This is a genomic window from Blastomonas sp. AAP53, from assembly GCF_000331245.1.
Classification (GTDB): domain Bacteria; phylum Pseudomonadota; class Alphaproteobacteria; order Sphingomonadales; family Sphingomonadaceae; genus Blastomonas.
The window spans coordinates 568390-895180 of the sequence record NZ_ANFZ01000009.1; the positions used below are offsets into that span (position 1 = coordinate 568390).

295 protein-coding genes, 3 tRNA genes, 1 other RNA gene and 2 riboswitches (1 of these 301 cut by a window edge) are annotated in these 326791 nt (G+C 63.2%); of the genes, 136 read left to right on the top strand and 163 right to left on the bottom strand.

Annotated features, from left to right (window positions below; translation table 11 throughout):
* Positions 1-866, top strand: the 3' portion of a protein-coding gene (gene rnd / locus D618_RS0109705) for a ribonuclease D (RefSeq protein WP_017671318.1). 352 nt of this gene lie to the left of the window's left edge; only the last 866 of its 1218 coding nucleotides appear in the window; the start codon falls outside the window, past its left edge; its stop codon occupies positions 864-866.
* A complete protein-coding gene (locus tag D618_RS0109710) occupies positions 863-1783 on the top strand; it encodes a hydrogen peroxide-inducible genes activator (protein ID WP_017671319.1) in 921 nt (306 codons plus the stop codon). Before rnd ends, D618_RS0109710 begins: the two co-directional genes overlap by 4 nt.
* Before the next feature lie 43 nt (positions 1784-1826).
* Here D618_RS0109710 and pgsA read toward each other — a convergent pair whose 3' ends face one another.
* On the bottom strand, positions 1827-2378 hold the full coding sequence (gene pgsA, locus D618_RS0109715; RefSeq protein ID WP_017671320.1) for a CDP-diacylglycerol--glycerol-3-phosphate 3-phosphatidyltransferase: 552 nt from the start codon (positions 2376-2378) through the stop codon (positions 1827-1829).
* 163 nt (positions 2379-2541) lie between these two features.
* Between pgsA and D618_RS18130 the strand changes: the two genes are divergently transcribed.
* Complete coding sequence (locus D618_RS18130) at positions 2542-3867, top strand: MFS transporter (protein ID WP_051041319.1); 1326 nt, start codon at positions 2542-2544, stop codon at positions 3865-3867.
* 5 nt (positions 3868-3872) lie between these two features.
* Here the strand turns inward: D618_RS18130 and D618_RS0109725 are convergent, their stop codons facing one another.
* The 6 genes from D618_RS0109725 to D618_RS0109750 all read right to left on the bottom strand — a co-directional run bounded on the left by D618_RS0109725 (position 3873) and on the right by D618_RS0109750 (position 10559).
* Positions 3873-4166, bottom strand: a complete 294-nt coding sequence (locus tag D618_RS0109725; RefSeq protein WP_017671322.1) for a DUF2794 domain-containing protein — start codon at positions 4164-4166, stop codon at positions 3873-3875.
* A gap of 87 nt (positions 4167-4253) precedes the next feature.
* Positions 4254-4979 (bottom strand): serine O-acetyltransferase EpsC, encoded by a 726-nt coding sequence (gene epsC, locus D618_RS0109730; RefSeq protein ID WP_017671323.1) that lies wholly within the window; start codon positions 4977-4979, stop codon positions 4254-4256.
* Between the two features lie 70 nt (positions 4980-5049).
* A complete protein-coding gene (locus D618_RS0109735; RefSeq protein WP_017671324.1) occupies positions 5050-6537 on the bottom strand; it encodes a Ppx/GppA family phosphatase in 1488 nt (495 codons plus the stop codon).
* A gap of 10 nt (positions 6538-6547) precedes the next feature.
* Positions 6548-8713 (bottom strand): RNA degradosome polyphosphate kinase, encoded by a 2166-nt coding sequence (locus D618_RS0109740; protein ID WP_017671325.1) that lies wholly within the window; start codon positions 8711-8713, stop codon positions 6548-6550.
* Positions 8694-9314: a DnaA/Hda family protein gene (locus D618_RS0109745; RefSeq protein WP_017671326.1), complete on the bottom strand. Its 621-nt coding sequence runs from the start codon at positions 9312-9314 to the stop codon at positions 8694-8696. Before D618_RS0109745 ends, D618_RS0109740 begins: the two co-directional genes overlap by 20 nt.
* Before the next feature lie 6 nt (positions 9315-9320).
* A complete protein-coding gene (locus D618_RS0109750; protein WP_026091507.1) occupies positions 9321-10559 on the bottom strand; it encodes a hypothetical protein in 1239 nt (412 codons plus the stop codon).
* Positions 10560-10717: 158 nt separating this feature from the next.
* Between D618_RS0109750 and purM the strand changes: the two genes are divergently transcribed.
* Positions 10718-11833 (top strand): phosphoribosylformylglycinamidine cyclo-ligase, encoded by a 1116-nt coding sequence (purM, locus tag D618_RS0109755; RefSeq protein WP_017671328.1) that lies wholly within the window; start codon positions 10718-10720, stop codon positions 11831-11833.
* Positions 11823-12788, top strand: coding sequence for a phosphoribosylglycinamide formyltransferase (gene purN, locus D618_RS0109760; RefSeq protein ID WP_017671329.1), 966 nt, complete (start codon positions 11823-11825; stop codon positions 12786-12788). The genes purM and purN overlap by 11 nt, the downstream gene beginning before the upstream one ends.
* Positions 12789-12999: 211 nt before the next feature.
* On the opposite strand, the gene ndk is transcribed toward purN, so the two are convergent.
* The 4 genes from ndk to D618_RS0109780 all read right to left on the bottom strand — a co-directional run bounded on the left by ndk (position 13000) and on the right by D618_RS0109780 (position 16062).
* Positions 13000-13422: a nucleoside-diphosphate kinase gene (ndk, locus tag D618_RS0109765; RefSeq protein WP_017671330.1), complete on the bottom strand. Its 423-nt coding sequence runs from the start codon at positions 13420-13422 to the stop codon at positions 13000-13002.
* 123 nt (positions 13423-13545) lie between these two features.
* On the bottom strand, positions 13546-14034 hold the full coding sequence (locus D618_RS0109770) for a hypothetical protein (protein ID WP_152414622.1): 489 nt from the start codon (positions 14032-14034) through the stop codon (positions 13546-13548).
* Between the two features lie 50 nt (positions 14035-14084).
* The gene (locus D618_RS0109775) at positions 14085-14558 is read right to left on the bottom strand and encodes a DNA polymerase III subunit chi (RefSeq protein WP_017671332.1); all 474 of its coding nucleotides are present in this window, start codon (positions 14556-14558) and stop codon (positions 14085-14087) included.
* Between the two features lie 37 nt (positions 14559-14595).
* Positions 14596-16062, bottom strand: coding sequence for a leucyl aminopeptidase (locus D618_RS0109780; protein WP_017671333.1), 1467 nt, complete (start codon positions 16060-16062; stop codon positions 14596-14598).
* 322 nt (positions 16063-16384) lie between these two features.
* On the opposite strand from D618_RS0109780, the gene lptD reads away from it, so the two are divergent.
* The 5 genes from lptD to D618_RS0109805 all read left to right on the top strand — a co-directional run bounded on the left by lptD (position 16385) and on the right by D618_RS0109805 (position 23835).
* Positions 16385-18673 (top strand): LPS assembly protein LptD, encoded by a 2289-nt coding sequence (gene lptD, locus D618_RS0109785; RefSeq protein WP_017671334.1) that lies wholly within the window; start codon positions 16385-16387, stop codon positions 18671-18673.
* 84 nt (positions 18674-18757) lie between these two features.
* Entirely contained in the window at positions 18758-20137 is a 1380-nt protein-coding gene (locus D618_RS0109790; protein ID WP_051041370.1) for a peptidylprolyl isomerase, read from the top strand.
* Between the two features lie 22 nt (positions 20138-20159).
* Positions 20160-21155, top strand: a complete 996-nt coding sequence (gene pdxA, locus D618_RS0109795; protein ID WP_017671336.1) for a 4-hydroxythreonine-4-phosphate dehydrogenase PdxA — start codon at positions 20160-20162, stop codon at positions 21153-21155.
* Positions 21156-21166: 11 nt separating this feature from the next.
* Positions 21167-21991 (top strand): 16S rRNA (adenine(1518)-N(6)/adenine(1519)-N(6))-dimethyltransferase RsmA, encoded by an 825-nt coding sequence (rsmA, locus tag D618_RS0109800; RefSeq protein ID WP_017671337.1) that lies wholly within the window; start codon positions 21167-21169, stop codon positions 21989-21991.
* A 44-nt stretch (positions 21992-22035) separates the two neighbouring features.
* The gene (locus D618_RS0109805) at positions 22036-23835 is read left to right on the top strand and encodes a D-aminoacylase (protein WP_017671338.1); all 1800 of its coding nucleotides are present in this window, start codon (positions 22036-22038) and stop codon (positions 23833-23835) included.
* Between the two features lie 52 nt (positions 23836-23887).
* On the opposite strand, the gene D618_RS0109810 is transcribed toward D618_RS0109805, so the two are convergent.
* From D618_RS0109810 to D618_RS0109840, 7 genes are all read right to left on the bottom strand, one after another.
* On the bottom strand, positions 23888-24541 hold the full coding sequence (locus D618_RS0109810) for a response regulator (protein WP_017671339.1): 654 nt from the start codon (positions 24539-24541) through the stop codon (positions 23888-23890).
* A 3-nt stretch (positions 24542-24544) separates the two neighbouring features.
* Positions 24545-26773 (bottom strand): ATP-binding protein, encoded by a 2229-nt coding sequence (locus tag D618_RS18135; protein ID WP_017671340.1) that lies wholly within the window; start codon positions 26771-26773, stop codon positions 24545-24547.
* Positions 26767-27168 (bottom strand): response regulator, encoded by a 402-nt coding sequence (locus D618_RS19030; protein WP_017671341.1) that lies wholly within the window; start codon positions 27166-27168, stop codon positions 26767-26769. The genes D618_RS18135 and D618_RS19030 overlap by 7 nt, the downstream gene beginning before the upstream one ends.
* Before the next feature lie 117 nt (positions 27169-27285).
* Positions 27286-27735, bottom strand: coding sequence for a chemotaxis protein CheW (locus tag D618_RS0109825; RefSeq protein ID WP_017671342.1), 450 nt, complete (start codon positions 27733-27735; stop codon positions 27286-27288).
* A 14-nt stretch (positions 27736-27749) separates the two neighbouring features.
* On the bottom strand, positions 27750-28115 hold the full coding sequence (locus D618_RS0109830; protein ID WP_026091511.1) for a response regulator: 366 nt from the start codon (positions 28113-28115) through the stop codon (positions 27750-27752).
* A 14-nt stretch (positions 28116-28129) separates the two neighbouring features.
* Positions 28130-28672: a chemotaxis protein CheD gene (locus D618_RS0109835; RefSeq protein WP_017671344.1), complete on the bottom strand. Its 543-nt coding sequence runs from the start codon at positions 28670-28672 to the stop codon at positions 28130-28132.
* 91 nt (positions 28673-28763) lie between these two features.
* Entirely contained in the window at positions 28764-30317 is a 1554-nt protein-coding gene (locus D618_RS0109840; RefSeq protein WP_026091512.1) for a globin-coupled sensor protein, read from the bottom strand.
* A gap of 300 nt (positions 30318-30617) precedes the next feature.
* On the opposite strand from D618_RS0109840, the gene D618_RS0109845 reads away from it, so the two are divergent.
* Genes D618_RS0109845 through D618_RS0109865 form a run of 5 tightly spaced genes read left to right on the top strand, consistent with a single transcriptional unit; the run spans position 30618 to position 38041 of the window.
* The gene (locus tag D618_RS0109845) at positions 30618-32726 is read left to right on the top strand and encodes a TonB-dependent siderophore receptor (RefSeq protein WP_017671346.1); all 2109 of its coding nucleotides are present in this window, start codon (positions 30618-30620) and stop codon (positions 32724-32726) included.
* Between the two features lie 15 nt (positions 32727-32741).
* The gene (locus D618_RS0109850) at positions 32742-33461 is read left to right on the top strand and encodes an ATP-binding cassette domain-containing protein (protein WP_017671347.1); all 720 of its coding nucleotides are present in this window, start codon (positions 32742-32744) and stop codon (positions 33459-33461) included.
* Positions 33458-34906 (top strand): DUF3526 domain-containing protein, encoded by a 1449-nt coding sequence (locus D618_RS0109855; RefSeq protein ID WP_017671348.1) that lies wholly within the window; start codon positions 33458-33460, stop codon positions 34904-34906. The genes D618_RS0109850 and D618_RS0109855 overlap by 4 nt, the downstream gene beginning before the upstream one ends.
* Positions 34903-36156: a DUF3526 domain-containing protein gene (locus D618_RS0109860; protein WP_017671349.1), complete on the top strand. Its 1254-nt coding sequence runs from the start codon at positions 34903-34905 to the stop codon at positions 36154-36156. The genes D618_RS0109855 and D618_RS0109860 overlap by 4 nt, the downstream gene beginning before the upstream one ends.
* A gap of 34 nt (positions 36157-36190) precedes the next feature.
* Positions 36191-38041, top strand: a complete 1851-nt coding sequence (locus D618_RS0109865; RefSeq protein WP_202949942.1) for a TonB-dependent receptor — start codon at positions 36191-36193, stop codon at positions 38039-38041.
* Between the two features lie 13 nt (positions 38042-38054).
* Here the strand turns inward: D618_RS0109865 and D618_RS0109870 are convergent, their stop codons facing one another.
* Genes D618_RS0109870 through D618_RS0109880 form a run of 3 tightly spaced genes read right to left on the bottom strand, consistent with a single transcriptional unit; the run spans position 38055 to position 40347 of the window.
* The gene (locus tag D618_RS0109870; protein WP_017671351.1) at positions 38055-38732 is read right to left on the bottom strand and encodes a hypothetical protein; all 678 of its coding nucleotides are present in this window, start codon (positions 38730-38732) and stop codon (positions 38055-38057) included.
* Positions 38733-38773: 41 nt separating this feature from the next.
* Positions 38774-39133, bottom strand: coding sequence for a hypothetical protein (locus D618_RS0109875; protein ID WP_017671352.1), 360 nt, complete (start codon positions 39131-39133; stop codon positions 38774-38776).
* Positions 39130-40347, bottom strand: a complete 1218-nt coding sequence (locus tag D618_RS0109880) for a class I SAM-dependent methyltransferase (protein ID WP_040370528.1) — start codon at positions 40345-40347, stop codon at positions 39130-39132. Before D618_RS0109880 ends, D618_RS0109875 begins: the two co-directional genes overlap by 4 nt.
* Positions 40348-40823: 476 nt before the next feature.
* On the opposite strand from D618_RS0109880, the gene D618_RS0109885 reads away from it, so the two are divergent.
* Positions 40824-41318 (top strand): DUF427 domain-containing protein, encoded by a 495-nt coding sequence (locus D618_RS0109885; RefSeq protein WP_026091514.1) that lies wholly within the window; start codon positions 40824-40826, stop codon positions 41316-41318.
* Between the two features lie 82 nt (positions 41319-41400).
* Here D618_RS0109885 and D618_RS0109890 read toward each other — a convergent pair.
* The 5 genes from D618_RS0109890 to D618_RS0109910 form a co-directional block, all read right to left on the bottom strand.
* Positions 41401-41477: transfer RNA gene (locus tag D618_RS0109890), tRNA-Arg, on the bottom strand.
* 65 nt (positions 41478-41542) lie between these two features.
* On the bottom strand, positions 41543-42046 hold the full coding sequence (locus D618_RS0109895) for a DUF1178 family protein (RefSeq protein WP_017671355.1): 504 nt from the start codon (positions 42044-42046) through the stop codon (positions 41543-41545).
* Positions 42043-42870, bottom strand: coding sequence for a carbon-nitrogen hydrolase family protein (locus D618_RS0109900; RefSeq protein WP_017671356.1), 828 nt, complete (start codon positions 42868-42870; stop codon positions 42043-42045). Before D618_RS0109900 ends, D618_RS0109895 begins: the two co-directional genes overlap by 4 nt.
* Before the next feature lie 30 nt (positions 42871-42900).
* Complete coding sequence (gene grxC, locus D618_RS0109905) at positions 42901-43158, bottom strand: glutaredoxin 3 (RefSeq protein ID WP_026091515.1); 258 nt, start codon at positions 43156-43158, stop codon at positions 42901-42903.
* Positions 43159-43225: 67 nt separating this feature from the next.
* Positions 43226-43972 carry a ComF family protein gene (locus D618_RS0109910; RefSeq protein WP_040370388.1) on the bottom strand — a complete coding sequence of 249 codons (747 nt, stop codon included), beginning with the start codon at positions 43970-43972 and terminating at the stop codon, positions 43226-43228.
* Here D618_RS0109910 and D618_RS0109915 point away from each other — a divergent pair.
* Complete coding sequence (locus D618_RS0109915; protein WP_238550636.1) at positions 43966-44877, top strand: methyltransferase domain-containing protein; 912 nt, start codon at positions 43966-43968, stop codon at positions 44875-44877. The two genes, D618_RS0109910 and D618_RS0109915, sit on opposite strands and share 7 nt — an antisense overlap.
* Before the next feature lie 51 nt (positions 44878-44928).
* Here D618_RS0109915 and D618_RS0109920 read toward each other — a convergent pair whose 3' ends face one another.
* Both D618_RS0109920 and D618_RS18145 read right to left on the bottom strand, forming a co-directional pair.
* The gene (locus D618_RS0109920; RefSeq protein ID WP_017671360.1) at positions 44929-46383 is read right to left on the bottom strand and encodes a DEAD/DEAH box helicase; all 1455 of its coding nucleotides are present in this window, start codon (positions 46381-46383) and stop codon (positions 44929-44931) included.
* Between the two features lie 134 nt (positions 46384-46517).
* Positions 46518-47051 (bottom strand): hypothetical protein, encoded by a 534-nt coding sequence (locus D618_RS18145; protein ID WP_017671361.1) that lies wholly within the window; start codon positions 47049-47051, stop codon positions 46518-46520.
* 194 nt (positions 47052-47245) lie between these two features.
* Here D618_RS18145 and D618_RS0109930 point away from each other — a divergent pair, with 194 nt between their 5' ends.
* Entirely contained in the window at positions 47246-48682 is a 1437-nt protein-coding gene (locus D618_RS0109930; protein ID WP_017671362.1) for an FAD-binding oxidoreductase, read from the top strand.
* Between the two features lie 101 nt (positions 48683-48783).
* Positions 48784-49566, top strand: coding sequence for a SapC family protein (locus D618_RS0109935; protein ID WP_017671363.1), 783 nt, complete (start codon positions 48784-48786; stop codon positions 49564-49566).
* Between the two features lie 63 nt (positions 49567-49629).
* Here the strand turns inward: D618_RS0109935 and D618_RS0109940 are convergent, their stop codons facing one another.
* From D618_RS0109940 to D618_RS0109985, 10 genes are read right to left on the bottom strand one after another with little or no spacing between them, the layout of a single operon-like run.
* On the bottom strand, positions 49630-50091 hold the full coding sequence (locus tag D618_RS0109940; RefSeq protein ID WP_017671364.1) for a molybdenum cofactor biosynthesis protein MoaE: 462 nt from the start codon (positions 50089-50091) through the stop codon (positions 49630-49632).
* Position 50092: 1 nt separating this feature from the next.
* Entirely contained in the window at positions 50093-50341 is a 249-nt protein-coding gene (locus D618_RS0109945) for a MoaD/ThiS family protein (protein ID WP_017671365.1), read from the bottom strand.
* An 8-nt stretch (positions 50342-50349) separates the two neighbouring features.
* A complete protein-coding gene (gene moaA / locus D618_RS0109950) occupies positions 50350-51360 on the bottom strand; it encodes a GTP 3',8-cyclase MoaA (protein ID WP_017671366.1) in 1011 nt (336 codons plus the stop codon).
* 39 nt (positions 51361-51399) lie between these two features.
* Positions 51400-51921: a prolyl-tRNA synthetase associated domain-containing protein gene (locus D618_RS0109955; RefSeq protein ID WP_017671367.1), complete on the bottom strand. Its 522-nt coding sequence runs from the start codon at positions 51919-51921 to the stop codon at positions 51400-51402.
* A 10-nt stretch (positions 51922-51931) separates the two neighbouring features.
* Entirely contained in the window at positions 51932-53122 is a 1191-nt protein-coding gene (locus tag D618_RS0109960) for a serine hydrolase domain-containing protein (RefSeq protein ID WP_238550637.1), read from the bottom strand.
* A 14-nt stretch (positions 53123-53136) separates the two neighbouring features.
* Entirely contained in the window at positions 53137-54531 is a 1395-nt protein-coding gene (locus D618_RS0109965) for a deoxyribodipyrimidine photo-lyase (protein ID WP_017671369.1), read from the bottom strand.
* Entirely contained in the window at positions 54528-55490 is a 963-nt protein-coding gene (locus D618_RS0109970) for a metal-dependent hydrolase (protein ID WP_017671370.1), read from the bottom strand. The genes D618_RS0109965 and D618_RS0109970 overlap by 4 nt, the downstream gene beginning before the upstream one ends.
* A 15-nt stretch (positions 55491-55505) precedes the next feature.
* Positions 55506-56162, bottom strand: coding sequence for an HAD-IA family hydrolase (locus tag D618_RS0109975; RefSeq protein WP_017671371.1), 657 nt, complete (start codon positions 56160-56162; stop codon positions 55506-55508).
* Positions 56159-57262 carry a DUF2855 family protein gene (locus D618_RS0109980; RefSeq protein ID WP_238550638.1) on the bottom strand — a complete coding sequence of 368 codons (1104 nt, stop codon included), beginning with the start codon at positions 57260-57262 and terminating at the stop codon, positions 56159-56161. Before D618_RS0109980 ends, D618_RS0109975 begins: the two co-directional genes overlap by 4 nt.
* Before the next feature lie 58 nt (positions 57263-57320).
* Positions 57321-58238, bottom strand: coding sequence for an SMP-30/gluconolactonase/LRE family protein (locus D618_RS0109985; RefSeq protein ID WP_017671373.1), 918 nt, complete (start codon positions 58236-58238; stop codon positions 57321-57323).
* A gap of 201 nt (positions 58239-58439) precedes the next feature.
* On the opposite strand from D618_RS0109985, the gene D618_RS0109990 reads away from it, so the two are divergent.
* A complete protein-coding gene (locus D618_RS0109990) occupies positions 58440-59384 on the top strand; it encodes an aspartate carbamoyltransferase catalytic subunit (RefSeq protein ID WP_017671374.1) in 945 nt (314 codons plus the stop codon).
* Positions 59381-60634: a dihydroorotase gene (locus D618_RS0109995; protein ID WP_017671375.1), complete on the top strand. Its 1254-nt coding sequence runs from the start codon at positions 59381-59383 to the stop codon at positions 60632-60634. Before D618_RS0109990 ends, D618_RS0109995 begins: the two co-directional genes overlap by 4 nt.
* A gap of 16 nt (positions 60635-60650) precedes the next feature.
* On the opposite strand, the gene D618_RS0110000 is transcribed toward D618_RS0109995, so the two are convergent.
* Positions 60651-61964, bottom strand: a complete 1314-nt coding sequence (locus D618_RS0110000) for an NAD(P)/FAD-dependent oxidoreductase (RefSeq protein ID WP_017671376.1) — start codon at positions 61962-61964, stop codon at positions 60651-60653.
* Positions 61965-62042: 78 nt separating this feature from the next.
* Positions 62043-62531 (bottom strand): TspO/MBR family protein, encoded by a 489-nt coding sequence (locus D618_RS0110005; RefSeq protein ID WP_017671377.1) that lies wholly within the window; start codon positions 62529-62531, stop codon positions 62043-62045.
* 135 nt (positions 62532-62666) lie between these two features.
* On the opposite strand from D618_RS0110005, the gene D618_RS0110010 reads away from it, so the two are divergent.
* Complete coding sequence (locus D618_RS0110010) at positions 62667-64280, top strand: leucyl aminopeptidase (protein ID WP_017671378.1); 1614 nt, start codon at positions 62667-62669, stop codon at positions 64278-64280.
* A 51-nt stretch (positions 64281-64331) separates the two neighbouring features.
* Here the strand turns inward: D618_RS0110010 and pcaF are convergent, their stop codons facing one another.
* Positions 64332-65534, bottom strand: coding sequence for a 3-oxoadipyl-CoA thiolase (gene pcaF / locus D618_RS0110015; RefSeq protein WP_017671379.1), 1203 nt, complete (start codon positions 65532-65534; stop codon positions 64332-64334).
* A 22-nt stretch (positions 65535-65556) separates the two neighbouring features.
* A complete protein-coding gene (gene gloB, locus D618_RS0110020; protein ID WP_017671380.1) occupies positions 65557-66285 on the bottom strand; it encodes a hydroxyacylglutathione hydrolase in 729 nt (242 codons plus the stop codon).
* Positions 66286-66777: 492 nt separating this feature from the next.
* On the opposite strand from gloB, the gene D618_RS0110025 reads away from it, so the two are divergent.
* Together D618_RS0110025 and D618_RS18150 are read left to right on the top strand one after the other, a co-directional pair.
* Entirely contained in the window at positions 66778-67314 is a 537-nt protein-coding gene (locus tag D618_RS0110025) for a heme NO-binding domain-containing protein (RefSeq protein ID WP_017671381.1), read from the top strand.
* The gene (locus tag D618_RS18150) at positions 67311-69350 is read left to right on the top strand and encodes an EAL domain-containing protein (RefSeq protein ID WP_017671382.1); all 2040 of its coding nucleotides are present in this window, start codon (positions 67311-67313) and stop codon (positions 69348-69350) included. The genes D618_RS0110025 and D618_RS18150 overlap by 4 nt, the downstream gene beginning before the upstream one ends.
* A gap of 288 nt (positions 69351-69638) precedes the next feature.
* On the opposite strand, the gene D618_RS0110035 is transcribed toward D618_RS18150, so the two are convergent.
* The 6 genes from D618_RS0110035 to D618_RS19370 form a co-directional block, all read right to left on the bottom strand.
* A complete protein-coding gene (locus D618_RS0110035) occupies positions 69639-73028 on the bottom strand; it encodes a right-handed parallel beta-helix repeat-containing protein (RefSeq protein WP_081590466.1) in 3390 nt (1129 codons plus the stop codon).
* A gap of 2 nt (positions 73029-73030) precedes the next feature.
* A complete protein-coding gene (locus D618_RS0110040) occupies positions 73031-78052 on the bottom strand; it encodes a DUF11 domain-containing protein (protein ID WP_017671384.1) in 5022 nt (1673 codons plus the stop codon).
* Positions 78053-78127: 75 nt separating this feature from the next.
* Entirely contained in the window at positions 78128-79216 is a 1089-nt protein-coding gene (locus tag D618_RS18155) for a hypothetical protein (protein WP_017671385.1), read from the bottom strand.
* A 35-nt stretch (positions 79217-79251) separates the two neighbouring features.
* Positions 79252-79653: a hypothetical protein gene (locus D618_RS18160; RefSeq protein WP_152414625.1), complete on the bottom strand. Its 402-nt coding sequence runs from the start codon at positions 79651-79653 to the stop codon at positions 79252-79254.
* A 103-nt stretch (positions 79654-79756) separates the two neighbouring features.
* Complete coding sequence (locus D618_RS0110055) at positions 79757-80716, bottom strand: hypothetical protein (RefSeq protein WP_017671387.1); 960 nt, start codon at positions 80714-80716, stop codon at positions 79757-79759.
* 1191 nt (positions 80717-81907) lie between these two features.
* Positions 81908-82537: an aspartyl/asparaginyl beta-hydroxylase domain-containing protein gene (locus D618_RS19370; protein WP_081590467.1), complete on the bottom strand. Its 630-nt coding sequence runs from the start codon at positions 82535-82537 to the stop codon at positions 81908-81910.
* Between the two features lie 264 nt (positions 82538-82801).
* On the opposite strand from D618_RS19370, the gene D618_RS0110060 reads away from it, so the two are divergent.
* Genes D618_RS0110060 through D618_RS0110075 form a run of 4 tightly spaced genes read left to right on the top strand, consistent with a single transcriptional unit; the run spans position 82802 to position 86708 of the window.
* Positions 82802-83899 (top strand): hypothetical protein, encoded by a 1098-nt coding sequence (locus D618_RS0110060; RefSeq protein ID WP_017671388.1) that lies wholly within the window; start codon positions 82802-82804, stop codon positions 83897-83899.
* Positions 83896-84816 carry an ABC transporter transmembrane domain-containing protein gene (locus D618_RS0110065; protein ID WP_026091519.1) on the top strand — a complete coding sequence of 307 codons (921 nt, stop codon included), beginning with the start codon at positions 83896-83898 and terminating at the stop codon, positions 84814-84816. The genes D618_RS0110060 and D618_RS0110065 overlap by 4 nt, the downstream gene beginning before the upstream one ends.
* Entirely contained in the window at positions 84806-85642 is an 837-nt protein-coding gene (locus D618_RS0110070) for a hypothetical protein (protein WP_152414626.1), read from the top strand. Before D618_RS0110065 ends, D618_RS0110070 begins: the two co-directional genes overlap by 11 nt.
* Before the next feature lie 16 nt (positions 85643-85658).
* A complete protein-coding gene (locus D618_RS0110075; protein ID WP_017671391.1) occupies positions 85659-86708 on the top strand; it encodes a porin in 1050 nt (349 codons plus the stop codon).
* 150 nt (positions 86709-86858) lie between these two features.
* On the opposite strand, the gene D618_RS19035 is transcribed toward D618_RS0110075, so the two are convergent.
* Together D618_RS19035 and D618_RS0110085 are read right to left on the bottom strand one after the other, a co-directional pair.
* Positions 86859-87629, bottom strand: a complete 771-nt coding sequence (locus D618_RS19035) for a hypothetical protein (protein WP_017671392.1) — start codon at positions 87627-87629, stop codon at positions 86859-86861.
* A complete protein-coding gene (locus D618_RS0110085) occupies positions 87626-88132 on the bottom strand; it encodes an RNA polymerase sigma factor (RefSeq protein WP_017671393.1) in 507 nt (168 codons plus the stop codon). The genes D618_RS19035 and D618_RS0110085 overlap by 4 nt, the downstream gene beginning before the upstream one ends.
* A 149-nt stretch (positions 88133-88281) precedes the next feature.
* Here D618_RS0110085 and D618_RS19040 point away from each other — a divergent pair, with 149 nt between their 5' ends.
* Positions 88282-90030 (top strand): S8 family serine peptidase, encoded by a 1749-nt coding sequence (locus D618_RS19040; RefSeq protein WP_152414627.1) that lies wholly within the window; start codon positions 88282-88284, stop codon positions 90028-90030.
* On the top strand, positions 90027-90668 hold the full coding sequence (locus D618_RS0110095) for a hypothetical protein (protein WP_017671394.1): 642 nt from the start codon (positions 90027-90029) through the stop codon (positions 90666-90668). Before D618_RS19040 ends, D618_RS0110095 begins: the two co-directional genes overlap by 4 nt.
* 382 nt (positions 90669-91050) lie before the next feature.
* Here the strand turns inward: D618_RS0110095 and cobA are convergent, their stop codons facing one another.
* The 9 genes from cobA to D618_RS0110140 form a co-directional block, all read right to left on the bottom strand.
* Positions 91051-91866 carry a uroporphyrinogen-III C-methyltransferase gene (gene cobA, locus D618_RS0110100; RefSeq protein WP_017671395.1) on the bottom strand — a complete coding sequence of 272 codons (816 nt, stop codon included), beginning with the start codon at positions 91864-91866 and terminating at the stop codon, positions 91051-91053.
* A complete protein-coding gene (locus D618_RS0110105; protein WP_017671396.1) occupies positions 91859-94462 on the bottom strand; it encodes a nitrate reductase in 2604 nt (867 codons plus the stop codon). The genes cobA and D618_RS0110105 overlap by 8 nt, the downstream gene beginning before the upstream one ends.
* Positions 94459-94797 carry a nitrite reductase small subunit NirD gene (gene nirD / locus D618_RS0110110; protein ID WP_017671397.1) on the bottom strand — a complete coding sequence of 113 codons (339 nt, stop codon included), beginning with the start codon at positions 94795-94797 and terminating at the stop codon, positions 94459-94461. Before nirD ends, D618_RS0110105 begins: the two co-directional genes overlap by 4 nt.
* Positions 94794-97259, bottom strand: a complete 2466-nt coding sequence (gene nirB / locus D618_RS0110115; protein ID WP_017671398.1) for a nitrite reductase large subunit NirB — start codon at positions 97257-97259, stop codon at positions 94794-94796. Before nirB ends, nirD begins: the two co-directional genes overlap by 4 nt.
* A 14-nt stretch (positions 97260-97273) precedes the next feature.
* Positions 97274-98479: a porin gene (locus D618_RS0110120; RefSeq protein WP_017671399.1), complete on the bottom strand. Its 1206-nt coding sequence runs from the start codon at positions 98477-98479 to the stop codon at positions 97274-97276.
* A complete protein-coding gene (locus tag D618_RS0110125) occupies positions 98476-99684 on the bottom strand; it encodes a nitrate/nitrite transporter (protein WP_017671400.1) in 1209 nt (402 codons plus the stop codon). Before D618_RS0110125 ends, D618_RS0110120 begins: the two co-directional genes overlap by 4 nt.
* Positions 99685-100146: 462 nt before the next feature.
* A complete protein-coding gene (locus D618_RS0110130; RefSeq protein WP_040370547.1) occupies positions 100147-101358 on the bottom strand; it encodes a CmpA/NrtA family ABC transporter substrate-binding protein in 1212 nt (403 codons plus the stop codon).
* 11 nt (positions 101359-101369) lie between these two features.
* Positions 101370-101951 carry an ANTAR domain-containing protein gene (locus D618_RS0110135; RefSeq protein WP_017671402.1) on the bottom strand — a complete coding sequence of 194 codons (582 nt, stop codon included), beginning with the start codon at positions 101949-101951 and terminating at the stop codon, positions 101370-101372.
* Between the two features lie 8 nt (positions 101952-101959).
* Positions 101960-102406 (bottom strand): Rrf2 family transcriptional regulator, encoded by a 447-nt coding sequence (locus D618_RS0110140; RefSeq protein ID WP_040370389.1) that lies wholly within the window; start codon positions 102404-102406, stop codon positions 101960-101962.
* An 83-nt stretch (positions 102407-102489) separates the two neighbouring features.
* Here D618_RS0110140 and D618_RS18185 point away from each other — a divergent pair, with 83 nt between their 5' ends.
* From D618_RS18185 to D618_RS0110170, 6 genes are all read left to right on the top strand, one after another.
* On the top strand, positions 102490-102969 hold the full coding sequence (locus D618_RS18185) for a group III truncated hemoglobin (RefSeq protein WP_017671404.1): 480 nt from the start codon (positions 102490-102492) through the stop codon (positions 102967-102969).
* Positions 102966-103271, top strand: coding sequence for a DUF1971 domain-containing protein (locus tag D618_RS0110150; RefSeq protein WP_017671405.1), 306 nt, complete (start codon positions 102966-102968; stop codon positions 103269-103271). Before D618_RS18185 ends, D618_RS0110150 begins: the two co-directional genes overlap by 4 nt.
* The gene (locus tag D618_RS0110155) at positions 103264-103728 is read left to right on the top strand and encodes a hypothetical protein (RefSeq protein ID WP_017671406.1); all 465 of its coding nucleotides are present in this window, start codon (positions 103264-103266) and stop codon (positions 103726-103728) included. The genes D618_RS0110150 and D618_RS0110155 overlap by 8 nt, the downstream gene beginning before the upstream one ends.
* A gap of 40 nt (positions 103729-103768) precedes the next feature.
* Positions 103769-104218, top strand: a complete 450-nt coding sequence (locus D618_RS0110160) for a globin domain-containing protein (protein ID WP_026091521.1) — start codon at positions 103769-103771, stop codon at positions 104216-104218.
* A 206-nt stretch (positions 104219-104424) separates the two neighbouring features.
* Positions 104425-105735, top strand: a complete 1311-nt coding sequence (chrA, locus tag D618_RS0110165) for a chromate efflux transporter (protein WP_017671408.1) — start codon at positions 104425-104427, stop codon at positions 105733-105735.
* A 16-nt stretch (positions 105736-105751) separates the two neighbouring features.
* Complete coding sequence (locus D618_RS0110170) at positions 105752-106465, top strand: Fe-Mn family superoxide dismutase (RefSeq protein ID WP_017671409.1); 714 nt, start codon at positions 105752-105754, stop codon at positions 106463-106465.
* A gap of 163 nt (positions 106466-106628) precedes the next feature.
* Here the strand turns inward: D618_RS0110170 and D618_RS0110175 are convergent, their stop codons facing one another.
* From D618_RS0110175 to traA, 3 genes are all read right to left on the bottom strand, one after another.
* Positions 106629-107261, bottom strand: a complete 633-nt coding sequence (locus tag D618_RS0110175) for a tyrosine-type recombinase/integrase (protein WP_017671410.1) — start codon at positions 107259-107261, stop codon at positions 106629-106631.
* A 189-nt stretch (positions 107262-107450) separates the two neighbouring features.
* A complete protein-coding gene (locus D618_RS0110180; RefSeq protein WP_017671411.1) occupies positions 107451-108149 on the bottom strand; it encodes a DUF6118 family protein in 699 nt (232 codons plus the stop codon).
* Between the two features lie 10 nt (positions 108150-108159).
* Entirely contained in the window at positions 108160-111096 is a 2937-nt protein-coding gene (gene traA / locus D618_RS0110185) for a Ti-type conjugative transfer relaxase TraA (protein WP_017671412.1), read from the bottom strand.
* Positions 111097-111269: 173 nt separating this feature from the next.
* On the opposite strand from traA, the gene D618_RS19375 reads away from it, so the two are divergent.
* The 3 genes from D618_RS19375 to D618_RS0110195 are packed head-to-tail and all read left to right on the top strand — an operon-like array spanning position 111270 to position 112063.
* A complete protein-coding gene (locus D618_RS19375; RefSeq protein WP_081590470.1) occupies positions 111270-111623 on the top strand; it encodes a conjugal transfer protein TraD in 354 nt (117 codons plus the stop codon).
* Positions 111550-111855: a conjugal transfer protein TraD gene (locus D618_RS18190; protein ID WP_238550640.1), complete on the top strand. Its 306-nt coding sequence runs from the start codon at positions 111550-111552 to the stop codon at positions 111853-111855. Before D618_RS19375 ends, D618_RS18190 begins: the two co-directional genes overlap by 74 nt.
* 25 nt (positions 111856-111880) lie before the next feature.
* Positions 111881-112063: a hypothetical protein gene (locus tag D618_RS0110195; RefSeq protein ID WP_017671414.1), complete on the top strand. Its 183-nt coding sequence runs from the start codon at positions 111881-111883 to the stop codon at positions 112061-112063.
* A 7-nt stretch (positions 112064-112070) separates the two neighbouring features.
* Here D618_RS0110195 and D618_RS0110200 read toward each other — a convergent pair whose 3' ends face one another.
* Together D618_RS0110200 and D618_RS0110205 are read right to left on the bottom strand one after the other, a co-directional pair.
* Positions 112071-112973 (bottom strand): HEPN domain-containing protein, encoded by a 903-nt coding sequence (locus D618_RS0110200; protein ID WP_017671415.1) that lies wholly within the window; start codon positions 112971-112973, stop codon positions 112071-112073.
* 107 nt (positions 112974-113080) lie between these two features.
* Positions 113081-113968: a zincin-like metallopeptidase domain-containing protein gene (locus D618_RS0110205; RefSeq protein ID WP_026091523.1), complete on the bottom strand. Its 888-nt coding sequence runs from the start codon at positions 113966-113968 to the stop codon at positions 113081-113083.
* Between the two features lie 432 nt (positions 113969-114400).
* On the opposite strand from D618_RS0110205, the gene D618_RS0110210 reads away from it, so the two are divergent.
* Positions 114401-114604, top strand: coding sequence for an AlpA family transcriptional regulator (locus tag D618_RS0110210; RefSeq protein WP_026091524.1), 204 nt, complete (start codon positions 114401-114403; stop codon positions 114602-114604).
* A 19-nt stretch (positions 114605-114623) separates the two neighbouring features.
* Here the strand turns inward: D618_RS0110210 and D618_RS0110215 are convergent, their stop codons facing one another.
* A complete protein-coding gene (locus tag D618_RS0110215; RefSeq protein WP_017671418.1) occupies positions 114624-114959 on the bottom strand; it encodes a hypothetical protein in 336 nt (111 codons plus the stop codon).
* Between the two features lie 536 nt (positions 114960-115495).
* On the opposite strand from D618_RS0110215, the gene D618_RS0110220 reads away from it, so the two are divergent.
* Positions 115496-115942: a MucR family transcriptional regulator gene (locus D618_RS0110220; protein WP_040370553.1), complete on the top strand. Its 447-nt coding sequence runs from the start codon at positions 115496-115498 to the stop codon at positions 115940-115942.
* Positions 115943-116412: 470 nt separating this feature from the next.
* Entirely contained in the window at positions 116413-116955 is a 543-nt protein-coding gene (locus D618_RS19380; protein ID WP_081590471.1) for a sce7726 family protein, read from the top strand.
* On the opposite strand, the gene D618_RS0110230 is transcribed toward D618_RS19380, so the two are convergent.
* From D618_RS0110230 to D618_RS0110255, 5 genes are all read right to left on the bottom strand, one after another.
* Positions 116912-117997, bottom strand: a complete 1086-nt coding sequence (locus tag D618_RS0110230; RefSeq protein WP_152414629.1) for a beta family protein — start codon at positions 117995-117997, stop codon at positions 116912-116914. The two genes, D618_RS19380 and D618_RS0110230, sit on opposite strands and share 44 nt — an antisense overlap.
* Positions 117998-118008: 11 nt before the next feature.
* The gene (locus D618_RS0110235; RefSeq protein WP_017671422.1) at positions 118009-119274 is read right to left on the bottom strand and encodes an XRE family transcriptional regulator; all 1266 of its coding nucleotides are present in this window, start codon (positions 119272-119274) and stop codon (positions 118009-118011) included.
* Complete coding sequence (locus tag D618_RS0110240) at positions 119271-119726, bottom strand: hypothetical protein (protein ID WP_202949943.1); 456 nt, start codon at positions 119724-119726, stop codon at positions 119271-119273. Before D618_RS0110240 ends, D618_RS0110235 begins: the two co-directional genes overlap by 4 nt.
* Positions 119727-120095: 369 nt before the next feature.
* Positions 120096-121322 carry a site-specific integrase gene (locus D618_RS18195; RefSeq protein ID WP_017671424.1) on the bottom strand — a complete coding sequence of 409 codons (1227 nt, stop codon included), beginning with the start codon at positions 121320-121322 and terminating at the stop codon, positions 120096-120098.
* A gap of 195 nt (positions 121323-121517) precedes the next feature.
* Positions 121518-121603: transfer RNA gene (locus D618_RS0110255), tRNA-Tyr, on the bottom strand.
* Positions 121604-121761: 158 nt separating this feature from the next.
* Here D618_RS0110255 and rlmB point away from each other — a divergent pair.
* From rlmB to D618_RS0110275, 4 genes are read left to right on the top strand one after another with little or no spacing between them, the layout of a single operon-like run.
* Entirely contained in the window at positions 121762-122526 is a 765-nt protein-coding gene (gene rlmB / locus D618_RS0110260; RefSeq protein WP_017671425.1) for a 23S rRNA (guanosine(2251)-2'-O)-methyltransferase RlmB, read from the top strand.
* On the top strand, positions 122526-123482 hold the full coding sequence (locus D618_RS0110265) for a hypothetical protein (RefSeq protein ID WP_017671426.1): 957 nt from the start codon (positions 122526-122528) through the stop codon (positions 123480-123482). Before rlmB ends, D618_RS0110265 begins: the two co-directional genes overlap by 1 nt.
* A gap of 56 nt (positions 123483-123538) precedes the next feature.
* Positions 123539-124342, top strand: coding sequence for a hypothetical protein (locus D618_RS0110270; RefSeq protein ID WP_017671427.1), 804 nt, complete (start codon positions 123539-123541; stop codon positions 124340-124342).
* A 22-nt stretch (positions 124343-124364) separates the two neighbouring features.
* The gene (locus D618_RS0110275) at positions 124365-124997 is read left to right on the top strand and encodes a DUF4157 domain-containing protein (protein ID WP_017671428.1); all 633 of its coding nucleotides are present in this window, start codon (positions 124365-124367) and stop codon (positions 124995-124997) included.
* 146 nt (positions 124998-125143) lie between these two features.
* Here D618_RS0110275 and D618_RS0110280 read toward each other — a convergent pair whose 3' ends face one another.
* From D618_RS0110280 to D618_RS0110315, 9 genes are all read right to left on the bottom strand, one after another.
* A complete protein-coding gene (locus tag D618_RS0110280) occupies positions 125144-125416 on the bottom strand; it encodes an HU family DNA-binding protein (RefSeq protein WP_017671429.1) in 273 nt (90 codons plus the stop codon).
* 187 nt (positions 125417-125603) lie between these two features.
* Positions 125604-128000: an endopeptidase La gene (gene lon, locus D618_RS0110285; RefSeq protein WP_017671430.1), complete on the bottom strand. Its 2397-nt coding sequence runs from the start codon at positions 127998-128000 to the stop codon at positions 125604-125606.
* Between the two features lie 123 nt (positions 128001-128123).
* A complete protein-coding gene (locus D618_RS0110290; RefSeq protein WP_017671431.1) occupies positions 128124-128459 on the bottom strand; it encodes a YbaB/EbfC family nucleoid-associated protein in 336 nt (111 codons plus the stop codon).
* On the bottom strand, positions 128456-130276 hold the full coding sequence (locus D618_RS0110295) for a DNA polymerase III subunit gamma/tau (RefSeq protein WP_017671432.1): 1821 nt from the start codon (positions 130274-130276) through the stop codon (positions 128456-128458). Before D618_RS0110295 ends, D618_RS0110290 begins: the two co-directional genes overlap by 4 nt.
* A 92-nt stretch (positions 130277-130368) precedes the next feature.
* Positions 130369-130464, bottom strand: an RNA gene (ffs, locus tag D618_RS19385) — signal recognition particle sRNA small type.
* Between the two features lie 54 nt (positions 130465-130518).
* Complete coding sequence (gene bla, locus D618_RS0110300; RefSeq protein ID WP_017671433.1) at positions 130519-131382, bottom strand: class A beta-lactamase; 864 nt, start codon at positions 131380-131382, stop codon at positions 130519-130521.
* A 2-nt stretch (positions 131383-131384) separates the two neighbouring features.
* Entirely contained in the window at positions 131385-131720 is a 336-nt protein-coding gene (locus tag D618_RS0110305) for a 2Fe-2S iron-sulfur cluster-binding protein (protein ID WP_017671434.1), read from the bottom strand.
* 3 nt (positions 131721-131723) lie between these two features.
* Complete coding sequence (locus D618_RS0110310; protein WP_017671435.1) at positions 131724-132887, bottom strand: cysteine desulfurase family protein; 1164 nt, start codon at positions 132885-132887, stop codon at positions 131724-131726.
* Positions 132854-133939, bottom strand: a complete 1086-nt coding sequence (locus tag D618_RS0110315; protein WP_026091531.1) for an aminotransferase class V-fold PLP-dependent enzyme — start codon at positions 133937-133939, stop codon at positions 132854-132856. The genes D618_RS0110310 and D618_RS0110315 overlap by 34 nt, the downstream gene beginning before the upstream one ends.
* Before the next feature lie 229 nt (positions 133940-134168).
* On the opposite strand from D618_RS0110315, the gene D618_RS0110320 reads away from it, so the two are divergent.
* A complete protein-coding gene (locus tag D618_RS0110320) occupies positions 134169-134825 on the top strand; it encodes an alpha/beta hydrolase (protein ID WP_017671437.1) in 657 nt (218 codons plus the stop codon).
* A 55-nt stretch (positions 134826-134880) separates the two neighbouring features.
* Here the strand turns inward: D618_RS0110320 and D618_RS0110325 are convergent, their stop codons facing one another.
* The 4 genes from D618_RS0110325 to maiA form a co-directional block, all read right to left on the bottom strand.
* Positions 134881-135888, bottom strand: coding sequence for a fumarylacetoacetate hydrolase family protein (locus tag D618_RS0110325; RefSeq protein WP_017671438.1), 1008 nt, complete (start codon positions 135886-135888; stop codon positions 134881-134883).
* A 92-nt stretch (positions 135889-135980) separates the two neighbouring features.
* On the bottom strand, positions 135981-136421 hold the full coding sequence (locus D618_RS0110330) for a MarR family winged helix-turn-helix transcriptional regulator (protein ID WP_238550641.1): 441 nt from the start codon (positions 136419-136421) through the stop codon (positions 135981-135983).
* A gap of 27 nt (positions 136422-136448) precedes the next feature.
* Entirely contained in the window at positions 136449-138566 is a 2118-nt protein-coding gene (locus D618_RS0110335) for a TonB-dependent receptor (protein ID WP_017671440.1), read from the bottom strand.
* Positions 138563-139195: a maleylacetoacetate isomerase gene (maiA, locus tag D618_RS0110340; RefSeq protein WP_017671441.1), complete on the bottom strand. Its 633-nt coding sequence runs from the start codon at positions 139193-139195 to the stop codon at positions 138563-138565. The genes D618_RS0110335 and maiA overlap by 4 nt, the downstream gene beginning before the upstream one ends.
* Positions 139196-139301: 106 nt before the next feature.
* Here maiA and D618_RS0110345 point away from each other — a divergent pair, with 106 nt between their 5' ends.
* The 13 genes from D618_RS0110345 (at position 139302) to D618_RS0110405 (ending at position 152202) form a co-directional block, all read left to right on the top strand.
* Positions 139302-139895 carry a TIGR04282 family arsenosugar biosynthesis glycosyltransferase gene (locus tag D618_RS0110345; RefSeq protein ID WP_017671442.1) on the top strand — a complete coding sequence of 198 codons (594 nt, stop codon included), beginning with the start codon at positions 139302-139304 and terminating at the stop codon, positions 139893-139895.
* Complete coding sequence (locus D618_RS0110350) at positions 139892-140632, top strand: glycosyltransferase (RefSeq protein WP_017671443.1); 741 nt, start codon at positions 139892-139894, stop codon at positions 140630-140632. Before D618_RS0110345 ends, D618_RS0110350 begins: the two co-directional genes overlap by 4 nt.
* A gap of 160 nt (positions 140633-140792) precedes the next feature.
* A complete protein-coding gene (locus D618_RS0110355; protein ID WP_026091534.1) occupies positions 140793-141005 on the top strand; it encodes a hypothetical protein in 213 nt (70 codons plus the stop codon).
* Between the two features lie 255 nt (positions 141006-141260).
* Entirely contained in the window at positions 141261-142562 is a 1302-nt protein-coding gene (wecC, locus tag D618_RS0110360) for a UDP-N-acetyl-D-mannosamine dehydrogenase (RefSeq protein WP_017671445.1), read from the top strand.
* Between the two features lie 17 nt (positions 142563-142579).
* On the top strand, positions 142580-143578 hold the full coding sequence (locus tag D618_RS0110365; RefSeq protein ID WP_017671446.1) for an NAD-dependent epimerase/dehydratase family protein: 999 nt from the start codon (positions 142580-142582) through the stop codon (positions 143576-143578).
* A 79-nt stretch (positions 143579-143657) separates the two neighbouring features.
* Complete coding sequence (locus D618_RS0110370) at positions 143658-143960, top strand: putative quinol monooxygenase (protein ID WP_017671447.1); 303 nt, start codon at positions 143658-143660, stop codon at positions 143958-143960.
* A 59-nt stretch (positions 143961-144019) separates the two neighbouring features.
* Positions 144020-144565, top strand: coding sequence for an ATP-dependent protease subunit HslV (hslV, locus tag D618_RS0110375; RefSeq protein ID WP_193746711.1), 546 nt, complete (start codon positions 144020-144022; stop codon positions 144563-144565).
* A 38-nt stretch (positions 144566-144603) separates the two neighbouring features.
* Positions 144604-145905: an ATP-dependent protease ATPase subunit HslU gene (gene hslU, locus D618_RS0110380; protein ID WP_026091535.1), complete on the top strand. Its 1302-nt coding sequence runs from the start codon at positions 144604-144606 to the stop codon at positions 145903-145905.
* A 122-nt stretch (positions 145906-146027) separates the two neighbouring features.
* Positions 146028-147689, top strand: a complete 1662-nt coding sequence (locus D618_RS0110385) for a methyl-accepting chemotaxis protein (protein ID WP_017671450.1) — start codon at positions 146028-146030, stop codon at positions 147687-147689.
* A gap of 246 nt (positions 147690-147935) precedes the next feature.
* A complete protein-coding gene (locus D618_RS0110390) occupies positions 147936-149243 on the top strand; it encodes a M48 family metalloprotease (RefSeq protein WP_238550657.1) in 1308 nt (435 codons plus the stop codon).
* Positions 149244-149388: 145 nt separating this feature from the next.
* The gene (locus D618_RS0110395; protein WP_040370559.1) at positions 149389-150120 is read left to right on the top strand and encodes a DsbA family protein; all 732 of its coding nucleotides are present in this window, start codon (positions 149389-149391) and stop codon (positions 150118-150120) included.
* A 5-nt stretch (positions 150121-150125) separates the two neighbouring features.
* Positions 150126-151151 (top strand): M48 family metallopeptidase, encoded by a 1026-nt coding sequence (locus D618_RS18200; protein WP_017671453.1) that lies wholly within the window; start codon positions 150126-150128, stop codon positions 151149-151151.
* A 154-nt stretch (positions 151152-151305) separates the two neighbouring features.
* Complete coding sequence (locus D618_RS0110405) at positions 151306-152202, top strand: OmpA family protein (RefSeq protein WP_017671454.1); 897 nt, start codon at positions 151306-151308, stop codon at positions 152200-152202.
* Positions 152203-152297: 95 nt separating this feature from the next.
* Here the strand turns inward: D618_RS0110405 and D618_RS0110410 are convergent, their stop codons facing one another.
* Positions 152298-152900 (bottom strand): HD domain-containing protein, encoded by a 603-nt coding sequence (locus tag D618_RS0110410; protein WP_026091538.1) that lies wholly within the window; start codon positions 152898-152900, stop codon positions 152298-152300.
* A 122-nt stretch (positions 152901-153022) separates the two neighbouring features.
* Between D618_RS0110410 and D618_RS0110415 the strand changes: the two genes are divergently transcribed.
* Both D618_RS0110415 and D618_RS0110420 read left to right on the top strand, forming a co-directional pair.
* The gene (locus D618_RS0110415) at positions 153023-154120 is read left to right on the top strand and encodes a histidine kinase (RefSeq protein ID WP_026091539.1); all 1098 of its coding nucleotides are present in this window, start codon (positions 153023-153025) and stop codon (positions 154118-154120) included.
* Entirely contained in the window at positions 154117-154923 is an 807-nt protein-coding gene (locus D618_RS0110420; protein WP_017671457.1) for a LytTR family DNA-binding domain-containing protein, read from the top strand. Before D618_RS0110415 ends, D618_RS0110420 begins: the two co-directional genes overlap by 4 nt.
* Positions 154924-155089: 166 nt before the next feature.
* On the opposite strand, the gene D618_RS0110425 is transcribed toward D618_RS0110420, so the two are convergent.
* Positions 155090-155545: a nucleoside deaminase gene (locus D618_RS0110425; protein ID WP_017671458.1), complete on the bottom strand. Its 456-nt coding sequence runs from the start codon at positions 155543-155545 to the stop codon at positions 155090-155092.
* A 148-nt stretch (positions 155546-155693) separates the two neighbouring features.
* On the opposite strand from D618_RS0110425, the gene rpmB reads away from it, so the two are divergent.
* Positions 155694-155975, top strand: coding sequence for a 50S ribosomal protein L28 (gene rpmB, locus D618_RS0110430; RefSeq protein WP_017671459.1), 282 nt, complete (start codon positions 155694-155696; stop codon positions 155973-155975).
* Between the two features lie 125 nt (positions 155976-156100).
* Here the strand turns inward: rpmB and D618_RS18205 are convergent, their stop codons facing one another.
* Together D618_RS18205 and D618_RS0110440 are read right to left on the bottom strand one after the other, a co-directional pair.
* A complete protein-coding gene (locus D618_RS18205; protein WP_081590473.1) occupies positions 156101-157123 on the bottom strand; it encodes an esterase-like activity of phytase family protein in 1023 nt (340 codons plus the stop codon).
* Between the two features lie 26 nt (positions 157124-157149).
* Complete coding sequence (locus tag D618_RS0110440) at positions 157150-159021, bottom strand: ABC transporter transmembrane domain-containing protein (RefSeq protein WP_081590474.1); 1872 nt, start codon at positions 159019-159021, stop codon at positions 157150-157152.
* A gap of 273 nt (positions 159022-159294) precedes the next feature.
* Between D618_RS0110440 and phaZ the strand changes: the two genes are divergently transcribed.
* Entirely contained in the window at positions 159295-160515 is a 1221-nt protein-coding gene (gene phaZ, locus D618_RS0110445) for a polyhydroxyalkanoate depolymerase (RefSeq protein ID WP_026091541.1), read from the top strand.
* Positions 160516-160584: 69 nt separating this feature from the next.
* Positions 160585-161553 carry a dipeptide epimerase gene (locus D618_RS0110450; protein WP_017671463.1) on the top strand — a complete coding sequence of 323 codons (969 nt, stop codon included), beginning with the start codon at positions 160585-160587 and terminating at the stop codon, positions 161551-161553.
* Positions 161554-161624: 71 nt separating this feature from the next.
* Here D618_RS0110450 and D618_RS0110455 read toward each other — a convergent pair whose 3' ends face one another.
* The 6 genes from D618_RS0110455 to D618_RS19870 form a co-directional block, all read right to left on the bottom strand.
* Positions 161625-162131, bottom strand: a complete 507-nt coding sequence (locus D618_RS0110455; RefSeq protein ID WP_017671464.1) for a pyridoxamine 5'-phosphate oxidase family protein — start codon at positions 162129-162131, stop codon at positions 161625-161627.
* Positions 162132-162269: 138 nt separating this feature from the next.
* The gene (locus D618_RS0110460) at positions 162270-163445 is read right to left on the bottom strand and encodes an acetyl-CoA C-acyltransferase (protein ID WP_017671465.1); all 1176 of its coding nucleotides are present in this window, start codon (positions 163443-163445) and stop codon (positions 162270-162272) included.
* A gap of 51 nt (positions 163446-163496) precedes the next feature.
* Complete coding sequence (locus tag D618_RS0110465) at positions 163497-163955, bottom strand: MaoC family dehydratase (RefSeq protein ID WP_026091542.1); 459 nt, start codon at positions 163953-163955, stop codon at positions 163497-163499.
* Between the two features lie 172 nt (positions 163956-164127).
* Positions 164128-165306 (bottom strand): mechanosensitive ion channel domain-containing protein, encoded by a 1179-nt coding sequence (locus D618_RS0110470; protein ID WP_051041326.1) that lies wholly within the window; start codon positions 165304-165306, stop codon positions 164128-164130.
* A 27-nt stretch (positions 165307-165333) separates the two neighbouring features.
* Positions 165334-166692, bottom strand: coding sequence for a putative O-glycosylation ligase, exosortase A system-associated (locus D618_RS0110475; RefSeq protein WP_017671468.1), 1359 nt, complete (start codon positions 166690-166692; stop codon positions 165334-165336).
* Complete coding sequence (locus D618_RS19870; protein WP_017671469.1) at positions 166685-166858, bottom strand: hypothetical protein; 174 nt, start codon at positions 166856-166858, stop codon at positions 166685-166687. The genes D618_RS0110475 and D618_RS19870 overlap by 8 nt, the downstream gene beginning before the upstream one ends.
* 124 nt (positions 166859-166982) lie before the next feature.
* Here D618_RS19870 and D618_RS0110485 point away from each other — a divergent pair, with 124 nt between their 5' ends.
* A complete protein-coding gene (locus D618_RS0110485; protein WP_017671470.1) occupies positions 166983-168230 on the top strand; it encodes a TIGR04063 family PEP-CTERM/XrtA system glycosyltransferase in 1248 nt (415 codons plus the stop codon).
* Between the two features lie 27 nt (positions 168231-168257).
* On the top strand, positions 168258-169643 hold the full coding sequence (locus D618_RS0110490; RefSeq protein ID WP_017671471.1) for a hypothetical protein: 1386 nt from the start codon (positions 168258-168260) through the stop codon (positions 169641-169643).
* A 108-nt stretch (positions 169644-169751) separates the two neighbouring features.
* On the opposite strand, the gene D618_RS0110495 is transcribed toward D618_RS0110490, so the two are convergent.
* The 4 genes from D618_RS0110495 to D618_RS19395 all read right to left on the bottom strand — a co-directional run bounded on the left by D618_RS0110495 (position 169752) and on the right by D618_RS19395 (position 172481).
* Complete coding sequence (locus D618_RS0110495; RefSeq protein WP_017671472.1) at positions 169752-170192, bottom strand: biopolymer transporter ExbD; 441 nt, start codon at positions 170190-170192, stop codon at positions 169752-169754.
* Between the two features lie 55 nt (positions 170193-170247).
* Positions 170248-170778: a biopolymer transporter ExbD gene (locus D618_RS0110500; RefSeq protein WP_017671473.1), complete on the bottom strand. Its 531-nt coding sequence runs from the start codon at positions 170776-170778 to the stop codon at positions 170248-170250.
* 188 nt (positions 170779-170966) lie between these two features.
* Positions 170967-171707, bottom strand: coding sequence for a MotA/TolQ/ExbB proton channel family protein (locus D618_RS0110510; RefSeq protein ID WP_040370564.1), 741 nt, complete (start codon positions 171705-171707; stop codon positions 170967-170969).
* Positions 171708-171818: 111 nt separating this feature from the next.
* Positions 171819-172481: an energy transducer TonB gene (locus D618_RS19395; protein WP_081590475.1), complete on the bottom strand. Its 663-nt coding sequence runs from the start codon at positions 172479-172481 to the stop codon at positions 171819-171821.
* A gap of 311 nt (positions 172482-172792) precedes the next feature.
* On the opposite strand from D618_RS19395, the gene D618_RS0110515 reads away from it, so the two are divergent.
* A complete protein-coding gene (locus tag D618_RS0110515) occupies positions 172793-173635 on the top strand; it encodes a hypothetical protein (protein WP_026091543.1) in 843 nt (280 codons plus the stop codon).
* A 33-nt stretch (positions 173636-173668) separates the two neighbouring features.
* Here the strand turns inward: D618_RS0110515 and D618_RS0110520 are convergent, their stop codons facing one another.
* Positions 173669-175735: a S9 family peptidase gene (locus D618_RS0110520; RefSeq protein WP_017671476.1), complete on the bottom strand. Its 2067-nt coding sequence runs from the start codon at positions 175733-175735 to the stop codon at positions 173669-173671.
* A gap of 228 nt (positions 175736-175963) precedes the next feature.
* Here D618_RS0110520 and D618_RS0110530 point away from each other — a divergent pair, with 228 nt between their 5' ends.
* The 3 genes from D618_RS0110530 to D618_RS0110540 all read left to right on the top strand — a co-directional run bounded on the left by D618_RS0110530 (position 175964) and on the right by D618_RS0110540 (position 181223).
* Positions 175964-177748 (top strand): aminopeptidase P family protein, encoded by a 1785-nt coding sequence (locus D618_RS0110530; RefSeq protein ID WP_017671478.1) that lies wholly within the window; start codon positions 175964-175966, stop codon positions 177746-177748.
* A 251-nt stretch (positions 177749-177999) separates the two neighbouring features.
* Positions 178000-180606 carry a TonB-dependent receptor gene (locus D618_RS0110535; RefSeq protein ID WP_017671479.1) on the top strand — a complete coding sequence of 869 codons (2607 nt, stop codon included), beginning with the start codon at positions 178000-178002 and terminating at the stop codon, positions 180604-180606.
* A 149-nt stretch (positions 180607-180755) separates the two neighbouring features.
* Positions 180756-181223, top strand: a complete 468-nt coding sequence (locus D618_RS0110540; protein WP_017671480.1) for a thioesterase family protein — start codon at positions 180756-180758, stop codon at positions 181221-181223.
* A gap of 65 nt (positions 181224-181288) precedes the next feature.
* Here D618_RS0110540 and D618_RS0110545 read toward each other — a convergent pair whose 3' ends face one another.
* From D618_RS0110545 to D618_RS0110555, 3 genes are all read right to left on the bottom strand, one after another.
* Positions 181289-181891: an FKBP-type peptidyl-prolyl cis-trans isomerase gene (locus tag D618_RS0110545; RefSeq protein WP_017671481.1), complete on the bottom strand. Its 603-nt coding sequence runs from the start codon at positions 181889-181891 to the stop codon at positions 181289-181291.
* 131 nt (positions 181892-182022) lie between these two features.
* Positions 182023-182229, bottom strand: coding sequence for a 30S ribosomal protein S21 (gene rpsU, locus D618_RS0110550; RefSeq protein ID WP_017671482.1), 207 nt, complete (start codon positions 182227-182229; stop codon positions 182023-182025).
* 190 nt (positions 182230-182419) lie between these two features.
* Positions 182420-183067, bottom strand: coding sequence for an SOS response-associated peptidase family protein (locus tag D618_RS0110555; protein WP_017671483.1), 648 nt, complete (start codon positions 183065-183067; stop codon positions 182420-182422).
* 30 nt (positions 183068-183097) lie between these two features.
* Here D618_RS0110555 and D618_RS0110560 point away from each other — a divergent pair, with 30 nt between their 5' ends.
* Both D618_RS0110560 and D618_RS0110565 read left to right on the top strand, forming a co-directional pair.
* Positions 183098-183859 carry a class II aldolase/adducin family protein gene (locus D618_RS0110560; RefSeq protein ID WP_017671484.1) on the top strand — a complete coding sequence of 254 codons (762 nt, stop codon included), beginning with the start codon at positions 183098-183100 and terminating at the stop codon, positions 183857-183859.
* A 59-nt stretch (positions 183860-183918) separates the two neighbouring features.
* Complete coding sequence (locus tag D618_RS0110565; protein ID WP_017671485.1) at positions 183919-184458, top strand: (2Fe-2S)-binding protein; 540 nt, start codon at positions 183919-183921, stop codon at positions 184456-184458.
* 10 nt (positions 184459-184468) lie between these two features.
* On the opposite strand, the gene D618_RS0110570 is transcribed toward D618_RS0110565, so the two are convergent.
* Complete coding sequence (locus D618_RS0110570; protein WP_026091544.1) at positions 184469-185125, bottom strand: uracil-DNA glycosylase; 657 nt, start codon at positions 185123-185125, stop codon at positions 184469-184471.
* A gap of 22 nt (positions 185126-185147) precedes the next feature.
* Here D618_RS0110570 and folK point away from each other — a divergent pair, with 22 nt between their 5' ends.
* The gene (folK, locus tag D618_RS0110575) at positions 185148-185642 is read left to right on the top strand and encodes a 2-amino-4-hydroxy-6-hydroxymethyldihydropteridine diphosphokinase (RefSeq protein ID WP_017671487.1); all 495 of its coding nucleotides are present in this window, start codon (positions 185148-185150) and stop codon (positions 185640-185642) included.
* Positions 185643-185726: 84 nt separating this feature from the next.
* Positions 185727-185802: transfer RNA gene (locus D618_RS0110580), tRNA-Lys, on the top strand.
* A 48-nt stretch (positions 185803-185850) separates the two neighbouring features.
* Here the strand turns inward: D618_RS0110580 and D618_RS0110585 are convergent.
* The 11 genes from D618_RS0110585 to D618_RS0110635 all read right to left on the bottom strand — a co-directional run bounded on the left by D618_RS0110585 (position 185851) and on the right by D618_RS0110635 (position 196796).
* On the bottom strand, positions 185851-186393 hold the full coding sequence (locus D618_RS0110585) for a histidine phosphatase family protein (RefSeq protein ID WP_017671488.1): 543 nt from the start codon (positions 186391-186393) through the stop codon (positions 185851-185853).
* On the bottom strand, positions 186390-187184 hold the full coding sequence (locus D618_RS0110590; protein WP_238550643.1) for an adenosylcobinamide-GDP ribazoletransferase: 795 nt from the start codon (positions 187182-187184) through the stop codon (positions 186390-186392). Before D618_RS0110590 ends, D618_RS0110585 begins: the two co-directional genes overlap by 4 nt.
* Before the next feature lies 1 nt (position 187185).
* Positions 187186-188184: a nicotinate-nucleotide--dimethylbenzimidazole phosphoribosyltransferase gene (gene cobT / locus D618_RS0110595; protein ID WP_017671490.1), complete on the bottom strand. Its 999-nt coding sequence runs from the start codon at positions 188182-188184 to the stop codon at positions 187186-187188.
* Positions 188185-188259: 75 nt separating this feature from the next.
* Complete coding sequence (locus tag D618_RS0110600; RefSeq protein ID WP_017671491.1) at positions 188260-189720, bottom strand: cobyric acid synthase; 1461 nt, start codon at positions 189718-189720, stop codon at positions 188260-188262.
* Entirely contained in the window at positions 189708-190634 is a 927-nt protein-coding gene (cbiB, locus tag D618_RS0110605) for an adenosylcobinamide-phosphate synthase CbiB (RefSeq protein ID WP_017671492.1), read from the bottom strand. Before cbiB ends, D618_RS0110600 begins: the two co-directional genes overlap by 13 nt.
* Positions 190634-191413: an ABC transporter ATP-binding protein gene (locus D618_RS0110610; protein ID WP_017671493.1), complete on the bottom strand. Its 780-nt coding sequence runs from the start codon at positions 191411-191413 to the stop codon at positions 190634-190636. The genes cbiB and D618_RS0110610 overlap by 1 nt, the downstream gene beginning before the upstream one ends.
* Positions 191410-192381: an iron ABC transporter permease gene (locus D618_RS0110615; RefSeq protein ID WP_017671494.1), complete on the bottom strand. Its 972-nt coding sequence runs from the start codon at positions 192379-192381 to the stop codon at positions 191410-191412. Before D618_RS0110615 ends, D618_RS0110610 begins: the two co-directional genes overlap by 4 nt.
* Positions 192378-193220 carry a helical backbone metal receptor gene (locus tag D618_RS0110620; protein WP_017671495.1) on the bottom strand — a complete coding sequence of 281 codons (843 nt, stop codon included), beginning with the start codon at positions 193218-193220 and terminating at the stop codon, positions 192378-192380. Before D618_RS0110620 ends, D618_RS0110615 begins: the two co-directional genes overlap by 4 nt.
* Entirely contained in the window at positions 193217-193828 is a 612-nt protein-coding gene (gene cobO / locus D618_RS0110625) for a cob(I)yrinic acid a,c-diamide adenosyltransferase (RefSeq protein ID WP_017671496.1), read from the bottom strand. The genes D618_RS0110620 and cobO overlap by 4 nt, the downstream gene beginning before the upstream one ends.
* Complete coding sequence (locus D618_RS0110630; RefSeq protein ID WP_017671497.1) at positions 193825-194856, bottom strand: aminotransferase class I/II-fold pyridoxal phosphate-dependent enzyme; 1032 nt, start codon at positions 194854-194856, stop codon at positions 193825-193827. Before D618_RS0110630 ends, cobO begins: the two co-directional genes overlap by 4 nt.
* Positions 194856-196796, bottom strand: coding sequence for a TonB-dependent receptor (locus tag D618_RS0110635; protein WP_017671498.1), 1941 nt, complete (start codon positions 196794-196796; stop codon positions 194856-194858). The genes D618_RS0110630 and D618_RS0110635 overlap by 1 nt, the downstream gene beginning before the upstream one ends.
* 143 nt (positions 196797-196939) lie before the next feature.
* A riboswitch (cobalamin riboswitch) is annotated at positions 196940-197144 on the bottom strand.
* 32 nt (positions 197145-197176) lie between these two features.
* On the opposite strand from D618_RS0110635, the gene cobU reads away from it, so the two are divergent.
* Complete coding sequence (gene cobU, locus D618_RS0110640; RefSeq protein ID WP_017671499.1) at positions 197177-197725, top strand: bifunctional adenosylcobinamide kinase/adenosylcobinamide-phosphate guanylyltransferase; 549 nt, start codon at positions 197177-197179, stop codon at positions 197723-197725.
* Between the two features lie 43 nt (positions 197726-197768).
* Here the strand turns inward: cobU and D618_RS18210 are convergent, their stop codons facing one another.
* Positions 197769-199448 carry an EAL domain-containing protein gene (locus D618_RS18210; protein WP_238550658.1) on the bottom strand — a complete coding sequence of 560 codons (1680 nt, stop codon included), beginning with the start codon at positions 199446-199448 and terminating at the stop codon, positions 197769-197771.
* Here D618_RS18210 and D618_RS20035 point away from each other — a divergent pair.
* From D618_RS20035 to D618_RS19045, 6 genes are all read left to right on the top strand, one after another.
* Positions 199447-199686 carry a hypothetical protein gene (locus tag D618_RS20035; protein ID WP_238550644.1) on the top strand — a complete coding sequence of 80 codons (240 nt, stop codon included), beginning with the start codon at positions 199447-199449 and terminating at the stop codon, positions 199684-199686. The genes D618_RS18210 and D618_RS20035 overlap by 2 nt on opposite strands.
* 302 nt (positions 199687-199988) lie before the next feature.
* Positions 199989-201821, top strand: a complete 1833-nt coding sequence (locus D618_RS0110650; RefSeq protein WP_040370569.1) for a DUF885 domain-containing protein — start codon at positions 199989-199991, stop codon at positions 201819-201821.
* 150 nt (positions 201822-201971) lie between these two features.
* Positions 201972-203363, top strand: a complete 1392-nt coding sequence (locus D618_RS18215) for an MATE family efflux transporter (RefSeq protein WP_017671501.1) — start codon at positions 201972-201974, stop codon at positions 203361-203363.
* A 114-nt stretch (positions 203364-203477) separates the two neighbouring features.
* Positions 203478-204437: a glycosyltransferase gene (locus tag D618_RS0110660; RefSeq protein ID WP_017671502.1), complete on the top strand. Its 960-nt coding sequence runs from the start codon at positions 203478-203480 to the stop codon at positions 204435-204437.
* Between the two features lie 165 nt (positions 204438-204602).
* A complete protein-coding gene (locus D618_RS18220; protein WP_238550645.1) occupies positions 204603-205709 on the top strand; it encodes a cell wall hydrolase in 1107 nt (368 codons plus the stop codon).
* 428 nt (positions 205710-206137) lie between these two features.
* The gene (locus D618_RS19045; protein ID WP_017671504.1) at positions 206138-208456 is read left to right on the top strand and encodes an EAL domain-containing protein; all 2319 of its coding nucleotides are present in this window, start codon (positions 206138-206140) and stop codon (positions 208454-208456) included.
* Positions 208457-208937: 481 nt separating this feature from the next.
* On the opposite strand, the gene D618_RS0110675 is transcribed toward D618_RS19045, so the two are convergent.
* Positions 208938-210221: an enoyl-CoA hydratase-related protein gene (locus D618_RS0110675; protein ID WP_017671505.1), complete on the bottom strand. Its 1284-nt coding sequence runs from the start codon at positions 210219-210221 to the stop codon at positions 208938-208940.
* Between the two features lie 135 nt (positions 210222-210356).
* Between D618_RS0110675 and D618_RS0110680 the strand changes: the two genes are divergently transcribed.
* Complete coding sequence (locus tag D618_RS0110680) at positions 210357-211496, top strand: DUF3667 domain-containing protein (RefSeq protein ID WP_017671506.1); 1140 nt, start codon at positions 210357-210359, stop codon at positions 211494-211496.
* Positions 211497-211509: 13 nt separating this feature from the next.
* Here D618_RS0110680 and D618_RS0110685 read toward each other — a convergent pair whose 3' ends face one another.
* Together D618_RS0110685 and D618_RS0110690 are read right to left on the bottom strand one after the other, a co-directional pair.
* Positions 211510-211914 carry a thioesterase family protein gene (locus D618_RS0110685; RefSeq protein ID WP_017671507.1) on the bottom strand — a complete coding sequence of 135 codons (405 nt, stop codon included), beginning with the start codon at positions 211912-211914 and terminating at the stop codon, positions 211510-211512.
* 99 nt (positions 211915-212013) lie between these two features.
* Positions 212014-214404, bottom strand: a complete 2391-nt coding sequence (locus D618_RS0110690; protein ID WP_017671508.1) for a TonB-dependent receptor — start codon at positions 214402-214404, stop codon at positions 212014-212016.
* Positions 214405-214593: 189 nt separating this feature from the next.
* Between D618_RS0110690 and D618_RS0110695 the strand changes: the two genes are divergently transcribed.
* Positions 214594-215673 (top strand): phytase, encoded by a 1080-nt coding sequence (locus D618_RS0110695; RefSeq protein ID WP_202949944.1) that lies wholly within the window; start codon positions 214594-214596, stop codon positions 215671-215673.
* Between the two features lie 2 nt (positions 215674-215675).
* Here D618_RS0110695 and queF read toward each other — a convergent pair whose 3' ends face one another.
* Positions 215676-216134: a preQ(1) synthase gene (gene queF / locus D618_RS0110700; RefSeq protein ID WP_017671510.1), complete on the bottom strand. Its 459-nt coding sequence runs from the start codon at positions 216132-216134 to the stop codon at positions 215676-215678.
* 171 nt (positions 216135-216305) lie between these two features.
* Between queF and D618_RS19050 the strand changes: the two genes are divergently transcribed.
* From D618_RS19050 to D618_RS0110720, 4 genes are all read left to right on the top strand, one after another.
* Positions 216306-217835, top strand: a complete 1530-nt coding sequence (locus tag D618_RS19050; RefSeq protein WP_051041330.1) for a hypothetical protein — start codon at positions 216306-216308, stop codon at positions 217833-217835.
* Positions 217836-217938: 103 nt separating this feature from the next.
* Positions 217939-219468: a peptidase S10 gene (locus D618_RS0110710; RefSeq protein ID WP_026091549.1), complete on the top strand. Its 1530-nt coding sequence runs from the start codon at positions 217939-217941 to the stop codon at positions 219466-219468.
* Positions 219469-219524: 56 nt separating this feature from the next.
* Positions 219525-220631 carry a TonB family protein gene (locus tag D618_RS0110715; protein WP_081590476.1) on the top strand — a complete coding sequence of 369 codons (1107 nt, stop codon included), beginning with the start codon at positions 219525-219527 and terminating at the stop codon, positions 220629-220631.
* A gap of 268 nt (positions 220632-220899) precedes the next feature.
* Positions 220900-221985 (top strand): phytanoyl-CoA dioxygenase family protein, encoded by a 1086-nt coding sequence (locus D618_RS0110720; RefSeq protein WP_017671514.1) that lies wholly within the window; start codon positions 220900-220902, stop codon positions 221983-221985.
* A gap of 367 nt (positions 221986-222352) precedes the next feature.
* Here D618_RS0110720 and D618_RS0110725 read toward each other — a convergent pair whose 3' ends face one another.
* Positions 222353-222727: a hypothetical protein gene (locus D618_RS0110725; protein ID WP_017671515.1), complete on the bottom strand. Its 375-nt coding sequence runs from the start codon at positions 222725-222727 to the stop codon at positions 222353-222355.
* Positions 222728-222904: 177 nt separating this feature from the next.
* Here D618_RS0110725 and D618_RS0110730 point away from each other — a divergent pair, with 177 nt between their 5' ends.
* The 3 genes from D618_RS0110730 to D618_RS0110740 all read left to right on the top strand — a co-directional run bounded on the left by D618_RS0110730 (position 222905) and on the right by D618_RS0110740 (position 224613).
* A complete protein-coding gene (locus tag D618_RS0110730) occupies positions 222905-223255 on the top strand; it encodes an ArsC family reductase (RefSeq protein WP_040370394.1) in 351 nt (116 codons plus the stop codon).
* A gap of 63 nt (positions 223256-223318) precedes the next feature.
* A complete protein-coding gene (locus tag D618_RS0110735; protein WP_017671517.1) occupies positions 223319-223603 on the top strand; it encodes a DUF427 domain-containing protein in 285 nt (94 codons plus the stop codon).
* Between the two features lie 11 nt (positions 223604-223614).
* A complete protein-coding gene (locus tag D618_RS0110740; protein WP_152414660.1) occupies positions 223615-224613 on the top strand; it encodes a glycerophosphodiester phosphodiesterase in 999 nt (332 codons plus the stop codon).
* Here the strand turns inward: D618_RS0110740 and D618_RS18240 are convergent, their stop codons facing one another.
* On the bottom strand, positions 224614-225708 hold the full coding sequence (locus tag D618_RS18240) for an endonuclease/exonuclease/phosphatase family protein (protein WP_081590477.1): 1095 nt from the start codon (positions 225706-225708) through the stop codon (positions 224614-224616).
* 133 nt (positions 225709-225841) lie between these two features.
* On the opposite strand from D618_RS18240, the gene panB reads away from it, so the two are divergent.
* Entirely contained in the window at positions 225842-226714 is an 873-nt protein-coding gene (gene panB / locus D618_RS0110750; protein ID WP_017671520.1) for a 3-methyl-2-oxobutanoate hydroxymethyltransferase, read from the top strand.
* Positions 226715-226721: 7 nt separating this feature from the next.
* On the opposite strand, the gene D618_RS0110755 is transcribed toward panB, so the two are convergent.
* The 3 genes from D618_RS0110755 to D618_RS0110765 form a co-directional block, all read right to left on the bottom strand.
* The gene (locus tag D618_RS0110755) at positions 226722-227795 is read right to left on the bottom strand and encodes an alpha/beta fold hydrolase (RefSeq protein WP_238550646.1); all 1074 of its coding nucleotides are present in this window, start codon (positions 227793-227795) and stop codon (positions 226722-226724) included.
* Between the two features lie 127 nt (positions 227796-227922).
* The gene (locus tag D618_RS0110760) at positions 227923-228639 is read right to left on the bottom strand and encodes a GGDEF domain-containing protein (protein ID WP_017671522.1); all 717 of its coding nucleotides are present in this window, start codon (positions 228637-228639) and stop codon (positions 227923-227925) included.
* 64 nt (positions 228640-228703) lie between these two features.
* A complete protein-coding gene (locus D618_RS0110765) occupies positions 228704-229330 on the bottom strand; it encodes a GGDEF domain-containing protein (protein WP_017671523.1) in 627 nt (208 codons plus the stop codon).
* Positions 229331-229619: 289 nt separating this feature from the next.
* On the opposite strand from D618_RS0110765, the gene purE reads away from it, so the two are divergent.
* The 8 genes from purE (at position 229620) to D618_RS0110805 (ending at position 238010) form a co-directional block, all read left to right on the top strand.
* Complete coding sequence (purE, locus tag D618_RS0110770; protein ID WP_017671524.1) at positions 229620-230075, top strand: 5-(carboxyamino)imidazole ribonucleotide mutase; 456 nt, start codon at positions 229620-229622, stop codon at positions 230073-230075.
* A complete protein-coding gene (locus D618_RS0110775) occupies positions 230072-231166 on the top strand; it encodes a 5-(carboxyamino)imidazole ribonucleotide synthase (RefSeq protein WP_017671525.1) in 1095 nt (364 codons plus the stop codon). The genes purE and D618_RS0110775 overlap by 4 nt, the downstream gene beginning before the upstream one ends.
* Positions 231163-231660, top strand: coding sequence for a dihydrofolate reductase (locus D618_RS0110780; RefSeq protein WP_017671526.1), 498 nt, complete (start codon positions 231163-231165; stop codon positions 231658-231660). The genes D618_RS0110775 and D618_RS0110780 overlap by 4 nt, the downstream gene beginning before the upstream one ends.
* Entirely contained in the window at positions 231660-232841 is a 1182-nt protein-coding gene (locus D618_RS0110785; RefSeq protein ID WP_040370582.1) for a dipeptidase, read from the top strand. Before D618_RS0110780 ends, D618_RS0110785 begins: the two co-directional genes overlap by 1 nt.
* A gap of 7 nt (positions 232842-232848) precedes the next feature.
* On the top strand, positions 232849-233772 hold the full coding sequence (locus tag D618_RS0110790) for a bifunctional riboflavin kinase/FAD synthetase (protein ID WP_017671528.1): 924 nt from the start codon (positions 232849-232851) through the stop codon (positions 233770-233772).
* A 30-nt stretch (positions 233773-233802) separates the two neighbouring features.
* Positions 233803-236868 carry an isoleucine--tRNA ligase gene (gene ileS, locus D618_RS0110795; protein ID WP_017671529.1) on the top strand — a complete coding sequence of 1022 codons (3066 nt, stop codon included), beginning with the start codon at positions 233803-233805 and terminating at the stop codon, positions 236866-236868.
* A gap of 148 nt (positions 236869-237016) precedes the next feature.
* Complete coding sequence (gene lspA / locus D618_RS0110800) at positions 237017-237589, top strand: signal peptidase II (RefSeq protein WP_017671530.1); 573 nt, start codon at positions 237017-237019, stop codon at positions 237587-237589.
* A complete protein-coding gene (locus D618_RS0110805; RefSeq protein WP_017671531.1) occupies positions 237582-238010 on the top strand; it encodes a DUF3035 domain-containing protein in 429 nt (142 codons plus the stop codon). The genes lspA and D618_RS0110805 overlap by 8 nt, the downstream gene beginning before the upstream one ends.
* Before the next feature lie 78 nt (positions 238011-238088).
* Here D618_RS0110805 and dxs read toward each other — a convergent pair whose 3' ends face one another.
* The 5 genes from dxs to pabB all read right to left on the bottom strand — a co-directional run bounded on the left by dxs (position 238089) and on the right by pabB (position 243530).
* Entirely contained in the window at positions 238089-240023 is a 1935-nt protein-coding gene (gene dxs, locus D618_RS0110810) for a 1-deoxy-D-xylulose-5-phosphate synthase (protein WP_017671532.1), read from the bottom strand.
* 113 nt (positions 240024-240136) lie between these two features.
* Positions 240137-240610 (bottom strand): transcriptional repressor, encoded by a 474-nt coding sequence (locus D618_RS0110815; protein ID WP_017671533.1) that lies wholly within the window; start codon positions 240608-240610, stop codon positions 240137-240139.
* A 58-nt stretch (positions 240611-240668) separates the two neighbouring features.
* Positions 240669-241370: a peptide-methionine (S)-S-oxide reductase MsrA gene (gene msrA, locus D618_RS0110820; protein ID WP_017671534.1), complete on the bottom strand. Its 702-nt coding sequence runs from the start codon at positions 241368-241370 to the stop codon at positions 240669-240671.
* On the bottom strand, positions 241367-241516 hold the full coding sequence (locus D618_RS19875) for a hypothetical protein (RefSeq protein WP_017671535.1): 150 nt from the start codon (positions 241514-241516) through the stop codon (positions 241367-241369). The genes msrA and D618_RS19875 overlap by 4 nt, the downstream gene beginning before the upstream one ends.
* Positions 241517-241736: 220 nt before the next feature.
* On the bottom strand, positions 241737-243530 hold the full coding sequence (gene pabB / locus D618_RS0110830) for an aminodeoxychorismate synthase component I (protein ID WP_017671536.1): 1794 nt from the start codon (positions 243528-243530) through the stop codon (positions 241737-241739).
* 133 nt (positions 243531-243663) lie between these two features.
* Between pabB and D618_RS0110835 the strand changes: the two genes are divergently transcribed.
* Positions 243664-245652, top strand: a complete 1989-nt coding sequence (locus D618_RS0110835; protein ID WP_040370397.1) for a prolyl oligopeptidase family serine peptidase — start codon at positions 243664-243666, stop codon at positions 245650-245652.
* A gap of 28 nt (positions 245653-245680) precedes the next feature.
* A complete protein-coding gene (locus tag D618_RS0110840; RefSeq protein ID WP_017671538.1) occupies positions 245681-247063 on the top strand; it encodes an L-serine ammonia-lyase in 1383 nt (460 codons plus the stop codon).
* Here D618_RS0110840 and D618_RS0110845 read toward each other — a convergent pair.
* Positions 247044-249188 (bottom strand): ComEC/Rec2 family competence protein, encoded by a 2145-nt coding sequence (locus D618_RS0110845; protein WP_017671539.1) that lies wholly within the window; start codon positions 249186-249188, stop codon positions 247044-247046. The genes D618_RS0110840 and D618_RS0110845 overlap by 20 nt on opposite strands.
* A gap of 97 nt (positions 249189-249285) precedes the next feature.
* Here D618_RS0110845 and gltX point away from each other — a divergent pair, with 97 nt between their 5' ends.
* The gene (gltX, locus tag D618_RS0110850; protein ID WP_017671540.1) at positions 249286-250746 is read left to right on the top strand and encodes a glutamate--tRNA ligase; all 1461 of its coding nucleotides are present in this window, start codon (positions 249286-249288) and stop codon (positions 250744-250746) included.
* A gap of 91 nt (positions 250747-250837) precedes the next feature.
* Positions 250838-252103: a citrate synthase gene (locus D618_RS0110855; RefSeq protein WP_017671541.1), complete on the top strand. Its 1266-nt coding sequence runs from the start codon at positions 250838-250840 to the stop codon at positions 252101-252103.
* A gap of 81 nt (positions 252104-252184) precedes the next feature.
* On the opposite strand, the gene D618_RS0110860 is transcribed toward D618_RS0110855, so the two are convergent.
* Both D618_RS0110860 and dnaN read right to left on the bottom strand, forming a co-directional pair.
* Entirely contained in the window at positions 252185-252364 is a 180-nt protein-coding gene (locus D618_RS0110860) for a hypothetical protein (protein ID WP_017671542.1), read from the bottom strand.
* Positions 252365-252368: 4 nt separating this feature from the next.
* Positions 252369-253487 carry a DNA polymerase III subunit beta gene (gene dnaN / locus D618_RS0110865; protein ID WP_017671543.1) on the bottom strand — a complete coding sequence of 373 codons (1119 nt, stop codon included), beginning with the start codon at positions 253485-253487 and terminating at the stop codon, positions 252369-252371.
* Positions 253488-253674: 187 nt separating this feature from the next.
* On the opposite strand from dnaN, the gene D618_RS0110870 reads away from it, so the two are divergent.
* Genes D618_RS0110870 through rlmN form a run of 3 tightly spaced genes read left to right on the top strand, consistent with a single transcriptional unit; the run spans position 253675 to position 256120 of the window.
* Positions 253675-254331: a histidine phosphatase family protein gene (locus tag D618_RS0110870; protein WP_017671544.1), complete on the top strand. Its 657-nt coding sequence runs from the start codon at positions 253675-253677 to the stop codon at positions 254329-254331.
* Positions 254328-254831: a hypothetical protein gene (locus tag D618_RS0110875; RefSeq protein WP_017671545.1), complete on the top strand. Its 504-nt coding sequence runs from the start codon at positions 254328-254330 to the stop codon at positions 254829-254831. Before D618_RS0110870 ends, D618_RS0110875 begins: the two co-directional genes overlap by 4 nt.
* A gap of 32 nt (positions 254832-254863) precedes the next feature.
* Positions 254864-256120 (top strand): 23S rRNA (adenine(2503)-C(2))-methyltransferase RlmN, encoded by a 1257-nt coding sequence (gene rlmN, locus D618_RS0110880; protein ID WP_017671546.1) that lies wholly within the window; start codon positions 254864-254866, stop codon positions 256118-256120.
* 137 nt (positions 256121-256257) lie between these two features.
* Here the strand turns inward: rlmN and D618_RS0110885 are convergent, their stop codons facing one another.
* The 3 genes from D618_RS0110885 to D618_RS0110895 form a co-directional block, all read right to left on the bottom strand.
* Positions 256258-258030, bottom strand: coding sequence for a cation:proton antiporter (locus D618_RS0110885; RefSeq protein ID WP_017671547.1), 1773 nt, complete (start codon positions 258028-258030; stop codon positions 256258-256260).
* Positions 258031-258091: 61 nt separating this feature from the next.
* Complete coding sequence (locus tag D618_RS0110890) at positions 258092-259723, bottom strand: bifunctional GNAT family N-acetyltransferase/carbon-nitrogen hydrolase family protein (protein WP_017671548.1); 1632 nt, start codon at positions 259721-259723, stop codon at positions 258092-258094.
* A 7-nt stretch (positions 259724-259730) separates the two neighbouring features.
* A complete protein-coding gene (locus D618_RS0110895) occupies positions 259731-260951 on the bottom strand; it encodes an NADP-dependent isocitrate dehydrogenase (RefSeq protein WP_017671549.1) in 1221 nt (406 codons plus the stop codon).
* A 198-nt stretch (positions 260952-261149) separates the two neighbouring features.
* On the opposite strand from D618_RS0110895, the gene D618_RS0110900 reads away from it, so the two are divergent.
* Both D618_RS0110900 and D618_RS0110905 read left to right on the top strand, forming a co-directional pair.
* The gene (locus D618_RS0110900) at positions 261150-261884 is read left to right on the top strand and encodes a phosphatidylserine decarboxylase (RefSeq protein ID WP_017671550.1); all 735 of its coding nucleotides are present in this window, start codon (positions 261150-261152) and stop codon (positions 261882-261884) included.
* A 139-nt stretch (positions 261885-262023) separates the two neighbouring features.
* Complete coding sequence (locus D618_RS0110905) at positions 262024-262743, top strand: phosphatidylcholine/phosphatidylserine synthase (protein ID WP_238550659.1); 720 nt, start codon at positions 262024-262026, stop codon at positions 262741-262743.
* Here the strand turns inward: D618_RS0110905 and D618_RS0110910 are convergent.
* Positions 262712-262993: a hypothetical protein gene (locus D618_RS0110910; RefSeq protein WP_017671552.1), complete on the bottom strand. Its 282-nt coding sequence runs from the start codon at positions 262991-262993 to the stop codon at positions 262712-262714. The genes D618_RS0110905 and D618_RS0110910 overlap by 32 nt on opposite strands.
* Positions 262994-263341: 348 nt before the next feature.
* Between D618_RS0110910 and rpsB the strand changes: the two genes are divergently transcribed.
* The 12 genes from rpsB (at position 263342) to rpmE (ending at position 274907) form a co-directional block, all read left to right on the top strand.
* Positions 263342-264169, top strand: a complete 828-nt coding sequence (gene rpsB, locus D618_RS0110915) for a 30S ribosomal protein S2 (RefSeq protein ID WP_017671553.1) — start codon at positions 263342-263344, stop codon at positions 264167-264169.
* Positions 264170-264297: 128 nt separating this feature from the next.
* Positions 264298-265221, top strand: coding sequence for a translation elongation factor Ts (tsf, locus tag D618_RS0110920; RefSeq protein ID WP_017671554.1), 924 nt, complete (start codon positions 264298-264300; stop codon positions 265219-265221).
* A gap of 195 nt (positions 265222-265416) precedes the next feature.
* Positions 265417-266139, top strand: a complete 723-nt coding sequence (pyrH, locus tag D618_RS0110925; protein WP_017671555.1) for a UMP kinase — start codon at positions 265417-265419, stop codon at positions 266137-266139.
* Between the two features lie 4 nt (positions 266140-266143).
* The gene (gene frr / locus D618_RS0110930) at positions 266144-266701 is read left to right on the top strand and encodes a ribosome recycling factor (RefSeq protein WP_026091556.1); all 558 of its coding nucleotides are present in this window, start codon (positions 266144-266146) and stop codon (positions 266699-266701) included.
* 104 nt (positions 266702-266805) lie between these two features.
* Positions 266806-267474: a polyprenyl diphosphate synthase gene (gene uppS, locus D618_RS0110935; protein WP_152414664.1), complete on the top strand. Its 669-nt coding sequence runs from the start codon at positions 266806-266808 to the stop codon at positions 267472-267474.
* The gene (locus D618_RS0110940) at positions 267464-268267 is read left to right on the top strand and encodes a phosphatidate cytidylyltransferase (RefSeq protein ID WP_238550647.1); all 804 of its coding nucleotides are present in this window, start codon (positions 267464-267466) and stop codon (positions 268265-268267) included. The genes uppS and D618_RS0110940 overlap by 11 nt, the downstream gene beginning before the upstream one ends.
* Before the next feature lie 8 nt (positions 268268-268275).
* On the top strand, positions 268276-269487 hold the full coding sequence (gene dxr, locus D618_RS0110945) for a 1-deoxy-D-xylulose-5-phosphate reductoisomerase (protein WP_017671559.1): 1212 nt from the start codon (positions 268276-268278) through the stop codon (positions 269485-269487).
* Positions 269488-269489: 2 nt separating this feature from the next.
* Positions 269490-270602: an RIP metalloprotease RseP gene (gene rseP, locus D618_RS0110950; RefSeq protein WP_026091558.1), complete on the top strand. Its 1113-nt coding sequence runs from the start codon at positions 269490-269492 to the stop codon at positions 270600-270602.
* A gap of 116 nt (positions 270603-270718) precedes the next feature.
* Positions 270719-273406 (top strand): outer membrane protein assembly factor BamA, encoded by a 2688-nt coding sequence (gene bamA / locus D618_RS0110955; protein WP_017671561.1) that lies wholly within the window; start codon positions 270719-270721, stop codon positions 273404-273406.
* Complete coding sequence (locus D618_RS0110960; protein WP_017671562.1) at positions 273406-274095, top strand: OmpH family outer membrane protein; 690 nt, start codon at positions 273406-273408, stop codon at positions 274093-274095. Before bamA ends, D618_RS0110960 begins: the two co-directional genes overlap by 1 nt.
* 9 nt (positions 274096-274104) lie before the next feature.
* The gene (gene fabZ / locus D618_RS0110965) at positions 274105-274563 is read left to right on the top strand and encodes a 3-hydroxyacyl-ACP dehydratase FabZ (RefSeq protein ID WP_017671563.1); all 459 of its coding nucleotides are present in this window, start codon (positions 274105-274107) and stop codon (positions 274561-274563) included.
* Between the two features lie 113 nt (positions 274564-274676).
* Positions 274677-274907: a 50S ribosomal protein L31 gene (gene rpmE / locus D618_RS0110970; protein WP_017671564.1), complete on the top strand. Its 231-nt coding sequence runs from the start codon at positions 274677-274679 to the stop codon at positions 274905-274907.
* 246 nt (positions 274908-275153) lie between these two features.
* On the opposite strand, the gene alaS is transcribed toward rpmE, so the two are convergent.
* From alaS to dapA, 7 genes are all read right to left on the bottom strand, one after another.
* Positions 275154-277817 (bottom strand): alanine--tRNA ligase, encoded by a 2664-nt coding sequence (alaS, locus tag D618_RS0110975; RefSeq protein ID WP_017671565.1) that lies wholly within the window; start codon positions 277815-277817, stop codon positions 275154-275156.
* Between the two features lie 162 nt (positions 277818-277979).
* Entirely contained in the window at positions 277980-279065 is a 1086-nt protein-coding gene (gene recA, locus D618_RS0110980) for a recombinase RecA (RefSeq protein WP_017671566.1), read from the bottom strand.
* Between the two features lie 122 nt (positions 279066-279187).
* The gene (locus D618_RS0110985; protein WP_017671567.1) at positions 279188-279532 is read right to left on the bottom strand and encodes a response regulator; all 345 of its coding nucleotides are present in this window, start codon (positions 279530-279532) and stop codon (positions 279188-279190) included.
* A gap of 15 nt (positions 279533-279547) precedes the next feature.
* Complete coding sequence (locus D618_RS0110990; RefSeq protein WP_017671568.1) at positions 279548-281965, bottom strand: PAS domain-containing sensor histidine kinase; 2418 nt, start codon at positions 281963-281965, stop codon at positions 279548-279550.
* A gap of 160 nt (positions 281966-282125) precedes the next feature.
* Complete coding sequence (locus D618_RS0110995; RefSeq protein WP_026091560.1) at positions 282126-282680, bottom strand: DUF2062 domain-containing protein; 555 nt, start codon at positions 282678-282680, stop codon at positions 282126-282128.
* 239 nt (positions 282681-282919) lie between these two features.
* Positions 282920-283402, bottom strand: a complete 483-nt coding sequence (gene smpB / locus D618_RS0111000; RefSeq protein WP_017671570.1) for an SsrA-binding protein SmpB — start codon at positions 283400-283402, stop codon at positions 282920-282922.
* Positions 283402-284277 carry a 4-hydroxy-tetrahydrodipicolinate synthase gene (gene dapA / locus D618_RS0111005; protein WP_026091561.1) on the bottom strand — a complete coding sequence of 292 codons (876 nt, stop codon included), beginning with the start codon at positions 284275-284277 and terminating at the stop codon, positions 283402-283404. Before dapA ends, smpB begins: the two co-directional genes overlap by 1 nt.
* 96 nt (positions 284278-284373) lie before the next feature.
* On the opposite strand from dapA, the gene D618_RS0111010 reads away from it, so the two are divergent.
* Together D618_RS0111010 and D618_RS0111015 are read left to right on the top strand one after the other, a co-directional pair.
* The gene (locus D618_RS0111010; protein ID WP_238550648.1) at positions 284374-286434 is read left to right on the top strand and encodes a lytic transglycosylase domain-containing protein; all 2061 of its coding nucleotides are present in this window, start codon (positions 284374-284376) and stop codon (positions 286432-286434) included.
* Between the two features lie 36 nt (positions 286435-286470).
* Entirely contained in the window at positions 286471-286950 is a 480-nt protein-coding gene (locus tag D618_RS0111015; RefSeq protein ID WP_017671573.1) for a GreA/GreB family elongation factor, read from the top strand.
* Positions 286951-286954: 4 nt separating this feature from the next.
* Here D618_RS0111015 and D618_RS0111020 read toward each other — a convergent pair whose 3' ends face one another.
* Positions 286955-288388 (bottom strand): aldehyde dehydrogenase family protein, encoded by a 1434-nt coding sequence (locus tag D618_RS0111020; protein ID WP_017671574.1) that lies wholly within the window; start codon positions 288386-288388, stop codon positions 286955-286957.
* 112 nt (positions 288389-288500) lie between these two features.
* Positions 288501-290147, bottom strand: a complete 1647-nt coding sequence (locus D618_RS0111025; RefSeq protein ID WP_017671575.1) for an acetolactate synthase large subunit — start codon at positions 290145-290147, stop codon at positions 288501-288503.
* A 369-nt stretch (positions 290148-290516) separates the two neighbouring features.
* On the opposite strand from D618_RS0111025, the gene D618_RS0111030 reads away from it, so the two are divergent.
* Entirely contained in the window at positions 290517-291287 is a 771-nt protein-coding gene (locus tag D618_RS0111030; RefSeq protein ID WP_017671576.1) for an N-acetylmuramidase family protein, read from the top strand.
* A 12-nt stretch (positions 291288-291299) separates the two neighbouring features.
* Here D618_RS0111030 and D618_RS0111035 read toward each other — a convergent pair whose 3' ends face one another.
* From D618_RS0111035 to D618_RS0111050, 4 genes are all read right to left on the bottom strand, one after another.
* Positions 291300-292244 (bottom strand): D-2-hydroxyacid dehydrogenase, encoded by a 945-nt coding sequence (locus tag D618_RS0111035; protein WP_017671577.1) that lies wholly within the window; start codon positions 292242-292244, stop codon positions 291300-291302.
* Positions 292245-292403: 159 nt separating this feature from the next.
* Positions 292404-293852, bottom strand: coding sequence for a cysteine--tRNA ligase (gene cysS, locus D618_RS0111040; RefSeq protein WP_026091563.1), 1449 nt, complete (start codon positions 293850-293852; stop codon positions 292404-292406).
* A gap of 115 nt (positions 293853-293967) precedes the next feature.
* Positions 293968-294714: a hypothetical protein gene (locus D618_RS18245; RefSeq protein WP_193746707.1), complete on the bottom strand. Its 747-nt coding sequence runs from the start codon at positions 294712-294714 to the stop codon at positions 293968-293970.
* 31 nt (positions 294715-294745) lie between these two features.
* On the bottom strand, positions 294746-296782 hold the full coding sequence (locus D618_RS0111050; protein WP_152414633.1) for an adenylate/guanylate cyclase domain-containing protein: 2037 nt from the start codon (positions 296780-296782) through the stop codon (positions 294746-294748).
* Between the two features lie 25 nt (positions 296783-296807).
* On the opposite strand from D618_RS0111050, the gene D618_RS19690 reads away from it, so the two are divergent.
* The gene (locus tag D618_RS19690) at positions 296808-297035 is read left to right on the top strand and encodes a hypothetical protein (protein ID WP_152414634.1); all 228 of its coding nucleotides are present in this window, start codon (positions 296808-296810) and stop codon (positions 297033-297035) included.
* Positions 297036-297107: 72 nt separating this feature from the next.
* On the opposite strand, the gene D618_RS0111055 is transcribed toward D618_RS19690, so the two are convergent.
* From D618_RS0111055 to D618_RS0111085, 7 genes are all read right to left on the bottom strand, one after another.
* Complete coding sequence (locus tag D618_RS0111055; RefSeq protein WP_026091564.1) at positions 297108-297779, bottom strand: nitroreductase; 672 nt, start codon at positions 297777-297779, stop codon at positions 297108-297110.
* 278 nt (positions 297780-298057) lie between these two features.
* Positions 298058-299881, bottom strand: coding sequence for a cobaltochelatase subunit CobT (gene cobT / locus D618_RS0111060; protein ID WP_017671582.1), 1824 nt, complete (start codon positions 299879-299881; stop codon positions 298058-298060).
* 60 nt (positions 299882-299941) lie between these two features.
* Positions 299942-301993: a transglycosylase domain-containing protein gene (locus D618_RS0111065; protein WP_017671583.1), complete on the bottom strand. Its 2052-nt coding sequence runs from the start codon at positions 301991-301993 to the stop codon at positions 299942-299944.
* Between the two features lie 100 nt (positions 301994-302093).
* A complete protein-coding gene (locus tag D618_RS0111070) occupies positions 302094-302435 on the bottom strand; it encodes a HepT-like ribonuclease domain-containing protein (RefSeq protein WP_017671584.1) in 342 nt (113 codons plus the stop codon).
* Entirely contained in the window at positions 302425-302721 is a 297-nt protein-coding gene (locus D618_RS0111075) for a nucleotidyltransferase domain-containing protein (RefSeq protein ID WP_017671585.1), read from the bottom strand. Before D618_RS0111075 ends, D618_RS0111070 begins: the two co-directional genes overlap by 11 nt.
* A gap of 15 nt (positions 302722-302736) precedes the next feature.
* The gene (gene cobS / locus D618_RS0111080) at positions 302737-303729 is read right to left on the bottom strand and encodes a cobaltochelatase subunit CobS (protein WP_017671586.1); all 993 of its coding nucleotides are present in this window, start codon (positions 303727-303729) and stop codon (positions 302737-302739) included.
* Between the two features lie 56 nt (positions 303730-303785).
* Positions 303786-304436, bottom strand: coding sequence for a J domain-containing protein (locus D618_RS0111085; RefSeq protein ID WP_017671587.1), 651 nt, complete (start codon positions 304434-304436; stop codon positions 303786-303788).
* Between the two features lie 67 nt (positions 304437-304503).
* Here D618_RS0111085 and D618_RS0111090 point away from each other — a divergent pair, with 67 nt between their 5' ends.
* A complete protein-coding gene (locus D618_RS0111090; RefSeq protein ID WP_017671588.1) occupies positions 304504-304788 on the top strand; it encodes a BolA family protein in 285 nt (94 codons plus the stop codon).
* Positions 304789-304820: 32 nt separating this feature from the next.
* Positions 304821-305708 carry an alpha/beta hydrolase gene (locus D618_RS0111095; RefSeq protein ID WP_017671589.1) on the top strand — a complete coding sequence of 296 codons (888 nt, stop codon included), beginning with the start codon at positions 304821-304823 and terminating at the stop codon, positions 305706-305708.
* Between the two features lie 80 nt (positions 305709-305788).
* On the opposite strand, the gene D618_RS0111100 is transcribed toward D618_RS0111095, so the two are convergent.
* Complete coding sequence (locus D618_RS0111100) at positions 305789-306085, bottom strand: hypothetical protein (protein ID WP_017671590.1); 297 nt, start codon at positions 306083-306085, stop codon at positions 305789-305791.
* Between the two features lie 566 nt (positions 306086-306651).
* Between D618_RS0111100 and hisG the strand changes: the two genes are divergently transcribed.
* The 7 genes from hisG to D618_RS0111135 all read left to right on the top strand — a co-directional run bounded on the left by hisG (position 306652) and on the right by D618_RS0111135 (position 314718).
* Entirely contained in the window at positions 306652-307317 is a 666-nt protein-coding gene (gene hisG, locus D618_RS0111105; RefSeq protein WP_017671591.1) for an ATP phosphoribosyltransferase, read from the top strand.
* Positions 307314-308603, top strand: a complete 1290-nt coding sequence (hisD, locus tag D618_RS0111110) for a histidinol dehydrogenase (RefSeq protein ID WP_017671592.1) — start codon at positions 307314-307316, stop codon at positions 308601-308603. The genes hisG and hisD overlap by 4 nt, the downstream gene beginning before the upstream one ends.
* A gap of 10 nt (positions 308604-308613) precedes the next feature.
* Complete coding sequence (gene nusB, locus D618_RS0111115) at positions 308614-309060, top strand: transcription antitermination factor NusB (protein ID WP_017671593.1); 447 nt, start codon at positions 308614-308616, stop codon at positions 309058-309060.
* Between the two features lie 150 nt (positions 309061-309210).
* Complete coding sequence (gene thiL / locus D618_RS0111120) at positions 309211-310134, top strand: thiamine-phosphate kinase (protein WP_017671594.1); 924 nt, start codon at positions 309211-309213, stop codon at positions 310132-310134.
* A gap of 158 nt (positions 310135-310292) precedes the next feature.
* Positions 310293-312425 carry a sodium-translocating pyrophosphatase gene (locus D618_RS0111125; protein WP_026091566.1) on the top strand — a complete coding sequence of 711 codons (2133 nt, stop codon included), beginning with the start codon at positions 310293-310295 and terminating at the stop codon, positions 312423-312425.
* 228 nt (positions 312426-312653) lie between these two features.
* Positions 312654-313838: a GNAT family N-acetyltransferase gene (locus tag D618_RS18250; RefSeq protein WP_081590497.1), complete on the top strand. Its 1185-nt coding sequence runs from the start codon at positions 312654-312656 to the stop codon at positions 313836-313838.
* The gene (locus D618_RS0111135) at positions 313831-314718 is read left to right on the top strand and encodes a cupin-like domain-containing protein (protein ID WP_017671597.1); all 888 of its coding nucleotides are present in this window, start codon (positions 313831-313833) and stop codon (positions 314716-314718) included. Before D618_RS18250 ends, D618_RS0111135 begins: the two co-directional genes overlap by 8 nt.
* A 6-nt stretch (positions 314719-314724) precedes the next feature.
* On the opposite strand, the gene D618_RS0111140 is transcribed toward D618_RS0111135, so the two are convergent.
* From D618_RS0111140 to D618_RS0111160, 5 genes are all read right to left on the bottom strand, one after another.
* Positions 314725-315498 (bottom strand): ABC transporter ATP-binding protein, encoded by a 774-nt coding sequence (locus D618_RS0111140; RefSeq protein WP_017671598.1) that lies wholly within the window; start codon positions 315496-315498, stop codon positions 314725-314727.
* Positions 315495-316481, bottom strand: a complete 987-nt coding sequence (locus D618_RS0111145) for an iron ABC transporter permease (protein ID WP_017671599.1) — start codon at positions 316479-316481, stop codon at positions 315495-315497. Before D618_RS0111145 ends, D618_RS0111140 begins: the two co-directional genes overlap by 4 nt.
* Positions 316478-317413: an ABC transporter substrate-binding protein gene (locus tag D618_RS0111150; RefSeq protein ID WP_238550649.1), complete on the bottom strand. Its 936-nt coding sequence runs from the start codon at positions 317411-317413 to the stop codon at positions 316478-316480. The genes D618_RS0111145 and D618_RS0111150 overlap by 4 nt, the downstream gene beginning before the upstream one ends.
* 113 nt (positions 317414-317526) lie before the next feature.
* Complete coding sequence (locus D618_RS0111155) at positions 317527-319416, bottom strand: TonB-dependent receptor (RefSeq protein ID WP_017671601.1); 1890 nt, start codon at positions 319414-319416, stop codon at positions 317527-317529.
* A 148-nt stretch (positions 319417-319564) separates the two neighbouring features.
* A riboswitch (cobalamin riboswitch) is annotated at positions 319565-319755 on the bottom strand.
* Positions 319756-319833: 78 nt separating this feature from the next.
* On the bottom strand, positions 319834-321030 hold the full coding sequence (locus D618_RS0111160) for an acetyl-CoA C-acyltransferase (RefSeq protein ID WP_017671602.1): 1197 nt from the start codon (positions 321028-321030) through the stop codon (positions 319834-319836).
* A gap of 154 nt (positions 321031-321184) precedes the next feature.
* On the opposite strand from D618_RS0111160, the gene D618_RS0111165 reads away from it, so the two are divergent.
* Complete coding sequence (locus D618_RS0111165; protein ID WP_017671603.1) at positions 321185-321949, top strand: A24 family peptidase; 765 nt, start codon at positions 321185-321187, stop codon at positions 321947-321949.
* A 3-nt stretch (positions 321950-321952) separates the two neighbouring features.
* Here D618_RS0111165 and D618_RS0111170 read toward each other — a convergent pair whose 3' ends face one another.
* Entirely contained in the window at positions 321953-322177 is a 225-nt protein-coding gene (locus D618_RS0111170; RefSeq protein WP_017671604.1) for a hypothetical protein, read from the bottom strand.
* A 105-nt stretch (positions 322178-322282) separates the two neighbouring features.
* Positions 322283-324241, bottom strand: a complete 1959-nt coding sequence (gene acs, locus D618_RS0111175) for an acetate--CoA ligase (RefSeq protein WP_017671605.1) — start codon at positions 324239-324241, stop codon at positions 322283-322285.
* 266 nt (positions 324242-324507) lie between these two features.
* Here acs and D618_RS0111180 point away from each other — a divergent pair, with 266 nt between their 5' ends.
* Complete coding sequence (locus tag D618_RS0111180) at positions 324508-326661, top strand: TonB-dependent receptor (RefSeq protein ID WP_017671606.1); 2154 nt, start codon at positions 324508-324510, stop codon at positions 326659-326661.
* The last annotated feature ends 130 nt before the right edge of the window (positions 326662-326791 follow it).

The following is a 326791-nucleotide window of genomic DNA, read 5'->3' on the forward strand; positions in this document are numbered from 1 at the left end:
AGATCGGCTATGCCAACCTCGTCGAAAGCTGGCTGGGCCTGACGGTCGACAAGGGCGCGCGCTTTACCGATTGGTCGCGCCGTCCGCTGGAGGCGCGCCAGATCGACTATGCGATCGGCGATGTGACGCATCTGGCCAAGATTTTCCCCAAGATGCTCGACAAGCTCCGCCGCACTGGGCGCGGCGCGTGGCTGGATATCGAAATGGAAAAGCTGGGCGATCCGCGCCAGTACAAGCCCGATCCAGACACCTTGTGGCAGCGCATCCGCCCGCCGGGCCGCAGCGCGCAGATTCTGGGCCGCATGCGCGCGCTGGCGTGGTGGCGCGAAACCGAGGCGCAGGACAAGAACCTGCCGCGCGGTCGGATCATGAAAGACGAGACACTGGCCGACATCGCCGCGCACCCGCCTTCGACCCAAGCCGATCTGGGCAAGGTTCGCGGCCTGTCCGCTGCCTGGCGCGAAAACGACATTGGCGCGCGGATGATGGATGCGCTGGTCGCCGCGCGTCCGCTCAGCGCAGCTGAAATGCCGCCCAAGAGCCCGCGCGGCCCGGCACTGGGAAAGGAAGGCGCACTCGTCGCTGACCTGCTCAAGCTGCTGCTGAAGATCCGTTCGCGCGAGATCGATGTTGCAGCACGGCTGCTGGCACGCAGCGATGACCTGGAAGCGCTGGCAGCCGGCGTCCGCAAGGGGCTGCCGATCCTGGAAGGCTGGCGGTTCGAACAGTTCGGGCGCGATGCACTGGCGCTGGTCGAAGGCCGGATGGCATTTGCCATCGCCGATGGCCGGATCAAGATGACGCGCACCGAACTGGTGGTCGACCCCGAAACGGTGGTCGCGGCTGCGCTAGCCGAGCAGCCATGACGTCCTATCTGCCGACGCTCAAGCAGCTGCAATACCTGGTCGCGCTCGAGGAACATGGCCATTTCGGCAAGGCGGCAGACGCCTGCTTTGTCACCCAATCCACCCTGTCGGCAGGCCTACGCGAGCTGGAAACGCTGCTGGGCGTGATGCTGGTCGAGCGCACGCGGCGCGTGGTGCGCTTCACTCCGCTGGGCAACAAGGTCGTCGCCAAGGCGCACCGCATCCTGCGCGAAGCAGAAGAGCTATCCGATCTGGTCCGCTCATCGGGCAAGCCGTTGTCCGGCGAATTGCGGATGAGCGTCATCCCCACCATCGCGCCCTTCCTGCTGCCACGCCTGCTGCCCGGGCTGCGCCGCGAGCAGCCCGACTTGCAGCTGTTCCTGCGCGAGGAGGTCAGCGCGGCGGCGGTCGAATCGCTGCACCACGGCCAGGTGGATTGCGTTCTTCTAGCGCTGCCTTTCCCGGCGGGGGATGTCGAACACGAGTTGCTGTTCGTCGATCCGCTGTACGTCGCCTTTCCCAAGGACGACCCGCGCGACCCGCCCGAGCTGGTCTCGCCCGAGCTGATCGACGAATCGCGGTTGTTGCTGCTCGAGGACGGTCATTGCCTGAAGGACCATGCGCTGGCAGCGTGCAACCGGCCCGAACTGCGCGCCAATGCGATGATGTTCGGCACTTCGCTGCATACGCTGGTGCAGATGGTCGACAACAAGCTGGGTCTGACGCTGCTGCCGCAGATGGCGATCGACGCCGGCATCCTCAACAACACCGATATCGTCGCGCGCCCGCTGCTCGCCGATCATGCCTCGCGCGATATTGCGGTCATCTGGCGCCGCAACAGCCCCCGCGCCGAGGAATTCCGGATGCTGGCGGAAATCTTGCGGCGGGGCCATGCCGAAGGCAAGTGCACGGTCTGATCGACAGAAAACATCGCCCCCCATTGCAGGGAGTCGCTGATCTTCAATCCATGTGCTTCAAGCCGACGCGCAGATAATCCCAGCCCGTAACCAGCGTCAGGATCGCTGCGCTCCACAATGTCACGATGCCCAGATCGTGCATCCATGGTTGATCGGGAAATCCGCCCGAGAAAATCAGCGTGCCCAGCGCCAGCAGCTGCAGCGTGGTCTTCCATTTGGCCATCTGGGACACCGGAACCGACACCTGCAGCCCGGCCAGAAACTCGCGCAGCCCCGAGACCGTGATTTCGCGCAGCAGGATGATCAGCGCCGCAATCATGTGAACACCATCGATATTGTCGTTGGCGCACAGGATCAGGATGACCGCAGCCACCATGATCTTGTCGGCTATGGGGTCCAGAAAGATGCCCAGCTTCGACACCGCGCCCTGCGCACGCGCCAGATAGCCATCGAAATAATCCGTGATTCCCATCAGGCAATACACGACAAAACCGAGCAGATAACCTGTCGTCCAGCCTGGCCACCACAGCAAGGCGGCGAGCAACGGCACGGTGACAATCCGTGAAAGCGTCAGGATGTTGGGTACGGTCAGCATAAGTTGTCCGCCTCATAGCCACATTCCGTCCAGATGGAAATGGCTTGACCCGTTCTGTTTCGCCCCCGATACGGCGGCTGAGGCTTGCACGTCGTTCCGACATCTCCACGGTCGGGACGAGACGAGGGCAGGCCGGCGGGTCAATAACAGAGGTACTGACAGCATGGCTTCCGCTGGCGCGCTTTTGAACAAGAGGCGCTTTCTTCCGCTGTTCGTGACCCAGTTGCTCGGCGCGTTCAACGACAACCTCTACAAGAACGCCATGGTGCTGTTCGTCGTCTACAGCGTGTATAACGACGAAACGGCAGAGACCTGGTTCAGCGCTATTGCAACGGCGGTATTCATCCTGCCGTTTTTCCTGCTTTCGGCTCTGGCCGGGCAGTTGGCGGATACGCGCGACAAGGCGGTCATCATCCGCATCGTCAAATTCTGCGAGATCATCATCATGCTGGTCGGCGGCACCGGGCTCTATCTCGCCTGGGCCGGCACGGCCGTGCACAGCCTTGCCATTCCGCTGATGATGCTCGCGCTGTTTGCCATGGGCATCCATTCGACATTCTTCGGCCCGATCAAATACGCCATCCTGCCGCAGCATCTGCAGGATGACGAGGTTCTGGGCGGCACCGGCCTGGTCGAGGCCGGAACGTACATCGCCATTCTGCTAGGCACGATCCTGGCCGGGTGGATTCCGGTCGAGATCGCCGGCATCGCGGTGGTGCTGACCGCCATTGTCGGATATTTCACCGGGCGACAGGTGCCCCCTGCTCCGCCGATGACCGAACGCACCAAGCTGGACTACAACTTCGTCCGCGCCTCGATCGCGCTGATCAAGGCGACGATGAAGGTGAAGCGGGTGTTCCTCGCGATCGTTGCCATCAGCTTTTTCTGGACCATCGGCGCGGTGCTGTTCATTCAGTTCCCGCCGCTCGCCAAGAACGTGCTGACCGCCAGCAAGGAGGTGGCCAGCCTGTTTCTCGTGGTATTCTCGGTCGGCGTAGCCATCGGATCGGTCGCCATCAACGCGCTGCTCAAGGGAACCGTATCGGCGCGCTATTCGCCGGTATCGGTGATCGTGATGGGGCTGTTCGTGGTCGCGTTCTTCTTCGTGTGCCGCCAATGGGTGCCGGATACCGGCGGATCGCTGTTCACGGTGGGCGAGTTTGTCAAACACCCGATGGCCGTTCCGCTGCTGCTGTCGCTGCTGGGGATAGCCGTTGCAGGCGGCATGTTCGTGGTGCCGCTCTATGCGTTTCTCACCACCACGGTGCACAAGAGCGAAGCGGCGCGCACGATCGCTGCCAACAACATCGTCAATTCAGGCGCCATGGTCGTGGGCTCGCTGATCGCGATCGGCCTGAGCCTGGCCGGGTTGGCGGTGATCTATCAGCTGCTGTTGAGCGCTGCGATGTGCGTCGTGGCAGCGTGGTTGGGCCATCTGCTGCACCAGGCGAGCCTCGAGCCGCACGGTGACCACGAGCTCGGCGGCTGATCGGTTTACTCGACCACCCTGACCAGCTTGCGCTCCAGTGGGGCGAGCACGCCCGACAGTTCATGCCCGCGCTTCAATACCGCGCCGCCTTCGCCGACCAGCGCCCATTGGCCCTGTTTGCGGCGAAATGACGGCCGTTTTTCAATGCGATATTCGGGCCGTTCGGTCGCGCGGCGGAAACAGGAAAACACCGCAGCATCGCGGCCCAGTTCCATCGCATAATCGCGCCAGACGCCTGCGGCGACAGCCCGTCCGTACAGATCGAGGATGCGGTTCAGCTCTTCACGATCAAAGGCCACCTGGTTAGGGGCCCCAGGAACGGGGAAGAGCGAGACATTGCTGCCGGGGATCAAGCGGAGGACTCGCTGGACAAGCGCCGCGCCATATCAGGCAGCGGTCCCGCTATCGCGATCGGGTGCGCTGGGAGCAGTGCGTGCGGCCTGCCGGGCCTCGTCGCGTTCATCGATCAACTGCGTGATGCGTTCCTGCATCTGGCGGATTTCGCACTGTAGCAGCTCGAGCTTTTGCGTCGAAGGGTCGAACGTCTGGCTGCAGGGCGTGCCATATTGCACGAACCCACGCTGCTTTTCGGTGGCATCCACCGGCGTCGGCCGCGCAGGGATGCCGACCATCACCGATCCGGGAGCAACATCGCGGGTCACGACAGCATTGGCACCAATCCGCGCGCCCTTGCCGACCGTCAACGGACCGAGAATGGCCGCACCAAGGCTGACGATGACATCGTCCTCGATCGTCGGGTGGCGCTTGCCACTCACGCCGTCCGTCGGATTGCGGCCGCCCAGGGTCGCGCCCTGATAGATCGTGACATTGTTGCCGATCACTGCTGTCTCGCCGATGACGACGAACCCGTGGTCGACGAAAAAGAACCGACCGATCTCGGCCCCCGGATGGATGTCGATCGCGGTCAGGAAGCGCGAGAGGTGATTGACGAAGCGCGCGAGAAAGAACAGTTCGCCCTTGAACAGCCAATGCGCCACGCGGTGCAGGCCCAGCGCCAGGACGCCCGGGTAGAGCAGGATCTCCCAGCGCGACCGCGGCGCGGGATCGCGCGCGCGGATCGAATCCAGATATTCGCTCAATGCGCTGAACATGGCGCCATCCCTTTGATCATTCATTCGAAGATTAAATAGAGGGTGCGGCCTGACTTTACCAGTGCCCCGGTCAGATTGCCCTAGCGCGCAGTCCCAGATACTGGGCCAACCGACGCAAACGGCGTTCGACAACCTCTCCCAACAGCGCCTTGTCGGCGCCGTTCAGCACCAGTTCCAGCGTATCTCCGTTACGCCTGAGCGCGGTGCGCCGCAGCACGTCGTGCGTCCCTGCGCCAAGCCGCTGCGCCAGACGCATCGCCAGCCCCCAGCCGATCGCTCGGTCGAGCATGGGCTCGGGCGCAACGTGCTGATCGAGCGGGAACGGCCGCGGTCCGCCGCCAAAATTGGTATACAGGGCTTGCCCGATCATCGATCGACCGATCACATCGATACCGACCCAATTGCCATGCAGGGCGATTTCCAGCCCGCGCTCGGCGCGGAAATCGGGGCTGGCCTGCCAGGCGACGTCGGAAAGGTGGCACGCTGCCATCAGCCAGCGCTGCCAGTGCGGCGGATCATCCGGGAAGACGGGCGCAATCCATTCGAACAATGGCAGCGAATCCTCGGCAAAGCGCGACTGCAATTGTCCAAAGCGTTCCGTCGCGACCAGCAGCGGATCGCGCTGGCGCACGTCTTCGTCCATTCGCGCGTACAAAAGCCCTTCCCGCAGTCCAAAGGACGACACCACAAACTCGCTGGGATCCAGGTGACGCTGCATCAGGCGCAGCAGTGCTATGGCGTCGGTCAGCGTTTCAATGCGTGAAGGAGCAAGGCCCGTCGCCTGGCGCACGGCATCCCTGTCCATCGCGCGGAACCCCGCCAGCACCGCTTCGGGGCGCGCGGTATCGATATGGTACTGGTGCAGAACACGCAGCGGATAAGCGGTGAGGTGCATGTCGAGCCGGGCAAAGGCGCGCCACGAACCACCAACCAGGTAGAATGGCTTGCCGCGATGCTGGCTCAGCCAGGGATACGCTTCGACCATGGTCTTGAGCTTGCGGGGCAGTGCGGAGGCATCGCTGCGCCGGATCGCTGCCGCGCGCAGGACTCCCAGCGGCAGCGTTGCGGTCTCGTGCACCTGTCCATCGGCGACCCGCGCCAGATCGAGACTGCCTCCGCCCAGATCGCCGACGATGCCGTCTGCATCGGGGATGGCAGAAAGCACACCCATAGCCGAGGTGCGTGCCTCGTCTTCACCCGAGAGGATGGTGATATCGAGCCCCAGCGCGGCCACCCTGCGGGTGAACTCTTCGCCGTTGCTGGCATCGCGTACCGCTGCGGTCGCGACGCACACCGTCTCATCCACATCCATCTCGCGCGCCACGACGCGGAAGCGCTCCAGCGCCAGGATTGCCCGCGTCATCGAGGCTTCGTCAATCGTGCCGGTTTCCGCCAGCGAACGGCCCAGCCCCGCCATCACCTTTTCGTTGAAGATCAGCGCGGGATTGCGGCGTGGACCGGAAAACACCACCAGACGCACCGAGTTCGAGCCGATATCGACGATCGCGGTGCGATACAGGTGAACCGGCTGGTTCTGCTTGCGGATGAAGAAATTCATGAGGGGGTGTTCACTCTTCGCGCGCGGCGCGGCGATGGAGGCTCAGTTTGGGCACGGCATCGCTGTTCTTGAGCGCAGTGCCCCGGCCCGACAGCGACGGATTGGTCATGAAATAGCGGTGCAGGTTGAACGGCTTGTCATCGGGGCTGATGCGCAGATACCGGCCCTCACCATCCAGCTCCCAGCTTTGCTCGTTGTCGAGCAGATTGGCGACCAGCACCTGTTCGAGCACCTGATCGTGCACGGTCGGGTTCTGGATCGGCAGCATGTATTCGACCCTGCGGTCGAAATTGCGCGGCATCCAGTCGGCGGAACTGATGAAGACCTTGGCCTTGTCGTTGGGAAGCACATCGCCATTTCCGAACGCCCAGATGCGGCTGTGCTCCAGAAAGCGCCCGACCACGGATTTCACCCGGATGTTATCCGACATGCCCGGAACACCGGGCCGCAGACAGCAGATGCCGCGAATGACCAGTTCGATCTGCACGCCGGCATTGCTCGCTGCGTACAGTTTGTCGATCATCGCCGGATCGACCAGCGAGTTCATCTTGGCCCAGATCACGCCAGTCCGGCCCGCGCGCGCCTCTTCCATTTCATGGTCGATCAGCGCGATCAGATCCTTGCGCATGTCGCGCGGCGACATCGACAGGAGTTCCAGCTTTTCGGGTTCGACATAGCCGGTGATATAGTTGAACAGCTGCGCCGCATCACGGCTGGCGCGCGGATCCGCGGTAAAGAAGCTGAGGTCGGTATAGATGCGCGCGGTGACCGGATGGTAGTTGCCGGTGCCGAAGTGGCAATAGGTCCGGAAGCCATCGGGCTCGCGCCGCACCACCATCGAAATCTTGGCGTGGGTCTTCCACTCGATAAAGCCGTAGACCACCTGAACGCCGGCGCGTTCCAGTGCGCTGGCCCACAGCAGGTTCTGCTCCTCGTCGAACCGCGCCTTCAGCTCGACCACAGCGGTCACCGATTTGCCGGCCTCTGCCGCTGCGATCAGCGCGTTGATTACCGCCGACTGCTTGCCAGCGCGGTACAGGGTCTGCTTGATCGCCACGACATCGGGGTCTTGCGCCGCCTGTTTCAGGAACGCGATGACCACCTCGAAGCTCTCATAAGGATGGTGGACGACAATGTCCTTGCTTCTGATCGCTGCAAAGCAATCGCCGTCATGCTCCCGGATCCGTTCAGGAAATCTCGGCGTAAATGCGGGAAACTTCAGGTCGGGACGATCCTCGTCGACAAGCGCTGCCAGGTCGCCAATGCCCAGGAAACCATCATCCGAAGACTTGGTGCCGCCTTCGTGCAGCAGATTGTCGTCGAGCAGTTGGGCCAGTCCATGGTCCATCAGCCGCGAGGTTTCCAGCCGGATCACCTCGCCACGCCGCCGTCGCTTGAGCGCGGTGCGGAAATACAGCACGAGGTCTTCGGCCTCTTCCTCGACCTCGATGTCGCTGTCACGAATGATCCGGAACAGGCCTGATGCGCGCACATCATAGCCGGGGAACAGTTTGTCGGCGAAGGCAACGACGATCTTCTCCAGCGCGACATACCAGCCCTCATCGCCTGCAATCCGCAAGAAACGCGGCATCGTTGCGGGCAGCATCACCAGTTCGCGCACAGTCTTGCCGTCAGACCTGCGCTTCAGATCGAAAATCAGGCTGAGCCCCTTGTTCGGAATGAACGGAAAGGGGTGCGCAGGGTCAAGCGCCTGCGGGGTGAGCACCGGGAAGATCTGCGTGACGAAATGCTCGCGCAGCCAGGCGCGGTTGGCCTCGTCCAGATCCTCGACATTTGCCTCGACCACGCCGGTCGCGGCAAGGTCAGCGCGCAGTTCGCTCCACACGCGCTGCTGCTGGGCGTTGAGCCGGTCTACCGCGCGTTCGATCTCAGCCAGCTGCTGCACCGGGGTGCGGCCGTCGGCCGAGCGTTCCTCGACATGCTGGGCAACCTGACCCACCAGTCCGGCCACGCGGACCATGAAGAATTCGTCGAGATTGTTCCCCGAAATCGAGAGAAACCGAAGCCGTTCGAGCAGCGGGTGCCGCGGGTTGCAGGCTTCCTCAAGCACGCGGTCATTGAATGCGAGCCAGCTCAATTCTCGATTGAAATAGCGCCTTTCCGAATCAAGGAGCCGGGAAGTCTTCGTTTCGATTTCAGTCGGTTGAGCCGCCATCTGTTCCTGCCAGTGTCGCCAGTGCCTCGCGCACCAGTCTTTGACCGATCGGACGCTGCATTGCCAGCGCCATCTCGTCGATCGTGCGCGCCAGATCACGGATCGCGGGATAGGAGCGCTCCATCCGGACGGCGGCATAGGCTGCCAGCGCGTCGGGAAGGGCCAATCCAGCGCGTGCCAGCAGCTTCTGCAGCAGAAGAGCGGTCATTTCCTCATCAGGAGGCGGAATTTCGACAAGCAATGATGCGCCAAGCCGCGACAGCAGATCGGGCAACCGGATGCCCCATTGCGCGGGCAGCGATGCCGCCGCGAACAGAACCGGCGCCCCTTGAGTCTGCGCGCGGTTCCAGGCGTGGAACAGCGTCTCGTCGCTCTCGCCATCGGCATTGTCGATGAAGCAACCGCCCGATCCGGTGACGAACGCCCTGCCGATCACGGTCTTGCCCGATCCGGGCGGGCCGACCAGCACCGCCGCGCCAAAGGGCAGCCGTGTCCAGTCGAAAAGCCGATCGACCACCGCGCGGTTGCAATCGGTGACCAGAAACGCGCTGTCAGCCTCCGGTCCGGCTGCCGCAAACGGCAGGGCGAACTGGCGTGTCATGATCGGTTATCCCCCGCCGCCAGGTGCTGGAGCCGCCGCTGCGGGACGCGAGATTCTCAGCACCCCTGCCCCCTGTTGCACCCGCCAGCCGCGAGCCTCCAGCGCACCGCGCAGCGCGTCGATCTCGAGCGCTGAATTGACCTGCATCACCGACGTTCCACCCAGCGCGAGGCTGGCCGTGCTGGCCGATTGCACGCCCGGAATGCTGCGCACCAGCCGTTCAGCAGCCTGGACAGCGGCAACATCGGGTGTATCGAACTGGATCGAGATGATCTGCGGACCGGCTGTCAGGCCGCCAGATTCAACGGGAGCATCTTCTGCAAGGGACTCGTCGAGAAGCTCCTCCACGATTTCCACCGGCTTTTCGATGATCAGCGACGAATCGGGGCGAAGCTCACCCGAGCGCACGGCGCCGGCATAGATCCGGTCGAGCCGCTTGATGGCCTCGTCCAGCATCGCATTGAGGCCATCGCTGCTGCGCGCCCGAAGCGTGAACTCACCGATCAGGCGGCTGTCAGGACCGAAGCGCGCCGCAAAGCGTCCAGTGATCGGACCGCCTGGATATTGCCGCTCGATATGCGCGACAGGCACGACAACGTCTGCCGCGCCGAACTGGTCGAGGATCAAACGCCACCAGGTGCGGCTGCGCCGCCCGGATTGCGCGGCGTTGACCAGCAGCGAATCCGCGCCCGATCCATGCGGGCGGATGTAATCGACGATGCTCTCCGACGTGCGATAGCGTGCCCAGGCTGCCTGCCAGGGGGTGCGGTTCTCGAATGTCTGGGCAGCGCCGCCGCTGATATAGATAGGAACGACCAGCATTGGCGCCGAGCGCAACACCGCACCGCTGACACCGAGCAGTTCGCCGGCGCGGGCCCGATCGAACAAAACGCCCAGCGTGCCAATATAGCGGCGGGGCCCGATCTGCTCATTTTCCACGACGATGGCCGAAACAATGCCATCGAGCGCCGAATCGCTCAGCTTGGGCGCGGTGCCCGACCGGTTCATCTGCGACCAGAGCTTCTGCCAGCCCTTGCGCTGGGCATCGCGCCACGCGTTTGAACGCGCTTCCTGAGCGTTCTTGCCCGAAGCATCGACCGACACGCCGCTGACTTCGAAATCACCACCGCTGGCGATTGGCGGGATTCCGCGGTCCCCTTCGATCTGCGCATAGAGCACGGCACCCAACGCCAGCAAAAGCGGCAGCAGGATGATGGCAATCCATGCACGCTTGGACAAGCGCACAGGCACGTTCAAAGGCAGGCTGGTGATCAAGATACCCTAGCTTTTTTACCCAAGCGAAACACGATCCCCCGGCGCAAACATCGCAGGTGGCCTTCTCGCGGCCCTTTTGACGACAATGGCGTGGAAATCCAAGCGGGAAGTCGCTAACCGCATGAGCCATGACTGACAAGACCGGCGACGCGCCCGCTCCGACCTCGTATAACTATGCCCAAGCGGGCGTATCCATCGCCGCCGGCAATGCGCTGGTCAAGGCCATCGGCCCGCTGGCCAGGGCGACCGCGCGTCCCGGCGCGAATGCCGAACTTGGCGGCTTTGGCGGCTTCTTCGACCTGAAGGCTGCAGGCTTTCGCGATCCGCTGCTGGTTGCAGCCAATGATGGCGTGGGCACAAAGGTCAAGCTCGCTATCGACCATGACAGGCACGACGCGATCGGTATCGATCTGGTTGCGATGTGCGTCAACGACCTCATCGTCCAGGGTGCCGAACCCTTGTTCTTCCTTGATTATTTCGCCACCGGCAAGCTGGACACCGGCATCGCCGAGCGCGTCGTCGCTGGCATTGCCGATGGCTGCAAGCTCGCGGGCTGCGCGCTGATCGGCGGCGAAACCGCCGAAATGCCGGGCATGTACGCCGCTGGCGACTATGATCTGGCGGGATTTTGCGTTGGCGCGGTCGAGCGCGACGAAGTGCTGACCGGCAACAAGGTAAAGCCAGGCGACGTTCTGCTGGGCCTCGCCTCTTCGGGCGTGCATTCGAACGGCTACTCGCTCGTGCGCCGTCTGGCCGCCGACAAGGGCTGGAAGATGAACCGCCCCGCCCTGTTCGATCAGGATGTCCTGCTGATCGACGCACTGATTGCACCGACAAGAATTTACGTGGCCTCGTTGCTACCCGTGGTCAAATCGGGCCGCATCGCCGCGATGGCGCACATCACCGGCGGCGGCCTGCTTGAAAACATCCCGCGCGTTCTGCCCGATGGCGCGCATGCGCATGTCGATGCCGATGCCTGGGTGCAGCCACGACTGATGGCGTTCCTGCAGGCACAGGGGCATATCGAGCCCGAAGAAATGGCGCGCACCTTCAACTGCGGCGTCGGCATGGTGCTGGTGGTCGATGAAGCCGATGTCGCCTCGGTCACCGCCGATCTGGAAGCAGCGGGCGAGACGGTCCACCGCATCGGGCGCATCGAGCAGGGCGACAAGGGCTGCACCGTCAGCGGATCGATCGAGACCTGGAGCGCCAAGGCGGCCTGGAGCGCGACACATGCGGGCTAAGGCTCGCGTCGCCATCCTGATCTCGGGCGGCGGTACCAATATGGCGGCCCTGCTCTATGCCTCGCGCGCACCATCCTGCCCCTATGAGGTGGTGCTGGTCGCCTCGAACAACCCCGACGCCGCAGGGCTGACACTCGCCGCAGCCGAGGGCATTGCGACCTTCGCGCTCTCGCACAAGGGCATGACCCGCGAGGACCATGATACAGCAATGGATCAGGCGATCCGCGCCAGCGGTGCCGATCATGTTGCGCTCGCCGGCTATATGCGCATCCTGACCCCGGGTTTCGTGCGGGGTTGGGAGGGGCGGATGCTCAACATCCACCCATCGCTGCTGCCCAAGTACAAGGGCCTGCATACGCACCAGCGCGCACTGGAGGCTGGCGATAAGGTCGGCGGATGCAGCGTGCATCTGGTCACCGCCGAGCTCGATGATGGCCCGGTGCTCGGCCAGACCGAGGTCGCGATCCTTCCGGGCGACACCGAGGATACGCTCGCCGCGCGCGTATTGATCGCCGAGCACCAGCTGTATGCGCGAACGCTCAGCGATTATGTCGCGCGCGAAAGTGACCCCGACTGGATCATTGCCAAGGTCGGCGAGCTCGCCCTCGCCCTGCCCGAAACCGACGCCCGCCCTTCGCACGGCGCGCCGGGCTGGCGCGTCGGCGGCGACAAGACCGGGAAGTATTTCGCCTATGTCTCGGTCCATCATCACGGCGAGGAAGCCATCGCGCTGCTGGTCAAGACCAGTGGATCAGACGAGCAGGCGGCGCTGATCGATCAGGATCCCGAGCTCTACTATCTGCCAAAATTCTATGCGCCCTCGGGCTGGATCGCGATCCGTCTGGATACAGGCCGCACCGATTGGGACCACATCGCCGACTGGCTTGCCCGCAGTTGGCGCAGCGTCGCGCCGAAGCGGCTGACGAAGATGATGGATATCGCTGCGGAATTTTGAAGGCTGGATGCAGGCCCTTCGCTCCCCTGCGAAGGCAGGGGTCCATCTCCTGCTCCCGCCTCAAAAGCAGCCGTTGCCAGATTCGGTACCGTCAGATGATGGGCCCCTTCCTGCGCAGGGGACCCGGTGACGCTTTAGCGATAGAACAACCAACAAAAAGGGCCGCCGGATTGCTCCGGCGGCCCTTTGAATGTGAGCGGCAGATCGCCGATCAGCCGACGATTTCTTCCGGCTTGAAGAAGTAGGCGATTTCGATCGCGGCGTTCTCGTCGCTGTCCGAACCGTGAACGGTGTTGGCTTCGATGCTCTCGGCCAGTTCCTTGCGGATGGTGCCGGGTTCGGCGTTGGCGGGGTTGGTGGCGCCCATGATGTCGCGGTTGCGCTGCATGGCGTCTTCGCCTTCCAGAACCTGCACGACGACCGGGCCGGAGATCATGAAGTCGACCAGTTCACCGAAGAAGGGACGCTCGCGGTGCACGGCGTAAAAGCCTTCGGCCTGTTCGCGGGTCATGTGGATGCGCTTGGAAGCAACGACGCGCAGGCCGGCTTCTTCCAGCATCTTGGTGACCGCACCGGTCAGGTTGCGACGGGTCGCGTCGGGCTTGATGATCGAAAAGGTCCGGGTGACGGCCATGATGAAGTGCTCCTGAGGTTTGACGATTTGCACGCACGCGAACGGTGCGTTTCGTCGCCGCCCCTAGACGGCCCCATTATGCGCTGCAAGAAAAACCGGCATGGAGCCGGCGAACCCGAAGTTTCAGCCTTCACCGGCGATCAGGGTAATCGAAGACCCCGTCTCGGCAGGGGCGACCTGAAGGCTGAACGAGCCGCCATCGCCGGTGCCCGAAATGGCCTTCAATTCCTGTGTCGTGATCTCGCTTTCGATCCTGAAGCCCTTGCCCTCCAGGGCCTTGCGATACCATGCGATGACCGTGTCGCGGTTGGCGCTGCTTTCCATCACGACCATCCCGCCGGTCTTGCCATTGGAATTGCTGGTCATCGACGAGACGACCTTGGCCCCGGGATACACCGACAGACCCAGCGGCAGCTTGGCATTGCCTCCAGCGCCATCGATGTTGACGGTCGCCGAACCGTCGGCGCTGGTGATCTCGATCTCCGAGGTCTCTCCGTCGCCTTCGCGGACCACTTTCACCTCGTTGCCTTCGGCATCGCTGTAAACCGTCTTTTCGCCACCGCATGCGGCCAGCGCAAGGGTTGCAGTCACCACCATCAAGACTTTACGCATCGTCCAGTGTTTCCCCATGGTTGCCTGGCCCCATGCTGCGGCCCGACCGATCAGTGCTGCCCGTCGTGACCATCCTGCCGCTTGCCGGGCGTCTGTTCAACCCATTTGCCGCCATCCTGCTTCCAGTAATGCCGGGCCAGTCCCTCGCGTTCCCCCAAAGCGACCCACGCCTTGCGCGCACCGGCGATGGTTGCTTCCCCGAACAGCAGGAAAATGCGCGCGAAATCGAGGGCCTCGTCGCGCCACAGCCCATCGGCCAGCGCGATGAACCGCGCACCGTTGACCGCTTCCACCCGATCCGCCAGCAGCAGCGGCTGAACCTGCGGGTTCGGCCCATCACGCTCGCCATGCGCCAGAAAGCTTTCGGGCGTGTGCGTCCACAGCGCGTGACTCAATGCGGCGCGGTGCGCCGGGTCAGCGGACACGATCAGCATCCGCTCGCCCAGCCCCAGTGTGCGCGTCGCCAGAACCGGCAGCACCCGCTCCACCGGATCGCGCGTCAGGTGATAGAAATCGACCTGCATCTATCCCCTCCCGGCCTCGGGAGGGGAGGTCATGAGATCAATTCTCGAAATTGTCGGCAATCCATTGATTCAACAGCCGAACACCATAGCCGGTTGCGCCCTTGTCCCACACCGGGCCGGGCTTGTCGGCCCAGACCATGCCGGCAATGTCGAGATGCGCCCACTTGACGCCAGGCTTGATGAAGCGCTGCAGGAACTGCGCCGCGGTGATCGAGCCACCGCCCCGCGCACCGACATTCTTCATGTCGGCAATCGGGCTGTCGATCATCTTGTCATAGGCCTTGCTGAGCGGGAAACGCCACAGCGGATCGCCCGAGGTCTTGCCAGCCGCCGTCAGCTTCTCGGCCAGGCCATCGTCGTTGCTGAACAGGCCCGCATGCTGATCGGCCAGCGAGATGATGATCGCGCCAGTCAGCGTGGCAAGATCGACGATATATTCGGGATCATAATTTTCCTGCGCCCAGTGCAGCGCATCGCACAGCACCAGACGGCCTTCGGCATCGGTGTTGATCACCTCGATGGTCTGGCCCGACATGCTGGTCACGACATCGCCGGGGCGCTGCGCATTGCCATCGGGCATGTTCTCGACCAGCCCGCAGATGCCGACGACGTGAGTCTTCGCCTTGCGCCCGGCGAGCGCCTTCATGGTGCCTGCAACAGCGCCAGCGCCGCCCATGTCCCACTTCATGTCTTCCATGCCGGCAGCCGGCTTGATCGAGATGCCGCCGGTGTCGAAGGTGACGCCCTTGCCGACCAGCACGACCGGCTTAGCCTTGGCATCGCCCGTTCCGTTCCAGCGCATCGCGATCAACCGGGGCGGACGGACGGAACCTTGCGACACGCCCAGCAGCGCGCCCATGCCCAGCTTTTCCATCTCGTCCTGGCCCAGCACGGTGATCTCGACGCCCATTGCTTCCAGCGGCTTGCAGCGTTCGACGAAGCTTTCGGGGTAGATGATGTTGGCAGGTTCGGTCACCAGTTCGCGTGTCAGCGCCACACCGGCTGCGATTGCGGCCTGATCGCTCCAGATCGCCGCCAGCCCCTTGGGCGCATTGACGACGCCGATCTCGCTCAGGCTGACCTTGGATTTGGCAGGCAGCTTGGTGCGGTACTGGTCGTGCGACCAGCTGCGCAGTTCTGCACCGAGCAGGAACTGCGCTGCGGCCTCGCGGTTTGTCGCGATGGCGCCGGTTCCCATGTCGACGGCCAGGGTTTCGACGCCAGAGCGCTGATACTTGGCCACCAGTTGGCCGCCCGCGCGCTCCATGTCCAGCCGCGCCCCTGCGCCAGTGCCGACCAGCGCGATACGCCGGGTCTTGCCGTTCTGGCTGACGAAAATGTCGAAGACCTCGCCTGCCCCCGCTTCAAACCGTGCTGCCTTTGCAGCCTCCAGCACCAACCCGGCAGAATCGAGCGGAAGAGCCGGCGAACCCAGTTCATCTTTTGCCACCGGATAGGCGATGACGGAGTAAGTGTCTGCGGAAGCGTCGAAAACAATATTCATCAAGGAGTCCCCGAGAGGCAGGCGAAGCTGCCGGTTAATAATTCATGCACCATATCTGCCATATGAAGACGGCTTCATTCCAGCGACAGGGCCCGGCTTGCCATATTGGTGTCCCGCCTGCAGTTGCAAGCGATAGGACAGGTTCGGTTTGTTTGCCAGCATTTGCCGCACGCTTGCACGGACCATCGAAAGCGGTTTGCGCTCGCCCTATTGCGGTGCAATAGGCGCGAACTTGGCGCTTGGCCGCTCCGCGATTCTCGGCAGCAAACATCGGCGCATGGATCGACGGATAATGATTGTGCGCATTTCACGGGCAAGTCTGATGCTGGGGACGGCCTTGATGGCCGCCAATGCCGCGCCTGCGCTGGCGGCGGACCAGGCCGTATGCACGCGCACCAGCCATCTGCTGGGCGAAAACCTGACATTTACCCGCAAGGACATCGTGCAATATGCCGATGATCAGGATGCCCAATCGGCTCCGGCTGCAGGCACTGCTGTCGAACAGGACCCGGTGATCGAGTTCACCGCCAACCGGCTGGATTATGACAGCAATGCCGATGTGGTAACCGCCACTGGCAACGTCTTGCTGGTCCGTGCCGATCAGTCGCTGGTGGCCGATACCGTCATATGGGATCGCAAATCCGGCGAGGTTAGTGCCAAGGGCGGTGTGCAGATCACCGATCCTGAGGGCAACAAGCTTTACGGTGATTCGATCGAGCTGACCGAATCGATCCGCGATGGCGTGATCGAGAACATTCTGGTGGTGCTGGAGGCCGGAGGCCGCATGGTTGCCACGCGCGGAACCCGCACCGACGGAGTGATCTCGCTGGAGAACGCGGCCTATTCCGCCTGTCTGGTCGAAACCCCGACCGGCAAGCCGAAGAATCCCAGCTGGCAGCTGCGGGCCATCAAGGTGGTCTACAGCCCCGTTGACAAGCGCGTGCGCTATGATGGGGCAAGGCTCGAGCTGTTTGGCCTGCCGGTGATCCCGATGCCCGGCCTCAGCCATCCGGTCAGCGGCGGCAGCGGTTCGGGAATTCTGCTTCCCGATATCCGGATCAGCCAGGCCAATGGTGTCCAGCTCAGCCTGCCCTATTACCTCAACCTGGCTCCCAACCGCGACCTCACGGTAACCGGATCGGTGTTCACCGGCGCGCTGCCGATGGTTAACGCAACCTACCGCGCGCTGACCGATCGCGGCGCCTATCAGATCACCGGCTATGCCACCGGCGGATCGCGCATTCCCGTGGGCTCTGGTGGAACCGTCGTCGACCGCCAGCAGGATTTCCGCGGCTATTTCGATGCGACGGGGCGGTTCCAGCTTAGCGAAGCCTGGAGCATCAGCGGATCGATTCGCGCCACCACCGACCGCACCTTCCTGCGTCGCTACGACATCAGCCGCGAAGACCGGTTGCGTTCGACCATCGAGGCCGAGCGGATCAGCCCCAACAGCTATCTGTCGATTGCAGGCTGGGCCACGCAGACCTTGCGCGTCAACGATCCGCAGGGCCAGGTTCCGATCGCGCTGCCGGTGGTCGACTGGCGGCTGCGGCTTCCCGATCAGGTTGCCGGCGGCAAGGTCGAGTTTCAGCTCAACACATTGGCGATCAGCCGTACGGCAGGACAGGACACCCAGCGCGCCTTTGCACAGGCCCGGTGGGACATGCGCCGCCTGACCGGCATGGGCCAGGAATTCACCCTGACCGCCCTCGCGCGCGGCGATGTGTATAACAGCAGCGACAACGCGCTGACCAACACCCTCATTTACCGCGGAGAATCGGGACTGCAGGCGCGCGCCAGCGGATCCATCGCGGCCGATCTGCGCTGGCCCTTCGTGGGCGAGGCGTTTGGCGGCACGCACGTGATCAGCCCGCGCGTTCAGGTGGTCGCCACACCCACGACCGGCAATCTGGAAGTTCCCAACGAAGATTCGCGCGCCATTGAACTGGAAGACAGCAACCTGTTCGCGCTCAACCGCCTGCCAGGCTACGACCGCATGGAAGAGGGCGCCCGCGTCGTCTATGGCATCGAATGGTCGCTGCAACGCCCCGGTATGCAGCTCAATGCCGTGGTCGGGCAAAGCTATCGCTTCGATGACGAGCGCGATTTTCTGCCCGAAGGCACCGGCCTGGGCAATCGGACCTCGGACGTGGTCGGCCGTGTCGACCTGAAGCTGCGCAACTTCATCCGCTACACGCACCGTTTCCGGCTTGATAAGGACAATCTGGCGGTCCGGCGCAACGAGGTGGATATCACCGTTGGCGGGCGTCAGACCTATGCTCAGGTCGGGTACCTCCGCCTCAACCGCGACATTGGTCCCGAAATCGAGGATCTCGCCGACCGCGAGGAGCTGCGCGTCGCAGGCCGCGTGCGGGTTGCGCGCTATTGGTCGGTTTTCGGCGCAGCGGTGGTCGATCTCAGCAATGCCGAAGAAGACCCGCGCCTGCAATCGGACGGGTTCGAGCCGATCCGCACCCGGCTGGGTGTCGCCTATGAGGATGACTGCCTCGAACTGGGCCTGACCTGGCGGCGCGATTATATTCCGGTGGGCGATGCCCAGCGCGGAGATACCTTTCTGCTGCGGGTGGCCTTGCGCAACCTTGGCTTTTGAGCCCAAAGGCGATATTGACCGGCCCGCTCATCCGCGGTTCACCCGGCGGAGGGCATGGGATCGCTTTTCCCCAATCAGGAAGATATGAGCTTGCACGCATTGAACACCATCGCGATCCGTACCCGTAAGCTGGCGACAAAGACGCTCTTGCTGTCGCTGATTGCAGGACTAGCGCTGCCTGCCCTCGCGCAGACCGTGAGCGACGATGCCGCCATGCCCGATACGGCGCTCAACGTGCCGGAGGGCCTGACCATGTTTGGCAAGCAGGACCCCAACGTCCGGCGTGCAACGGCTGTGGTCAACAGCGAGATCATCACCGGCACCGATATCGACGAGCGCGTGGCGCTGATCCTCGCGGCCAACGACGCGCCGGTGTCGGAAGAAGAGCGCAGCCGTCTGCGCCTGCAGGTGCTGCGCAACCTGATCGATGAAACACTGCAGATTCAGGAAGCCGCCGCCAACGACATTAAGGTCGAAGAGGCCCAGGTAGAGCGCACCTTTGCACAGGTGGCGGCGCAGAATTTCCGCCGCGACACCGCTGCGCTCGACAAGTATCTCGCCAGCATCGGCTCCTCTTCGCGCTCGCTCAAGCGCCAGATCCGCGGCGAACTGGCCTGGCAGCGGCTGCTGGGCCGCAATGTGACCCCGTTCATCAACGTGTCCGAGGAAGAGGTCAAAGAGGTTATAGAACGGCTGAAGGCGTCCAAGGGCACCGAGGAATACCGCATCGGCGAAATTTACCTCTCTGCCAACTCGCAGAACCGGGCCGAGGTCGCCAAGAACGCTGCGCAGATCGTGCAGCAGCTGCAGCAGGGCGGCTCGTTCGTCGCGTATGCGCGTCAGTTTTCCGAAGCCTCGACCGCAGCGGTTGGTGGTGATCTGGGCTGGATCCAGCTCGGCCAGCTGCCTTCCTCGCTCGCCGTCGTGGCGCGCGACATGCAGGTTGGCCAGCTCGCCGGACCGATCGAGATCCCGGGCGGCTTTTCGCTGATGTATCTGATCGACAAGCGCCAGATCCTGACGGCCAACCCGCGTGATGCCCTGTTGGGTCTCAAGCAGCTTTCGATTGCCTTCCCGGCAGGTACCACCGAAGCCGAGGCCACACGGCGTGCATCGGAGTTTGCCACCGCGACCCGCGCGATCAAGGGATGCGGTTCTGCCGATGAGGTCGCGGCGCGGCTTGGTGCGACGGTAACCAACAACGATCAGGTTCCAGTGCGCGATCTGCCGGCTCCGCTGCAGGACACGCTCATTGCACTGTCGATTGGCGAGGCAACCCAGCCGTTTGGTTCGGTCAAGGATGGCGTTCGCGTTCTCGTGCTGTGCGGCCGTGACGATCCGCAGGCCGAAGGCGGCCCCAGCCCCGAGCAGCTGATGGCCAATATGGAAGAGGAAAAGGTCAATCGCCGCGCCCAGATCTACTTGCGCGATCTTCGGCGCGATGCCGTGATCGAATACAACTGATGACGGAAGGCACCGACCGGGCGTGACGCAGTTGCTGGCCATATCCGCCGGCGATCCTGCCGGAATCGGTCCAGAGATCATCGGCAAGAGCTGGGAGGAACGTGCGGCGCAATCGTTGCCCGCGTTCTTTGCCATTGGCGATCCCCGCGCCTTTGCAGCGGTGTGGAACGGTCCGGTCCAAGTGATCGGGGAGCCAAGCGAAGCTGCGGAGCATTTCGCACGGGCGCTGCCAGTGCTTCCGGTGATCGATAGTGGCGGCGTCGTTCCGGGCGAACCCGATCTGGATGGTGCACGCTGCGCGTTGCAGGCGCTGGAAATGGGCGTAGGGCTGGCGCGCGCTGGCACCGTCTGCGCCATCGTGACCGGGCCGATCTCCAAGATCCAGCTCCAGAAGGTCGGCTTCAACTTTCCTGGCCAGACCGAGTTCATCGCCGAAGCCTGCGGCGTTTCGCGACAGAATGTCGCGATGCTGCTGGCGGGCCCGGACCTTCGCGTCGTGCCAATCACGGTACATATCGGCATCGCTGCGGTACCCGCGGCCCTGTCGATCGAGCTGATCGTCAACCGTGCGCGCGCTGCTGCGAAAGGCATGGCGCGCAATTTCGGCATAGATCGTCCGCGACTTGCCATTGCCGGTCTCAATCCCCACGCAGGCGAACAGGGCAGCATGGGCAGCGAAGAGGCAGAGATCATCATCCCCGCGATCGAGATCTTGCGCGAAGAGGGCTTCCTGGTCGCGGGCCCCCTGCCCGCCGACACGATGTTCCATGCCGCTGCCCGCGCGCGATACGATGTCGCCCTGTGCCAGTATCACGATCAGGCCCTGATCCCGATCAAGGCGCTCAATTTCGACGATGCCGTCAACATGACCCTCGGTCTGCCGATCGTGCGCACGTCGCCCGATCATGGCACGGCGTTCGATATCGCCGGAAAGGGCATTGCCAGCCCGCGATCGATGATTGCCGCCATCCGCATGGCGGGCGCAGCCTGGCAGCACCGCCAGACTTACGAAGGCTGATGCGTTCCCCGATGGCAGGCCTGCCCCCCTTGCGGGATGTGATCGCGCGGCACGGTCTGGCCGCCAGCAAGGCGCTGGGCCAAAACTTCCTGCTCGACGAGCAATTGCTCGACCGGATCGCTGCTGTCCCCGGCAACCTGGATGGCCAGGATGTCCTCGAGATCGGTCCCGGTCCCGGTGGCCTCACGCGCGCGCTGCTGCGCGCTGGCGCCAGGGTGACCGCCATCGAACGCGATCGTCGCTGCCTGCCGGCACTGGCGGAGTTGAGCGATGCCTTTCCTGGACAACTGACGGTGATCGAAGGCGACGCGCTGGAGCTGCCATTGGGGCAGGTGATGCCGGGGCCATGCCATATCGTCTCCAACCTGCCCTATAATGTCGGCACCGCATTGTTCGTCGGTTGGCTGGGGGGCAAGACCTGGCCGCCGCAATGGCTGTCGCTGACCTTGATGTTCCAGCGCGAGGTTGCCGACCGCATCGTGGCTGCCACCAACGACGATGCTTATGGCCGCCTTGCCATTCTCAGCCAGTGGCGGTGCCATGCCCGGCTGGCGATGAAGGTGCACCGCAGCGCCTTCACCCCGCCCCCCAAGGTCATGTCGGCAATCGTACACCTGACCCCGGCCCCGATGCCCGAAGGTGTCGCGCCCGCGCGGCTGGAGGCGCTCACAGCGGCGGCATTCGGCCAGCGGCGCAAGATGCTGCGCCAGAGCCTCAAGGGCCTGCCCGGCGCGCTGGCGGCGCTGGAGACCGAAGCCATCGATGCCTCCCGCCGCGCCGAGACGTTGAGCGTTGCAGACTTCGTGCGCGTGGCAAAAGCGATGGACGCGGGCTGAATGCCCCCTTTCCTTTCGCGTCACTTGCGTTAGCATCCCCTTTCATGGCGCGCAGCTGGGCACAGACCTGGCGCAGACCGAAGGAAGAGGAGCGAGACGGCATGTACGATCTGATCATTCGCGGCGGCACCATCTATGATGGCCTGGGCGGCGCACCCTTTATCGGCGATATCGCGATCACCGGTGATACCATCGCAGCGGTGGGCACGGTGTCCGGCGGTGCGCGCGAGGAAATCGACGCCAGCGGCCATATCATCACCCCCGGCTTCGTCGATATCCACACCCATTATGACGGCCAGGCAACCTGGGATGACGTCATGGCGCCATCTTCCTGGCACGGGGTGACCACGGTCGTCATGGGCAATTGTGGTGTCGGCTTCGCGCCTGCAGCGCCCGACAAGCACCAGTGGCTGATAGGATTGATGGAGGGCGTCGAGGACATTCCCGGCACCGCGCTTGCCGAAGGCATGAGCTGGGACTGGGAGACGTTTCCCGAATATCTCGATTCGCTCGAGCGGCTGCCTCGCACCATCGATATCGGCACCCATGTTCCGCACGGCGCCGTTCGCGCTTATGTGATGGGAGAGCGCGGCGCGCGCAACGAGGAGCCGACCGATGCCGACATCGCCGCCATGTCGGCTATCGTCGAGGATGGACTGCGTGCAGGCGCGCTCGGCTTTTCCTCATCGCGCACCGTGCTGCACAAGTCGATCGACGGTGAACTTGTCCCCGGCACCACGGCCACTGCACGCGAGTTGATCGGCATCGGCCGGGCGATGGGCAACGTCGGCTATGGCGTGTTCGAGATGGCCTCCGACCTCGTGCCCGAATGGAACGAGTTTGACTGGATGACCGCGCTGTCGAAGGAGACCGGGCTTCCGGTGACCTTTGCGATGCTGCAGTCGCCGATGAAGCAGATGACCTGGACCGAGCAGATGGCCGCGTGCGAAGAGGCCAACCGCACCGGCGGCAATGTCGTCGCGCAGATTTCACTGCGAGGCACTGGTGTGGTGATGAACTGGCGCGGGACCGTTCACCCGTTCGTCCAGCGCCCAAGCTGGCGGGCGATTGCCGATCTTCCCTGGGAGGAGCAGCTTGCCCGGCTCAAGGATCCGGCGTTCAAGGCGCAGCTGCTCGCCGAAGACAATCTGCCGCCGCCATCGATGGATACCGCCGCGCTGTTCATGATCGTGACCGCTGGTTTTGCGATGCAGTTCGCGATGCACGATGACTTTACCTACGAGCCGACGCGCGACGAGAGCATCGCGCTGATGGCAGATGCTGCGGGTCGCGATCCGGCGGAATACGCCTATGACGCGCTGATGGCAGGGGACGGCAACGGGTTCATCTATCTCCCCATCCTGAACTATCAGGATGGAAATCTTGAATTCATCAAGGGCCTGCTCGAGCGTGACGACACCGTTGTCTCCCTGTCCGATGGTGGGGCGCATTGCGGCACGATCTGCGACGCGGCCGCGCCAACATTCCTGTTGAGCTACTGGGCGCGTGACCGCAAGGCGGGCACGATCCCGGTGGAGCTTGCCGTCAAGCGCCAGTGCCACGACACCGCGCGCCTCTATGGCTTGAATGATCGCGGTGTGCTGAAACCCGGCTATCTTGCCGACCTCAACGTGATCGATTTTCCGCGGTTGCGTCTCAGTCACCCCTGGCTCGCGTTCGATCTGCCCGCAGGCGGCAAGCGCTTGCTGCAGAGCGCGCAAGGCTATGTCGCGACAATCAAGTCGGGCGAAGTCACGTTCCGCAACGGCGAGGTCACCGCTGCGCGCCCTGGCATACTGATCCGTGGACCGCAGAATGTGGAGCAGCGCATCGCTGCCGAATAGGCACTCTCAAGGTCTGAAGGAAGGCTGACGCCCGGCGCCACCAGGTCGAGGCTCAGCCTTCCGGACTGTGCCGGAGAATGGCACCACGCGGTTCCAGATGGCTTTCCATCGCCAGCTGCACCGCTTCGGCCAGACTTTTGGCGCCCAGCTTGTGCATCAGCTGCGCGCGATATGCCTCGACCGTCCGGGTGGAAAGCCCCAGCCGGTAGGCGATGATCTTGTTGGCCAGCCCCAGCACCATGCCGCACAGGACATCGCGCTCGCGATCCGACAGTCGTGCGATCTGCTCCTCGGCGTGCCGCTTGCGGGCGTCTTCCTGCACTTCCTGAAACTGCCGGCTGGCCGCGCTGCTAATGGACCGGACCAGGTCATCGACGTGGAAAGGTTTTTCGAGGAAATCGATCGCTCCGGCATGCATTGCGCGAACGGCGGTTGAGACCGACCCCGCGCCTGTCAGCATCACGATCTTGTGCAGGCTGGCGCGGTCGACCAGCGCCTGCTGGACCTCCATCCCGCTCATCCCCGGCATGTTGAGGTCGAGCACCAGGCATCCTGCGGGCAAGGCAGCCTGCTCGGCCAGAAAGCTCTCTCCACTGTCAAAGGCGTGCACGGCAAAGCCGCGCAGTTCCAGGGCTTCGGCGAGTTCACTGCGCACCTCGGCATCGTCATCGACGATGTAGACGGTGCGCGTCAGCGGCGTGTCCATCGTTCAAACCTTTGCAGCGATTGGAAAACGAAGTGTCAAAGTAGCGCCTGATTCGTCACTATTATCAGCCAGCGCGATCGATCCGCCAACCTCATCCATGATCTGCCGGCAAACAAACAGCCCCAGGCCGGTCCCCTTGCCTTCAGGCTTGGTGGTGCAGAATGCGTTGAAAGCAACCCCGGCGACCTGGGGTGCGAGACCTGCGCCATCATCGCGGATCTGCAGGGTCACCGCATCATCAGCCACGGCCATAGTCACATCGATGCGTCCGATCGGGCCAGAAACACTGGCGTCGCGCCGCGTATCGATGGAGTCGGCGGCATTCTGCAGCGCGTTGACCACGATCTGCTCAATCCCGATCCGCGGCAATGGCAGCACCGGCACGCTCGGCGGAACGCTGACATCGATGCTGATCGAACGTTCAGAAAGAACCGGACGCATGAACCGAACGGCGTTGCGAACCGCCAGCCCAAGGTCGGTCGGCAGGCATTCGTCACGTTCAAGCCTGGCATAAGCCGATGTCCGCTGAACGATCGCATTGGCGCGTTCAACCTGCTCGATGATCCGGTCAAACTTAGCGCACAAGCGATCGGCGCCGGGCTGTTCGCGGTCGACCATCAGCATGGCGTTCTGGGCTGCCAGTGAAATCGTGAAGAGCGGCTGGCGCAGTTCATGGCTCAAGGCCGATGCCATGCCGCCCAGCTCCATCAACCGCGCGCTGTGGCGCATTTGCGTCTGGAACGCCTTGGCGGTGCGCAGCTGGATAAGGCAGCCATAGCGCCAGCTGGCGGTTTCCCCATCATACTCGCGTGCCAGCAGCAGATACCATTGATCTTCCGGCCCGTGACCCCGCCGGAATTCCACCATGATCTCGTTCTGGTCGGTCAGGTCGTCAAACTTGCCGATATCCGCAGCGTGCACATCGAGGCTTGCACTGCGACGCCCCAGCGCCGCATCAATCTTGGCAAAGCGCAATTCGCGCTTCAGGCTGTCGAAGCGGATATCGCTGAGCAACTTGAGGTCGATTGCCGATCGCAGTTCCTCAACCGTTCGCGACAGATGGGTGCGTTGCCGCTCGATCGCAACAAACTCGTTGTTCGCTGCGGTGAATGTTTCAAGCAGTTCATCAGCCTCGCGAAATGGCGCGGTGAGCCGTGTCTCGAGATAGGCCTGGCCAAAGCCCTGCAATGCTGCGTTCAATGTCCGCGAAGAACGCCGCAATTTGCGACCGAAGAAGAACAGTCCGACCTGCAGGACCGCAAGATACGCCAACAATGGCAGCGCGCCACGCAGGGTATCGCCGTACAAGTCCACAACATGGCTTTGGGGCGACACTACCGCAAGCAGCCCTTGGCCCTGCGGCACAACGTAGCACATGTGGAGCCAGTAACTGAACGCGGCGCGATCCGCCGGTTCGGAGACGCCATAGTCGATCCGTTTGCAACCCAGCGCTGACGCCGTCGCTTCCAGCCGTTCGACAGGGGTGATCGCCAGGGGCAAAGGCTTATCCACGCCATGCATTCTGAGCCGGTACATCCGCCCTGCTTCGAGTTGGGCACTGTTGGGCAATGCGCCAACCGCTGTCCTGACATCGTGGTGATGCAGATCCAGCCGGTCGTTCACATGGTTCAGTTCGCCCAGCATGAACAATGCCGCCGCACCTGCCACCGCGATCGAGACCAAAGCCTCCAGCGATTGCTGCAGGCTGACATGGCGGGATCGATAGACGGTTCGCCGCGTGGTATCGATGACCAGCGCCAGCGCCACCAGATCGGCCGTCGCAGCCAGCATCGTTTCGCACACGATGCGGCGCATCGCGATGATCAGCGTGACGTCGAACGGGGTTTTAAATTGGGCGTAGATCACGGCAAAGCCCAGCAGGGTGCCGACCGTTGCCTGGTAGAAAAATGTGACCGACGAAAGGCTGCGAGCCTGCCCGGCAAAGCGATACACGGCCAGAACATTGCCGATTGCAAGGATCATCCCGACCGGATGGCCCCACCACCAGATGGTCGGAGCGCTGGTCAACACTGCGGTGATCAGCCCTGCCTTCACCCCGAACCAGCGATACGCCAGCAGATAGAACAAGGGCGCAAGCGAGATTTCGAAACCTGGTGCGGCAACCAGCCGCAGGTTGGACAGGGCCGTTGCCGCCATCAATGCCAGCAACGCCAGCGGCCATGCATAGGGCAAAGCCACGCGAAAGCCCTGCGGGTACGCGACGCTCAGCATGGCGTCTGACCCGCCGTCGCCACGAGCTCGCGCAGCGTTGCGATATCGATGGGCTTCATCAACAGTCCGCGGGTCGATGCGACAATCTCTGCGCGCGCAGCCTGGGTCAGGTCCAGGTGCGCGGTCATCAGATAGAGCCGCTCAGAGACCGGAACCTTGCCCCGGCTTGCCAGCGCCTTGAGCACATCAAGGCCATTCTCGCTGCGCAGCTTGTAATCGCACAGGATGAGGTCGAACGATCGGGACCGACTGGACTGCAGCGCCCCCTCTCCGTCGCTGACGCCGACCACCGAGCCGCCCAGAGCTTTCAAAAGCTCGACCAGTTCGCCACGCAGGGCGTCATCGTCCTCGATGATCAGGATTTCCGGTGCGTACACAGGCAGACCCTCGATCATTATGGTTGATCAAAGGTTAAGATCGGTTCGCCCGCCACTTCAGCAGTGCCAAGCGTGGTTACCCATCCGATCTTTCGTTCCATCGCGACGCCTTTTCAGGTGTGCGTCAGTCGCCGGTCATGCCGCATTGGCCAGGTCCGATTGCGACAGATCCATGGCCATGCCTTCGAGCTTGAGGATGATCGCCATCCGGTCCTCAACCAGCGCCAGGCCCTGCAGAAAATTCTCTCGCCCGCCCATGCCGATGACGGGCGGTGGCTGCAGGGAAGATTCCTCGACAATCACGATATCGTTGACCGAATCCACAATCAGGCCGTGCATCTGATCCAGAATTTCAAGGACGATGATGACATTGCGTTCGGTTGGCTCCACCCGCCCCCAGCCCAACCGATCCGACAGATCGATCACCGGCAGCACGGTACCGCGCAGGTTGACCACGCCGCGGACATAAGAGGGAGCGTTGGGCAGCTTGGTCGTCGGGGTCCACGCGCGGATCTCGCGAATGGCCATGATATCGATCCCCATCAGCCTGTCCGCCAGTTGAAAGGTCATGAACTGATGTGCCATCGTTTCCTCCCTGATCAATACGCTAAGCGACGCAGCGCAGTGTAGAGCTTTTCTGGATCAAAAGGTTTAACGATCCATCCTGTTGCCCCTGCCGCTCGTGCAATCGCCTTTTTGTCGGGTTGGCATTCCGTGGTCAGCACTAGCACAGGCGTTTCGCAAAACCGGTCCTGAGCGCGCAGCGCCGCAATCAGCCCGAAACCATCGAGGCGCGGCATGGTGATATCGGTGATGACCACGGCTGCATCATTGGTGTCCAGCCAGTCCAGCGCCGCGCGGCCATCCTCTGCTTCCACCACGGCATAGCCTGCGCTGGTCAGCGACGCCCGCAGCAGCATCCGCATGCTGGGACTGTCGTCAACTGTCAGGATCGGTTTTGTCATGCTGTCCACCTTGATCAGAAAAGTTCGACGTCGCCCAATGCGGCGGGAATTCGTGTCGCCTGCACGGGCGGTAGATCGCGCCCGACATTGCGGCACCGCACGCGCCCTGTAACAGGTTGAAAATCGAGACGGCGTGCCTGCTCGCCCCCGGTATCGGCCTTCAGCAGGGCGATGCGATCATTGCGCAGAAACTCCTTGGCAAAGCGGGCATTCTCGGTTCCGATTGCCCGCATTCCCGACAGCATGTTGCTGCCGCCATACAGATGCGCACGCATATTGGTCCGGCTAGCGCCCTTCTTGATCATGTCATTGACCAGAAGCTCCATCGCATAGAGCCCGAAACGCTCTGCGCCGTCGTCGAGCACCTGCATGGAATGCGGCGGCGACGCGAGGAGGAAGTGGTTCATCCCACCAAGTCTGGCCACCGGGTCGAACAGGCAACAGGCAATGCAACTTCCCAGAATGGTGGAGAAGACAAGATCAGGATCACCCGACACCGCATATTCGCCCTGCAGAACGTTGTGGCGCACCATTTTTGGCGTGGTGATCAGGTCCATCGGCACTGCAACAGCTCCCCCTTCCAACCCTCTGTAATGTCGCCATCCGCTGGAGAGGGGCAATCGTGCGCAGGCTCAGGTTCACCTTGACCTAGAATTCCGACCAATCCTCCGATGCATCGGTGTCGACCGCGATCGCCAGGTTGCCGCGTATCGCGGGACGTGCCGCAGCCCGAGGCGCCCTGGCGGCGGCGGGTCTGGCCATCTGCCGCACGTTGGAACCGTGTTCGCCGTGCCCGCCGGATGCCTCATCCAGCTTGAAGCGGGAGACCAGCCCCGTCAGCTGATCGGCTTCGCCAGTGAGGCTGCGTGCGGCGGCGGTCGATTCTTCCACCATGGCTGCGTTCTGCTGCGTCATCTTGTCCATTTCGCCGACAGCCGTATTGACCTGCTGCAGGCTGTTGGACTGTACGGTCGCCAACTCGGCAATATTGCTTGCAAGGCTGGCAATCTCCGCCACCTTCTCGACAATGCTGTCGAGCGCTTCGCCGGACTGGCCGACAAGCTCGACCCCGCGACTCACCTGGCGCGAACTTTCGCTGATCAGATCCTTGATATGCTTGGCGGCATCGGCTGACCGTTGTGCAAGCGCGCGCACCTCGTTGGCCACCACCGCAAAGCCCTTGCCGGCATCGCCAGCGCGCGCCGCCTCGACCCCGGCATTCAAGGCCAGCAGGTTGGTCTGGAAGGCAATGCCGTCGATCACGTTGATGATCTTTGCGATTTCCTGCGCCGACCGTTCGATGTCGTCCATCGCCACGACCGCTTCCTTGACCACCGCGCCGCCGCGCGTTGCGTCGGCATGCGCCTCGGCGACAGAGCGGTTGACGTGCGCAGCGCCATCTGCGGTTTCGCGCACGCCGCCCGTCAACTGCGCCATTGCAGCCGCCGTCTCTTCAAGCGATGCAGCCTGTTGTTCGGTACGGGAAGACAGGTCGTCTGATGCCAGACTGATTTCCACCGAGCCTGTGTTGATGGTCTCTGCTGTCTGGGAAACCTGGTTCAGCGTTTCGCTGATCCGGCTGCGCATGAACTCGAAATCCTGTTCGAGCTTGGCAAACGCCGGGGGCAGGCCTTCAAGGCGAACGGCAAAGTTCCCCTTGGCAAGGGATTCCAACGCCTGGCCGACTTGGGAGATGACGGCCAGGCGTTGGGCTTCTTCCGCGCGGAAGTAGCTGGAAAGGGCGATGTCCATGTCAAGCAGCGCGCACTTCACCATTGATCCGATGACATGGCCTTGCCGGTTGCCGGTAAGGCGCGCCAGTGGCGATGCTGCGGTCGCTTCGGTAATCAGCTGCTCAAGCACCATGGCATAGCCGCCGATATACCAAGTCGGCGCCAGGCCGATCCTGGCATGGACATTGCCAATCTGCTCGGCCTTGGCAAAATAGTTCTCACCAACCACATCACCTGAAAAAAGCTGAACCCAATGGTTGAACTGCTTGTCGCGGGCATGATCCATATTGGTCTGCGATTTGAAGAAGCGACTGACATCCGGTGTCGCGGCAATTTTTTTGTAAAAATCGCGCAAAGCATTCGGCGCATGCTTTTTCATTAACCTTAGTATTTTCGGGAAACGACCATAATCTTTTTTGGTTATTCCGAAGAACTGCATTCTGCTGTGATTAGCCGATGCCGTATCCATTGCCCCGTCTCCAAGTCCGTGTGGAATTATCTGCTGCTCGCTGCGTAAACAAAAAGCTAAATATCGTATAACTACGGTGATGCTCTGGCTTTCGGATTTGGCGTGCTTTCACGTCAGCCCATGCCTCCTGCCCCTCCCAATCAAGGTCGGATCAAACCCCCAGACCGCACCTACAAACCCATCGGATCGAAAAAACACTTGCCTCTGAGATGATATTATATATCACGCTCCTCGACGAGGGCGGCAGGTTGCCTTGGTATCTGCGTGGGGGCGATAAAGACGATGAACCAGACAAGGAAAATGGCAATACCGCTGCTGCTGGCGGGTGTTGCGTTGCTGCCCGGCCATGCATGGGCGATCGAGGATGATGCAAACAACATCATCGTCACCGGCCAGCGCCAGGCCTATCGCGGCGACTTCAGCTTGCGGGAAACGCCGCAGGCGATCACCCAGATCGGCCAGGACCAGATCGATGCGAACAACCTCACCCGGCTGGCCGATGCGCTCGATCTTTCCGCGTCGGTCGCGCGGCAGAACAACTTCGGCGGCCTTTGGGATTCCTATGCCGTGCGGGGCTTTGCCGGGGACGAGAACCTGCCCTCGGGCTATCTGGTCAACGGCTTCAACGGCGGACGCGGCTTTGGCGGCACGCGCGATGTCGCAGGGATCGAACGGATCGAAATCCTGAAAGGGCCCAACGCGGCACTGTTCGGGCGGGGCGAGCCGGGCGGAACCATCAACATCGTCACCAAGCGCGCCGATTTCGACACCCGCGGGCGCATCAACGTGCAGGCAGGCAGCTTCGATCGCCGCCGCGCGGATGCCGACGTCAATCTGGCAGTGGGCGACATCGCCGCGATCCGCCTGATCGGGTTTTACGAGGACGCAGGCAGCTTTCGCGAGACGGTGCGGTCCGAGCGGGTCGGCTTCGTGCCTTCGGTGCTGTTCAAGCTGGGCGCAAACACGAACCTGACCTACGATCTGGAACTGACCCGGCAGGAAGCCGATTTCGACCGTGGCACCGTGGCGATTGATGGCGTGCTGGGGCGCGTTTCGCGCCGCGCCTTTTTCGGCGAACCGGCAGACGGCCCGATCGAAGCGGATGCCACCGGCCATCAGGTTCAGCTCGACCATGCCTTCAGCGATGACTGGCACCTGCTCGTCGGCACGCAATATCGCGAGACGCGGCTGGAAGGCTTTTCCACCGAGGCAGAGCTTGCCGCAGCGCGCCAGCGATTGCAGCGCGATGGACGTTCGCTGTCGCGCCAGCGGCGTTCGCGGTTGTACGAGGGCGAGCATTTCGTCGTGCGCGGCGAGATTTCCGGGCGCTTTGCAACGGGCAGCCTGACCCACCGGGTGCTCATGGGCGTTGATTATGACGAGTTCGACAATTCGCAACTGTTCCTGCGTTTTCGTCCCGCAGCGATCGGGGCGGCAACCAGCGCGCAGGCGAGCAACGATATAGACGTGTTCAACCCCGTATATGGCCGGTTCCCGCTGCCCAGTCCGGGGCCACAGACCAACCGGCTGGACCAGCAGCGAGCAGTCGGCGCCTATGTCCAGGACCAGATCAGCCTGACCGACAATCTGCAGGTCCGGCTTGGCGGGCGTTTTGACGACATTACCGTGGAGAGCCTCAACCGCGCCAACAACGCCGCCGCCAGCCGCAGCTACAACCGGTTCAGCCCGCAAGCAGGCGTGGTCTTTACCGCATCGCCTGCCCTGTCGCTTTATGCCGCTTATGGCGAGGGTTTCCGCGCCAATCTCGGCGCGACGGCGACCGGCGCGCTATTCGATCCGGAAACCAGCAGGTCCGCCGAAGTCGGGGCGAAATTCGGTCTGCTCGACGACCAGTTGCAGGGTACGGTGTCACTGTTCACTCTCTCCAAATCGAATGTGCTCGCGGCAGACCCTGCCAACCCCGGCTTCTCGCTCCCCATCGGCAGTGCCCGCAGCCGGGGTCTGGAAATCGACATCAACGGCAAGCTGCCCGGCGACATCGACCTGTGGTTTTCCTATGCCTATATCGATGCCGAGGCGCGCGAGGATGTGGTCGATCTCAACTTCGGCCTGCCGATCCGCAAGGGCGACCGGCTGATCAATGTGCCGCGGCACACGCTGAGCCTCCAGGCATCGCGCGGCTTTGCCATCGCTGACACCCGCCTGACGCTGGGCGGCGGCGTGCAGCATGTCGGCGCACGGCTGGGCGAGACGGCAACGACCTTCACCCTGCCCGACTACACCCTGGTACGCCTGTTCGCCGCCTGGAAATTGCAGCAGAATATCGAAGTGTTTGCCGACGTCACCAACCTGTTCAACACGACCTATTACACCAACAGCTTTGCCCAGTTGTGGGTGCAGCCGGGCACGCCACGCGCAGCCTCGGTCGCGCTGCGACTGTCGTTCTGAAAGAGGCGCAACTGCATGACCCACCCCGTCCTGTCGATCGATCAACTCGTTGTCGAACGTGGCGGTCGTCGCATCGTCGATGGCCTGTCGCTGACGCTGGAGGCCGGAGAAATCTATGCGCTTCTGGGCGGCAATGGCGCGGGCAAATCGACCACGCTGTTTGCCATTCTGGGATTTCTGGAGCGCAGCGGCGGAACGCTGACGGTCGGCGGGCAGGACCCGGCGGGGCAATTGGACGCTGTACGCGCGCAGATCGCCTATCTGCCGGAAAACGTGGCGCTGTACGACCATCTGACCGCGCGCGAGAATGTCGATTATCTGCTCAAGGTTGCCGATTGCCCGCGCTCGCGCGCCGATGTCGAAGCGGCATTCGGATCCGTCGGACTGGCCGCCAATGCCTGGGACATGCGTGCCGGGCGCTTTTCGAAGGGCATGCGGCAAAAAACCGCGATCGCGCTGGCGATGCTGCGCGATACGCCGCTGCTACTGCTCGACGAACCGACATCGGGGCTCGACCCTGCTGCTGCAGCCGATTTCCACAAGCTGCTTGAAACGCTCGCCGCGCGCGGGGTTGCGGTGCTGATGGTGACGCATGACCTGCTGGGCGCGGCGGACACCGCAGACCGGATTGGCCTGATCGCAGGCGGCAGGATCGCAAGCGAATGGTTTGCTCAGCCGGGTGAACCGCGTTTCGACCTCAACGCGCTGCACAGCGGCTTTGCTAGGGTACGATGAGCCAGGTGTTCACAATCGCCGGTGCGGAACTCCGGCTGATGCTGCGGTCGCGGCTGGCAATCGTTGGCGTGGCGACCTTGCTCCTGCTGTCTGCCATTGCGGCGGTGACATCCGCAACGCAGATGGCGGCTGCGGCAAAGATGCGCGCCGAAGCGCAGATCGCCACCGACCAGCAGTTCAAGTCGCAGCCCGATCGCCACCCGCACCGCATGGTGCATTATGGCACCTATGCGCTGCGCCCGGTCGGGCCGCTGGCTGCGTTTGACCCCGGAGTCGATGCGTTCACCGGAACCGTGGTGTTTCTGGAGGGGCACCGACAGAACAGCGCCACCTTCGGCGCGGCGCGCGAATCTTCCGATCTCGTCCGCTTCGGTCAGTTGACCCCGGCGTTCGTGCTGCAGACGCTGGCCCCGCTGCTGCTCGTTTTCCTGGGCTTTGCCAGCGTCGCGCGTGAGCGCGAACGCGGCAGCCTGAGGGCGCTGGCGGCGCATGGCGCGACCGCTTGGGCAATCCTCTCGGGCAAGGCGCTGGCGCTGTGCGCAGCTGCCGCCCTGGCGATGGCCCCCGCCTTTGCCGCGCTCGGTTGGGCCGCAATTCAGCAACCCGCCGAAGCTGGCATCGCGCTGCTGACCGCGCTGTCGTACAGCGGATATCTGCTGATCTGGGTGCTGGTGATCACGGCAGTGTCTGCGCTGGCGGCAAGCGCGCAAGGCGCTCTGGTGACGCTGATCGCCATATGGGCCGTCGTCGTGGTGCTGGTTCCGCGCGCTGCAGCGGCGTGGGCGGGCGTGGCAGAGCCTCTGCCCAGCCGGGTCGATACCGAGTTCGCGATCGCCGCCGACCTTCGCCGCATCGGTGACAGCCACAACCCCAACGATCCGCACTTTGCCGAATTCAAGGCGAAGCTGCTGCAGAAGTACGGGGTCGGGAAGGTCGAGGATCTGCCCTTCAACTATCGCGGCGTGCTGGCGCAGGAGGGCGAGCGGCTGACATCGCAGCTGTTCAAGGACTATGCCGCGCGGGCCGGTGCCATCCAGCTGGCGCAGTCCGACCGGCTGACCGCGCTGGGGCTGATCAGCCCGGCACTGGCGGTGCGGCGGGCATCGATGGTCGGCGCAGCCACCGATCTGCGCACCCATCTGGCGTTCCTAGAAACCGCCGAGGCCTATCGCTACAACATGGTGCAGAAGCTCAACGCCTTGCAGGCGACAGCCGTCAGCGGCGCCGATGACTCCGCACGCAGCAAGGACCCGATCGCCGAGCGGCGCACACGCATTTCCGCCGATTTCTGGAAAGAGGTTCCCGATTTCCGGTTCGATGCACCGACCGCGTCGCGCCGTGCTGCCGGCATGATACCGTCGCTGGCCGTGCTGGCGCTGTGGATCGCTCTGGCACTGGCGTTGATGATGATCGCCAGCCGCCGCCTCGAAAGGAACGGCGCATGACCCATATCCTGCGCGAAATGTGGCTGCTGGGTCGCAGCCGGTCGGCGATCTGGGCGCTGCTTCTGCTGGCCGTGTGTGCGAGCGCGAGCGTAGCGCTGGGGCTGGCCAGCGTCGCCCGCGACCGCGCCGTGATCGATCGAATGCTCGCAGGCCAGGTGGCCGAGGAAGCTGCCCTCGCAGCGTTTGTCGAGGACGCAGGATCGGGCGCCTATTACGGGTTCCAGCCAACGTGGGACCCGCCATCGGATCTCGCCTTTGCCGCGCTTGGCAGCCGAGACATCGCACCTGCCGTGCTGCGGGTCCGCGCTCTGGCGCTGGAAGGGCAGATCTACGAGAACGAATCCTCCAACCCCGAACTGGCGCTGCCGGGGCGGTTCGATCTTGCGTTTGTTGCCGTGTATGTTGCGCCTCTGGTGCTGATCGCGCTGCTGCACGATCTGTGGTCGGGTGAACGCGAGGCCGGGCGCTATCATGCGCTCGCAGCATTGCCCCGCGCGCGCAGGCGACTGTGGACCAGCCGCGTTGCGGTGCGTCTGGCCGGTGTGCTGGTCGCCCTGCTGCTGCCCTTCGGCATCGGTGCGCTGATGGCGGGAACTGCGCCGCTGCGTGCGCTGGGTTTTGCCGGGCTGATCACGTTGGTCTGCCTGCTGTGGACGGCGATCGTGCTGGTGGTTGCCCGGCTGGGCGTCCGTTCGGCGGTCAACGCGGCCTCGCTCGCAGCGGTCTGGTTCGCGCTGACTTTGGTCGCGCCTGCCGGGGTGAACCTGGCGATCAACGCTGGCGTGCCCGTCCCCGATGGCGCTGCGCTCGCGCGCGAGAACCGCGAATATGTCCATGCCGGTTGGGACCGCCCGCGCGACCGGACGATGCGCGATTTCCTGAAGGTCTATCCGCAGCATGAAGCCGGCAGCGCCATTCCCCCGACCTTCCACTGGAAATGGTATTTCGCCTTCCAGCATCTGGGTGACCTGCACGTCGCAGAGCAGTCGCAGGCCTATCGCGATGGCATCGCCAGGCGTGCCGAGATGGGCCGGATCGCCGGATGGGTGCTTCCGCCTGCCGGACTGGCGCAGGCGATGTCGGCCATGGCGGGGACCGATGTCACCGCACAACTTGACTATCAGATGCGCATTCGCGCTTACCATCAGCGCTTGCGCGAGTTCTATTATGATTATCTGTTCAGCGAAAAACCCTTTGGCCCGCAAGAGCTGGCGCGCGTTCCGCGCTTTGACCCTGCTATCGGCGGCTAGCCTTGCCGCCATCCCATCGGCGCACGCACAGCGCGTGACCGACAACGCTGCTGCCGGGGCAGAGGATGCCTTTGGCACCAGCATCGGCAACGAGCGCGTCGGGCTGTACAGCGGCAGCGACGTGCGCGGCTTCTCGCCGGTGACAGCCAACAACATCCGGCTGGAGGGGCTATATTTCGATCGGCCCGCCGCGTTCACCGACCGGCTGGTGCAGAGCAACGTCGTGCGCGTCGGGCTGACGGCCCAGAATTATCTGTTCCCCGCCCCCACCGGCATCGTCGACTACAAGATCAGGCCGGCAGGCAATGATCTGGTGGTCAGCACGATGTTGGGCCTCAACAGCTGGGGCGGCGGCAGGCTGGAGATCGATACGCAGATCCCGGTGATCCGCGACAAGTTGAGCCTGGTGGCGGGCGTCGCCGGTTTCGTCGACGAACTGGCGCCGGGCAACCAGTCGTTCTTCGGCTCGTACGCGCTGGCGGCTCGCTGGAAGCCGGCACCGTCGGTCGAGGTCATCCCGTTCTGGAGCCGGATCGACCTTTACAACCGCGAGGCTGCGCCGCTGTATACGCCCGAAGGCGCGTATCTGCCGCCGCGCATCGAGCGCCGCCGCTTCCCCGGCCCCGAATGGGCCGATCAGCGCAATACGGTTCAGCATTATGGCGCACTGACCAAGGCGGGGCTTGGCCCCAATTGGCAGATCGCCGCCGGATTATTCCGCTCGACATCGGACAGCGCGACGAACTTTGCGCAGAATTTTACCTCCATGCGGCCCGATGGCACCGCGATCCGCCGCGTCAGCAGCGACCCGCCTTTGTCACTCGCCGGAACCAGCGGCGAACTGCGCATCAGCCGCAGCTTTGCCGATGGCCCGCGCCGTCACACGCTGCACGCAGCGCTGCGCGGACGCGAGCGGGTCAGCCGTTATGGCGGCGGCGCTTCGGTGAGCTTTGCACGCGCGCCGGTCGATAGGGTGCTCGATATTCCAGAACCCGATTTCACGTTCACGCCGCAGACGGGCGAGCAGGTGCGCCAGGCGATTGCCGGTCTGGCGTATGATGGCCGCTGGCAGGGCGTCGGCGGATTGAGCGTCGGGCTGCAGCATACATGGTACCGCAAGCGTGTAGACCGCCCCGGCGCGATCCTGGCGCGCACCGATGACGAGGCCTGGCTCCCCAATGTCACCGCCTCTCTCGAGCCGACCCGGCGGCTGGCGCTTTATGCCAGCTATACGCGCGGGCTGGAGGAAAGCGGGATCGCGCCAGACAATGCCGCCAACCGAACCGAGGCATTGCCTGCGATCCTCACCTCGCAGGTGGATGCGGGACTGCGCTGGAAAATCCCCGGCGGGATGAGCCTGGTCGCGGGCGTGTTCGATGTGCGCAAACCGTATTTCGCCGCTGACAGCGCAAATGTGTTTCGCGAGCTGGGCAATGTGCGCCATCGCGGGGTCGAACTGTCCGCGACAGGAACGCTGCTGCCCCGGCTCACGGTCGTCGCCGGCGCCGTGCTGATGCGCCCCCGCGTCACCGGGGAGGCCGTTGATCTGGGCCGTGTCGGTCGTCGCCCGCTGGGCCAGCCATCGCAGTTGCTGACGCTGGCGACGCAATACGACCTGCCCGGCGTCAAGGGTGTGCAACTGACCTTCAACGCCACGCATCGCGGTTCGCGCGCTGCCGACACGCGCAACCTGGTGTTCCTGCCAGCGCGCACCACGATCGACGCCGGTGTGCGCTGGCGGCTGAACATCGGCCAGAACCCGGCGCTGCTCAGGGTGCAGATGCTCAACGTCACCAACACTTATGACCTCGCGCTGGTCGGCAGCGGCAGCTATCAGGTCAATGCCCCGCGCCAGGTCACGATGTTCCTGACGGTGGATTTTTGACCGCCGGTCCGTGTCAGAACGGCTTGACCGTACCCAGGAAGCAGATGCCTGAGATAGTGATCCAGTAGACATAGGCCATCATCCGGCCATAGCCGATCTCGCGCTCCAGCGCGGCTTCCTGCACTGGGTCGGGACCCAGCGCCAGCACGCGAAACCGCGTGGTCCAGCGCCGCATGATCCAGCGCAGGCCAAGGCCGATGCACAGGGTAAAGCCGTAGAGCGTGAGCTTGCTGGCATACCAGCGCACCCCTTCGCTCGCTTCGAACGGACCATGGCCGAGCAGCGAGGATATGCCCGTGATGAAGATCGCCGGGATCAGCAGATAGCGGATCGCCTCGTCCAATTTGGTCAGCGTGATGCCGATATCGGTCTCGCGGCTGAAGAACGCGCCCCAGCACAGCCCCAGCCATCCGGCAACGAACAGCCACATCGCGGTCAGATAGCCGCCGCCATAGGGTTGCAGACCGTAAATGTTGCCCATGTGCAGCCCCAAGGGCAGCAGCAGGATGATGCCGGTGCGTGCCAGAATGTCGATGCGATAGGCGGTCTCCATATGCCGCCTGCGCTCGTCCAGCGACAGCGCCGGGTTGATGATATTGTAGCTCGACTGGAAAACCCCCCATTCCCCGCCCAGCCAATAGACCATCGCCAGGATATGCACCCAGCGCAGCACCAGTACCTCTTCGATCACGTGATTCCCCCACCCCAATTGGTTTCAATGCTTGCGCCGCGTCAGCGCACAGACAGCTCTTCGACGATGTCCAGGATCGGCGGATCGGGCTGTTCCATCGCCTCCACCTCCTGCTGGAACCCGCGCATGATCCGCGCGATATAGGCGCGCGTGTCTTCCCCGCGCTCCTGTCCTGCGGCACGGTCAGGCGCATAGTCCTCGACTTCGCTCCGCCTGAGACTGCCGCCCGCTTCGAGCAGTCGCTCGACCGTATCGAGCCGCTCGCGCGTCGCGGACAGCTCGGCCGCCAGTGCCAGCGTCAGCGAATAGAGCCGGTCGAGCGCGGGCTCGTCGAAAAAGGCGGGGCGACGCCCCTTGGCACGCGCGCCTGATCGGGCGATCCAGTCCAGTCCCTCGGTCATGCGGCCATCTCCCGTGCGGGCGCAGCCTTCCACGCGCCATAGGCATTCCAGATCGCAGCGCGGCCATAATCCTCGGCTGCGCCATCGGGTGACGGCGGAAAGACATCCGGATCGACCACCGCGCGCACGCCGACGGAGAACTGCTCCGCCTTGGCGAAGCCCGCTTGCTCGAGCGCCTCCTCCATGCTCACCCCATGCATCGCAGACCAGAATGGCTCATTGTTGTTGAATGCGTCCCAATCGCGCATGAACTGTTCGAACAGCGGCATGGCGGGGCCATATTGCGGCTGTTCGACATGCAGCATCAGCCCGCCGGGCTTGAGGACGCGATACGCCTCGGCCAGGATGCGCGGCATCGCGGCTGCGGAGAGCTCGTGCAGGAACATCGTCGTCTGCACCCAGTCGAAATGATCGTCGGGAAAGCGCGACAGGTCTTCGCCATCGGCCTGAACGAAGGTGATGTTCTTCACACCCAGCCCCGCCGCGCGCGCCGCGCCATAGCGCAGGCTGGGTCCGGCGGTGTCGATCGCGATCACATGAGCCTCGGGGAAGCCCTGTGCGATCGGCACCGCATTGTGCCCGACAGTGCAGCCGAGATCGAGGATGCGCGCAGGTGCCCAGCCGGGCCTGTTCGCCTTGGCCCAGGCGACCACCGCCTGCCCGCCGCCATCGTTGAGTGCGCCCAGCGCACCGCCGGTAGTGGCAAACAGGCCGACATCATAGTTCGCGCCCACCGTCACATCGCCGGGGCGCTCCTCGGAATGATAGCCGCCCGGCTGGCAATGAATGTCGACACAGGTCTGGTAGCGCGGCTGCTGAATGGCGGAATCGAGCTGCAACTGGCCCGAATGCGCGTTGAACTGCCGCGCCATCGCATCGAGCTGATCGAGCTGCCGCAGCACGGTCTGGCGGCCGTTCATCTGCCGCATCTCCATCGCGTTGCGCTTGAGCGCCGACCACATCCGGTGGAAGGTATCGCGGTTCATTGCGTCGCGGATTTCGTGACGATGCTGCGGGTCGCGGCCATGTTCGGCGCGAAATTCGGGAAGCACGCGATTGTCATACGCCAGCTGGTTGCCGCGCCCCAGGCTGCCGGACACATAGCGATTGAAATGGGTAAGAAAGTTGAACCGTGCGGCTTCGTCGTGTCGGGTGTTCGGCATCATCGGATGGCGTTTGAGCGCCGTGTAGGGCGGCGGCAAATCCATGGTCATCGCTTCGGGCCTTTCGCAGGACAGGAGAGGGCTTGCCCCTTCATTTGGGTCGATTGGTGTGGCGTTGTGCCACCGGCGGCTTGCCGAACGCACATTCTTGGACCGTTCGGTACCGATATTTGTACGGACAACTTCAGCCTTGAAATTGATCCCGATCAAATTTGCCGCAATTTCTGCAGGGCATATCGCCATCATCGTGGGTGGCGGGTGGACCACACTTGCCACACGCCGACGACATCGCTGGCAACAAGGCCAGGCATCATCGCCGCAAACGTCGGCGCGCAGGTGCGTTCGGCCTGTGTTTCTCTGGCGACGATGCAAACTCTCACTATATCCATCATCAGGAACAAGCGGAGCGTAGCCCGCCCGCCCGCCGAGCGTCATCTTCGCCCAGCGGCTGCATGCACCGCACCGATCACCAGCCCAGGGGCGATGTCCATCTGGGTGTCGCACGGAACACGACAAGGACCATCGACATGAGACCAGAGCGCGATCCTGTCAGCCCCGGCCAGCGCAGCGTGTGGGATTTCCCCCGACCCGCGATTGCCAAGCCCTGCGATGCCCATGTCCGGATCGAACATCTCGGAATGGTCGTGGCTGAAACCCGCGAGGCTGTCTGCACGTTCGAGACCAGCCACCCTCCCAGCTATTACATTCCGCCGCACGCGATTCCACCCGGAGTGCTGCGGCGCGCAGAGGGCAGTTCGTTTTGCGAATGGAAGGGCGCGGCGGTCTATTGGGACGTGGTCGTGGGCAACATCGTCCTGCCCCGCGTCGGCTGGAGCTATCCCAAGCCCAGTGCCAGCTTTGCAATCCTGCGCGATCATGTCGCCTTCTACGCAGGGCCATTCGACCGTTGCACGGTCAACGGAGAAACCGTGTTGCCGCAACCCGGCGCCTTTTATGGCGGCTGGATCACATCGGGTTTCGCAGGGCCGTTCAAGGGTGGGCCCGGCAGCATGGGCTGGTAGGACCGCCTGAGCGTTCCCGTATATCGCCTTGTTCCGAAAAAGCTGCTCCGGAGGCCTGAGGCATGACCAACGGGTCCGGAAATGGTGCGCCCGACAGGATTCGAACCTGTGGCCCCCAGATTAGGAATCTGATGCTCTATCCTGCTGAGCTACGGGCGCTTGCGACGGGGTTTAGCCAAGCCAGGGCGGCATGGCAACGCCGTTTGGGTCACGTCGCCCTGGCTTCAGTTCTTGGATTCGGGGGGCACGACGGGGAATGGCAAAGGTGCGACGGCGACGCCCTCCTCGATCAACGCTGCAGCATCTTCAGGCGCGGCCTGCCCATGGATGGCGGCGTGCTCCTCTTCGCCGTAATGCATCGCGCGCGCGCGATCGGCAAAGCTCTTGCCCACCCAGGTCGATTGCTCGAGCGCCTTGGCCTGCGCCTGGGCCAATGCCTGCAGCACCGCCTGCATTTTGACGATATCTGCAGGTGGCGGAGCGTTGCTGACCTGCACCGGCGCGATATCGCCGGGCGACGGGGCCTCGCGCGTGACTGGCAGCTGCTGGCTGCGTTGATTGCCCTTGGCGTTCAACCGCGGCGCCATCACCGCCTTGGCCACATCGGTCGACCCGCAGAATGCGCACGCCACCAGCCCCCGGGCACGCTGCTCCTCATATGCCTCGCTGGACGCGAACCACACTTCGAAGACATGGTCGCCAGCGCATTTCAGGTCGTAGACGATCATGGCCGCACCGCCTCTGCCACGGGCCTGCGATTGGCGATAACAGGCACGCGCGCGCGAACATCCGCGATCTGTTCCAGTTCGATTTCGGCAAAACCCAGGCCGGGCTGTTCGCCCATGTCGAGCAGGACCGTTCCCCACGGATCGACCACCAAGCTATGACCATATGTGCTGCGACCGTCTTCATGGTTGCCGGTCTGCGCAGCGGCAACGACGAAACAGGCGCTCTCGATCGCGCGCGCACGCAGCAGCACGTGCCAATGCGCCTGGCCGGTGGGAACCGTGAACGCCGCCGGGACCGCGATGATGTCCGCCCCCGCGCGGCTCAAGGCCGCATAGACGGCCGCAAATCGGATATCATAGCAGATCGATAGCCCCAGAACGGCATGCGGCAGGCGAACCGCCACCGCCTGATCGCCCCCCTGATAGACCGCAGATTCCCGCCAGCTTTCGCCGGACGGCAGATCGACATCGAACAGGTGAATCTTGTCATAGCGCCCAGCGATGCTGCCATCGGGTGCGATCACGAACGCGCGGTTGTGCCATCTGCCATCCGGATCATCGCCCTTGATCGCCAGCGAACCCAGATGCACCCACAAGCCAGCGGCAGCCGCTGCATCGCGCACTGAGGCGAGCACGGCATCGTCGGCTTCGTGACAAATGGTCTGGGTGGCTCTGGCGCGGTTCCGATCGAGCATGTTCGACATTTCCGGCGTGAACAGTATCTCTGCCCCGCCCGCCTTCGCATCGCGCACGGCTTTGACGAGCACGTCGGCGTTTGCAGCCGGATCAGTGCCCGCGTTCATCTGGAGCAGCGCAATCTTCATGTCAGCGAGCCAAGCGTGCGAGAGCCGCGATCACAATCCCAGCATCGGGTCGAGCTTGCCCGCGCGGTCCAGCGCCGCCAGATCGTCGGACCCGCCAACATGCTGCCCGTCGATGAAGATCTGCGGCACGGTGCTGCGGCCACCGGCGCGGCGGATCATCTCTGCCTTGGGATCGCCACCCATCGAGACCTCGACCTCGTCGAACGCGACGCCCTTGCTGCTCAGCAGCGACTTGGCGCGGAAGCAGTAGGGGCAGGTAAATTTGGTATAGATTTCGACCTTGGCCATGGGCATGTCCTCCAGCTCAATAATTGGGCGTTTTCCGCAGAAATGCAACCGTTGTGCCACCCTGGTGTCACATCATGGCACCCTCATCGCCTTCGCGCAGCACCCGCGCCCAGCAGAAGATGGTGACGCGCCGTGCGCCTGCCTGCTTGAGCAGACGCACGCAGGCATGCGTGGTTGCCCCCGTGGTATACACGTCATCGACCAGCAGAACGTGCCGGCCCGCGATGCGCGGACGCGTGTGGCTGGGAATATCGAACACGCCGCGGATGGCTGCACTGCGCTGCTTGCGGGTCATGCCCTTGAGCGGCGGCGTGGCCCGTACCCGGCGCAGCACATCGGTTTCCACCGGCAACCGATGCGGCGCAGCAAGGGCGCGCGCGATCAGGATCGACTGGTTGAAACCGCGCTGCCACAGCCGCCAGCGATGCAGGGGAACGGGGATGAGCACGACATCCTGCGTGTCGGCAGGCAGATGCCGCTGCAGGTGCCGGGCGACCAGCCTTGCCAGGCCAATCTTTCCGCCGTGCTTCAACTTGAGCACGATCGAGCGCGAGAGGTCGTCATACAGAACGGCGGCCTTGATTCCATCGTGCAGCGGCGGATGGGCCAGGCAGTCGGCGCACATCAGATCGTCATCGCGCCCATCGGCAAAAGGCTTGCCACAGGCCGTGCAGGCGGGGTCGCTGACAAAGCGCAGCGCATTCCAGCACTCGGCGCAAAACTGCAGATCGCCTTCGACCAGTACGCCGCAGCCGGGGCAGCGCGGGGGCAGCACCAGATCGACCAAAGCATGCAGGGCCCGGGCAAGTGTCATCCCCTCTTGTCGCGCGGCGCGCGCCCCGGCACAAGGCCGCGATGACCGAGGATACTGCACCCCGCCAGCTGTTTTCCCCCCAGCGCCGCCGCATGGCCATGGCCCGCGGGCAAAGGCTCGCAGCACGCCATGGCGGTGCCTTTCTGGCCGAGCATATGGCCGATGAAGTGGTCGAGCGGCTGGGCTGGGTGAATCGCAGCTTCGCCGACGTGCTGGTGATCGGCCATGCACCCGCTCTGCTCACCGACGCGCTGGCAGCACGCGGCGCTAAGATCACGCTGGCAGGACCTGTGGCGCGTGATGTCGCGTGCGATGAAGACGCCCTGCCCTTTTCCCCCGGAACGTTCGATCTGGTCGTGGCCCTGGGCACGCTCGACAGCGTCAACGATCTGCCTGGCGCGCTGATCCAGATCAACCGCTCGCTCAGGCCCGATGGACTGATGATGGCCGCGCTAATCGGCGCAGGCTCGCTGCCCAGGCTGAAGGCTGCGATGCTGGCCGCCGACGAGGCAGGCGGACGCGGCGTGGCTGCGCGCATCCACCCGCAGATCGATGTCCGCGCTGCCGGAGACCTGATGCAGCGCGCACGTTTTGCCATGCCGGTGGCCGACAGCGACAGCCTGACCGTGCGCTATTCAGCACTGCCTGCTCTGGTGCGCGACCTGCGCTGCCATGGCTGGACCAACACGCTCGCGTCATCACCGCCGCCGCTGACCAAGAATGCGCTGATCGCGGCCCTGCAGAGTTTTCATGAGGCTGCCGATGACGATGGCAAGACAGCGGAACGCTTCGAGATCGTCTATCTGAGCGGCTGGGCACCCTCGCCCGACCAGCCCAAGCCCGCACGACGCGGCAGCGCGACGGCTTCGCTGGCAGGCGTTTTGGGCAAAGCCAAAAAAGGCTGATGCGCTCAACGGTCAGCGCGCGACGATACCATGATCGCCGCGCCGACTGCGTTACTCGGTGCCAAAACCGACCGAGAGGAAGTCCGGCATGGGGCCGTTCCAGCCATCGTCCGGACCGTCATTGCGCGCATCATCGCGACGCGAACGCGAAGGCTTGCGGCGTTCGTCGCGGGGCTTGTCGTCCCGGGGCTTCTCGTCGCGCGGCCTTTCGGCGCGAGGGCGGTCATCGGGCTTGCGGCGCGTATCGGGCGCGCGCGCGGCCGGCTTGCGGGCTTCGGGTTCGCGCTCCTCGCTGGTGGCGCGATCGCCTGACTTGGCAGCCCGCCGCGGCCTTGCCGGCTTCTCGCGTGCACGATCTTCCCGGGGGCGCTCTTCACGCGCCGGCTCCTGCGCGCCTTCCAGCACGATTTCAGGGATGGTCGTGCCGATCAGCTTTTCGATATTGGCCAGTGCCTCGGCATCTTCATCGGTAATGAAGGTGAAGGCCTTGCCCGACGCCCCTGCCCGACCCGTACGGCCGATGCGGTGGACGTAATCATCCGGATGCCAGGGCGCATCATAGTTGAACACATGGCTGACGCCCTTGATGTCCAGTCCGCGCGCGGCAACGTCGGAGGCGACCAGAATGTTGATCGTGCCGTCCTTGAACTTGTCGAGCTCTGCGATGCGATCGCGCTGTTCCATGTCGCCATGGATCTCGCCCGAATCGAACCCTCCCTGGCGCAGCGCCTTGTTGAGGTCGCGCACCGTGGTCTTGCGGTTGCAGAAAATGATGGCGGTCTGCACGCCAGCATCGAGCATCTGGAACAGCGTGTCGCGCTTGCGGCGTGACGAGACGCGCACCTTGCCCTGCTCGATCGAGGCGTTGGCGCTCGCAGGCCGTGCGACCTCGATATATTTGGGGTTGGTGAGGAACTTGTCCGACAGCTTCTTGATCGGCGGCGGCATGGTTGCCGAGAACAGCAACGTCTGGCGCGTGGCAGGCAGCCGGGTGCAGATCGTCTCGATATCGGGAATGAAGCCCATGTCGAGCATGCGATCGGCCTCGTCGATGACCAGCAGGCCGCATCCGGTGAGCAGGATGTTGCCGCGATCGTAGAGGTCCATCAGGCGTCCGGGGGTCGCGATCAGCACATCGACGCCCTTTTCGAGCGCCTTGATCTGGTCGCCCATCGATACGCCGCCGATCAGCAGCGCCATCGAGAGCTTGTGGTACTTGCCGTATTTCTCGAAATTTTCCGCGACCTGCGCAGCGAGTTCGCGCGTGGGTTCAAGGATCAGCGAGCGCGGCATCCGCGCCCGGCTGCGGCCTTCAGCCAGAATATCGATCATCGGCAGCACGAAGCTGGCGGTCTTGCCGGTGCCTGTCTGGGCGATGCCGATCAGGTCGCGCATCATCAGGACAGGCGGAATAGCCTGCGCCTGAATCGGCGTGGGGGTCGTATAGCCGGAATCGGTAACGGCCTGGATCAACTTTTCGGAGAGGCCGAGATCGGCAAATATCATAGAATATCCAGAAACAGGCAGTAGCGCGGACACATATCGTCACGCTATCGATGCCGGGCCTTCGGCCACGCGCGTCCCATGCGCAAACATCGCCCCAAAGTCAACCATTGTGCGTTACAGCGAGGCCCGCGCGATCAGTCCTCGGGCACAAGCTGGCGGAGTTTTTCCACTTCGCATTTGCTGCCGGATCGTGCCTGCAGAAGATCGCGATCGATGCAAAGCCGCCCATCGCTGCTGCGCTCCATGTAGAAACCCTGGTAGAATTCGCGCGCGGTGCACGATCGCTCCAGCTCGGCCTCGATCATGCGCTGATCACGCATGAACAGCACCAGCATGTCATCGTTCACCACCCGAACGCCGGTGACGTCGCGCATCGCCACGCATTTGCCGACCTTGCGCCTCTCGAACTTCGGCGGTTCAGGCTGCGGCGCGCGGCGCGGCGGGGGTGCAGGCATCAGCGATGACCGGGACAGCGACTGGCGCGGCACGCGAATGATGATGCGCTGTTCGATCCGCACCTGCGCCGCGGCCTGCGGCGCAGCATCAAGCGCATCGTGCACCCTGTGCGCGACAGCTGGTTGATCGAGGGCAAGGCCGAGCTCCCCCTCCTGCGCCAGCGGCAGCGAGCCCAGCATCAGCCATGCAATGATGATGTCCCCGTAAACCATGGCCGCGCGCGGCAATCCTCCAAGACCCATTGAACCCCGGCATCCGGGTTAGGCCGGACGATTGAACCGCCGATTAACGACAGCATCCTCGCGCAGGCAAGCCGCGTTTTGCTTCGCTTCGTGACATATTTGTCACCCATACGGGGCGCGCGCGACGAATTGTCGGAGCGACGGGCTGCGTGTATGACACGGCCATGATCGAGACACTGACCCGCTCCACCCTGATCGACCGCCTGCTGGCCCTGGTCGGCCCCAAGGGCGTGACAACCGATGGCGACACGATTGCCCCTTGGCTGACGGATTGGCGCGGACGCTACCACGGTGCTGCACTGGCGATGGTATCGCCTGCCGATGCTTCGGAACTGGCCGCCATCGTCAGGCTTGCGGGCGAAACCGGCACGCCGATCGTTCCGCAGGGCGGCAACAGCGGCATGGTGGGCGGCGCCACACCGGACACGCAGGGCACAGCGCTGTTGCTCAGCACCCGCAGGATGAACGCCATCCGGTCGATTGACACAGCCGCGCGCACCGTCGTTGCCGACGCTGGCGTGGTGCTGCAGACTCTGCACGAGGCAGTCGCCGCAAAGGGCCTTCGCTTTCCGCTGACCTTGGGCGGCAAGGGCTCGGCAACGGTGGGCGGGCTGGTGTCGACCAATGCAGGCGGCACACAGGTGCTGCGCCATGGCGCGATGCGTGCGCTGGTCGAGGGAGTGGAGGCGGTCATGCCCGATGGTTCGGTGTACAACGGCCTGGCGACGCTCAAGAAGGACAACCGCGGCTATGATCTCAAGCATCTGCTGATTGGTGCCGAGGGCACTTTGGGCATCGTGACCGCCGCCACGCTCAGGCTGGTGCCCGGGCTGATCGATCGCGCCGTGGTGTGGGCCGGCGTGGAATCGCCCATCGCGGCCCGCGAACTGTTGCTGATGCTGGAAACGCGCGCCGGTCACGAGATGGAGGGGTTCGAGATCGTCCCGCACCGCTGCCTGACCAACGTGCTGCACCACATCCCTGGCACCCGCGCGCCTTTGTCGCGCGACCATCCCTGGCATGTGCTGATCGAATTCACCCGCGACGATGCGTCTACCCAGCCACCCGAACAGCTGGCCGAGACCGTGATGGCAGAGGCGTTCGAGCGCGGGTTGATCCTAGATGCGGCGATATCGAACAGCGAAGCCCAGGCCGAAGCATTCTGGAAGCTGCGCGATTCGATTTCCGAGGCAGAGCGCGCCGCTGGTCCGGCGGTTCAGCACGATATTTCAGTTCCCGTTGCCGATATGCCACGGTTCATCATCGAGGCTGGCCGCGAGGTGGAGGCGCGCTTTGACGGAGTCGAAGTTGCAGCCTTTGGCCATCTGGGCGATGGCAATGTCCACTTCCATGTCGCAGCCCCCAAGGGGGCAGACAAGGTCAGCTGGCCAGACCTCTCGGGCAAGCAGATCAGCGCCATGGTCCATGATCTGGTAGTGGCCGCAGGCGGATCGATTTCCGCCGAGCATGGCATTGGTCAGATGAAGCGCGACGAACTTGAACGGTTGAGCGAGCCTGCACGGCTGATGGCGCTCAAGGCGATCAAGCAGGCTCTGGACCCGAAAGGCATCATGAATCCCGGCAAGCTCATCGCGATATGATCGTGCCTGAGGCGTTCGTCCCTCTTGCGCCGGGCCTGCGGGCAACTTAAGGCGCGAGTTCCGGTTTTACCGATAAAATCAACGTCAGCGGAGAACATTTCATGGCCAGTGCGCCGCAAGCAACCAATTTGCCGGTCCTTTTCAACGATCTGGTACCGCTCAACTCCAAGGATCACGGCAAGTTTCGTTCGCGGACCATGGATGGAGCACACTTCCTCAAGAACCAGCATGCGATCCCGCTGACCGCCGAGGAATTTACCCAGGCACAGCGTCATTATCCGATCATCTTCTCCGCCGGCAGCGATCCTGTTCCGCTCGCGCTGATGGGCATGAACGAAGGCGTCAACGTTTTCCTCGATGACGATGGCAAGTATCGCAAGCCTGCCTATGTGCCTGCATACGTGCGCCGTTACCCGTTCATGCTGGCACGCCTGCGTCCGGACTCGCAGGAGCTTTCGCTGTGCTTCGACCCGACCTGCGAGGCGCTGGGCGAGTTCGAGGAAGGCGATGCGCTGTTCGACGGCGACCAGCCCACCGAAGTGACCAAGAACATCCTCCAGTTCTGCGAAGATTTCGAGCGCGCCGTGCAGGGTACCGCCTTCTTCATGGAAGAGCTGAAGAAGCACGACCTGCTGATGGAAGGCGAACTGAAGATCGAGCATCCCACGCTCGCCCAGCCGTTCGTCTATCAGGGCTTCCAGATGGTGAGCGAAGAAAAGCTGCGCGAACTGCGCGGTGACGAACTGCGCAAGCTGAACCAGAACGGCGCTCTGCCGCTGATCCACGCGCACCTGTTCTCGCTGCAGGTCATGCGTGACCTGTTCGCGCAGCAGGCCGCTGACGGCAAGGTTCCCAACCTTCCCACGCAGGCTGCAATCAACTGATTGATCGATAGAAATCCGTCATGGCCACGCCCCGGTGCGGCCATGACGGGGGTCGGTCCCGATTTATCGATCGTCCCAGCGCGCAGCGTCGGCATAATCCTCTTCACGTGGCTCGATCCAGACCTTGCCCTGCGCGCCGGTCTCGCTCTTCCAGAACAGCGCACGGCTCTTCAGATAATCCATCAGCAGGTCCGCAGCTTCAAATGCTGCGCGGCGGTGTTCGCTCGCGGTAACGACCAGCACGATCGCCTCGTGCGGCTGCATCTCGCCGACTCGGTGGATCACCAACGCGGCCTCCAACGGCCAGCGACTGGCGACATCGTCCAGCATTTCGTCAATGCCGCGCTCGGTCATTCCGGGATAATGCTGCAGGCTCAATGCGCTGACAGCACCATCATGGCCTGAAGGCCGCACCAGCCCCGTGAAGCTGACCATCCCGCCCGCGTTCTGCAGTGCATGGCGGAATGCCGCAATCTCGGCTTCGGGGTCGAATGGGTCTGTTGAAATACGGATGGTGCGCCGCATGTCAGCCGCCGCTGACCGGGGGCAGGAACGCCAGCTCGTCCTCATCTTCCACCAGCGCATCGGCATCGACGATCGCGCCGTTGATCGCATAGCGCACCCGCGGCTCGCCCAGCGCGCTGCCCAGAAGCCGGTCGCTCGCATCCAGCAGACCGATAATGTCGGCAATGGCATGCGGCTGCGACAGCGTCATGGTGCGCTCGACCCCGCCTGCCAGATCGCCCAGGCGACCGAAGAACAGCAGCTGTGTCATATCCGCGCTCAGCCTCCGGTCATCGACATGTGGCGCGGCAGCGCCGGCGCGCCGCCGGGGGCGTCGATGCGGAAATCATGCCGCTCGGGCTTGGCGCGGATCGCTCGATTGAGCGCGGCATCGAGCGCCACATCGCTGTCGTCGCCGCGCATCGCGGCGCGCAGGTCAACCCGGTCGTTCTGGCCCAGGCACATGTAGATCTGTCCGGTCGCGGTAACACGCACCCGGTTGCAGCCCGCGCAGAAATTGTTGGTCAGTGGCGTGATGAACCCCAGCCGCCCCCCGGTCTCCTCGACATCGACATAGCGCGCCGGGCCTCCGGTCTTGTGGTGGCTCTCGGTCAGCGTCCAGCGAGCCTCCAGCGCATCGCGCACCTGCGTCAGCGGCAGATAATGGTCGAACCGGTCTTCCTCCACCTCACCCAGCGGCATGACCTCGATCAGCGTGACATCATGCCCACGGCCATGCGCCCAGGCGATGAGCGAGGGCAGTTCATTCTCGTTCAGCTCCTTGAGTGCGACGGCGTTGAGCTTGATCTTGAGCCCTGCGCGATCGGCAGCGTCGATCCCGTCGAGCACCTGCGCCAGGGCATCGCGCCGCGTCAGCTTTGCAAACAGGTCGGGCTGCAGGGTGTCGAGCGAAACGTTGATCCGCCGAACCCCCGCGTCAGCCAGCGCCGTGGCATGCTGCGCCAGCTGGGTCCCGTTGGTGGTCAGGGTCAGTTCGTCGAGTCCGTTGCCGATCTCGCGCCCCAAGCGCTGGACCAATGTGATGAGGTCGCGCCGCACCAGAGGCTCCCCGCCCGTCAGCCTGATCTTGCGGACGCCGCGCTCGATAAAAGCCAGCGCCAGCCGGTGCAGTTCTTCCAGGCTCAGCACCTCCGCCTTGGGCAGAAACTGCATCCGTTCAGGCATGCAGTACGAACAGCGCAGGTCGCACCGGTCCGTCACCGAAAGCCGGACATAGGTGATCTGACGCGAAAAACCGTCGATCAGCGGGCGGGCGGCAAGCTGGGTCATACGGTTAGGGCTACAGCAAGGGGCATGCAGCGCCCACCCTCAATTTTGGGATTGCGACGAGGTGGGCATTTTCGACGGTATCGGCACGATCAGCGGTGCATGGCGCCAGCGCACCAATAGCCGCACCAGATCCAGCCCTGACAGCCCCAGGGTCGCGGTATTGCGCAACGGGTGCACATTGACGCGCGGCTGCGCTGCCAGCACCTCGTCCAGCACCAGCTGCACCCTGCCTGCCTTGTCGTTGAAAGCGGCAAGCGGCGTCACAGAGCCGGGGGTGATCCCCAACAGCGCCACCATCTCGTCGGCCGACCCGAAGCTGAAGCGGCCTGCGCCGACCATATGGCGCAGCGCGCCCAGGTCGACCTGCTTTTCGGCCAGCACGGTCACGAGATAGAACTGGCCACTGGCGTCCTTGAGAAACAGGTTCTTGGTGTGGGCGCCGGGAACCGCACGTTCCAGCGCACCACTTTCCAGCACGGTGAACACCGCCTCATGCTCGACCTGATCGAAGCGGATACTGGCGGCGACCAGCTCGGCATGAAGGCGGGTATCATCGGTCATTCAGGGTCCTTCAATCCGCCGCCATCGCCAGCTTCTGGAAGAACTGCAGCTGCGGCACGCGCAGGTCTGCCCCGCTCGCCTTGGGCCAGTTGCTGACCACGGCGACCACAAGGTTCTTCTGCGGCACGATCAGGATTGCCTGACCGAATATCCCCTGGCCGCCCCAGGCACCGCCCGGATAGGTCCACCACTGATAGCCATAGCCAAAGCCCGGCAGGCCAACCGAGGCCTGTTCCTTGCCGGCATCGGCAAACCAGCCCTCGGGCACCTGCCCCTTGCCGCCTTCCAGCGCGAACAGCCCCATGCGGGCATAGTCGGCCAGCCGGATCGACAGGCAGCAGCCGCCGACATTCTGGCCGGCAGAATCGACCATCCAGAAAAGGTCGCCTTCAAAGCCCGCAGGCTTGACGATCTTCTCTTCGGCATAGGCGCTCAAGGTCTTGCCGGTGGCGCGCTGGACGATGACACCGATCAGGTTGGTCTCGCCGGTCTTGTACACCCATTTGCTACCCGGTTCCGCTTCGCGCGGCAGGGTCTTGAGATAGGCCGTATTGGGGTCTTCGCCCGGTCCGACCGGCACCGAGAGCATCTTCACGACATCGCTGTTGGGGTCGGTATAATCCTCGTTCCACTTGACGCCCGAGGTCATGGTGAGGATCTGCTTGACGCTGACCCCGTCATAGCCGCTGCCCTTCAGTTCGGGAACGTACTTGGTTACCGGATCGTCGATCGACGCAATGAAACCGTCCTTCACGGCCGCTCCGACCAGGGTCGAGGTGAACGACTTGGCGACCGAGAAGCTGGTCCAGCGGTCTTCGGGCTTCAGGCCCAGGCCATAGCGTTCCAGCCGCACCTTGCCGTCCTGGATCACCATCAGCCCGGCCACGTTCTGCGCGGCCATGAAGGCATCGATATCGGCATCACTGACCGCCAGCGGCTCGCCCTTGGCCAGTGCACGCGGAGTGCCGGCCTTGGCCGAGGTTCCGGGGAACTGTGCTTCCATCGCGCGGAAATTGGCGGTGCGCTGCGCATCCGACCAGAACAGGATCTGCGCACCCGCCGTGCGAACCTTCTCCAGCTCCGCCGGGCTCATCTGGGTGATCGCCTTGACCGCCTGTGCATCCGCTTCCTTGGCTGCAACCATCCCGCCGCTGCCGATGGCAAGCGCGCACGCCGCCGCAAATGTTGTCCAGACCCGCATTACCCTGTCTCCTCTTACGCTTTTGTTTTCGCGTGCGCGGCCAGCGCCCGCTCTCGTGCTTCCTTATGCCCGATGACTTTCTTCGGATAGCCCTTCACGTACTTGCCCGCCGCTTCGGGGTCGTGAATCGCAGTGTCGGAAAGTCCCGCGAGTTCGGGCACCCAATGCCGGATATAGCCCGCCGCGTCGAACTTGTCCGACTGGGTGAGCGGCGCCATGATGCGCACGAACATGTTCGAATCCACCCCGGTGCCCGATGTCCACTGCCAGTTGGTGGCGTTCGACCCGTAATCGGCATCGACCAGCGTATCCCAGAACCATGTCTCGCCCACGCGCCAGTCGATCAGCAGATGCTTGATGAGGAACGAGGCCGCGACCATCCGTACCCGGTTGTGCATCCATCCGGTCGCCCAGAGCTGGCGCATCCCGGCATCGACCAGAGGATAGCCGGTACGCCCCTGCTGCCAGGCGGCCAGATCGCGTGCGACCTCGGGGTCGGACGGGTCACGCCAGGGGAAGGCATCGAAACCCTCGCGGGCATTGGCTTTGCCGTAATCGGGGAACTGCGCGATCACGTTCTGCGCATAATCGCGCCAGACCAGCTCCTTCAGGAACGTCTCGACCGAACCACCGGCATCCATCGTCGCATGCCAGACGGTGGCAGGGGAAATCTCGCCGAAGTGCAGGTGCGGTGACAGCCGTGACGTGCCTTCGACCGAGGGCAGGTTGCGCTGTTCCTCGTACAGCCGGGCGCAGCGATCGAACGCCTCCAGCCTGACAGCAGCCCCTGCCTCTCCGGGCGTCCATTCCTCGCCAAAGCCCGTCGCCCAATCGGGCTTTGTGGGAAGCAGCGCCCAATCTGACAGCGGATCGCTGTGCGGCCAGGCATCGGGCGCATCGAGGCGTTCCGGCGCGGGGAGCGGCTTGGCTGGCGGCATGTGCTGCGCTAGCGCGCGCCAGAACGGGGTGTAGATCTTGTACGGCTGGCCACTGCCGGTCGTGACCGATCCGGGCGGCATCAGATAATTCCCATCGTGCCGCTCCAGCGTGCAATCATCGGGCAGCGCCGCCTTCAGCGCCTTTTCCGCATTGCGCCACCATGGCTCATAATGGCGCAGGCAGTGGACCGCGCTGGCGCCGGTTTCACGTGCCAACTCGGCGATCACATCTGGCGCCACACCGCGCCTGAGGATCAGCTTCGAGCCGAACTTTTCGAGATCAGCAGCCAGGGATGCGAGGCTGTGATGCAGCCACCAGCGCGATGCTCCGCCCATCCTGCGATGCTTGGGCGTTTCGTCATCCAGTACGAAGACCGAGATCACCGGCCCTGCCTGCACGGCGGCAGCAAAGGCAGGCTGGTCGGCCAGCCGCAAGTCGCGGCGCAGCCAGACGATAACGGGGCGGGTCATTCAGGATCCTTCACATCGACGATCACGGTAAACCGGTCGGCGATGGGCGAACTGTCGAACCGCGCATCGCGCAATGTCACCCTCTTGCCCCCCGGAATGTCGCTCAGCCGTGCATATGGCATCCGCGCCCAGAACAAAAAGGCCTGCGCATCCAAACTTTGTGCCTTGGCGCGCGCGATCCATGGGCTCGCCATGTTGGTCGCCTCGGCTCCCGCAGCAAGCGCCGGGGCCATCCCGCCCAGCGCATTCACGCTGCCGCGCCCGATCAGGCTGTCGCCGCGCCACAGCATATCGCGATGCCAGAAGCGCACCGGCACCGCGTTGGCAATCACCAGATCAGGCGTGATGCCCCGCTGCGCGCGAACGGCGATGGCGGTGTCCCGCTCGGCCTTGACGGAAAAGGCGAAGTTGCCCCCGATATAGACCAATGCCAGAACCAATGCTGCCTGTGCCGGACGCTCCCAGCCCGCCCTGCCCGCCGCCTCCCTGCGCCGCGAGGCCCAGATGCCCAGCGGCAGGATCGTCCACAGCACCGCATCGACGATGAACAGCGTGTCGCCGTAGAACCAGCGCGGCGAAAATGGTTCGAGTAGCCGGATGCCGTAGTTGTTCATGTAATCGAGCGCGGGGTGCGACAGCGTGCCGACATAGGCGAGAAACAGCAGTGGCGCCGGACGCACCGGCAGCCGGTCACGCGGACGTTTCCTGCGTCGCACCTGCCAGCGTTCATAGGCGATCATTGCCGCCGTGAGCAGGATCGGCAGGATCAGCAGCGCGATCGGCCCGTGCGTCAGCCCGCGCCGCAGCGCGAGCGACTGCGTGCCCAGCACGCTGAGCACCGCATCGATATCGGGCAGGTTCGCGCCGATGATCAGCGTCGGCACGGCGAGGCCGGTCATCCGCTTGAGACCTGCACGGCCGAGCGCCCATCCGGCGAGGCTATGGGTGAAATTGTCCATGGGTTCAGTCTTGCCTCAACTCGGCCAATCGTCGGCGTAGCCCAGCAGCGCGCGCAGATCGGTCAGAGCCTGAGCCTCGCTTGTCACCTTGATCGCCGCCATACCCATGGCGGCGGCAGGTTTGCAGTTCACGCCCAGATCGTCGAGATAGATGCACGCCGAAGGCGCGACATTAAGCACCTCGCACATCATCGCGTAGATGCGCGGATCGGGCTTGCGCACGCCGGCCTTGCTGCTTTCGATGACATGATCGAAGCGTGCCATGATCGCGGCGATCTCGCCAACGCGCGCATCGTCGAACACCATCGCCGAACCCTTGCCGGCGCGCACGTTATTGGTGATGCAGCCAATCGTGAAACCCGCCGCCTTGAGTGCATCGAGCGCGGCGACCATGCGCGGTCGGACATCGCCCGCCAGGCAGGAGATGACGTCGCTTCCGCTGATGTTCAGCCCCAGCGCGCCGGCCTCTTCGGCGAACGCGCTGTCGAACGCGGCAGCATCGATCTCTGCCCGCTCGAACCGTGCCCAGGCGTTGGTATCAGGGTTGGCAGCATTGATCTGCCGGATGCAGTCGCGCGGCCAGCCCCGCTCGGCCTCGAGCCGGTTGAACGCCTCGAACGGCGACGAGGTGATCACCCCGCCGAAATCGAAAATCACCGCCGAAAAGCTCATGGAGCGATGACCAGCCCTGTCTTTGCATCGGCCTTGCCCGCGACGGTTTCCTGATAGGCGGCCAGCGCGGCTTGTGCTCCTTCACGTTTTTCGATGCCCAGCAGCCTTGGCGCGAGATCGGCAAAGCCCAGCCAGGCCGCTTCCAGCTTCTGGCGGAAACCGTCAGGCCCCCATTCACCAATCCGCTTTTCGCTGCGACCCGGCGCGAAGAACATCGCCCGCGGCGGACCTGCCATCGGCCCGCTGTCGTCATTGGCATCCCAATGCGATTTGCCAACGACGATCGAGGCCTTGAGCGCATCGCCAAAATGGTTGTGCACGCTGGCGGCGACCTGCGGGTTGCCCGCCATGTCGACCATCGCGCTGGCGACGCTCGCGTCGATCGCGCCGACCGCGTCATAGGTCACCACCTTGTCGTACAGCCCCAGCTGCTCGACATAGGCGGCGTTGCCAGCACTGGTGAGACCGATGATCTGCGGGCGTGTTTCGCGTTGCTGCAACGCATGCGCAAGGCCGATTGCCGTCTTGCTCGACGCGCTGGCGATCAGGATTTGCTGCGCAGCATAATCGCCATCATCCTCCAGCTGATCGGCGATCAGCCAGCCGGTCAGGAACAGCGGGCGGAACACCGGCCAATAGTCATGATCGGGCGCGCGATAATCGCCCAAAGCATCGACTCGCTGATACTGGTTGTAGATGATCGGCAGTGTCGCGCGGCGCGGGGTCGTGTCGGTGAAGCCGTGCGCACTGACCCGGCCCGGATGCAGTACCGCGTGGCTCGCCATCGGGTAATAGCCATACAGCTGCGTCCCCACCGGCACCCCCTCGTGCGCGCTGCGGCTGACGGTGGCAAACCCCCAGACCGGCAGACGGCCCGGCGCATCGCGCTCGGCAAAGAAATCCCAATAGCCCTGGTCATTGCCGAACAAACCCAAGGGCTTGCCGAACACGGCATAGGTGACGTTGTTGGCAGTCATCGCATACAGGTCGATGGCCACTTCAATCGCGCCTTCGGCCAGTTCGGTTTCCGGCACATCGACGATCTGCGCATTCGCGATGGCATCGCGGTCGATATCAATGGCCCAGCGTTGTTTGGTCACGTGGTTATTCCTCATCAGACAGGTACCTGCCGCCCCTTGGAATGCAGGGTTGCGACCCTCAGGTGTTCAGATAGTTCAGCTTCGCTCCGCCGCGCGGCCAGTCCATCTTCACCAGCCGCCCGGTCCCCGACAGCGTGATGTACGCCGTTGTCAGATCCGGCCCACCGAAACAGATGTTGGTGGTAAAGGGATCATCGGTGGCGACGAATTCGACCAGTTCGCCTTGAGGCGACACGACCGAAATGCCGCTCTGCCCGATGGTGGCCACGCAGACATTGCCTGCCCCATCCACCGCCAGCGAATCGAAGAAGGTGTAGCCCGAAGGGCTGTAGAGGAACGTGCCGCCCGGCCCCAGTAGCCCCTGGCTGAAGGCGATCTCGCCGGGGCTCTCGATATCGTACGCCCACAGTTTGCAGGTGTACGTTTCTGCGACATAAAGCCTCTTGCCGTCGGGGGAGAGGCCGATGCCGTTGGGGTTTTCCATCGGGAAGATGACTTCCTTGAGCAGCGAGCCGTCTGCCCTGGCGTAGAACACCCCGGTCACATCCCGCTCGCGCCGACGGGTCTTGCCATGGTCGGTGAACCAGAAGCCGCCGGCGTTATCGAACACGATATCATTGGGTCCGCGCAAAATGCAGCCAAAGTCGCCGCTCTTGTAAAGCGTCTCGACAGCGCCAGTCTCCAGGTCGACGCGTTCGATGCGCCCGCCGGAATAATCATCGGGCTCGCCGTGCGGGATCAGCAGGCCTGCGCGCTCAACATAATGAAAGCCGCCATTGTTGCAGACGTACAGCTTGCCATCGGGACCGACCGCAGCGCCGTTGGGGCCGCCGCCCAGTTCCGCCACGACCTGCTGCGAGCCATCGGGCAACACGCGCGTAACGCATCCGCGTTCGATTTCGACCAGAACCACGCTGCCATCGGGCATCGCCACCGGCCCCTCGGGAAAGCGCAAACCGTCGGTTACCACGTCCATCCAGAATCCCTCTCGCTGACATTCTTGTTAGTCGGCATCATTGCGAGTGTCGCCGCGACTGTCCAGCCTGCAAACGGCAGGCAGGCCAGATGAAAACGTGGCTTGAGCCAAAGCCGATTCGCTCCTAGACGCTCGCCTTTAATGACATTGTCCGCAACGCCCCCTCACCGCCGTCCCGCAAGCGACTATCCGCCGGGCGGCATGGCCTTTCCGCACCGGCATCTGCTGGGCATCGCCGGTTTGCAGCCGTGGGAGATCGAGTTCCTGCTCGACGAGGCCGAACAATGGGTCGACCTGAACCGCCAGCCGAGCAAGCACGATGACCGGCTTGCGGGGCTCACGCTGATCAACGCCTTTTTCGAGAACTCGACGCGCACGTTGCTGTCGTTCGAGATCGCAGGCAAGCGCCTGGGTGCCGATGTCGTGAACATGCACGCGGCGCAGTCGAGCGTCAAAAAGGGCGAGACGCTGATCGACACGGCGGTGACGCTCAACTCCATGCGCGCCGATGCCATCGTCATCCGCCACGGCAGCTCAGGCGCGGTGCAACTGATCGCAGACAAGGTGGGCTGCCCGGTCTTGAACGCCGGCGACGGCACGCACGAGCACCCCACCCAGGCTTTGCTCGATGCTTTGACGATCCGGCGGCGCAAGGGGCGGATCGCCGGGCTGCGGGTCGCCATCTGCGGCGATATCCTGCATAGCCGGGTGGCGCGGTCGAACATGATCTGCCTGTCCACGCTGGGTGCCGATGTCCGCGTCGCAGGTCCGCCCGCGCTGATGCCGCCTGCGGTCGAATCGATGGGTGGCACCCCATGCCGCAGCTTTGCAGAGGCGCTCGACGGCGCGGATGTCGTGATGATGCTGCGCCTTCAGAACGAGCGGATGCAGGGGCAGTTCATTCCCTCGCCGCGCGAGTTCCGCCACCTTTATGGGCTGACCGATACCAAGCTGGCGCTCGCGCAGCCGGACGCGCTGGTGATGCACCCCGGCCCGATGAACCGGGGCGTCGAAATCGACAGCCATATCGCCGACAATGCCGAGCGCTCCGCAATCACCGATCAGGTCGAAATGGGCGTGGCAATGCGGATGGCGTGCCTCGATGTGCTGACCCGCAGACGGCGCGGCGTGGAGGGCTGGTCATGAGCAAGGTTCCCGCAACTCCGCTGAGCATCGTCAACGGCAGACTGGTGCTGCCGGGCGAACCCGAACCCGTTCCTGGCGGCATCCGCATTCTGGGTGATCGCATCGCCGAGATCGGCTCGGTCACGCCGGGCGCGGACGACCGGGTCCATGATGCCAGGGGCGCGGTCATTGCGCCGGGCCTCGTCGACCTGGGCGTATTCGCGATTGATCGGCCCGCCTTTCATTTCGGCGGGATCAGCCGGGCGGCCCTGATGCCCGATCAGAACCCTCCGCTCGATCATCCGACGCGTGTCCGCTTTGCCGCCTATTCGGGCAAGCCGGACTTCTGGGTTCACCCGCTCGCCGCTGCTACTCGCGATCTTGCGGGCACCGAAATGGCCGAGATTGCCTTGATGCAGGAGGCCGGCGCGCGCGCAGTCGCCACCGGTCGCCGCTGGATCACCGATACCGGCGTGATGCACCGGCTGATGCAATATTGCGCGATGCTCGACCTTCCACTGATCGTCCACAGCCAGGACCATGGCCTGTCGGGCAACGCGGTGGCAACCGCAGGCGAGATGGCGACGCGGCTGGGCCTGCCGCAGGCGCCGGCAGAAGCCGAGAGCATTGCGATCGCTCGCGACCTGGCGTTGGTCCGGATGACGCGCGCGCGCGTTCACTTCCGCCAGGTCACGACCCGTGCTGGCCTTGCACTGATCCGCGCCGCAAAGGCTGAGGGGCTGACGATCACCGCCGGGATCACGCCGGCGCACCTGTTCCTGTCCGATGTCGCGCTGGGCGGCTTTCGCACCTTCGCGCGGCTCTCGCCGCCGCTCCGATCCGAAGACGACCGTCAGGCGGCGCTGGATGCGGTGGCAGACGGCACCATCGATATTATCGCTTCGGGTCACGATCCGCGCGGGCCAGAAGACAAGCGACTGCCGTTTGCCGATGCCGCGCCCGGCATGGCGGGCGCAGAGACGCTGCTGCCCCTGTCATTGGGCCTGGTGCGCGATGGCCTGATTTCCACCGAACGGCTGTTCGACCTGATCGCCGCCAACCCCGCCCGCCTGCTCGGCGTGCAGGCCGGCGCATTGCGGGCGGGCTATGAGGCGGACATCGTGCTGATCGATCCCGACCGGCCCTGGCAGGTGGACTCGGGCAAGATGGCGGCCAGCGCAGGCAACACCCCGTTCGACCGGCTCCCGGTGCAGGGACGGTGCCTGGCGCTGTTCAAGGGCGGACGGCTGGTCGATCAGATCAAGGGCTGACCGCCGCCCGTCGGTATCAGTGCAGCTTGAGCTTGGGCCGGACGATCTGGTTCACATGGCCGATGACGATCAGCGAAATGCCACGCACCCAGCCGTGAATGGCAATCAGGTGCATCCGGTAGAGCGACTGGTACGCCCAGCGCGCCAGCCGTCCTTCCACCGCCATGCGCCCGCCGACGAGGTTGCCCATCAGGCTGCCCACCGTCGAAAAACGGCTGAGCGAGACCAGCGACCCATGGTCCTTGTAGACGAAGTCCTTCATCGGCTTGCCTGCCTGCACCCGGCACAGATTGTCGAAGATGTGGCTGGCCATCTGATGCGCTGACTGGGCGCGCGGCGGGATAGGCCGTTCCTGCCCCGGCAGGATGCACGAGGCGCAATCGCCCAGCGCAAAAATATGGTCATCCAGCGACGTCTGCAGCGTGGGCCTGACGACAAACTGGCTCAGTCGGTTGAGCTCGAGATCGCTCATCTCGGTAACCCCGTCAGAGCCTTTGACCCCCGCGGCCCAGACGATGAGGTCGGCGGGAATGACCTCGCCCTGCTTGGTTTCGACGGCGTGTTCGGCCACGCTGACGACCTGGGTGTTCTCGCGCACGCTGACGCCCAGCTGCTCAAGCTCATGCCGCGCGACGGCGGCCAGTTCGGCATCGATCTGCGGCAGGATGCGCGGGCCTGCCTCGACCAGAGTCACTTCCAGCTTGGATTCGTCGAACACTTCGAGCCCGTAGTTCCGCAGCGCCTTGGCCGCGTTGTAGAGCTCGGCAGACAGCTCCACCCCGGTCGCGCCGCCGCCGATGATGCAGATGCGCACGCTGGCATCGGGGTTGCCGGTATTATGCTCATGGTTGGCGCGCAGGCAGGCGTTGAGCAGGCGCTGACGGAAACTGTCGGCCTGCGCACGGTGTTCCAGAAACTGCGCATGCTCGCGCACGCCCGGTGTGCCGAAATCGTTCGATACACCGCCGAAGGCCAGAACCAGATAATCATAGCGGATCTGGTGCCGCCCGATCACCTCGCGGCCCTGATCGTCGATCAGCGGCGCGGTGGTGATGTGCTTGGTCGCCCGGTCGATGCTCTCGAGCGCGCCGTTGAAAAAGCGATAGCCCCAGCGCACGGCGTGGCCGCCATAGCCGACCTCGTCGAGATTGGCGTCGAGCGATCCGGCGGCGACCTCATGCAGCAGCGGCTTCCAGATATGCGTCAGGTTGCGGTCGACCAGGATGATATCGTGCTTGTCGCGGCCATATTTGCTGCCCAGCCGGCGAACCAGCTCAAGCCCGCCCGCTCCGCCGCCGACAACCACGATCTGCGTCTTCTGATCGGTCACGTTACCCCCTAGAAAAGTGTCAAGCAAAGTTAACACACTTTATCCAAAGGCAAAGCCCTTTGGCCGTTTTGCCTCAAATCAGGAGGACGATGCCTTGCCGAACGGACGGTTGAGCTGAACGATCTTGGCGTTGAGGATCGCAGCAAAGCTGACCCAGACCAGATAAGGCACGATCAGCCAGCTTGCGAGCACCGAGTAAGGCCGCAGCCAGATGCACATGGCAAACACCGAGGACCACAGGAACATCACCTCCACCTGCGCCCAATCGGGGCGGTGCCATTTGAAGAACAGCGGCGACCACAGCAGGTGGAAGACGAAATTGGCGGCGTACAGCGCAATGATGATGCCGCGATCAGCATCGGCTGTCGCACCGTTCCAGGCCAGCACCAGCGCCCAGGCGGCTGCGCCCAGAATGATCGTCCAGGCCGGACCGAACAGCCAGTCGGGCGGCTGCCACGACGGCTTCTTGAGGTTCTTGTACCAGCTGCCAATCTCGGTGAGCAGGCCACCTGCCCCGCCCAGAATGACGGCCCAGGCGATCGCGGCGATGACGGGGGGGCTGAACATGAACTGACAATGGGGGGCTGGGCCAGCAATGGCAATGCCACATGTTAAATCAGCGGCCATCCGGGCTTGCCGCGTCGCCTCCAAGCTGCTGATATGGTTGCCATAGTTACGATCTGCAAAAAAGGGGTTCCCACCATGCGCACCACTCGCCTGTTGCTTGCCAGCAGCCTTGCCGCCATCGCCATGCTGTCACCGGGGCTCGCCCTGGCGCAGGCGCGCGAGGCGGTGGAACCTTCGTTGACGGTAAAGGCGGCCAAGGCGCAGTTCCGTGCCGTCGGCTTTGCCTCCACCATGCCCGCCGCAGCGGGGACGCTCGTTCTTCTGCTGGGCAGCGAGGGCGATCTGGCCAGTCGCGCCAGCGCGCTGAGCGAAACCGAGCGCGCCGCCATCGCCCGCGCGCTTGCGTCTGCCGAGTTCGATTACACCGGCACGGCCACGCTCAGCCTGCGCGGCATCGGCAGCTGGGACCGAATTCACGTTCTGGCGACCGGGAAGGATCTCAGCCCCGCAGCGGTGCAGAAGCTGGGTGTCGCCGCGGGACGGGCGCTGATGAAGGACAAGGGTCCGCTCGTCGTGCTGGCAGACGGGCTTCCTGCCGAAGCGGCGGCCGAACTCGCGACCGGCATGGGCATCGGTGAATATCGCTCCGACCTCTATCAGGCCAAGGCGCGCGAAGCGGGCACGATGGCCGGCACCACGATGGTCAATGGTTCGCCCGATGCAGTCCGTGCGCTGTATGAGGAACGCGGGCGTCCGCTGGTCGACGCGATGGCCTTTGCCCGCGACCTTTCCAACGAGCCCGCCAACGTCATCTATCCCGAAAGCTTTGTCGAACGCACGCGCGCTGCGTTCGCAGGCGTGCAGGGCGTCACCATCGAGGCGCTCGATGTGCCTGCGATGGAAAAACTGGGTATGGGCTCGATCCTCGGCTCCGGCCGGGGATCAGCGCGCCCGCCGCGGATGCTGATCGTGCGCTACACCGGACGCGGCGCGCCGTCCTCCGGCCCGGTTGTCCTCGCAGGCAAGGGCATCACCTTCGATAGCGGCGGCATCTCGCTGAAGAACGGCAGCGGCATGGGCGACATGAAGTTCGACATGTCGGGGGCGGCCAGCGTCGTCGGCGCGGTGCTTGCCCTGTCGAAGTCGCGCGCGCCGGTCGATGTGGTGGCCATCGCCGCCTTGTCCGAGAACATGCCCGATGGTGATGCAGCGCGACCGGCAGACGTGCTGCAGGCGATGAACGGCAAGACGATCGAGATCATCTCCACCGACGCCGAGGGCCGCCTCGTCCTTGCCGATGCGGTCGCCTATGCCGATGCCAAGCTCAATCCGGCAGCGATCGTCGATGTCGCAACGCTCACCGGATCGATCATGACCGCGCTGGGGGATGATTATGCCGGGCTGTTCAGTCGCCATGATCCGCTCGCCAAGCAGCTATTGAAGGCGGGCGATACCAGCGGTGACGCGCTGTGGCGGATGCCGCTGCATCCCAGCTATGCCGAGGATACAAAGTCGACAATCGCGGACATCAAGAACTCGGGTGTCAGCGGTGCCGGGGCGGGCGCGGGCGCGCATTTCATCGGTGCATTCGTGAAGCCCGAAACGCCATGGGCGCACATCGATATCGCAGGGATGGCCTGGGGTGGCGCTAGCGACCTCAAGCCCGCAGGCTCCACCGGCTATGGCGTGCGCCTGCTTGAACGCTTCGTCCGCGATTTCCAGCCCGTGCCCAAGGTGGCCGGGGAGTAACCGCTTTCAACGCCGCCCCGCTCTCTGGCGAAAGCCGAAGAGCGGGGCGGATCAGATCCGCTCGATCAGCATCGCGATGCCCTGCCCCACGCCGATGCACATCGTTGCAACGGCATAGCGCCCGCCGGTGCGGCCAAGTTCCTCGGTGGCGGTGAGCGCCAGCCGCGCACCGGACATGCCCAGCGGATGGCCCAGTGCGATCGCGCCGCCATTGGGGTTCACATGCGCTGCGTCGTCGGGCAGGCCCAGCTGGCGCAACACCGCCAGCCCCTGCGCCGCGAACGCCTCGTTCAGTTCGATCACATCGATTTCGCTCAGCCGGACGCGCGCCCGCGCCAGCAGCTTCTGCACCGCAGGCGCAGGGCCGATCCCCATGATCCGTGGCGGCACACCCGCCACCGCCGTGGCCACGATCCGTGCGCGCGGGGTCAGCCCGTTGCGCACTGCCGCCTCTTCAGAGGCGACGATCAGTGCCGCCGCACCATCGTTGACGCCGCTGGCATTGCCTGCCGTGACCGTACCGCCAGCGCGGACGATTGGCTTCAATGCCGCCAGCGCCTCAATCGAGGTCATGCGCGGATGCTCGTCTGCATCGATCACCAGCGGATCGCCCTTGCGCTGCGGAATGGTGACAGGGAAGATTTCCGCCGCCAGCCGCCCGGACGCTTGCGCAGCCGCAGCGCGCTGCTGACTGCGCAGTGCAAACGCATCCTGATCGGCGCGCGCGATGCCGAAATCCTCGGCGACATTCTCCGCCGTTTCGGGCATCGAATCCACGCCGTGCACCGCCTTCATCAGCGGGTTGACGAAGCGCCAGCCGATCGTCGTATCATACACCGCATTGTCGCGAGCAAACGCGCTGCCCGCCTTGGGCATCACGAAAGGCGCGCGGGTCATGCTCTCGACGCCGCCTGCGATCATCATGTCCGCATCGCCGCTGCGGATAGCACGTGCGGCAGAGCCCACCGCGTCGAGGCCCGAGCCGCACAGCCGATTGATCGTCGCCCCGCCGACCGTCTCGGGCAGTCCGGCGAGCAACGCCGCCATGCGAGCGACGTTGCGATTGTCCTCACCCGCCTGGTTGGCGCATCCCATCAGCACATCATCGATCTGCGCGGCGTCCAGCCCCGGATTGCGCGCAACCAGCGCGCGCAGCACCACGGCAGCCAGATCATCGGGCCGCACGCCTGCCAGGCCGCCGCCATAGCGGCCAATCGGCGTGCGAATGGCGTCGCAGATAAAGGCTTCGGTCATGGCAAAACGGTCCTTTCAGGCTTCAACCCCGGAAATTGTCCTTGGCGACGCGCCGTTCCGCCAGCTCGGCAGCCGAGCGCGCGCGCATGAAGGGGTTTGTCGCGCGCTCGAGCGCAATGGTCGTCGGCACGGTCGCCTCGCCCCGCGCGCGCAGAGCGAGCACCTGTGCCATGCGATCGGCGATCGCCTTATTGTCAGGCTCTGCGACCAGCGCATAGCGTCCGTTCGATTCGGTATATTCGTGCGCACAATAGACCTGCGTCTCTCCGGGCAACTCGGCCAGACGCGTCATGTTGTCGAACATCTGCTCGGCGGTGCCTTCGAACAGCCGCCCGCAGCCCATGGCGAACAGGGTATCGCCCACAAAGACGGTCGATTCGCTGGGCAGATAATAGGCAATGTGCCCGCTGGTGTGCGCGGGCACGTCGATCACCTCTGCACGGATCGACCCCAGAGACACGCTGTCACCACCGGCGACCGTGGCATCCAGCGTCGCGATCCGATCCTGCTCGGCGGAAGGACCCGTGATGGTGCAGCCGGTTGCTGCCTTGATCGCTGCATTCCCGCCGACATGATCGGGATGCCAATGGGTGTTCCAGATCTGGGTGATCGTCCATCCGCGCGCTGCCGCCTCGGCCAGCACCGGCTCGGCTTCAGCCGGGTCGATGACGACAGTCTCGCCGCTGGCTGGCTCATGCACCAGCCAGATGTAATTGTCGGAAAGCGCGGGGATGCGGACGGTTTCAATCATGCCCCTGTTGTGCCCAATCGCACCGGCAATGCCAAGCGCCCAATCGGCAGGGCGGCCGCTATCACGTATCAAAAGAATATTGGGCGGTGGCAGAGCTCGTATCCAGCCTTGTAGCTATCCCATTGCAATGGCGTGCATTTCAAGGACGGGAAAGCGCCTGTTCCCGCACTTCCCCCATCTACGTTAGCTGCTGACAGAAGCTGTCGATCAGACCAAAGCCACTGGGCGACCGGCAACGCGCCAAGGTGATGGCCGTCATACCGCTCAATGGATGCCCCTAATGCCGAAAACGGTCCCGGAACGAGGCTTTGTCTGATTTCGCAGATGACTTCGCGAGCGAACGCGCTCCTGGCACGGGCAGGTCACGTTTGCCGACGAACACGAAGGCGGTGAAATCACGCAAATTTAACGTTTTCTAATCATCGCGCGCGTAATTCATGCTTCGGGCTGGGCGTTTCGGAAGGAACGACTGGAGGAACGGGAGGGGGCTGCGTGAAAGGCGTCATTTTCAATCTGCTCGAAGAGGTGGTCGTCGATCATCATGGCGATTCCGTTTGGGATGCCCTGCTCACGTCTGCGGAAAGCTCGGGCGTGTACACGTCGCTTGGCAGCTATCCCGATGCAGAGCTCTATGCGCTGGTAGAGGCGGCCTCGCAGCTCACCGGAACTCCAGTGCGCCAGCTGCTGCACTGGTTCGGGATCCATGCCCTGCCCAAGCTGGCAGAGCGCTATCCCAGCTTTTTCGAAAGCGCCCCCGATGCGCGCAGTTTCATTCTGTCGGTCAATACCATCATCCATCCGGAAGTGCGCAAGCTCTATTCGGGCGCATCCTGCCCGCATTTCCATTTCACCGAGACCGCCAACACCCTAATCCTGGGCTATCGATCGCAGCGCAAGCTGTGCGATCTGGCGCACGGCTTTGTCGAGGGCGTTGCCGCGTACTACAATGAAACCATCGTCTTTGCGCAGCCCACCTGCATGCACGATGGTGCTCCGGGCTGCCAGTTGCAACTGACCTGGCCGCAATGAGCGTTCGGCCCGACCCTGCTGCTTTCAATGTCTCGCTGGAGGCGCGCTGCGCGCAGCTCGAGCGGCAGCTCAAGCGCGAGCGGCAGATCCGGTTGGAAGCGGAATCGATCGCCGAACGCGGGCTGCGCGAAGCCTATCTGACCAACCAGCGCTTTGAGCTGCTGTGCAATGTCACCAATGCCGCCAACCAGAGTGTCGATCCGCTGGACACACTGCGCTATGCCATTGCCGAAATCTGCGCGGTCAATGACTGGGCCTTTGCCAATGTGCTGTTGCGAAAGGGCCATGGCGGCGATGCCAGGCTGGAAGGGTGCGGGCTGTGGCATGCGCGCCATCCCGATCAGATGTTCGCCTTTATCGACCTGTCCAGTCGCTTGATCGCCTGGCCGTGCGCAATCGCACCTGGACGGTTGCTGATCCACCCGGCGGCAGTATGGACGCGCGACATCCAGGCATCCGGCGATCAGGGCCGGAGCGGATTGGCGCGCCAGTGCAACCTGCGCGCCAGCATATCGGTGCCGGTGATGCTGGGGCAGGATCTGTTTGCCGTGATGGAGTTCTTCACGCAAAGCGCGGTCGAGCCGGACCCGCAGCAGCTTGAAGTGCTCACCCAGATCGGCACGCAAATTGGCCGGGTGTTCCGCCGCACCGCTAACGAGAAGCTGCTGATCGAGAACGCGCTGCGCGATCCGCTGACCCAGCTTCCCAACCGGGCCCAGTTCGAGAACCGGCTAGAGGCGATCTTTCAGCGCAACACCGGGGCTGCCAGCTTGCGCACCTCGCTGATCTACATCGATCTCGACGGCTTCAAGCTGGTCAACGACGCACTGGGCCATCAGGCTGGTGACCGGCTGCTGGTCGAGATGGCGGGACGCCTGCGTCAGGTCGCCGATGCCTACGCCACCACCCCCTATCCCGGAGCGCCAGAAAGCGTGCTGATCGCGCGGATCGGCGGCGATGAATTCATCATCCTGGTCGAGGGTGAACAGCATTGGGAAGACGCGGCGGACATCGCCAAGGATATCCATTCCATTCTGCGGCCGTCCTTTGTGATCGACAGGCATGAGGCGCGCTGCGCTGCCAGCATCGGCATCGCGCACGATGACGGCAGCTATACCGTCGCAGCCGATCTGATGCGCGATGCGGACGTCGCGATGTATGATGCCAAGTCGCGCGGGCCGGGCCGGACGGTGACGTTCGATCTGGGCATGCGCGAAAAGGCCGTCAGCCGGCTGAAGCTGGAGGCCGAACTTCGCACGGCGGTACAGCTGGACGAATTCCGCCTGCACTATCAGCCGATCATCGATATCGGATCGGGCAAGATCGTCGGGTTCGAGGCGCTGCTGCGCTGGCAGCGCGGCGATAGCCTGGTGTATCCCAGCGAATTCCTGCAGGTCGCCGAGGATAGCGGGCTGATGAATGTGCTGGGTGCATGGGTGCTGCGGGAAGCCGCGACCGTTGCTGCCGGCTGGCGCCGCCAGTGCGCCGATCTGCCGCCATTCTACATGAGCATCAACGTGGCACCGTGCCAGTTCCTCCAGCCCAATTTCGTTGATCAGGTCCGCGATATCATCGCTGCGACCAATGTCGACCCGCGGGTGCTGGTGATCGAACTGACCGAGAACGCAGCGATAACCAACCGCGAGCATACCCGAGTGGTGCTGGAAGCGCTGCGCGCGATGGGTATCCGCCTCAGCCTCGACGATTTCGGCACGGGCTATTCCTCGTTCACCCATCTGCAGACATTGCCGTTCGACAATATCAAGATCGACCGGTCGTTCGTGACCGATGGGCAATCCAATGTGTCCTGGGACATCATCGATGCGATGCTGGGAATCGCACGTGCACTCAACATCGGCGTCATCGCCGAGGGCATCGAAACGCACAGCCAGCTTGATCGCCTCGCTGCCGTCGGCTGCACATTCGGCCAGGGGTTTCTGTACGACAAGGCTATTACCTCTCAAGTGGCGCTCGAGAAACTCTGCGCAACGGCGGGCTATGCGACCCCGAATCCAGTTTCACCCTTCAGTTCGTGACGCTGGCTGCCAGGTTCGGACAGGCCGTGAAACCTACCTCGCCCCCTCGTTGAGGCTCCTGCCAGGAGCAGGCACTGTACTGGACCTGAAAGCCCCTCCCGAAGAGCCTTGCCCATGTGTTCAGCCAGGGACGCAACCACCGCGATACTCCGCTAACGGCGACTGGTTGACGTACCAGTCCGCTGTCCTGCAGCTTTGTCACACGGGCAGCTGCAAAAAACTGTCCCTCGACCTTCGGTCACTATCGTTCCGGGACCGCTCGAGCTCATCAATCTGCAATCCGGACAGTCAATTGATCCGCGCCCGTAACTGGACCGAAAATTGATTTTCCGGCGCGCCGTGCGGAAGCGAGCCCTTGGGATTGAGACAGACATATCGAACCATCGGGTCATAGCCAGCCTCAGGAGTATAGGTACACTGCGCAAATTCGGTGGGAGCTGTTGCAGCGTTTGAAAACCGCATGTCTGTGCCGGGGGTGAAGGTGAGCATGGGCGACGCGCTGGTGAAACGCACGATGCCCCCAAAAGCAGGCGTTTCTGCGTTGAAGAAGCTGCTGGCAGCGTTGATCGAGATCACCGTGAAAATGGAGTTGCTCTGCGTGCTGCCCGAGCCGGTATTCGTGACCGTCGCGGTCAGCGACACATCCGATCCTGGCGTACTGAAACCAGCGCCGCTGCCTTGGTCATAGGGCTCGGTCGTCAGGGCGACATTCAGTTGGGCAACGCCTTGCGCCGTGGCTGTCGCGGAAAATTCCGATGTGATGTCCCATGCCCCACCAGCCGTCTTGCGAGTGGCGGTCGCGCTGATGATATTGCCTATGCCGACAGGAACCAGAGAGGTTATGGTGCCGGAATAGGATTGAGATCCACCATTATGGGCGATGTCGACATGGCCCAGAAGAGTCTCGCCTTCGCCGTAGCCGCTGCCGTCTGCCGCGCTGTTTGCAAAGAATTCAATGCGGTAACCATTGCCGTCGGCGGGGGCATCAAGGGTAAAATCATAGATCAGCTGATTGGAACCCACGACGCTGACAGATGTGATTTCGGGAAAATTCAGCAGATCGTTCGGTCCGCTATCGCTGTCGCCCGCGTCATTGGTGGTCACGCCGTTTTCGGCCAGATCGATGCCGATCAGGCCATTGTCATAGACACGGTTGCTGATGACCGCTGCCTTGGTGTTCTGGAGAACATTGATGCCATTGCGTGCGTTGTTACGGACCGTATTGCCGATCACTTGAATATTGCTGCCCGTCGAATCTACATGGATGCCTGATTGGCTGCCGAAGGCGACGATATTGCCCTGTCCCGGCGCCGTGCCACCGATCAGCACATTGTCATGTGCCCGGGGATTGCCCCCAATCCAGATCAGGTCTTCGTTGTTGCCGAACACGATGCGCGACGTGCCATCGGCCCCGACGCCGATATTGTTACCCTGGATCGTGATGCCGACCGAACTGATGTGAAAAAACTCAACCAGAGCCGAGGCGTATCCCCCGATTACATTGTTCAGCACAGAAACATTCGAGACGGCCCCCGAATCGAACGCAACCGCATCTTTCTGACTTGGCCCCGAAAGATCGCCATTGGCCACCGCGACATTGCCCGTAGCGTCCGTGCCGATATAGTTGCCGTTGATCGTGATGGCGGAATTGGTCCCGCTCCCCTGAATGCCACGCATGCCATTGCCGCTGATGATGTTGCGTCCGCTGGCCGTGCCATCGCCGATGACCACGTTGCTGGCACCATCAATCGCGATACCATGTTCGCCATTGGCATAGGTTCCGCCGGTTATCGCAACAGGCTGGATCAGATTGCCCAGAATAGTGATGCCGGTAGAGCCGGCCAGCAAGCGAATGCCGTCGCTGGCATTGCCGCCAATGCGGTTTCCTTCGGTTCCGGCGATCCCTCCGATGGTGATGTTGCTGCCATTCTCGACCCAGATACCCCGCGATCCACTGCGCGCGATGGTGTTGCCCCTGATCCGGATGTTCGACACCCCCTGAAGCACAATCCCGTCGCGGCTTCCGGCAATCTCGTTGCCCTCGCTCGAAGCCAGCCCGCCGATCAGCACGTTCGTGATGCTGCCGGGCGCAAACCAGATACCGCCAGTGTTTGTGCCATTTAGCAGGAGAGCGCTGAGATCGCGGTTGAAGCCGATGCGGTTGCGCTGAATCCGGATCTGGTCGGTCGAGGCCGAGATTGCATCGTCACTCTCGAGTACGATGCCAGCGTTATTCCCGGAAATGAGATTGCGGGTGATGTCGCGCCAGGTTGCTGTTCCAAAAAAATTGTTGATGCCGGTCCCGTTGGGCCGGGCGGTCATGCCAGTCGCATCCGTGCCGATGAAATTGCCGCGGATAGCAGTGTCCGTACTCCCCTGTTCGGTCACCACGCCGGCGATGGTATTTGCCGAGATCACGTTGCCCTGGCCGGCATCCAGACCGCCGATGCGTGGGCTTCCTCCCAGCGACCGAACGCCTCTGGCGTTACCGCTGCTGGTTCCATTGGCGAGTAGGCCGAGATAATTGCACTGGATCGTGGCATTGCTGTTGCCGGGCAACGGCCGAATGGCATTTTGAAATCCCGTAAGAGACAGACCCTTGATCGTCTGATTGGCACCTGCCAACCTGAAGCCGTCAAAGCCCGAACTACCCCGCACATTGATGCGCAGGTCGTGGCCATTTCCAGCCCACAGATCGCGGCACTGGGTGCCGGACTGCGTGGTGCCATCGATGGTCACGCCGTTGGCGGTGATGTTCGGCAATGCCGAGGCCAGTGTGATCGTATGCGGGCCTGCGCCAGGGATGGCGAAAATGACGGTTACCGGTCCGGGTTGCAAATTGGCCCATGTAACAACCTCCCGCAGCGATCCAGCGCCGCTGTCGTTCGTGTTGGTGACGATCCAGGGTGCCGGACTTGGGCGGATCGAAAAGGCGCCCATCGCCCATGCTTGGGGACTTTGAAGCAGGTAGCGCATTGTGGTTGTGGAAGAACCGCCGGTAGTGCTGCCAGCACCGATGACATCGGCAGCGTTCAACACGTTCCACCGGCTGGTCTGTCCAGCCATTGGTGTGACGCTATCGACGGCATCGTTTGCCGCGATCGCTGATAGAACGAGTTGATCCGTTGCACTGGCGACGCTGACCGAGGCATCGGAGGCGCCTGTTCCACTGGCGAATTGCGATGCGGCAATCGGATTGGCTTGATCGACATTTGCAAACGATATGGCGGCGACGACCACCGAGGCCGAACTGTTGAAGGTAACAGATACGGTGTTGGTCCCGGTCGCAGGGGCGATGAGGCGCCAGACCTCCAAGCGGGCCGTGTTGGTCGGATCGACTCTTGTCCCGAAGAAGGTCAACGGCTGGCCCGCATAAGTGATTGCGGTCACGCGATCAGAGTCCCGCTCGATCGCCACGGTGACAATCAGGAAGCGGTTGGAACCGCTACCTACCGTGTGGTTCATGCTGACGGACGAGCTGGCCGCCTGCACTGCTGTGGCAGGGTCGACAGTGATGGTCTGGGCAGTGGCTTGCCCTATTCCCGCAGCAGCCAAAAGCGCCGCAGCAAGGTACATGGCGGCAGTACGGACAAGAGCAGGCAAGGTATCCGCGCGCCGCAGACCTGCCCATTCCGATTTGGGCCATATGGACAGCCACGAGGAGAATAGGTGCGTCATGATCACGTGCCGTTCCGCCTGAGAAAGGCAAAGCTGTCCTGATCGATCTTGGCGCGCACGACCAGGAAGAGGCCCTTGCGGCTGGGGCGGACGTCGTCAAAATCCGGGTCGTCAAAACCGCTGACGTTGTAGCCGACCGTCACCACGGTGCCCCTTGCCGGAGAGAAGCCGATGCTTGGCCCATAGGCATGGGAAGCGTCGCCATCGGTCAGGCTGCGGCGCACGGTTGCGCTGAAGCCGAGCTCGACACGCTTGCCCAGCCCCTTGCGCAAATCAAACCCGGCCACGACGCTCGTACCGGTCAGATCGTAACCCTCGACAGCTTCCAGCGAGTGGCGCGCAGCGATGAAAAAGCCGAATTCGCTCTCGCCGGTGGCCCCTTTGGCATTGTGCGGCGACCAGTTGCCGGACAGGCTGCCAATGAAGCGCCGGGAACGCCCATCGCCAGAGATGGTCAGCGCGCTGCGGCCCACTGGTCCCACGTCACCTCCCGTCGCCCCCTTCACCATATCCGATCGATATTCCAGCTTGCCCAGCAAAGCCACCGATGACTCGGCCGGGCGGAATGCCATCGCCAGCGACGCATCAATGACTTCGCTCCGGGTTCCTTCTGCCAGTCCTTCGCCTGACGCCTGGGTCCAGACGAAGCCGGAGCCCACAACACTGCCCTCGCCGAGTTGGCGGATCATCCCGAAGGTCATGCCCCTGCGATCCGCCAGTTCCCCGTCCCGCCATTCGCCCCGGCTGGTTGCAGACCAGCGATCCTTGCGCCAGTTGACCCCGAAGGTGATCGCCGTGAAATCTTCGAACAGGCCTGCGCCGTCGCCCAGCTGGCCACCGCTCGACAGCGGCTGTGCAGGATTGATCGGCAGGACGGCCCGTCCGCCCAGCTTGCGGTTTCCATCGACCGAAACATCCAGGCCAAGCTCGGGCGTGATCTGGAAATTCTGAGCGAGGCCCGCAGCTGCATAGGTGCGCTTGCCCTGCTCTGAAATGTCGGACTGGCCAAGCGTCGAGGTAATCCTGGCCCCATTCCATGGCGTCAGTTCGATCCCACCACTGAAGGTTCGCGCGGCAAGCCCTGCTCCTTCGGCGATTTCGTAATTGGCGAGCAGCCTCGTGCTTGAATTGAGCGCATAGCGTGCGCCGACACGGTAGCGTTCAGGAAGGTCAACCGAACCCGCCCTGCCTAGCGCCACGCTGGACGACAGTTCCAGCTCCAGCCGGTCGCCAAACAGCCGCCGTGTGACGGCACCTTCTGCGACCGAAGACTCCTGGCGGGTCCCGTCGCTGAGACGATCCGAGAAATGGGCAAAACCCAGCCGCCAGTCGCTCTTCTGGGTGCGGTAGACGGCGTTCACCTGGGCAGCATAGCGCTGGCTTTGATCGACCAGGCTCTGGTCCAGCCAGGTGCTGGCAGTGATCGATGCAGCAGCATCGATCGCAAAACGAGTATCAACCCCAAATTTGCGCCGCCCCTTTTCGGCAAGGTTCTGCTGACCGATACCAAATTGCGGCGCGATCGATCGGGCATAGGCGAGCACATCCAGCCTGCCCGAATGATGCTCGGCCTCGGCCTGCCAGCTCAGTCCACGGTCTGGCCCCAGATCGCTGGCAGCAACTTCGCCGCGCAGTTCGGTAGCCGTCCCCAACTGGGCGCGGACGTCCATCGCCACCAGCGTGCTGCGCAGTTCATTGGTGCTGTCGGACACCGCAGTCGCGCCCACGACCAGCGCCCCGCCGAACGCCGTATAGTCGGCCCGCATTCCCGCGTTCATCGCAGAGCGCCCCCGCCCCTCGTCTACCTCATAGTCAATCACGATGAAGCGAGGGTTGAGGTCTGCATCACGGCTGAGGACGGGCTGGCGGAAGCGGATGGTCGCCGATAACATATCCAGATCGTAATCTATGAACCGAACCATCTCCTGTTGTGAAACAATGACTTCTGACCGAAATCTGTCACGGACTTGCAATACGATACGCTCGCTGTTCGGGACGATTGCGCGCGTGGACAGACGATAGGGGCCAGTCAGGCCATTGCCTTGCAGCTCATCGCGGCGCTGGGTGCTGGCCGTCTTGGCTGCAAAGGCCTCTGCATGCCACCGTCCATCGCGAACCTCGACCCTGGCACCCGTCAGTGTGCGGCGATAAGCGGCCAGATCGGTCTGGTCGAAACCTGTAACAAAATCACCATAAAGGGCGTTAAACCCTTCACTTTCAATCCTTACGTAAAGTCGCTCTCGGCTGACAGCATCAAAGCGGCGATCTGAGCCATCGCCGAAGACGGTGTAATAGCTGTTGGGATCGATGACCCCCAGCAACCGCTGCTCGGCCCGTTCCTTGGCCGAATCATAGGCTGCGGTCAGGAGAAACTTACCCAGAACCTTGCCCTTGGTATAAAACGCAAACCGGGCATCCCTGCCAATGCTGCGACCTTCCGGTCCGATCTGCTCCATAAGCCCGGCGATATTCGCCGCGCCCGCTGCCCCTTCGGCCAGAGCGATCAATGTCCAGGGCTGATCGCCTGGGGCCATCCATGTGTCGATGCGCTGTTCGCGGCGCACGTCGCCGTCCTGGAAAACAAATCCCAGACGCAGCGCGCCACTGACCATGGTCGGGGCCAGTTCGATCAGCGCGACCCCATCGTCACCCTCGATCATCCAGCGGGGGGCAACGGCACCTGCCCCGCTCAACTGGCTGAGTTGCAGGGACTCAAGCGCGGCTGCGCTTTCATAAGGGGCGTTGATCGACAACTGACCGGCAAGCCCGCTGCGTGCTGGTCGTCCCATCCGGTCAGTTAGCCGAACGGCTATGACCGGACGTTTGCGGCCATCGGCGATCAACGACGAGCGTTCCTTGATCAGCTCGGCGCGGATGGGGGCGCCGCTATAGTTTACCACCCGCTCCAGGCGTCGCACCTCGACACCCTGGGCATCGACCAGCCTTGCCACCAGCAGGTTGGCGCCATCGACCAAGGGAACGCCACGCCAGATGCTGACCGCATAGCGTCTGTCTGCAGACACGGTCGCTCCATCGAACGCCAGATCCCCCAGCGGCTTGCCCTGCACGCTGAGTTGCACCTTCTGACCCGGGCGGTGGCGGATCACCACCCGTACAGCGGGCGCCGAAGGATTGTGTGTATCGAGCGGAAACAGAAAATCATCTGGCCCGTCGCCAATCGCCATCCAGTCGGTATCGGCACCAGCCGCCCTGCGGGCACGCGCTTCGGCATCCTCCTCCTGAACCGGCAGGACCGGACCGGGCATGCTGGGCGATGCTGGAGCATTCGCTCCGATGGCAGGTGCCGCACTGGAGGGTTGCAGCGTCACAGGACTGGCTGGCCGGATGACAAAGTCGGCCACGGCAAGGCTGCCGCCCTGGCCGATGACGAAGCGCGAGATCGCACTGCCCGCCGCGCGCACGGATGATGCACATTGCTGGGGCACCGCACCGCTCGGCAGCGAATGCCTGGCGAGCTGCACGACATGCGTGCCGGGAATCACCCCTTCGAAATGGTAACGGCCATCCGCATCGGTGATGGCAAAGCTGCCGTCTTCCATCATCACCTGAACACCCGCCAGGCCCGGGCGCGCGGGGTTTCCGCACTCGCCCTGGGTGATGCGACCGATGACCGTCATGCGGCTGGCGATGACGTCGCGCTCAACCCGCACCGAAGAGCTGGCTCTGACAAACATCTCGCGAGAGTCGGTCAAGGTGACGACATTTTCTGCATAGCCGGCCGCCGCCTCTTCGCGCACGCGCATCGCATAGGTGATCTTGCGTGCTTCGCCCGGTGCCATTCGTCCCAGACGAAGGGTAAAGCCCCTTCCATCCGGGTCCAGAAAAAGAGCTGCGGCGGGCGGGGTCACGCCATTCACCCGAACACTGCCAGGACGGAGCCGCAGGCCCGACCGGGCGCGATCGCGAACTACAACATCGCGCATGGCGCTGCTGGGGTCCGGATTGCTGGCGAGCACGGTGTAGACCACCATCTCGCCGGGATGGACCAGAGACTTGCTGGCTGATTTGCTCAGCATGGGTTGGGTTGCGGCGCGGTCGATGGGTATGTCGATCCGGACAGGTTCGACACCCGCAACCTCGAATGCCCTGCCAAACGATCCTTCCGTCAGGACCAGCGGCTGGCCACCAATCAGGCGCAGTCCGGCCAGGTGATTGCGTGCCATCGTCGAGGGGGCGGAAAATGGCGCAGGGGGCTGGACGACAAGCCTGTAGCTGCCGGGAGCGACCAGGGGGAAACGATATTCGCCCTCCTGCATCGCGTAGCTCGCGCCTGAGCCATCCGTGACAGGCTGGCCGCTGACCATATCCGAAGGCCAGGGCGTAATGCCATCGGGTGCATAGACCACTGCGGGTCGGCCGCTGGCATCCACCAGCGAAACACGGGCACCAGAAATCGGGCGGCCATCCTGCGAGTCGACAACAAGCCCGAACGGATCCACAAGAATGCGCACCGTGCCCACCGGAACCTGCCGACCGGCAACATCCAATATGTTCAGTTGTACCAATTGCCCAGCATCGACAGTGAGTTGGCAATCGCTGCGGGTAAAGTCCAGATTGCCACGCTGCGTTGAGACGACGCCAGCAAACACCCCACTGGAATTGCCGGTTTCCCTGAACCCGAACCTCTCCGAATCCTTTCCATCCGCCTGCATTTCCAACCAGACCGTCTCGATACTGGCCGGGTCGCGGTTCAATTGCGGGGCAGAGATCTGGAGAACCAGTCGCTCGCCAGCAGATATTGCGTCGGTTGCAGCCAAGGGGATGGACTGGTCGTCCTCACGCGACGCGATTGAAGATGCAGCGCCGGCGCATTGACCTGATGGCACCCGCATGGCGACGCCAGAGGATGCGGGGCGAAATGTCCGCACGGCGATGGGTGGCTGGCTGACGCTTATGCTGACCGTGTTGGAGCTGTTGGAAAAGTCACGCCCCAGCGCAGACCAGCGCGCCTGGGCGGTAGACACGACATCGCGCGCTGCAGCTTCGGCGACCGGAAGCGCCAAAAGCAGCAGAAACAGCGTTGCAAGAACGCCAAATGGTCGGCGGAGAGATACCACCTGCCTGCCATCGTTCTCTGGTTACTTGACCTCGGCCTGATAGACGAGCGTCAAGGTGCTTCCCGCCGTCAGGTCATTGAGCGTGCCACTGGCGACACCGGCATTGAAGGTGCCGCCTGCCGTGCCATCATCCTGGCAGACACCGCTCACGACCGTTCCATTGAGGCGGATGGAGTTTGCGACATAGGTCATGTCCGATGCGACCTGAGCGCTGACCGTCAATCCGCTGGCCGTTGCTCCGCCCGCAGCATTGCTGACTGCCACGCAGAACTGGACGATCGCGCCAGGGATGATCTTGGGATTGGTGGTCGTGTTCACAGGATCGCTGACGACCGTGCTGGTCTTGCTGACTGTCAACGCTGCCGCGCTGACACGATAGTCATTGATGACCCCGAACTGGCCATCATTGGCTGAATCGCCCGAACCTGCACCATCGGCAAAAACGGTATCCACGCCAGCAGTATTGGCCCCCGCCGTCTGCGTGAGCACGGCCCCCTGGGTGTTCGCAGCGCCGCCCGCAGCGGCCGTCGCAGTCAGACGCACAGTGGCGATATCCCCCGTGACCCGGCCGTCGGGAATGTTGGCCACCACGAACAGCACGCGGTTTGCGTCTGCGGCAACCTCATCCAGATAGGTCACCTGGGCATCGGTGCCATCGTCATAGGTCCCGTTGCCATTGTCGAGAAAGATACCAACGATCGTCGCATCGAAACTGTCGGTTCCAGGGCCAAAGGCCGACGTTGCCCCGTTGCCCAGCTGCGTGGCAGAGAGCGCAAAATCGAGCGTGTCGTTGCTCAGATTGTCCAGCCTGAATGTCGTGACCGCGCGCTGTTGCAGCGGCGCCACCACGACAGAAGCAGTGTCTGTCCGCGTCACCGTCATGTTGACCTTCCGGTCAACTGTCACGGTCGCCGATGCTGTTGCAGCCGTCTGCTGCACACTGCCCACGCTGTAACCCACGGTCACCTGATTGGTGATGTCGGTACCAGCGGGCGTGCCTGCAGCAAATGCGGGTGTGCTGACCATCGCCAGCAGACACAATGTGCCGAAAGCTGGTTCGCGCCAGCGCCGGGGCGCTGTCTGGCAGATGGTGTAGCTCTTGATAGACATGTCGGTTTCCTAGGTTCTGGATCGTGCGTGCAAGGTCAGTTGACGGTCCCGAGATAATGAATGCTGCCCTTGGCCCCGATATCGATCTGAGGGATGATCCAGCGCAGGTTGGTGATGTCTTCGAGTGTCGCAGCCCGGGGTTGGCCCTCCGGTCCGGCCACGGTCAGCCGGTCGAGCCGGTCGAACGTCTTGCCGCCATCGACCGAAACGAGCTGATCGGGGTCAATCGCCTTGGCCTTGACCGAGGGCGGGACCATGCAGGTGATGACGAAGTTGGTCAGCGCCACGTTGTTCTGGTTCTGATAATCGAAAACCAGCTTGAGCGTGTCGCCCGGCACCACTGTTTCGGCTGCAAGCCATTCGGCCCGGCTGTTGCCATTCTCAGTGATCTGCCGTTCGACCAGAATGCCGCTGGAGATCGCAACTTCCTCAGCCATGACCGGGCTGGCGAAAACCAGTCCCAAACAGGCCAGCATAATAGTTAACGATTTTTTTCCGTGATAGTTCATAGCTTTACCGACCACTCATGAGTGTATGTATTCACTGTATCTGAAGACGATAGACGATCGCACGACTGGCCCCGCCTGCGAGATTGCCCAATCGAACCTCGACAAGATCCTTGTTCACTGAACCGCTGTCGGTATCGGCGATGTCGCTGAGGGCAACGCCATCCAGCGTCAGGCTGGATTCAACATAGCGCGTGCCCACCGGGACCGGGCTCGTCACCACCAGATCGGTGACCGTGCCCGAGCCGGAGACCTGCGTGTTCAATGTCATGGTGACAAAGGCTCCGGGAACCGGCTCGCTACCCCCGAAAGGATCGCTGATCGAAGCCGATTTTGCGATCGAGACCGTGGCACTCTGGATCACCAGGGTGCCATTGGCTTGCGCCCGCCCCCCGCTGCTGCCGATCACGGCGTCAACGCCTGCGCTACCCTGCCCCGCCAGTGAGACCCCAGGACTTCCAGTTCCCGTCACGGCTTCTGCCAGCAATGTGACGCGGCCCTGCTGGCCATCCGCGGCAGCACCACTGGCTTCCGCGATGACAAACACCCGCAAGCTGCCATCCGGCGCGATCTCTGGCGTCGCTGCACCGGGCTGGATCAGCTGGTCCACCCCTTCGTCGAACACGCCGTTGCCATTGCTGTCGATCGCAATTGCTTGCACCACAGGTTCAAAGTCGCTGCCGGCGACGGCGCGGGTGGAAAGGCGCATGGCTTCGGGGCCATTGCCGGTATTGACCAAAGAAAAGGCCAGCACAGCCGTGCTACCGGAAAGTCCGACAGGCCCGGAATCCAGCGATGTCACGGCAAGATCGATAACCTCGTCGACCTTCAAGGCAATGCGGTTGGATGACACGGTGCCGCGTCCGCCAGCACTGTCGTAGCTGGCGGTTGCCGTGCTCTCGATCAGGCTTCCCGCCGTAACACCTGCCGCATGGCAAGGTGTCGCAATCGCGAAACTCAATCCGGCCAATATCAAGCCAATCCTGTCATTCATGATGACGATTTATCGAGAAAGCCTCAAATTTGTGTTAAATTTGGGGAGCGAAAAATTAACCACTTTTCGAAACGAATTCAGGCAGGTGGTGATTCGGACAGGGACCGGTGACGACCGTCTTCGTCCCGCTGGGCGTTGGCTTTCCCGAAGGATTCACTGTCAGGCGCGGCCATTCTGAAGACGGCCAATCCCCGTCTTCATCGCAACCACTTGCGCCTCATCGTGCATGGCTGACCGCAACGAGACCGATCATTGCCAACTGCAGTGGCCACGACGGATTTGCTCCAACCCGGTCATCAGTCGGTCGTTGCGAGCCTCGGTATCCGGGGACGTTTCGCTGACGGTCAAGTGAGGGCGATGACGCGAACCCATCCCCATACAGATTTGGAGCTGCGCCACTGCCGGATCGGCAAGGGCTGAATGTTTTGCTCCGGCAGAAGCTCGATGCCCTTCGCGCGCGCAATCGGCTGCGGCTAATCAGCGAAAAACCGGCCCAGCGGTTCTAACGATGACACACTGGGATCTTCCCGATCGCCGGCGATTGCGGCAGTCCCTCTCAACAGGGAGGGTGGTGGCAGGGCTTGTATCGAACCATTAAGCTATCGCATTGTAATATTATGTGTTTTAAAATGGTGAGAAATCTACCCCCTCACTTTCTCCCACATTTTTGAGCGGATAGGGCAGTGAATGCTCCGATCGTGCCCTACCCTGCCTTGGTTAGTTGACGTCTCAGACCATAAATAGGCGGGTCGATGAATCACCTTCCCGATTAGCTGAGTAGGTTGTCTTCTTTCGACCCAAACCCGGTCGTTCAGGACAGGCGCCATCAATGTCCGTCCCTGCTAAAAGCTGCCTATATGGCAAAGCGACGCGGACATTTTGAAACGCGCCTTCGATCACTCACTTTAGGCCAATCACAGGCTGCCTGGTAAGCGGCGTTGGAGTTCGTGCAGGTAGGCTAGGGGGAGGCCTGCAGGCGTCCGAATCCCTATGAGTCACGCACATGACACCGCGCATCGTTTTCGGTGGCAACAAACTTTAGGATAACTGCCCTGAAGAGGGCGGTGCCGATGCCAGCTACAGATTCTGTGGAAGACGAGTGTCACATCCCAGCGCTCCCACCGCATTTCGCTCGAGCCGCAGTTGGAGGCGGTCAACGAAAGGGATCACGCCTCCAATCTGGGTTAGCTTTTAATAGTGACTTTGTGTCCCCTTAATATCTACGGAACAGACGCCAGATGATGCCTGAGCTTGCCCGAAATTTTCCCGGGGAAGCAGGTCGAAGATCAGGTGAATTCTGTCTTCATTGCCGTCGTTGCAGGCTTCGTGTATCTGGTTGTTATCAAACCACCATAGCTCACCAGTCTGCATCCGCACTTCCTCATCCCCTGCGCGCATCCAAGAGCCGGCAGATTTCAGCACCAGGTGATAGCGGTTGCGCAGACGATAATATTCACCTCGGTCAATATGCGGATACACCTTGTGCCCCGGCGGCAGGCAAACGAGTTTTGCGCGGGAGAGCAAGCCCCCTTGCTGTTCTCCAGCTTGCTCCAGAAATGTCCGGGCCAGCGGGAAGCGCTGTGATCCAGTGGTCCAGCGACTTTCATGGACATCGCGGCGCTCTCTGCCCCCAATCGCCGATGCACGCAGACCGCGCAGCGGGATTGAAAGGGCTTCGCGCTGAACCGCGATTTTCTCCTGACGACCGCAATTGGACATGAATGCGTTATCTACCGCAGCAATTTCGGCAAGCAGTGGACCTGGGTCTATATGGGATTGCAATAGCCGGAAATACCTCACCTCATTCTCCTTATCTAGCATTGTGAAGGGTCAGCCAGAGACGAGTGAGGGCGGGGGTTTATTCCCGGTGTAAGTGTCAGGGCCTCATGGACACCGGTCGCGCAGATAAGCTGTGACCCTGCAGGCCATTAGACCGATCTTGGCCACCGGAGACGTCACGCCACAACAGGCCGGGCATGTGGCGGTCGGATAAAAATACCCTCGGATCGACTTTTTTCCGTCGGTCGGGAATAATTCTGCGCGCTGCCCCGTCACCTGAACGAACCGAACAACAGGAGCGTTCAGATGCAGCACGATACCTTGAACCACAAGCCCAGCAAATTGCGTGAGGCTCGTCTTCCCCAGCGCCTTGCCAGGACCAAGCGGGCATTCACCACTCGCCGCGTCGACCTTGATCAGGCCACCCGGATTATTCGTTCTGGCGTTGCGCCTAAGCCGGGCGATCTGGTTCTGGCGCGGGTGACGGCGATTGGCCAGCACCGGCGGATCGAAAATCTCCATGGCCGCCGCGGCGACCTGTTTGTCGGTGACGAAATCATCGTTGCCTATGGCAACCGCTATGCCCCGGACCAATTCGAGGCATTCGTGCCCGATGACTTGAGCGAGTGCCACCTGGTTGCAGGCGGCGGCGTCGCCTCGAAGATGACCGTCAAGCATGTCTCGATGAAGCTGCCCACCCGGATCGAACCGATTGGTCTGTTGGGTAATGCCGCTGGCGAGGTGATGAATCTGCGCAATCACGCCTTGTCGCATCCCGCCAACCCATTCCGCCGCTCGCCGGTCCGCATTGTGGTTGCCGGAAGCTCGATGAATGCGGGCAAGACGACCACCGTCGCATCGCTAGTCCGCGGCCTGACACTGGCTGGCTTTCGCGTCGGGGCAGCAAAGCTCACCGGCACCGGTTCGGGAGGTGACCTCTGGTCGATGATCGACTCCGGCGCTGCTGCAGCGCTCGATTTTACCGACGCTGGCCATGCGTCGACCTTCGGGCTTGATACTGCGGCCCTCACGGGCATCGCGGAAAACCTGCTTGCCGCGCTGGATGACCGCAATTGCGATGTCGTTATCTGCGAGATCGCCGATGGACTGCTGCAGCAAGAGACGGCAGCATTGCTGGAGGTCGCAAGGCAGAAGGGCTGGTTCGACGGTCTGATCTTTGCTGCAGGTGACGCCATGGGCGCGGCTTATGGTGCCAATTGGCTGCTGGAGCGGCAGCATGATCTGCTGGCTATCTCTGGTCTGCTGACTGCCTCGCCTCTGGCCAGTCGTGAAGCCGCAGCTGCGACCGGACTGCCGATCGTGGGCATCCCTCAGCTGACCGACCCTATTGAGGTCGCCAAGCTTATCTTCTCCAAACCGCCGGTCCTGAAGCGGGTCGCATGATGAAGCCGGGACTTCTGGCTGGCGGTAGGGGCGTCTGGCTGGTTGCACTGGTACTCAGCGCAATCAGCCAGGCTGCTGCCGCGGCGGCCTTCGCGGAATTTTTTGGCCTTGCTTTGCAGGATAGCGATACGCCCAGATTGATAGAACTATTGGGGTTGATCGCAGCCTTGCTGGCAGCGGCCAGTTTTGCCGAACGCCTGGTGGGAGAGATTGTCGCCCAATCCTATATCCATTCTGTCCGGCTGGAACTGTTTGAGGCGCTGATTGCGCACAAGGGAACAACCAGCGAGGCGCAATGGCTGAACCCGTTGGTCAATGATCTGGGAGCTTTGCGGAACTGGGCAGCGCGGGGGCCGGTGCGGCTACTTACCTCAGCAATTGCCCTGATTGTTGCGATAGCCTTTTTCGTGGTGCGCTACCCTCAGTTGGCTTGGGCCGCGTTGCCCTTTCCGGTGTGCGTCGGCCTCATCTGGTTTGCTGCTCCCCGGCTTCGCGAAACGATCCGTCAGCAACGCCGGACGCGGGGCGGCCTCACCAGGTTCATTGTCCGCCGCGCAAGAGTTGAGGCATCGGGTCTCAACAAGAAGAACAGGCACGGCCGGATTTCCATGACAGATCGTTCCAAACAGCTTGGTCAGCTTACCGTTGCGCGGGCCCGCATTTTTGCATTGCTGGAAGGTGCAGCAACAGCTGCCCCCGCATCCGCGCTCATAATTGTTGCCCTTGTCTCAATTGGGCAAGGAATGGACTCCTCCATGACCGTGGCTGCCATCACATTGCTTGGCTTTGCCGGGGCTCGCCAAATAGAAATCGTGCGTGCCGTACACGCATCAATAGGGGGCAATGTTGCCCATCGACGTATTGAGCACGTGCTTAGCAATGCTCAGAAAGCAAGGGACTTCTCCAATGCCGGTTGATCTTTCAAGACTTGCCAACAACAGGTCGGACCGCAAGGTCACCTGCGTGCGATCAAATTCAGACCTTATCCCTGACTATTATATCCGTCGCGGCACAAAGGCGCTTCCTGGGCGGACCCTTGTTTTGCTGCATGGTATCTCGCGCAATGCCGCCGAGCTTGCGCTGCGCTTTGCCGAATCCGGGTACTGGGATGAATGGACATTGATTGCTCCGGTGTTTGAGCGGCAAAGGTTCGGCCAGTTCCAGCAGATGATGGCAAAGCAAAGCCAGATTCCGTCCGATCAGGCGCTGAGCGCATTGCTGAAACGGATATTCGATGAAGCAGGCATCGATGAGCATCCCGTCCACCTGTTTGGTTTCTCGGGCGGAGCGCAGCTTGCGCACCGGTTTGCCATGCTTAACCCGCACAAGGCTGCAGGTGTGTTTGCTATGGCGGCAGGCTGGTATTTGATGCCCGATGACAATATTGCCTATCCTTATGGGCTGGGTGATCTGGGGCCGCTACGCTCATGCGACCTTGTCCGGGCGCTGACTATACCGATGGTGGTTGCTGTCGGGGCGCTGGATACCCGGTGCGACGACGTTGTGCGGCAGGACCGCATCATCAATAGGACACAAGGACGAAATCGCTACATTCGTGCCCGAAAATGGCACAAAGCGGTCAACCGCATCGCACTCGAACAGGGTATTTTGCACACGATTGCGCTACAAGTGATCGCAAACGGAACCCATAATTTCGGCCAGTGTGTCGAGGAAACAGACCTGATGGATCGCGTGCACACGGCATTCGCCGGTGGCACCTTCATGTTCAACAATGCACTTTAGGCGAGGGGGCCTTAGGATGAAGAACTTTTGCAAGATTGCCGCTGCATTGCTGTGCACCGCCAGCGTGCCCGCCATGGCAGAACCCGTCCTGCCGGAGCTACGCCTGCAATATGAGGGTCTCGACCTGCATCTTCAGGTTGGTGTTTCGGGCCAGGGTGCGATTGTCGATGATGACGATCGCCGCACAAAGGATGAAGATGCCCAAGCTGACCTATTTGCCCGGCTGAACGCCGATTACACTACAGCCGGAGGTGTGCTGCTGGGCGCCAATATCGAATTCAACAACCGCAACCGCGAGACGGAATCGCTGGAAAACGGTGAAATCTATGCGTTCGCTGCGACCGAATATGGCCGTATTGAAATCGGCAAGCAGGATGGTCCAGCCGACGTTCTCGCATTTCATGCGCCGGTTGCGGCACTCGGGCAAGTGCGCGGCGACTTTGCCCGCTACGCAGGATCGCAGGCGCTGCTTTCGGCCGTGGATACCCGCGACGCTTTCAAAATCATCTATCTGACGCCACCGATCAGCGGCCTTCGCGGCGGTGTGTCCTATTCGCCCAAGGCAACCGTCAATGGCGATGCACCAGATCCGCGCGACCGGATTGTACTGCGCGATGCGGTCGAGTTCGGGCTGCAATATGTCCAGCCGATCGGTGAATGGATCGTCGGCTTCAGCGGTGGCTATGCCTCCGGCGAGGCTGACGTGATCACGCAGCGGGCCGATCTCAGTTCCTGGAGCGTCGGCACCGAAGTCAGGCGCGGCCCGCTGCGCATTGGCGCAGCCTATGTCGATCGCGGGAACAGCAACCGCCGAGAACGCAACTTCGACCAATGGGAGATCAACGGCGGGATCGGCTGGTTCGAACCGCGATGGGGCGTGTCTGCCAGCACGGCTTATTCGGAAGCCACAACCCAGTCCAACCGGTTGCTGGGCATTGGCGGCTATTATTCGATCACGCGCAACATCCAGATCCGATCTGACATCGTGCAGTTCCGCGAAGGCAGACTGGGTCGGCGTGACGAAGATGGTGTTGTGGCGCTGATTGAACTCGCTCTCATCATCTGACCGGCGCTGCCTGATTGCTTCAGAAATTAAAAAAGGGGCTGCTCCATGGAAGGGCAGCCCCTTTTTCTTGTTCTCGCAGCGGGGTTAGCGGCCAGGCTCCAGGCACCGAAGTGGAGCCTGAACCATCGGCAACCGATTATCAGCGAACGTTCAATGGGCCTCCTTGAGCGCCTTGGCTTCAGCAGCCGCATCGAGCGGCTCTCCTGCGATCAAGTCATCGACCGCCGCCAAAACAGGCTCTGCGGCATCGCCACTGGCCGTGCGGATATCACCTGCCTCAATAGCTCGCGTGCCGACCGCCTCAATGCGCCACTGCTGGGCTTTCCAGCAGGCAGCGCCATCCGTCGCTGCGGTGTCACCTTCGACAGAAAACTGTCGGCAAAGTCGTCCATCGCCATCGCGAAAGCTGATGCTCATCCGGGCCCGCCCTGCGCCTTCAAGCATTTTGACTTCGCCGCCAGGAAGCTGGGACAGCACCCGCGCAAGGTCCTTCGACGCAATTGGACCATCGGCAGACGCCAGGACCAGTGTCTCGCCGCTGCCGGAATCACCACCTGAGCCGGTCATGAATTGGCTGCCCACGACAAGGCCCAGAGCCAGCGAGGCTGCCATCGACAATCCTGTCGCCCAATATCTGCGCGGCCGGCTGGCGGACTGTTTTGCCTGCGCAAAACTGACGACATTGGTGATCATGGGTGGCGGAACGACACTGTCCAGCAGCGACCTTGGCACCGGTTGCTCCAGAACCCCGGCAAAGGCAGCACGCAGGCCGTCATCGTTTTCCAGATGATCCATCAGCGTCTCGAGCCGTGCATTGAGGCTCGTGTCGGCTTCCAGCAGCAAAGCGATTTCTTCGCAACGCTCTTCCGGCAAATCGCCAGTCGCAAACGCCTTCAACTCTTCGTCGGTCACGTGCTTCACTGCACCAAGCCTCCCGCCAGGGTTTGGGCGATGGCACCGCGCGCGCGCGATAGCCGGCTCATGACGGTGCCGATCGGCACATTGAGCAGCTCGGCCGCTTCGCGATATGCCAAGCCTTCGAGTATGACGGCGGAGACGACTTCGCGCTGTTCCAGCGGCAACATATCTACCGCGCGCCTGAGTCCGGCCATTTCGCTGCGGCGGTCCGTCGTTTCGCGGCCATCTTCGCCAACCAGATCGATCATCTCGCTGACGTCATCGTGCGGCGACTTGACCCTCGCGCTGCGACGATCATCACGCCATGCGTTTCGGACGATGGCAAACATCCACCGATCGAGCAGCACGTCTTCTCTCAACTGGTCCATTCGCTGAAAAGCCTTTTCACAGGCCGATTGCACAAGATCGTCGGCATCGGCCATATTTCCTGTCAGAGCGCGCGCGAATCGGCGCAGGCGGGGCAGCAGTTTCACGATTTCCTGTGCGTAGCCGTCGCGGTCGTTCATGGCGTTCTCAGGTTAGACGAAGCATGATGCAGCTTTATTCCGTCGATAGGGGATGTGGAATAAACCGTATAGGTCGTTCGTCTGGCTTATGATCGAATCTGGGGGATGCCGTGGCCAAGTTAACGCAATGCTGGCTTTTTTCGCTGCTGATGCTGGCCATTGCCGGAGCGCATATCGCGCCCGTGGATGGCGCAGTAGCCCAGTCGAATTCTGGCGACCCCGATGACGATGACGACGAGGATGGCGGCGGCGACGATGACGACGACGTTCCTGATCCAGATGATCCGGAAGATCCAGGTGACGGCGGCGATCCCGATGAAGGTGGCGACCCTGGCGACGGCGGCGGTGGCGATGACGACGGTGGCGATGCTGCCGGGGATGATGACGGGGGCATGGGGGACGACGACGGTGGTGATGGCGCCGGAGATGACGATGGCGGCGAATCCACCGGAGATGACGATGACGATGACGGTGGCGTTGGCGGGCAGGACGATGATGACTCTGCCGGTGGTTCCGATGACGATGACGATGACGACGGTCAGGCAGGATCAGCAGCCGGCGGCGATGACGACGATGATGATGGCAGTGATGACGACAGTGCAGCCGGCAGCGGAGTAGCTGCGGCCGCTGGCGATGATGATGACGACGCTGGCGAAGATGACAACGATGATCGCGCCTCCTCCGGCAGCGCGACGCAGGATCGCGACGATAGTGATGACGATGATGATCGCGGCGAAGCGGCCAGCGGGCCTGAACTCAATGACCGCGACGATGACAGCGACGATCTCGGGCCGACCCAATATTTGGGCGGTGGCGAGGAAGCGGAAACCGAACGGATAGCAGCCGACCGGCGCGACGCCATCGACGTGGACCGCGACGGCTTCCGCTATCGCCGGAACGAGTTTGTGGCAGTGGACCTCGACGCCGCCGATGTTGCCAAGCTCAAGTCCAATGGCTTCCAGGTGATCGAGACGGCCAATCTTGCCGCTGTCGGTGGTTCGGTCAGTCTCGTGCGCGGGCCCGCCACGATGAACGATGAAGCCGCTTCGGCCGCCATTGATCGGATCGCTGATCCGACGGCCCTTAGCTTCAACTATCTGTTCGATTCATCTTTTTCGCGGGTTTCCAAGGCCCCGAAACGCAAGCTGAATCCAGCGCCAGCCTGCGGCTGCCAGATCGGATTGATCGATACCGGCGTCGCAGCAACGTTGCCGGCCTTCAGGCACGTGAAGATTCAGCAGCGTGCGTTCAATGGACCGCAGGCTGCGCCCAAGGCCCATGGAACGGCCGTAGCGCACATGTTTGCAGGAACTGGTCCAGCACCAGGCCGTAAAGCGACGACGATCTTTGTTGCCGACATCTTTGCTGGGCCGCGAGCCAGCTCAGGCTCGACCTTCGCTCTGGTCAAGGCCATCAACTGGATGGCGGAGCAAAAGGTTCCAGTGGTGAACATCAGCCTGGCGGGGCCATCGAGCGTCGTCGTAGGTAAGGCGGTTGAACGGCTATCCGCGAAGGGACAAATCATTGTCGCGGCCGTTGGTAACGACGGTCCAGCCGCGCCCCCGGTATTCCCCGCCGCCTATCCCAACGTTGTCGGAGTAACGGCCGTCGATAAGTCAGGCTCAATCTATCGCTATGCCAACCGCGGCAGCTATGTAGATTTTGCAGCCTATGGAGTCGATGTCACTTCGCTCGATGCAGGCGGCAATGTGATTGCAGCCACCGGAACATCATTTGCAGCCCCGCGAGTCGCCCGTGCACTCGCCAGGGGATTGCCGGTGGCGGATGGCACCAAGGCCGCTCAGGCGCTCAAGCTGCTGGAAAGCAAAACGCGAGATCTTGGGCGACCGGGCAAGGACCCTGCCTTTGGCCTTGGCATTGTGGAGATAGACGAATGATCGGATCTGCCCTTATCGCTGCCGCGCTTGCCGCAGCCATGCCTACCATGCCGCTGCCACAGTATGAGGTAAACGATGCGTTCGTTTACACCGACGGACGGGTGGAACGCGTTCGCTCAGTCAAAGGCACCACGGTGGTCTGGAGCGGCCTAAACAACCAGCGCTACACGCGAAGTCGAAATTTCATCGTGCCGGTGCTGAAGTGGCGCGCAGGCAGGGGATCTGGCGAACGCAGGATCGTTGGCAATCCCGACAAGCTTTGGCCGCTCGACGGATCAAAAAGGGCGAGGTTCCGCGCCATTGCAGAAACCAAACTCAAGGCTCAATCGCGGCCCAGGCGGGCGATGACCTTCTGGACTTGCGGCTCCGATGACGTTCGGCAGAGCACGGTTCCAGCTGGCACGTTTTCTGTCATTCCGGTTCGGTGTGAACGATATTCGGCAACGACGATGCGCTTGATTGAGCGGATCGAATGGGAGTTCGCACCCGAGCTTGGCCACTATGTGCAACGATCCGACACAGACTATCTGCGGGGCACAAAGCGCAATATCAGCCTTTATGCGGCGCTGCGCGGACCGGCCGCCGAGAAACGCAGGCTGGCGGCTTTGTCGAAGGCTGCGCGGCAGTCGAAGATTTGAACTAAAAGGCTGGTATGCTTGACCTCCAATGACGTGGAAGGGCTAGGCTCTCGCCTGATGACGCCGCTCAGAACACGAGCCATTTGCAGCAGCTATTTGTGAGGGATTAGCCGGTCATCGTTCGTCTGCTAGTGGAGAAACCTGCCGCTTTCCACACTGCGAGGGAACGACCGGAAAGTCCCACGATCCGGCGTTCGTGGTTCGAGGCGGTAATCGACCACACCCGGTCGTTCCGATGTGGCCGCAGGAATGTCGGCCTACGCCGTAACCGGTCACTCGATCGTTTGACAGCTACCAAGTGGGGAGATTTGGTCGGCACCCTCGCCATCTATATGGTTCACCGATTGTCCAGTGAGGGTGTGGCGGACGCGCCGTTCCAACCTCATGCGCAGACACGGACTTTGGGAGCCGAGGCCATATCGATCGGCAAGTCGAACCATTCTGAACTCAAATCAGCCGTTTCTGCATGGGCATGGGTCACGTCACCCACCAGCAGCAACGCGGGGTCCCTGTCACCGACCGCTGCCATCAGCAAAGCCAGGCTATCCAGGCGGCCATGGATAAGTCGCTCGTGGGGCGATGAGACGTTGACCGCGATCAGGATCGGTGTACTCGGCTTCAACCCGTTGACGATGAGCTGTTCTGCGATATGCGGTGCGGCGGCACGGCCCATATAAATCGCCAGTGTCTGCTCTCCGGCAATGGCTGACCACTCGATGTCATTTTGCCCATTTCCGCAGCCCTGCGCCGTGATGAAGGTCAGCGCCCTTGTGCTGCCGCGTCTGGTCAGTGAGAATACGCCCGAAGCTGCCGCTGCGCTGGCGGCGGTGATTCCGGGGCACACCTGTACACGAATACCCTTGGCGTGCAGCGCATCGACCTCTTCGGTCATCCGCCCGAACACCGCAGGATCGCCACCCTTCAGGCGCACCACGCGGTGTCCGTTTTGCGCGGATTTCACCAGCAGGCTGTTGATCGCGCCCTGGGCCATCGAGTGCCGCCCTGCCCTTTTGCCCACAGGCACCTGCATCACATAGCTGGGAATCAGATCGAGGATCGCCTGACTCACCAGTGCATCGTGGAACACGATTGAGGCCATGGCCAGCAACCGTTCGGCTTTGCGGGTCAGCAGATCGGGATCGCCCGGGCCTGCGCCCACCAGCCAGACATCGCCGGAGCCAAAACTGATGTCAGCCATGGGCTGCCTCCTTATGTTGCATGATCAAACGCTGGATTGCGGGTTTGCATGAGCCGCAGTTGGTGCCTGCAGACAGCGCTGCCCCGACCGCCTCGGTCGTCATCAACTGCTGGTTGGCGATGGCCTTGGTCAGCGTGATCGTGCCAATGTCGAAGCAGCTGCACACAATTGCGCCGCGATCCGGCGCGGGTGTGGCGGAGCGCCCGGCGAGCAGTTCGGTCGCGCTGGCTTCAGAGCCTCCAAGCTGGGCAATCAACCATTCGCGCCTGGGAAGCCGCTTCTGCGGTCCGATATACAGAGCTGCCACGACCATGCCGTCGCGCAGGATGGCAAACCGGTGCTGGCCGTGCGCGCTGTCATGGCTTTCGATGCGCTCACCGCGCGGAAGAACCCGCTTGGCGAACGTCAGCGGATCGCCATCGCCTGCCAGCTCGACCAGCCACCCGGCCTTGGTTCGTATTTTGGTGGCATAGCTGGCTGGCAGTGTATCAGGCAGCACCGACGCGATCAGGAACCCGTGCCAATCGGCGGCGAATGGAATAATGCGTGCCGGTGCGTTTTTGAAGCCGGGCTGGCCCGAATGCGGATCGGTGAGCGCACGCGCAAGCGCCCCGGTGCGTCCGCCGGTGGACTGTTGATCGGTCCAGTGGATGGGGACGAACAGCTCGCCGCGTCGCTGGCCCTCGCTGATGCTGACCCGGTAGATGCTGCTGCCTTGCGGTGTCGCCACCAAAGCGAGGCCGCCATCGGACAAACCCTGCGCCAGCGCATCTTCCGCGTGGATTTCGACCAGCGGTTCCTGCCGGTGCTGGCCAAGCCGCGCGCTCAGGCCGGTGCGGGTCATGGTATGCCACTGGTCGCGGTAGCGCCCGGTGTTGAGCGTCAAAGGCCAGTCCTTGAGCGGTTCGCCAAGCTCCCTCTGCGCAACCGGCACCAAGCGCGCCTTGCCGTCGGGTGTCGAGAAGCGCCCATCGGCGAAGGCATCGCCGCCCCAACGCCAGGGTTGCATGGCGTCATAGCCGGGGTTGGAGATCGCGGCATGGCAGCCGATGTCGAACAGCCTGCTACCGCCATTCTGGTAGGTCGATAGCCGCGCGTGCTCGCGGTAGATGTCGGCAGGCCGGTCATAGGCAAAGGCTTCGCGCCAGCCCATCGCGCGCGCGACCTCCTTGATGATCCACCAGTCTGGCCGTGCCTCGCCCGCAGGAGGCAGGAACGCGCGCTGGCGGCTGATCACCCGTTCAGAGTTGGTGACCGTGCCATCCTTCTCGCCCCATCCGGTCGCGGGCAGCTTCACATGCGCAAAAGCGCTGGTGTCCGTATCGGCGATGCAATCGGAGACGACCACGAACGGGCATGCTGCCAATGCTTCGCGCACGCTTCCTGCATCGGGGAGCGATACAGCTGGGTTGGTGGCCATCACCCACAGCGCCTTGATGCGGCCCTCACCTATCGAACGGAACAGATCGACCGCTTTCAGGCCAGGTTTTGCCGCTATCGCTGGCGAGGCCCAGAAGCGGCGGAGGCGGTCGCGATTCTCAGGCGCAAAGTCCATGTGCGCCGCCAGCGTCGTCGCCAGTCCTCCGACCTCGCGCCCGCCCATCGCATTGGGCTGGCCGGTGATCGAAAACGGCGCCGCGCCCGGCTTGCCGATGCGGCCTGTCGCCAGATGCAGGTTCAGGATAGCGTTGACCTGATCGGTGCCGCGGATCGACTGGTTGATGCCCTGGCTGAACATCGTGACGGTGCGGGGGTGCGCGGCGAACAGGTCGAAGAACGCCTGCACATCTGCCGGGGCAAGATCGCAAGCGCGCGCGACCGACCAAAGGTCGTGGTCATGCTCAAGGCTTTCCCAGAAGCCTTCGGGCACAAAAACACTTCGATCGATGTAATCGCGATCAAGCAAGCCCTCGCGCATCGCAAATGCCAACAGTCCGTTCATAAGCGCAACATCGCTGCCGGGGCGCAACGCCAGGTGCAGATCGGCATCCGCGCAGGTTTCTGTGCGGCGCGGATCGATGACCACCAGCTTGGTGCCGCGTGCCGCCCGCGCTGCCATGATCCGCTGATAGACCACCGGATGGCACCAGGCGGTGTTCGATCCGACCAGCACGATCAGGTCCGCAGCGTCCAGATCGTCATAGCTGGCAGGCACGACATCTTCACCAAAGGCGCGCATGTGCCCGGCGACCGCGCTCGACATGCACAGCCGCGAATTGGTGTCGATATTGGCCGATCCGATAAAGCCCTTCATCAGCTTGTTGGCGACGTAATAGTCCTCGGTCAGAAGCTGGCCTGATACATAGAATGCGACGCTATCCGGGCCGTATTGCTCGATCGTGCGGCGGAACTGGCGCGCCACATGCGCTATGGCCTTGTCCCAGCTCGCGCGTTTCCCACCGATCTCCGGGTGGAGCAGACGGCCTTCGTAACTGAGCGTCTCGCCCAGATGGGTGCCTTTGGAGCACAGCCGTCCGGCGTTTGCGGGATGTTCTGGATCACCCACAATCGCTGCGCTCTGGCCATCGGCAGCAGGCGTGGCGATGACGCCGCAACCGACGCCGCAATAGGCACAGGTTGTGCGCGTTGCGTTCACGCCGCCAACCGCAGCGCAGCGGCCCGCTCGATCATGATACGCCCGCTGTGAACCTCCACCGGGATCGTTGGCGTGCAGCCTTTGTCTGTTCCCTGCGCCTCACCAGTGACCAGACTGATCACCCAGCTGTGCAGCGGACACGTCACGCTGTCGCCATGGACAATGCCCTGGCTCAGCGGGCCGTTTTTGTGCGGACAGCGGTTGATCAGCGCGTAGATCTGGCCAGAGCCGGTGCGGAAGACCGCAATTTCCTCGCCGCCCGCCACCTTGATGGCGCGCGAACCGCGCAATGGCACCTCTTCTACTGCGCCAACATCAATCCATTGCGGCATCATGGTGCAACCCCTTCCAATTGTGTGATGGGTCGGAACTCGGCCATCGGACGGTGCAGGTTGCGGTCCTGACCGGCGGCACGCTCTGCCCATGGATCGTCTTGGCTGAACGATTGGGCCACCCAGAAGCGCGCGGCCAGCGCATCGCGCCCAGCGATGTCATCGATCAGCAGCGCGCGCAGCCAGTCCATCCCCATCCGCTCGATCCACGGCGCGGTGCGCTCCAGATAGCGGGCATGTTCGCGGTAGAGCTGGACGAAAGCGGCGGCCATGTGGATCGCCTCGTCCTCGGTCGCCACCTTGCAGAGCAGATCGGTGCCGCGCAGGTGGATACCGCCATTGCCGCCCACATGCAGTTCATAACCGCTGTCGACGCAGATCACGCCGAAGTCCTTGATCGTCGCCTCGGCGCAATTGCGCGGGCAGCCGCTGACCGCCATCTTGAACTTGTGCGGCATCCAGCTGCCCCAGAACTTGCGTTCCAGCTTGACGCCCAACCCGGTGGAATCCTGCGTGCCGAAACGGCACCACTCGCTGCCGACGCATGTTTTCACGGTGCGCAGCGCCTTGCCATAGGCATGGCCGGAGACCATTCCCGCGGCGTTGAGATCTGCCCAGACGGCGGGCAGATCCTCCTTCTTGATGCCGAAAATGTCGAGCCGTTGTCCGCCGGTCACCTTGACCATCGGCGCGTCGTATTTCTCAACGACATCGGCAATGGCGCGCAACTCTTTCGGGTTGGTGAGCCCGCCCCACATGCGAGGCACCACCGAATAGGTACCGTCCTTCTGGATATTGGCGTGCATCCGTTCGTTGACGAAGCGGCTCTGCTGGTCGTCGACATATTCGCCGGGCCACGCACACAGCAGGTAATAATTGAGTGCCGGGCGGCAGGACGCGCAGCCATCGGGCGTGGACCAATGCAGTTCCTGCATCACCTGCGGGATGTGGCGAAAGCCACGCTCGACGATCAGCGCGCGCACTTCGTCATGGGTGAAGGTGGTGCATTTGCACATCGGCTTGGCGGTACGTTCGCCCGCGTATTCGTCACCCAGGCTGATTGCGAGCAGCGTCTCGACCAGCCCGGTGCAAGATCCGCAACTCGCCGATGCCTTGCAGGTGGCGCGCACGGCATCAAGCGTGCCTGCACCGTCTGCTATGCATGCTGCGACCTGACCCTTGCTGACGCCGTTGCAGCCGCACACTTCCGCATCATCGGGAAGCGCCGCAACGGCGGCCTTAGGGTCCGCTTGCCCCCCTCCAGAGGCAAAGGCTTGGCCAAAAATCAGCGCATCGCGGATCTCGGTTACGTCTTCGGATCGCTTGAGCAGATCGAAATACCAGTTGCCGTCGGCGGTATCGCCATAGAGCACCGCGCCTACCAAGCGGTCGTCTTTCACGACCACACGCTTGTAGACCCCGCGCGCGGCATCGCGCAGCACGATGTCTTCCGCGCCATCGCCGCCGGCAAAATCGCCGGCAGAAAACACGTCGATGCCGGAGACCTTGAGCTTGGTCGCGGTGACCGATCCTTCGTAGCTGCTGCGCTTGCCGGTCAGCCCATCGGCGAGCGCACGGCACATCTCCCAGATCGGTGCGACCAGGCCGTAGACCTGTCCGCGATGCTCGACGCATTCGCCGACCGCGAGGATTGCCGGGTCGCTGGTCACCATCTGGTCATCGACCAATATCGCGCGATGAACGGCGAGCCCTGCCTCTTTTGCAAGCCTCACATTCGGACGGATGCCCGCCGCCATCACTACCAGGCTGGCCGGAATGGTGCGCCCGTCGGTCAGACGCACGCCCTCGACCTTGCCCTCTCCAAAGATTTCCGCTGTGTTCGCGCCTGTCAGGATGGTCTGACCGCGACCCTCCAACGCCGCTTGCAGCAGCCAGCCCGCCGCTTCGTCCAGCTGACGCTCCATCAGCGTATCCATCAGGTGAATGACGGTGACCTGCATGCCCCGCAAGGCAAGCCCATGAGCTGCCTCCAGGCCAAGCAGGCCACCGCCGATCACCACGGCATCCCCCCCCAGGGCGGCCGTGTGAACCATCATGTCGACGTCCGCCATGTCGCGGAACGAGACGACGCCGGGCAGATCCTTGCCCGGCACGGGAATGATAAACGGATCCGATCCGGTGGCGATCAGCAGCCGGTCATATTGCGCGACCCGGCCCGATTGCGCGGTGACCGTCTGCGTGTCGCGGTCGATCGCGATGACGGGGTCGCTGACCACCAGATCGATGCCATGGTCGGCATACCAGCTGCGGTCGTTGATCACGATCTCGTCGAAGGTCTTCTCGCCTGCCAGCAGCGGCGAGAGCATGATACGGTTGTAGTTCACATGCGGCTCGGCACCGAAAATGGTGATGCGGAAACGGTGCGGATCGCGCGCCAGCACCTCTTCCACCGCGCGGCAACCGGCCATGCCGTTGCCGATAACGACCAGATGTTCGCGGTCCATGCGTGTCTCTCCTGTCACAGCAGATAATCCATTTGCAGCCACAGCCTGCGGGTGTCGGTGCCAAACTGTTTGGCGCGGTAGTCGGCATATTTGACCAGCAGACCGATGTTTTTGGACAGCTTGAAGGTCGCTTGCGCATTCCATTCATCGCCATAATCCTGGCTCAGCCGGTCGCTGTCGAAACGGTGATAGATGACCGACAGGTTCACCGGTCCGCGCGATGTCGGCAGCGCATAGCCAAGCCCGGCATAGGCATCGCGCAGGCCGTTGGCGGGTGTGGTCAGGAACAGGTCGGCCCAGCCGTTGAACTTGTGCGCGGTGGCCAATGGCGTCTGAAAGCTGGTGAACGGCAGGCCCGACGATGCGCCGAGAACCTCGTATCCCCCTGTCAGCGTAAAGCCATGCGCGGCCAGTTGCGCCTCACCCAGCCAGTAATCGGCCGAATAGGAGTTGGCGTTCCCCTTGTAGTCGCTCTGCCGGGCGTAGCTGGCGATGATGCCGAGCTTCAGCTTGGGCGACAGCGCGAACGACGCGTTGGCGCGCGCGCCATAGGTCTGGCTGGAAAACTGCCGTCGTCCCGACTGGTCCTGATCGACCAGATAGGCAAAGCCCTTGATCGCGACCGGTCCCGCCTTGCCGCCCAATTGGGCCAGCAGGTTGTCACCGCCGATGGATTGCAGCGGGCTGTCGATGCCAAAGATGCTGCGCACCGACCAGCTGTAGGTGATATCGGCGGTGAGCGGGCCGAGTGCTGAACTTTCCAGCCGCACCGCATCATAGGTCTGCTCGTTCTGTCGCCACAACACCGTGCCGACAAAGCGCTGGTCGTCGAGGTTGATGCGCTGGCGGCCCAGCGTCACCACCGTTTTGGGCAGACCGCGATACTGGACCTGCAGACGATTCAGCTCGATCGTTTCCGGATCGGCCACCACCGGAAATGCGGTGCGGCCATTGACCGTGCTGTTATAATCGCCGTTGATCGCCAGCGTTGCCTCGGCCTCGGCGAGCACCGACCACGGCCCGCTCTTCGCCTCAAGGCCGCTGCGCATCCTGAACGTCAGTGCATCGGCCTGTTCGGCCTTGCCCTGCTGATCCACACCCTCATAGCGCAGCCGGGCATCGATCAACGGCGTGAGCTTGAGCGGTTCAGCCAGCGCCGGACTGGCGGCCGAGGCGGCGGCAACCGCCCCGGCGAGGATCCCTGCTAGCCGCGCGGTCATATGCGTGCACCTTCGAGCGCGGTCGGCCACGTGGCGCGCCAGCGGGTCTTGACGCTGACCAGGCTGGCAAAGGCCACCAGTGCTAGCCCGGCGAAGATCAGGAAGCCCCATTGCGGGCTGCCGGTCAGCTGCTTGGCCAGACCCAGCGACGAGGCGAGGTAGAAGCCGCCGACGCCGCCGGCAAAGCCGACCAGTCCGGTCATCACGCCGATCTCGTCCTTGAACCGCTGCGGCACCAGCTGGAAAACAGCTCCATTGCCTGCCCCCAGTGCCAGCATCGCGCAGACGAACAGGCCGAGTGCCAGACCTACGGTCGAAGGGCCGAAGCTAATCGCGATCAGCACCGCAGCAGCAATCAGATACACCGCCATCAGCGTCTTGGTCCCGCCGATGCGGTCGGCGAGCGCACCGCCCATCGGACGGACGAGCGAACCGGCAAACACGCACGCTGCCGTGCAATAGCCTGCCACCACCGGGGTCAGCGCGAACTGGTCGACGAAGTAGATCGAAAGCGACGCGGCAAGGCCAACGAAGCCGCCGAAGGTGACGCCGTAGAACAGCATGAACCACCATGCATCGGCTTTCTTCAATGGCTCAAGATAGGCGAAGATCGACTTGGGTGCGGGCGGATTCGGCGCATCCTTGGCCAGCACCATGTAGATGACGAAGGTGATCGCCAGCGGGATGCAGGCAAGGCCCAGCACCGCGTTCCAGCCGAACGCCTTGGCCAGCAGCGGCGCAAACAACGCGGCCAGCACCGTGCCCGAATTGCCCATGCCCGCAATCCCCAGTGCAGTCCCCTGATGCTCGGCGGGGTACCAGCGGCTCGCCAGCGGCAACGCGACGGCAAAGCTGGCACCCGCAAAGCCGAGTATCACGCCCAGTGCCACGGTACCGCCAAAGCTGCTGACCCCCAGCATCCAGGCCGTCGCCAGTCCGCCGATGACGATCAGCTGGCCGATGGCGCCGGTGGACTTGGGGCCGATCTTGTCGACCAGCACGCCGTTGACCAACCGCAGCACCGCGCCTGCCAGCGTTGGTATGGCGACCATCAGGCCCTTCTGGGCGTCGTTCAACCCCAGATCGGTGGCGATCATCGGGGCGAGTGGACCGAGCAGCACCCAGACCATGAACGCCAGATCGAAATATAAGAATGCCGCAAACAGCGTCGGGCGGTGTCCCGCCGACCAGAAACCCTTGTTCATGATAAACCCCTTGGATGGTGCCGCGCGGAAGACCCGTCCGGCTGGTGGAACCGAGCGCATACGCCTGGGCTATTTGGCCGAGGCGCAGGGGGGAGCACGCGGTGATGATGGAGAAGCGGCGAGACAATGCTCGCGAAGGCAACGACAGGCCAGCTGACGATGGCCGCGCCCGAGAGCTGGACAATTTTGTCTGTCAATCTGGCGGAATGAACCGTCAAAGCCATGCTCCTTTCAGACACGAAAAAAGCCGCCTCGAAGCGCGGTCATAAGGACCGGTTCGGGCGGCGTCATTGCCATGCTTCGGATGAACCGAAGCGGCCAGTTCAGCCCTTCATTGGACCGACCTGGTTATGATAGACCACGCGTCATTGCCTGATCTTGTTATAAGTTGTCAGCGAATCGACTATAGCGCAAGCGAATTTTTGTGCGTTGCAGCATTTGCAATTGTACAGGCTAGAATGCTCATATCATGGGCTTTGTGCGCTGGTGCTCCAGGTAGTCCATCGCCCGGTCTGGATCGAACTGCACGCGATCGAAGAATTGGTCTTCACCCAGAATCAGTCTGCCCGTCTGGCTGGAAGCACCACGCGGCACGCTGTTGGCACCTTCCACCTTGGCACTGGCGCCGGGCAGTATCGCATCAGTCCCAGCAAGCGCGGACCTGTAGATGTCAGGACGGAACACCTGCGCTGCTCCGGCAAAACCCGCCTCGCTCGCTTCGGCATGGCCCCAGCGGGCCATCTGCGAATACAGCCACATGGCCTGACTGCGCCAGGGGAAGTTGGCGGCCTCGCGATGCTGAAACATGAAGTCGGGATAATGAATGGCATCGGCCCCCTGCGTGAGCCGGATCCGGTCCGTGGTCGCCCGCAAGATCGTTTCGCGGGGTGCGTCCAGATATTCAGACCGCGACAATATGGCCGCATTTGCCTCTGTATTGGCAGGCTGGACGAAATGTGCAGCCGCTCTGTGCAGCGCTCGCACCAGCCGCTCGGTTGCGTCGGTGTCGGCCTGCGGACCATCGATCCGCACCGCCAGCACTTTTTCCACACCGCGCCGCCATATCTGCGCGGTGGCCAGCATGATCCGCCCGACACCGCGATCCACCGCGATGCTGTTCCACGGTTCGCCAACGCAGATGCCGTCAACATCGCCGCAGGCCAGTGCATCGGCGGCGAAGGGCGGGCTGGTGACGGTGATCTCGACATCGCGGTCAGGCTGAATACCTACGCCAGCCAGCCAGTAGCGCAGCATATAGTTGTGGCTGGAATAGCGATGGACCACCCCGAAACGCAGCGGCTTGCCGATGGCGACACGGCGTTCCGCCTCCTGCTTCAACCTTGCGCCGATCTCGAATGGCTCACCCAGCGTGTTGTCCAGCGAAAGGGCATCGGCCAGCGCCGTTGATACAGTAAGTGCGTTGCCATTGAGACCGAGCACGAACGGCACCGCGAGCGGCACAGCCGGTCTGTCGCAGCCCAATGCGGTGGCTATGGCCAGCGGTGCAACCATGTGTGCCGCATCCGTCTGCCCATACATCAGACGGTCGCGTACCGCCGCCCAGGTGATGTCGCGGACCAGTTGCAGGTCCAACCCTTCCTCCTCGGCAAAGCCCAGTTCATGCGCCAGGACAGGCAGCGCCGCATCGACCAGCGGCAGGAAGCCGATCCTCATGAGGCTGTTGCTCACGGCATATCTCCCATCAGGGCTTCGCTGGTCACGATCGCCTCGGCGACCTCGGCAATGCGGCGGTTGGATCGCATCGCATGGTTGCGCAGCAGGGCATAAGCAGCAGGCTCGTCCAGCCCCTTGCGCTTCATCAGGATCGCCTTGGCGCGATCGATTGCCTGCCGGTCTGCAAGCGCGGTCCGTGCTTCCGCCAACTCGGCCTGCAGCCGTGAAAATGCTTGAAAGCGGCGAATGGCGAGGTCCAGCACCGGCTTGATGCGCTGTTTGGCCAGGCCATCGACAACATAGGCCGATACGCCCGCATCCACCGCTGCACTTGTCGACTCGGCATCGCTCTGGTCCACGAACATCGCGATCGGCCGCGCAAGGGCACGTGACATCGCGAAAAAATCCTCCAGCATATCCCGGCTTGGGTTCTCAAGATTGATCAGCACGACTTCGGGTGCAGCACGCTCGATCTGCGCGGCCAGTCCTGCTGCATGGTCGATGATCACCAGATCGGTGAGGCCAGCCTCGCGCAAGCCGTCCGAGATGATCGCTGCGCGCGTGGTGCTGGTGTCGATGATCGCGATGCGCATGATAATGGCTAGTAGCGGCCAATGTCCGATGGCAGCAAGCTTTCGCGTACAGCTGTGGGGTTTTTGGTAATATCCGCGAGGCTATAGCGATCGAGATGCCTGAAAAATGCCTCAAGCGCGCCGGCCAAGGCATTACGCAGTTGGCATGCTGGCGTAATCACGCAGGTATTGGTCGAAGGGTCGAAACACTCCACAAAGCTGCCTGTTTCTTCCATCGTCCGCACGACTCCGCCGACATTGATCTGGTCCGCGGCCTGCGCCAGCCGAAGGCCACCGGATCGGCCTCGCACTGCCTCAAGAAAGCCTTCTGCCACCAGGCGTTGCGCCACCTTCATCAGGTGATTCTTGGAAATGCCATAGGCGCGAGCGATCTCGCCGATCGACCTGTGGCCATCATGGACAGCCAAATACATCAAGGTGCGTAGGGCGTAATCGGAGTGGAACGACAATCTCATTAAACATGCATATGTTATATTGCTATTCGGTTCCAGCCGGATTAAACCATGCAAATGATATGCATCTTATCCGACTCAGCGCGATGACCGCGACAGCCCATGCCGAGCGCATGCGTGCCGACAAGCGCGCGCAGGCCGCCGAGGTCGGTATCGACGACTCCCTGATCGGCGAGTTGGTCGATCGCTTTTATGCCCGCATCCAGGCCGACGAGCTGCTGGGGCCGATCTTTGCGCAGCATATTGCCGACTGGTCGCAGCATCTGCTGCGGATGAAGCAATTCTGGGCGTCGATCATGATCGAACCGGGCCGTTTCAGTGGCAGTCCGATGCAGAAGCATATTGCGCTGGGCATTCTGACCGAGACCCATTTCGACCGCTGGCTGGCGCTGTGGGATGAGACCGTTGCGCTGAACGTTGCGAGCCCTGCAGCGGCTGAAAGATTTCGCAATTCGGCGCACCGGATTGCCGACAGCCTGCTGACCGGGGTTCTGACGCAGCGCGGCGGACTGGCAGCCTTGCGCACCCGGGCTCCAACGCCTGCACCCCTGGAGACAAAGCCATGACGCTCACCCCCTATGCATCCTCGCCCGTGTTCGACGAGCAGTCGCTGCCCGATGCGCTGCGCAACGACCATCGCACCAAGGACGGGACCTGGGGGCTTTTGCGGGTGATTGAAGGCGAGGTGCGGCTGATCTTCACCGATCCGCGTCGCGAGGTGCTGGTCACGCCGGACGCGCCCGCACCGATTGCGCCGCTGGCGACGCATTACGTGGTCCCGCTGGGCAAGATGTCGATGCAGGTCGAGTTCTACCGGACAGAGCCGGTGCTCAACGATGCCACGGCGCCCGAGCCGTCCGGTGGATGACTTCGCAATCGCTCGCGTCGTCCATGTCGTGGCGGTGCTGTTCTGGATCGGCGGCGTCGGCTTTGTCACATGGGTGGTGATGCCCGCCATCCGGCACAGCGAAAGCGCTGCCGACCGGCTGGGCAAATTCCACGCAATCGAGGGGCGCTTTGCCGGGCAGGCAAAGATCTGGGTCCTGCTCGCAGGCGCCAGCGGCTTTTGGATGGTGCACCGCGCCGAGATGTGGAGCCGCTTTGCCGATCCGGGCTTCTGGTGGATGCACGCGATGGTTGCGCTCTGGGCAGTGTTCACGCTGATGCTGTTCGTCATCGAACCAGTATTCCTGCACCGCCGCCTTGCAACCTCGCAGACCCCGCAGGCCGATTTCGAGCGGATGGAGCGCGTCCATCACGTCCTGATCGCGCTGGCTTTGATCACGCTGGCGGGCGCCGTCGGCGGCAGCCACGGCCTGTTCTGACACGCGGCTTCGACATCAAATACCCACAAGGAGGACATAAATGAGCAGAATATTGAGCGCCGAGACCAAGGCCATCGTCAATTCGACCGCGCCTGCGCTGCAGCAGCATGGCGTCGCGATCACCCAGCGGATGTACGAACGCCTGTTCGTCGATCCTGCGGTCAAGGCGATGTTCGATGAAGCCGCGCAGGAAAGTGGCGAACAGCCGCGCCGTCTCGCCGCCGCCATTCTCGCTTATGCGCAGAACATCGACAAGCTAGAAGCCTTGACCGCGCCGGTGATGCGCATGGCGGCGCGGCATGTCGAGACAGGCGTCAAGCCCGAGCATTACCCAATGGTTGCCGATGCCCTGCTGCCCGCGATCCGCGACATTCTGGGCGATGCAGCAACCGACGAGGTCCTGTCGGCCTGGGGCGAGGCCTATTGGGCGCTGGCCGAAATCCTGATCGGCAAGGAAGCGGCGCTTTACGCACAAGGACCAAGCGATTGAAACCGTAGGCAGCCTGTTGAACTGGCAGGTACTCTTTGCCTAGAACCCCCATGAATCCTTGCTCAGACACCCTTGACGCCCATGCACCGTTGTGGGAGCAGACACGCATCGGGATTGAAGCAACCTCCCGATCAGGCTGTTCAGGCCCAAGCGTTGCCTCTGGTCTGCCTCGTGATGCGGGGCGGCAATATGGGGACCGTGTGGCAGTGAACGAAACAACTGAAATTCCTGATTTCCGCCAGCTCGTGCGCGTCTTCGCGCGCATTGGATGTCTGAGCTTTGGCGGCCCTGCCGGGCAGATCGCGCTTATGCATGGCGAGATCGTCGAGAAGCACAAATGGGTCGATGAAGAGCAGTATCTTCACGCGCTCAATTTCTGCCATCTTTTGCCCGGCCCCGAGGCGCAGCAGCTTGCCACATGGATCGGATGGCGACTGCACGGATTGAAGGGCGGGCTTGCGGCCGGATTGCTGTTCGTGGCCCCTGGCGCTTTGGTCATGCTGGCGCTGTCTTCGCTCTATGCGCTGGCGGCCAACCTCGACTGGTTTGCAGCGCTGTTTCTGGGGATCAAGGCTGCGGTGCTCGCGATTGTTGTGCAAGCGCTGATCCGCATCGGTGGCCGCGCGCTCAACACGCGGTTCAAACAGGCGCTGGCGGTTGCGGCCTTCCTGGCGCTGTTCCTGTTCAACCTGCCGTTCCCGCTGGTGGTGCTGGGTGCAGGAGCGATCGGCATGATCGTTGCGGCCTATCGTCCCGACTGGCTGGCGCTGAAACCGGCATCAGGCACAGATGCCTCACCTCGGCCGTCGTTCGCCGTCATGTCGCGCACGGTGCTGCTATGGCTCGCAATCTGGGCGGTGCCGATGGTGCTGGTGCTGATCATCCTCGGTCAGGACCATGTGTTGTGGGATGTCGGCCTATTCTTCTCGCAGCTGGCGATCGTCACCTTTGGCGGCGCTTATGCCGTGCTCGCCTATATGGCGCAGGAGGCTGTGCAGACCTACGGCTGGTTGCAGGCTGGCGAGATGGCCGACGGGCTGGGCCTTGCCGAGACGACGCCGGGTCCTCTGATCCTGGTAACGCAACATGTCGGGTTCCTCGCCGCGTTCCGGTCACCGGAGCCGTTCTCGCCGATCGTCGCGGGTATCATCGGGGCTGGCCTCACCACCTGGGTAACGTTCGCGCCGTGCTTCCTGTGGATCTTCACCTTCGCGCCTTGGATCGAACGGTTGCAGCACGCGACACGCCTCAAGGGTGGCCTTGCCGCGCTGACAGCAGCTGTGGTCGGCGTGATCGCCAACCTCTCGGTCTGGTTTGCGCTGCACGTGCTGTTCGCTCGCGTGACCATAGCGGACTTCGGACCGATGCAGCTCAACCTGCCCAACTGGGCGTCATTCGACTGGCGTGCAGGCGTGCTGTCCGTGCTGGCTGCTGTCATATTGTTTGCGCTGAAGTGGAGCATCTTTCGCATGCTCGCCGTTCTTGCCGTAGCCGGCCTCGCTCTGGGTAGTTTTTGATCAAGGAGAATAAAACATGACCGAAGTTGACCGCCGCAGCGCTATGGGCATCGTAGGTGTTGGAATAGCGGCAGCCGCCGCAGGTGCACCCGCATCAGCGCAAACGCCCACCCTTTCGCCTGCCTTCGCGGGCAACCACAAGCCCGTACCGCTGGGGTTCGATCCCGCCAAGCTCACTGGCCTCTCCGAAAAGCTCATCCGCTCGCACTACGACAACAACTACATCGGATCGGTGCGCACGCTGAACATGATCGAGGGTCGTTTAGCGGCAGCGCTGGCGGACAAGGACCTTCCCGCAATCGTCTATGGCGGGCTCAAACGTGAGGAACTGCACCGCACCGGGTCGGTCATCCTGCACGAGCTGTATTTCGGTGCGCTTGGCGGCGATGGCGCGGCGGCGGGAGAAGTGCAGAAGGCTATCGCAGCGGCCTTCGGATCGTTCGCGGCGTGGGATACGGAGTTCAGGCAAACCGCGATGTCGCTGGCTGGCGGTTCAGGGTGGTGCGTCCTGGCGTGGAATATCCACACCGACAGTCTGCACAATTACTGGGCCTGGGATCACATGCACCAGCCGGTCGCCAGCGTGCCGCTGATCGCGCTCGACATGTATGAACACGCCTATCACATAGATTACGGCACAGCGGCCGCGAAATATGTTGATGCGTTCATGGCCAACCTGAATTGGGAGGAGATCGATCGCAGGTACCACCGCATGGCGCGGCAAGCTTAACCAGTTCTGCTTGTCGATCGCCTTTCGAATTGCCGAGCAGGTCATCCGAACGCGGATGGTCGGCTTCTGGTAAAATCGGTCGGTTGGCATGCCGCTGGGATACGGCGGCTCTGTCCCAAATGCCGCAGAACCAGCTCCCCGTCAGAGACGAGGAGCTGATAGGTCAAATTTCGGTATTTTCAGCGAGGGCCAGTGCGTCTTCCACGTCGATCCCAAGGTAGCGTACTGTGTTCTCGATCTTGCTGTGGCCGAGAAGGATCTGGACAGCGCGCAGGTTGCCTGTTGCCCGATAAATTATTGACGCCTTCGTTCGCCTAAGCGAATGGGTGCCATACTCGCTTCGCATCAGGCCGACCGCCGTAACCCAATCATCCACAAGCCGGGCATACTGGCGCGTGCTGAGATGCTCAGCATGATTGACGCGGCTCGGAAAGACAAAGTCGTCGACCGTACCGCCTCGGCGTTCGAGCCATGTCAGCAAACTCGCTCGTGCGTCCGCAAGCAATTCGAACTGAACCGGGCGACTTGTTTTCTGCTGCATCACGATTGCGCGCGTCCGGATCTGTCCTCCGCTGACAATGTCTCCAATTTTCATCCGCACCAAGTCGCAGCCGCGAAGCTTGCTATCGATCGCGAGATCGAACAGCGCGCGATCCCGCAGACGACGGTTCTGGTTGAGGTAGAACCGGATCTGCCATATTTGCTTTGGCTTCAGTGCACGCTTTGCGCCGACGGTTCTTCCCGCATTCCAGGCCTGACGCTTGGTTGCAACGATTTCAGATTCAGTCATTTCCATGTTCGTTCTCCTATTGCCAGATTGGCGCTTTGAAGAACGGTTCGCAGACTCGCGGATGTGAATCACTTCAAGCTGATCGATTACAGAGTAAGTAATCAGGCTGAACACCTTGCCAATCGAAGAACGTCGGCTTCTGCGAATTCCTTGTGTTTCCTGAGATGTTTAGAGTTATTGGGCAACGCTGCCACTTCAATTCGGCTCCCCCCGCACCTCAACCGAGCATCCGACGCTCCGGAGCTTCCGCTCCCTCGCCCGCTTCGCACATTTCTCGATCGCTTCGGCATTATTGAGCACGAGTTGATTGGCCGCGAGGATATCACGCCACTGACCGGGGTCCGAGACAGCCATCAGCCGCTGCCCGGCTTGCCATCCGTCACGATGCAGCGCCGATATCGCCCTGCGCTCAGGCCAGTACCAGGCCTCAGGCACCATCCAGTCGAACGCTGGCGGGATGGTGCACCCGCCTATCGATCCCAGCACAAGCGCAAGGCCCGCCGCGCCTGCCAGCCACTGGTTCTGCTCCCGCGCCGTTCGTGCCGAGGCGGTCATGGTGGCGAGGTTGCTTGCTGCCTTCTGCATATCCTGCCGGGCGGTGACCAAAGCCGCATGGTCTTCCTTGCGACTGTCACGCCCCGCCATTGTGATCTGGTTGGATATGTCGTTCGGGGTCAGCACCAGCGCAGGCTTGTTCGACAGCGTGATGATGGCCTCGCGCATGCGCTGCGTTATGTCATGGATCTTCGCCAGCTCAGTGCTGTAGTCGCGGCTGAGCAGATCCTGCTGCCCCTCGGCAACGCCGTCGACCGAGGTTGTGAGCATTCCGAGCCGCTGCGCGATCATCTCGAGCGCCTGCTCGATCGGGATATCGTCGGGTTCAGGTTCTGACATGGCATAATGCCTACAGCCCCAGGCCACGCGAGCGCGAGGGGTCGATACAGTCTGCAAGGTCCTGCGACAGTGATCTACCTCTCACTGGGTCCAGCCCCAGTTCCACGCGGCGGTTCCGCAGCAGCGACTCAAGCTGCGGATCACGCTCAAGGCTGTGGGCCATTGCACCAAGATGACGTTCGACCTTGTCGGCATTGAGATAGTCCTGATCCTTGAGCATGCGCCGCATCTGCCGCGAGCGTGTCTGCCATTCGTGGACGAACTGGTCGGCCCTGGCCTGTTCTGCGAGGCGCGCCGCCTGTCGCTGGTGCATCGCCTCGATGGTCCGGTCCATGTTGCCAGAAAGAGCTTCGGGGATCAGGGAGCGGTCGTTGACCAGCGCATGCCCAAGGTCCAGCACATATCCACGGCCCATTGCTTCAAGCGCCCGGCCTGCCTTGTCGAGCGCAGCCTGCTGATATTCGAGCGAGCCCAGTCCCTGGTCGTGCAAGGTCAGGATATCCTGCGCCGCACGCGTGTACTGCTGAACCGCCTTTTCCAGAGGTGTCTGCTCAGGTCCTGGTTTCAACAGATCGGCGCTCACCCGGATCCCCGGCTGGCGCTCGCGCTGCGGCGTGGCCTCCTTGCCCCCAAGCAGATCAGCGAGCGCGCCGGTGCGGCTGACCCTGATCCGGGTCTGCTTATCGCGACCGGGCTGTTTGAGCTCCCTGTCCTGCTGGACCTCGTCAGCCTTATCGGGCTGGCGGGTGTAATCGCTTGCCATGTCCTTGGCCCGCTCGCGTGACAGCGTGCGGGTGAGCGCCTTGCGATCGGCAAAGTCATCCTTGCCGTAATGCAGATCGACCTGGGTGCGATGCCGCGACAGCGCGACATAGGCCCCGTGCCTGTCCATGCCAGGCGTTGCCAGCACCTGGACTTTATCGACGGTCATGCCCTGCGCCTTGTGCACCGTGGCTGCATAGCCATGATCGACATGGGCATAGTCTTTCAAGTCGAACGCGATTTGCCGACCATCGTCCAACATCACCGCCATGCGCACCGATGACAGGCTTTGCACGGTACCCAGCGATCCGTTCTTTACGCCCAGCTCGCGTTCGTTCTTGAGGAACATGATCCGGTCACCGCTGGCGAAGCTGCGCTGACCGCGCTCTACGTTGATGTCGATTTCCTGACCCAGCGACCCGCTGGCGCGCATGCGTTCCCGCACCTCTTCGTTGAGCGCCTTCACCTCATCGTTTGTGTGGGTAAGGATGATCCGGCTGGCTTGCGGATGGGCTTTGCGATCCTGATCCCAGGCATCGACCAGCGCGGTGCGTGCAGCTTCGCGAGTTTCTGCGACATGCACATGTCCAGCTTCCTCGTACCGCGCCAGCGCCTCGCCTGTTCTGCCCGTCGCAAGCTCTCGTGTTGCATCGCGCTGCCAGTCGGTCTGTTGGCGTCGGATACCGCTGATTTCGACAGCGCCATGGCGTTCTGCTGTTGACCTAAACGCAGCTCCCGCTTCGATCGCCTGGAGCTGTTCGGGATCGCCGACGAGCACGACCTTTGCGCCCCGACGTTCGGCCTCCGACATCACGCGCTCGAGCTGGCGCGTGCCGAGCATTCCGGCTTCGTCGATCACCAGCACATGGCGATCGGTGAGCAGCTCCCTGCCCTGCTCCCATTGATACTCAAGGCTAGCGATCGTTCGCGATGCGATGCCTGAGCCGTGCTCCAGGCCTTCGGCCGCAATGCCGGACAGCGCAGCGCCTTGTACCTCGTACCCGGCGAGCTCCCAGGCCTCGCGGGCCACTCCGAGCATCGCGCTCTTGCCCGTTCCGGCATAGCCGATGACATTGCTGATACCGCGCGAGCTGGTGACATGTTCCAGCGCCCCGCGCTGCTCGGGCGACAGATCGAGCCCGCGCTGTCTGGCGTGGTCCAGCGCGCGTTCCCTTTGCAGGTCCTTCACCGGGTGGTTGCGCTTCGCATCGAGCTTGGTGGTCGCGAGTTCGAGCCGCCGCTCGGTCTCCAGCATTGATCGGCTGGTGAACCGCTCATTTCCTTTGCCATCTCGTCCCAGTTCAACAAGTTCGGGCGCGTTCTTCACCGCCGACAACACCTTGTCGAACTGGTCCTTGTCGTCGCTGTTCCTGTGCGCGAACATCGCAAGATCGCGCGTGGTGAACGTCGCCTGCCCTCGCGTGATCGCATCGAGCGCGATATTCGGATCGGCGATGATCTTTTCGCCGTTCGATCGTGCGATGGCGTGATGCTCTTCGAGCCGTTCGCTTGTCAGTCCCTCAGCCACCATGCGCGATGCGGCGGGACCGATCTTGTGCTGGGGCTCGAGGTCTATCCCTTGCGCTTCCAGCGACCGGTGATCGATGCGTGCATCGATGTCGAGTTCGGCCAGGCGTTCGTTGGCGATGTTGGCCCAGGCTTCGCGCCAGTGGGTCAGCAGATCGGTGCGGTTCCAGTCGCGCGCCTTTGCACCGAAGCTGACACTACCATCCTCAGCGATGTCGATTTCGCGCGTTGTGAGCATGACATGAGCGTGGGGCTTGGGCTGGCCATCCTCGCCGATGTCCCAGTGGACATTGAGATCGGCGACCATACCGCGATCGACAAACTCGGCTTGTACGAAGTCACGGGCAAGCTCGATCGCCTGTTCCTTTGTCAGCTCTCTTGGCAGCGCAAACTCGATCTCGCGCGACAGTTGTGCGTCCTTGCGGAGCTCGGCGGCCTCGACGTCATTCCAGAGCTGCTCGCGGTCTTGCCAGGCCTCGTCCGCACCATCGGGCAGCATGACCTCGCTGTGCACGACGCCGGGCTTGTTGGTGAAATCGTGATGCCGATCGAGCCGCTGGTCATGCAGTCGCGAACCCGAGCGATAGGCGGCAGCCGCCAGCGCCGATGCACCAGTGCTGCGCGAGATGACTTTGGCTGAGAGGTGATAGATCGCCATGGCGATCGTCCATTTACGCCATTCAAGCAACGTCGGCACGACGTATAAGCGCGCCCTCAACCGATTTGATCGCTCTCGGGATGACGGGGTCTCACCACGACCCAGCCTGTTGGCGAATATCCGACATTGGCATAGCTGGTGGGTCCTTCACACACAATGAAGGGACATGACCCATGCGCAGACCTAGGGACTTTGACGCCGAGCTTCAGGCGCTGAACGACAGGGCAAAGGCACTAAAGGCCGCAAGGCTGACACAGCTGGGAGAGCTTGTCATCGCCACCGGCGCCGACGCGCTCGGCACCGAGGTGCTGGCAGGCGCACTGCTCGCGGCCGTCGGCAACGAGGATGCCGCCAGGAAGGAGGCGTGGCGCAAGCGAGGCGCTGTGTTTTTTCAACAGCGCCGTGGACGGAAAGCGACACAGCAAGCAGCTGCAGCAATTGGCGGCAGCGCTGATGGCCAGCCGGGCGGCGCTGCGCAAAACACAGGCGCAGCGCAACCGGCTGATGCTGGCCAAGGCCCGCAATGACACGCGGGACTGGCGGGTGACGCGGCGCGAAAGGACACGGCGGCTGATCGAGCTTGGCGGGCTTGTCGTGAAGTCTGGGTTCGACCAGCTTGTCGATGATGACCGGGCGGTGATCTACGGGCTTCTGGTCGAGGCGGCTGCCAAGGTCCGCGATGCCGGTGGGCCGCAGCAGATCACCCGCTGGCGCAGGCGCGGCGCGAGAGCGTTTGCGCAAAACCAGTTGGCGTCATGACGATGATATCGCATAGGTTTGCCTCATGAACGGGGCAATCAACGAACTGGTGCTCGGCGTGCTTGCTCGCGCGCCGCAATGGGTGAGGCAGGATCTGCTGTCTTCGGATCCTATCGTCCGCGCACGAGCCGAGGAGACGCTGGCAGCGGTGATCAGCAGCGCACTGGCCGACAGCGAAAACAGTGGGCCGGGAAGCAAGGCAGCCTGAGGCCGGCCTAATCGTCCTTCGCTAGGCGACGTTCGCAGGTTTTCCGGACCAGATCCTGCAGGATCGCAACGCGCTCGCCGAGCCAGTTCAGCTCTTCGTCACTGACCTTGTAATGCGGCGAGTAGCGCGCGTTGACATAGGCTTGCCGCAGCAACTCGAAGCAGCGGCGGCTGAACCGGTCGTCGCGCGGCCAGGCCTCGATCAGCTCGGGTGCGATCTCTTCGGCATGGCCGCGCAGAAAGCCGAGCTTGTGGGACTTCGGGCTGTAGAGAGTGAAGACCAGCATCATACAGTGGTATGCGCGTTCCGAAGCTTGATGCAGCATAAAAGCAGCGTCACGAGCTACGTCATTGTCCTTGCTGACTTGAGCAAGTTTGAGCGCGTGCTCCGACAACGGGAACCAATGCTCAAAGTGCTTCTGCGCTTCGGCCCGCTCGGCATCCGGCGCGAGCTTGGTCGGGGTTACGAACGGAAAGCCCTCGGCCTCGTAAAGCGCAATTCCCTGTGCGGCGATGTCGGTGAAAAACGGACGGCCTTGCTCGAGCTGCTTGTTCACATCCTTGAGGCTGTGCACGATGAAGCTGACCGGTGCGCTCAGCGTCTGCGTGATCGTCATTTCACGCATCAGCCGGTCATCGGCAGTTGCCCAGTAATCAACGACATCGGTTAGGCGCTCGTCGTTGACCACGACGAGCAAATCGTAGTCCGATTTGTAGCCGCCGACCGGATCATCGACCCAGTCGCCGCGCGCGTAGCTTCCGTAAAGGATGACCTTGAGGATCCGGCCCTGCTTCTTCCAGGGCGCGGTCGTATTGCCGATCGCGGCCGCAAACTCTTCGAACAGGATGCGCACGGCGGCCTGCAGCTCCTGCTGCTTCTGGCCAGGCAGATGATCGATATCGGTGCGCATGGCTTTTACCCTGTAGCGATGGTGGCAAGTTGGCAAGGTCGAAGCTTGGATTTGACCGGTACAACTGCCTCCATTTTCGTGGGATTGGGTGGAGGAAAGAGGCGCCATCATGGCGCCTCTCCCGTCAGGCTGAGGAGATAGTCTGCAGCCTTGCTGGCAGCGCTCGCGGCGCGGAAGATGGCCTTGTCATCTTCACGAAGGACGGTGAGCCAGGATGCGATGTAATCGCTGTGGCGGACGGTTGGCGCGATGCCGAGCGATGCACAGGTGAACGCAGCTGCCATCTCGGCCACGAGCTCTTCGCGGGCATAGGGTTGAGAGCCGAAGCTGCCCTTCTGATCACGGTCCAGCCGGCTGGTGTGACCGGTCCAGTGACCGAGCTCATGGAGCGCGGTCCGGTACCAGTTGATAGGTTCATGATATGCGGCTTGCGGCGGCACTTGCACGAAGTCGTGGGTAGGACTGTAAAAGGCAGCATCGCCACCGATGTTGAACGTGGCACCGCTGGCGGTGATGATCGCGTCGGCTTCAGCAATGGCAAGCACCGGATCGGTCGCAACCGGCGCCGCGGTCATGTCCTCGGGCAGGCCTTCGCACTGGTCGATGTTGAACACCGTGAACCGCTTGAGAAAAGCAACGGTCCTGGCTTCGCGGTCTTCACCGCGTGCCTGTTCGGCTTCGGCTTTCGGCGTGAACCGGTCGGCATAGCAGACGGTCGTGCCCTTCTCGCCTTTGCGGACATTGCCACCTGCTGCCTTCGCCTGGCGATAGGTCAGCCAGCGCTGGGAACCATAACCTCTCATGACCACTTCGGCCCAGAGGATCAGGACGTTGATGCCCGAGTAGCGCCGGTCGGTTGCTGCGTTATGCGGCATGCTGCAGCCGCAAAGTGCTGTGTCCCAGGGCTGTACCCAAGGAAGCCGTCCCTGCTCGAGCTCGGCGATGATGCGCTGTGTGACCTCGGTATAGAGGCTGTTGCGGGTAGTGTTTTCCATGGCCTTGTCTCCTTCCATCCGGCCCCGGCCCAGAAGGGGCGCTGGGGGGCGGCGAAGAAGAGCTGGCAGCCACGCTGCAACGGACAGCGCGCATGCGCCAAGCACCGCAACGAAGTGGAGGACCCGCAACGCGGGTTGCGCGCTGGCCTGGCGTGGCTAGAGGCGATGGACGACACCCGGTGTCCCGCCCGAGCGGGGCAAACGCCGCAGCTTTGCTGCGACCGCAGATGCGCTGCTGAATGCCGAAACACCCTGAGATGCCGTGAGCACAAATATTCTGCTTACGCCGCCATTTCCGGCGATCAGCCAGCAGCGCTCCCCTGCCCTATTGCCTGCGATATCGCCGCAAGTGGCTCGATTGACGCGCAGCGGCACATCGCCAATCTCGTCGCAGGCAGGGGCAGATCACATCACAGGATGGAGACATTGGCCATGGCATCCCATGCACCCGACAGGTTTCTGAGGCTGAATAGCGTGCTCGATCGTACCGGGCTTTCCAGAGCGACGCTTTACCGAAAGATCCAGGCGGGCACGTTTCCAAAGCAGGTCAAGCTCGCCGAGCGATGCTGCGGGTGGCGAGAATCGGCGATCGAGGAATGGCTGAAAAACCCCATGTTCTATGAGGTGAGCGACTGACGATCAGCAAGCGCGGCGATCAAGCGGCGTGACGGTCAAGATCCGGGAACAGAGGCAAAGGCACCGGCTCTGACCGGTCGATCATCGCGCTGCTGTAGAGGCCGACATTGAGCCATTCGACAGACCAATGGAGATCGACGCGTTCACCTTCGATGCGAACAACGGCGGCGCCCTCGCGCACTACTGACCAGGTGCACCGCAGTTGCTCGTCATAGGTGCCCAGCAACAAAGTGCCATCGCTGATCCCGACCAGAAAGCGATCATCATCGTCGAACGGGACGTGCAGTACGGCCTCGATATCGTCGCTGACCTGCAGGCGCGGATAACCCAGCACAGGCAAAATCGTGATGCTCATCGCAGAATCGCCTTTCCTACTTGAGAACAAAAATAGAACATGACTCCATAGGAAGGAGTCTGCAATGATCATTATCGATGGATCGTTTCTGCTGGGGTTAGCTGCCGTGCTGACCAGCTTCGGCACGCTGTGGCGGGCTTGGCGTGGTCGCCCTGCCCCGTCATACCAATATCTCTATGCTTGCCGCAGGGTGTATTGTGAAACGTGCCTCAACTACAGGAGGACAACGGATGAGCGCGACTAGGCGGTGTTGAAACAAGCCGTAGCGCCATGAGATCGGAGGAGATATTCTCCATCAATGCGCGAGCCGGATCGGGATAAAATCGAATTTGCGGTGATTGCACTGACAATGATTGCTGCTGCCCTCGTTTTGCTGGCACGGCTTTAGATATCGACAATTACAAAACCATCGATCGCTGGACATCGCCCCATTCATCCACAGCTTTTATTGAAACTTGCAAAAAATTGGTCTCGCCTGTTGATCATGCCCACGATAAGCGTTGGTGACACTAAATAACATTATCGAGGACGCACCCATGACAGAACATTCGCAAGAGCAGCTGATTACGCTTACCGCAGATATCGTAGCGGCCCATGTTGGAAACAACAGTGTCGCATTAGGCGACATCGCTACGCTGATCACGAATGTTCATAAGGCGCTGGCTGGCTTGTCGTCGGTTGAAGCCCCGGAGCCCGAGGAAGTGCGTCCTGAGCCTGCGGTATCGATCCGAGCATCGGTCAAGCACGACTATCTCGTGTGCCTGGAAGACGGCAAGAAGATGAAAATGCTCAAGCGCCATCTGTCAGTTCACTACAATCTCACGCCAGCTGAGTACCGCCAGCGGTGGGGCTTGCCAGCCGACTACCCGATGGTCGCCCCCGCCTATGCCGAAAGGCGTCGTGAACTTGCCAAGACTATTGGTCTTGGGCGCAGCCCTAAAGCCGGTCGTGGGCGCACGAAGGCAGCCACTGCCGCAAAGTGAGGCAGTCTTATCGGAGTTTCGAGCAGCCGGGCCGATAGAGTCGGTCCGGTTGCCAAGCTTCTGAAATTGGCAGAGCGGTTATTGCGTAACGCGAGACTGTTGTCGCTATCCACGCTCTGATATCCGCCAGCAATATCAGCATTTCTTTAAGGTGCGCCGCCCTGCCCCTGAAAAGTCCGAATCTGGGACTGAGCGGCCAATGGCAATGTTCCCCTCAAACGGCAGGTTTAGTCAAAACCCGGCATCCAGAGTTTGCTCGATTGGCATTGCAGCTCGGCCGGTCAGACTTCAGGCGACCCGAGCTTATCATCTCAATGCTGATTATAGGTGATCGTAGCCCGAGCGTATGGGGAGTTGGCAAGCCCGACGTAACAAGGCCGTTGCCACTCTACCATAATCACGGCTATCGATTCAGCATGGCTTCGAGACCGCTTCGGGACAGTGATGTCAGACAGGCTGCCTATCGGCGATTGCTGACGCACGCCCAGGCTTGTCCCGACACCCTGGTCATCGACGAACTCGGCCTCGATCATGGCAGTTGCCGGATCGATATTGCCGTGATCAACGGCCACATCCGCGGGGTCGAAATCAAAGCTGAGGCCGATACGCTGGAGCGCCTGCCCAGGCAGGTTGCGGCCTACGGCGAGGTCGTCGACAAGGCCCTGTTGATCGTCGATCCCAAACATCTTGCGTCGGCCATGAGCATCGTGCCGGATTGGTGGGGCATTATGATTGCCGAGCGCGGCACGACCCAAGGGGTGCGGTTCCGTCGCATCCGACCGGAACGAGCAAACAAGGGCATCGATCCACTCGTGCTTGCCCGTCTGCTCTGGCGGCCTGAAGCGCAGGCGATTCTGAGAGGCCTTGACGTTTCGGAGCGAGACCTCCGTGCTCCACGCGCGACGCTCTACAGGATGTTGGTGGATAGGCTGCCGCTGCGCCGTCTCTCGCAGACCGTCCGTCAGACCCTCAAGGCCCGAACATCGTGGCGAGGTCGGCCACCACTTTTGTGATGTGATGGTTCGAGCCGACCCACCGCCATGTGGAAAGGCTCCCGGTGCCGGCAATCCCGTCTCGGCATTGCTCGATATAGTCGCTGCCGGGTGAGAAACCCGAGCCCAGAAAGTGGGCCGAGCCTGTGACGGTGCCGCTGCATCCCCGATACTGCCCGAACCCGTTGTCACGCACGTTGACACCCTTCGCAATAATCCAACCATCGTCGCAGGCGTATCGAATCGTCGCGGAAGGCTTCACCTTTCTCATGTCCATCTGTGAGTACCCATTGGCGGCAATAGCATAGTCAGCGAAAGTCGGCTTGCGGACAGTCTCGCCGAGAGCAGCAATAAGTGCCCGGAAAAATGTCCATTCCCGCCGAGGCCAGAATTGGATCGGACCGGTGACCTCGGCCATGGAAGGGGGAAATGACGTACCAGCGAGAATGAAGCTGCGCGCAGTCGCCATGGCATTTGAAGCCTGGATCGCTGCGGTGACGATGTTAATCAGTACGTCCTGTGGATCCCATGCTGGTGCTTCGAGATCGAGGACGACATCGCAGTCGGCAAGGGTCACACCGATTTGCTGAAGTATTGCACCGACATTGGCGTCAAAGTCGGGATCCAGGGCTTCATCTAGTGAACAACGGAGTACCACCCCGGTCTGCATCATCGCGTTTGCGGTCTTTACGGCCGAGCGATAGGCTGTGTTGTTGTCGAGTCTGATGACCGGGATAAGCGTTGCACCCCGTGCGAATGCCTCCTCGCACAGGAATTGCATTGGATGCTTACCGTTCTGCATCACCTCAGCCGGATCCAGCAGGCCGCAGTCGAGCAGCGCAAGACGCGTTCCCCATTTCGCGCCAAAACGAGCGGCAAACTTTGCGACGTGATCGTCGATCGACTTCGAAGGAGTCCAGGTCTCGAAATCGAAATCGGGGGGGGTGACCTCGATAAGAGGAACAGTCCTGTCTTTCACGGCGTCCGGCAGGCGCAAGAGCGCTTGGTATTCGCCCTGCCGCCATTTTAGGATCGGCACGTAGTCGATGTGCGTAATCGGCATGTCGTCCCCCCTCAAAAATCGAACTGTCGGCGAACTTCGCCATTGCCAACGAGCGTGCGAAACAGGGTGTAGTCATTCGCATCCCGCCGGATTCGGCCAGCGATCACCGCAGGCGCCACGCCAAAGCGTTTGGCATCGGTCAGGACTGCCTTCTCGTTTCGGGTGAAGCGCGACACCGCAAGGTTCCAGTTCGCCTCCGGTATCAGAGCTTCCTGCGCGAAATAGTCTGCGTCCTGTTCAACCTTGTCGGCCGCCGGCGAATCGTTGTCGTCAAAGATCGCGGAATATTCACCTAACCGGATGTGCAGCTTCAGATGGCCGATCTCGTGGAGGAGCGTGAACCAGAAGTTGTCGAGCCGGTCATGGCGAAGCGTCATCGCGACAATTGCATGATGATCAGCCGACGCCAGCGCAGCACCGTCAAGCAGCGTGCCCGGCAGGTGGCGTTCGATGACCAGCGATATCCCAGCGGCGCGCAGGTATTCGGATGCCATGCGTGGCCCGTTGTCCTGTAGACTGAGTGCGACAAGGCCTCGGGTCCAATCGGACGTGAGCCGATCTCGATCAAATAGTTGTTTGGGGGGATTGCGATCAGCCAGCGTTCGAACGCGCGCTTCCCACGCGGCGATAGCGGCCTCATGCACCTGTCCGTTCGATCGAACCGACTTGCGGTGCAAAGCCATCGGCTGAAACTGTGAATGGGCACCATGCAGGAATGCCGGAATCAGGTCCCCAGCAGCCTTCTTTGCCTGTGAGAGCGTACCCGAGAAGTCCTCGAACCACCCACGCTTGTACATTTCGGCGAATGGGAATGCCTGCCAGACCGAGGGATCGACGCTGTCGAGTTTGGGGCTTCCGACTAGTTGGGCACGCTCGACGATGTGCACGTTCAGTGCGTCGGCCACCTCGGTGAGGCGGTCGAGGCTTGCCATCCGGTAGCGGTCGGATTCGTAACGCTGGATCTGCTGCTCGGCGATGCCGAGGAAATCACCGAGATCCCTCTGGCTCATGCCGCGCGCGATGCGGGCCTGAATTAGAATATCGGGCAGATCGCGCAGGCTGTCGGCCGAGAATTCGGAAATCTTGCCCGCGCGGAGGTCCTCGTAGAAGCGCACTTCCTCTTCGAGTTCGTCGATCTGGCTGCGCAGCGCCGAGCGCTGTGCCTTCGCGAACACTTCAGGGAAGTCGCTGATTGGTGTATTAAGCGCGGCAGCGGCTGCTGCCAGCTTCTCGATCGATGCCTTGGTCGACCTGTACTGCTTTTCGTTGGTGATCATGGCGTCGCTCCTTTCAGCGGCGCGAGCGGGATGCGGAGAATGCCCTTGGCCTGACCGGACGACTTCTCGACTTGGAAGAAGTTGAGGAAGGGGCCGCCCGGCCCGTTGGGCATTCCGGCAATGAACATCTCACCGAGGTATTTTGCTTTTTGCGCTGCTCGCTTGTTGTCAAAATTGAGAAGGACGGGATCGAGCTTGGCCGGGTCGACCCCATCATGCTCCCAGCAGCCGTCATAGTCGCCCGGGTGCGGCTTCGCGGTCACGAAGCTCCCATCAAGGTAGACATAGCTGCATCCGGCGAGAGCGAGGGCCTGCGCCATGCGGACGAAGCCATCGAATAGCCACTTGCGATGCGGTGTGGTCGCGAAGCGCGCCTCAACCTCCGCAAGGGTCGTGTCGTGAATGCCAGGTGGCAGCACGGCCCAAGGGCAAGGGGAGCCCAGCTCGATCAAGTCAGGTATCATGAACACAACAATATGATTGTGTCAATGTACAGTCAAGGGCTATACCGGCAGGCGCGGGGAGGTTATGCATCCATAGCGATAGCCAGTCACTTTCTTTGCGTTGTTGAAGCAGCAGAGTTCCGCCCAGCTTGGGTCATAAGCGGCGCCGATCGGCGATCCCAATAGCACCACGGCGGCTTTTGGCGAAACCAACCGTTCAACACAGCGCCCGTCAATGACCGGGTGTGGGTCGTCAGCGGACCGACCGTTTTTCAAATCCGATAGTCCGACAGCAAACATGACCGGTTGAGAGATTCCCATATTCGCGCCCTCGTGACTGCGTGTAGGGGGATTTGCTGCTCGGAAGAAAAATCCTTGTTATCCCGCTTTGTTCGCAGGTAGTGGTACGGGACTGTCCATACCGACCGCGCCACCAACGCAAAAGCGACCCCAGGCATCCATCAATTTGACACGCGCGCCCGGCTGGCTCTGCGTGCCAAGATAGGTGGTACGGCGATAGGCAGCCTGCACTGCATCGGGCGTCTTGTGAGCCAGCGCCGCCTCCACCACGGGATCGGGAAAACCTTCGTTCGCCGCCCAATCAGTAAACGTGGAGCGAAAACCATGAACGTGGAACGGCTCTCTCATGTCGCGCAGCACTTTTAGCAACGTCATGTCGGACATCGGCTTGCCTGCCAGACCGGGAAAAACAACATCGGTACCCGGAAGCCGGAGAGCATTCGCCTTTGCCAACACCAACTGCGCCGCTTCGGAGATGGGAACCATGTGTGCCTTGCCCCGCTTCATGTGATCAGCAGGAATGGCCCACAGGCGGCTTTCAAGATCAAACTCGGCCCATGTTGCCAGCCGGACCTCCTGGCTGCGGACGCCGGTAAGGATAAGCAGCTCAAGCGCCAAACGCCCATAGGATGGCTTTCGCCGCAAAGCGGTAATGAAAGCGGGCAAAGCAACATAGGGCATTGCTTTGCGATTCTCTTGTGACTTTAATTGCCGGGGTAAGCCGCGCCCTGCCTTAAGGCTGCCATTGCCCGAAGGTGCCTCGCTAGAGCGCCAGCCTTTGGCGTGAGCATAGTCCAGTACGGCACAAATACGGTTTCGCACTTGGCGTGCGGTTTCTGGGATCTCCTGCCAGATCGGTTTCAGCACGGCGATGGTGTCGGCGGTTGTAATTTGGCCAGTTGGTACCTCGCCCAATTTGGGGAATGCGTAATTTTCCAGGCTCGCGAGCCACTGGCGCGCATAAACGGCACTCTTCCAACCCGCCTTATTCTCTGCATGATACTGACGAGCAGCGTCGCCAAATGTCACCTTCGCTGCGGCTTCGTCTTTACGCTCCGTCACGATATCCCGCCGATCGATCTTGACCGCTTTGCGGAGCTCTGCGGATTTATGCCGGGCCTCTGCGAGCGACAGCAGCTTGGCACTGCCTAGCCCGATATCCTGGCGTTTGCCATCGCGCTGGAGCCGCAAGAGCCAGTATGCTCCGCCTCTCTTGTCCACCCTGAGGGCGAGCCCATCTCCGTCCTGGTAGGTGCCGGGATTCGACAATGCTGCCCTGATGGCAACAGCTGTGAGTTTGCCCATCGCTTACTCCCACACTTGGTCGCCATTTTTAGAGATTGATTGGTGTGGGAGTAAGTCGATTTACTCCCACACCCCTCCCACAGTTGCGTCCGGCTGCAGTGAAACAGCACAAGACGTCATAGGCGATATCGCCAATTATACGCCTGATTTTGCGGGATTTCTAGGGATTTCAGCAACCCCCCTCAGAGGGGAGGGTGGTGGACAGGGCTGGATTCGAACCAGCGTACGCTCTCGCGGGCAGATTTACAGTCTGCTGCCATTAACCACTCGGCCACCTGTCCACACATTCAAACCCTGTGCGTTGGCCCCTTGGAAGGGGCCGTTCTTGCCGAGAGGCGGTCCCTTGAACAATTCGCGCTTGCCTGTCAATGGCGAGAGGACGAAAAGCGAAAGCTAATCCCCCTGGCGACCCGTTCGCCCATGAAAGATACGATAGACGATGGCAAAACGCGGCGCACGCAACCGGAACCGCAAGGCTGGACTGGAAGGCGGCAAGCTGCCGCGATTCTGGGGCACTCATGCGGTCGAGGCCGCATTCAACAATCCCGAGCGGCAGATTCGCTGGATTCGCGGGACCCGCGAGGCACTGGCGCAATTCGAATTGCCTGACGGCGTGCCGGTCGAGTTCGCCGATGTCGCCGATCTTGCCCGGCTGGTGGCGCGCGATGCGCCGCACCAGGGCGTCGTCATCGAAGTCGAGCCGCTGGAGGACATGCTGCTGGGCGATGTGCTCTCCGGCGATCCGCTGCGCCCGATCGTGGTGCTTGATCAGGTGACCGACCCGCACAATGTCGGCGCGATCTTCCGCTCCGCTGCAGCCTTCGATGCCGCAGCGATCGTCACGCAGGACCGGCACGCGCCGCCCGAATCGGGTACCGTGGCCAAGGCCGCCTCGGGCGCGCTCGAAGTCGTGCCCTGGGTGCGCGTAGTGAACCTGTCGCGCGCGCTTGAGGAAATCGCAGAGGCCGGATACTGGCGCATCGGGCTCGACGGCGATGCCAGCGACACGCTGGGCCAAGCCCTGGGCTCGGGTCCGATCGCGCTGGTCCTGGGCGCCGAAGGCGAAGGGCTGCGCCACAACGTCGCCGGGCATTGCGATGTGCTTGCCCGCCTGCCAATCAGCAGCGCCATGGAGAGCCTCAACGTCTCGAACGCGGCAGCGATCTCGCTCTACGCGATCCGGATGGACCGGGGCGAAGGCTGATGCAGCGCGGGGGGGCAGGTGCAGCACGGATCATGGCGGTGGCAGCGGCAGCGATGATGCTGGCCGGCTGCCTGCTGTCGCCAGGCAAGTTCACTGCCGACATGACCGTGATGCGCGGTGGCGGCTTCGCCTTTTCCTATCAGGGCGAAATTCACCTGCTGGGTCTCTCGCGCCTGGTCGCGATGGGCGCCGCGCTCGACAGCAAGGACAGTACCTTTACCCCCAGCCCCTGTTATGGCGAACCCGCCGAGGTCGATGCCGCAGTGCTCAAGACCGCGCTGCTGCAGGATGAGGAAGGCTGGGCCGAAGACGCGCTGGAGCGCGAATGCACCACTGCCGAAATCGCCAGCCAGAAAGAGCTTTGGGAAGACCAGCGCACCGCCAAGAAGGCGGAAGACGCGCGCAATATCGAACTTTTCAAGGCGCTGCTGGGGGGCATCGATCCCACCTCGCCCGATGCGATCGACGAGTTCATCGTCCGTCTCAAGAAGCAGAAGGGCTGGCGCGAAGTCGTCCACAAGGGCGACGGGCTGTTCATGATCGATTACGCGGTCTCGGGCCGGATCGACCAGGACTTTACCTTTCCGGTGATCGAGAAGGTTCAAGGCATCACCCCCTTCATCGTCGCGACGGCGCGCGCGAACAACGCGGTGCGCATCGAAGCTCCGGCGTTTGCGGGGGGAGGAAACCAGAGCGGTTTCCTCAATGGCAGCATGGGCGGCTTCTTGCCCATCATCCAGGCGCTGGGCGCTGCAGGCGATAGTGAAGAAGGCAAGCTGTTTGCTAGCCTGCCCAAGCCCGAAGGCACCTTCACGCTTCGCACCGATGGCGAAATTCTGACCAACAATACCGAGGATGGCCCCGCAGCAGCGGGCGGGATGCGGGTGCTGGAATGGAAGATCAACGCGCGCCGCGACCGGGCGCCCGAAGCTCTTGTCATGCTGACCGCCGACTGATCCGAGCCACATCACCCCATGTCCATCACAGGGTCGCGCCTGAAAGGACCGTACAGATGAAAATGTTTCGCCTGATAGCTGCGCTGTCTGCACCGCTGCTGCTGACCGGCTGCCTGCTCTCACCTGGCAAGTTTGCGTCTTCGCTCGATCTCAAGCGCGATGGCAGCTTTGCCTTTACCTATGTCGGCGAAATCGTGGTGACGGACCTGGCACCCCCAGCGGCGGAGTTTTCCGCCAGCCCCTGCTATGACGACAACAGCGACGAACGCGAATGCTCGTCCGAAGAGCTGGTCCGGCAGCGCAAGGACTTCGACGAATCGCAAGCCGCCAGCAAGGGCGAAGCCGGAATGCTGAGCAGCGCGATGGGCGGCGGAAAGGGCGGTCTGGGCAGCGACGAGGGCATCAACGAGCTCATCGAGCAGCTCAAGAAGCAGGAGGGCTGGAAAAAGGTCAGCTATCGCGGCAATCGCATCATCGATGTCGAATATGCCATCAGCGGTCAGATGGCGCACGGCTTTGCGTTTCCGCTGGTCGATGGCGGCGCGGCGATCATGCCGTTCGTCACGCTGATCAAGCGCAAGGATGGCAGCATCAAGGTCTCGGCTCCGGCTTATTCGGGCAGTGGTGCAGGCGGAGAGATGGCCAGCCTCGGCGCGATGGCAGCTGCAAGCGGGTCGGGCGACAAGGCACCGCAGCCCAAGCCCGAAGGTACTTTCACCCTCACCACCGATGGCCGCATTCTCACCAACAACACCGAGGATGGCCCGGCGGTAGCCGCTGGTGTCTCGACTCTCAAATGGGTGGTCAACAGCCGGCTGGACAAGGGCCCCGAAGCGCTGATCGGACTTGTCGGCGAATAGGGGCTGGGCTAGCGGTCGGCGCATGAGCAGACCGCGCAACCTGACCAAGGCACTGTTGGTGCTAGCCATACTGGCGACGGGCGGGTGCATAGAGCGACCCGACGAGGAGCTGCTCCGCCCGCCGCCAGAGATTGCCAAGGCATTGGGCAGGCTTGGGTCGCAAACCGTCCAATCGTCGCGCCAGCTTGCCACCCAGGCGCGCAATGGGTCGGAACAGCTGGTCCGGCGATCTTCGCGGCTGACGGGCCCCGTTCTCGCGCAGGCCATCCGTCACGCAGAGGCGCAGGCCTCGCGTGCTGGACCCAGGCCTGTTCCCGAAGACATGGCGAGGATCCTGAGGCCGTATTTCGCACCGGACCTGCTGGCGTCCGTGCGCTGGACAATCGGGACCGGACGGGTCGACCTGGGAACGTTGCTCACCGAGCAATACATGGAGGAAGGCGCCGTCGCGCTGAACCGGCAGGTCGTTTTCTCCAGCGAACGGCTGACCGGCAATGTGTGGATCTGGGCGCACGAACTGGCGCATGTCGAGCAGTACCGGCGTATGGGCATCAACCGTTTCGCTGCAGCCTATATCGCCGACTGGCGCGCCATCGAGCGCGAGGCGACCAACCGGGCGAACGCGGTCACCGCAGCGATCCGCAAGGCGGGCTAACCCCGGACTCAAAAAGGCGGCACGTTGGGTGCCGCCTTTTCGGTATGTCTGAAAGCTATTCAACCGGGGAGGGCTGAAGGAGTTACGACCCCTGCCCGCTCAAAGCGTGCCCCAGGTCCGCCCTCAAAGGGCAGACTTGCATTCGATCAGTTGACCGCATCCTTCAGGCCCTTGCCGGCCTTGAACTTGGGCTGGGTCGACGCCTTGATTTCCATCTTTTCACCCGTGCGCGGATTGCGTCCGGTGGATGCCTTGCGCTTGCTGACCGAAAACGTACCAAAGCCGACGAGGCGAACTTCGCTGCCCTTGGCGAGCGCACCACTGATGGAATCGAACACGGCTTCCACTGCCTTGCTGGCATCCGCCTTGGTAATACCGGCCTGTTCAGAAACAGCCGAAATGAGATCATTCTTGTTCATGCCGTGGGAACCCCCTGATTATTGTTGAACCTTGCTGAATCGCGGCTTTGAGGGGGTTGAGTTAGAACCAGAACTTTCCGGCTGTCAAAGGGAAAGGCGCGCATTTCCGGGCGTTTTATCGCAATTTTACCGTAATGCGCGCCTTGCCGGACGCTTTGTTGACGATGCTGCGATGCACCATCGCGGATCAATGCTTGACCGCAGCCTCGCGCAGATCCCCTGCCCCGACCGGAGGCTGGGCAGCAAGCTCGTCTGCCTCCGTCCAGTCGATCGCGACGAACGGATCGACCAGGGCCACGCGCAGCACCTCGTCCACATGGCTCACCGGAATGATCGTCAGTCCCTGCTTCACGTTCGCAGGAATCTCTGCGAGATCCTTCTCGTTTTCCGCCGGGATCAGCACCGTGGTGATGCCGCCACGCAGCGCCGCCAGCAGTTTTTCCTTGAGGCCACCGATCGGCAGGACACGGCCGCGAAGCGTCACCTCGCCGGTCATCGCCACTTCACGCCGCACAGCATTGCCGGTCAGCGTAGAGATGATCGAGGTGACCATGCCGATGCCCGCAGATGGACCATCCTTGGGCACCGCGCCTTCGGGAAGGTGGATGTGGATGTCCTTGCGCGCAAAGATGCTTGGCTTGATGCCGTAGGACGGAGCCCGTGCCTTGACGAACGAGAACGCCGCCTGCACCGATTCCTGCATCACTTCGCCCAGCTTGCCGGTGGTCTTGATCAGCCCCTTGCCCGGAACGGTCACCGCCTCGATGGTTAGCAGTTCGCCGCCCACTTCGGTCCAGGCCAGCCCCGTCACCGCGCCGATGTCGTTCTCCGCCTCGCCGATGCCGTGGCGATATTTGCGCACGCCGGCAAAGTCGGACAGGTTATCAGGCGTGATGACGACCGACGTATCCTTGGCTTCCAGGATCCGCCGCAGCGACTTGCGCGCCAGCCGAGCGATTTCGCGCTCCAGCGTACGCACGCCTGCCTCGCGGGTGTAATAGCGGATGAGGTCGCGCAGACCCTCTTCGGTCAGCTCGAACTCGCCCTTCTTCAGGCCGTGCGCCTCGATCTGCTTGGCGATCAGGTGCCGCTTGGCGATTTCGACCTTCTCGTCCTCGGTATAGCCCTCCAGCCGGATGATCTCCATGCGGTCGAGCAACGGCTGCGGCAGGTTCAGGCTGTTCGCGGTGGTCACGAACATGATGTCCGACAGATCGATGTCGATCTCCAGATAATGGTCCTGGAACTTGGCGTTCTGTTCGGGATCGAGCACTTCGAGCAACGCCGATGCCGGATCGCCCCGGAAATCCTGACCCAGCTTGTCGATCTCGTCGAGCAGGAACAGCGGATTGCCGGTGCCTGCCTTCTTGAGGTTGGTGACGATCTTGCCCGGGAGCGAACCGATATAGGTGCGCCGATGACCGCGGATTTCAGCTTCGTCACGCACGCCGCCCAGCGACTGGCGCACGAACTCGCGTCCGGTCGCCTTGGCGATCGAACGACCCAGCGAGGTCTTGCCGACGCCCGGAGGGCCGACAAGGCACAGGATCGGACCCTTGAGCTTGTTGGTCCGCGCCTGAACGGCCAGATATTCGATGATCCGGTCCTTGACCTTCTCCAGGCCGAAATGGTCGTCGTCGAGCACCTTCTGCGCTTCGGCGATGTCCTTCTTGAGCTTCGATTTCTTGCCCCAGGGCAGGCCTAGCAGGACGTCGAGATAATTGCGGACGACGGTCGCTTCTGCCGACATCGGTGCCATGCCGCGCAGCTTCTTCAGCTCGGACGTGGCCTTGGCCTTGGCCTCGGGCGACATCTTGAGCTTCTCGATCTTGGCGGCAAGTTCGTTGACGCCGTTGCCGTCTTCGCCATCGCCATTGCCCAGTTCGGACTGGATCGCCTTCAACTGCTCGTTGAGATAATATTCGCGCTGGGTCTTTTCCATCTGGCGCTTCACGCGGCCACGGATCTTCTTTTCGACCTGGAGCACGCCCAGCTCGCCTTCCATGAAGCCGAACACCATCTCCAGCCGCTTGACCGGATCGTCCTCGGTCAACAGGCTCTGCTTGTCAGCCACCTTGACCGAAATGTTCGCAGCCACCGCATCGGCGAGCTTCGAGGCATCGTCGATCTCGGCCAGCTGCACGGCGGTCTCTGCCGGAAGCTTCTTGTTGAGCTTGGCATAGTTTTCGAACTGATCGACGACAGAGCGCATCAGCGCGTTGACGTCGGTCCCGCTGACCGAAAGCGCAGGCAGCGCCTCGACTTCGGCCAGCACGTGATCGCCGCTCGCCTGCAGACCGTTCAGGCGCGCCCGTTCGCCGCCTTCGACCAGCACCCGCACCGTGCCATCAGGCAGCTTGAGCAGTTGCAGCACCGTTGCGATCACGCCGATGTCGTACAGATCGTCACGATCAGGGTCGTCGCGCGCCGGGTCGAGCTGCGCAACCAGGAAGATTTCCTTGTCCTGCTCCATGGCCCGCTCGAGCGCGGCGACGGATTTGTCGCGGCCGACGAACAGCGGCACGATCATCTGCGGAAACACCACGATATCGCGCAAGGGAAGCAGGGGGTAAGTCTGGAACATGGTCAATTCGGTTCAATCCATCTGGAGGTCAGGCCACCGGTCGCCCGGCAGCATTTCACCGGCCTATATGGTTGCCGGGTCTATCCACGACAAGCGATCCTGCACCTGCGCAGGTTAACGCATTCAGAACGGAAGCTTGAATCCGGCAGGCAAGGGCATGCCCTGCGCCATCTTGCTCATCTCCTGCTCGCTGGCGCGATCAGCCTTGGTGCGCGCATCGTTAAAGGCTGCGGCGATCAGGTCTTCGAGCATCTGCTTGTCGGCAGGAACCATCAGGCTGTCGTCGATCGACACGCCCAGAATGCGGCCTTTGGCGGTCGCGCGGACCTTGACTAGGCCACCGCCCGCTGCGCCTTCGACCTCGATCGATTCGAGCTTGGCCTGCGCCTCGTTCATCTGGCGCTGAACGGTCTGTGCGGCTTCCTGTGCGGCAGCCATCATCTCTTCCATGCTTTTCATGCCTTGGCACTCCGTGTTGGCAGGGTTTCGTCTCCATGTGGGGAGAATTCCGCCGCAGTCCAGTCTATTTCCGCGTCAGGAAACGCAGCCTGCGTTGCCTTGACCAGCGGATGGTTCAAGATTTCGTCGCGTAGCGCTGCTTCGGCGCGCTTTTCCTCTTCGGCCAGCGTTGGCTGGGCCTCGCCCTCGCCGCGCTCGATCTGCCAGCGACGTCCGGTGATGTCCGCCAGCGCTTCACGCAGCAGCGCAACATAATCATCGCGGCCCGTAGCGGACTGATAGATCAGCCTGTCGTCGCCCAGTTCGATCAGGCGCATGTCCGACTTGAGCTGCGCCGCGATCAGCCATTTGTTCGCATTGTCGAGCATCTCGACCAGGTCAGCAAGCGTGCGGGGCGTCGCTGGAATTGCAGCGACGGGAGCAGCGGCGGACGTGTCTGCAGACGGCGGAGCCGCCGCGATGTCCCATGGCGGCGATTCCTCGCTCGCCGGAGCCTCGGGAGCATGCGTTTCCGGCGCAGCAGGCGCAGGGGCGGACGGTGGCGGCGCATCGGCCAGGCGGCGCGCCAGCGTACCCGGATCGGGCATGGTGGCCGCATACAGCGCGCGCATCAGCGCCATCTCGCACGCCTCACGCGGGACCGGCGCACTCTCGATCTCGTCATGCCCCTTGAGCAGCAACTGCCATAGCCGGTGCAGGCTGGCATGGCCCATCTTGCCCGCCCAATCGGCCAGCGCCGCGCGGTCTTCCTCGCCATGCACCGTACGCACCCGGCCCGCGGCCTTGTGCAGCGTGATGGCATGCACCATCGCGAGCAGCCCGCGCATGACGCTCAAAGGATCGACGCCCAGACTGTGCTGCGCATCAAGATCGGCCAGCATCGCATCGGCATCGCCCGCGATCAGATGCGCGAACAGCCTACGCATCGATCCGCGATCGGACAGACCCAGCATGCTGCGGACCTGTGCGGCCTGCACCGATGCTCCGCCCTCGGCCGAACCGTCGCCGCCCAGATCGGAATGCGCGATGGCCTGATCCAGGATCGAGAGGCCATCACGCACCGATCCTTCGGCGGCATCGGCGATCATCGCCAGTGCATCAGGCTCGGCCTCGACCGATTCCTTGACGCAGATCTCGGCAAAATGGCTGGCCAGAAGTTCGGACGGGATGCGTTTCAGGTCGAACCGCTGGCAGCGCGACAACACCGTGATCGGCACCTTGTTCACTTCCGTGGTTGCAAACAGGAACTTCACATGCGGCGGCGGTTCCTCCAGCGTCTTGAGCAAGCCGTTCCATGCCTGTTTCGAGAGCATGTGCGCTTCATCGATGATGTACATCTTGTAGCGCGCCGATACGGCGGCATAGCGCACCGCCTCGGTTATCTCGCGAACGTCGTCGATGCCGGTGTGGCTCGCGGCGTCCATCTCGATGATGTCGATATGGCGGCCCTCGGCGATGGCGATGCACGGTTCGCACACGCCGCACGGCGCGATCGTCGGCCCGCCCTGCCCGTCGGGCCCGATGCAGTTCAGCGCCTTGGCGATCAGCCGCGCGGTCGAGGTCTTGCCCACCCCGCGCACGCCGGTCATTAAAAAAGCATGAGCCAGCCGTTCGCGCCGGATGGCATTGCCCAGGGTCTGGACCATGGCATCCTGACCGATAAGCTCGGCAAAGGTCTGAGGGCGGTATTTGCGCGCCAGCACTCGATAGGCCTGGCCGCTGGCAGCGGCGGGCGCCGGGGGCGACGGCAGATCAAGCCCGAGACCAGGCATGTCGCTCTCGTCGCTCTGAATGTCGTGGGGCGGGGAATCGTCCATGCAAATGTGATTAGCCGCAGGCGCGCACAGATGGAAACGAAACTGCCTGCCTGTTCAAAACAGGCCGGTGCGCGGCGGGTGACAGAATGGAGGTGGTAGGAGCCGGACGACCCGCGGCGAAAATCGTTATGGCTGCTTCCTTCCGGACCTGACCAGATTGGCGACGGCTACGTCCGCCCGACTCCCGCTGCGCATATGGCGACAAGTTTCGCGGAAAGCAAGAACCGCTGAACAGTGCTCGATCAGCGCAAGACGGGAAGCAGCGCGCGGGTGGCATCGGCGAGGATCGCGCTGGCATCGTCGCCCTTTACGACAGGCCGGTCGAGGTAAACCGCCAGCGCATAGCGCCTGCCCTTGGCGGTGGTGAACACGGCGACATCGTTGAACGCGTTGCCGCAACTTCCGGTCTTGTCGCCCGCGCTCCAGCCCTGCGGCAGCCCGGCGCGAATTCGCTTGAGCCCGGTCGCGGTATCTTCCATCCAGCGATACAGCAGCCGTTGCTGACCCAATGGCATCGCATCGCCGATCACCAGCCTGCGTGTCGTTTCGGCCATCGCCAGCGGTGATGTGGTGTCGCGCAGATCACCGATGGCGTTTTCGTTCAGTTTGGGTTCGCGCCGGTCGAGACGGGTCACCGCATCGCCCTTGCCGCGCAGCCAGGCCGTAAAGCCCTGTGGCCCGTCCAGCCGGTCGAGCAGCAGATTGGCAGCCGCATTGTCGCTGAGCGACACGGCCGCAGCAGCAGCGCCCTCCACCGTCACCGGTTCAGGCGGTGACTTGTCGCGCTGCGCTTCGACATAGGGCGCATAAGCAACCATATCGGCATCGGTGACGGGCAGCGCGTCTCCCATCGCCCAACGGCCCTCGGCAGCCTTTTCGAGCACCATCGCGGCGAGCGGCAGCTTGAAGGTCGAGCAGAGCGCAAACCGCTCATCGGCGCGATGGCCGGCAACCTGCCTGCCGTCCTGATCGACCAGCGCCACACCCAGCCTGCCACCGCTGCGCGCCTCGATCGCCGCAAGGTCAGCCCTTATCGTGTCCGGCGGCGTCATGCTGGCGCAACTGGCCAGAGCCAGCGCTGCCAGAAGAACGCCCGCCCGGCGCATCGTCAGACGCCCTGCATGTCATAGCTCTCGGCAGGCACGCGGCAGGTCAGGCTGCCCCATTCCTCGCGCAGGAAGATCTGACACGACAGGCGCGATGTCCGCGTGACCGCAACTGCGAGGTCGAGCATGTCCTCTTCCATCTCGACAGGCTCCGGCAGCTTGCCAAAATCTGCCGGATCGATGATCAGATGGCAGGTGGAGCACGCCATCTGCCCTTCGCAGGTGCCCTCCAGCGGCAGGCCGTTTGCCTGCGCGACATCGAGCAGACGGTCTCCGTCCTTCGCCTGAACACTCTGACGGGTCTTGCCGTCGGCGCTGATGAAAACCACTTCGACCATCGATCACCCCGTCTGCCTGTCGGCCGCATCGATGATCAAATGCGCGGCGCGTTCGATTTCGTCAACCGTGGTATAGCGGCCAAAGCCCAGTCGGATCGACGAACGCACCTTCTCTGTCGGCAAACCCAGAGCGGTCAGCACATGGCTCGGCCGCCCCGATCCGCTGGCACAGGCAGAGCCTGCAGAAAACGCGACTCCCCGCACGTCCGACATCAACCGCGCGACATCCAGCCCCTTGCGCCGCAGGTTGAGGTTGCCGGCATAGCGGTGATCGAGCGAGCCGTTGACCTGCCAGCCCTCGAACAAGGCCAGCGCGGCATCGCGCAGCCGGGCAACATGCGCCGCGTCTTCGGCCTGGCGGTCTCCCGCCAGCTTGGCCGCCGCGCCGAACCCTGAACATAATGCGGGCGAGAGCGTGCCCGACCGCAGCCCCTGTTCCTGGCCGCCGCCGTGCATCAACGGCTCCAGCACGATGCCGTCGCGCACCCACAGGGCGCCGATGCCCTTGGGGCCATGAATCTTGTGCGCGCTGATCGCGATCAAGTCTGCCGATGGGGGCAACGGCACTCGGCCAAAGCCTTGCACCGCATCGCATACAAACAGCGCGCCTGCCTCGTGCGCCATCGCCGCCAGATCATCGACCGGCTGAATCACGCCGATCTCGTTGTTGACCAGCATCGTGGCCACCAGCGCGGTCTCGCCGGTGATGCGCGCGCGCGCCGCCTGCAGGTCGACCAGCCCGTCACCGTCCACGGACAGCAGGTCAAGCCGCTGGCCCTTCGTTTCCAGCCACAGGCTGGTATCGCGCACGGCGGCGTGCTCGGTGGCGATGGTGACGATGCCATGCCGGGGGGCCAGCGCCGGCAGTGCCCCGCGCAACGCCAGGTTGAGCGCCTCGGTCGCGCCACTGGTGAAGATCACGCGTCCGCCCGGCGGCATCAGCGCAGCAATCTGGTCGCGCGCGACCTCCACCGCCGCTGCGGCGCGGCGGCCTGCGCTGTGCGAACTGTGCGGGTTGGCCCAACCCGTTGCACTGTCCGGTGCGCCCAGCCAGGGCAGCATGGCGGCGAGCGCCTCGGGGGCCAGCGGCGTGGTCGCCTGATAATCGAGATAGATCGGCTGGGGCGGCACGGTCAGCTGCGCACGCGCTGGGCCATCGCGCGCCACAGTTCGATGAAGCGATAGACATGCGCGCGGGTGGTGGAAGGACCGAAGCTGACCCGAACAACCTCGCCGGCAGCCCTTTCGTCCCAGCCCATGGCCGTCAGCACCGCGCTGGTCTTCAGCGTGCCCGATGAGCAGGCGCTGCCCGCCGAGACCGACACGCCTGCCAGATCGAACTGAATGAGCTGCGCGTTGGCAGCGACGCCGGGCATGCGATAGCTGCCGATCGTCGGCAGGCGATGCGCACTGTGCGCCACGACCTCACCTCCGCCCACGCGGATGGCGCTTTCCAGCTGGTGGCGCAGGTCGGCAGCGCGGTCGATCCAGTTGCGCGAGCTGGCCAGTGCTGCGGCAAAGCCCATCGCAGCGGGCACGTTCTCGGTGCCGCCGCGATAGCCCTTTTCCTGGCCTCCGGGCGCGTCGAGCAGGCCCAGATCGCGGATCAGCAAGGCGCCGATGCCCGGCGGTCCGCCCAGCTTGTGTGCTGACACGACGATCATGTCGGCATCGGGCAGCGGCAGCTTGCCTGCGCTTTGCGATGCGTCGCACAAGGTCACCGCCCGGGCCTCGCGCGCGATGGTCGCTATTGCGCCGCTGTCCTGGACAACGCCGGTCTCGCTGTTGACCGTTTGCACCACGACCAAGGACCGTCCCGCTGCAGCCTCCAGCGCACGCTGCAGGCTGGTCATCACCAGCTCGCCATCCAGGTCCACCGCCAGACGCATCACCGAGCGACCAGCAGGAGCGCGCTCCACGATGCGCTGCACGGCATCATGCTCGGTCGGGCTGACGATCCAGCCATCGGTTCGGCTCGCGTGCATCGCCAGCGCGATTGCCTCGCTCGCGCCGCTGGTCAGGATGACCTCGCCATCCCAGCCCAGCGCGCCGGCAATCCTCCGACGGGCATCTTCCAGCGCGGCGCGCGCAGCGCGGCCATCGGCATGGGGAGAGGATGGGTTGGCCCAGATATCCATCGCGGCAAGGCTTGCCGCGCGGGCTTCGGGCAGCACCGGCGTGGTCGCCGCGTGGTCAAGATAAATGCGCGCTTCGTTCATGGGGGCGATCAGCTTGGCCAGGCTCGATGTCGGTTCATCGCATTCCTCTAACCGCGACACGCGCCAATGCCACGCATTTTGTTGCTTTTTGAAGGCCAGATTGCGTATAGGCCCCTTCCTCGACACGCCATAAGCCCTATCTGACGCTTGCGGCGATGTCTTTTCTGGATGGTCGCCTGTCCTTTTTCCAAGCCGCCTGCCCTTTTTCTTAGCCGAAAGTCCGCAAATCATGCCCGCCGTCATCTTTCCCGGTCCCGAAGGCCGTCTTGAAGGACGCTTCAGCCCCGCTCCTCGTCCGCGCGCACCGGTTGCGATGATTTTACATCCGCACCCCCAGGGCGGCGGCACGATGAACGATCGTATCACGCAGGCGCTGTACAAGACCTTCGTGCGGCGCGGTTTTGCGACCTTGCGATTCAACTTCCGTGGCGTGGGCCGCAGCCAGGGCACGTTCGATAACGGTATCGGTGAGCTGTCCGATGCTGCTGCCGCGCTCGACTGGGTGCAGAGCTTTCATCCCGAGGCGCAGACCACCTGGGTCGCGGGCTTCAGCTTCGGCGCGCTGATCTCGATGCAGCTGCTGATGCGCCGCCCCGAGATTCGCGGCTTCATCTCGGTTGCGCCGCCTGCCAACATGTACGATTTCAGTTTCCTGGCGCCCTGCCCTGCCTCGGGCATCATCGTTCAGGGCGCAGCCGATACGGTGGTGACGCCAGGTGCGGTGCAGAAGTTGGTCGACAAGCTGCGGACCCAGAAGCACATCACCATCCATCATGACGAGATCGGCCGGGCGAACCACTTCTTCGAGCACGAACTCGACGATCTGATGCACTCGGTCGACAATTATCTCGACATGCGCCTGGCACCGGATTCGCCGATCCGCTGAGGCGGCGCTCGATACCTGAAAGTCGCGGGGGTGGTGATACCCCCCGCGCCTTCGATCAGCCGACCACCACGGTCTGTTCGATAACGCCGAAGATCGAATGTTCGCGGTCATCGTGCACGTCGATGCGCACGACATCGCCATCCTTCAGGAACGGCGTGGTCATCTCGCCGGTCTTGATCTTCTCCACCATCCGCAGCTCGGCAATGCAGCTGTAGCCAAGGCCACCTTCACTCACCGGACGACCGGGGCCGCCATCGCTGTCCCGGTTGGAAACGGTACCCGATCCGATGATCGAGCCTGCACGCACCCGCCGCGTCTTGGCGAGGTGCGAAATCAGCACCCCAAAATCGAACGTGCAATCATCCGATGCCACCGCCCTGCCGAACGGCTCGCCGTTGAGGTCCACCATCAGCGTGCGGTGCAATTTGCCATCCTGCCAATAATCGCCCAGCGCATCGGGGGTGACGAACACCGGCGAAAAGGCGCTGGCGGGCTTGGACTGGACAAAGCCGAAGCCCTTGGCGAGTTCATCGGGGATCAGGTTGCGCAGCGAGACATCGTTAACCAGTCCGACCAGCCGGATCGCGCGGCGCGCGTCTTCAGGCGACGCGCCCTGCGGAACGTCGCCGGTGACAACCACGATCTCAGCTTCAAGATCGCAGCCCCAGGCCTCGTCCTTGAGCTCGATCGGATCGCGCGGCCCCATCAGGTCGTCCGATCCGCCCTGATACATCAAAGGGTCGGTCCAGAAGCTCTCGGGAAGCTCGGCGCCGCGCGCCTTGCGCACCAGTTCGACGTGGTTGACATAGGCCGACCCATCGACCCACTGGAACGCACGCGGCAAGGGCGCATCGGCGTCGTGCTCGTGAAACCGTTCGCGCGGTATGACGCCATGTTCCAGATCGCGCGACAGCACTTCGAGATACGGCGCCATCCGGTCCCAGTCATCGAGTGCCGCCTGGAGCGTGGGCACCAGATGGCTGGCATCAGCATACCAGGCCAGATCGTTGGAAACGACGACCAGATGGCCATCGCGGCCGCTCTTCAGGGATGCTAGCTTCATCGGTGGGGTACCTTTTTCAGTGTCCAGACAGACAGGTGTTGTGCGCAACATAGTATCAGTTGAAACCGGAATGCAAGGCGAAACGGTGCGACTCAATCCCCGGTCAGTTCATCCGCCCGGTGCAGCAGCTTGCCCAGCAGGTTACCCAGTTGAGCCTGTTCCTGATCATCGAGGACCGCCAGCACCTGCGCCTCCATTTCCAGCGCCAGCGGCATGATCTCGCCATATAGCGCCCGGCCTGCGGGGGTGAGCGCAAGATGATGCGATCGGCCATCACTCATATTGGGCGCCCGCTGGATCAGCGCCCTGTCGCCGAGCGTCTTGGTTGCGCGGTTGACCGCAACCTTGTCCATCCGCGTGGCTGCGACCAGTTCACGTTGCGTAGCTTCGCCGACATCGCCCAGCACCGCCATCACCCGCCATTCGGGAATCTTCAGCCCAAAGCGCGTGCGGTATTCGCGGGCGATGAGATCGCTCACCGCATTCGAAGTGATCGAAATGCGATAGGGCAGAAAATCGGAGAGGCGGGTCATGTTGCGGGTCATGTTGCAGATCTCAGGCTATTCAATGTCCAGTTTGACGCCAAGCCAAATCGTACGCGGCGTGGCACGTTCGATGATGCCGGGTCCACTGATGCCAGCCTGAACGAGCGTATCGAAGAGATTTTCTCCGCGCAGTTCGACCAGCAGATTGTCGGTCAGTCGCAACGCCGCGCGTGCATCAAGCGTCAACGCATCTTCGAGCGCCAATTGCCCCAGATCGTCCTCGAACTGCGCGCCGACATAGCGCGCGGTGAGGTTCAGGCCGCTATCACCGCCCTGCGGAAACCAGCCAAGCGACGCGGTGGCGAAATGGCGCGGCACCTGCGCCGGACGCCGGCCATCGATCGCCGCCTGACCGGGAGTGGCGCGCACCTCGGCATAGACAAAGCTGTAGGCCGCCGCCAGATCGAAATCGCCGATATCCGCGCGCGCTTCCAGCTCGACGCCTTTCGCCTCGACCGCATCGAGATTCTGCCGCTGGCTGAACGCGCCTGCCCCGGACACGAAGCCGACACCGGGGAACGTGCCCGGACCCCGCGCCAGCGTGACGTTGGCGATGGCGTTGTCGAGCCGGTTCCAGAACACCGTCGCGCCCAGGCGGATCGTGTAGATCTCGTAATCCAGCCCCAGCTCGGCCCCGCGGAGCCGCTCCGGCGCAAGCGCGGCGTTCGCGGCGGTGGCATCGGGACCAACGCGGAAAGGCCGGTACAGCTCGTTCAGCGTCGGCAATCGCCAGCCTGTATAAGCCGCGCCCCGCAGCTTGAGCAGGCCGGCAGCATCCCAGGCAAAGCCCAGCCTGCCCGTGCCCTCCCAACCGTCACGGTCGGCAAAATCGGCGGTGGTGAGCGGCGCGCCGGTGGCGATGACCGTCTCGCGCAAGTGCCCATTGGCAAGCGACCAGTAATCGAGCCTGCCGCCGCCGGTGAGCAGCAGGTCAGTGCTCGCCTGCCAACTCGCTTCTGCAAAGGCACCCAGCGTTTCGCTGTCTCCGCCCGCCCGGCGCAACCGGGTGGGGCTGCCGGCCACAAAGGTGAATAGCTCGCGCGTCTCGCCCGTCGTGCGTCGCCATTCGGCCCCCAGCCGCAACTCGCCGCCGCTGCCGATCGATGGCCGGATTTCGACGCGCGCGCCCAAGCCAGTGGAGGGAGTGTTGAACTGGTCCAGGCTCTGGGTCACGGTCGCACGGTTGGCGCTGATGGCGCCGAAACTGCTTTCGAAGCTGCGCGTCTGGACATAGGCGAGCGCCGACCAGGGCAGGTTTCCGCGCCCCACCAGACGGATGCTGGCATCTGCGCCGGCGTTGTCGTTGTCGCTGAAGGCAAAGCCCCGCTCGCGCTGATCGGTGAAGGCACGCGCGCTGGCCTGCAACTCCGTCGTCGCGTTGAGCGGTGCGACGAAGCGCAGATTGACGCCCAACTGCTCGTACGGCGCAGCGCGGTCCACGGCGCCACGCTGCGAGGCGATGACCGGCACGAAGCCGTCGCCGCGCGCATATTGGGCAGACAGCGACAGCCCGCCCTGCCCCAAAGCCTGGCTGGTGCCGATGCTGGCCTCCAGCGAATCGCGGCTGCCATAGGCCATGTCCGCGTAAACGCTGGACTGGTCGGCAGCGATGCCAGCGCTTTCCAGTTCGATTGTTCCCGCCAGCGCGCCGGGGCCATCGCCACCGGTGCCGCCCCCGCGCCGGACGCGCACTGCGGCCAGATTGATCGCATCATAGCCGGGAAAGCTGATCCACCCGCCGAACGGATCGCTCTGCGGCACGCCGTCGAGGATCAACAGCGCCCGGCTGGAGGCATTGCCGCCCAGTCCGCGCAGGGTGATGCCCTGGCTGGTCGGGTTGGCGCTGCGTGCATCCGAACGCCGGAACTGCTGCAGCCCGGGGACCAGCCGCAAGGCGTTTTCCAGTCGCTGGCTGGGCTCATTGGCCAGCATGTCCGGCGTGATGGCGGTGATACTATAGGCGCGGTCGCCGATCGGCTCGGCCAGCGGGGCACCCACCACCGTGATCGGCGCATCCGGCCAGCTGATCGTGTCGGATGGCTGCTCCTGGGCCGCGGCCGGCGCAGCGGTCATCGCCGCTCCGAAGGCCGCCATGCTGGTGCAGGCCATCAGCTTGCAGATGCGGGTGATCATGCCGGCTTCACCCGGTCAGGGTGTGCATCGGCGAACGCGGGGATTGCCTGCAGTTCGGCATCGATCCTCGCCAGCCTCGGGTATGGCGTCAGATCCATGTCGAAACGGCGTGCATTGGCCACTTGCGGGACCAGACAAATGTCGGTGAGATCGGGGCTGGTGCCGCCGAACAGCCCGGTTTCGGGCGCCAGGGCCTCGAGCGCGGCAAAGCCCTCGGCGATCCAGTGCTTGTACCAGTCATCGATCGCGCGCTGCTCCTGCCCCATCTCAGACTTGAGGTACTGGAGCATCCGCAGATTGTTGACCGGGTGCGTATCGGCAATGATGATCATCGCCCGTGCCAGCATGGCCGCGCGCGCTGCAGGGTCTGCAGGAATCAGCCGCGGTTCGGGGCGGGTGGCATCGAGATAGTCGATGATCGCCAGCGACTGGGACAGATCATGCCCATCGATATGCAGCATCGGCACCAGCCCCTGCGGATTGCGCGCCACGTAATCGGGGGCCTTCTGCGCGCGGGACAGCAGGTCGGTGGGCACCGCCTGATAGGCGATCTGCTTGAGGTTCAGCGCGATCCGCACGCGGTAGCTGGCCGATGAACGCCAGTAATCGAACAGGATGGTCTCAGACATGGCGCGTGCTCCTTTTGGGGGTCGGGTGGCCGGGTCGCGCACCATATGGCTGCGACCTTGTGATGCAAGGCTTGTTTCCCGGCGGCAGGCCGCTAAGCCTCTCGCCATGGCCGCCTTGCCCGACCTTGTATTGTTCGCCAAATACCCGCTGCCGGGCTATGCCAAGACACGGCTGATCCCGGCGCTGGGTGCGCAAGGCGCTGCAAACGTTCACCGATATCTCGCAAGGCGCACTGTGGACACGCTGTTGCAAAGCGGCGCCCCGGTCGAAGTGCGTTATGCCGGCACAGACGAAACCGCGTTCCGGTCCTGGCTCGGCGATGGCGCAACATTTGCCAAACAGGTCGAAGGCGGCCTGACCGAACGGCTGATCGATGCGGGCCGCGACCACGGCCATGTCTTTTTAGGCGCCGATACGCCCGATCTTCAGGTGGCCCATGTGCGCGAGGCGATCGCTGCATTGGAAACGCATGACATCGTGATCGGCCCCGCAGAGGATGGCGGCTATTACCTGATCGGAATGCACCAGGCACGACCCGAGTTGCTCCACAACATGCCCTGGAGCACCGCCGAAGTGACGCCGGAAACGCTGCGCCGCTGCAAAGATCTCGGGCTTTCGGTCGCGCTGTTGCCCGTGCTCGCGGATTGCGACCGGCCCGAAGATCTGCAGCGATGGCCGGAACTGGCGCTGCTGGCATGACCGGTCATGCCTTGCCCGTCCGGGTCACGTTGATGATCCCGGCGCTCAACGAATCGAAGGCGCTGCCCGCGACCATTGCCAATGTCGCCGCGCTCGACCCTCAACCCGATGAGATCCTGCTGGTCGATGGCGGCAGCGAGGACGATACCGTGGCGCTGGCTCAGGCAGCAGGCTGGCGCGCGATTGTTTCGCCAACGCGCGGGCGCGGTCCGCAGATCAACTTTGGCGTCGAACAATCGGCCGGAGAGCTTGTCTGCATCCTCCACGCCGATAGCCTGCTGCCACCCGATGCCATCGCTCACATCCGCGCGGTGCTGGAGGATCGCAGGATCGCGCTTGCCACCTTCCTGCCCATCATCCGGGGCGAAAAGCTGCGCTGGTTCACCACCGCGCACAATTGGTGGAAGACCTATTACCCGCTGGTCACCCATCCGCATCTGTTCGCAAGGGGCGTGCGGCTGCTGTTCGGCGACCATGCCATGTTCTTTCGCCGCACCGATTACCTGCGAATCGGGGGCATCCCCGCCAGCGCCACGATCATGGAAGAGGCCGATCTTTGCATCGGCTTTGCCCGGATCGGGAAACTGAAGATGACCCGCAAGCCAGTGATCACATCGGACCGCCGCATTGCAGCATGGGGACCGCTGAAAGCGAACTACATCTATCTCAAGGTCGGGCTCGCCTGGACCTTCGGAATGCGCCATCGACTCAAGGACATGTATCCCGACATTCGGTAATCCGGGGGTTTTTGTGACATTAAGATGACAGCCAGGTGAATCTGCCGACCTTCAAATTTCGCATTCAAATTGACGGAACGTGCCATTTCGCACTTGCAACATAAACCATTCCATGTCATTTCGGCGTTGAGCACGAAACTCCTGTTCAGGAAGTATGAAAATGAAAATGAAAGCTGCAATCGCCGCGATCGCATTGACCACGATGGTCGGCGCTCCGGTTCTCGCCCAGGCTGCCGGTCGCGTGACCGCCGCCTCGACCGAAGAAAACGAAGCTGAAGGCAGCACCGGCATCATCATCGGTGTCGTTGCGGCTGCTGCCGTTGTCGGCGGCATCATCATCATCGCTGATGATGATGAGCCCAACAGCCCCTGATTTCTTCAGGCTAACGCTATCGAGAAAAGGGCGGCCCCACGGGTCGCCCTTTTTTTTGGCTGATGGAACCGGTGGCCCCGGTGTGCGCTGCGACCGGCTACGGGGGCCAGCCGCCTGTATCGCATTGCGTGGCCCTGACTTCCACCTCCCGGCCCTGTTGCTACTTACCGGTTTTTTAACCGGGACACGCCTAGACCGGACTTCTATGGTGCGCCGTGCTGCGGCACGCGAGCCGACCACTTTCGGGGATTGAGCATGCTGTCCGACAAGAAGCCTGAAGTTTGTGTGTTGGGTCTGGGCTATATCGGTCTTCCCACGGCTGCGATCATCGCGCGCTCAGGCTGCCGCGTACTGGGCGTCGATGTGTCCGAGCATGTCGTCAGCACCATTGCCGAAGGCCGCATCCATATCGAGGAGGTCGATCTCGATGGCCTGGTGCAAGGCGTCGTCGCGCGCGGGATGCTGCGCACGTCGCTGCAGGTCGAATCAGCAGATGTCTTCGTGATCGCGGTGCCGACCCCGTTCGACGAGAATCACGCGCCCGACATCAGCTATGTCCTGCAGGCCGCGAGCAGCATCGCCGCGGTGCTGAAACCTGGCGACTGCATCATCCTCGAATCGACGTCACCGGTGGGCACCACCGAAGAGATGCGCGACATGATCGCCAAGCTGCGTCCCGACCTCAAGGTGCCTGGGCTGACCGCCGATATCCCCGATATCGCCATCGCCTATTGTCCCGAGCGCGTCCTGCCCGGCCGTATCCTCGAAGAGCTGACCAACAATGATCGCTCGATCGGCGGCATCACGCCGCGCTGCGCGCGCAAGGCGCTGACCTTCTACCGCCGCTTCGTGCGCGGCGAGTGCATCACCACCGATGCGCGCTCGGCCGAGATGACCAAGCTGGTCGAAAACGCCTATCGCGACGTCAACATCGCCTTTGCCAACGAGCTGTCGATCGTCGCCGACCGCATGGGGCTGGACGTGTGGGAGGTGATTCGCCTCGCCAACCGCCACCCGCGCGTCAACATCCTGCAGCCCGGCCCCGGTGTGGGGGGACATTGCATTGCCGTCGACCCCTGGTTCATCATCCACGGCGCGCCCGATGAAACCCCGCTGATTCGCACTGCGCGCTGGGTCAACGATGGCAAGATCGGCCATGTGCTGACAAAGGCCGGCGAGCTGATCGACGCCCATGCCACCGCCCGCATCGCGTGCCTGGGTCTGGCATTCAAGGCGAATATCGACGATTTCCGCGAAAGCCCGGCCAACAAGGTTGCGCTGGCATTGGCGCAAAAATACGGCAGCCGCATCTCGATCGTCGAACCTTATGCGCAGGGCCTGCCGCCCGCGTACGACGGCCTGGGCGCGCAGCTGATCGATGTCGACGACGCCATCAAAAGCTGCGACCTGTTCATCGTGCTGGTCGATCACGACGTGTTCAAGTCGATCCCGCTCGCCGAGCGCGCCAACAAGCTGGTCTATGACACGCGCGGTATCTGGCCCGACCAGCCCGCCAAGCCGGAACGCGCCAACGGCCATTTGCGCCTCGCCGGCTGATCAGGCACACCATCGCCATGTCCATTCTTGTAACCGGAGCAGCCGGGTTCATCGGCCACGCCCTGATCCGCGCGCTGCTGCAGCGTGGCGAGCAGGTGGTCGGCATCGACAACCTCAACCCTTATTACGATCCGGCGCTCAAGCATGCGCGGCTGGCCGATCTGGCGACGGTGAACACAGGGCGTTTCGACTTCATCGAGCTCGATTTTGCCGATCACACCCCGCTGGAGACAGCGCTGGATACGCATGCGTTCGAGCACATCGTGCATCTCGGCGCGCAGGCAGGCGTGCGTTACAGCATCGACAATCCGCGCGCCTATGTTCAGTCAAACCTCGTCGGCCATCTCAACATGCTCGAATTGGCGCGCGCGCGTGGCACCGCGCAATTCGTCTATGCCTCGTCTTCGTCGGTGTACGGCAACAGCGCCGACAGCCCGTTTCGCGTCGATGCCAGGGTCGATCATCCCGTCTCGCTCTATGCGGCCACCAAGAAGGCCGATGAGCTGATGAGCGAGACGTACGCGCATCTGTATCGCCTGCCGATGACGGGGCTGCGCTTCTTCACCGTGTACGGCCCCTGGGGCCGGCCAGACATGGCGCTGTGGAAGTTCACCCGCGCGATCCTGCAGGGCGAGCCGATCGATGTGTACAACCATGGCGACATGCGCCGGGACTTTACCTATATCGATGACATCATCGCAGGCGTTCTGGCGGTCATCGACCAGCCCCCCGCAGATGATGGCCTGGTGAAGCCCGGCGGCAGTGTGTCCCCACACCGCATCTACAACATCGGCAACAATCAGCCCGAACCGCTAGGCCGGATGATCGATGTCATCGAGGCGGCGTGCGGCAGGCCTGCGGTCCGCAACATGCTGCCGATGCAGCCGGGCGATGTGTACGAAACCTATGCCGATATCAGCGCGATCCAGGCCGACCTGGGCTATGCCCCCGTCACCACGATCGACACCGGCATCCCGCGTTTCGTCGAGTGGTATCGCAGCTACACCGGCTGCTGACTTGCGGGCGCCACCAATGCGCCGTAACCCTAGCAAGTGACCGGTCAAACCCCCGGCGATGCAGGAGACTCAAGGCACTATGCTGATCATCGAAGGCTGGCTGCACTTTGCGCCGGGCGAAATCGACAAATTTGCCGAGGCGGCCCGCATCATGGTCGAGGAAACCCGCAAGGAAGACGGGTGCCTGCATTATGCCTTTGCACGCGACATGAACGATCCCGACATTCTGCGCATCACCGAGCGCTGGACCGACGAAGCCGCGCTAGATGCGCATTCGAAGTCTCCGCACATGGCGGCATTCGGCGCAGGCCTTGCGCAGGTCGAACGGGTCGGAGCCGACATCCGGCTGTACATTGGCGACGAGGTCCGGCGCATCATGTAGGTCTTGCAGCGCCCCCGCCGCTCCACCATATCGCCGACATGAGCACAGACAGCAGCAGCATGCCGACATGGCATGGAACCACCATCGTCGGCATTCGCAAGAACGGCAAGGCGGTGATCGCAGGCGATGGCCAGGTATCGATGGGCCAGACCGTCATGAAGCCCAACGCGCGCAAGGTGCGCCGTCTGGGCGATGGATCGGTGATCGGCGGCTTTGCCGGCGCGACCGCGGACGCCTTCACCCTGTTCGAACGGCTCGAAGGCAAGCTCGAACGGCATTCGGGGCAGCTGATGCGCGCTGCCGTCGAGCTCGCCAAGGACTGGCGCACCGACAAGTACCTGCGCAACCTGGAAGCGATGATGATCGTCGCCGACAAGGAGGTCACATTGATCCTCACCGGCAACGGCGATGTGCTGGAGCCTGTCGATGGCGTTGCCGCGATTGGATCGGGCGGCAACTTTGCGCTCGCCGCCGCGCGCGCGCTGATGGACTATGAACAGGACGCCGAGATAATCGCGCGCAAGGCGATGAAGGTCGCTGCGGACGTCTGCGTCTATACCAACGAATGCGTCACCCTGGAGGTGATTCCCGACGCCGCCGCCTGAGGCGCGCGCCCTTCCCGTCTCTATAAAGAAGACACCCCATGACTGATATGTTGACCCCCAAATCCATTGTCGCCGCGCTCGATGCCCACATCATCGGGCAGCAGGATGCCAAGCGTGCCGTCGCTGTCGCCTTGCGCAACCGCTGGCGCCGCCAGCGCCTGCCCGCCGAGCTGCGCGACGAGGTGACGCCCAAGAACATCCTGATGATCGGCCCAACGGGCTGCGGCAAGACCGAGATTTCACGGCGACTGGCCAAGCTTGCCGATGCGCCGTTCATCAAGATCGAGGCGACCAAGTTCACCGAAGTGGGCTATGTCGGCCGCGATGTCGACCAGATCGCGCGCGATCTGGTGGAAGACGCTGTACGGCTGGAAAAGGACCGCAGGCGCGAAAAGGTCCGCGAGGCCGCATCCGAAGCCGCGATGGAACGGCTGCTCAACGCCCTGGTCGGTGACAGCGCCAGCGAAGCGACGCGTCAGAGCTTTCGCCAGCGCATCCAGGACAACCACATGAACGATACAGAGGTCGAGATCGAGGTCGATGCGACGCCCAACATGCCGATGGAAATCCCCGGCATGGGCGGCCAGGTCGGCATGATCAACCTCAGCGACATGATGGGCAAGGCGTTCGGCCAGAAGCGCAGCAAGCCGCGCAAGATGCGGCTTGCCGATGCGTGGGACAAGCTGGTCGAGGAAGAATCCGAAAAGCGGATGGACCAGGACGACGTCGCGCGCGTCGCGCTGGCAGACGCCGAAGCCAACGGCATCGTGTTCCTTGACGAGATCGACAAGATCGCGGTGTCCGATGTGCGCGGCGGATCGGTGAGCCGCGAAGGCGTGCAGCGCGACCTGCTGCCGCTGATCGAGGGCACTACGGTGGCCACGAAATACGGGCCGATGAAGACCGACCATGTGCTGTTTATCGCATCGGGCGCGTTCCACATCGCCAAGCCCAGCGATATGCTGCCCGAACTACAGGGTCGTCTGCCGATCCGGGTCGAGCTGAAGGCCTTGAGCGAGGAGGATTTCTTCCACATCCTCACCCAGACCAAGGCCAATCTGGCGCAGCAATACAGCGCGCTGCTGGGTACCGAGGAACTGACGCTTGAGATCACCGAGGATGCGCTGCGCGAAGTCGCGCGGATCGCAGCATCGGTGAACGAGAGCGTCGAGAACATCGGCGCACGGCGGCTACAGACGGTGATGGAAAAGCTGCTGGAAGAGATCAGCTTCAACGCCGAGGATCACAGCGGCGAGACGTTCACCGTCGATGCCGACTATGTGAGGAAACAGCTGGCCGGAATCGCGAAGAACACGGATCTGAGCAAGTACGTCCTCTAGATCAAGCGGCCGCCCATGCGAACAGCTGGGCGGTCCTTGGCCGCGCCGATCCACCCGCATGGTCCGGGTCGGCGCGCCACGACATTAGCGCGAGGTTAACTATAGCCTGCTAGCTCCCTGGCATGCCGTTTGGATCTCATCCCGTGCTGCGCCAGCTTTATCTGGAAATGACCGTTCATTTCCACAACATCTCGTCCGACCTAAACCAGGGGCAGATGGTCGCCAGCCGGACGGGCGACGAATTCGCGCTGCGACAGATGCAGCGGATCAGTGCCGCACTGATGCCGATGGTGCCGTCCGTAATCGTGATCGGCGGCCTTCTGGCATTCGCCACCTGGGGCACGCCGGCGTTCTATGCCGTGATATTCGGCTCGGTCTTGAGCCTCATGTGCATGCTGGCAACAATCCCCCTCCACCTTCGGTTGCGCACATTGGCGGACCAGCCCGTCCGCCTCCAGGAAAGCCTGCCGCGCATCGGCAGGCAGCTGACAGCGGTGGCGTTGGTTTCGGGAATCAGCTGGTCGACCATCATCGCCGGTCTTTTGATGTCCGGCATACCGCAATTGAGTGACATGGCGATCACGATCAGCATCGCGACAACCGCCATCGGTACGCTGTGCTATCTTTCGCTGCCTGCGACAAACCTCGTCTGGCTCACCTCGATGGGCAGCGGGCTGTGTGTGGCCCTCGAGGTCGCCGGACGGCAGATGTCGGGATATTTCTATCTGCTGCTGGCGGTGTTCTGCTTCATGATGTGGCGCAGCACCATGGTCATCTGGCGGCATTATGCCGAAGCCATTCTGCAATCGCATGAGCTGGCAGAGGCCCGCGAGCGCGAATTTCTGGCGGAACAGCACAAGGCCAGTGAAAAGGCCGAACAGGAACTGCGCGCCCAGAAATTGCTCGCAGAGCAGCACGACCGTCACATGGCTGAGCGTCGACGAGCCAGAGCAGGCCTGGCCGAAGCCTTTGACCGGTCCGTCATACAGACGATCGAAAGCCTGGGCACGGCCCTCACCCGCCTGGGGGTCTGCGCTTCGGCGCTGCACGAGATTGGCGAAGAAACAGGCCATAGCGCGGCTCAGGTCAATGCGCGCGCCGCCAATGTCGGCCATTCCGTGCAGAATGTATCAGGCGCTGCGGCGCAACTCAGCCAGTCGGCGCAGTTGATTGTTCAGCGGGTCGAGGACCAGCACCTGGCAGCGACCGCCGCCCGGGCCTCGTCTCTCGAAGGCAGTGAGGCGGTCGGTGCCCTGGCGCATCAGGCCGCGAAGGTGTCGCAGATCGCGACCCTCATCCAGGATATCGCCTCACAGACCAACCTGCTTGCGCTGAACGCCACGATCGAGGCGGCCCGCGCCGGCGAGGCCGGGCGCGGGTTTGCCATCGTCGCGCAAGAGGTCAAGCAGCTTGCAGGTCAGACCCGCGGTGCCATCAATTCGGTCGGCCAGACCGTGGATGGTATCCGTACCCGGATGACGCTGGCCGAAAACACCATCGATTCGATTGCAGACCAGATCGATCTGGTCAGCGACGGCGCGGCACATATCGCGAAGGTCATCAGCGAACAGCGCGAAGCCACCGTGGGCATCAACACCCATGCGCATCAGGTGGCGCACGACGCGCGGTCGATGGAAGAAACCGCCCGCACCGTCAGCCACAACGCTGTTCGCGTCAAATCCATGTCCGACGACATCCGCGCGCTGACGGTGCAGCTCGACCAACAGGCCAGCGTGCTGCGGGCGGCCAGCGCAGAGTTTCTTGCCGAACTCAAGACAGGCTGAAACGCGGTTCATCGCATTCGCCAGGCAAAGCCGGGTGATATGCTGGGCAAGCTGCACGACCCGCGCTATCATTGCAGTACCATGGCCAATTTCATGTCATGTTCATGCGTCGCTGGCCACCACGCGGCCATGACAGCAATGCCTTTTATCGCCGTGACGCAGGTAGAAATGCAGCAGACGACCAGACCCGACAGATCGTCCGCCTTATCTTTCGTGCCACGGCTGCTCGCATTGGTCGCCGCGTTGATGCTGGCGGTGCAACCGGCTGCGGCGCAATCCATCCTGCGCGATGCCGAAACCGAGGCTCTGCTCGCGGACATGTCGCGCGAACTGATCATCGCTGCCGGATTGCTCCCCAGCAACGTCAACGTCGTCGTCATCAACGATCGCAGCATCAACGCCTTTGTTGCCGGGACGCAGGACGTCTACATCCACAGCGGACTGGTCGAAGCTGCAGACAGCGTCAACGAGGTTCAGGGCGTCATCGCGCACGAACTGGGCCATATCGCTCTGGGCCATTCGATCACTCGGTCCGAAAGCGCCTCGAAGGCTGGCAACATTACCATTCTGTCGCTGCTGCTGGGGATTGCCGCTGTCGCTGCTGGCGCTGGCGAGGCGGGGCTTGGCATCATGGGCGCCGGCCAACAGGCAGCGCTCGGCAATTTCCTGGCGCACACGCGCGGCGAGGAAGCGGGCGCCGATGTCGCGGGCGCAAAGTATCTCTCGCAGGCCGGGCTCACCGGCAAGGGTTCAATCAACTTCTTCAAGAAGCTGCAGAACCTGGAGTTCCGCCTCGCGATCCCGCAGGAAGACAGCTACAACCGTTCGCACCCGCTCTCGGGCGAACGCATCACGCTGCTGCAGGAAATCTACCAGAACGATCCGGCCTATGACCGCGCGGTCGATCCGGACCTGGAAGCCCGCTTTCAACGGATCAAGGCAAAGCTGACCGGTTATGTGGCTGACCCGGATGAAACCCTGCGCGATTACCCGGAGACCGATCAGAGCGTACCAGCACGCTATGCCCGCGCCTATGCCTGGCACAAGAGCGCCTATCCAGAAAAGGCGCTGGCAGAGGCTCGGTCATTACTCGCCGAAGCGCCGGACGATCCCTATTTTCTCGAGATCTACGGCCAGATCCTGCTCGAATCCGGGCGCCCGAAAGAGGCACTGGTGCCGCTGCAAAAGGCGGTTGCGACCACCAATTCGCAATCCTTGATTGCAGGCGTCTATGGCCACGCGCTGATTGCCAGCGAAGACCCGGCCAACCTGCCCGAGGCAGAGCGCGTGCTGCGTGCGTCGCTGGCGCGCGATGCGGAAAACCCGTTCGCCTGGTATCAGTTGGGCGTGGTCTATGAAAGCCGGGGCGACAGGCCGCGCGCCGCGCTAGCCAGTGCGGAGCGCTACGTGCTCCAGGGCAATGCCCCGCTGGCGCTGCGCAGCGCAGAAGAGGCGATGATCGGCCTGCCGCAGGGCAGCGCAGACTGGATCCGCGCCCAGGATATTGCCATTCTTGCTCGCGATGCGGTTGAACGACAACCACGCCGCCGCTAAGCCTCTCTTCACTAAACCGACTTGCATCAACCAAAGGCCCGCCATGACAAACCAAGCGTCTTCCTCAGGCGAGGCCCGGACAGGGAAATTGCTGATTATGGGCGTCGCCGCTTTTCTAACCGTCGCCGCGGGCGCCGGCGCCTTGATGTTGCACAGCGGTGCGACTGCAACTTCGGCGGCACCAGCTGCGCTCGATGCCGACAAGGCAGCAGCAGCGGCGGGATTTGATGCCAATGACAAGGCCGCGATCGAGGCGATCGTGCGTGCCTATATCCTGGAAAATCCCGAGATCATCCCAGAGGCTGTCGAACAGCTGCGCGGCAAACAGGCCGCCCAGCGTATCAATGCGGTGCGCGGCAAGATCGAAAAGCCCTATGCCGCCGCCTTTGCCGGCAACCCCAATGGCGATGTGGTGCTGGTCGAATATTCCGACTTCGCTTGCGGCTTCTGTCGCCAGAGCGTCAGTGACGTCGCGCGGCTGGTGAGCGAGGACAAGAACCTCAAGATCGTCTTCCACGAACTGCCGATCCTCTCGGACGAAAGCCGCGTCGCAGCCGCCTGGGGCATGGCCGCCGCGCAGCAGGGCAAATATTACGCTTTCTACAAGGCGATGTTCGATGCTGGACGCCCCAGCCAGGCGACGATCGAGCAGGCTGCCAAGGCCTCGGGGCTCGACATGGCCCAGGCGCGCACATTCGTCGCCAGCAAACAGGCAGACGAGGTCATCGACGGCAACATCCGCATCGCCCAGCAGCTCGAGTTCAGCGGAACGCCCAGTTGGGTGGTCGGCAACAAGGTGCTGAACGGTGCGGTCGGCTATGGCGAACTGAAGGCAGCGATTGACGAGGTCAGGTCGGCGAAGAAAGTCGCAGGCTAAGGCCCATGCGCGCCGTCTGGCAAAGCGCAGCGGCTCTGGCGCTGGCCTGTGGCTTGGCCAGCAGCAATGGTGCAGGCGCAATGCCTGCCGCTGACCAGGAGCAATCGCTGAGCGACCTGCGCGAAGCCGACGTGCGCGTGCTTTCGGTCGGATACCGGCTCGCGACCGCCAACGCTCCGTTTTGCCGGGTGACCGAAAACGCCGCAGGGCTCGCGCTGCACCATATCGGTCAATATCCCGATGCAACGGCAGCCAGGGCATCGTTCGGCTTTGACCGCGATTTTGCCGTGCTGGCCCTGGTGGCAGACGGCCCTGGCACGCGCGCGGGGTTGCGCCCCGATGATGCGGTGGTGTCGCTGAACGGCGGGCCCCTCTCCCCTGCCCCGGCTGAACTGGCCGCCATTGACCAGCCCGCCGCCTATCGTCCGATTGCCTGGGCCGTTGCAAAGCTTCGCGCGGCGCTGGGCACCGGGCCGGTACAGCTTGGAGTGCTCCGCGATGGATCACTTGCCGAGATCACCATCACCGGAACACCCGCCTGCCGCAGCCGCTTCGAACTGCGGCCCAGCAACACTTATGGCGCATCTGCCGATGGCGACATCATCGGCATCACCAGTGCGATGCTCGGCTTCATGGTTGACGATGACGAACTCGCCGCGATCCTGGCGCACGAAATGGCGCACAATCTGCTGGAACATCGGCGGCGGCTGAACGATGCCGGCATCCAGCGCGGGCTGATGCAGCAATTGGGCCGCAACGCACGGCTGACGCTGGAGACCGAGATCGAGGCTGACCGGCTGTCGATCTGGCTGATGGCCAACGCCGGTTATGATCCTGCCGGCGCGATCCGCTTCTGGACCCGCTATGGCAAGCAGCGCGGCAAGGGCATCTTCTCCGCACCGACGCATTACCGCTGGAAGAAGCGGGTGGGTCTATTCCAGGAGGAGATGGCGAAGCTCACCGCCGCCGCCAAAGATGCCCGCGGCTGGTATCCGCCGCTGCTGGCGGCCCCGCTAGAACCGCTGGAATAAGCGCCGAAGCCTGCTGCGCTTGGGCGCATTTTTCGCTTTGCCCCCCTGATCATTTCGTTTCGCCGCACTTTGGGAGTCGCAGCGGGAACAGAATTGTTCGCTCGTCAGTCTCCGGGGGACAGGGGCAATTTTCTTATCCTCAAGGAGCAAAAGAATGCACTTCAATGCAAAGCCCCAGGGCGTCCGCATGGCGATGGCCGCCCTCGCCCTGTCGGCATCCACCGTTGTCGTTGCGCAAGAGGCTGCGCCGCTGCGCGCTGATGTCGCAAGCGAAGCCGAGGCCCTGCCCGACTCTTCGACGATGACCAAGGGCCCGGAGATCAAGGGCGTGCTGACCGCGCGTCAGGGCGACCGCATTCAGGTCCAGACCGCCGATGGTGCGCGCACCGTTCTGTACATCAACGACCAGACCGATGTTCGCGCGACCGGTGGACTGTTCGGCGCAAGCCGCACCGAGCTCGATACAGGAGCGCTGCTCAACGGGCTGCCGCTGACGATCAAGACGCTGCAGTCGGGCGAGACGCTGCTGGCCAGCCAGATCACCTTCAAGAACACCGATTTCAAGACCGCCTCGATGATCCGCACCGGCACATCGCAGCAGTTTGCCGAGCAGTCGGCCGCGACCGAAGCCCTGCGCGGCCGCATGGGCGATATCGACCAGTATAACGTGAAGGCAACGACCAACGTGTACTTCGACACGGCGCAGGCGAAACTCACTGACGAATCGAAGGCGCAGTTGTGCGCGGTGGCAGGTTCGGCCGAGCAGATGGACAACGCGCTGATGCTGGTCGTGGGCTATACCGATGCCGACGGCGACGAGGAATTCAACCAGACGCTGAGCGAAAAGCGCGCTGCCAGCGTGATCAACTATCTGCAGCAGGCCTGCAAGTGGAAGCCCTATCGCATGCTGACCCCCGCCGGCATGGCCGAAGCCGATCCGGTGGCGGACAACATGACCGAAGAAGGCAAGGCGCAGAACCGCCGCGTTGCCGTGAACATCCTGGTCAGCAAGGCCGTGGATGGCCTGTATGCGGAAAACTCCGCGCGCTGACAGACGGTCGCGTCGGATGACAATGGTCAAGGGGTGTCAGCTGGTCTCAGCCGCTGACACCCCTTCGCCTTTGCATATCCCGCGCGCCTTGCCGCTCAAACCGGTTCAGCGACCTTGGCGTACATCGAGTTGATGGGACGAGCCATGACGCGGCGGACCATGGGCTCGAAGAATGCGAGCGGCTCGCTCTCGTAATCGGGATCGAACGCAGCCTGATCGTATTTCTCACAAAACTCGGCGCAGGCATCGAAATGCGGCGAACTGCGGAAATTCTCGCGGACGTCCCGATCGCCGCCGATGAAGTGGAAATAATAATAGCCCTGGAAGGCACCATGGTTGGCGCAGATCCAGTGGACCTCTTCCGATACGAACGGCTTGAGGATGGCAGCGGAGACATCGGGGTGGTTATAGCTCCCCAGCGTATCGCCAATGTCGTGCAGCAATGCCATCACCACATAGGGCTCGTCGCGTCCGTCGCGGTGCGCGCGGGTTGCGGTTTGCAGGCTGTGTTGCAGCCGGTCAATCGGGAACCCGCCGAAATCGCCGTCGAGCAGCCGCAGATGCGCCAGCACCCGGTCGGCCAGGCCATGGGCGAACTCGCGGTACTGACCGGCAATGATAGCCCAGTCTTCCTGCGTCCCGTTGGTCATGGCGGTGAACTTTGCGCGCTCCTCGGGCGCCAGGGTGTCGATGTTCATGCGGCGGATCCTCTCGTTTTGCTTGGCTTGCAGCGTAACCCAGCACCGCAGCCGATGCAAAAGCTTGTACCGGCAAAAAATTCTGGGGTGCGGGCACATTTCGGGCTAAGCCGGGTTCCATGATGGCGATGCTGCCCTTCAAGCCGACACCGTTCTTTGCCAACAAGAACCGGGCCTTCTGGAACCTGCAGACCTTGGGTTGGGCAGGCGCTCTCGCGCTGCGTGGCATTTCTGGCCTCGCCAACGGGCAACCGATCTCGTTTCTGGTGCCGATCATCATTGCCACGATCACCGGCTATTCGGTGTCGCTGGTGATGAGCGTGATCTATCAGACCCTGATCGACCGCAAGCCGCTGGTGACCTGGGGCGTGACGCTCATCGTCCTGCTGACAGGCTCTGCGCTCTACGCCTTTGTCGATGCGTGGGTGGCGACATTGTATCGCCCGGGCACCGACAGCAATTTCACCGCGATCCTGCTCGGCGCCTTCTACCTCGACCTCACACTGTTGGGGGCCTGGTCGGCGCTCTATTACGCGATCAACTTCTTCCTGCGGATCGAGGAACAGCAGGACCAGATGCTGCGGCTGGAAAATCAGGCCACCAGCGCGCAACTGGCGATGCTGCGGTATCAGCTCAACCCGCATTTCCTGTTCAATACGCTGAACAGCATCTCCACATTGGTGCTGCTCAAGCAGACCGAACCTGCCAACGCCATGCTCTCGCGCCTGTCGTCGTTCCTGCGCTACACGCTGGCGAACGAGCCCACTGCACGGGTGACCCTGGCGCAAGAGGTCGAGACATTGAAGCTGTACCTCGACATCGAGAAGATGCGGTTTGAGGAGCGGCTGCGCGCGCATTTCGAGATCGAGCCGAACGCGGCCAGCGCGCTGCTTCCCTCGCTGCTCTTGCAACCTTTGGTCGAGAACGCCATTAAATATGCAGTAACACCCAAGGAAGATGGTGCCGATATCACCATCGCCGCGCAACTCATCGGACCGTTGCTGCGTATCACCGTAACCGACACAGGGCCCGGATTGAAGAAGCAAGGCACGACAGCCAATGCATCAACCGGGGTCGGGCTGGCGAATATCAGGGACAGACTGTCCCAGGCATATGAAGACAATCACCGGTTTGAGACACGATCATCACCCGGGGGCGGCTATAGCGTGATTATCGAAATTCCGTTTGAAACACGCGAACAAAGGCAACTACAGGCATGACCATCCGCACCATCCTGATCGATGACGAGAAACTCGCCATTCAGGGAATGCAGCTTCGGCTGGAAAAGTTTGAAGACATCGAAATCATCGACACCTGCCTCAACGGGCGCGAGGCGATCCGCAAGATCAAGACACTGAAGCCCGACCTGATCTTCCTCGACATTCAGATGCCGGGGTTCGACGGCTTTTCGGTCGTCCAGGGCATCATGGACATTGACCCCCCGCTCGTGGTCTTCTGCACCGCCTATTCCGAACACGCGATCAAGGCGTTCGAAGCACAGGCAGTCGATTATCTGCTCAAGCCGGTCGAGGACGTGCGCCTGGCCGATGCCATCGATCGCATCCGCGAGCGCATCCGCGACAAGAAGGGCCGTGAAGAAGCGGTCAAGCTGATGAATGTGCTGAACGAGGTCGCCCCCGACGCGGTCGAAGGACTGGATCTGGGCGATGACGATGAAGCGGCTGCTTCGAGCCGTTACGAGAAGCTCATCAACATCAAGGATCGCGGTCAGATCTTCCGTGTCGATGTCGACACGATCGAGCGGATAGACGCTGCCGGTGACTATATGTGCATCTATACCGGCGACAATTCGCTGATCCTGCGCGAAACGATGAAGGACCTGGAGAAGCGGCTCGATCCGCGCAATTTCCAGCGCGTTCATCGGTCAACGATCGTCAATCTGGGGCTGGTCCGCCAGGTCAAGCCGCACACCAACGGCGAGTGCTTCCTGGTTCTCGAATCGGGCGCACAGGTGAAGGTCTCGCGCAGCTATCGCGACGTGGTGGCACGTTTCGTTCACTGATCGATCGATCACGCCACCCCGAACCTGCTCTCGCGCGACTTTGACCCGACCGAGCGTTTCTACGCTCAACTGGGTTTCGAGCGCGAGTGGCGGGATGAGGGGTGGCACGCTGCTGCGCCTCATTCCGCCACCCCTCCCGCGATCTGAGCGGCAGGCGCGCCTACCGTCAGCGCCGCCGGGCGAAAAATTCCTTCAACAATGCCGCTGCCTCGCTCTCGCCAACGCCTGCATAGACCTCGGGCTTGTGCAGCACCGTTGGCTGATGGAACAGGCGCGGACCGTGTTCGACAGCGCCACCCTTCGGATCGCTGGCAGCATAATACAGCCGAGCGATGCGGGCGTGGGCAATCGCCCCGGCGCACATCGCACAGGGCTCCAGCGTCACCCATAGCTCGCAGCCAGTCAGCCGGTCGGTGCCGAGGGCGATGCAGGCGGCTCGGATCGCCATGATCTCGGCATGGGCGGTGGGGTCGTGCAGGGCGCGCGGCTGGTTGTGCCCCTGCCCGACTACACGCCCTTGATGAACGACGATCGCTCCAACCGGAACTTCGCCCAACGCTGCAGCGCGACGGGCAAGATCGAGCGCCTGTGCGGCATGAAGGCGGGCGTGATCCAGCGTCATGTCATGCGCCTAACCAGAATGCGCTTGCTCTGCCAGCCATTTCGGGGAATAGCAGGCTTCCACCGGGCAGCAGGCTGTTGACTTGATCGTCATCAAACGCTAACCGCCCCGTTCTTCTAGCAAACCTATTGCATCAGGATTCTTTATCATGTCGCGTATCTGCGAACTGACCGGCAAAGGCCGGATGGTCGGCCACAATGTGTCCCACGCCAACAACAAGACCAAGCGCGTATTTCTGCCCAACCTGCAGAACGTCACGCTGATGAGCGAAAAGCTCGACCGCAGCTTCAAGCTCCGCGTCTCGACTGCCGGCCTGCGTTCGGTCGAGCATGTCGGTGGCCTGGACAACTGGCTGCTCAAGACCAGCGAAGAAAAGCTGTCGGCTCGCGCTGCCAAGATCAAGCGCGAACTCAACAAGACCGCTGCCTGATTGGTTTGCCTGTCTGCCCGCTTGATGGCGGGCGACGGGCACTTTCGGCACACCGCCTTCAGGGACGGTCTGGCAAAGCGTGCTTCGCAAGCCGAAGCACGCTTCTTTGCTTGTCATGCCTCTGATTATCGGCGGTTCGGCGTCTTGTGCAGTTCGAACTTCAGCAGCAGTGTGCGCTGAACTGCCAGATAGTTATCGTCCGAAATCACCCAAATGATCGTGCGCTGGCCTTCGCGATCAATCGCGATGCCTTCCATGTTGTCCGTGGGCAAAGGTGGCTTGAGCGTGGCTATGGTCCGCGATCGGACCAGGACACCATCGCGCACAGCGCCTGCCGCGATAATGCCGATCTTGGCGCTTACCCCTTCCAGATACGCAAACCGCCGATGCAGCGCCAGCAGCCGCCCGTCGGGCAATGCCGCGACATCGGTGATGCGATAGCCCTCTGGCGGCTGATAGGCGAACGCTTCGGCTTTTGCTCCGGGCTCTGATGGGTCACTGCGATAGATAAGGCCGATGGTAACGCCCGGACGGACCGACCTTGATTCGGCAAACACCACAAAACTTCCGTCGGTGCGACGCACCATGGCCTCTGCGCCGCCATTCTTGGGCCAGCCCTGCATCGCGCCTGGCTTTCCGGTCGATTCAGCGCGCGCGAAACCCGGCGAATAGCGGCGAATGCGATGGCGATGTTCAAAACCCACCCAGAACCTGCCAGACACCGGATCATGCGTCAGGCTTTCTGAATCCTGATCCTTCTTCGTGCTGTTCTCGCCCTTGCGGATTGGCAACGGAGCGATGAAGCTGCCGGATGCCCGGTCACTCTTGGTCAGGGTAAATCCCGCCAGGATGGCCGCATCGCTCAAGGCCAGCAGCCGTCCGTCCCCCATGACATGCAGTGCTGAAAAGCCGCCGAAGTCGCTGTTATCGCTGTCCAGTTCCCAGCCGCCGACCAGCACCAGCTCGCCTTCGCCGATGCGGTGTGGCAGGCGTGGAAGGTCGAGAGGGCGCTTGAGGCTGATCTGCTGGCTGGTGTTGGCCGGCACCTCCGAGTCCGCCACGAACGCGCCGGTGCCCAGGAAGAACAACAGCGACATCAGCGCAAGAGCCCGGGTCAGCATGGCATGACGTCCCTTCGGGCTGGCCATTGGCGCACCTTCGGCCTTCCCCCGCCTCACTCGGCAGCCATGGGCCCTTCGGTGAACTGCAGGCTGGAAAGCCGCGCATACAACCCGTTGCGCCCGGAAAGCTGATCGTGCGTGCCTTCCTCGACAATAGCGCCGTCGCTCATCACGATGATCCTGTCAGCCGATCGAATCGTCGCCAAACGGTGCGCGATGACGAGGGTCGTGCGACCCTGCATCAGCCGGTCGAGGGCGGTCTGCACCAGCTTCTCGCTCTCTGCATCCAGCGCCGATGTTGCCTCGTCGAGCAACAGGATCGGCGAGTTGCGAAGCAGCGCGCGCGCGATAGAGATACGCTGGCGCTGGCCGCCGGATAGGCGCGCCCCGCCCTCGCCCAGATAGGTGTCGAGACCCTCGGGCATCTTGCGCAGGAACTCTGCCGCATTCGCCGCCTCTGCCGCGTCCCAGATCTGTTCGTCGGTCGCAGCCCAGTCGCCATAGCGCAGGTTGTCGCGGGCGCTGGCGGCAAACAGCACGCTGTCCTGCGGCACGAAGGCCATGCGATGGCGGATTTCCTTCGGGTCGGCAGACGACAGCGCCACGCCATCGATCCGCACCGATCCCGCCTGGGGATCGTAGAAGCGTTGTGCCAGCTGGAAAAGGGTCGATTTGCCCGCGCCCGAGGGCCCGACGATCGCCACCGTCTCACCAGGCGAAATCTGCAACGAAAAATCACGCAAGGCCAATGTTTCAGGCCGGGTGGGATAGGCAAAGCTCACATTCTGGAAGCTCAGCTGGCCACGCGGCGGTACGGGCAGCACAATGGGGTTGGCAGGCGCCCTGATCTCGGGCTGTTCGTTGAGCAGTTCGTTGAGCCGCCCGGCTGCGCCACCTGCGCGCAGCAGATCGCCATACACTTCCGTCAGCGCGCCGAAGGCACCCGCTACCAGACCGCCGGTGAGCACGAATGCCGCGATATCGCCACCCGACAGCCGGCCTTCGATCACATCAACCGCGCCCTGCCACATGATCATGGTGATCGCACCGAAGATCAGCGTGATGACAACCGCCGTGAGGCTGGCGCGCAAGGTGATGCGGCGGCGGGCGGTGGCAAAGGTGGATTCAACCGCCTCGCCAAAGCGCGCGGCTTCGCGATCTTCCTGACCGAAGGCCTGCACGATCTTCATCGCTGCCAGCACCTCGGTGGTGGTCGCGCCGACATTCGCGACGCGGTCCTGGCTGGAGCGGGCAACCTTTTCCAGCTTGCGGCCAATGAACACGATTGGCAGCACGATCACCGGGATGCCCAGCAGCAGCATGCCGGTGAGCTTGGGCGCGAGCGAGAACAGATAGGCGATGCCGCCGATGCCGACGACGATGTTGCGCAACGCCACCGATACGGTCGTTCCGACGACCTGCTCGACGATCGCGGTATCCGATGTCATGCGCGAGGCGATCTCGGACGGGCGGTTCGTTTCGAAGAAGCTGGGGGCAAGCCGCAGCAGGTTGCGCTGCACGGTCAGCCGGATATCGGCGACCACCCGCTCGCCCAGCCACGAGACGAAGTAGAACCGCAGCGCGGTTGAAATGCCCAGCACCACCGTGATCAGGAACAGATAGCGGAACCAGCGGCCGATATCTTCGGTGCTGCCCCCGGCATCGAAGCCGCGATCGATGACCAGCTTGAACCCGGCGGGAATCGCCAGCGTCGCCCCTGCGGCCACCGTCAGCGCGAGCAGCGCGAAGGTCATCTGGCGCGGATAGGCCGATGCGAACCGCATGATCATCGCCAGATTGCCCAGCTGGCGCGGGTTGCCGCGTTTGGCCTTGCCGGTCGCGGCCTCTTCGGCTTCGGGCTTGATCGTGCCTGCAGAGTCGTTTGCGGCCACTGGGTCCGCCGATGAAATGTGTGTTTCCGCCATGGCAGAGCGCCTAGCAGGCATGCCCGTTCCACTCAACGCTTTTGGGATTGCCCCGGCCCGGCAACGCCGCCCGCAGGCTGCTGAAGTTTACAACAGGCTAACGGCTTGTAACCGATCCATTAACCCGGGCGTGAGAGGCTTTTGCGAGGCAACCTCACGGGCAATACGCGCGTTAAATGCTTGTATTTTCCGTGGTGCAGCGCAACATTGGCCGCCGAGAGGCCGCCGGATAGAGCCGCAGCAAGCGGACACGGCGGTTTGCAGGGGAATTACATGCTTTACCACGCTTATGAACTTCAACGCTCGTTCCTTTCGAGCGCCAGCGCCATTGCGACAATGGGCGCCAACATGCTCAACAGCCCGCTCAATCCGATGACCTATTTCGGTGGTGAGCCGATCATGGCGTCGGCGCTGGAGGTGTTCGCTCACGCGTCCGCCCCACGCGGCAAGCCCGCGTTCGGGATCACATCCGTCGAGATCGATGGAGTCGAAAGCCTGGTCCAGGAAGAGATCGTGCTCGAGCGACCCTTTGGCGACCTGATCCGGTTCCGCCACGCCACTCTTCCCAAGGATGCGCCGAGGCTGCTGATTGCAGCCCCGATGTCGGGACATTATGCGACGCTGCTGCGCGGCACCGTGGCACGCATGATTCCCGGCCATGAGGTCTATATCACCGATTGGGCCGATGCGCGCGATGTTCCGCTGAAGGAAGGCCGTTTCGATCTCGACGACTATATCGACTATCTGGTCGGCTTTCTCGAGCACATCGGGCCTGGCGCGCACATGCTCGCCGTATGCCAGCCTTCGGTGCCGTGCTTTGCCGCTGCCGCGCTGATGTCGGCCGACAATCACGCGTGCCGCCCCAAGACGCTGACGATGATGGGTGGTCCGATCGACACGCGCGAAGCACCAACGGCGGTCAACACGATGGCGACCAAGCGCCCGCTGGCCTGGTTCGAGCACAATGTCATCGCCAAGGTGCCGTTCCAGTACAAGGGTTCGGGCCGCAAGGTGTATCCGGGCTTCATGCAGCTGACCGGCTTCATGTCGATGAACCTGGGCAACCACATGATGAGCCACTGGGAGATGTTCAAACATCTTGTCAACGGCGACGGTGAAAGCGCTGACTCAACAAAGGATTTCTACGACGAGTATCGCTCCGTCTGCGATATGACGGCAGAATTCTACCTGCAGACGGTCGAGAATGTGTTCCAGACGCACAGCCTGCCCAAGGGTGAATTCATGCACCGCGGCAAGCGGATCGACCCGTGCACCATTACCGACATCGCGCTGCTGGCGATCGAAGGCGAGCGCGACGACATCAGCGGTCTTGGGCAGACTCGCGCCGCGCTGACACTCACACCCAAGCTGCCGAAGGCGAAAAAGAAATACCTGATGGCCGAGAGCGTCGGCCACTACGGCATCTTCAACGGCAGCAAATGGCGCGAACGCATTGCGCCCGTGGTCGAGGACTGGATCCTCGCTCACAACTGATCGCACACTGAGGCACGGGGCGGCATTTGTATCTTGCCGCCCCGTGCCTGGCCGCTTATCGACGCGCCCATGATCACTCTGAAGACCGTGCGCGTCGAGCGTTTTGCCGTCGATGGCAGTTTCATCATCTCCCGTGGCGCGAAGACCGACGTGGATGTCGTGTACTGCGAAGTAACGGACGGCACCCATGTGGGCCGGGGCGAAGGCACGCCGATCTATTACGAGGGCGAGACCGCCGAACTTTGCGCCGAAGCCATTGACCTGCGCGCCAAGCAGAACCGCCCGCTGACGCGCGACGATCTGCTCAAGACGATGATGGAAGGTGCAGCGCGCAATGCGCTTGATGCGGCACTGTGGGATCTGGAGGTGCAGGCGACGGGCAAGCCCTTGTGGCAGCTCGCCAAGCTCCCCCAACCCAAGCCGCTGATAACAGCCTACACGATTTCGCTGGGCGATCCGGAGACCATGAAGGCTGACGCGCGCAAGGCCGCGATCAAGGGCTATCCGTTGTTGAAGCTCAAGCTGAATGGCGAGGACGATCTGCTGCGAGTCTCTGCAGTGCGCATCGGTGCGCCCGAAGCACGGTTGATTGTCGATGCCAATGAAGCGTGGGAAGACGTCGACCTGGCCGAGATCACCAGTGCGTTGAAGAAGCTGGGGGTCGAGCTCATCGAGCAGCCCGTCGGGGCGGGATTCGAGGACGATCTGCAAGGCGTTCGAAGCGCCCTGCCCTTCTGCGCCGATGAAAGCTGCCATGTTGCCGAAGATATCGAGCGCGTGGCTGGAAGCTTCCAGGCAGTCAACATCAAGCTCGACAAGGCAGGTGGCTTGACCGAGGCGCTCCGCCTGAGCGAGGCGGCCAAGGCCCATGGCCTGAAGACGATGGTTGGCTGCATGCTGTCGACCAGCCTGGGTATCCATCCTGCCTTCCATCTCGCCCAGACTGCAGACTGGGTCGATCTTGATGGCCCCGCCCTGCTGCAGCGAGACCGCGACGGCGGCTTTCGCTTTGACAGCGGCAGGATCAGCCTTTCCTGAGCCAGCTGGCAGTTTACCGCCACCTGCCCGGACGCGATGGGCAGGCGGCGGAAATTCAAATCAGCTCAAGATCATAGCGCGGTTTCGACGTGCTTGCCCTCAAGATCCCTGGCCGACATCGTGCCGCCAAACATCATCTTGAGCTTGCCCATCAGGGTCATGTCCGCCTGCCAGACTTCCATGTGGCTGGGATCGAACCGCAGCATCACCAGATCGGGATCGGACTTGCCCTGATCGTACCAGGCTTCAACCGAGTTCGACCAGAACTTGTCGATGATGGCCGGATCGTTATCGATCGTCAGCATGCCGGCGATACACGCGAACAGCTTGTGCCCCTCGCCGACATATTGCGCCATCGCGTCGTTGGTCGAGGTCAGGCCTTCGACGAGGCGGCTGGAGCGCGATCCGTAAAACCAGATCGGGCCCTGACGACCATCGAACTGCGCCGTCATCGGCTGGCTGTGCGCGACCTGCGCAGGCAGGCCCAGCATCAGAAAGGGGCTGCTCTCAAGCGCGCTCCAGAAGGCGTCGAGCGCTTCGTGGGTGTCGGCTGGCGTTGCGGTGGGGTTAGGTGTCATCGGTAGCTCCTGTATCTGGTACAGGGGTTACGATGGAGCAGGCGGCGCGTTCCCTCGCCTGTCAGCTGCCCGAAACGAAAACCCCGCCCCGGTGCAGGACCGGGGCGGGGTTTTGGAGCGTCGTCTGTCCTGAAGAGATCAGAACACTTCGAACAGGCCGGCAGCGCCCATGCCGCCGCCGACGCACATCGTCACCACGACGTATTTCGCACCGCGACGCTTGCCTTCGATCAGCGCGTGGCCGGTGCAGCGCGCGCCGGTCATGCCATAGGGATGGCCGATCGAGATCGATCCGCCGTTGACGTTGAGCAGCTCGTCAGGAATGCCGAGCACATCCTGGCAGTACAATACCTGCACCGCGAACGCCTCGTTCAGTTCCCACAGGCCGATATCGTCCATCTTCAGGCCGAAGCGCTTGAGCAGCTGCGGCACGGCGAACACGGGGCCGATGCCCATTTCGTCAGGCTCGGTACCGGCGGCGGCCATGCCGACATAGCGGCCCAGCGGCTGCAGGCCCTTCTGCTCGGCGAGCTTGGCTTCCATCAGCACCACCGAAGATGCGCCATCCGACAGCTGGCTGGCATTGCCGGCAGTAATGTTCATGCCCGGGCCCATCACCGGCTGCAGACCCTTCAGGCCTTCCAGCGTGGTGTCGGCGCGGTTGCCTTCATCCTTGGTCACTTCGACGTCAGTCATCGTGACCTCGCCGGTTTCCTTGTTCTTGAACGCCATCTTCGCCTTTACGGGGATGATTTCATCGTCGAACTTGCCGGCTGCCTGAGCAGCAGCGGTGCGCATCTGCGAGCGATAGGCATACTCGTCCTGGCGATCGCGGCTGATGTTGTAGCGCTTGGCGACCGTTTCTGCGGTCTGCAGCATCGGCATGTACACATCGTTGTGCATTGCCAGCAGTTCCGGATCGGGCGCGACGCGCATTTCGGGGGTCTGCACCATCGAGATCGATTCGACACCGCCTGCGACAACGATATCCATGCGATCGACGATGATCTGCTTGGCCGCGGTCGCGATCGACATGACGCCCGACGAGCACTGGCGGTCGATCGACATGCCGGCAACGGTAACAGGCAGGCCGGCACGCAGCGCGGCGGTGCGGCCGATGGTGTGCTGGACACCCTGCTGGAGCGCAGCGCCCATCACAACATCATCGACCTGACCGCCTTCGATGCCGGCGCGCTCGACAGCGGCGCGGATCGAATGGGCAGCCAGCGTCGGCGACGGGGTTGCGTTGAAGCCGCCGCGATAGGCCTTGCCGATGGGGGTACGGGCGGTGGAAACGATTACTGCATCACGCATGGGAATTCTCCTCGATATGCCCGCAAGCCTCTGCCTGCGGGCCGGTCTGGGTCACACGAAAAACTGGCTGATCCATTCTGCCATCACGGCAGGCTTGTCTTCGCCTTCGATCTCGACGCTGAACTCGAGCGTCTGCTGCCACTGGCCGGGGCGCTTTTCCTCGAGTTCGAGCAGCTTGAAATGGCCGCGCACCTTCTTGCCCGAACGCACCGGCGCCAGGAAGCGAACCTTGTTGCCGCCATAGTTCACGCCCATCTTCACGCCTTCGACGCGCGGGCAATCGGACTTTGCCATCAGCACGGGGAACAGCGACAGGGTGAGAAAGCCGTGCGCGATGGTGCCGCCGAACGGCGTCATCTTGGCCATTTCCTCGTTCACGTGAATGAACTGATGGTCTCCGGTCGCATCGGCAAACTTGTTGATCATCTCCTGATCCACCAGCAGCCATTCCGACGTGCCGAGGGTCTGGCCGACCATATCCTTCATTTCCTGCGGGGAAATTGCGCTCATTCTCGCTCTCCTGTCGATGATGCGACGATGGCGTTTGCGCCGTGCCGCCGCTTGGAATGCGCGTCTTTTGGCGCTTTTCCGCCAGTGACACAAGGCCAGACTGCACGCCGCTACGGCATGCAGGGCCCGCGCCGCACTTTACGCGAACGGAAAGGGTCAGGGCGCCCCCGACTCAGCGCTGTTCGCGTACGGTGACCGGAAAGCCGCCCTCGGGATAGGGCATGATCATCGTACCATCGGGCGCGGAGGTAAACGTGGTCTGGGTGGGATAGGCGAACTCCAGCCCTTCCGCATTGAACCGTTCCAGAATCGTCAAGCCGATGCTGTGGCGCGCCTCGAACACCACCTCGAAATCGCTGCTCATCACATCGAAATCGAGTTCGAAATCGATCGAGCTGGCTCCAAAACCGACAAAGCCGCTGCGGACGAACACAGCACCTGCCTGCTCGACGATCTCGCGCAGCATCACCGGAACCAGCCGTGCGCGATCGGGCGGGGTCTGGTAGATCAGACCGATCATGTAACGCGTCCTGCGCCGGTTGAGCCGGGTGTAGTTGATGATCTGCTTGCTCAGCAGATTGGTGTTCGAGATGATGATCTCTTCGCCGGTGACCGACCGAAGTCGTGCGCTTTTCAGACCGATTTTCTCGACCGTGGCGGTGGTGGTATCGAACCCGATCGTCTCGCCCCGCTTGAACGGCTTGTCGAAGATGATCGACAGCGCAGCAAACAGGTCCGAGAAGATGCCCTGCGCCGCCAGACCGATGGCGATGCCGCCAATACCCAGACCGGCGATCAGACCGGTTACGTTCACGCCCAGATTGTCGAGGACCATGATCGAGGCGATCGCAAACAGCACCACGGTAACCAGCAACCGGATGAGCGACATGGCGTTCGCCAGCGTCTCGCCGCCAGCATCGTCGCTGCCCGTTGCCCGCCGTTCGATCACGCCCAGGATGATCTCGCGCAGCCAGATCGCCACCTGGAAGACCGAGGCGACGGTGAACAGGAATGTCACCACCTGAACGATGCCCAGCGGCGCTTCGGAAAAGCCCACGACTAGACGCAGCGACACCGTGATCAGAAAATACTGCTTCGTCTTCGACAACGTCCGCGCGATGATCGCAGCCAGTGCCAGACGGTCAGGCTGACGCTCGGCATAGATCCGCGCCCGACGCTGAAGATAGGCCAGCGCAAAATAGACCGCTGTTCCGACACCCACCGCAATCGCGATTTCAACGGCGTGGTCGCTGATCCAGTCCCAGAGGCTGAACAGCCTCTGATTGATGTCTTCAGCGGTGAGGGCTTCCGGCAGCACGAGCGCGTCTGCAGGGGGAGATTTTGTCGTCATGCCCGGCAGGTAGGCAGGTGGCGACGCTCATGCAACCCGCGGCGCGGTTTTATCCCTGACCAGCGGACGAAAAGCCGCCTCCTTGCGGCGGCGCGCCAGATAGGTATCAAGTCCGATCTGCATGGCGATCAGCATGTAGATGAACGGCTGGAAGGCGATCCCGACAAACAGCGAGCCGACCATATAGATGATCTGCCCGTTCTGCAGCGCCAGCGCGAGCGGCACGACCCATTGCTCGTCGGACAGGTTGCGCTTGCGATAGATGCGCTGGACGATCTCCATCCGAACGATGCCACCCAGATGGATGATCAACCACAATGCCAGCCCGATGAAGCCCTGTTCACCCAGCATCTCGAAATAGCTGGAGTGATAGGCGCGCCCGGCATCGGTGATTTCCTGGCGCTCGATCTGCGTATTGGCCCCCTCGCCCTTGGCCTCGACAGTGTCGAACTTCACCTTGTTCTGCAGATACGCCTCGAACCCGCCACCCATCGGGTTTGCCTGCACATATTGCCAAGTCCACGCCCATACCGCGACGCGGGTGGAGGCGGATTGATCCGCCTTGTATTCGCCGATCGTCGCCATGCGGTTGGAAAAGCTCGAAGGCAGGAATGGCACCGCCGCCACCGCCAGCGCCGCAGCCAGCCCGGCATACAGGAACCGGTGACGCACGAAGCGCAGCATCAACACCGCCAGCACCCCGATGCAGACGAGGCCCGTGCGCGCCTGCGTGCCCACCGGGATCAGCAGGCAGGCAAAGACCAGCGCATAGGCAAAGCCCTTTACCTTCCAGTCGGGCGGAAACACCGTGCCATATTTGGCCAGCCACAAGATCAGCGGAATGATGCAGATCGCCACGGTGGAGATGATCGAGCCTTCGTACAATCCGCTGTTGTCGGAGATCAGCAGCTGCATCACGCCATAGCCGCCACCAGACACCAGGGTCTTGATGCCACCGGTGATGATGATCGAGCTGGCGCAGACCACCATGAACAGCCCCAAAGCCTCGATGCGCAGCTTGGTACGCAGCGTCAGCGGCAGGAACATCGCGAAGACCAGCGCCTTCCACACCCAGGCCCATTTGCCCTCGGCGTCGATGGGAAAGTCCGCCGTCTTGGTGGTATAGGCGCAATAGGCAAACAGCAGCAGCATCACCCCCTGGCGGAACGAAGCGCGCATGTCCTTCTTGTCGTCGGCGATCAGCCAGCCCCCGAATGCCAGCCCGAAAACAATCAGCGACACAGGAACGGCGTTCAGCATCCAATAGGATAGCCGCTGCGGCGCTACGATGTCGACATAGGCATAAGCCAGCACGAAGATGAACGGCCGCTTGAAGCCCAGCGCCAGGAACGCCACGAGAAAGCCGACAAAGGCCAGATCACGCATCGCCGCTTGTCCCCTGGCGCTTGGCGGGCGTCTTCTGGAAAAATCCCGACCCGGACTCGTCCTGCACAGGTGGGTCCTCACGGTCGAGGTCGACGCGCCAGACGAGCCGCCACGCTGCCAGCGCGACGAGCAGGTGCGAGACCGCAATGGCAAAATTGTCGACCATGAACCTGCGGCCTTGCTCTCTTTACCCGGTCACCCGACTATGCACGGGGCGGCTTGCAGCCTAAAGCCATAATCGCAATGGGTTGACGCGGCGTTAATCCTTTTACGCCATAGGCTTGCGCGCCATGACCCGGATCCTGCATGTCCTTGACCACAGCCTGCCGCTTCACAGCGGCTATGCCTTTCGCACCCGCGCCATCCTGACGGCGCAGCAGCGCGCGGGGCTGGACGTTCGCGCCGTCACCAGCGTGCGGCATCAGGCCTCGCTTCCTGCAGGCGCCAGCGTGGAGCCTGTCGAGGTCCATGACGGGCTGACCTTCCACCGCACGATGGAAACGGTCTCCGGCCCGCCAGGTCTGCGCGAATGGCGTGATATCGGCGCGCTTGCCCGCGCCACGGAAGCGACCTGCGCGATCTGGAAGCCGGATATCCTGCATGCCCACTCGCCCTGCCTCGACGGGCTTGCCGCGCTTCGCGTGGGCCGCAAGCTCGGCCTGCCGGTACTCTATGAAATCCGCGCCTTCTGGGAGGATGCCGCTGTCGGCAACGGCACTGGAAGCGAGGGCTCGGCAAAATACTGGCTCACGCGCCAGATGGAAAATCGCGCAGTGGCCGGTGCAGCCGCGGTGGCCGTCATCTGCGAGGGACTGCGCCAGGACCTGATCGCGCGCGGCTTTCCCGGCGAAAAGATCATGGTCTCCCCCAATGGCGTCGACATGGAAATGTTCGGCTCGCCGATTCCCGCCGACCCGATACGAGCGCAGGCGCTGGGACTGGATGGCAAGACCGTGATCGGCTTCATCGGCAGCTTCTATCCGTACGAGGGTCTGGATGACCTCATCGCCGCAATGCCCCTGCTGCTCGCGCGCAATCCCGAAATCCGGCTGTTGCTGGTTGGCGGCGGCCCAGCGGAAGATGTCCTGCGCAGCCAGGCCGAAAACTCCCCCGCCGCGCACGCGATACGCTTTGTCGGGCGCGTGCCGCATAACGAGGTCGAGCATTATTACAGCCTGATCGATATCCTTGCCTACCCGCGCAAGGCGATGCGGCTCACTGAAACCGTCACACCCTTGAAACCGCTGGAAGCGATGGCACAGGGACGACTGGTTGCGGCATCCAATGTCGGCGGTCACCGGGAACTCATCACCGACGGCATTACCGGCACACTGTTTGCGCCCGACGATCCGAAAGCCATGGCCGACGCACTGGCAAAGCTCGCCGCAGCGCCCGAGACCTGGGATGAACGCCGCGCTATTGCACGGGCGTTTGTTGCGGAGGAACGAAACTGGGAGAGGAATGTTCAGCGTTATCAACCCATTTACCAACGCATGCTAGACAATCGGGCGGAACGCCGCGTGTTCAGCGCGGCCTGACAGGTTAAACACCGGGATTTGAACGGCATGGCGGCATCGCAATCAGATGGGACCACAAGCAGCGGCGAAGCCGGTGTCCTGTCTCGCCACCCCACGGCGCTGGCCGTTGGCGGAGGCGTGGCTGCAGCCTTTGGCAGCAGCTTCATCCCGATGACAGCCATCGAGGGCTTTGTCACCGCCTATGGCATTGCCGAGCTGCTTCCTGCAGCCGCCCCGCCGCTGGGCAACACCGCCCGGTTGGCGCTGAGCACCGGAATTGGAACACTGACCGCAGGGGCGCTCCTGGCGCTGCTGCCGCGCGCGGAGATCAACGATATGGGTTTTGAAACAACCGTCAAAACGGCCGGCAGCGCCGCGCCGGACGCCGAGGGCAACAGCACCGCCGCTGGCAAGAGCGGCAAGCTGGCTGGCTGGCTGCGCACGTTGCGCTTTGGCAAATCAGAACCGACACCTGGCACTGTCACTGACTTTTCCGACCTCTCCCGCCTGCGCATCCGCAATGGAGACCAGCACCCGGACGCCCCGGCGCGTGCACCGATCCGTGCGAGCAGTGATCTGGGCGACGCGCTGAATGAAGCGCAGGCAGCGGCCAAGCCTGTTCCGGCATCCATGCCGCTGGAACTGGACGCAGCGATGACATTTGCCGCCCCCGCGCAAGACCCCGAACCCGCTGCCCAAGAGCCTGCGCCATTGCTGCGCTTTGGTGCGCCACCGATCGATCCTGCCCCGATGGCCTTCGAGCCGTCGGATGCCATGCAGACCACCCCCGACGCGGCCCCCGTTGCAGCGATATCGGTCAGCGCGATGGACGAGGCACTTGCGGCACCGCGGGCCGCGCCGGCAGCTGTGACCGCACCGTCTCTCGAAGACCTGGAATCCGTGGGCGTTCCTGCGCTGCTCGAACGGCTGGAAGCTGGACTTGCGCGACGGCGTCAGCTGAGCACCAGCACTATTGCAGGTTCACAGCCCGCCCCAGAGCCCAGCACGCGTCTTTTTGCGCTCGCAAAACCGTTGGGCCGGCCGGGCGATACCGCCGTTGATGATGCCGATCGCGAGCCTGAAGCACAGCCGCTACGCTTCAGGCTGGGGCAACCAACCGTTGAACCCGCAGATACCGTGGATGACCCGGCTGACATCGGCTCAGAAGGCCGCGTTCTTCCCGGGACCGGCGGCTGGACCGAAGAAATAGAGTATCAAACGCCTGCCGTCGCCATGTCGCAGCCAAACGCTGTGGAGCTGGACGCTGCAACCGAAAGCTCTGCGATCGCTGGAACGGATGGACCCGAAGGCACACAGGACACCCTCATCGAACCTGCAGACGCTACGCCGTCGGCAGATGATGACATGGACGCGGCGTTGCGTGATGCCCTGGCCACGCTGCGCCAGTTGTCTGATCGCCAGCGCAACGCCTGAACGATAACAGGCTGCCACCGAGGCAACCAGCAATGGACCCAAATGATAAGGGGCGGCGTATCGCTACGCCGCCCCTTGTCGTTTTTGGTTATCGAAAGCTTGAACCGATCAGCTGCCCGGCGCCTTCTGGAACGTGCCGTACTGCTCGTTGCCGACAAAGCCCAGCTTGGAAACGCCGCTGCGCTTGATCACCACGAGAACCTCGTCAACGATCTGATAGCGTGCGCGAGCATCGGGCTGGAACTGAAGTTCAGGCTCGGGGTCCATGTTGCGCGTCTGCGCAAGGATCCCGGCAAGCTGCGCCTGCGATACCGGCGTACCATTCCAGGAAATGGTATCGTTGGTGTCGACAATCAGCTTATTCTTGACCGGCTCAACCACCACGTCTTGCGGCGGGCTGTCCTGCGGCAGGTCAATCTTGACCGCATGGGTCTGAACAGGAATGGTGATGATGAACATGATGAGGAGAACGAGCATGACGTCGATCAACGGCGTCGTGTTCATTTCCATCATCGGCTCGCCATCATCGCTGCCGCCACTCATTGCCATATCAAGCTACTCCCAAATTTCTGTAGTGGAGGTCATCATCATGTGACGACCTCTATCAAACTGCGGTCAGGTCGATCGGCGAAGAGATGAAGCCGACCTTGGCAAACCCGGCACGCTGCATCGTGAAGATCGCGCCGCCAATGCACCGATAGGGAGCATTGATGTCGCCGCGGATGTGAACTTCAGGAAGATCTTCTTCCTTCAGGTTTTCCACACCGCCTGCCGCTTCGATGATCGCTTCCAGCCGCTTGACTGCAATATCCTGGAGCTCGACGTTGTCGACCGGAGTGACGTTCACATAAACCCGGCATTCGCCGTTCGGGCTTGCCCCGGTGAACCCATCGTCGCCCGGGCTGAGACCATTGGCGTCGGTAGTCGTCACGGACAGAAGAATATTCTCTGCCTTGGTTTCGGTCGGCTCGAATTCGATAACCGGGATGGTCAGGTCGTCAACCGTCTGGATAACCACCGGAATCGCGATCAGGAAGATGATGAGAAGCACCAGCATGACGTCCACTAGCGGCGTCGTGTTGATGTCAGACATCGGCTTTTCCTTGCCGCCGTCGCCTCCAACGCTCATTGCCATCGCAATAAATCCTATTCTTTAACTTACCGAGCCATGTGGCCGCGGATTGGTTTTGCGCTAGCGCGCAGCAGTCTTGAGCCTGTCGGCATCGGAAATCCCATCGCGGCCCGCAAGGCCCGCCGTGGGTGCCGACACCATCAGCCGGCGGCGGTCAATTTACGACCAACCGCCGGCATGATGAACGTCTCTTACTTCTTGATCGGTGCCGCGGCGACCGGAGCAGCAGGCTTGGCAGGTGCTGCGGGGATCACCGCACCGTTCGAAGCCATGTAGCCAAGGACGTCGGTCGAGAAGGCGCTCAGCTGAGCTGCGATCTGCTTGTTGCGTGCCTGCAGCCAGTTGTAGGCAAGCACGGCGGGAACAGCAACGCCCAGACCCAGTGCGGTCATGATCAGTGCTTCACCCACGGGACCTGCAACCTGGTCGATCGATGCCGAACCCGAGATGCCGATCTTGATCAGTGCGCGGTAGATACCGATAACGGTACCGAACAGGCCGATGAACGGCGAGGTTGCGCCCACGGTTGCCAGGAACGGCAGGCCACCAGCCAGCTTGGCGTTGATGGCGGCTTCCGAACGGTTCAGCGAACCGTGCAGCCAGTCATGCGCTTCGACGGGGTCGGTCAGCTTGGCATGCTCTTCCTGAGCCTTGATACCGTCTTCGACGATCTGGCGATAGGCCGAGTTCTTTTCGAGCTTGGTTGCGCCTTCCTTGATGCCGCCAGCGCGCCAGAACGTGTCGCGGACCTTCTGGCCCTGCGACAGAACCTTCTGCTGTTCAAACAGCTTGGTGAAAAGGATGAAGAATGAACCGAACGACATGATACCCAGGATGCCGACGGTGGCATAAGCGATCACACCGCCCTGTTCGAGTGCTTCCATAAAACCAAAAGCGTTTTTCGGCGCCTCGGCTCCAGCCGCAGCAAGCATTTCAATCAACATCAAAACTTCCTCTCAGAGAATATATAGAGCGCCGCTAAAAAATCGGTGCGTCTAGAAAACCAAAACCCAATCCGCCGCAGCGGCATCCAATCCAAACGATTACTTCGGAATTTCCCAGCGAACTGCATTCGAATAGCTATCCGCGATGGGATTGCCAGCCGAGTCCAGGGCAGGCTTAAAGCGCGCCCTGCGAGTCACATTCTTGCAGGTCGCTTCGTCAAGATCGGCATGGCCGCTTGAACCCGTGATCTCACAACCGGTGACACGGCCATCAGGACCGATGCTCACACGAAACCGCGTGGTGCCTGCGCGCTCTTCGCGAAGTGCGCGCGCCGGGTAATCATTTGGCGTTGCCCAGTTGCCAGGGTTGCCGCGAGGCGATGCACCCGATGCCTTGGAAGGCGCTGGGGGCGGAGCCGGCGGTGCTGGCGGAGGAGCAACGATCGGTGTCGGAGTGAACACCGGTGGTGGCGTTTGTGTGGTGGTTATGACCGGAGCCGAAGTTGGCGGCGTCCGGACGATCGGAGGCGGCGTTACCACCGGCGGAGGCGTAATCGGCTGGTCCGGCGGAGGTGGTGGCGGCTCTTCAGGCTCGATCACCTCTTCTTCAACGTCGACGACGTTAAGCTTTTCCGCGACCGATTTGACCGCGCTATATGCAAGTCCTGTTACCAGGGCATAGATAACCACAATGTGGATCAATGCCACGACAACGAGGGAAACTATCTTGTTTCCGCTTGCCTGTTGATCAGCATAGGCCATTCAGAAACGACGCTCCTTACCCTTATTGAAACCTGCCATTCGGGAGACGCTGATCGTTGAAATCTGCGACGCCCGGACGAACCAGCCGATGACCGCGGCCGGTGCTGAAAACACACGAATTGCGGATTGCAACCTATCTGGTTGCCCCGCTCCCCTCATGCGCTTCAGCCTCTGGTTTGTTTTTCTCTTGCCCGAAAGGGGATTTAACGCGCAACTTAACAGCAGGCAATCGCTTAAATGGATTCAGTTTGAATTAACCTTTGAGCCCCGAGAGCCGCCCTCCCGGACCACGCACATGAGGATACTCGCCGATGCCGCACGCCCTGAAATCCCTTACCGCCCTCGCCACTCTGAGCGTCGCCATCGTGAGCGGTTTTCCTATCGTATACCGCCTGAATGCGGAGGTTTCGGCTGAAACTACGACGCCAGATTACGTCACTTTGGCGCGACTTGCCGATGATGCCCCGCAGGTGCTGCGGGTGCTGGTGAAAAAGACCACCGTGATCGAACCGGCACGCGCGCCGGATGTCGGCCTGGGCATGGCCAGGCTCTATATCGAGGCGCAGGTATTGAATCTCATTCGCGGCAAGGCCGGTGTTTCCGAATCGATTCGCTATCTGGTGGATGTCCCGCGTGACGCTCGCGGAAGGGTGCCCAAGCTGAAGAAGCAGCAATTCCTGCTGTTCGCTCGCCCTGGAACGCGGGCCGGCGAGGTCCAGCTCGTCGCGAAGAATGCACAGGTTGTGTGGACCGCCGCTAATGAAACACTGATTCGCAATATCGTTACAGAGCTTGTCGCGCCCCAGTCCCCGCCCGCCATTCGCGGCATCCGCGAGGCGCTGCACGTCCGCGGCAACCTGCAGGGAGAAGGGGAAACGCAGATCTTTCTGGCAACGACAACCGGCGACCCGGTGTCGATCACGGTGCTGCGCCGCCCGGGCCTCGCTGCGCGCTGGGCGGTGTCGCTGACCGAGATCGTCGATGAGGCCGCCGCGCCGCCGCGCAAGGGCACCTTGTTGTGGTATCGGCTGGCCTGCTCGCTGCCCGCGCAGATTCCTGCGCGCGCGCTGGTATCGGACACGCCTGCGGACAATGATCTCGCGCGGCGCGATTATAACTTCGTGCTGGAACAGCTGGGGCCGTGCCGGGGCTGAGCGCCCCCGCCCTGCCCCGGCTGCGTCCAAGCCTTATTGCTCTGCCATTCCCATCTGCCACAGCAGGAAGGCGAATTCCTCGGCGGTTTCCTTGAGCGAGTCAAACCGACCCGATTTGCCGCCATGGCCTGCACCCATGTTGGTCTTGAGCAGCAGCACATTGTCATCGGTCTTGGTAACACGCAGCTTGGCGACCCATTTGGCGGGCTCCCAATAGGTCACGCGCGGATCGTTGAGCCCGGCGGTGACCAGCAGCGGCGGATAGGCCTGGGGCTTAACATTGTCATACGGGCTGTACGATCGCAGCAGGTCGAACGCGGCCTTGTCGGTGATCGGGTTGCCCCATTCGGGCCATTCGCCCGGCGTCAGCGGCAGGGTTTCGTCGAGCATGGTGTTGAGCACATCGACGAACGGCACATGCGCCACGATAGCGCCCCACAGATCGGGATCGGAGTTGATGATCGCGCCCATCAACTCGCCGCCGGCAGAGCCACCGCTCGCGGTCACCTTGCCCTTGGCCGTGTAGCCACGCTCGATCAGCCCCTTGGCGACGTCGACGAAATCGTTGAACGTGTTGGTCCGCTTGGTCAGCTTGCCATCGAGATACCATTGCCGACCCAGATCGTCGCCGCCGCGAATGTGCGCAATGGCATAGGCAAAGCCGCGATCGACCATGCTCAGCCGCGTGACCGAAAAGCTTGGCGGCACGGCATAGCCATAGGCCCCATAGGCATAGAGGTGTAGCGGCGCGCTGCCATCCTGCTTGAAACCCTTGCGATAGATGATCGACACCGGAACCTGCGTGCCATCGCGTGCTGCGATCATCACGCGCTGCGTCTCGTAATCGGCGGCGTTATAGCCCGATGGCACTTCCTGGACCTTCAGCACCGTGAGCTCACGGCTGGCGACATCATAGTCATAGACCGTGTCGGGGGTGACCATCGATTCATACGCCAGCCGCAGCACCTTCATGTCCCATTCGGGATTGTCACCCAGCGAAGCGGAATAGCTCGCCTCGGGGAAGGTGATCGGCGCGACCTTCGACACGTCGGCGTAGTCGCGAATCTCGATGGTATCGAGACCGTTGCTGCGGCCTTCGATGACGTAGAAGTCCTTGAAGGCCGTCATGTCGGTCATGTAGAAATCGTCGGATCCGGCAATCAGCGTCGTCCACTCGCCTGGCGCCTCGATCCTGGCTGTGGCGAGGCGGAAATTGATGTGGTCGTCGTTGGTGTGGATGAACAGTGTACCATCGCGCTCTTCCACCGCATATTCCCGGCCCTTCTGTCGCGGGCTGACCAGGATCGGCTCGGCCAGCGGATTGTCGGCAGGCAGCAACCGGATTTCGCTGGTCTCATTGTCGCCGGTCGCGATGACGATGTATTTCTCGTTCGATGTCACGCCCACATCAACACGGAAGCCTTCGTCCACTTCCTTGTAGAGCTCGACATCTTCAGCGGCAGGCTTGCCCAGCACGTGCAGCCGCGCGTTGTCGGTGCGCCAGTTCTCGTTCGCCAGGCCATAGATCAACGCTTTGGAATCGGCGGTCCAGATCAGGCTGGAGAGCGTTCCGGGGATGACATCGGGCAGGATCGCGCCGGTGGCAAGGTCCTTGAACCGCGCCTCGAACCGTTCCGAGCCGTTGTCGTCGACCGAATAGGCGAGCAGGCGTCCATCGGGGCTGACCGAAAAGCCGCCCAGCCGGAAATATTCCTTGTCCTTGGCCAGCTCGGTCTCGTCGAGCAGCAGCACGCGATCGCCACCGGCGACAGGCTTGCGGTACCATTTCTTGTACTGCGCGCCCTTGTCGTACTCGACCCAGTAGAGCCAGTCGCCATCCTTCTGGGGCACCGAGGAATCGTCTTCCTTGATCCGCCCCTTCATCTCCTCGAACAGTGTCTGTGCGAGCGCCTCATGCGGCTTCATCGCCGCTTCGAACCAGCGGTTTTCAGCCTCCAGATAGGCCAGGACATCGGCATCATCGACCTTGGGATAGCCCTCGTCCTTCAGCCAGTGCCAGGGGTCGGTGATGGTCACACCGTGGCGTTCGAAGCTGTACGGCCGCTGCTCGGCGATGGGCGGCTTGGCGGTTTGCGACATGGAGGCTCTTTCGTTGGCTAAGGCGGGAGACGTGAAGGCCAGCGCCGCGCCGATGGCGGCGTTGACGACGGCAGGCGGCATGGGCAGTCGGATCGACATGGAACGCTTCCTTTCAGGCACTATCCTGACAGCGCACGCCGAAACTGGCACCGGGCTGGCGCGAGACGTGGATAATCTCTATCTTGCTGACCAACCGCTTTTGCAAGGAGTTGATAGCGCCCCATGTTGATGTCCACCCATGAAGCCCGCCTCGCCGCGCTGCGCGAAGTCCTGAAGCGTCAGGGCCTGGACGGCTTTGTCGTACCGATCTGCGATGAGCACATGAGCGAATATATCGGCGACTATGCCCAGCGACTGGAATGGCTGACCGGCTTTGGCGGGTCGGCGGGCTCGGTCGTGGTGCTGGCCGATCGCGCAGCGATCTTCGTCGATGGGCGCTACACTATCCAGGTGCGCGATCAGGTCGACGGGCGGCTATTCGAATATGTCGGCACTGCGCAGCAATCGCTCGCCGACTGGCTGGGCGAAAACGTGCCCGAAGGCGGCGCCATCGGTTATGATGCCTGGCTGCACACGCGCGATTGGGTCAAGCAGGCCTCCGCCAAACTCGCCAGGCGCGGCGCAAAACTGCAGCCGGTGGAGAGCAATCCGGTCGATGCCGTCTGGCACGATCAGCCGGCGCGTCCCGATGCCGTGATGAACCCCCACCCCATCGCTTATGCAGGCCGCGAATCTGCCGAGAAGCGCGCCGATATCGCTCAGTGGCTGAATGAACAGGGGCTCGATGCCGCCGTGATCACCGCGCTGGATTCGGTGGCCTGGGTGTTCAACGTGCGCGGCGGCGATGTGACGCACACGCCGGTGACGCTGTCTTATGGCGTCGTGCACAAGGATGGCAGCGCCGACCTGTATGTCGCGCCTGAAAAGGTGAACGACGATCTGCGCCAGCATCTCGGCAACCAGGTAGCACTGCACAGCTATGACGGCTTTTCCAAGGGACTCGACGCGCTTACCGGCAAAGCGGTCGCGGTCGATCCCGAGCGTGCGGTCGCGGCCATCTTCTCGCGACTGGAGGCAGCAGGCGCGAAGATCGTTGCCCGGCGCGACCCCAGCGTGCTGCCGCGCGCGACGAAGAACAGCACCGAGATCGATGGGCACCGCGCCGCGCAGGCGCGCGATGGCGCAGCGGTCAGCCGCTTCCTCCACTGGCTGTCGATCGCAGCACCTCAGGGCGGCGAGACCGAGCTGTCGGCAGCAGCAAAACTGCTCGAATTCCGCGAGGCGACCGGCAAGCTGATTGACACCTCGTTCGATACCATTTCGGGCGCGTCGTCGAACGGCGCGATCTGCCATTACCGGGTGAGCGAAGAGACCAATCTGCCGATCGTCATGGACAGCCTGTACCTGGTCGATTCCGGCGGCCAGTATCTCGACGGCACCACCGACATCACCCGCACCATCGCCATCGGCACCCCGACGCAGGAGATGAAGCGCCGTTTCACCCAGGTGCTCAAGGGCCACATCGCGCTTGCCACCATCCGCTTCCCTCACGGCACCAGCGGCGGGCAGCTCGATGCGCTGGCGCGGCAGTATCTATGGGCCGATGGCGTCGATTACGCCCATGGGACCGGCCATGGCGTCGGCAGCTTCCTTGCAGTGCACGAAGGACCTCAGCGGATCGCCGCGTTCGGCGGCCAGGGCGAGCCCTTGCGACCCGGCATGATCTGCTCGAACGAGCCTGGCTATTACAAGGCAGGCGAATTCGGCATCCGGATCGAAAATCTGGTGCTGGTCACCCCATTGGAGATCGCAGGCGCGGAACATGACGTGCTGGGCTTCGAGACGCTGACGTTCGCACCGATCGACCGCAACTGCATCGATCCCGCGCTGCTCAGCCCTGCCGAAACCGACTGGCTCAATGCCTATCACGCGCGCGTCATGCAGGTCGTCGCCCCGCAGCTGGATGGGGACGCTCTTGTCTGGCTGGAACAGGCCTGTGCCCCCATCGGCTGAACACCTCCTGCAAGCTGGAGAGCTTGCGGCTTGACGTAAACGGAATGTTGCGACGCACAATTGCCGATGGTGCAATTGACGTCGCGTCACCGTGCAAATTCGTTGCAATTTTGTCACGCAAGGCGCGGAATCGCTTGGGATTCCGCGCTTTTTGTTTGTGGCCTACGCACGTCAACCATAAGGACGGTCCAAAGCAATACGAGGTCCGGAACAGGGCCGACTTGTCAGCCATTTTAGGGGAGAACACCCAGATGACCTTCACCTCCACACGCCTGAAAACCATTCTGCTCTCGGGCGCAGCCATCGGCACGCTTGCCATGCCATCCACCGTGCTCGCGCAGGATGTTGCGCAGGACGCAGAAATCGCCGACACCAATGTCATCATCGTGACTGCATCCAAGCGCGAGCAGTCGCTGCAGGAAGTGCCGATCTCGGTATCGGTGACCAGCGGCGAGACGATCGAGCGGGCTCAAATCCGCGACGTGCTTGATCTGCAGACCGTGGTACCCTCGCTGCGAGTCAGCCAGCTGCAGACCTCGTCGGCCACCACCTTCATCATCCGCGGCTTCGGCAACGGCGACAACAATTTCGGCATCGAGCCTTCGGTCGGTGTGTTCATCGACGGTGTGTTCCGTTCGCGCTCGGCATCGGCGATTTCCGACCTCAACTTCATCAGCCGCGTCGAAGTGTTGAACGGCCCGCAATCGACGCTGTTCGGCAAGAACGCCAGCGCCGGCGTGATCTCGATCGTGACCAAAGAGCCGCAATATGAGTTCGGTGGCCAGGTCGAAGCAAGTTACGGCAATTTCAACGCGTTCAACCTGCGCGGCGAAGTGACCGGGCCGATTACCGAGAACATCGCATTCTCGCTCGACGGCACCTATCAGAAGCGCGACGGCTTCGGCCGGATCGTCAACCTCAACGACGCCGACATCAACAACCGCAACCGCTGGTCGGTACGCGGCAACCTGCTGATCGAGCCCACCTCCGACATCAAGATCCGCCTGATTGCGGATTATTCGAAGATCGATGAAAGCTGCTGCCAGACAAGCAACGTCATCGTCGGGCCGGTCACGGCAGGCGCAGTCGGCGGAATTGGCGGCCAGTTTCCGACCGACTTCTTCAGCTTTGACAATTTCGTCAACGCCGTGCCGTTCAACCGCAACGAGAACTACGGTTTCTCTGGCCAGGTTGACTGGTCGCTTGGCGCGTTCAGCCTGACCTCGATCACCGCTTATCGTGAATTGACCAACGCCTTCACGCAGGACGTCGACTTCACCAGCGCCGACATCACCGCTGAAACGCGCGATCAGGCCGTGTCCACCTTTACGCAGGAACTGCGCATTGCGAGCGACTTCGATGGTCCGCTCAACTTCCTGCTGGGCGGCTATTATTTCGATGAAAGCATCACCCAGGACAGCAACCTGACGATTGGTCGTGACTTCCGCAACTTCGCCGCGATCCAGGCCGCGCCGGCTGCACTGCTTCCGCCTAACGCGACCGCAGCGCAGCGCGTTGCTGTCGGAAATGCGGTTCTGAACAGCATTGAGGCAGGTCTGGGTCTGCCGCTGGGCAGCATTCTGGGTGGCAATTTCCTGACACAGGAACGTTTTGCGCTCGATAACAAGTCATGGTCGATCTTCGGCACGGTCGATTTCGAACCGATCGATGGCCTCGTTTTCACCGCCGGTTTCAACTACACCGACGACAAGAAGAACTTCGCGATCAACTTCGACGCACTGGATCCGCTGGCCAGCATCAACTTCGTCGATGCCTTCATCACCGGGGCAACGGGCGGGGCTATCCGCACCCGTCAGCAGTTCCAGGCGCTTCCGGCGGCCAACCAGCAGGCACTGCTCGCTGCGGCGACCAACCCTGGCGTCAACACCCTGCTGCCCCTCGCGGTGCTGCAGTTCCAGACGCAGTCGCCCGATGTTCCGAACGCGGTCGAAGATGGCCGTACCCGTGACGACAAGTTCACGTACCTGTTGCGCGCTGCCTATCAGGTCTCGGACGAGGTCAACGTCTATGCCAGCTATGCCACCGGCTTCAAGGCGAGCTCGGTGAACCTGTCGCGCGATAGCCGTCCGCTGTCGACCGACTACATTCCTGGCCCTGGCCCTGCGGGACGCGGTTCGTCCTTCGCCGCGCCAGCATCGCCGATCACCAATGCTGGCCTGAACACGCCCAACCTTTCGACCGGCACCCGCTTTGCCGGGCCGGAAGAAGCCGAGGTTTATGAAATCGGCGTGAAGGCGCAGTGGGAAGGCCTTGGTGTCAATCTCGCGCTGTTCGATCAGACGATCCAGGGCTTCCAGAGCTTCCTGTTCACGGGCCTTGGCTTCGGGCTGGCAAATGCAGGTCAGCAGTCGGTCAAGGGCTTCGAGCTCGACACCACTGTCCAACCGTCTGACGCGCTGGTGTTTACGTTCGCTGCGACCTATCTGGATGCCAAGTACGACGATTTCACCACGGGCCCGCTCGGCAACCTGTCGGGTCTGCGTCCTGGCGGCATTCCGGAATGGAGCCTGCGCACATCGGCCACGTACACGCACGAATTTGGCGACAGCGGCACCAGGTTGATCAGCCGCCTGGATTACAGCCATGAAAGCAACGTCAATATTCTGGACGGGATCGTGGGCTTCAATGCGGACCAGTTCCGCCGCGAAGTCAATCTGGTCAACGGCTCGATGACGTTGCAGCTCGACAATGGGCTCGAGATCGGTGCCTTTGCCCGCAACCTGCTGGATCAGCAGTTTATCCTGACGGTCTTCCCAGGCGTTGCGCAGGCCGGCACGGTGTCGGGCTATCCCAACGCTCCGCGCACTTTCGGCGGCCTTGTCCGCTTCAAGTTCTGATCCATTCCACAGTTGACCGGGCTTGGTCACAACCATGGCGGCGCAAGACCGCAACAGGTTGAAAACAGGGACATAGGGGGGCTTCATGCCCCCCTTTTTTTGTGTATGCCGTTCGCACAGACAGACAACCTATCAAGGGGGGAACCAGCATGACGGACGCGCCTACCCGCGCCCAGTTCCGCAGCATCGCGCCCAAGCGCGTGCACTATCACGAGGTCGATATGCAGAATATCGTCTTCAACGCGAACTATCTGATGTACGCCGATGTCGGCATTACCGAGTATTTCCGCGCGCTGAACCTAGCCAGCGGCAAACCGGAAAGCGCCGGCTTCAACCTGTTCGGGCCCGACCACGACATGATGGTGCGCCACGCCGAAGTCGACTTTCGCGCCAGCGCGGTGGCCGACGACATGATCGATCTGGCGGTGCGGCTCAAACGCTTCGGCAACAGCTCGATGACCAGCGAGTGCGCGATCTTTCGCGGCGACGAGCTGCTGACCGTGGTGACGATCAGCTACGTCCATTTCGCCACCGCCACCAAGCGGCCTGCACCTGTGCCTGCCTGGTTCAAGGACATGGTCGCAGCCTTCGAGATCGTGCAGCCCGAAGGGTTTTGACGCCAGCGCTGATGCAGGCAGACAAGAAAAAAGGCCGGTGGTGACACCGGCCTTTTTGCGTTGGATCAGTTGCCCGGCATTCCCGGCGGTGGCGCGCCCGGCGCTCCGGGGCCACCCTGGCCCTGAAGCTGCTGCTGCATTGCGCGCAGCTGCGCTTCGGGGATGAATTCGACCAGATCGACATCGAACACCAACAGACTGTTGGCCGGGATAACGACTTCACCGGTCTGCGGGTTGGTCTTTTCCTCGGCGCCATAGCCCAGCTCGGCCGGGATCCAGAGGCGGTACTTCCCGCCGCGCTGCATGCGCTTCAAACCTTCGGAAAAACCGGGGATCGAGCCGGCAACCGGCATCGGCACGCGCTCATTGGCATCGAACGGCGTGCCGTCCATCAACGTGCCCTTATAGTTGATCAGCGTGACGTCCGCGTCGGTCGGCGATGGGCCGCTGCCCTTCACCAGTTCCTTGAACTGCAGACCGCTTTCTGTGGTCACCACGCCAGGTTCGTCAGCGTTGCTGGCAAGGAAGCCTGCGCTCGAAGCGGGAACAGCCTGAAGCCCTGCCCAAGCGGTGCCGCCGGCAACAGCCACGGCAACAGCGACGCCCAGCCACAATTTGGTGATCGAGCCCTTGGCGAGCGGCGGAATGGGAACGCGCGTAACGGACATGGCAGCCTCCGGATACAGGAATCACGAACCCCAGCCAACGCCACATTACCTCAATGAGATAACGGAGCCGGCAGGGGTCTTTGGGGCGAATCGACTAACCGATCCGCCCATTTCGCGATGCTATAACTGGCTTACTTACCGCCGTCACGCTCGACGCGCTTGCGCTCGAGCTTGCGAGCGCGACGCACAGCGGCAGCCTTTTCACGGGCGCGCTTTTCCGAGGGCTTTTCGTAATGACGACGCAGCTTCATCTCGCGATACACACCTTCGCGCTGCAGCTTCTTCTTGAGCGCCCGCAGCGCCTGGTCAACATTGTTATCGCGTACAAGAATCTGCATAAACTTACGTCAGCTCCATTTCGAATCGTAGCTTGCCATATCCGCTCGCGCCACGCCTGGGGCGCGGAAAACGGTCAGCTAAGCCATAGCTTGAAGGCCAATAAAACAGGGCACGCCAGCCACCGGGCTGTCGGTCACATGCGGGCCGTTACCAGCGCACTGCGGCGTTTTCAAGGAATTTCGCCCGTTTTCAGTCGAAAAGACTGGGCTGTGTTCCAGTTGCATCGGTCGCACCCCGGCCTGGCAGCGCGCACATGGCATTATCCGGGAACGGGGTGACCCATGCTCTGGCTTGTTCCCAATCCCCATGCAACCACGCACGCAGCGCCTGCCCTACCAGCATCACCGGCATCGCCTTCGGGTGCACCGCGCCAACCAGTTCATTGGGCTCGCAGGTCAGGAACGCAAACCGCGCGCCTTCTTCGCCTGGTCGCCATATCCCGGCAAAGGCGAAGGGGTCTCCCGATTTGAGCGCAAACCAGTGCTGGCGCTTGCGGCGGGTGACAGGATCGGGCGCAGCACCATATTCGCAAAACGCGGTCACCGGCACCAGGCAGCGCCGCGCCGGATCACGCAGTGCCGAACGCCACATCGGCGATGCGAGGTTGCGGACATTGGTCACCGGGCGCTTCACCTCGCCGAACGGCGGCCAGCCCCAGCGCATCAATCCCAGCGAAGCGCCGTGCTGCTGCGCGATCACGACCGGGGCCTCGTAATCGGGGTATATCGCCTCGAATGACGCCAGATTCAGATCGCCTGCATCCACCTCGCCAAGCGCAGCGCCAAACAACTGGCGGATTGCATCGGCGTTGCTTGTCATGCGATACAGGTTGCACATAGCCACCAAACATAATGAGAGGACAGCGAGATGGCCACCGCGTTGAAAAACAGCCCGCAGATGACGACTGAGGAACACGAGGCGCGCAAGCTGCTGGCATCGTGCTACCGGGTGTTCGACATGATGGGATGGTCAGAAATGATCTACAACCACATCACGCTCAAGGTGCCGGGCGAGGAAGACGCGTTCCTCATCAACCCTTACGGCCTGCACTTCAGCGAGGTCTGCGCCTCCAACCTCGTCAAGATCAATTCCGAGGGCGAAAAGCTCGACGGATCGCCGTACCCCGTCAATAAGGCCGGCTTCACGCAACACAGCGTGTTCCACAAGCGCATTCCCGACATGCACTGCATAATCCACACGCACACCACCGCGACCATGGCGGTGTGCTCGGTCGAGGGCGGACTGCAGCCGACCAATTTCTACGCCTGCAACTTCATCGGCAATATCGCCTATCACGATTTCGAGGGCGTCACCGTCCGATCGGAAGAGGGCGACCGGCTGGTTGAAGCGGTTACCGGCAAGCGCGTGCTGATGCTCAAGAACCATGGCCCCGTCGTCATGGGACGTACTCTGCCCGAGGCGTTCATCACCTATTGGTCGCTGCAGCGCGCCTGCGAGATCCAGCTCGCCACCATGTCGATGGGCCAACCGATTCTCGTTTCCGACGATGTCATCAAGGTGCACCAGCGCGATCTGAGCCAGGTGCAGCTGCCGATGGGTGCGGGCGTGCCGGATTTTGCCGCGATGGTGCGCAAGGTCGACAAGATCGACCCCAGCTGGCGCGACTGACCCTCAAGCCGCGGCGGGATGGGTGACAGGCCCGTTCCGCCCGGTTATGCGCTGATGCCATGACCAAATTCACCGTCAACGACCGTCCGGTGCAATACCGGCTCGATCCTGCCACGCCGCTGCTGTGGGCCTTGCGCGACGCATCCAACCTCACCGGCACCAAATATGGCTGCGGCAATGGCGATTGCGGCGCGTGCATGGTGGTGGTCGATGGCGAAGCGATCCGCTCGTGCCTGGTCAGCATTGCCGAGGTCGAGGGCCGCTATGTCACCACCATCGAAGCGCTGAGCCGCGACCGCAGCCATCCGGTGCAGCAGGCGTTTGTGGCAGAACAGGCGGTGCAGTGCGGATTCTGCACGCCGGGCATGATCATCGCGGCCAGCGTGCTGCTGCGCAAGAACAGCGACCCCAGCGATGCGGAGATCGACGCTGCCATCCGCAACCTGTGCCGCTGCGGCACCTATCCGCGCGTCCGGGCGGCCATCAAGCGCGCCGGGCGCGTGATGCGCCGACAGGAGACGATAGCAGCCGCGCCGCCGCCGGGGATCTCGCCCGAAGATGCCGCCAGGGATGTGCCCGCGCTCGCTCCGCCGGAATAGCGGTTCCCGATCAGCTGGAGCGCTCGGCCAGCGCCTGCGCGAACACGGCTTCGAACATCTCTGCCGTAAGCCGCCCGGTATTGGTGTTGTACCGGCTGCAGTGATAGCTGTCGATCAGCACCCTGCCCTCACCCAGATCGTGCCGCGCGCCATGCCCGAAGGCAAATTGCGCAGGGCGCAGGCCCAGATGGCGCAGAAAGCTGTCATGTGCGATCCGCCCCAGCGCGATGAAGACCTTGAGCTGCGGCAGAGCTTCCAGCTGCGCGCCCAGGAAGCGGCGGCAGGTGTTGATTTCCTGCGGCGTGGGTTTGTTCTGCGGCGGCAGGCATTTGACCGAATTGATGATGATGACCCCGTCCAGAGTCAGCCCGTCATCGATCCGCGCATCATAGTTTCCGCGCGACAAGCCGAATTTTTCCAGCGTGGCAAACAACAGGTCGCCTGCATAATCGCCGGTGAACGGCCGTCCGGTCCGGTTGGCCCCCTGCATGCCCGGGGCCAGCCCTACGATGCCCAGCCACGCGCCAGCGTCACCGAACGCAGGCACCGGCGCATTCCACCAGTCAGGATGCTTCACCTGGCATTGCCGGCGCAATTCGACGAGGCGCGGGCATAACGCGCAGTCCAGCGGCGGTTCGGTGTGGGATAGGGGGCTTACGTCCTGCATCGCACCGCGCTAGGCGGTGGCCATGGATGGATCAAGCCAGCATCATTATCTGATCGCACTGGGATCGAACCGGCGTCACCATCGCATTGGTGCCCCGGCCCGCGTGCTGCAGGCCGCATTGGTCGCGTTGGCGAGCGAGGGCATGGACGTTGCGGCAGCAGCGCCGGTCATCGAAACACCGCCCATAGGCCCGTCGCTGCGCCGCTACGCCAACAGCGCTGCCATCATCCGCACGCCGTTGCTGCCCGATGCGCTGCTCGCGCTGCTCAAGCGGGTCGAAGGACGCTTCGGCCGGCGACGCGGACAGAGATGGTCGGCGCGCACGCTCGATCTGGATATCATCCTGTGGTCGGGCGGCAGCTGGGTTTCCGCCAGGCCGACGCTCATCGTCCCCCACCCCGCCTATCGCCGCCGCGATTTCGTGCTGCGCCCGGCCAGCATGCTTGCCCCGCGCTGGCGCGACCCGCTGACCGGCCTGACCCTTGCCCAGTTGCATCACCGTGCGACGCGGGGTTGACCCGGCAGGGCTGCCCGACTAGGGGGATGCCCGCACCGGAAAACACCCGTGCACCGATGGCGCATCCACCGCGCCACCCCCAGGGGGCCCTTAGCTCAGTCGGTAGAGCAACTGACTTTTAATCAGTAGGTCGCTGGTTCGAACCCAGCAGGGCTCACCATTATTTTTTCAGTGAGTTGCACAGCGCCTTGCCTGCGCGAATCTGGCTTTACGGCAGTTCCAGACAGGCACCGGTGGCAGGGACCAGCCTTGGCCAATCGGTCACCGGCGTGCCTTGACGCGTCGCGATGATCGCTGCGATCGGGCCGCCGTGGGTGATGACCAGGGCTCGCCTGGCAGGCAGGCTCTGCCATGCCGCGATCGCGCGGGCCGCCATTTCCATCGTCGTTTCGCCATCGCCCGGACGATACGCTTCGGCATCGTCGATCATGCCATCCATGGCATTGCCCGTTTCGCGCCAGATCGCCGCCCAGCTGCGCCCCTCCCAGTCGCCGAAATCGCGCTCCATCCAGGCCGGATCGGCTTGTGCAGGCAACCCGGTGAACGCCGCGATCGCTTCCGCCAGAATGCGCGTCCGGCGCAGGCCCGAATGCAGCACGACATCGGGGGCCCATTGTGCCAGCTGGCGCGCGAGGATGCGGGCATGGGCTGCACCTGCACGGCTCAGCCCCATGTCGCTATGCCCATAGCACCGCCCCCGCCATGCGAGCGCGACCTGCGTATGCCGGACCAGCAGGACCTGGCGGCTCACCCCGCCACCGCGGTTGCCGTCAGCAACATGATCAGTTGCCCGGCATAAGCCGAAAATCCCAGGCAATCGCCGGTGCTGCCGCCGATGCGCCGCAGCAACAGCGCGCGGAACCACCCAAGAAAGGCGCCTGCACCCAGCAGTGCTGCGAGCATCGGCAGCGGAAATGCCAGCGCAAAGCCCAGCAGGCCGGGCAACGCGGTTGCCAGCGCAGTGAGCAGTACCGACGTACCCACGCCCGATCCGATGTCCTTGGCAAGACCCGTGCCCTGCGGCGCGGGCGCGACCCAGGTCATCAACACCACCACCAGCAACCGGCCAAAGCTGGCCGCTGCAACGAGGGTGAGAAAGGCGCAAAGCGGTGTCATCTGCTCAAGCACCGCCAGCATCAGCGCCACACGCAAACCGACCGCAAATATCAGGCCCAGGCTGCCATAGCTGCCGATCCGGCTGTCCTTCATGATCCGCCGGACATCATCCGCGCTGTGCCCGCCACCAAAGGCGTCGCAGAAATCGGCGACCGCATCCTCGTGGAACGCCCCGGTCAACCTGGCTTCGAACGCCAGCGCGATCAGCACCGCGACCAGTGCCGGCCAGAGGCTGTCCGCCGCCAGCGCAATGCCAGCCGTGATAGCGCCAATGCCTGCGCCCACCAGCGGGAACCAGCCCACCGCCTGCGCCAGTCCGGCGTTGACCTGCTGTGCGCTCAGGGAACCGGTCCCGGGAACGGGAATGCGGCTGAGGAACTGCACCGCGAGCACCGGCGGGGCCCAGACAGGGCATCTTCGGTTCACATCAGCCTCCGATGTCCGCCAGCCGCGCGACATCGCACAGCAACGCAGCGGCGCTATCGAGCATGGGCAGCGCGACCAGCGCACCACTCCCCTCGCCCAGCCGCATCTGCCATTCCAGCACCGGTGCCAGGCCCAGCCGCGCCAGCGCCGCGCGGTGGCCGGGCTCGGCGGACAGATGGCCCGCGATCATGCGCAGGCGGGTTCGGGGGCACAGGTGTTCGGCGATCAGCGCGGCGGCCGTGGTCACATAACCATCGAGCAGCACCAATGCGCCGAGCCGCGCCGCCTCGGCATAGAATCCTGCCATGGCAACGATCTCGAAGCCCGCAATCGCCGCCAGCGCCGCCTTGTCGGTGCAGCCGCTCAGCCGCTCGACCGCTGCGGCCACGATATCGCGCTTGATCGCGCGCATCGCTGGATCAGCGCCTGCCCCACTGCCGGTCGCGGTCTCGGCGTCGATGCCCGTCAGCGCGTGGGTGAGGCAGGCAGCGGCCGTGGTGTTGCCGATGCCCATCTCGCCTGCCATCAGCAGGCGATGGCCTGCGTCGATTGCGCGCTGCGCCTCGGCCGTTCCCAGATTCCAGGCAGCGTCGAACTGCGCGACCGACATCGCCGGGCCCTGGCTCAGGTCCGCCGTGCCCGCAGCAACAGGCTGCGAATGAAAGTGCACAGGCCAGGGACCGCGTGGCGGCTGCGCCATACCGGCATCGATCACCCGAACGTCGACGCCATGTGCATTCGCCAGGGCCGTGCTGCTCGCTTTGCCCTTGAATATGGTCTCGACCATCGCGGTCGTTACTGCCGGAGGCCAGGCCGTCACGCCTTGCGCCACCACGCCATGATCGGCGGCAAACAGCACCAGTCGTCGCGGACGAGTGACCGGGGTGAGCGACTGGCTGGCGATCGCCAGGTCGACCGCCAGCAACTCCAGCCGCCCCAGGCTACCCACGGGCTTGGCGAGGCCATCCAGTTTTTCCTGCACGAGATCACGCGTTATCATCTGGACACCTGTGGTTGTGTGATGGGACATCGTTGCGTTGCCATCGCAACGGAAAGGGAGGAAGCAAACCACGCCTCAGCCATGACTTTGGCCTGCTATCGCAAGCAGCCGACCGATATCGACATGCTCTTCCAGCGCTGCCGCGAGCGCATCGAGCGCCTGGTCGATCCGGTGGCTCTGCGCGATGCCGTCGCTCTGTGCCCCCAGCCGCGCCAGCCAGGCCCCGCGCTGGGCGGGAAGATAGAACAGCCGGTGGATGTAGCAGCCGGCGATCTGCCCATCGGCGCTGATGACGCCGTCCTCGGCGCCATCGGCCAGTCGCAGCAATGGCTGCACCGGGCCCATCGCATGGGTCTGGCCGACATGGATTTCATAGCCCGCAAAGGGCTGGCCATCGCGCAGGCTAGTACCCGTTACATCAACGACCCGCTTGTCACCGGTGAGCTGGGTGACAATGGGCAGATAGCCCAGCCCCGCCACCGTTCCGGGCACGCCCTCGACGCCATTGGGGTCCGTGATGCTTTCGCCCAGCATCTGGTATCCGCCGCAGATTCCTAGAAGCGCCCCGCCGCGCCGGACATGGGCTGCGATATCGATATCCCAGCCCTGCGCCCGCAGAAAGGCAAGGTCGGCGATCGTCGCCTTGGTACCCGGCAGGATGATCAAAGCCGCATCTCCGGGCAGAGGCTGGCCTGGCGGCACCATCACCATCCGCACGCCAGGCTCGTGCTTCAGCGGATCGAAATCGTCGAAATTGGCGATCCGCGAGAGCATCGGCACCGCAATCGTGATCGCGCCATCGCCGCCGATGGCAGCATCCAGCACAACCGCATCCTCGGCGGGCAGCTGCCGTGCAGCGGCAAGCCAGGGGATGACACCCATGCCGGACCAGCCCGTGCGGCGTTCGATCTCGGCATAGCCATCGTCGAACAATCGCACGTCGCCGCGAAACTTGTTGATCAGGAAGCCGTGGATCATCGCCGCATCGTCCGCGTCGATCACGGCCTTGGTGCCGACGATCGAGGCGATCACACCGCCGCGGTCTATATCGCCCACCAGCACCACTGGAACCTTCGCCGCGCGGGCAAAGCCCATATTGGCGATGTCGCCGGCGCGCAGATTGATCTCCGCCGGGCTGCCTGCGCCTTCGACGATGACGATGTCGGCCTGAGCCTTCAACCGGTGCCAGGATTGCAGCACCGCCGCGAGCAACTCGCCCTTGCGGTGCTGATAGTCGGCCGCACCCAATGTGCCCACAACCTTGCCGTGCACCACCACCTGCGCGCCGGTGTCCGACTGCGGCTTGATCAGCACCGGGTTCATGTCGATGCTGGGAGCCACACGGCAGGCCAAAGCCTGCAGCGCCTGCGCGCGGCCGATCTCGCCGCCTTGCGCGACAGCCGCATTGTTCGACATGTTCTGCGGCTTGAACGGGCGTACGGTCAGCCCGCGATTGGCGAGCAACCGGCACAGCCCTGCCACCAGCACCGATTTGCCGACATCCGATCCGGTCCCCTGCAGCATCACAGCAGCCATGCAACACCTCCCACGATCGCCCACATCAACAGACATGCGCGGCGATAGACCCACAGTGCGCGCTGCAGATCGGCAGCATCGGGCGGCGCGCCATCGCCCAGCCAGGCGCGGTGCGCCGCTTCGCCGTCATAGCTTACCGGCCCGCCCAGCCTGCGGCCCAGCGCGCCCGCCATTGCCGCCTCGGGCCAGCCACCATTGGGCGAGGCATGATCGAGTGCATCGCGCAGCATCGTGCGCCATCCGCCCGGTCCAGCCAAGCAGATCAGCACGCCCGAAATCCGCGCGGGGATGAAATTGACCAGATCATCGCTGCGCGCCGCCGCCCAGCCGAAATGCAGATGGCGCGCATCGCGGTGGCCGATCATCGAATCGGCCGTGTTCACCGCCTTGCAGATCAGCAGGCCCGACAGGCCCGCGACGAGGAACCAGAAGGCTGGCGCGACCACGCCATCGCAGAAGCTTTCGGCGAGGCTCTCGATCGCCGCTACCGCAATGCCGTTTTGATCCAGCGCTGCGGTATCGCGCCCCACAATCCGTGCGACCGCGTCGCGCGCCGCTGCCAGATCGCCGCGCAGCAGTGGCCGGGCGACCGCGCGGACATGATCGTCCAGACTGCGCTGCGCAAGGCCGGTGGTCGCCTGTGCCATCACCATTAGCACCGCCATCGTGTCGCCCACCCAGCATTCGATCAACCAGCCGATCGCGCCGACACCGCCTGCGACCAGTCCCACAAGCAGCAGCCCCATCGCCCGGCGGCGCATGGCGCTGCCTGCATTCCAGCGCCGATCAAGCATGGCGATGGCCGCGCCGATCCACATCACCGGATGACCGATCACGGCCAGCAGCCAAGCAGGATAGCCAATCACCGCCTCGGCGATCAGCGCCAGCAGCAACTGTTCGGGCCGCGCCAGCATCAGCTGCGCGCCATCTGCGAGGTGACGATGAAGCGCAGCCCATCTGGCGTCGTGGCGATGTGCGCGGCAACGCCATAGGTATCGACGATCCTCTGCGGGGTCAGCACATCAGCAGGCGGCCCGTGCGCCGCCACCCGGCCATCGCATAGCAACAGCACCTCGTCCGCGACCCGGATCGCGTGGTTGAGATCGTGCAGCACCACGATCACGCCCGCGCCGCCGCGCGCAAAATCGCGCAGGCACGTCAGCGTATCGAGCTGATGCGCGGGGTCGAGATTGGCGAGCGGTTCATCGGCCAGCAGCCATTGCGGTTCGCCCGCCAGCACACGCGCGAGCAAAACGCGCGCACGCTCGCCGCCCGACAGCGCCGTCATCGGCCGCGCGGCAAAGCGGGTGACATCGGTCGCCGCCATCGCGCGAGCGACAGCGATGCCATCTGCCTCGGTCTCGCCCCAGCGCGCGCGGTGCGGATACCGCCCCAGCTTGACGAGCGATGCGACATCGATATCCCAATGCACATCACCGCCCTGTGGCAGCAGGCCGATCTGCCGCGCCAGATCGCGCAGGCCGATCGCATCACGCGGTTGGCCACCCAGCATCACCCGGCCATCATCGGGCGTGCGTAGTCCAGCCAGGCAGGCCAGCAATGTCGATTTGCCAGCCCCATTGGGGCCCAGCACTGCCGTCACGTGCCCGGGGGTAAAGCGCGCGCTGACCGCGTCGAGCACGCGGCGACCGCCGAGCTGGAGCGTCAGGTCTTCTGCGGCCAGCACGCTCATGCCAGCCTCCGTCGCATCCGCAGCAGCACGACCAGAAAAAACGGCCCGCCGAGCATCGACATCGCAATCCCCAGCCGCAATTCGCTCACCGTCGGCAGCGCGCGCACCAAGCTGTCGGCGAGCAGCAACAGCAGCGCGCCCGCCAGCGCCGAGGGCAGCAGCACCGCCGAGGGCCGATTGCCGACGAAAGGGCGCACCAGATGCGGCACGATCAATCCGACAAAGCCGATGATCCCGGCGGTCGCCACCGAGGCACCAACACACAGCGCGACGCCGATGACGATCAGCAGCTGCAGCCGCAGCGGATCGACCCCCATCGAGCGCGCAGCGGATTCGCCCAACGTCAGCGCATCGAGCGTGCGCCCGGTGCAGGCGAGCAGCGCTGCTCCCAGCGCCAGCAGTGGCAGCGCCAGCGTGACATCGTCCCAGCTGCGGTCGGTCAGCGCGCCCATCAGCCAGGTGACGATTTGCGAGGTCGCAAACGGCGTGGGAGCCAGGCTGATCGCCAGCGCGGTCATCGACCCCGCGACGCTCGAGATGATCACGCCTGCCAGCGTGAACACGATGATGCTGCCCGACCGCCCGACCAGCAGCGCCAGCAGCGCCATCGAGATTCCCGCTCCGGTCAGAGCGAAAACGGGCAGCAGCCAGGCCGAAGCCGCATAGCCGAAATAGAGCGAGATGACCGCGCCCAATGCCGCGCCGGACGACACGCCGAACAGCCCGGGATCGGCGAGCGGATTGCGCAGATAGCCCTGCATCGCCGCGCCCGACAGGCCCAGGGCCGCGCCCACCATCACAGCCAGCACCGTGCGCGGCAGACGCAGCTCGGCGATGATCGGCCAGCGTGGATCACCCGCAATCCAGGCATCGAGCGGGATCCAGACCTTGCCCGCCATCAACGACAGCACAAAGGCCGCGGCGATGCCGGCGGCCAGCGCAAGGTTGAGCCCAAGCGCGCGGTTCATAGCGTCCGCCGGATCTGCGCGAGATGGCCGACCGCCTCGATGATCGTCGGGCCGCCACAATGCAGCAGCCGTTCGGGATAGCGCCGCACCGCGATCCTGTGCGTCAGCCCCGCCAGCACCGGGTGGCGCAGCATCCGGTCGCTGTGGTCATCGGCCCCTACCGATAGCAAAACCTCGGGCGAGCGTCCCACCAGATGTTCCAGCGGCAGAACATCCCATCGCTTCAGGCCATAATCGGCGCTCATGTTACGATAACCTGTACGCTGCAGCAGTTCGCTGGCGAGCGTCCCCTCACCCGGCACCAGACCTCCGCCCTGCCAGATCAGGGCTGCGGGGGCTGCCTTATGCTGCACCGATGCTGCGCGAACAGCAGCATCGATCCGCGCGACCAGCGCCTCGCCCGGCGCGCGCTGGCCCACCGCCGCTGCAATCGTGCGGATCTGCATTGTGCTTTCGGCAATACTTTCGGGCACGCCGATCTGGATCAGCGCGATGTTCATCCGGCGCAGTGCCGCCACCGTCGCCGGGGCGACATGGGCTCCGGCGATCACGATATCGGGGGCAAGCGCCACCACCTCTTCCGCGGTGCCGGAGGTCGCGACAAATCGCCGCGCCTGATCTAGGGGGATAGAGGTCGCGCGCGGATCGTGCGAATAATGGCTGATCGCAGCGATCTGCTGCGGCGCTGCCACCTGCATCAGCACCGCATCGACGCACGGGTTGATCGAGACGACGCGGGGCAGCGCCTCGGGCCCTCGCCGTTGCGAAGTCCGATCAGCCGCCTGCGAAGAACAGCCAGCGACCGAAAGCCCCAGCAACAAGGCGAAGGCGCGGATCAATACTCGACCCCCTTCTGCGCCTTGAACCCGGCATGATAGGGGTGCTTTACCTCGCCGAACTCGGTCACCAGATCAGCGATTGCGATCAGCTCGGGCTTCGCGTTCCTGCCGGTAATGCAGATGTGCTTGGTAAGCGGGCGATCCTTAAGGCACGCGACGATCTCTTCGATCGGCAGCGTGTTCTGGCGCAGCACGATGTTGAGCTCATCAAGGATGATGAAGTCGTAATCCGGATCGAGGATCAGCGCCTTCGACCGTTCCCAGGCGGCGCGCGCCGCATCGATATCGCGCGCGCGGTCCTGCGTGTCCCAGGTGAAGCCCTCGCCCATTACCTCGAAGGTCAGAAGGTCGGGATTGGCCTGGAAGAAATTCTTCTCGCCGGTCTCCCAACTGCCTTTGACATATTGCACGATGCCGACCTTCATCCCCCAGCCCAAGGAACGGATCGCCATGCCGAAGGCGGAGGACGACTTGCCCTTGCCGTTGCCGGTGTGGACGATCAGCAGTCCGCGTTCGAGCGTCCGGCGTGCCTGCATCCGCTCGCGCGCGGCCTGCATCCGCTGCATCCGCGCATTGTGACGGGCAAAATCCTCTTCGGTCTCGATCATGTCATTCTCCAGGTGGAAAGAGCCTTGTCCAGTCTGGCCCAGTCGCTCTCGTCGCGCGGCAAGCCGATCCGCAGCCAATAGGGTTCGTAGTCGAACGGGCGGGTCAGCACGCCCGCCTGCGCCAGATGGACGAACAGGCGATCGCGGTGGCAAACGGAGACCAGTGCGAAAAACGCCGTGCGGCCGACGATTGTGATGCCGTGCCGGGTCAGCAGGTCAGCCAGTCGCTGCGAGGCTGTGGTGAGACGCAGCCGCTGCGCATCGTGCCACGCGGTGTCGCGATAGGCCGCCAGACCGGTCGCCAGCGCAGGCCCTGAAATCGGCCAGTCCCCGATCAGCGCGCGCAGGTCCGCTGCGATGGAAGGCGGGGCGATGACGAATCCCAGGCGCAATCCCGCCAGGCCGAAAAACTTGCCGAAGGAGCGCAGCACGATCAGCCCCGGCCAGTCGCACCCCGCAAGGCTGCCGGCCAGGTCAGCGTCCGCAAACGCCTCGTCGACGATCAGGTGAGCGCCGCGCGTCGCCATCGTCAGGGCTGCCCATTCCAGCAGAATGCGATCGGCGATCAGGCCATCGGGATTGTTGGGTCGGGCCAGCACCAGCACGTCATGCGTTGGCGCCATGATCTCGATATCGTCGACCGCGCACTCCGCAGCGTGGTGGCCGCCCCACATCGATGCATGGCCCGAATAGCCGGGCCGGACGATGGCCGGGCGAAAAACAAACGAGCGGCGCCCCAGCAACAGCCCCAGCAGCCGCATCGCCAGATCGCTGCCCGGCACCGCAACGACGCGCGCCGGGTCAGCGCCGAAAAACGCGGCGGCAGCAGCTTCCAGCGCCGCAAGCTCGGCGGGGTCAGGCAGCCGTTCGGCTGGCTCCGATGCTGTGCTGGCCGGGTAATGCCAGGGCGCAATGCCGGTGGAGAGATCCGTCCACTGGGCAATCTGCGGAAAGGTGGCGCGCGCAATGTCGATGCGTCCGCCGTGAAGGGCGAAGTCCTGGACTACAGCGCGCGCCGCCTGTGCCATCAGTAGCGCAACCGCACGCCGGCATAGCCGGCACGGCCTGGCGATCCATAGCGGAACACCGTTTCATAGCGTTCGTCGAACACATTCTCGACGCGGCCGTAGAGGTCGATCCGGTCGGTCAGCGGGAACGAGGCGCGCAGGTCGGCCAGCACATAGCCTTCGACCTTGCGGCTGTTGCTGGCATTATCGAAATTCGCGCCGACATGGGTCAGCGTCACCCCAGTCTCCAGCCCAAAGTTCCAGCGATAATCGATCAGCGCGGTGACGCTGTGCTGCGGACGCCGGACCAGCTGCCGCCCGAAATTGGCGTTGCCCGGCGACCGGTTGGTGGCATTGGTATAGGTGTAGTTGGCCTGCAACCGCAGCGCATCGACAGGCTGCATCACAAGCCCGATCTCGACCCCCTCCGCACGTGCCTTCGACACGTTGTCGTACGTGCCCGAGGGACGGCCTGCGCAGATGCCGATGCGTGGCAGCGGGCACGAGATGAAGATGATCAGGTCATCGGATGTACGCCGAAAATAGGTGGCGCTGGCCTGCAGCCGGCCTTCGACAAGGCTTTGCGTGATCCCTGCATCCCAGCCTTTCGAGCGTTCGGGCTGCAGCAACTGGTTGCCATACTCGCTTTGCAACTGAAACAGCGAAGGCGCCTTGAACCCTTCGGCATAGCTCGCGCGCAATGTCGTGCCGGTCTGAGCGATGGCATAAACCCCGCTGGCGCCAAAGGTGGTCGCACCGCCAAACCGGTTGTGGTCGTCATGACGCACCCCTCCGGTCAGCGTGAGGCCAGCAACTGGGCTGGCGACGATCTGCGCGTACGCACTGTCAATCTGCGCGCGGCCGATGGTTGCAACCGCGCCATAGCTGCTGCTGGAAAAGCGCGAGGTTTCGCGTTCCAGGCCGCCAGTCAGCTGCCAGCCATCGCTAATGTCGAAGATGCCCTGATACTCGATCCGCTCGTTGCGGCCGTGGCCTGCGAATGTCTCGGTTGCAGGCCCATCCAGTGCGATGCTGCGCCGCCTGGTGTCGGTGTAGGCATAGCCCAGCCGGTTGCGGAAACGCCCGTCGAACAGCGCAGCAATGAGCCCGGCATAGCCGACCAGCTCGCGGGTGCGGGATTCCTCGTTGACGTCACCGAAGGCAAAGCTCGGCGGCGGGAAGCCGTCGATATTGACCCGGCCTTCGGAATACCAGCCGCGCGCATCGAGCGAGATGGCATCGCTCAGGGCCAGGTTGAAATTGCCGTTGGCGCCGTAGTTCTCATAGCCGTCCTTCTCGACGCCGCCCAGCGCCTCGCTGAAGGCCGAGATGCCATCGGTGCGGAAATAGCCGGCGCCGACGCTCGCCGACAGCGGCCCTGCCTTGCCCGCGACATTTGCGACAAGCTGGGCGGTATCACGATAGCCATATTCGCCGCGCAGGTTGACGCTGAGGTCTTCGTTCGGCGGGCGGGTGATCATGTTGACCACCCCGCCGATCGCCTGGCTGCCCCACAGCACCGACGAAGGGCCGCGCAGCACCTCGATCCGCTCGATATTGCCGATCAGCAGGTTGCCGAAGTTGAAGCCGCCGCCGGGCGACGATGGGTCGTTGAGCTTGACGCCATCGACCAGGGCGACGGTCTGGTCGCTTTCCGCGCCGCGAATGAACACTGATGTTCCCGTGCCGATGCCGCCGTTGCGCGCGATGCTGACCCCGGGCACGGTGCGCAGCACATCGGCAACCGTCTGCGTCTGTCGCCGCTGGATGTCCTCCGAATCGATCACGGTGATCGACTGACCGACCCTCTCGACCGGCTGTGCGCTCCGGTTGGCAGTGACGACGATGACCGGCTCACGCGATGACGCGCTGACGGCATCGTCCTGCGCAGTCGCGGTTACAGCGCTGCACAGGCCCAGAACGAGAGTCGAAACGGTGATTTTAAGGAACGGATTTCGCATGTGTATCCCCTGTCAAACAACAAGGGGTCACGCGCACCAATGGCACAGCAGAGCTATCGCTGGCTTGTCACCCGCGCGCGCCACCCCGATCGATGTCGTCACGCGAGGATAGACCTCGATCACGCTGAACACCCCGTCCGCGCAAAGGACTGACCGCGTCAGGCAGGTCTCCTGGCTCCCGGGTCGTCACGTTCGCCCCGCCTTCCCAGGTGCAAAGCACCCAGTGGCATAAGGGGCGACCGCTCGCCGGTCACAGTTGCGGGGACAGCCGCGGATTACAGGGCTAGATACCTGCTTCCGCGTTCCCTATTAATCCCATCTCTGGGAACCTGTCGCCTCGCCGCACTATTGCGAGTGAGAACGCATTGCAAGGGAAATGGATGGATGCGGTGCTGACCTTCATCACCGGCGGCGCACGATCGGGCAAGAGCGCGCGCGCCCAATTTCTGGCGGAAGGTCAAGTTGGCGATCTGGTGTATCTCGCCACTGCACAGGCGTTCGATGACGAAATGTCCGACCGCATCGCGCGACACCGCGCGGATCGGGGGGTGCGCTGGCGCACGGTCGAATGCCCCATCGACCTGCCGCAGGCCATTGCATGCGAAGGCGGCGAAGGCCGTGTGCTGCTGGTCGATTGCCTGACATTGTGGACCAGTAACCTGCTGCTGGCGGATCACGATTTCGGCGTCGCCTCGCAGCGATTGCTCGATACGCTCACCAGCGCCAGCGCGCCGATCATTGTGGTCAGCAACGAAGTCGGCATGGGCATCGTGCCCGACAACGCATTGGCGCGCCGGTTTCGCGACATGGCCGGGCGGTTGAACCAGGATGTCGCGACCATTGCCGACCATGTCGAACTGGTAGTGGCAGGGCTGAGCATGGCCCTGAAGTCACCTGCCCCAAGCCAGGCCGGACGCTCAGCCGGTTGAGCCGACAAGTCTTGGGTAATGGCACCGTGCCGCTGATCCGGGATCAGCCCGCTGCGCGCCCGAGTGGAGGTCCCGGTTGCGGCCGGGGCTCGTGCGCGATCGCCGAGCACATCGCGCGCAGGTTCACGAACGGCATCGGACGTCCGAACAGAAACCCCTGCAGCTTGTCGCATCCAGCAGCGCGCAACAGTGTGGCCTGCTCGTGCGTTTCCACCCCTTCGGCGGTGACCTCCATATCCAGGCCCCGCGCCAGATTGATCGCCCCTGCCACCAGGAAGGACGCCTTGCTGCCGGGGCTGAGTCCGGCCAGCAGCGACTTGTCGATCTTCACATGGCTGAACCCGTACGTGCGCAGATAATGGATGCTGGTAAAGCCCGTGCCGAAATCGTCCAGCGCGATCGAAAGCCCCATCGCCTTGAACGACTTGATCGTCCGGATCGCCGCTTCGGGCTGCGACAGGAGATAACCTTCGGTGATCTCCAGCTGCAGCCGCTGCGGCGGAAACCGGGTCTGTTCCAGCACGTGGGCGACCTGCCGCAGAAAGCCGGGATCGCGGAACTGCGCCGGCGATACGTTCACGCTCAGGCTGATATTGTCGAGCGCCAGAACATCCCGGCAGGACCGTTCGAGCACGAACATGCCCAGCGGATGAATCTGCCCTGTCGCCTCGGCAATCTCGATGAACTGTTGCGGTACCAGCACCCCTGCGGGGCGCCTTGGCCAGCGGATCAGCGCCTCTGTCGCCACGATCTGCCCGGATTGGGCATCGACCACCGGCTGATAGAAGACATCGAACTCGTTGTTGGCGAGACCCGTTCCGATCTCGGCCTCGATCTCCATGCGGCGGATGCGGCCGCGGTCGAGCGCAGAATCGTAAACCGCGATCTTGCCCTTCCTGCTGGTCTTGGCATGGTACATCGCCGTGTCGGCGCGACGCAGCAGCTCGTGCGAAGTGCAGGCACCTCCGATATTGGTGGCGATGCCGATGCTGGCGCCGACCTGCAGCACATGTTTGTCAACCAGGACCGGCAGCGCAATCTCGTCGCTGATGCGTTCAGCCATCGCCGCGGCCACAGCGGCTGCGCCCGGTGTATCGATCAGCACGACGAACTCGTCCCCGCCCACCCGGGCCAGCATGGAATGCGGCGGGCAGATTTCGCGGATGCGAACGCTCAGGCTGCAGATCAGACTGTCTCCGGCCTGGTGCCCGTGCGTGTCGTTGATGTCCTTGAAGCCATCCAGATCGATGAACAGCACCGCCAGCCCGTCGAGCGCGTCGACTGGACGGGCATCGATCCGGTCGAGATTGACCAGCAGCTGGCGACGGTTGGGCAGCCCGCTCAGGGCGTCCGTCAGGGCGATCTTGCGGTTCTCATCGCTGAGCTTTTCCGTTTCCGCCTGCCGGTTGCGCAGATCGCGCTGCGACCGGATAAGGTTGGAAAAATCGAGGTTATAGCGATGGGTGACGATCATCATCCCTACCCCGACACAGCCCAGAACAACCGCTTCTGCTGCCATCCTGCCCTGATCGGCCACGCTGAAGAAGATGATGAAACACACCGTGCTGGTGGCCGCAACGCGCATCGCCGCTGCTCTCAGGGTCATCAGGCAGAACACCGTGCTGACCTGCGTCAGCCCCAGGAAAAAGGTCAGGTTTCCGCGCGCATAGGCATCGCCGCTGCTGTAGATCCCCATGCACCAGAATTCGAAGGCGAGCGTCATGATCACCGCCAGCATGCAGGTCCGCCGGATCTGCTTTGCAATTTCCGCGTCAGAAAACATCTGGGCGTCGTATTGCCGCCACCACCATGCTGCCCGAAACAGCGCGATGACACAGATGATGACCGGGATGACCAATGTCTCAACAACCATGGTCGGCTTGAAGAATGCCGCCATGACCGCGCTCGCATTGCAAACGAGTATCAGATACAAAAGCGGCATTTGTTTCGAGAAAGACTGAAACTGAGCACGCGCCAGGTCAGGATCATTATTGTCGAGTGAAAACAGGCCGCTCGCGACCTGTCTCACTGTCAACTCTCCGGTATGCTGCTTTATGCCTGCCATAACACCCCGGGGCTTAAGTGTAATTGTTTACGGAAGTCTGAAGCGCCCCGCCCCTGCCAGCCGCGCTGCCCCCGGCTCCCGGCAAGGTTGCCGCATGGCGACCAGCGCCAGCGTCCTTCGCGGTCGGTCACCTCAACAAGGGGCTTCACCCATTGTATTCATCCACTTATGGTCCGGCCGAACATAAAAGGAATCACCATGAAACCTGCCATCCGCCTTGCCGTTTCTGCGCTCGCCATCGCCTGCGCCCTCCCCATGGCCGGAGCTCGCGCCGAGATCGCCCAGGCGACCCCGGCAGCCACCAGCGAGGATGCAGCGCTCACCGCATTTCTGGACAGCGAGTTCGAGGCCTGGGTCAAGATGCAGCCCCAGCTGGCGACGCGGCTGGGTCGCAAGGATGGCGGCGATCAGTGGAACGACATCGGCGATGAGGCCGCAGCGGCCCAGCTGGCCTGGCGGCAGGACAGTGTCGCGCGGATGAAGGCCAGGTTCGACCGGGCAAAGCTCTCTGCCGAAGCACAGGTGAATTACGACATCTGGGCGCTGGAGGCAGAGCGCGCGGCGCTGTCGCAGGCCAACCGCGTGTACCGCCCGCCGTTCTATTCGCGGCTCTATTCGGCGCACAGCCAGTTGCCCGATTTTCTGATCAACACCCACAGCGTCGCCGATGCGACCGACCTGAAGAATTATATCGCCAGGCTGCGCGGCATTCCCGCCGTGCTGGACGTTGCCATCGCGCGCACCCAGGCGAGCGAGAAAGCCGGCATCCGTCCGCCCAGGTTCCAGATCGAGACGATCATTTCGGGCAGTGAAAAGCTCACCAGCGGCGCACCGTTCAGCGCTGGTTCCGACGCAGCTCTATGGGCCGATGTGAAGGCCAAGACCGAAGCGCTGGTGACCGCAGGCAAGCTGCCCCGCGCGCAAGCCGATGCCCTTCTGGCAGAAGCACGCGAGGCCATTGTGGCGCTGAAACCCGCCTATGACCGCGTGGTCGCCTGGGCCAGGGCCAGCCTTCCCAACGCACCGAGCGGCAAGGTGGGCGCGATCACCCTGCCCGAAGGTGCTGCCTATTACGCGAACGAGCTCAAGCTCAACACCACCACCGATTACACCGCAGAGCAGATCCATGCCATCGGCCGGTCGGAGGTTGCGCGGATCGAGGCTGAACAGGATGCGCTGGCCAAACAGGCAGGTTTTGCCGATCGCAGTGCCTATTATGCCGAGCGTGCCAAGCTGTTCCCGCCCAAGCCTTATGACGACGCGGCGCGCAAGGAGTATCTCGATACCGCCAACGCGTTCGTGCAGCACACCCGGACCTTGCTGGAGCCGTATTTCAACACGCTGCCGGCCTATGGCATCGAGGTGGTGCGCGAGCCGGCGTTCTCGGAAGTTGCCGGGGGCGCTGCGCACGCTTCGGCCCCCAGCCCCGATGGCGCGCGTCCGGCCAAGACCTATGTGCATCTGGTCGGCACCGTTCCCGATCCGGCTGCGATGTACACGCTGATGTGCCATGAAGCTGTGCCCGGCCACAACATGCAGGGCGATATCCAGGTCCGCCAGAAAAGCGGCCCCCAGTTCCGCGCGGTCACCGGCTATGTCGCCTTTGGCGAGGGCTGGGCGCTCTATGCAGAATCCCTGTGCAAGGAGATGAACGCGTTCCCCGATATCGCGGCGGATTTCATGCGGCTGGATGCAGAACTGTTCCGCGCCGCGCGACTGGTGGTCGATACCGGGCTGCATGCGATGGGCTGGACCGAGGAAGAGGCGGTCACGTACATGAACATGACCGGTCGTCAGCCGATCGAGCGGTCGCGGTCGGAAATCCGTCGCTACATCACGCTGCCCGGGCAGGCGACCGGATACAAAATGGGCATGCTCAAGATCGTCGAACTCCGGCGCAAGGCGGAAAGCAGCCTGGGTCCCAAGTTCGACATCAAGGGCTTCCACGACCTGCTGATCGCATCCGGATCGCAGCCGCTGTCCATTCTGGAACGGCGGGTCGATGACTGGATCGCGAAAAGCCGAGGATGACGCTACGGCCAGCAAAACCGGGTTGCATGACGAAACCGGCTTTTGCTGGCCCAACAATTCTCTATATGGGCTGGGAGGAGACGGCACAGGTTGCCGTCCAGCCCGGACGGACACCCAGCCATTTCTGAACCCACCACCGCCGCAGTCGAAATGACCCCCACCGATGCCGGTGCAGAAGATGGCGGGGGCATGCGTGTGGCAGCCGCGCCGCCACGCCCCGGTCAGGGCAAATTCCTGACCGGCAGCCTGATGCGCCACGTTGCGGTAATGACGCTGACCTCCAGTATCGGCCTGCTCGCCCTGTTCATCGTCGATTTTGTCGACCTGTTCTTCATCTCGCAACTGGGCGACCCGGCGTTGACCGCCGGGATCGGCTTTGCGAGCACGTTGCTGTTCCTCAATTCCTCGCTGAACATCGGATTGATGATCACGATCAGCGCATTGGCCGCGCGCCGCATCGGCATGGGGCGCAGCGATTCGACGCGTGCCCTGCTGGGGGAAGTGCTGATGCTGGGCATTGGGCTTTCCGGCGTGATTGCGCTGGTTTTCTGGATTTTCGCGCCGCAATGGGTCGAGATGATGGGCGCCAGCGGCACCGCAAAGGACGCCGCCGTCAGCTATATCCGCATCGTCGCGCCCTTTGGACCCGTGACGGTGACCGGCATGGTCTGTTCGGGCTTCCTGCGCGCGTATGGCGATGCGCGCCGCGCGATGAACACCACGCTGGCCATGGCGGCCGGCAATGCGGTGTTCGATCCGATCCTGATGTTCGGGCTGGATTGGGGTTTCGTCGGCGCGGCCTGGGCTACGGTCATCTCGATACTCTTGATGGCCATCACCGGCATCGTGCCGATCCTGTCGCATTATGGCGGCTTTGCGATGCCTTCGCGCGCCAGTTTCAAGGAAAATCTGTTTGATATCCGCAAGATCATGGTGCCTGCGGTCCTGACCAACCTTGCAACGCCGGTGGGGGGAATCATCGCCTTCCGTCTGATCGCGGTGTACGGCGAGGCCTCGGTCGCCAGCTATGCCGTCATCGGCCGGATCATCCCGCTCGCGTTCTGCCTGCTGTTTTCGCTGTCGGGATCGATCGGCCCGATCATCGGCCAGAATTACGGTGCGGGCCAGATTGATCGCGTACGCGGTACCATCGACAGGGCCGTGGTGTTTGCGGCCGGGTTTACCCTGTTGATATGGCCGCTGCTGATCCTGGGCAGCGACACGATCGGCTGGATCTTCGATCTGCCAGCTGGCGGCATGGACCTGATCCACGCCTTTGCCTGGATCGTGGTGCCATTGTTTTTCTTCAACGGTCTGCTGTTCATCTCCAACGCCAGCTTCAACAATCTGGACCGCGCCAACTGGTCAAGCTGGACCAACTGGGGTCGCAACACCGTGGGCGTGCTGCCTTTTGCCATCGTCGGCAGCCAGATGGCCGGAGCCCCCGGCGTGCTGATCGGCCAGGCGATCGGCGGGGTGCTGTTCGGTCTCGGCGCCTATTGGCTGACCCGACACAGGGTGAACGCGCTTCAAAAATTGTAGGTTAACCGATTTGGCCCTGGCCCGTGTTGCAGGTATTCAGGGCTAGTGTGTTCACTCCATGCGATTGCCAGTGCGCCTATGTCGGTATCTGAAGCTCCCCTCATAACCGTTCTGATGAGCGTCTATAACGCCGAGCGCTATGTCGCCGAGGCGATCCAGAGCATCCTTGGGCAGACCGAGGGGCGCTTCGAGTTTCTGATCGTCAACGATGGCTCGCGCGACGCCTCGGGTTCCATCCTGGATCGCTATGCCGCGCAGGACAGCCGGATCCGGGTGATCCATCAGGAAAACCGCGGGCTGATCTTCAGCCTGAACCGCATGCTCGATGAAGCACGCGCGCCGCTGGTCGCGCGGATGGACAGCGACGATGTGTCCCGGCCCGAGCGTTTTGCCGTGCAGCTGGCCTATATGCAGGCCAACCCGCAGATCGCGGTCCTCGGCACCAATACCGACGAGCTCGATGCGGACGGAGCCTTTTTTCCCTGCAGCGACTATCATCCCGAACATTCGGCAGACATCCGCGAGCGGTTGATGGTCGCGAGCACGATGTGCCATCCATCGGTCATGATGCGCCGCGATATGATCCGTGCGCTGGGCGGCTATCGCGCGGCCTTCCGCCATTGCGAAGACTATGACCTTTGGCTGCGCGTCAGTGAGCAGCACGACCTGCACAACCTGCGCGACCGCCTGTTTCTCTATCGCCGCTCGCCTGACCAGGTGAGCGAGAAGCACATCCTGGTGCAGGCGATCGGTGCTGCATGCGCCCGCTTTGCCGCTAGAGAACGCCGCGCCGGACGACCCGATCCGTTCGAAGGCGCAACCGAGCTGCCCTCGCTCGATCAGATCGATGCGGTGCTGGGTACCCGGAGCGTGGGTTCGGGCATGCGGCTGGAAGTGATCGACAGCATCAAATACTCGCCTGACGCGATGAATGGAGGCGGGCTGGCGCTGATGAAGGCGCATCTGCGCGAGGGTGGTACCAAGGACGGGTTCTGGCGCACGGCTGTCCGCATGGTGAAATTCGGCATGCTGCCCCAGGCGCTGAACCTGTCGTTTGATCTGGTGCGCTACTGACCTGACATTCTCGCGGGTATTTCAAGACGTTAATTCCTGTCACATCGGCTGTCCCGGTGAGAGACAGCGCAAATTGCTCGCTGATTTGGTAACCGTTTTGCGCTAGGGCGACGGCTGTGACGGCGATCACGCCGCCTGTATCCAGTCAAGGATAGGTCCTGCTTCATGCCTTCCGGTTTCTCCCGCTTGCTATCTGCCCAGGGCATGGGTCTGCGCGAGTGGGCGGCATGGCTGCTTGTCGCGCTGCTGGTGTCGCTGGGGGCATCGCAGATCGTGCGTGCGCAGCGGAGCGACCATCTGGATGATGCCCCGCGCTATCAGCCTGCCGACGGCCTGGCCTTTGAACGCGCGGGGGAAAACTTCCCCGGCTCTGCCTTCTATTATCTCGACGACAGTGGATCGCTGGTTCAACCGTCGCCGGCGGTGCTCTCCAGCGGCGACATCGGCCTTGGCGCGTCTGGCGCCTTCGTCCGCGGCGTGATGCTCAGCGGAACGCCCACCGACCAAGCCCGCGCGCTCCAGTGCCTGACTGCGGCGATCTATTACGAAGCGGCGATGGAGCCCGATGCCGGTCAGCAGGCAGTCGCGCAGGTCGTGCTCAATCGCATGATGCACCCCAGCTACCCCAATACGGTGTGCGGTGTGGTCTATCAGGGGTCGGAGCGGGTTACCGGATGCCAGTTCTCTTTCAGCTGTGATGGCGCGATGGCCCGGGCCCCCAGCGCGGTGTATTGGGCGCGCGCGCGCCGCGTCGCGGAACGCGCCCTGTCGGGCTATGTCTACAGCCCAGTCGGCACCGCCACCCATTATCACACCACCGAAGTGTCGCCTTACTGGGCTCCCAGCCTTGATTTTATCGGCACCATTGGCGCGCACCGTTTCTACCGCTGGAAGGGTGCAGCCGGACGCAGCGCTGCGTTCAACACCCGTTATCTGGGCGCTGAACCGTTCCCCGGCCCCAAGCCGCGTGCGGTGTTGATGCTGGCAGGCGGGAGCGATCCACTCGATCCGCTCGCGCTTGCCAAGGCCTACGAGACGGCGCGGTTGAAGGCCGAGGCAGACAATGCCGTGCATCTGGAGTCGCAGCGGCTGGGCCGGGTCGCTCCTGCCGCAGCTCAGGCGCCGGGCGCCTCCCCCAGCCCGGCTTATGCGGCGGATATAGCGCGACGCGGTGGCGATGCCGTCGTGCGAGGATCGAATCTGCCGGACAACAGCCAGATTCGACCGGAATACCGCAACAGCGGCCAGTGGATTCGCCAACCCGGCACCTGATCGCCCGGTTGCCCTTCCCTTCCTGGCGCCTTTACCAATCCCCTTTGAAACCTGCCGTGTTTACCATAGCCGGCAACCAGCTTCGCCAAAGCGCGATTAGCTTCTGTGCGGCTAAGGTCGGTAATCAGCAGATTAACCGCGCTGTCGCATGTCCCATAATGAGACAGCACAGCACGGCGGCAGGGCACGGCAAAGCTGCGGCTCGGCTGTGTCGTCCTGCCCATTTGGTTCAACATAAAACGCTTATAGATCGAGAGGTTAGGACAGCGAAGGGGGAAAAATACAGCGCAGAGCGGGCGCGGCTGGAGTGCTCATCGCCGACTGAATGCCGGGCTTCGCCAGGATTTTACATGAATCCGCCGATCCGGTGCAAATTTGCACTTAGTTAACCCCCTGCGCGGTAAGACGGTTTACGAGGAAGTAACCAAATGAAGTCTGTCGCCACTCGTACCAGCAAAGGCCCGGCCAACCCGATGCGCATCCTGCTCATCTGGACGCTGGTATCTGGCCTGCTGTTCGGGCTGGCAGAGTTTGGCGCACCGCTCGACGATGTATTTCGGGTCGCGCGCAACAAGTTTCGCGAACACGATGCCAGCGGCCAGGTGGTGGTCGTGGGAATCGATAGCGCCGCCCAGCAGGAACTCGGCGACTGGCCATGGCCCGCAGACCGCTATGCACGGATGGTCGAGCAACTGGGCAACGCTGGTGCCCGCAACATCTATTTCGATTTTCCTCTCAATGTCAGCAAGGACGACGTCCACCTGAAGCTGCTTGCCAGCACCATGGCAAAGCTCGACGGCAAGGTTCACATTGCCGCCAATTTTGCACCTGAAACCGCTGAGAACGAAAAAACCCAGCTGTTGCCGCTACCACAGCTCCGCAATGTCACAAGCCTGATCAACACCAACGTGCGGACCAATGGCTTCAACACAGTCTGGACTGTTCCGTACAGCAACCGCGTCGCCGGTATTCCCGTTCCTTCGCTCGCTTCTGCGGTCTCGGACGAAACCGGGGGCGCCGCCGAGGCTTTCCCGATCGACTATTCGATCAACATGGACTCGCTCCCGTATATCAGCGCGGCGCAGGTTCTGCGGTCCAATGCCAGCATACCCGCCGTCAAGAACCGCGACGTCGTGATAGGCACCAATGCAACGGGCATTGGCAACCGATACGCGGTTCCTGGCAATCGCCCCGCTGCCAGTGTCTTCGTGTCTGCGCTTGCTGCAGAAACGCTGCTGGCCCAGCGCCCGGTGCAATACGGCTGGTGGTGGCCATTTGCGATTGCTTTGGGGGTCTGTGCCCTGATGCTGCGCGTATCGCGCAGCAGACTCGTGCTGGGCATGCTCATCCTGCTGCCCATCTGCTCGATCGGCCTGCCGCTGGCGCTGGAAAGTCTGGGCTATTTTACCTCCATCATGCCAGCCACGATCCTGATGCTGGGCTCGATGGGGCATCTCGCCTGGAGGCTGCACCGTCAGCGCTACGATGAGCGCGGCATGATCAACGAAGTGTCGGGCCAACCCAATCTCAACGCATTGCGGGCGCTCGGCACAGACAGCCAGGACGGGCTGATCGCGGCACGCATCCACAATTATGCCGAAGCCGCAACCGCGCTGCCCGCCGCTGCAGAAAAGGAGCTGGTCGACCAGATCATCATGCGCCTGTCGCTCGGCAATGGCGGATGCAAGGTCTATCAGGGCGACGAAGGCATCTTCATGTGGCTGATTCCCGCATCGTCGATCAACAATGTCGGCGACCAGCTGGCCGGGTTGAGCGCCATTTTCCGCAGCCCCGCCAACATCTCGGGCCGACTGATCGATCTTGGCATTGCCTTTGGTGTGGATGCCGATCCGGGTCGATCGATCCAGAGCCGTATGTCGAGCGCCCTGCTGGCGTGTCAGGAAGCCCAGAATGCCGGCGAACACTGGCGCGTTTACGACCCTACCAAGCTGGAGGCGACCGAATGGCGCGTGACCATGCTGGGCGAGCTGGATGCGGCCATCGACAACGGCGAAGTGTGGGTCGCTTTCCAGCCCAAGCTGGATCTGCTCTCTGGCGAGATCTGCGGCGCCGAGGCACTCGTCCGCTGGACGCACCCTGAAAAGGGTCCGATCAATCCCGAAGAGTTCATCACAGCCGCCGAACGCCATGACCGAATCGAGAAGCTGACCGAGCATGTGCTGAACCGCGCCGTGCAGGTTGCATCCCGCCTCAACCGGGATGGCAGGAAATTCGATATGGCGGTAAACCTGTCACCCAGGCTGATCGGCCACGCAAACCTGAAACCCATGGTGATCCAGACCCTCCGCCGCCATGGCCTGGCTGCGGAACGGCTGATCCTGGAGATCACCGAAACCGCAGCCATGTCGAGCGCTGAAGCTGCGATGCAGGAGCTGCGCGACCTGCGCAGCATTGGCCTGCAGCTATCCATCGACGATTACGGCACAGGCTTTTCCACGCTCGACTATCTCAAACGCTGCCCCGCGACAGAGCTCAAGATCGACCGCAGTTTTGTTCGCATGCTGGTGAGCAGCCGCTCTGACCGGATCATGGTCAACTCGACGATCGAACTGGCGCATTCGCTGGGCGAGGAAGTGGTGGCCGAAGGCGTCGAGGATAACGAAACGTTGCAATTGCTCGGCCAGATGGGCTGCGACAAGGCGCAGGGCTATCTGATCGCACGGCCGATGCCATATGAGGCGCTGATCGACTATCTGGCGAATTATTCCTCAGCGAAAGCCGCCTGAGCAGCGTTCGCTGCCCCGCCGGTACTCCCCATTCTGCACCGGTACAGTCACGTCCGATCACGCAACCGGCTTGGCTGCGACATCCTGTGTTAACCTCTTGTTGAGCAATTTACATTCTGTTAGCCTTGTTTTGGGCGCGTATCGTATTCGCGCTCAAATAAGGAGTGCTAAAAAATGGCAAAGCGTACCAAACAGCCTGCACGCGGCTTCTGGGATTGGCTCATGGGCGGCGGCTGGAACTAATTCGGAAGATTTTTCCGTAATTTCAACCGGATGGCCTCGGCTGCAAAGCCGAGGCCATTTTTTGTGCGGACGGATGCGCTCGCCGGAAGGCGCGGTTTCATCGCACTAATGTTCAAGCAAGAACGACGCTGATGCCAAGCAACGGGGCATGCCGTTCCGCAACTGGCGATTCGAGATCGCCGACGAAACTGTAAACCAGCCCAATTAGAACCGCGCGTTTACTCTACGGCAGATAAAGCTACTTGCGCTGAAAATTCGGCGCGCGTTTTTCGAGGATCGCATCGATCGCTTCGCGATGGTCATCCATCTGCTGGAGCACGCCTTGCCAGATCGCCGCCTGATCGAGATGTTCGGCCAGCGAGACATCGCGCGCGTCCTTGATCAGCCTCTTGGTCTTGCGGATTGCTGCGGGCGGAAACTGGGCGACCATGCGCGCCAGTTCCATCGCACGCGGCATCAATTCCGCAGCCGGCACGACTTCGGAGACAAGGCCGTATAGCTCGGCCTTGGCAGCATTGATAAACTCACCGGTCAGCATCATCTGGCTGGCTTTGGCCAGTCCGACGATCCGCGGCAACAGCCAAGCCCCGCCATCACCCGGAATGATCCCCACGCGCAGGAAGCTTTCGGCAAAAACCGCATCGTCTGCAGCGATTCGGATATCGGCCATGCAGGCCAGATCGCAGCCCGCCCCGATCGCATGCCCGCGCACCGCAGCGATCACCGGAACAGACATGCGGTCCATGGTCAGCGGAATGCGCTGGATCTGCGTCTTGTACCAGTTTTCGAGCTCCATCGGGCTCATGTGCTGCTCAGCCGTCAGCGCCTTGATCTGCTTGATGTTGCCCCCCGAACAGAAGCCCGGCCCATCCCCGGTCAGCACGACGCAATCGATACCGGGGTCGGCATCGGCCACCTCCAGCGCGGCGACGAGCGCGCCGATCACCTCTTCGGACAGCGCATTGCGCGTTTCGGGCCGGTTGAGCGTGATGGTCGCGATCCGATCCTCGACCGCATATCGCACCGGCGGCGATGGTGCATCGGCCTCGCGCGCGATCCGGTCCGCGTAGGTGCCGCCGTGGAAAAGCAAGGGCGGCCTGCCCTCGCTCTCGTAATCGATGACCTCGCCCACCATGATCACATGATCGCCGCCCTCGTAAAGGTGCCGCGTGTTGCACACCAGACGCGCCGAGCAGCCGGGAATGCGTGGCGGGCCAGTGTCGCCGAAGTCCAGCCCTGCGAACTTGTCTTCGGCGCGTGAGGCAAACCGGTTCGAGAGTTCATCCTGATCGCTTGCAAGAATATGGACCGCGAACTGACCCGCCTGTTCGAACGCCGCCATGGAACGCGCCGAGCGCGCCAGCGACCACAGGACCAGCGGTGGATCGAGCGAGACGGAATTGAAGCTGTTGGCCGTGACGCCCACGGCCCTGCCTTCGGCATCGCGGGTGGTAACGATGGTGACGCCGGTGGCGAACTGCCCCAGTGCATTGCGATAGGTTCTTGGATCGAAATGGGCCATGCATGGGGATTAGCCGCACTCGCAGACCGGGCGCAATGGCCAAAGCGGTCATCGCTGCCCGACAATTCGCTTGGTCGCCTGCCGGGCGATCGGTAAACAGGAGATCGGCAGAAAACAGCGGGGGCGGCCAGAGCGATGAGTGGCGAATTTGAAGCAGCAGGCGCGATTGCCGAGGGCGGGCTATGGGCCCGCGCTGCTGAACCGAACGCCGGGGAAGCCACGGCACAAGGCCATGGCAAATGCCTCAACTGCGCAACGGTGCTCACCGGGCCGCATTGCCATCAATGCGGCCAGGCCGGCCATGTCCATCGTTCGTTCTCGGCGTTCTGGCACGATATCCTGCACGGCGTCCTGCATTTCGACGGCAAGTTCTGGAACACGCTGCCCCTGCTGGTGTGGAAGCCGGGGCATCTGACGCGGCGCTATATCCATGGCGAGCGCGCCAAGTTCATCAGCCCGATGGCGCTGTTCCTGTTCTCCATCTTCATGATGTTCGCCGTCTTTTCCTATGTCGGCTCGCCCGGCTCGGCAGACAGCGCCAAGGACGTGGTCACCGCCGATGGCGTCAAGGTTACCGGCTGGCGCGAAGGCATGCAGGCCGGGATGGTCAGGCTGGAGGCGCAGATCGAAGAAAAAACCAAGGCGATGCAGGCTCTTGGTGAAAACGATCCTGGTGCCAAAGCGCTGGCAGCAGAGGTGCGGGAGCTCAAGGCCCAGGTCAACGGCCTGTCCTTCGCGACCGAAGGCAAGGCGCGCTACCCTGATGTCCTCAACAATGGTGACGGCGAGGACGCAAGCCAGTTCGATCTGGGAGGAGAGGTCGACACCGGGTGGGAAGGCTTTGACAGGCTGGTCAACAAGCTGGCGGCAAAGGCCAACAAGAACCCTGAGCTGCTGCTCTACAAGCTGCAGTCCAACGGCTACAAATTTGCCTGGCTGCTGATCCCGCTATCGATCCCGTTCGTCTGGCTGGCCACACTCGGCAAGCGCGGCCACCGGTTTTATGATCACGCGGTGTTCACCACCTATTCGATCGCGTTCATGTCGCTGTTGTTCATCGTCGTGACACTGGCCAGCAAGTTCAATATCGCGCCCGGGTTTGTTACGGCTGCGGCGGTTTTCTACGCGCCGTTCCACATGTACCGGCAGTTGCGCCATGCCTATGGCTCATCGCGTGTAGGTGCAATGCTCCGGCTGGCGGTGCTGCTCACCTGCACCATCTTCGTCGTGACGGAGTTCATGATGATCCTCGTCAGCCTGGGCCTGATGGGCTGACCAGACGGCGCGTTCAGCTTCCGAAGAAGCGCCGCTTGATATCCTCGGCCAGCCGCGCGGGGCGCAGCGTCTCGGCATCAAGGCAGCACCAGCTCGATTTCACCTCGGCCAGAACGTCCTCGCCGCGCCGGATGATGGTCTCGTAAAACGCGCGTGCGCCGTGCACCTTTTCCAGCACCACGGTGGCGATCACCTGATCGTCCAGAAACGCCGGCTTGCGATAGGTGATCTCGTGCTTCAGCGCGACCCACAGATGCTCTGCCACTGCCTGCGGCGGGGCGATGTTCTGCCAGTGGGCAACGACCGCATCCTGCACCCATTTGAGGTAATGGGCATTGTTCACATGCCCCATGAAATCAATCTCTGAGGCATCGACCGAAATCGGGTGGTGGTGGCTTATGGCATTGGGGTTTGTCATCAGGGCCCAGTGTAGCTGGTGTCAGCAGTTTACGGAAGCGGAAATGCCGCAGACCATCACTGGCCCACGGCATTTCCACGACCCGGAATGCTGCGCTGTTCAGAAGGCGTAGCGCGCAATCACCTGGAACACGGGACCGGCTTCCTCGGCTTCGAGTTCGTATTCATCGAAGCTGCGGGTTTCCTGGTCTTCAACGGTATTGAACTTGTTGAAGACTTCGCGCTTCTTGCCGTTGAGCAGGTTGGAGCCCACCGCGCGGATGGTAAAGCTGTCGCCAATCCGCTTTTCGATGAAGATTTCCAGATCGGCACCATAGCTGGTGGTGACCTCCTCGCCGACCACACGGCCAAAGGCGTTACCCTGCTTGCGATAGGTCGCACCGAATGCCACGCCGATCGGCTTGATGTCCTGGATCGCGCCGAAGTTGTAGACGTATTTCGACTGGTCGTTGAAGCGGCGCTTGCCGAACTGGTCGGTGATCTCGCTGTCCAGATACGACACGTTGCCGAAGATGCCCGTATCGGGCAGGCCCAGGAAACCAAGGTCGGTCGAAATGTCGAATTCGACGCCATAGACCTTGCCGTCGCCGACATTGAGCGGCTGGAAGACGAAGGTGCGGTCACCTCCTTCTGCGTCGTCCTCGGAGCCCGGCAGTCCGGTGTTGGTCAGCTCAATCAGGTTCTGCACATCGCGATAGAAGAAATTGATACCGACGATGCCTCCGCGACCGATGCGCCGTTCGTAGCCCAGGTCAAAGCCCCAGGCGGTTTCGGGATCGAGCCCAGGATTGCCGAGCAGGTCGTTATCGCCCAGTTCGGCCTCCAGCAAGGCAGGCGAGATGAAATTGAACTCGGGTCGGCGATTGGTCCGCGCGACAGAACCGATGATCCGGTCGCGATCGGTGATGTCATATTTGAACGACGCTGACGGCAGCAGCTTGGAGTAATCATTACCCTGCACGCCAGCGGCGGGCACCGTCGCGTCGATGATCGTCAGGTCGGTCGTTTCATAGCGAACACCCGCCTCCCATGACAGCCCGCCATTGCGCCCCTCGACCAGCGCGAAGCCATCGATACGACGTTCTTCGATGCTGTTCACGCCGCCGGGTTCGGGGACAAGAGCAGGAAATCCGGTGCTCAGTTCGGTCGGGTTGCGCTCAAACTGGTTCCACGTGCGCGCCGAAGCGACGTTGAAACGGTTCCGCACGGCCAGGATTGATGTGTCGCGGTCCTTGTCCTGATAGAAGCCACCGAACACCAGCTTGACCTCATCGGTCAGGTCGACTGTGTGTTCCAGCTTCGCGGTGAACTCGCTGTCGTCGGTATCGACATGGGTCAGATCACCCGTGAAACGCGGCGTCGCGCGGTCGAAATCGATCTCATATTCGGTTTCGCGCTGTTTGTCGGTAAAATTGGCGTAGCCAATGCGCAGCGAGGTCTTGCCCGCTGACCATTCGTGGCTGAGCTTGCCGTCGATCGTGAAGCTTTCCTGATCGATCTCGTTCACATTGGCGTTGTCGGTAAGCAGATTGCCGCTCGCAGCCCCATTGCGCACCGGGCCGTTGACCGCCGTGGGATCATTGTATTCGAAGCTACGCTCGTCTTCGGTGCGGTCGGTGCGCACGTAAAAGCCGCGAATCTGAAAATCGGTATCCGCGCCGTCAATCTCGTAGGTGGCGTTGACCGAATAGTCCTTGCCGTCACGCGTATCGGTCTGGTCTTCCCGATTGTCGAAATCCTGCGTGGCGAAACTGGGATTGTTTTCCGGCGAATCGCTGTAGCGCAGGCTCGACTTCAACTTGGGGTTATGCCGCCCCTGGAAGTTGCCGCCGACGAGCAGACGGCCGGGACCCACCTGGCCGCCGAACACCGCGCCGAAGCTGGGCTCGAACTCTTCGTCGTCATAGTACAGCGCGCCACCGCGAACATAGCCGCCATCGAGCTGATAGCCATCGCGCAGCACGATGTTGAGCGAGCCTGCCACCGCATCACCGGTGCGGCGTGCCGAGTTGGAGCGGACGATTTCGACCCGCGAGATCAGTTCGGCGGGAATACGGTCGAGGAAGAAACTGCGATCCGCCTGGCCACCGGGAACGCGCTCGCCGTTGATCAGGATCTGCGTGTAGCCCGGCGGCAAGCCGCGCAGACGCGGGCCATCGCTTTCGATCACGTCGGAAAGGAATGTGACCGAAGGAACGCGCTTGAGGGCATCGCCCGCAGTCAGCGGCTCGAAGCGCTGAAAATATTCGGTGCCGTATTCGAGCACCGGCTCGGCACCGTCAATACGGTTGCGATAGCCGATCTGGCCCTGGACCACGATATCCTGCGATGTGACGATGGGTGCGTCTGCATCGCGCGTCGGCTGCTCGTCAGCAGCAGCGTCCTGCGCCTGGCCCAGCCCCGGGGTCAGCGCAGCCAGCGCGATCCCTGCGAGCATGGTGGCGCGCACGCGCACGGCAGCGGACGGGCCGAAGCCCCGAAATTTTGTCATATGGAAAATCCCCCGAATCAGACAGCGTTGTCGCTGTTGCAGACGGCCCGCTAACAGGGGTCCGCGACGGGTGGATGACGCGAGTATTGCGCTTTTGCGTCAGTTTGTGCGCAAAACTGTCATGAACGCGCCACATCAGCGTGGCAGCGGCGCGGTCTGGCAAATGGTTGCTGCAAAGGAATGTTCACGATGGCCGCACGTTTCCCCCTCCCCCTGCTCGGCACCAGCTTGCTGGCGCTGCTCGCCAGTGCCTGCGCGCCGTCCGAAATTCCGCTCGAGACGCGGATCGCCAATGCGTTGCCTGCTGTCGATATCGCCGCCTCAGCAGAAACCGTGCCCGTCGGCACCGCCAATGCCGATGCTGCAGATGATCCGGCGATCTGGCGCAACGCTGCCAATCCTGCCGCCAGCCTGATCGTCGGCACCGACAAGAAGGCGGGGCTCTATGTATACGGCATGGACGGCAAGGTGCGCGGATCGTCGCTGACCGGGCGCTACAACAATGTCACTTTGTTCGAGGGCGAGCATGGCATCGTCGTCATCGCCAGCGACCGCACCGATCCGGTCAATTCCAAGCTCGCGCTGTTCCTGCTCGATCCGGCGACCGGCGCCCTGTCACCGCTGGCCAGCGTCCCCAGCGGCGCGGGCGAAGGCTATGGCGTGTGCGTCACCGGCGCACCGCGCATCGCCATGGTGGGCGCGGCCGATGCCATGACCGCTTATGCCGCGATCAAGGATGGCACCGTCCGCCAGATCCAGATCAGCCACAAGGGTGGCAAGGTCGAACACACAATGGGCGCAAGCTGGAAGCTCGCGACGCAGATCGAAGGCTGCGTGATCGATCCCGCGACCGGCACCCTGTTTGTCGGTGAGGAAGATGTCGGTATCTGGAAGATCGACGTTGCCAACCCGGCGTCGGCCCCGGTGCTGTTCGCCTCCGCCGATGGCAAGGCGCTGGTCGCCGATGTCGAAGGCCTGGCCATCGCCACCAATCCGGGCGGCAACAGCTATCTGATCGCCTCGAGCCAGGGCGACAATGCCTATGCTGTGTTCGACACCGCAACGGGCCAGCTGCGCGGCCGTTTCCGCATCAATGGCGGCGCGATCGATGGCACATCGGAGACCGATGGCATCGAGGTTGCCGTCGGTGATTACGGCCCCGGCTTCGAGCAGGGCGTGTTCATCGCGCAGGACGGCGACAACGGCGGCGGCACGCAGAACTTCAAGCTGGTGAGCTGGGCGACGATCATCGCCGCCCTGGGGCTGTAGGCTCAGCCCCGCCCGCGATAGCCCGGAACCTCCTGCGGTGGCAGCCACAGCCCCGCAGGTGGTTCACCCGATTGCCAGAACACATCGATGGGAATGCCGCCGCGCGGGTACCAGTAGCCGCCGATGCGCAGCCAGTGCGGCTGCATTTCGTCGAACAATCGCTCGCCGATTCCCACGGTGCAATCCTCGTGGAACGCCTGGTGGTTGCGGAAGCTGCCCAGGAACAGCTTGAGCGACTTCGATTCGACCATGACCGCGTGCGGAGCATAATCGATCACCAGATGCGCAAAATCGGGCTGGCCGGTGACCGGACACAGCGACGTGAACTCGGGCACGGCAAAGCGCACGAGGTACGGTTTGCCGGGACGCGGATTGGGCACATAGTCCAGCGCGGCGTCTTCAGGCGAGGTCGGCAGGGGGCTGTCTTTGCCCAGAAAGCGTGTTTGGGGTTGATTGGACATGCGCCTCATCTAATGCGGCACACGGCTGATGTCATCTCCTGCCCTGCATTCAGCACCGATTAAGCGCAAAACCCGCGTGGACGGGGGCGATCATGGGCGGGTGACAGCTGCCATCACACAGGCCGCAGCGGCAAACAGGCGAATTTGGGGACGATGGGGAAGAATTTCGGCATGACCGTTCGGGACAGTGCGCTGGGGATCGCATCGCAACCTGGCAGAACCGCGCTGCTGGCGCTGGCCCTGGTCGGCACCCTCGCATCCGCACCGGCCGCATGGGCGCAGGACAACAGCCCGGGCAGCTTCACGCTGCCGCCCGGCCAGCAGCAGACCAACGAACCACCGTCGAACGTCCAGGGCCCGGTCGATTCGGAATCCACCCCGCCGCGCCGCACCGATCAGCCGGCAGAACCCGCCGCGCAGCCACCGGTCACGACGATTGCGCCGGTGCCGTTGCCCCGGCAGGAAAGGCAGCGTCCGCGCAGCACGACCCCGCCGCGCACGACGACCACCGCGCCTCGGCCCGCGCCCCGGCCCGCCCCACAGCCCGCGCCCCAGGCTGTGCGGCCACAGGCTGCCGCACCGGTCGCGCCCGCGCCGACACCAGTCGTGCCCGCTCCAACCGAGCAGCTGCCGGCCGAAACGCCCGATACTCCCGTCGCAGCGCCGCTACCGACGCCCGAGCTGCCAACGCTTCCCCTGCCCGACAGCACAGCCGAGGCAGAGATGGACCCGGCCGAAGTCGAAGACGGCGGTTCGCTTTGGTGGTGGGCCGCTGCCGGGCTGATCGCGCTGATCAGCCTGATCGTGATGGTGCTGCGCAAGCCCAAGCCTGCCGTTGCCGCAGCGGCTGCAGCACCCACCGCAACCGTGCCGACGCCGCCGCTGCGCAATTCGCGGCCGGTGGCACCGCCGCCTGCGCCCCCTGCCCCAGTCCCGGCCTCGCCCGCATTCGAACCTTTGGTGTTTCAACCCCAGGCCACGCCGGCTCGCGATCTCCGGCCTGCCGCTCCGCCGCCGCCGCCCGCGCCCCCACAGCAGCCGCCAGCATCGACGGCAGAGCTTGAGGCGCAATCGCAGGCGCTGGCCAGCGGCATCCTCCCCGATGCCGCGCTTGCTGCTGGCCCGGCCAGCACGTCCGCGCCGGTCAGCGCGCCCAAGGGCAAGCCGGTTCTGCACGATTTCGGGCAATCCGATCAGCCTGTCGAGGTCCCCCGCCTGCTGCTCGATTTCACGACGCTGGGCATCGATGTGACGTTGGTGAATGCCGTTGCGCGCTATCATCTGGGCGTCACCAACATGGCCGACATAGCGGTCAGCAAGCTCGCATTGCACGGCGCCATCATTCAGGCGCGGCGCGGCATGCCGCCTACGGTCGATCCGATGCGTGGTGACAGCCTGTTGCCGCATCTGCAGAAGATCGCCGATATCGAACCCGGCAGCACGCAAAGGTGCGAAGGCCAGATCCGCCTGCCGCTCGCCCAGATCGAACCGATCGAGATGCAGGGCCGCCTGCTGTTCGTGCCGGTGGTGCACATCTGGATTGGCTATGACGGTCCCGATGGCACCCGCTACGCCGTCACCCAGTCGTTCGTGCTGGGCGAGGAAAGCAGCCCGCCGGGACCGCGCGTCGGGCCGCTGCGGCTGGACCTGGGCCCACGCCGCTTCACCTCGATCGGCCAGCGCCCGCTGCAGCCAGCCTGACGCGACGAACTGCGCTGCGGGCGACTTGCCAACGGGCACCCGTGCGTGCCAAGCATGGATGGTATACGGAACACGCGTTCCGAGCCGAGAGGGTCCATCGATCATGCGCAGCAGGTTTGCTACTTCCGTTCTAGCCCTTTCCATCTGCCTGGCCGCTGCGCCGGTAGCCGCGCAGGAGGGTGGCAAGGCTGCTGGCAAGGGACCGGAAAAATCCACCCCGGTCGTGGCCGAACCGATGGTATCGGTGACCCGGCACAGCGGCACCTTCGGTGGCCAGCGGATCGCTTACACCGCTACCGCCAGCGACACCTATCTCAAGGACGACAAGGGCAACCCGCGGGCGCGCATCTTCTCGGTCAGCTATATCAAGGATGCGCCCGAGGCTAACCGCCCGGTGACCTTCCTGTTCAACGGCGGCCCCGGATCGGGATCGCTGTGGCTGCACATGGGTGCGTTCGGCCCCAAGCGCGTCGCCATCCCCAATGACGGCCGCGACGATGGCGCCCCGCCGTATCGCATTATCGATAACCCCGACAGCCTGCTCGATACCACCGACATCGTGTTCATCGATCCCGTCGGCACCGCCTTCTCGACGGCGCTGGGCGAGACCGACCCCAAGGAATTCTGGGGCGTCACCAAGGACGCCAAGTCGATCGCCGAATTCATCCGCATCTGGCTGTCGCAGAACAACCGCTGGAATGCGCCCAAATATCTGGGCGGTGAAAGCTATGGCACCACCCGTACCGCCGCCGTCGTCAACGAGCTTGAAGGCACGTACAACGATGTCGCGTTCAACGGCCTACTGCTGATCTCGACCATCCTCGACTTCGGCGCGCAGGCCGAGGTGCCGGGCAACGAAATGCCCTATGTGCTGATGGTCCCCAGCATGGCGGTGACCGCGCTCTATCATGGCAAGACCACGCCAGCCGCCACCGGACCCGGACCCGCCGCGCTCGCCGCCGAGGCCAAGGCGTTCGCGACCAACGAATATCTGCCCGCATTGATGAAGGGCACAGCTCTCGTCGGCGAGGAGCGCGCCGCCATCCGCGCGAAGCTCGCACGCTATACAGGCCTGACCGAACAGTATCTCGAAAGCGCCGATCTGCGCGTGACGCCGGGGCGGTTCTACAAGGAGCTGCTGCGCGATCGCGGGCTCGTCGTTGGGCGGCTCGATGCGCGCTATACCGGCAAGGATTATGACAACGCCGGCGAAACGCCCGACAACGACCCCAGCTTCTACGGCATCGACGGCAGCTATACCGCCGCGTTCAACGCCTATGTCCGGCAGGAGCTGAAGTTCAATCCCGAACGGCAATATGTCACCATCGGCGGGGTACGCGACTGGGACTGGGACTTGCCCGGCAATGGCGGCGAAGCACGCTATTACAAGAACGTCGCGCCTTACATCGGCAAGGCCTTGCGCGAGAACAGCGGCCTTCGCGTGCTGGTGGCGCAGGGCTGGTACGATTTCGCCACGCCCTTCTTCGGGGCGGAATATTCGCTGACCCGCACCGGCATGCCCACCGATCGCATCGAATATACCAGCTATGACGCCGGGCACATGATGTACGTGAACGAGACCGACCTGACGAAACTGTCTCGCGACATCCGCGGCTTCATTGGCAAGCGATGAGACGAACGGAGACGCTCACCGCTTTTTTCGCCTTATATTTGCAATGAATTCAAGGCATGTTCTTGGCTATGCTCAAGACCTTTGTTGCGGCGCTTTTGGTGCCATTCACCTTTGCCAGCGCAACTCCGCCGGTCGTAGCGCTGAAAACGCCACCGGTCGCGACCGAACGTTTCGTCATCGCCTGGTTGCCCGGCGAAGTGCGTTGCGACCGGGCCATTGTGACCCCCGAATATCTCGAGCGGCCAATGGCAACATTGGGCTGGAACAATACCGTTCAACCCGGTTCGGTGTCCTACATGTTCGATATCGATTCGAGCGGTCGTACGACCAGCATCCGCAGGATCACCAAGGATGTCCGCGCCATTGGATCAGACGACATCGCACCCTCGCTTGCAGCAACCCGGTTTGCTGCCGGTAGCGGACAAACCAACTGCACGATTCTGTATGTGCCGCGCCAGTCGAGCATCGATACCACCGCCGTCGCCGACCTCATGGCCTATTCGGTGAACGCCATCTCCGGTCCGTTGCCCAAAGAGGCATGGGAGCGGATGTATGCTGGCAGCGACTGCCGCGACGAACGCGAGCTAGGCCTTCAGGCGCGTGTGTATCCGGACTTCAAGTTCATCCCCGCGACACCTGGCGTGCGGGAATGGTCGATGGTCGGGTATGACATCAAGGACGACGGCGCGACGGCGAACATCAAGACCATCGGCGGCACCCGCAACGCCGCGCTGGATCTGGCCAGCCGCAAGGCCGTCGAGGACACCCGCTATTACAAGGGCGGGCGCAAGGCCTGCCGCTACCCCTATTGGCGCGGCCCGGCCACGCTGGCGCCCCCTGCCATTCCCGATGAGGAACAGTTCCGCCCCGCTGGCGCAACTTGCCCCCAGCGCCACGAATGGTCCGTCAAGCCGGCACTGCGCTTCCCTGAAGCCTATCGTCGCCGCGCCATCGAAGGCTGGGCCATCGTCACCTATGACGTCGCGCCATGGGGCGAGGTGTCGAACATCCAGGTGGCCGCCAGCCAGCCGACCGAGGACTTCGGCAATCAGGCTGTCATGGTGGTCCGCGCGGGCAAGGCCGTGACCACCCAGGGCTTTGTCGGGTGCACCGAGCGGGTGAAATTCGCGATGGGGCCGCGTCAGGATAACGACCAGAACTGAGCGGCCGTTCAGCCTGTCCCATACCGATCACGAGCCGCTGCGATCGTTGCGCAATTCTGCGGGCCGATTTCCGCTGTGCCTGGTCGATCAGCTGATAGCGCTAATCGATCGGAAAAAGCCGTCCTGACAAGGGTCAGATTAACCCGACGTAGAAGCTTTTTCGTCAATGACATGGATCGGTTTCAATTCCTCCGCCACTGCCCCACGCGCATATGATGACATACGGCAGGCCGGTCGGGGAAGTCGGGTCAGTACGAGGCTGGATGGCATGAACGATCTCAAGGTTTCCAACGATACGTCGGCATATGAAGTGCCTGCTGCGCTGGATGCACAAGGCAGGCTGACCGGCGCGTGCGTCCGTCAGGCGCTGACGATGATGGATACGCATGGCCTGGTCATCCTGACCGACCTGCTGTCGGACGCCGAGGCGGATATCGGGCTTGAACTGATCCGTCAGACCATCGCAAACCCGGATCGCAGCCAGTGCTCCTTCGCCAGCGAGACGGATAACCGCTATGTGCGTCGCGACTTCTGCTCGCTGCCTTCGACGCCGGCTGTCACGCGCTTTGCGGCCACCATGTGCCAGCGGCTGGAGGACGTGATTTCGGAATATTGTGGCCGGTCGCGCCCGCTGCTGGAAGTCGCCACCTTCACCAGCTATCTGGGCTCATCGCACCAATATATTCACCGCGACCCCAGCGGCGTGATCAGCCTTTTTGCTGCCGTGGAAGACGTATCGGACGAACAGGGCGGAACGGTGTTCGTTCCCGGCACGCACGCCTATGGCGGTTCCGACAATGCGCATGGCGGCCAGGCCTCGGCGCTGATGGAGCTGTTCCGAACGCAGTGCAACTGGCGGATCCTGGTTCACAACCTCAAAAAGCTGTGGAGCATGCGGAGGGACGATGCGACGCCCCTGGCACCGGGCGAGTTCTGGGACCGACTGTTTTCGCGCAAATGGGATCAGCACCAGCCCAACCTGCTGCGCTTCATGCTGGGAAAGAACTCGCAGTTCAGCCTTCGCAATCTTGGCCCGCGCATGTTGTGGAAGCTCTACCGCCACCGCAAGGCGCTGAGTGAGCTGTTTCCCCTGGTGCAGACCGCGCCGCGCAAGGGCTCGGTCATTCTCTATCGCAGCGACCTGCTCCACGCCGGACCCGACAACCGCTCGCCCGTTCCGCGCCAGATCTTCGGGATGAGCATCGCACGCGATATCATCGATACGAAATACTGGCATGATGGCTATTCGCCGCACCCCAGTTTGATGGCCCAACCGCTGAGCTTTGGTGATCTTCTGGATCATCCGGCCCTGCCCGCAACATCCAGTGTGCTGAACCACCGCCTGAGCGCGTGATCGGATCGGGTCTACCAACCGCGACCCGTGGTGGCGAACTGCGCAGAGAGCCCTTTCCAACCGGCCCCCTGGATAAATGCCGGCTTTTGACCGTGGTACAAAAAACTGCCATTTGTGCCGCCAGCGCGCCCCGCAACGATGCCCGTCGCGCACACCGGCAACATCCACAGGGAAACCCATGACCAAGACCACCCTCCACGGCATCCCCAATTGCGAGCAGTTGGGAGAGGTTGTGGCCCAGATCGCTGAGGCTTGCCGCGCGTCGTAACGACCGCTTTCAGGCTTAACGACTGGATCGCGCAATGACTGATATTGGGTGGAAAGTGGAACGGCAGGTTTGCGGCGAGGTTCCGCGACAAGCTGCCCTTCAGCCCACGTCATCATCTAGCGAGAAGGTCTCTCGCTCGATCTCCATTTTCGCACCCCGCATACGCTCGTGAGCGCAGTCGAAATGGGCGTAAATGGCCTGTGTTGGCGCTTCTACAGTGTCGCTCCATAGCCTGCTCAGTTCGACATAAAGTGCGTCGGCATGGTCGGGAGAGATACAGTCCCCGCAGAACCAACATTCGTAGCCTTCACCAAGCAGCACGTTGACGAGTGCGGGCTGCGTATCGACGGCGGTCAGCATCTCGATCAGAGCGGCACGATCACGGGCCACAAGAGCTTCATCAAAGGCGGGAAGCAATCCCGCAGCAAAGAGTCGCTCGTTCAGCGACATTCCAGAGAATCGTTCCTCGCTCATAGCTGCATGCTAACGTCCCATTGCGGGATGCGCCACAGCAGCCACAAACGGCAAAAATGGGGTCGTTTGCCGAACGGCAGCTTTTTTGACGATAGAGTGAAAAGCTGCCATCCAGTTTATCTACGGCATACGCAATGATGTCATTCTACAACACCGACAAAATATCAAAGGAAATCAATGGCTAAGATTGTCCTTCATGGGATTGCAAATTGCGACACGATGAAGAAGGCGCGCGTGTGGCTCGATGCGCAGGGCATCGGCTATGACTTTCACGACTATAAGAAGGTCGGGATCACCGCCAAGAAGCTGAACGCGTGGGCGGATGTCGTCGGATGGGAGATTCTGCTCAACAAGGCGGGGACCACGTTCCGCAAGCTGCCCGATGCAGACAAGGCGGGGATTGATCGCGACAAGGCGATCGCGCTGATGGTCGAACAGCCATCGCTGATCAAGCGTCCGGTGCTCGAGCATCCCGGCGGCGTGCTGGTCGGCTTCAAGCCCGACATTTATGCAGGCGCGCTGACCTGAACCGCTGTCATATCGCTGTCGTCGTTCCCATCTAGGTGGAACCACTGACAGGAGAATGAGAGCATGCCCAAGGCCATCTGGAACGGCACCGTCATCGCCGAGAGCGACGACACCGTCGTCGTCGAGCGCAACCATTATTTCCCGCGGGAAAGCGTGCGCGCCGATCTGCTGAAGCCCAGCTCCACGACCAGCGTCTGCGGCTGGAAGGGCACGGCATCCTATTACTCGATCGAGATCGACGGCAAGACCAACGCCGATGCGGTCTGGTATTACCCCGAGCCCAAGGATGCAGCGAAGGAAATCCGCGACCGGATGGCGTTCTGGAAGGGTGTAGAGGTGGTCGCGTGATTCTCGCCGCGATGGCGCTGGCGGCTGGCGCACCCGGTCCGCTGATCATCGCCCATCGCGGCGCGAGCGGCGAGCGGCCCGAACACACGATCGGCGCCTATGAACTGGCGATCGACCAGGGCGCGGACTTCATCGAGCCCGATCTGGTCAGCACCAGGGACGGCGTGCTGGTGGCACGGCACGAGAACGAGATATCGGAAACCACCGATGTCGCCGCCCATCCCGAATTTGCCAGCCGCAAGACCACGAAGGTCATCGACGGACAGAGCCTGACCGGCTGGTTCACCGAGGATTTCACTCTGGCCGAGCTGAAGACTTTGCGCGCGCGCGAGCGGCTGCCACAGCTGCGCCAGGCCAACACGGCCTATGACGGGCGCTGGGATGTGCCGACGCTCGATGAGATCATCGCGTTGGTGCAGCGGCGCGAGAAGGACACCGGGCGCAGGATCGGGCTGTATCCCGAGACCAAGCACCCCAGCTATTTTCGCACTCTGGGCCTGCCGCTGGAAGAGCCCTTGGTCAGGACGTTAGCTGAAGCAGGCTATGTCAGCCCGGATGATCCGGTTTTCATTCAGAGTTTCGAGGTCGGCAATCTCAAGCGGCTGGACGGCATGACCAGGCTGCCCCTCATCCAGCTGATGGCAGCCCCGGCTGGACCGCCAGACCTGCCCGATGCCACTTACGCTGCCATGAGCACACTGGCAGGCCTCGCCGAGATCGCGCTTTATGCCGATGGCGTGGGCGTGGAAAAGGCGATGGTGATCCCGCGCGATGCCACCGGTCATCTGGCTCAGCCCACCAGCCTGGTGCGCGATGCGCATGGCGCAGGCCTGAAGGTGCATGTCTGGACCTTCAGGCGGGAGAACTATTTCCTGCCGATGAACTTGCGCGCTGGCGACAGTCCGCTGGCGCATGGTGATGTTATCGCCGAGATTCAGGCGTTCAAGGCCACCGGCATCGACGGGCTGTTTTCGGACAATGTCGCAGAGGCGGTTGCCGCGGTGCGCTGATCAGGGCTTCGGCGGACTGCCGCCCGACGCGGTACCCTCTTCGACCGCAGCCTTCTTGCCGTCGCGGATCGACATGACCATGTCCTTGCGATCGGCAGCATCGGGCGCTTCGGGCTCATCGTTCAGGATCGTGGCAACGCGTGGTGCCATGCATACCGTCGCGGACACCGGCAGATGGTCCGACCCGACATTTTCCAGCACCTTCATGTCGACCAGAGTAAAATCGGGCGACATAAACAGATGGTCGAGCGGCCAGCGCAGGCCCGGCAGGTTGGCGGGGAAGGTCGAATACAGGCCGCGACCGATCCGCGGATCGAGATAGCCGCCGATCCGCTTGAACATCTGCGAGGTCCGTGACCAGGCGACATCGTTGAAATCGCCCATCGCCAGGACCGGCAGATCGGTCTGCTTGGCGTGGCGCGCAGCGATCGCGATTTCCGCATCGCGCTTTTCGGTGTTCTCGCCCGGTGCCGGCGGCCGCGGATGGAGCCCGATAAAGCGGAACTTCGCCCCCGCACGCGTCGAGATCGTCGCGAACACCGATGGGGTTTCGGTATCAATCAGCCAGGTGATTTCGGCATCCTCCACCGGCAACCGCGAAAGGAATATGAGGCCGTACAGATTGCCCAGCGGCGCCGACTGGCGGTGCGGATAGCGATCGATCACCGGCTTGAGCGCGGTTTCCCAGCCCTCGTCGGTTTCGAGCAGCAGCACGACATCGGGGTCCACGCGATCGATCAGCTTGAGCGTGCGGGCATAATCGCGGTTGGTCTGCAGCACGTTGAACGAGAACGCGGACAGGCAGTTGTCCTTGTTGATCACCGCCTTGGCGACCTCTGGCTTGGCGAGCGTGGTGTAGGGATAGATGCGAAAGCCCTGCCAGCCGATCACCAGCGCCATCGCAATTACGACCAGCATCCGCGCCCAACCGGTCAGGATGGGAATCGCCAGGATCAGTGCGATCACAGCCAGCAGAATGAGCGCCACACGCGGAAAATCCCACATGCGGATGTACCAGCGATAGCTGGTCAGCAGGCTGAGCGCGGTGCCGGTCGCGGCCATCGCGGCGAGCACATAAACTACAGTTCGCAACATCCTGGGTGAATTCCGTCTATCGTCTGGGGGCGGCGCTCTTGTCGCTTGCTATCGGGCAATACGCAATGGTGGGTTTGGTATAACTTGCGTGTTGTGTTTGCGCAGGCGATTTCGCCCCGCTACACCAACCCCCATGTCCACAACCTACACGCTCGACACATCGACCAGCCGCGCCAATCCTACGCCGGCGCCCATGAAGCGCCTGACCGTGCCCGCGATCCAGCGGCGCAAGACCGGCGGCGTTACCGCGCAGCCGGTGGTGATGCTGACCGCCTATACCGCACGCATGGCGCAACTGCTCGATCCGCATTGCGACATCCTGCTGGTCGGCGATTCGCTGGGCCAGGTGATCTACGGCCTGCCCAGCACCGTGCCGGTGACGCTGGAGATGATGGCGGCGCATGGTGCCGCCGTGGTGCGCGGCAGCTATCACAGCATCGTCGTCATCGACATGCCGTTCGGCAGCTACGAAGCCTCGCCCGAGCAGGCATTCGCCAGCGCCGCCCGGCTGCTGAAGGAAACCGGCGCGGCGGCGGTGAAGCTGGAAGGCGGCGCGGCGATGGCGCCCACGGTCAGGTTCCTCACCGAGCGCGGCATTCCGGTGGTCGGCCATGTCGGCCTCACCCCGCAGGCGATCAACATCCTGGGCAGCTATGCCGCGCGCGGACGCTCCGACAGCGAGGCGGACAAGATCGTGAGCGACGCCAGGGCGCTCGATGAGGCAGGCGCCTTTGCCATCGTCGTCGAAGGCGTGGTCGAACCGATCGCGATTGCCGTCACCGAAGCGGTGGCCGCCATCGTCATCGGCATTGGCGCATCGGCGCGCTGCGATGGCCAGGTGCTGGTCACCGAGGACATGCTCGGGCTGTTCGAGCGCACCGCGCGCTTCGTCAAGCGGTACGAGAACATGGCCGAGGTCATCGAGAATGCAGTGAAAAGCTACGCCGGAGAAGTCACCGCGCGCAGCTTCCCCAGCGCCGACCAGACCTACGCACCCAAGGACTGAACCGCGCTCATTTCTCGCTGCGCGCAAGCAAGGCGACCAGCTCGTCCTTCCAGAACCGCGCCCAGGTGTGGTTGCTGTGCCCGCGCGTCTCGTCGGTAGCCTTGGTCAGCAGGTATTTGCCATCGGGCAGCCTTTTTCCGAAGTCCTCGGCCACCCCATAATCCCAGGGATTGATGAAGTCGTCCGACGAATTGATCCAGGTGACCGGCATCGTCATCGCCTCGACGGTCTTTGACGGGTCGTAATTGCGCGAGGATTCAATCTGGTAGATCGTGTCGTTGGCATCGATCCCCTTGATCGACGCTTCGATCCGCTGGGTGATGTACCTGTCCGCCGCATCACGCGTGGGAAAGGCCTTTTGCAGATACAGTGGCGCAAAGCCCGCCACCTGCAGCAGGCTCGCCGCCACGCGCAGCCCCATCGTCGGCGGACTGGTGTAATCGCCGTTGTTCCATACAGGGTCAGCCTTGATCCCCTCGATCGCAGCCTTGCGCCACATGCGGTTGTGCCCGGCAATGGGCATCGGCAGGCACGCCATCGGCATCATCGCCTGGACGAAACCGGGATCGAGCTGACCCCAGACGAAGCCGTGCATGCAGCCCATCGACGTGCCCATCACCAGTCGCAGGCGGTCGACCTTCAAACCGTCGGTCAGCATCTGCCGCTGGGCGCGGACCATGTCGGTATAGTCGTACGCCGGAAAGCGCATCTTCAGCCCGTCCGAGGGCCTGGACGATTTGCCGTGGCCGATATTGTCAGGAAGGATGATGTAATATCTGCTGATGTCGAGAGGCTGCCCCGGCCCGAACAGTTCGAGTGCAAATTGTGGCTGAAGGAACTGGAGCCCGGAGCCCCCGGTGCCATGCAGCACCATCACCGCATTGTTCACGCGCCCATCCGGCCCGCGCCGGGGCGTGCCCAATGTGGCGTAGTGCATCCGCAGTTCAGCCAGGGTCTCGCCGGTCCCAAATCTGAAATCCTTGAGGATGACATCACCGTGCGTCAGCATGGCAGCATAATCAGGCTGCGGCGCGGCGATCGGCGGCCCCGGCTGGGCCTGCGCCGAGCCGACGGCAGCCATCATAGTGAAGGCGCAAACTGCTCCCAACATCTTCAATTTCATGCAAAAACCCCCGGTGGTTCTGAACGCTTGCCCGTCAGCATTGCAGGCGTGCACGCCCGACGCAACCTGATAGTGGGGCCACCGCTCAGCCTGCCACCTGCACACGGTTGCGACCGTTGCGCTTGGCACCGTACATCGCGGCATCTGCCTGCGCGAGCGCGGCGTCCAGCGACATCCCTGCGGCGAAAGGCGCTACGCCAATCGAAATGGACAGGGCGATCGGCGTGCCATTGGCGGTTTTCACGGCCAATGCGGCGATGGCGTCGCGCGCGCGCTCGGCAATGGTGATCGCCAGCGGCAGAGGCATGCCTGCAAGCAGGATGGCAAATTCCTCACCCCCGACACGGCCCAGCAGATCGTCAGTGCCAAGCGCCGCCGTGAAGGTCTTTGCCACCATGCGAAGAGCATGGTCACCTGCGGCATGACCATGGGCATCGTTGATCGTCTTGAAATGGTCGATATCCGCCAGCAGCACACAGGCGGGGTCATTGCGGTCATACGCCTCTGCATGCCGGTAGAATGCGGCGCGATTGAGCACGCCGGTCAGATGATCCCGATCCACCTGCAACCGCAATTCTGCCTGGGTCAGCATCAGTTGCTCGTTCAGCCTGCGGTTGGCCTCGCTCTGCCGAACGAGCACGGCGCTGATCGGACCGGAAATGCAAGCAGGGCAGATCACCGTGAAAACCCAGAAGGGCCACGGGATGTGCTCGCCGGTCAGCATTACCATCATCGCCATCGCCAGGAGTGTGGCAACGATACTGAATGCGACGGCGATGAGGATCTTTCGCCATTGCTCCATGTAAAGGCGTGTAAAGCGAAAGCCTTAAGACACTGCAAATGCCAAATTATTCCCCGTCAGGGTGTCAGCGGCAAACCGTGCGCGAGCGCTTGGAGCGATACATCTGGCTGTCTGCGCGGGCCAGAACCTTGTCCGCCCGGTCATCCGGATTGATGAACGCATGCCCGAATGTCGCTGACAGGCTGGCCGCGCCTTCGCCAAAGCCGACCTGGCAGGCGGCAATGCCTGCCGTCAGCTGCGCGACCTTCAGGTCGACGTCGCTTTCGCTGATGGCGCCAAGCAGCAAGGCAAACTCGTCCCCGCCGATGCGTGCGACGATATCGGTCGAACGGACGTTGGCCGTCAGCACATGCGCGATCGTGCACAGTGCTTCGTCGCCAGCGGCGTGGCCAAAGGTATCGTTGATGCCCTTGAGATCGTCGACGTCCAGAAACAGCAGGACCGCTCGGCTCTGGTAGCGCTGGCAGTGCGCGATCGATCCCGCCACCGCCTGCTCGAAATAGCGGCGATTGAACAGCGGGGTCAGCGTATCGCGGCAGATTTCCTCTTCGAGCTGGCGAATGCGTGCGGTCAGCAGTGCATTTTGCTCGCGCAGATCGGCGCAGAGCAATGCAAGCTGTTCATGGCTCAGCGCCACGTCCGCCTGGGGTGCCTGTGCCCCCGCGCTGCCCTGTAGATCGGTCATCTTCATGTCGTTCTGCCTGCAAACCCCTTGTGAGAGCGCTCTACGCTTCGCATAGCAAGGCCGATGCATCGCGGCATGATCAAAATATCGGTAACCACGTATATTCTGTGCACAAGCGGGACATAGTGACGGCCGACACAGTCCCTTTCATTTTCACGCGCAGGATGATTGCGGGTGCCGGACTTTGGCTTTAAGACGCTGATCACACCAGCAATAACGCGGAGATTCCTGCTTGGCCGAGCCATCCCCGAAGCCCGACCGCCAAGGCCCTGAAGGGGTACCGGTTGCCATCATCATGGGCAGCCAGTCCGACTGGGATACCATGTCGGGGGCCGCCGCCGTGCTGGACGATCTGGGCGTGGCGCATGATTGCCGCATCGTATCTGCGCATCGCACCCCCGAACGGATGGTCGCCTTTGCCAAGGGAGCGGTTGAAAACGGGTTTCAGGTCATCATCGCGGGCGCCGGCGGGGCGGCACACCTGCCCGGCATGGTGGCCAGCATGACGCGGCTTCCGGTGCTGGGCGTTCCGGTTTCCAGCAAGGCGCTGAGCGGGCTCGACAGCCTGCTCTCGATCGTCCAGATGCCCGGCGGCGTACCGGTTGGCACGCTGGCGATCGGCCCGGCAGGCGCCAAGAATGCCGGACTGATGGCGGCATCGATCCTGGCGCTGAACGACCCGGCCCTGGCAGAGCGTTTGGACGCTTGGCGCACCGCACAAAGCGATTCGGTGGGCGAACGCCCGGCATGACCGACATGATTGCACCGGGCAGTACCATCGGCATCATGGGCGGCGGTCAGCTGGGCCGGATGCTCAGTCTCGCCGCAGCGCAGCTCGGCTATCGCTGCCATATCTTCGCGCCGGAACCGACCAGCCCCGGCGGCGAGGTTTCGGCCGAGACGACCTGTGCCGATTATGCCGACAGCGCCGCACTCGCCGCGTTCGCGCACGGCTGCGATGTCGTGACCTACGAGTTCGAGAATGTGCCCGTCGGGCCGCTCGACACCATTGCCGGCACCGTGCCGCTGCGCCCCTCCCCGCGCGCGCTCGAAATCGCGCAGAGCCGCATTGACGAAAAGCGGTTCGTCGCGGACCTGGGTGGACGCACCGCGCCGTTCGGCTTTGCCGAGACCGCAGCCGAAGTGGCCGCCGCGATGTCGGTTGCCGGAACCCCCGCCATCATCAAGTCGAACCGCATGGGCTATGACGGCAAGGGCCAGGCCCGCGTGATGCCCGGCGACGATCCGGTCGCACGCTGGTACGAGGCAGGCGGCGTGCCTGCGATCATCGAAGGCTTCGTGACGTTCGAGGCAGAGTTCTCCGTCATTCTCGCCCGATCGCCACAGGGTGAAATCCGCTTCTGGGACAGCGCGCACAACGAGCATGTCGGCGGCATTCTGGACCTGTCCACGGTCCCGGCTGGCCCCGCCATCGCTGCCCAGGTGCCGCAGGCGCGCGAGCTGGCTGCCAGGGTTGCCGAAAAGCTCGATTATGTCGGCGTGTTGACGCTGGAGTTCTTTGCGACGGCAGACGGCCCGGTGTTCAACGAGATGGCCCCGCGCGTCCACAACAGCGGCCACTGGACGATCGAAGGCGCGTTCACCAGCCAGTTCGAAAACCACATCCGCGCGATCTGCGGCCTGCCGCTGGGCGAAACGGCGCTCGCCTGCCACCGCGCCGAGATGCGCAACCTGATCGGAGAGGCCGCGCACAGCTGGCCGGATCTGCTTTCCGACCCCGCCAACCATCTGCACCTGTACGGCAAGCATCGCGCCGAACCCGGCCGCAAGATGGGCCATGTCACACGCATTACGCTAGAGCCTGGGGCAAGGCAGCTATGAACCATCCCGATATCTTCCTGGTGCTGGCGCGCGCGCGCAACGGCGTCATCGGTGCGAACGGCACCCTGCCGTGGCACCTGCCGATGGATCTGCGCCACTTCAAGGCGCTGACCCAGAACAAGCCAATGATCATGGGCCGCAAGACCTTCGACAGCCTGCCCGGCCTGCTGCCCGGTCGCCGCCATATCGTGCTGACCCGCAGCAAGGACTGGTCCGATGACGGCGCTGAGGTCGTGCACAGCGTCGAAGAGGCAATTGCGGCGGCCAACGCTCCGCACGTCGCGGTGATCGGCGGCGCGGAGATCTTTGCCCTTTTCCTGCCGAGGGCAGACCGGATCGAACTGACCGAGGTCCATGCCGAGCCCGAAGGCGACACCATCATGCCGCCGTTCGCGCCTTCCGAGTGGCAGGAAAGCAGCCGCGCCGACCACCCTGCCGACCCGGAAAATCGCGATCGCCCGGCGTTCAGCTTCGTGACCCTCGTGCGCCGGTGATCCGCAAGATCGTTCTGGGGCTGGCTCTGGTGCTGGGAGCGGGACTGGCCTTCACCGTCACCGTGTTGCCTGGCCTGTTCGAGAGCCAGACGAATGTCGTGACCGACGAGCCGCTGCCCGCGGTGCGCGCCGATGCGGCCAGGCTGCACGCCTCGTTGCAGATCGCCGACCTGCATGGCGACACGCTGTTGTGGAAGCGCAGCGTGCTCGACAAGGCCAGTCGCGGCCAGATCGATCTGCCCCGGCTGGAAACGGGCAACGTGGCGCTGCAGGTGTTTTCCTCGGTCTCGAAGACGCCCAAAGGGCAGAATTACGACAGCAACCCATCGGATACCGACAATATTACATTGCTCGCCATGGCGCAGCTGCAGCCGGTAAAAACCTGGTTCTCGGTGCACGAGCGCTCTATGTATCACGGACGCAAGCTGGAAGTGGCAGCCAAAGCCTCCAACAGCCGCCTGATGCTGATCCGCAAGCCCGATGATGTCGACCGCCTGCTGGCCGCCCGCGCCGCTGGCGATCAGGTGACCGGCGCGCTCTATTCGGTCGAAGGGCTGCAGAACCTGGAGGGCAAGGCGGAAAATCTCGACCGGCTCTACGGCGTCGGCATGCGGATGGCCGGCCTTGTGCATTTCTTCGACAACGAACTCGCCGGATCGATGCACGGCGAGGCCAAGGGCGGGCTCACGCCCTTCGGCCGCCGCATGGTCCGCGCGATGGAGGCCAAAGGCATCATCGTCGATATCGCGCATTCCAGCCACAAGTCGGTCGCCGATATCCTCGCCATGGCGCGCCGACCGGTCGTCTCCAGCCATGGCGGCGTGCAGGCGGTGTGCAAGGTCAACCGCAACCTGTCCGACACTGAAATCCGCGGTGTCGCCGCCACCGGTGGCATCATCGGCATCGGCTATTGGGATGGCGCATTGTGTTCGACCGATCCGAAGAAAATCGCGCAGTCGATCAGGCATGTGCGCGATCTGGTCGGCATCCAGCACGTCGCGCTGGGCAGCGATTTCGATGGTGCGGTGACCACGCGGTTCGACACGAGCCAGATCGTCCAGGTGACGCAGGCGTTGATCGATATCGGCTTGTCCGAGGCCGAAATTCGCAGCGTGATGGGTGGCAATACGCTGCGCCTCATCAAACAGGGCATTGAACCGCAGCCCGGCAAGGCCCTATAGGGCGGCCATGATCAGGGTGGAGGGCAGCGACCGGCTGCCAGAACGGTTGCGCGGGGGCATCATCGCGCTGGGGAATTTTGACGGCTTTCATGCCGGTCATCAGGCCGTGATCGGGCGTGCCATCGCCTGGGCCAAGGCCGAGGCCCGGCCCGCGATCGTTGCCACCTTCGATCCGCACCCGGTGCGCTATTTCAAGCCCGATGTCGCGCCCTTCCGCCTCACCAGCCTCGACCAGCGCCAGGCGCTGTTTGCTGAGGCGGGCGCGGATGCGATGCTGGTGTTCGCGTTCGACGAGACGCTCGCCAACACCCGCGCGGAAAGCTTTGTCGCCGATCTGCTGGTCAAGCGCTTCGGCGCGGCGGGCGTCGTCACCGGCGAGGATTTCACCTTCGGCAAGGGTCGTGGCGGCAACATCCATGTGCTGCGCGATCTCGGCGCGCTGATGGGGCTGAAAAGCCATGCGGTTGGCCCGGTGACCACCGAGGATGCGGTGATCTCCTCCAGCCGCATCCGGCAATGCCTGATCGAGGGCAGACCTGACGAAGCCGAACGGCTGATGACGCGGCCCTTCGCGGTGCAGGGCGTGGTGCAGCATGGCGACAAGAACGGCCGCCTGCTGGGCTTTCCCACCGCCAATATCGATATGGGCAGCTATCTGCGGCCCATGTACGGGGTTTATGCCGTCACCGGGCACCTGGCCGATGGCCGGGTGCTGAAAGGTGCCGCGAACCTCGGCATCCGTCCGCAGTTCGATCCGCCCAAGGAACTGCTCGAGCCGCATTTCTTCGACTTCAACGAAGACCTGTACGGCCAGACGATCGAGGTGGCGCTACGCCACTTCATCCGGCCCGAAGCGAAGTTCAGCGATTGGGACGAGCTCAAGCGCCAGATCGATGCGGACTGCGTGCGCGCGCGGGAATTGCTTGCCTGAAAGCGCCGCGCCCCTTAAGCGCCAGCGTCTATGACTGATCAATCTGCAAGCCCCGCCACGGACTATAAAGACACCGTCTTTTTGCCCGCCACCGACTTCCCGATGAAGGCTGGCCTCGCCCAGAAGGAACCGGCTATTCTGGCGCGCTGGCAGGAGGCCGACCTCTACCGCCAGCTGCGCGACGCGCGACAAGGTCGTGAAAAGTTCATCCTCCACGATGGCCCGCCGTACGCGAATGGCGACATGCATATCGGCCATGCGCTCAACCATATCCTCAAGGACATGGTCTGCCGCACCCAGTCGCTGCTCGGCAAAGACGCGCCGTACGTTCCCGGCTGGGACTGCCACGGTCTTCCGATCGAGTGGAAGATCGAGGAGCAGTATCGCAAGAAGAAGCTCAACAAGGACGAGGTCGATCCGGTCGCGTTCCGCGCCGAATGCCGCGCTTATGCCCAGCATTGGGTGAACACCCAGCGCGAGCAGCTGAAGCGCCTCGGCATCAACGGCGACTGGGACAACCCGTACCTGACAATGGATTTCGCCGCCGAAGCGACCATCGTGCAGGAGCTGATGAAGTTTGCGGAAACCGGCCAGCTCTATCGCGGCGCCAAGCCGGTGATGTGGTCACCGGTCGAAAAGACCGCACTCGCCGAGGCCGAGGTCGAATATGCCGATGTGACGAGCACGCAGATCGATGTGGCGTTCGAGATTGTCGAGGCTCCGAATGCGCCCGAACTGGTCGGTGCCTATGCGGTCATCTGGACGACCACACCGTGGACGATCCCGGTGAACCAGGCTTTGGCTTATGGGCCTGATGTCATGTATATCCATTGTCTTGACGGAAGTGGCCCAGAGCAACGCGAGATACTTATCGCTGAGCCACTCAAGGCACAGGTTGAAGCCCGGCTAGGACGCACGTTCCTGGAAATTGGCTGGTATCCGGGCTCCACTCTAGCAGGCGCCACCGCCCGCCACCCGATGTCGGGCAAGCTGTTCTCCGGCGAAAGCCGGAGTCCAGGAGCGGAGGGCACGAACCCAACCCTGGACCCCGGCGTTCGCCGGGGAACGGCAGAAGAGATGGCAGCGCTCACCCGCGCGGCAGAATTCTTCGATCGCCCCCGCCCCTTCCTGCCCGGCGATTTCGTCACCACTGACGCAGGTACTGGCCTCGTCCATATGTCGCCCGACCATGGCGAGGACGATTTCGACCTGTGCAAGGCGCATGGCATCGAGCCGGTGTTCGCGGTCGAGGGCGACGGGCGCTATCGCGATGACTGGGCGTGGCTCGGCGGTGCGGATGAACGGCGGATGTCGGTGATCAACCCCAAGTTCAATGCGCCCGATGGCCCGATCTGCGAGGACCTGCGCGCGGCAGGGGCGTTGCTCTCGGCCGATGCGTTTCAGCACAGCTATCCGCACTCGTGGCGCTCCAAGGCGCGGGTGATCTATCGCTGCACGCCTCAGTGGTTCATCCCGATGGATAAACCCATAGAGCCCCTCCCCTTCAGGGGAGGGGTTGGGGTGGGGAATGGAATTTCCGTCGCCAGTGACTCCCCCACCCCCAACCCCTCCCCTAAAGGGGAGGGGCTTAAGACACTCCGCCAAACCGCGATGCAGGCGATCACCGACACCCGGTGGGTCCCCGCCAAGGGCGAGAACCGCATCCGCTCGATGGTCGAGGGCCGCCCCGACTGGGTGATCAGCCGCCAGCGCGCCTGGGGCGTTCCGATCACCCTGTTCGTCAACCGCAAGACCGGCCAGTATCTCAAGGACATTCACGTCAACGCGCGCATCGTCGCCGCGATGCGCGAGGCCGGTGTCGATGCGTGGAACGACGCCGCCGCCCCTGCCCTGCTCGGCTCCGATTACGACATTGCCGATTACGAGCGCGTCACCGACATTCTCGATGTCTGGTTCGACAGCGGCTGCACCCATGCATTCGTGCTCGAAAGCGGCAAATGGCCCGATCTGACGCGGCCCGAAGGCCATGTCGGCCCCTGGGCGGACCTGTATCTCGAAGGATCGGATCAGCATCGCGGCTGGTTCCAGTCCTCGCTGATGGAAAGCTGCGGAACACGCGGCCATGCGCCGTACAAGGCGGTGCTGACCCATGGCTTCACCATGGACGCCAAGGGCATGAAGATGTCCAAGTCGCTGGGCAACACCATCGATCCGCTGACGCTGATCAAGGATTCGGGCGCGGACATCCTGCGGCTGTGGGCGCTGTCGGTCGATTTCACCGAGGATCACCGCATCGGCAAGGAAATCCTCGCCGGCGTCTCGGACCAGTATCGCAAGCTGCGCAACACCTTCCGCTACATGCTCGGCGCGCTCGCCGGGTTCGATGAGGCCGAGCGGGTTGCGGTCGAGGATATGCCCGAGCTGGAGCGCTATGTGTTGCACCTGCTCGCGGATCTGGACACGAAGCTCAAACAGGCTACGCAAGACTTCGACTACAACACCTACGTCCGCACGCTCGCCGATTTCGCCAACAACGACCTGTCGGCGTTCTTCTTCGATATCCGCAAGGATTGCCTCTATTGCGACATCGGCCCCGCGCACCCGCACGGCACCGACAAGCGCCGCGCCTACCGCACGGTGCTGAACGTGCTATTCGAGGCTCTGGTGCGCTACACCGCACCGGTTTTGGTATTCACGGCAGAGGAAGTGTGGACCACGCGCTATCCCGATGGCGGCAGCGTGCATCTGCTGGAATGGCCGGAGCTGCCGGAACTCGGGGACAGTGAAGGCAATCGCGACCTTGATGGCCTGAATGACATCGAACGCAAATGGGATCGTCTGCGCAAGCTGCGTCGTGACGTAACCGAAGCGATAGAACCTCTGCGTCGCGACAAAACTGTTCGCTCCAGCCTTGAGGCCGAAGTGAAAATCGGCGGCGATACTGCATCGCAAGGCGATTTCTCGGCAGCCGAAATGGCAGAGCTGTTCATCACTGCAGATGTGGCATTGGCCCCTGTCGAAGCCATCGAAGTCACGCGCACCAGCCACCACAAATGCGGCCGCTGCTGGCGTCACCTCCCCGAGGTGACCGAGGACGGGAACCTGTGCGATCGCTGCTCAGAGATGCTGGCGTGAGCGTGCTGCCGATCCCTCTCCGTCATGCTGAACTTGTTTCAGCACCCATCCATCGTCTGGGTGCCGATAGGGCGAAGGCGCTTGGTGCCCGATGGGCCCTGAAACGAGTTCAGGGTGACGGTTTTGTGCCGCGCCGGGAGCGCATCGCATGACCCTCGCTCGTTTCCGGACCGAGGGTATCGCGCTGGCGTTCGCCATTCTCGTCATCGACCAGATCGTCAAGTTCATCGTCGCAGGGCCGCTGGCGCTGAGCAGCCGGTTGCAGATCGAGATCATGCCGTTCTTCAACCTGACCTGGGCGGAGAATCGCGGCGTCTCGATGGGGTTCCTCACCGCGCAGACCGATACCGCCCGCTGGCTGCTGGTCGCGCTCACCGGGCTGATCGCCGCGGTTGTGCTGCTGTGGATGTGGAAGGAGCGCGCGCGCGGGGACATCATCGCGCTCGGCATGATCCTGGGCGGGGCCTTGGGCAACATCGTCGATCGTGCTCGGCTAGGCTATGTCGTCGATTATGCCGACCTGCATTTCGGCACATTCCGGCCGTTCATGATCTTCAATATCGCCGATGCCGCGATCACTCTGGGCGTGCTGTTATTGCTTGCCCGCGTTCTGATAATCGGCGACAAAGCCACCAAATCCGAAGGCCCTACAGCGGGCGTTCAGCATGGCGAGCATAGCGGTGACGCTACAGTGGCCAAGACGGAGAATGACCATGTTTAATTCGGGGCGCAAACTGGCCCTTATCGCCGGTATCTCGGTCGCAGCCGCGACGCTTTCTGCCTGCGGCTCTGGCGGCGGCATCTTCGACCGCGAGCGGCCCGATGAATTCGCCGTATCGCGTCAGGCACCCCTGGTGATCCCGCCCGATTTCGCCCTGACCCCGCCGACCCCCGGCGCTGCGCGTCCACAGTCGGTTGCCGCCAGCCAGCAGGCGCTCGATGCCCTGTTCGGTGGCCCGCAGCAGCGCAGCGGTGTCGAAGGCGCAGCACTCGACCGTGCCGGATCGCCCGATGCCGCGATCCGCTCGCAGGTCGGCGACCCCAAGACTCAGACCACCGACAAGGGTGCCACCACCCGCGATATCGTCGCTGCGCCCGAAGGCGATGGCCAGGACGCGAAAGCCTCCGTGCCGCAGCCATAAGCGCATTCAACCAGACACAAAAAAGCCCGGCGATCCAAGGATCTGCCGGGCTTTTTTATGTCTGTTGCTGAGGTGGGATCAGGCGCGCGCGCCATCCCCCACCACCGCCACGCCAGCGCTGTTATGGCGCAGCGCCTTGAGCACGCAGTCGACGATGCCGTCGGCGTCGAGCCCGGCTTCGGCATACTGCTTTTCGGGCTTTTCATGTTCCTGGAAGATATCGGGCAGACGCAATGTGCGCAGCTTGAGCCCCGAATCGATCAGGCCCGCATCCGACGCCATGGTCAGCACATGCGCGCCCAGGCCACCGATCGCACCCTCTTCCACCGTAACGCACACCTCGTGCGTCGCCAGCAGCTTGCGGATCATCTCTTCGTCGAGCGGCTTGGCAAAGCGCAGGTCGGCGACCGTGGTCGACAGGCCCTTGGCATCGAGCAGGTCAGCGGCCTTCTGCGCTTCTGCGAGACGCGTGCCGAGCGAGAGGATCGCGACCTTCTTGCCCTCGCGCACGATGCGGCCCTTGCCGATTTCCAGCCGCTCCGGAACCTCGGGCAGTGCCACGCCGGTGCCATTGCCGCGCGGATAGCGGAACGCGATCGGGCCGCTGTCGTGACAGGCGGCGGTGTAGGTCATGTGGACCAGTTCGGCCTCGTCGGCGGCGGCCATCACCACCATGTTGGGCAATGTCGCCAGATACGTGACGTCGAACGATCCGGCATGCGTCGAGCCATCGGCCCCCACCAGCCCGGCGCGATCGATCGCGAAGCGCACCGGCAGATTCTGGATCGCGACATCGTGCACCACCTGGTCATAGGCGCGCTGCAGGAACGTCGAATAGATCGCGCAGAAGGGGCGCATGCCCTGCGCTGCCAGGCCAGCCGCGAAGGTCACCGCGTGCTGCTCGGCAATGCCGACGTCGAAGCTGCGGTCGGGGTGCGCCTTGGCGAACTTGTCGACCCCGGTGCCCGAGGGCATTGCCGCAGTGATCGCGCAGATCGTGGGGTCGGTATCGGCGAGCTTGGCCAGCGTTTCGCCGAACACGTTCTGGTACGCAGGCGGGCCAGCTGCTGCCTTGTCCTGCTTGCCGGTGATGACATCGAACTTGGCAACACCGTGATATTTGTCGGCAGCCGCTTCGGCAGGCGCATAGCCCTTGCCCTTTTGCGTCACGACATGGATCAGGCACGGCCCTTCGGCAGCGTCGCGGACATTCTCGAGTACTGCGACCAGCTGGTCCATGTTGTGACCGTCGATCGGGCCGACATAATAGAAGCCCAGTTCCTCGAACAACGTGCCGCCCATCGCCATGCCGCGCGCGTATTCATCGGTCTTGCGCGCCGCCTGGTGCAGGCTCTTGGGCAGCTTGCGCGCCAGACGCTTCAGCGCCTCGCGCACGCCCAGGAACTCGCGGCTCGATACGATGCGCGCGAGATAGCCCGACAGCCCGCCCACCGGCGGTGCGATCGACATGTCGTTATCGTTGAGGATCACGACCAGCCGGTTACCCGCACGCTCGGCGTTGTTCATCGCTTCATAGGCCATGCCGGCGCTCATCGCGCCATCGCCGATCACCGCGATCGCCTTGCCGGGCGCTCCCGTCATCTGGTTGGCGGTGGCAAATCCGAGCGCGGCCGAGATCGAGGTCGAGCTGTGCGCCGCGCCGAACGGGTCGTATTCGCTCTCGGAGCGCTTGGTGAAGCCAGACAGTCCGCCGCCGGTGCGCAAGGTGCGGATGCGATCACGCCGACCGGTCAGGATCTTGTGCGGATAGCACTGATGCCCGACGTCCCAGATCAGACGGTCGTTGGGCGTATCGAAAACATAGTGAATCGCCGTGGTCAGCTCGACCACGCCCAGGCCCGCGCCCAGGTGCCCACCGGTGACCGAAACCGCCGAAATGACCTCCTGGCGCAGTTCATCGGCGAGCTGGCGCAGCTGGCCAGCCTTGAGCTTTCTGAGGTCAGCCGGGACTTTGACGGTATCCAGCAATGGTGTTTCGGGCAGATTGGTCATGGAATTCCCTTTCAACCGCGAATCCTAGACCCATTTTTGGGCCCTGTCGATTGATCGACCCGGACAGGCGCGTTGAGTGTAAAGTTTTTTGGACAGTTCCGCAAATGCGGAGTTCAATCACACGCTGCGCAGCGACCGCGCACCTCTATGACTGGACGAATATCGACATAGCCCGCCGCTTCCGCGGTCTTGCGGACGCTGCGCGAGAGGCCATCGTCATCGATATGGGTCGCGTTTCCGCACGAATCGCACACCAGAAAGATGCAGTCGTGCACGCATCCGGGGTGCGAATTGGCGATATACGCGTTGATGCTCTCCACCCGGCGCGCCAGATTCGTGCGAACGAACAGGTCGAGAATGCGGTAGACGCTATTGGGTGCAACGCGCTTGCCGCGCATGCGGCTGACGCTGTCGGCGATGTCATAGGCCGATGCCGGCTTTTCGATCTCCGCCAATGCGCTGAAGATCGATTCGCGCATGTCGGTCCATTGCTCACCCGCCGCTTCCAGCGAATGACGCGCGGCGAGCGCCAGATCAGCGCCCTCGTGCTCGTTGTGCTTGTGGCCATGTTCTTTGACGTTGGACATGCCCGGTATCTACGCATCCCATGGCCAGGTTGCAATGGCGGCGTGGTTGACGGGTGCGTCAGCCCCGCACAGGTTTGGGACTGTAGAGGGTCGGGAAAGCGCGCTTGAGATTGGCGACCTTCACCGCATCCCAGCGCACGATATACGGGTGGTCGGGGTTCTTGAACATGAAGTCCTGGTGATAGCTTTCTGCCGGATAGAACGCCTTGTAGGGCTCGACCGCCGTGACGATGCGCTTCTTCCACGCACCGGACTTTTCCAGCTCGACGATATAGGCGCGGGCGACCTGCGCCTGCGCCTTGCCCACCGGCACCAGAGCGGTGCGGTAATGACGCCCGACATCGGGGCCTTGCCGGTTGAGCAAGGTGGGATCGGCAACGACCGAGAAGAACACCTGCAAAAGCTGGCCATAGCTGACCTGCGCGGGGTCATAGACGACGCGGACGGATTCGGCATGGCCGGTTCCACCACCCGAAACCTCGTCATAGCTGGCGTTCGCCTTGGCATCGCCATGATAGCCCGAGACGACGCTTTTCACGCCCTTCACATGGCTGAACACGCCCTCCACACCCCAGAAACAGCCGCCTGCGAAGATGGCGACCGCCTGCTTGCCGGTTTCCGCCGCCTTCAATTTCGGCGCAGGAATGATCTTGGGCTCTTCGGCGGCAAAGGCAGCAGAGCCGGCATCCAGCGTAAGTGCAGCAGCACCAATCAGGCCAAAGGCGGCCAGCAGCGAAAGGGAGCGAGCAGAAAGGGTCATCGGCTGATGGTACTCTCGATCATGGGATCCGCCACAGGAGGATGCGCAACGCCCTCATCGGGTTGCAGCGCGAACATCGCGACCGCACCGATGGCAAAGCCGCCCAGGAAATTGCGGAACAGGTCCGACTTCAGAAAAAGGTTCATGGCTCGTCTCGCATCTCGTGTCCGCAGGGCCGTGTTCGCGGTTGCGGGGTGCCGGGTTACAACAGGATGCCGAATTGGGGGCGTCCCAAGGGCGAATCAAGCGGAACGGGGAATGGTTCTGCTTGGGTGCCTGCAACCTGGCCTGAATCGGCTGTATCCGCTGTGAACCACCGCACAGGCGGGTGTTCAGCTTTGTCGGCCCTGCGCCGGGCGGGATCGATCAACCGCTCAGCTGCGCCCGCATCAGCCCGCGCAGCGAGTTGCCCAGCCAGAAACCGTCGGCCAGATCGCCAGGGGTGAGCGGATGCTCGGTCGCGCGTCCCTGCTCGATCAGTTCGCGCCGCAGGATGCCCGGTAGCAACCCCTGCGCCAGCGGCGGGGTGAGCAGCATGCCATCACGCTCGACGAAAATGTGCGTGAAACTGCCCTCGGTCAGCGCGCCATCGGCATCGGTGAACACCACCTCATCCGCCCCTTGCTCAGCCACGGCCTCGCGGCGCGGCGCATCGTAGCATGCGCGGTCGGTGGTCTTGTGCGCAAGCCGCAGATCGTTGCTCGCCAATGCCATGGGGCGCACCACGACGCGCAACGGCTCCGGCATCGGAACCGGCGCCGGCCGCATCTCAATGGCGATATCGCCTGAGGGTGCCAGCAGCAGCCGGATGCGGGTGGGCGAATCGAGGAAAAAGCAGGCGTGGTTCAGCGCATTGCGCACTGCGTGCCGATCAAATGAAAAGCTCAGCGCCGCCGCGCTCGCCTTCATCCGCTCCAGGTGGAACTCCAGCCGGATGATGCCCCTGGCCGGGTCGAAACCCATCGTCTCGATCAGGTCGAACCTGCGTGTCGCCGCCTTCAAGAACGCCCCCTTGACCAGACATTCGCGCCATTCATCGCCAGCGCGTGAATCCGCCACCACTCCGGAGCCCAGCCCCAGGCTGACCTTTTGCGCATTGGCGGCCAGATGCAAGGTGCGAATTGCGACGTTGAACGCCGCATCGCCGGGCATGTCGCCCTGCCCCGGATCGATCCTGCCGATCGATCCGCAATAGATGCCGCGCGGCCCCGCCTCGATGGTGCGCAGCAGTTCCATCGCGCGGATCTTGGGCGCGCCGGTAATCGATCCGCACGGATAGATCGCACGGATGATGTCGACCGCGTCCCGGCCCGGTGCGATGGTGGCGCGCACGGTGGAGGTCATCTGGTGAACGCTGGGATAGCTCTCGATGCGGAACAGATCGGTGACGCGCACGCTGCCGGGGCTTGCCACGCGCGACAGGTCGTTGCGCAGCAGATCGACGATCATCAGGTTTTCCGCCCTGTCCTTTTCGGACGCTTGCAGCTGGGCCGCTGCTTGCGCATCGCGCACAGGGTCGGCGTGGCGCGGCGCGGTGCCCTTCATCGGGCGCGCGGTCATCTCGCCATCGCGCAGCGCAAAGAACATCTCGGGCGACAGGCTGAGCATCCAATCCTCCCCGTCGAACACCATCCCGCCATAGCCTGCGGCAGAGCCTGCGCGCAGCGCACGGTACAGCGCGAGCGGATGGCCAGACAGCGTCGCATGGTTCTGGAACGTGAGATTGGCCTGATAGATGTCGCCGCTCGCGATCGCCTCGTGCACCTGGGCAAAGCGCGCGGCATAGCCGTTTTCGGTCATCGCGGGCCGGGCAGATGCAAGATACGCATCGCCATCGCCGCCAACTTGCGCCAGCCAGCCGGGTACGTCGTCTGCCATCATGACGTCATGGCGGTCGAAAAGCCCGAACCACGCCAGCTTCATCGGACCCAGGTCGTCCAGATAGCGGCGCAGGCGCGGCTCGAATGCGAAACCTGCTTCATAGCTGAAATAGCCAGCGGCATGCAGCCCGCTGCGTCCCGCCGCGCGCAATTCTGCCAGAAGCTCGTCGAGCTCATCGGCCGTGCGCGCGGTCAGGCAGCGCACCGGATTGCGATAGAGCCGCGCCGGGTTGGCGCGCCCCTCTCTGGCATCGTCCAGCAAGACGAAGGGCTGAAGCATTTCGATTGCAGGAAGACGGGCGGGCCGGGGGTCCATGGGCTGCGCTCATAGGCGGCGACGGTGTAGAGCGCAACGATTGCCAAGCCGCTTCGCCCCGCATAGATCGGCGCGACACGAATGCAGGAGAGACGCAGTGAAGAACAGGCCTGGACGGAGGCTGGCGGCAAGCGCCGTGGGTGCGTTGCTGGCCCTCGGCATATCCTGGTCTGCGCACGCCGAAGACGCGCGCGTCGATGATCCGGTCGTGCCGCCGCCGGCTGCGATGCTGGCCGATGGCGTCCCGCCGATCCGGCAATCGCTGGTCGCCGACACCCGCCCTTATCTGGAATATCGCACGGCAAGCTTTGCCGGTTGGCATCCGGTCGATCGATCGATGCTGATCACCACGCGCTTTGGCAATGTGTCGCAGCTGCACCGCGTCGCCACCCCGGGGGCGGCACGCAAGCAGATCAGCTTTGAAGAAGAGCCGATCTTCAACGGCAGCTGGTCGCCCGACGGGTCGATGCTGCTGCTGGAAAAGGATGCAGGCGGCAACGAGGTCGCGCAGATCTACGCGCTGGACTCCGGCCGCCTGACCTTGCTGACCGACGGCAAGAGCCGCAACGCCCTGGGCCCCTGGTCCGATGATGGCCGTCTGGTCGCCTATGGCAGCAACCTGCGAAGCGGCGTCTATAACGACATCTACATCATGGACCCGCGCGACCCCAAGACCGCGCGGATGCTGCTATCCACCGAGAGCGGTGGCTGGGCGGCAATCGATTTCGCCCCCAATGGCCGCGATCTGCTGGTTTTCAACTATATCTCGGTCACCGATAGCCAGCTGCATCTGGTCGATGTCGAGACCGGCGCGATCCGCCAGGTCACGCGCGATGCGACTCCCGTCGCCTATGGCAACCTGCAGTTCGCGCCCGATGGCAGGCTCTGGGTGTCGAGCGACAAGGATTCGGATGTCCAGCGGCTGGGGCTGCTCGATATCGAAACCGGGCTGTTCGCCCCGATGATCGACGGGGGCCGCTGGGATATCAGCAGCTTCGATATCGCCAGGGATGGCAGGACCATCGCCTATATCGTCAACGAGGCGGGGTTTTCCCGCCTGTACCTCTATGACATCGCCAGCGGCGCCAAGCGCCAGGTGACCGGGCTTCCGGCGGGTGAAATCGGTACGAACATGAAGTTCGCACCCTGGGGCACTTTGGGCTTTACCGTCTATTCCAACCAGGCGCCGGGCGATGCCTATAGCCTGGACCCGGCCACGCTTGCGGTCACGCGCTGGACCGAAAGCGAGACCGGCGGGCTTGACCCTCTCGTCAACGTCCAGCCCGAGCTGGTGGAGATCAAGAGCTTCGACGGCGAGCCTGTCTCTGGCCTGCTCTATCGCCCGGACAGCGCCCGGCATCCGGGCAAGCGGCCGATGATCATGTCGATCCATGGCGGGCCGGAGGGCCAGGCCACGGCAGGCTTTCTGGGGCGCAGCAATTATCTGGTGAATGAACTGGGCATCGCGCTGTTCTATCCCAATGTCCGCGGCTCGACCGGCTTTGGCAAACGCTTCGTGTCGCTGGATAACGGCCCCTTCCGCCGCGAGGATTCAGTCAAGGATGTGGGCGCGTTGCTGGACCGGCTGGCGAAGAATCCTTCGCTCGATGCCAGGCGCTTTGGCGTTACCGGCGGCAGCTATGGTGGCTATATGTGCTATGCCAGCGCCATCCGCTATGCCCGCAGATTCAACGCCGCGACCTGCGTGGTGGCGATATCGAACTTCGTCACATTCCTTGAAAATACAGAAGAGTATCGGCGAGACCTGCGACGGATCGAATATGGCGACGAGCGCATTCCGCAGCTGCGGACCAAGCTGGAGGAAATCAGCCCGCTGACCCAGGTCGACCGGCTGAAGATGCCGCTGCTGGTCGTCACCGGCGCCAACGATCCTCGCGTCCCGGCGAGCGAGGCCGATCAGATCATCGACGCTGTGCGTTCGCGCGGCGGCACCGCATGGCATCTGCTCGCCCGCAACGAGGGACATGGGTTCCGCCGCAAGGAAAATGCCGACTACCTGTTCTGGACGACACTGGCCTTCTGGCAGCAGCATCTTCTGGGCCGGGACGCCGGCGCTGCCGACTGACGTTTTTCTCACGATACAAGGATATCACATGGTCGCCTCGGTTTTCGACCTGTTCAAGATCGGCATCGGTCCATCGAGCTCGCACACCATGGGGCCGATGGTCGCCGCCGGGCGATTCGTTGCTAGGCTCGACGATCAGGGCGCGCTCGATCGAACCGTGCGGATCGAGACGCGGCTTTACGGATCGCTCGCGCTGACCGGCAAGGGCCATGCCAGCGATCGCGCCATCCTGCTGGGACTGGCGGGCGAGGAACCGGTCAGCTGTGATCCGGATGCGGCAGATCGGCTGGTCGATCAGATCCGCGCACGTGGCGAAATCGTGCTCGGCAAGAGGCACACCATCGCCTTTGACGAGCCCCGCGACCTGCTGTTCCTGCAGCGCGAGCGGCTGGATTATCATTCCAACGCGATGACCTTCACGGCCTTTGATGCGGCGGGCGTCACCATCGATGCCCGTTCCTATTTCTCGGTCGGCGGCGGCGCGGTGGTCGATGAGGACGAAACCGTCGCCAATGCGCCGGGTGCGGGCGGCATATGGGATCCGCCGCATGTCTTCCGGTCAGGCGCCGAACTGCTTGCCATCGCAGCACAAACCGGGCTGTCGATCGCAGAGATCACCCGCGCCAACGAACTCGCAGCCCGCGATGCCGACTCGCTGTCCGCAGGCCTGCAGGAGATCGCCACTGCGATGTCGGCGTGCATCGATCGCGGTATCCGCACCGGCGGCGAACTGCCCGGCGGTTTGCGCGTCAAGCGGCGCGCGCCGTTGATCATGGCGCATCTGATGGCGCGACAGGAGCGGATGCTGTCCGATCCGCTGACCGTCATCGACTGGGTCAACCTGTGGGCGCTGGCGGTCAACGAGGAGAACGCGGCGGGCGGCAAGGTCGTCACCGCGCCGACCAATGGCGCGGCGGGCATCGTGCCATCGGTGCTGCGTTTCTACGATCGGTTTGCGCCCGGCGCGGACCAGGCCGGGGTCGAGCGTTTTCTGCTCACTGCGGCGGCCATCGGGTCACTGTTCAAGGAAAACGCCTCGATCTCGGGCGCGGAGGTCGGCTGCCAGGGAGAGGTCGGCGTCGCCTGCTCAATGGCTGCTGCCGGGCTGGTCGCCGCCTGGGGTGGCTCTGCGATGCAGGTCGAGAATGCCGCCGAAATCGGGATGGAGCACAATCTGGGCCTCACCTGCGATCCGGTTGCCGGACTGGTGCAGGTGCCCTGCATCGAGCGCAATGCGGTTGGCGCGGTCAAGGCGATCGAGGCGGCACGGCTCGCGATGATGGGCGATGGCACGCACCGCGTCAGCCTCGACGAGGTGATCGAGACAATGCGCCGCACCGGGCTCGACATGAACGAACGCTACAAGGAAACCTCGCAGGGCGGGCTGGCGGTCAACGTGGTCGAGTGCTGAGCCTGCGCGCGTCGCGCCGGGCGACGCGTTCGGCCTCGCGGAGCGCAATCGCGCGGTCCCACCACGGGTGCCCGGCATGGTCGCTGGCGACGGTGCGGATGGTCTGATCCCCCAGATACAATGCCAGCCCCCCAGTGCGCGCCAGCATCGCCCGATCCGCCTTGATCCAGCGCGGGCGGCAGCTGCGCGGCAACCAGCGCCCGGCGATGACGATATCGGCGCGGCGACAGGCGGCAGCGAGCGCGCGTTCGGGCACCTGCTCGCGGTTGCGGCCGATCAGCACGGCGTATTCGCGCTGGCCTGATCGCAAGACCACACTGCAGAATTCGGCGCTGCAGGTTGCCTCGCGCCAGTCTTCCATCGCGATCGCCTTGCCTTCAAACGCCGCGCTCTCGCTCAGGCTCTGCAGCGCATAATCTCCTGTCCTGCGGCGCAGCACGATCAGCTCGCCGCTCGCCCGGGTGATCGCGACATGCTGGCCGTCACCGGTGATCAGCACGTCGGGCACGGGTTGCAGCGCCACCAGCACGCTTGCGAGCCCGATCGGGGCCAGCCCCAGCCATCGCGCGCGGCTTCGCCAGAAGAACAGCCACAGCCCGCCCAGCACGAACAGCGCAAACACGCCTCCGCCGGTGCGGGGAAACAGCGCCACTGCGCCGGGGGCATCGGCGACCAGATGCGCGATGGCCAGCAGGCCACCCAGCGCCTGCCCGGTCAGCCACCAGAACGGAGCGCCCAGCCCTGCCAGGTCAAGCAGCAGCGCCAGTGCCTCCAGCGGCATGATGACGAAGGTGGTCAGCGGGATTGCGACCATGTTGGCGAGCGCGCCATATAATCCGGCCTTGCTGAAATGGTGCAGCGCAATCGGCATCAGTGTGAATTCGATCAGCAGGCCGGTAAGGAACAGCATCGCCAGAAACCGCGCAGCGCGTCCCGGCCACGAAAGGTCCGCCGCCGCCCAGCGCCGCATCGCGGAATGATCGTGCAGCGCGACGATCGCGGTGACGGCGGCAAAGCTCAGCTGAAAGCTCGGCCCCATCAGCGCCTCGGGCCAGATCAGCAGCACCAGCAGCGCACCGGCCGCGATCAACCGGGGCGAGACCGGATCGCGCCCCAGCGCCAGCGCCGCCAGCACCAGCAAACCGGCGGCGCACGAGCGGATGGTCGGCACTTCCGCCCCGGTGAGCAACGTATACGCGATTCCCGCCAATGCCCCTGCCCCGGCAGCCACCAGCGGCAGGCGCCAGGCGCGCGCCAGCGGCGGGAACAGTGCGAGCAGCTTCAAGGTGATCAGCCACACCGCGCCAATCAGGGCGGTGACATGCAGCCCGCTGATCGAGAGCAGATGCGCGAGGCCACTGCGCCGCATCGCCTCGGCATCCTCTTCGCTGATCGCGCCGCGATCGCCGGTCGCCAGCGTGGCGGCGATCCCCCCTGCCCCGCCGGGTATTGCGCCCTGAATATGGGCGGAAAGGCGTGCGCGGAGCGAATCGAGCCCTGTGGCGGCATGGCCCGCACGCAGGACTTGGGGCGCATCCAGCATCTTGCCGGTCGCGCCCAGCCCATCGAACCAGGCCCGCTGGGCAAAGCTGTAGCCGCCGGGCAGCGCGGCTTGCGCAGGCGGCATCAGCCGCGCCCGCGCCGAGATGATCGCCCCGCGCTGCAAGCTGGGGCCATCGAGCGCCAGGTCGAGGTTAACGCGCACCCTGTCGGGCAGCCCAAGCGCCGGCGCGTTCTGCAGCACCAGCCGGACCTGTCCGCGTGCAGGCTGCACCTCGCGCTCGATGACCCGCCCGCTCAGCGTACCGAACCACGGGGCTGGCAACGGATCGGCGGCGACGCGCTCTGCACGCCATGCCATATGCGCGGTGCCTGCCGCCATCGCGAGCAGCGCGACGAATGCACAGCGCGCGCCCAGTTCCATGCGCGTCCAACGACCGCGCACGGCGTACACCAGCAAAGCGCCGCCCAGGCTCACGGCAACCACCGCCGCGTGCCAATCGCGCCCCGGCAGAACGAACCAGGCGGCTATCCCTGCGCCGAAGCATGCGACAATCCAGGGCGGCAGCTGGTCGCGTTCGGCCAGCAGCCAGTGCTGCAACAGCCGGCCCGGCGTTGCAGCCATTGAAAAACGGGACAAACTGGCCATTTGTCGCTGCCAGAAAGCCGTGCTAGAGGCGGTCGAAATTGCCATGTCTGGCGAGTTTGAAAGGAAAGCGTAAGTGAGTGCAAGCGGCGATAACCAGCCTGTTCCGGCCCCCAAGCCCGAAGGACAGGTCGTCACCCGTTTTGCTCCTTCGCCGACCGGATATCTGCATATCGGCGGCGCGCGCACTGCAATGTTCAACTGGCTGTTCGCGCGGCACCACGGCGGCAAGGCCCTGCTGCGCATCGAGGATACCGACAAGGCGCGCTCGACTCCCGAAGCCATCGATGCGATCTTTGCCGGTCTCGACTGGCTGGGACTGGATTGGGACGACACCCCAGTGTTCCAGAGCGAACGCGCTGGACGCCATGCCGAGGTCGCCTATGAGCTTCTTGCCGCAGGCAATGCCTACAAGTGCTTTGCCACCGCCGAAGAGCTCGAAGCGATGCGCGCCGAGCAGCGCGAGAAGAAGCTGCCGATGCGCTATGATGGCCGCTGGCGCAATCGCGATGCCTCCGAAGCCCCCGAAGGCGCGCCGTTCGTCATCCGTCTGAAGGCGCCGCAATCGGGCAAGCTGACCATCGCCGACGAGGTGCAGGGCTCGGTCACCGTCGATGCGCGCGAGCTCGACGATTACGTGCTGCTGCGTTCGGACGGCTCGCCCACCTATATGCTCGCGGTGGTGGTCGACGATCACGACATGGGCGTCACCCATATCATTCGCGGCGACGATCACCTCAACAACGCGTTCCGCCAATTGGTGCTGATCCAGGCCATGGGCTGGGCCGAACCCGTCTATGCGCACATCCCGCTGATCCATGGCAATGACGGCGCCAAGCTCTCCAAGCGCCACGGTGCGCTGGGGGTCGAGGCCTATCGCGACGACATGGGCATCGTGCCCGATGCGATGTTCAACTATTTGCTGCGGTTGGGCTGGGGCTATGGCGACCGCGAGAAGATTTCGCGCGCCGAGGCGGTCGAGCTGTTCGCGCTCGCCAATGTCGGAAAGTCGCCTTCGCGCTTCGATGCCAAGAAGCTGGTCAATCTGAACGGCCAGTATCTGCGCGAGATGGATGACGTCGCGCTCGCCGCGCTTGTCGCGCCGCGTGTCGCCGCACTGATGCCCGGCTTCGATGCTGCCAGCGGCACCGATCTGCTCGCCCGCGCGATGCCGGTGATGAAGCTGCGCGCGCGTGACCTCAACGAACTGGCCGATAGCGCGCAGTTTCTCTTCAAATCTCGCCCGTTAAGCATGGACGAGAAAGCAAAATCTTTGCTAGACGAGGCCGGGGTCGCGGTTTTGCAGACAGTGTCGCCGGTTCTGGCCGAAGCAGCGCCATGGACGGCCGTCAACTTGGAAGAAAAGCTTACTCAGTTTGCCGAGGCACAAGGGCACGGCCTTGGCACCTACGCCCAGCCGCTGCGCGCCGCCCTGACCGGGCAGGCGCGCTCGCCAGGCATCTTCGACGTGCTCGAACTGCTGGGACGCGAGGAATCGCTCGCCCGGATCAACGACGTGGCGCGCATCACCGCCTGATCGCGGCACGCGCACCAGAATACCGCCCGGCAGGCCAAGGCTTGCCTCAGATACGCTTGGAGGAGAACGAACCGTGTCAGACAGCGCAACAATGAAGATCGGCGACAAAGAGAGCAATTACGCCATCCGCTCCGGCACGATCGGCCCGGATGTCATCGACATCCGCAAGCTCTACGCCGAAACCGGCTGCTTCACCTATGACCCCGGCTTCACCTCGACCGCCAGCTGCGATTCCGCGCTGACCTATATCGACGGCGATGAAGGCGTTCTGCTCCACCGCGGCTATCCGATCGGCGAGCTGGCCGAGGATTCGAGCTTCATGGAAGTCTCGTACCTGCTGCTCAACGGCGAACTGCCGAGCAAGGACGAGCTGGAAAGCTTCAGCTACACCATTTCGCGTCACACGATGCTGCACGAACAGCTGATGCAGTTCTATCGCGGTTTCCGCCGCGATGCGCACCCGATGGCGATCATGTGCGGTGTCGTCGGTGCACTGTCGGCCTTCTATCACGACTCGACCGACATCGCCGATCCCGAGCATCGCCGCATTTCCAGCCACCGGCTGATCGCCAAGATGCCGACGATTGCTGCGGCTGCGTACAAATATTCGGTGGGCCAGCCGTTTGTCTATCCCGACAACTCGCTGTCCTATACCGGCAACTTCCTGCGCATGACCTTTGGCGTTCCGGCTGAACCCTATGAGGTCAACCCGGTGGTCGAGCGCGCGCTGGACCGCATCTTCATCCTGCATGCCGACCATGAACAGAACGCGTCGACCTCGACCGTGCGTCTGGCAGGCTCTTCGGGCGCCAACCCGTTCGCCTGCATCGCGGCTGGCATTGCCTGCCTGTGGGGCCCGGCGCATGGCGGCGCCAACGAAGCGGCGCTCAACATGCTGCGCGAGATCGGCACGCCCGACAAGATCCCCGAGTACATCGCCCGCGCCAAGGACAAGAACGACCCGTTCCGCCTGATGGGCTTCGGCCATCGCGTCTACAAGAACTACGACCCGCGCGCGACGGTGATGCAGAAGACGGTGCGCGAAGTGTTCGATGCGCTGAAGGTCAACGATCCGGTGTTCGAGGTCGCGCTGCAGCTCGAGGAAATGGCGCTCAACGATCCTTACTTCATCGAGAAGAAGCTGTTCCCGAACGTCGACTTCTATTCGGGCGTCATCCTGTCGGCGATCGGCTTCCCGACCACGATGTTTACCGTGCTGTTCGCTCTAGCGCGCACCGTGGGCTGGGTCGCGCAGTGGAACGAAATGATTTCCGATCCCGGCCAGAAGATCGGTCGCCCGCGTCAGCTGTACACCGGCCCGACGCAGCGCCCCTATGTGCCGGTCGACAAGCGCTAAAGCGGCTTGTGACTGAAAGACAAAACGCCCTCCCGGTTCGACCGGGAGGGCGTTTTGCTGTGTGGGGGTGCCGGGATGCGCTCAGCCTGTGGCTGCAATGGCGATGACCAGCCCTGCCAGCAACAGCATCAGGACCAGCAGGACGATAATGAAGAGGCTGGCGAACAGCGTGAGAGTTCCACCAGTTCGGTCGAACCTGTAGACGATCAGCAGGACCACAACGATCCCGGCGACGAGGGCGAAGGTCCCGACGCCGGGCACCGGGTCAGACGCGCATTGGCATCAGAACGTACAGCGCATTGGACTTGTCGTTTTCGCGGATCAGCGTCGGCGCGCTGCTGTCGGCCAGATGCAATTCGACAACCTCGCCCTCGATCTCGCCCAGGATATCGAGCAGATAGCGTGCGTTGAAGCCGATCTCGAAGCCGTCGCTGGCGTACTGGCCCTCGACCTCTTCGGCCGCCGTGCCGTTTTCGGGGCTGGTCACCGACAGCGTGATCTTGTCCTTTTCCAGCGCCATTTTGACCGCACGGGTCTTTTCGGTGGCGATTGTGGCAACACGGTCGACGCCCTGTTCGAAGGCGCGCGGATCGATCTTCAGCAGCTTGTCGTTCGCGGTGGGAATGACGCGGCTGTAATCGGGGAAGGTTCCGTCGATCAGCTTCGAGGTCAGGATCGCGCTGCCCAGAGTGAAGCGGATCTTGCTCGCCGAAAGGTCGATCTGCACGCGGGCATCGCCGCGCTCGTCGAGCAGCTTGCGCAGTTCGCCGATGCATTTGCGCGGCACGATGACGTCGGGCATGCCCTCTGCGCCATCGGGACGATCGAGCGTCACGCGCGCCAGCCGGTGGCCATCGGTGGCCGCCGCCTTGAGCACCGGGCGGTCGTCATCGGCCACGTGCAGGAAGATGCCGTTGAGATAATAGCGCGTTTCTTCGGTCGAGATCGCAAACCGGGTCTTGTCGATGATCTGCACCAGCTCGGCAGCGGCCAGCTCGAAGCTGGTCGGCAGGTCGCCCTCGGCAATCACCGGAAAATCGTCGCGCGGCAGCGTCGGCAATGTGAAGCGGCTGCGCCCGGCGCGAACCAGCATCTTGCCGTCCGCCGCATCGAGCATCACCTGGCTGCCATCGGGCAGCTTGCGGGCGATTTCGAACAAGGTGTGCGCCGATACGGTGATCGATCCGGCGGTTTCCACCGAATAGGCGCTCATCGTCTCGACGATCTGCAGGTCAAGGTCGGTCGCCATGAAGCGGAGCGAGCCATCGCTCGAGGCCTCGATCAGCACGTTCGACAGAATGGGGATCGTGTTGCGCCGTTCCACCACCGACTGAACATGGCTGAGGCTCTTGAGGAGCGTCGCGCGTTCGATTGTCGCCTTCATGAAAATCCCCCGAGGCCGCAGGCCTCACACACAAATGACATATCCGCCAAGCTGGCAGAATCCGGACCTTCTTCATTAACAAGATTGGCTTTAGCCGCAAGCTGATAGCCGGACAAACCCGCATAAACTGTGGAAAATGGCGCACCAGGCTTGCGTAAAGTTGTCCCATTGCCGAAACGGGACAGATATGACGCAAAAATCCCGATTTTCCTGCCCGCCGATTGGTGGCCGCCTGTTCATCGCCCGGCATGGTGAAACCGTGTTCAATGCCGCCAAGCGGCTGCAGGGCGACAATCTGCACACGCCGCTGACCCGCGTGGGCTTTGCCCAGGCCGATGCGATGGGCGCTGCGCTTGCCAAGGTTCTGGGCCATCAGCCCGACCTGACCTTGTGGGCATCGGACACGGGCCGGGCGCTGCAGACACTGGCGGTGATCACCGAACATCTGGGGCTCGATTGGCACGACGCCGGGCGCGACATGCGGCTGGCGGAAATCGGCATGGGCTGCTGGGGCGGGCGCTATTATTCCGATGTCGTCGCGGAGATCGGCCCGATCGTCAGCGCAGACATGCTGCTGACCCCTGCCCCCGATGGCGAAACCTATCCCCAGATCGCGGATCGCGTCATCGGCTGGCTGGCCGATCATGCCGCCGAACCGGGTGACCGCTTGATCATCATGCACGGCATTTCCAGCCGGGTGCTGCGCGGCGTCCTGCTGGGCCTGCCGGTCCATCCGGTGTTCGGTGCGCCGGTGGCGCCTGGCCTGCCGCAAGGATCGGTGGTGATGATCGCGGATGGCCGCGAAGAGATCGTCGTCACCGGCACCGGCGGAGGCCATGCGTGACGTCCAAGCGGCTGGCGACCGGGGCGCTGGCTGTTGTGCTGGCGGCTCTGTCCCCATTGGCCCAAGCACGCGACAGCCTGGGCGTGTTCGATGACTGGGGCGCATTCCGCGATCCGCAGGTGCCGCGCTGCTATGCCATTGCGCAGCCCGACGAGGTCCGCGGCAAACGGCAATACCGCCCCTTCGCCAGCATCGGATACTGGCCCAAGCGCGGGGTGCGCGGCCAGTTCCATCTTCGTCTGAGCCGGGCGATGGCCAAGGGGCAGAGCGTGATGTTGACCATCGGCATCCGCCGCTTTCGCCTGACGGGCGGCGGGGGCGATGCCTGGGCGCACGACCGCGCGATGGACGCGGCGATCATCGCAGCGCTGCGATCTGCGCGCGAGATGACCGCCAGCAGCCAAGACGTGCAGGGCAACACCATCCGCGATCTGTACCTGCTGAAGGGCGTTGCCACGGCGCTCGACGCCGCCGCGCTGGGTTGTGCGGGCAGGCGGTAGATTTTTGCGCGCCAAGCGACTATGTGGCGCGCATGAACATCCCCAATCCCTCGATGGATATGGCCATCCCCGGCCCTATCAACCCCATGACCCTGCCGCGCGCGATCACGCCGCGCGAAGATGGCCGCTCCGACCTGATGGGCCTGATGCGCGAGGATATCAGCGCGCTGCTCGAGGCGGCGGGGCTCGACCGCAAGCAGGCCAAGCTGCGCTCGAAGCAGCTGTTCCACTGGATCTACCATCGCGGCGTCACCGATTTCGATGCTATGACCGATATCGCCAAGGCGATGCGTCCCTGGCTGCAGGAGCGCTTCATCATCGGCCGCCCGCAGATCGTCGAGGCGCAGGTCTCATCCGACGGCACGCGCAAATGGCTGCTGCGCACCGATGACGCGCAGGATTACGAGATGGTCTTCATCCCCGACGCCGATCGCGGGACCTTGTGCATCTCGAGCCAGGTCGGCTGCACGCTCAACTGCCGTTTCTGCCACACCGGCACGATGCGGCTGGTGCGCAACCTGACGCCGGGCGAGATCGTCGGGCAGGTCATGCTCGCGCGCGACGCGCTGGGCGAATGGCCCAAGGGCGCGATGGACCAGCTCGATGACGACGAGGACGCCGCGTCCTATACCGCCGATGGCCGATTGCTCACCAACATCGTGCTCATGGGCATGGGTGAGCCGCTCTACAATTTCGACAACGTCCGCGATGCGATGAAGGTCGTGATGCACGGCGATGGTCTGGCGCTGTCGCGTCGGCGCATCACGCTGTCGACCAGCGGCGTGGTGCCGATGATGGCCCGCTGCGGCGAGGAAATCGGCGTCAACCTGGCGGTCTCGCTGCACGCGGTGACCAAGGAGGTGCGCGACGAGATCGTGCCCTTGAACCGCAAATACGGGCTGGAGGAGCTGCTCCAGGCCTGCGCCGATTATCCCGGTGCCAGCAATGCCCGGCGCATCACGTTCGAATATGTGATGCTCAAGGACAAGAACGACAGCGACGAAGACGCGCGCGAGCTGGTCCGGCTGATCAAGGGCTATGGCCTGCCCGCCAAGGTCAACCTCATCCCGTTCAACCCCTGGCCCGGCACCGCCTATGAATGCTCGGATCCTGAGCGGATCAAGCGGTTTTCCAATATCGTGTTCGAAGGCGGCATCAGCGCGCCGGTGCGCACTCCGCGCGGCCGCGACATCATGGCCGCATGTGGCCAGCTGAAATCGGCATCGGAAAAGAAGAGCCGCGCCGAGCTCGATCGGCTGGCCGAGGAAAAGCAGGCGGCTTTGGGTTGAATAGAACCTCTCGCCTCCCGTTTACGGGAGGGGTGGCCGCAGGCCGGGGTGGGCCTGCGCACCTGGTTTGCTTCTAAGCCCATCCCGGCCCGGGAAGCCGGGCCTGCCCCTCCCTGAAGGGAGGGGAGAGACATAACCTAACCAGCAGCCGGTTCGCCCGAACGCAGCGCCGGTTTCTCGTCCAGACCGCCCTCTTCCATGATGCGCGAACGCAGTTCGTCGCGCTTGCCATGGATCGAGGCGATGACATGGCCCATCGCGATCCCGAGATCGACGAGCAGCGCCTCGGATAGCTGCAGCGAGCTTTCCAGTGCCTCGGGAACCGCCAGGGTGGCCCCCGCGCGATAGAGTTCCGCTGCGTGGTCGGTATCCCGGGCGCGGGCGATGATCGTCAGGTCCGGCACCCAGCCGTGGACGCGGCGGACGATCTGCACCGCGAGTACCGGATCGTCCATCGTCAGAATGAGCGCACGGGCGTGGCCCAGCCGCAACCGGTCGAGCAGTTCGGGCCGCGCGACATCGCCGAACACGATCGGTACCCCGGCGCGCCGCGCCTGCATCACCACATCGACATTCGATTCCACCGCCACGAACGGCTGCTGATGCTCTTTCAGCATGTCGGCGATGATCTCTCCCACGCGGCCATAGCCAAAGATCACGGTGCGATCGTTGGCGATATCCGACTGATCGATCGGCGCAGCGTCGCTGGCGCGCATTTCGATGTGCCGCGCCATGGTGTGGCCCAGCTTGGCCAGCAGCGGCGTGATCGTCAGGCCGATCGCGGTGACGATCTGCCAGAATTGCGCGGTCGACGCCTGGATCAGCTGCGCCTGCACCGCTGCAGCCAGCACGATCAGCGTCGTTTCGGAAGGGCTGGCCATCAGCACGCCCGCCTCCGCGGCCGTCCCGCGCCGCGCGCCGGCAACGCGCAGCAGCAATCCGGTCACGACGGCCTTGACGACCAGTACGCCCACCACCGCAATTGCCAGCTCCTGCCAGTATGCGGCGATCACGCGCAGGTCGATCGACATGCCCACGGTGATCAGGAACACGCCCAGCGCCAGGCCCTTGAACGGCTCTATGAGGATTTCGACCTCGCCGCGATATTCGGTTTCGGCAATGATCAGCCCTGCGAGCAGCGCGCCGACGATCGGCGACAGGCCGACCGAAGCGGTGGCGAGGCTGGCGGTAATCACCACCAGCAGGCTGGCCGCGAGGAACAGTTCGGGGCTTTTCGTCCGTGCCGCCTGCGCGAACATGCGCGGCAGGATCATGCGGCCCAGCACCAGCATGGCGACCACCGTGGCAATGCCCAGCACCAGCGTCGTGCCCAGGCTGGTCGCGCCCATGGCGCCTGCCACCGGGGCGAGCGCACCGAGCAGGAAGATGATGGGGACGATGGCCACATCCTCGAACAACAGCATCGCCAGCGCAGCGCGCCCCACCGGCGAAGTCGTGCCCGACATCGGCAGCACCAGAGCGGTGGATGACAGCGCCAGTGCAAGGCCCAGACCCACCGCGCCGCCCCAGTTCTGGCCCGCGACATTGAGCGCCGTCCCGATGATCAGTGCAGACAGCAGCAGCTCGGCTGCGCCCACGCCGAACACCAGTTTCCGCAGGCTCCACAATCGCTTGAACGACAATTCAAGACCGATTGTGAACAGCAGCAGGATGATGCCGAACTCGGCATAAGGCTCGATCGCCTCTGAATCGGTGATCGTGATGTGGTAGAGCCAGGGATAATCGTCGACCAGCGAGCCAAGCCCCGAAGGCCCGACCAGGATGCCGATCAGCAGGAAGCCGATGATCGGGGTGATCCTGAACCGCGCAAAGGCCGGGATGATGATTCCGGCAGCGCCCAGAATGACAAGGGCATCACTGAAAACGGGATTATCAAGCGGATTGTGCATGCTCAAGGTAATGACCGATGGTGGCGCGACTGTCAGCCATTAATCGCACCCTAGCAGCGCTTTATCCCCCGCCCCCGCCCTGGGGTCCGGCGGGCGCCGTCTGGCGTATGCGTTCGCGCCTGGTGGCGGAACTGCCCCGCCCCACGGCCCTGTCCCATTCGATATGGTACAGGTCGTAGCGGCGATCGCCCAGATTGCGCACGGTGCCTTCGCTGCGCGCCCAGCTGAGGTCATCGAGGTTCACATCGCTGATCGTCAGCGTCTCGACATTCTCGCTGGCCTCTGCCGCAATGCCATCGCGCGCGAACGGAAGGTCGCATGGCGTCAGGATGCAGCTTTGCGAATACTGGATATCCATGTTCTCGACATCGGGCAGATTGCCGACATTGCCCGACATCACGACATAGCACTGGTTCTCGATCGCGCGCGCCTGGCAGCAATAGCGCACGCGCATATATGCCTCGCGGCTGTCGGTGCAGAACGGCACGAAGATGATCCGCGCGCCCTCATCGGCCAGACGGCGGGCCAGCTCGGGGAATTCACTGTCATAGCAGATCAGCACGCCGATCGGCCCGCAATCGGTCTGGATCGCGTCGATGCTGTCGCCGCCCTTGATCTTCCACCAGTAGCGCTCATTGGGCGTGGGGTGGATCTTTTCCTGCGCGTGGATCGATCCATCGCGCAGCGCGACCAGGGCGATGTTCTGGATATCGCCATCGTCGGCGCGCGTGGGATGCGATCCGCCGATGATGTTGATATTGTACTCCATCGCCATCCGCGTCAGCTCGTCGCGGATGCGCGGGGTGAACTCGCTGAGTGCCTCGATCGCCTCTTGCGGCCCCATCTTCTTCTTGGCGAAGGAGAGCAGCGACATCGTGAACATCTCGGGGAACAGCACGAAATCGGCCTTGTAGTCGGCGGCCACGTCGACGAAATATTCGACGTTGCGCACGAACTCCTCGAAATTCGCCACGGCCCGCGCCTGGAACTGCACGGTGGCCAGGCGCACGCTTTCCACACCGCGCGGAACGCGGTGCTTGGGCGGTTCATCCGGATTTACATAGGGGTTGCGCCACACCATGTGCACCGCATGGCCGCGCGACTGCTTGTCCTCGGGCAGATAGCGCTTGAGGATTCCGCCGGGCGCGAAGCCATTGGCGATCTGAAAGCCGATGACCGGATCACGCAATTTGCCGTCGATCACCTTGGCCAGATAATCTTCCGGACTGTCGACCTTCTTGGTCCGGCGTGCCTTGTCATAGCCGGGAATGCGGCCAGCAAAGACGATGCCGTTGAGGTCAAGCTGCTCGGCGAGCGCACGCCGGGCCTCATAGAGGCGCTTGCCAATCCGCACGCCGCGCTGGGCGGGATCAACGCACATCTCATAGCCGTAGAGCCATTCACCGGTCGGCACATGGCGGGTGCCAAAGCCGTTTCCGCTGATCTCTTCCCAGTCGTGCGCGGTGAACGCCATCGCCTCGGTCACCCGAGAAGAGGCGCAATAGCCGACGATATCGCCATCCAGAATGGCGACGAACTGTCCTTCCGGAAAATTGTTGATCTGCCCGCGCAGCTCGCCGAATTTATAGGGAGGCAGCCCGGGATAGGCACGCTCGACGAGCGCGGATATCCCGGGAATGTCGCCCCTGCGGGCCTGCCTTACTTCCAGTCGTGCCTTGCTGCGCTGTGCCATCAACCCCTTACGCCCAGCTACCCATTTCCGTTTCGAGGTTCTGGCGAATCGCTTCGAAGAACTGCTCGGTGGTCATCCAGGCCTGATCGGGGCCGATGAGGATCGCCAGATCCTTGGTCATCGCACCGCTTTCGACAGTCTGGATGCACACGCGTTCCAGCGTTTCGGCAAAGCGCACCACTTCTGGTGTCTCGTCAAAGCGACCACGATAGATCAGGCCGCGGGTCCAGGCGAAGATCGACGCGATCGGGTTGGTCGAAGTCGCCTTGCCCTGCTGGTGCATGCGATAGTGACGCGTGACCGTCCCGTGCGCGGCTTCGGCTTCCACCGTCTTGCCATCGGGCGTCATCAGCACCGAGGTCATCAGACCCAGCGAGCCAAAGCCCTGTGCAACGGTATCCGACTGCACGTCACCGTCATAGTTCTTGCAGGCCCAGACGAACTTGCCCGACCATTTCAGCGCCGATGCGACCATGTCGTCGATCAGACGGTGCTGATAGGTGATGCCAGCTGCGTCGAACTTGTCCTTGAACTCGCTCTGGAAAACCTCTTCGAAGATGTCCTTGAAGCGACCATCATAAGCCTTGAGGATCGTGTTCTTGGTCGACAGGTACGTCGGCCATCCGCGATCAAGACCATAGTTCATCGAGGCGCGGGCGAAGTCGGCGATGGAATCGTCGAGATTGTACATCGCCATAGCGACGCCCGAAGACGGGAACTGGAACACTTCCTCGTCGATCTTGGTGCCGTCTTCGCCTTCAAACACCAGACGCAGCTTGCCCGGACCCGGCACGCGGAAGTCGGTGGCCTTGTACTGGTCACCAAAGGCGTGACGACCAACCACGATTGGGTCGGTCCAGCCGGGGACCAGACGCGGGATGTTCGAGATCACGATCGGTTCGCGGAACACGACGCCGCCCAGGATGTTGCGGATGGTGCCGTTGGGCGACTTCCACATCTTCTTGAGGTTGAACTCCTCGACGCGCTGTTCGTCGGGGGTAATCGTCGCGCACTTCACGCCCACGCCAAATTCGCGGATGGCGTTGGAGGCGTCGACGGTGATCTTGTCGTTGGTCTCGTCACGCTTTTCGACGGAAAGGTCGTAATATTTCAGGTCGATATCAAGATAGGGACGGATCAGGCGTTCACGGATCCACTCCCAGATAATGCGTGTCATTTCATCGCCGTCGATTTCGACAACGGGCTTGGCCACCTTGATCTTTGCCATGCGGGATGTGCGCCTTCTTGCTAGGGAGGAATCGGAAAACTGGGACGCTCTTAGCAAAGTCCGCCCATGTTTCAACCTTGTCGCGCGGCGTTCAGATAACGCAAATCAGTCGCAGATTTATGCCGCAACGCAGCATTATCCCCCTCTGTCCGGCTTTGGTCGTTGTCACACCCTGCCCCAGCCCCTAAGAGAGCGGGCATGTCGCAAGAATTACTGGATAACCGGGGCAAGGGCCTGGCGAGCTGGAGCATGCCGCCGGTCCACCCCGAAGGTCGCAAGTTTGCCGTGATCGCGGCAGGTATTACCCTGATCTTCGCATTGATGGCGTGGGAGACGCTCGCTTGGCCGATGGGTGGCATCACCCTCTGGGTCCTCGCGTTCTTCCGCGATCCCGTCCGCGTCACGCCGCTGGACGAACGCTTTGTCGTCGCCCCGGCCGATGGCCTGGTCACATTGATCCAGGAAGTGACGCCGCCGTCGGAGCTTGCCGATACCGATGGGCTGGGCTCTGAACCGCTTTTCCGGGTCTCGATTTTCATGAGCGTGTTCGATGTGCACATCAACCGCGCCCCCATCGGCGGGACCATCCGGCGGATCGTGTATATTTCCGGCAAGTTCCTGAACGCCGATCTCGACAAGGCCAGCGATGAAAACGAACGCCAGCATATCATGGTCGAACGCAGCGACGGCCTGCGCATCGGCTTTACGCAGATCGCAGGTTTGGTCGCGCGGCGGATCGTGCCCTTCGTCAAGGAAGGCGATTTCGTTGCCGTCGGCCAGCGCGTAGGATTGATCCGCTTTGGCAGCCGGGTCGATGTGTACCTGCCCCGTGGCACCACGCCTTCGGTGGTCAAGGGCCAGCGCATCGTCGCCGGCGAAACGGTGCTGGCAATTGTCGGCGAAAACCCGTGGCGCGAAGGGATTTCTCACTGATGCCCAGCCCCGTCGCATTCTTCCAGGAGCTCCGCACATGAGCGCAGGCGATCCACGCGATCAGCGCGGGCGACGCGGCCCCATCCGCTATCTTGCCGGACGGCGTTTCCGGCTGCGCGAGGGCCTGACCCTGCGTGCGATGGTGCCCAATGCGATCACCGCCACAGCCTTGTGCTGCGGGCTCACCGGCATTCGCTTTGCGCTGCAGGAACAATGGCCGCTGGCGGCAGGCGCGATCGTGCTGGCCGGCGTTCTCGATGGCATCGACGGCCGCGTCGCACGCATGCTCAAGGCGCAGAGCCGCTTTGGTGCGGAACTCGACTCGCTGGCGGATTCGATCGCGTTCGGCGTTTCGCCGGCCCTTGTGCTGTTCCTCTGGTCGCTGAACGAGCTGCCTCGGTTCGGCTGGCTGATCGCGCTTGCGCTGGCCGTGTGCTGCGCGCTGCGCCTGGCCCGGTTCAACGCCCAGATCGATCTGGAGGACCAGCCGCACAAGTCTGCAGGCTATATGACCGGTGTTCCCGCTCCTGCGGGCGCGGGCCTCGCGATGCTGCCATTGTATCTGTGGATGGAAACCGGCCTCGATGTGTTCCGGCACTATACTTTGGTCGGACCGTGGATCCTGCTGATTGCGTTCCTGATGATCTCGAACGTTGCCACGTTCAGCTGGTCATCGCTCAGGCTACGCAAGAACATCCGCCTTGAAGCGCTGGCCATCGTCACCTTGACCGCCGCTTCACTGCTGACGGTGCCATGGGTGACGCTCAGCGCCATTTGCCTCGTTTATCTGACACTTATCCCCTTTGGCATTCGCTCGTACTCGAAGGTCAGGCGGCAGCGCGCCAGTCAGACTGGCTGATCGAAGCGCTGACGCCCTGGCGTGCGCCGAATGCGATGACGTTGCGCGGTGCATAATCAGGCGCAGCGGCGGGAACGAACCGTACCGCAGGCCGCATGCCTGACCGAACCGTCCGATCCATTTCCAAAGCACGATATTCAGCAAACAGTGCGTCGATCCGCTCGGCTGCGCCCGAGAACGTTCGCGCGATGCTGAGCACGGCAAAGACGGCGGCGGCTGCGAAGAAAAGGGCAATGACAACAGCAAACATGGCGAAACATCCTGTCTTTCGCCTGCGGAGCCTGAGCATCAGCAGGACACTGTGGATAACTCTGTGGACGGCTTCCGGTTCCCGATTGTCAGGTCTGAAGCCCGATAACCGTCTTTGTTTGGCTTTTGTTCCATTTCTGTTCACATGGGTCAAGCACAAAAATACGACCACCCGTTGAAATGGGGCTGGATTTTGTGAACCGAGCCACGTAAGGGCGCGCTCGTCTGTGGCGTTGTGCCACGGGCAATCCACATGGAAGACACACATACCGGTGCCTAGGCTGCCCTTTGAGGGCATGTCCTTGCAGGTTCCCGTCTTCCAGAGGCTTAACCGGAAAGGAATTAGCTTATGGCGGCACCTGTCGTCACGATGCAGCAGCTCATTGAAGCTGGTGCACATTTTGGTCACCAGACCCACCGCTGGAACCCGCGCATGAAGCCGTACATCTTCGGCGCGCGCAACGGCATCCACATCCTCGACCTTTCGCAGACCGTGCCGCTGTTCGCGCGCGCTCTCGAATTCGTGTCGGCCACCGTTCAGGCTGGCGGCAAGGTTCTGTTCGTTGGCACCAAGCGTCAGGCGCAGTCGCCGATCGCCGATGCAGCTCGCGCCAGCGGCCAGCATTTCGTCAACCACCGCTGGCTGGGCGGCATGCTCACCAACTGGAAGACCATCTCGGGTTCGATCAAGCGTCTCAAGACGCTCGAAGAGCAGCTCGCCGGTGACACCTCGGGCTTCACCAAGAAGGAAGTCCTGCAGCTGACCCGCGAACGCGACAAGCTGGAACTCTCGCTCGGCGGCATCCGCGACATGGGCGGCATTCCCGACGTGATGTTCGTGATCGATGCGAACAAGGAAGATCTCGCCATCAAGGAAGCCAATGTTCTGGGCATCCCCGTGATCGCGATCCTCGATTCGAACGTCGATCCGCAGGGCATCGCCTTCCCGGTTCCTGCCAATGACGATGCGGCGCGCGCCGTGCGTCTGTACTGCGATGCCATCGCCGCTGCCGCCACCAAGGGCCGCACCGGTGCCACCATGGCATCGGGCGCCGACGTCGGCGCGATGGCCGAACCGCCGGCAGAAGCTGCAATCGAGGAAGCTCCGGCCGAGCCCGAAGTTTCGGCGGCTGAATTCGCGGGCGAAGCTGGCGAAGACGCAGCTCCGGCTGCCTGATAGCCGAACCGGGCGGGGCGCGCCCTGCCCGTCCGCTTCGCGAAAATGACACATGCAGGGGCTACGGGCCGGGCGTTGGCCCGCACCTGTGGCCCCTGCATTCATATCCAACCACAAGGAACACGAACATGGCTGTGATTACTGCTGCTAATGTCAAGGAACTGCGCGAGCGCACCGGCGCCGGCATGATGGACGCCAAGAAGGCGCTGACCGAAGCCGATGGCGACATCGAAGCCGCCGTCGACGCGCTGCGTGCCAAGGGCCTCGCCACCGCCCAGAAGAAGTCGAGCCGTACGGCTGCCGAAGGTCTGGTCGGCATCGAAGTGCAGGGCCTCAAGGGCGTTGCCGTCGAAGTGAACAGCGAAACCGACTTCGTCGCCAAGAACGAGCAGTTCCAGGATTTCGTCCGCAAGGTGACCTCGGTCGCCCTGACCACCGGTGACGATGTCGACGCGCTCAAGGCTGCGCCCTATCCCGATGGCGAGACCGTCGGCGAAAAGCTGACCAACTCGATCGCCACGATCGGCGAAAACCAGTCGATCCGCCGCATCAAGACCGTTTCGGTCAGCGAAGGCGTTGTCGTTTCGTACATGCACAATGCCGTTGCGCCGAACCTCGGCAAGATTGGCGTGCTCGTCGCGCTCGAAGGCACCGTGTCGGCTGACGTTCTGGAGCCGCTCGGCAAGCAGATCGGCATGCACATTGCCGCTGCCTTCCCGCTGGCGCTGAACAGCGATGGCCTGGATGCCGAGATGATCGCGCGTGAACGCAAGATCGCAGAGGAAAAGGCTGCCGAAAGCGGCAAGCCCGCCGAAGTGCAGGCCAAGATGGTCGATGGCGCGATTGCCAAGTTCGCCAAGGAAAACGCGCTGCTCAGCCAGCTGTTCGTGATGGACAACAAGACCGCGATCGCCGACGTGGTGGCCAAGGCCGCCAAGGACGCCGGTGGCACCATTACGCTCAAGGACTATGTCCGCTTCCAGCTCGGCGAAGGCATCGAGAAGGAAGAAACCGACTTTGCCGCAGAAGTGGCGGCGGCGGCGGGTCTGTAAGACTCACCTCGCTACAGGTTCGAAACGGCGGGTGGCTTCGCAGCCGCCCGCCGCTTTCGTATCCAGCGTCGGCACAGACCGACGGCAACAGACTGAAACAGTTACGCGAACGTGCTTGGCAGTCACGTATGCACTGACTATGGTGCGCGCCACCCAGAACGCTGGTCGCCAGTCAGCTCAATCACCGGAAACTCCATGACCATCCCATCCTACCGCCGCATCCTCCTGAAGCTCTCGGGGGAAGCCTTGATGGGCGATGGCCAGTACGGCATCGATCCCGCCACCGTCACGCGCATGGCGGGCGAGGTCAAGGCGGCCAAGGATACGGGACTTGAAATCTGCCTGGTGATCGGCGGCGGCAACATCTTCCGCGGCATGGCGGGCGCTGCCAAGGGCATGGACCGCGCGCAGGCCGATTACATGGGCATGCTGGCCACGGTAATGAACGCACTGGCGATGCAGAGCGCGCTCGAGCAGCTGGGTGTCCCCACCCGCGTGCAGTCCGCGATCGAGATGGACAAGGTGTGCGAGCCCGTCATCCGCCGTCGCGCCCAGCGGCACCTGGAAAAGGGCCGCGTGGTGATATTCGCCGCCGGCGTCGGCGCACCGTATTTCACCACCGATTCCGGCGCTGCGCTGCGCGCCGCCGAAATGAAGTGCGACGCGCTGCTCAAGGGCACCAGCGTGGACGGCGTATACAACGCCGATCCCAAGCTGGACCCGAATGCCGTGCGTTATGATACATTGACTTATGACCGTGTGTTGCAGGACAATCTCAAGGTCATGGACGCAAGCGCCGTGGCGCTTTGCCGCGACAATTCCATCCCCATCGTCGTGTTCTCGATCCGCGAGCAGGGCAATCTTGCCCGCGTTCTCAGCGGCGAAGGCACTGCGACAACCGTATATCAGAAGGACTGAACCAGTGGCACAGTTTGACAAGAAAGACCTTGAGCGCCGGATGAACGGCGCGGTGGAATCGCTGAAGGGCGATCTGACCGGCCTGCGCACCGGTCGCGCCAACGTGGCCTTGCTCGATCCGGTCACCGTAGAGGTGTACGGATCGCACATGCCGCTCACCCAGATCGCCACCGTTTCTGCGCCCGAGCCGCGCATGCTGTCGGTGCAGGTGTGGGACAAGTCGAACGTCGGACCGGCGGACAAGGCGATCCGATCGGCAGGCCTGGGCCTCAACCCGATCATGGACGGCCAGACGCTGCGCCTGCCGATCCCCGACCTGACCGAAGAGCGCCGCAAGGAACTGGCCAAGCTGGCCGGGCAATATGCCGAAAAGGCGCGTATCGCGATCCGCAACGTGCGCCGCGACGGCATGGATTCGCTGAAGACCGACGAGAAGAATGGCGTGATCAGCGAGGACGAGCGCAAGCGGTTCGAAACCGAAGTGCAGAAGCTGACCGACGATATCATCGCGCAGGCCGATGCTGCCGCCACCCAGAAGGAAAAGGAAATTCTGGGCCAGTGATCTTCCGGTCCGGCCCCAAAGTCTCGAAGGCGCAACCGCAGTCCGCGCCGGTTGCGCACGTCCAGACGACACCGGCGCATGGTGTGCGCCATGCGGCCATCATCATGGATGGCAATGGCCGCTGGGCTGCCAAGCGCGGTCTTCCCCGCGTTGTCGGCCACAAGCAAGGGGTAGAGGCAGTGCGGACGACCGTGCGCGCCGCGCGCGACATGGGCCTGGAAACGCTGACGCTGTACGCCTTTTCGTCCGAGAACTGGAAGCGCCCCGAAGACGAGGTGTCGGACCTGATGGGTCTGCTGCGCCATTTCATCCGCGCCGATGTCGACGAGTTCATCGCCAATAACGTGCGGCTGAAGATCATCGGCAATTACCGCGCGCTCGCGCCCGACCTGGTCGAGATGATCGACGATGTCGTCGAACGAACCGCGCACAACACCGGCACCACCCTGGTGATTGCGCTCAATTACGGCGCGCAGGATGAACTGCTGCGTGCGACACGCGCGCTCGCCGCCGCCGCTGCACGCGGTGAGATCGACGCCAGTGCCATCGAGGCCGAGCATATCGATGCTGCGCTCGATACCGGCGACCTGCCCCCGCTCGACCTGCTCATCCGAACCTCGGGCGAACAGCGGCTGAGCAACTTCCTGCTGTGGCAGGCCGCGTACGCGGAGCTGTATTTCACCGAGACGCTGTGGCCCGACTTCAACGGCGCGTCGCTGGCCGAAGCGCTCGAGGCCTATGGGGCACGCGAAAGGCGCTTTGGTGGCCGCTGACCCTGTCAGGCGATCCCTGTTCGGTCAGGATCTGGCCGTTCGCACGGTTTCCGGCCTGATCCTTGTCGCCATCGCCGGAACCGCCCTGGGGCTGGGCGGCATCGCCTTCTGGCTGTTGCTGATGGCAGGCGCGCTCGCCATGCAGCATGAGTGGGCCGGGCTGGTCGGAAGGCTGGAGCGCCGCCGGCTGTCGATGCTGGCGCTGATGGCCTCGCTTTCGATGCTGTCGCCCCTCGCCGACGGCCCCGGGTTTCTCTCGCTGGGCTTCATCATCGGTGGGGCCTTCTTCATCGCCGCGATCGACCGCAGCATCAAGCTGGCGCTGGGCGTGTTCTATTGCGCACTGCCGGTGATGGCGCTGCTGTACCTGCGCCAGCAGGACAACGGGCTGCTGCTCGCGTTCTGGACCATGGCCACGGTGTGGGCGACCGATGTCGGTGCGTATTTCGCAGGACGCGGCATCGGCGGCCCCAAGATTGCGCCGTCGATCAGCCCCAGCAAGACCTGGGCGGGCCTTGCCGGCGGCATGACTGCGGCCTTGCTGTTCGCCATTGCGCTGCGCGAATGGTTCGACCTGCCTTATATCCTGGTGCTGGCGAGCGCGCCCTTGGCGATCGTCGCCCAGGTGGGCGACTTTCTGGAAAGCTGGATGAAGCGCCAGGCAGGCGTGAAGGACTCTGGCGCGCTGATCCCCGGACACGGCGGAATTCTGGACCGCGTCGATGGTCTTGTTCCCGTCGCACCGATCGTCGCAACGCTGGTTGCAGCCAATGCCTTTTGGGCGCTAGGGTGACCGCTCTTATGTCGCGCCCAGAAACGAAACACGACGGCCTCATCGTGCCGCCACCCGCCACGCCCTCGCGGAGCGTCAGCATCTTTGGCGCAACCGGATCGGTCGGCACCTCGACGCTGGACCTGATCCGCCTCAATCCGTCTGCCTACCGCATCGTGGCGTTGACCGCGAACAGCGATGCGGAAGGTCTGGCCAGACTGGCGCGCGAGTTTTCCGCCGAAGTCGCGGTCATCGGGGACCCTGCCCGGCACGACGCCCTTGTGGCTGCGCTGGAAGGCAGCGGTACCAGGGCCTGGTCCGGCCCCCAGGCCCTGCTCGATGCAGCCGACCTGGATGCAGACTGGACGATGGCTGCCATTGTCGGCTGCGCGGGCCTTGCACCGATCATGCGCAGCCTGTTGCGCGGACGCAGCGTGGCACTCGCGAACAAGGAGGCTCTTGTCTCGTCGGGCGCGCTGATGATCGAGGCTGCGCGCAGCAGCGGGGCAACCCTGCTTCCGGTGGATTCCGAGCACAACGCGATTTTCCAGTGCCTTGCGGGTGCATCCTACGACCACGTGGAAAGCATTACATTGACGGCCAGCGGTGGCCCGTTCCGCACCTGGACGCATGACCAGATGCGCGCGGCTCGCCCTGACCAGGCGGTGGCCCATCCCAACTGGTCGATGGGCGCAAAGATTTCAGTCGATAGCGCAACGATGTTCAACAAGGGCCTGGAACTGATCGAGGCCCATCATCTTTTCCCGGTCGGGCTCGATGCGATCCGCATTCTGGTTCATCCGCAATCGGTGATCCACTCGATGGTCGAGTATCGCGACCGGTCGACGCTGGCGCAGCTTGGCTCGCCCGACATGAAGATCCCGATTGCCAGTGCGCTGGCCTGGCCGCAGCGGATCCCAACCCAGTGCCTGCCGCTCGATCTGGCCACCATCGGCCAACTGACCTTCGAGCCGCTCGACGATGTCCGCTTTCCGGGCCCCGGCATCTGCCGGGCGGCGATAGCCGCAGGCGGCGGCGCGCCTGCCATCCTGAACGCCGCCAACGAGATCGCGGTCGCTGCTTTCCTTGCCGGAGAGATCGGGTTTCTCGATATCGCGACAATTGTATCGCTGGTTCTGGCAGGCTATAGCCCTGCTGAACCGCAATGCCTGCAAGACGTGCTGGCAATCGATTCAGAAGCCCGCGCGTGCGCTACCGCCGCCATCCGGACCAGGAACTGAACTTGAGCGAAAATCCCGGCTTTCTGCTGACCATTCTGGCCTTTCTGCTCGTACTGGGGCCATTGGTCTTCGTGCACGAGATGGGACACTATCTTGTCGGTCGCTGGTTCGGAGTGAAGGCGGAATCCTTCTCCATCGGTTTTGGCCGCGAGATTGCCGGATGGACCGACAAGCGCGGCACGCGCTGGAAACTAGGCCTGCTGCCGCTGGGCGGCTATGTCCAGTTTGCCGGCGACATGGACCCTTCCAGCCGCGCCGACCCCAATTGGGTCGCCCTGCCCGCCGAAGAGCGCAATCGCACATTCCAGTCGAAAACCCTGCTGCAGCGCGCCCTCATCGTGTTTGCTGGACCGGCGATCAACTTCCTGTTTGCCATCCTCATCCTGGCAGGCTTCGCTTTTTCCTATGGCAAGAGTGTCACGCCGCCGGTGGTGGCGGGCGTGCTGCCTGGCTCGGCTGCCGCAGAGGCAGGCTTGCTGCCTGGCGACCGCATCGTGTCGATCGATGGCGAGCGGATCGAATGGTTCGACGAGGTCGGCCGCCGCATCGCACACCGCCCCGATGAGCGCATCACCGTACGCGCCGAACGCGATGGTACGCCTCGCGATATCAGCTTCCGCATCGGCGTCGACGTTCAGAAGGACCGTTTCGGCAACGAATACCGCATCGGGCGGCTGGGCATCATGTCCGCAGAGCCCGTGGTACGCCCGGTTTCGCTGCTCGAATCGCCCGTCGTCGCGGTCGAACGGACCGGGGAAATCGTGCGGTTGATGGTCGCGACATTGGGCCAAGTGATCACCGGACGCCGCTCCGTTTCGGAACTGGGCGGCCCGCTCAAGATCGCGCAGGTTTCCGGCGAGCAGTTCGCTGCCGGGCTCGATGACTTCATCTTCTTCATCGCGCTGATCTCAATTAATTTGGGGTTCATCAATCTGCTGCCAATCCCCATGCTCGATGGCGGTCATCTGCTGTTCTATGCAATCGAGGCTATCCGGCGCAAACCGGTGAACCCCAAGGTGATGGAATGGGCGTTCCGTTCGGGTCTGGCAGCCGTGCTGGCCCTGATGGTGTTCGTGACCGTCAACGATCTGGCATCGTTCGGCCTGCTGGGCTGAAAGACGGGTTGATTGATTGCGGCGGATGATGCAGGGGTTTGCGCACCGGGGCGGGTTATCGGACGGCAATTCAGGGACCGTCTGATGTTTTTTGGCTTAGGGTGGGTCTTTTTTCCGTGAAATCTGAACACAAAATCGCCATCGGCGCGCGCGCCCTCGGCTTGCTGCTGGGGTCTACCATCCTGGCAGGTGCTGCGAGCTCTGCTTTTGCGCAGACTGCAGGTCCAGCTGCTCCGGCCACCAGCGCACCGGCGGCAGTCCCTGCCCCTGCACTGCCACAGGGACAGCAGATCCGCTCGATCACCGTCAACGGTTCGCAGCGGATCGAGGCGGACACCGTCCGCTCGTATATCCAGCTGCGTGTCGGCGACGTCTACACCCAGGTCGCAGGCGACCAGGCGCTGCGCGATCTGTTCGAGACCGAGCTGTTTGCCGACGTTTCGATCCGCAATAACGATGGTGCCGTCGTCATCGACGTCAAGGAAAACCCGGTGATCAACCGCGTGATCCTGGAAGGCAACAAGCGGATCAAGAACGACAAGATCCTGCCTGAAATCCGGCTGTCGCCGCGCCAGATCTTCACCCGCACCAAGGTGCGCGCCGATGTCGCGCGCATCATCGAGCTGTACAAGCGTCAGGGCCGGTTTGCCGCCACGGTCGAGCCGAAGATGGTCCAGCAGGACCAGAACCGCGTCGATGTGGTCTTCGAAATCTCCGAAGGTCCCAAGTCCAAGGTTCGCCAGATCAACATCCTGGGCAACGAGAAGTTCTCGGATGGCGAACTGCGCGGTGAAATGGCGACCAAGCAATCACGCTTCTACCGCTTCTTCAGCTCTGGCGACACCTATGATCCGGACAAGCTGGCCTTCGACCAGCAGAAGCTCCGCCAGTTCTACCTGACCCAGGGCTATGCCGACTTCCGCGTCATTTCCGCTGTAGCCGAACTGACGCCCGACAAGCGCGACTTCATCATCACCTATGTGGTCGAGGAAGGCGAGCGCTACAAGTTCGGCGATGTTCTGGTCGAAAGCCAGATCCGCGACTTCTCCGAAGAAGGCCTCAAGGCTCAGCTGCCGATGAAGAGCGGCGACTGGTACAATGCCAAGCAGGTCGAAGACACCGTCGAGCAGCTCAGTGAGACCGCCGGTCTGTTCGGCTATGCATTTGCGGATGTTCGCCCCAACTTCAATCGCAACCGCGAAACGCTCACGATGGACATCACGTTCGATCTGGCGGAATCGGCGCGCGTGTATGTTGAGCGGATCGACATCAACGGCAACACGCTGACGCAGGACAAGATCGTCCGCCGCGAGTTCCGCCTGAATGAAGGCGATGCGTTCAACAGCTTCCTGGTCAAGCGCTCTGAAAACCGTATCGCATCGCTCGGCTATTTCCAGGAAAAGTTCGAGGTCGAACAGAAGCAGGGCAGCGCCCCTGACCGCATCATTCTCGAAGCCAATGTCGAGGAAAAGGCAACCGGCGAGCTGCAGCTCTCGGCGGGTTTCTCGTCGATCGAAAACTTCATCCTGCAGGCATCGATCCGCCAGCGCAACTTCCGCGGCAAGGGCCAGACGGTTGGCGCCAGCGTCAACTATTCCGCGTTTTCGCAGGGCATCAACCTCAGCTTCACCGAACCATATGTGTTCGACAAGAACCTGTCGTTCGGCGCGGACATTTTCCGCCGCGACCTGAACAGCTTCAACTTCGTCAACAATTCGCGCAACACCACGTTCGAACAGCTCACGACCGGCACATCGCTTCGCCTGGGCGTTCCGCTGACCGAATATGTGTCTGCCCTGCTGCGCTATTCGTTGACGGTCGACGATGTGACGCTCGATCAGACGCAGTTCTTCTCCGACCTCAATGGCGATGGCACTCTGGAGTGCGATCCGGTGCGCGCAGGCTTCTTCCTGTGCGACAACCTCGGCCAGCGCACCACGTCGATGCTCGGCTATTCGCTTATCTACGACAACCGCGACAACCGCATCCGCCCGACGCGTGGCCAGAACATCACCCTGTCGCAGGATTTCGCAGGGCTCGGCGGATCGGTCAGCTATCTGCGGACCCGTCTCAATGCGTCCAAGCACTGGCGCATCGGGCGCAGCGGCTTCATCTTTACCGTCGCTGCTGAAGGCGGCCATATGCTGGCCTTCGAGGACCGCGGAACACCGGCGCAGGGGATCGACGACATCCGCCTGACCGACCGTTTCTTCCTCGGCCAGCCGCAGATTCGCGGCTTCGACATTCGCGGCGTCGGCCCGCGCGTTATCCGGAATTTCTTCAATCCGGAAATCGTCGATGGCGTGGTGACCAACGTGCTGATTCCGCGTAACCAGAACCAGCAACAGGACGATGCTCTGGGTGGCCGCTATTATTATCTGGCGCGTGCCGAGCTCGACATTCCGCTGGGCAGTGGCGCGCGCGAACTGGGACTGCGTCCTTCGGTGTTCGTGGATGCAGGGGCGGTGTTCGGCGTTGTGCAGCCAATCCTGCAGACCGTGCAGAACCGCGATCCGACCACCAATGCACTGCAGTATCTGACGACGACCACCGATGCCGCAGGCGTCACGTCGATCACGACCACCACCGATGCGGTGGATGCCAATGGCCGGCCCAACACGCCCAGCCTGTTCTTTGCAGAGCAGTTCTTTGGTGACTCGCCCAAGCCGCGCGTATCGGTGGGCTTTGGCGTTAACTGGAACTCGCCCTTCGGTCCGTTCCGCATCGATATCGCTCGCGCCCTGCTCAAGGAGCCTGGCGACGACACCCGTCTATTCACATTCAACGTAGGGACCCAGTTCTGATGAAACTTCTTCTGAAATGCACCGCCGCCGCTCTGATGGCCGCTGGCACCATCGCATCGGGCGCGATCGCTCCTGTCGCAGCGCAGTCCGTTTCCGGTCTTGGCGTTGCCGACCAGCGCCGCGCTGTTGTCGAATCGGCCGCATTCGTGAACGCGAACGCTGCTCGCCCGACAACCTACAAGGCGCAGTATGACGCGGCACAGGCCAAGTCGAACCAGCTGCGCCAGCAGCTCGAGCCGCTGGTGACCAAGTTCAACACCGACGTTCAGGCCCCCAACGCACAGCAGAACCAGGCCGCACTGCAGCAGCAGTTGGGCCAAATCCAGCAGCTGCGCGAGCAGGGTTCGCAGGAAGTGCAGGAAATCCTGCAGCCTGTCGCGCTGTCGGAAGCCTATGTGCTCGAGCAGATCAGCGACAAGTTCGATGCCGCTGTGCGTTCGGCGATGACCAAGCGCAAGATCAGCATCGTGTTCGAGGTCGGCTCGACGCTGGCGCACAACGATGCGTATGACCTGACCAAGGACATCACCGCCGAGCTGAATGCAGCGATCCCGACCGCACAGCTCGTGCCGCCGCAGGGCTGGCTGCCGCGTCAGCAGCGCGAACAGCAAGCGCGCGCCGCCGCTGCTCAGGGTGCACCGGCAGCGGCTCCCGCCGCTCCTGCCGCACAGCAGCCCGAAGGTCGGTAACCGCATATCATGGCTGAAGGCGATCTGGGATATGACATCCTCAAGGTGATGGCGGCGCTTCCGCACCGCTATCCCATGCTGCTCGTTGATCGCGTGGCCCGGCTGGACATTGACCAGTCGATCCATGCGATCAAGGCCGTCAGCATGAACGAGCCGTTCTTCCAGGGTCATTTCCCGACCCGCCCGATCATGCCCGGCGTCCTCATCATCGAGGCGCTGGCGCAGGCGGCCGGCATTCTGGCGGTCGAGTCGCTGGGCCTCGCCGGCTCGGGCAAGCTCGTCTATTTCATGGCGATCGATGGCGCAAAGTTCCGCGCCCCGGTCGAGCCGGGCGTCTTGCTCGATCTGCACGCCGAGTTCGAACAGAAGCGCGCCAAGGTGTGCAAGTTCAAGGCGCGGGCCGAGATGAACGGCAAACTGGCCTGCGAAGTCGGCTTTACCGCGATGATCGCCGACCCGCCTGCCTGACGGCAACGCGCTTTTGCAAACCGCTTGCTTTTGAGCCTGTGCGGCGTTATGCGCGCCGCTTCCCATTCATCCTGCGGGCTGGTCGGAACCAGCCACTTTCAAGGACAGCAATCATGAAGAACGATATCCATCCCGACTACCACATGATCAATGTGAAGATGACCGACGGCACCGTCTACCAGACCCGCTCGACCTGGGGCAAGGAAGGCGACACGATGCAGCTGGATATCGATCCCACCTCGCACCCGGCATGGACTGGCGGCAACCAGCGCATGCTGGACGCAGGCGGCCAGGTGGCGCGCTTCAACAAGCGTTTCGGCGGACTGTCGCTCAAGAAGGGCTGATCGGTTCGGCCTTTTACGGCTTATAAAAAAGGGCTGCGAACCATCTGGTTTCGCAGTCCTTTTTTGTTGCATGTGATGCCGAAGTCGGCCCCCTGCGAAGGCAGGGGCCCATGTCCTGTTTTCTCCAAATTATGGCACGCCTGTTTGAAGGTGCACACGGTCCGGGGAAGACACCGGCCCAGCGGTGCGAGTGATCATAGGTTTGGAGATGGGCCCCTGCCTTCGCAGGGGACCATCAGTAAGCAATCAGGCCGCAGGTGCGCTGACCGACGCAATGACTGCACGGACCGCGTCGAGCGCGGCGTCGGCCTTAGATCCGTCGGGACCTCCGCCCTGCGCCATGTCCGGACGGCCACCGCCGCCCTTGCCGCCCAGCGCCTCGACACCGGCGCGGACCAGATCGACCGCACTGAAGCGTCCGGTCAGATCGTCGGTCACCGCCGCTGCAAACGCGGCACGGCCATCGTTGACCGCGACCATCGCCGCAATGCCTGAGCCCAGCGTGGTCTTGGCCTGATCGAGAAGCCCACGCAGTTCCTTGGGGTCCAGCCCGTCGATCACCTGCGCGATGAAGCTGACACCGCCCAGATCCTCGACCTGAGGTCCCGCCTTGCCCGAACCGCCGCCCAGCGCCAGCGCCTTGCGCGCCTCGGCCAGCTCGCGTTCGAGCGTGCGGCGCTCGTCGACCAGTGCGGCGATACGGGCTTCGACCTCATCGGGCGCGGTCTTGACCAACGCCGCGATCGCCTTGAGCCGTTCGTCGCGCGACACGAGCCACTGGCGTGCGCCCTCGCCGGTCAATGCCTCGATGCGACGGACGCCGCTGGACACCGCGCTCTCGGAAACGATGCGGAAGATGCCGATATCGCCCAGCGCCCGCACATGCGTGCCGCCGCACAGCTCGACCGAATAATGCTTGTCGGTCGCGCGGCCCATTGAAAGCACACGCACCTCTTCACCGTACTTCTCGCCGAACAGTGCAAGCGCACCCGCCTGGACCGCATCGTCGGGGCTCATCAGCCGCGTGGTCACCGCCTCGTTAGCGCGAATTTCCGCGTTCACCTCGGCCTCGACTGCCGCGATTTCGGCATCGGTCAACGCCTTGGTGTGCGAGAAGTCGAAGCGCAGCCGCTCGGCTGCGACCATCGATCCCTTCTGCGTGACATGGCCACCCAGATGGTTGCGCAAGGCCGCGTGCAGCAAGTGCGTGGCGCTGTGGTTGGCGCGCAGCGCATCGCGGCGCTCGACATCGACCGCCAGGTGCACGGTATCGCCGACCTTGATGCTGCCCGCCTCGATCCGCGCCTGATGCGCATGCAAGCGACCCAGCGGTTTCGACGTGTCGTTGACGATGGCGCTCAACCCACCAAGTGAGCTGATAACGCCAGCGTCACCCATCTGCCCGCCGCTTTCACCGTAGAACGGTGTCTGGTTGACCAGGATGGTTACGGTCTCACCTGTTTCGGCACTGGCAATCTCGGTACCATCGCGCACCAGCGCGACGACCTCAGCCTCGCCTTCGGTCGCGGTATAGCCGGTGAACTCAGTGCCCCCGGCGCGTTCGGCAATGTCGTACCAGACCTCAGCGGAGGCCGCCTCGCCCGAGCCCTTCCACGCAGCGCGCGCGGCGGCCTTTTGCGCGGCCATTGCAGTATCGAACCCGGCGCGGTCGACGCCCAGGCCTCTGGAGCGCAGCGCGTCTTCGGTCAGGTCATAGGGGAAGCCGAACGTGTCGTAGAGCTTGAACGCGGTTTCGCCAGCGAGCACCGCGCCGTCCGACAGACCCTCGGTGGCTTCGTCGAGCAGCTTCAAGCCCTTGTCGAGCGTCTGGCGGAAACGGGTTTCCTCGCGCTCCAGCGTTTCCTCGATCAACGGCTGTGCGCGGACCAATTCCGGGAAGGCCTGACCCATTTCGGCGACCAGCGTAGGCACCAGACGGTGCATCAGCGGGTCGGCCGCACCCAGGATATGCGCATGACGCATCGCGCGGCGCATGATCCGGCGCAACACATAGCCGCGGCCTTCATTGGCAGGCAGCACGCCATCGGCGATCAGGAACGACGTGGCGCGCAGGTGATCGGCGATCACGCGGTGCGATGCCTGGTTGGTGCCCGTGGTGTGCGTTCCGGTGGCCTGGCCCGATGCCGCAATCAGTGCCTTGAACAGATCGATATCGTAATTGTCGTGCACGCCCTGCATCACCGCAGCGATGCGCTCGATGCCCATGCCGGTGTCGATCGAAGGGCGCGGCAGATCGATGCGGCTGCCGTCGGCCTGCTGCTCGTACTGCATGAACACCAGGTTCCAGATCTCGATGAACCGGTCACCATCCTCGTCGGGCGATCCCGGCGGGCCACCGAAGATATGGTCGCCATGGTCGTAGAAGATTTCGCTGCACGGGCCGCACGGGCCGGTATCGCCCATCGACCAGAAATTGTCCGATGTCGCGATACGGATGATGCGCTCTTCGGGAATCCCGGCGATCTTGCGCCACAGGTCGAACGCCTCGTCATCGGTGTGATAGACGGTGACCGTCAGCCTGTCGGCGGCCAGACCCCAGGTCTTGTTGACCAAAGTCCAGGCGTGGTGGATCGCCTGTTCCTTGAAATAGTCGCCGAACGAGAAATTGCCGAGCATCTCGAAAAAGGTGTGATGCCGCGCGGTATAGCCGACATTGTCGAGATCGTTGTGCTTGCCGCCTGCGCGGACGCATTTCTGCGACGAGGTGGCGCGTGCATTGGCGCGCGATTCCAGCCCGGTGAACACATTCTTGAACGGCACCATGCCGGCGTTGACGAACATCAGCGTCGGATCGTTGTGCGGTACCAGGGGAGCCGAAGGCACGATGTCATGGCCGTTGTCCCCGAAATATTCGAGGAACGAACGCCGGATGTCATTTGTCGATGTCATGCACGCGACATAAGGCGAGTTGCAGCGAGATTGAAGCATTATGTGCGCAAAAATGAAGGGGCAGCGCCACCTGCAGGTGATGCTGCCCCTTTACATGGAACCTGCCGTTTGACGGCGAATGCCCGATCGCGAAAATACGCACTATCGCGGGCATCGGTGCGTTTACATATCGTCGCCGACATCGTCGTCCGCATCGGGACCCGTCATCATTTCTTCGGCGACCTTGTCCTTGTGACCACGGATCAGGCCCTCGATCTTCTCGGTCATTTCGGGATGCTCCTTGAGGAACGTCTTGGAGTTTTCACGCCCCTGCCCGATGCGCACCGAATCATGGCTGAACCAGCTGCCCGATTTCTCGACGATCCCGGCCTTCACGCCCAGATCGAGGATTTCACCGATCTTGGAGATGCCCTCGCCATACATGATGTCGAATTCCACCTGCTTGAACGGCGGCGCGACCTTGTTCTTGACCACCTTCACCCGCGTGGTGTTGCCGACGATGTCCTCGCGGTCCTTGATCTGGCCGATGCGGCGGATGTCGAGACGCACCGAAGCATAGAATTTGAGCGCGTTGCCGCCGGTGGTGGTTTCCGGGTTGCCGTACATCACGCCGATCTTCATGCGCAGCTGGTTGATGAAGATCACCATGCAGCGCGAGCGGCTGATCGATCCGGTCAGCTTGCGCAGCGACTGGCTCATCAGACGCGCCTGCAGGCCGACATGGCTGTCGCCCATTTCGCCCTCGATTTCGGCGCGCGGCACCAGGGCTGCGACCGAATCGACCACCAGCACATCGATGGCGTTGGAACGCACCAGCGTGTCGACGATCTCGAGCGCCTGCTCGCCGGTATCGGGCTGCGAAACGATGAGTTCGTCGATGTTGACGCCCAGCTTCTTGGCATAGACCGGGTCGAGCGCGTGTTCGGCATCGACAAAGGCCGCCGTGCCGCCGGTGCGCTGCGCCTCGGCAATCACGTGCAGTGCCAATGTGGTCTTGCCCGAGCTTTCCGGACCGTAGATTTCGATGACGCGGCCGCGTGGCAATCCGCCGACGCCCAGGGCGATATCGAGGCCCAGCGAACCGGTGGAAATCGCCTCGACCTGCATCGCTTCCTTGGAGCCCAGCCGCATGGCCGATCCCTTGCCAAAGGCCCGGTCGATCTGTGCCAGCGCTGCATCAAGCGCCTTTTGCCTGTCCATGGATTTCGCCTCTTTTTCGGTCTGGATGAGTTTTAGCTGCCCGGCCATAGCCATGCCCTCTCTTGCCTAGTTGCAACGGCCATCCGGTGCAACGACTCAGTGATGTATATGATTTGTTCTAATGGAACAAGTAGGGAACATCAGTGGTGTTTGCAAGAGAACATGCGCGATTACAGCTGCGCGAGCGCGTTTTCCAGCGAGGTCAGCGTATAGGGCTTGCTGAGCGTCGGCGCGGCAGCATGTTCCGGCGGGATGGTGTCCCCTCCGCCGGTGGCAAAAATATAGGGGATACCGCTCTCGCGCAGCGCATCGGCCAGCGGCCAGCACTTTTCGCGCCCCAGATTGATATCGAGGATCGCCGCATCGAAACCGCCCTTGGCAACGGCGGCCAGGCCATCGGTCACATTGCTGACCATCTCGGTGATGCCGTGCCCCAGCATGTCGAGGAAATCCTCGATCAGCATCGCAATCATGGCTTCGTCTTCGGCGATGAGGAAATTTTTGGGGTCGCTCACGTCAGTTTCGGTCTTTCACTCAGCAGGGGTGGCGGCAGCGGCGAGCGCGCCGTGGACGGCATCGACGATTTGCGCAACCGAAAACGGCTTGGGCAGGAAGTGCACCTGATCGATGGAAATGCTCTGCCGCAGCGTTTCCTCGGCATAGCCGGACATGAACAGGATCGGCAGGCCTGGCATGCGCTTGCGCATTTCCATCGCCATGCCGGGTCCATCGAGATTGGGCATCACGACATCGCTGACCACCAGATCGAACGGCCCGCTATCGGCCAGCCGCTCCAGCCCGTCCTCGCCATCGGTGGCGGTGACAACGGTGAAGCCCTGCCGGGTAAGCGCGCGTTCGGCGACGGCACGGACCATGTCCTCGTCCTCTACCAGCAGCAGCCGGGCATTGCCCCATTGGCCGGCGCTGACCTTGACCGGCTTGCGGCTGCGCTGTTCAACCGCGCCGCCACGATAGACGGGGAAGTAGATCGAGAAGGTCGTGCCCTGCCCGGCTTCAGAATCGACGAAGACATAGCCGCCCGACTGCTTGACGATGCCATAGACGGTGGAAAGGCCCAGGCCCGTGCCCTTGCCGACATCCTTGGTGGTGTAGAACGGCTCGAAGATCCGCGCCTGCACATCGGGTGGCATGCCGACACCGCTGTCTTCGACCAGGATCGCGCTGTAATCCTCGACCGGCAGGATATCGCTCGCCATCGCGCGTACGTCGGCGGCGGTGACCTTGCGCGTGCGGATGGTGAGCGTGCCACCGGGCGGGCGCTTGGCGAGCATCGCATCGCGCGCATTCACCGCAAGGTTCATGATCACCTGTTCGAGCTGCCCCGGATCGGCGCGCACCGGTCCCAGATTGCGGTCATGCTGCACCTCGAGCACGATCTTCTCGCCGATGAGCCGCTTGAGCAGCTCGGACGTGTCCGAAACGATATCGGGCAGCTGCAGCACCTGCGGACGCAGCGTCTGCTGGCGCGAGAATGCCAGCAGCTGCCGGGTCAGCGAGGCGGCGCGGTTCGAGTTGCTGCGGATCTGCTGGATGTCATCATAATCGCTGTCGCCCGGGCTGTGCCGCATCAGCATCAGGTCGCAATGGCCGATGATCGCGGTCAACACATTGTTGAAGTCATGCGCGACGCCGCCCGCGAGCTGGCCGATCGCCTGCATCTTGCTCGCCTGCGCCACCTGCCGCTTGAGCCGGCTTTCCTCGCTGTTGTCCTTGATCGACAGCAGCACGGCGGCATCGCCCACGCCGCGCAGGCTGGCGAGCGACAGCGTCACCGGCTCGTCCGGCTGATGCCGCAGGCGCAGCGCGACATCGCCCGCCATCGCCTGCCCGCTGGCATGGCGGCGCACCGCATCGGCGAGCGCGCCCTTGTCCTCGCGGACCACCAGGTCACCGGGATAAGGCGGAAGCTCGGCCTCGCTGATCCCTGCCGCACGCAGGAAGGCATCGTTGGCAAACAGGAAGCGGCCATCGCGGTCGGTCATCGCCAGGCCCACCGGCAACAGCCCCAGCAGTGTCTGGACATAGCCAAGCGCCGTGCCCTTATCGACGCCGCTGGCGTCCTCGTCGATCAGTACGACCAAAGCGGGCGCCTTTTCGCGCTCCGCCGGATCGGTGACATACAGCGGGTCGACCAGTGGCAGGTGGAACAGCCGCAGCGGCACGCCCTTGCGGCCTTCGCGCTCGAAATAGATGCGGTTGCGTTCATCCGCGCGCAGGAAGCTCGCGAGGTCACGCCCGACGACATTGCCCGCCTCTGCGCCGGCAGCGCGGGCGGCGAACGCGCCATTGGCGGCGCGGACGCGGCCTTCGGGGCTGATCGCTGCGGCCATGAAGCCGCCCTCTCCCAACGCACGACCGGGGCGCCCTGCCAGCATCGTATCGGCCTCGGCAGCCAGATCGAACCTTTGTACCGGCTCGAACCGCCACAGCAGATAGTCCTGCCCCCGCCCTGCACGCTGCACCGTGGCATCGATATGCGTACCCGATGCGATCAGGCCGGTTGCACTGCCCTGTCCATCGCGCCACGCAGCGCGACCTGCCTCGGCCAGCAGGTCGCCACCCTGCCCCCCCAGCGCGAGCTTGGGCGGCACCATATCTGCACCGAATTGATCGATGAACCGCTGGTTGGCGCAGATCATCCGCCCGGCCTCGTCGGTGATGGCGATCGCAATCAGCGGATGGTCGGTGGCGGCATGCGTAACGGACCAATCCGGAAGCACCCGCTGCACGCCATTGCGCGCCGGAAACTGCTGGCGCACCAGCACGATCAGCGCAGCAAGGCCGACGAGCCCGGCGGCGAACAGCGCCAGCGGGACCCAGTCACCCAGCGCCAGCCACACCAGCGCGCCACTGACCGCCAACGCGACCACGATGATCAGCGTCGTGATGCGGGCATCGGGGACATCGCTATCAGGCAGTGCAGGCAACCATTCCGGCCAATCAAGGTCAGGTCGGGCACGGGTGGTGGTCAAGGTCGTCGGATCCCCCTGGCGTGGCAATCGAGCCAGCCTTTTCAATAGATCGACGCTAGCGCAAAGTTATCCGCGTTACAAATTGCAGTTGCGCGAAATAGAAGCCCTTCTGCGGTCAGGGGTGCCGCAGTCGCGCCAGCCTGCGACGGCGCTTGCCTGCAATCCACACGCGCCAGCCGACAGCACTGGCGACATAGCCGACCGCCGCGAGCACGACGGCGAGCACAACCAGGCCGAACGCGGTGATCGATGCAGCGCCGGTCAGCCAACCCATCCAGGTTTCGACCTGCGGCTGGTTGAGCGCGGTGGCGACCGGCTGGCCAAAGGTATTGGCATCGATGCGCAGAATGAAACTGCCGACATGATAGCTCGCCAGCCAGAACAGCGGGGTGGTGAACGGATTGGTGATGAAGGTCGTCAACGCCGCCACCGGAACGTTGGCGCGCACCGGCAGTGCCAGCAGGGCAGCGGCGAAGATCTGACCCAATGGAATGATCACGCCGACCAGCACACCCAGCGCCACACCCCGCGGCACCGAGCGCCGGGTGAAACGCCACAGTTCAGAGCGCAGCACCCGCGCGGCGAAGGGCTTGATGAAGCGGTTCTGCTCCATGCTCTCGCGCGTCGGCATGTTGCGCCCTACCCAGCGGGTGAAACGGCCTTCCGTCAATTCCAAACCCTTATGCCCTTTGCTGCCCGCATGACGCGGCAGGGCTCATGTGGGAGCGCCGCCACAAATCGCCATAGCCTCATGCGGATTAAAACGACGTTGACCCAGATTCGAATTCGAATCAGGCTGACAGCGCGTTAGAGCATTCATGTTAACGCACCAGCGTGATCTGGAGCACGCCCCTGGTACGAAACGACGGGTTTATTCGACGATCGGAGCCCGGACGCCGAAATCGCCGCCTAGCCCTTGTCGCGCATGATCCGGCCCTGTTCGCGCTTCCATTCGCGGTCCTTGGTCGCTGCGCGCTTGTCGGGGGCCTTCTTGCCCTTGGCGAGCGCAAGTTCGACCTTGGCGCGGCCACGGCCGTTGAAGAACACGGACAGCGGCACCAGGGTCATCCCCTGACGGTTGACCGCACCGTGCAGCTTGGCGATCTCGCGCGCGTGCAGCAGCAGCTTGCGCGGGCGCCGGGGCTCGTGGTTCTCGCGATTGCCGTGGCTGTATTCCGGGATGTTAGAGTTGATCAGCCAGACCTGCTCGTCCTTGATCTCGGCATAGCTTTCCGCAATCGTGCCCTCGCCAAAACGCAGCGATTTGACCTCGGTACCCGTAAGCGCGATGCCGGCTTCGTAGACCGTATCGATGGCATAATCGTAGCGCGCGCGCCGGTTCTCGGCGACGGTCTTTTTCTTGTCGAACGTCTCGGGCTTGGGCCGCGCCATCAAATAAGCCCTGCATGGACAAGCGCAGCGTCGACCGCCTTGCGGCTCTTCTTGTCGGGCGGGGTCATCGGCAGCCGCAGATCGGGGAGGAAATCGGGGCGGACGCGGTTGAGCGCGTACTTCACCGGGCCCGGCGAGGCATCGGAGAACATCGCCGAATGCAGCGGATAAAGCCTGTCATTGAGCGCCAGCGCTGCCTTGTAGTCACCCTTGGCCAGAGCCGCCTGAAACTGCGCGCACAAAGCCGGAGCGACATTCGCCGTCACCGAAATGCAGCCGACGCCGCCCATCGCGCGGTGGCCGAGAGCCAGTTCATCGTTGCCGGACATCTGGCAGAATTTCTTGCCGCACTGCGCGCGCTGCGCGCTCACGCGCTCGAGGTCGCCGGTCGCGTCCTTGACGCCGATAATCGTGGGGAAGCGCGACAGCTTGGCCATCGTCTCCACCTTGATGTCGGTAACGGTGCGTGCGGGCACGTTATACAGCAGGATAGGCAAGTCGCACGCCTCGGTGAGCGCCTTGAAATGCGCGCGCACGCCGTCCTGGCCGGGTCGGTTGTAATAGGGCGGCACGACCAGGGCGGCGGTGGCGCCGGCGGCCTTGGCATTGTGCATATGGCCGATCGCGACCTGCGTATCGTTGGAACCGCAGCCGGCAATCACCGGCACGCGCCCGGCGGCCTGCTCGACACAGACGCGCACGACATAATCATGCTCCTCGATCGACATCGTCGCTGCTTCTCCGGTGGTACCGCATGGGACCAGACCGGAACTGCCGTTCTCGATCTGCCAGTCGATCAACGCACGAAATGCGGACTCGTCAAACGCTCCGTCGCGGAATGGGGTCGCAAGAGCCGGAATTGAGCCGGAAAACATCGGGTAGCTCCTTTACCTCGCCCGCAAATCAGGCAAGAACGAATGTTTGTAGACACGCTCGCGTGTTCAGCGCCTGATAAGGATCGAAAGCGCATCATGTCCAGCATGGTTTCTCGAATTGCTATCGCGCGCAGCACTGCCGCTCTCCTCGCCCTGCCGTTGCTCGGCGTCCCTGCCGCCTGCCTGGCCAGCGACCAGGCATCGGATTATACCAATGCCAGCGCGCCGATCAGCCGCAGCGGCGATGGCAGCGACTGGGACAGGGCGCGTGCGCAGTTGTTACAATCAATGCCCGCCGATCTGTCGGGTACGATCGCCAACTGGCGTTCGCTGACGACGACACCGAACAATTACACGTTCTCCACCTTCGCCAGCTTCCTGATCTCGAACCCCGGCTGGCCCGATGAAGACAAGCTGCGCCGCAATGCCGAACAGGCGTTGGGCATCAGCCCGTCGTCGCCGCAGGAGGTGGTCTCGTATTTCTCGCGCTTCCCGCCGCTGACCAATGTCGGCCGCGCGCGCCATGCCGTCGCGCTCGACGCGATGGGCCAGCGCGAAGCAGCGCAGGCCGAGGCGATCAGGGCATGGCGCGCGGGCACGATGATGCCCGAGGACAAGATGCAGCTGTTCAGCCGCTTCGGCACCAGCTTTGGCATCGCGGATCACGACGCGCGCATGGATGCACTGCTCTGGGCCAAGGCAACACCCGATGCCGAAGAACAGTTCGGCTTCGTCTCGCCTGGCCGCCGGGCGGTGTTCGCGGCACGACTGGCGATGCTCAAGGGCCTGCCCGATGCCGACGCACTCGCGGGGTCTTTGGGTGCAGAGGCCATGCTCGACGCAGGCTATATCGCCCAGCGCGCCAAGCGGATGGTCGATACTGGCAACTGGGGTGCAGCGCGCGCGATGCTCGCCAGCCGCCCACCGCTGCAATATCGCCCGGTGAATGCCGAAAGCTGGTACGAACTGCTACTGGCGCAGGCACGAGGCGCGAACAACGACAGCCAATATGCGCTGGCTTTCGACATCGCCTCCAAGATCGATGACGCCTTCCCTGCCGGCCACGACATCTCGGACGAAAGTCTGGGCGTGCGCGATGATTACACCAGCCTTGCCTGGCTGGCGGGCACTCTAGCGCTTCAGAACCTGGGCCGCCCGCGCGATGCCATCGGCATGTTCGCGCGCTATGGCGGCGGTGCGCGCACCCCGCAGACCCGGTCGAAGGGCTTCTATTGGGCGGGCCGCGCGGCAGCGATCGCGGGCGATGCTGGCGAAGCAAATCGCTATTTCGAAATGGCGGCAGCCTATCCTGATCATTATTACGGCCAGCTGGCGACCGAACGGCTGGGCCGCGAAATACCACCCTTTGCCGAGGCTCCGCGCGTGCAGGTCAGCGCCGTCGATCGCGGGCGGTTCAACGCCAGCACGCTGGTACAGGCAGCACAGGTGATTTCGCGCAGCGGTGACTGGCCGACGCAGCGGCGCTTCTTCGGAGCGGTGGCCGCCTCCGCCAGGACGCCGCAAGAGCATGTGATGGCCGCCGAACTCGCACGGCAGATCGGCCGGCGTGACCTTGCCGTCATCGTCGGCCAGTCGGCGCGCACCAATGGCGTCGATGATCTGCAATCGCTCGCCTTCCCGCAGATGCCGGTGCCACCGGGTTTCCAGAACAACTGGACGATGATCCACGCGATCACCCGGCAGGAAAGCCAGTATGCGCAGAACGCCGTCAGCCATGCGGGTGCGCGCGGCCTGATGCAGCTGATGCCGGGCACGGCGCGCGAACAGGCGGGCAAGATGGGGCTGAGCTATTCGATCGGCGCCCTGACCGACGATACGCAGTACAACATCCAGCTGGGTGCGGGCTATTTCAGTCGCATGATGGACTATTTCGGCGGCAGCTATCCGCTCGCGGTAGCAGCATACAACGCCGGTCCCGGCAACGTGAACAAATGGCTGCGCGCCAATGGCGACCCGCGCATGGGCGGCATCGACATCGTCGAATGGGTCGAGAAGATTCCGATCTTCGAGACCAAGAACTATGTCCAGCGCGTGCTCGAAAACGCCGTGGTCTATGACGTGATGCACCCGGAGCGCGCCAACATGCGCGGTGCCAACAAGCTGAGCCGCTATCTGGGCAAGAACACGCCGGGCTGATGTAAACCACGAAAATTGACGCTATGGGCTGTGCGCATGGACCGTCCGAACCACATCACCCCGCAAGGCTATGCCGCACTCAAGGCGCGCTACGACCATCTGCTCGGCACAGAACGCCCCGCGATCGTCGAGATCGTCAGCTGGGCGGCGGGCAATGGCGACCGCAGCGAGAACGGCGATTACCTGTACGGCCGCAAGCGGATGCGCGAGATCGACCGCGAACTGAACCGGCTGGCGCGCAAGATGAAGGCGGCGCGGGTGATCGATCCTGCCGCACAGACCGACCGGAGCAAGGTCTGGTTCGGGGCCGAGGTCGAGATCGCCGATGAAGACGACAACCGCCGCACCCTCATCCTCGTCGGCGATGACGAGCAGGATGCAGGCGCGGGCCGGATCGGCTGGAACTCCCCCCTCGCCCGCGCGCTGCGCGGTGCCAGCATCAGCGACCTGCGCACGGTGACATTGCCGGGCGGAACCAAGGAATGGGAAGTGACGGCGATCACCTATCCCGGTTGAGCGGCTACTGGCCCCGGATCAGCAGATTGCGGATCTCGGTCATGTCTTCCATCGCAAAGCGGATGCCTTCGCGGCCAAGGCCCGAATCCTTCACCCCGCCATAAGGCATGTTGTCGATACGAAAGCTGGGGACGTCGTTGATGACGACACCACCGACATCGAGATAATCCCAGCAATCGAACATCTTGAACAGGTCGCGGGTGAACACGCCCGCCTGCAGGCCGAACTTGCTGTTGTTGACCTCGGCCATCGCGTCGCCGAAATCGGTGAACTTGGACAGCACCGCGACCGGGCCGAAGGCCTCTTCGGTGACGATCTTGGCCTCGTGCGGCACGTTCTCCAGCAAGGTCGCCTCGAGCATCGCGCCATCGCGCTTGCCGCCGCACAGCAATGTGCCGCCCAGCGACACGGCTTCCTGCACCCAGCCATCCAGGCGGCTCGCCTCTTTCTCATGGATCATCGGACCGATGAAGGTGTCGCGGTCCTTGGGGTCGCCCGAAACCAGCGTCCTGGCCTTGGCGACGAGCATGTCGCGGAAGGTGTCGTAGACATCGGCATGGATCAGGATGCGCTGCACCCCGATGCAGCTCTGGCCCGACTGGTAGAACGCACCGAAGATCACGCGTTCCATCGCGTCCTGCAGGTTGGCGTCTGCATCGATGATCACCGCAGCATTGCCGCCCAGCTCGAGCACGACCTTCTTCTTGCCGCAGCGCGCCTTCAGGTCCCAGCCCACATCGGGCGAGCCGGTGAACGACAGCAGCTTGAGCCGGTCATCAGTGGTAAACAGGTCCGCGCCATCACGGCTGGCGGGCAGGATCGAGAACGCGCCCTTGGGCAGGTTCGTCTCGGCGAGCACCTCGCCCATGATGATCGCACCCAGCGGCGTACGGCTGGCCGGCTTCATCACGAACGGGCAGCCGACGGCAATCGCGGGCGCGATCTTGTGCGCGGCCAGGTTCAGCGGGAAGTTGAACGGCGAAATGAACGAGCACGGGCCGATCGGCACGCGCTTCCACATGCCGCGATAGCCCTTGGCGCGCGGGCTGATGTCCATCGTCTGGACCTCGCCCGTCATCCGCACCGATTCCTCAGCGGCGATGCGAAAGGTGTCGATCAGTCGGCTGACCTCGCCTTCGCTGTCCTTGATCGGCTTGCCCGCCTCGATGCACAGGGCATAGGCCAGTTCTTCGGACCGCTCCTTGAAGCGGGTGACGCAGTGGTTCAGCACTTCCTGCCGCTCGTAGCTCGGCATCCGCGCCATCGGCTCTGCCGCCTCGACCGCGCCTGCAATCGCAGCATCGATCGTCGCGGCATCGGCCTGCGCGACGCGAAACGCGACCTCGCCGGTGAACTTGTCGGTCACCTCCAGATCGGTGTTCGGCTGCTGCGCCTCGTTGTTCAGGTAAAGCGGATAGACGGATTTGAGGCTGGTCATAAACAACTCCATCCCCTCCCCTTTAGGGGAGGGGCAAGGGGTGGGGCCGGAACAAGGAGCGGAGCTTCATTCCCCACTCCAACCCCTCCCCTAAAGGGTAGGGGTTCAGTCATTAAAGCTCTTTCGCCATCTTCTTGATGTCGATGTTCAAGATCTGATCGTTCTCCGAATAATCAACCGGACAATCGATGAGATGCACCCCTGGCGTGTCGCGCGTGTGCGCGAGCAGTTCCTTCAGGTGCTCGGCGCTCTCGACGCGATAGCCGTTGGCGCCATAAGCCTCGGCGTACTTCACGAAATCGGGGTTGCCATAGGTCAGCCCGAAGTCCTCGAAGCCCATGTTCGCCTGCTTCCAGCGGATCATGCCATAGCTGTTGTCGTTGAGGATCAGCACGGTCATGTTGAGCTTGAGGCGAACGGCGGTTTCCATCTCCTGGCTGTTCATCATGAACCCGCCATCGCCGCAGATCGCCAGCACCTTGCGGTCGGGATAGACCATCGACGACATCATCGCCGACGGCAGGCCCGCACCCATGGTGGCGAGCGCATTGTCGAGCAGCACGGTGTTGGGGCGATAGGCGCAATAGCCGCGCGCGAACCAGATCTTGTAAACGCCATTGTCGAGGCAGATGATGCCATCATCGGGCATCGCGTCGCGGATCTGCTGCACCAAATAGGGCGGGAAGATCGGGAAGCGGGCATCGCTGGCGAGCGAAGATGTGTGCTCGACCTCGGCCTTGCGGAAGGCCAGCATGTGGTCGAACTTCCACCCGCCATTGGGGACGATATCTTCCTTCATCTGCCAGACCGCATTGGCGATATCGCCGATCACCTCGATCTCGGGGAAATAGACCGGGTCGACCTCGGCGGTCTTCGACGAGATATGGATCACGGGCGTGCCGCCCGGATGCATGAAGAACGGCGGCTTTTCGATGACGTCATGGCCAATGTTGACGATCAGGTCGGCCGCTTCCACCGCGCGGTGGACGAAATCGCCAGCCGACAGCGCCGCGCAGCCCACGAACTTGGGGTGACGCTCGTCGATCACGCCCTTGCCGAGCTGCGTGGTGAGGAACGGGATGCCGGTCTTCTCGATGAACTGCAGCAGCATGCGGCTGGTCATCGTGCGGTTGGCCCCTGCCCCGATCACCAGGATCGGCGACTTGGCCTTTTCCAGCGCGGTGACGGCAGCGCGGACCGATTTCTTGTCCGCATTGGGCCGCCGCGTCTGGCTGGGCTTCAACGGAACCGAATCGGTCTTTTCCTCGGCAATGTCCTCGGGGAACTCGATATGCGTCGCGCCGGGCTTTTCCTCCTCGGCCAGGCGGAATGCTTCGCGCACGCGGCTGGGGATGTTGTCGGCGCTCGCCAGCTGGTGGGTGAACTTGGTGATCGGCTTCATCATGCCGACGACATCGAGGATCTGGAAGCGGCCCTGCTTCGATTTCTTGATCGGCTTTTGCCCCGTCACCATCAGGATCGGCATGCCGCCCAGCTGGGCGTAAGCGGCAGCGGTGACGAAGTTCGTCGCGCCCGGGCCCAAGGTCGCCATGCACACGCCGGTCTTGCCGGTGTGGCGCCCATAAGTTGCCGCCATGAAGCCCGCGCCCTGTTCGTGCCGGGTTAGGATCAGCTTGATCTGGGTCGACCGGCTGAGCGAATCGAGCATGTCGAGATTCTCTTCGCCCGGAACGCCGAAGATGTACTCGACGCCCTCTTCCTCAAGGCACTGGATAAACAGATCGGATGCTTTGGTCATGAAAAACTCCCCCGGAACCGAAAATGGCAAGACGTTGCTATCGTGCGACCGAAAGGAAGGCCGGGCTGTGCTTGATGCTTGGTATGCCCGGGCGGAAATGCGCTTGGCCAGCATGGCTTCCGCCGCCTGTGCTGGCTGTGACGCAAGGCATAAACACAATCCAGCGCCGAGTCACCCGCCAAAAGCGCTGATGGCGACGCACTTGCCCGTGCCGCGCCTGGCGTTGAACCGGGGCTGACACCCGACTGGGAATGTAGGATTTGGGCCTGTATCCTGCGCGATTAACCAACGATAATTTGGCGACGAGCAAGGGAGCGATAAGATGCCGCATCGATCGCGCCTGTATCGTTTGAATGCTGGAGGTTGATCATGATGGACCGTGCCCCCGTTTTCTCTGCCATCAGGATGCTGCGCGGCGGACAGTCCTTCACCAGGGCCGATGTTGGCGCGATCGATACTCTGCTCGACAGCCTGGGTATTGCGCGAAGCGGCACTGCCGGGCCAGCCGAGGTGAAGATCGGGCTGTCACCATCGGATTTTTCTGCGGTGGCAGCGAGTCTCGGCTGCACCGCCGCGCAGATCCGCGCGGTTTGGGAAGTCGAAAGCGGCGGCGGCTGGTTCAAGGATGTCCGCGCCGACATTCTGGCGCTCGACGGGCCTGGCGGATTTCTTGACGGCCCGCATCTGCCCAAGATCCTGTTCGAAGCACATATTTTCGATCGCTATACCGAGGGCAAATACCGCCCGAGCCACCCGAACCTTTCCAGTGCCCGCTGGGACCGCAAGCTCTATGTCGGCGGCGAGGCCGAATATGTCCGGCTGTGGAAGGCGATGGCGCTCGATCGCCATGCGGCGCTGTTGTCGGCATCGGTGGGCGGCGCGCAGATCATGGGCTTCAACCACAAGGCAGCCGGGTTCCATACGGTCGAGGCGTTCTGGGACGCGATGAAACTGTCCGAAGCTGCGCACCTCAGGGCGTTCGCCAGCTTCATCACCGCCAAACGGCTGGTCAGCGCGCTGCGAGCGATCAGCAACGATCCGGATGACTGCATCGCCTTTGCGCGGGGCTATAATGGCTCAGGCTATGCGGCGAACAATTACCATGTGAAGATCGCTGACGCGCACGCGCGCCATGCATGAACCCATTTCGGCTCAATAGCCCAGCGCCAGATCGACCTCGTTCACCAAGGCCTCGCCGCGCCCGTAGCGCGCGAGGTTTTCGGCGAACAGCGCCGCCGACCGCTGGAACATGCGCGTCTGCGCGCGGCCTGAGAGGTGCATCGAAATCTGCACATTGGGCAGGCTCCAAAGCTCGTGATCGGCTGGCAGCGGCTCGGGCGTGGTCACATCAAGGAACGCGCCGGCGATGCTCTTGGCCTTGAGCGCGGCGATCATCGCGTCCTGGTCGATGCATTCGCCGCGCGCGATATTCACCAGGATCGCCTCGGGCTTCATCGCTGCAAGTTCATCGGCACCGATCAGTGCATCGGTTTCCCGGGTGGAGGGCGTGGCAATGACGACCCAGTCATAGCCACCGATCTGCGCGCGCCACTCATCCGCGCCCAATATGCCGTCTTCGGGCCGTGCGGTGCGCGCGACGCCGGTCACCTCGACACCAAAACCCTTGAGCCGCTCGCCGATCGCAGAGCCGATCGCGCCATAGCCGATGATCAGCGCACGCGTTTCGAACAGCTCGACCGTGCCCGGCGACGCCCAGAGCCAATCGCGCTTGTCCGCAGCACGCACGACATCGGCATAGCCCTTGGCCATGCTGAGCATGCCCAGCACCGCATATTCGGCAACGGCCATCGTGTTGACGCCGACGCCATTGGTGACGCGCGTACCGCGCGCGATCAGCTGCTCGACGGGGAAATGATCGAGCCCGGCATAGAGCGTCGACACCCATTTCAGCGTCTCGCCCGCCGCAATGACATCGTGCATCGCCTGCTTGTCGTGCATGTCGACCCAGGCGATGTCCGCATCGACGACCTCGCGCAGCGCCTCTTCGGTCGAACCGATCCAGGCGACATCGATGCCCTGCGGGATAGAGTTCTCCAGCAACGGGCGCACCAGCGCGGAAATCACGGCCTTGGTCATGCTCTCTCTCCTAAAAGCCGTCACGCTTTGGTAGCGTGTTCAGCAACAGACCCCTTATCCGTCTGTCCCGAGCGAAGTCGAGGGACGTGCGCGCTACCGGTTGCGCATGCGTCCCTCGACTTCGCTCGGGAACTCGGAACTGGAAGTTACTGGAACCTCCTACACCTCGATCCGCCACTCCCAACCGAGCGGGTCGCCATCCATGACCTCGACCCCCAATGCCGTCAGTTCATCACGGATAGCATCGGATGCCGCGAAGTCCTTGTTGGCGCGCGCCTGCTTGCGCTGCGTCAGCTTGTCCTCGATATCGCCCTCGTCGATCGATACCGCAGCCGGACGAAGCCGCAGGTCGGCGCGGTCGAGGCTCGGCAAATCAAGCCCCAGCACCGCATCCATCGCGGCAATTGCCGCCAGGCGCTGCCCCGCGTCGATCTTCTTCTGCGCCAGCACCTCGTCGAGCACGGTGAGCGCCTTTGCGGTGTTCAGGTCATCCGAAACCGAACCGGCAAAGTCGGCCAGGAGCTGCACCAGCCGCGGATGCTCCACCCGAGCGGCAGGCTCTGCCCCAGAACGCAGCGTCGCCACCGCCATCACCAGCCGCTTCAGCCGCGTCAGCGCAGCGAGCAGGTTATCCCAGCTGAACTCCATCTCGCTGCGGTAATGCGCCTGCAGGCACATCAGGCGGTATGCCAGCGGATGGATACCCTTGGATACCAGCAGCGGCAGGCGCAGGAACTCGCCGCTCGATTTCGACATCTTTCCGCTGCGGTCGATCAGGAAATTGTTGTGCATCCAGAAGCGCGCGCCGCTGCCGTGCGAGCAGGCAAAGGCCTGGTTCTGCGCGATTTCGTTGGGATGGTGGATTTCGCGATGGTCGATGCCGCCGGTGTGGATATCGAACGGGAACCCGAGCAGCGCCTCGCTCATCACCGAGCATTCAAGATGCCAGCCTGGCGCGCCGGGCCCCCAAAGTGAGTCCCACTCCATCTGGCGGGTCTCGCCTGGAGGCGTCTTGCGCCAGATGGCGAAGTCCTGCGCGTTGCGCTTGCCCTCGACCGCCTCGATCCGGCCCTCGCCCGCCTCGGTCGCCGCGCGTGCGAGCGCGCCATAATCCTCGACGGTCGAGACATCGAAATAGAGGCCGCTGGGCAGCTCATAGCAATGCTTGTCCGCGATCGACTTGGCGAACTCGATCATCTTCGGCACGTAATCGGTGGCGATTGACCATTCGGCGGGCTGGCGGATGTTCAGCGCCTTGATGTCGTCCCAGAAGGCCTGCGTGTAATGCCGCGCGATGTCCCAGATCGACTGCGCCTGCGCAGCGGCGGCCTTTTCCAGCTTGTCCTCGCCATCATCGCCATCGTCGGTCAGATGGCCGACATCGGTGATGTTGATGATATGCTTGAGCGCATAGCCCTTGAAGCTCAGCACCCGGCCCAGCGTATCGGCAAACACATAGGCGCGCATGTTGCCCAGATGCGCGTAGTTATACACCGTCGGGCCGCAGCTATAGACCCGCGCCTCGCCGGGATGGACCGGTTCGAACGGCTCAAGCGAACGGGTGAGGCTGTTGAACAGCATCAGCGGAGCGGTATTGGCAGGCGTCATCATGGTCCTGCCATTGCCTGCAAAGCGCGCGCGCCGTCAAGCGCGATGGGGCACACAAAACCCCGCCCGCACCGGTCGCAGCGGTGCGGGCGGGGCTGTGCTAACTCAGGTTCGATCAGCGGTCGCCGCTGGGGCTGCCATTCTGTTCGACCGCGGCCATCGTTTCGACCAGTAGGCCCAGCTGGTTCTCGCAGCCATTCTCGATCAGCGTTCCGGCCAGTTCGTCGACCTCCGTCGGCACGCTGGGCAGCACGACAAGATCAAGCTTGCGCGCCACGCCATCGGCGCCGGTGACGGTATAGGTCGAACCGCTCGCAACGGGCAGCTCTGCCATCGGCCACAGGCGGTTGCCCGACCCGGCCTTCCAGGCGATCGTGGCACTGGGGCCGGACATGCTGGTCAGCTTCAGTTCTGCATCCTTGTCCACCTTGGCGCGCCAGAACATCAGGCGCGCAGGCTCTGCGACGCAGAACTTGCCGGCATAGCTGGTGTCGATGAACCACAGGCTGGGGCTGCGCGGGCTGGCGCTGGCGACCTTGGCAGGGGCACCGCGCACGGCCCCGGTGCGGCTGCGCGTGGCAGGACCGCCGGTGGACAGCAGGCTGGCAATCTGCGTGGTCTGCGTCTGGTCGCGCTTGACCGTGCCATCGAGCGTGAACGTGCCGGGGCCGGACAGCACGCGCGTGCCAGCCTTGTCGAGCACGGTCACCTTGTCGCTGGCCTTCAGCACGACCTTGGTGTTGGCGGGCAGCTTCTTGCCAGCCGGATATTGGGCGGCAGACGGGCCAGCCGAGCGCACGACCATCGACTGGGCCATGGCAGCGCCGCCCACAGTGATCCCCAGAGTTAAAACAGCACCCAACGCAAGCGCCCGGTGAAGTACGGACTTCCTTTCAACCGAGAACATAGCTTTCTCCTTTTTGTGTCTGACCAAGTCGCTTGAACAGATTCGCGATGGCCTCGTCCTGCCCCAATTCTTCGAGCTGCGATGTGAGGTGAACCACAGCCTCATGATCGCCTGCTTGGTGCGCCTCCACCAGCGTCGCAACACTCGCACGTTCGCTCTCCGGCCGGTCAGGCGCGGGCTCGAAGATATCCACCGGCTTGGCGCGCCCTCTTAGCACGATCCGTCCCATCGGACGATACCAGTCGAGCCCCGAGCGTTCCGCTGCTTCGCGGCTGACCAATACGCGCGTGTCGAGATTCTTGTTTGCCGCCTCCAGCCGCGCGGCGGTGTTCATGCTGTCGCCGAACGCGGTATACTGGATGCGCCCCTCGCCGCCGAAATTGCCGACGATCGCCTCGCCAAAATGCACGCCGACACGGGTGCGGCCGATCGGCGGCACGCCTTCGGGCGCGCTGCGGCGGAATTGCTCACCTGCCTCGTACATCGCCCAGGCCGCACGCACCGCGCGCTCGCCGTCATCGGGAAAGCCGATCGGCGCGCCCCAGAAGGCGACCACGGCATCACCCACGAACTTGTCGAGCGTGCCGCCATATTGCAGCACCACGTCAGCGAGCTTGTCGAGATAGTTGTTGAGCAGGAATGCGACCATCTCCGGCTCGATCGCGTGGGTCAGCTTGGTGAAGCCCTCCAGATCGGTGAACACGCAGAAGATCTCGCGCTTCTCGCCATGCAGCGCGAGCTTCTCGGGGTCCTTCAGGATTTCGGCAGCGACCGATCGGGGCAGATATTTGCCCAGCGCGCTTTGCGCAAACGCGCGCTGCTTGGAGCCCACCACGCGCGCCGCCGCGCCGACAGAGGTATAGGCGAGCAGCCAGCCAGTCGCCCAGCCGAAGCTCGGCAGGTTGAGCGTGTCGAACCCCTGATATTGCAGGATGAACGGGGCGGTCATGAAGAACAGGATCTGCGTGCCCAGCAGCAGCCCCATGATCCACGCGCGCGCCTGGCTGATCGCGGTGAGGCAGCCGGCGATGATCACCACCACCGCCATCACCCACAACGACCAGTTGGGGAAGGAAAACGGCTGATCATTGTCGAGCAGCTGCGACATCATGTGCGCGTGCACTTCCAGCCCGATCATCTGCGATTCGCCGGTGACGACATCGCCGATGCGGGTCAGCGGGGTGTCGAACTTGTCGAAATCGACGAAGTCGCCGCCGATCAGCACGTGGCGGCCCTTGACCTCGCTGGCGACGAATTCCGCGCTGGCCGGGTCAGCAAAAAGGTCGATCGGCAGCTTGTTGATCACCGGCCGGTCGGACGACAGCGGCAAGCGGAAGCGGATGGCGCCGCGATAATCGGCAAAGGCCGCGTTGGCGGCCGTCATCGCGCGCACCATGATCGGCGGCAGGTTCTTTGGCTGGTCGGGCCAGCGCCGCGCGACTCCATCGGAGTCGGTGACCAGGCGGATGCTGGTGGGTACGGTCTTGTCGGTGGTGATGCCCTTGAGGAACCCCTCCAGAAACTCCTGCTGGCGAAACTGGATCGCCTCGGTATTGGTCTCGTTCGATGCATAGGCGACATGCGTCGGTGTCTGCATCGAGCGGAAGGCGGTCTTCAGCGCCTCGTCATCGTCCTGCGGCTGATCGAACAGGATATCGATGCCGATCGATTTGGCGCCCATCTTGTCGATATTGGTCAGCGCATTGGCCAGGATGGTGCGGTCCACCGGCGATCGCTGTCCGGTGTCGATCAATGTGTCGTCGGTGTAGACGACCATCAGGATGCGCGGATCCTGATCGACCTTCTTGGCGAAATTGGTGGCGCGCATGTCGTACATCGCGTTTTCCGCATCGCCCAGCAGCGGCATCTGCGGGCTGTAGCGCGCTACGGCGATGGCGAAGACCAGAAAGCCGAGCGTCGCTAGCAGCCGTACCAGCCCCAGCTGACGGATCAGGCGCGTGGCCGAGCGACTGACGTCCTCACGGCTGGTGCTTGTCGAAGCGGGATTTGCCCTGCTTGCCATGATGTCAGCTGGTGCCCCCCGGCGCATGATCGACATTCCGGGCGGATGGCTCAGGCGAAAGCGCGAACTGCTCGTCGAGGCAATCGTTCTGGCAGAGCAGAGCGCCCGCCAACCGATAGTTCCGCTGTTCACCCAATCGCATCGTCACACCCCATCTGCTCCACCTGGCGTGCAGGCGGCGGCAAAATCTGTCCTCGGTGCGACCCGGTCAGGATTCGTTTTCACGTCCTATAATGCGGCGGCGGCAGGCTGACCAGTTGCCGCCGCCGGTTTATCACGGATTATCCATTACCGCCTGAACGGAAGGTGGCCCGACCAGATGCGATCAGAAGCCGCGGAACTGGATCGCGTCATCGATGCTGACGCGCGGCACGGCAAAGTTGTTGATCGGCGCATCGGGGTCACGATAGCCCACCGCCATGCCGGTGAAGAAGATGAACTCGTCGCCGATGCCCAGCAGTTCGCGCATATAGGTGCCGTACATCGCCCAGATTTCCTGCGGGCAGCTGTCCAGCCCCGCCTCGCGCAGCAGCAGCATCACGGTCTGCAGCCACATGCCCATGTCCGACCATTGCGGCTGGCCCATATAGGTGCGGCAATAGGTGAAGATCTGCACCGGCGCGCCGAAGCTGTCCCAATTGGCCATCATCTGCTTCATCCGGCCCGCGCCATCCTCGCGGCCAATGCCCAGTGCGCCGAACATCGCCTCGCCGACAGCGCGCCGCTGAGTCTCGTACCGGCCTTCAAGACCTTCGGGGTAGATCGGATATTCCATCCCTTCGCCCGCAGGCGCGGTGGCAGCCTTGGCCTTGATCTTGGCCGTCAGGTCCGCCAGCGGCTCGCCGGTGAGCACGATGGCATTCCACGGCTGCGTGTTGCCGCCAGAGGGCGAACGCTGCGCCTTGGTCAGAATGTCGCGGATCGTCTCCAGCGAAACTGCATCAGGCTTGAACTGACGCACGGAACGACGGGTGGCGACGGCTTCTGATACGTTCAAGGCGGTTCTCCAAGTCAGGATCGATGATTTAACCGCGTGGTTAAACCGGGGGCTAACCTTTGGCAAGTCCGGTGCGAGCTTGAACCGTTTCCGCGTACGTCCCTCGACTTCGCTCGGGACAGACGGGGGAGGAGTGGCAGATAAGAACATGCCACGACCGGCGGCATGAGGCAGCAGGCCAATCGCGACCTCACCCCGCACACCATGCAAAAGCGAGCTCGCACACACCTGCCGTGTTTCCGAGCGAAGTCGAGGGACGTTGCGTCAACCCCGCGGCCCTATTCGTCGTCGAATAGCCCCGCCAGTTGCTCGACCATCGCGCCGCCCAATTGCTCTGCGTCCATGATCGTGACCGCCCGGCGATAATAGCGGGTGACATCATGGCCGATGCCGATCGCGATAAGCTGCACCGGTGACATCTTCTCGATCCAGTCGATCACCTTGCGCAGGTGCTGCTCCAGATACGCGCCATGGTTGACCGAAAGCGTCGAATCATCGACCGGCGCGCCATCGGAAATCACCATCAGGATGCGCCGCTCCTCGTGCCGCGCGATCAGCCGGTTGTGCGCCCAGAGCAAGGCCTCGCCGTCGATGTTTTCCTTGAGCAGCCCCTCGCGCATCATCAGGCCCAGGTTCTTGCGCGCGCGCCGCCAGGGCTCATCCGCCTTCTTGTAGATGATGTGGCGCAGGTCGTTGAGGCGGCCGGGAAGCTGCGGGCGGCCCTGCGCCAGCCAGTCCTCGCGGCACTGCCCGCCCTTCCAGGCCTTGGTGGTGAAGCCCAGGATCTCGGTCTTGACGCCGCAACGCTCGAGCGTGCGCGCCATGATGTCCGCGCTAATGGCCGCAATGCTGATCGGGCGGCCGCGCATCGATCCCGAATTGTCGATCAGCAGCGTCACCACGGTATCGCGGAACTCGGTATCGCGCTCGATCTTGTACGACAGCGAATGGCCCGGCGCGACGACAACGCGCGCCAGCCGCGCGGCATCGAGCATGCCCTCTTCCTGGTCGAAGTCCCAGCTGCGGCTCTGCTGCGCCATCAACCGGCGCTGCAAACGGTTGGCGAGCTTGGTCACCGCGCCCTGCAGATGCGCCAGCTGCTGGTCGAGATAGGCGCGCAGCCGCAGCAGCTCGTCCTCGTCGCACAGGTCGGTGGCCTCGATCACTTCGTCGAAGCGCGTGGTCCACGCCTTGTATTCGAAATCGTTGGGCAGATCAGTCCAGGGGCGGTTGGGCCGCGTCGGCATCATGCCATCGTCGCCCATCTCGCCGGGGTCGCCATCGTCGCCCTGCTCCATCTCGCCTTCGGTTTCGGACTGGTCACCGTCCTCGTTCTCGCCAGTCTGTTCCTCGCCCCGCGCCTCGGTCTGGCCCTGATCGGTGCCGTCCTGCTCGCCCTCCTGGTCCTCGGGCTCGCCCTCCTCGGACGAATCGTCGTCGTCGCCTTCGTCCTGGCTGTCTTCCTCGTCCATCTGGCCTTCGGTCAGCTCCAGATGCTCCAGCAACCGGTTTGCGAGCGCAGCAAACGCCGCCTGGTCATCCAGCGACAAGGCCAGGTTCTCGATATCCTCGCCGCCCCTGGACTCGATCCACTCGCGCACCAGATCAACCCCGGCGACCGCCCCGGCCGGCATCGGCGTACCGGTCAGCCGCTCACGTACGATCAGACCAAGAGCGGTCGACAGCGGAACCTCGTCCACGCGCGTGGCGCGGGCGATCGGGTCGGAGCGCATCCGCATCTCGAGCGCAGCGTCGAGATTGGCTCCCAGCCCGCTCATCGCGCGGCTGCCCAGCGCCTCGATCCGCACCTGTTCGATCGCATCGAACGCCGCACGGGCCACAGCCTCCTTGGGAGCATTGGCGTTATGCTGCGCGGGATTGTGATGCTTCAGCCGCAGCGCATACAGATCGGCAAATCCGCGCGCTTCGGCAACCTGATCGGCAGGCAGTTTGCGCCCCGGCATCGGCACGCGCAGTTTGCTCCCCGATTGCGATGGCGGGTCGGCGGTGAACGCGACCTCGATTTCGGGCTGGTGCGCGATGGCGCGCGCCGTACCGGCCAGCACATTCTTCAGATCATCGAGCGGGGTGCGATTGGTCATGCCCTATCGCTGGAGATGCCAGCGACCGATGTCAAGCGGACGGCGGTCACGCCATCAGGATCATTGCGGCGGATCGGCGGGTTCCAGCCTGCGCCGCTCGACCTGCGCGCCATTGCCGTCGACCGTCACCGCGACCGGTGCACCGCCGACATTGCCCGATATGGTCAGCCCCTCTGGGGTGACACGGACATTCGTGCCGCCGATCTCGCCGGTAATTTCACCCTCCAGAAGCGGGCCAATCACCGGATCGGGATCAACTTCTTCAGGAGGCGCAACAGGCGCGGCGCGGCGCGGCGGAACGGCACCGCGCACCGCCTCACCCATGAACTGCCGCCAAATGCGCGCCGGCAGTCCGCCGCCGCGAATGCCCTGCATCGGGCTGTTGTCGTCATTGCCGATCCACACGCCCACCACCAGGTCACCGGCATAGCCGATGAACAGCGCGTCGCGATTGTCCTGGCTGGTGCCAGTCTTGCCGAAATTGGCGATGTTCAGGCTCGCCGCGCGACCCGTGCCACGATTAACGGCGGCGCGCAGCATGTCCTGCATCTGCTCGTGCACGCGAGACGAATAGCTGTCGGGTCCATCGACCAGCCAATCGAACCAGCCCTGCTCCTCGCGCTGGAAGGCATGCGGCTCCACCGGCCAGGCGTTGCCCGCGACGCCGGCAAAGGCAGCGGTCATTTCCAGCAAGGTTGCGCTGCCGCTGCCCAGCGCCAGGCTGGGGTCGCCTTGCGCAAACGGCCCCTTGAGGCCCAGTTGCGTCGCCTGCTTGATCACCTTTTCGCTGCCCACCTGCTGGAACAGGCGCACAGCGGCGACATTGCTCGAATGAATGAATGCCTCTTCCAGGCTGATCACGCCGCGATAGCGATCCCCGGCGTTGCGCGGACGATAGCTGCCAGTGGTGATCGGCGAATCATCGACGACGCTATTGGGCTCCATCCCTGCCTCCAGCGCGGCGAGCCAGACGAACAGCTTGAAGGTGGAGCCCGGCTGCCGGCGTGCCTGGGTGGCTCGGTTGAACGGCGAGGCCGCATGATCCTTGCCGCCGACCATCGCGACGACCTCGCCATTGGTACGCATCGCGACCAATGCCACCTGCGCCTTGCCGAGGCCTGCGCGCGCGACGATGCGTTCGGCAGCGCGCTGCAGCCGCGCATCCAGCGTCGTCGTCAGTTCCAGCCGGCTGTGCGACATCTCGGTCAGCGCGCGCGCCTGCGGCATCGCCCAGTCGGCAAAATAGGTGCCGTTGGCGATCCTGGGGCGCTCGTGCACATCGAGCCGGGGTTGCGGCAGCGCATCCGCCTGTTGCTGCGTCAGATAGCCGGCATTGACCATCGCCGTGCGCACCATCGCGGCGCGGCGGCTGGCCCCCTCCCAGTTGCGCGTCGGGGCAAAGCGCGATGGCGCCTGTACCAGCCCGGCGAGCAGGATCGCCTGTTCGGGCTTCAGCTTTTCGGGCTGGCGGTAGAAATAGTGCAGCGAGGCGGCGCGAAGCCCGTACACATTGTCGCCAAAATAGGCGTTGGACAGATACCGCCCTAGGATCTCGTCCTTGGTCAGCCAGGTTTCCAGCCAGAACGCGATCAGCATCTCGCGCAGTTTGCGCGTCAGGCTGCGCTCGGGGGTGAGGAAGCTGATCTTGGCGAGCTGCTGGGTGATCGTGCTGCCACCCTGCATGCCGCTGGCGCCTGAGACATTCGCCCAGAGCGCCCGCGCGAGCCCACGCGGATCGATGCCCCAATGCGAGTAGAACCGCCGGTCCTCGATCGCCAGAAACGCCTGCACGACATGCTCAGGCAACCGCTCGACCACCACCGGCTCTTCGACCACCGCCCCGCTGCGCGCGATCGGCGTGCCATCGGCGGCGAGCAAGGTGATCTCGGGCGGGGCGATCGGCTGGAGCGACTTGGACAGCGGGGCTGTGATCGCCAGCCATGCGAGCAGGATGAGGAACAGAACGAACCCAGCCGCGATGACCCGCTTGCCCCACCACCAGTGCGTGCGTGGCGGCTTGACGATCGCAGGTTCTGACGACGCTATGTCGGCAGGCTCCAGCCACGGATTGCGCGCCTCGCCCAACCCCTGCGGCGGCCACGCAGCATCCACGGCGGAAGCCCCGCCGCCCTCAGAACGTCCCGATCCGAATCGCAGTTTTTTCAACACAGCGGTGTGTTATATCAATATGACAGCTGTGACCAGCGGAGCATTACTGGTCCAAGGCTTTCCGACAGCACGCCAACAATACGGGAAGGCTTTCAGTCACGGTGTTGAAGACAACGGCTTCGTCGAGGATATCGTATTCGTGCCGTAACCTGTTCCCTAGGCCGCGAACCTCGTGAAACGAAACAGCCGGAGCGATGATCGCAAAGCGTTGTTCGCCAATCTTCATTACTGCCTCCGTCACGCGCTGGAGACAACGCTCGACGGCATCAACCGTTATCTGACTGCGGGCAAAATCTTCAACTGACAGGGTTGAAATATAAGCCTGCGCTGCTTCGATATTCTCAATGATGTCCTGAATGCGCTGTTGCTCACGGCTAGAAGACATGGACGCGATCCCGATCGATATGCTGCTGCATTCTAGCCTTGCGAGCCGGTTCAGCAACAAGATCAACCTTGGTCCGCAGAATCGATTCGATGCGATCAGCGATCGCGACGAATGCAAATGCGCCGATCTTAGCCTCTGGGGCAAACCGCGCCGCCAGATCGACATCGGATTGGGGCCCTTCCTCGCCCCGCGCGGTCGACCCGAACAGCGACAATCGCTCAACACCCAGCGCGCGAAGCTCAGCTTCGTGGGCCTTCAATCGAGCAATCGCTGTCGCCTTGTCCATCGCACCCTCGCAAAATCATCCCTTGCCGATAATGCTCTCCGGCAGGTCCTCGCCGAACACGCGCTGATAGTATTCCGCCACCAGCATCCGCTCGGCCTCGTCGCACTTGTTGAGGAACGACAGGCGGAACGCGAAGCCGATGTTGTGGAAGATCGCAGCGTTCTGGGCCCAGCTGATCACCGTGCGCGGGCTCATCACGGTCGAGATATCGCCGTTGATGAAACCCTGCCGGGTCAGGTCGGCGACCTTGACCATGTTCTTGACCACCTTGGGATCGGTCTCGCCCACCTTGGCGAGCACCACCTTGGCTTCGGTCTCGGCGGGCAGATAGTTGAGCGTGCACACGATGTTCCAGCGGTCCATCTGGCCCTGGTTGATCTGCTGCGTGCCATGGTACAATCCGCTGGTATCGCCCAGGCCCACGGTGTTGGCGGTGGCGAAAAGGCGGAAATAGGGGTTGGGGCGGATCACGCGGTTCTGGTCGAGCAGCGTCAGCTTGCCCTCGGTCTCGAGCACGCGCTGGATCACGAACATCACATCGGGGCGGCCCGCGTCATATTCGTCGAACACCAGGGCGGTCGGCGTCTGCAGCGCCCAGGGTAGCAGGCCCTCGCGGAATTCGGTCACCTGCTTGCCGTCGCGCAGCACGATCGCATCGCGGCCGACCAAGTCGATACGACTGATATGCGCATCGAGGTTGATGCGGATGCAAGGCCAGTTAAGGCGCGCGGCGATCTGTTCGATGTGCGTCGACTTGCCCGTGCCGTGATAGCCCTGCACCATCACGCGGCGATTGTGGGCAAAGCCTGCCAGCACCGCGAGCGTGGTTTCCGGGTCGAACACGTAGCTCGGATCAAGATCGGGCACGCGCTCGTCGGCTTCGCTGAACGCGGGCACCTCCATGTCGATGTCGACGCCGAACACCTCGCGCGCCTTGACCATCCGGTCAGGGGCATCGAGCAGGGTGCCATCGCGGCTGTCGGGCTGGGTATTGGAAATGTCTGTCATGTTGGTGTCCGCTGTTAATCGGTCGCTTAAAGATGCTGCAACGCCCGATCGCACGATCAGGTGAACGCAGCAAGTTTGCGCAAGTGCGTATAGGCGGCGATGACCTCCTGCAAGGCTTTCTCGTGGGCCCGGTCACCGCCGTTACGGTCTGGGTGATAGGCGCGCACCAACCTGGAATAGGCCTGGCGAATCGTCGTGCGGTTGGCATCCGCGCCAAGCCCCAGCGTCTTGAGCGCGCTCCGATCAGCCACGCTCAGGCCGCGCTGCGCTGCTGCACGGTCGTTTGCCTGGGCGGCCGCGCGATCCTTGATGTTCTGGCGGAAGCGCGCCCCGATGGCATCGAGCGGATCGGAAAAGTCGCTCCAGCGCGGCGACGAGCCTGCCCCGGCTGCAAACGCGCGGGTCTCACGGTCCCATCCCGACGTAGGGCGCTGCGCGTCATAGATTTCCTCGGCGGTCATCCCGGCGAAGAAATTGTAGCGCTCGTTGAACTCGCGAATGTGTTCCAGGCAGTACCAGCGATAGCGGCCCGGCCCGTCAAAACGCGATCCGTGCGAGCGGTCCTGCGCGGGAGGCGCGCGAAATTCGCCGTCTTGCGCGCATTCGGCCCAGTCGCATCGGTGCCCGGTGCCTTCCACCCGGCCATGAAAGCGCGCCCGGCGCCGCGCGGTGCCGTCGTGCTTTTCCTGATCGTTCCCGTCTGCCAAAACCCGATGCCGTCCATTGCTGCTCGCCGCCTCGCCATGCGGCGGGGAGCAGGCTATATAAGGTGGCATGAACACGAAAACCAAGGGGCCGATGGCCTGCGAAATCGAAAACCGGCTGACGGTGGCCTTGTCGCCAACCATGCTGGATGTCATCAACGACAGCGCCAAGCACAGCGGTCATATGGGCGATGATGGCAGCGGCGAATCGCATTTCACCGTGATCATCGAAAGCGCAGCCTTTACCGGCAAATCGCGTCTCGAACGTCAGCGCATGGTCAACACCGCGCTGGGTGATCTGCCAGGGCAGAAAGTGCACGCGATGGCGATCAAGGCGCGGGCCCCGGGCGAATAGCCTGCTGCAGCACCCCAGAAGGCTGACCGGACATGACCGACTTCCCCCTTTCCCGCATCGCGCTGCCCACCGGTGTCGAGCTTGATGTCGCCATCGCCGGGCCCGCCGACGCACCGCCGGTCATCCTGCTACACGGCTTTCCGGAATCGCACCGCACCTGGCGCTATGTGATGGCGCATTTTCAGGACCGGTATCGGCTGATCGCGCCCGACCAGCGCGGGTTCTGCAATTCATCGAAGCCTGAGGGCGTCGAAGCATATCAGCCTAAAAACATGGTCGCAGATCTGCTGGCATTGGCTGATCATCTGGGCATCGAGACATTCACGCTTGTGGGTCATGACTGGGGCGGTGCGATTGCGTGGATGGCGGCGCTCAACCATCCCGATCGCGTCGCGCGCTTGGTCATGGCCAATGCCGCGCACCCGTTCACCTACCAAAAGGCGCTGTTCGACGATCCCGATCAGCGGATGTCCGCGCAGTACATCACCGAAATGCGCCAACCCGATTTCGAGGCGAAGGTGGAGGCCATGGGCTGGGACGCCTATTTCGACTCGCGCTTTGCCGAACCCAGCGCTGCGGTGCACATCACGCCCGAGGAACGTGCGATCTACCTCGCGCAATGGCAGACGCCCGGGGCGTTCACCGCGATGGTGAACTGGTACCGCGCCAGCCCGCTGATCGTCCCTCCGGTCGCAGGCGGCGTGCCCCGCCCCGCCTATCTCGACCGCCCCTTCCCGCCCGTCACCCAGCCGACATTGCTCTATTGGGCGATGGACGATTACGCGCTGCGGCCCTCGTTGCTCGACGGCATCGAGACTTTGGTGCCCGATCTGACGCTGGTGAAGGCGCCCGGCGGGCATTTCGTGCCTTGGGAGCAACCCGAAGCGCTGATCTCGGCGATGGAGGGGTTTCTGGACTAAGGTGCGGGATGGCGGCTTCGGTGTGTGTTCGGCAAAAAGCGGTCGTTCGGCAAACGACCCCGAAGCGGTCGCCGATTGGCCTAGTCCTCGTCGCTAAAGCGAACCCCGACATTGGTGAAATGCTCCTCGTCCGCGAAGCCTTGGCCGAGGTCGTAGAGATAGAGCGTAACAGGGCACGGCTTACCTTCAGCCCATTGCACGGCTTCGGCTACCGAGATGGCCTCTAGTGCCTCATAATCAACGGTCAGGCTTGGATCACTCTCGGGCGCCTGATCGGAATCCTTACAGCTATTATCGTGCTCGGTAGCTTCGACGATAGCGTTGACCTCCCGCCACCGATAAGGTCGAGTTCGCTTGTCGATGATGTTCCAAAGCATCTGGTTGAAATACCGATGGCTTTCGAAAGTGACAATGGCAGAAAACCACCCAATATACGATATTCCTGGCATCCAGCCGCCGCCCTAGAAGCGGACGATCCTGACCACCTCCGCTCAGCCTGAGCCTGGCGAAGGCCCCGCGCAGCCCTCGGCCGCCCCGATCAGACGTTCTCCGGCGAGCGCTGCAGTCCAGGCGCGGGCTTAATCGGAGGGACCGTTGGAAGCGGGACCCTTTTCTTAGCTTCGCGTGAACCCGATATTTTCACGCAAAGGCGCAAACGACAATGGCGGGCCGTCGCAGGTGCACCTCTGTTGCACTGGAGTCCGGCTTTCGCCGCAAAGCGGTGCATGGAGACGCAACCCTTAGCGCGGGGCCTTCGACAGGCTCAGGCTGAGCGGGTGGAGTGAGGGTGCGAGGGCGGGCGTAAGGCTGGGCGCGCGACGTAAGTGAAGAACTGCACGAGCGACATGGACGGTGTGGGCGGTCTTCGCGCCGATCTGCCGCTCGATTTCCTCTCGCCGCTCCATATTGCCCTTTGCCCTGCTTGCCCCTACATGCCGCGACCATGGCCGACACGCTGATCTTTGCAATCCCCAAGGGGCGAATCCTCGACGATGCCCTGCCCGTGCTCGAACGGGTGGGCATAACGCCGGCCGCAGATTTTCATGATCCCAAATGCCGGTCGCTGCGGTTCGGCACCAATCGCGCCGACATGGACATCATCCGCGTGCGCGCGTTCGATGTCGCCACCTTCGTCGCGCATGGCGCAGCGCAGATCGGCATCGTCGGTTCGGACGTGATCGACGAGTTTGATTATTCGGACCTTTATGCCCCGATTGACCTCGATTTCGGCCACTGCCGCCTGTCGGTGGCAGAGCCTGTCGACGAGGCCGCCGACACCCAGCCGCGCCCGTCGCATATCCGTGTCGCCACCAAATATCCCAACATCACCCGTCGTTATTTCGAGCAGCAGGGCGTGCAGGCCGAGTGCGTCAAATTGAATGGCGCGATGGAACTCGCCCCCTCGCTGGGCCTGTCGCGGCGGATCGTCGATCTGGTGGAATCGGGCCGCACATTGAAGGACAACGGGCTGGTGGAAACGCAGGTCATCATGAAGGTCTCGGCCCGGCTGATCGTCAACCGCGCCGCGCTGAAGAAGGACTTTGCGCGGCTGGGCCCGTTGATGTCCGCCTTCCGTGATCTGGCCGCAGAACGCAGGCAGGCAGCATGACCTTGAGACTTTCCACCCGCGACGCAGACTTCGCCCGCGCGTTCGACCGGTTGGTGCGCGGACGGCGCGAGAGCGACATAGAGGTCACCCGCGACGTCACCGCGATCATCGCCGACGTCAAGGCGCGCGGCGATGCGGCAGTGGCCGATTACACCTCGCGCTTTGACGATTACAGCCTCGACGGTGGCGGCTGGAGCATCAGCAAGGAAGAGTGTGCGGCGGCCTATGCAGCGCTCAGCGATGAGCTACGCACTGCGCTCGATCTCGCCGCTGCCCGTATCCGCGCCTATCACGAAGCGCAGCTGCCCGAGAACCGCGACTACACCGATGCCGCCGGCGTGCGGCTGGGTGCGCGGTGGAGCGCGGTCGATGCGGCGGGGCTGTACGTCCCCGGTGGCCGCGCAGCCTATCCCTCCTCGCTGCTGATGAACGCCATTCCCGCCCGCGTGGCAGGGGTCGAGCGACTGGTGGTGGTGACCCCGACGCCCAAGGGCGTGGTCAATCCGCTGGTGCTCGCTGCTGCACATCTGGCGGGCGTCGATGAAGTGTGGCGGATCGGCGGCGCGCATGCCGTCGCTGCGCTCGCCTATGGCACGCAGAATATCCGCCCGGTCGATGTCATCACCGGACCCGGCAACGCCTGGGTCGCAGAGGCCAAGCGCCAGCTGTACGGCGTGGTCGGTATCGACATGGTCGCAGGCCCGTCCGAAATCGTCGTCGTCGCCGACGCGCAGAACGACCCCGAATGGATTGCCGCCGACCTGCTCAGCCAGTCCGAGCACGACCCGACCAGCCAATCGATCCTGTTCACCGACGATGCAGGCTATGCCGATATCGTCGCGGATCTGGTCGGCGTGCAGCTCGCCAGCCTGTCGACGCAGAAGGTCGCGACCAAGGCCTGGGAAGACAATGGCGCGATCATCGTCGTCGACAGCCTCGACGAGGCGATGCCGCTGGTCAACCGGCTGGCAGCGGAGCATCTCGAGCTGGCGGTCGAAGACCCCGAGCCATTGTTCGCGCAGGTCCGCCACGCCGGATCGGTCTTCCTCGGACGGCTGACGCCCGAAGCGGTGGGCGATTATGTCGCCGGTCCCAACCACGTGTTGCCCACCGGGCGGCGCGCACGTTTTTCCTCGGGCCTGTCGGTGCTCGATTTCATGAAGCGCACCAGCTTCATCCAGCTGGGCCGCGAAGGCCTTGCCGCGATTGGCCCTGCCGCCGTTGCGCTCGCCGAGATGGAAGGCCTGCCCGCCCATGCCGAAAGCGTTCGGCGGCGGCTGACATGATGGAACACACATGAACGACAAATCCAAACCCCGCTCCGCCGCGCGCCTTGCCGCGGTCCAGGCCCTTTATCAGCACACGATGGAGACAACTCCGATCGCGCAGCTGCTGCATGAATTCCACATGCACCGGCTGGGCGCCGAGATCGAGGACGACCAGTATGCCGAAGCCGACGTGGCGTTCTTCGACGATGTCGTGAAGGGCACGGTAGCGCGGCTCGAAGAGATTGACGCGCTGATCGCAGCCCGGCTGGCCGAAGGCTGGTCGATCGGGCGGCTCGACCGCACGCTGCACCAGATCCTGCGCGCTGGCACCTATGAGCTGCTCGCGCGCCCGGACGTGCCGGTGGGCAGCGTCATCAACGAATATCTCGATGTCGCGCATGCCTTTTTCGACAGCAAGGACACGCGCTTTGCCAACGGCCTGCTCGACGGCATCGCGAAAGATGTGCGGCGCTGAGCTTGCGCACGTCCCTCGACTTCGCTCGGGACAGACGGGAGTGGGTATCGCCCCGCAAAGTTTGTCGGGCGATATGAAACCTGTTGCGCTTTCCCTTATCCGTCTGTCCCGAGCGAAGTCGAGGGACGTATCTGCTAGGGTCATATCTGGATGACCACAGAGCCCGCCTTCATCGATCTGCTGCGCGCACTCGCCACCGATCCGGCGGCGCGCGACCTCAACGATGATGCGGCGGTTCTGACCATCGGAAAGCAATCGCTCGTCATCACCAAGGACATGCTCGTCGAAGGCGTGCATTTCCTGCCCGATGATCCGCCCGCCGATATCGCGTGGAAGCTGGTCGCGGTGAACGCATCCGATCTCGCCGCCAAGGGCGCAGCCCCGCTGGCCTGCCTGACCGGGCACAGCCTTTCAGCCGATCCCGCCTGGGATTCAGCCTTTGTCAAAGGTTTGCGCGCGGCGCTCGACCACCATGGCATGCCGCTGATCGGCGGCGATACAGTGAGCGTGCCACCGGGCCAGGCGCGCGTGCTCTCGCTGACCGCGATCGGCCTGCCCTCGGTCCCGGTGCCGCCCTCGCGAGCAGGCGCGCTTGCAAGCGACGGGCTGTTCGTCACCGGAACGATCGGCGATGGCTGGGCGGGCCTGGAACTGCTGCAATCGGGCAAGGCGCAGCCCGAAGGCCTGATCCGCGCCTATCGCCGCCCAATTGCTCGGATCGAGGATGGCCGCGCGCTGTCACAGGTCGCACACGCGATGATGGACGTCTCCGACGGGCTGCTGATCGATGCCGCGCGCATGGGGCGCGCGTCGGGGCTGGCAGTGCGGATTGACCTCGCCAATGTGCCGTTGAGCCCAGACTATGCCGCCACGTTCGGGAGCGATCAGACCGCAGCCCTGTCTGCAGCAATCGGTGGCGATGACTACCAGCTGCTGCTGGCAGCCGATCCGCAAGCGCACCTGCCGGTCGCCGTCACCCGTGTCGGCGGCTTCGCCCAAGGCGAAGGCCTGAGCCTCACCTGGAACGGAATTCCCGTCCCGCTGCCTGAAAAACTGGGCTGGCTGCACGGCTGATCGGGGACGCGAATGACGTCGCGTCGGCCTTAACTTTATTAAGTTGCACCCCCTCGCACCCCGCTTATACCTATGCGCCAGGGACGCTGACGTTCGTGCAAGGGCGCGGTGATCGCCTGCCTGGCCTTTTGGCCTTCGCTTTTTTGGGGGAGCGACGCATGAATGTTGTCTTGATAGCCATCCTGTGTGGGGTGGTCGCAGTCCTTTATGGAATCATCACAAGCAGACAGGTTCTGAGCCAATCACCGGGCAATGCCCGAATGCAGGAAATCGGTGCCGCCATCCAGGAAGGCGCGCAGGCCTATCTCGGCCGACAATATCGTACCATCGCCATCGTCGGCATCGTCGTCCTCGCCCTAGTATGGGGCCTGCTCGACAAGTTCGGCAACCCGGTTTCCGCTGTCGGCTTCGTGCTGGGCGCGGTGCTCTCGGGCGTGGCGGGTTATATCGGCATGAACATCTCGGTGCGCGCCAACATGCGCACCGCGCAGGCCGCCAGCGTCTCGCTGCAGGCGGGGCTGACGCTCGCCTTCCGTGCAGGTGCGATCACCGGCATGCTGGTGGCAGGGCTTGGACTGCTGGCGACGGCGGGCTATTTCTATTATCTCTACGCCATCGCGGGCCATGGCCTCAGCGATCCCGAGGATCGCAACATCGTCAACGGCCTTGTTGCCCTCGCCTTCGGTGCGTCGCTGATCTCGATCTTCGCGCGGCTGGGCGGCGGCATCTTCACCAAGGCGGCCGACGTCGGTGCAGACCTTGTCGGCAAGGTCGAGGCGGGAATCCCCGAGGATGACCCCCGCAACCCCGCGGTCATCGCCGATAACGTGGGCGACAATGTCGGCGACTGCGCCGGCATGGCCGCCGACCTGTTCGAGACCTATGTCGTCACCATCGGCGTCACCATGGTCGCGATCGCGCTGCTGGTGGCGGGCGACGATGCCGGCTTGCTGCCACTGGTCGGCCTGCCGCTGGGCATCTGCGGATTGTGCATCATCACCTCGATCATCGGCACCTATTTCGTCCGGCTGGGATCAAGCAACTCGATCATGGGCGCGATGTACAAGGGCTTTGCGGTGACCGCCGTGCTGTCCGCGATCGGGCTGTATTTCGTCACTGATGCGATCATCGGCATGGGCAGCGTCTATTCGTTGAAGCCCGAAGAGGGTGTCGTCACGCAGACCTTCACCGGCATGGACCTGTATCTGACGATGCTGGTCGGGCTGGGCGTCACCGGGCTGATCATCTGGATCACCGAATATTACACCGGCACCAACTACCGCCCGGTCCGCTCGATCGCCAAGGCATCGGAAACCGGACATGGCACCAACGTGATCCAGGGACTGGCGATCAGCCTCGAGGCGACCGCTTTGCCTACGTTGCTGATCGTCGTGGCAGCGATCGTCGCGCACCAGTTGGCCGGCGTCGTCGGCATCGCCTTTGCCGCCACCGCGATGCTGGCGCTCGCCGGTATGGTCGTAGCATTGGATGCTTATGGCCCGGTGACCGACAATGCGGGCGGCATTGCGGAGATGGCGGGGCTGCCCGACAGCGTCCGCGAAAAGACCGATGCTTTGGATGCCGTGGGCAACACCACCAAGGCGGTGACAAAGGGCTATGCCATCGGCTCTGCGGGGCTTGCAGCGCTGGTGCTGTTCGGCGCGTACACGACTGACCTCAAGGAGTTCTTCCCTGACGTGCCGGTCGATTTCTCACTCTCCAACCCTTACGTCATCGTAGGACTCCTGCTCGGCGCGTTGCTGCCCTATCTGTTCGGCGCAATGGGCATGACCGCAGTGGGCAGGGCCGCAGGCGCGGTGGTCGAAGAGGTGCGCGAGCAGTTCCGCACCAATCCGGGCATCATGCTGGGCACGTCGAAGCCCGATTACGCCCGCACCGTCGATCTGGTCACCAAGGCGGCGATCAAGGAGATGATCATCCCCTCGCTGCTGCCGGTGCTCGCGCCGATCGTGGTCTACTACGTCATCACCGCCGTCGCGGGCCAGGCCAATGGCTTTGCGGCGCTGGGAGCGCTGCTGCTGGGCGTCATCGTCTCGGGCCTGTTCGTGGCACTTTCCATGACGAGCGGTGGCGGCGCGTGGGACAATGCCAAGAAGTATATCGAGGACGGCCATCACGGCGGCAAGGGATCGGACGCACACAAGGCGGCGGTCACTGGCGACACCGTGGGCGATCCGTACAAGGACACCGCAGGCCCTGCGGTCAACCCGATGATCAAGATTACGAATATTGTCGCGCTGCTTCTGCTCGCGGCGCTTGCAGCGGGCTGATCCTTACGATAGCCTGACCACTTGAACGACAACTCGCCCCGCCGGGCTCACGCCTGGCGGGGCTTTTTGTTGGCCCGCGTGCAGGATCATCATGGCGGTTCAGGCTTAACGGGTTAACCATTCCACTTAAACTGTTGTTTCGATGTGCCGCGCTATACCATCTGTGGGGGCCGGAAATGTTCCGGACCAAAGCAGGACCGCGATAGCTGCATGGATCAAGGCATGGTCATGGCCGCATCGACAACCGCCAAGGCGGCAGACGACGGCTTGCGCCTCGCGCTGCACGATCCAGCCACGCTCGATGCAGGCTTTGTCACCGGCTGGCGCAGGCTTGCCGATGCCGCCAGCGAGCCCAACGCTTTCCACGCGCCGGAATTCCTGGCCCCGGCGATTGCGCATTGCGATGGACTGCACCGCGCCAGCCTGGCCGCATTGCATGTCGATGGCCAGCTTTGCGGACTGATGCCGATTGCGCGCGAAGCCTATTATGGTCGCTGGCCGGTGCCGCACAGCCAGAACTGGCGCCACCCCAATTGCTTCCTCGGCACCCCGCTCATCCGCGCGGGCCACGAACGCGCCTTCTGGCAGACGCTGCTGGCTGATCTGGACCGAAACCCGCGCGCAGGCCTGTTCCTGCATCTGCACGGCATCGCCACCGACGGCCCGGTGTTCGCAGCGCTGCAGCAGCTGTGCACCGATCAGCGCCGCGCCTGCGACATCGTGCTGGCCGAAGAGCGCGCGATGCTGGCGACCGACCTTCCCGGCCCGGCATACTACGAACAGGTCGTGCGCAAGAAGAAGCGCAAGGAACTGGCGCGGCTGCGCAACCGGCTGGCCGAAATGGGCGAGGTCCAAACGGTGCAGGGCTGCGCCGACGCCGGGCTCGACGCCTGGCTGGACGAGTTTCTGGCGCTCGAGCAGTCGGGCTGGAAGGGCCGCAACGGCTCTGCGCTGGCCGACATGCCTGAAACGCGTGGCCTGCTCCTCGCCGCCACCCGCCAGGCGCATGCAGCAGGCAGGCTGCACCTCATTGCGATGCGGCTCGACGGACGGCCGATCGCGATGCTGATCAACTTCCTCAGCCCGCCCGGCGGCTTTTCGTTCAAGACCGCCTTTGCCGAGGATTTTGCCCGGTTCTCGCCCGGCGTGCTGCTGCAGATCGACAATCTGGATATCCTCGCCGAGCAGGGCCTCGACTGGATGGACAGCTGCGCGGCCGAGGGCCACCCGATGATCGACAGCCTGTGGGCCGAGCGCCGTCATGTCGGGCGGGTTTCCATCGGCTTGAAGGGATTTGCCCGCCCTGCCCTGTTTGCGCTGTTCCGTCAGGGCGAACGCTTCATGGATCGCCGCCGTGCCCCCCGGCCCGATGCGCCCGTGCCAACCTCTCCTGCGGAGAATGACGATGACTGATCAGCCGTATCCCGCCGAATTCGCCCGCTCGGATGTGAGCGGCGTATTCACCGCCGATGCCAAGGCGCGCTTTGCCCTGTGCTATCCGGAAACGGCCCACGTGCTGACCCACAGCCTGTTGCAGCACCCGCTGCTCGATCTGGAGGCGCTGGCGCATCTGGGCGAGCAGCTGCCCGAAAAATCGCTGGAATATAACCGCGGTGACCTGCCCATCGGCATCCGCCCCGAGGACATTCCCTCCAACGGGCTCACCATCGGCGAGACCATCCGGCGGATCGACAGCGCCAACAGCTGGTGCGTGCTCAAGAACATCGAGCAGGTGCCCGCTTATCGCGACCTGCTGCTGACGCTGCTGGGCGAGCTCGAGGATGTCACCAGCGCGACGACGGGCGAAATGCTGCGGCCCGAAGGCTTTGTCTTCGTCTCGTCCCCAGGATCGATGACGCCCTATCATTTCGACCCCGAGCACAATATTCTGCTGCAGCTGCGCGGCTGGAAGACGATGACGGTGTTTCCAGCAGGCGATCCGCGCTTTGCCGCGCCCGAAGCCCATGAGGCCTATCATTCGGGTGGCGGCCCGCGCAATCTGCCGTGGGACGATGCGCTTGCCGCGCATGGCACCGACCACCGGCTCGAGCCCGGCCAGGCGATCTTCGTGCCGGTGATGGCACCGCATTATGTGCGCAACGGCGACAAGCCCTCGATCTCGCTGTCGATCACCTGGCGGTCCGAATGGAGCTATGCCGAGACCGACGCGCACGCGATGAACAGCGTCCTGCGCAAATACGGCCTCAAGCCTGCGCCACCGCGCCGCTATCCGGTCAACAACCTTGTCAAGTCCTACGGTTATCGCGCGCTGCGCAAGCTCGGGCTCGACTGATCCGCTTCAGCCGTTCACCAGCACGCGGGTGACGCCGTCACGCTCGGTGACGGTGGCGCGAACACCGTAGATCGCGGTGATCCAGTGCGGGGTCATGGTGTCTGCCACCGTGCCGCTGGTGACGGTGCGGCCATCGGCCATCCAGACCAGGCGGTCGGCGTGCAGGGCTGCCAGATCAAGGTCGTGCAGCACCACCAAAGCCCCGCCACCGCGATCGACAAATCCCCGGATCAGCCGCATGACGCTGTGCTGATGGCGCGGATCGAGCGAGGCAACGGGTTCGTCCGCCAGCATCAACGGTGCCTGCGAAGCCAGCGCCCGCGCGATATGCACCCGCGCCAGCTCGCCGCCCGAAAGCGTGTCGGTCGCACGATCGGCCAGCTCGATCAGGTCGCAGGCGGCCATCGCCTGGACGATCGCCTCCGCATCCGTCTGCCCCAGTCGCTCCGGCGCCGCGCCATAGGCAAAGCGGCCGAGCGCCACGACATCGCGCACCCGGATCGGCCAGGCCAGATCCCGCACCTGCGGCAAATAGGTGACGGCGCGGGCCCGATCGCGCGAAGACAGGCTTTCCGCAGGCTGGCCTCCGATCAGCGCCTCGCCGCTGTCAGGCCTGACGAGACCCAGCGCGACGCGCAACAGGCTGCTCTTGCCCGCACCATTGGGGCCCAGCAGCACCACCAGCTCGCCAGGCTCCAGCGACAGCGACGCGCCCTCGATCAGCGGGGCGCGCTTGACGGCAAGGCTGGCCTTGCTGACCTCCAGGCCCTGCGCGGTCATCGCGGCGTTCCCCGGCGCAGTGCGATCGTGACGAACACCGGCGCCCCGATCAATGCGGCGACGACTCCCAGCTTGAGTTCGGTATCGCCGGGCATCACCCGCACGGTGATATCGGCAAGGATCAGGATCAGGCCCGACAGCAGCGCGCTGGGGATCAGCACGCGCGCCGGGTCATGCCGCACCCAGGGCCGCACCAGATGCGGCGCGACGATGCCGACAAAACCGATCGCTCCGGCCAGCGCCACCGCACCGCCCGTCGCCAGCCCCGCGCCCAGCACCACCAGGAGCCGTTGGCGCGGAACGTTCAGGCCGACCCCCGCCGCAGCCTCCTCGCCGAGCGACAGCGCCGCCAGGCCACGCCGCGCGGCAATCAGCAGCGCTGCGCCGGTCAGGATGAACGGTGTGCAAAGCGCCAGGTCGTTGAAACTGCGATTGGCAACCGACCCCATCATCCAGGTCACCATGTCCGACAGCGTGAACGGATTGGGGGCCAGGTTCATCAGCAGCGACATCACCGCGCCGGAAAAGCTGGAGATGCCCACGCCGACAAGGATCAGGGTGACCACCGATGAGGTGCGCGGAGCGGCCCAGGCAATGATGGTGGTCGCTGTCAGCGCCCCTGCAATCGCCGCCAGCGGCAAGGCAAACGGGATCGTGGCGGCAAGCCCGTAGAACAGCGCGACCGTGGCAAAAAGCGCCGACATCGCCGATACGCCGAGCACGCCGGGCTCTGCCAGCGGGTTGCGCAGCAAGCCCTGCAGCGCGGCGCCACTGATGCCCAGCGCCACGCCTGCCGCCAGCGCCGCGAGCGCACGCGGCAACCGTACCTGCCAGACGACCAGCAGGTCACCCGGCTCGCCCTGCCCCAGCAACGCCGCCGTCATCCGTGCGGGGGGCAATGGAACGGACCCCAGCAGACAGGCGGCATACAGTGCAGCGAGAATGGCCAGCACGAGCATCGGCAGCAGCAGGCGATCGATCATCGCAGCGATGCGCCCCTCGCGCGGGCCAGCGCCTCGGCGGCATCGAGCACGAACCATCCCCCGCACGATGTCCACGCGCCTTCCAGCCCGATCGGCGGCTGATCGCTGGCGCGGTCCATCAACGGATGGCGCGCCGCGCTCCACAGGTCAGGGTTATAGTCGCGCCGCCCGAACCACGCCATCGCGACGCGGTCGGGCCGTTCATAGGCCAGCCGCTCCAGCGGCAACGGCTGCCAGCCGGGCTGCTGCTGGAAATTGCGATAGCCGGCAAGCTCTATCAGTTCATGGATCAGCGATCCGGGGCCGGAGGTGACCCCGCCGGGGGTGGCGTAGAGCAGGGACGGTTGCGATTGATTCTCACGCCCGACTCCCGTGTTCCCGAGCGAAGTCGAGGGACCTGCGCGCAACCCTTTGAGATCACGTCTCTCGATTTCGCTCGGGACAAACGGGGATGTGTGGGCTTCTCGCAATGCCGCGACCCGCGCGTCCAGCTCCCGCGCAACCGCCTCGCCGCGCTCGGTCTCGCCCAGTCCCGCCGCCGCTTCCAGCAGCACGCGGCGGACCCCGGCCAGATCCTCGGCAAAGCCCAGCTGCAGCACCGGAACGCCCGCCCGCGCGAAGAACCCACCCGCATCTGCGCCACCGCCATAGCTGCGCACCACCAGATCGGGCTTCAGCACCAGAATATCCTCGGCGCGGGGCGCCACCTTGGGCATGCCCTTGGCCGCTGCGCGCATATACGAAAAGTCGCGGGTGGCATCGGGAGACACCGCCAGGATGCGATCGCGCCCCACCAGTTTCAGCACATACTGGTCCGCGCAATAATCCAGGCTGACGATCCGCATCGCCCGCACGGGAGGCTCGACCGGCTGCGGCGTTGCGGCGTTGCCGAGCGAGCAGGCGGTGAGCAGTGCGGACAAGGCTGCAGCCACCAGCACCCCCTTACGCCTGTCCCGACCGTGTCGAGGGACGCCATGCAGCGGTCGCGCAAGCATCCCTCGACTGCGGTCAAGACACACGGAAAAGGAGGCGATCTGGCGCGACATCACATCTTCAACCTGACCCCTGCATAACCGGCGCGGCCCGGCACGCCATAATTGAACGCGGTCTGGTAGGCCTCGTCAAACAGGTTTTCAACGCGGCCATAGACCTCAAAATTGTCTGAGACGGCAAAGCTGGCGCGCAGATCGACGCGGACATAGCTGTCGAGCCGGAGGGTGTTGGCGACATCGTCGAAGGTATCGCCCACCATCAGCACCGTGGCGCCGAGCGCCGGGCCCCAGGGCGAGCGCCAGTCGACCAGCACCGAGGCGCTGTCCTTCGCCCGCCGGGCGAGCCGATTGCCGAAGTTGGAGCGACCAAAGAAATCAGGCTCGGGCGAGCGGTTTTCGGTATCGACCAGGCTGTATTGCGCCTGCAGCGTAAAGCCCTGCACCGGCTGCATCCACAGCCCCAGCTCAACACCCTCGGCGCGTGCGGCAGCGATGTTTTCCAGGCTGAAGGTCGCCGACGAGAACACGATCAGGTCGCGCGTGTTGCGGCGGAAATAGGTTGCCTGCGCGCGCAGCTTGCCGTCGATCAGCGATTGTTCGATCCCCGCATCATAGCTGCGCGCCGTCTCTGGCCGCAGGTCCGGATTGCCGAACGCGGCGAGCTGCTCGCTGAGCGCCGGTGCCCGGAAGCCTTCGGCATAGGTCGCGCGCAGCACCGTGTCGCCGTCATTGGGCGTATAGGCGATGTTGCCGCCCAGGCTGGTCTTGCTGCCGAACACCTGCTGGTCATCGACGCGCACCCCGCCAGTGACGGTGAGCCCCGTGACCGGACGCACGATCGCCTGACCGTAATAGCTGGTCATGTGCACGTCGCTGACATCGGGTGCGGTGTTGAAGGACGGGAAGAAGGTGCTCGCCTCGCTGCGTTCATGCTCGATGCCGAACACCAGGGTCAGCGGTTCGGCGACATCGGCGACGCCCTGATATTCGAACCGGTCGAGCGTCCCCTTGGCCTCGGCAGGGTTGAAGGAACCGGGGGCAGGATCGGTGGTGATCCGTTCGATATCGGTGCGGGTATAGGCGATGCGGTTGCGCAGCCGCCCATCGAACAGCGCCACGTTGAGCCCCGCATAGCCGACGAACTGCTCGTTGTCGGTCACTGGCAGCGTATCGCCCGGCGGGTTGTCGAACGCGGTCTCGCCATCGGTATAGAAGCCGCGCAGGTCCAGGCTGATGGCGTCGCTGAACGCGATCTTCAGCTTGCCGTTCAGGGTGACATTCTCGAACCCGTCCTTTTCGGTGCCGCCCAAGCGCTCGTCATAGGCCGATATGCCATCGCTGCGGAACCAGCTGCCGCCGACGCTGCCCGAGACGATACCGCTCTTGCCCGACACGCTGGCGACCAGCTGGCCGGTATCGCGATAGCCATATTCGCCGCGCGCACTCGCCTGCAAGCCTTCGGTCGGCTCGATCGTGGTGATGTTGATGACGCCGCCGATCGCCTGGCTGCCCCAGATCACCGAGTTGGGCCCGCGCAGCACCTCGACCGATCCGATATTGCCGGTGAGGATCGAGCTGAAATCGAACGCGCCCGAGGGTGCCGACGGATCGTTGATACGCACGCCATCGACCAGCACCAGCGTCTGCGAACTGTCGCCGCCGCGGATGAACACGCTGGTCGTACCGCCAGGGCCGCCGTTGCGCGCGACGCTGATGCCCGGAAGCGTCTGCAGCACATCGCTGAGCACCTGCGTCTGGCGACGGTCGAGCTCTGCCCTGTCGACCACGGTGATCGACTGGCCGGTCTCGCTGCGCTTCTGTGCGATGCGGCTGGCAGAGACGACGATGTCATCGAGCTCGCCGTCGGCAGATTGGGCATGCAGCGGGGTCGCCGCCGCCAGCGTGACTGCGGAGACGGCGACAAATCTGGCAATTTTGGACACGGTTTTCCTTCGCGCCTGGCCGCCGCCGAAACGGGCAGGCAGATGAACGACATGAAGGCCCCCCGGTTTCAAACCGACGCGACTATGGCCTTTGGCATGTCGTTACGAAGGAAATTCCTTTCCCATCCGAACAGGCTGGACCCGGCCCCCGGATGAACGACGCGATGGCAGGTCTCCTGGCTTGTCGATCATCGCCTCGGGCCGTCTTCCCGGGATTTCTCCCAGTGACATATTGGGCCGTCGGCTCCCGACTCACAGTTGCGGGCACAGCGCCGGAATGACACCGGCTTCCCTCTTCGCTCCCCGATCAAGGGGAGAACCATCTGGTCGTGCGAATGCTGGAATAAATGTAAAAAGTCAATCGACTCAGACACAGGCCCGAACAGTCAGCGCAGGCCTGTGTCTGAAAATAGGGCGTCAGATGAGCTCGAGCGCAACTGCCGTGGCTTCACCGCCGCCGATGCACAGCGATGCCAGGCCACGCTTGCCGCCATGGGTCTGCAGCGCGGAAACCAGTGTCGCCAGAATGCGGGCACCGCTGGCCCCGATGGGGTGACCCAGCGCAGTCGCACCGCCATGGACGTTGATCTTGTCATGCGGGATGCCAAGGTCGTGCATCGCGATCATCGACACGCAGGCAAACGCCTCGTTGACCTCGAACAGATCGACATCGGCAACGCTCCACCCCGCCTTTTCGAGCGCCTTGCGGCAGGCCGCGACCGGAGCGGTGGTGAACAGCGCCGGTGCATGCGCGTGCGCGGCGTGGCTGACGATGCGCGCGACCGGCGTCAGGCCAAGCTTGTCGGCGACGCTCTGCCGGGTCAGCACCAACGCTGCGGCTCCATCGGAAATCGACGATGCGTTGGCTGCCGTGATCGTGCCATCCTTGGCAAACGCCGGCTTCAGGTTCGGGATCTTCGATGCATCGCCCTTGAGCGGCTGCTCATCCTTGTCGATGGTTTCGGTGCCCTTGCGACCGGTGATCTCGACCGCCACGATCTCGCGATCGAAGCTGCCCGAGCTCTGCGCCTGCTGCGCGCGGGTGAGCGAGGCGATGGCATAGTCGTCCTGCGCCTGACGGGTGAACTGGTATTCGCCTGCGGTGGCTTCGGCAAAGCTGCCCATCGCACGGCCCGGCTCATAGGCGTCTTCCAGGCCGTCGAGGAACATGTGGTCCATCACCCGGTCATGGCCCAGGCGCGCGCCGCCGCGGTGCTTGGTCAGCAGATAGGGCGCATTGGTCATGCTTTCCATTCCGCCTGCGACCAGCAGATCGACCGACCCCGATGCCAGCGCCTCTGCGGCCATGATGGTTGCCTGCATGCCGCTGCCACACATCTTGTTGACCGTGGTCGCCTCGACCGATTGCGGCAGACCCGCCTTCAGCGCCGCCTGGCGCGCCGGTGCCTGGCCCAGACCTGCAGGCAGCACGCAGCCCATGTAGATCCGCTCGACGGCATCGCCGGAAACCCCTGCCCGCTCGACGGCCGCCTTGACCGCGGTGGCGCCCAGATCGGTGGCGCTCGCGCCGGCAAGGCTGCCCTGGAAGCTGCCCATCGGCGTGCGCGCGTAAGAAACGATAACGACGGGATCGGCGGCGGAAAATGCGGTCATGGCAATCAGTCCTTTGACGAAGGTTCGCGATTGCCCCGTCCCTTAGAGCAGCCGGGACCGCAATTCAAATGCAGCAAAACCGCTTTCCAGAGGACGCTCACCGCCGCTATGCCGCGACCGACGTTCCCGCCCCCTGCACAAGGCTTGCATCCCGATGTTTGCGCCGCTGCTAAACCATCCGCTGCTGGGTCCTCTGGCCGCTGCCATCGCAGGGGCGATCTTCGGCAGCTTCATCGGTGCGCTCGTGGTGCGATGGCCGCAGGGGCGAACGGTGATGACCGGGCGATCCCGCTGCGATTCGTGTGACACAAACCTCAAGCCCTGGCAGCTGGTGCCGATCGTGTCGCATCTGGCGCTGCGCGGACGCTGCGCTGCGTGCCGTCAGCCGATCGGGTGGGAGGGGCTGGCGATCGAGGCCGGTGCGGCGCTGATCGGCGCGCTGGCATTGGCGTTGCATCCGGGCGGTGCCGGTGTCGCGATCGCAGCGTTCGGCTGGCTGCTGCTGCCGCTCGCGGTGCTGGACCTGAAGCACTATTGGTTGCCGCAGCCGCTGACCGCCGCGCTGGCGCTTGGCGCCCTGGCGAGCATGGGCGCGGGCCTGCCGCCCGACTGGGCGAGCCGGCTGATCGGTGCAGGCGCAGGTTTCGGCGTCTTGTGGAGTGTCGCGACGGGCTATCGTCAGCTTCGCGGACGCGAGGGGCTGGGCGGCGGCGATCCGTGGATGCTCGGCGCGATCGGCCTGTGGCTGGGCTGGCAGCTGCTGCCGCTGGTGCTGATGATCGCCAGCGGCCTGGGTCTGGCTGCAGCACTGATCATGCAGCGGCGCGGGGCTGCCGTCGATGGCGCCACGCGCTTTCCGCTGGGCACATTGCTGGCACTGGCCGCATGGCCGGTCGCCTTGCTGGGACTTCAGCCCTGACTGTCAACCGCGCTGCGCGGCGCGGTGCAGCCGTTGGCCCAGGAACGCCCGACCACGCTTGGATACGGCCCAGGTACCGCTGACCAGCAGCGCCAGAAAACCAAGGCCGATGATCAGGCCGGACGAAGCACCGATCGCCAGCAGGATCAGCATCACGCCGACAAATGGTGCGGCGATCAGGCCAAAGAGACCGGCGACGACCAGGGTCGCCTGAAGCGTATGCAACATGGGGAGAAACTCTCGGGTAAAGCTGCGTGTCCGCAGAAATCGAACGACACAATAGCCAAGCCGATGCCCCGATATGTCAACATATCAGTTGGTTGGCCAGCAATTTCAGACAGCCTTGCGCCCCTCGATCAGCGCATCGACCACCGACGGATCGGCAAGCGTGCTGGTATCGCCGAGTGACCCGACGTCATTTTCCGCGATCTTGCGCAAGATGCGCCGCATGATCTTGCCGCTGCGGGTCTTGGGCAGCGCGGGCGTGAAGTGCAAGTGGTCCGGCGTGGCGATCGGGCCGATCTCCTTGCGCACCAGCGCCTTCAGCTCGCCAGCCAGCGCCTCGTCCGCGCTCTCGCCGACATTGAGCGTGACGTAGCAATAGATGCCCTGCCCCTTGATGTCGTGCGGAAAGCCGACCACGGCGGCCTCGGCGACGCGCGGGTGCAGCACCAGCGCGCTTTCGACCTCGGCGGTACCCATGCGGTGACCAGAGACGTTAATGACATCATCGACGCGACCGGTGATGCGGTAATAGCCATCCGCATCGCGCTTGCAGCCGTCGCCGGTAAAATACTTGCCGTTGTAGGTGCTGAAATAGGTCTGCACGAACCGGTCGTGGTCGCCATACACGGTGCGCGCCTGGCCCGGCCAGCTGCCGGCGATGCACAGATTGCCCTCGGTCGCACCATCCAGGATATTCCCATCGGCATCGACCAGTTCAGGCTCGATCCCGAAGAACGGCATCCCTGCGCTGCCGGGCCGCATCGCATGCGCGCAGGGCAGCGTGGTGATCATGATGCCGCCGGTTTCGGTCTGCCACCAGGTATCGATCACCGGCACCTGCTCCTTGCCGACGACGCGGTGGTACCAGCGCCAGGCCTCGGGGTTGATCGGCTCGCCGACCGATCCGATCAACCGCAGCGCGGACAGGTCGTGCTTGGCCACCGGCGCATCGCCCTCGCGCATCAAGGCGCGGATCGCGGTGGGCGCGGTGTAGAAGATATTGACCTTGTGCCGCTCGCACATGTCCCAGAAGCGGCTGTGGTCGGGATGATTGGGCACGCCTTCGAACAACAGGCTGGTCGCGCGGTTGAGCAGCGGACCATAGACCGAATAGCTGTGCCCGGTGACCCAGCCGATATCGGCGGTGCACCAATAGACCTCGCCGGGGCGGTAATCGAAGGCGTAGTGAAATGTCGTGGTCACCCACACCGCATAGCCGCCGGTGGTGTGCAGCACGCCCTTGGGCTTGCCGGTGGAGCCTGAGGTATAGAGGATGAACAGCGGGTCCTCCGCCCCCATCGGCTCGCATGGGCAGGTCGCAGGAACGGTCGCCGACAGTTCGTGATACCAATGATCGCACCCTTCGGTCATCGCCGTCTCGATTCTGGCATGGCGAACGACCAGCACCGCATCGACGCTGATCCCATGCTGCTCCAGCGCCGCATCGACATTGGCCTTGAGTGGCACCGTCTTGCCACCGCGCATACCGGCATCGGCCGTGACGATGAAGCGGCTGGCGCAATCCTCGATCCGACCCGCGAGCGCTTCAGGAGAGAAGCCGCCGAACACCACCGAATGCACCGCACCGATCCGCGCACACGCCAGCATCGCAATTGCGCCCTCCAGCACCATCGGCATATAGATCGTCACGCGGTCGCCCTTGGCGACGCCCAGTGCCTTGAGCGCATTGGCAAAGCGTTGCACCTCGCCGTGCAGGTCGGCATAGCTCAGCGAGCGGACATCGCCCACGGCATCGCCTTCCCAGACCAAGGCCGCATCCTCGCCATGACCCGCCAGAACATGGCGGTCGACGCAGTTGTAGCACAGGTTCAGTTCGCCATCGTCGAACCAGCGGATATCGACCGGGTCAAAGCTGGACCGGTTGATGTGCGTCGGCTTCGAACTCCAGTCGATGCGATCGGCCTGCAGCGCCCAGAACCCATCGGGGTCGCGCAAAGAGGCGGCATAAAGCTCGGCATATTGCGCCGGCGTGCACCAGGTCTGGGCATCTTCGGGCGGCGCGATCAGCGGCTCGGCATGCGTTTCGTTGGGGGCTGTGGTGCTCATCGATCAGGTCCTCGCACGGGTGTTGGCCCTGGCGGCCATATCTGCCCATCCTTGTGCAGCACACGGCCGGGGGTAGCAACCCGTCGCAAAGTGCCGCGCGGCGACCAAAATGATATTGATATAACATTACACCAGTGCTAGCGGACACCCGAGAGCCACCGCGGCGCGAGCGCGTTCCAACCGATCGCGCCCGGAATGGCGGATCGATTGCCGGTCAGCGGCAACACACCCAGTCACGAAAACGCCCCCAGGGAGCACCCAATTTTATGCGTCGCACGCTTCTGCTTGTTACCACATCGCTTTCACTGAGCCCTGTCCTGCTCGCCCCCCTGCCCGCGCTGGCGCAGGAGACCCAGGCCGCTCCGGCGCCTGCCGACGATGAAGATGACGACGACTTTCACCGGAACCGCGGCATTGTCGTCACCGCGCCGTTCGTGCGCGACCTCAGCATCCTGGCGGGCACATCCGAACTGACCGGCGACGACCTGTCGCGCGAGGCGCGCTCGCAGATCGGCGATGCGCTGACCAAGCTCCCCGGCGTCTCGGCCACCAGCTTCTCGCCGGGCGCCTCGCGCCCGGTGCTGCGCGGCTTCCAGGGTGAGCGCATTCGCGTGCTGACCGATGGCATCGGCACCATCGACGTCTCGAACACCTCGCCCGACCACGGCGTGACAGTGGAGCCGATCATCCTCGACCGGATCGAAGTGCTGCGCGGCCCCGCCGTGCTGCTGTTCGGTGGCCAGGCTGTCGGCGGCGCAGTCAACGCGATCGACAAGCGCATTCCGCGTGAAGTGCCCGAAGAGCCGTTCCATCTCGATGCGCTCGCCACATATGGCAGCGCAGCGGACGAACGCAGCATCGGCGCCAGCCTCGACGTACCGCTGACCTCGAAGCTAGTGCTGCATGTCGACGGCAGCTACCGCAAGTCGAACGACCTGCGTGCCGGCGGCTTCGTGCTGTCGCCCGGTCTGCGCGCCGAGCAGCTTGAAACCGCTGCCGAAGAACGCGAGGAAGGCAATCTCGACGAGGCTGCCGAGGCCGAAGAACTGGCATCGCTGCGTGGCCGCATCCCTAACACCGGCACCGAAACCTACAGCTTCGGCGGCGGCCTGGCCTATATCGGCGAAGGCGGCAGCTTCGGTGTTTCGGGCAGCTATTACAACAGCCTTTACGGCGTGCCTGCGCGCCCAGGCGCGGGCCATCACCATGGCGAGGAAGGCGAAGAGGAGGAGGCCGGCGGCGAGGAAGAGGAAGGCCCTGTCACCATCGGGCTCGACCAGATCAAGGTCGATTTCCGCGGCGAGGTGTTCCTTCCGGGATTCTTCGAAACGCTACGTCTGCGTGCGGCCTATGCCGATTTCAAGCAGACCGAGTTCGAAGGTGACGAGGTGGGCACGGTGTTCACCAACCAGGGCATCGAATCGCGGCTGGAACTGGTGCAGCGCGAGCGCGGCGGCTGGCGCGGCGCGAGCGGCGTGCAATATGTCCATCGCGATTTCAGCGCGATCGGAGCCGAAGCGTTCGTTCCGCCCAACGTCACCGAACAGCTCGGCATCTTCACGCTGCAGGAAGTGCGCAGCGGCAATATCGAGATCGAAGGCGCGGCGCGCTATGACAAGGTCAACGTCCAGTCGCAGGTGCTGGGCATCGAGCGCGACTTCGATTCCTATTCGTTCGCCTTGGGCCTCGCCTATCTCCCGACCGATCAGCTCCGCATCGGCGTGAACCTCAACCGCGCCCAGCGCGCGCCGGCAGCAGAAGAGCTGTTCTCGAACGGAGCGCATATCGCAACGCAGGCGTTCGAGATCGGCAACCCCGATTTCACCACCGAAAAGAGCTGGGGCGGCGAAGCCTATGTCCGCTGGTCAACCCCGGACGTCACCATGTCACTGACCGGCTTCTACAACCGGTTCGACGACTTCATCATCGATGTGCCCACCGGACTGGAGGAAGACGACCTGCCGGTGTTCCAGTTCATCCAGAACGACGCCAAATATTACGGTCTCGAAGCCGAGGCATCGGTTGTGTTCGCGCGTGCCGGCGGCTTTCGCTTCAGCGCCGATGGCGTCGCTGACTATGTCCACGCCTCGCTCGATGGTCTGGGCCCGGTGCCGCGCATTCCCCCGCTGCGGCTTCTCGGCGGTCTCGAAGCGCAGAGCGACACGCTCGACCTGCGCGCCGAGGTCGAATGGTTCGACGACCAGCAGCGCAATGCCAATTTCGAGACCGAGACCGCAGGGTTCACATTGGTCAACGCCAGCGCGTCGTGGAAGCCGTTCGGCGCATCGCGCGGGGTGACTTTGATTGCGTCTGCCAACAACATCTTCGACGTCGTCGGCCGCCGCGCCGCCAGCTTCACCAAGGACTTCGCCCCGCTCGCCGGCCGCGATTTCCGCATCTCGGCCAAGTTCAGCTTCTGATCCTGGATAAATCCTCCCCGAGCTCGTCTCGGGGAGGGGGACCGCCGACCAAGGGTCGGTGGTGGAGGGGAAGCGGGGTGGCACTCCGCTCGATCGGCAGCACAATCCCGCTGCCCCCCCCCCCCCCCCC

What these genes read in the sequence shown, in the direction of transcription:
- D618_RS0109710 (WP_017671319.1), top strand. Translation starts at nt 863, where the DNA reads ATGACGTCCTATCTGCCGACGCTCAAGCAGCTGCAATACCTGGTCGCG.
- pgsA (WP_017671320.1), bottom strand. Translation starts at nt 2,378, where the DNA reads ATGCTGACCGTACCCAACATCCTGACGCTTTCACGGATTGTCACCGTG.
- D618_RS18130 (WP_051041319.1), top strand. Translation starts at nt 2,542, where the DNA reads ATGGCTTCCGCTGGCGCGCTTTTGAACAAGAGGCGCTTTCTTCCGCTG.
- epsC (WP_017671323.1), bottom strand. Translation starts at nt 4,979, where the DNA reads ATGTTCAGCGCATTGAGCGAATATCTGGATTCGATCCGCGCGCGCGAT.
- D618_RS0109735 (WP_017671324.1), bottom strand. Translation starts at nt 6,537, where the DNA reads ATGAATTTCTTCATCCGCAAGCAGAACCAGCCGGTTCACCTGTATCGC.
- D618_RS0109740 (WP_017671325.1), bottom strand. Translation starts at nt 8,713, where the DNA reads ATGGCGGCTCAACCGACTGAAATCGAAACGAAGACTTCCCGGCTCCTT.
- D618_RS0109745 (WP_017671326.1), bottom strand. Translation starts at nt 9,314, where the DNA reads ATGACACGCCAGTTCGCCCTGCCGTTTGCGGCAGCCGGACCGGAGGCT.
- purM (WP_017671328.1), top strand. Translation starts at nt 10,718, where the DNA reads ATGACTGACAAGACCGGCGACGCGCCCGCTCCGACCTCGTATAACTAT.
- purN (WP_017671329.1), top strand. Translation starts at nt 11,823, where the DNA reads ATGCGGGCTAAGGCTCGCGTCGCCATCCTGATCTCGGGCGGCGGTACC.
- ndk (WP_017671330.1), bottom strand. Translation starts at nt 13,422, where the DNA reads ATGGCCGTCACCCGGACCTTTTCGATCATCAAGCCCGACGCGACCCGT.
- D618_RS0109770 (WP_152414622.1), bottom strand. Translation starts at nt 14,034, where the DNA reads ATGCGTAAAGTCTTGATGGTGGTGACTGCAACCCTTGCGCTGGCCGCA.
- D618_RS0109775 (WP_017671332.1), bottom strand. Translation starts at nt 14,558, where the DNA reads ATGCAGGTCGATTTCTATCACCTGACGCGCGATCCGGTGGAGCGGGTG.
- D618_RS0109780 (WP_017671333.1), bottom strand. Translation starts at nt 16,062, where the DNA reads ATGAATATTGTTTTCGACGCTTCCGCAGACACTTACTCCGTCATCGCC.
- lptD (WP_017671334.1), top strand. Translation starts at nt 16,385, where the DNA reads ATGCTGGGGACGGCCTTGATGGCCGCCAATGCCGCGCCTGCGCTGGCG.
- D618_RS0109790 (WP_051041370.1), top strand. Translation starts at nt 18,758, where the DNA reads ATGAGCTTGCACGCATTGAACACCATCGCGATCCGTACCCGTAAGCTG.
- rsmA (WP_017671337.1), top strand. Translation starts at nt 21,167, where the DNA reads ATGGCAGGCCTGCCCCCCTTGCGGGATGTGATCGCGCGGCACGGTCTG.
- D618_RS0109805 (WP_017671338.1), top strand. Translation starts at nt 22,036, where the DNA reads ATGGCGCGCAGCTGGGCACAGACCTGGCGCAGACCGAAGGAAGAGGAG.
- D618_RS0109810 (WP_017671339.1), bottom strand. Translation starts at nt 24,541, where the DNA reads ATGGACACGCCGCTGACGCGCACCGTCTACATCGTCGATGACGATGCC.
- D618_RS18135 (WP_017671340.1), bottom strand. Translation starts at nt 26,773, where the DNA reads ATGCTGAGCGTCGCGTACCCGCAGGGCTTTCGCGTGGCTTTGCCCTAT.
- D618_RS19030 (WP_017671341.1), bottom strand. Translation starts at nt 27,168, where the DNA reads ATGATCGAGGGTCTGCCTGTGTACGCACCGGAAATCCTGATCATCGAG.
- D618_RS0109825 (WP_017671342.1), bottom strand. Translation starts at nt 27,735, where the DNA reads ATGGCACATCAGTTCATGACCTTTCAACTGGCGGACAGGCTGATGGGG.
- D618_RS0109830 (WP_026091511.1), bottom strand. Translation starts at nt 28,115, where the DNA reads ATGACAAAACCGATCCTGACAGTTGACGACAGTCCCAGCATGCGGATG.
- D618_RS0109835 (WP_017671344.1), bottom strand. Translation starts at nt 28,672, where the DNA reads ATGGACCTGATCACCACGCCAAAAATGGTGCGCCACAACGTTCTGCAG.
- D618_RS0109840 (WP_026091512.1), bottom strand. Translation starts at nt 30,317, where the DNA reads ATGGATACGGCATCGGCTAATCACAGCAGAATGCAGTTCTTCGGAATA.
- D618_RS0109845 (WP_017671346.1), top strand. Translation starts at nt 30,618, where the DNA reads ATGGCAATACCGCTGCTGCTGGCGGGTGTTGCGTTGCTGCCCGGCCAT.
- D618_RS0109850 (WP_017671347.1), top strand. Translation starts at nt 32,742, where the DNA reads ATGACCCACCCCGTCCTGTCGATCGATCAACTCGTTGTCGAACGTGGC.
- D618_RS0109855 (WP_017671348.1), top strand. Translation starts at nt 33,458, where the DNA reads ATGAGCCAGGTGTTCACAATCGCCGGTGCGGAACTCCGGCTGATGCTG.
- D618_RS0109860 (WP_017671349.1), top strand. Translation starts at nt 34,903, where the DNA reads ATGACCCATATCCTGCGCGAAATGTGGCTGCTGGGTCGCAGCCGGTCG.
- D618_RS0109875 (WP_017671352.1), bottom strand. Translation starts at nt 39,133, where the DNA reads ATGACCGAGGGACTGGACTGGATCGCCCGATCAGGCGCGCGTGCCAAG.
- D618_RS0109880 (WP_040370528.1), bottom strand. Translation starts at nt 40,347, where the DNA reads ATGACCATGGATTTGCCGCCGCCCTACACGGCGCTCAAACGCCATCCG.
- D618_RS0109885 (WP_026091514.1), top strand. Translation starts at nt 40,824, where the DNA reads ATGAGACCAGAGCGCGATCCTGTCAGCCCCGGCCAGCGCAGCGTGTGG.
- D618_RS0109895 (WP_017671355.1), bottom strand. Translation starts at nt 42,046, where the DNA reads ATGATCGTCTACGACCTGAAATGCGCTGGCGACCATGTCTTCGAAGTG.
- D618_RS0109900 (WP_017671356.1), bottom strand. Translation starts at nt 42,870, where the DNA reads ATGAAGATTGCGCTGCTCCAGATGAACGCGGGCACTGATCCGGCTGCA.
- grxC (WP_026091515.1), bottom strand. Translation starts at nt 43,158, where the DNA reads ATGGCCAAGGTCGAAATCTATACCAAATTTACCTGCCCCTACTGCTTC.
- D618_RS0109910 (WP_040370388.1), bottom strand. Translation starts at nt 43,972, where the DNA reads ATGACACTTGCCCGGGCCCTGCATGCTTTGGTCGATCTGGTGCTGCCC.
- D618_RS0109920 (WP_017671360.1), bottom strand. Translation starts at nt 46,383, where the DNA reads ATGATATTTGCCGATCTCGGCCTCTCCGAAAAGTTGATCCAGGCCGTT.
- D618_RS18145 (WP_017671361.1), bottom strand. Translation starts at nt 47,051, where the DNA reads ATGGTTTACGGGGACATCATCATTGCATGGCTGATGCTGGGCTCGCTG.
- D618_RS0109930 (WP_017671362.1), top strand. Translation starts at nt 47,246, where the DNA reads ATGATCGAGACACTGACCCGCTCCACCCTGATCGACCGCCTGCTGGCC.
- D618_RS0109935 (WP_017671363.1), top strand. Translation starts at nt 48,784, where the DNA reads ATGGCCAGTGCGCCGCAAGCAACCAATTTGCCGGTCCTTTTCAACGAT.
- D618_RS0109940 (WP_017671364.1), bottom strand. Translation starts at nt 50,091, where the DNA reads ATGCGGCGCACCATCCGTATTTCAACAGACCCATTCGACCCCGAAGCC.
- D618_RS0109945 (WP_017671365.1), bottom strand. Translation starts at nt 50,341, where the DNA reads ATGACACAGCTGCTGTTCTTCGGTCGCCTGGGCGATCTGGCAGGCGGG.
- moaA (WP_017671366.1), bottom strand. Translation starts at nt 51,360, where the DNA reads ATGACCCAGCTTGCCGCCCGCCCGCTGATCGACGGTTTTTCGCGTCAG.
- D618_RS0109955 (WP_017671367.1), bottom strand. Translation starts at nt 51,921, where the DNA reads ATGACCGATGATACCCGCCTTCATGCCGAGCTGGTCGCCGCCAGTATC.
- D618_RS0109960 (WP_238550637.1), bottom strand. Translation starts at nt 53,122, where the DNA reads ATGCGGGTCTGGACAACATTTGCGGCGGCGTGCGCGCTTGCCATCGGC.
- D618_RS0109965 (WP_017671369.1), bottom strand. Translation starts at nt 54,531, where the DNA reads ATGACCCGCCCCGTTATCGTCTGGCTGCGCCGCGACTTGCGGCTGGCC.
- D618_RS0109970 (WP_017671370.1), bottom strand. Translation starts at nt 55,490, where the DNA reads ATGGACAATTTCACCCATAGCCTCGCCGGATGGGCGCTCGGCCGTGCA.
- D618_RS0109975 (WP_017671371.1), bottom strand. Translation starts at nt 56,162, where the DNA reads ATGAGCTTTTCGGCGGTGATTTTCGATTTCGGCGGGGTGATCACCTCG.
- D618_RS0109985 (WP_017671373.1), bottom strand. Translation starts at nt 58,238, where the DNA reads ATGGACGTGGTAACCGACGGTTTGCGCTTTCCCGAGGGGCCGGTGGCG.
- D618_RS0109990 (WP_017671374.1), top strand. Translation starts at nt 58,440, where the DNA reads ATGGCCTTTCCGCACCGGCATCTGCTGGGCATCGCCGGTTTGCAGCCG.
- D618_RS0109995 (WP_017671375.1), top strand. Translation starts at nt 59,381, where the DNA reads ATGAGCAAGGTTCCCGCAACTCCGCTGAGCATCGTCAACGGCAGACTG.
- D618_RS0110005 (WP_017671377.1), bottom strand. Translation starts at nt 62,531, where the DNA reads ATGTTCAGCCCCCCCGTCATCGCCGCGATCGCCTGGGCCGTCATTCTG.
- D618_RS0110010 (WP_017671378.1), top strand. Translation starts at nt 62,667, where the DNA reads ATGCGCACCACTCGCCTGTTGCTTGCCAGCAGCCTTGCCGCCATCGCC.
- pcaF (WP_017671379.1), bottom strand. Translation starts at nt 65,534, where the DNA reads ATGACCGAAGCCTTTATCTGCGACGCCATTCGCACGCCGATTGGCCGC.
- gloB (WP_017671380.1), bottom strand. Translation starts at nt 66,285, where the DNA reads ATGATTGAAACCGTCCGCATCCCCGCGCTTTCCGACAATTACATCTGG.
- D618_RS18150 (WP_017671382.1), top strand. Translation starts at nt 67,311, where the DNA reads ATGAGCGTTCGGCCCGACCCTGCTGCTTTCAATGTCTCGCTGGAGGCG.
- D618_RS0110035 (WP_081590466.1), bottom strand. Translation starts at nt 73,028, where the DNA reads ATGACGCACCTATTCTCCTCGTGGCTGTCCATATGGCCCAAATCGGAA.
- D618_RS18155 (WP_017671385.1), bottom strand. Translation starts at nt 79,216, where the DNA reads ATGTCTATCAAGAGCTACACCATCTGCCAGACAGCGCCCCGGCGCTGG.
- D618_RS18160 (WP_152414625.1), bottom strand. Translation starts at nt 79,653, where the DNA reads ATGGCTGAGGAAGTTGCGATCTCCAGCGGCATTCTGGTCGAACGGCAG.
- D618_RS0110055 (WP_017671387.1), bottom strand. Translation starts at nt 80,716, where the DNA reads ATGAATGACAGGATTGGCTTGATATTGGCCGGATTGAGTTTCGCGATT.
- D618_RS19370 (WP_081590467.1), bottom strand. Translation starts at nt 82,537, where the DNA reads ATGCTAGATAAGGAGAATGAGGTGAGGTATTTCCGGCTATTGCAATCC.
- D618_RS0110060 (WP_017671388.1), top strand. Translation starts at nt 82,802, where the DNA reads ATGCAGCACGATACCTTGAACCACAAGCCCAGCAAATTGCGTGAGGCT.
- D618_RS0110065 (WP_026091519.1), top strand. Translation starts at nt 83,896, where the DNA reads ATGATGAAGCCGGGACTTCTGGCTGGCGGTAGGGGCGTCTGGCTGGTT.
- D618_RS0110070 (WP_152414626.1), top strand. Translation starts at nt 84,806, where the DNA reads ATGCCGGTTGATCTTTCAAGACTTGCCAACAACAGGTCGGACCGCAAG.
- D618_RS0110075 (WP_017671391.1), top strand. Translation starts at nt 85,659, where the DNA reads ATGAAGAACTTTTGCAAGATTGCCGCTGCATTGCTGTGCACCGCCAGC.
- D618_RS0110085 (WP_017671393.1), bottom strand. Translation starts at nt 88,132, where the DNA reads ATGAACGACCGCGACGGCTACGCACAGGAAATCGTGAAACTGCTGCCC.
- D618_RS19040 (WP_152414627.1), top strand. Translation starts at nt 88,282, where the DNA reads ATGCTGGCCATTGCCGGAGCGCATATCGCGCCCGTGGATGGCGCAGTA.
- D618_RS0110095 (WP_017671394.1), top strand. Translation starts at nt 90,027, where the DNA reads ATGATCGGATCTGCCCTTATCGCTGCCGCGCTTGCCGCAGCCATGCCT.
- cobA (WP_017671395.1), bottom strand. Translation starts at nt 91,866, where the DNA reads ATGGCTGACATCAGTTTTGGCTCCGGCGATGTCTGGCTGGTGGGCGCA.
- nirD (WP_017671397.1), bottom strand. Translation starts at nt 94,797, where the DNA reads ATGATGCCGCAATGGATTGATGTTGGCGCAGTAGAAGAGGTGCCATTG.
- nirB (WP_017671398.1), bottom strand. Translation starts at nt 97,259, where the DNA reads ATGGACCGCGAACATCTGGTCGTTATCGGCAACGGCATGGCCGGTTGC.
- D618_RS0110120 (WP_017671399.1), bottom strand. Translation starts at nt 98,479, where the DNA reads ATGACCGCGCGGCTAGCAGGGATCCTCGCCGGGGCGGTTGCCGCCGCC.
- D618_RS0110125 (WP_017671400.1), bottom strand. Translation starts at nt 99,684, where the DNA reads ATGAACAAGGGTTTCTGGTCGGCGGGACACCGCCCGACGCTGTTTGCG.
- D618_RS0110130 (WP_040370547.1), bottom strand. Translation starts at nt 101,358, where the DNA reads ATGAGGATCGGCTTCCTGCCGCTGGTCGATGCGGCGCTGCCTGTCCTG.
- D618_RS0110135 (WP_017671402.1), bottom strand. Translation starts at nt 101,951, where the DNA reads ATGCGCATCGCGATCATCGACACCAGCACCACGCGCGCAGCGATCATC.
- D618_RS0110140 (WP_040370389.1), bottom strand. Translation starts at nt 102,406, where the DNA reads ATGAGATTGTCGTTCCACTCCGATTACGCCCTACGCACCTTGATGTAT.
- D618_RS18185 (WP_017671404.1), top strand. Translation starts at nt 102,490, where the DNA reads ATGACCGCGACAGCCCATGCCGAGCGCATGCGTGCCGACAAGCGCGCG.
- D618_RS0110150 (WP_017671405.1), top strand. Translation starts at nt 102,966, where the DNA reads ATGACGCTCACCCCCTATGCATCCTCGCCCGTGTTCGACGAGCAGTCG.
- D618_RS0110160 (WP_026091521.1), top strand. Translation starts at nt 103,769, where the DNA reads ATGAGCAGAATATTGAGCGCCGAGACCAAGGCCATCGTCAATTCGACC.
- D618_RS0110170 (WP_017671409.1), top strand. Translation starts at nt 105,752, where the DNA reads ATGACCGAAGTTGACCGCCGCAGCGCTATGGGCATCGTAGGTGTTGGA.
- D618_RS0110175 (WP_017671410.1), bottom strand. Translation starts at nt 107,261, where the DNA reads ATGGAAATGACTGAATCTGAAATCGTTGCAACCAAGCGTCAGGCCTGG.
- D618_RS0110180 (WP_017671411.1), bottom strand. Translation starts at nt 108,149, where the DNA reads ATGTCAGAACCTGAACCCGACGATATCCCGATCGAGCAGGCGCTCGAG.
- traA (WP_017671412.1), bottom strand. Translation starts at nt 111,096, where the DNA reads ATGGCGATCTATCACCTCTCAGCCAAAGTCATCTCGCGCAGCACTGGT.
- D618_RS19375 (WP_081590470.1), top strand. Translation starts at nt 111,270, where the DNA reads ATGCGCAGACCTAGGGACTTTGACGCCGAGCTTCAGGCGCTGAACGAC.
- D618_RS18190 (WP_238550640.1), top strand. Translation starts at nt 111,550, where the DNA reads ATGGCCAGCCGGGCGGCGCTGCGCAAAACACAGGCGCAGCGCAACCGG.
- D618_RS0110195 (WP_017671414.1), top strand. Translation starts at nt 111,881, where the DNA reads ATGAACGGGGCAATCAACGAACTGGTGCTCGGCGTGCTTGCTCGCGCG.
- D618_RS0110200 (WP_017671415.1), bottom strand. Translation starts at nt 112,973, where the DNA reads ATGCGCACCGATATCGATCATCTGCCTGGCCAGAAGCAGCAGGAGCTG.
- D618_RS0110205 (WP_026091523.1), bottom strand. Translation starts at nt 113,968, where the DNA reads ATGGAAAACACTACCCGCAACAGCCTCTATACCGAGGTCACACAGCGC.
- D618_RS0110210 (WP_026091524.1), top strand. Translation starts at nt 114,401, where the DNA reads ATGGCATCCCATGCACCCGACAGGTTTCTGAGGCTGAATAGCGTGCTC.
- D618_RS0110215 (WP_017671418.1), bottom strand. Translation starts at nt 114,959, where the DNA reads ATGAGCATCACGATTTTGCCTGTGCTGGGTTATCCGCGCCTGCAGGTC.
- D618_RS0110220 (WP_040370553.1), top strand. Translation starts at nt 115,496, where the DNA reads ATGACAGAACATTCGCAAGAGCAGCTGATTACGCTTACCGCAGATATC.
- D618_RS0110230 (WP_152414629.1), bottom strand. Translation starts at nt 117,997, where the DNA reads ATGCCGATTACGCACATCGACTACGTGCCGATCCTAAAATGGCGGCAG.
- D618_RS0110235 (WP_017671422.1), bottom strand. Translation starts at nt 119,274, where the DNA reads ATGATCACCAACGAAAAGCAGTACAGGTCGACCAAGGCATCGATCGAG.
- D618_RS18195 (WP_017671424.1), bottom strand. Translation starts at nt 121,322, where the DNA reads ATGGGCAAACTCACAGCTGTTGCCATCAGGGCAGCATTGTCGAATCCC.
- rlmB (WP_017671425.1), top strand. Translation starts at nt 121,762, where the DNA reads ATGGCAAAACGCGGCGCACGCAACCGGAACCGCAAGGCTGGACTGGAA.
- D618_RS0110265 (WP_017671426.1), top strand. Translation starts at nt 122,526, where the DNA reads ATGCAGCGCGGGGGGGCAGGTGCAGCACGGATCATGGCGGTGGCAGCG.
- D618_RS0110270 (WP_017671427.1), top strand. Translation starts at nt 123,539, where the DNA reads ATGAAAATGTTTCGCCTGATAGCTGCGCTGTCTGCACCGCTGCTGCTG.
- D618_RS0110275 (WP_017671428.1), top strand. Translation starts at nt 124,365, where the DNA reads ATGAGCAGACCGCGCAACCTGACCAAGGCACTGTTGGTGCTAGCCATA.
- D618_RS0110280 (WP_017671429.1), bottom strand. Translation starts at nt 125,416, where the DNA reads ATGAACAAGAATGATCTCATTTCGGCTGTTTCTGAACAGGCCGGTATT.
- lon (WP_017671430.1), bottom strand. Translation starts at nt 128,000, where the DNA reads ATGTTCCAGACTTACCCCCTGCTTCCCTTGCGCGATATCGTGGTGTTT.
- D618_RS0110290 (WP_017671431.1), bottom strand. Translation starts at nt 128,459, where the DNA reads ATGAAAAGCATGGAAGAGATGATGGCTGCCGCACAGGAAGCCGCACAG.
- D618_RS0110295 (WP_017671432.1), bottom strand. Translation starts at nt 130,276, where the DNA reads ATGGACGATTCCCCGCCCCACGACATTCAGAGCGACGAGAGCGACATG.
- bla (WP_017671433.1), bottom strand. Translation starts at nt 131,382, where the DNA reads ATGCGCCGGGCGGGCGTTCTTCTGGCAGCGCTGGCTCTGGCCAGTTGC.
- D618_RS0110305 (WP_017671434.1), bottom strand. Translation starts at nt 131,720, where the DNA reads ATGGTCGAAGTGGTTTTCATCAGCGCCGACGGCAAGACCCGTCAGAGT.
- D618_RS0110315 (WP_026091531.1), bottom strand. Translation starts at nt 133,939, where the DNA reads ATGAACGAAGCGCGCATTTATCTTGACCACGCGGCGACCACGCCGGTG.
- D618_RS0110320 (WP_017671437.1), top strand. Translation starts at nt 134,169, where the DNA reads ATGCCCGCCGTCATCTTTCCCGGTCCCGAAGGCCGTCTTGAAGGACGC.
- D618_RS0110325 (WP_017671438.1), bottom strand. Translation starts at nt 135,888, where the DNA reads ATGAAGCTAGCATCCCTGAAGAGCGGCCGCGATGGCCATCTGGTCGTC.
- D618_RS0110330 (WP_238550641.1), bottom strand. Translation starts at nt 136,421, where the DNA reads ATGACCCGCCTCTCCGATTTTCTGCCCTATCGCATTTCGATCACTTCG.
- D618_RS0110335 (WP_017671440.1), bottom strand. Translation starts at nt 138,566, where the DNA reads ATGATCACCCGCATCTGCAAGCTGATGGCCTGCACCAGCATGGCGGCC.
- maiA (WP_017671441.1), bottom strand. Translation starts at nt 139,195, where the DNA reads ATGTCTGAGACCATCCTGTTCGATTACTGGCGTTCATCGGCCAGCTAC.
- D618_RS0110345 (WP_017671442.1), top strand. Translation starts at nt 139,302, where the DNA reads ATGGCCGCCTTGCCCGACCTTGTATTGTTCGCCAAATACCCGCTGCCG.
- D618_RS0110350 (WP_017671443.1), top strand. Translation starts at nt 139,892, where the DNA reads ATGACCGGTCATGCCTTGCCCGTCCGGGTCACGTTGATGATCCCGGCG.
- D618_RS0110355 (WP_026091534.1), top strand. Translation starts at nt 140,793, where the DNA reads ATGAAAATGAAAGCTGCAATCGCCGCGATCGCATTGACCACGATGGTC.
- wecC (WP_017671445.1), top strand. Translation starts at nt 141,261, where the DNA reads ATGCTGTCCGACAAGAAGCCTGAAGTTTGTGTGTTGGGTCTGGGCTAT.
- D618_RS0110365 (WP_017671446.1), top strand. Translation starts at nt 142,580, where the DNA reads ATGTCCATTCTTGTAACCGGAGCAGCCGGGTTCATCGGCCACGCCCTG.
- D618_RS0110370 (WP_017671447.1), top strand. Translation starts at nt 143,658, where the DNA reads ATGCTGATCATCGAAGGCTGGCTGCACTTTGCGCCGGGCGAAATCGAC.
- hslV (WP_193746711.1), top strand. Translation starts at nt 144,020, where the DNA reads ATGCCGACATGGCATGGAACCACCATCGTCGGCATTCGCAAGAACGGC.
- hslU (WP_026091535.1), top strand. Translation starts at nt 144,604, where the DNA reads ATGACTGATATGTTGACCCCCAAATCCATTGTCGCCGCGCTCGATGCC.
- D618_RS0110385 (WP_017671450.1), top strand. Translation starts at nt 146,028, where the DNA reads ATGCCGTTTGGATCTCATCCCGTGCTGCGCCAGCTTTATCTGGAAATG.
- D618_RS0110390 (WP_238550657.1), top strand. Translation starts at nt 147,936, where the DNA reads ATGCTGGCGGTGCAACCGGCTGCGGCGCAATCCATCCTGCGCGATGCC.
- D618_RS0110395 (WP_040370559.1), top strand. Translation starts at nt 149,389, where the DNA reads ATGTTGCACAGCGGTGCGACTGCAACTTCGGCGGCACCAGCTGCGCTC.
- D618_RS18200 (WP_017671453.1), top strand. Translation starts at nt 150,126, where the DNA reads ATGCGCGCCGTCTGGCAAAGCGCAGCGGCTCTGGCGCTGGCCTGTGGC.
- D618_RS0110405 (WP_017671454.1), top strand. Translation starts at nt 151,306, where the DNA reads ATGCACTTCAATGCAAAGCCCCAGGGCGTCCGCATGGCGATGGCCGCC.
- D618_RS0110410 (WP_026091538.1), bottom strand. Translation starts at nt 152,900, where the DNA reads ATGAACATCGACACCCTGGCGCCCGAGGAGCGCGCAAAGTTCACCGCC.
- D618_RS0110415 (WP_026091539.1), top strand. Translation starts at nt 153,023, where the DNA reads ATGGCGATGCTGCCCTTCAAGCCGACACCGTTCTTTGCCAACAAGAAC.
- D618_RS0110420 (WP_017671457.1), top strand. Translation starts at nt 154,117, where the DNA reads ATGACCATCCGCACCATCCTGATCGATGACGAGAAACTCGCCATTCAG.
- D618_RS0110425 (WP_017671458.1), bottom strand. Translation starts at nt 155,545, where the DNA reads ATGACGCTGGATCACGCCCGCCTTCATGCCGCACAGGCGCTCGATCTT.
- rpmB (WP_017671459.1), top strand. Translation starts at nt 155,694, where the DNA reads ATGTCGCGTATCTGCGAACTGACCGGCAAAGGCCGGATGGTCGGCCAC.
- D618_RS18205 (WP_081590473.1), bottom strand. Translation starts at nt 157,123, where the DNA reads ATGGCCAGCCCGAAGGGACGTCATGCCATGCTGACCCGGGCTCTTGCG.
- D618_RS0110440 (WP_081590474.1), bottom strand. Translation starts at nt 159,021, where the DNA reads ATGGCGGAAACACACATTTCATCGGCGGACCCAGTGGCCGCAAACGAC.
- phaZ (WP_026091541.1), top strand. Translation starts at nt 159,295, where the DNA reads ATGCTTTACCACGCTTATGAACTTCAACGCTCGTTCCTTTCGAGCGCC.
- D618_RS0110450 (WP_017671463.1), top strand. Translation starts at nt 160,585, where the DNA reads ATGATCACTCTGAAGACCGTGCGCGTCGAGCGTTTTGCCGTCGATGGC.
- D618_RS0110455 (WP_017671464.1), bottom strand. Translation starts at nt 162,131, where the DNA reads ATGACACCTAACCCCACCGCAACGCCAGCCGACACCCACGAAGCGCTC.
- D618_RS0110460 (WP_017671465.1), bottom strand. Translation starts at nt 163,445, where the DNA reads ATGCGTGATGCAGTAATCGTTTCCACCGCCCGTACCCCCATCGGCAAG.
- D618_RS0110465 (WP_026091542.1), bottom strand. Translation starts at nt 163,955, where the DNA reads ATGAGCGCAATTTCCCCGCAGGAAATGAAGGATATGGTCGGCCAGACC.
- D618_RS0110470 (WP_051041326.1), bottom strand. Translation starts at nt 165,306, where the DNA reads ATGACGACAAAATCTCCCCCTGCAGACGCGCTCGTGCTGCCGGAAGCC.
- D618_RS0110475 (WP_017671468.1), bottom strand. Translation starts at nt 166,692, where the DNA reads ATGCGTGATCTGGCCTTTGTCGGCTTTCTCGTGGCGTTCCTGGCGCTG.
- D618_RS19870 (WP_017671469.1), bottom strand. Translation starts at nt 166,858, where the DNA reads ATGGTCGACAATTTTGCCATTGCGGTCTCGCACCTGCTCGTCGCGCTG.
- D618_RS0110485 (WP_017671470.1), top strand. Translation starts at nt 166,983, where the DNA reads ATGACCCGGATCCTGCATGTCCTTGACCACAGCCTGCCGCTTCACAGC.
- D618_RS0110490 (WP_017671471.1), top strand. Translation starts at nt 168,258, where the DNA reads ATGGCGGCATCGCAATCAGATGGGACCACAAGCAGCGGCGAAGCCGGT.
- D618_RS0110495 (WP_017671472.1), bottom strand. Translation starts at nt 170,192, where the DNA reads ATGGCAATGAGTGGCGGCAGCGATGATGGCGAGCCGATGATGGAAATG.
- D618_RS0110500 (WP_017671473.1), bottom strand. Translation starts at nt 170,778, where the DNA reads ATGGCAATGAGCGTTGGAGGCGACGGCGGCAAGGAAAAGCCGATGTCT.
- D618_RS0110510 (WP_040370564.1), bottom strand. Translation starts at nt 171,707, where the DNA reads ATGCTTGCTGCGGCTGGAGCCGAGGCGCCGAAAAACGCTTTTGGTTTT.
- D618_RS19395 (WP_081590475.1), bottom strand. Translation starts at nt 172,481, where the DNA reads ATGGCCTATGCTGATCAACAGGCAAGCGGAAACAAGATAGTTTCCCTC.
- D618_RS0110515 (WP_026091543.1), top strand. Translation starts at nt 172,793, where the DNA reads ATGCCGCACGCCCTGAAATCCCTTACCGCCCTCGCCACTCTGAGCGTC.
- D618_RS0110520 (WP_017671476.1), bottom strand. Translation starts at nt 175,735, where the DNA reads ATGTCGCAAACCGCCAAGCCGCCCATCGCCGAGCAGCGGCCGTACAGC.
- D618_RS0110530 (WP_017671478.1), top strand. Translation starts at nt 175,964, where the DNA reads ATGTCCACCCATGAAGCCCGCCTCGCCGCGCTGCGCGAAGTCCTGAAG.
- D618_RS0110535 (WP_017671479.1), top strand. Translation starts at nt 178,000, where the DNA reads ATGACCTTCACCTCCACACGCCTGAAAACCATTCTGCTCTCGGGCGCA.
- D618_RS0110540 (WP_017671480.1), top strand. Translation starts at nt 180,756, where the DNA reads ATGACGGACGCGCCTACCCGCGCCCAGTTCCGCAGCATCGCGCCCAAG.
- D618_RS0110545 (WP_017671481.1), bottom strand. Translation starts at nt 181,891, where the DNA reads ATGTCCGTTACGCGCGTTCCCATTCCGCCGCTCGCCAAGGGCTCGATC.
- rpsU (WP_017671482.1), bottom strand. Translation starts at nt 182,229, where the DNA reads ATGCAGATTCTTGTACGCGATAACAATGTTGACCAGGCGCTGCGGGCG.
- D618_RS0110555 (WP_017671483.1), bottom strand. Translation starts at nt 183,067, where the DNA reads ATGTGCAACCTGTATCGCATGACAAGCAACGCCGATGCAATCCGCCAG.
- D618_RS0110560 (WP_017671484.1), top strand. Translation starts at nt 183,098, where the DNA reads ATGGCCACCGCGTTGAAAAACAGCCCGCAGATGACGACTGAGGAACAC.
- D618_RS0110565 (WP_017671485.1), top strand. Translation starts at nt 183,919, where the DNA reads ATGACCAAATTCACCGTCAACGACCGTCCGGTGCAATACCGGCTCGAT.
- D618_RS0110570 (WP_026091544.1), bottom strand. Translation starts at nt 185,125, where the DNA reads ATGCAGGACGTAAGCCCCCTATCCCACACCGAACCGCCGCTGGACTGC.
- folK (WP_017671487.1), top strand. Translation starts at nt 185,148, where the DNA reads ATGGATGGATCAAGCCAGCATCATTATCTGATCGCACTGGGATCGAAC.
- cobT (WP_017671490.1), bottom strand. Translation starts at nt 188,184, where the DNA reads ATGATAACGCGTGATCTCGTGCAGGAAAAACTGGATGGCCTCGCCAAG.
- D618_RS0110600 (WP_017671491.1), bottom strand. Translation starts at nt 189,720, where the DNA reads ATGGCTGCTGTGATGCTGCAGGGGACCGGATCGGATGTCGGCAAATCG.
- cbiB (WP_017671492.1), bottom strand. Translation starts at nt 190,634, where the DNA reads ATGCTGGCGCGGCCCGAACAGTTGCTGCTGGCGCTGATCGCCGAGGCG.
- D618_RS0110610 (WP_017671493.1), bottom strand. Translation starts at nt 191,413, where the DNA reads ATGAGCGTGCTGGCCGCAGAAGACCTGACGCTCCAGCTCGGCGGTCGC.
- D618_RS0110615 (WP_017671494.1), bottom strand. Translation starts at nt 192,381, where the DNA reads ATGAACCGCGCGCTTGGGCTCAACCTTGCGCTGGCCGCCGGCATCGCC.
- cobO (WP_017671496.1), bottom strand. Translation starts at nt 193,828, where the DNA reads ATGATCGAGACCGAAGAGGATTTTGCCCGTCACAATGCGCGGATGCAG.
- D618_RS0110630 (WP_017671497.1), bottom strand. Translation starts at nt 194,856, where the DNA reads ATGGCACAGGCGGCGCGCGCTGTAGTCCAGGACTTCGCCCTTCACGGC.
- D618_RS0110635 (WP_017671498.1), bottom strand. Translation starts at nt 196,796, where the DNA reads ATGCGAAATCCGTTCCTTAAAATCACCGTTTCGACTCTCGTTCTGGGC.
- cobU (WP_017671499.1), top strand. Translation starts at nt 197,177, where the DNA reads ATGGATGCGGTGCTGACCTTCATCACCGGCGGCGCACGATCGGGCAAG.
- D618_RS20035 (WP_238550644.1), top strand. Translation starts at nt 199,447, where the DNA reads ATGATCACCGCCAGCATGCAGGTCCGCCGGATCTGCTTTGCAATTTCC.
- D618_RS18210 (WP_238550658.1), bottom strand. Translation starts at nt 199,448, where the DNA reads ATGACGCTCGCCTTCGAATTCTGGTGCATGGGGATCTACAGCAGCGGC.
- D618_RS0110650 (WP_040370569.1), top strand. Translation starts at nt 199,989, where the DNA reads ATGAAACCTGCCATCCGCCTTGCCGTTTCTGCGCTCGCCATCGCCTGC.
- D618_RS18215 (WP_017671501.1), top strand. Translation starts at nt 201,972, where the DNA reads ATGACCCCCACCGATGCCGGTGCAGAAGATGGCGGGGGCATGCGTGTG.
- D618_RS0110660 (WP_017671502.1), top strand. Translation starts at nt 203,478, where the DNA reads ATGAGCGTCTATAACGCCGAGCGCTATGTCGCCGAGGCGATCCAGAGC.
- D618_RS18220 (WP_238550645.1), top strand. Translation starts at nt 204,603, where the DNA reads ATGCCTTCCGGTTTCTCCCGCTTGCTATCTGCCCAGGGCATGGGTCTG.
- D618_RS19045 (WP_017671504.1), top strand. Translation starts at nt 206,138, where the DNA reads ATGAAGTCTGTCGCCACTCGTACCAGCAAAGGCCCGGCCAACCCGATG.
- D618_RS0110675 (WP_017671505.1), bottom strand. Translation starts at nt 210,221, where the DNA reads ATGGCCCATTTCGATCCAAGAACCTATCGCAATGCACTGGGGCAGTTC.
- D618_RS0110680 (WP_017671506.1), top strand. Translation starts at nt 210,357, where the DNA reads ATGAGTGGCGAATTTGAAGCAGCAGGCGCGATTGCCGAGGGCGGGCTA.
- D618_RS0110685 (WP_017671507.1), bottom strand. Translation starts at nt 211,914, where the DNA reads ATGACAAACCCCAATGCCATAAGCCACCACCACCCGATTTCGGTCGAT.
- D618_RS0110690 (WP_017671508.1), bottom strand. Translation starts at nt 214,404, where the DNA reads ATGACAAAATTTCGGGGCTTCGGCCCGTCCGCTGCCGTGCGCGTGCGC.
- D618_RS0110695 (WP_202949944.1), top strand. Translation starts at nt 214,594, where the DNA reads ATGGCCGCACGTTTCCCCCTCCCCCTGCTCGGCACCAGCTTGCTGGCG.
- queF (WP_017671510.1), bottom strand. Translation starts at nt 216,134, where the DNA reads ATGTCCAATCAACCCCAAACACGCTTTCTGGGCAAAGACAGCCCCCTG.
- D618_RS19050 (WP_051041330.1), top strand. Translation starts at nt 216,306, where the DNA reads ATGACCGTTCGGGACAGTGCGCTGGGGATCGCATCGCAACCTGGCAGA.
- D618_RS0110710 (WP_026091549.1), top strand. Translation starts at nt 217,939, where the DNA reads ATGCGCAGCAGGTTTGCTACTTCCGTTCTAGCCCTTTCCATCTGCCTG.
- D618_RS0110715 (WP_081590476.1), top strand. Translation starts at nt 219,525, where the DNA reads ATGTTCTTGGCTATGCTCAAGACCTTTGTTGCGGCGCTTTTGGTGCCA.
- D618_RS0110720 (WP_017671514.1), top strand. Translation starts at nt 220,900, where the DNA reads ATGAACGATCTCAAGGTTTCCAACGATACGTCGGCATATGAAGTGCCT.
- D618_RS0110725 (WP_017671515.1), bottom strand. Translation starts at nt 222,727, where the DNA reads ATGAGCGAGGAACGATTCTCTGGAATGTCGCTGAACGAGCGACTCTTT.
- D618_RS0110730 (WP_040370394.1), top strand. Translation starts at nt 222,905, where the DNA reads ATGGCTAAGATTGTCCTTCATGGGATTGCAAATTGCGACACGATGAAG.
- D618_RS0110735 (WP_017671517.1), top strand. Translation starts at nt 223,319, where the DNA reads ATGCCCAAGGCCATCTGGAACGGCACCGTCATCGCCGAGAGCGACGAC.
- D618_RS0110740 (WP_152414660.1), top strand. Translation starts at nt 223,615, where the DNA reads ATGGCGCTGGCGGCTGGCGCACCCGGTCCGCTGATCATCGCCCATCGC.
- D618_RS18240 (WP_081590477.1), bottom strand. Translation starts at nt 225,708, where the DNA reads ATGTTGCGAACTGTAGTTTATGTGCTCGCCGCGATGGCCGCGACCGGC.
- panB (WP_017671520.1), top strand. Translation starts at nt 225,842, where the DNA reads ATGTCCACAACCTACACGCTCGACACATCGACCAGCCGCGCCAATCCT.
- D618_RS0110755 (WP_238550646.1), bottom strand. Translation starts at nt 227,795, where the DNA reads ATGGCTGCCGTCGGCTCGGCGCAGGCCCAGCCGGGGCCGCCGATCGCC.
- D618_RS0110760 (WP_017671522.1), bottom strand. Translation starts at nt 228,639, where the DNA reads ATGGAGCAATGGCGAAAGATCCTCATCGCCGTCGCATTCAGTATCGTT.
- D618_RS0110765 (WP_017671523.1), bottom strand. Translation starts at nt 229,330, where the DNA reads ATGAAGATGACCGATCTACAGGGCAGCGCGGGGGCACAGGCACCCCAG.
- purE (WP_017671524.1), top strand. Translation starts at nt 229,620, where the DNA reads ATGGGCAGCCAGTCCGACTGGGATACCATGTCGGGGGCCGCCGCCGTG.
- D618_RS0110775 (WP_017671525.1), top strand. Translation starts at nt 230,072, where the DNA reads ATGACCGACATGATTGCACCGGGCAGTACCATCGGCATCATGGGCGGC.
- D618_RS0110780 (WP_017671526.1), top strand. Translation starts at nt 231,163, where the DNA reads ATGAACCATCCCGATATCTTCCTGGTGCTGGCGCGCGCGCGCAACGGC.
- D618_RS0110790 (WP_017671528.1), top strand. Translation starts at nt 232,849, where the DNA reads ATGATCAGGGTGGAGGGCAGCGACCGGCTGCCAGAACGGTTGCGCGGG.
- ileS (WP_017671529.1), top strand. Translation starts at nt 233,803, where the DNA reads ATGACTGATCAATCTGCAAGCCCCGCCACGGACTATAAAGACACCGTC.
- lspA (WP_017671530.1), top strand. Translation starts at nt 237,017, where the DNA reads ATGACCCTCGCTCGTTTCCGGACCGAGGGTATCGCGCTGGCGTTCGCC.
- D618_RS0110805 (WP_017671531.1), top strand. Translation starts at nt 237,582, where the DNA reads ATGTTTAATTCGGGGCGCAAACTGGCCCTTATCGCCGGTATCTCGGTC.
- dxs (WP_017671532.1), bottom strand. Translation starts at nt 240,023, where the DNA reads ATGACCAATCTGCCCGAAACACCATTGCTGGATACCGTCAAAGTCCCG.
- D618_RS0110815 (WP_017671533.1), bottom strand. Translation starts at nt 240,610, where the DNA reads ATGTCCAACGTCAAAGAACATGGCCACAAGCACAACGAGCACGAGGGC.
- msrA (WP_017671534.1), bottom strand. Translation starts at nt 241,370, where the DNA reads ATGACCCTTTCTGCTCGCTCCCTTTCGCTGCTGGCCGCCTTTGGCCTG.
- D618_RS19875 (WP_017671535.1), bottom strand. Translation starts at nt 241,516, where the DNA reads ATGAACCTTTTTCTGAAGTCGGACCTGTTCCGCAATTTCCTGGGCGGC.
- pabB (WP_017671536.1), bottom strand. Translation starts at nt 243,530, where the DNA reads ATGCTTCAGCCCTTCGTCTTGCTGGACGATGCCAGAGAGGGGCGCGCC.
- D618_RS0110840 (WP_017671538.1), top strand. Translation starts at nt 245,681, where the DNA reads ATGGTCGCCTCGGTTTTCGACCTGTTCAAGATCGGCATCGGTCCATCG.
- D618_RS0110845 (WP_017671539.1), bottom strand. Translation starts at nt 249,188, where the DNA reads ATGGCTGCAACGCCGGGCCGGCTGTTGCAGCACTGGCTGCTGGCCGAA.
- D618_RS0110855 (WP_017671541.1), top strand. Translation starts at nt 250,838, where the DNA reads ATGAAGATCGGCGACAAAGAGAGCAATTACGCCATCCGCTCCGGCACG.
- dnaN (WP_017671543.1), bottom strand. Translation starts at nt 253,487, where the DNA reads ATGAAGGCGACAATCGAACGCGCGACGCTCCTCAAGAGCCTCAGCCAT.
- D618_RS0110870 (WP_017671544.1), top strand. Translation starts at nt 253,675, where the DNA reads ATGACGCAAAAATCCCGATTTTCCTGCCCGCCGATTGGTGGCCGCCTG.
- rlmN (WP_017671546.1), top strand. Translation starts at nt 254,864, where the DNA reads ATGAACATCCCCAATCCCTCGATGGATATGGCCATCCCCGGCCCTATC.
- D618_RS0110885 (WP_017671547.1), bottom strand. Translation starts at nt 258,030, where the DNA reads ATGCACAATCCGCTTGATAATCCCGTTTTCAGTGATGCCCTTGTCATT.
- D618_RS0110890 (WP_017671548.1), bottom strand. Translation starts at nt 259,723, where the DNA reads ATGGCACAGCGCAGCAAGGCACGACTGGAAGTAAGGCAGGCCCGCAGG.
- D618_RS0110895 (WP_017671549.1), bottom strand. Translation starts at nt 260,951, where the DNA reads ATGGCAAAGATCAAGGTGGCCAAGCCCGTTGTCGAAATCGACGGCGAT.
- D618_RS0110900 (WP_017671550.1), top strand. Translation starts at nt 261,150, where the DNA reads ATGTCGCAAGAATTACTGGATAACCGGGGCAAGGGCCTGGCGAGCTGG.
- D618_RS0110905 (WP_238550659.1), top strand. Translation starts at nt 262,024, where the DNA reads ATGGTGCCCAATGCGATCACCGCCACAGCCTTGTGCTGCGGGCTCACC.
- D618_RS0110910 (WP_017671552.1), bottom strand. Translation starts at nt 262,993, where the DNA reads ATGTTTGCTGTTGTCATTGCCCTTTTCTTCGCAGCCGCCGCCGTCTTT.
- rpsB (WP_017671553.1), top strand. Translation starts at nt 263,342, where the DNA reads ATGGCGGCACCTGTCGTCACGATGCAGCAGCTCATTGAAGCTGGTGCA.
- tsf (WP_017671554.1), top strand. Translation starts at nt 264,298, where the DNA reads ATGGCTGTGATTACTGCTGCTAATGTCAAGGAACTGCGCGAGCGCACC.
- pyrH (WP_017671555.1), top strand. Translation starts at nt 265,417, where the DNA reads ATGACCATCCCATCCTACCGCCGCATCCTCCTGAAGCTCTCGGGGGAA.
- uppS (WP_152414664.1), top strand. Translation starts at nt 266,806, where the DNA reads ATGGATGGCAATGGCCGCTGGGCTGCCAAGCGCGGTCTTCCCCGCGTT.
- dxr (WP_017671559.1), top strand. Translation starts at nt 268,276, where the DNA reads ATGTCGCGCCCAGAAACGAAACACGACGGCCTCATCGTGCCGCCACCC.
- D618_RS0110960 (WP_017671562.1), top strand. Translation starts at nt 273,406, where the DNA reads ATGAAACTTCTTCTGAAATGCACCGCCGCCGCTCTGATGGCCGCTGGC.
- fabZ (WP_017671563.1), top strand. Translation starts at nt 274,105, where the DNA reads ATGGCTGAAGGCGATCTGGGATATGACATCCTCAAGGTGATGGCGGCG.
- rpmE (WP_017671564.1), top strand. Translation starts at nt 274,677, where the DNA reads ATGAAGAACGATATCCATCCCGACTACCACATGATCAATGTGAAGATG.
- alaS (WP_017671565.1), bottom strand. Translation starts at nt 277,817, where the DNA reads ATGACATCGACAAATGACATCCGGCGTTCGTTCCTCGAATATTTCGGG.
- recA (WP_017671566.1), bottom strand. Translation starts at nt 279,065, where the DNA reads ATGGCCGGGCAGCTAAAACTCATCCAGACCGAAAAAGAGGCGAAATCC.
- smpB (WP_017671570.1), bottom strand. Translation starts at nt 283,402, where the DNA reads ATGGCGCGGCCCAAGCCCGAGACGTTCGACAAGAAAAAGACCGTCGCC.
- dapA (WP_026091561.1), bottom strand. Translation starts at nt 284,277, where the DNA reads ATGTTTTCCGGCTCAATTCCGGCTCTTGCGACCCCATTCCGCGACGGA.
- D618_RS0111010 (WP_238550648.1), top strand. Translation starts at nt 284,374, where the DNA reads ATGTCCAGCATGGTTTCTCGAATTGCTATCGCGCGCAGCACTGCCGCT.
- D618_RS0111015 (WP_017671573.1), top strand. Translation starts at nt 286,471, where the DNA reads ATGGACCGTCCGAACCACATCACCCCGCAAGGCTATGCCGCACTCAAG.
- D618_RS0111020 (WP_017671574.1), bottom strand. Translation starts at nt 288,388, where the DNA reads ATGACCAGCCTCAAATCCGTCTATCCGCTTTACCTGAACAACGAGGCG.
- D618_RS0111025 (WP_017671575.1), bottom strand. Translation starts at nt 290,147, where the DNA reads ATGACCAAAGCATCCGATCTGTTTATCCAGTGCCTTGAGGAAGAGGGC.
- D618_RS0111030 (WP_017671576.1), top strand. Translation starts at nt 290,517, where the DNA reads ATGATGGACCGTGCCCCCGTTTTCTCTGCCATCAGGATGCTGCGCGGC.
- D618_RS0111035 (WP_017671577.1), bottom strand. Translation starts at nt 292,244, where the DNA reads ATGACCAAGGCCGTGATTTCCGCGCTGGTGCGCCCGTTGCTGGAGAAC.
- cysS (WP_026091563.1), bottom strand. Translation starts at nt 293,852, where the DNA reads ATGACGCCTGCCAATACCGCTCCGCTGATGCTGTTCAACAGCCTCACC.
- D618_RS0111050 (WP_152414633.1), bottom strand. Translation starts at nt 296,782, where the DNA reads ATGGCAAGCAGGGCAAATCCCGCTTCGACAAGCACCAGCCGTGAGGAC.
- D618_RS19690 (WP_152414634.1), top strand. Translation starts at nt 296,808, where the DNA reads ATGATCGACATTCCGGGCGGATGGCTCAGGCGAAAGCGCGAACTGCTC.
- cobT (WP_017671582.1), bottom strand. Translation starts at nt 299,881, where the DNA reads ATGACCAATCGCACCCCGCTCGATGATCTGAAGAATGTGCTGGCCGGT.
- D618_RS0111070 (WP_017671584.1), bottom strand. Translation starts at nt 302,435, where the DNA reads ATGTCTTCTAGCCGTGAGCAACAGCGCATTCAGGACATCATTGAGAAT.
- D618_RS0111075 (WP_017671585.1), bottom strand. Translation starts at nt 302,721, where the DNA reads ATGGACAAGGCGACAGCGATTGCTCGATTGAAGGCCCACGAAGCTGAG.
- cobS (WP_017671586.1), bottom strand. Translation starts at nt 303,729, where the DNA reads ATGACAGACATTTCCAATACCCAGCCCGACAGCCGCGATGGCACCCTG.
- D618_RS0111090 (WP_017671588.1), top strand. Translation starts at nt 304,504, where the DNA reads ATGAACACGAAAACCAAGGGGCCGATGGCCTGCGAAATCGAAAACCGG.
- D618_RS0111095 (WP_017671589.1), top strand. Translation starts at nt 304,821, where the DNA reads ATGACCGACTTCCCCCTTTCCCGCATCGCGCTGCCCACCGGTGTCGAG.
- D618_RS0111100 (WP_017671590.1), bottom strand. Translation starts at nt 306,085, where the DNA reads ATGCTTTGGAACATCATCGACAAGCGAACTCGACCTTATCGGTGGCGG.
- hisG (WP_017671591.1), top strand. Translation starts at nt 306,652, where the DNA reads ATGGCCGACACGCTGATCTTTGCAATCCCCAAGGGGCGAATCCTCGAC.
- hisD (WP_017671592.1), top strand. Translation starts at nt 307,314, where the DNA reads ATGACCTTGAGACTTTCCACCCGCGACGCAGACTTCGCCCGCGCGTTC.
- nusB (WP_017671593.1), top strand. Translation starts at nt 308,614, where the DNA reads ATGAACGACAAATCCAAACCCCGCTCCGCCGCGCGCCTTGCCGCGGTC.
- thiL (WP_017671594.1), top strand. Translation starts at nt 309,211, where the DNA reads ATGACCACAGAGCCCGCCTTCATCGATCTGCTGCGCGCACTCGCCACC.
- D618_RS0111125 (WP_026091566.1), top strand. Translation starts at nt 310,293, where the DNA reads ATGAATGTTGTCTTGATAGCCATCCTGTGTGGGGTGGTCGCAGTCCTT.
- D618_RS18250 (WP_081590497.1), top strand. Translation starts at nt 312,654, where the DNA reads ATGGCCGCATCGACAACCGCCAAGGCGGCAGACGACGGCTTGCGCCTC.
- D618_RS0111135 (WP_017671597.1), top strand. Translation starts at nt 313,831, where the DNA reads ATGACTGATCAGCCGTATCCCGCCGAATTCGCCCGCTCGGATGTGAGC.
- D618_RS0111140 (WP_017671598.1), bottom strand. Translation starts at nt 315,498, where the DNA reads ATGACCGCGCAGGGCCTGGAGGTCAGCAAGGCCAGCCTTGCCGTCAAG.
- D618_RS0111145 (WP_017671599.1), bottom strand. Translation starts at nt 316,481, where the DNA reads ATGATCGATCGCCTGCTGCTGCCGATGCTCGTGCTGGCCATTCTCGCT.
- D618_RS0111160 (WP_017671602.1), bottom strand. Translation starts at nt 321,030, where the DNA reads ATGACCGCATTTTCCGCCGCCGATCCCGTCGTTATCGTTTCTTACGCG.
- D618_RS0111165 (WP_017671603.1), top strand. Translation starts at nt 321,185, where the DNA reads ATGTTTGCGCCGCTGCTAAACCATCCGCTGCTGGGTCCTCTGGCCGCT.
- D618_RS0111170 (WP_017671604.1), bottom strand. Translation starts at nt 322,177, where the DNA reads ATGTTGCATACGCTTCAGGCGACCCTGGTCGTCGCCGGTCTCTTTGGC.
- acs (WP_017671605.1), bottom strand. Translation starts at nt 324,241, where the DNA reads ATGAGCACCACAGCCCCCAACGAAACGCATGCCGAGCCGCTGATCGCG.
- D618_RS0111180 (WP_017671606.1), top strand. Translation starts at nt 324,508, where the DNA reads ATGCGTCGCACGCTTCTGCTTGTTACCACATCGCTTTCACTGAGCCCT.